This window comes from Streptomyces sp. NRRL S-1022, assembly GCF_000720135.1.
Taxonomy (GTDB): Bacteria; Actinomycetota; Actinomycetes; order Streptomycetales; family Streptomycetaceae; genus Streptomyces.
This window is the reverse complement of record NZ_JOIU01000008.1, coordinates 57,672-511,480: the sequence shown is the minus strand read 5'-3', so window position 1 is coordinate 511,480 and position 453,809 is coordinate 57,672. Positions and strand designations below refer to the sequence as shown.

Below are 453,809 nucleotides of genomic sequence, written 5' to 3'. Positions count from 1 at the left end.
CCTGGTCGACCGAGACCACCTCCTCGCCGGCCGGGATCGACCCGTGCATCAGCGAGCTCTTGCCGGAGCCGGCGACCCCGGTGACGACCACCAGCACGCCGAGCGGGATGTCGACGTCGACGCCCTGGAGGTTGTGCGCCCGCGCGTCGCGGATCTCCAGCGCGCCGGTGGGCTTGCGGACCGTCTCCTTCAGCGCCGCCCGGTCGTCCAGGTGCCGCCCGGTGAGCGTGCCGCCGGCCCGCAGCCCCTCGACGGTGCCCTCGAAGCAGACGGTGCCGCCCGCCGTACCGGCGCCCGGGCCGAGGTCCACCACGTGGTCGGCGATCGCGATGACCTCCGGCTTGTGCTCCACGACGAGCACCGTGTTGCCCTTGTCCCGCAGGCGCAGCAGCAGGCCGTTCATCCGCTGGATGTCGTGCGGGTGCAGGCCCGCGGTCGGCTCGTCGAAGACGTACGTGACGTCGGTGAGCGAGGAACCGAGGTGGCGGATCATCTTGACGCGCTGTGCCTCGCCGCCCGACAGCGTGCCCGCGGGCCGGTCGAGCGAGAGGTAGCCGAGGCCGATCTCCACGAACGAGTCGAGGCTCTGCTGCAGCGAGGTGAGCAGCGGTGCCACCGACGGCTCGTCCAGGGCGCGCACCCAGTCGGCCAGGTCCCTGATCTCCATCCGGCAGGCGTCCGCGATGGAGACGTCCCCGATCTTCGCGGTGCGGGCGTGCTCGGCGAGCCGGGTGCCGTCGCAGTCGGGGCAGGTGGCGAAGGTGACCGCACGCTCCACGAACGCCCGGATGTGCGGCTGCATCGCCTCCTTGTCCTTGGACAGCATCGACTTCTGGATGCGCGGGATCAGGCCCTCGTAGGTCATGTTGATGCCCGCGATCTTCATCCGGGTCGGCTCGCGGTGCAGGAGGTCGTGCAGCTCCTTCTTCGTGAACGAGCGGATCGGCTTGTCCGGGTCGAAGAAGCCGGACTCCGCGTACAGCCGGGTGTTCCAGCCGCCGCCGGTGTAGCCGGGGATGGTGAAGGCGCCCTCGCTGATCGACTTGCTGTCGTCGTAGAGCTGGGTCAGGTCGAGGTCGGAGACCGAGCCGCGGCCCTCACAGCGCGGGCACATGCCGCCGACCTTGTTGAAGGTGACCTTCTCCGCCTTCTTGGCGCCGCGCTCCACCTTGATCGCGCCGGACGCCGAGACCGACGGCACGTTGAAGGCGAACGCGCCGGGCGGGCCGACGTAGGGCCTGCCGAGGCGGCTGAACAGGATCCGCAGCATCGCGTTGGCGTCGGTGGCGGTGCCGACCGTGGAGCGCGGGTCGGCGCCCATCCGCTGCTGGTCGACGCTGATGACGGTGGTCAGGCCGTCGAGGACGTCGACCTCGGGCCGCGACAGGCTGGGCATGAAGCCCTGGACGAACGCGCTGTACGTCTCGTTGATCAGCCGCTGCGACTCGGCGGCGATGGTGTCGAACACCAGCGAGCTCTTGCCCGAGCCGGAGACCCCGGTGAACACCGTCAGCCGGCGCTTGGGGATCTCGACGCTGACGTCCTTGAGGTTGTTCTCGCGTGCCCCGTGCACACGGATCAGGTCGTGACGGTCGGCGGCGTGCTGAGTGATGGCGTCGTCCATGCCGGTCACCGTAGCGGCGCCCCCGGCGTGGCCGCTTCTCCATTCCTGACACTTCCCGCACGCTGTTCCCCCCGACCCTTCCCGGCCGGCGACACACTCTTGCAAGCGAGATGCTTGCAATTGTTAGCGCGACTGGGGCATGGTGGAGACATGGCATCGCTGAACGTCGGCAATCTCGGTGAGTACCTGCGCGAACAGCGGCGCAGTGCCCAGCTGTCGCTGCGGCAGCTCGCCGACGCCGCCGGGGTGTCCAACCCGTACCTGAGCCAGATCGAGCGCGGGCTGCGCAAGCCCAGCGCGGAGGTGCTCCAGCAGGTCGCCAAGGCCCTGCGCATCTCCGCCGAGACGCTGTACGTCCGCGCCGGCATCCTCGACGCCGAGCGGGACCGGGACGAGGTGGAGACCCGGGCGGTCATCCTCGCCGACCCGTCCCTCAACGAGCGGCAGAAGCAGGTACTGCTCCAGATCTACGACTCCTTCCGCAAGGAGAACGGGTTCCGGGGCGGCACCGAGGACGGGGACGGGACCGCGGACCAGGGGCCCGGCGACGGCGGCCACGCGGCCGGCGCGGGCGATGCCGCAGGAAGTGACACGGACGCCGGTCGGCGGCGGACGGCCGGATAAGCCGGACCAGGGCTCGGGACGCCCGCCGCGGACCACACCAACCCAGCCGAACGCGAATCCGATCCGGGAGGACCCCCACCATGGCCATCACCGACGACCTGCGCAAGACCCTCAGCGACCCGACTCCGCTCTACTTCGCCGCCGGTACCGCCAATCTGGCGCTCCAGCAGGCCAAGAAGGTGCCGGCCCTGGTCGAGCAGCTGCGCGCCGAGGCGCCGGCCCGCATCGAGGCCGTGCGCAACACCGACCCCAAGGCCGTGCAGGAGAAGGCCACCGCCCGCGCCAAGGAGGCGCAGGAGACCCTCCAGGCCAAGGTCAACGAGTTCATCGGCACCCTCGACGTCGACCTGAAGAAGTTCGGCGAGACCGCCCAGGACCTCGCCCTGCGCAGCGTCGGCGTCGCCGCCGAGTACGCCGTCAAGGCCCGCGAGACCTACGAGCGGGTCGCCGAGCATGGCGAGCAGGCCGTGAAGACCTGGCGCGGCGAGGCCGCCGAGGAGATCGAGGAACTGGCGATCGTCGTCGAGGGCAAGCCCGAGCCGGTCCAGGACGACGAGCCGAAGCCGGCCGAGGCCACGGCCGGGCCGGACGCGGACAGCAAGCCCGCGGCGAAGAAGGCGCCGGCCCCGCGCAAGACCACCACCGCGAAGAAGACCGTCCCGCCGGCCCAGTGACCATGGCCGACGATACGGGTCCGGGCCGGGCACCTTTGGGGTGTCCGGCCCGTTCTATGGGTACGGTGGCGACGTAGCAGGACCGGCGATCAACGGGCGGTGGACAGCATGCTGATGTTGGGCTTCGCGGGATTCTTGGGCATCCTGAAGATCATTCTGATGGCTCTGGCCGCGTTCGGGCTGTTCGACGCCGCCTTCCGGCGCGAGGACGCCTTCCGCGCGGCCGACAAGCAGAACAAGGTCTTCTGGCTGATCATCCTCGGCATCGCGCTCGTCGTCAGCTACCTGTTCTCGCTCCTGTCGATCCTGCCCATCGCCGGCGCGGTCGCGAGCATCGTCTACATCGTCGACGTCCGCCCGGCCCTCCAGCAGGTGGGCGGCGGCCGCGGCTGGGGCCGCCGCCGGGGGAGCAGCAGCGACGGTCCGTACGGCCCGTACAACGGGGGCCGCTAGCGGCGCACGCGGGGCGCGTGCGCCTCAGGGGGCGCGGGGAACCGCGCGACCGGCCTACCGCGTCCGGTCCAGCAGCACCACCGCGACGTCGTCGGTCAGCTCACCGCCGTTGAGGTCCCGCACCTCGCTCACCGCGGCCCGCAGCAGCTCCTCGCCCCGCAGTCCCGCGGCAAGCTGCCGGCGGATCATCTCCAGCATGCCGTCCTGACCGAGCCGCTCCCCGCCCGCACCGACGCGGCCCTCGATCAGGCCGTCGGTGTAGAGCATCAGGCTCCACTCGGGGCCCAGCTCCACCTGCATCCGCGGCCAGCGGGCGCCGGGCAGCAGCCCGAGCGCGGGGCCGTTGTTGTCGTACGGCAGCAACCGCGCCGGCCGGCCCGGGCGGGCGATCAGCGGGGCCGGGTGGCCGGCCAGGCACAGGCCCGCGCGGCGGCCGTCGGGCGCGATGTCCACCGTGCACAGCGTCGCGAAGATCTCCTCGTCGGCACGCTCGTGCTCCAGCACCTGCTGCATGGTGTTCAGCAGCTCGTCCCCGCACAGCCCGGCCAGGGTCAGCGCCCGCCAGGCGATGCGCAGCTCCACCCCGAGCGCGGCCTCGTCCGGGCCGTGCCCGCAGACGTCGCCGATCATGGCGTGCACGGTGCCGTCGGGGGTGCGGACGGCGTCGTAGAAGTCGCCGCCGAGCAGCGCCCGGGAGCGGCCCGGGCGGTAGCGCGCGGCGAAGCGCAGCGAGGAACCCTCCAGCAGCGGGGTCGGCAGCAGACCGCGCTCCAGGCGGCGGTTCTCCTGCGCGCGCAGCCTGCCCTCGGCGAGCCGGCGCTCGGCCGTGTCGGACCGCTTGCGCTCCACCGCGTACCGGATGGCACGGCTGAGCAGCCGGCCGTCCAGCTCGTCCCGGAAGAGGTAGTCCTGGGCGCCCACGCGCACGGCCTCGGCGCCGCGCTCCGCGTCGCCGGAGGCGGTCAGCGCGAGCACGGCGTGCCGGGGCGCGAGCTGGAGGACGTGCTTGAGCACGGCCAGCTCGTCGTCAGCGTCGCTGCCGCCCGGCGCCGGGAGCGCCAGGTCGAGCAGGATGCAGTGGACGTCGTCGGTGAGCAGCCGCTCGGCCTCGGTGAGGTTGCGGGCGGTGCGCACGCGGATCGGCTTGCCGGCCGGGTCCAGCAGGTCGGGCACGATCGGCGAGCCGGCCGGATCGTCCTCGATCAGCAGCAGGGTGAGAGTGGCGCCGGTGCCGTTCACGGGCGTGGCGTCGCGGTGGGCCTCTTCCTTGAGGGGGCCGCCGACTGCGCGGGCGGCCTGCGCCTGACCACTCTCCACGGCCGGGATCGCTCTCTGCCGCGGTACGGGTACGGGCATCGTCCTGGGTTCCTTCCCTCCCCCCGAGGGCACGGCGGCGTCGAGGGGTCTCGACCCACCGACCGGGACCATAGCGGCTGGGACCGCCCCGATGGAATGGTGTGAGCCGCGTCGCTCCGGGCTCCGCCGCTGCCATATGCCGCGTTTTGTACCGCAGTTGGACACGGTGACGGCCCGGACGGGATGACGAAGCTCACGTCCGGCGTGCGTTTGGGCGGGGGTTGGCCGTGCGGTGGGTCACATGACGCCCGTCACGGGGTCCACGGTGCGCCCCACACCGGGCACATGGCGCGACGGGCACCGGGCGCACGGCCGGCCGGCCGCCCCCGGCGCGCTCACGCGTCCGGTCGTACGACGCCCAGGATCGGCATCGAGCCGGCGCCCGCGATCGTCACCGTGCGCCCGGGGCGCGGGGCGTGGATGATCGCGCCGTCGCCGATGTACATCCCGACATGGCTGGCGTCGGAGAAGTAGATGACGAGGTCGCCGGGGCGCATGTCCTTCACGTCGACGTGCCGCAGCTGCTTCCACTGCTCCTGCGAGGTGCGCGGGACGGGATGCCCGGCCGCCGCCCAGGCCTGGGAGGTCAGACCCGAGCAGTCGAAGGAGTCCGGGCCCTCGGCGCCCCAGACGTACGGCTTGCCGAGCTGGAGGGTGGCGTACCGCACGGCCTTCTCGCCCTGCTCGGATGCCTTGCCGTGGACGTCCTTGAGGGCGCCGGTGTCCAGCCAGGCGGTCTGCGCCTTGTCGGCCGCCTCCTGCTCCAGCCGGGCGAGCCGTTCCTTCTCCTTCTTCTCCAGCCGGGACTGGAGCTCCTCGGCCGCGTCGATCTGCTTCTCGATCTTCTTCTTGGCGGCGGCCTTGGCCTTGCGGTTGGCCTCCAGCTGCTGCCAGCGGTCGGCGGCGTCGTCGGCGTACCGCTGCAAGTCCCGCTGGGTACGGGTCTTTTCGTCCATCAGCGTCTTCGCCGCGTGCTGGCCCTGGAGGACCCGTCCGGCACCGTCGAGGAACTGGCCCGGGTCGTCGCTCAGCAGGAACTGGGCGCTGGAGGACAGGCCGCCGGTGCGGTACTGGTCGCGGGCCGCGGCGCCCGCCTGGTCCTTGAGCTTCTCCAGCTTCTGCCGGCCCTCGACGATCTTCTTCGCCAGCGCCACGATCTCGGCGGACTGCTTCTTCGTCTTCTCCTCGGCCGCGTTGTAGGCGTCGGTGGCCACGGCGGCGTCGTGGTAGAGCCGGTCGAGCTTCTTGCGGACCTGCTCAAGGTCCCTGTCCGGCACGGGAGTCGGCGTCGGCGCGGGGGTCGCCTTCTGGGTGGGGGCGGGCGCCGCCGACGCGAACGCCGTGCCGGGCGCCGAGAGGACGGTCACCGCGCAGAGCACGGTCAGGGCGGCCGTGAGCAGGCCGCGCTTGCCCGAACGCATACCTCTTCCCCCAAACTGATTTACCGTCAGTAACTTAGGTCGCCTGAGGGATCGTGCCACGGCCGCGTGCAAAGCGACAGAGGTCGTCGGAAACCGGATTTCCCCCGCTCACCGCCGGATACGACGATCTCCTCGCCGGTGTGACGAACGACGCACCGGGATCGTTCCGTCCCGGCGCCCCGAGCGGGCGGTGCGTGAACGGGTGAAGTGCGGACGAGGGATGTGCGGACGGGCGATGTGCGGACGGGCGGTGCGCGGACGGGCGGTGCGCGGACGGGCGGTGCGCGGACGGGCGGTGGGGCCCGGCCCCGCGTCAGCTCGGACCCGGGCCGCCCCGGGGGGCCAACGCACCCCAGGCCACCGTCACTTCGCCCTGCCGCCGGCGGGCCGGGGAGTCCGTCACCGGCCAGTCGGCCGTCAGGTCCCGTACCGCGCGCAGCCAGCGCTGCCGGGCGCCGTAGGCCGCGTACGGCGCGGCGGCGGCCCAGGCGCGGTCGAAGTCGCGGAGGAAGGCGTGCACCGGCTCACCCGGCACGTTGCGGTGGATCAGCGCCTTCGGCAGGCGCTCGGCGAGGTCGGAGGGGCGGTCCAGGGAGCCGAGCCGGGTGGCGAAGGTGACCGTGCGCGGACCCTCGGGGCCGAGCGCCACCCACACGTGCCGCCGCCCGATCTCGTCGCACGTGCCCTCGACCAGCAGCCCGCCCGGCGCGAGCCGGGCACACAGCTGCCGCCAGACCGCGGCGACCTCGTCCTCGTCGTACTGCCGCAGCACGTTCGCCGCGCGGATCAGCAGCGGCCGCTCGGGAACCGGCACCTCGAAGCCGCCGTGCCGGAACACCAGGCCCTCGCGCTCGTACGGCCGGGCCGCGGCGACCCGGGCGGGCTCGATCTCGATGCCGACCACCCGCGTGCGGGGCGCCGCCGCGCGCAGCCGGGTCAGCAGTTCCACGGCCGTCCAGGGCGCGGCGCCGTACCCCAGGTCGACGGCCACCGGATCGTTCGCGCGCCGGAGCGCGGCGCCGTGCACCGCGGCGATCCAGCGGTCCATGCGGCGCAGCCGGTTGGGGTTGGTCGTCCCGCGCGTCACCGTTCCCACGACGGAGGCTCCCTTGCCCGGGCGGGGCCGGGAGTGGGGGAGGGACGTCGCGCGGGCTGCCATGCGTACGAGGGTAAGCGGCTCTCGGGGTGCCCCGCCGAAGCGATCCGCGGGCGGGCGCCGACGTGATCCACAGCGAATGCCGATGCGATCCACATTCGAACGGTTGACCGATCGAAGGTAATAATTCGGCAAATCCGGTTGTGCGGGAAATGGCCGGGCACCCGCTCGCTGTTGGACCCCCTTGGAGGGCGCGGAGGGCCCTCGGGAGGCCTGCCCGCACGCAAGGAGGAACGCCACGTGAGCCAGTACGTCAGCAGGCTCGGGCGGCGTTCCCCGTCGGCCGGCGCACGGCTCCGGCTGTACCGCAGGCCCCGCCGGGTGGCCATGCTCTCCGTGCACACCTCCCCGCTCCACCAGCCCGGCACCGGCGACGCCGGCGGCATGAACGTCTACATCGTGGAGCTGGCCCAGCGGCTGGCCGCGATCAACATCGAGGTCGAGATCTTCACCCGGGCCACGGCCGGCGGCCTGCCCCCCTCGGTCGAGCTCGCCCCCGGCGTCCTCGTCCGGCACGTCGACGCGGGCCCCTACGAGGGCCTGGCCAAGGAAGACCTCCCCGCCCAGCTGTGCGCCTTCACGCACGGCGTCATGCAGGCCTGGGCCGGTCACCGCCCCGGCCACTACGACCTCGTCCACTCGCACTACTGGCTCTCCGGTCACGTCGGCTGGCTCGCCGCCCAGCGCTGGGGCGTGCCCCTGGTGCACGCCATGCACACCATGGCCAAGGTCAAGAACGCCAATCTGGCCGACGGCGACACCCCCGAGCCCGCCGCCCGCGTCATCGGGGAGACCCAGATCGTGGCCGCCGCCGACCGGCTCGTCGCCAACACCGCCGAGGAGGCCGGCGAGCTGGTACGGCACTACGCGGCCGACCCCGCCAAGGTCGCCGTGGTCCACCCCGGCGTCAACCTCGACCGCTTCCGCACCGCCGACGGCCGGGCCGCCGCCCGCGCCCGCCTCGGCCTCCCGCAGGACGCCCTGATCCCGCTCTTCGCCGGCCGCATACAGCCCCTCAAGGCACCCGACGTCCTGCTGCGCGCCGTGGCCGCCTTGCTGGACGAGCGCCCCGACCTGCGCTCCCGCCTCCTCGTCCCGGTCGTCGGCGGCCCGAGCGGCAGCGGGCTCGCCAAGCCGGAGGGCCTGCAGAAGCTCGCGGCCCGGCTGGGCATCGCGGACGTCGTACGGTTCCACCCGCCGGTCGGCCAGGACCAGCTGGCGGACTGGTTCCGGGCCGCGTCCGTGCTGGTCATGCCGTCGTACAGCGAGTCCTTCGGCCTGGTCGCCGTCGAGGCGCAGGCGGCCGGCACCCCCGTCCTCGCGGCCTCCGTCGGCGGCCTGCCGGTCGCCGTGCGCGACGGCGAGACCGGCTTCCTCGTCGACGGCCACGACCCGGCCGACTACGCGCGCGTGCTGTGCCGCTTCGCCGACCAGCCGGACCTCACCCCGCGCATGGGCGAGGCCGCCGCCCGGCACGCCCAGTCCTTCGGCTGGGACACGGCCGCCGCCGCCACCGCCGACGTCTACACGGCCGCGACCCAGTCCCACCGCCGTCGCGTACGCTCCCACCATGGGTGACGTGGAGAAGGCCGGTCAGGTCCTGGAGGGCGTCTTCAAGGACGCGGAGCTGGAGTGGGAGAACCCCGAGCCCGGGAACTACGTGGTCAAGCTCCCCGGCAGCCGGAAACTGTCCACCACGGTGTCCTTCCTCGTCGGCCGCCACTCCCTGTCGCTCAACGCCTTCGTCATCCGCCACCCCGACGAGAACGAGGCCGGCGTCCACCGCTGGCTGCTGGAGCGCAACCTCAAGCTCTACGGCGTGAGTTACGCCGTCGACCGCCTCGGCGACGTCTACGTCACCTCCCGGCTGCCCCTCGCCTCCGTCACCCCGGACGAGATCGACCGCCTCCTCGGCCAGGTCCTGGAAGCGGCCGACGGCGCCTTCAACACCCTCCTGGAACTGGGCTTCGCCTCCTCGATCCGCAAGGAGTACGCCTGGCGCGTCTCCCGCGGCGAGTCCACGCGGAACCTGGAGGCCTTCATGCACCTGATCGACCGCCCGGCGGACTGAGCCCGGGCGAGCGGTCGGTCGGGACGGGTCCGGCCCGGGCGCTTCGCGGCCGCCGTGGTCCGGCGCGTCGGCGAACGCCCGCAGCGCGTTGGTGAACGCCCGCAGCGGGGCGGCGAGTTCCCGCTCGGCCGGCAGCCGGCCGAACGTGGTCACCGGGCGGGAGCCGATCACCGGGTGAGGGCCTTCCGCACAGGAGCCTCCCGTACGAGGTTCAGCGTCCGCCGCTCCGGTAGAGCCCTGGCGTCACCCCGACCAGCTTCTTGAAGTGCCGGGTGAGATGGGCCTGGTCGTAGAACCCGGCCACCGGGGCCACCGCGCCCGGCGGCAGCCCGTCGAGCAGCAGCCGCCGGGCCCGTCCGACCCGCCGGGACATCAGGTACTGGTGCGGGGCGATGCCGTACGCACCGCTGAACGCCCGTACCAGATGCGCCGGATGGGCGTGCAGCAGCCGGCCGGCGTCCTCCAGCGAGATCCCCTCGACGACCCGGGCGTCCAGCAACTCCCTTAGCTCACGGGCGAGTACGGGGTCCGCGAGCCGTCCCTGCCGGGGCCGCCGGCGCAGATGGTCCCGCAGCCGCTCTGCGACGAGGGCCAGCCGGCTCTCCGCCTCCAGCTCGTCGCCGGGCCGGGCGAGGGCGGAGTGCAACTGCCCGACCCGCCGCCGGAGTACGGGGTCCCGCAGATCGGGGGAGTCCACCGCCGGCCCGATGAACTCCTCCCCGAGCCGGCTGCCGTCCAGGTAGACCACCCGCTTGCGGAAGCCCCCCGGCGTGGCCGGCGACCCGTTGTGCGGCACGTGCGGCGGCAGCAGCGACACGGTGTCGTGCGGGGTGCCGTGCTCGTGCCGGTCCAGGTCGTACCGTACGGCCCCGTCGTCCACGATCAGCAGCGTCCAGGCGTCGTGGACGTGCATCGGATAGGCGTACTCGGTGAAGCGGGCGTGGAAGACCTCGGTGACGCCCGGGACCCGGGGGCGCCACGCGGTGACTTCCTGCCCGGCGGCCATGCAAGGAACGTACAAGACGCGGGCGCGCTCCAGCGGCGAGTCTCACTCCATGAACACCGCGCCGAACACCACACAGGCCACCGCGCCGAACACCACACAGGCCACCACGCCGATCGCCGCGCCCGGCACCAAGCCGATCGCCGCGCCCGACACCAAGCCGATCGCCGCACCGGGCACCGGTCCGGACGCCGGCCCCGGCGCCGCGCCCGTTCGCTTCGACACGAAGATCGCCGTTCTGCTGCGCGACGACCTGGAGACCTGGCGGCGGCTGAACGTCACCGCGTTCCTGGTCAGCGGCCTGGGCGCCACGGTCCCCGAGGTGATCGGCGCCCCGTACGAGGACGCGGACGGAGTGCCGTACCTGCCCATGTTCCGCCAGCCGGTGCTGGTCTTCGAGGGCGCGAAGGAGACCCTGACGGCGGCCCACGGCAGGGCACTGGCCCGCGCCCTGCCCTGTGCGGTGTTCACGGCGGACCTGTTCGCCACGGGTCACGACGGCGCCAACCGCGCGGCGGTCCGCGCCGTCCCGACGGCCGGCCTGGACCTGGTGGGGCTGGCGGTGTACGGCCCCCGGAACGGCGTGGACAAGGTCCTGAAGGGCGCGAGGATGCACCCGTGACGGCGTACCGGCGTGACGGTGTGCCGGTGTGCCGGTGGCCGGCGTGGCCGGGGGCCGGCGTGCGGGCCGGTCTCAGCCGAACATGCCGGGCACGTAGTCGCCGGCGGGCTGCTGGACGATGACGTTCGCCCGGTTGTAGGCGTTGATCAGCGCGATGAGGGCGATCAGCGCGGCGAGCTGGTCCTCGTCGTAGTGCTTGGCGGCGTTCGCCCAGACCTCGTCCGGGACCCCGCCGGCCGCGTCGGCGATCCGGGTCCCCTGCTCCGCCAGCTCCAGCGCGGCCCGCTCGGCGTCGCTGAACACGGTGGCCTCGCGCCAGGCCGCGACCAGGTTCAGCCGGGTCTGCGTCTCCCCGTGGTGCAGGGCGTCCTTGGTGTGCATGTCGGTGCAGAACCCGCACCCGTTGATCTGACTGGCCCGGAGCTTCACCAGCTCCTGCGTGGCAGCGGGCAGCGTGGACTCCGCGATCACCTTGCCGGCGGCGTTGAAGTGCTTGAACAGCTTGCCGGCGACGGGGTTGGCGTGGAGGTCGAGCCGAGCGTCCATGGTGTGCTCCTCGGTGGTTGCGGCTGCTTGCACCTCATTGACGGCGGGCGCGCCGAGGATGTGACACCGCCGCGTGTGACCCGCGTCACCGCCGCTGCTGCTGCATTGGCACCACGCCCGTCACCGGGACGTGGGACCGGCCCCCCGCCCGCCAGGACGGACGCCGGGAGGCGTGTGAGGCTCACGTCAGGCCCCACCTGCCAGGAGGACCCCTTGACGAACCGCACCGCACACCGCCTGCTCGGCGCTGCCGCAGCGCTGGCCGCAGGCGTCACCGCACTGCTCGGTACCGGCGCCGGCACCGCCGCCGCGTCCGGGAAGGCCCACTGCGACCGCGCCGAACGCCCGATATGGAGCGAGGGCCCCAGCCGCAACGTCACCGCCCGCGGCTGCGACATCCCGGACCAGCGGCACCGCTGGTACGTCATCGACGTCGACACCCTGATCCAGCCGCGCCACAGGAACGACTACCTGGACGAATCCATCGACGGCACCAGCACCCTGCACGACAAGACCATGCGATGCCTGGGCTACACGAAGGACGGCCGCGTGGTGAACTGGTTCGGCTGCGTCCCGGACCTGTCCTGACCGCCTTCACCCCGTTCACGAGTGCTTGAAGTGGCCCTTGGCCCCCTCTTTCGCACCCCGCAGTTTGCCCCGCGCTTCGAGGGCGGCACCCTTCACCGCGAGATCGTTTTTGTGCACTGCGTGAGCCAGCGTCCGCACGGCCCGTCCGACAACCTGCTCGGCCTTCGCCTTGGCCTTTTCTCCGGCACTCATCTCGGTACCTCCCCACACTCACCGGCCGAGTGCCCCTGAAAGAGGAGAGGCATGTCACGCACCGGGAGCGCGGAAGGCCACCTGCCGACGGGTGGCCTCGTCGATCTCCTCCGGCGTGAGAAGGGGAGTGGCCCGGGTGGACAGGGCACCGCTGGCCTTCACGGTGAGGGCGACGGCGGCCATCGACACCGGGTCGGGGAGGTCGACGATGCACACGAGGTCGTCCTCACCGAACGCGAAGTACATGGCCTCGACCGTCCCGCCGAGGTCGCCGATGACCCGGTCGACGGCCTCCCGGCGACCGCTGGCACCCTCCTTGAGCAGCCCTTTCGTGCCCTCCGGCGTGTAGGTGGCCTGGATGAGGAACTTCGGCATGGGGCTGCTCCCTGTCCGCTGCTTGCCCGACAGCACCATGGCCTACCCGCTGCCACGCCGGTCGCCGCTCGCCGCACAGCGCTGTCACCCGAATGGCGCAACATGACGTGCCACCCACATGGGTGAAGATCAAGCTGACAAGGTGCCCCAATCGAGGCAATCCGTGAAAGGGGAAACCACATGCGCATCCGACGAACCCTCGCCGCCGTCATCGCCACGGCAGCCCTGGCCGGCCTTGGCCTCACAGGCGCCGCGACCGCCACTGCCGCCACACACGGCGCCAAGTCCTACGTCACCCCCTCCGAGTGCCGGCAGGGCGGCGGAACCCCCGCGATCAACGAGGCAGGCAACTACTGCAAGGGCGGCACGCACGACGGCGAAATGGTCGACTGACCCCACCAGGCCGCGCCCCGCAGCCAAGCGCCGCGGGGCGCTCCCATCGCGTCGTCTCATCGAGCGCGACCGCCTCTGACTCGGGACTTCACTCACGCCGAACTGCCGGCTGGAGGGCCATAGACGCTTGCTGGTCTGGTCAATCGGCCGTAGACGGCTGCGGAGCTTCCGCTGCGGTCGTCGGTGTCGCTGTCCTTCGCTGCTGTACCGCAGGCCACCCGCCAGGCGATTGTCAGTGCGCCTTGTTAGCTTGCCTGGTGGAGAGAGACCGGTCAGAGAACCTTCGAGGTCCGCGGTCAAGGGGGGTGGGCATAAAGGTCCCCGGGAGCCACCTCGGGACTATGTTGCAGGCCCCAGAACCCACCCCCCTCACCACCCGGCCAACACTTACGCCGCCCAGGCCATGCCGGAGCACGTGCAGCGTCAGATCAGCGATGAGCAGTTCCAGGACGCGACGCTGATCTGGCCGAAATGTCACGGCTGTCGGCTACTGGTCAGTGACCTGCCGGGGAAATGGCCGAGGTCGGCGACGACGGCAGTTGTCCGGCTGGCAGCTTGCCTGACCTGCTGCAACGCGCCAGCTACGGGGAAAGTGGGGCAAGTTTTCGTCGCTGCGCCGACTTGGTCCGGATATCTGACACAGGCTGAGGGTACCCGCCTCGCAGCATGGCCCATGGCCGATTCCGGTACGCGGTGACAGCAACGGAGAACCAGATGCAGGCCCGCCGATCAGCAGCCCCGCCGACGCCAGCGCCGGTTCCAGCGGATGAGCAGCCCGCCGACGTCCTCTCCGGTCGCTACCGGTTGGGCGCGAAAATAGGATCGGGAGGCATGGCCGACGTGTACGAGGGCGTTGACACGCGCCTTCGGCGGTCCGTGGCCGTCAAGGTGTTCCGGCCCGGCCCGGACCCGCAGACGGAGGACCGTCTCACCGCGGAGGCCGTCCTTCTGGCCCGCCTGCAGCACCAGGGACTGGTCACTGTCTACGACGCCGGCCGCCACGACGACCGCGCCTACCTCGTCATGCAACTGATCAAAGGTCCCACGCTGCGCAGCCTTCTGACGGGTGGAGCGCTGCCTGAACGGCGTGTGGTGGAGGTGGGCGCCGCCCTCGCGCGGGTGCTGGCCTATGTCCACAGGGCCGGCGTCGTGCACCGGGACATCAAACCGTCGAACATCCTCCTCGACGCGGCCGGTGCTCCTCACCTGGCTGATTTCGGAATCGCGCGCCTGGCCAATGCCACCCGCCATACGGCACCGGACGTACTGATAGGCACCGCCGCCTATCTGGCACCGGAGCAGGTTGAGGGCAGGCGGATCGGGCCGGCCGCCGACGTCTACGCGCTCGGCCTGGTCCTGCTGGAGTGCTTGAAAGGCGAACTGGAGTACCAGGGCACCCCGTTGGAAGCGACAGTCGCCCGCCTGCACCGCCCACCCGAAGTCCCCACCTGGCTCGCCTCGGAACTCGCGGCCCTGCTGCGGGCCATGACCGCCCAGGACCCCGAGGCCCGCCCGGACGCCGAGCAGTGCGCGCAAGCCCTCGCCTCCCGGCACGCCGGGTCTGATCCATACCCCCTGCCGCTCTCGGCGCCCTCCGAGGCGTGCCTTCCGACGCCGCCGGCCACTCACCCCGGAGCGAAGGAGCACATGCGCCCTCAGGAGGCGGCAGTCACCCGGCGCAAATTCCCCGGCGGCATTCGCCACAGCCGTCGCCTGGCAGCGGGTACGGCCCTGGCCCTCTCCTTGGCCTTGGGTGCGACTCTTGCCGTCACATCGAGCACCAGCGGAAGCGACGACCGGGAAGCAGCGACGCCCGCCGAAACGCCCGCGCACCCGTCCGACGGTACGGCGACTGCCAAGAGCGGGCCCGGTGCCCTCCCACCCACCCGATCTCACGGCGCTCAGCCCTCCTCCAGGGCATTCGGTGCGTCCCACCCTGCGGCTGCGGCAACCGGCTCTCATGCCCAGCCCGTCTCCAGGACACTCGGCACTTCTTATCCGGCGGCTGCCCCGAGCTCGAGCCGCAGCACCTCTGTACCGCCCGTGAACTCCAGGCAGCCCGGATCGGCGTCACCGCCGCCACGATCCGTGCCGACCACAGCCCGGACCGCCGGCCAGAGCCGGACGACACCTGCGGCGCCGCCAACCGATGGCACGGCGTCCCCACCACCAAGGCCCTCGAAGAGCGGCGCCGCTACCAGCGCACCGCCCAGCCCAAGCCCGACACCGTAGAGGCCGAGGACCGAACCCGCCGTGCCGTTACATGCTCGACTTCCAGAGGTGCACCGGCGGACATGGCGGCGGCATCAAGGTCACGGACGGACCGAACCGTTCATCGATGGTCACTGTGGTTGCGGTACTTCGCTGGTGCACTGCCGGCGGGGAGGAAGAACCAATCCCGCAAGAACCTCAGGGGGCGCATGCAATGGTCGACGCTTGTGGTGACAGCTGGTTGCTGATCACGTCCGGTGGTGGCGCGACCGGACGGAGCGGGATCGCGACACGATGCGCACCGCCTTCACGGAGTACCTCGCAGCCCTTTCCACCGCCAGGGATGCATTCGCCCGGACAGCAACAACTGGAACCGGTGGCCCAACGGACGCTCGTCGACAAGGCGGGCCGCGCCACCCTCAGCGTGCTCGATTTCCATGACACGGTGGTTGCTGGACACGCCCAGAAAGGCACGGCTAACTGGAGAAGAACGCGGTCAGAGAGGCGAGGAGGGCGAGCGCGGGCTGCGCGATGTCGGCGCTGGAGCTCAACAGCGCCCGGAGCCGTTCCAGCCGGGTGCCGGCGGCCGCCGTATCCGGTTCCGGACCGGCGCCGATCCGGGCGAGGTCGTGGATCGTGACGGCGGCCTCCTCCCGGTCGGCAGCGGTCATGTCGCCGCTCGACAGGACCAGGCGCAGCAGCCGCGTCAGATCGTTGGCTCCGACGGCCGTGCCGTGTGCGTTCTGAAAGTCCTGGATCACGGTGTCCTGCGGCCGGTTGATGAACGTGGTGTTCTCACCCTGGAAATAGAAGTTCTCCGACATCACGGCTCCCGCGGTTTCGAGGACGACCTGACTATTGCTGATGGCGATTCCTGTCGGCGGAGGGGCGGCCGCCCGCATGGCCGATCTGATAGTGGGCTGGGCCTCACGGAGGGCTTCGAATGCGGTCGCGTCGGTGGTACGGGCGGAGGACAGCAGGGCGCGCAGAGCCTTATCAGCACCCTGGCCCCTCCTGATCTTCCCGCTCTCCGGTGGAAACCCGACGTCCCCGAAAGTACGGCCTCGTCGCCGGCGTGCGCGGCTGCCGTCACCGCCATCCAGCGCTTGTGCGTGGGCGGGCAGCGTGCGCAAGGCTGCCGCAATCCCCCCGAAAAGGGCACGGAAGTACGCCGTCGAGGTGTACTCGATCCGGAAGACAAGCTTGTCGCCCTCGTGCAGTGGGCCCTGCCTGGAGTGAAAGAAGACCAGGCAGGGCAGCTCCTCAGGGCCGAGACCGAGCATGGAGGCAATCTCGTAGGCGCCCTGCGGGTCGTATGGCGTCCACCATAGCCAGTGCATCACCGACATCACCCGGTACAGCTCGGGTTCCATGTGGCGGCGCCAATACTTTCTGGCGGTCGACCAGTCCTGGCGCCGCTCCATGACGAAGACGCGGGTGGCTGGGCCGGTCAGGACGTTGAGGTCGTCGAAGTGGGTGCGGACGTATGTCGCGAGTTCGACGTCGGCTTGGGTGTAGAGCAGCACACCCCACAACCGGGGGCCCGCCGCCGGGGCGGTGGTGTTCTCCGCTAACTGAAGCCAGTGCAACAGCTCCGCCGGGTTTCTTGGCGGCGCCAACGAGTAAAGGGCCTGGAGCGGGAGCTCGATGTACAGGACCAGCAGGTCGCCATCGGTCAGTTCCAGGTCGGACAGCCGGCGGTGATCATTCAGGCGCTTGTCCAGCACTGGGTCGGAGAGCCAGTAGTCGATGACGGGGTCGTCGTTCTCCGAGGGCTCGGGGTTGGCCGCTCCGACCCGGCGGGCCTCGGCCAGGCACAGCTTCTTCAATTCGCCGACGGTCATGCTGCGCAGGTCGGCATCAGGGACGTCGACCTCGAAGAACTTCTTGCTCACCCGACGACCGAGTTCGCTCCAGCGCTGGATGCCATCTGAGGGGCCGAACGTGCCCTCATCCAGCATGTTGTCCAGCTTCCAGGAGAAGTAGGCTCCGTAGTCGCCGTGCGAGATGATCACCCCGTCCGCCTCGTACACATCAATCGTCAGCCTCATTCCCCGACCCTTTGTGAGGCACCAGAGCCTGTTGCGATTATGGACGGGGAATCGGGCGCGCGATGTAGGACCGCCGTATCAAGTGCCCCGTGCCGCCGACCTGTTGAGCCTTCCTGCAGCACTGATCGGTGCGGAGGACATTCGCGGGGCCTTCGCCGAAGCTTCACGCCGTCGAGCCGGGAGCGGACCCGGAGGGTAGACGGCCCCGGCACAGCAACAAGCCCCCTACCCGCGAGAAACCGCAGGTAGGGGGCTTACAGCCACGGGCTTACTTCTTCTTGCCCTGGGTCTTGCCGGGGATCTTGGTGACCTGCGTTTTCGCTGCTCAGGAGCGGTGGGTCCGTGCGCCTGGTGGTCGTCGTTGGTCGTCATTGGCTGCTGTTGAGCGCCCTCGGACGGCCCAGAGACGGCCCAGCTTCAGCGGGCTCGGCTGACGGCCAGCACCCTCGATGCGCCCTAGCTGAACCTCAGCCGGCGACAGTCAGCCACGACGACCGGTCAGCCTCCCGTGCAGGCACGCGTGTGCCTCGCTCTGCCCCCGCCAGCCTGAGCCACGCTGTCGGCCGTCGACCAGCGCAAGCCGCTACGACGGAAGCGGATACGTGGCACCTTGCGTGATGACCTCTTCGTCCCGAAGCAACTTGGGTAAGCGGTTGACCTTGGGTCGGTGTGCCTCTCACCTGCCGTGACTGTCCACGGACGTCCGCGGTTGTCCGCCGCTGTGCGTCGGCGTTGTCACGCAGTTAGACACGCAGACGAGTCCGGTGCTAGCGGGCGTTGCGCCTACGTTGGCCGCTCGCTGACCTCACACTTTCTGGCGCTTGAGAACACTTGTGGCTAGGTCGTCGACAGACCGACGGAGCTCTCGGTCCGACAGTGAATCCTTGGGGCCGAACCGCTCAACGTAGAGCGTTCCTCCATCACCTACGTCAACGGTGAGCTGAGCTTTCCAGGCGTCGCCGTACAGGACTTGACGGGCAGCGGCACGCCCTTCGATCAGCAACGGCTCTGCCTTCTCTGGGATTACGTCTGTACCATCTACCGTCTGCTGCAAGGACTCTGTGGTGGGGTAGAAGGCGACCACGAACCCGGCTGGTTCAGCCGCGTCGTCCTGTGTCATCAGCAGATAGCAGGAGGCGCCACCCTTCTCCTCAGCCATAGGAGATGCCTCTCTGATGCTGAACTGCTGTTGCATCGCATCGTTCACGAGCTTGCAGACGGTCTTCTTGCTGACCCCGGCAATGATCGGAGCGTCTCCAGGCGCCGAGGCGCTTGTAGACCCAGATGAGTGCGCGATGGCGTAGCCGAGGCCGGCGCCGACAGCAAGAGAGAGCACTGCGGTGAGGATCAGCATGCTCTTTGCAGGGTTACGACGGCGCTTCGTGAGAGCTGTCGTAGCTTCCTTTGGGGAGTCCACGGCTGAGCCACTGTCGTGAGTTGAGGTGTCCTCGCTGGCCATGTCGAGATCATCACAGCGGTGCCGTGGCCGCTGTCGCGATGATGCTTGATCGTTACGGGGCGAACGGCGAGCCATCCTCACGGGAGGCTCGCGTCTTCTGTCGAAAGTTGATCGACTGACCCGCGGTGGGCCGGCGTCAGAGCCTGGCCGCACCCGTTGTTAGTCCCCGCTGGTCCCCGTGATTCCCCGCTGGTTTGGGATGGTTTGGCACGACCGCTTGCCGCGACTGTCCGGCGGTTAGGGACGGGGGCCGTGCTGCTCTCGGTAAAAATGCCCACGGTCTCGTCTGGGAGTCCTTCATGATGACCGGCATGCACCCTCGGGACGCAGAGATATGGCAGGCGATCGACCACGGCCTCCGGGCGATTGACTGGGAGGCGTGGTTCGGTTGCCCGGAGGGCGCCGACTACCTCTCCCCTGCAGGTCACGAGGTGACCGCACGCGCGGTGGCTGGGCTCACCGCGTTCTTCGACAGCCGCTGGTTGCCCAAGGCTGTGACCCCCTCACCGGCCTTGGGCCGCGCCAGCGACACCTTCGTTGGTCTTGGCCGGGCTGCCCCGGTACTCCAGATCATGAACGGAGCCGAGCGGGGAGCATGGGTGGAGGCGATTCGGTGGTGGGCCGCGTACGCCTACCTGGAGGAAGCCGGGGTGCCCGGCATTGCCTCGGTCAAGCGAGACGCCCGCCGCGACGTCACCCTGTCCCGGTTCCTGCACACCCAGACGCAGGCTCGGCTCGCACTCATGGGGGCAGCCCGCGGACTCCCGGTCGAGCTGGAGCCAGCGAAAGCCAGCGGCGGCCCCGGCGATGTCCGTATCGGTCCAGTCTTTATCGAGGTCGTCACCTTCGCCGAGGACCAGAAGCTCCAGGACTACGAGAAGTTTCGCCAGAACTGCCGGGTCCACCTCCTCGCCCTAGACAGGGACCGCGACATCTACTGGGAAGGCGACATCCCCGAACTCCTCAACCACGACGAACTTGAGACCTGGAAGAAGCGGACCGAGGAAGCCGCCCAGCAGTGCGCGGCCTCCGAAGCCGCAGTCAGCGTCTACAGCAGCGCCGGGAGGCGGCTGACCGTCCACCCCGGAACGCCTCCCCAGGGCACCACACTGGCCGGGGACACCATAGAGAGCGACCAGGGCAGGCGGCTCATGGACAAGGTGCGCGGCAAGTGCGCCAAGACGCAGGGAGCGGGCACCGCGTGGATCTGGGTGGAGGACCACAGCGGCCTCTTCCACTTCCCAACGCCCTTCGCCGAGATGTCGCTCGCAGCCAAGACCGACGCGCTCGCAGAACTACTCGGGCCACTCATAGGGGAATACGTCCACGTCGCCGGGATCATTGTTTCGAACGCGGCCCGCCGACGCCTGCCTCTCCCGCCGAACGAGGACGCGCCGCGCCCCGCCGCGCAGGGCTTCCGAAGGGGACTGCCCCTCGATCGGGTCCGCGAGACGATCGTGATCCCCCGGCGAATCCTTCTGCCTGAACAGACCAGCCTGATAGCCAGAATGTGCGACGTTGAAGCGACTACGCTCGACTGGGCTCTGGGCAAGCTCGGTGTTCCCGGGGGTGTGACATCGCTGCTGGCCGACTCGTTCACGCCGCACCGGGTTTCTCCGCTGTGGACGCCGTAAGTCGACCTCGGCTGTAAGGGCGTGGAGCTTCGCCTCGCTGGCGATGCTCCACTCGCTCGCGGCGGCATCACAAGACTCGATCCGAGCGCGAACGCCGACCGCGCGGCGCGTCATAGGGCCACGGCCGGGTTCTGTGCGCCGCTGATCGAGCAGTCGGCCATCGGCGTTGGTCGAACCGGTTCCCGACGTCCCTAGCGGTTCCCCGTACGACCTGGGCCTCGCAGCGTTGCGATCCGGATGCGCCTGAGAGTAGGAATGTTGCGCAAGGAACTACCCATCGATGCAACCGTGGTCCAGTATGAACAGGGCGAAGGTCGCAGCTCCCCCACCTGCGGTCTGCTCGTATGCGGTGAACGCAACAAACTGCACCTTAATGTGCACCAAGTAATCGGGGGGCTGCGTGCCACTGGTTTTTCATTTCCTCAACGTAGGCCACGGCGACTGCACCTTCATTGAGTTCCCCAGCGGGCGCCTCATGATGGTGGATATCAATAACAGCAAGTCGCTACCAGAAAGCGATGTTGAGGCGCTTGCTGAAAACAAGGGGCTGTCTACCTACGCTTTCAAGCATTCCTCTTCTGTGGGGTACCGCTCGTGGGAGCAGCACTATCAGTCACTCTTGGTTGACCCATACGACTACTATCAGGCTAACTTTCCTGGCCAATCAATCTTTCGCTATGTGCAAACCCATCCGGACATGGATCACATGAGTGGTCTTCATCGGTTCTTCTGGCAAGAGCGTGTGGACCTCGTTAATTTCTGGGATACATCACACACCAAGGAATTGGACGAGGGAAGCTTCGATCACGGAAAGTATGCCTACGTAGACTGGGCTGTTTATAACTGTCTGCGACTCGGCGTTGGACCGGAAAAGGCAAGCGGCGAAAATGGAAAACATAAGGTTATCAAGGCGGGGCGAGGTCATAGCGCTCTTTATTGGAATCAAGATGGAATTGAAGTCCTTTCTCCCACTCCAGAATTGATCTCTGCATGTAATGAGTGTGGGCAGTATAACGACTGCTCCTACGTCTTGAAATTCACCCACGCTGGCAGAAGCGTCATACTTCCGGGTGACGCCGAGGGGGCAGCATGGAATTCGATTTTGGCTCATTACGGCAAGGAATATCTGTCCTGTGATGTTCTGAAGGCTTCCCATCACGGCCGGATGAGCGGGTATCACGAGGAGGCCGTCAGTGCGATGCGGCCTGACACTGTCATATGCTCTGTAGGAAAAAAGCCATCGACGGACGCGTCGGACGAGTATGCTCGCGTGGCGAATCGAGTGTTGTCGACCCGCTACAATGGCTCAATAAAGGTTAAAATTTGGGATGATGGGGATATTTGGATCTACGATCACTCCGGAAGTCGCATTGCGACTATCGAAGGCTAAGGGTTCAACTTGTCCGCATCGGGGCTCGGTCTTGGTAATCTGTTCGATGGTTACAGTCGTCGCGCGCGTATAGCTCCTGCATTCATAGCGACTCTCCCGGTCACCCTGGTGTGCATGGTCTTGATACCGTCGCTTGCGCGTTGGAATAAGCTATGGCTCCTGGCAACCGCAAGCGGTATGATGATTCTTATTGATCAGCTAGTGCGGGACAAGGGCCGAGCCATACAACCGGCACTTTGGCGAGAGTGGGGCGGACCACCCACGACTCAGGGTTTGCGACACAGAGGTTCGCAAAATACAGCCCTGCTCGCTCGGCAGCACAAAAAGCTTTCGCTCCTGCTGGGTGAGCCAATGCCAAGCAAGAGGCAAGAATTGCGGAATCCGCAGAAGGCGGATGAAGCATACGAGACAGCCGTAAAGTATCTGATATCGCGAACGCGCGACACCACCGCATTCCGACTAATATTTCTTGAGAACTGCCACTACGGGTTCAGGCGAAACATGCTTGGAATTCGAAATATTGGCCTTGGTGTGTCAATGACTGTGCTCTTGGGGACCCTTGGAGCCGTGTTTGTATCTCTGCACGGTCTAGTTGTTTGGAGAGCAGGCTTTGCTCTCGTTGCCGTGGTCAGCCTGTTGCTTGGAGTCTTCTGGTGGAGAGTCGTCGATTCCGACTGGGTTAGGTCCGCGGCTACCAATTACGCGGAACGCCTTCTTGATTCGCTAGAAGTCCTGCTGCCTGTTGCTTCAGAGCACTGTGGACCTGCCCGGTAAAGCACGACGTTGGGGCCATGATCTTCGAGGCTCGCGCCAAAGTGGCTGCCTAAAGCCGTGGAGCCGGAGGCAGGAGCGCAGGCCCGGCCGGGGGCCGGGCCGCGCGCGGTGAGCGGAGCGAGCCGCCTGAACCCGTAGAGAAAGTTGTAACTCAGTCTGTCGGGCAGGGCTGTCCGGTCCCGGTAGATGCTTGACGGTTCGGTCCCAGCTGATGGTTGACAGTGGCCGTGTTCGGCTTTTCTGTGCGCGTCGTTGCGGTGCGTGTGGGGAGGCCGGGATTGGCGCTGGTGGAGTTGTCGGTTGTCGAGCAGAGATACCGGGCTGTCCTGGCCGTGCTGGCGGGTGCGACGGTGACCGAGGTCGCTGCGTCGCTGGGGGTGTCCCGGCAGACGGTCAGCGGCTGGAAGTCGAGATATGAGACTTCGGGTCTGGCGGGGTTGGCTGATCGGTCGCGTAGGCCGGCGTCGTGTCCGCATCAGGCTTCTGCCGAGGTGGAGGCGACGGTGTGTGAGCTGCGGCGCAAGCACCCGAAGTGGGGTCCGCGGCGGATCGCTCATGTGCTGCAGCGGTCCGGGACAGTGAGCCCGGTGCCGTCGCGGATGACCGTGTATCGGATCTTGGTCCGTCATGGTCTGGTGGAGCCGGGGGTGCGGCGTCGGAAGCGGTCTGATTACAAGCGCTGGCAGCGGGACCGTCCGATGCAGCTGTGGCAGATGGACATCGTCGGCGGCGTGATGCTGGTCGACCCGGTCACCGGCGAGCTGACCGAGGCGAAGGTCGTGACCGGTGTGGATGACCATTCCCGGTACTGCGTGATCGCGTCGGTGGTCGAACGGGCGACCGGGCGGGCGGTCTGCGCGGCCTTTGTCCGGGCCTTGCAGGCGTTCGGGGTGCCGGAAGAGGTGCTGACCGACAACGGCAAGCAGTTCACCGACCGGTTCGGGCAGGGCGGTGAGGTGTTGTTCGACCGGATCTGCCGGGAGAACGGGATCGCGCACCGCCTCACCCAGCCGGCGTCGCCGACCACGACGGGCAAGGTCGAGCGGTTCCATCAGACGCTGCGGCGTGAACTCCTTGATGACTGCGGGGCTTTCGAGAGCATCGAGGCGGCTCAGGCGACGCTGGATGCGTGGGTGGAGGAATACAACTCCTCCCGTCCGCATCAGGCGCTGGACATGCAGTCTCCGGGCGACCGGTTCTCCCCGGTTGCGGAGCAGGAGCGGGACGTACTGGGCCTGAAGATCCCTGGAGTGCTGGCGCTGGTGCCGCAGCAGCGGACACCTCCAGAAGATCCGGAGCCGGCTCCGACCGAAGCCTGCGAGGTTCCTGCCGCCTTGCCTGAGGTGCCGGTGGTGGTGCCGGTGGAGCCCGGTGGGCCGGTGGAGTTCGAGCGGGTGGTGCCTGCGAGTGGGAATCTGCAGGTCGCGGGCAAGCAGTTCTGGCTGGGACCGGCCCGCTCAGGGCTGACGGTGACCTTCTGGGCCGACACCTCGGTGATCCATCTGCTGATCGCCGGGGCGCGGATCAAGACCGTGCGGTCGCACCTGTCGGTGACGGATCTGGGACGGCTGGCCGCCCGGGGCGGACGTGCTGCCGGGCCGGCGCCGCTTCCGGCCGGCGACGGGGCGGCGTTCGAGGTGGACCGGGTCGTGAACAACAGCGGCCTGGTGGGCCTGGGCGGGCACCAGGTTCTGGCGGCAGAGATCCTCGGAGGCCGCCAGGTGGGCATCCGGATCGACGACGAGACGCTGTCGTTCTTCGACCTGTCCTCGCGGGAACTGCTGCGGGTGCGGCCCAACCCGCTGACCGGTGAGGAAGTCCGCAGGCTGCGGGGCCTGCGTCCGGCCGGACCGCCACCACGGCCCGGCGTCGAGCCCGTGCGGGTGCAGCGGCGGGTCAGCGCGGTCGGCACCGTCATGGTCTGCCGCCAGGTCGTCTCCCTCGGCCGCCCCTATGCGGGGCAGACCGTGACCGTCCACGTGTCCGACACGACGATCAGCGTTGAGCTGGACGGCCAGGTCCGGGTGATCCGCCGCACGACCGACGTCCCGGTCCGTAACGTGAAAGCGAACAAGCCCCGCGGGGCTCCCTACGCTGTCTAGGCCCATCGTCAAGCATCACCCGGGACAGAAACGTCAGGCATCAGCTGGGATCCGACACGGTCGCGTGGGCCTTGAATCGGTATGCGCACGCCGGTAGTTCGGTGTCCTGACGGCAAGCCAGCGGCAGGAAGAGCACCGGTCGGATCGTCCACGTGATCCTGGTCCTGGCGTGGGTGACAGACACCTTGCACGGCTCCGCCCGCAACAGGGCTCGGCGGGTTTCGATGCGGCCCTCGTACAGCCACTCCCATGCCTCGTCGGAGGCGTCCGCGTCCAGGGCCGGAGAGATCGTGCGGAGTGCGACCGCTACCCAACGGTCCGCCTGGGACGCCGAGTACGCGTCGAACGATGCCAGCAGCGCCCGCCCCCGCTGCTCGGTCAGGTCCTCGGTCCAGCACTCGCACCAATAGCCGTACCGCACCGCCTGCCTCGGCGGCTGTTGCCCGTCTTCAGTGAGCGTCGAGGTGCCGCTCTTCACGGAGCGAATCACCGGGGATCCGCCTCCGAGGAGCGGCAGTCCGGGCACCCGCACGGCGGGAAGGCGGAGGTGAACGGTGGCGGCCCTGCGAGGGGCGCGACGCTTACCGTGCCGTACTCGCGGGTGACGGTGCCGTAGCGGTTCACCCGGTAGATCCTGAGGGTCATCTTGGTGGTCGGCGGGTCGTCCTGGGGCGGGGATGTAGCGTTCGCCATGTCGACGCTCCTTCGCAGCGTTGGCCGGCCCCGGGGTCGTTGGCGCGGCCGCCGGGGCGCATCTCGCCTCGTCGCCTTCGCAGGGCGTGACGACGGGTGAGTAAAGGGTGACAAGCTGCGAGAGGAGGAACGCTCACAGTTTTGTGAGCGCTCTGAGAGCGGCTAGAAGCCGACCCAGGCCGCCATGTGGTTGAGCGTCTCGGGGGTGCGGCGGGACTGGTGCACCAGGCCGGTGATCGTCTCCCGGGCAGCGGGGTGGTAGCGGGTCTGCTCGGGGGCCAGGCGGCGAGCTTCCACGAGGGATTTCAACGCGGCGTCGGTGTGCCCGGTCTCCATCTCGGCGCGGGCCCGTTCGATGAGGAAGTGGGCACGGCGGGACGTAGGGAGCCGGGAAGGCAGGCTGATGATCCGGGCCTGCTTCAGGGCGTCGTCGTACTGGCACATCTCGACGGCGGCGGACATCGTGTGCAGGGCGACGTTGGCTGGGCCGAAGCTGAGCCAGTGCACCTCGGAGGCGTCGCCGATGTGCTGCGCGATCCGGTGCGCCTCGGCGATGTGCTGCCCGACGGACGACTGCTGCTCGGCGCGGGCGGCGATGACGGCACCGCCGAGGTGCAACTGTCCGGCGACGGCGAGCGCTTCCCGCGAGGAATCGTGCTGCGCGATCACATCATGTCCGGCGGCGAGGAGGCGTTGCCCGATCCGGTACTCGCCCTCGCGGAAGTAGACCAGGGCGCGCATGTACTGGCGCACGGCGGCCAGACATGGGTCGGAAGCACGGTGCGCCGCCCAGTCCATCCGGTCCAGAGCGACCGTGGACAGGTCGTAGTAGCCGAGTTTCACGCTGATGTCGTGCGCCGTGCGGTAAGCGGAGGACAGCGCCTGCCACAGTTCCGTGGACGGGGCCGTCCATGCCGTGTGGGTCAGCTCGGCGATGAGCCCCGGGAGGTCGCGGGCCGCGCTGCGCAGGCGGGTGGCCCGTACCTCGGCGCAGAGGCGGTCGGCCCCGGCGATGAGCTGTTGTGCCGGCCGGGGAGTCAGATCAGGGACGGGGCCGAGGTCGTATAGGTCCAGAGACTCGCGGATGGGCCGGACCAGCTCCGCGAGGCGGTCGCGCCGCAGTTCCGTCACGTACGGCTGTCCGGTCAGAACGGTCACGTCGATGTGGAGGGCTCTGGCGCAGGCGGCGACGAAGGCGGCCGTGGCCGGACGGGCCCCGCATTCGACCTGGTTCAAGTAGCTGTAGGAGTAGGGGAGGCGCTCGGCCAGCTGCCGTTGGGTGAGCCTGGCCAGTCTGCGTTGCTCCTTGATGCGTGCGCCCGTGTGGTCGTCGTCCCGAGTCGGCATGCCGGTCTCCGTTCTGAGAACCCGGTGGAACGGTACCCGCTGACCTGTAGGCGTACGTGGCTTCCGCCCACAGGGCCCAGCGATCCGATGGTGACGTGTGATCGGATGGGCGCATGACGACATCGCGTCCCGTCCTCTACCTGTTCGGTTCCGCCGCCCCGCCGGTGTTTGGCATGGCGGCGGTCGTCGAGGATGCGCAGGGCCGGGGGTTTGACGTGTGTCTCGGGCTGACTCCGACCGCGGCGCGCTGGCTGGAGCCGCAGAGGCCGGAGTTGGAGCGGATCACCGGGCACCCCGTGCGCAGTGCCTACAAGCTGCCGGGCGAGCCGGACGTGTGGCCCAAGGCGGACGTGATCGCGGTGGCGCCGGCGACCTTCAACACGGTCAACGCGTGGGCCCTCGGCATCACCCGGGACTTCGTGGTCGGCGTCGTCGCCGAGGGCATCGGCAAGGGCATCCCCATGGTCGCGATGCCCTGCGTGAACGCGGCCTACGTGCGGCACCGGCAGTTCGCGCGGAGTATCGCCGAGCTACGTGAGATGGGTGTGCGCGTTCTCTACGGGGACGACGGCTTCGTTCCGAACCAGCCGGGGCAGGGCAGGCCGGCCGAGTATCCGTGGCACCTGGTGCTCGGTGCGGTCGACGAGATCGTCTCGGCCCGCCGGGGAGGGTGAGCCGGCGTCACGCGGGGCGGCCCCGTCAGTACGGACCGGCCCGGGCGCGGGCCGACGGCGGCAGAGTGGTTGCCGGCCCAGGGGGTGGCCTCACAGCGACAGCAAGCCCCTTGCCCGCGACGAAACCGCAGGCAAGGGGCTTGCTCGATACAGGCTTACTTCTTCTTGCCCTGGTTCTTGACCGCCTCGATCGCGGCTGCTGCCGCTTCCGGGTCGAGGTACTTGCCGCCCGGGGTCAGCGGCTTGAAGTCGGCGTCCAGCTCGTAGTAGAGGGGGATGCCGGTCGGGATGTTCAGGCCCGCGATGTCGGCGTCGGAGATGCCGTCCAGGTGCTTGACCAGGGCGCGCAGGCTGTTGCCGTGGGCGGCGACGAGGACCGTGCGGCCGGTGAGCAGGTCGGGGACGATCGCGTCGTACCAGTAGGGGAGCATCCGGATGACGACGTCCTTCAGGCACTCCGTGCGCGGGCGCAGCTCCGGCGGGATGGAGGCGTAGCGGGCGTCGTTCGCCTGGGAGAACTCGGAGTCGTCCGGCAGCGGCGGGGGCGGGGTGTCGTACGAGCGGCGCCAGAGCATGAACTGCTCCTCGCCGAACTCGGCCAGCGTCGCCGCCTTGTCCTTGCCCTGGAGGGCGCCGTAGTGGCGCTCGTTCAGGCGCCACGAGCGGTGGACGGGGATCCAGTGGCGGTCCGCGGCTTCCAGGGCCAGCTGGGCCGTGCGGATCGCGCGCTTCTGGAGGGACGTGTGGACCACGTCGGGCAGGAGGTCGGCGTCCTTCAGGAGTTCGCCACCGCGGACTGCCTCCTTCTCGCCCTTCTCGTTGAGGTTGACGTCCACCCAGCCGGTGAACAGGTTCTTCGCGTTCCACTCGCTCTCGCCGTGGCGGAGGAGGATCAGCTTGTACGGTGCGTCGGCCATGGCGTCGAGCCTACCTAAGGGGTTCCCGGGAGGGGACGCGTGCGGGCGTCGCCGCAAGGCCAGGACACGGCCGGGGGGCGGCAGGGGCATGGCCAGGGGACCGCCGGGGCGCGGCGATGGCCCGGCCATAGCACGGCCGCTCAAGAGCCGGCTTCGAGCCCGCTCCGCACCTCGCTAAGTTTGGGTTAATTCTCGTACAACCATTCGCCACATTCGCGTGTCTCATTGTCGCCAGGAAGGTCGAGGGGTCAGGAAGAGGAGCACAGAACGTGACCGTGCGTTCCTTTGCGCGGCGGATGCGACCGCGAGTCGAGCGGAAGGCCGCCGAGCGGGTGTGGCAGCTCCGTACCATGCGACGGCGCCGCAAGGCCGCGGTCACGGATCCGGTGCTGCGCCCGGTCGCGGTGCGCGGCCAGCAGTTCTACGGCCGGGTCGTGGACCGGTTCACCGCCGCCGAGGCGGCCGCGTCGAACCTGGACCTGGTGGTCGGCGCCCTGGAGCAGGAGGGGATCTCCTACTTCCTGGTGTCGTCCAGGGCCCGCTACACGGTCGGCGTGAACGCCGTGGACCGGGAGCGGCTGCTCACCGCCCTGGAGACGCGGCACGCGGGGACGGCCGTGTTCATCGGCCGGCCGCTGCCCGGCGGCCAGCTCAAGCACCCGGCCCTGTTCCTGGACGGCGTGCTGCCCGCCGCCCTGCGCACCGCCCCGGTGCTGCGCGTCGGCGAGAACCACCTCGGTCCCGCCGGCCAGCTTCTCGCCGGGCCGGAGCTGGCCTGTGACGTGGAGTTCTGGGAGGACGGCGGGGCACTGCTCGCCTCCGCCGACGGGCCCCGGCGGCTGGCCAAGGTGCAGCCGCAGGCGTCCGAGGACATCTTCGCCGAGTCGCTCGTCACGCCCCGTAACAACGGGATCACGGACGTGCTGCCGGCGGCCGAGCAGAAGCCGGTCACCGTGCCGGTCGGCGAGCGGGAGCTGCCGAGCTTCGCCCCGCTGACGCTGCCCACCGTGAACCAGGTGACCTTCCCGGTCGACGTCGTCTACACCTGGGTGGACGGCGAGGAGCCGGCGATGCGGGCCAAGCGGGCCCGGTACCAGGAGCACGGCATCGCCGAGATCCTGGACAAGGAGACCAACGCCTCCCGCTACACCAGCCACGACGAGCTGAAGTACTCGCTGCGCTCGCTCGCGATGTACGCCGACTTCATCCGGCACATCTACATCGTGACCGACGGCCAGAAGCCGCACTGGCTGGACGACACCGCCCCCGGGATCACGGTCGTGGACCACCGCGACATCTTCCCGGCGGACGCGCTGCCCGTGTTCAACTCGCACGCCATCGAGACCCGGCTGCACCACATACCGGGCCTGTCCGAGCACTACCTGTACTTCAACGACGACGTCTTCGTCGGCCGCCGGGTCACCCCGGAGCACTTCTTCTTCGGCAGCGGTCTGATGAAGATCCCTGTGTCGCCGCTGAAGATCGGTATCGGCAAGCCGCACGCCGAGGAGACCGCCACCAACTCCGCCAGCAAGAACGTGCGGCGGCTGCTGCTGGAGAAGTTCGGGCGGCTGACCACGAACAACTTCATGCACACACCGCTGCCGCAGCAGCGCGGCACCCTGGTGGCGCTGGAGGAGCTGTTCCCGGAGGACATCCGGCGCACCACCGCGTCCCGGTTCCGCTCGCCGCAGGACATCGCCATGACCGCGCCGCTGCTCTACCAGTACGCGCTGATGACCGGCCAGGGCGTGCCCGGAAAGTTCAGCTTCCGCTACGTGAACATCAGCCGGCCGGACGCCGAGCGCCGCCTGAACGACCTGCGCCGCAACCGCCGCTTCGACTTCTTCTGCCTGAACGACGTCGACGTGCCGCCGGAGGAGCGGGAGCAGGTCAGCGTGCGGATGCACGAGTTCCTGGAGAACTACTTCCCCTTCCCGAGCCCCTTCGAGAAGCAGAGCTGACGGGCCGCGGCCATGGCCATCGACCTCCGTCACCGTCTCGCGGCGCCGACTCCGGGACTGCGGGCCGTCCGGGACCTCCTGGTGCGCCTGCGGCTGTGGCTGTGGGCCCGCCTCTGGGTGCTGCGCGCCGCCCCGGCCCGCCGCCGGCTGCGCGCCGCGGTCCCGGGGCTGCGCCGGGTCGCCTGCGGACCGGTACGGCTGTACGGGCGTGCGGTCGCCGGGTACACCGCGGCGGAGGCCGCCGCCGCCGACCTTGAGCAGGTGCGCGCCCTGCTGGAGTCGGCGGGCGTGCCGTACTTCCTGGTCCCCGCCGAGCAGGGGCCCGGGGTGCCGCGGCCGGTGGTCGGGGTGGCGGAGTCGTACCGCCAGGCGGTCCTCGCCCAGGCGGGGCGGCACTTCGCGCACAGCGCCGCGTACGTCGGTGCGGTGGCGCCGGACGGTGCGGTGACGAGCGCGGTGCTGTGGGCCGACGGCCGGCTGCCGCGGGCGCTGCGCGGGGCGCCGGTGCTGCGGGCCGGGCTGGTGCGGCTGGGGCCCGGCGGGCAGGTGCTCGGCGGGCTGGAGGCGGGCTGTGACATCGAGTTCTGGCGGTACGGGCGGGAGCTGGGCGCGGACCCGGCGCACCTGACGGTGCCGGGGACCCGGTTGCAGGACGACTTCGGCCCGGCGCTGGTCGCTCCGCGCCGCAACGCCGTGTCCGAGGTGCTGCCGGCGGACTCCTGGCAGCCGGCCGCGGAGTCCGGGCGGACGGCCGTGGTCGCAGGGCAGGACCCGGGTACGGCGCCGGAGCAGCCGCTGGTCGCGATGCCGGAGCAGAGCACGGCGGCGGAGGCGGGACGGATGCCGGCCGGAGCCGGTGGGCCCTGGTCCGCCGGGCCGACGTTCGCGGCGTTCGCGGGGCCGGGGATCGACCAGGTCTGCTTCCCGGTCGACGCCGTGTACACCTGGGTCGACGGCGACGACCCGGTGATGGCCGTGAAGCGCCGGGCCCACCAGGCGCTGTCCGACAACGTGATCGCGCCACGCGAGACCGGTGCCTCCCGCTACACCAGCCACGACGAGCTGAAGTACGCGCTGCGGTCCCTGGAGATGTACGCCGGTTTCATCCGGAACATCTATCTCGTGACCGACTCGCAGGTGCCGTCCTGGCTGGACCCGGACGCGGCGGGCCTGACCGTGGTGGACCACCGGGACATCCTCCCGGCGGACGCGCTGCCCGTCTTCAACTCGCACGCGATCGAGAGCCGGCTGCACCACATCCCCGGCCTGTCGGAGCAGTACCTCTACTTCAACGACGACGTCTTCATCAACCGCCCGGTGCGTGCCGAGAACTTCTTCCACGGCAACGGCATCGCCCGCATCCCGCTGTCCCCGCTCAAGCTGGGCGTCGGCGCCCCGCACCCGCTGGAGCCGGCGCCGAACTCGGCAGGGAAGAACGCCCGCGAGGTGATCCGGCGGTTCCACGGCAGGTACGTCACGCACAAGTCGCTGCACACCCCGCACCCCCAGCTGCTGTCGGTCATGCGGGAGATGGAGAGCCTCGGGATCGAGGAGCTGCAGCGGACGTCGTACTCGCGGTTCCGGTCCACCACCGATGTCGCGCCGGCGTCCACGCTGCACCACCACTGGGCGATCGCGACGGGCCGGGCGGTGCCGGCGGAGTACAGCTTCCGGTACGTCCAGCTGGGCACGCCGGACATGCGGCGCCGGCTGGCGCGGCTCGCGGCCGGTGAGGACGTGGACTTCTTCTGCCTCAACGACGTGGACACCGCCCCGGCGGACCGGGCGGCGGCGCAGACGGCCATCCGCACCTTCCTGGAGCGGAAGTACCCGTTCCCGAGCCGCTTCGAGCGGGCGGCCCGGACTCCGTCGTACCCGGCCGCGGGACGGGAGGCGCCCGTGCGGCGCCGCCGCCCGTCGCGCCGTACGTCCGCCCGCGGCCCGATGGACGCCGTCCGCTAATTGAGTGGTGCCGCCGAGGCCCCCGTTTGTAAGTTGTGATCTCGATCAGAGCTGCTTACAGAGGTGGGGGATCCTCGATGTCACCAGCCCGTGCGAGACGCGCCGTCCGCGAATCCGTCTCGGGGCTGCCCCCGGCGTTCTGGTGGCTGTGGACCAGCACCCTCGTCAACCGGCTGGGCGCGTTCGTGGCCACGTTCATGGCCCTGTACCTGACCCTCGACCGCGGGTACTCGGCCTCGTACGCCGGTCTGGTCGCCTCCCTGCACGGGCTCGGCGGGGTCGTCTCCTCGCTGGGCGGCGGGGTGATGGCCGACCGGCTCGGCCGACGGCCCACGCTGCTCGTCGCGCAGACCGCCACGGCCGCCTCCGTCGCGCTGCTCGGCTTCATGACCGATCCGGTCGCCATCGCCGGCGTCGCCTTCCTCGTCGGCATGGCCTCCAACGCCTCCCGGCCGGCCGTGCAGGCGATGATGGCCGACATCGTCCGCCCGGAGGACCGGGTGCGGGCCTTCTCCCTCAACTACTGGGCGATCAACCTCGGCTTCGCGGTCTCCTCCATGGCCGCCGGGTTCATCGCCGAGGTCAGCTATCGCGCCGGCTTCCTGATCGAGGCGGGGATGACCCTGGCCTGCGCGGCCGTCGTCTTCGCGAAGCTGCCCGAGTCGCGGCCGGCGCCCACGGCCCGGCAGGCGGAGGCGGAGGTCGGCCTCGGCACGGTGCTGCGGGACGGGCGGTACATGGCCGTCGTCGGACTGTCCTTCCTCGTCGCGCTGATCTTCCAGCAGGGCTCGGTCGGGCTGCCGGTGGCCATGGGGCGGGCCGGGTTCTCGGCCGCCGACTACGGCCTGGCCATCGCCGTCAACGGCATTCTGATCGTCGCCCTGCAGATCCCCGTCACCCGGTTCATCGAGCACCGCGACCCGCGCACCCTGCTGGTCGCCTCCTCGCTCCTCGCGGGGTACGGCTTCGGGCTGACCGCCTTCGCCGGCTCGGTCGGCGTCTTCATGGTCACCGTGTGCGTGTGGACCCTCGCCGAGATCGTCAGCGCCCCGACCCAGACGGGCCTGGTCGTCCGCCTCTCCCCGCTGCACGGCCGCGGCCGGTACCAGGGCATGTACACGCTCTCCTGGTCCGTCGCCGCGCTCGTCGCCCCGCTGATGTCGGGCGCGGTCATCGACCACCTCGGCGCGGGCTGGCTGTGGGCCATGTGCGCGGGCGTCGGGACGGCGGCGGGGCTCGGCTACGGCGTCCTCATGCGCCGCCTGCCGCAGGAGCACGCGGCGCCGGGCCGGGCGGAGACGGAGCCGGAGCAGGGGGCGGCGGTCCGCACGGCGTAGGCGACCGGCGCCGGCGACGCGGTCAGGAGGAGAACCCCGCCCAGTACTCGGCACGGCCGCACACGAAATCGTCCGGCCGTTCCTCGCGCAGCACCTCGTACCTGTCGGTGAAGGCCCTCAGGGCGTCGTGGATCTGTTCGTCGGCGATGCCGTCTGCGGTGCCATCGGTCATGGTCGTGATGGAAGGCGGTCGGGGGGCGTCCCCGCGACGGGTTTTCGCCCCAGGACCATCGGTTACTTCCCTGGTCCTGGGAACCCGGTACGAGGACGTAAGTGGATCATCCGGTGACGAACTGTGCTGCGGCTGGGGTGATGATCATGCCGCCCGAGAGGTACGGGCCGTCGGCCGGCGGCGGCGGGCCGCCCGAGGCCGAGGTACGGCTGCGGGTCCGGGAGACGCTGGACGCCGCCGCCCGGGACACCGACGGCCCCCGGGCGGTGCCCGCCGCGCTGTGCACCGCGTGCGTGCGGCTGCTGCCGGTCGCCGGCTCCTCGGTGTCGATCTCCGGCGGCGCCGGCATCCGTGTGACGTGGTGTGCCAGCGACCGGGTGGCCGCCCGGCTGGCGGAATTGCAGTACACCCTGGGGGACGGCCCCTGTCAGGACGCCCTCGACCGGGGTGTCCCGGTCCTCGCGGCCGACCTCACCCAGGGTCCCGACGCCCGCCGCTGGCCGGTCTTCGCGCTTGAGGCGGTGGGGCTCGGCGCCCGCGCGGTGTTCTCCCTGCCGCTCGGCGTCACCGGCGCCGCCATCGGCACGCTCGACCTGTACAGCGAGCAGGCCGGCGGGCTCGCCCCGCCCGACCTGCGGGTCGCGCGGTGGGTGGGCGACGCCGTCACCTTCGCGCTGGCGGGCCTCCGGGCGGCCGGTCACGGCGGCCCCGACGAGGACCCGGGGGACGCGATGGCGTCCTGGGTGGCGGCCTCCGAGGCCGACCACACCGAGGTCCACCAGGCCGTCGGCATGGTGATGGTGCAGCTGGACGTCGACTCCGCGCAGGCCCTGGACCGCCTGCGCGCCCGCGCCTACGCCGACGGCCGCACGGTCAGTCAGGCGGCCCGGGAGGTGCTCTGCCGCCGTCTGAGCTTCCGCCCGGAACCGTACGGCGGCGACCCCGCCTGGCCGTGAGCCTCGGGCCTCATGCCTCCAGCGGTATCGGATGCACCTCGTCCGCGCGGTGGCCGGCGCGTTCGTGGACGCGCTGGACCGCCTCGGCCGAGGGGGCCTCGGAGAGGCAGTAGACGGTGCCGGACTCCGGGTCCGCCCACGCGTGCTCGAAGTGCACGGACTCGTCCCCCTCGATGGCGAGGTCGGCCCGGTGCGCCTCCAGCAGCTGGTCGGCCGTGATGCCCTGCATGCCGCGGTGTACGTCCATGAACCTGCCCATGGCCCGACACCTCCCGTTCTCGCCGGTCCTTTTCCCACCCGCTCACGTCCATGCTGCGCCCGGCGGTCGGGAGGGGCATCCGGGACGGCGGAGGACCGGTGTGAACGGGGTTCACACCGGCCCGGTGCCGTTCAGCCGCACTGGCACGGATTGCCCGACTGGCAGCCGCAGCCGCATCCGGAGCCGCAGCCGCACGCGCCGAACAACGGGAGGCTCCTGATCTCGGCGGGCTGGTCGGTCTCGCGCTCCTGCGTGGGATCGGGCGTGACGGGGGATTCGGCCATGGGACCCTCCTGGACCTTGGGCAGGGATGCCCTCGCCCATTCCATGCCCGTTCCGCCGGGCGCATCAACGGCGCACGGAGGCGTTCACGCGCCGCGCCCGGCCCTCCGCGGCGGGACTACGCGCCGTCGGTGCCGGTCACCGGCTGGATGTCCTGCTGGAGCTCGTCCGCGTGCTCACCGGTCACCAGGTAGACGACCCGCTTGGCGACGGCCACGGCGTGGTCGGCGTACCGCTCGTAGTAGCGGCCCAGCAGGGTGACGTCCACGGCCGTCTCGATGCCGTGCTTCCAGCGGTCGTCGATCAGGTGCTGGAAGAGGGTGCGGTGCAGCAGGTCCATCTCGTCGTCGTCCTGCTCCAGCTGGAGCGCGAGGTCGACGTCCTTGGTGATGATGACCTCGGCGGCCTTCGCCATCAGGCGCTGCGCGAGCTGGCCCATCTCCAGGATCGTGGCGTGCAGGTCGTGCGGGACCGCCCGGTCCGGGAAGCGCAGCCGCGCCAGCTTCGCCACGTGCTGGGCGAGGTCGCCGGAACGCTCCAGGTCGGCGGACATCCGCAGCGACGTCACGACGATCCGCAGGTCCGTCGCCACCGGCTGCTGCCGGGCCAGCAGTGCTATCGCCCGGGCCTCCAGGTCGTGCTGGAGCTGGTCGACCTTCTGGTCGGCCTCGATCACGCTCTCCGCCAGCTTCAGGTCGGCGTCCAGCATGGCGGTCGTGGCGCGCCCGATGGCCGAGCCGACCAGCCGGGCCATCTCCACCAGTCCGTCGCCGATCGAGTCCAGTTCCTCGTGGTACGCGTCCCGCATCAGGGTTCCCTCTCATAGGCGTGCTTGGTCCCCACGCTCCCACGTTCCGTCCCGCACGCGTCCTTTTCCGCCATCCCGAATGAACCGGTACTGGCTGCAAGGTGAACTCTGGGCGACGAGTGTTCGAGGTGGGACCTCGACGGCTGTGGTCATGTCGTAGCCCATGCCTAACCTGGAGACATGGACGTGAACGCGGCGGTCGCCGCAGCGGCAGCGATCGCCGGGGTGCTCACCGGTGTCATCGCCGTCCTGGCGTTCCGCTGGAGCGAACGCGACCAGAAGCGACCGACCAGGACTTCCTTGCACACAGATCCCGTACTCCCGCCCGGCGTGGACACCGTGCTGTCGGTGCTGCGCTCCTCCGCCGTCGTCCTCGACGAGGCCGACGCCGTGGTCAAGGCCAGCTCCGCCGCGTACGCCCTCGGGCTGGTCCGCGGCGGCAAGCTCGCCGTCGAGCCCATGCTCCAGATGGCCCGGGACACCAGACGGGACGGGGAGATACGGCAGGTCGAGCTGGACCTGCCCCGGCGCGGCACCGGACGCGGCGAGGCGCTCGCCGTCTCCGCGCGCGTGGCCCCGCTCGGCTCCCGCCTGGTCCTGCTGCTGGTCGAGGACCTGACGGAGGCCCGCCGCATCGAGGCGGTACGGCGCGACTTCGTGGCGAACGTCAGCCATGAGCTGAAGACGCCCGTCGGCGCGCTCTCCCTGCTGTCGGAGGCCGTCATGGACGCCTCCGACGACCCCGAGGCCGTAGAGCGCTTCGCGGGCCGCATGCAGATCGAGGCGACCCGGCTGACCAACCTGGTCCAGGAGCTGATCGACCTCTCCCGGGTGCAGAACGACGACCCGCTGGAGGACGCCGAGCCGGTCCGGGTGGACGAGCTGGTCGCCGAGGCCATCGACCGCTGCCGGCACCAGGCGGGCACCAAGCAGATCACCATCGCCGCCGGAGGCACGGCCGACCTGCACGTCTGGGGCAACCGGGGGCAGCTGGCCGCCGCCCTCGGCAACCTGGTCGAGAACGCCGTCAACTACTCCCCGGCCCGCACCCGCGTCGGCATAGCCGCCCGCCGGGTGGCCGCGCCGGGCGGTGACATGATCGAGCTGGCCGTGACCGACCAGGGCATCGGCATCTCCGACAAGGACAAGGAGCGGATCTTCGAGCGCTTCTACCGCGTCGACCCGGCCCGCTCGCGGGCCACCGGCGGCACCGGTCTGGGTCTCGCGATCGTCAAGCACGTGGTCGCCTCGCACGGCGGGGAGGTCACGGTCTGGAGCGCCGAAGGCCAGGGCTCCACTTTCACCCTCAGGCTGCCGGAGGCGGGCGCGGCCCGCGACCGCGCACAGCAGCACCCGGACCTCGAAGACGAGGCCGGTACCGACGCATCCCCGTACGAACCGCTTCCCGCCCCGGAGGTCCTTCCGTGACCCGAGTGCTCGTCGTCGAGGACGAGGAGTCCTTCTCCGACGCCCTGTCGTACATGCTTCGCAAGGAGGGCTTCGAGGTCGCCGTCGCGGCGACCGGCCCCGACGGCCTGGACGAGTTCGAGCGCAACGGCGCCGACCTGGTCCTCCTCGACCTGATGCTGCCGGGGCTGCCCGGCACGGAGGTCTGCCGCCAGCTGCGCGGCCGCTCAAACGTCCCCGTGATCATGGTGACGGCCAAGGACAGCGAGATCGACAAGGTCGTCGGTCTCGAAATAGGAGCCGACGACTACGTCACCAAGCCGTTCTCCTCGCGCGAGCTGGTCGCCCGCATCCGCGCGGTGCTGCGCCGGCGCGGCGAACCCGAGGAGGTCACCCCGGCCGCGCTGGAGGCCGGCCCGGTCCGCATGGACGTCGACCGGCACGTGGTCACCGTCGCCGGCTCCAAGGTGGACCTGCCGCTGAAGGAGTTCGACCTGCTGGAGATGCTGCTGCGCAACGCGGGCCGGGTGCTCACCCGTATGCAGCTCATCGACCGCGTCTGGGGCGCGGACTACGTCGGCGACACCAAAACCCTCGACGTCCACGTCAAGCGGCTGCGCGCCAAGATCGAGCCGGACCCGGGCGCGCCGCGCTACCTGGTGACGGTGCGGGGGCTCGGCTACAAGTTCGAGCCGTAGGCCGTACCGGGCGGACACGACCGAGGGCGGCACCCCGCACGGGGTGCCGCCCTCGGTCGTGTCCGGCGCGTGCCGCCGTCGGTCAGTGGCCGGCGGCCGACTGGGAGGCCGAGTCGCTCGGGGTGACCTCGCTCGACGAGGAGGAGGTGGCCGACGGGCTGGTCTCGTGGCCCTTGCGCGGCTTGCCGCTGCCGGAGGCACTGCCCGAGGGGGTCGCGCCCGGGGCACCGGTTGCGGACGCCGAGGGCGACGGGATCTGGGACGGGCCCCACTGGTCGAAGTAGCTGGTGGCCGGGACCACGAAGGCGGCCAGGCTCACCTTGCCGGTCTTGCTCAGGGTGAAGGTGATCTTCTGGGCGTTGCCGTTCTGGACGGCCTCGCGGCCGCTGGGCAGCGTCGCGGAGGCGTTGCCCTTGCCGCCGAGGACGAGCGAGCCGCCCGCCGGGACGGTCAGGCTCTGGCCCTTGGCCGGCTTCAGCTCGGCGGACGTGCCGCCCTCCACGGTGACCGACTGGAGCGTCTGGTCGGTGCGGCCGCCGTTGAACAGCGTCGCGGAGATCACCGCGGGACCGTTCGCCTGGGGGTCGGGCTGGGTGATCACCAGAGCGTTCTGGATCTTGATGTCGCCCACACTGGTCGCCGCGTTGTCCGGCTTGATCTCCAGGGTCTGCGAGTCGTTACCGGCGCCGCAGGCGGCGAGCGAGGCGATCGAGAAGACGAGGGCGGAGGCGGCGAGGGCGCCGCGTCGAAGGCTGCTGCTCACGGCGGCGGCAACTCCTTGAACGCGCGGGCGGCTCCTCTTGTAAAGCCACCCTAAGTGTCTGTCAGCGGCCTTAGGTTACCGAGCCGTTCCCGGGCGCTCGCACCCGACCCTCCCCGAGCCCCCTGCTTCCCTCCAGGTGGGGGTACCCGGAGCGGCCCCGGTGACTCCGGGAGGCATTGCGGATCCGCTCGTCCGTCATTCACATAACGCGACCGTGACCGCTCTCAACACGCCTGTGGAGCACCTCGCGAAATTTCCGTGCAGGAATGCGCGGCCTTCCCGATATTGATCACGGCGCACCCGCCCGGCGGCCGTTGATCAATTCTGGAAACGGCTCACATCCGCCTCCGGTCACCGAACGGAGTAGCGGAAGTCGTACGCTTGAGACCGGACATATCGGGATGTTCCGCCACTTGGAACGGTCTCCGGAGGTGTGTAACGTACGCGTTTCACCCCGCCCGGAGAGCCCCTCCCACCTGCGAATACCCGCTTCCGAGGAGTCCCCGCAGCACGTTCCGGTTGCTGTTGTCAAGCCCCGAGATATGCCCTGACCTGCGAAAACGCCATTCAGAAGACGCCGTATCCGTGTTACCCTGGATAGCCACGGAAGGGGTACCTGTCACATGACGTTCAAGGTTGGCGACACCGTGGTCTATCCCCATCACGGGGCCGCGCTGATCGAGGCCATCGAAACTCGCCAGATCAAAGGCGTGGACAAGACCTACTTGGTGCTGAAGGTCGCCCAGGGTGACCTCACGGTGCGTGTGCCAGCGGACAATGCGGAGTTCGTCGGCGTGCGTGATGTGGTCGGTCAGGACGGGCTCGACCGGGTCTTCGAGGTGCTGCGCGCGCCGTACGCCGAGGAGCCCACGAACTGGTCCCGTCGCTACAAGGCAAACCTGGAGAAGCTCGCCTCCGGCGATGTCATCAAGGTCGCCGAGGTCGTGCGCGACCTGTGGCGTCGCGAGCGCGAGCGCGGACTGTCCGCCGGTGAGAAGCGCATGCTCGCCAAGGCCCGCCAGATCCTGGTGAGCGAACTGGCTCTCGCGGAGAACACGAACGAGGACAAGGCCGAGGCCCTGCTCGACGAGGTGCTCGCCTCCTGACGCGCAGCGGCAGCGAACCTTCGCTTCCGGCACGCTCAGCACAGTGAAATGCCGCGGTGCCCGATGACACTGATCCTGTCGCCGGGCGCTGCGGCATGTTCGTCCCCGCAGCGGGTGCTCTTCGGGAAAGCCTGCGGTACGCCCCCCGATACTTGAGCTGCCGGGCCCGGGCGGATGGCTCGACCAGGGTCACGGAAAGGGTCCGGTCAAGGCGTCGCGCCCGGCGCTCCTCCAGGCCATACCCACGTAGGTCGAGCACACAAACCTGACAGGATCCGATGTCTGACGAATCACGTCCTACGCCCGCGCAGACCCCCGTCGCCGCCGTGATTCCCGCCGCCGGCCGGGGCGTGCGGCTCGGTCCGGGGGCCCCCAAGGCACTCCGCGCGCTCAACGGCACCCCCATGCTGATCCACGCGATCCGCGCCCTCGCCGCGTCCCGGCACGTCTCGCTGGTGATCGTCGTCGCCCCGCCGGAGGGCGCCGCCGACGTCAAGTCGCTGCTCGACGCGCACGCGCTGCCCGAGCGGACCGACTTCCTGGTCGTCCCCGGCGGGGAGTCCCGCCAGGAGTCGGTCCGGCTCGGCCTGGAGGCGCTGCCGCCGCGCTACGGGATCGTGCTGGTCCACGACGCGGCCCGGCCGCTCGTCCCGGTCGACACGGTCGACGCGGTCATCGAGGCCGTACGCGACGGCGCCCCCGCCGTGGTGCCCGCGCTGCCCCTGGCCGACACGGTCAAGGAGGTCGCGCCCGCGGCCGTGGCCGGCGACCCCGAGCCGGTCCTCGCCACCCCCGAGCGGTCCCGGCTGCGTGCCGTGCAGACCCCGCAGGGCTTCGACCGGGCGACGCTGGTGCGCGCCCACGAGAGCGTCACCGAAAACGTCACGGACGACGCGAGCATGGCGGAGCAGCTGGGGGTGCCGGTGGTGGCCGTCCCCGGTCACGAGGAGGCCTTCAAGGTCACCCGCCCCCTGGACCTGGTCCTCGCCGAGGCGGTGCTGGCGCGCAGGAGGCTCAACGATGGCTTCTGAGGCGAACCTCGTGCTGCCGCGGGTCGGGATCGGCACCGACATCCACGCCTTCGAGGAGGGCCGCGAGCTGTGGTGCGCGGGCCTGAAGTGGGAGGGCGAGGGGCCCGGGCTGGCCGGCCACTCGGACGCCGACGTGGTCGCGCACGCCGCCTGCAACGCCCTCTTCTCCGCCGCCGGACTCGGTGACCTGGGGCAGCACTTCGGCACCGGCCGGCCCGAGTGGTCGGGGGCGTCCGGGACCACCCTGCTCACCGAGGCGGCCCGGATCGTCCGCGCGGCGGGCTTCACCATCGGCAACGTCGCCGTCCAGGTGGTCGGCCCCCGCCCGAAGATCGGCAAGCGGCGGGACGAGGCCCAGAAGATCCTCTCCGAGGCGGCCGGCGCGCCCGTCTCCGTCTCCGGCGCCACGACCGACGGTCTCGGCTTCCCGGGCCGCGAGGAGGGGCTGATGGCGGTGGCGACGGCACTCGTGGTGCAGGTGAGCTGACGGCGTGCGAGGGTACCCACACGACCACCAGTGATCCCTGGACTCCGGAGGGTACCCATGTCCGCCGTACTGTCCGACCGCCTGAAGTCCGTGCTCGACGGCAAGGTGTTCATCGTCGTCGGCACCGTCCAGCCCGACGGCAGCCCGCAGCTGTCCCCGGTCTGGGTGATGCGCGACGGCGACGACATCCTCTTCTCCACCACGGTCGACCGCCGCAAGTACCTCAACCTGGACCGCGACCCCCGGGTGGCCGTCGCCGTCCTCAACCCCGACGAGCCGTACGAGTACGCCGAGATCCGCGGCACCGCCGAGGTGACGACGGACGGCGGCCCGGAACTCATCGACCGCCTCAGCCGCAAGTACACCGGCAAGGACTACGCCGACTTCAACCCGGCGTCGGCCCAGGACGCCCAGCGGGTTGTGGTCCGGATCCGGCCGCGGAAGGTCGTCGGGAGGTTGTGAGGCGGGGGCCGTCGGGGGTGCGGGTCGTCGGGCGGGCCGTGTCGGCCGGGACTGCGCCGCCCGCGGGCGGCGCCCGCTGTCGGGTGCGGTAACCCGGCGTCGGCCCAGGATGCCCAGCGGGTGGTGGTCCGGATCCGGCCGCGGAAGGTCGTCGGGAGGTTGTGAGGCGGGGGCCGTCGGTGGTGCGGGTCGTCGGGCGGGCCGTGCCGGTGGGGACTGCGCCGGCCGCGGAAGGTCGTCGGGAGGCTGTGAGGCGGGGCCGTCGGCGGTGAGGACGCGGGTTCGCGGCGGTAAGGGGCGTGGCACTGCCCGGGGCCCACTACTCTGGAGTGGTGACGATTCGCCTGTACGACACCAGCGCCCGGCAGATCCGTGACTTCACCCCGCTCAAGCCGGGCTGTGTCTCGATCTACCTGTGTGGCGCGACCGTGCAGGCCGCCCCCCATATCGGGCACATCCGGTCGGGCCTGAACTTCGACATCATGCGCCGCTGGTTCGAGTACCGCGGCTACCAGGTGACGTTCATCCGCAACGTCACCGACATCGACGACAAGATCATCGCCAAGAGCCGCGAGCAGAACCGCCCGTGGTGGTCGATCGGGTACGACAACGAGCGTGCCTTCAACGAGGGCTACGCCGCCCTCGGCTGCCTCCCGCCGACCTACGAGCCCCGCGCCACCGGCCACATCACCGAGATGGTCGAGATGATGCAGGGCCTCATCGAGCGCGGGCACGCCTACGCGGCCGACGGCAACGTCTACTTCGACGTACGGTCCTTCCCGCGCTACCTCGAACTGTCCCGGCAGGAGCTGGACAACCTGCTCCAGCCGTCCGGCGAGGGCGAGACCGGCAAGCGGGACCCGCGGGACTTCGCCCTGTGGAAGGCCGCCAAGCCCGGCGAGCCGACCTGGCCGACCCCCTGGGGGCCGGGGCGCCCCGGCTGGCACCTGGAGTGCTCCGCCATGGCGCACAAGTACCTGGGCACCGCCTTCGACATCCACGGCGGCGGACTCGACCTGATCTTCCCGCACCACGAGAACGAGATCGCCCAGGCCAAGGCCTACGGCGACGACTTCGCCCAGTACTGGGTGCACAACGCGTGGGTCACCATGGCCGGCGACAAGATGTCCAAGTCGCTCGGCAACAGTGTGCTGGTCAGCGAGATGGTCAAGCAGTGGCGCCCGGTCGTGCTGCGCTACTACCTGGGCACCCCGCACTATCGCTCGATGATCGAGTACAGCAAGGAGTCCCTGCGCGAGGCCGAGTCCGCCTTCGCGCGGATCGAGGGCTTCGTCCAGCGGGTCACCGAGCTGGTCGGCAAGACCGTCGAGCCGGCTGCCGAGGTCCCGCCGGCCTTCGCCGAGGCGATGGACGACGACCTGGGCGTCCCGCAGGCCCTCGCCGTCGTGCACACCACCGTCCGGCAGGGCAACAGCGCGCTGGCCGCCGACGACAAGGAAGCCGCCGTGGCCCGGCTCGCCGAGGTGCGGGCCATGCTCGGCGTCCTCGGTCTCGACCCGCTCGACCCGCACTGGGCCGGCGAGTCCGGCGACCGCAGCGAGGACCTGAACGGCGTGGTCGACAGCCTCGTACGCCTCGTCCTCGACCAGCGCGAGTCCGCCCGGGCCCGCAAGGACTGGGCCACCGCCGACGCCATCCGCGACCAGCTCAAGCAGTCCGGGCTGGCCGTCGAGGACGGCCCGCAGGGCCCGCGCTGGAGCCTGGGCCAGCGCTGATCCCGTTTCGATCCGTTGATCGATTGTGCCGCCCGGCCCCCCGGGCGGCACACTGCATAGACGTACGTATCCGCACGCATCACGAAGACAGGTAGGTCATGGCCGCGAACAACCGTCGCATGTCCGGCAAGAAGGGCGCGCAGGTCGGCAGTGGCGGCCAGCGGCGCAAGGGACTGGAGGGCCGCGGGCCGACCCCGCCGGCCGAGATGCGCAAGGGCCACAAGAAGAACCGCATCGCCAACGCCAAGGCGAAGCAGACCGTGCGCCGCCCCGTGGCCCGGGGCCGCGGCGGCAAGTCCGCCTCCGAGCTGGTCGTCGGCCGCAACCCGGTCGTGGAGGCGCTGCGCGAGGGCGTGCCCGCCTCGACGCTCTACGTCCAGCAGTTCATCGACAACGACGAGCGCGTCCGCGAGGCCCTCCAGCTCGCCGCCGAGCGCGGCGGGATCAACCTCATGGAGGCCCCGCGCCCCGAGCTGGACCGCATGACCAACGGCCTGAACCACCAGGGCCTGGTCCTCCAGGTCCCGCCGTACGAGTACGCGCACCCGGAGGACCTGCTCGACGCCGCCGCCGACGAGGGCGAGGACCCGCTGGTCGTCGCCCTGGACGGGGTCACCGACCCGCGCAACCTCGGCGCCGTCGTCCGCTCGGTCTCCGCGTTCGGCGGCCACGGCGTGGTCGTACCCGAGCGCCGCTCGGCCGGCATGACCGCCGGCGCCTGGAAGACCTCCGCCGGTACGGCCGCCCGTACGCCGGTCGCCCGTGCCACCAACCTCACCCGTGCCCTGGAGGCCTACAAGAAGGCCGGCCTCACCGTGGTCGGTCTGGCGGCGGACGGCGAGGCCGAGCTGGGTGACCTGGAGGCCCTGCAGGGTCCGGTCGTCATCGTCGTCGGCAGCGAGGGCAAGGGCCTGTCCCGCCTGGTCGGCGAGACCTGCGACCACCGCGTGCGCATCCCGATGCCGGGCGGTGCGGAGTCCCTGAACGCCGGTGTGGCCGCGGGCATCGTGCTGTACGAGGCCGCGCGCCGGCGCAGCTGACCGAGGGTCCGGACGGGCCGAACACCCGTCCGGAACTCCACCCTTGCGGGGGAATTCGTGCGTCCATGTGGCGTTCGAGGCCGCTTTGACGGGGTCCGGACACATCCGCCCCGTCAAAGCAGTGTCCTAACGCCACGTCACTCGGTTAGATGAGTGTGGACACCAGAACACCCCGCACACCCACGGGGGACCGCTCGTCGGGATTCGACGACGCTCCCGCGCTGAGCATGGTGAAGGTGCCGAGCGATCCGGCGCAGGTCATCGTCAATCACGCCAGCTTCCGCGTTCAGCTGGGCGCGGCGGCCAGGCGCACCCAATCCCCGCGGATCGCACGGCACCTGAACGCCGGCCAGGACGCCGCCCGGATGCCCGTCGTGGGCACGGCGGGCCGGCCCGGCGCCACCGGCCGCCGCCGCCCCGTCGTGTGGAGCGGCAAGTCCGCCCCCGACGACACCGGCGCCCACCGGCTCCTCCAGGCCGTGCGGGGCAGCAGCGTCCGCCACGCCGACGAGTCCGTGGCCGGCGCCACCCAGGTCATCCCGCGGGTCCAGACCGGCTACGCCGACACCTACGACGCGCTCGACCAGACCGTCGAGACCCCCGTCGTCGGCCATCAGCGCACCGCCCCGGACGCCGACGGCACCCGCCTCCTGCCCCACATGCGCACGGTCACCGGCGCCTACGACGACGAGCCCTACGCCGGTCACGAGCCGTACGACAGCTACGCCGAACCGGCCGGCCCCGGCCCCGACGGCCCGCGCATCACCCGGCGCCAGGGCGACGACCCGGCCCGGCACGCCTACTACCCCGGCCGCCGCCTCAACCTCGGCGTCGTCATCCTCCCGCTGCGCATCTTCCTCGGCTTCATCTCCATCTACGCCGGCATGGGCAAGCTGTGCGACCCCGTCTACTTCGACGGCGGCAAGCGCGGCTCCATGGTCAAGTGGCTCAACACCCTGCACCCCTGGGACGTGGCCGAGCCGCTGCGCCAGTTCGCCCTGCACCACCCGGTCGGCTCCGGCCTGGTCATCGCCTTCCTCCAGGTCGTCGTCGGCGTCCTGACGATCCTGGGCTGCTGGCAGCGCGTCACCGCGGTCGTCGGCGCCCTGCTCTCCGCCGCGCTGATCGTCACCGTCAGCTGGAAGACCGTCCCGGCCTACGACGCCCCGGACATCATCTACCTCGCCGCCTGGTCCCCGCTGGTCATCGCCGGTGCCCCCGTCTACTCCGTGGACGGCCGCCTCGCGGGCAGCGCCTGGCGCCGGCTCGGCCCCCGCGCCGACATCTGGGAGCTGCGCCGCTTCGTCCTGCGCCGCGGGGCGCTGATCACGGCCGTCACGATCGGCCTGACCCTGCTGATCGGCTCCCTGCTGGGCGGCGCGGTCCGCGACTCCAGCCGCGTGGTCGTCCCCGGTCCCGGCGAGGCGCCCCGCAACCACCTCCCCGGCTCCCCGCTCCCGCAGGAGCCCGGCGAACGGCACAAGAAGAACCCGGCGGCCTCCACCTCCCCGACGGACGGCGCCACGGCCGGCGCGAGCCCCTCCGGGGCGGCGACGACTCCGGGCGCGGGCCGCAGCGCCACGGGCACCACCCCCACGGCCCCCACCCGGACGCAGGGCACCACGGGCCAGGTCCCGCCCCGCCGCACCGCCCCGACGGGCGGCGGCGCCCCGAGCACGACGGCCGGCCCGACGACCACCGGCGGCGGCAGCACCGGCGGCTCGGCCACCGGCGGCGGCACGTCCACCTCCGGCGGCGGCAGCACGGCCACCGGCCAGCCCGGCCTGGTGGGCGGTCTGCTGGGCTGACGCGCCCACCGGCACGACAACGGCAGCGGGCCCCGTACCGAGAAAGGTACGGGGCCCTTTTCCCTGCGCGCGTTTCCCTGCGTGCTTTCCTGCGTGCTTTCCCTACGGGCGTTTCCCTTTGCGCGGGGCTGCCGGCCGAAAGCCCCAGGCGGGAGCTAACGCGCCAGGCCCGCCAATTCCTTGGCCGCCTCCGTCAGGTCCTTCGCCGTGTCGATGGCCCGCCAATAAGCGCCCTGCGGAATCGGGAAGCCGGCCAGTTTCTTCTCCCGGGCCAGCCGGGGGAACGTGGTCCGCTCGTGATCCCCCCGCTCGGGCAGCAGGGAGGCGAACTCCGGCGAGAACACGTACACACCGGCATTGATCTCGAACGTCGACGGCGGCGCCTCGATGAAGTCGGTGATGTGCCCGAACCCGTCGGTCTTCACGGCGCCCCACGGGATGCGCGGCCGGGCCAGCGCCAGCGTGGCCACGGCGTCCCGCTCGGTGTGGAAGTCGGCCATGTCCCGCAGCGAGAACCGCGTCCAGATGTCCCCGTTGGTGGCGTACCAGGGCCGGTCGGGGTGCGGCAGACGTGCCGCGGCGTACCGCAGACCGCCTCCGCGGCCCAGGGGCTCGCTCTCCACGACGGTGGTGACGGAGACGGGCAGGTCGGCCGAGTCCAGCCACTTCTGCAGGACGTCGGCGAGGTGGCCGCAGGAGACCACCACGTCCGTCACGCCCTCCTCGGCGAGCCAGGTGAGCTGGTGGCCGATGATCGGAGTTCCCGTGCCGGGGATCTCGACCATCGGCTTGGGCCGGTCGTCGGTGTACGGACGCAGCCGTGAGCCCTGGCCACCGGCCAGGACCACGGCTTGAGTGGGGCGCGACGCGGCGTTCGGATGGGTCATGACCGCACTGTACGTGGCGCCCCTCGGCCGTGCGGAGACGGCAAGGCCCTCCTCGCGCGGCCTTACCGAGTTCCCACCGGGACTCAGCTGTGCGCGGCCAGGACGCCGGAGGCGAAGGCCGTGTCGCACACCGGGCGGGCGTACGACTGGGCGCGCGAGGCGCCGTAGATGCGCACCGCGGCCTCGCCGAGCGCGCGGGCGATGGACGAGCAGTGCCGGGCCAGCGACGGGCGGCCGTTGACGGCCTGCTGGAGATGGGTCAGGACCACCCCCGGGTTCTTGTTCTGCAGCTCGGTCATCAGCTGGTCGCGGAGCACGTCCTGCGGGGCGCGGGTGACCTTCTTGGCGGAGATCTCCGCCGCCGAGATGTCGGAGGCGGCCAGCACCGAGCTGGAGGGGCTCCCCGTCCAGTTGACCCGGGTGACCGCGAGGGTCCCGGAGAGCACCAGGACGACGGGCAGGACGAGGGCGAGAGTGCGGCCGATCCGGCGGGCAGGGCCGCCCCGGTGGCCGCTTCGCGTCTGAGGGGTGGTGGAGTGCTTCACGCGTGTGAGGGTAGCGCCCGGTAATGACGCGAAGACATTCAGTCACTCTTATGGGGGATGAGAACGCGCCGCTTTGTGGGTAATGGGTTGACGTCCGCCGCCCGGAGTGATCGTTGTGCGGGGTGCCGGCGCCGGCCGGCGGGGCCCACGGGAAGGGCCCCGCACGCCGAGCGCGCGGGGCCCTTCCGGGTGCCGTGGGCGGGTCAGTCGGTGAGCCGCTCGCCGGTGGAGGTGGAGAAGACGTGGATCTCGCCCGGCCGCGGGACCACGTGCAGGGTGGAGCCCTTCTCCGGCACCTGACGGCCATTGACGCGGACCACCAGGTCCTTCACCTCGCCGCCGACCTCGGCGGTGCCGTAGACGTAGCCGTCGGCGCCCAGCTCCTCGACGACGTTCACGGAGACGGCGAGACCGGCCGGCGCGTCAGCGGCGTCCTTGGACAGGGAGGCGGCGACGGAGCCGCCCAGTTCGACCACGTCGAAGTGCTCGGGGCGGACGCCGACGGTCACCGTGCGGTCACCCTTGTCGGCGGCGGCCTTCAGGGCCTCCCGGTTGACGGGGACGACGCTGTTGCCGAACTTCACGCCGCCGTCGGTGATCGGCACCTCGACCAGGTTCATGGCGGGGGAGCCGATGAAGCCGGCGACGAACAGGTTCGCGGGCTTGTCGTACATGTTCCGCGGCGAGTCCACCTGCTGGAGGAGGCCGTCCTTGAGCACGGCCACCCGGTCGCCCATCGTCATGGCCTCGACCTGGTCGTGGGTGACGTAGACGGTGGTGATGCCGAGCCGGCGCTGGAGCGACGCGATCTGCGTACGGGTCGAGACACGCAGCTTGGCGTCCAGGTTGGACAGCGGCTCGTCCATGAGGAAGACCTGCGGCTCACGCACGATCGCGCGGCCCATGGCGACACGCTGGCGCTGACCGCCGGAGAGCGCCTTCGGCTTGCGGTCCAGGTACTCGGTGAGGTCGAGGATCTTCGCGGCCTCCTCGACCTTCTGCCGGATCTCCGCCTTGTTGACGCCGGCGATCTTGAGCGCGAAGCCCATGTTGTCGGCGACCGTCATGTGCGGGTAGAGGGCGTAGTTCTGGAACACCATGGCGATGTCCCGGTCCTTCGGCGGCAGGTGCGTGACGTCGCGGTCACCGATGCGGATCGCGCCGCCGTTGACGTCCTCCAGGCCCGCGAGCATCCGCAGCGAGGTGGACTTCCCGCAACCCGACGGGCCGACCAGGACGAGGAACTCGCCGTCCGCGATGTCGATCTCAAGGGCGTCGACGGCGGGCTTGGTGGAACCCGGGTAGATCCGGGTCGCCTTGTCGAACGTGACTGTGGCCATGGTGATGGGCCCCCTTCTACCGGCAGGAACGTGCCGGACGATCCGTTGTAGGAAGGTGGTTGGTGTAGTCCACCGGGGTGAACTGGGTCAGGACGGTACCTGGCGTTCACTGACTCTGTCAGTACTTCGACCCCGGTGAACTTCGCGGAAATATTCGACGGGACGGCCCCCGGACGTGGGTACACTGCACGGGCACCCAGGTGCACGCCTCCTTAGCTCAGCTGGTCAGAGCGCCGCTCTTGTAAAGCGAAGGTCGTCGGTTCGAATCCGACAGGGGGCTCGTGCGGCCCAGGTGGGACGTCGTCCCACCTGGGCTTTCCTGCGTCCTCGTCGGCGCACCGGATGTCGATCACCAGGCGGGCGTCACCGGCGTGCGTGAATCGGCTCATGCGAATCTTCCGGGGCCCGAGCGGGGCGTGGGCGTACGTCCGCAGTGCTCCCGGCGCGTACGTGTGGCTGGGGGTCCTGTTCGTGACGACCGTCGCGCTGCACCTCATGCCGCCGGGGTTCGAGGAACACTTCCTGCAGCGGCGGTCCACGAACATCCACGAGTTGTCCCGCAATCCGGTGCGGGTGCTGGTGGCCAGCGCGATGTGGATCGAGAGCGGGCACTGGGTGCCGTACGCGCTGCTGTACACGGTGTTCCACGCGCAGGCCGAACGCTGGCTGGGGACGGCCCGCTGGCTGGCGGTGTGCGCGCTGGCGCACGTGCTGGCCTCGCTGATCAGCGAGGGGGCGCTGCTGGAGGCGATCCGCCGGGGCGTGGCCCCGTACTCGGCGGTGAACACCCTGGACATCGGGGTGAGTTACGCGCTGGCCGGCGTGATCGCGGTGCTCACCTACCGGATCGCGCCGCCCTGGCGGTACGGGTACCTGCCGGCGGTGCTGGCCGTGTTCGGACTGCCGCTGAGCGCCGGACCGACGTTCACGGACGTCGGTCACGCCGTCGCGGTGCTGATCGGTCTCGCCTGCTATCCGCTGGTCAGGGGCCGGGGAAAAGCATGGAATCCGAAGGAGACACTGGCCGGGCCCAGGGGTTAACGTCCCGGCCATGAGCAGCTCGGTGAGCAGTGTCGTGAACGGTGGCATCTCCTTCTGGTACGCGGACGACGGTCTTCCGGCGGTGCGGGAGCCGCTGTCCGGGGACGCGTCCGCCGACGTCGTGATCGTGGGCGGCGGGTACACGGGCCTGTGGACGGCGTACTACCTGAAGAAGGCCGCCCCTTTCCTGCGGATCACCGTGCTGGAGCAGAAGTTCTGCGGGTACGGGGCCTCGGGGCGCAACGGCGGCTGGCTGTACAACGGGATCGCGGGCCGGGACCGGTACGCGAAGCTGCACGGTCACGAGGCCGCCGTACGGCTCCAGCGGGCGATGAACGACACCGTGGCCGAGGTGGTCGCGGTCGCCGAGGCGGAGGGCATCGACGCGGACGTGCACCGGGGCGGGGTGCTGGAGGTGGCGACGACTCCGGCGCAGCTGGCCCGGCTGAAGGCGTTCCACGCGCACGAGCTGTCGTACGGCGAGAAGGACCGGGAGCTGTACGGCGCCCGGGAGACGGCCGAGCGGATCCGGATCGCGGACGCGGTCGGGTCCGCCTGGACCCCGCACGGGGCCCGGCTGCACCCGGTGAAGCTGGTGAAGGGGCTCGCGGCGGCCGTGGAGGCGCTGGGCGTGACCATCCACGAGTCGACGCCGGTGACGGAGATCCGGCCCAAGCACGCGGTCACCCCCTACGGCACGGTCCGCGCGCCGTACGTGCTGCGCTGCACCGAGGGCTTCACGGCCTCCCTCAGCGGGCAGCGGCGGACCTGGCTGCCGATGAACTCCTCGATGATCGCGACCGAGCCGCTGACCGGGGAGCAGTGGGCGGCGATCGGCTGGGCGGGTCGGGAGACCCTCGGCGACATGGCGCACGCCTATATGTACGCGCAGCGCACGGCGGACGGCCGGATCGCGCTGGGCGGGCGGGGGGTGCCGTACCGCTTCGGTTCGCGTACCGACAACGACGGCCGGACGCAGGCGGCGACCGTGGAGGACCTGCGGGAGATCCTGACGCGTTTCTTCCCGTCGCTGGCCGGGGTGCGGATCGCGCATGCCTGGTCGGGGGTGCTCGGGGTGCCGCGCGACTGGTGCGCCACGGTGACGCTGGACCGTTCCACGGGGCTCGGCTGGGCGGGCGGTTACGTCGGCTCCGGGGTGGCGACCGCCAATCTGGCCGCCCGGACCCTGCGGGATCTGGTGCAGCGGGACTCCGGGCAGGGCGGCCGGACGGAGCTGACGGACCTGCCCTGGGTGAACCACAAGGTCCGCAAGTGGGAGCCGGAGCCTTTGCGCTGGCTGGGCGTGCAGGGCATGTACGCCACCTATCGGGCCGCCGACCAGCGGGAACGTCTGCGGCCCGGCGTGCGGTCCTCGCGGCTGGCGAAGGCGGCCGACCGGGTGGCGGGACGGCACTGAGGCCCGGGGCGCGGACCGGTTACCCTCGCCGCATGATTCGTAGCGCCACCCCTGACGACGTCCCTGTCATCCACACCCTGATCCGTGAGCTGGCCGAGTACGAGAAGGCGGCCGAGGAGGCCCGGGCGAGCGAGGAGCAGTTGCGGGAGGCGTTGTTCGGGGAGCGGCCGGCCGCGTTCGCGCACCTGGCGGTGGACGAGGAGAGCGGCGAGCCGGTCGGGTTCGCGCTGTGGTTCCTCAGCTTCTCCACGTGGCGCGGGGTGCACGGCATCTACCTGGAGGACCTGTACGTGCGGCCCGAGGCGCGCGGCGGCGGGCACGGGCGGGCGCTGCTGGCGGAGCTGGCGCGCATCTGCGGGGAGCGTGGGTACGAGCGGCTGGAGTGGTCGGTGCTGAACTGGAACCGGCCGGCGATCGGCTTCTACGAGGCGCTGGGCGCGCGCCCGCAGGACGAGTGGACGGTGTACCGCCTCACGGACGACGCGTTGAAGGCACTGGGCGCCGCCGGCTGACGGTCCGCCGGCGGGGGCGGTGGTCCGGCGGCCCCGGGGCGTCGGCGGCCGGTCGCGCGGTGGTGCGGAGCCCTGTCCCTGCCCATGTGCCTCACCGGCCCCGGCCGGGGTCCCTCACGGTTCCAGTACCACCTTGCCGATCGTGGTCCGGCCCTCCAGCGCCCGGTGGGCGGTGGCGGCCCCGGCGAGGGGGAAGCGGGTGACGGCCGGGCGCAGGCGGCCCTGGGCGGCCTCGGCGAGGGCGCGCAGTTCCAGGGCGCGCAGGCCGCCGGCCTTCCGGAGCATCGCCGGGCCGAGCACGGACTCCGAGAGGCCCTCGACGGCGTACCCCCGGCCGTCGGCGATGCCCTCCGCCGACCAGCCGAAGACCAGGTGCCGGCCGCCGGGGCCGAGCAGGGCGACGGCCTCCCGGGCGACCTGGCCGCCGACGCCGTCGTAGACGAGGGTGGCGGGCCGGCCCCCGAGGTGGGCGCGGACCTCGGCCGGCCAGCCGGGGTCGGTGTAGTCGACGGCGAGGCCGGCGCCGTTCGCGCGGACGCGGGCGGTCTTCTCCGGGCCGCCGGCGAGGCCGATCACGGTGGCTCCGGCGTTCCCGGCGTGCTGGACGAGCAGGGTGCCGATACCGCCGGCCGCGGCCGGTACGACCACGACGTCGTCCGGTCCCGGCTCGGCGAACTGCGCGATGCCCAGCGCCGTACGGCCGGTGCCGATCATGGCGACGGCCGCGGCGGGGTCCAGGTTCTCCGGGATGTCGTGGAGGCGTTCGACCTCGGTGACGGCCAGCTCGGCGTAGCCGCCGGGCACGAGGCCCAGGTGGGCCACCACCCGGCGGCCGAGCCACAGCGCGTCCACGCCGTCGCCGAGCGCGTCCACGACGCCCGCGACCTCGCGGCCGGGCACGGTCGGCAGGGCGGGCAGCTCGGGCAGCGGGCCCCGGTGTCCCTCCCGCAGGGCCGCGTCGAGCAGGTGCACCCCGGCCGCAGCGACCGCGATCCGCACCTGGCCGGGGCCGGGGACCGGGTCCGGCACCTCCTCGTGGATCAGGTTCTCGGCCGGGCCGAAGGCGTGCAGACGGACGGCGTGCATGGGACCCCCCGGGGGAGACGACGTGGTGCCCCCACCCTCCGACCTCGAGCGCGCTTGAGGTCAAGGGCGGACCGGCCGGCGCCCCGCCGTGGCTGACATTCCGGTGTTTCCCCAGGTCAGGTGGATTGTCAGTGGCGGGGTGCAGCATGGGTGCATGGTGAGGCGAGCGACGGGGAGCCGGCCGGCGGGCCGGGGGGCGGTGCGGGGTGCGCGGCGGCCGGAGGTGCGGCTGCCGCCGTTGGAGCCGTGGGCCGGAGGGGAGCTGGAGCCGGACGGCGACTACGACGGGCTGGAGTTCCGTGAGCTGGACGTGGGCGGGCAGGACGGTGCGGGGGCCCGGTTCATGGACTGCGCGCTGACGGGCTGCGCGCTGGACGGGACGGCGCTGGGCCGGGCCCGGGTGCTGGACTCGGTGCTGACGGGACTGCGGGGTGTGGGCACGCAGTTCGCCGAGTCCACGTTCCGGGACGTGGAGCTGGTCGACGCGCGCCTGGGCGGCACGCAGATGCACGGCGCGGTGCTGGAGCGGGTGGTGATCCGGGGCGGCAAGATCGACTACCTGAACCTCCGCGAGGCCCGCCTGAAGGACGTCGTCTTCGACTCCTGCGTCCTGGTGGAGCCGGACTTCGCGGGCGCGCGCCTGGAGCGGGTGGAGTTCACCGACTGCGCCCTGAGGGAGGCCGACTTCGGCGGTGCGACCCTGACGGACGTGGACCTGCGCGGGGCGGCGCCGCTGGAGGTCGCCCGGGGTCTGGACCGGCTCTCCGGCGCGGTGATCAGCACCGGGCAGCTGCTGGACCTGGCGCCGGCGCTGGCGGCGGCGATGGGCATCCGGGTCGAGTAACGGGCGGCCGGGTGGCGGGCGCGGTCGCGGGTGCCGGGCCGCCCGCGGGGCGGGGTGTGACGTTCCACGCCCCAACTGCGCTTACTCGTCCGGTGTCGCCAACCACTTCTTCCACCTGCTGTCCGGGGGCAGCGGCGCGAAGGCGGTCAACGGGGTGTCCTACAACTCCCCTTACGCGGGCACCCGCACCGGCACCCTCCAGGCGGCGGCCGGCCTGTACGGCCCGGGCGGCGCGGAGTACGGGGCGGTGGCGGCGGCCTGGACGGGGCCGTGAACGTCAAGTAGCCGCCCCCGTACGGCAGCCGGCCGGCCGGACCGCCCGTTCTCACGGGTGGGCCGGCCGGCCTTCCCCGTACAGCCAGTCCTTCCAGATCCCGCCGAAATCCCGGTGCGGGGCCTTCTTCTCGACGTACGCGGTGAAGTCGGCGGTGCTCGCCGTGCCGTGGCGGCGGGCGGCGGCCCAGCCCTGGATGATGGCGTAGAAGGTGTCGTCGCCGACCTTCTGCCGGATCTTCTGCAGGACCATCGCGCCCCGCTCGTAGACCGGGGTGTCGGAGATGTGCGCGGCGCCGGAGGGCTTGGCGGGCGGGAAGGCCCAGACGGCCTCGTCGTCCTCCTCGTACACCTCGGTGAACCGCTCCTGGGCGCTCTTGCCGCCGTGGTCCTCGTCGTAAAGCCACTCGGCGTAGGTCGCGAAGCCCTCGTTGAGCCACATGTCGCGCCAGCTCGCGGGGGTGACCGAGTCGCCGTACCACTGGTGGGCGAGCTCGTGCACGAGGATCGGGGTGGTGAGCTGGTCGGCGGGGAACACGGGCCGGGTCTGGGTCTCCAGCGCGTACCCGGCGTCGCCCCGCCGGTCGACGATCGCACCGGCCGAGGAGAACGGGTACGGCCCGAAGTTGTACTCCTCCCAGTCGAGGATCTCCGGGATCTTCGCCAGGACCTTCCTGCTCGCCGCGGCCTGGGTCCGATCGACGGCGGTGACGACGGGCAGGCCGTGCGGGCCGGTGGTGCGCGTGATGGCGTAGTGCCCGATGGCGACGGTGGCGAGATAGCTCGCCATGGGCTGCGCGGAGTGCCAGTGGTAGGTGGTGCGGCCGTCCTGCGTGCGCTGGTCGGCCAACTCGCCGTTGGAGACGGCCTGGAGACCCTTCGGGACGGTGACCGTGATGTCGTAGGACGCCTTGTCGGAGGGGTGGTGGCTGCCGGGGAACCAGGCCATGGAGCCGACCGGTTCGCCGAGCGCCAGGGCGCCGTCGGCGGTGGGCAGCCAGCCCTCCTCGGAGCCGTCGGGGTCGGTGAGGGTGCGCGGGGTGCCCGAGTAGCGGACGGTCGTGCGGAACGCCTCGCCCTTGCTCAGGTCGTCGTGCGGGCGGACGGTGAGTTCCTGGCCGGCACGGTTCCAGCGGGCGTCCTTGCCCTCGACGGTGACCGAGTCGACGCGCAGCCCGGCGAGGTCCAGGTCGAAGGCCGACAGGTCCCGGGTGGCCCGGGCGGTGACGACCGCCGTGCCGGTGAGCCGGCGGGTGGCCGGGGTGTAGTCCAGGGTCAGGGCGTAGTGCCCGACGTCGTAGCCGCCGTTGCCGGCCTTCGGGAAGTACGGGTCGCGGACGCCGGAGCCGCCCGGGGTGCCCCGCACCCCGCCGTCGCACGCGGTGCCCGTGAGCGCGAGGGCGAGCAGGGCGGCGAACGCCTGGACAAGGCGTAAGGATCTGGACATGTCAGTGATCCTAGGCGGGCGGGGTGCACCGCGGACAGGAGCCGCCGGACCGGCGTGACACCATCTCCCCCGTGCTCGACATCGGCTACGCCCTCTCCAACCGGTTCCCGGACCCCCCGCAGACCGACTACCGCCGCGCGGACGTCCACGCGCTGCGCCACGACCTGTTCTGCGGGGACGTCTATCTCGCGGACACCGAGACCGACCGGGAACTGTCCACAGCCTGGGGATGGGTGCCGGTGCTGGACTTCGCGTGGGCGCTGTGCGACATCGCGGAACGGCTGGACCGGGACCCGATGGGCTCCCGCGCCGCCCGGCCGCAGCGCGCCGAGCTGGACTTCACCGAGTCCACCGACCGGATGCTCTTCGAGCGCCGCTTCGGCTGGGTGGACATCAGCGCCGACTGGGTGCCGGCCGAGGAGTCCCCGCTGAGCTTCTCCCACACGGAGCTGCGCCGCGAGGCCCGCGACTTCCTGCACGACCTGCTCGCGGACCTCACCGACCTGCACGAGGACCTGGCGGAGAACCCGGCCGTCTGGACCCTTCAGGCCCGCTTCCCGCGGATGCCGTGACCCCGCCTGTGGAAGAGGTCCCCCCGGCGGGCGCCGGGGGGACCTTCGCGCCCGGCCCGGTGCTCAGACGTTGACGCCGAAGTCCTGGGCGATGCCGACCAGGCCCGAGGCGTAGCCCTGGCCCACCGCGCGGAACTTCCACTCCGCGCCGTTGCGGTACAGCTCGCCGAAGATCATGGCCGTCTCGGTGGCCGCGTCCTCCGACAGGTCGTAGCGCGCGATCTCGGCGCCGCCGGCCTGGTTGACGATGCGGATGTAGGCGTTGCGGACCTGGCCGAAGTTCTGGCCGCGGTTCTCGGCGTCGTAGATGGAGACCGGGAAGACGACCTTGTCGATGTCGGCCGGCAGCGCGGCCAGGTTGACGTTGATCGCCTCGTCGTCGCCGGCGCCCTCGCCCGTGCGGTTGTCGCCCGTGTGGACGATCGAGTTGTCCGGGCTCTGCTTGTTGTTGAAGAAGACGAAGTGGCCGTCCGAGTAGACCCTGCCCTGTCCGTTCACCGCGATGGCGGAGGCGTCCAGGTCGAAGTCCGTGCCGGTGGTGGTGCGGACGTCCCAGCCGAGGCCCACGGTGACGGCGGTCAGGCCCGGAGCCTCCTTGGTGAGCGAGACGTTGCCACCCTTGGACAGGCTTACAGCCATGTTGGGAGTCCCTTCCTTAGATACCCGTGCATATCCGTGCACTCTGCGCGCACTCTGTGCCGACGAAGCTACCGTCACCCGGGACAACGTCGAGGGGGGTCCCCGTGGTTCCGGATGCCTTTACCTTTTTTACCGAACCGGAAATCCAGGTGACGTGCGCCGGGCCGGACCGGGAACATGGAGGGCATGTCCGGGCCCTATTTCATCCGTGGCTCCGTCTCGCTTCCCGAGGCCGAGCTGATGTGGCGTTTCTCCAGGTCGTCCGGGCCCGGCGGACAGCACGTCAACACCAGCGACTCGCAGGTCGAGCTGCGCTTCGACCTCGCCCGCACCGAGGCACTGCCCCCGGTGTGGAAGGAGCGGGCGCTGCGGCGGCTGGCCGGCCGCCTCGTCGACGGGGTCGTCTCCGTACGGGCCTCGGAGCACCGCTCCCAGTGGCGCAACCGGGAGGCCGCCGCCGTACGCCTCGCCGCGCTCCTCGCGGAGGCCAGCGCGCCGCCGCCGAAGCCCCGCAAGCCGACCCGCATCCCGCGCGGCATCAACGAACGCCGGCTGCGGGAGAAGAAGCAGCGCGCGGACACCAAGCGCGGCCGCTCGGGACGGGACTGGGGCTAGCCGAGGTCCTGTCACATCCGCCCGCCGCCACTCGTCACAGGGGTGCGGCAGCGGCCGCGGACGACGACGGAGAGGCCGGGCCCCATGACCGACAACGACTTTCTCGCCGAGCGGTTCGAGTCCTACCGGGAGCACCTGCGGGCCGTCGCCTATCGGATGCTCGGCTCCGCCGCCGAGGCCGAGGACGCCGTCCAGGAGGCGTGGTTCCGGCTGAGCCGGTCCGACACGCGGGAGGTGGAGAACCTCGGCGGCTGGCTGACCACCGTCGTCGGCCGGGTCTGCCTCGACATGCTGCGCTCGCGCCGCACCCGGGGCGAGGAGCCGCTGGACGGCGGGCGGCACGCGCCGTCCGCCGGGCCGGACCCCGCCGAGGACGCCCTGCTCGCCGACTCGGTCGGGCTCGCCCTCCTCGTCGTCCTCGACACCCTCTCGCCGGCCGAGCGGCTGGCCTTCGTGCTGCACGACCTGTTCGGGGTGCCCTTCGGGGAGGTCGGCGGCGTCCTCGGGCGCAACGCGGCCGCGGCGCGGCAGCTCGCCAGCCGGGCCCGGCGCCGGGTGCGGGGCGTGGCGGTGCCGGGAGCCGACCTGGCCCGGCAGCGGCGGGTGGTCGACGCGTTCCTGGCCGCCGCGCGGGACGGCGACTTCGAGGCGCTGCTCGCGGTGCTCGACCCGGACGTGGTGGCCCGCACGGAGGCCGGCGTGACCGGCGGCGCGGCCCGGGTCGCCGCCGGCGCGGCGGGCTTCGCCCGCCTGGCCCGTGTGGCGCGTCCGGTCCTGGTCGACGGCGCGACCGGCCTCGCGGTCTTCGCCGACGGCCGCCCGGAGCGGGTCCTGGCCTTCACCTTCGCCGCCGACCGCATCACGGGGATCGACATCGTCACCGCCCCGTCGCAGCTGGCGGAGCTGACCGTGGAGGAGGCCCAGGAGCTCCCGCCGGCCCCCGGGCCGGGGAGTCTCCGGCTCAGCCCAGCCGGCGGTACCGGCCGCGGAAGTACAGCAGCGGGCCGCCCTCGGCGCTCGGTACGCGGGCGGTGAGGACGCGGCCGATGACCAGGGTGTGGTCGCCGGCGGTCACCCGCTGCTCGGTGCGGCACTCCAGGGTGGCCAGCGCGCCGCCGACGAGCGGGGCGCCGGTGGCCTCGCCGCGGACGTAGGGGATGTCCTCGAAGAGCAGCCGGTCGCTGATGCGGCCCTTCATGGCGAACCGGCCCGCGATGTGCCGCTGGCTCTCGGCGAGGACCGACACCGCCCACAGCGGCTGCTCGTCGAGCAGGTCGTCCATGCGGGCGCCGGTGCGCAGGCTGACCATGACCAGCGGCGGGTCGAGGGAGACCGACAGGAAGGCGGTGGCGGTCATGCCGACGTCCTCCACGCCCGGCGCCCCGGGGTCGTCCGGGTCCAGCGGCGGTTCCTGCGCGGTGACCAGGACCACGCCCGCGGCCAGCCGGGACATCGCGGCCCGGAACTCGTCGTTGCTCACCCCCTCAGCATGCCCGGAAGCCAGGGGGGTGGTGGGGGAGGGAGTCTTCAGCACGCCGGAAACGCTAGTCTCCGCCGGACGCGGGCCGCATCGGCCCTCCGCCCGAACCGGGTCCTAGGACCAGCGGCGCACGCGGACGCCCCCGAGCGTGCAATATGTGTGCACGTCCGCACGCCGCGTGTTCAGGAACCGCACAGGCAAAACGCAGAAACTCCACTCAATTGTTCACGTTCTCCTGTGACTTGAGTCACAAGGGGCAGGAATTGTTGACCCTGTGTACCGAGTGGGCAGCGCGCTGTGATTCAGTGGCGGGACAACCCTTCAATCGCTGCGAGGCCTCGGGGGGAGGGAGAGCATGGAGACCGAGTCGGAGCCCTACGTCCGTCTTGCGTCCCTGCGACAGCTGCACCAGGTCATGGCCGACATGAACACGGCACGCAGCCTGGCGGACACACTGCAGACGGTCGCCGACGGCGCCGTGCACGCCCTCGGCTACGAGATGGCGGCCGTCAACCTGGTCCGCCAGGACGGTGATCTCGTGGTCGCCGCCTTCTCCGGCAACTCCGCCGCGGAGGCCCTGATCACCGGCCGGGTCGGCTCCCGCGAGTCCTGGGACCGCCGGCTGAGCATGGGCGAACACTGGGGCGACCTCGTCTTCATACCGCACACCGAGGGCTGGGTCCTCGACGACGACGACGTCCCCCAGTGGTACACCGACGGGCCCGCGCCCCGCTTCGAGGACGAGTGGCACCCCTCCGACCGGCTCTTCGCGCCGATGTACACGCCCGGTGTGCCGGGCGGCAACTGCGGCGAACTGCTCGGCGTCATATCCGTCGACCGGCCGCGCAACGGCCGCCGCCCCGGCGCCTGGGGCCGCGAGGCCCTCCAGATGTACGCCTTCCAGGCCGCCATCGCGATCAGCAACGCCCGCCTGCGCGCCAACATGCAGCGCGCCCTCGTCCGTCTGGAGCGCGAGCAGCAGGCGCTGCGCGCCAGCGAGGAATCCTTCCGGCAGGCCTTCGAGTACGCCCCCTCCGGCATGGCCATCGCCGAGATGGGCGGCGACCAGCACGGCCGCATCCTGCGCACCAACGACGCCCTGTGCCGACTGCTCGGCCGCCCCGCCTCCGCGATGCGCCGCTACTCCTTCGCCGACCTCGTCCACCCCGAGGACGTCGGCACCCTGCTGCGCACCTCGGCCGAGGGCGGGCGCGCGGAGCTGCGGCTCGGCCGCCGGGACGGCACGTACGTATGGGTGTCGCTGCGCAACAGCGTCGTCGCGGACGCCGCCGACGGACCCCGCTTCCTGCTCACCCACGTCGAGGACATAGAGGAGCGCAAGCGGCGCGAGCTGCAGCTCGCCCACCGGGCCTCCCACGACTCGCTGACCGGCCTGCCGAACTCGGCCGAGCTGCGCTCGCGCCTGTCGGCCCGGCTCTGTCAGCGCCCCGCGCACGCCGGGGCCCTCGAATCCCTGGACGCGGCCTACGGCCACCCCGCCTTCGACATCCCCGCCGGCCACGGCTTCGACTTCGCGCCGGGCACGGACGGCCTCGACGCCTACGACCACCATGTGCACACCGTCGCCCCCGAGGAGGGCCGCGACGACGGCACCAAGGGCCTCGCGGTGCTCTTCTGCGACCTCGACGGCTTCAAGTCGATCAACGACCGGTTCGGGCACAACGCGGGCGACGCCGTCCTCATCGAGGTCGCCCGGCGGCTGAGCAACGGCGTCCGGGACGGCGACACGGTCGCCCGGCTCGGCGGCGACGAGTTCGTGATCCTCGCCGACGGCCTCGGCCGGGCCGACGCCCAGGACCTCGCCGTACGGCTGCGCAACGAGATCATCCAGCCGATCCGCGCCGAGGGCCGGGCGGTCCGGGTGGGCGCGAGCTTCGGCATCGGCTGGGCGCACTGCGGCATGACGGCGGACGAGGTGCTGAAGTCCGCTGACGAGCGGATGTACGTAGAGAAACGATCTCGTCCCAAACAGCACCGCCGTGCCGGATGAGCCGCAGGTCAGCGAGGTGAAGCGGTCCGAGGCCCCCGTTTGGGCCAGGGAGAACGGGTAGGCTCGCCATTCCAACCCGTACCGCATCCGCCCGCACCTGTTGAGGAGTACCAAGGGATGACGCCCGGCGACAACGGCGCGAGCACGCCCGAGGACGACGACCCGTTCGGCTACCTGTACGCAGACGGCCAGGCCCGGGGAGCCCAGCCGCCGTCCGGCGGCGGTTACGGCTACCCGAACTCGGTCAGCAGAGTGCGTGCGGTCGGCGAGCGTTCCTACGGCGCACAGCAGGCCCCGTACGGCCAGAGCGTCCCCCAGCAGGGGGCCTACGGCCAGCCGAACGCCCACTACCAGGCCCCCGAGACGCTGCCCGGCGGCGCCCCGGCCGGCCGCCGGACCGCGTCCCCCGCGTCCGGCCGCCGCGGCCCCAACACCAAGGGCCTGCTGATCGGCGCGATCGCGGTGGTCGCCGCGGTCGTCATCGGTATCGGCATCGCGATGATCAACGGCAACACGGACGACGACAAGTCCGGCAACCAGGCCGGCTCCACCCCGACCCACTCCCAGACCAGCAGCCCGAGCCCCTCGGGCAGCGGCTCCGCGGCGCCGGGCGAGCTGCCGAAGACGGACGCCAACGCCCTCCAGCTGCTCGGCGGCGCGACCAAGGCGACGGACGTCCCGGGCGCGAAGGCGGCCGGCGGTGTCTACGTGGGCGGCCTGAACACGGTGGGCGCCTCGGTGACCTGGACCGTGAACGTCCCCGAGGAGGGCGCCTACACTCTCCTCGCGCGTTACGACAACCCTGGTGAGGACCAGTCGATGACCCTCACCGTCAATGGTCAGAAGTACGGCAGCGGCTTCAACTTCGCCAACTGGACGCACTTGTCCGACCCGACGAAGGCATGGACCGAGAGCTACGCCTACCCGACCCTGAAGAAGGGCTCCAACACGCTCGCGCTCTCTTGCCAGGCCGGTGACAAGTGCGACGTCCTCTTGGACCAGCTCTGGCTGAAGAAGGGCAAGGTCGGCCGGGGCTGAGGGGCTGCTCCGCCCCTTGGAACGCAGCCATACGGCTTCAGCGGTGGCCGCCGGGGGAATGAGTGCCGACGGCCACCGGGGTGTCTTAACCTATGCGGCCCACGTCAACGCACATGGCGGCCACCCATCCGGTTTTCTGACCCCACCTCACCTTGAACCAGTCGTTGTCGTGCGGTCCGCCCGACCAGCAGGTGTACGAACCCCCGTTGTTCTCGCGAGTGCAGGGGGCATCATGGGTGGTGCACGGAACGTTCACGCTCGGATTGCTGATGACGGTGATCACCGATGCGGAAGTACTCGGCTTGGTTCGAATGGTGAAGGAGTGTCCCTCCTTCATTGAGACACCTCCTTGCTCGGCTGATGCAGGAGTGCCCAGCGAGATTACGAGTCCCAGTGAGGCCACAGAAAGCGGTAAGAGTCGCTTGATGGTCGCCTGATTGAGCATGAAGGTGGTTTCGCGTCAAGTCAGGCTCCACTCCTCACCGGTTACCGACACCTGTCCCCGCAGCTCCTCGTACACGGAGGGGTCGAACTCGCCCGCTGTGGGCGCTCGTACCGTTGCCACCGACAGGGCGACCGCGCGGGTGAGGCGGTCCGGCCAGGGGAGTTGGTCGAGCAGGCCGGAGAGGAGGCCGGCGACGGCCGAGTCGCCGGCGCCGGTGGGGTTGCCGAGTTCGCGGGCCGGCGGGACCGCGCGCCACTGGCCCTCCGGGGTGCCGGCGAGGAGGCCGGCCGGGCCCAGGGAGGCGACCACCGCGTGGGCGCCGCGGCGGCGGGCGTCCTGGGTGGCGCGCAACGGCTCGTGCGAGCCGGTGAGTTCGGCCAGTTCGTCGGCGTTCGGCTTGATGATGTCCGGGCGGGCGGCGACCCCGCGGCGCAGCGGCTCGCCGCTGGTGTCCAGCAGCACCGGGACGCCGGCCGAGCGGGCCGTGCGGACCAGGTTCGCGTACGCCCCCACCGGCACCCCGGGCGGCAGGCTGCCGCACAGTGCCACCGCCGAGGCGCCGGCCAGCAGTTCCCCGTACCGGTCGAGGAAGGCGCCCCACTCGCCCGGTGTGATCTGCGGCCCGGGCTCGTTCAGCTGGGTCGTGTCACCCGACAGGCCGTCCACCACGGCTATCGTGCGCCGGCTCGCCCCGGCGACCGGCACCAGCGCGTCGGTCAGACCGGGTGTGCCGGCCAGCCGCTCGTGTATCTCCCGGCCGGTGGCGCCGCCCGCGAACCCGGTGAGCGTCACCTCGTGCCCGAGGGCGGCCAGCACCCGGGCCACGTTCACGCCCTTGCCGCCGGGCCGCTCGGTGACCTCGGTGACGCGGTGCGAGGCGTGCGGGCGCAGTGACCGTACGTGATAGGTGATGTCGAGAGCGGTGTTCAGCGTGACCGTGAGGATCACCCGGGCCGACCTCCCTCGAAGTCCGTGCGCCTGTCTCGGTTCCGGGGCCTCGATCATGCCAAAGAGACGGCGGCCGGCCCAGTGCGCGGGTCGGCCACCGTCTCCCCGACAGCGGTACGGATCAGGGCAGTTGGGGCGCTATCACCCATTCGCCCTGCCGCATCACGCCCTTCAGGGCGAAGTCCGCGTCCAGCAGGACCAGGTCGGCGTCCTTGCCGGGCTCCAGGGAGCCGATGCGGTCGGCCAGGCCCAGCAGGCGGGCCGGGTTGGCCGACAGGGCGGTCACGGCGTCCTCCACCGACAGCTTGTCGACGGTCACCGCCCGCTGGAACGCGCGGTCCAGGGTGAGCGTGGAGCCCGCGATCGAACCGCCCTCGACCAGCCGGGCCACGCCCTCGCTGACCTCGACCTCCAGCGGGCCGAGCATGTAGCGGCCGTCGCCGGTGCCGGCCGCGTCCATCGCGTCGGTGATGAACGCCACCCGGTTCGCGCCGGCGTGCCGGAACGCCAGCTCCAGCGCGGCCGGGTGCAGGTGGACGCCGTCGTTGATCAGCTCGACCGTGACCCGCTCGTCCTCCAGCAGTGCGGCGATCGGGCCGGGCGCGCGGTGGTTCAGGGCGGGCATGGCGTTGAAGAGGTGGGTGGCGACCGTGGCGCCCGCGTCGATCGCCTCGGCCGTCTGCTCGTAGCTGGCGTCCGTGTGTCCGATCGCCGCGATGACACCGTGCTCGGCGAGCAGCCGTACGGAGTCGATGCCGCCCGGCAGTTCGGCGGCGAGGGTGACCATCCTGGCCTTGCCGCGCGCCGCGTCGATCAGCTTGCGGACCTCGGCCGGGTCCGGGTCGCGCAGCAGCCCCTCGGAGTGCGCGCCCTTGCGGCACGGGGAGATGAACGGCCCCTCGAAGTGGATGCCGGCGATCTCCCCCTGCTCGGCCAGCTCGCTCAGCAGGCCGGCCTGGCGGACCAGCAGGTCCATCTCGTCGGTGACGGTGGAGGCGACGAGGGTGGTGGTGCCGTGGGCGCGGTGCGTGCGGATGGCCGTGAGGATGTCGTCCGGCGTGCCGGAGAAGGAGGCTCCGCCCCCACCGTGGTTGTGGATGTCCACGAAGCCGGGCACCAGCCAGTGGCCGGTGACGTCGAGGACCCGGGCGCCGGCCGGGGCGGCCGCGGCGATGCGCCGGCCGTCCACGACCACGCGGCCGTTCTTCTCCGTTCCGGTGGGGAGCACCACGTTCGCGCCGGTGAGCAGCAGGGTTTCCCGCTCGGTTGCCATCAGGTGCTTACCTCCGGAGTCGTGGGAGTGGCGGTGATCAGGTCGTGCGCGAGCAGCCCCGCACCCAGGCAGCCGGCGATGTCGCCCAGCGCGGCCGGGACGATCGCGGGCGGTTTCTGGAAGGTGATCCGCTGCCGGACGGCGTCCCGCAGGGGCCGGAACAACACGTGCCCCGCCTCGGCCAGCCCGCCGCCGATGATCAGCGTGCGGGGGTCCAGCAGGGTGAGGGCGGTGACCAGTCCGTCGGCGAGCGCGTCGACCGCCTCCTGCCAGACCCGGACGGCGTTCGGGTCGCCGGACGCGACGGCCCGCGCGCAGTCCGCGGCGTCCGCGTCCGGGTCACCGCAGGCCGCGGCCCAGGCCGCGGTGACGGCGGACGCGGAGGCGTACCGCTCCAGACAGCCGCGCTGTCCGCAGGGGCAGGGCTCCCCGCCGGGCCGTACGACGATGTGGCCGATCTCGCCCGCGAAGCCGTGCGCGCCGGCCTCCACGCGCCCGTCGATGCCGATGGCGCCGGCGATGCCGGTGCCCAGCGGCACGAACAGGAACCGGTCCGTGCCCCGGCCGGCGCCGATCCGGCCCTCGGCGAGGCCGCCGGTGCGCACGTCGTGGCCGAGGGCGACGGGCATCCGGAGCCGCTCGGCGAGCAGGGTGCGCAGGGGTACGTCCCGCCAGCCCAGGTTGGCCGCGTAGACGGCGGTGCCGGTCGACTCGTCGACGATGCCGGGGACCGCTATGCCGGCCGCGCCGGCGGGTTCGCCGTACTGCTCGACGCCGTGGGCGCGCAGCTCGGCGGCGAAGTCGAGGATGCCCGCGAGCACGGCCTCGGGACCGCGCTCGCGGCCGGTGGCGCGGCGGGCGCGGTGCAGGGTCGCGCCGTCGTCGCCGACGAGGGCGGCCTTCATCCCGGTACCGCCCACGTCCAGGGCGATGACATGTCTCACCACGTGGCCTAGTGTGACCCTCCCACCCGCGAGAGGTCTAGTCCACTCACGTGGTGTAGACCTTATGTGTCCATATGTTGAACGGTCAGACAGCAGGGTTGGGGCTTTGAGGGTGCGTCGGCTTACGGCAGGAACGATCGCGGTGGTGTCCGCACTGGGCATGACGGCGGTGCTCGGCGGCTGCGGGAGTACGGGGTCCTCCGACGTCACCCTGAGACTCGTCGCCGCCGACTACGGCGACTCCGCCGCCAACAGCTCCAAGAAGTACTGGGACGCCCTGGCCGGGGAGTACGAGAAGCAGCACTCCGGGGTGAAGATCGAGGTCAGCGTCTACTCCTGGAACGACGTCGACCGCAAGGTCAAGGAGATGGTCGACGCCGGCCACGCCCCCGACCTGGCCCAGATCGGCGCCTACGCCGACTACGCCGCCGCGGGCAAGCTCTACCCGGCCTCGGACCTGCTCTCCATCCGCACCCAGGCCGACTTCCTGTCCCAGCTCGCCGACGCCGGCGAGTGGAAGCACACGCAGTACGGCATCCCGTTCGCCGCGTCCACGCGCGTGCTCTTCTACAACAAGTCCCTGTTCGCCAAGGCCAGCCTCACGCCGCCCACCACCTGGGCCGAGCTGGCCGCCGACGCCAAGGCGCTCAAGGCGCAGGGCGTGAAGTTCCCGTACGCGCTGCCGCTCGGGCCCGAGGAGGCCCAGGCCGAGACCATGCAGTGGCTGCTGAGCGGCGGCAACGGCGGCAGCGGCTACACCGACGACGTCGGCACCTACACCATCGACTCCGCCGCGAACGTCGGCACCTTCACCTGGCTCAAGGACGAGCTGGTCGGCAAGGACCTGACCGGTCCGGTCGCGCCCGGCAAGCTCAACCGCGCGGACGCGTTCGCCGCGTTCGCCGACGGCCAGGTCGGCATGCTCAACGGACATCCCACGCTGATCCAGCAGGCCGGGAAGAAGGGCGTGCAGTTCGGCATGGTGCCCATGCCGGGCCGCACCGGCAAGGCCAGGGCGTCCATGGGCGTCGCCGACTGGATGATGGCCTTCAAGCAGAACGGGCACGCCGACCAGATCGGCGACTTCCTCGACTTCGTATACGACGAGAAGAACGTCCTCGACTTCTCCCGGAAGTACGGGCTGCTGCCGGTCACCGGGTCCGCCTCCAACGCCATGGCCGCCTCTGACGCGCCCGCCGACAAGGCCCTGCGCCCCTTCCTTGAGCAGCTGCCCACCTCCGAGCTGTACCCGGTGGGCAAGACCTCCTGGGCGGCGGTCAGCGCGGCCGTGAAGCAGAACATCGGCCAGGCCGTCGCCCCCGGCGGCAGCCCCGCCGGCGTCCTGACCCGCCTGCAGTCCACGGCCACGGCGGCCGACAGCAGCAACGCCGGCTGAGCCCGTTGTCGGTGCCCGCCGCTACGGTGGCGGGCATGGAACTGGGCAGCCGAGAGAAAGCCATCCTCGCCCTGGAGCGCCGCGCCTTCCCCGGCCCCGGCGCGAAGGAGCGGGCGATCCGCGAGGAGCTCGACCTCTCCCCGGTCCGCTACTACCAGCTCCTCAACGCCCTGCTGGACGACCAGCGGGCCCTGGCCCACGACCCGGTCACGGTCAACCGGCTGCGCCGGGTGCGGGAGGCGCGCCGCGCGGAGCGCTGAGCCGATGGGGCCGTCCAGGCGTGAGCGGGCCGGGGGCGGATACTGTCGCGGTATGGATCCTCTGCCCATCCCGCAGACCCAGCCCGGCCGGGACGGCCTCGCCGCCCTGCTCGCGCGGCCCCACACCGCGCTGATCGGCCTGGACTTCGACGGCACGCTGGCCCCCATCGTCGCCGACCCCGAGCAGGCCCGCGCCCACCCCGACGCCGTGCCCGCACTGGCCGCGCTCGCCCCGCGGGTGGCCTCCGTCGCCGTGATCACCGGCCGCCCGCCGGAGGTCGCGGTCCGCTACGGCGGCTTCGCCGGCGTCCCCGGCCTGGAGCACCTCACCGTCCTCGGTCACTACGGCGCCGAACGCTGGGACGCGGCCACCGGCACGGTCACCGCCCCGCCCCCGCACCCCGGCGTGGCCGCCGCCCGCACCGAGCTGCCCCGCCTGCTGGAGCGCGCCGGCGCCGGCGAGGGCACCTGGATCGAGGAGAAGGGCCGGGCCCTCGCGGTGCACACCCGCCGCGCCGCCGACCCGCAGGCCGCCTTCGAGTCCCTGCGCGGCCCCCTCGCCGACCTCGCCGGCCGGCACGGCCTGATCGTCGAGCCCGGCCGCCTGGTCCTGGAACTGCGCCCCCCGGGCATGGACAAGGGCGTGGCCCTCCTGGACCACGCCCGTGCCATCGGCGCCGGATGCGTCGTCTACGCCGGCGACGACCTCGGCGACCTCCCGGCCTTCGCCGCCGTCGACAAGCTCCGCACCGACGGCATCCCCGGCCTGCTCGTCTGCAGCGGCAGCACCGAGGTCACCGAACTGGCGGAACGCGCCGACCTGGTGGTGAACGGCCCGGAGGGCGTCGTGGACCTGCTCAGGACGCTCGCCGCTCAGCTCGGCTGACCGGCCGGCCGGCCGGTCAGCGCGTCCAGCTGGTCCAGGAACCACCGGGCCGGCGGCAGCGCGGTCGCGGCGGCGGCCAGCCGCTCGGAGCGCTCCGCGCGCTCCGCCGCCGGCAGGGCCAGCGCCTCGTGCAGGGCCCGGGCCGTGCCCGCGATGTCGTACGGGTTCACCACGAACGCGTCCCCGCCGAGCTCCTCGTACGCCCCGGCCTCCCGCGACAGCACCAGTGCGCAGCCCTGGTCGGAGACGACCGGGACCTCCTTGGCGACGAGGTTCATGCCGTCCCGGATGGGGTTCACGAGGGCCACGTCGGCCAGCCGGTACGCGGCCAGGGAGCGCGCGAAGTCGTCCTTCACGTGCAGCACGACGGGGGTCCAGCCCGCCGTGCCGAACCGCTCGTTGATCTCCGCCGCGACCCGCTCCACCTCGGCCGTGTACTCCCGGTACACGGCGAGGTCCTGCCGGGACGGGTAGGCGAACGCCACGTGGACGACCTTCTCCCGCCACTCGGGATGGTCCGCCAGCAACTGCTCGTACGCCAGCAGGCCGCGCACGATGTTCTTGGACAGCTCGGTGCGGTCCACCCGGACGATCGCCCTGCGGTCCGGCCCGATCTCCTCCCGCAGCGCCGCCATCCGCTCGTCCACGTCCGGCTCGTGCGCCCGCTTGCGCAGGAAGTCCGCGTCCGCGCCCAGCCCGTGCACCCCGATCTCGGTGCCGGACGGGATGCCGGGCCCGAGCACCGCGTGGCAGCAGTCGGTGAACGCGTCCGCCCACCGCCGGGTCAGGAACGCCGCCCGGTCCGCGCCCAGGATGCCGCCGAGCAGCTCGGCCGCGATGTCGTCGGGAAGCAGCCGGAAGTAGTCCGGCGGCGCCCACGGGGTGTGCGAGAAGTGACCGATGCGCAGGTCGGGACGGAGCTGGCGGAGCATGCGGGGGGCGAGGGCCAGGTGGTAGTCCTGGATCAGCACCGCCGCGCCCTCGGCCGCCTCCTCGGCCAGCGCCTCGGCGAACGCCCGGTTGTATGCCTCGTAGGAGCCCCACTGCCGACGGAACTCCGCGTCGAAGACCGGCTCCAGCGGGGTCTGGTACAGCATGTGGTGGACGAACCAGAGCACCGAGTTGGCGATGCCGTTGTACGCCTCGGCGTGCACGCTCGCGTCGATGTCCAGCATCCGCACCCGCTGCCCGCCGGTCTCCTCGGCCGGCAGCAGCCCGCCGTCCGCGCGCCGCACGGCCGCCCGGTCGCCGTCGCCGAGCGCGGCGCACACCCACACCGAGCCCGCGTCCGAACCGATGGCGGACAGTCCCGAGACCAGCCCGCCACCGCCCCGTCTGGCGTGCAGCGAGCCGTCCTCGCCCACCTGGTAGGAGACCGGTCCGCGATTCGACGCGACCAGCACCCGGGCCTTTTCAGCAGCAGCACGCGTGGAAGCCATACGCCTCAACCTAGCCCGGCCCGTAAACACTCAAACGTGCGCTCCGCCCGGCGGGGGCCGGGGCGGGGAACCGTATACGCAGTGTTCACGCCACCTTCCGCTCGGCGTACTCCGCGATCTCCACCATGGGCGGCCGCTCCTCGGTGTCCACCGAGTAGGTGCGCGGCTCGAACCCGTCCTCGCCCCGCACGAACTGCGTGAGCGAGGGCCGGACGAGGTGGCCGCGCGCGAGCCGCAGCTGCGCCGTGCGGTAGATCGCCGCCGCCATCCGGCCGAGGGCCTGCCCGTCCTGGTGCCGGTGCTTGCGCACCCCGAGGTCCACCTGGGCCAGCGCGTCCAGGCCGGCCAGGTGCAGCGCGTCGACCAGCATGCCCAGCTCCACGCCGTAGCCCACGGGGAACGGCAGCTGTTCCAGCAGGGAGCGGCGGGCCGCGTACTCGCCGCCCAGCGGCTGCACGAACCCGGCCAGCTGCGGCCAGTGCATGTTCAGCAGCGGACGGGCCATCAGTTCGGTGACCCGGCCGCCCTGCCCGGAGGCACCGGCGAGCGGGCGGTCGTACATGCCCTTGACCAGGTCGACGTCCGGTTCGGTGAGCAGCGGGCCGATGATCCCGGTGACGAAGTCGGAGGAGAACTCCCTGAGGTCCGCGTCGACGAAGCAGACGATGTCCCCACCGGTCACCAGCAGCGAGCGCCACAGCACCTCGCCCTTGCCGGGGACGGGCGGGATGCGGGGCAGGATCTCGTCGCGGTGGACGACCCGGGCGCCGGCGCGCGCGGCGACCTCGGAGGTGCGGTCGGTGGAGCCGGAGTCGACGACGACGATCTCGTCCACGAGCGGCACCTGTTCCACGAGGTCGTGCCGGATCACCGCGACGATGTCGCCGACCGTCTCCTGCTCGTTGAGCGCGGGCAGTACGACGCTGATCGTCTGGCCCGTGCGTTGCTTGGCCGCCATGACCTGGTGCAGCGGTCGGTCGGCCACGGACCAGGAGCGGGTGCTCAGCCAGCGCTCGACTTCTTCCAGCACGGTCGGCGGCTCCTCACTGTCACGACCACACGTCACCGTGTGATCCATCTCGCGCTTCGGACGACTATCTCAACTGTCCTGGCCTTCGGTTACAGTCTTGAACAACGCCGATGACCATCGCATGTCGGGGGTCGCGGGCGTCCACAACCGAATACCGCTCATCCAGAGGGGCAGAGGGACACGGCCCGATGAAGCCCCGGCAACCCTCCAGTCGGCTCTCGTCCTCACAGCGAGGCTCCCGGCTAGGGAAGGTGCCAAATCCGTCTCACGGCGAGATGCGTCGTGAGGAAGATGAGGAGAAAGGGCCTCGCCTCCATGGCTGTGCAGACAGTTGCCACCTCCAGCGAAACCACCGTCGACCTCGGCCCCGCCGCCGCCTTGAGCTGTCGCGAGTGCGGTCACCGCGTCCCGCTCGGTCCGGTCTTCGCCTGTGAGGAGTGCTTCGGCCCGCTCGAAATCGCCTACGACTTCTCCGGCTACGACACCGAGGAACTGCGCCGGCGCATCGAGGCCGGCCCCGCGAACATCTGGCGGTACGCCCCGCTGCTGCCCGTCCCGGCGGACGTCACCGACAAGCCCAACCTCAACCCCGGCTGGACCAAGCTCGTCAAGGCCGACAACCTGGCGCGCGAGCTGGGCGTGACCGGCGGCCTGTACGTGAAGGACGACTCCGGGAACCCGACCCACTCCTTCAAGGACCGGGTCGTCGCCCAGGCCCTGGAGGCCGCCCGCGCCTTCGGCTTCACCACGCTCTCCTGCTCCTCCACCGGCAACCTGGCCGGTGCCGTCGGCGCCGCCGCCGCCCGGGCCGGCTTCCGCTCCTGCGTGTTCATCCCGCACGACCTGGAGCAGGGCAAGGTCGTCATGGCCGCGGTCTACGGCGGTGAGCTGGTCGGCATCGAGGGCAACTACGACGACGTGAACCGCTTCTGCTCGGAGCTGATCGGCGACCCGGCCGGCGAGGGCTGGGGCTTCGTCAACGTCAACCTGCGGCCGTACTACGCGGAGGGCTCCAAGACCCTGGCGTACGAGATCTGCGAGCAGCTCGGCTGGCGGCTGCCCGACCAGATCGTGGTCCCGATCGCCTCCGGCTCCCAGCTCACGAAGATCGACAAGGGTCTCCAGGAGCTGATCAAGCTGGGTCTGGTGGAGGACCGGCCGTACAAGATCTTCGGTGCGCAGGCCGAGGGCTGCTCGCCGGTGTCCACCGCCTTCAAGGCCGGTCACGACGTGGTCCGCCCGCAGAAGCCGAACACCATCGCCAAGTCCCTGGCCATCGGCAACCCGGCCGACGGGCCGTACGTCCTGGACATCGCGCGCCGCACCGGCGGTGCGGTGGAGGACGTGACGGACGCGGAGGTCGTGGACGCCATCAAGCTGCTCGCCCGCACGGAGGGCATCTTCGCGGAGACCGCCGGCGGGGTGACCGTGGGCGTGACGCGCAAGCTGATCGAGAGCGGACAGCTGGACCCGGCCCTCACCACCGTCGTGCTCAACACGGGCGACGGCCTCAAGACCCTGGACGCGGTGGCCGGGACCGGCCTCACCGCCACCATCCGCCCGACCCTGGACTCCTTCCGAGAGGCTGGCCTCGCATGAGCGTGACCGTTCGCATCCCCACCATCCTGCGCACCTACACCGGCGGGCAGGCCGAGGTCGCCGCCGAGGGGGCGACGCTCGGCGAGGTCATCGCCGATCTGGAGAAGAACCACACCGGGATCGCCGCCCGGGTCCTGGACGACCAGGGCAAGCTGCGCCGGTTCGTCAACGTGTACGTCAACGACGACGACGTCCGTTTCGAGCAGGGCCTGGACACGGCGACCCCGGAGGGCGCCGGCGTCTCGATCATCCCGGCGGTCGCGGGCGGCTGAGCGGCACGCACATTACCTTCGGTAACCGTGGTTACCGATTGTTCATCGGATTGCCCCCTCCGTAAGAGAAGCGGAGGGGGCAATTCAGTGTGATTGAGCGCGGTAGAGTTGGGGAACACGGCCCCGGCGCCCGGGCCGAAAGCCCTGGGATCATGCCGGGCGGCCCGACAAGAAGTAGCCAAAGTGTGCGGGTCGTCTGAGGCTTTTGCGGCTTTTATGGGGCCCGACTTGCCCTGAATTCGGGCGAATTCTCACCACATTCCGGACCGTTCGCGTCCAGAATTCTCGTCCGATTGACCTGTTGCAGACGGCAGTTGGACAGATACATTCAGCCGCGGTCGACGCGTTCCGGCGCACGCCCCCGGCCAATGGGGGGTGAGGTCTGACCCGGGTCCGCGAAGTGTGGATCTGTGCAAGGGCCAGTAATAGGGGAGTTAGGCATGGCTCAGGGCACCGTCAAGTGGTTCAACGCGGAGAAGGGGTACGGCTTCATCGCGGTCGACGGTGGTGCGGACGTCTTCGTCCACTACAGCGCGATTCAGATGGACGGCTACCGCACCCTGGAAGAGGGCCAGCGGGTCGAGTTCGAGATCTCGCAGGGCCAGAAGGGCCCGCAGGCCGACATGGTTCGCGTCACCGCCTGAACGTTTCTTGTCCGAAGGGCCCGCACCTCGCGAGGGGTGCGGGCCCTTCGTCGTGCCCGGGTTCCGGTGTTCGCGTGCGGCTGACGGGGGGCCCGTACCGGTCCAGGCGCTTGCACTCGACCATGCCGAGTGCTAATCATTGGCGTTAGCACTCTGAAGGTGAGAGTGACAGTGAAGGACCGGGTCGGTGAGGCCCGCAGGCCGGGTGGGGCAAGGAACCACGAGGCCGGCGAGCCGTCCGTCGCGGGCGCGGGCGCGGTCCGAAGGAATCACCCCCAGTCCTGGAGGGACCACTTCACATGGCCAAGATCATCGCGTTCGACGAGGAGGCGCGGCGCGGCCTCGAGCGCGGCATGAACCAGCTCGCGGACGCCGTGAAGGTGACGCTCGGCCCCAAGGGCCGCAACGTCGTCCTCGAGAAGAAGTGGGGCGCCCCCACGATCACCAACGATGGTGTCTCCATCGCCAAGGAGATCGAGCTCGAGGACCCGTACGAGAAGATCGGCGCCGAGCTGGTCAAGGAAGTCGCCAAGAAGACGGACGACGTAGCCGGTGACGGTACGACCACCGCGACCGTGCTCGCCCAGGCGCTGGTCAAGGAAGGCCTGCGCAACGTCGCCGCCGGTGCCAACCCGATGGCTCTGAAGCGCGGTATCGAGAAGGCCGTCGAGGCCGTCTCCGCCGCCCTGCTGGAGCAGGCGAAGGACGTGGAGACCAAGGAGCAGATCGCCTCCACCGCGTCCATCTCCGCCGCCGACACCCAGATCGGCGAGCTGATCGCCGAGGCCATGGACAAGGTCGGCAAGGAAGGCGTCATCACGGTCGAGGAGAGCAACACCTTCGGTCTGGAGCTGGAGCTCACCGAGGGCATGCGCTTCGACAAGGGCTACATCTCCGCCTACTTCGCCACCGACATGGAGCGCATGGAGGCGTCGCTGGAGGACCCGTACATCCTCATCGCGAACTCCAAGATCAGCTCCGTCAAGGACCTGCTCCCGCTGCTGGAGAAGGTCATGCAGTCGGGCAAGCCGCTGCTGATCATCGCCGAGGACGTCGAGGGCGAGGCCCTGTCGACCCTGGTCGTCAACAAGATCCGCGGCACCTTCAAGTCCGTCGCCGTCAAGGCCCCGGGCTTCGGTGACCGCCGCAAGGCCATGCTCGGCGACATCGCCATCCTCACCGGTGGCGAGGTCATCTCCGAGGAGGTCGGCCTCAAGCTGGAGAACGCGACCCTGGACCTCCTGGGCCGCGCCCGCAAGGTCGTCGTCACCAAGGACGAGACCACCATCGTGGACGGTGCCGGCTCCTCGGAGCAGGTGCAGGGCCGCGTGAACCAGATCCGCGCCGAGATCGAGAACAGCGACTCCGACTACGACCGCGAGAAGCTCCAGGAGCGCCTGGCGAAGCTCGCGGGCGGCGTGGCCGTCATCAAGGCCGGTGCCGCCACCGAGGTGGAGCTCAAGGAGCGCAAGCACCGCATCGAGGACGCCGTCCGCAACGCGAAGGCCGCCGTCGAGGAGGGCATCGTCGCCGGTGGTGGCGTGGCCCTGCTGCAGGCCTCCCAGGTCTTCGAGAAGCTGGAGCTCGAGGGTGACGAGGCGACCGGCGCCAACGCCGTGCGCATCGCCCTGGAGGCCCCGCTGAAGCAGATCGCCGTCAACGCCGGCCTCGAAGGCGGTGTCGTGGTGGAGAAGGTGCGCAACCTGACCCCGGGCCACGGCCTGAACGCCGCGACCGGCGAGTACGTCGACCTGGTCGCCGAGGGCATCATCGACCCGGCGAAGGTGACCCGCTCCGCGCTGCAGAACGCCGCCTCCATCGCGGCGCTGTTCCTCACCACCGAGGCCGTCATCGCCGACAAGCCGGAGAAGGCCGCCGCGCCGGCCGGCGGCGGCATGCCGGGCGGTGACATGGACTTCTGATCGACCCGAGGGTTGATCGACCGTCCTTGATCCGAGGGCGGCTCCCCCAGCTTCGGCCGGGGGAGCCGCCCTCGGGCGTTTTCCGGGGCCGGGGAAGTGTCCGGTATCACGCGGGGAGTCGGGGCCCGAGCGGAACAGGGGCCGGTGCGGGGTGTTTACTTAAGGTACTGCAACGATGCGTATGCACATACCAGCCGGTAACCCGGCCATCCCCGCCGCACGAGGAGTCTCCACGTGACCGACACGACCACCCCCGCTTCCCGCGCCGCCCGCGTCCTGTCCCGGCCGATCACGCTGAACGGCCTCACCGTGCCGAACCGGATCGTGATGGCACCGATGACCCGCATGTTCTCCCCGGGCGGCGTCCCCGGTGCGGACGTGCGCTCGTACTACGCCCGCCGTGCCGCCGCCGGTGTCGGCCTCATCGTCACCGAAGGCACCTACGTCGGCCACGAGTCGGCCGGCAACAGCTCGCGCGTTCCCCGCTTCCACGGCGAGGAGCAGCTCGCGGGCTGGGCGAAGGTCGCCGAGGACGTGCACGCGGCGGGCGGCACCATCGTGCCCCAGCTGTGGCACATCGGCATGGTGCGCGAGCAGGGCCAGGACCCCTTCCCGGACGCCCCCGCCATGGGCCCCTCCGGCCTGGTCACCGCCGGCGCTGAACCCACCGGCAAGGCCATGACGCAGGCCGACCTGGACGACGTCGTCGCCGCCTTCGCCCAGGCCGCCGCCGACGCCGAGCGGATCGGCTTCGACGGCGTGGAGATCCACGGCGCCCACGGCTACCTCCTGGACCAGTTCCTGTGGGCCGGCACCAACCGCCGTACGGACGCCTACGGCGGCGACCTGGTGGCCCGCACCAAGTTCTCCGCCGAGATCGTGGCCGCCGTGCGCGCGGCGGTCTCGCCCGAGTTCCCGGTCATCTTCCGCTACTCGCAGTGGAAGCAGCAGGACTACACCGCCCGGCTCGCCGAGACCCCCGAGGAGCTGGAGGCCCTCCTCACCCCGCTCGCCGCGGCCGGTGTCGACGTCTTCCACGCCTCCACCCGCCGCTACTGGCTGCCCGAGTTCGACGGCTCCGACCTGAATCTGGCCGGCTGGACGAAGAAGCTCACCGGCAAGCCGGTCATCACCGTCGGCTCGGTCGGCCTCGACGGCGACTTCGTCAACGCGTTCCAGGGCGAGGGCTCCCCGGTCAAGGGCATCGACAACCTGCTGGACCGGCTGGAGTCCGACGAGTTCGACATGGTGGCCGTCGGCCGCGCGCTGCTCCAGGACCCCGAGTGGGCGGCCAAGGTGCTCGCCGACCGCTTCGACCAGCTCCAGCCGTACGACGCGGCGGCCGTGAAGACCCTGAGCTGACCCGCTCTCAGAGGTTGCCCATGGGCTCGATGTCGACCCGGATCGGCGTCCCCCACACCCGCAGCACCTCGTAGTCGGTGAACTCGTGCACGAGCCGGTAGGCCATCGCGGGCCGCGACCCGCGCCGCTGGGCCGCCAGATAGGCCTCCGCCTCGTGCCGGTCCCGCCGCGGTGTGCCGCACAGCTGCCACTCCTGCCCGTTCCACAGCTCGGGCAGCCACCGCTGCTGCGGCTGCGGCCGGTCGCCGCGCACGCCGTACCGGGAGGTGGCGGTGCGGGCCGGCTCGCCCGGCCGGGGCCTGTTGCCCTGGAACTCCGAGCGGCGGGCGGCCCGGCGCCGGGTCTCGCACAGCAGACACAGGTCGGGCGCGCTCTCGTCCACCGGACCCTGCGGGTGCTCGGGGCACCGGGTGGCGGGCGCGCCGGCGGCGACGGTGTCGTCCAGCAGGTCCAGGGCCCGCCGCAGATCGTCCCTGATCTCGTGCAGCCGGGCGTCCGGCGTGTCGCCGGTCAGGGCCTCCCCGTGCTCCCCGAGCAGCCGGAGAGCCCGTCCGAGGGCGGTGAGCTGGGCGTGATTCATATCGGTGGGTGCCTCCTCCCCTCCATGGTGCCTGGCCCGGGAACCGGTGACGGCTCGGGGAGGCCCGTGGTGGGGTGGGAGCCATGACGACGACCCCCGCGGCCGGCCCCGCCGGAGCCCTGGGCCGCTTCAACGCCGCCCACCCCTGGGACCACAACGCCCACTACCACTCGTGGCTGGCACGGCAGTTGCCCCGCCGTTTCGGCACCGCGCTGGACGTGGGGTGCGGCAGCGGTGATCTGGTACGGCTGCTCGCCCGGCGGGCCCGGGAGGTGCACGGGGTGGACGCCGACGCAGGAATCCTCGCCCGGGCGCGGGAGCTGACGCCCGCCTCCGCTCCCGTGACCTACGCCGTCGCCGACGCCTCCCGCGCGCTCCCCGCCGGTCCCTACGACGTCATCACCTGCGTCGCCGTGCTCCACCACCTCCCTCTCGCCGAGACCCTCACGGGGCTCCGGGACCGGCTCGCGCCCGGCGGCACGCTGGTCGTCGTCGGCTGCGCGCGGGCGTCGGGGGTCCTCGATCACGCGCTCGGGCTGGTGTCCGTACCGCTCAACCTGCTGGTGGGGTGGGTGAAGAACCGGGGCCGGCCGGCCCCGCGACGGCCTGTGTCCATGACGGCCCGCACCCGGGACCCGCGGGAGACCTGCACCGAGATCTCCCGCACGGCCCGCCGCCTGCTGCCCGGCGCCCGGCTGCGGCGCCGGCTGTTCTGGCGGTACACGCTGGTGTGGCGGGCGCCCGCGCCCTGAGGCCGGCGCGGGTCAGTGGGGGTCGTCGGGCAGGGCGGTGCGCAGGTGGCCGCCGGACTTCTCCAGGAGGCGGGCGGCCGTGGGGCCGTCGACGCCGGCGAGCAGGACGAGGATCGCGTGCTTCACCTCGCCGCCGGTCTCGGTGAGCGCCTTCTCGATCTCGGCGTCGCCCGCGCCCGTGGCCAGGGAGACGATCCGGTGCGAGCGGGCGCGGAGCTTGTCGTTGGAGGCGCGCACGTCGACCATCAGATTGCCGTACGTCTTGCCCAGCCGGATCATCGTGATCGTCGACAGCATGTTCAGCACCAGCTTCTGGGCCGTGCCCGCCTTCAGCCGGGTGGAGCCGGCGATCAGCTCCGGCCCCACGACGACCTCGATGCCGTGCTCGGCGGCGGCGGCCAGCGCGCTGTGCGCGTTGCAGGACAGGCCCACGGTCAGCGCGCCGAGCGCCCGGGCGTGCTCGACGGCCCCGACCGCGTAGGGCGTACGGCCGGACGCCGAGACGCCGACCACGCTGTCGTCCGGGGTGAGTTTGAGGGCGTCCAGGTCCCGGCGGGCCAGCTCCCCGGAGTCCTCGGCGCCTTCCACGGAGGTGACCATGGCCGCGGGGCCGCCCGCGATCAGCCCGACGACCTGGTCGGGGTCGGTGTTGAAGGTGGGCGGGCACTCGGAGGCGTCGAGGACGCCCAGCCGGCCGGCGGTGCCCGCGCCGGCGTACACGAGCCGTCCGCCGCGGCTCATGCGCTCGGCCACGGCGTCGATGGCGGCGGCGATCCGCGGCAACTGCCGTGCCACGGCGCCGGGCACGCCCGCGTCCTCGCCGTTCATCAGCCGGGCGATGTCGAGGGTGGGCAGCCGGTCGATCCCGGCCAGCTCGGGCCGGAAGGCCTCCGTGGTCAGGGAAGCCAGCTGACTGCGCAGGTCAGAAGAGGTCATGGGGGGTGGCCTTCTCCAGTACGGGGACGTGCTTTTCCCTACGGTCTATCGCGAAGCGCTCCGGTGCCGGTGGGCCAGCGCCTCGTACGACGCGGCGAGCGCCGGCGCCGCGGTCTCGTACGTCCGCTGCGCCACCCCCACGAACAGGCAGTCCACCACCAGCAGCTGACTGGTCCGGGAGGACATCGCGGCGGGCCGCAGCTCGCTCTCCCGCGAGGTGGACGTGGTCAGCACCAGGTCGGCGTACTGGGTGACCGCGGAGTCGGGCCGCCCGGTGATGGCCACCGTCGTCGCCCCGTGCTCGAAGGCGGTCCTCAGCGGCTCGATGACGTCCCCCGTGGACCCGGAGTGCGTGATCGCGATCGCCACGTCACCCGTACGGAGCTGCACGGCGTTGGTCACCGCGAGGTGCGGGTCGCTGTGCGCGTGGGCTATGAGCCCTATGCGCAGCAGCTTCTGGGTGAGGTCCTGGGCGACGAGCCCGGACGCCCCTATGCCGTACACATCGGTGCGGCGGGCGCTCGCGAGCGCGGCGACGGCCGCGCCGAGCTGGGCGGTGTCGAGTCCGGCGGCGGTGTCGGCGAGGGTCTGCTGCTCCTCGTAGGCCAGCTTGGCGACGACGTCGGCCAGGGGGTCGTCCACCGCGATGTCCGTGGTGATCGCGGGCGCGCGGCCGGACTGCTGCTGGGCGGCGAGCCCGGCGAGGGCCAGCCGCAGATCGCGGTAGCCCGGGTAGCCGAGCAGCCGGGCGGTGCGCACGACCGTCGCCTCGCTGGTGCCGGTGAGTTCGGCGAGGCCCGTGACCGTGAGGGCGGCGCAGCCGGCCGGATCGCCGGCGACGGCCTCGGCGACGCGCTGCATGGACCGGGTCATGGACGGGGCGAGCGTGCGCACCTTGGCGGCGAGGGAGCCGACCGGACTGCCGAAACTTTCCTTCACGTCCTGGGTCACGATTGAAAGATATTTTCGGTTCGGTGTCGCGGTCAAGAGTGCGCACAATGGGGTGCATGGACCCCATCAGCCCCCTGGAGCAGGCGTTGCACGCCGCCCGCGCCCTGGTACTCGCGGACCTGGTCGCCGGGCAGGTCGCGGAGGCGGACGTCGTCTCGCTGGTGGAGGAGTCCGTCGCCCAGCGGCGCTGGTGGGTCGAGCAGTGGCCGGACGGCGTGACCTTCGTCGCCGGGCTGGTCGCCCAGGACGTGCAGGACGCGCTGCTGGAGCGGTACGGCCGCTGGCCGCTGTGCCCGGTGTGCGGCTCCGGCGACCCGCACGCGCTGGACGTGGAGCCCGAACTGGGCCCCGACCCGCACTGGGTGTGCCACAAGGCCGGCGTGAGGGTCGCCTCGGTGGGCTCCCTCGGCTCGGCCACCGGCGGGATGACGTCCTCGTGAGGCGCCGGTGACCCTCTACATCGACCCGCCCACCTGGCCCGGCCACGGGCGCCTGTGGTCGCACCTGGTGAGCGACGTCTCGTACGACGAACTGCACCTCTTCGCCGCCGGGTTGGGCGTGCCCCGGCGGGCCTTCGACAGCGACCACTACGACCTTCCGTCCCACCGGTACGCGGACGCGGTGGCGGCGGGGGCGGTGGAGGTCGGTTCCAAGGAACTGGTCCGCAGGCTCACCCAGGCGGGGCTGCGACGCCCGAAGGGGCGGCCGGCGCGCTCGCCCCGTCAGTGAACCAGCCCTCCGCTTCATGGCGTATCCCCAGCTCCGTGGCCATCAGGGCGGCGGTGCGCAGGGAGGTCCCGGCCCGCATGGCGGCCATCGCGAGGGTGACGAGGGAGACGGTGGGGCCGCCGGGGCCGAGGGGCATGGGGTGCTGGCCGGGGAGGCCGAGCTTCTCGACCAAGAGGTCCTCGGTGCGGCGTTCCTGGAGCCACTCTTCCGTGGGGGGTACGACGTCGAAGCCCAGGGCGGAGAGGGAGGAGGCCGTCGCGCTGTACTCCTGGCGGGTGTGGTGGGCGACGGCGCGGATGGTGTCGGGGGGGATGGGGCCGAGCTCCTCGACGTACGGAACGGCGCCGTAGTAGAGGCAGTCGACGTCATGCTGCTTCAGCGGTCGGACCGCCTCGGGCGCGAAGGCGAGACTGTGTCCCAGGCGTACCACTTGGGCGACTGCTTCCATCAGGGAGATCCTGGCCTCGTGCGCGATGCGGACGACGCGCATCAAGTCCACCGGAGCGCCGATGTGTGTGATGCCCGGGTCGACGCGGAGCATGGCGGCCTGCTCCCTGGAGGGCGCAGCTTCCCCCTCCGGTACGTCGGCCACTGTGTATCCGAGCTCCCGGAGCCTGGCGGCGAGGGAGGGTGCCGGGCGGTTCAGATGGCGGGCCACGGCGGTCACGTATCCCAGCGGCACCTCCCGGTCCACCTTCAGTTCGTAGCTGTGGGAAAGGAGGGCCTTGTCGTCGTCGGTCAGTTCGGGCAGAGACGCGGTGTGCGGAGGCAGGCCGAAGCCCACCTGGGCGAGGAATTCGGAGACGAATCGCACCGAGAGGTCCGTCGCGCGGGCCACCGCCGTCAGTTGAGCGGCGGAAACGTGCCCGGCTCCCTCGAGTGAGGGAGGATCGGCGTAGGCGGACCACAGGCTGTCGACGACCTTCAGTTCCTCCTCGTTCCAGCGCTCCCGCACGGGAAAGCCGGCAGGAATCCGGAAGCCCAGCTCTTCCAGGCGTCGTGCGGCCTGTGGCGTCCCGCGGCGGGCCCGCGCCGCGCTGACGCAGACCTGCCATGCCGCCAACGTGGCGCCCGGGGGCAGCCAGCCGTGCTGTTTGTCGAACGGCCGCAACAGCGGCAGGTCGGACACCTGTGCTTCGGCGCAGCCCAGGAGTGGGTCCACGCGGTAGCCCAGTGCGGTCAGCCGCTCCGCGATCTCGACCGGCGGGCGCCGCGTCACCTTGCTCAGCTGGAGCACGGCCGCCGTGCCGACGGGCTGGGACGGATCGCGCCAGAGGCACAGCCCCCCGAGGCTCGTCAGGCCGGTCGCGATGAGCTCTTCGGACGGCACGTCACCGGCGATCCGGGCCGTCGCCCACGGTCCCCTCAGCCAGAGCGTGCGCAAGGAAGGCCAGCGCGGGTAGACGGTTCGGCTCGCCACCAGGGTGAGATCCGAGGGGCGGGCGCAGGCGACGTCCGTGTCCTGTGAGGGTGGCAGCGACACCTCGCCGTCGAGCCCCGCGCCGTACAGCGCGTGCAGGCGCCACCGCAGAACGGGCAGCGGCATGGTGATGAGGAAGGTGGCGACACTCATCCTGTCGGGCTCCGGGTACCGTCCGTTCAACAGGGGCAACAGGTCGGCGTCCGGCGGGAAGAAGCCCACCTCGGCGAAGGGGGCGGTGACGTCGTTGCCGAGAGGCCAGTCGAGACCGGCCTCGGACGCCTGTTCGGCGACCCGGTCGGCGAAGGGCAGATCCCAATCGCTGGCCTCCTCCAGCCACGCGGGGTCGAGCAGCCCCGTCTCGGGCCTGCTCAGACTCGCGATGGCGGACGTCATGAGCTCCAGCGCGTGCTGCTTGTCGTAGTTGCGCGCTCGTTTGCGATCGACGGTGAGACGCGGGGCGTGATCGCCCGTCAGGTTGACCACGGCGCCGTACAACCGTTTGCCGTATTCGGTCTCCGTGAAGAGACCGTCCGCGAGCAGAATGCCGTGGCCGTCCAGCCACCACACGTTCGGGTTGTCGGACGGCACGCGGACGGTGCTGTTCCCCCGCCTGTACGACATGGGAGCGGCCTCCAGGCTCTCCATGGACAGTTCCCCCGGCGCCCACTCCCGCTGCCTGGCCCCATGACTGGCCGACGTCCGGTACGGCGCCACCCACAGCACCTTGTTCAGGGCGTTCACGCAGGAGACCCGCCTGCGCTCCTTGCTGAGCAGCAGCTGCACCGTGGTGCCCGCGTCCTCCCCCTCCCCCAGGTCCTCCACCCGGAAGAAGTTGCCCGGTCCCGCGATCGTGACCTGGAGCAGCCGGCCGGGGCGGCCGTCGCGGCCCATGCGGCAGGTGCGTACGACGATCTCGTCGGCGAGCATGAAGTAGCTGAGCACGCCGATGCCGAACCGTGAGTTGGGGTGCAGCTCCGGCTTCGGGTCCGGCAGCTGGGCCCAGGCCGCCTGTTCCTCGACGTACTCGGGCAGGTCGACGAAGCGTGCGCCGCCCTGCGAGAAGACGGTGCTCAGCTCGGTGAGGCCCATGCCGATGCCGTTGTCGCGGCACTCCAGGTAGGGGCGGCCGTCCGGGCGGACGCCCTGGACGAACTCGATCCCGCCCTCCCACGGCGCGACCGTCCGTCCCGTGCGCCGCAGGTACTGCGTGCGGCAGTCGCGGTAGCGCAGGGCGTCGAGCGCGTTCTGGTACAGCTCGCGCACGGCGAGGTCGCTGTCGCCGTACAGCTCCTCGCCCATGAGGAGTTCCTGGACGCGGTCCTCGGCCAGCTGGAAGCGGATGCCGTCGGAGAGCTGGTCGGGGGTGTTGCCGTCGAGGCGGACCCGGCTGCCGTCCGCGTAGGGCGGGAGGGTGTGCAGCGGGGCGAGGGCGGGGAGGTCACCGCGGTTGATGTCGCGCAGCAGCCCGTCGACGCGGGCCGCGTGCTCGCGCAGCGCCACCTGGACGGCCGGGTGGGTGCACATGGTGTTCAGGGACCGGCCGAGACCGGAGACGAGCCAGTTGGAGCGGCGCACGGTGGTCCGCAGGGCCGCGAGATCGACGCTGTCGTGGACGCCGATGTGCTCCACGACGATCTCGGGCAGGTCGAGCGGGTCGACGGCCATCGCGTAGGCCGCCTTCACCAGGGCGTTGATCAGCGGCGTGCGCACCTCGTGCTCGTCGCCGGTGCTGGCGGCGATGACGTCGTGGTCGTCGTCGTGGCGGTGGGGCGCCCGGGATCCGGGAGCGGTGGTGGTGCGGCGCATGGTGAAGGGCGCGGTCCGGTGCTCGCGCAGGAGCCGTGCCAGGCGCTCCGCGGAGACGGCGTCCGCGGCCCAGACCGGGTACTCCGGGTCCGCGGGCGCGTCTCCGAGGAGCGACTTCAGCCGCTCCGCCGTGTACAGCTCGGGCTGCTGGATGAGCCAGCGGTGGAAGAGCCACCACCGGATGTGCGGCGCCGAGTCGCCGGTGGCGCCGCGGTGCTTCAGGGTGCGCAACCGTCGCTTGAGGCGGGGGAAGCCCTGGCCGAACTTGTCGAAGCCGTGCCGGTCCGGTCCGGCGGAGGCCGCGTCACCGGTCAGTACGCCCTTGCGCTGAGCCGCCTCTTGCGCCCAGAACGTCTGGGTGACCAGGGGGAAGAGGACGGCGAGCGCGGCCTCGGTCGGGGACAGCCGTACGCCGTCCGCCAGGCGGCCCACGAGGAACCCCAGCCGGTCGTGGCACCGTCCGGCCAGTTCGCCGTCGTGCCAGGGGTCGTCGGCCAGGGCCCTCACCGCCGTCGCGTGGGCGGTGGCCAGCCGGGCCGCCAGCGTGCCGCAGATCTGCCGGAGCGCGTCCCGCGCGGTCCCCTCGGGGGTGTACTGCCAGATGGTGTGCCGTTCGACGCCGCGCACCCACGGGTGGGTCCCGGTCTGCCGGTCGGGCCCGGGCAGCAGCGGGAAGTCGTCGCCGTCGGACGCGCCGGCCTCGAACGCCAGCTTGATCTGCTGCGGGGCGATCGGCTTGTCGTAGCCGCGGTGCAGCTGGTCGACGCGCTCCTGCACCTGCCGGAAGAACTCGCGCAGCCCGAGGGCGTGCGGATCGCCGGCGATGACGTCGGCCATGGCGCGGGAGAAGATGCTGAAGGACTCCCCGGCCTGGGTGCCCAGGTCGACGCCGGGCCGTACGGTGTCCGTCTCGCGGACGAAGTAGGAGACGCTGGTCTGGGCGCAGCCGTACACGTACGCGACCTTCCGGCGCAGCGCCGCGATGATCTTGCGGGGCTGCCACGGCCTGGTTCCGGGCGGAGCCTTGGTGTCCAGCTCCATCCCCTCACGGCAGGCGTCGACCAGGAAGACGACGCGGCTCGCCGGGGACTCCTCCACCTCCTCGTCCCAGTCGATCGGGATGCAGCTGTCCGCGAAGGGTTCCGTCTCGTAGGTGGCGTCCTCGGGGACCAGGTAGTCCTGGCCCTTGAAGTGGATGCCGTGCCCGCTGAGCAGGATGAGGAGGGTGTCACCGGTGTCGGCCTCGCGCAGGAACCTGCGCACGGGGCCGCGCACGGTGTTCTGCGTGATGCCCCGCTTGTTCTCCAGGACGTCGGCCTGCGCGAAGCCGCGGCCGATCAGGCACTCGCGCAGCCGCTGCAGGTCGTCCCGGACGAACGGCAGATCTGTGATCCGCGGGTCGTCGTAGTCGCTTGCTCCGATGAGCAGTGCCTTGTGCCGGGCCATGGGCGGCGCGCGGTCAGAGGGGTCGCTTGAACGTGAGCGTCAGGCCGCGCGTGCCCTGCATCTGTCCGGTGCCGATCAGCTGGACGCCGCCGCTCGCGGTCACCTGGAAGGAGAGCTGGGCCTCGGCGAGGGGGAGCGGGCCACCGCGGTCGGCGACCTCCTGGAAGATCCGCTGGAGGGCGTCGACCGTGTCGGCCAGGTTCTTGCGCAGCGGGCCGAGCGGTACCGACCGCAGCACCGCCTCACCGTCCCGGCTGAACAGGCCCATGGTGTCGTCGCCCCGGGCGGCCTGGGCGAGGTCCTCCTCGGAGGCCGTCACCCAGAAGGCCAGGGACTCCCCGTCGACGTCGGCCCGGATCCCGGCGCCGTCCACGGCCTGCTCACCCATGTCGTCCCCCCGCCCCCGGCCGTGCCCACCGCGGCACGCCTCGAATAGGTAGAGGACAACTCTAGTGGGGAGGAAGGGGGTTGTGCCGCCTTCTCACGGTCGGCGCACGTAGAGCAGGAGTTGCTCGTCCCCGGCGTGGCCGTGGTCGGTGGCGGGCTCCTCCTCGACCGTGGCCCGGGTGAAGCCGGCGCGGGTGACCACGCGCTGGGAGGGGAGGTTGTCCGGTTCGACGGTGGCGATGACGGTGCCGACGTCGTCGCGGGCCAGGGCCCACTCGGTCAGGGCGCGCAGCGCCTCGGTCGCGTAGCCCTGGCCGCGGGCGCCGGTGACGAGGTCGTAGCCGATCTCCACGCGGCGGTCCTCGTCCGGGGCGCCGTGGAAGCCGATGCCGCCGACCGCGCGGCCGTCCTCGGGCCGTACGAGGGCGAAGACGCCGAACTCGGGGCGGTGCACGCCGGCTTCGTACGCCTTCACCAGGTACGTGCAGGCTTCCCGGGTGCCCTCGTACGGGCCGTCGTCCAGCCAGTCGAAGCCGCCGTCGCCGCCGAGGGCGAGATCGCGGGCGGCGGCCGGTCGGATGCCGGTGAGGGTGACCCGGCCGGCCGGGATGACCAGGTTGTTGTACCAGGTCCAGTCGGTGACCGGGGCGCGGCCGGGCAGCTCGCCGCGGCCGGTCGCCCACAGCAGGGTCGGCCACGGCTCGGGGCCGGGCTGGACGTGCGGGAAGAGCCGGCCGAGGACGGATTCGGCGAGGCCGGCGGGCGGCTCGTAGACGAGGCCGAGACCGCGGGCGATGTCGTGGGTGTGCAGCAGGGTCTCGGCGACGCCCATCGCGGCGAAGCCCTCGCGGTCGGCGCTGCCGAAGGGGTAGGGGTGGAAGGCGCGCACGCCCGGCGGTGCGGTGCGGACCGCGGCGGCGAGCAGGGCGCCGGTCGCCTCGATCACCTGGAGGATTCCGGCGTTGTCCGTGCCCTCGGGGAGGGTGATGTGCAGTGGGAGACGGTGCCGGGCGCGGGCGGCGAGCCGGCTGGCGTACCCGGCGAAGTCCTCGGCGATGTGGAACGCGGTGGTGCGGCAACTCCATTCCAGGCCGGCCGCGTTCACCGCCTCCCAGTCGCGGTCAGCCGCCGCGCGCAGAGTCGCCGTGCAGCTCGCGACGGCCGCCTCCACCTGGTCCCCGCTCATCGTCCGCATGCGGGCACAGTACGGCGGCGGCGTCCTCAGGTCGACAGCATTTCCAGCTCGCCGGTGAGGTTGTAGCGCGCGGTGGCCTCCCAGTGCTCCCGGCCGTACGGGGTGTGGAACAGCCTGGGCAGGGCGAGCAGTTGGCGCAGTACCTCGCAACGGCCGTGTCGGAAGGCCTCGTTGGGCACGAAGTGGTACTCCTCGCGGACCTCGGCGGTGTAGGCGGCGTACGCCGACGGGGGCGTGGCCAGGATCGCGAGGTCGGCGTCGCACAGCACCTGGCCGTCGGGGTCGTCGCCGGCGGGGTCGTGGGTGACGGTGAGCCGGACCAGCCGGGCGACCTCGGCCGTCTTCGGGTCCGGTACACCGGCCTCCGGCAGGGCGCGCTCGGCCAGCCGCGCGGACCGCTCCTCGTTCTCGGAGCGCTCGGGGTGGTAGACGGCGTCGTGGAACCAGGCGGCCAGGCGGACCACGTCCGCGTCGGCCGCGTACGTCTCCAGGGTGTCGACGTGGTCGAGTACCGCGGTGAGGTGGGCCACCGTGTGGTACCGGCGCTGCGGCTCCTGCCAGCGGTCGAGCAGGTTGGCGGCGTACGGGCCGGGGTCGGGGCCGCCGCCCGGGGCGCGGGCTGCTTCCAGGGCGCGGGCGAAGCGGAGGCGCAGGGCATCGAGGTCGGCCATGTCCCCCATTCTCCCGTGACGCCGCCGGGTGGCGCCCCTGGCGTGGCCGTCATGGCCGACGTCGTCGATGTGCGTGACCCCGAACTGCCCGGGCGGCTGGACCTTCTCGCCCTGGGGGAGTGGGTGCACGCGGGGGACGTGCGCGAGGTCCTCGGGGAGCCGGGGGCGTACGCGGGCGCGGGGTTGCCGGACGCGCTGACCCTGCCGGCGCGGGCCACCCGGGAGAAGAGCGCCTGCCGCTGCACGCCGACCTCGACGACGTGGACGAGCCGCTGCGGTTCGGCGTACGGGTCGCGCACGGCCCGCCGGCCCGGTACATCGGCGACGCCGCCGCGCTGGTCCGGCTGTGCGCGGGGTGGCCGGTGAAACGGGGGCGGCCTACGAGCCGGCGGGGGCGCGGGAGGCGGAGCTGAACGTCTTCGGCCGAGCGGGCACCGTGGCGCTCCGGTCCCGGCGTACTCTTGAATTGGACTAGACCTGTAGAGCCCGTACTCGTAGACGCCGATGAATGGGGTGCCATGAGCAAGCGTGCAGTCCTGGAGGTGATCGCCCTCGACGTCGAGGACGCGGTCGCCGCCCAGGCCGGGGGCGCGGACCGGCTGGAGCTGGTCACCGAGATGGCGGCCGACGGACTCACTCCCGAGCCCGCCACCGTCGCCGCGATCCGCGCCGCCGTCGACATCGAGCTGCGGGTGATGCTCCGGCTCGCGGACGGGTTCGCCGCCGGTGACGTGGACCGGCTGGTCGGCGTGGCCGGCGAGCTGCGGGAGGCGGGCGCCGACCAGTTCGTCCTCGGTTTCCTCGCCGAGGACGGCGGCGTCGACCTCGCCGCGGTGGAGCGGGTGGTCGACGCGCTCGCCGGCTGCCGGTGGACCTTCCACCGGGCGATCGACCGGGCCGCCGACCGCGACGCCCTGCGCAAACAGCTCGCCGACCTGCCCGGCCTGGACACCTACCTCACCGCCGGCTCCGCCGCGGGCGTGGACGACGGCCTGCCCACGCTGCTCGCGGAGGCGGCCCACGACGGCGAGCCCGGGTACGAGCAGCAGATCCTGGTCGGCGGCGGGCTGCGCCTGGAGCACGTGCCCCGGCTCCGGACCGCCGGCATCCGGGCCTTCCACATCGGCGGCGCGGCCCGCCCGGCCGGCTGGCAGGGCCCGGTCTCGGCGGACGCGGTCGCCCGGTGGCGCACGACGCTGGACGGTGACGCCGGTTAGTTCTTCACCGGGTGCAGGCACAGTGAGAGGTCGCCGTTCCTGCTGTACTGCGGGTACGCGTCGTAGTCGCCGGGCCCGCAGGAGGGGCCGTCCGGCCAGTAGACGCGGAGCTCCGCCTCCGGTGAGCCGCAGTCCGCGGGACGCAGATCCTGCTCGGGCCAGTCGGCGTCGTTGCGGGCGCACGAGCCGGGCGTCAGGGTGGCGTGGCCCTTCCCGCCGGAGTCGACCGCCACGCCGATGAGGAGGAGCACCGGGATGGCGAGGACCAGTCCGGCGAGGGCGAGCAGCGGGACGAGCGCGACCAGGCCCGCGGGCCGCCTCAGCAGCGGGCGGCCGGGGTCCAGCGGCGGGCGCCAGGCGGCCGTGGCCGGCGGCGGGAGCTTACGGATGCGGGACAGCTCACCGAGGTTGAGCAGCAGGACGAACGGGGTGATGAACATCGACAGCGGACCCCACCAGCCCTGGACGAGGGTGTCCGCCTGCATCTTCCGGGCGACGGCCAGTCCGCAGGTGCGGCACAGCACGCCCTGGCGCCGCAGGAACCGCATGACCACCACCATCCCCTGGTGGCCGCGCACCGTCACCGGCGCGGCGGGCATCGCCCCGCACACCTCGCACCCGGGGCCGGGCGGCTGCTGGTACGGGTACGGCCCCTGCTGCGGGTACGGGTACGGGTACGGCTGCGGCGGGTACGGCGTGCTCAACGGGGGCCTCTCCACGGGGACATGGCGGAACGGCACAGCACCCTACTCGGCGAGCTGCGGCGGCAGGGCTGCCGTGTGCGTCACGATCAGGCCCGACACCGCCCGGGTCAGCGCCACGTACAGCCGGCGCAGGCCCGTGCGCTCGTCCGGTTCGCCGTCCACCACCGCCCGCGGCTCGTCCAGGACCACGTAGTCGTACTCCAGGCCCTTGGCGAGGGAGGCCGGGACCAGGGTCAGGCGGGTCTCGCGGGTGGTCTCCTCGCCGGGGGCCAGGTACGGGATGCCGGCCGCCGTGAGCGCCTCGGCGAGGGCGGGCACGCGGGCGTCGGCGGCGATCAGGCCGGTCGAGCCCTCGTTGCGCAGCAGCTCGGCGCACGCGGTGACGACGTCGGCCGGCCCGGTGGCCGTACGGACCTCGAAGAAGCCGGGGTTCTCCCGGACCGAGGCGACCGGGGTGAGACCGGGCGCGATGTGCGGCAGCAGCCGGGAGGCGTACGCGATGACGTCCGTCGGCACGCGGAACCCGGCCGTCAGCTCCTCGACGACCCCCTCCCGCTTGCCGAGGTGGGCCAGCGCCTCGTCCCAGCTCCGGGTCGCCCACGGGGTCGTGCCCTGCGCGAGGTCGCCCAGGACGGTCGCGCTGCCGGTGGTGCAGCGGCGGCCGACGGCCCGGTACTGCATGGGGGAGAGGTCCTGCGCCTCGTCCAGCACGACGTGGCCGAGCGAGTGCGTGCGCCGGATCAGGTCGGCGGCCTCGTCGATCAGCACCGCGTCCGCCGCCGACCACTTGGCCGACTTCACGCTGCGCACCGGCCTGTCCCACAGGACGGTCTTCTGCTCGTCCTCGTCCAGCAGCCCGTCCGCGTGTGCGGCGAGGAACTCCGCGTCGGTCAGCAGCCGCAGCACCAGCCGGGCCGGGTCGACGGCCGGCCAGACCGCCTTCACGGCCGCCTTCACCGCGCTGTTGCGGGCCACCGCGTCCTGCACCCGGTCGTCCGGCGCCTCCCCGGCCCGCTCCATCTGCACCAGCACCGCGTGCGCGATGCGCTGCGGCAGGGCCTCGCGGGCGGCGCCGTAGCGGATGTCCCGGGCCAGCAACTCCCGGACGATCTCCTCCAGTTCGTACGCCGGGACCCGCCAGCGCCGGGAGCCGCGCACGACCACGACCGGCTCGCCGGGCATGCTCACGTGGGAGTACAGGGCACGCCTGAGGACCTCGGCCATGCGGGCGTCGCCCTTGACGATCGCGGCGGCGGCCTCGTCCGTGCCGCGCACCTCGACCTGCGCGACCAGGTCGTCCACGGTGGCCTGCTGCACGCTCAGCTCGCCGAGCGCGGGCAGCACCTGCTCGATGTAGTGCAGGAAGGACCGGTTCGGCCCGATGACCAGGGTGCCGGTGCGGGCCAGCCGCTCCCGGTGGGCGTAGAGGAGGTAGGCGACCCGGTGCAGGCCGACGGCGGTCTTCCCGGTGCCCGGGCCGCCCTGTACGCAGACCGTGCCGCCGAGCCCGCTGCGGACGATCTCGTCCTGCTCGGGCTGGATGGTGGCGACGATGTCCCGCATCGGGCCGACGCGGGGGCGTTCGATCTCCTGCTGGAGCAGCTTGCTGGTCGTGCCGGCCCCCGGCACATCGGCCGGGTCGGACAGGTGCTCGTCCTCGTACGCCGTGAGGTCGCCGCCGGTGTAGCCGAAGCGGCGGCGCAGCCCGATGTCCATCGGGTCCTTCCGGGACGCCCGGTAGAAGGGCTGCGAGACCGGTGCGCGCCAGTCGATGACCATGGGGTCGCCGTCCGCGTCGTGGACGTGCCGCCGCCCGATGTAGAACCGCTCCCCCTCGGCCCCCTCGGCCTGCTGCGCGCCCGGCGCGTGCAGGTAGTCGAGCCGGCCGAAGAACAGCGGGGTGCCGCTCAGGTCGGCCAGCGCCTTGATGCGCTCGTCGATCTGGCGGGCGAGCACCTCGGCGTTGACCCAGTTCGCGGTGACGTCCTTGATGTCCAGGGCCTCCACGTCCTCCCGCATGGCGCGCAGGGCGGCGCGGGAGGCGGCGAGGTGGGAGCGCTCTCGGGCGAGCGGGTCGTCGAGCGGGGCGTGGGCGGGCGTGGACAAGGGGGTGCCTCCGGTGGGCCTGCTGCGTGGGCGACGACGGTGCCGTCCGGTTTCCGGCCGGACGGCGGCACTCCGTGAGGGAGGCGGGCAAGGGCGGAGATTTTAGGCGGGGCCGCGGTGCCGGTCCAATGGATTTCCGCCCCGGAGCCGTTCCACCATGGAGGTATGAGCGCATCAGCCATCACTCCGGCGCCGATGCGGCCCCCCTCCGGCGCCACCGCCGTCGAGGGCACCCATCACCACCGCCTGGGCAGTGCCCTGCGGGCCGTGAAGGTGTTCGCGGAGGCGGCCTTCCGCGTCCTGATCCTCGGCGAGTACGGCGAGGAAGCGGGCACACGCCGCAAGTAGCGACATAGGGTCACGTGCGTGCGAAAACGGACGGTGACGCCCTGCCTGCCTGCCCTGCTCCTGCTCGCCCTCTCCCTCGCCTCGTTCACCGCGCTGTGCGTCCTGCGCGGCGCGCCCATGGCCGACCTCCTCGTCTACCGGGCCGAGGGCGCGGCCGTCGCCCACGGCACCGACCTGTACGGCTTCACCGTCACCCGGTGGCGGCTCCCGGCGACCTACCCGCCCTTCGCGGCGCTCCTGTTCCTCCCGGCCGCCTGGCTCCCGGTACCGGCCCTGAAAGCGGCCGTCGTGGCGGGCAACGTCCTGCTGCTCGCCACCCTCGTCGCCGTCTCCGCCCGCCTGGTGTCCCGCCCGCCGACCCCGGCCCTGCTCTGCACGGCCACCGCGCTCGCCCTCTGGCTCGAACCGGTCTTCCAGACGCTGCTGTACGGCCAGATCAACCTGGCCGTCACCTGCCTGACCCTGTGGGACCTGACCCGGCCCCCGGGCGCCCGCGCCAAGGGCCTCGCCCTCGGGATCGCGGCCGGCATCAAGCTCACCCCGGCCGTGTTCGTGGCCTACCTGCTCCTGCGGGGCCGCGGCCGGCAGGCGGCGACGGCCGCGGCGGCCTGCGCGGGGTCGGTCGCGCTCGGTGCCGTGCTGCTCCCGTCGGCGAGCGCCGACTTCTGGACCCGGCGGCTGTGGGAGACCGGCCGGGTGGGCAAGGTGTGGATCGTGGACAACCAGTCCCTGCGGGGGCTGGTCGCCCGGATCCTGGGCGACCCCGCACCGGGCCTCGCCTGGGCGCTGCCGGCGGCCGCGGTCACGGTGGCGGGCCTGGCACTGGCGGCCCGCACCCGGCGGGACAGCCACGGGGTGCTGCTGACCGCGTTCACCGCCCTGCTGGTCTGCCCGATCAGCTGGACCCACCACTGGGTGTGGTGCGTGCCGCTGCTCGCCGTGCTGCTGGCGGAGGGACGCGCCCGTACGGCCGCGCTGACGGCCCTGGTCTTCACCGCCCGCACGATGTGGCTGGTGCCCCACGAGGGCGACCGGGACCTGGAACTGTCCTGGTGGCAGCAGCCGTTGGCAGCCGCTTACCCCGTCCTGGTGCTCGGGCTGCTCATCTCGTATGACAGCATGATCAGCCGTTGTCCAACCCTTTCGAACGAGCAAACGGGGACTCTGACATGGCTTTCTCGAAGCTTCCGCTCCGCAAGGCGCTGAGCGGCCTGACCGCCGCCACCGCCCTCGCCCTCGGCGCCACCCTCATGGCCGCGCCCGGCGCCTCGGCCGTCGGCTCCTCCGCCTGCACCAAGAACATCAAGGACCGCACGCTCCAGGTCGTCCAGTGGGACCACGCCGACATGTACACCAGCCCCAGCTTCAGGTCCAAGGTGAAGAAGTCCGTCTTCGCGGGCAGCAGCGTGCGCGTCTACTGCACCGCCAAGGGCGGCGACTGGTACTACGGCAAGTCCGGCAAGACCACGGGCTGGATGGAGTACCACGCGTTCTTCTAGGCCGGACTCTCCCGCGCACCCCGGCTGCGCGGGACACCGCCGTCCGGACGGCCGCCGCCCTCGCCGGCGATGACGACGACCTCGTCGCCGGCGTCCCAGCGCCGGCGGGCGGACTTGGGCGGGTTGACCCGCAGCCCGTAGCCGGGGGCGTGGCCGGCCTCGGCGTGGCCGCGGTACCCGATGGCGCACTCGCCCCGGCCGCGGGCCGCGGCGACGACCGTGGCGAAGGACGCCTCGTGGCCGGTCAGGACGTAGTCGGCGGCCGGCCGCAGGTGGATCTGGGTGCCGCCGGCCGAGAACAGCTCGTCGAACACCGCCGCCAGGTGGCGGTTCTGCGAGATCTGCGCCATCAGCAGCCCGATGAGCTTGCCGCTGATGATCACGTCGGCTCCGGGGCCGAGCGGTGCGAGGGGCCGGTTGCCGTCGTCGGTCAGTTCGGTGACCACCGGCAGCTCCCGGCCGGTCCGCCGTTCGAGGTGGCGCAGCACGAGCAGGGTGACGAGCGTGCGGGTGTCCGGTTCCTCCGGGGGCTCGCCGGGCCGTGACTCCCGGCCGAGCACGATGACGCTGTCGTAGCAGGCGAGGTCCAGGCCGGACAGGGTCTCCGGCCGGGTGGTGTCGCCCCGGCGCGGCACACAGCTCCAGCCGGCGCCGCCGGTGCCGGCCGCGGCCCGCACCGTGGCCTCGTCCTCGTCCGCCACCACGTCGGCGACGGAACCGGGGGGTGCGTTGCGGCCCCATTCGCGCAGCACGAGCGGCGCCCGGCGGTTCCAGCCCAGCAGCAGTACGCGCTCCGGCCGGATCTCCGGCGGCCGGGGGCTCGCGACGAGCCGCTCCTCGACGAACGGAGTGCAGTCGGCGAGCTCGGCGGTGTCGTCGTCGGCGGCGATGACGATGAGCCGGTCGTCCGGCCCGATTACCGTCCGCGCCGGAGGGTTCAGCCACGGCGCGCCGTCCCGGATCAGGCCGACCGCGCTCGCGTTGCCGTAGGCGAGCAGCGCGTCACCGAAGGCGCGGCCCACCAGCGACGGGTGTGAGGCCGGGTAGAACTCGTCCCCGGCGAAGTCGAGCAGCTCGCGGTGGACGAGGGACAGCCCCGGGCGGCGCGCGGCCTGGGCGATGAGCCGGGCGGTGACCGTGTCGCTCTCCAGCACGATGCCGCGGGCTCCCGCGGCCAGGCGGGCCGCGAGCAGGTAGCTGCTGTCGCGGACCGCGGCCACGACGGGCGCGCCGGCCTCGTCCCCGCGAGCGGTGGCCCGCAGGGCGAGCAGGGCCTTGACCACGTCCGCGTCGCTGCGCGACTCGTCGGGCGGCAGCACGATCACCGAGTCGGCGGTGGCCGGGCTGGTCAGCGCCAGGACGGCCGGATCGGCCGACGGACCGCTGCGGCAGATCAGCCGGGTCCGGCCGGTGGGGCCCACCTTGCTGTACAGGGCCTCCTCCATGGCCGTCTTGTCCCGGTCGGCCAGCACCGCCACGGCCGGGCCCCGCTGGTTGGCGCCCGCCGCGACCAGCTCGCTCACCACCGTGAACACCTGCTCCGACCAGCCCAGCACCACCACGTGGCCGCGCTCGACCAGGGTGGAGCGCCCGCGCCGCAGGGCGATGAGCCGCTCGGTCAGCCCGGTCGTGATGAGGCCGACGAGGGTCGAGACGTACACCAGGGCGACCAGGGCCAGCAGCACCGACAGCACCACCCGCACCGGGGTGCCGGTGGCGCCGCCCAGCCGCAGCGTCTCCCCGGTCAGCCGCCAGACCGCCGCCAGCTTCCCGGGGAAGGTGGCGGGGGCGTGCCCGCTCGTCCACACCAGCGCCGCGCTCGCGGGGACGACGACGGCCAGGCAGACCACCACCAGCCAGCCGACCAGGGCCGAGGTCCCGCGCGCCAGGGTCGTGTCGAACCAGTACCGCGCTCGGGCACCCGCCCCGGGACCGCGCTGTTCCACCTTGTTCCCCCTCCGCGGTTCCTCCGCCCGCGGTTCCTCCGCGACGCAGGCCTGTCGGGGGCAGTGTCCTGACCCGGCACCCCGCGCCGCGCGGCACGGCGCGTGATTCATCCCTTCGCCGTAACCGGATGCAGCGGTCCGCCCCGCCGTGCCCCCGCGCACCCGGCCGCAGGAGTTTGGACGGCGGCCTTCCCCCGTCCGTGGCAATCCGCCCCAACCGGGCACGCACCGGCTCGGCGGACCAGTAGAAGTGCGCCATGACCGAAGATCACCAGACGGACGCCGGCGACGGCTGCCTGACCAGGCGTACGCTCACGACCGCCGCGGGCACGGCCGCCGCGGCCACCTTCCTCGGCGCCGGCGGCGCGGCGGCCCTGCCCGCCCGGGCGCCTGCCCGGGCCCCCGCCCCGGCGGCGGCCCCCTCCGGGGCGCGCGGCGCGGACTTCGACCGCTGCCTCGCCGCCGCCCGGGCCCTGCTCGTCGTGGACTCCGGCGACCGGCCCCTCGTCCCCGGCTATCAGCGGGTGCTCGGGGACGGTCTGCCGCGGGCCCGCGCGGGCGGGCCCAAGAGCGTCCTCGTCATCGGCGCGGGCCCGGCCGGCCTCGTCACGGCATGGCTGCTGCGGCGGGCCGGACACCGCGTGACCGTCCTGGAGGCCAACGGCAACCGGGCGGGCGGACGCATCAAGACGTTCCGCCACGGCGGCCACGAGAAGGCGGCGCAGCCCTTCGCCGACCCCCGCCAGTACGCCGAGGCCGGCGCGATGCGGCTGCCCGGCAGCCACCCGCTGGTGATGGACCTCATCCGTCAGCTGGGCCTGAAGAAGCGGCCGTTCTACTACGTCGACGTCGACGCGGACGGCCGTCCCGCCGCCCACACCTGGATCCACGTCAACGGCATCCGCGTGCGACGCGCCGACTACGCCCGCGCGCCCCGGCGGATCAACCGCTCCTTCGGCGTTCCGCGCGCCCACTGGGACACCCCGGCCGCGGCCATCCTGCGCTCGGTGCTCGATCCGGTGCGCGACGAGTTCAGCACGCTCGGTCCCGACGGCAGGCGGACCGACAAGCCGCTGCCGGAACGCGTCCGCGGCTGGGCCAGGGTGATCCAGCGCTTCGGGGACTGGTCGATGTTCCGCTTCCTGACCGAGCACGCGGGCCTGGACGAGCGGACGGTCGACCTGATCGGCACCATCGAGAACCTCACCTCACGGCTGCCGCTGTCCTTCGTCCACAGCTTCATCGGCTCCTCCCTGATCAGCCCGGACACCGCGTTCTGGGAGCTGGAGGGCGGTACGGCCGTACTGCCGGACGCCCTGCTGGCCAAGGTCCGCGACGCCGTGCGGTTCGACCGGCGGGTCACGCGGATCGAGTACTACGACCCCGACCGGGCCGGCGGCGACACGCGGCACGTGCACGCCAAGGGGCCCCACGTGTGGGTGGACACCGTCTCGGAGGGGCGGGACGGCCCGGTCGTGCGGGAGCAGTTCACCGCCGACGCGGCCGTGGTGACCGTGCCCTTCTCCGGCCTGCGCCACGTGCAGGTCAGCCCGCCGATGTCGTACGCCAAGCGCCGGGCGATCACCGAACTGCACTACGACTGCGCGACCAAGGTGCTGCTGGAGTTCAGCCGCCGCTGGTGGGAGTTCGACGAGTCCGACTGGAAACGGGAGCTGCACCGCATCGACCCCGGTCTCCACGACGCCTACCGCACCGGACGGACCCCCGACGACGGCCGCCTGCTCGGCGCCCACCCGTCCGTCCCGTCCGGCCGCATCAGCCCCGGCCAGCGCGTCCACTACGCCGCCAACCGGGCCGCCGCCCGCGACCAGCCGGAGGCGGCCGGTGTCATCGGCGGCGGCTCGGTGTCGGACAACGCCAACCGCTTCATGTACCACCCGTCCCACCCGGTCCCCGGCAGCGAGGGCGGGGTGGTCCTGGCCTCCTACAGCTGGGCGGACGACGCCCTGCGCTGGGACTCCCTCGACGAGGACGCCCGCTATCCGCACGCCCTGTGCGGCCTGCAGGAGGTCTACGGCCAGCGGATCGAGGTCTTCTACACGGGCGCGGGCCGCACCCAGAGCTGGCTGCGCGACCCCTACGCCTACGGCGAGGCGTCCGTCCTCCTGCCCGGCCAGCACACGGAACTGCTCCCGTCCATCCCGACGCCCGAGGGGCCCCTGCACTTCGCGGGCGACCACACCTCCGTCAAGCCGGCGTGGATCGAGGGCGCGCTGGAGTCCGCGGTGCGCGCCGCCCTGGAGGTCCACACGGCGTGACGGGCCGGGGCCCGGGACCAGGGCCCTAGCTGTCGGCCAGGAGTTCGTCCGCGTCGACGATCCGGTAGGCGTACCCCTGCTCGGCCAGGAAGCGCTGCCGGTGGGCGGCGAAGTCCTGGTCGATGGTGTCGCGGGCGACGACCGAATAGAAGTGGGCCTGGTGGCCGTCGGCCTTGGGGCGCAGGACCCGGCCGAGCCGCTGGGCCTCCTCCTGGCGGGAGCCGAAGGTGCCGGAGACCTGGACGGCGACCGTGGCCTCGGGCAGGTCGATGGAGAAGTTGGCGACCTTCGACACCACCAGCACGTTGATCTCGCCCTCGCGGAACGCGTCGAAGAGCTTCTCGCGCTGCGCGTTGGAGGTCTCGCCCTTGATCACCGGGGCGTTCAGGTGCTCGCCCAGCTCGTCCAGCTGGTCGATGTACTGGCCGATGACGAGGATCTGCTGCCCGGCGAACCGGCGGACGATCGCCTCGGTGACCTTCCGCTTGGTCTCCGTCGTCGCGCAGAAGCGGTACTTCTCCTCCGTCTCGGCGGTGGCGTACGCCAGCCGCTCGGCGTCGGTGAGGTTCACCCGGACCTCGACGCAGTCGGCGGGCGCGATGTAGCCCTGCGCCTCGATCTCCTTCCAGGGCGCGTCGAACCGCTTGGGCCCGATGAGGGAGAACACGTCGGACTCGCGGCCGTCCTCGCGCACGAGGGTGGCCGTGAGCCCGAGCCGCCGCCGCGCCTGGAGGTCGGCGGTGAACTTGAACACCGGAGCGGGCAGCAGGTGCACCTCGTCGTAGACGATCAGCCCCCAGTCCCGGGAGTCGAACAGCTCCAGGTGCGGGTAGACGCCCTTCCGCTTGGTCGTCAGCACCTGGTAGGTGGCGATGGTGACCGGGCGGATCTCCTTCTTCGTGCCGCTGTACTCGCCGATCTCGTCCTCGGTCAGCGTGGTCCGCTTCACCAGCTCGTGCTTCCACTGCCGGGCGGAGACGGTGTTGGTGACCAGGATCAGCGTGGTCGACTTCGCCTGGGCCATGGACCCGGCGCCGACCAGCGTCTTGCCGGCGCCGCAGGGCAGCACGACGACCCCGCTGCCGCCGTGCCAGAAGTTCTCCACGGCCTGCTTCTGGTACGGCCGGAGCGTCCAGCCGTCCTCCAGCAGCTCGATCGGGTGCGCCTCACCGTCGACGTACCCGGCGAGGTCCTCGGCCGGCCAGCCCAGCTTCAGCAGCGTCTGCTTGATCTGCCCCCGCTCGGAGGGGTGCACGGCCACGGTGTCCGGGTCGATCCGGGTGCCGACCAGCGGGGCGATCCGCTTGGACTTCAGCACCTCCTCCAGCACCGGCCGGTCGGTGCTGGTGAGGACCAGTCCGTGCGCGGGGTGCTTGGACAGGGTGAGGCGGCCGTAGCGGTCCATGGTCTCGGCGATGTCCACGAGCAGCGCGTGCGGCACGGGGTAGCGGCTGTACTCCACGAGGGCGTCCACGACCTGCTCGGCGTCGTGCCCGGCGGCGCGCGCGTTCCACAGGCCGAGCGGGGTGACGCGGTAGGTGTGGATGTGCTCGGGTGCCCGCTCCAGTTCGGCGAAGGGCGCGATGGCCCGCCGGCAATCGTCGGCCCGCTCGTGGTCGACTTCGAGGAGCAGGGTCTTGTCGGACTGGACGATCAGCGGACCATTCACGCGCGGCACACCCTTCCATGACGGCCAAACCTCCAGTGTGCCTCATCCGGCCGGTGTGCTCCACGGCCGCACGATCGACAGCGGTGCCGGACCCGTGTGCAACCCCCTCGGGCCGCCGGGAGTCCTGACACACGGAAGGCGGCGCGGACGCGCGGCCGGGTGAGGAGTTCAGGGATGTCGGCACGCAGGTGGTCCGTCGGCACCGGAGCGGTGGTGGTACTGGTGGCCACCGGCACCTGGGCGATGCGGCCGGGGAGCGTCGACACGCGGCTGTGGGACGAGATACGGCCGGTCGTCGAGGCCCGGCTCGCGGCGGACAGCCGCGGCAGCGGCTACGGCGGGGACGTGCCCGCCCTGCACGCGCGCTGGTTCTGCCAGGCCGAGGCGCTCGACCTGGCGGAGCGCGGCGACGAGGTGCGCGCGGGCGTCGACACGCTGTGCCTGGAGTACGGGGTGCGCGACGGCGGCCTGGTGGAGTGCGGCGGCGGACACGGCCCGCAGGTGGTGCGGCTGGAGCGGGACCCGCACGGCGCCTACCGGGTGGTCTCGCGCGAGACCCCGCCGGACGGCGCCGGGAACGCGCGGTGGACGCACGCCCACTTCGGCTTCGTCGCCCGGGCCGCCCTGGACGACACGATGCCCTCGGACGCGCTGGAGAGCGCCGCCCGGGCCCACTTCGGCCTGCCCGCGGACGCACCGGTCAGGGACTGCTAGCGCCTTGAGCCGGCTCAGTCGTCCGCCAGCTCCGCGACCCCGGTGATCCGGTGCAGCGGGTAGGTGCGCACCTCGTCCGCCGTGTGGTCGTAGGCCGTCACGAAGCCGCCCTCCACCCGGACCGGGGCGATGACCCGCTGGCTGGCGGCGCCGTCGGCGTTGACGTAGCCGATCCACACCGAATCGCCGGTCAGGACGGCGGCCTGCATGGTGGCCAGGGTGTCGGCGGCGGAGGTCCGGGGCAGCTCGCCGCTCGCCAGGTGCTCGCCGACGGGCTTGCGCGGGGCGGTGGCGGCCAGGTCACCGGCCCGGATGGCGCGGATCGCCGCCGTGAGCAGCGTGCCGTCGGGCGGCGGCGGGCCGTCCGGCACCGGCTCGGGCGCGGTGCGCGGCGGGGTGCGGTGGGCGTGCGCCCGGGTGATCAGGACGTCGCCCTCGGCGGACTCGGCGGCGGGCGCGTATCCCATCGCGCGCAGCCCCTCCAGCAGGGCCGCCGGGTCGGACTGGGTGGCCAGCACGGTCGGCGCGAGGCGGCGCAGGCGCAGGGCGGCGGCCCGCTTGTCGGCGAGGATCTCGTTCAGCAGCGCGTCGTCGTCGCACCGGACGTACGCCGAGGCCGCGCCGACCCGCAGGTGCCCGTGCCGGCGGGCCACGTCGTCGATCAGGTAGGCGAGCGGCTGCGGGACCGGGGTGCGGGAGTGCTCGGCGAGGAAGGCGTGCAGGTCGGCGGCGGTCCGGCCGGCGTCCAGGGCGCGGCGGACGGAGGCCGGCGTGAACCGGTACACGGTCGCGCCGCCCTTGGACTCCACGTCCGCCAGCACCCCCAGCATGTCCGCGAGCGGCCGCCGCAGCGGGCCGGGCGCGACCGCCGTGAGGTCGGCCTGGAGCAGGACGTGGTCCAGCGGTTCGGGCAGCAGCGGCGCGAGCAGCCGGGCCGCGGCGGCGGCCGCGAGGGCCTGCTCGGCGGCCGGGAGGGGCGCGAGCCGGTCGGGCACCCGGTGGTGGTGCACCGGGAGCTTGTCCCCGGGACCGGCGGGCTCGGCCGGGCCGGCCGCCGGGCCGCCGCGCGGCGCGGTGGCGGGTTCGGCGGTACGGGCGGCGGGTTCGCCGGTAAGGGCGGCGCCGCCGCTCCTCCCGGCCGTCCCCCCGGCGGGCGGTGCCCCCAGCAGCGCGCGGCCCTGCGCCGACAGCGCGCCCCGCCCGGTCACGCCCAGCAGCTCCGCCTCCGACAGCGTCCAGCGGGCGAGCCGGGTGCGCAGGTCGTCCTCGCCGCTGTCGCGCTGGGCACCGCGCAGCGGGCGCTCCCAGCGCAGCCGGGCCAGCACCGACTCGGCGTCCGGGGCCGCGCCCCGCGGCAGACCGGCCAGCAGGGCCAGCACCCGGTGCCGTACCTCGGGCGCGGCGGACCGGTCGAGGCCCGGGCCGAGCGCCGACAGCGTCCGGTCCTTGGCGTCCCGCCCGCCGACCAGCCCCGGCGTCCGGGTGGCCGGCAGCCAGGCCTGGGCGAGCCGGGCCCAGCGCTCGGCGGGCGGCAGCTCCAGCCACTCGTCGTAGGCGGGGGTGGCCGCGTACCGCTCGTCGGCCTCGCCGTCGGAGGCGATCAGGCCGGCCGCGTAGGCCAGCTCGGTCCAGAAGGCGGCGACCGGCTCCGACACGTCCAGGGCGACGGCGGTCCGCTTCAGGTCGCGCACGCTCAGCCCGCCCGCCCGCAGCACCGCCGGGCCGCCCTCGTCCCAGTCCTTCAGCAGCTCCTCGACGGTGGCCAGCGCGGTGTACGCCTGCCCGGCCGCGGTGGCGTCCACCACCTGGGGGCTGTGCGTCGTGGCCGGCGCCACGGCGGGCGGCAGCGGCTCGGGCGCCCGGTGGGCGCGGCCCTCCCGCAGGTGCAGGGCGACCTCGCGGGGCAGGACGACCGTCCCGGGCGCGGTCGGCAGCAGCAGACCGCGGTCCAGCAGCCAGCGCAGGTGCGCGGCCGGCTCCGCGGTGACCTGCCCGTACGGCGGCCCCCACACCAGCCGGGTCAGCACCTCGCGCGCCGCCTCCGGGGCCCCGGCGAGCAGCTTCGCCATCTTCTTGCGGTGGGTGAACAGCCCGGTCAGCGCGGTCACGGCGGACACCGAGTCGTGCGTCGACGGCAGCCCGGCCGCCGTCACGATCTCCTGGATCCGCCCCGGCGACATGCCCGAGGTGGCCTCCTGCACGGTCGGCCCGAGACCGGTCGGCGACGGGTGCTGGGGGGACGGCGCGAGCAGTTCGCGGGCGGTCCGCACCAGCCGCAGCCGGTCGTCCCCGCCCCACACCAGGGCCTGTTCGCGCAGGGTGGCGAGGGCCCGCGGCAACGCGCCGGCCACCGTCTCGTCCCCGCCGTCCCCGGCCATCAGCCCGAGCAGGGTGCCGTACGACGCCGGGTCCGGGGCCACGGCCAGCGCCTCCGCCGTCTGCAGCGCGAACCGGTCCAGCCGTTCCAGCGCGCGCAGCACCGAGGCTCGGGTACCGGCGCGGGTGGCGAGCTGGGTGAGATCGGTGGGGACGGGGGTGATGAGGTCGGGACGGCTGCGCAGCAGCGCGGCCAGGGACGTGTCGTCCCGCGCGCGGAGCGCCTCCGCGAGGGACCGAGGGGCTGAGTGGGCCTCGGGGCTCATCCGGCCAACGTTAGCGGACTTCCCCATGCCGGGGGCGTCCGCGGGAAGCGGTACCGTCCTCACCGGGTATCAGTCGGCGCACCCCGGAGGGGTTCCGTGGGGATCGAGAGCGACCAGGTCGTCTACGAGTATCTGAGCCGCGTCGGAGACATCGCTCAGCAGCGGCAGCTGCCGTCCGCGACCCGGATGCGGCTCGTGTCGGAACTGCGCAACGAGATCGACCGGCACCGGGCGCAGACCACGGTGGACTCGCCCGCCGCCGTCCGCCGCATCCTGGACCGTCTGGGCACCCCGGACGAGGTGGTCTCGGCGGCCGGCGGCACCGGCGGCGGCCCGCAGCCGCCCCCCGCCGCCGTACCGGCCCAGCCGTCCTCCCGGGAGGCGGCGCCGGAACCGGCGCGGGAGCAGCGGCCCAAGGGGCTGCGCCGGGTCGTGCCGCGCCCGCGCCCCGCCGAGCCGGCACCGCCCGCCCCGCGCGACACCGCGGCCCCGCCGCACCTCGCTCCCGCGCACGAGCTGGGGGACGGCACGGCGGCGCCGGACTGGTGGCGGACCGGCAGCCCCCTGGGCGACACCGACCCGGTGCCGGGGTTCGTCGGCGGCGTGGAGATCCCGGAACTGCTCAAGCGCCCCCCGCAGGCGGCCCCCGCCGAGCGGACCGAGCCCGCGGCGCAAGCCCCGCCGGAAGCCGTGCCGGAAGCCGTGCCGGAGGGCGCGCCCGCCCGGCGCCGCCGTCTCCTTCCGCTCCCCGCCGCCGGCTGGTCCAACCCCCTGCTGCTCCTGGCCGCCGCCGCGCTGGTCGCCGGGGCCGTGCTCGGCAACTGGTTCGCGCTGCTCCTGGGCTGGGCGATCGCCTACGGCTCGCGCCGGCTGACGGCCGCGGAGACCAAGTGGGCCGTGATGGTCCTGCCCGGCACGGCGGTCGCGGCGGGGCTGGTGTGGCTGTGGGGCCGGGGTGAGGGCCGCTGGGGCGATCCGATCGCCCAGGGCCACATGAACGACGCGGTCGGCGAGACCTGGCCGTGGGTGGTCAGGGGCGCGGCCCTGGCCTCGGCGGCCTACCTGGTCTGGCGCTCCCAGCGGAAGGCCGGCTAGCCGCCGCGGGGGTGGCGGCGGTGGTCCGGTTGCGGGCGCGTGGTCGGCTGGTCGCGCAGTTCCCCGCGCCCCTCGGGTGGGCGAGCGGCAGCTGGGTCAGGGGCGCGGGGAACTGCGCGAACGGCCACGACGCGCCCGCACCCGAAATGCCACGGCCACCTCCACGGCCCGATCCGGCCGAAACCGCCGGAGGCACCCGGCACAATGTCCCCCATGGCCTCCTCGCTGACCGTCGGGTTCGATCTCGACATGACCCTCATCGACTCCCGGCCCGGCATCCGTGCGTGCTACACGGCGCTGGCCGAGCGGACGGGGACGTTCATCGACGCCGACCTGGCGGTGACCCGGCTGGGTCCCCCGCTCGCGGAGGAGCTGATCAACTGGTTCCCGGCCGAGGACGTGCCGGCGATGGCCGATCTGTACCGGGAGATGTACCCCTCCATAGCCATCGCCGCGACGCCCGCGATGGCCGGCGCCCGGGAGGCGATCGACGCGGTGCGGGCGGCCGGCGGCCGGACGATGGTGGTGACGGCGAAGTACGAGCCGAACGCCCGGCTGCACCTGGCACACCTCGGCATCGAGCCGGACGTGGTCGTCGGCGACCTGTGGGCCGAGCAGAAGGCGGCGGCGCTGCGCGAACACGGCGCCGGCGTGTACGTCGGCGATCACGTCGGGGACGTCCGCGGAGCCCGCGCGGCAGGTGCGTTTTCGGTCGCCGTGGGGACCGGCCCGTGCCCGGCCGGCGAGCTGCGGGAGGCCGGCGCGGACGTCGTGCTGGGCGACCTGTCCGACTTCCCGGAGTGGCTCACCGGCTACCGCGAGGCACCCGGCGCCGTCTCCCTCGTCTGACGCCGTCCGGCGGCGACGGACCGCAGGACACCGGCGCCGGCCACCAGGAATCCGACGGCCATGAGCATGCTCAGACCGAACATGTAGGTCGGAAAGGGTTTCGCTCCGAGGAACAGCGGGGCCACCGTGACGAGGGTGGCCACGGCACCGATGAAGAACACGACGGCACCGGCGCGGATCAGCCGGTCGCCGGGTGCGGCGGAATTCGTTTGGGTTTTGTCACGCACCCGACCAGGGTAGTTCCCTGCGCGAGAGAACAACCAGGGAACGTCTTGTCACCCGCCCGAAGACCATTAGCCTTGTAGCGCTTGGTGGCGGCGGGTCATGGTCGACCCGCCCCAGTGCTATCAAGAGCCGTTTCCGAAGTAGTTTTCCCGACGAGTACGAGGACGAGGACAGACGTGCCTACCGGCAAGGTCAAGTGGTTCAACAGTGAGAAGGGCTTCGGCTTTCTCTCCCGCGACGACGGCGGTGACGTCTTCGTCCATTCCTCGGTTCTCCCCGCCGGAGTCGAAGCGCTCAAGCCGGGACAGCGCGTGGAGTTCGGTGTCGTCGCCGGTCAACGCGGTGACCAGGCTCTTTCGGTGATCGTGCTCGACCCGACCCCGTCGGTCGCCGCCGCCACCCGCAAGAAGCCGGACGAGCTGGCCTCGATCGTGCAGGATTTGACGACCCTTCTTGAGAACATCACGCCGATGCTGGAGAAGGGCCGTTACCCGGAGAAGGCGTCCGGCAAGAAGATCGCCGGCCTGCTCCGCGCGGTCGCCGACCAGTTGGACGTCTAGCACCCGTCAGGGAAAAGCGAGCGCATCCGGGCCGAGGGGCGGTACGAGTCCCTCGGCCCGCCGCGCGCGTGAGCAGCCCGCGCACGGCGGCGGCGTTTCTTTCCGCCGTCCGTGCGCCGCTTCGCGGGCGGTGGACGGCTGTGCCGGACTCCGTCCGGCGTGGTGCGGCCGGGGTGGCTGTCAGGGGAAGGCGAGCGCCTCGGGGCCCAGTGCGGGTACGAGTCCCTCGGCCGCCGCGCGCGTGAGCAGCCCGCGCACGGCCGCGTAGCCGTCCTCGCCGAGGTCGGCCGTGAACTCGTTCACGTACAGCCCGATGTGCTGGTCGGCGACGGCCGGGTCCATCTCCTGGGCGTGCGCCATGACGTACGGCCGGGAGGCCTCCGGGTCGTCCCAGGCGGCCCGTACGGAGGCCCGGACGGACTCGGCGAGCCGGCCGAGCGTCCCGGCGCCCAGCGACCGCTTGGCGATGATCGCGCCCAGCGGGATCGGCAGCCCGGTGGTCATCTCCCAGTGCTCGCCCATGTCGGCGAGCTTGTGCAGCCCGTAGTTCCGGTAGGTGAACCGGGCCTCGTGGATGACCAGGCCGGCGTCCACCTTGCCGTCCCGCACAGCCGGCATGATCTCGTGGAACGGCATGACCACGATCTCGCCGACGCCGCCCGCCCGTCTCCCGCCACCGCCCTCAACCGAGGGCCCTGCGGGCCCGCCCCTCTCGATTCCAAGGGTGTCGGCGGCCCACAGCCGGAACAGCAGGTAGGCGGTCGACTTCTCGCTCGGCACCGCGACCGTACGGCCCGTCAAGTCGGCGTCCGCCTCCCTGGTGAGCACCAGCGGCCCGCAGCCCCGGCCCAGCGCACCGCCGCACGGCAGCAGCGCGTACTCGTCGAGGACGTACGGCAGGACGGCGTACGACACCTTCAGCACGTCGTGCTCGCCGCGCTCGGCCATGCCGTTGGTGAGGTCGATGTCGGCGAAGGTCACGTCCAGCGCGGGGGCGCCGGGTACGCGGCCGTGCGCGAGGGCGTCGAAGACGAACGTGTCGTTCGGACAGGGGGAGTAGGCGATCCGCAGGGACTGCTGCTCACTGGTCATGCGTGTTCCAACTCTCCAATGCGGGCGCGAGCTTCCCGAAGCCCTCGGCGAGGGCGGCGAGGGCGTCCCCGATGCGCCAGGCGGCGCGGTCCCGGGGACCCACCGGGTTGGAGACCGCGCGGATCTCCAGCACGGGCACCCCGTGCGCGGCGGCGGCCTCCGCCACCCCGAAGCCCTCCATGCCCTCGGCGAGCGCGCCGGGGTGCCGGGCGCCCAGGGCGGCGGCGCGGGCGGCGGTTCCGGTCACCGTGGAGACGGTCAGGATCGTGCCGGTACGGGCGCCGGTGGCCTCGGACACGACTCGTACGAGTGATTCCGGCGGGCGGTGGGTGACGGTCCCGAAGCCGAGTTCGGTGACCGGGAGGAAGCCGTCGGCGGTCTCCGCGCCCAGGTCGGCCACGGTGATCGCGTCGGCGACGACGAGGGAGCCGACGGGCGCCCCCGGCAGGAAGCCGCCGCCGATCCCGGCCGAGACGACCAGGCGGTAGGGGCGGCCGGCCAGCGCGGCGGCGGTGAGGGCGCCGGCGGTGGTGGCGGCGGCGAGCGCCGGGCCGACACCGGCGGCGAGCAGGTCGAGGCCGGCGGCCGTACGGCGCAGGGATCCGCCCGGCAGCCGTATCTCCTCGGCCGCCCCGGGCAGCACCCCCGCCACCGCGTCCCGTTCGACGGGGACCGCGGTGGCGACGAGGACCGGAAAGGGGGTCGTGCTCAGGCCTTCTTCAGCTTGAAGGTCCACAGGCCCTTCCTGGACTTGTCCTCGCCCATCTGGACCGCGAGCGTGTTCGTCTCGCCCTGCGTGCCGTACTGGGCGTTGAAGAACACGCTGCTCGGGATGGTGCGGTACGTCTCCTTGCTGAAGTCGCCGGCCGGGCGGCCGTTGACCAGCAGGACCCAGCCCGCGTCCGCGATCTTGGGGTCGACGCCGATCCGGACGGTCTGGTCCTGGCCGACCTTGATCGACTTGGCGTCGCCGGCCTTCTTGGAGCACTTCTTGAGCGACTCGGCGTCCAGCGGCTTGCCGTCGTTGTAGCAGAGGGCCTCGGAATTGACCGAGTCCCTGCCGACGGTGATCGTCGCGACGGGCGTCGGCTTGTCACAGGCCGACAGGACGAGCAGTCCGGCGGAAACGGCGCCGGCAACGGCGACGGCGCGGCGGCGTCGCACAACGGATTGCAGCGTGGTCATGGCCGAAGGCTATCGGGCCCCCGCTGCCCTCCGCCCACGTGGGGTGCGGCGTGCCCGGTTCGTTACGCCGGCCGACGTCACCGCCGGCCTCACGCGGGCTGCGGCCGGGCCCGGCCGCCGTGCTTGGCGGAGGCGAGCAGCCCCTTCAGCGTGCCCAGCCAGCCGACGGCCACGAACGCGGCGCCGACCAGCAGCCCGACCGTGCCGTTGAGCGGCATCACGATGCCGACCGCGCCGCCGAACACCCACGCCATCTGCAGCAACGTCTCCGAGCGGGCGAACGCCGAGGTGCGCACCGATTCCGGCACGTCCCGCTGGATCAGGGCGTCCAGCGCCAGCTTGGCCAGCGCCTGCGCGAACCCGGCGACCGCGGCCAGACAGGCCACCAGGAACGCCCCGAAGAACACGGCGGCGACGATCGCCGCGCCCAGCACGACCACGACGACGGCCACGATGATGATCTCCGGGGCGCGGGACCGCAGCCAGGCCCCCACCGCCGTGCCCAGGGCATTGCCCGCGCCCGCCGACACCCCGACTATCCCGAGCGACACCGCCGCGCTCTCCCCGGTCAGCGGGTGCTCGCGCAGCAGGAAGGCGAGGAAGAAGATCAGGAAGCCGGACAGGCAGCGCAGGGCGGCGTTGGCGCCCAGCGCGTGCGTGACGGCCGGCCCGACCGTCCGCAGCCCCGGCCGCTTCGCCTGCTCCCGGCACGGCCCGCGCAGGTGCTGCTCGTCGGCCGCGAGCAGCGCGACGTCCTCGCCCTTCGCCGAGTCCACCGCGGGCGGCAGGGAGAACGACAGAAACGTCCCGGCAGCGAAGATCACGAAGGCCCCGTACAGCGGCCACGGATCGCCGAGCGCGTGCAGGCCCGCCCCGACCGGCGCGGCGGCACCGGTGGCCAGCAGCCCGGCGAGCGTGACCCGGGAGTTGGCCTTCACCAGCGAGAACCCCGGCGGCAGCAGCCGCGGTACGACGGCACTGCGCACCACGCCGTACGCCTTCGACGCCACCAGCACTCCCAGCGCGGCCGGGTACAGCTCCAGGCTGCCGCTCGCCACCGCCCCCGAGATCACCAGCGCGAGCAGCGCCCGCGCCAGCATCGCCCCGGCCATCGCGGCCCGCCGCCCGTGCGGCAGCCGGTCCAGCAGGGGGCCGATGACGGGGGCGAGGACCGTGAACGGGGCCATGGTGATGGCGAGGTACAGGGCGACCCGCCCGCGCGCCTCGTCCGTCGGCACCGAGAAGAACACCGTGGACGCCAGCGCCACCGTGACCATGACGTCCCCGGCGCCGTTCACCGCGTGCAGCTCGATCAGCTTGCCCAGGCCCGACTCGCCCGCCCCGTGCGCGTGCGTCACCCTGCGGACGATCCGTGCCGGGCCGGTGAACGGGCGGTGCAGGGCACGGCCGACCGCGCGGACGGCACCGCCCACCCGGCCCGAACCGCCGCCCCGACCACTCGCCCTGTCCGCGGCTGCCACGACGTTCATAGTGCCCCGAGATGCCGCCGGATAGCGCGGACACGGCGCGCGTGGCCGCGTACGGCCCCGGTCGGCCCAGGCAGGGGGCGGGTGGGAAAATCCACGAATCCCGTCCGGTGTAGCGTGCCTATCTCAGCCATAACGCAGAATGGATGGCAGAGGTGCGCCCAGGCGCGCGGATGCAGACGTCGATGCGGTCCCCAGGTCCGCTCCGTCGGCGAAACCGCCGGAGGCAGCCGCACTCGACGAGACGGCGTAGGAGAGAAGCGATACCTGTGAGCGCAGCGACCACGCGAAGCCGCACCCCCGACCGCTTGTGCGCCGAGGCCGTCGACCTCGCCCGCGCCGCCGCCGAGGAGGCCGCCGCGCCCGGCGTGGTCGGCGAGCACGCCGGCCTGGTGTCCGAGGGCGACCGCGTGGTCACGCACTTCTTCGAGTGCGGGGAACTGGGCTACCGGGGCTGGCGCTGGGCCGTGACGGTGGCCCGCGCCTCCCGCGCCAAGCTCGTCACCCTGGACGAGGTCGTGCTGCTGCCCGGCCCCGACGCCCTGCTCGCCCCCGAGTGGGTCCCGTGGAGCGAGCGCCTGCGCCCCGGCGACCTCGGCCCCGGCGACCTGCTCCCCACCGACCAGGAGGACCTGCGCCTGGAGCCCGGCTACACGGGCGAGGAGGAGCCGCCGCCGAACTCGGCCGTCTCCGAGGAGATCCGGGAACTGGCGGAGGCCGAGGACGCGGACGTCACCCCGGGCACGCCCGCCGTCCAGCCGACCCCCTTGCGCGGCTCCCTCACGTCCCTGGCCGAGGAACTCGGCATGCGCCGCGCGCGCGTCCTGTCCCGCTACGGCCTGCGCGCCGCCGCGGACCGCTGGGAGGAGGCCTTCGGCCCGAAGACCCCCATGGCCCAGGCGGCCCCCGCCCCCTGCGTGAGCTGCGGCTTCCTCGTGCCCATCGGCGGCTCCCTCGGCCAGGCCTTCGGCGTCTGCGCCAACGAGTTCTCGCCGGCGGACGGCCACGTGGTCTCGCTGGCCTACGGCTGCGGCGGCCACTCGGAGGCGGCGGTCATGCCCAAGCCCCCGCAGCCCGCCTCGCCGGTCATCGACGAGACCCGCGTCGACCCCTTCCCGCTCCGCCCGGCCCGCGACTCCGGCTCGGTCCCGGAGACCGACGACGAGACGGCGGAGCTCGGCCACTCCTGAGCCTTCACGCGCACCTCGGCCCACACCGTCTTGCGCGGTGCGGGCCCGGGCGCCGTACCCCAGCGCTCCGCCAGCGCGTCCACGAGCCACAGCCCCCGTCCGCCGTCGGCGTCCGGCGCGGGCCGCCGGGCCTCCGGAAGGCGGTCACCACGCGTGTCCGTCACCTCGATGCGGAGCAGGTCCCCGACGGCATACATCATCAGCCGGAAGTCCCGCCCGGCCACACGGCCGTGCGTGGCCGCGTTCGCCGCCAGCTCGGCCACGATCAGCTCCGCCGGTTCCAGGGGGAGGCCCCAGGAGCGGAGTTGCTCCCTGGCGAGCAGCCGGGCCAGCCGGGCCCCCCGGGGTGTGGGGGAGAGACGGAGCGCGAGGTGCGGGACGGGGGTGGAGATGTGGGTGGAGATTTCCTGGTTCACATCACTCAGAGTGGCGGAGACTGCTACCTGTGAACAGTGACGGAGAGGTGGCGTAGGGTCACTGTCCGTCGCTCGTCCTGTGATGTCCGGTCCTGTCGACCAGGGGGTGCGGTGTGAGTGAGGAAGAGGAGCCGGGGTGGGAGGTCGAACCGGATGACGAGTGGGGCGTCGCCGTCATCGCCACGGTGGGTCGCCAGCTGAGGCTGCGCCGCGAGGCGCTGGGTATGCGCGCGGCCGAGTTCGCCAGGACGGTCGGGTACAGCGAGGACATGGTCTACAAGATCGAGTCCGGCAAGCGGATCCCGCGACCGGAGTACCTCGACAAGGCGGACAAGCTCCTGGACGCGGGTGGGTTGCTCGCCGCGATGAAGGAGGACGTGGAGAAGGTCCGGTATCCGAAGAAGGTTCGGGCGCTGGCGGAGCGGGAGGCGGTGGCTGTGGAGATTCAGCTCTACGATCCGCTCAGCATCCATGGGTTGTTGCAGACGCCGGAGTACGCGCGTGCCCTCCTGATGATGCGGCGCCCGGCGTACAGCGACACCGAGATCGAGCGGTACGTGACGGCACGCATGGCTCGCAAGTCCGTCTTCAAGCGGGACCCTGCCCCCGAAATCAGCTTCGTCGTGGAAGAGTGGACCCTGCGGCGGCCTCTGGGTGGGCGGGAGGCGTTGCGTAGCCAGCTGGAACACCTGCTGGAAGCCGCTAAGTTGCGGAATGTCGAGCTTCAGGTCATGCCGATGGACCGCCAGGAGCATGCCGGAGTGGACGGGAGCATCGAGATGCTGAAGTTCGCCGACGGATCAGCCGTAGGACGGTCGCCCGCATTGGCCAACGGCCGACCGGTCGAGGAACCCAAGCACCTCCGTATCCTTGAGCTGCGCTACGGCATCATCCGGGCTCAGGCGCTCACTCCGCGTGAGTCGACGTCCTTTATCGAGCAACTGCTGGGGGCAACATGATCCGTTGGTTCAAGAGCAGCTACAGCAGCGGCAGTGAAGGCGACTCCTGCGTCGAAGTCGGCCTGACCTGGTTCAAGAGCAGCTACAGCGACGGCCCCGACGGTGACTCCTGCGTCGAAGTGGGCCTGGACTGGGCCCTCGCCCCCACCCCCGCCACCATCCACATCCGTGACTCCAAGCAGGACGACGGGCCCCTCCTCACCGTCGCCCCCTCCACCTGGACGGAGTTCGTGTCGTACGCCGCCCGGCGCTAGCCGGTGAGGCTGCTCTCGTGGACCGTGTGGAGGCGCGGCTCCTCGTCGGTGACCTCCAGGCGCAGGTGGGCCGAACGGCCCCGCAGCGTCAGCGTCATCAGCTGGTTGCCGAACCACGGCCCGCCCCGCTTGCGCCACCGCACCGGCAGCCGCGCGCAGCGCCCGTGCCGGGCGAGCAGGCGGCCCAGGACGCGGGCCGGCGCGCTCCAGCCGACGCGGAATCCGATCCGCATGGCCGCCGGCACGGAGTTGTGCACGGGTGAGCAGGTGAGCTGGACGACGGGTATGCCGAGGTCGCCGGAGCGCCAGGTCGCCTCGGCGACGTAACCGTGGTGCACGTCCCCGGACAGCACGCACACGCTGGCCGGGGCGCCCGGCGCCGCCGCGACGTCGGCGATGAGGCCCGCGAGGCCGGCGAAGGAGCGGGGGAAGGCCGCCCAGTGCTCCAGGTCGGCCCCGCGGCGCAGCCACTCGCCGAAGCGGGCCCAGCGGTCGCCGCGCTCCCCGGCGCACAGGGCGGCGTCCCAGCTCTCGGTGTCGTGCACCAGGTGCGGCAGCAGCCAGGGCAGGGAGGTGCCGATGAGGAGGTGGTCGTAGGCCCCCTCGTCGGCGAGGACCTGCCGGCGCAGCCAGGCGGCCTCGCCCGCGTCCAGCATGGAGCGGTGGCCCTCCTCCAGGACCCGTGCGGCCCGGGAGTCGACCATCACCACCCGGACCCGGCCGAAGTCGCGCCGGTAGCTGAAGCGGACCGACGCGGAGTCGGCGTCGGCCTGTTCGGCCAGGGCGCGCAGCGCCTTCGTACCGTCCGGGGTGGCGCGGACGGCGGCCCAGGTCGGGTCGTCGGCGAGTTCGGCGGGGGAGAGGTTGCCGAGGTGCTGGTGGACCCAGTACGACATCAGGCCGCTCAGCAGCCGTTCCTGCCACCAGTCGGTGGTGCGCATGTCGGCGAGCCAGGAGGCGGAGGTGTTCCAGTCGTCCACGATGTCGTGATCGTCGAAGATCATGAAACTGGGCACGGTGGACAGCAGCCAGCGCACCTCCGGGTCGAGCCAGGACTCGTAGTAGAGGTGGCAGTACTCCTCGTAGTCGGTGACCTGCGCGCCGGGCGGCCGGTCGAGGTCGCGGCGGGCGGCCAGCCAGCGCCGGGTCTCCTCGGAGGTCTCGTCGGCGTACACCTGGTCGCCCAGGAGCAGCAGGACGTCGGGGCGCTCGGCGCCGGGGTCGGCCGCAAGGCGGGTGGCGAGGGTGTCGAGGGCGTCGGGGCCGACCGGGTCCGTGCCGTCCGCCGGGGGCGCGGCCCAGCGGCACGAGCCGAAGGTGACGCGGACGGCGTCGCCGGCGCCGGGGGTGCGGATGACGGAGGGCGGGAAGCGGGAGTCGGGCAGGGGCCACACCGCGGTGTCGTCCAGGAACACCTCGTAGGAGGGCGAGGTGCCCGGTTCCAGTCCGGTGACCGTGACGAGCGCGTAGTGGTGCCCGGACACCTGGAAGGTGGGGGCCGTGCCGGCCGCGCCGTCGGAGCAGCGCACCTCGACCGTGCAGGGCCGGCTCGTCTCCACCCACACGGTCGCGCGGGCGCCGTCGGTGTACCTGAGCAGTGGTCCCAGGCGCAGTTCGGGCATGTGATCGCCTTCCTGTCTCGCGCGGTACGGAGGAACGACCCCAGCGACGGTACAGGCGTCTGGGACCCGGCTGGGCGGGCACGTGTGAGGAGACCGGGGTGCGCCCGGCCCCGGGCGAGGCGAGGCGGAGAGGCAGTGGCGTGGCCGAGCACGAGCAGGCGACGGAGGCGGAGCGGACCCGCGGCACGGTGCGCGAGGACGACCTGCTGCGGGGGTTCGAGGTGGACGACCGGCAGCCGGAGCGGCCGGTGCTGCTGGACGCCGGCGGCCGGCCGGTCGGGACCTGGCGGGAGAACCACCCCTACGACCACCGGGTCGGCCGGCGCGAGTACGAGCGGACCAAGCGGATCCTGCAGATCGAGCTGCTCAAGCTCCAGCGCTGGGTGCGGGAGACGGGGCAGCGGATCGTCGTGGTCTGCGAGGGGCGGGACGCGGCCGGCAAGGGCGGCACCATAAAACGGTTCACCGAGCGGCTGAACCCCCGCGGGGCCCGCGTGGTGGCGCTGGACAAGCCGACCGAGCGGGAGGCGGGGCAGTGGTACTTCCAGCGGTACGTGACGCACCTGCCGGCCCGCGGCGAGATGGTCTTCTTCGACCGGTCCTGGTACAACCGGGCCGGGGTCGAGCGGGTCATGGGCTTCTGCTCGGAGGCCGAGTACCGGCAGTTCCTGCGGCAGGCGCCGCTGTTCGAGCGGCTGCTCACCGACGACGGCGTCCTGCTGGTTAAGTTCTGGTTCTCGGTGTCCCGCGCCGAGCAGCGGACCCGGTTCGCGATCCGGCAGGTCGACCCGGTGCGCCGCTGGAAGCTGTCCCCCACCGACCTGGACTCCCTCGACCGCTGGGACGACTACACCGCGGCCAAGGTCGACATGTTCCGGGCGACCGACACCGCCCACGCCCCCTGGACGGTCGTGAAGAACAACGACAAGCGGCGGGGCCGGCTGGAGGCGATGCGCAGCCTCCTGGACCGCTTCGACTACCCGGCCAAGGACCCCGAGGCGGTCGGCACCCCCGACCCGCTGATCGTCGGGGCGGCGGACACCCTGCTCGAACCGGGTGAGGAACCCACGGCCCTCTCCCCGACCCCGCTGGCGGGACCGGGCGGCGGCCCCGGCAACCACCCGGACCCCGCGCCGTCGGCCGGCCGCGGCCACGGGTGAGGAGGGACCCCGGACATGGGCACGGTGGTGCACGTCCCGCAGACCCGGGACATGACCGGGGACGAGCAGATCGTGCCGGGCATGGTGCCCTGACCGGCGTCGCCCTGTTCCTGGGCATCGCGTTCGCCGCGCAGCTGGAGGCGGCCCGGGCGGGCCTCGGCCGTGCCGTGCGGCCGGACCCCGGGCCGGGCCCGTGAGAGCCCGGCCCCGGAGCGCGGGTCAGGAGGACTCCACGATGCGGCGCACGTTGTCGAGGGAGCCGCAGCCGGACTTCAGCCGGCGCTCACGCTCCTCCCAGAACGCCGCGCCCAGCTCCGCGCGCCGCTCCGCCGCCACGTTCTCGCGGGCACCGTTGAGGATGGTGCGCTCCTCCTCGTCGGCGTGGTGGGTGACCGCCTCCACCAGCGCCTCCAGCTTCTCGTCCCATTCCTCGGAGCCGACCTCCTGCACCTGGAGGAGGTCCAGGAGGGCCTGATTGCCCTCGTCGTGCTCGTGCTCGCCGTGCTCGACCTCTTCGTCGTCGATGTTCTTGTACCGCTTGAGGGCGGGATAGACCTTGGCCTCCTCGGCCAGCGCGTGCGCGACCAGCAGATCGGCGAACTCCTCCAGGGCGGCGGTCCGGTCCTCTTCCACGCTGCGCATCAGCCGGAAAAGGTCCTCCATACGCCGGTGGTCCTGGAGGATCAGCTCGACGACGTCCTGTGTCTCGGGCATGGGAGGGCACCACTTTCGTGCGACGGCATCTTCGTGCCAACGGATGGTCACTACCGCATACCCTCCCGGTCCGCGTTGATTGCCCCCCGGCTCCGCGCTGTACCTTCGGTCTCACGTCGTAGAGGAGAGTCAACGTGAGCAAGTTCGTGCGGCCGGCGGCCGAGGGCGCCGACCCCTTCGGCACCGCCCGTCTGCGTCGCGGGGTGCTCGACGCCTGGGCGACCAGCCCCGCCCGGTTCCGGGAGGACGCCAACGCCGAGGAGGACCTCGTGCTCGGCGGGTACCGGGACCGCCTCGTCGTGGAGCTCGCCCAGAACGCCGCCGACGCCGCCGCCCGCGCGGGCGTGCCGGGCCGCCTGCGGCTCACCCTCCGCGACGGCGTCCTCGTGGCCGCGAACACCGGCGCCCCGCTCGACGCGGCCGGTGTCGAGTCGCTGTCCACCCTGCGGGCCTCCGCCAAGCGGGACGCGGAGGCCACCCACAGCGCCGTCGGCCGGTTCGGCGTCGGCTTCGCCGCCGTCCTCGCCGTCACCGACGAACCGGCGATCGTGGGACGGCACGGGGGCGTGCGCTGGTCGCTGGCCGAGGCCCGGGAGCTGGCCTCCGACGTGGCCCGGCACAGCCCCGGGCTGGGGGACGAGGTGCGGCGCCGGGACGGCCACGTGCCCCTGCTGCGGCTGCCGTTCGCCGCCGAGGGCACCGCCCCGGAGCCGTACGACACCGCCGTCATCCTGCCCCTGCGCGACGCCGCCGCCGCCGACCTCGCCGAGCGGCTGCTCTCCGGCATCGACGACGCCCTGCTGCTGGCCCTGCCGGGGCTGGCGGAGGTCGTCGTGGAGATCGGCGAGGAGGCCCCCCGCACGCTCGGCCGGCGTACCGACGGCGCCTTCACGGTCGTGGAGGACTCCCGCGACGGCATCACCAACTGGCGCACCGCGTCCGCCCACGGGCCGCTCACCCCCGACCTCCTCGCCGACCGCCCGGTCGAGGAACGGCTGCGCCCGCACTGGTCGGTGACCTGGGCCGTACCCGTCGACGCCTACGGCGCCCCGGCCAGGCCCCGCACCACCCCGGTCCTGCACGCCCCCACCCCGAGCGACGAACCGCTCGGCATGCCCGCGCTGCTCATCGCCTCGTTCCCGCTGGACACCACCCGCCGGCACGCGGCCCCCGGCCCGCTCACCGACTTCCTGGTGCAGCGCGCGGCCGACGCCTACGCCGAACTGCTCGCCGCCTGGCGGCCGGTGGGCGAGGGCGTCATCGACCTCGTCCCCGGGCCGCTGGGCAAGGCGGAGCTGGACGGGGCGCTGCGCCAGGCCGTGCTGGAGCGGCTGCCGCGCACCGCCTTCCTGCCCCCGGCCGCCGAGGGCACGGACGACGACGAGCTGCCCCAGGCACTGCGGCCCCGGGACGCCGAGGTCGTGGAGGGCGCCGGGGCCGGCACCGTCCGGGTGCTCGCCGAGGTGCTGCCCACCCTGCTCCCGGCCGGACTTGAGCGGCGCGTGGAGCTGCGCACCCTCGGGGTCGCCCGGCTGCCCCTCGCCGACGCCGTCGACCGGCTCGCCGGACTGGAGAAGGAGCCGCAGTGGTGGTGGCGGCTGTACGACAGCCTCGCCGGGGTCGACCCCGAGCGGCTGTCGGGCCTGCCGGTGCCACTCGCCGGGGGCACCTCCCAGGCTTTCGGATCCGGGGGAGGCCGGACGACGATCGGGCCCCGGCAGGTGCTGCTGCCCGCCCCGGACGCCGCCCGCATCGACCCGGGCGTACTGGGCCGGCTCGGGCTGAAGGTGGCCCACGCGGACGCCGCGCACCCGCTGCTGGAGAAGCTCGGCGCACTGCCCGCCACCCCGCGTGCGGTGCTGACCACCCCGCAGGTGCGGGCCGCCGTGGCCGCCTCCCTGGAGGACGACGGCGGCCTCGCCTGGGAGGAGGACGCGCCCGACGCCGAGGAGCTGGCCGACACGGTCCTCGGGCTCGTGCGGGACGCCGGCCTGGAACCGGGGGAGGAGCCCTGGCTGGGCGCGCTCGCGCTGCCCGACGAGGACGGGGAACTCGCCCCCGCCGGTGAGCTGGTGTTCCCCGGCAGTCCCTTCGCCCGGGTCATCCGGGAGGGTGAACTCGCCGCCGTGGACGCCGAGCTGGCGGAGAAGTGGGGCGAGCAGCCGCTCGCCGCGTGCGGGGTGCTCGCCGACTTCGCGCTGGTCCGCGCCACCGATGTCGTCCTCGACCCGGACGAACTGGAGCCGCGGGACGGCGACTACGCCGAACCGGACGACGCCGGCCTGCTGGACGCCGTCGACGTGTGGTGCGAGGACATCCTCGACCGGTTCCCGGACAGCCCGGTACCGCCGGTCGCCACCGAACTCGTCGCCGTGCGCGACCTGGACCTGGTGGACGACGACCACTGGCCCGAGGTGCTCGCCCTGCTGGCCCGGCCGCCGCTGCGGGACGCCCTCACCCAGCCCGTGCGGATCCTGCTCCCCGACGGCACCCACGAGGTCGTACGGCCGTACACCGCGTGGTGGCTGCGCGGGCACCCGGTGCTCGACGGGCGGCGCCCGGCCGGACTGCTGGCCGCCGGCGGCGATCCGCTGCTGCACGGCCTGTACGACGAGGCCGACGCCACCGGGTTCGAGGACGAGCAGGTGCTGCGGGCGCTCGGCGTGCGCACCTCGGTCGGCGCGCTGCTGGACGAGCCCGGCGGGGCCGCCGAGCTGCTGGACCGGCTCGCGGACCCGGACCGCCCGGTGACGCCCGCCCAACTGCACGGGCTGTACAGCGCGCTGGCGGAGCTGGACCCCGAGCAGGTGACCCTGCCGGACGAGCTGCGGGCCGTGGTCGACGGGCGGGTGGAGGTCGTGGACGCCGGTGCGGCGGTCGTGGTCGACTCGCCGGACCTGCTGCCGTTCACCTCCGGTGTGCCGCTGCTGCCGGTCAGGCCCGCGCGGGCCGCCGAGCTGGCCGAGCTGTTCCAGGTGCGGCGGCTGAGCGAGTCCGTCACCGGCGAGGTGCACTCCGAGGGGGCCGAGCACGGCGTACCGGACGCGGTGCGGGTGCTGCTCGGGCCGCGGACGCCCGGGACGTACGTCGAGCACGAGGAACTGGTCGTGGACGGCGTGGAGATCGACTGGCGGCTGACCGACGACGGGGTGCTGCACGCGGCCACCCTGGAGGGCGTCGCCGCCGGCCTGGCCTGGGCGGCGGGGCAGTGGCCGCGCCGGTTCGAGGTGGCCGCGCTCCTGGAGGACCCGTCCCGGACGGCGGAACTGGCCCGGGACCGCTGGTTCGACTGAGGTGACGTTCCGCACAGCCGGGAAAAGGTGAAGATCCCGTACAACCTCTGGTGTGTGCCGTTGATCTGATCATGCGAAATCAGCTTCATGATCACGGGGAGACACACCCATGCGTATGCGAGTCGCCGGCACGGCCGTCCTCGGCGCCCTGGCGCTGTCCGTTCTGGCCGTTCCGGCCGCGCACGCGGCGGACGCCCACCGCGGTGACACCAAGATCTCGAACGTCGTGGTCAACGGCGGCAAGCCCGTCGTGGTCAGCGCGTCCGGGACCAAGACCATCACGGTGTCCTTCACCGCCACCGACGACTCGGGCATCGCCTGGGCCCAGGCGATCCTGTACCACGGCAAGGACATCGAGCACTCCGACAGCGGTGCCGTCGCCAACACCTCCGACAAGCGCTCCGTCTGCACCGAGGTCAGCGCCACCAAGGCGGACTGCAAGGCGACGTACACCCTGTCGGCCGGTAAGAACCTCATCAACGAGGTGGCCGGCAGCTGGAAGGTCTGGGCGATCGCCCAGGGCAACGACACCAACTACGTCAAGAAGGAGAACGCCAAGACCTTCCAGGCGCAGCGGCTGGCCAAGCTGACGGCCGACGCCTCCCCCGAGCCGGTGAAGAAGGGGAAGACCCTCACCGTCACGGGCGCCCTCACCCGCGCCAACTGGAACGGCGGCACGTACTCCGGCTACACCGGCCAGTCCGTGAAGCTCCAGTTCCGCAAGAGCGGCTCGAACACGTACACCACGCTGAAGACCGTCAAGACGGACTCCAGGGGCCGCCTGAAGACCACGGTCAAGGCCACCGCGGACGGGTACTACCGGTACTCCTTCGCGGGCACCTCGACCACCTCCGCGGTCAGCGCCGCCGGTGACTTCGTCGACGTGAAGTAAGCGGCAGCAGACCACCCCCCTTCCCCTCAAGGGCAAGCTGAAGACCACCGCCACGGCCGACGGTCACCACCGCTTCTCCTTCGCGGGCAACTCCGCCACCTCCGCGGTCAGCGCCGCCGGCGACCACGTCGACGTGCAGTGACCGGCCGCACCCCGGCACCACTTCCACTCAGGGACAACACATGCGTCTTCGCGCCACCGTGGCCGCCGTCTCCGGCGCCCTGGCCCTCTCCGCCTTCGTCGTGCCGGCCGCACAGGCCGCCGACGGCGGTGCGTCCGCCCACCGCGCGGACCTCGCCAAGGTCCTCCTGCAGCACGCCGCGTCCGGCAAGGCCGGCGTCGCCGCCTCCCCGGCGGAGGGCGACCTGGACGTCACCTTCTCCCACTTCAAGATCGCCAAGGCGATCAAGGTCGGGACCACCAACAAGGTCGCCGTCCCGGTCAGTTACACCCTGACCCACGGCGCCGACGTCGACATCGACGCGGACGGGTTCCTCAGCGTCCCGCTCATCTACCACGGCTCGTCCGTCACCCCGGACAACGCCGCCGGCGGCGACGCGCCCGGCGTCTGCGTGGCCACCACGAAGACGACCGCCGACTGCAAGGGCACGATCGTGCTCGACCCGCGGGAGACCGACGCGGACCTGAAGCTGCGCAACACGCAGGCCGGGACCTGGCACGGTGCGGGCGTCGCGCTCGACATCGACTCCGAGAAGGAGGTCGTGCAGGTCGACGGCCTCGGCACCACCCTGGTCCAGCGCAACTCCACGCTGACGGTCAACGCCGCCCCGGAGCCGGTGAAGAAGGGCAAGACCCTCACCGTCACGGGCAAGCTCTCCCGCGCCAACTGGGAGGACCACAAGTACCACGGCTACACCGGCCAGTCCGTGAAGCTCCAGTTCCGCAAGAAGGGCTCCAGCACCTACACCACGCTGAAGACCGTCAAGTCGGACTCCACGGGTGCCCTGAAGACGACGGCCAAGGCCACGGTCGACGGCTACTACCGCTTCTCCTTCGCGGGCACCACGACCACCCCGGCGGTCAGCGCCGCGGGTGACTTCGTCGACGTGAAGTAAGCGTCCGTGAAGTGAGCCACACCGGGCCGGCCCCGGGAGCGGATGCCGCTCCCGGGGCCGGAACGTTTCTTCTCACTTGTGCCATGCACGGGTAATCGACGTCCCAAATCCGGCCGGAAAGCGGTCTTGCGGTACAACCCCCGGCGTGCTTCGCGGATCTGATCACGCGAGTCGACCGACTCGACGATCACTCCTCCCTCTTGGGGAACGCACATGCGCATACGTGCCACCGTGGCCGCCGTCTCCGGCGCCCTGGCCCTCTCCGCCCTCGCAGTCCCGGCCGCTCACGCCACCGGTGACTCGGGCACCCCGTACACGCTGAACGCCAGCTTCTCGAACGTCACGATCGCCAAGGCGATCAAGGTCGGCACCACCAACGAGGTCAGCGCCAGCTACTCGTACACGCTGACGCACGGTTCCGACGTGAACATCGCCGCGAGCGACTTCTACAGCGACGCCTACCTCTACAAGGGCTCGTACGACACCCCGACCGCCGAGCTGTACGGCGACAACCCGGCGACCTGCACCGCCACCTCCGCGACGACGGCCACCTGCAAGGGCACCGTCGACATCTACCCGGCCGACGGGGACCTGAAGAACGCCTGGGCCGGTTCCTGGGGCGTGGCCGCCGAGGCGGTCGCCTTCAACGGCCAGAACCAGGACAACCCCGCCGACATGAGCAAGGTCGGCTACAAGGACCAGAGCGGCCTCGGCAGCACCCTGGTGCAGCGCTACTCCCAGCTCACGGTCAACGCCGGCCCCGAGCCGGTCGGCAAGGGCAAGACCCTCACGGTGACCGGCAAGCTGTCCCGCGCCAACTGGGAGGACCACGCGTACCACGGCTACGCGAGCCAGCCGGTCAAGCTCCAGTTCCGCAAGTCGGGTACGACCACCTACACCACGGTCAAGACGGTGTCCACCGACTCGTACGGCAACCTGAAGACCACCACCACCGCGAACTACGACGGTTACTGGCGCTTCTCCTTCGCGGGCACCTCGACCACCCCGTCGGTCAGCGCCGCGGGTGACTACGTCGACGTGCAGTAACGCCTAGTCCGGGAAGCGGCGGCCGACCCACCTCCACAGGTACTCCAGGACGGCCGCCGCCACCACCGCCACGCCGACCGCCGTCCACGGCATCGCGATCCCGACCAGCCGCAGCGCGAAGAAGTGCTGCAGGGCCGGGACGACGAGGACGAACAGGAAGGCCACGGCCATCGCGGCCACCAGGGCCACCCGCCACCAGGTGTAGGGGCGGGCGATGATCGCCAGTACCCACATGGAGATCAGGAACAGGGTCAGGGTGGCCGCGCTCGTCTCCGCCTCCAGCGCGCCGGACCCGCTGTAGTGGTGGCGGGCGAGCAGGTACGTGACGAAGGTCGCCAGGCCCGCCAGCACGCCCCCGGGGATCGCGTACCGCATCACCCGGCGGACGAAGTGCGGTCTGGCCCGCTCCGTGTTCGGCGCCAGGGCCAGGAAGAAGGCCGGGATGCCGATCGTGAGCGTGGAGAGCATGGTCAGGTGCCGCGGCAGGAACGGGTACTCGACCTGCCAGCACACCACCAGCAGCGCCAGCAGCACCGAGTAGACCGTCTTCACCAGGAACAGGGTCGCCACGCGCGTGATGTTGCCGATCACCCGGCGGCCCTCGGCGACCACCGAGGGCAGTGTCGCGAAGCTGTTGTCCAGCAGCACGATCTGGGCCACCGCCCGGGTGGCCTCCGAACCGGAGCCCATGGCGACCCCGATGTCCGCGTCCTTCAGGGCGAGGACGTCGTTCACCCCGTCCCCGGTCATCGCGACCGTGTGCCCGCGCGACTGGAGCGCGCCGACCATGTCCCGCTTCTGCTGCGGGGTGACCCGCCCGAAGACGGTGCCCGTGTCGAGGGCCCGCGCCAGCTCCGGCCCGTCGGCGGGCAGCCGCCGCGCGTCCACCGCCGTACCGTCCAGCCCCAGCTTCCCGGCGACCGCGCCGACCGACACCGCGTTGTCTCCGGAGACGACCTTGGCCCGGACGTCCTGCTCGGCGAAGTAGCGCAGGGTCTCGGCCGCGTCGGACCGCAGCCGCTGCTCCAGGACGACCAGGGCGGTGGGGCGGGCGCCCCGGGCCGGCTCGGAGTCGTCCAGGTCGCGGTGCGCGCGGGCCAGCAGCAGCACGCGCAGCCCCTGCTCGTTCAGCTGCTCGGTCTCGGCCAGGGCCGGGTCGCCGGGGGCGAGCAGCACGTCGGGGGCACCCAGCAGCCAGGTACTGGTCTCGCCGTCGCCCTCGCTGAACGCGGCCCCGCTGTACTTGCGGGCGGAGGAGAACGGGAGCGACTCGACGCAGCGCCAGTCCTCGCTGTCCGGATAGGCGTCGATGATCGCCTGGAGTGAGGGGTTGGGGTGCGGGTCGGACTCGCCGAGCGCGCCGAGCACCTTGCGCAGGTACGACTCGTCGGCCCCGTCGAGCGGCCGCAGCTCGCCGACGTCCATCCCGCCCTCGGTGAGCGTGCCGGTCTTGTCCAGGCAGACGGTGTCGACGCGGGCCAGGCCCTCGATGGCGGGCAGCTCCTGCACCAGGCACTGCTTGCGGCCGAGCCGGATGACGCCGATCGCGAAGGCGACCGAGGTGAGCAGCACCAGCCCCTCGGGGACCATCGGCACGATCCCGCCGACCGTGCGGCCCACTGCGTCCTTCAGGTCGTCGTTCTTGACGACGAGCTGGGTGATGACGAGCCCGACGGCCGCCGGGACCATCATCCAGGTGACGTACTTGAGGATGGTGGAGACGCCGGTGCGCAGCTCGGAGTGGACGAGCGTGAAGCGGGAGGCCTCCTCGGCGAGCCGGGCGGCGTAGGCCTCGCGGCCGACCTTGGCGGCCGTGAAGGCGCCGCCGCCCGCGACCACGAAGCTGCCGGACAGCACCTGGTCGCCTGGGCGTTTGACGACGGGGTCGGCCTCGCCGGTGAGCAGCGACTCGTCGATCTCCAGCCCGTCCGCCTCCGCGCACACGCCGTCGACGACGATCTTGTCCCCGGGGCCGATCTCGATGAGGTCGTCCAGGACGATCTCATGGGTGGCCACCTGGGTCGCCACCCCGTCCCGGCGGACCGTCGGCCGGGCCTCCCCGACCACCGCGAGGGCGTCCAGGGTCTGCTTGGCCCGCCACTCCTGGACGATGCCGATACCGGTGTTGGCGAGGATCACGAAGCCGAAGAGGCTGTCCTGGATCGGCGCGACGACCAGCATGACCAGCCAGAGCACACCGATGATCGCATTGAACCGGGTGAAGACGTTCGCCCGGACGATCTGCCCCAGCGTGCGGCTGCTGCGCACGGGCACGTCGTTGACCTGGCCACGCGAGCGCCGCTGTGCCACTTCCGCGCCGGTCAGCCCTGACGGCCGGGTCGCCGGCAGGGCCACGGGATGGACGGGGTCGAGTTCGGCGCCCGCGTCTATATGGCTCATGCACTCGACGTTACGTGCGATTTCGCCCACCTGCCCACCGGCTCGCCCGGCCGGAGAGCGCGTGCGGGGGCGGCTATTCGGCGGACGCCGCCCGCACCCCGGCCGACCGTTTGATCGCCGCGTCCCGCCTGCGCACGTACCAGACGCCGATCAGCCCCAGCCCGCCCCCGGCCAGGCACGTCCACAGCCACCACAGGTGTCCGTGGTCCTCGAACCAGCCGTAGAAGGGGAGCTGGACCAGGAAGAGGACGAACCACACGAGGGTGCCGCCGGTGATGGTGGCGACCACGGGCCCCTCCAGGGGCTCCGGCGCCTCGTGCTCGGGGGTCCACTTAGCCATGGGCACAGCTTATGCGCCGCCACTGTCTACGCGCGGAGATAGCGATCTCTCCCTCATACCTTCATACTGAAACCGTTTGTCTCTGACCGCTTCTGATCGTAGGAAACTCCAACGGGGCTCGGGGGAACCTCGCTGGGGATGAGGTCCTCCATGTCCACCTCGGCCCAGGCCAAGGTCCCCACCCCCGAAAAGCCGGGGGGCGCGCCGGCCAGCGGCGCCCTCGACCGCTACTTCAGGATCTCCGAGCGCGGCAGCAGCGTCGCCCGCGAGGTCCGTGGCGGTTTCGCCACCTTTTTCGCGATGGCGTACATCATCGTGCTGAACCCGATCATCCTCGGCAGCGCGAAGGACATGTACGGGCACCACCTGGACAACGGTCAGCTGGTGACGGCCACCGCGCTGACGGCCGCCTTCAGCACGCTGCTGATGGGTGTCATTGGCAACGTGCCGATCGCGCTCGCCGCCGGCCTCGGTGTGAACTCCGTCGTCGCCCTCCAGCTCGCGCCGCGCATGTCCTGGCCGGACGCCATGGGCATGGTCGTCCTCGCCGGTTTCGTGGTCATGCTGCTGGTCGCCACCGGCCTGCGCGAGCGCGTGATGAACGCCGTGCCGTTCGGCCTGCGCAAGGCGATCTCGATCGGTATCGGCCTGTTCATCATGCTGATCGGCCTGGTCGACTCCGGCTTCGTCACCCGGATGCCGGACGTCGCCCAGACCACCGTCCCGGTCCAGCTGGGCACCGGCGGCCACCTCACCGGCTGGCCGGTGCTGGTCTTCATCCTCGGCGCGCTGCTCACCTTCGCGCTGATCGTCCGCAAGGTGCCGGGCGCGATCCTCATCTCCATCGTCGGCATGACCGTCCTCGCCGTGATCGTCAACGCGGTCGCCACGATCCCCTCCTGGGGCCTGACGGTGCCGAAGTGGCCGGGCAACCCGGTCGCCAGCCCCGACTTCGGCCTGGTCGGCAAGGTCAGCCTGTTCGGCGGCTTCTCCAAGGTCGGCGTGCTGACCGGCATCCTGTTCGTCTTCACGGTCCTGCTGTCGTGCTTCTTCGACGCGATGGGCACGATCATGGGCATCAGCGACGAGGCCAAGCTGACCGACGCCGAGGGCTACATGCCGGGCATCAACAAGGTCCTCTTCGTCGACGGCCTCGCGGTCGCGGCGGGCGGTGCCAGCTCCTCCTCGGCCACCACCGCCTTCGTGGAGTCCACGGCCGGTGTGGGTGAGGGCGCCAGGACCGGCCTCGCGAACGTCGTCACGGGCGGCCTCTTCGCCGTCGCGCTGTTCCTCACCCCGATCGCCACGATGGTCCCGTCCCAGGCGGCCACCCCGGCGCTGGTCGCGGTCGGCTTCCTGATCCTGTCGAACTCCATCAAGGAGATCGACTGGGCGGACTACACCATCGCGATCCCGGCCTTCGTGACGATGCTGATGATGCCGTTCACCTACTCGATCACGAACGGCATCGGCATGGGCTTCATCACCTTCACCCTGCTGCGCCTGGCCGCCGGCCGGGGCCGGGAGATCCCGGTCCCGATGTACATCGTCTCGGCCGTCTTCGCCTTCTACTACCTGATGCCGGCCCTGGGCCTCACCTGAGCCCGCGCGGGAGCCGTCAGGTGACCCCGTAGAACCTCTCCGTCTCCTCGACGGCGGTCTGGAACCGCTCGTCGAAGTCATCCCGAATGAGCGTCCGGACGACATAGTCCTGGACGCTCATTCCTCTTTTCGCCGCGTGGTGCCGGAGCCGTTCGAGCAGCTCCTCGTCTATCCGCAGGCTGAGCACACTGGTCCCCATGTGTACGAGGGTCGCCACAGCGGGGCCTTCGATGCGTCACTTTCCGGAACCGGCTCACTCGTACGGGTGATCTTGCGGTTCAGTGGCGGGTGTCACGGGCAACGCGGGCGCGCGCGACTGGTCCTTAGCGAGAGTAATGAGTTACTCTAAGGAACATGCCGGACCTTTCCCATGGCGACGACGCTGCCGCCGTGAACGCTCTCCGCTCCGCCGTGATGCGGCTGTCCCGTCGCCTCAAGCACCAGCGGGTCGACGAGTCGCTCAGCCCCACCGAGATGTCGGTGCTCGGCACCCTCGCCCGCTGCGGCAGTGCCACCCCGGGCGAACTCGCCCGCAAGGAGCACGTCCAGCCGCCGTCGATGACCCGCATCGTCGCGCTGCTCGAAGCCAAGGGCCTGGTCCGGCTGGAGCCGCACCCCGAGGACCGGCGCCAGAAGGTCGTCACCCAGACCGAGCAGGCCGAGGCCATGCTGGAGGAGAGCCGCCGCAAGCGGAACGCCTTCCTGGCGACCCTGGCCGAGGGCCTCGACGAGGACGAGTGGGCCGCCCTGCGCGCCGCCGCCCCCGTACTGGAGAAGCTCGCACACCTGTAAGCACCACCGAAGGAGGCGACCCGTTTGAGTACGGGACCCGGAACACCTTCCGCCCCCGCACCGGCCCCTACCACCCCTGTCGTGCCCCGTAGGTCCTCGATGTTCAGCTCGCTGAAGATCCGGAACTACCGCCTCTTCTTCCTCGGCCAGGTCGTCTCCAACACCGGCACCTGGATGCAGCGCATCGCCCAGGACTGGCTGGTCCTCGGCCTCACCGGCTCCTCCGCGGCCGTCGGCATCACGACGGCCCTGCAGTTCCTGCCGATGCTGCTGTTCGGCCTGTACGGCGGTGTCCTCGTGGACCGCCTGCCCAAGCGGCCCACGCTGCTGTTCACGCAGTCCGCGATGGCCGTCACCGGTCTCGCGCTCGCCGCGCTGACCCTCTCCGGCCAGGTCCAGGTCTGGCACGTCTACGTCGCCGCGTTCGCCGTCGGCCTCGCCACGGTGGTCGACAACCCCGCCCGGCAGTCCTTCGTCTCCGAGATGGTCGGCCCCGAGCAGCTGCAGAACGCGGTCAGCCTGAACTCCGCGAACTTCCAGTCCGCCCGGCTGGTCGGCCCCGCCGTGGCCGGCCTCATGATCACCGGGGTGGGCACCGGCTGGGCGTTCCTCGCCAACGGCCTGTCCTTCGCCGCGCCCATCGCCGGCCTGCTGCTGATGCGGGCCCGCGAGCTGCACGTGGTCGAGCGCGCGCCGCGCGGCAAGGGCCAGCTGCGCGAGGGCCTGCGCTACGTCGCCGGGCGGCCGGAGCTGATCTGGCCGATCGTCCTGGTCGGCTTCATCGGCACCTTCGGCTTCAACTTCCCGGTGTGGCTGTCCGCCTACGCCGACGACGTCTTCGACGCCGGTGCCGGCGCCTACAGCCTCTTCAACACCCTGATGGCCGTCGGCTCCCTGGTCGGCGCCCTGCTGGCCGCCCGGCGCGGCACGGCCCGGCTGCGCGTCCTGATCGCCGCCGCGCTGGCCTTCGGCACGCTGGAGACCGTGGCCGCCGTGGCTCCGTCGTACTGGCTGTTCGCGCTGCTCATGGTGCCGATCGGCATGTTCGGCCTGACGGTGAACGTCACCGCCAACACGGCCGTGCAGATGGCCACCGACCCGGCCATGCGCGGCCGGGTGATGGCCCTGTTCATGATGGTCTTCATGGGCGGTACGCCGCTGGGCGCGCCGGTGGTCGGCTGGGTCACCGACACCTACGGTGCCCGGATCGGCTTCGCGGCCGGCGGTGTGATCTCGGCCGCGGCAGCCGCCACGGTCGGCCTGGTCCTGACCCGCATCGGCGGCCTGCGCCTGTCGGTGGGCTGGCACCACGGCCACCCCCGGGTCCGCTTCGTGCCACGCGAACGAGAGCAGCTGGCCACGGCGGCATAGGCGCCACGGCGGACTCGGGGGCACGCGCCTCGGCCCCGGTGGCACGCGCCTCGGCCCCGGGGGGCCCGGCCCGGTGGGGGTGTCTCGGCCCGGTGAGGTGCCTTAGCCCGGAGGGGGTCCCCCGGCCCGGTGGGGGTGTCTCGGTCCGGTGGGGGTGCCTCGGCCCAGAAGGGGGCTGCCCCGGCCCGGAAGGGGTGCCCCGGCCCGGAAGGGGTGCCCCGGCCCGGAAGGGGTGCCCCGGCCCGGAAGGGGTGCCCCGGCCCGGATGGGGTTCCTCGGCCCCGGAGGCGGTGCCTTAGCCCGGAAGGGGGTCCCCGGCCCGGAAGGGGTGCCCCGGCCCGGATGGGGTCCCTCGGCCCCGGAGGCGGTGCCTTAGCCCGGAAGGGGTCCCCCGGCCCGGAGGCGGTGCCTTAGCCCGGAGGGGGTGCCCCGGCCCGGAGGGGGTCCCCAGCGCGGAGGGGGTCCCCGGCCCGGAGGGGGTCCCCGGCCCGGAAGGAGTGCCTCGGCCCCGGAGGCGGTGCCTTAGCCCGGAAGGGGTCCCCCGGCCCGGAGGCGGTGCCTTAGCCCGGAAGGGGGTCCCCGGCCCGGAGGGGGTCCCCCGGCCCGGAGGGGATTCCCAAGGCCCGGAAGGGGTGCCCCGGCCCGGAGGGCGCCCCGGCCCGGTGGGGGCTAGTCGAGCCTTCGGGCCAGTACCTGGCCCGGCCAGTCGTCCGGGCCGTGGGTGTAGGTGTGGGTCGGGGTGAAGCCGTTGGCCTCGTAGTAGGCGACGAGCCTGCGGTCACCGCCCGCGTAGCAATCCACGCGCAGCAGTCCCACGCCGGCCCGCCGGGTCACCTCGGCGGCGTGCGCGAGCAGGGCGCTGCCCGCGCCCAGGCCCTTGAAGCGGCGGTCGGAGGCGAGCCAGTGGACGTACCGCTCGGGCTCGCCGGGCGGCGGCAGGTGGGACAGGTAGGAGCCGGGCGCGTCGGTGAGGGTCAGCGTGGCGGCCGGGACGCCGTCCACCTCGGCGATGTACGTGGTGCCCTCGCCCATGGCCTTCGCCACCGCCCGTACCGTCCCCTCGTGCCGCGACAGCGGTTCGGTGCCCCACTGCACGGTCCGCCCCTGTGAGACCAGCCACTCCACACTGCTGTCGAGCATGCCGAGTATCGCGGGGAGGTCGTCCGGGCCGCCTTCTCGAATGGTGATCGTCATGACCCCATCATGTCGCCCGGGGTCTGCGATCGTGAGGCCATGAGACTCTTCGCCGCCGTACTGCCCCCGCAGGACATCGCCGACGAGCTCGCCGCCGAGGTGGCCCGGTTGCGGGAGCTCCCGGACGCCGGCCGGCTGCGCTGGACCGAGCGCCCCGGCTGGCACTTCACCCTCGCCTTCTACGGCGAGGTCCCCGACGACGTCGTCCCCGCCCTCTCGGACCGGCTGGCCCGCGCGGCCCGCCGTTCGGCGCCCTTCTCGCTCGCCGTCGCCGGCGGCGGCCAGTTCGGCCGGGGCCGCGCGCTGTGGACGGGCGCCCGGGGCGACGTGGAGGAGCTGCGGCTGCTGGCCGACCGGGCGGAGGCGGCGGCGCGCAAGGCGGGCGTGGAGATGGGGGAGCACCGGCGGTACAAGGCCCACCTGACGCTGGCCCGCAGCCGGGACACGGTCGACGTACGGCCGTATGTGCGGCTGCTCGCCGAGTTCGCCGGGCGGAGCTGGACCGTGGCCGACGTGGCGCTCGTGCGCAGCCGGCTGCCGACGTCCGGGGTACCGGGGGAACAGCCCCGGTACGAGGTGGTCGAGCGCTGGGCTCTGGGCGGGGCCGGTTAGTCTCGCATACGTGGACCCGAAAACCCGGAACCGGATCATGGCCGGTGCGCTTGTGTTGTTGTTCGTGGTGGTGGCCTTGGCGTCGGCCGTCAGGTAGCGGTACGTCCGGCCGCCGACGCGGCGGAGCCGCATGCCGCATGCAGCCCCGCCGCCCCTTCCGGCGTCACCAGGCGAAGGCCTCCGGGGACGGGCCCGGGCCCGGGAAGATCTCGTCCAGGCTCTTCAGCAGGTCCTCGCCCAGCTCCAGCTCCACCGCCCTGAGCGCCGACTCCAGCTGTCCGGCGGTGCGCGGACCGACGATCGGGCCGGTCACGCCGGGGCGGGTGAGCAGCCAGGCCAGGGCGACCTCGCCGGGCTCCAGGCCGTGCTTGTCGAGCAGGTCCTCGTAGGCCTGGATCTGCGCGCGGGCCGAGGGGTCGCCCAGCGTCTCGGCGGCCCGGCCGGAGGCGCGGCGGCCGCCCTGGACCTCCTTCTTGATGACCCCGCCCAGCAGCCCGCCGTGCAGCGGCGACCACGGGATGACACCGAGGCCGTAGTCCTGCGCGGCCGGGATGACCTCCATCTCGGCGCGGCGCTCGGCGAGGTTGTACAGGCACTGCTCGCTGACCAGGCCGATGGTGCCGCCGCGCCGGGCGGCGGTCTCGTTGGCCTGGGCGATCTTGTAGCCGGGGAAGTTGCTGGAGCCGACGTAGAGGATCTTGCCCTGCTGGACGAGGACGTCGATCGCCTGCCAGATCTCCTCGAACGGGGTGTTCCGGTCGATGTGGTGGAACTGGTAGAGGTCGATGTAGTCGGTCTGCAGCCGCTTCAGGCTGGCGTCCACCGCGCGCCGGATGTTCAGCGCGGAGAGCTTGTCGTGGTTGGGCCAGACGGTCGCGCCGTCCGTGTCCATGTTGCCGTACACCTTGGTGGCGATGACGGTCTTCTCGCGCCGTCCGCCGCCCTGGGCGAACCAGTTGCCGATGATCGACTCGGTCCGGCCCTTGTTCTCGCCCCAGCCGTACACGTTGGCGGTGTCGAAGAAGTTGATGCCCGCGTCCAGCGCCGCGTCCATGATGGCGTGGCTGTCGGCTTCGTCGGTCTGCGGACCGAAGTTCATCGTCCCGAGGACGAGTCGGCTGACCTTGAGTCCCGTGCGTCCGAGCTGCGTGTACTCCATGGTCCACCAGCCAACGGCTTGGAGTGCGCTCTATGCAAGGGCTTTCGGCCGATGCGGGGCCGTGGCGGTCAGTCGCGGGGGAACTCGGTGGTTCTGAGGGCGAGTCGGAGCGGGGTTGTGGTGAGGTCGACGTCGGTGCCGTAATCGACGCGCAGCTCGCAGGTGTACTCGCCCTTCTTGGGCTCCGTGTACACATGGCACCTGCCCTGGTACGGGTCGGCGATGAGGTACACGGGGACTCCTGCGCGAGCGTAGGCGGTCTTCTTGGGCCCGTAGTCGTTGTGGGCCGTCCCCTTCGAGACCACCTCGGCGACGAACTCCACGTCTTCGTGACGCCAGCGTCCGTCGTCGTCCTTCGCCGCACCTTCGCGGAGCTTGGCCACGTCGGGGCAGAAGCCGTTCCCGTTGCCGGGGAAGTCGATGCGGACGTCCGAGAACACGCGCGCCGAGCGCCTCCCGAAGCGATCTTCGAGCGCCCACAGGATCTCGCGGATGGTTTGCCAGCGGACATCCCGCTGCGGCGTCATGAAGACATCGCCCCCCACGACCTCGACCTTGTATCCGTCGGGGACGGGCATCCGCTCAAGCCGCTCGAACCACTCGTCCAAGCGCCTGGTGTTGGCATCGGCCATCTTGATCTCGATCCTGTCTTCCAGGACGGTCATCGTGGCGCTCCTCCCCGGCCGCTCCCCGGAAGAGTGCGGCCGCGCGGTACAACGATACGTACCCCGGCCGGGACGCGCCGGAATCCGGTCGAACCGATCAGGCCACGTACGCCCCGCCGACCCCCCACGCCTCCCGCATCGCCCCCGCGAACGCCTCCGCGATCCGCTGCTCACCGCGGCCGTTGGGGTGCGTGCCGTCGTAGGTGTCGGTGTGGATGTCGTACCCCTCCGGCGGCGAGGCGAGCAGGAGTGTCGAGCGGGGCTCGTCCAGGTCGGCCACCGTCTTGGCGAGCAGCACGTTGAACCGGTCCACCTGCTCGGCGAAGAGCGGGTCCGCCGCCGCCCGGATGTTCGGGATGACGGGCAGCAGCACCATCCGGATGCGCGGGTCCGCCTCGCGCGCGCCCGCGACGAACGCCCGTACGTTCTCCGCCGTCTGCTCGGCGTTCGTGTAGAAGCCCAGGTCGATCAGGCCGAGGGAGACCAGCAGGACGTCGGGGCGGTGGGTGCGCACCGCCTCGCCGATCAGCGGGGCCATGTGCAGCCAGCCCTCGCCCCAGCCCGCGAGGTGGGCGCGCGGGAAGCCGGGGTCGGCGTAGGCGAGGGACGTCGGGGCGCCGGCCTGCTGGTCGTACAGCGTCTCGCGCGGGCCGACGAAGGTGAACGGGCCGCCGTACGCCCCGCACAGGTGCTGCCACAGCCGGTAACGCCATGTGTGGTCGCTCGCGCTCCCGATCGTCATGGAGTCGCCCACGGGCATGAACCTAAGCATTCGCTCATCATGGACGATGCCGGTGACGCATGGGATCCGTGGTGGTTGTGAGGCGGACCACGTCCACCCGGCCCCGGCCGGCCCGCCGCCTGAACCCCCGCCGGGAGTGGCAGGCTTGGGGCATGCGTCGACCGTTCGCCGTTCTCGCCGGGGTGCTGCTCACCGGCGCCTGCGCGCTGCCCGCCACCGCCGCCGACGGATCCGCCGAGGGGGCGGGGGACCAGGGGTTCACCCTCAAGGACCCGCGGATCACCGAGTCCAGCGGGCTCGCCGCCTCCCGGCAGCACCCCGGCGTCTACTGGACGCACAACGACAGCGACGACGGGCCGTACCTCTACGCCGTGGACAGCGCCACCGGGAAGACCGTCGCCCGGATCACCCTGCGCGGCATCGGCTCCCCGCGGGACGTCGAGGCCATCTCCATCGGGCCGCACGACGAGATCTACGTCGGCGACATCGGCGACAACTTCGGCGGCAGGTGGCCGTACGTGTGGATCTACCGGCTGCCCGAGCCGAAGAAGCTGACCGACCAGACCGTCACGGCCACGCAGTACGTCGTGAAGTACTCCGACGGGCCGCGTGACGCCGAGTCGCTGCTCGTCCACCCCCGGACCGGCCGCGTCTACATCATCGACAAGAAGGAGGACGGCGGGCACCTGTACGAGGGCCCGGCCACCCTCTCCACCTCGGGCGCGAACGTGTTCAAGCCCGTCGCCGCCGTCGACCTGTGGGCCACCGACGCCGCCTTCTCCCCGGACGGCCGGCACCTCGCCGTCCGCGGCTACTTCGGCGGCATCTCCTACGACTGGAACGGCGGCCGGATCCAGCGCAAGGGGCGGCTGGACGTCCCGTTGCAGGGGCAGGGCGAGTCCGTGTCGTACTCCGCCGACGGCAGCAAACTGATGTACGGCAGCGAGGGCGCGAACAGTGCCGTACAGGCCGTGGACGCCCCTGACCGGCCCGCCGCGAAGTCACCTTCCGGGGACGGTGGTTCAGGGTCCGCGGCGGACAAGGGCGGTTCCGGGCTGAAGGTCGGCGCCGTGATCGTCGTGGCCGGCGCGGCGGTCCTGTTCGGTCTGCGCCGGCTGCGGCGCCGCTGAACCGGGGGGGGGCGGAGGGAAAACAGCCCGTTCGGGTTCTCCTCCCCAAGTCCCTTTCCGTGTCCACCGGGAGGTGGAGCAAGACCGGCCCCCAGATGGATCCGTACACCCCGGTGGACACGAAACCCTCTTTCCGTCCCTCAAGTTGACGGAAAGGAACGTCCATCGTGCGGATAGGACGCTTGGCGCCCTTGCTCGCCGCGGGGGTCACGGCGACCCTCGTCCCCGCCCTCGCCCCGGCGCAGGCATCCGCGGCCGAACCGCTGGGGAGGTTCACCGCCCAGAAGCCCGCGTGGCACAGATGCGACGCGTCGCAGCCCGCCGCGTTCCAGTGCGCCACGATCAAGGTCCCGCTCGACTACGGCCGCCCCGGCGGCAAGACGATCAAGCTGGCCGTCTCCCGGCTGAAGACCAGCGTCCCCGGCAAGCGGCACGGCGCGCTCCTCTTCAACCCCGGCGGCCCGGGGGGCGAGGGCCTGGACATGCCCGCCGAGATGAAGGACGTGCTGCCCAAGAAGGTCCGCGAGCGGTACGACCTCATCGGCTTCGACCCGCGCGGCGTCGGCCGCAGCACCCCGGTCACCTGCGGCCTCACCGAGGCGGAGCAGAACTTCCAGCACCCCTACAAGGCCGAGACGTTCAGCCGGGACGTCAAGTGGGCCCGGACCGTCGCCGACAAGTGCCGTACCAGGAACGGCGACACGCTCCGGTACATCACCACCCGCAACACCGCCCGTGACATGGACGTCATCCGCGCGGTCCTGGGCGAGAAGAAGCTCTCCTACCTGGGCTACTCCTACGGCACCTATCTCGGCGCCGTCTACGCGCAGATGTTCCCGCAGCGCACCGACCGCTTCGTGCTGGACAGCTCCGTCGACCCGGCCCGGATCTGGCGCGGCATGATCCAGGTCTGGGCGTCGGGCACCGAGCCGGCGTTCACCCGCTGGACGAAGTGGACCGCGCAGCGCCACCGCACCTACAAGCTCGGCAGCACCCCGGCCCAGGTGCGCAAGACGTTCTGGGACCTGGTCGCCCGGGCCGACCGCACCCCCATCGACGACGGCGGCCAGAAGTTCACCGGTGACGACATCCGCGCCGGCCTGCGCCCCGTGTTCTTCTCCCCCAAGTACGCGGCCGAGGCGGTGACCGAACTCAAGAAGGCCGCGGCCGGCCACGGTTCCTCCCGCCACTCCCTCCTGCCGCCCGGCGTCCGGCAGGCACCCCGCTGGACCTCCGCGCCGACGGGGTCCGCGGCCGCGCGGATTCCGGCGGACAACGGCTCCGCCGCCTTCTGGACGGTGCTCTGCGGTGACACCGCGGCCTGGTCGCACGACCCGGAGCAGTACCGTCGGGACGCCGTCCGGGACAAGGCCAGGTACCCGCTCTACGGCGACTTCGCCTCCAACATCATGCCCTGCGCCTTCTGGGGCACGCCGGCCGGGCCCGTCACCGAGGTCGGCAACAAGGTCCGTCTGATGACCGTCCAGAACCAGTGGGACTCCCAGACGCCCCTGGCCAGCGGCCTTGGCATGCACCGCGCCCTGAAGGGCTCCCGCATGGTGTACGTCAAGGGCGGCGAGGGCCACGGTGTCTACTCCGGTGACCCGCGCGCCTGCGCCGACCGCGCCGTCGACGCCTACCTGAGCACCGGGAAGCTCCCGGCCCGGGACGTCACCTGCACCCCGCCCGCCGGGCGGGGCGCGAAGCCGTCACTGCTACCCCGCTTCTGACGCACACGCACCTCCCACACCCCGAAGGGCGCCCGGTGTTCGTTCACCGGGCGCCCTTGCTGACGGTTGGGGGAGCAGGTGACCAGCGCCAGTGAGAGGTCGGCCGTCTCCCGCAGGGGAGCCGTCGGCGCGGGCGACGCCTGCCGGCACTCCTCGTCGCGTGGGAACGGAAGCCGGCAGCCGGCCGCGCGAGCGCGTCCGGCCCAACGGCGCCAACGGGCCTCGTAGGGGCCCGGTTCACGTACGGTCCAGGACGCGCGTCCACCGGCGCGAGTCCGCGTCCGCCTTCCTCGTCCGGGCCGGGGTGGGGCCGCGGGAGCCGGTTCCGGGCCGGGCCGGAGACCTCGGACCGCACGCGAAGGGCGCCCGGTGAGGAACACCGGGCGCCCTTCGTCGTCGTACGCGAGCGGTCAGAGCTTCTCGATCACGTAGTCGACGCACTTCGTCAGCGCCTCGACGTCCGCCGGGTCGATCGCCGGGAACATGGCGATGCGCAGCTGGTTGCGGCCCAGCTTGCGGTACGGCTCGGTGTCCACGATGCCGTTGGCGCGCAGCACCTTTGCGACGGCGGCGGCGTCGATCTCGTCCGAGAAGTCGATCGTGCCGATGACCTGCGAACGCTTGGCCGGGTCCGTGACGAACGGGGTGGCGTACTTGGCCTCCTCCGCCCAGCCGTACAGCCGGGTCGAGGAGTCCTTCGTGCGGGCCGTGGACCAGGCGAGGCCGCCCTGGCCGTTGAGCCACTCCAGCTGCTCGTTGAGCAGGAAGAGTGTGGCCAGGGCAGGGGTGTTGTACGTCTGGTTCTTGCGCGAGTTGTCGATCGCCGTGGGGAGCGAGAAGAACTCCGGGACGTGCCGGCCGGAGGCGTGGACCCGCTCGGCGCGCTCGATCGCGGCCGGGGAGAAGACGCCGATCCACAGGCCGCCGTCGGAGGCGAAGGACTTCTGCGGGGCGAAGTAGTAGACGTCGGTCTCGGCGATGTCGACCGGGAGGCCGCCCGCGCCGGAGGTGGCGTCCACGAGGACGAGCGCGCCCTCGTCGGCGCCGGCCACGCGCTTGATCGGCATGGCGACACCGGTGGAGGTCTCGTTGTGGGTGAAGGCGTAGACGTCGACACCGGCCTCGGCCTGCGGCTCCGGGTGGGTGCCGGGGTCGGAGGCGATCACGGTGGGCTCGGCCAGCCAGGGCGCGAGCTTGGCGGCCTTGGCGAACTTGGACGAGAACTCGCCGAAGTTCAGGTGCTGCGACTTGTTCTCGATCAGGCCGTGCGTGGCGATGTCCCAGAAGGCGGTGGAGCCGCCGTTGCCGAGGACGACCTCGTAGCCCTCCGGGAGGGAGAACAGCTCGGAGATGCCCTCGCGGACCTTGCCGACCAGGTTCTTCACCGGCGCCTGCCGGTGGGAGGTGCCCAGCAGGGAGGTACCGGTGGCGGCGAGGGCGTCCAGCGCCTCGGTGCGCACCTTGGAGGGGCCAGCGCCGAAACGTCCGTCGGCGGGCTTGATGTCAGCGGGAATCTGGATGTCGGCCACGGGACGAGGTTAGCCGGTGGCGAAGAGCGAGGTGGAGACCTGTCCGTTCGATGAGACGAGATCGCCGGGACTCGGACTTGTGAGGTTGTACGACGATAGGGGCGGGGTTGTGGACAACTCTCGGTGACTGTCCGTGATCGGATGCATCCTGGACGCATGACGGATCACTTGGGACTCGAAGCGGAGCTGCGCGCGGCCGTGCGGGGCGAGGTCGGGTTCGACGCCACCGCCCGGGCACTGGTCACCATGGACGCCTCCAACTACCGGCGGGTCCCGCTGGGCGTCGTGGCCCCCCGGGACGCCGACGACGTGGCCGCCGTGCTGGAGGTGTGCCGGGCGCGCGGGGTGCCGGTGGTGGCGCGCGGCGGCGGCACGTCGATCGCCGGCCAGGCGACCGGGACCGGCGTGGTGCTGGACTTCACCCGGCACATGACCGCTCTGCTGGAGCTGGACCCGGGCAGCGGGACGGCCGTCGTGCAGCCGGGGCTCGTCCTGGACCGCCTCCAGGAGGCCGCCGCCCCGCACGGCCTCCGCTTCGGCCCCGATCCCTCCACGCACAGCAGGTGCACGCTCGGCGGCATGATCGCCAACAACTCCTGCGGCTCCCACTCGGTCGCCTGGGGCACCACCGCGGACAGCGTCCGCGAGCTGTCGGTCGTCACCGCGCGCGGGCAGCGGCTGCGGCTCGGCCCGCACTGGGCGGGCGCCCCGGCCGGGCTGCGCGAACTGGCCGAGGGCGAACTGGCCCGGCTGCGCACGGGCTTCCCGGACCTGCCCCGCCGCATCTCCGGGTACGCCCTGGACGCGCTGCTGCCCGAGAAGGGCGCCGACGTCGCCCGCTCCTTCTGCGGCTCCGAGGGCACCCTCGGCATCCTCACCGAGGCCGTGGTCCGCCTGGTCGAGGCCCCCCGGGCGCGCGCCCTGGCCGTGCTGGCGTACGCCGACGAGAGCGCGGCCGCCGAGGCCGCCGCCGGCCTGCTGCCGCTGCGGCCCCTCACGGTGGAGGGCATGGCCGCCGACCTGGTGCCGCCCGGGTCCGGGCTGCCCGGCGGGGGCGCCTGGCTGTTCGTGGAGACCGGCGGGGACACGGCGGCCGGGGCCCGCGCGCGGGCCGAGGAGATGGTGCGCGCCGCCGACGTCGTGACCGCGCTGGTCGTCACCGAACCGGCGGCCCAGCGGGCCCTGTGGCGGATCCGCGAGGACGCGGCCGGCACCGCCACCCGGATGCCGGACGGCACGGAGGCCTGGCCCGGCTGGGAGGACTGCGCGGTACCGCCCGCCCGGCTCGGCGCCTACCTGCGCGACTTCCGCGCCCTGCTGTCGGCCCACGGCCTGCGCGGCGCGCCCTACGGCCACTTCGGCGACGGCTGCATCCACGTCCGCATCGACTTCGACCTGCTCACCGAGGCCGGCGTCGGCCGCTTCCGCCGCTTCTCCGAGGAACTGGCCGACCTGGTCGTGGCGCACGGCGGCTCCCTGTCCGGGGAGCACGGCGACGGCCAGGCCCGCGCGGAACTGCTGCCGCGGATGTACGGCGAGGAGACGGTCGCGCTGTTCGAGCGGGCCAAGGCCGTCTGGGACCCGGACGACCTGCTCAACCCCGGCATCCTGGTCCGCCCGGCGCGGCTGGACGAGAACCTCCGCTTCGCCGTCCTGCCGGGCCGCCCGGTCGACGTGGCCTTCGGCTACCCGGCGGACGGCGGCGACTTCGCCGCGGCCGTCCGCCGCTGCGTCGGCGTCGCCAAGTGCCGTACGGCCACGCCGGCCGGCCCCGCCGTCATGTGCCCCTCCTTCCGCGTCACCGGCGACGAGCAGCACTCCACGCGCGGCCGGGCCCGGCTGCTGCACGAGATGCTCGCGGGCGAGGTGGTCACCGACGGCTGGCGGTCCACGGAGGTCCGGGACGCCCTCGACCTGTGCCTGTCCTGCAAGGGCTGCCGCTCGGACTGCCCGGTCGGCGTCGACATGGCCACGTACAAGGCGGAGTTGGCGGGGGCCGAGCGGGGGCGCGGGGGGCCGGCCGACCGCGTACCCGGCGGGCGCTGCCGCGGACTCCGCCGGTGTGGGGGAGGCGCCCGCTCAGGACGGCGGCGACCTGGTCGTCCTCTGGCCGGACACCTTCACCGAGCACCTGGCTCCCTCCGTCGGGCGGGCCGCCGTACGCGTGCTGGAGGCGGCCGGGCTGCGGGTGGCCCTCCCGCCCACGCGGGTGCCGGGCCGCGGGGCGATCGGGGACGGCAGGACCAGGGCGGTGACCGCGCTGCTCACGGCCCGCCGGGCCCGGGTCTGCTGCGGGCTCACCTACCTCTCGACCGGCCAGCTGGACCGCGCCCGTACGGTCCTGCGGCGCACCCTGGACCTGATGGAACCGGTGCTGCGGGCCCGGGTCCCGGTCGTCGTCCTGGAACCGAGCTGCGCCGCGGCCCTCCGCGGCGACCTCCCGGAACTCCTGCCCGACGATCCGCGAGCGGCCCGGCTGTCCGCCGCGGTGCTCACCTTCGCCGAAACGCTGGAGCGCCACGCCCCGCACTGGACCCCGCCCGCCGTCGACCGCCCGGTGGCCGGCCAGACCCACTGCCACCAGCACGCGGTGCTCGGCGACACCCCGGACCGCCGGCTGCGGGCCGCCGCCGGCCTCACCGGCGAACTGAGCGGGGGCTGCTGCGGCCTGGCGGGGAACTTCGGCTTCGAGAAGGGCCACTTCGAGGTCTCCCGGGCCTGCGCGGAGGAACAGCTCCTGCCCGCCGTCCGCCAGGCACCCGCCGGCACGCTGATCCTGGCGGACGGCTTCTCCTGCCGCACCCAGCTCGACCAGCTCGCCGGGATCCGGGGGCGCCACCTGGCGGAGGTGCTGGCACAGGCACTGGACGCGTCCTCATAAGCGAATTTTCACAGCACACCCTTGCCGAATTCGCCGTTCCGGCTCCCGGTCGGCGTGTGATCACGCACGACCTCAACCTCGCCCCCGACGCCGACCGCATCGTCGTCGTGGAGCGGGGCGGGGCGTACGCCCGGCTGCACCGCTCGCAGAACAGCACGCCATGGACACCGGCGAGCTGCGCATGCCGCTGTGGGAGGAACACCGGCCACCGGCCGTACGGACCCGGCCAGGCGTACGGGCAGGGGCAGGGACACGGCTACGGCTACGGATCCGAGGCGGGCGGCCCCGCGTACGGGAGCGCCGGTCACGTGCCGTCGGCGCTGCCGGACGGCCGTCCCCTGTTCCGTAACGAGGAGGTCTGGCCGGGCAGTTGAGCCCGGTATCCGGGACAGTCCCAAAAAGAGTTCACGCACCTGTCGAAGTCCATTACCCTGGACCTGGTAGTACATCGTGATGCACGTACCCGATCAAGCCACCAGGACCGCCCGTGACCGCCGCATCCAGCACCGCATCGCCGTCCCAGACCGCCCCCGCCCCCACCGGCGGCGCCGGCGGCTCCGGTTCCCTCGGCTCGCTCGCGCCGGTCGGGCTGGTGCTGGCCGGCGGCATCTCGGTGCAGTTCGGCGGCGCGCTGGCGGTCACCCTGATGCCCCGGGCCGGTGCGCCGGGCGTGGTGACCCTGCGCCTCGTCGCGGCGGCGATCGTCCTCCTGCTGTTCTGCCGGCCCCGGCTGCGCGGCCACTCCCGCACCGACTGGGGCACGGTGGTCGTCTTCGGTATCGCCATGGGCGCGATGAACGGCCTGTTCTACGAGGCGGTGGCCCGCATCCCGCTGGGCCCGGCGGTCACCCTGGAGGTGCTGGGCCCGCTGACGCTCTCCGTGCTGGCCTCCCGCCGCGGGATCAACGCCCTGTGGGCCTGCCTGGCCCTCGGGGGAGTGTTCCTGCTCGGCGGCGGAGGCTTCAGCAACCTGGACCCCACAGGTGTCGCCTTCGCCCTGGGGGCCGGCGCCATGTGGGCGGCCTACATCATCTTCAGCGCCCGTACGGGCCGCCGCTTCCCGCAGGCCGACGGTCTGGCACTGGCGATGGCCGTCGCCGCCCTGCTCTTCCTCCCCATCGGCATCACCGACGCGGGCACGCGCCTGCTCGATCCCACCACCGCCGCCCTCGGCTCGGCGGTGGCCCTGCTCTCCTCGGTCCTGCCGTACACCCTCGAACTGCTGGCCCTGCGCCGCCTGCCGGCCTCCACCTTCGCCATCCTCATGAGCCTGGAGCCCGCCCTCGCGGCCACGGCCGGCTTCCTCATCCTCGGCCAGTCCCTGTCCGCGACCGAGGCCGCCGCGATCGCCCTGGTCATCGTGGCGAGCATCGGCGCGGTCCGGACCCAGGTGGGCCGGGGCAAGACCGCCGCGGCCCCCGTCAGCCCCTGACCGCCGCCCCACCCGAGAAGACGCAACCACCGCCCACCCCCTCACCGGCCCCGTCGCCACCTCCACCCCCGGCCCTGGACCGCCTCCGGCCGCTCCGGACCCGTCGCCCCCTCTCCGTCCTCTCCGGCCCGCGCCGCCTCCGACCGCTCCCGCCCTCCGTTGCCGCCTCTGTTTTGGTCCCGGGTGCCTCCGGTCCCGGGCTGCCACCGCTCCCGCCCCCGCGCCACCTCCCACTCCCGGGTCGCCTCCCACCCCCGCCGCCTCCCGCCGCTCCCGCGGCGACGGCGACGCGTCGGGCCCCCGGGCGCGGCCCCGCGTACGCACCGCCTCCCCTCGGTGAGAGTGGAATGCAGTCGCAGCCGGGTTTGTGGAAACCCGGTCTGCCGACGGAAAGGCGGATCCCATGACCGATGCCCGTGAGACCACACCCGAGCCGCTGAGGATCGCCGCGCGCGGGCGGGCCGTGCTCGCCGACCCCCGGACCAACCGGGGTACGGCGTTCACCGAGGAGGAGCGGCGGGCCCTCGACCTCGTCGGGCTCATCCCGCCCCGCGTGCTCACGCAGGACGAACAGGCCGAACGCGCCTACGGCCAGTTCCGGGAGCAACCCAGCGACCTGGCCAAGAGCGTCCACCTGACCGCCCTGCACGACCGCAACGAGGCCCTGTTCTACCGGTTGGTCGGCGATCACCTCGAAGAGATGCTGCCCATCGTCTACACCCCCACCGTGGGCACGGCGATCCGCCGCTACAGCACCGAGTACCGCCGCCCGCGCGGCGTCTACCTCTCCGTGGACGCCCCCGACGACATCGAGCGCTCACTGCGCGCGAGCGGCCTGGGCGCCGACGACGTCGACCTGATCGTGGCCACGGACGGCGAGGGCATCCTCGGGATCGGCGACTGGGGTGTGGGCGGTATCGACATCGCGGTCGGCAAACTGGCCGTCTACACGGCCGCCGCCGGCATCGACCCGCGCCGCACCCTGCCCGTCATGCTCGACGTCGGCACCAACCGCAAGGAACTCCTCGACAACCCCCTCTACCTCGGCAACCGGCACCCGCGCGCCGACCGCGAGGACTACGACGCCTTCATCGACGCCTACGTCACCGCGGCCACCCGGCTCTTCCCGAACGCCTTGCTGCACTGGGAGGACTTCGGCACCGCCAACGCCCACCGCGTCCTCGACCGCTACCGCGACCGGGTGTGCACCTTCAACGACGACATCCAGGGCACCGGCGCCGTCAACCTCGCCGCCGTCCTGTCCGGCGTCCGCGCCACCGGCACGCCCCTGCCCGAGCACCGGATCGTCGTCTTCGGCGCGGGCACCGCCGGGATCGGGGTGGCCGACCAGCTGCGCGACGCCCTGATCGCCGAGGGCCTGTCCGAGGACGAGGCGCGGGCCCGCTTCTGGTGCGTCGACCGGTACGGCCTGCTCACCGACGACCAGGGCGACGAGCTCCGGGACGTGCAGAGGCCGTACGCCCACCCGGCCGGCGAGGCCGACGGCTGGCGCCGGGACGAGAGCCTGCCCGGCATCCCGCTGGACGAGGTGGTCCGCAGGGCCCGCCCGACCATCCTGATCGGCACCTCCGGCCAGGGCGGCGCGTTCACCGAGGACCTCGTCCGCGCGATGGCCGAGCACACCGAGCGGCCGATCATCCTGCCCATGTCCAACCCGACCGACCTCGCCGAGGCCACCCCCGCCGACCTGCTCGACTGGACGGGCGGCAAGGCGCTGGTGGCCACCGGCAGCCCGTTCGCGCCGGTGGAGCGGGACGGTACGACGTACGAGATCGGGCAGGCCAACAACGCGCTGGTCTTCCCCGGGCTCGGCCTCGGCGCGATCGTCGCCCGGGCCTCCCGGATCACCGACCGCATGCTGCGCGCGGCGGCCGACGCGGTGGCCCGCCGCACCGGTGACACCGAGGTCGCGCGTGCCGACGCGCCGGTCCTCCCGCCGATCCGCGACCTGCGCGCCACCTCGGAGGCGGTCGCCGTGGCCGTGGCCCGGGCCGCGGTGGACGAGGGGGTCGCCCGGGCGGCGGTGGACGACGTCGAGGCGGCGGTGCGGGCGGCCCGGTGGGAGCCGGTGTACCCGCCCGTGGAAGCGGTGTGACCGTCCAGAAATTAATGCAAGCACGCTTGATTGTTTCTGGGTCCGCTGCCATGCTCCCCCCATGGCCGACCCGACGCCCGTCATCGACGACCTGCGTGCCGAGAGCGAGGAACTCGACCTGCTCGTCGCCGAGTTGACCGCTCACCAGTGGAACCTGCCCACCCCCGCGCCCGGCTGGACCGTCGCCCACCAGATCGCCCACCTCGCCTGGACCGACCACTCGGCCCTGCTCGCCGTCACCGACGCCGGTGCCTTCCAGGCGCTGGTGGAGAAGGCGCTCGCCGCCCCCGGTTCGTTCGTGGACGAGGGGGCGGCGGAGGGCGCCGCGCTCCCGCCCGCCGACCTGCTGGCGGCCTGGCGTGCCGGGCGCACCGCCCTGGACGAGGCCCTGCGCGGCGCACCGCCCGGCGCCCGCTTCCCCTGGTACGGCCCGCCCATGTCCGCCGCCTCCATGGCCACCGCCCGCCTCATGGAGACGTGGGCCCACGCGCTGGACGTCGCCGACGCCCTGAATGTGGTGCGCCCACCCACCGACCGGCTCCGGCATGTGGCCCGACTCGGGGTGCGGACCCGTGACTTCGCCTTCGGGGTGCACGGACTCACCCCGCCGGCCGGGGAGTTCCGGGTGGAACTCACCGCACCGTCCGGCGAGGTGTGGGCGTACGGCCCGGAGGACGCCCCGCAACGCGTCACCGGCCCCGCCCTCGACTTCTGCCTCCTGGTCACCCAGCGCGCCCACCGCGGCGACCTCGCCCTGACGGCCGCGGGCCCGGACGCCGACCGCTGGCTCGGCATCGCCCAGGCCTTCGCGGGCCCGCCCGGCACCGGCCGCCCGCCGCAGGGGGCCGGCCGGTGAGGCCGCTGCGCATCGGCAACTTCTCCGGTTTCTACGGCGACCGCTCCGACGCCCTGCGCGAGATGCTCACCGGCGGCGAGGTGGACGTCCTCACCGGTGACTACCTCGCCGAACTCACCATGCTCATCCTCGGCCGCGACCGGCTGAAGGACCCGTCCGCCGGGTACGCCCGCACCTTCCTGCGCCAGCTGGAGGACTGCCTCGGCCTCGCCCGTGAGCGCGGGGTGCGGATCGTCGCCAACGCGGGCGGCCTCAACCCGGCCGGACTCGCCGACCGAGTACGGGAGCTGGCGGACCGGCTCGGCGTCCCGGTGCGGGTCGCGCACGTCGAGGGCGACGATCTGGCCGCCGCCCGTCCCGGCACCCTCGCCGCCCACGCCTACCTCGGCGGCTTTGGCATCGCCGCGTGCCTGCGGGCCGGCGCCGATGTCGTGATCACCGGCCGGGTGACCGACGCGGCCCTGGTCACCGGGCCCGCCGCGGCGCACTTCGGCTGGACGCCCGCGGACCACGACCGGCTCGCCGGCGCCGTCGTGGCCGGGCACGTGCTGGAGTGCGGGACCCAGGCGACCGGCGGGAACTACGCGTTCTTCGGCGAGGGGGACGTACGCCGCCCCGGCTTCCCGCTCGCCGAGATCCACGCCGACGGCGGCTGCGTGATCACCAAGCACCCCGGCACCGGCGGTTTCGTGGACACGGGCACGGTCACCGCCCAGCTGCTCTACGAGACCGGCGGCGCCCGGTACGCCGGACCCGACGTGACCGCCCGGCTGGACACCGTGACGCTGCGCCAGGAGGGACCGGACCGGGTGCGGATCGAGGGGGTGCGCGGGGAGGCGCCGCCGCCCACCCTCAAGGTGGGGCTCAACCGCCTCGGCGGCTTCCGCAACGAGGTCGTCTTCGTCCTCACCGGACTCGACATCGAGGCCAAGGCGGCCCTGGTGCGGGAGCAGCTCGACGCCGCCCTCGCCAAGTCGCCGCCGCAGGAGGCCCGGTGGGACCTGGTGCGGACCGACCGGGCCGACGCGGACACCGAGGAGACGGCCAGCGCGCTGCTGCGGCTCGTGGTCCGCGACCCGGACCAGCAGGCCGTGGGGCGCGCGCTGAGCGGGGCCGCCGTGGAACTGGCACTCGCCAGCTACCCGGGCTTCCATGTGCTGTCCCCACCGGGAAAGGGCGCCCCCTATGGGGTGTTCGAGGATGTGTACGTGCCCCATGGGGACGTGGAACACAGAGCCGTCCTCCACGACGGACGCCGTATCCCTGTGCCGGCGCCCCAGGAGACGCGGCCCCTGGACGCCGTACCGCCTCCGCCCCTCCCCGCACCCCTGCCGCCCGGCCCGGTCCGGCGGGCGCCACTCGGGCTGGTCGCCGGGGCGCGCAGCGGGGACAAGGGCGGCAACGCCAACGTCGGGGTGTGGGCGCGGACGGACGAGGCCTGGCGATGGCTCGCGCACACGCTGACCACCGACAGGTTCCGGCAGCTGCTGCCCGAGACCCGCGAGCTGCCCGTCACCCGCCACCCGCTGCCGAACCTGCGCGCCCTCAACTTCGTCGTCGAGGGCATCCTCGGCGCCGGCGTCGCCGCGCAGACGCGCTTCGACCCGCAGGCCAAGGCCCTCGGCGAATGGCTGCGCTCCCGCCACCTGGACATCCCGGAGACCCTGCTGTGACGGTTCTGCAGACCGCTCTCGACCCCACCGGACCCGACTACCAGGCCCACCGCGCAGCCATGCTCGGCAAACTCGCCGAGCTGGAGGCCGAACACGCCAAGGCCCTCGCGGGCGGCGGCGAGAAGTACGTCCAACGGCACCGGGGGCGCGGCAAACTGCTCGCCCGCGAACGCATCGAACTGCTGCTGGACCCCGACACCCCGTTCCTGGAACTGTCCCCGCTGGCCGCCTGGGGCAGCGACCACCCCGTCGGCGCCTCGCTCGTCACCGGGATCGGCGTGGTCGAGGGCGTGGAATGCCTGATCACCGCCAACGACCCGACCGTACGCGGCGGCGCCAGCAACCCCTGGAGCCTGAAGAAGGCCCTGCGCGCCAACGACATCGCGCTCGCCAACCGGCTGCCCTGCATCAGCCTGGTGGAGTCGGGAGGCGCCGACCTGCCGTCCCAGAAGGAGATCTTCATCCCCGGCGGCGCGATCTTCCGCGACCTGACCCGGCTCTCCGCCGCCGGCATCCCGACGATCGCCGTCGTCTTCGGCAACTCCACCGCCGGCGGCGCCTACGTCCCCGGCATGTCCGACCACGTGATCATGGTCAAGGAGCGGGCGAAGGTGTTCCTCGGCGGGCCGCCCCTGGTCAGGATGGCCACCGGTGAGGAGAGCGACGACGAGTCCCTCGGCGGCGCCGAGATGCACGCGCGCGTGTCCGGCCTCGCCGACCACTTCGCCGTGGACGAGCCCGACGCGCTGCGCCAGGCCCGCCGCGTCGTGGCCCGCCTCAACCACCGCAAGGCCCATCCGGACCCCGGCCCCGCCGAGCCGCCCGCGTACGACCCCGAGGAACTGCTCGGCATCGTCCCGGGCGACCTGAAGATCCCGTTCGATCCGCGCGAGGTCATCGCCCGGATCGTGGACGGCTCCGACTTCGACGAGTTCAAACCGCTGTACGGCACGAGCCTGGTGACCGGCTGGGCCGCCCTGCACGGCTACCCGGTCGGAGTGCTGGCCAACGCCCAGGGGGTCCTCTTCAGCGCGGAGTCGCAGAAGGCCGCCCAGTTCATCCAGCTCGCCAACCAGCGCGACATCCCGCTGCTCTTCCTGCACAACACCACCGGCTACATGGTCGGCAAGGAGTACGAGCAGGGCGGGATCATCAAACACGGCGCCATGATGATCAACGCGGTCAGCAACAGCCGGGTCCCGCACCTGTCGGTCCTCATGGGCGCGTCCTACGGCGCCGGGCACTACGGCATGTGCGGCCGGGCCTACGACCCCCGCTTCCTGTTCGCCTGGCCCAGCGCCAAGTCCGCCGTCATGGGCCCGCAGCAGCTCGCCGGCGTGCTGTCGATCGTCGCCCGGCAGTCGGCGGCGGCCAAGGGACAGCCCTACGACGAGGACGCGGACGCGGCCCTGCGCGCCATGGTGGAGCAGCAGATCGAGTCCGAGTCGCTGCCCATGTTCCTGTCCGGGCGGCTGTACGACGACGGCGTCATCGACCCGCGCGACACCCGCACCGTCCTCGGCCTGTGCCTCTCCGCCCTGCACACCGCGCCCTACGAGGGCACGCGCGGCGGCTTCGGCGTCTTCCGGATGTGAGGGACCACATGATCTCCAGCGTGCTCGTCGCCAACCGGGGCGAGATCGCCTGCCGCGTCTTCCGCACCTGCGCCGGCCTCGGCATCCGCACGGTCGCCGTGCACTCCGACGCCGACGGCAACGCGCTCCACACGCGCCTGGCCGACACGGCGGTACGGCTGCCGGGCGCGGCACCCGCGGAGACCTACCTGCGCGGCGACCTCATCGTGAAGGCGGCCCTCGCCGCCGGCGCCGACGCCGTCCACCCCGGGTACGGCTTCCTCTCCGAGAACCCCGGCTTCGCCCGCGCCGTCCTCGACGCCGGCCTGGTCTGGATCGGCCCGCCCCCGCGGGCCATCGAGGCCATGGCGTCCAAGACCCGCGCCAAGAAGCTGCTGGGCATCGAGCCCCTGCACGAGGTGACCGAGGCCGACCTGCCGGTGCTGGTGAAGGCGGCGGCGGGCGGCGGCGGGCGCGGGATGCGGATCGTGCGCCGCCTGGCGGAGCTGCCGGCCGCGCTGGAGGGCGCGCGCGCCGAGGCCGCGAGCGCCTTCGGCGACGGCGAGGTGTTCGTGGAGCCGTACCTCGAACACGGCCGCCACGTCGAGGTGCAGATCCTCGCCGACACCCACGGCACCGTCTGGCCGCTCGGCACCCGCGACTGCTCCCTCCAGCGCCGCCACCAGAAGGTGATCGAGGAGGCGCCGGCGCCCGGACTCACCCCGGCGCTCGCGGACGAGCTGCGCACGCTGGCCGTACGCGCCGCCCGCGCTGTCTCCTACACCGGCGCCGGCACCGTCGAGTTCCTCGTCGCCGACGGCCGCGCCCACTTCCTGGAGATGAACACCCGCCTCCAGGTGGAACACCCCGTCACCGAGGCGGTGTTCGGCCTCGACCTGGTCGCGGAACAGATCCGGATCGCCGAGGGCCACGCCCTCGGGACCGAGCCCCCGCACGCGCGGGGCCACGCGGTCGAGGCCCGGCTCTACGCCGAGGACCCCGCCCGCGACTGGGCCCCCCAGACCGGCACCCTGCACCGCCTCGCCGTACCGGCGGGCGTCCGCCTGGACACCGGCTACGCCGACGGCGACACCATCGGCGTCCACTACGACCCGATGCTCGCCAAGGTCGTCGCGCACGCCCCCACGCGCGCGGAGGCGATCCGCAGGCTCGCCGGCGCCCTGGAGTCCGCCGCGGTCCACGGCCCGGTCACCAACCGCGACCTGCTGGTGCGCTCCCTGCGGCACCCGGAGTTCACGGCCGCCCGCACGGACACCGGCTTCTACGACCGCCACCTCGGCGAACTCACCGAGCCCGCCCACGACCCCCACGCACCCCTGGCCGCCGCCCTCGCCGACGCCCACGGCCGCTCCCGCTTCGGCGGCTGGCGCAACGTCCCCGCACAGCCGCAGGTGAAGCGGTACGAGATGGCGGGGGAGGAGCACGAGGTCCGCTACCGGCACACCCGGGACGGCCTCGCGGCGGACGGGGTCCGGGTCGTCCACGCCGACGCGCGTCTCGTCGTCCTCGAAGTCGACGGCGTGCAGCGCAGGTACGAGGTGGCCCGGTACGGCGACCAGGTCCACGTGGGCGCCACCCGCCTCACCGCCCTGCCCCGCTTCCCCGACCCCGCCGCCCAGCTCGCCCCGGGATCCCTGCTCGCGCCGATGCCCGGCACGGTCGTACGCGTCGCCGAGGGGCTGACCGAAGGGGCAACGGTTCAGGCCGGTCAGGGACTCGTCTGGCTGGAGGCGATGAAGATGCAGCACGTGATCTCGGCGCCGACGACCGGAACGCTCACCGCCCTGCACGCCGAACCGGGCGGGCAGGTGGAGCCCGGCGCGTTGCTGGCAGTAGTGCAGGAAACCTCTTCCTAGGAGCCCCATGACCGCCGTCATCGAATCCGAAGAGCACAAGGCCCTGCGTTCCGCGGTAGCCGCCCTCGGCAGGCGCTACGGCCGCGCGTACCTCACCCGTACCGTCGCCGAGGGCAGGCCCCCCGCCGAACTCTGGTCGGAGGCGGGGAAACTCGGCTACCTCGGCGTCAGCCTCCCCGAGGAGCACGGGGGCGGCGGCGGAGGCATAGCGGATCTCGCCATCGTGCTCGAAGAACTGGGCGCCGCGGGCTCCCCCCTGCTCATGCTGGTCGTCTCCCCGGCCATCTGCGGCACCGTGATCTCCCGCTTCGGCACGGAGGACCAGAAGCGGACCTGGCTCCCCGGAATCGCCGACGGAACCCGGCTCATGGCCTTCGGCATCACCGAACCCGACGCCGGCTCCAACAGCCACCGCATCACCACCACCGCCCGCCGGGACGGCACCGACTGGCTGCTCACCGGCCGCAAGGTGTTCATCTCCGGGGTCGACATGGCCGACGCCGTCCTGATCGTCGGCCGCACCGAGGACGCCCGCACCGGCAGCCTCAAACCCTGCCTGTTCATCGTGCCGACGGACGCCGAAGGCTTCCTCAAGCGGCCCATCGACATGGAACTGAGCGCCGCGGAGAAACAGTTCGAACTGGTCCTGGACGACGTACGGCTCCCCGCCGACGCGCTGGTGGGCGACGAGGACGCGGGACTGCTCCAGCTGTTCGCCGGACTGAACCCCGAGCGGATCATGACGGCCGCGTTCGCGATCGGCATGGGCCGGTACGCTCTGTCCAAGGCCGTCGAGTACGCCCGCGACCGCACGGTGTGGAAGGCCCCCATCGGCGCCCACCAGGCCATCGCCCACCCCCTCGCGCAGGCCCACATCGACCTGGAACTGGCCCGGCTGATGACCCAGAAGGCGGCGCACCTCTACGACTCCGGTGACGACATCGGCGCGGGCGAGGCCGCCAACATGGCCAAGTACGCGGCCGCGGAGGCCTGCGTGAAGGCCGTCGACCAGGCCGTGCACACCCTCGGCGGCAACGGGCTCACCCGGGAATTCGGGCTCGCCTCGCTGATAACGGCCGCGCGCGTGGCTCGTATCGCCCCGGTGAGCCGGGAGATGATTCTCAACTACGTCTCCCACCAGACCCTGGGCCTGCCCAAGTCCTACTGAGACGGCCCGCGCGAGGAGGAACCGTGTTCCGCAGCGAGTACGCAGACGTTCCGCCCGTAGAACTCCCCATCCACGAGGCCGTCCTGGGCCACGCCGCCGCCTTCGGCGACCGGCCCGCCCTCATCGACGGCACGGACGGCACCACCCTCACGTACGAGCAGGTGGACCGGTTCCACCGGCGCCTGGCCGCCGCCCTCGCCGACACCGGCGTCCGCAAGGGCGACGTCCTCGCCCTGCACAGCCCCAACACGATCGCCTTCCCGACCGCCTTCTACGCGGCCACGCGCGCGGGCGCCGCCGTCACCACCGTGCACCCGCTCGCCACCGCCGAGGAGTTCGCCAGACAGCTCGGCGACAGCGGCGCGCGCTGGATCGTCACCGTCTCCCCGCTGCTGGCCACCGCCCGCCGGGCCGCCGGCATCGCGGGCGGCGTACGGGAGATCCTCGTCTGCGACAGCGCGCCCGGCCACCGCTCGCTGACCGACCTGCTCGCCACCACCGCCCCCGAACCGGAGCCCGGCATCGACCCGGCCGAGGACATCGCGGCGCTGCCGTACTCCTCCGGCACCACCGGCACCCCCAAGGGCGTCATGCTCACCCACCGGCAGATCGCCACCAACCTCGCCCAGCTGGAACCCGCCGTCCCCGCCGGACCCGGCGACCGCATCCTCGCCGTCCTGCCCTTCTTCCACATCTACGGCCTCACCGCCCTGATGAACGCCCCCCTGCGCAAGGGCGCCACCGTCGTCGTCCTGCCGCGCTTCGATCTGGAGACCTTCCTCGCCGCGATCGAGAAGCACCGCATCACCGGCCTGTACGTCGCCCCGCCGATCGTCCTCGCCCTCGCCAAGCACCCGGCGGTCAGCCGCTACGACCTCTCCTCGCTGCGGTACGTCATCAGCGCCGCCGCCCCGCTGGACGCCCGGCTCGCCCTCGCCTGTGCCGCACGCCTCGGCCTGCCCCCGATCGGCCAGGCCTACGGCATGACCGAACTGTCCCCCGGCACCCACGTCGTCCCCCTGGACCGGCTCCACGACGCCCCCGCCGGCACGGTCGGCCGGCTCATCGCCGGCACCGAGATGCGGATCGTCTCCCTCGACGACCCCGGCAAGGACCTCGGCACCGGCGAACCCGGCGAGATCCTCATCCGCGGCCCCCAGGTGATGAAGGGCTACCTCGGCCGCCCCGACGCCACCGCCGCCCTGATCGACGCCGACGGCTGGCTGCACACCGGGGACGTCGGACACGTCGACGCCGACGGCTGGCTGTTCGTCGTCGACCGCGTCAAGGAACTGATCAAGTACAAGGGCTTCCAGGTGGCCCCCGCCGAACTGGAGGCCCTCCTGCTCACCCACCCCGGCATCGCCGACGCCGCCGTCATCGGCGCCCGCGACGACGACGGCAACGAGATCCCGCACGCCCACGTCGTCCGCCACCCCACCGCCGGCGACCTCACCGAGAACGACATCCTGCTCTACGTCGCCGAACGCGTCGCCCCCTACAAACGCGTCCGCCGGATCACCTTCACCGACACCGTCCCGCGCGCCGCCTCCGGGAAGATCCTGCGCCGGCAGCTCAGGGAGCACCCATGACCGACCCGGCCCCGCTGATCGGCCGCACGCACACCCGTGCCGTCCACACCCTCAGCCTCGACGCCACCGGCACCCGCAACGCCCTGTCCGCGGCACTCGTCACCGAACTCGCCGACGCCCTCACCGACTGCGGCAAGGACCCGGACGTACGGGCCGTGGTCCTCACCCACACCGGTACGACGTTCTGCGCCGGCGCCGACCTGCGCGACCCGCCCCAGCCCGACGCCCTGGTGGCCCTGCTCCGGCAGATCGTCGAGCTGCCCAGACCGGTCCTCGCCCGGGTCACCGGCCACGTCCGCGCCGGCGGCCTCGGCCTGCTCGCCGCCTGCGACATCGCCGCCGCCTCCACCGACGCCACCTTCGCCTTCACCGAGGTACGCATCGGCGTCGCGCCCGCCGTGATCTCCCTGCCGGTGATCCCGCGCGCCGACCCCCGCGCCCTGGCCCGCTACTACCTCACCGGCGAACGCTTCGGCCCCGCCGAGGCCGTGACCCTGGGCCTGCTGACGACGGCCGCGGACGACGTCGACACCGCCCTCGCCCCCGTCCTCGACGGCCTGCGCCGCTCCGCCCCCCAGGCCCTGGCCGAGACGAAACGGCTGCTCACGGCTAGGGTGCTGGAGACATTCGACCGGGACGCGGCCGAGCTGACCGCGCTCTCGGCCCGGCTGTTCGCCTCCCCCCAGGCCCGGGAGGGGATGACGGCCTTCCTGGAAAGACGTGATGCGGCATGGGTGGTGTGAGTACGACCGAACGCGACCGCGTTCCCAAGCAGGACCGCAGCCGGGCCACCCGGCAGCGGCTCCTGGAGGCCGCCGTGGCCTGCCTCGCCGAACACGGCTGGGCCGGCTCCACGGTCGCCGCCGTCGCCGAACGCGCCGGCGTCTCCCGGGGCGCCGCCCAGCACCACTTCCCGACCCGCGAGGACCTCTTCACCGCCGCCGTCGAGTACGTCTCCGAGGAACGCTCCCGCGCCCTGCGCGCCCTCTTCCCGGACGGCCCCGCCGACCGCCGCGCCGTCGTCGCGGCCCTGGTCGACCTCTACACCGGCCCCCTCTTCCGCGCCGCCCTGCACCTGTGGGTCGCCGCCTGTGACGAGGACCAGCTGCGCCCGCGCGTCACCGAGCTGGAGGCCCGCGTCGGCCGCGAGACCCACCGCATCGCCGTCGAACTCCTCGGCGCCGACGAGTCCCGCCCCGGCGTCCGCGAAACCGTCCAGGGCCTCCTCGACATGGCCCGCGGTCTCGGCCTCGCCAACCTGCTCACCGACGACACCGCCCGCCGCACACGCGTCGTCGGCCAGTGGGCGGCCCTGCTCGACGCATCACTGGGCTGAGGGAGCAGTCCCGGGGGCGCGTTACCCTTGGCCCATGCTTCCGATGCTCGTCCGCCGCCGCCACGTGGACTACGTGCGCGTCACGAGCATGGGCTGTCGTCACCTCTCCGCCTGACCAGCCCCCCGCAGCACCCTTCTTCTTCCTTTTTCCGGCACCCGGGGGCCCGCCCTACCCCCGGCGGCCACCCGTGCCCCGTACACCCGCGGACGCATCATGACCACGCACACAGCGACGTCGTACCACCAGCTCCCGATCATCGACCTGTCGGCCGCCGACCGCGGCCCCCAGGCCCGGTCCCTGCTCCACGCGCAGCTGCACAGCGCCGCCCACGACGTGGGCTTCTTCCAGCTCGTCGGCCACGGCGTCACCCCGGCCGAGACCGACGCGCTGCTCACCGCCATGCGTGCCTTCTTCGCCCTCCCCGAGACCGACCGGCTCGCCCTCGACAACGTCGGCTCCCCGCACTTCCGCGGCTACACCCGCACCGGTGACGAGCGCACCGGCGGCACCCGCGACTGGCGCGACCAGCTCGACATCGGCGCCGAACGCCCCGCCCGGACCCCCGGCCCCGGCGAACCCCCCTACTGGTGGCTCCAGGGCCCCAACCAGTGGCCGGCCGCCCTCCCCGAACTCCGCACGGCCGCCCTCGCCTGGATCGACCGGCTGAGCCAGGTCGCCCACCGCCTCCTGCACGAACTCCTGACCGCCATCGGCGCCCCCGCCGACTTCTACGACCCGGTCTTCGGCCCGCACGCCCACCCGCACCTCAAGCTCGTCCGCTACCCCGGCAGCGCGGCCGACGGCACCGGCCAGGGCGTCGGCGCCCACAAGGACTACGGCTTCCTGACCCTGCTCCTGCAGGACACGGTCGGCGGCCTCCAGGTCCAGCGCGAGGACGGCCGCTTCCACGACGTACCGCCCATCGAGGGCGCGTTCGTCGTCAACCTCGGCGAACTCCTGGAGGTGGCGACCAACGGCTACCTGCTCGCCACCAACCACCGCGTGGTCAGCCCGCCCGGCGCGACCGAACGCTTCTCGGTCCCGTTCTTCTACAACCCCCGCCTCGACGCGAGGATCGCTCCGCTCCCCTTCCCGCACGCGTCGGCCGCCCCCGGCATCACCACGGACCCGACGAACCCCCTGTACGCCGAGTACGGTTACAACGAACTCAAGGGCAAACTCAGGGCCCACCCGCTGGTGGCGCGGCGGCACCACGGGAGCCTTCTGACACCGGCGTGAGCAGCCGGCCCGAAGGGGCGCGGGGCCGTACCCCCATGCGGCTCCGCCGCGCGGGCGCGGCCGGCCCGGCCACAACCGGCCCGCGGCCGCCCGCGCTCCTGAGCCACCCCTCTCAGTGGGCGGCCTCCCCGTACCCCTCGATGTCCTGAGGCCGCCGCGGCCCCGGCCCCACATACCGCGCCGACGGCCGCACGAGCCGCCCCGTCCGCTTCTGCTCAAGGATGTGCGCCGACCACCCTGCGGTCCTCGCGCACGTGAACATCGACGTGAACATGTGCGCCGGCACCTCGGCGAAGTCGAGCATGATCGCCGCCCAGAACTCCACGTTCGTGGCCAGCACCCGGTCCGGCCGCCGGTTGTGCAGCTCCTCCAGCGCGGCCTTCTCCAGCGCCTCGGCCACCTCGAACCGCGGAGCACCCAGCTCCCGCGCCGTACGCCGCAGCACCCGCGCCCGCGGGTCCTCCGCCCGGTACACCCGGTGCCCGAAGCCCATCAGCCGCTCACCGCGGTCCAGGGTCTGCTTCACGTACGCCTCCGCGTCCCCCGTGCGCTCGATCTCCTCGATCATCCCGAGCACCCGCGACGGCGCACCGCCGTGCAGCGGTCCGGACATCGCGCCCACCGCGCCCGACAGCGCGGCGGCCACGTCCGCACCCGTGGACGCGATGACCCGCGCGGTGAACGTGGAGGCGTTCATGCCGTGTTCGGCGGCGGAGGTCCAGTAGGCGTCCACGGCCGCGACGTGCTTGGGATCCGGCTCCCCGCGCCACCGGATCATGAACCGCTCCACCACCGAGCCCGCCTTGTCGATCTCCCGCTGCGGCACCATGGGCAGCCCCTGCCCGCGCGCGGACTGGGCGACGTACGACAGGGCCATCACGGCGGCGCGCGCCAGGTCCGCGCGGGCCTGCCGCTCGTCGATGTCGAGCAGCGGGCGCAGGCCCCAGACGGGCGCCAGCATGGCGAGCGCCGACTGCACGTCCACGCGGATGTCACCGGAGTGCACGGGGATCGGGAACGGCTCCGCGGGCGGCAGGCCGGGGTTGAAGGCGCCGTCGACCAGCAGCCCCCACACGTTCCCGAACGAGACGTGCCCGACCAGGTCCTCGATGTCGACGCCCCGGTAGCGCAGGGCGCCGCCCTCCTTGTCCGGTTCGGCGATCTCCGTCTCGAACGCGACGACTCCTTCGAGCCCGGGTACGAAATCGGACATCAGGCGGCTCCTCGTGATGTGTGGGCGGCGGTCACCCCGGTGATGCCCCGATCTGCCGGTGGTCACCCGTGGTCAACCCGACCGCAAAGGGAGCTGAACGATAACCCCCGGTGCCATGGTTGGGGAGACCACACGACACCCGGTGCCATACCCGTTCGATACGGCAGGATGACCGCGTGACCGACTGCGACCCGCTTCTGGATCCCGTCCTCGACCCCGCCGCCATGCGCAAGCAGTACCGGGCCGACGGCCTCGCCGAAGAGGACCTCGCCACCCATCCCATGGACCAGTTCGCCCGCTGGTTCGAGGATGCCGCCCGGGCGGCCCTGCACGGCACGCTCTACGAACCCAACGCGATGATCGTCTCCACGGCGGACGCCACCGGCCGCCCCAGCTCCCGCACGGTGCTGATGAAGCAGTACGACACCGAGGGCTTCGTCTTCTTCACCAACTACGACTCCCGCAAGGGCCGCGACCTCGCGGAGAACCCGCACGTCTCGCTGCTCTTCCCGTGGCACCCGCTGGCCCGCCAGGTCATCGTCACCGGCACCGCCCGGCGCACCGGCCGCGACGAGACCGCCGCCTACTTCCGCACCCGCCCGCACGGCTCCCAGCTGGGCGCCTGGGCCAGCGCCCAGTCCACGGTGATCGCCTCCCGCAGCGAACTAGACACGTCCTACGCCGAACTCGCCGCCCGCTACCCCGAGGGCGAGCAGGTCCCGGTCCCGCCGCACTGGGGCGGCTTCCGCATCACCCCGGAGACCATCGAGTTCTGGCAGGGCCGCGAGAACCGTCTCCACGACCGTCTGCGCTACGTCGCCCGCCCCGACGGCACCTGGCGGGCCGAACGTCTCAGCCCCTGAACACGCAGACGACCCGCGGGCTGGGTTCCTCAAGGAGGAGCCGGCCGGACGTACCGGCAGCCCGCGGGTCGGGTGACTGCTTGGGATTGGCCGGCTGCACGCATCTGTCGCGTGCTGGTCCGGCACCGCACATGGTGTGGGGACGGGCCGCTAGCCCGCAGCCACCTCACGCGTCCGGTATTCACACATCTGCCGAACCACCTCCCTTCTCGTGTACCCGACACCTTAGGAAGCCGGCGGGGAGGGCTCAACTGTTTTTCTTGCGGGAACAGTATGTGGGGTGGGTCACGTTCCAGTTGAATGAGGACCAGTGAGCGAACCGAGCGCAGCGCGTGCGCGGACGCGGCTTCCAGGGGGTCCAGGTGAGTGCTTCGCGGCGGAGTGGGACCACGGACGAGCTGGGGCCGGACGAGCCCGGTGAGCCCGGTGGATCCGACCTGCTCGCCGCGCTGCTGGACGGCATGGACGCGGCCCTGTGCGCCTTCGACGCCGACGGGGTCGTGACCCACTGGAACCGGGAGGCGGAGCGGATCCTGGGGTGGACGGCCGCCGAGGCCGTCGGGCGGCACGGGTTCGCCGGCTGGGCGGTGCGCAGCGCCGACGCCGAGGACGTGCAGGCCCGTCTGATGTCGGCGATGCACGCGCCGGGCCGGCAGGTGCACGAGTTCGCGCTGGTCACCAAGGACGGCGGGCGGGTGCTCGTACGGACCCAGTCGGCCGCCGTGCGGGGACCCGACGGGAAGCCCGCCGGGGTGTACTGCGCGTTCAGCGAGGTGCACGCGCAGATCGATCTGGAGCGGTCGATCGCGCTGAGCGAGGCGCTGTTCGAGGACGCGTCCTGGGGGGTCGTCCTGGTCGACGCCGATCTGCGGCCCGCCCTGGTGAACGCGCACGCGGCCCGGGCGCTGGGAGTGGGCCGTACGTCCGTGCTGGGGCGTCCGCTGGGCGAGCTGCTCGCCCAGGGGGTGGAGGAGCTGGAGGCCGCGCTGACCCACGTCCTCGGCGAGGGCGCGCCGCCCGCGCCCGCCGAGATGTGGGTGACCGTCCGCGGCCCGGAGGGCGAGCGGCGGCGCTGCTGGCGCAGCGGGTTCCTGCGGCTGGCCTCGCCGCTGGCCGAGGAGCCGGTGCCGCTCGGGGTGGGCTGGGTGTTCGAGGACGTCACCGAGGCCAAGCAGGGTGAGCAGGAGGCGGCCCTGCTGCGGTTCCGGACGAGCCAGCTGCACCGCGCGGCCCGGGCCGCGGCCGAGTGCGAGGACCCGGCGGAGGCGGCCACCGTCCACCTGGACTTCGCCCTCGCCGGCTTCGCCGACCACGCCCTGGTCGACCGGGTGGCGGGCGGCCCGCGCGCGGAGGGCGAGGGCGCCCCGGGCCCGGTCCGGCTGGTCCGGCTCGCCGCCACGCCGGCCGGGGCACCGGGGCCGAGCCTGCTCACGGGCGCGGCCGGGCTGCCCGTGCGCTACCCGGAGGGGCATCCGGCGCTGCGGTGCGTGGAGCGGGCCGGGTCGGTGCGCGCGGACGCGGGGCCGGTGCCGGCCGAGCGGGCGCGGGAGTGGGCGCTGGAGCGGCAGTGGCCCGACGACGCGGTGCACGCGCTGTGCGCGGTGCTGCGCAGCCGGGGGCGCACGCTGGGGGTGGTGACCTTCCTGCGCGCCGCCGGCCGCAGCCGCTTCGAGCGTGCCGACACGGCCTACGCCGAGGACGTGGCCGTACGGATCGCGACGGCGCTGGACCTGGCGGAGGCGGTGCGGGGCCGGTAGTGCCCCGGCGGTGCGTCAGCGGCGGTAGAAGATCCGGTCGCCGTACTCGGTCATCACCCGGGTGTTCCACTCGTGGCCGCCGTCGACGTTGCCGGAGCGCAGCAGCGGGGGTTCGATGCCGCGGTCGGCGAGGGTGGCGGCGGTGGTCGCCAGGACGGCCTGCATCAGGGCGGTGGTGACGACGGTGGAGGCGGGGGCGAACGGTGCCGGGATGGTGTCGAGGGTGAGTTCGGCGTCGCCGACGGCGATCTTCGAGTCGAGGACGATGTCGCAGTGGTCCTTGAGGAAGGTGCCGGAGTCGTGCCGGGAGGTGGTCCCGGTGGCGTACGCCACCGAGGTCACGCCGACGACCCGCACGCCGCGGGCGCGCGCTCCCCGGGCCATTTCCACGGGCAGGGCGTTGCGGCCGGAGAGCGAGATGATCACGAGGGCGTCGCCGGCGCGGACCGGGGAGGTGTCCAGGACGGCGCTCGCGAGGCCGTCGACGCGTTCGAGGGCGGAGCCGAGCGTGGCCGGGGTGACGTCGACGCCGACGACGCCGGGCACGGCGAGCAGGTTCATCAGCGCGAGGCCGCCCGCGCGGTAGACGACGTCCTGGGCGGCCAGCGAGGAGTGCCCGGCGCCGAAGGCGAACAGGCGGCCGCCGGCGGCGACGGTGTCGGCGAGCAGGGTGCCGGCCGCGGTGATCGCCTCGGCCTCCTCGTCGCGGACCCGTTGCAGCAGGCCGATGGCGGCGTCGAAGAACAGGTCGGCAGGCGTGCCGTCGCTCATGCGGTGCCCCTTCGCAGCGTCTGTGTCGCGGATCACGGTGCGGTCTGGACCATCGCGGTGTCAATACGGCCGGGAGCCGGCAGACGCCTCGTGGGCGTGCCCGCGCCTCCGCGGCCGGGAGCGGTGCCGCTTCCCCGGCCGGGGCCCCGTTTCCCCGGTACCGCCCGCTTGTCAGTGGGATCCGGCAGAATTGATGCCAGGGCCAGCGCACGCGGCCGGCGGCCGGCAGAGGTAATCGAGGGGCACGTATGTCCGGACTGATCGACACCACGGAGATGTATCTCCGCACCATCCTCGAACTCGAAGAGGAAGGCGTCGTGCCCATGCGCGCCCGCATCGCGGAGCGGCTGGACCAGAGTGGGCCGACGGTGAGCCAGACGGTGGCGCGGATGGAGCGCGACGGCCTGGTCTCCGTGGCCAGCGACCGGCACCTGGAGCTGACCGACGAGGGCCGCCGGCTGGCGACGCGCGTGATGCGCAAGCACCGCCTGGCGGAGTGTCTGCTGGTGGACGTGATCGGGCTGGAGTGGGAGCAGGTGCACGCGGAGGCGTGCCGCTGGGAGCACGTGATGAGCGAGGCCGTCGAGCGCCGCGTGCTGGAGCTGCTGCGGCACCCCACCGAGTCGCCGTACGGCAACCCGATCCCGGGCCTGGAGGAGCTGGGCGAGAAGGACGGGGCGGACCCGTTCCTGGACGAGAGCATGGTGTCGCTGGCCGACCTGGATCCGGGCTCGGACGGCAAGACGGTCGTCGTCCGCCGCATCGGCGAGCCCATCCAGACGGACGCGCAGCTGATGTACACGCTGCGGCGGGCGGGTGTGCAGCCCGGTTCCGTGGTGAGCGTGACGGAGTCGCCCGGTGGTGTGCTGGTGGGCAGCGGTGGCGAGGCGGCCGAGCTGGAGGCGGACATCGCCTCCCATGTGTTCGTCGCCAAGCGCTGACAGGGAGAGGGCCCCGGCGCCGAGCGGCGCCGGGGCCTGTCCTCCCCTGTGCTGACCCGGAGCCCCGAGCTCTCAAGGTCATCCCCTCGGACCGGCTTTTCCCCGAGCGGTCCGCCTCCTGCCAGAAAGATCCCCTCGGCTGCGGCGATCATTCCTCGGCAGGTGTCACTCGAATGAGGGGTGTTGTCCACGGAGACGCAATTTTCGAATAGGCATTCGATAGCCTGAAGCAGCTGGACGACGAGGCAGGACGAGGCAGGCGGAGCACTGGGGGGTGCCAGGCCGATGGCACGGCGTATCGATGTGACGGGAACGGGCGGGGTGCGCCTGGCCGCCTGGGAGTTCGCCGACCCTCCGAAACCGGAGGCGGAGGCGGAGCCGGACGGTGCGGCGGGGGCGGAGTCCGGCGCCCCGGGAGTGCTGTTACTCCACGGCCTGATGGGCCGCGCCTCGCACTGGGCGTCCACCGCCCGCTGGCTCGCCGGCCGCCACCGGGCCGTGGCGCTCGACCAGCGCGGCCACGGCCGGAGCGACAAGCCTCCCGAGGCCGCCTACACCCGTGAGGCCTACGTAGAGGACGCCGAGGCCGCCGTGGAACAGCTCGGCCTCGCCCCCGTCGTCCTCATCGGCCACGCGATGGGCGCGCTGACCGCCTGGCAGCTCGCCGCCAAGCGCCCCGACCTGGTCCGCGGCCTGGTCATCTGCGACATGCGGGCCTCCGCGCTCGGCGCGGCCTCGCAGCGCGAGTGGGCCGACTGGTTCCGGTCCTGGCCCGTCCCGTTCGCCAGCCTCGCCGACGTCCGCAAGTGGTTCGGCGAGGACGACCCCTGGGTGGAGCGGCCCAGCCCCTCGCGTGGCGCGTTCTACGCCGAGGTGATGCACGAGTGCGAGGACGGCTGGCGCCCGGTCTTCGAGCCGCAGCACATGCTCAGCTCCCGGGAGACGTGGGTCTACGACGCCCACTGGGAGGAGCTGACCCAGGTGCGGTGTCCGGCCCTGGTGGTGCGGGGTGTGGACGGCGAGCTGGGCCGGGCGGAGGCCCAGGAGATGGTGCGGGTGCTGCCGCGCGGGGAGTACGCGGAGGTGCCGGACGCGGGGCACCTCGCCCACTACGACCTGCCGGAGGCTTGGCGGGGGGCCGTGTCGCCGTTCCTTGACGGCCTGCTCGGGGATTGAGTGCCCACTCGTCCGCCGGGTGCTCTTCGTCGGCGTCTGCGGGCACGCGGTGGGTTCCTCGCGCAGTTCCCCGCGCCCCTTGAGCCGGCACACTGCAACGCCCTGAGGGGCGCGGGGGACTGCGCGACCGGCCACGGCGAAGCGGCAGTCGCCGAGGAGACGGAACCCGGCAGACGGGTGGGCGACCGGCTAACGGTCCCGCCCGCACGCATAGGCCAGCGGGGAGATCAGTTCCTCCGCGTCCGGCAGCCAGCGGTTCGCGGGCGTCGGCCGGCAGGCCCACTGCACGGCCCCGCGCGACCCGAACCGCGTGGGCGGCACGGCCACGTACGCGCCCTCGCCCTGGGCCACCAGATCCAGTGACGACAGCGACCACCCGATCTTGCGCACCAGCTCCGGCACCTTCGCACAGGCGCCGGGCAGGACGAAGAAGTGCATCCGCCGGTCCGGGGTCAGGGTGACCGGACCGAGCGTCAGCTCCATCCGCTCCATCCGGGCGAGCGCCAGGAACCCAGCGCTCTCCGGGACGGACAGCGCGTCGAAGGTCCGCCCGGTCGGCAGCAGGATCGACGCCGTCGGCTGCTTCTGCCACATCCGGCGGGCGACGGTCGCGCTGCCGGTCGCCTGGGTCGCCCAGTCGGGGCGCGCGGGGTGCGCACCCGGCGCAGGGCAGGAGGCGTCACCGCACGAGCAGCGCTGCATCCCGTCGACGACATCCAGCCAGGTGCCCGGGAACACGTCCCAGTGCCGCTCCTCGGCGTACCGTACGGCGGTCTCCAACAGCGATTCCCCGCGCTGCTGCGGAATGTGACCGGCCATCTGACTGTCCTGGGCGCCCGCGATCGTCTCTTCCACGCCCCACTCAACTCCCGCACCCACCCTGAGTTACGGCTGTACCGCGCGCGGGGGAGGAGCATCGATTCGGCAGTCGGGGCGCATGGGTGCACGTCCGGGGGCGCGCGGGAGGAGACGGGGCGTGAGACGGGTAGCCAGGGGTGGGGTGGCATTCGTTGTTACCCCGGCAAACCGCACATGTCGCGCATTGACGGTATGTCAGTTGGGCAGTGATCTTCCCGAACGGATCGAACCGGCCGGATCCTCCCGACCGGAATTCCACGCTCCAGGGGATCGCAACGCAGGGGGTAAGCACATGGCCGCAAGGCCTCTCGTGGCGAGGCAGCCGAACGAACGGCTGCAGGCACTCATCCAGGAAGCGGGGTGCTCGAACGCCGGGCTGGCCCGGCGGGTCAACATGTGCGGCGCCGAGCACGGTCTCGACCTGCGCTACGACAAGACGTCCGTGGCCCGCTGGCTCCGCGGGCAGCAGCCACGGGGCCGGGCACCGGCGATCATCGCCGAGGCGCTCGGGCGCAAGCTCGGCCGCACGGTCACGATCGACGAGATCGGCATGGCCAACGGCAAGAACCTCGCCTCGGGCGTGGGTCTCCAGTTCTCGCCGACGGTACTGGGGGCCATCGAGCAGGTCTGCGAGCTGTGGCGCAGCGACGTGGGGCGCCGGGACTTCCTGTCCGGCTCCTCCGTCGCCGCCTCCGCGCTGGTCGAGCCCAGCCGCGACTGGCTGATCTCGGCACCGGACGCCCAGGTGGCCCGGCAGGCGGGCCCGCGCGTGGGCCAGTCCGACGTGGCCGCCGTACGGTCCATGACGCAGGCGCTGGTGGACCTCGACCACCAGTACGGCAGCGGTCACGTGCGCCCGGTCGTCGTGCACTACCTCAACAGCGTCGTCTCCGGACTGCTGGCGGGGTCGTACCGGGAGGCGGTGGGCCGGGAACTCTTCGCGGCGGTCGCGCGGTTGACGGAGCTGGCCGGGTACATGGCCGTCGACACCGGCCAACCGGGCCTCGCCCAGCGGTACTACATCCAGTCGCTGCGGCTCGCGCAGGCCGCCGGGGACCGCGGCTACGGCGGCTACGTCCTCGCCGCCTCCATGAGCCACCTCGCCGCGCAGCTCGGGAACCCGCGGGAGATCGCCCAGTTGGCGCGGGCGGCGCAGGAGGGCGCGCGCGGGCATGTGACCCCGCGCGTGGAGGCGATGTTCCACGCCGCCGAGGCGCGCGGGCACGCCCTGCTCGGCGATGCGCGCGCCGCGCAGGCGGCCGGCGGGCGGGCGGCCGAGGCGATGGGACGGGCGGACGGCGCCGCCGGGAACGACCCGGTGTGGATCAGGCACTTCGACGAGGCCTACCTGGCCGACGAGCTGGCGCACTGCCACCGCGACCTCGGACAGGCCGACCAGGCGGCGCAGTACGCCGAGGAGGCGCTGGCCCGGCACCCGGAGTCCCGGGTCCGCCGGCGCGCCATCGGCTACGTGCTGCTCGCCACGGCCCAGGTGCAGCAGCGGGAGGTCGAGCAGGCCTGCAACACCGGCATGAAGGCCGTGGAGTTGCTGGAGACGCTGCGCTCCAACCGGGGCGCCGAGTACCTGGACGACCTCCAGCAGCGCCTGGAGCCCTTCCGGGACGAGGCGGTGGTGCGGGAGTTCGGCGCGCGCCTCGATCTCCAGCAGGCGGCGTGAACACCGGCCCCGCGGGGGCGTGAACGGGAGGCGAACGGCACCCGGAGTGCGCCGGGTGCCGTGAACAGCGCGTCGCGGGGTGGCCGTGTTACCGCTGTCACAGGGAAGGAGGTCGCGTTCCGAGCTGCGTGGCACGCGGCTCGGGGGACCCGGTAGCGTGAGCCGACGATTCACAAGGTCCCCCATTAGTAGGAGTCCCGGTGACGCAGAGTGGACAGGGCGAGGAGCCCTCGGCGCGGCCCGCGCGCGAAGGCATCGTGCTGCCTTCCGACGGAGGCGAGCCCCTGCTGCCGGGCATGACCGCGACGCCCGCCGGCCCGGCCGGCGGGCAGACCTGGGGTGCCTCCTGGGGCCCCGGGCAGCAGACGCCCCGGCAGGACCAGGACCAGGGCTGGGCCCCGGCCCCGCAGTGGGGCGGCCAGGAGCAGCCCCCGCCCGCCGCGAACCCGGGCCCGCTGCCCCCCGAGGGCGCCCCGGCCTACGGCGGCCAGGCCCCGGCCTACGGCGGCCAGGAGGGCGCGTACGGCGGCCAGGAGGGCGCGTACGGCGGCTACGGCGCCGCCCAGCAGCCGGGCTTCGGCACGCCCGACGCCTACCAGCAGCAGGCCCCGCAGCACCAGCACCAGCACCAGCAGCAGGCGCCGCTGCCGCCCGCCTACCCGGGCGCGGGGGCCCCGCTGCCCCCGACGGCGGACGGCGCCACCCAGTACCTCCCGCCGGTCCCGGCCGGTCCCGCGGACGAGGGCGCCACCCAGTACCTCCCGCCCGTGCAGGCCGCGCCGGCCGACGGCGCCACCCAGTACATCCCCCCGGTCCCGGCCGGCCCCGGCGGCGAGGCGGCCACCCAGTACATACCGCCCGTCGCGGCCGGTGCGCTGCCGCCGGAGTCGGGCGGCGAGGAGACGCGCTACCTCGGCCAGGTGCCCCGGCAGGCCGCGCCCGCGCCCTCCGACGCGGAGGCCACCCAGTACATCCCGCCCTACGCGGCCCAGACGCAGACCCAGCCCCAGGTCCAGGCCCAGGGGGCCGACCGGCAGCCGCCCGCCGAGTTCGACAACCTCTTCCGCGGCGGCCCGGGGGGCGACGGCCCGGCCGGGTCCACCCAGCAGCTCCCGCGCGTGCAGCAGCCGGACGCCTACCCCGGTCCGGCGCAGGCGTCGTACCGCCCGGCGCAGCCGTCGTACGACGCGGGCCCGGACGACGACGGCGGCGGCCGGCGCGGGGGCCGGTCGCGGGTGCCGCTGCTCGTGGCGGCCGGCGTGGGCATCGTCGTGATCGGCGTGGGCGCCGGCGCGCTGCTGAGCGGCGGGGGCGGCAAGGACAAGGGCGGTGCCGACAAGACGGTCGCCGCCGCGTCCCCGGCCACCACCGAGGGCTCCGCCTCGCCGGCCGCCGACCCGGCCCGGCAGCAGGCGGTCGAGCTGGACAAGCTGCTCGCGGACAGCGGCAGCAGCCGGTCCTCGGTGATCCAGGCCGTCGCCGACGTCAAGCGGTGCGACAACCTCGACCAGGCCGCCGGCAACCTGCGGGACGCGGCCGGGCAGCGGGGCGAGCTGGTCACCCGGCTCGGCAAGCTGTCCGTGGACAAGCTGCCGGGCAACGCCGGGCTGACGGCCGCGCTGACCCGGGCCTGGCAGGCGTCGGCCGCGGCCGACAACCACTACGCGGCCTGGGCCGAGCAGGCCAAGAACCGCAAGGTCTGCCACAAGGGGCACGCCCGCACCACCGGGGAGACCCAGGCCGGCAACCGGGAGAGCGGCACCGCCAGCGCGCAGAAGACGAAGGCGGCGGCGCTGTGGAACACCATCGCGCAGAAGTACGGCCTGACCCGGCGCCAGCCCACCCAGCTCTGACCGGCCGGCCGGCAAGGACGGACCCCGCCCGCGGGGTCCGTCACGGCACGTCCGCGTTCTGCAGGGTCGCGGTCATGTCGGCGATGCCGTCGGCGCCGCCGATGCCCCGGCGGGCCGCGACCAGCTTGCCGTCCCGCACCACCTGGAGGGTGACGTCGGCGTTGACCAGCCGCGGGAAGCCGACGGCGGCGAGCCTGCCCTCGTAGGGCCAGCGCAGGGTCGGGGTGAGCCCGCCGGTGGAGACCCGCAGGCCGTCGTCGAGGGTGTGGCGCACGGTGTCGGCGCTCACCTCCCCGGCGCCGATCCTCTCCAGGACGGCCCTGAGCACGGTGTAGGCGATCCACGTGGTCTGCACACCGGCGTCCGCGGGGTCGATGCGGTTGTCGCCGAAGGCCTCCTCGTTGATCACCTTCTTCATCGCGTCCCACCGCGGGTCGGAGGCGACCGGGTACCAGCCGGTGATGTACGCCCCCTCGTACGGCCCCGTCGCCCCGCCCGTCGCGTTGATCACGGTCTGGTCGACGCTGCCGAGCACGGTGGCCGTGCGCACGTCGGGGAAGTTCGCCCGGGCCCGCCGGAAGGAGTCCATGAAGGTGTCCGTGCGGTCCCCGAGCGCGGGCACCACGCAGCCCTTCCTGGTCGCGTCCCCGGTGGCGTACCGCAGTGCCTGCTCGGCCTGGCCGCCGTACTCGGTGGCGTCCTCGGCGGCGAGCTGGTCGGCGGCGTCCGGGTGCCTGCCCGACTTCAGCCCCGAATCCAGCATCGCGGGCAGTTCGTCGCCGGCGATGCTGTCGGGGCGGACCAGGGCGACGTGGCCGCACTCGGCGGCGAGGGCCCTGCCGAGGCCGGCCAGCAGGGCGGGCTGGCCGCCGTTGACCGGGTAGGACATGGCGCCGGTGAACTCGTCGTTCGTGACGCCGTAACCGCCGATGTAGGGGATGCCGGCGCCTTCCAGCGGGGCGAGGTAGGAGTCGCCGAACTGGCTGTAGGAGCCGACGACCGCGACCACGTTCTCGGCCGCCGCGCGCCGGGCGCACTTGGCGGCGCCCACGCTGTCGTTGTGGTCGTTGCAGGTGAGCACCTCAAGCCTGCGGCCGTCGACGCCGCCGTGGGAGTTGACCCACTTCGCGTAGGCGCGGGCCATCGCGGGCATGCCCGGCTTGTTGGTCGCGTCGGTGTCCTGCGGCGCCCAGGTCATCACCTTGACCGGGTCGTCCCCGGAGCCCCCCGTGGCTCCGGGGACGACCCCGCAGGCGGCGGTGAGCGACGCACAGAGGGCCACCGCGCCCGCCGCGAGGGCGGTGGCTCTGACGGGGCGGGGAAGGGCGGGGAAGGGGGTACTGCGCGTGCGTCGCCTGCCGGTCATGCACACGCACGATTCCCTCACAGCACTAACCTGGAAGTGACCTTCGGTCGCCGGAAGGTGACGCAGAGGTGAATTACCGGGGCAGGTGATGCTTCCGCGGCGGGGAACGTACGATCGATGACCGTGCAAGGTTCGGAGAACACTTCCCGTCGCGGCCGTCGCTCCTCCACCATGGGCGGCATGCCCCTGAACGACATGCCGTGGTGGCGGTGGCGCAGCAACGTGCGCTCGGCGCTGCACATGCTCTCCGACCCGGTGTTCCAGCGGGACGTCTGGCTGGCCGGCGCGGACGGCTACGGCGACGTCACGGACGCCGTGTACCGGCTGGTGGAGGACACCTGGCTGGACAACTGGTCGGCCGAGAAGTACGTCGGCACCATATTCCGGGACTCGCAGGAGGCGGCGCTCGTCGACACCGCCGTGCTGCGGGTGCTGCGGATCATGCACCAGGTCGGCCCGGACGCGCCGGTCGCCGTGTACATGGAGCACCCCGGCTGGCCGGACGCGGTGCGGGCGGCGCGGGACGCGCACGTGCGCATGTCGGTGAGCGACGGGGAGGACCCGGACGCGGCGCCGAAGAGCCTGGAGGTGCTGCGGATCCTCACGAGGTCCGCGTAGCGGACGGCGGCCCGCGCGGGGGAACCGGTGTGGGACCCTGTGGTGCATGACCGATCAGTCCGCCACTTCCGCCGCCGCACCGGCCGACCAGTACGTCCTCACGCTCTCCTGCCCGGACAAAAAGGGCATCGTGCACGCCGTGTCCAGCTATCTGTTCATGACCGGCTGCAACATCGAGGACAGCCAGCAGTTCGGCGACCACGACACGGGACTGTTCTTCATGCGAGTCCACTTCTCGGCCGAGGCGCCGGTGACGGTGGACAAGCTGCGGGCGAGCTTCGCCGCGATCGGTGACTCCTTCCACATGGACTGGCAGATCCACCGGGCCGACCAGAAGATGCGCATCCTGCTCATGGTCAGCAAGTTCGGGCACTGCCTGAACGACCTGCTGTTCCGGGCGCGGATCGGCGCGCTGCCGGTGGAGATCGTGGCTGTGGTGTCAAACCACACCGACTTCGAGGAGCTCGTGGGCTCCTACAACATCCCCTTCCACCACATTCCGGTGACGAAGGACACCAAGGCGGAGTCCGAGGCCAGGCTGCTGGAGATCGTGCGCGAGGAGGGGGTCGAGCTGGTCGTGCTCGCCCGCTACATGCAGGTGCTCTCGGACGACCTGTGCAAGCAGCTGAGCGGCCGGATCATCAACATCCACCACTCGTTCCTGCCGAGCTTCAAGGGCGCGAAGCCGTACCACCAGGCGCACGCGCGGGGCGTGAAGCTGATCGGGGCGACGGCGCACTACGTCACCGCCGACCTCGACGAGGGGCCGATCATCGAGCAGGAGGTCGAGCGGGTCGGGCACGGTGTGACGCCGGACCAGCTGGTGGCCATCGGGCGCGACGTGGAGTGCCAGGCGCTGGCGCGGGCGGTGAAGTGGCATGCGGAGCGCCGCATCCTGCTCAACGGGCGCCGCACGGTGGTGTTCGCCTAGCAGCTCGGAGGGGCTCGGGCCGTCCGGCGGGCGCGGGCGCGTGAGGGTCGTCCGCTCGGTTCTCCGCGCCCCCTTCGGACGCCTGGCCCCGCCCCTCGCTCACATCCGGCTGAGCGAGGCGACCGCGAGCAGGACGTCCCCGATCGCCTCCCGGTCGCCGACCTGACCGGCCGCCGCCTCCGCCGGCGGCACATGGCCCGCCGCGAGCCGGCAGAACTCCACGCCGTCCAGCGCGACATGGGCCACCTCCAGGTCCGCGGAGCCGCGGGCCGCCGGTGAGTCCAGGGGGATCAGCCACTCGCCTCCGCCCGAGCCCTCGATCTCCAGACGCAGGCTGCGGCCGGGCGCGCCGGCCGGGACCAGGTGCGGGGTGTGGTGGCCCGGCGCGGACAGGCCCGCGCGGCGGCGCCCGGCCAGCACCGTCGGCAGCACCCGGACCGCGAGGTCGATCATCCGGTTCAGGTGCCGCGGCGCCGGCGGCTCGTACGGGTAGTCCACCGCGTCCGCGATGTCCTCGGCGTGCACCCAGCACTCGAAGGCGCGGTCCAGCATCGCGTCGTGCAGCGGCAGCGCGAAGTCGCCGTACGACACCTCGAGTCCGCCCGCCTGGCCGCCGGTGAAGGACACCGTGCGCACCAGGCTGTGGCTCTGCTCCCGCCACGGTCCCCGCACCGAGCGCGTCGGCGGGAAGTGCGAGGCCCGCCAGTAGGCCTCCGTCCGCCCGGCCGGCCCGGTGGCCCCCCGGTCCGCCGCGCCGGGGACGCCGGCCAGCGGATCCGCCAGGCCGAGCGCCGTGGCGACCATGCCGTCCACCGACAGCAGGTGCGCGATCACCCCGGCGACCGTCGTACGACGGCTGGTCGGCGCGTCAGCCTCGAACCAGCGCAGCCGCACGGGCGCATGCCATTCCGCATCCCCGAAGTCCTGGAGCAGTGCGTCCAGCCGCGCGGTCTCCGCGTCGTAGGGCGCCGCCCAGCCGGGCACCGGGATGCGCGGCGGCCGGCGGCTCAGGCAGCTCTCCAGGACGCGGGTGCGCAGCCCGGGATCGAGGTCCAGGCTCTCCGGCTGGTGCAGCAGGCCGACCGCCTCGCGCAGCCGGCGGGCCTCGTCGGCGCAGCTGCCGCAGTCGCCCAGGTGGTGTTCGACGGCCGCCGTCTCCGCCGTGGAGCAGGCGGCCAGCGCCCAGGCGCCGAGCAGCGACTTCAGGACGTCGTGCGAGAGGTCGAGCGGCACGGGTGCGAGGTCCCCCAGGTCGGCGAGGTCGGGCAGCGGGAGCCCGCTGTCCTCCACGGATGCGCGGGGCGTGGGTATGCGCGGGGCCGGTGCCGGGCCGGGGCCGCCGGCCCCGCGCGGGACGTCCCCCGCGCCGCCGCCGGTTCCGCCTGCCCCACGGCCGTCACGCCCGCCGTGTGCGCCGCGTCCGTCGTGTGAGCCGAACCGGTCCGCCCCGTTCACACCGCACCCCGGTATCCCGGCGGGGTGCCGGCGTCGTGGGCGGTGGACAGGAGCTGGAGGCCGAGGCGGAGCCGGCGGCGGGCCTCGTCCTCGGTGACGCCGAGGTCGGCCGCGGTCTGGCGGTAGTCGCGGCGCTGGAAGTAGGCCAGGTCCAGGGCGGCGCGCAGCGGGGCCGGCATGGAGTGGACGATGTAGTCGGCGCGGGCGGCGACGGAGGCGCGCCGGACCGTGCTCTCCCGTTCCTCGTGCCGTGGCTGCTCCCGTTCCTCCCGGTCCCGCAGCCGCTGTACGGCGACCTGGTGGGTGACGGCGGCGACCCAGGAGCGCAGCGTGCCCTGCTTGGGGTCGTAGATCTCGGGGTGTTCCCAGACGTGGGCGAAGACCTCGCGGGTGACGGCGTCGGCGGCCTGCTCGTCGCCGAGGACGCGGTGGGCGAGACTGTGCACCAGGGAGGCGAAGCGGTCGTACAGCTCGCCCAGCGCGGCTGCCTCGCCGCGGGCCAGCCGCTGCTGCATCTTGCGGTCCCAGCGGGGCGGTACGTCCTTCCCGGCCATGCGGTCCCCTCCCCTCACCCTGTCCGGTCCGTCCAGCCTGTCGGTCCTGCCCTCTCGAATGTAGTCGGCACGTCCGACGGTGCACGCCCCTTTGTGTCAATGTGCGCCCCCGGAAGGGCCGCAGGTGATAGTGCCCTCTTCACACAAGCTTCACACGAGGTGTGTCTATCCCTGATCGAACAGGATCGATAGTGACCGAAACAAGCCCCCTGACGATCACGTGCCGTTTGCCGCATCAAGTTTCAGGGAACGGCCGCTGGGCAGCCGCGCGGAAAGAAACGTAGGAACTGCTTCCGTTTCCGGGCGGTTCCGGGAGATCCGGCGAGCGGAGGGGCAGGGCCGTGGCATTCAACGTGACCGGCGTCGAACAGGGCGAGTGGGCCGTCCTCCGGGTGTCCGGGGAACTCGACCTGATGACCTCGCCGGTGCTGCGCCAGCGGGTGCACGACGTCGTGGCGGAGGGGCACCACAGCCTCGTGGTGGACCTCTCCGACGTGTTCTTCTGCGACTCCAGCGGGGTCGGCGTCCTCATCGCCGCCCGCCGGCTGATCCGCTCCTGCCAGGGCCGGCTGCGGCTGATCCTGCCGGACCGGGGCGCCGTCGACGGCTCGCACGTCAACCGTGTCCTCGGCGCGCTCGGCGTCCGCCGCCTCTTCGACGTCCGCCCCGACGTGGAGGCCGCCACCTCCGAGGACGCCGACCCGCTGTCGGCCTGAGCACGTTCCCCGGCCCGCCGCCACAGGGTTGTCCCGGAATTCCCCCGGTTTTGACACAATCGCCGCTTCACCGACACTTCACCGCCCCCGCGACGTACGCTCCCACCCGGATCAACCCCCACGTCAATGTAAGGCGGTCCGAAAGACATGGTCAGCACCGAGTACGAGCGCAGGATCGCCGCCCGGTTCGCCACCTTCGACCAGGACGGCAACGGCTACATCGACCGCGAGGACTTCAACGCCGCGGCCAAGGCCCTGCTCGCCGAGTTCGCCGTGCCCGCCCGCTCCGACAAGGGGCAGGCGCTCTACGCCGGCGCGGAGGCGTTCTGGCAGGGCATGGCCGGCATCGCCGACCGGGACGGCGACCAGCGCATCACCCGCGAGGAGTTCGTCACCGGCGCGGTCAAGCGGCTGCGCGACAACCCCGGCCGGTTCGCCGAGATCGCCCGCCCCTTCCTGCACGCGGCCCTCGCGGTGGCCGACACCGACGCCGACGGCCGCATCACGGTCACCGACACCGCCCGCGTCCTCCGGGTCCTGCACGTACCCGCCGACACGGCCCGGGCGGTGGCCGCCACGCTCGACGCCGACACCGACGGCCACATCACCGAGCCCGACCTCGTGCCGGCGTTCGCCCGCTACTTCACCGTCCCGGAGTAGCCGAGAACCGCTCCCGCAACCGGTACTTGAGCACCTTGCGCAGGGTGTCGTTCCGGGGCAGGGCGTCCACCACCTCCAGCCGTTCCGGCAGCTTGTGCACGGACAGCCCCCTCGCCCGCAGGTAGGAGACGGCCTCGCCGAGCGTCAGCCGGGGCGCGCCCGGCGGCTGTTCGAGGACCGCGCAGACCAGTTCGCCGCGGTCGGGGTCGGGGAGGCCGATGACGGCCGCTTCGGTGACCGAGGGGTGGGCGGCGAGCAGGTCCTCGATCTCCTTGGCGGAGATGTTCTCCCCCTTGCGGATGATCACGTCCTTGAGGCGGCCGGTGAGCACCAGGTGTCCGGACGGGGTGAGGTGCCCGAGGTCGCCGGTGCGCAGGAAGCCGTCGGCGTCGAAGGCCGCGGCCGTCTGGGCGGGGTCCAGGTAGCCCTGGCAGACGGCCTCACCGCGCAGCCGTACCTCGCCGTCGGCGATCCGGATCTCCATGCCCTCCGGGGGCCGCCCCTCGGTCGTCGCCAGGTTCTCGGGGGTGTCCTCGGGGTCGCCCATGGTGATCATCGGTACCTCGGTCATGCCGTAGCCGTGGGTGAGCTGGACGCCCATCTCGCGGACCACGGCGTGGTACAGCCCGGGCGGCTTGGGGGCGCCGCCGCCCGCGAGGAGCCGCAGGGAGGGGATCAGCCTCTCGTCCGGCCGCTTGCGCTGCTCGGCCAGGAACAGGGAGTAGAAGGCCGTGGAGCCGCCGGCCACCGTCACCCCGTGCCGCCGGTACTCCGCCAGCGCCTCCGGCAGCGCGAAGTGCTCGCACATCACCGCCGGGAAGCCGTACAGCAGGAGCATCACCGTGTAGTCGGGGCCGGCTATGTGGGCGTACGGGAAGGCCATGGAGCCGACGTCGGCCGCCGACAGGCGCAGGGCGTGGGCCAGGCAGGAGCCGCCCGCGATCAGGGAACGGTCCGTGTGCAGCACGCCCTTGGGGTCGGAGGTGGTGCCCGAGGTCCAGTAGATCCAGCGGACCGAGGTGCCCTCCGCGGGCGGCGGGGGCAGCACGGAGGGGTCGCCGTCGGGGAGGGTGCCGTACGCCTCGAAGACACCCCTGGCGCCGAGGCGGTGCGCCATCGCGGTGTGGTCGTGGCCGCGCCAGACGCCCGGTACGGCGAAGAACTCCGCCTTCGACGCGCGCAGCGCGAACCCGGCCTCCCGGTCCCGGTAGTAGGGGATCAACGGGGACTGCACGGCGCCCAGGCGGGCCAGCGCGAAGGACAGCAGGGCGGTCTCGATGCGGGTGGGCAGCTGCCAGGCGACCACCGTGCCGGGGCGCACCCCCATGCCGTACAGGCCCGCCGCGACCCGTTCGGCGCCGTCCCGCAGACCCCCGAAGGTGAGCGTCCGGCCGCCCTGGAGCAGCACCGGGCGGTCGGGGGTGAGCCGGGCCCGCCGGTCGGCCAGCTCCCACAGGGTGCGGGCGGAACTCAGGGTGTGCGGGGTCTCGTCCACGGGTGCCCCCTGCTTGGCTGACGACTCGTCAGCTGCCATGCTATCTGACGGACCATCAGATAAGTACCGTCCGGCGGAGGGGACCATGGCGACCGAACTGCCCCGCATCATCAGCGTCGACGACCACGTGATCGAGCCCGCGCACCTCTTCGGGACGTGGCTGCCCGCCAAGTACCGGGACCGGGGGCCGCGGCCGCTGACCGCCGGGATCGGCGAACTGGCCTACGTCGGCGGGAAGTACCAGATCACCATGGACCCGCAGGGCCAGCCCACCGACTGGTGGATCTACGAGGACCTGAAGTTCCCGTACAAGCGGAACATCGCCGCCGTCGGCTTCGACCGGGACGAGATGACCCTGGAGGGGATCACCCGGGAGCAGATGCGCCCCGGGTGCTGGGACCCGGCCGAGCGCCTCAAGGACATGGACCTCAACCACGTCGAGGCCTCCCTCTGCTTCCCGACCTTCCCGCGCTTCTGCGGGCAGACCTTCGCCGAGGCCCACGACAAGGAGGTCGCCCTCGCCTGCGTCCGCGCCTACAACGACTGGATGGTGGAGGAGTGGTGCGGGGACAGCGGCGGCCGGCTGATCCCGCTGTGCCTGATCCCGCTGTGGGACGTCGATCTGGCCGTCGCCGAGATCCGGCGCAACGCCGCGCGCGGGGTGCGGGCCGTCACCTTCTCCGAGATCCCCACCCATCTCGGGCTGCCCTCCATCCACTCCGGCCACTGGGACCCGTTCTTCGCCGTCTGCCAGGAGACCGGCACGGTCGTCAACATGCACATCGGCAGCAGCTCCCAGATGCCCGCCGCCTCCCCCGACGCACCGCCCGCCGTCCAGGCCTCCCTGAGCTTCAACAACGCCATGGCCTCGATGATGGACTACCTCTTCAGCGGGGTCCTGGTGCGCTTCCCGCGGCTCACCCTGGCCTACTCGGAGGGCCAGATGGGCTGGATCCCGTACGCCCTGGAACGCGCCGACGACGTGTGGGAGGAGCACCGCGCCTGGGGCGGGGTCCGGGACCTGATCCCCGAGCCGCCCTCGACGTACTACTACCGGCAGATCTACTGCTGCTTCTTCCGCGACAAGCACGGCGTCGCCTCGCTCGACGTGGTCGGCCGCGACAACGCCACCTTCGAGACCGACTACCCGCACGTCGACTCGACCTTCCCGCACACCAGGGAGGTCGCCCTCGACCATGTGCGGGGCCTCGACGACGAGACCGTGTACAAGCTGATGCGGGGCAACGCCATCCGCATGCTCGGCCTGGACCTGGACCGCTAGTGGACCTCTCCTGCACGCCCGAGGAGGAGGAGTTCCGGGCCCGGCTGCGCGAGTGGCTCGGCACGGTACTGCCCACCCTGCCGGCCGCACCCCCGCCCGGCGACTGGCCCGGCCGCCGCGCCTACGACCTCGGCTGGCAGCGGATGCTGTACGACGCCGGGTACGCCCACGTGCACTGGGACGCCTCCCCGACCCTCCGGCTGATCTTCCTGGAGGAGACCGAGCAGGCGGGCGCGCCCTACGTGGGCGCCAACTTCGTCGGACTGCTGCACGCCGGGCCGACGATCGCCGCCGAGGGCACCGCCGGGCAGCGGGCGCGCTGGCTGCCGCCGATCCTGCGCGGCGAGCAGGTGTGGTGCCAGGGATTCAGCGAACCGGACGCCGGTTCCGACCTCGCGTCGCTGCGCACGCGCGCGCGGAGGGACGGCGACGCCTACGTGGTGACCGGGGCCAAGATCTGGACCTCGCACGCCGAAGTCGCCGACTGGTGCGAGCTGCTGGTCCGCACCGACCCCGCCGCGCCCCGGCACCGGGGCCTCACCTGGCTGGCCCTGCCGATGGACGCCGAGGGCGTCACCGTGCGGCCGCTGCGCACCCTGGCCGGGTCGGCGGAGTTCGCCGAGGTGTTCCTGGACGAGGTGCGGGTGCCGGCCGCCAACCGGGTGGGGGAGGAGAACGACGGCTGGCGCGTCACCCTGGTCACCCTCTCCTTCGAACGCGGCACCGCGTTCGTCGGCGAGGTCGTCGCCTGCCGCCGCGTCCTCGCCGGACTCGCCCGCGCGGCACGCGACAACGGACGCTGGGGCGATCCCGCGCTGCGCCGCCGGCTGGGCCGGCTCGACGCGGAGTTCCGGGCGCTGTGGCGGCTGGTCCAGTGGAACGTGAGCGCGGCGGAGGCGAACGGCGGGGTGCCGGGCCCGGGCGGCTCGGTGTTCAAGCTCCGCTACTCGCACGCCCGGCAGGACCTGTACGACGCCGCCGCGGAGGTCCTCGGCCCGGACGGCCTGGACCTGGACCGCCCCTGGGTGCTCGACCGGCTGTCCTCGCTGGCGTACACGATCGCCGCCGGCACCTCGCAGATCCAGCGCACCATCGTGGCCGAGCGGATCCTCGGCCTGCCCAGGGGGAGGTGACCGTGCGCTTCCGGCTCACGGACGACCAGAACGCCCTGCGGGCGGGCACGCGGGAGCTGCTGGGGCGGTGCTTCGGCCGGGAGGCGCTGCGCGCCGCCGTCGACGCGCCCGGCCGGCTCGACCGGGCCCTGTGGCGGACCCTCGGCGAGGCCGGGTTCTTCGCCCTGCGGCTGCCCGAGGCGGACGGCGGGGTCGGACTGGGGCTGCCCGAGGCGGTGCTGGTGTTCGAGGAGGCGGGCCGGGCGCTGCTGCCCGGGCCGCTGGTCGCCACGCACCTCGCGGCCGCGGACGTGCCGGGCGCGGCGCGCGGAGAGACGGTCGTGGCCGCCGTCGACGGGGAGCTGGCGGAGTGGCTGGACGCGGCCGACGTGGTCCGCGGGGACGTCTCCGGTGCCGTACCGCTGCGGTCGGTGGACCCGCTGACCCCGCTGCACCGGGTGCCGGCCCCCGGTCCACCGGAACCCGTCGCCGTCCTGCTCACCGCCGCCGAACAGCTGGGCACGGCTGGACGGGTGTGCGAGCTGGCCGTGCAACACGCCCGGCGGCGCGAGCAGTTCGGACGGCCGATCGGTGCCTTCCAGGCCGTCCAGCACCTGTGCGCCGACCTGCTGGTGCGGGCCGAGACCGCCCGGGTCGCCGTCTACGCCGCCGCCGTCACCGCCGACCCCGCCGACATCGCCGCCGCCCGGCTGCTCGCCGACGAGGCCGCCGTGCAGGGGGCGCGCGACTGCCTCCAGGTGCACGGCGGCATGGGCTTCACCTGGGAGGCGGACGTGCACCTGCACCTGAAACGGGCCTGGGTGCGGGCCGGGCGCGCCGGGGGGAGCGCACAGGGCGCGGAGCTGCTCGCCGCCGCGCTGGCGGGCTGACCCGACGGTGGTGTCCCGGACCGCGGCACCGGAAAGCCTTGGCCTACGATGTCGCGGATCGTGGCGCACTGGAATCACGGAGCGTTGATACCGGGTTGTGTCCTGCTTGAGACTCGTCACGGCCTGGAGTCGGGCGGGTGCTCCGGTACCTTGTGTGGGATGCGAGTGGCTGCGCGTACGAGCCGGGCCGGCGGTCCCCCTGGGACGGTGCCGGACCGCGCGGTGCGCGCCGCTGTTCGCGGGGCGGTCGCGGCCGTGACCGCCGCTTGTTCGACTCCCCGGCACGAGCGTCGCACAGTATGCCTCAGGCGTACTCCTTCGCGCGGGAATATGCCCGAAGCGCTTGTTGGGGTGACTGTACGTCAACCATGCTGTCTCGCAAGGGAGTCACAGTCCGTGACCCCTGCTCTGGCCGTTGTTCTGGCCATGCAGAAAATGGCTACGATCGTGGCCCTCGTCGTGATCGTCGCCACGGCCGACGCCGTGGCACGCGGTCGGCGTGGGGTCATGTGTCCGCCGGTTCGGATGGTGTGAGCGGTGCAGGTGCTTCAAGTGCAGCTGGAGATCCGGCCCGACCCCGCGGAGGTGGGGCGAGCCAGAAGGTGGGCCCGCTCGCGGCTCGCCGGATCGGGGATAACGGCCGACGAGCCGCTGGCCGAGACCCTGATCCTGCTCGTCTCCGAGCTGGTGACCAACGCCGTGGTGCACACCGGCCGGCCGGCCGTGCTGCGGCTGTGCCTGCCGGGTCCGGCCGCCGAGGAGTGCGCGTCGGCCACGGTCCGCGTCGAGGTCGCGGACGGCAGTTCACGCGCCCCCGTGCCCCGTTGCGCCGGCAGTGAGGCCACCGGCGGGCGCGGCCTGGCCCTCGTGGACTGCCTGGCCGACCGCTGGGGCTGGAGCCCCGACGGCGCCGGCAAGAGCATCTGGTGCGAGCTGGACCGCTGTTCCTCGTCCCGGGAGAGCGCGGCGATGGCGTACGGGGGCGGTTCGTCCGCGTACGAGGGTCTCGCCTTCGAAGCCGTGTAGTCGCCGCAAGCGGCGATGCGCCGGGCAGTGCAACCGTGCGCGGGTCCCGCGAGCATGGTGTCGCAACACATCCCCGTACCGGCGTTGACGTCTTCTGAACGGCTGATCAGGCTGGGGGGCGACGATTCGCCGCGAGGGGACGGCGAGGGCCGCCCGGGGGATCGGTGGTCCTCGTCGAAGGTGGGTCGCGGCGGGTGGCGGCGCGCGCACGACGGTGGGGGAGGCGCGCCGCCAACCGCAAGCGTGCCGCCGTGGCCGCCGTGGCCGTCATCGCCCTCGCGCTTCAGAGGATCGCCACCGGTGCCACCGGTGTGCCCGTCGCGCCCACGAAGGGCTCGGGCGTCGCCGACAGCAGGAACGCGTACCGCCCCGCTTCTCCACAGGCTGTGGACAACTCTTCGAGATTCCAGTTCTGGCCCTGCAGCATCCCCATCTCCACCAGGTGCAGGGCGTGCACGGGCAGCCACAGGTCCTCGACCTCGGGCGGGAACACCTCGAAGGTGAGCGTGTCGTTCGCGACCGCCGCCACATCGCGCGCGTGGAACCACTCCGGGCAGCGCACCGACAGCCCCGGCGACGGATGGCCGTACCCGTGCCTGTCCCCGGCCAGATACAGCTGCACCTGCCCGGTCCGTACCAGCACGACGTCACCGGCACGCACGCGCGTACCGGCGAACTCCTCGGCCGCCTCCAGGTCCTCCGGCGACACCGCGTGGCCGCCCGCCAGCCGGTCCACCCCGCGCGCGCGTGCCACGTCCAGCAGGACCCCGCGCGAGACGAGGTGGCGCACCTTGTCGATGCCGGCGAACTCCGCGCCGCCGTGCGCGGTGACCGTGTGCGCCGGACGGCCGTTGTAGAGCTTCCCGGAGTGCGACACATGGGGCAGCGCGTCCCAGTGGGTGCCGGCCTGCAGGCCCATGGTGACCACGTCGTCGCTGCACGCCACCGTCCCCGGCCCGAACAGCTCCTGGTTGAGCTGCACCATCACGTGCAGCGGGTTGACCCGGCCCGGGATCACGCCCGTCTGCACGCCGTCCTGCCGGAGGGGGAGCGCGAGCGGCACGCGGCGGCCGGTGCGCACCTCGGCGGCGGCCGCGCGCACCACCTCGTCCGTGACCAGGTTCAGGGTGCCGGTCTCGTCGTCGGCGCCCCAGCGCCCCCAGTTGTTCACGCGCCCCGCGATCTCGTGGAACTCCTCCGCCAGTGCCATCCGGTGCCTCCCCGGGGCTTGTGCCCGTGCGTACGGCGGGCCATAAAATCTAACGGACCGTCAATCTAACGAACCGTCAGAAACTGCGGGAAGGGGCCGGACGTGGGGAACTTCTTGGCAGGCAGGGTCATCGCCGTGACGGGGGCCGGGCGCGGTATCGGACGGGCGGTGGCGCTGGCGGCGGCGGCCGAAGGGGCGAAGGTCGTCGTCAACGACTACGGCGTGGCGGTGGACGGCGCCTCACCCACCAGCGAGATCGCGCAGGCCGTCGTCAAGGAGATCGAGGCGGCGGGCGGGGAGGCCGTCGCGGTCGCCGACGACATCTCCACCATGGCCGGGGGGCAGCGGGTCGTGGACACGGCGGTGCGGGCCCACGGCCGGCTCGACGGTGTCGTGTGCGTGGCGGGCATCCTGCGCGAACGCATGCTGTTCAACATGACCGAGGAGGAGTGGGACCCGGTCGTCGCCACCCACCTGAAGGGCACCTTCACCGTGTTCCGGGCCGCCTCGGCCGTCATGCGCGCGCAACGGTCCGGCACCCTCATCGGCTTCACCAGCGGCAACCACCAGGGGTCCGTCTCGCAGGCCAACTACAGCGCGGCCAAGGGCGGCATCATCTCCCTGGTCCGCAGCGCGGCCCTGGGACTGCACAAGTACGGCGTGACCGCGAACGCGGTGGCGCCGGTGGCCCGCACCCGGATGTCGGCGAACGTGCCGATGGAACTCGCGGAGATCGGCGAGCCGGAGGACGTGGCCGCGCTGGTGGTGTACCTGCTGTCCGAACGGGCCGCCGCGCAGGGCATCACGGGGCAGGTGTACACGATCGCCGGGCCGAAGATCGCGGTGTGGGCACAGCCGAGGGAACTGCGTGCCGCGTACGCCTTCGACGGGTGGACGCCGGAGCGGATCGCCGAGGTGCTGCCGGGGTCGGTGGGGGTGGATCCGATGCGGATGCTCTCCGAGCTGGGGGCGATGGAGGAGGCGGCGCGGCGTGGGGGCAGGCCGAACGCCTGAGAGCCCGGGGCGCGTTGTGGTGCGGCGGTTGCGGGTGCGTGGTGGCCGGTCGCGCGGTTCCCCGCGCCCCTTGGCCGGCACCGGTGCTATGAGGAGGAACCCTGTGGACTTTGGATTCACCGCCGAGGACGAGGCGTTCCGGGCCGAGGTCCGGGGCTGGCTGGGGGAGCGTGCCGGTGCCACCGGGGCGCGGCGGGACTGGGAGCGGACCCTCGGTGCCGCCGGCTGGATCGGGCTCGGGTGGCCGGAGTCGGGGTACGGCAACCGCACCGGCACCCTCACCCAGCAGGTCGTGTGGGCCGAGGAGTACGCCCGGTCGGGGGCGCCCCCGCGCTCCGGGCACATCGGGGAGAACCTGCTGGCGCCCACCCTCCTCGCGCACGGCAGCGAGGAGCAGAAGAGCCGGTTCCTGCCTCCGGTCGCCGCCGGCGAGGAGCTGTGGTGCCAGGGGTACAGCGAACCCGGTGCCGGGTCCGATCTCGCCGGGGTGCGGACGGCGGCGGTGCGGGACGGCGACCGCTACCGGATCAGCGGGCAGAAGATCTGGACCTCGCTCGCCCATGAGGCCGACTGGTGTTTCGTGCTGGCCCGGACCGACCCGGCCGCCCGGCGGCACCACGGGCTGAGCTTCCTGCTCGTGCCGATGGACCAGCCCGGCCGGATCGACGTCCGGCCCATCCGGCAGCTGACCGGCACGAGCGACTTCAACGAGGTCTTCTTCGACGGGGCACACGCGCGCGCGGAGCACGTCGTCGGCGGGGAGGGGAACGGCTGGCGGGTGGCGATGAGCCTGCTCGGCTTCGAGCGCGGGGTGTCGACCCTGGCCCAGCAGATCGGCTTCGCCCGGGAGCTGGCGCAGGTCCTCGACGCCGCCGTGGCGAGCGGGGCCGTACACGACCCGGTGCTGCGCGCCCGGCTGGTACGCCAGTGGGCCGAGCTGCGGGTCATGCGCTGGAACGCCCTGCGCACCCTCGGCGGCCCGGCCGGCCCCGGCGCGCCCAGTGTGGCCAAGCTGCTGTGGTCCGCCTGGCACCAGCGGCTGGGCGAGCTGGCGGTCGAGGTCCGGGGCGCGGCGGCGGCCGTGGGGCCCGCGGACTGGTCGGCCGGGTCGCCGTACCCGCTGGACGCGGCCCAGCACCTGTTCCTGTTCTCCCGGGCCGACACCATCTACGGCGGCTCGGACCAGATCCAGCGCACGATCGTCGCCGAGCGCGTGCTCGGTCTGCCGGCCGAGCCGAAGGGGGCCGTGTGATGCGTGGTGTGGTGTTCGACGGCGGGCAGGTCCGGGTCGTCGACGACCTGGCGGTACGGGAGCCCGGGCCGGGGGAGGTGCTGGTCGCGATCGCGGCGGCCGGACTGTGCCACAGCGACCTGTCGGTGGTGGACGGCACCATCCCGTTCCCCGTACCGGTGGTGCTCGGCCATGAGGGTGCCGGGGTCGTGGAGGCCGTGGGCGCGGGCGTCACCCATGTCGCACCCGGTGACCACGTCGCCCTGTCCACGCTCGCCAACTGCGGTACCTGCGCGGAGTGCGACCGGGGGCGGCCGACCATGTGCCGGCGGGCGATCGGGCGTCCGGGGCAGCCGTTCACACGGGGTGCGGAGCCGGTGTACCAGTTCGCCGCGAACTCGGCCTTCGCGGAACGCACGGTCGTCAAGGCCGTGCAGGCGGTGCGGATCCCCGACGACATCCCGCTGACGTCCGCCGCGCTGATCGGGTGCGGGGTGCTCACCGGGGTCGGCGCGGTGCTGAACCGGGCCCGGGTGGACCGCGGGGACAGCGTGGTCGTCATCGGCACGGGCGGGATCGGGCTGAACGTCCTCCAGGGCGCGCGGCTCGCGGGCGCCCTGCGCATCGTGGCCGTGGACGCCAACCCGGCTAAGGAGGAGACGGCCCGGCGGTTCGGCGCCACCGACTTCCTGACGTCGGCGCAGGGGGTGCGGGACCTGCTGCCGACGGGGGCCGACCACGTCTTCGAGTGCGTGGGCCGGGTGGAGCTGATCCGCCGGGCCGTCGACCTGCTCGACCGGCACGGCCAGGCGGTGCTGCTCGGCGTGCCCCCGGCCACGGCCGAGGCGTCCTTCCTGGTCTCCTCCCTCTACCTGGACAAGTCGGTCCTGGGCTGCCGCTACGGCTCCTCGCGGCCCCAGCGGGACATCGCCCTGTACGCCGAGCTGTACCGGCAGGGGCGGCTCCTGCTGGACGAGCTGGTGACCGCCACGTATCCGGTGGAGGACTTCGAGAAGGCCCGGGCGGAGGCGGAGGCGGGCCGGGTGGCGCGGGCGGTGCTCACCTTCTGAGCCGCCGCAGGCCGGGGCCGCCCCGGCGTCTGAGCCTCCGTCAGGCGCGGTGGCCGGAAGTTGTCCACAGGCTCGGGAAAACGGGGCGGCGGTTGTCGGTACCGGCCCCTACCGTCGAGGCATGAGCTACCGCGATGTCGTTTCCCGGCGGGTCCTGACCTGGGCCCTGGTGGCCGTCGGCGCCCGGATGCCGGTGGCCATGGCCCCGCTGGCCCTGGTCTTCCTGGTCCGCGAACGCCCGGGCGGCTACTCCCTGGGCGCGGCCCTGGCCGCCGCGTACGTCGTGGGTGAGATCGTCGGCGCCCCCGTGCTCGGCATGCGCCTCGACGCCCGCCGGGCCCGGCCGCACCTGGCCGCCGGACTCGCCGCCGGCGCGGCCGGTTTCGCGGGCCTCGGCGCGTTCCCGGGCGCGCCCGGCGCGGTGCTCGCCGCGTTCGCGTTCCTCGCCGGGGCCGGTCCCGCCGCGGCGCCCGGCGGACTGCGCGCGCTGCTCACCTCCCTGGTGCCGGGGCACGCGGCGGCCCAGGCGCTGTCCGTGGAGTCGATGCTCACGTTCGGTGTCTGGGCCGTCTCCCCGGCCACCGTCACCGGCCTCGCCCTCGGGGCCGGCCCGCGGTTCCCGCTGCTGCTCGAAGCCGCCCTGATGGCCGCGTCCGTGGTGGGCCTGTGGCTCCTGCCGGCCGGCTGGGCGGCGGACGGGCAGGACGAGCAGGGGCGGCGGGACGGGACGGACACGTCGAGGCTGCGCGTACTGGCCCGGGCCTGGCCGGTGTACGTCACGGGCGCGGCCAGCCTGTCCCTGCTGGCCCTCGCCGAACTCGTGCTGCCCGCCCTGCTGGAACAGCGCGGTGTCGGCGTCGGCTGGGCGGGCCCGCTGCTGACGGTGATGTCGGTGGCCTCCGCCGTCGGCGCCTTCCTGTACGGCGTGCGGAGCTGGCCGGGGCGGCTCAGGACCCGCAGCGTGGTCCTGATGGCCGGGACGTCCGCCGCGGTGGCCGCCGTTGCCCTGATGCCCGGCGCGCCGGGCATCGCGGCGGCGCTCGGCGTGGCGGGGCTGCTCCAGTCCGGCGCGATGCTCACCCGCAACCTGTCCCTGCGCGAGGTGCTCCCGCCGGGAGCGCTGGCCGCCGGCTACTCGGTCATGTACGCGGCCGTCGGTGCCGGTTACGCGGCCACCGGCTCCCTCGCCGGCGCCCTGCTGCCGCTCGCGGCGCCCTCGACGGCGATCCTCGCCGGGGTGGCCCTCACCCTGCTGCTGACGGCGGTCGGCTGGTGGGGCGAGATACGCCTGGCCCGGTCAGCGCGGGGTGCCGGCGCCGCCGTGCCGCTCGGCGCCGCCGGTGCGGAAGGTGCGCCGGTAGGCGGTGGGCGTGACCCCGAGCGCCGCCTGTAGGTGCTGGCGCATCGACTGGGCCGTGCCGAAGCCCGACTCCCGGGCCACCTGGTCCATCGACAGGTCGGTGGTCTCCAGCAGGTGCCGGGCGCGCTCCACGCGCTGCTGGGTGAGCCACTGGCCGGGGCTGACGCCGACCTCCTCGCGGAAGCGGCGCGTGAAGGTGCGCACCGACATGGCCTCCCGCCCGGCCAGGTCGCGCAGCTGGATCGGCTCGTCCAGCCGGCCCAGCGCCCAGGCCCGGGCGGCGGTCGTCGTGGCCAGCTGGGGGTCGGGGACCGGACGGTGGATGTACTGGGCCTGGCCGCCGTCGCGGTGGGGCGGTACGACCGTGCGGCGGGCCACGTCGTTGGCGACGGCCGTGCCGAAGTCGCGGCGGACCATGTGCAGGCACAGGTCGATCCCGGCGGCCACGCCGGCCGAGGTCAGCACGTCACCGTCGTCGATGAACAGCACGTCCGGGTCCACCCTGATCTTCGGGAACATCCGCTGGAAGCGCTCGGCGTCGGCCCAGTGCGTGGTCGCCGGGCGGCCGTCCAGGCGGCCGGCGGCGGCGAGGACGTAGACGCCGGTGCAGATGGAGGCGAGCCGGGTGCCGGGGCGGATGCGGGCGAGGGCGGCGGCCAGGTCGTCGGTGAGCCGGCCCTCGTCGTAGAGCGGGCCGCGCTCGTACGACGCCGGGACGATCACCGTGTCGGCGGTGGCCAGCGTCTCGGGGCCGTGGGCGACGTGCACGGCGAAGTCGGCGTCCGTCTCGACCGGGCCGGGCGGCCGTACCGAGCAGGTCACGACCTCGTACAGGTGCCGGCCCCGCGCGTCCCGGGGGCGGCCGAAGATGCGGTGCGGGATGCCCAGCTCGAAGGGCAGCAGGCCGTCCAGGGCGAGGACGGCTATCCGGTGCGGCCGGGATTCCCCTGTGGTGGTCATGGCCCGATCGTAGCGAAGGCTGTCCGCCGGGCCACTCGATGCGCGGGCACGCGTACCGGAGTCTGGACGACGTGACTCAGACCCGACCCGCCGCCGTCCCCGTCCAGGCCCCGCCCGGCCGGCGCCACCGCGTGCACCGCGCCTGGTTCGTCGCCGCCGTCACGTTCGTCACGATCACCGGCGCGGCGGCCTTCCGCTCACTGCCCGGCCTGCTCCTCGACCCGCTGCACCAGGAGTTCGGCTGGTCGCGCGGTACGATCGGCGCGGCCGTCTCCGTCAACCTCGCGCTGTACGGCCTCACCGCGCCGTTCGCCGCCGCGCTGATGGACCGCTTCGGCATCCGCCGTGTGGTCGCCGCCGCGCTCACCGTGATCGCGATCGGCTCGGGTCTGACCGTGTGGATGACGGCGGCCTGGCAGCTGCTGCTCTGCTGGGGCCTGCTGGTGGGGCTCGGCACCGGGTCCATGGCGCTGGCCTTCGCGGCGACGGTCACCAACCGCTGGTTCACCGAGCGGCGCGGCCTGGTCAGCGGCATCCTCACCGCGGCCTCCGCCTCCGGCCAGCTGGTCTTCCTGCCGCTGCTGTCCTGGATCGTCGAGCGCCACGACTGGCGGCCCGCCGCGGTCACGGTCGCCCTGGCCGCGTTCGCCGTGGTCCCCTTCGTCTGGCTGCTGCTGCGCGACCACCCGGCCGACGTGGGCGTGGCCCCGTACGGCGCGCGGGAGTTCGTCCCCAAGCCGGCGCCCGTCCCCGGCGCCGCCCGCCGCACGCTCGGCGTGCTGTCCTCCTCGGTCCGCACGGGCACCTTCTGGCTGCTCGCCGGCACCTTCGCGATCTGCGGCGCGTCCACCAACGGCCTGGTGCAGACCCACTTCGTGCCCGCCGAGCACGACCACGGGATGCCCGTGACGACGGCGGCCTCGCTGCTGGCGGTGATCGGCGTGTTCGACGTCGTCGGGACCATCGCCTCCGGCTGGTTCACCGACCGCTTCGAACCGCGCCGCCTGCTCGCCGTCTACTACGCCCTGCGCGGGCTGTCCCTGCTCTTCCTGCCGATGCTGCTGGGCCCCGCCGTCCACCCGCCGATGCTCTTCTTCATCGTGTTCTACGGCCTGGACTGGGTGGCCACCGTGCCGCCCACGCTGGCCCTGTGCCGCGAGCAGTTCGGCGAGGACAGCGCCATCGTCTTCGGCTGGGTGCTCGCCGCCCACCAGATCGGCGCGGCCCTCGTCGCCTACCTCGGCGGGGCCGCCCGGGACGTCTTCGGCTCCTACGACGTCGTCTGGTACGCCTCCGGCACGCTGTGCGCGGCGGCGGCCCTGATGGCGCTGGTCATCCGGCGCGGCACGCCGGCCGTCCACGCCCTCGCCGTGTCCTGAACGCACCCACCGCGCAAGGCGCCGGGCGGCGGGCTCAGTGGTCCCGCAGCCGCGCGAACCGCCCCCGGTGGAAGAGCAGCGGCTCCGCCGCGGTGTCCGCGCCGAGGGCGGCCACCCGTCCCACGACGATGAGGTGGTCGCCCCCGGTGTGCACGGCGTGCACGGCGCAGTCGATCCAGGCGGCGGCACCGGCGAGCCGCGGCGACCCCGAGACGGGCGCCGGGTCGTACGCCACCCCTGCGAACTTGTCGGCGCCGCTCACCGCGAAGGCCCGGCACAGCTCGTCCTGGCCGGCGCTCAGCACGTTGACGCAGAAGGCACCGGCGCGGGCGATGCGCGGCCAGGTCGTGGAGGCGCGGCCCACCAGGAAGCACACGAGGGGCGGTTCGAGGGAGAGGGAGGAGAAGGACTGGCAGGCGAACCCGGCGGGGCCGCCCGTGTCCGGCGCGCCGGGCGCGGTGATCACGGTGACCCCGGTGGCGAAGCCGCCCAGCACCCGCCGGAACTCCGCCTGGCCCACGGGCGCCGGCTCGTCCTCCCGCACGCACCGCAGCTCCGGCCGGGGCAGCGCCTCGACGGGGCCGGCCCCCAGATACCGGACGGCGGCGGCCGCCGCCCCTGCGTGTCCCATCATGGGCTCATTGAAGCTGACGGAATGTCAGATAGGAACCCCGCGGGAGTCACCGGCCCCGGAACCGCGCGTCCCGGCGCTCCGCGAAGGCCCGCAGGCCCTCCCCGGCGTCCGCCGTCGTCATGTTGATCTCCTGGGCCCAGGCCTCCGCCGCGAGGGCGGAGGCGCGGTCGGTGTCCAGGGAGATGTTCAGGAGCTGCTTGGCCAGGGCCAGGGCCCTCGTCGGGCCGGCCGACAGACGGGTCGCCCACTCCAGGGTCGCCGCCGGCAGGCCCGGATCCGGGACGACCCGGTTGACCAGGCCCAGACGGTGCGCCTCCGGAGCCGGCACCGCGTCGCCGAAGAACATCAGCTCCTTCGCCCGCTGCGGGCCGATCAGCCGGGGCAGGAGGTAGGCGCCGGCCGCGTCCGGGACCAGGCCGCGGCGGACGAAGACCTCGACGAAGCGGGCCGACTCGGCGGCCAGCACCAGGTCGCAGGCGAAGGCCAGATGCGCGCCGAGGCCGGCCGCCGTGCCGTTCACCGCGGCCAGCACCGGCTTCTCGCAGTCCAGCACGGCACAGATCAGCCGCTGCGCCCCCAGCCGCAGCAGCCGTGCCACATCACCCGGGACCCGGTCGCCGGGACCGGCCCCGCCCCGCAGGTCCGCACCCGCGCAGAAGCCCCGCCCGGTACCCGTGAGGACCACCGCCCGGACGTCCGGGGCCGCGGACGCCTCCGCCAGCAGGTCGACGAGGCGGTCGCGCATGGCCGGGGTGAGGGCGTTCAGGGACTCCGGCCGGTTCAGGGTGAGGTACGCGACGCCGTCGCGGATCTCGTGGCGTACGGCCTCGCTCACCGGCACACCACCAGCGCGTCCAGCGCCACCGCTCCCTGCCCCCGGGGCAGCACCATCAGCGGGTTGATGTCCAGCTCCGCGATCGAGTCACCGAGTTCCAGCGCCATGCGCTGCACCCGGAGGATCACCTCCACCAGCGCCTCCACGTCGGCCGGCGGGCGACCGCGGACGCCGGACAGCAGGGCCCGGCCGCGCAGTTCGCCGAGCATGGCGCGGGCCTGGTCCTCGCCGAAGGGCGGCACGCGCACCGCCGCGTCGCGCAGCACCTCCACCAGGATCCCGCCGAGCCCGACCGTCACCGTCGGCCCGAAGAGGTCGTCGTGGGTGACGCCGGCCATCATCTCCACGCCCTGCCCGACCATCTGGCACACCAGGACCCCGTCCAGACCGACCCCCTCGTACCGGGCGATGTCGGTCAGCTCGCGGTACGCGTCGCGGACCTGGCTCGCCGAGGTCAGGCCGATCTTCACCAGGCCCAGTTCGGTCTTGTGGGCGATCTGCGCGCCGGACGCCTTCATCACCACCGGGTAGCCCACCTGCCCGGCCGCCCGTACGGCCGCCGCCGCGCTGGTCACCAGCTGCTCGCGCGGCACCCGGATGCCGTACGCCCGCAGCAGCTGCTTGGCCGCGTGCTCGCTCAGCCGGTGACCGGGCTGCATCAGCGCCTCGGCCTTGCGGCAGGAGGGGGACGGGGTGCGCGGGGCCTCGTCGAAGGGGGAGCGGTAGTCGCTCACGAAGCGGTGGTGGTCCAGCCAGGCGCGGACCGCGGTGAGGCAGTTGCCCACCGTGCGGAAGGTGGCCACGCGCGACGAGCCGAGCAGCACCTCCCGGTACGCCGCCTCCGTGCCCACCGGCGAGCCCCACACCACGCACACCAGCTTGTCCGTCTCCTCGGCGGCGGCCACCAGGTCGCGTACGAGCCTGTCGCTCAGCGGCGGGAAGGGGCCGGTCACCGGGCAGACCAGGACGCCGACCGCGGGATCGGCCAGGATCGCGTCGATGATCTTCCGGCCGCGCGCGTCGCCGACCGGATGGCCGCCGTTGTCCACCGGGTTGGCCACGTGCAGGTACTCCGGTATCCACTGGTGCAGCTCGGCCTGCTTCTGCGGGGACAGCCGCGGCAGCCGCAGCCCCGCCCCGGCGGCCAGGTCGGCGACGTGCGCGCCGGTGCCGCCCGAGATGGAGTAGACGACCACGCCGTCCGCCAGGGGTGCCCGGGCCCGCGCCAGCAGGGCCGCGGTGTCCTGGAGTTCGTCCAGGGCGTCGACGCGGATCACGCCGTACTGCCGCAGGGCCGCGTCCACCACGTCGTCCGCGCCGGTGAGCTTGCCGGTGTGCGAGGCGGCCGTCCGGGCGCCCGTCTCGGTGCGGCCCACCTTCACGGCGACCACCGGAACCCCGCGGCGGGCGGCCCGGTCCGCGGCCAGCAGGAAGGCGCGCCCGTCCTTGAGCCCCTCCACGTAGCAGGCGATCGCCCCGACCTCGGGCTGCTCGGCGAACCAGGAGAGGAAGTCGGCGGTCTCCAGGTCGGCCTCGTTGCCGGTGGGCGCCCAGTGCGAGAGCCGGACGCCGAGTTCCTGCAGGGCGAAGACGGGCCGGCCCTGGTGTCCGGACTGGGTGATCAGCGCGACGGCCGGCCCGGACAGGTCCTCCCGGAACCGTTCGAAGGCGTTGAGGTTGGTGTTCGGCCCGAGCAGCCGCAGCCCCGAGCGCCGTACGGCCCCGGCCAGCCGCTCCTGCGCCGCGGCGCCGGCCTCCCCGGTCTCCGCGAACCCCGAGGCGAAGGCGACCGCGAACTTCACCTTCGCCTCGCCGAGTTCCCCGATCAGCGGGAGCGGGTCGGCCACCAGCAGGACGGCCAGGTCGACCTCTTCGGGCAGTTCGGCGATGCCGGGCACGCAGGGCAGCCCGAAGACCGACGGCCGGGTCGGGTGCACCGGATGCACCCGTGCCCCGACCCGCCCGGCCCAGTCCAGCAGCTGCCGGGTGATCCCGGTGTTCGGCCGGCCCTCGGCGTCCGACGCGCCGATCACGGCGACCGACTCCGGCCGGAAGAAGCGGCTCAGGTCGGGTACGTCCGCGTGGAGCGGGCGCCCGCTGACGTCGAGGTCCGCCACCCGGTCGTGGACGGCGGGGCCGGGCCGCTGCTCGCCGCAGGCGATGACGCGGGCCCGGCGGGAGTCGGTGGTGAGGGTGCCGTGTGTCGATCCGAGCATCGTTCCGCCCGCCTCCTGTGAGACAGCCATGACGGCCAGCTGTAGCTGACGCTTTGTCAGGTTACTGAACTGACGGACCGTCAGGAACAAGGTGGAACGGCAAAGTTACCGATGGGTGGGAAATCCCCTGGCGATCGCCCGCGCGATCTTCCCCGCGTCGATCGCGAGCTCCCGCAGCATCCCGCTGATGGGATTGGTGAACCCGGTGAAGTACAGGCCGGGCGCCTGCGCGGGCGTGCGGCCGCCGTGCACCACCGGCCGGCCGCGCCCGTCCAGCACCCCGAGGTGTCCGACGAGCCCCTCCAGCGCCCGCACGTACCCGGTCGCCGCGATCACCGCGTCGGGGGTGATCCGGCTGCCGTCGGCGAGGACCACCTTGCCGTCCTCGAACGCCTCCACCGCGGCCACGATCTCCACCTTCCCCTTGCGCACGGCGTCGATCAGGCCGACGTCCTGGACCGGGATCGCGCCCTGCCGCACCCTGCTGTACAGGCCGGTGTCCGGGCGGGGCAGCCCGTGCGCGGACAGGTCCGGGGTGCTCAGCCGCCCCACCGGCCCGGCCAGCCGGTCCACGAGCCGCACCGGCAGCCGCCGGACCAGCACACCCGTGTACTGCGAGGCCCACCCGAGGGTCGACCGGCGCAGGATGTGCGGCGGGGTGCGCACCGCCAGGCGGACCCGGGCGGCCCCGCCCTCCGCCAGGTCCACGGCGATCTCCGCGCCCGTGTTGCCGATCCCGACGACGAGCACGTCACGGCCCCGGTACGGCTCGGCGTCGCGGTACCCGCCGGCGTGCAGCAGCTCACCGCCGTACCCCTCCCGGCCCGGCCAGTCGGGCAGCCGGGGAGTGTGGTTGAAGCCGGTGGCGACGACCACCGCGCTGCCGGTCAGCTCCCGGCCGCCGGAGGCGTGCAGCAGCCAGCCGGTGCCGTCCCCGGTCCGCTCGACGCGGTGTACCTCCACGCCGGTGACGATCTCCAGCGCGTGGTGCTCGGCGTACTTCTCCAGGTAGCGCACCACGTCGTCCCGGGAGACCCAGCGGCCGAACCTGCGGGGTATGCCGAGGCCGGGCAGCGCGGACAGCCGCCGGGTGGTGTGCAGGTGCAACCGGTCGTAGTGCCGCCGCCAGGAGGCGCCGACCCGGTCGGACTTCTCCAGGACCACGGCCCGGACGCCCCGCGCCCGCAGCGCGTACGCGGCGGCGAGTCCGCCCGGACCGGCGCCGATGACGTAGACCGGGCGCTCGGCGGGGGTCGGCGAGAGGTGGACGGGTGAGGGACGGGAGACGGCCATGAGCGGGAGCGTAATCACACACCCGGTTGATGGGTCTCGGTCAAGACCGGAATTGGTTGCGGATTGATCACGGCTGCACGCGAAGGGTGATCCGGCCGCCTCCCGTCCCGCCGGCCGCCGGCCTCACGGGTGGGCATCCGCTCGCATCTGACGTACCGTCAGATCCATGGACTCGATATGGCTCGACGGCGCGCGATGGCTGGCGGCGCTGCGGATCGGTCTGGGCCTGTGGTGGCTGGAGAGCTGGCGGCACAAGGACAAGAAGGCCTGGTTCGAGCGGGGCAGCGGCATCGCCTGGGCGGCGGACGTGGCGGCGGGACACCGGTGGGCCCCGGTCCGGGCGGGCTTCGAGACGGTGGTCGCACCCCGCCCCCGCTTGATGGCGTACGTGGTCGCCTACGCCGAACTGTCCCTGGGACTCGGCCTGATCGCCGGCTTCCTGACCCCGGTCGCGCTGATCGGCGGCCTGCTCCTCAACGCCGTCTACTTCGTCCTCATGGTCCACGACTGGGCGGAGCAGGGCCAGAACTCGATGATGGCCCTGATCTCCCTGACCGGCTTCTTCGGCATGTCCTGGCAGACGTGGTCGCTGGACGCGGCGCTGGGGTGGTTCTGATGGACGGCCCGCGCCACGACCTCCCCGAGGCCGACGCCCTCACCCGCCCCTACTGGGAGGCGGCGGCCCGGGGCCGGCTGCTGATCCGCCGCTGCGGGGCCTGCCGCCGGGCCCACCACTACCCGCGGGAGTTCTGCCCGCACTGCTGGAGCGAGGAGGTGGCCTGGGAGGAGGCGAGCGGCCGGGCCGCGCTCTACACGTGGTCCGCGGTCCACCACAACGACCTCCCCCCGTTCACCGGCCGCGTCCCCTACCTGGCCGCGGTGGTCGACCTGGCCGAGGGCCCCCGGATGATGACGGAACTGGTGGACTGCCCGGCGGACACCGTGCGGGCCGGCATGCCGCTGGAGGTGGCGTTCCGGGACGGGATCCCGGTGTTCCGGGCGGCCCCGGGGGCCGTCAGTTCCACGGGTCGGTGAACGACCGGCCCGGCACCGGCTTGGCAACGAGCGCGACCGGGACGAAGAAGCCGACCTGGCCGATCGCGAACATCAGCGTGGCCAGCGCCTTGCCCTCGTAGTGCCCGGCCGCCCGCGCGTACAGCTCGTCGGAGACCCGCTCGCCGCCCGCGGACGGCTGGAGCACCGCCTCCACCAGGGCCAGCGCGGCCCGCTCGGCGGCCGTGAAGTACGGCGAGTCCCACCAGCACGCCACCGATGCGATCCGCTCCTCCGACTCCCCGGCCTTGCGCAGGAACCCGGTGTGCAGGACGGCCAGGTAGGTGCTGCCCACGATCTGCCCGGCCCGCAGCTGGACCAGGCCGATCGTGGAGCGCGGCACCGAACCGTTGCCGGTGACCCGGAACAGGGCCGCCGACACCTCCGCCAGCTCGGGCACCAGCTGTGCGGGGTCCTCGGGCATCCGGGGTGCCATCGGGACCTCCGCCGTGACCGGACGCTTCTCCATCGCCGTCTCCTCAGGACTCGTGTGGCGCTGTCACTGCCCTGACGGACGGCACGGGAGAAGTGTGACCGGCGGCGCGGAGGACTTGTGCGGGGCGGAACCTCCTACGGCCACAGCAGCGTCCTGCTCCAGCCGAACCCGGTGCTGCGGTACTCCAGGCGTACGTGCCGCCGCTGCGGGTCCCCCTGGAAGAACTCCACGCTCTCCGGGCGCAGCCGGTACAGCGTCCAGGTCGGCGACGGCTCCTCGGGATGGGCCCGGGCCCGCTCCCAGGCCGCCTCCGACACCCGCCGCAGCTCCTCCACCGAGGACAGCTCCTCGCTCTGCCGGCCGGTCAGCGCGGCGGCCAGCGCACCCGTGGACCGCGCGTGCAGGTCGGCCTGGCTCTCCTCGGACGGCGCCGAGGCGACCGGCCCCCGGACCCGCACCTGGCGGCCCAGCACCGGCCAGTAGAAGGCGAGGGCCGCGTACGGCCGGGCGCTCAGCGCGCGGCCCTTGCGGCTGGTGGCGTGCGTGGCGAAGGACCAGCCGTCCGGGTCGGCGCCGTGCAGCATCACGATCCGGACGTCCGGCCTGCCCTCCTCGTCCGCGGTCGCCAGCGACATGGTGTGCGGCTCCGGCTGCCCCGCGGCCACCGCCTCCGCGAACCAGCTCGTGAACAGGGCCAGCGGCGTGGGAGGGGCCGTGTCGGGGTCGAAGGGCGGCAGCCGGGTCGCCTCGGGGTCCCAGACCCGCAGCGAGCGGAGCAGTTCGTGGAGATCGTGCTGTTCCATGGGGCGAGTATCACCGCTGGCTCCCGGCTCAGTCCTTCCCCAGCACCACCGTCCCCGATGAGCAGAACCACCCCCCGGTCCCGGACGCCACCCCCAGCCGGGGCAACCCGCCGTCCCGGCGCCGCACCTGGCGCTCCCCGGCCTCACCGCGCAGCTGCCGGACCGCCTCCACCAGCAGGAACAGCCCGCGCATCCCCGGGTGCTGCGCCGACAGCCCGCCCCCGTCCGTGTTCACCGGCAGCTCCCCGCCCCGCACCAGCAGCCGGCCCTTCTCCACGAAGGCCCCGCCCTCGCCCTTGGCGCAGAAGCCCAGGTCCTCCAGGGTCACCAGGGTCATGTAGGTGAAGGCGTCGTAGATCTCCGCGAAGTCGACGTCCGCCGGGGCCACCCCCGCCCGGGCGAAGGCCAGCCGGCCGCTCACCGCCGCCGGGGAGACCGTGAAGTCCGGCCACTCGGACATCGCGGCGTGGGAGACGTGCTCGCCGGTGCCCAGGATCCAGACGGGGGCCGTACGGCAGTCCCGCACGTACTCCTCGGCCGCCAGCAGCACCGCCGCGCCGCCGTCCGAGCGCAGACAGCAGTGCAGCCTGGTGAAGGGGTCCGCGATCAGCGGCCCGGACAGCACGTCGTCGACGGTGACCGGGTCGCGGAACATCGCCTCCGGGTTCAGGGACGCGTTCGCCCGGGCCTGGACCGCCACCTGCGCCAGCTGCTCGACCGTCGTGCCGTACTCGATCATGTGCCGGCGGGCCGCCATCGCGTACTTCGCGATCAGCGTGTGGCCGTACGGTGCCTCGAACTGGAGGGGGCCGCGGGCGCCGAAGGACAGGGTGCCCGTGCGGCGGCCCGCCCGGATGTCCGCCCGGGCCGTGGAGCCGTACACCAGCAGCACGGCGTTCGCGTGGCCCGCCGCTATCGCGTCCGCCGCGTGCGCCGCCATGACCTCCCAGGTCGCGCCGCCGACCGAGGTGGAGTCCACCCAGGCGGGGCGCAGCCCCAGGTACTCGGCGACCTCCGCCGGGGCCAGTGTGCCGAGGCCTGCCGACGCGAAGCCGTCGACCACCGCGCGGTCCAGACCCGCGTCGGCGAGCGCCCTGCGGGCGGCCTGGGCGTGCAGGGCGTACGCCGTCGGGCCGGCCACCCGTCCGCAGTCGGACAGCGCCACGCCGACCACGGCGGTCTTCCTGGTCCCGCGCTTCATGAGCGGGCTCCTCCCTCTGGGCATCTGGTTCCGGCCTCCCTAATATGACGCTCCGTCAGATAGGGAGGAAGGCCATGGACACGCGCCTCACCGCCGAGCAGGACGAGATCCGCCGGACCCTGCGCGAGGTGCTGCGCAAACGCTGCGGCCCGGCGGAGCTGCGGGCCGCCGTCGACACCCCCGCCGGACACGACCCCCTGCTGTGGCCGGCCCTCGCCGAGCAGCTCGGCCTGCCCGGCCTCGCCCTGCCCGAGCGGTACGGCGGTGCCGGCTGCTCGGTCACCGAGCTGGCCCTCGCCTGCGAGGAGACCGGACGCGCCCTGGCCCCCTCACCCCTGCTCGCCACCTCCGTGCTCACCGCCCCGCTGCTCCTCGCCCTCGGCACCGGGGCGCAGCGCGCCGAGCTGCTGCCGCGCATCGCCGCCGGGTCGCTCACCGCCGCCCTCGCCGTCTCCGGGCCCGCGCTCACCACCGCCCTCGCCCTGACCGGCGCGAACGCCGGGTACAGCGCCGGCGGCGGACGGGCCGGCGGGGTGCAGGCCCGGCGCGCCGGAGACGGCTGGCGGCTGTACGGCGAGGTCGCGCAGGTGCTGGACGGGCACAGCGCGGGGCTGCTGCTCGTCGCCGCGCACACCGGGGGGTTCGCCCGGTCGCGGACCCTGCTGTTCCTGGTGGCGGGTGACGAGCCGGGGCTGGTACGGGCCCGGCAGTCCGCGCTGGACGCCACCCGGCCGCAGGGGCGCCTGCAACTGCGGGACGTGCCCGCCGAGGTGCTGGGCTCGCCGGACACGGACGTGCTGCCCGCCCTCGCCGCGGCCGGGGACGCCGTCGCCGCCGTGCTCGCGGCCGAGGCCGTGGGCGCGGCCGGCCGGGTGCTGGAGCGCACCGTGGAGTACGCCGGGCAGCGGGTGCAGTTCGGCAGGCCCATCGGCTCCTTCCAGGCCGTGAAGCACCGGCTGGCGGACGTGTACGTGGCGGTGCAGGCGGCGCGGTCGGCCGCCTGCTACGCCGCCTGGGCGGCCGGACGCGGCGAAGGCGCCGGCGCCCTGGCGCTGGCCCAGGCGCTGGAGGCGCTGCGCCGCGCCGCCGCCGAGGGCATCCAGCTGCACGGCGGGATCGGCTTCACCTGGGAGCACGACGCCCACCTGTACTTCAAGCGGGCGACCGGCGACGAGCTGCTGTTCGGCCCGGCGCACCGGCTGCGCGAGCGGGCCGCCGAGACGGCGGGGCTGTTCACGGGCGGGGAGGTGGCCGTCTGATGGGCGCGGCCGGAGCGGTGCGCGGGCGGGGCGGCGCCGGGCTGCTGCGTCTCGTGCAGAAGGTGTCCTCGACCCGGGCGTTCGCCAAGGCCGCCCCGCACGTGATCCCGGCCCTCGACCGGGCCGTGCACCGGTTCACCCGGGGCAGGGTGCTGCCGAGCGCCCTGCTGCTGCCCGGTGTGGTCCTCACCTCCACCGGCGCCCGCAGCGGCCGGCCCCGCCGGACCCCGCTGGCCTGCATGCCGGAGCGGGACGGCGGCGGCTGGATCCTGGTCGGCTCCAACTTCGGGCGCCCGGGCCATCCCGCCTGGACCCACAACCTCCTCGCCCACCCGGACGCCTCCATCAGCATGCAGGGGGAGGACATCCCGGTCACCGCCCGCCTCCTCACCGGCGGCGAACGGGCCGCCGTCTGGCGGGAACTGCTGGCGTTCTGGCCGCCGTACGCCGTGTACCAGGGGCGGGTGGCGCGGGAGATCAGGATCTTCCGGCTGACCCGCACGCCCGGCAGCGGCTAGGGGCTGTCTTCCGGTTCCGGAAGACAGCCCCTGCCCTTCGGGCACGGGTTCGGAGGGGCTTCAGCCGGGTGCGCGGCAGGCAGAACTCGTTGCCCTCCGGGTCGGCCAGGACGTGCCGGCTCCCGGTGCCGGTCTGGCCGGCGTCGGCGGGCCCGGCGCCGAGGGCGAGCAGCCGCTCCAGCTCCGCGTCCTGGTCGCGGTCGGTGGCGTTGACGTCGATGTGCAGGGGGAGCTTCCCGGCCCGCGGGTCGCTGCCGGGGCTGAGGACGAGGATGGGCTGCGGGCCGCCGAGGCCGGCGTCGGGCGGCCCGATCGCGATGCTCCCGTCCGGTTCCCGTTCGAGTTCGACGTAGCCGAGGACCTCGCTCCGGAACGTGGCGAGCCGTTGGCGCTCGCGCCCGGCCGTGTCAGAGCGTCGAGAGCCGTTCCGCCAGCAGGAGCGCGCCGATCCCGAGCATCGCCGCGCCCGAGGTGCGGGTCACCGCGCGGGCGGCCGCCGGACGGGCGGTGAGGAGGACGCGGGCGAGGGCGCCGACGGCGAGGTAGACGGCCGCGCAGCACGCCATGTGCAGCAGGCCGAGGGCCGCCGTCTGGGCGGGCACGGGGAGGTGGGCGCCGGTGAGGGTGAGGAACTGGGGGAGCACCGAGAGGTAGAGCAGCAGGCCCTTGGGGTTCAGGCCGCTGATCGTGGCGCCGCGCAGGAAGAGCCGGCCGTCGGGTGCCGCCGCGCCGTCCGCGTCCGGGACGGCCGGGCGGCGCAGCACGCCCCAGCCCAGCCACAGCAGATAGCCCGCGCCCGCCACCGTCAGCGCCGTCAGCAGCCGCGGCGAGCCCGCCACCAGCACCGCCAGCCCCGCCGTCGCCAGCACCGTGTGCAGGGCGTAGCCGCAGACCAGGCCCGCCACCGCGCGTGCCACCGAGCCGCCGCGCAGGGCGGTGGCGATGACGTACGCCCAGTCGGCGCCCGGTACGCACACCAGCAGCAGGTCCACGACGAGGAAGGAGAAGAGCAGTCCCGAGTCCATACGGGGGACATTAGGCGTGAATAGCCCGAAAGTGTTTCTGAAGTTTGCCCATGATCGCGTATGCTGAGCAAATATCTTCTTCATGGACGATGTGGACCGGAAAATCCTTGCCGAGCTCCAGCAGGACGGGCGGCTGACCGTGACCGAGCTGGCCGCCCGGGTGCGGCTGAGTGTCTCGCCCTGCCACCGGCGGCTGCGCGAGCTGGAGCGCTCCGGCGCCGTCCAGGGCTACCGCGCGGTGGTGGACCCGGCCGCGCTCGGCCTGAACTTCGAGGCGCTGGTCTTCGTGTCCATGCGCCAGGAGGACCGGGACACGGTCGCGGAGTTCGAGCGGGCGGTCGGCGAGCTGGAGCATGTGCTGGACGCCCAGCGGCTGTTCGGCGAGCCGGACTACCTGCTCCGGGTGGCCACCGCCGACCTGGCCGCCTTCCAGCGGCTCTACGACGAGCGGCTGGCGACCCTGCCGGGGGTGCAGCGGCTGACGTCGACCCTGGTGATGAAGCACGTGGTGCGGGACCGCCCGCTGCCCGCGTAGCACGGCAGGCGGCAGCTCACCTCGGTGAACTGCCGCCCGCCAGACAGGACTTCGGTGCGGGATCTCGGTGCGGGATTCGGGTGCGGAAAGAAAAAAATGGGGGCTACTTGCTCGGCTTCTTCCCGGTCACGCCCAGGTGCACCAACAGCGCCAGGTTCGGCTTGAGTTCGGCCTGCTTCACACCCCAGGAAGTGAAGCCCTTCTGGTGGGCCGCCACCGCCGCGAGCATCGCGACCAGCGAACCGGCCACCGCCGCCGGGTTCACGTCCTTGTCGACGCGGCCCTTGGACTGGAGTTCCGCGATCGAGTCCGCGAGGGAGTTGTTGACCGAGTTCAGGATCTTCATGCGGATCTTGTAGAACCGTTTGTCCCCCTCGGCCGCGCCGAGGTCCACCACCCGCAGAATCGCATCGTTCCTGCGCCAGAACTCCAGGAAGCCGTCCACGAGTTCCTGCGCCGTGGCCCAGCCGGACTTGCCGGCCCAGCTGCGCCCCTGGAGCAGTTCCGTCAACCCCGCACCCTCGGCCGCCATCCGCTCGGCGATCTCCAGGACGGCGCCCTCGACGTCGGGGAAGTACTGGTAGAAGGTCGCGGGCGAAGTGCCCGCCTTCCGGGCGACATCGATGACCTTGACGTCCCGGTACGGGGAGGAGCTGAGCATCTCGCTGAGGCAGTCGAGCAGCTTCTGCCGGGTCGCCTGCCCACGCCGGCCGGCCACGCGGCCGTCGACGGTACGCACTTGTCCTGTCATGTCGTCAGCTTACCGAGGGGTGATCGGAGCGCGATTCGGCCGACTGCAAATGGGGTGCAGGGGGCTTTCGGGGATGGTGTGCCTGGTCTGCGGGGTGCGCGCGGCCCGGTTACTTTGACGACATGGCCGAAAATAGGGCATCCGCGAACGAAGAGACATACGGGGAGGGCGTCCCCTGCTGGGTGGACGCCGAGCTGCCCGACGTCGAGGCGGGCAAGCGGTTCTACGGTGAGCTCTTCGGATGGACCTTCGAGGCGGCGTACGGCTCCTCGGTCTGGGCCCGGCTGGACGGCGACCTCGTCGCCTCGCTGGCGCCCAAGACGGACGGCCGTATGCCCACCGTCTGGACGGTGTCCTTCGCGACCGCCGACGCCGGGGCCCTCGGCCGGCGGATCACCGCCGCCGGCGGGCAGATGGTCATGGCCCCGTTCCCGGTCGGCGATCTCGGTACCGCCGCCCTGGCCGCCGACCCCGAGGGCGCCGTCTTCGGCCTGTGGCAGCCCGGCACCCACACCGGCTTCGGGCGGCGGCGCGAGCCGGGCACCTTCGTCTGGGCCGAGCTGTACACCCGGGACACCGCCGCCGCCAACGCCTTCTACGGCGGCCTCTTCCACGACGCCCTGTTCGGCACCGGCGCCGCGCCCGACTTCGGCCGCGCGGACGTCACCGACGTCTTCCCGGCCGAGATGCCCCCGCACTTCCTCGTCCACTTCCGGGTCGCGGACCTGGCGGACGCGCTGGGGACCGTACAGCGGCTCGACGGGCGCGTCCAGGCGCCACCCTTCGAGACGTCGTACGGACGAGTGGCCGTCGTCACCGACAATCAGGGGGCATCGTTCGCACTGCTGCAGCGCTGACGGGTCCGCTTTGGGTCACTACAGCATGAGACACCCCGATTGTCACCGGGTTCGCAACCAGCCGCCCGGCCAGGAAGAATCGGGGTGCGTACCGCCACGGCGGTGCGGTGGTGAGACGCTGCACTCCGGTCGCGTACATATGGAGAGTGGCGCGGCTCGTACGGGGAGGTGGCAGGCAAGTGGTGGATCAGCTGACGCAGCACGATCCGCGGCGGATCGGGCCGTTCGAGGTGCTGGGCCGGCTGGGGGCCGGCGGCATGGGGCTGGTCTATCTCGCGCGCTCGGCGTCCGGCCGGCGCGTGGCGATCAAGACGGTGCGCACCGAGCTGGCCGAGGACCAGCTCTTCCGCGTCCGCTTCACCCGCGAGGTGGAGGCGGCCCGCGCGGTCTCCGGCTTCTACACCGCGGCCGTGGTCGACGCCGACCCGCGCGCCGCCGTGCCCTGGCTGGCCACCGCCTACGTGCCCGCGCCCTCGCTGGAAGAGATAGTGAACGAGTGCGGGCCGCTCCCGGCCCAGGCCGTGCGCTGGCTCGCCGCGGGCGTCGCGGAGGCCCTCCAGTCCATCCACGGCGCCGGACTGGTCCACCGCGACCTCAAGCCCTCCAACGTGCTGGTGGTCGAGGACGGCCCCCGGGTGATCGACTTCGGTATCGCCTCCGGTGTCTCGAACACCCGCCTGACGATGACGAACGTCGCCGTCGGCACCCCCGCCTACATGTCCCCCGAGCAGGCCAAGGACTCCCGCAGCGTCACCGGCGCCAGTGACGTCTTCTCGCTCGGCTCCATGCTGGTCTTCGCGGCCACCGGCCACCCGCCCTTCCACGGCGCCAACCCGGTCGAGACCGTCTTCATGCTGCTCCGGGAGGGCCCGGACCTCACCGGCCTGCCCGACGAGCTGCGCCCGCTCATCGAGGTCTGCATGCAGATGGAGGCCACCGCCCGCCCCACCCCGGCCGACCTCCAGGCCCAGCTCGCCCCGCACCTGTTCGGCTCCGGCTCCGACGACAGCGGCACCGCCTCCGCCTGGCTGCCCGAGAAGGCCGTCGCGCTCATCGAGTCCCGCCGCGGCGGCCGTCCCGCCGCCAAGCCCGCCCCGGTCCCGACCGGCGGCCCGCGCAGCGGCGACCGGCAGGCCGCCGTGCCCCCGCCGCCGCCCTACGACCCGCCCGTCCCGGCCCCCGCACCCGTGCCCGTCCCGGTCGGCGCCCCCGACACCGGCCCGGTCCGGCTGGCCGGCGCCCAGGTGCCCATCGGCCCCGGCCCCCGGGTCGCCGACGCCCGCGCCGCCGCCGTCAAGGCACCCCCGCCCGAGGCCGGCCTGGTGGCCGGCTGGTCCCGGCCCCGCCCCGGCCTGGCCGGCGCCGACCCCGCGGTACCGCCCGTACCGCCGGCGCCTCCGGAGACGGCGAGCGGCTGGCGCCCCTGGCGGTTCCGCATGTCCAACGACGTCTGGGGCACCCCGTCCGTCGACGGCGACCTGGTCTACGTCACCTCCTTCGAGGTGCACGCCCTGGACGTGGGCACCGGCCGCCGCCGCTTCAAGACCCGGGACGTCGCCTGGTCCATGGCGGTGGCGGACGGCCGTATCCACGCCTCCGACGGCCCCACCCTGTTCGCCCTGGACGCCCGCGAGGGCACCGACCTGTGGCGGCTGTCCACGGACGCCTGGGTGTACTCCCTCCAGGCCGACCGCGGCACGGTCGTCACCGGCACCCGCGGCGGCGGCGTCCAGGCCTGGGAGGCCGTGGGCGGCCAGAAGCTGTGGGAGATCACCGGCTGCCAGACCGACTTCGAGTCCCCGGAGGCCGGCCCGGTCGTGCACGACGGCACGGTGTACGTCTGGCAGGACGCCCGGCTGCGCGCCCTGGAGGCCCGCACCGGCGAGGAGCGCTGGTCGTACCCCATCGGCGACGCGGCCTCCTGCGGCGGCGTCCCGGTGCGCCTCGCCCCGGCGCCCGACGGGCACGTCTACATCTCCGCCGGCACCCGCGTGCTCGCCGTCGAGGCGGTCAGCGGCCGGGTCCGCTGGCACTTCGAGGCCCCGGCGGTCTTCCTCAGCCCGCCCGCCTTCGCCCCGGGGCCGGCCGTCACCGGCGGCGGTGTCTACCTCGCCGACTACCTCGGCACGGTCTACGCCCTCGACGCCGCCGACGGCCGCGACCGCTGGCGCATCGCCACCGAGGCCCGCGCCTCCATCGAGCCGGTCCTGGTGGCCGCCGGGCACGTGCACGTCGGCAGCGGCAAGGGCCTGTACACCCTGGACGCGGTCACCGGCACCCCCAAGTGGCGGTTCCAGGCGGGCGGCGACGTCGTGGGCGCGCCCGCGGTGGCGGAGGGCCGTATCCACTTCGGCTCCACCGACCACCTCCTGTACACGCTGAAGGCCGACGACGGCCGGCTGCGCTGGAAGCTCGCCACCGGCGGCGAGATCACCGGCTCCCCGGTGGTCAAGGACGGCGTGGTGTACGCGTGCAGCAAGGACCGGTGCGTGTACGCGCTGGACGCGGAGAAGGGGACGGGGACCGCGCGGACCGCGTGAGTTCGCGCGACGGCCGTCGTACCGGGTCTGCACGGAAGGGCTCCAGACGGCGGCCGTCCACGGCTGACGCTACCCCTGGCGCCCGGTGGACGCCATGCGGTGCGCCCGGCGGCTAGGGTGCGGGCATGCACATGCCTACACGGACGCGCGCGCTCAGGTTCACGGCCGTACTGACCCTGGTGGTGCTCAGCCTGACCGGCTTCTCGTCCGGCCGGCACCACGGCAGCCGGGGGAGCGGCGGCGGGGGCGGGTGCAGCAGCTCGCACCAGGACCACGACGGTTCGTCGTCCACCTCGGGCGGCGGATCGTACGGCTCCTCGGGCGGCTCGGGCGGTTCCTCGGGCGGCTCGGGCGGTTCCTCGTACGGCTCGGACGACGACTACGGCAGCACCGGCAGCACGGGCGGCGGCTCCTACCGGCGCACCCACCGCCCCACCTCCACCCCGTCCGGCGGCGGCAGCGGCGCCCCGCTGAAGGAGGGGACGGCCAGGCTGATCGCCTGCGCGACCGCCGGGAAGCCGTACGCCACGGTCGAGGTCACCAACCCCAACAGCCGCAAGGCCGCCTTCACCGTCGAGGTGCTCTTCCTGCCGGAGAGCCCGCCCGCCATCGACTCGGGCCGCACGCAGGTCTCCGTCCCCGCCCACGGCACCAGGACGGTCCGGGTCCCCTTCACGCAGCAGGCCCACACCGACCTGCTCGACCACTGCGAGGTGGACGGGACGGCGCGCCTCGCGCACTGACCGCTAGCGCACCCGGAACTCCCGGCGGCGGGCGGCGAACAGCTCCGCCTGCCGCCCGGCCGGCAGACTGCCCAGCGTGATCAGGTGCGGCGCCTGGGCGAACGCCTGCGCCCGCGCCGCCTCCTTCGCCGCCCACAGCGCCCGCACCGTCCCCTGCACCGCCTGAGGCGGATACCCGGCGACGACCTGGGCGCAGCGCACGGCGGCCTCCACCGCCCGCCCCTCCTCCGCGATCTCGGACACCAGCCCGATCTCGTGCGCCCGCCGCGCCGACATCCGCTCGGCCGTCCCCATCAGCATCATCCGCGCGGCCTCCCCGAACGGCATCCGCTCGGCCATCAGCACCGACTCGTAGGCGCTGACCATGCCGTACGTGGTGTGCGGGTCGAAGAACACGGCCGTCGGGTCCGCGACGACGAACTCGCTCTCCCCCAGCAGGTAGAAGGCCCCGCCGCACGCCATCCCGCACACCGCGGCGATCACCGGCTTCCACAGGCCGTTCGCCTTCGGCCCGATGCCCAGCAGCGGATCGTCCTGCATGTACGGCGACGAGGGCTGCGGTACGACGGCGTCCCGGTCGATGCCCGTACAGAACGCCCGCTCCCCGCTCCCGGTGAGCACGACGGCCCGCACGGAGTCGTCGAACCGCAACTCCCGCCAGAGGTCCGACAGTTCCCGGACCATGGCGAGGTCGACGGCGTTGAGCCGCCCGGGCCGGTCCAGGGTGACCACGGCGACGCCGGCGCCCTCGCCCACGTCGAGGCGGACGGTGTTCACGCCGGCACCCACTGCGGCAGCCCGCCGGAGAAGACCGCCCGCACCCGGGCGCCGATCCTCAGCCGGGCCGGGTCGAGGGAGTTCAGCGGCGCCCCGGCGTGCGCGACCACGTTCCCCACGAGCCGTATCCGCGGGGCCTCCTCCAGCTCCACGACGACCACGTTGTACGGCGCCTGCTCCGCGTAACCGGGCAGCAGCGGCGGATGCGGCACGACGTACGACCACACCCGCCCGCGCCCCGACACCGCCCGCCACCCGGCCGCGAAGGACTGGCAGTGCGGGCAGCAGGGCCGGGGCGGGAAGCGGAGTTCCCCGCAGTCGCCGCACGCCTGGACCCGCAGCTCGCCGCGGGCCGCGTACTCCCAGAAGGGCGCGCCGTCGTTGTCGGTGACGGGATCGAGCATGACGGATCAGCTCCTGAGGAGGAGGGCGGAGGTGGGGACGCCTTCACCGGCCGTGACCAGGCAGGCCGCGGCGCCCGGAACCTGGGCGGTACTGGTCCCGCGAAGCTGCTTGACGCCCTCGTTGACGAGGTTGAAGCCGTGCACGTAGGCCTCGCTCAGCCCGCCGCCGCCGGTGTTGACCGGCAGCCGCCCGCCGGTCTCCAGGGCGCCCTGCTCGGTGAAGGCGCCGCCCTCGCCGCGCGCGCAGAAGCCGTAGCCCTCCAGGGACAGCGGGACCAGCGCGGTGAACGCGTCGTAGATCTGCGCCACGTCGACGTCCTCCGGCGTGAGGTCGGCGTGCTTCCACAGGTGCCGGGCGGCGGTCCAGGCGGGGCCGGTCAGCGGGTCGTCGTTCCAGTAGTTGACCATGCCGTGGTGCTGGGCGGGCAGGCCCTGCGCGGCGGCGTGGACGTACACGGGCCGCTGCCTGCAGTCCCGGGCGCGTTCGCTGCCCACCACCACACAGGCGAGCGCGCCGTCCGTCTCCAGGCAGTTGTCGTACAGGCACAGCGGCTCGCTGATCCAGCGGGAGGTCATGTACATCTCGCGGGTCAGCGGCCGTTCGTACATCACGGCGGCCGGGTTCTGGTTGGCCCGGTTGCGGCAGGCCAGCGCGACGTTGAAGAGGTGGTCCCGCGTCACGCCGTACTCGTGCATGTACCGCCGGGCCAGCATGGCGATCTCGTCGACGGGCCGGAGCAGCCCGAAGGGCCGGGTCCACTGTCCCGGTGTCGGCAGCTGCACGGCCGTGTCGGTCCACGGCCGGGGCCCGCTGCCCCGCTTCCTCGACCGCCACGCGACCCCCACCGTGGCCTGCCCGGAGGCGATGGCGGCGGCGAGGTGCGCGACGGTCGCACAGGAACCGCCGCCCCCGTACCCGACCTTGCCGAAGAAGGTCAGGTCCCCGAACCCGACGGCCTTCGCCAGCTCCACCTCGTCGGTCGCCTCCATCGTGTAGGAGGCGAGCGCGTCCACCTCGCCGGGTGCGATGCCCGCGTCGTCGAGCGCGGCGAGCACGGCCCGGCAGGCGAGCGTCCGCTCGTCCTCGGCCAAGTGCCGGGCGAACGCGGTCTGTCCGATCCCGACGATGGCGGTGGCGTCCTTGAGCCCTGCTCCTGCCATGTACGGCCCCCTCTCCTGACAGGCCGTCAGATTACCGCTAATCTGACGGTCAGTCAGCTACCTGTGCGGCGGGGGGAGGCCGGTCCGTGACGGCGTCGTGGGAGACCATCCCGGAACTGGTGCGGTGGGCGGCCGGACGGTTCGCGGACACCGAGGCCGTGGCCGACGGCCGTACGCGGATCACCTACGCCGAACTGGGCGCCCGGATCGAGCGGGCGGCCGCGGCCTGCCTGGCCCGCGGGGTGGAGGCGGGCGACCGGGTGGCCGTCTGGGCCCCCAACACCCTGGACTGGATCACCGCGTCCCTCGGCGCGGTGTCCGCGGGCGCGGTCCTGGTACCGCTCAACACCCGCTTCAAGGGCGCGGAGGCGGCGGACGTGCTGCGCCGCAGCGGGGCGAGGCTGCTGTTCGTGACGGGAACGTTCCTGGGCACCTCCTACGTGGCGTCGCTGCGGCGAGCGGCCGGCGCCGGAACACCGGCCGCGAGGCGACCCCTCCCCGCCCTGCCCGCCCTCGACCGGGTGGTGGTCCTCTCGGACGACGCCCCGCCCGACTTCGAGACGTGGAAGGACTTCCTGGCGGCGGGCGACGGCGTGCCGCCGGGGGACGTACGGGCCCGCGCCCGTGAAGTGACCGGCTCGGCCCTCTCGGACATCGTCTTCACATCCGGTACGACGGGCCGCCCCAAGGGCGCGATGATCACCCACGGCCAGACCCTGCGCGCCTACGCGACCTGGGCGGACCTGGCCGGTCTCCGGCCGTCCGACCGCTACCTGATCGTCAACCCCTTCTTCCACACCTTCGGCTACAAGGCCGGGGTGCTCGCCTGCCTGATGCGAGGGGCCACGATGATCCCGCAGCCGGTGTTCAACGTGGACACGGCCCTGGCCAACATCGCGGCGGAACGGATCTCCGTCCTCCCGGGCCCGCCCACCCTGCACCAGCAGCTCCTGGACCACCCCGCCCGGGACGCCCACGACCTGTCGACCCTCCGCCTGGTGGTGACGGGCGCCGCGGTGGTCCCCCTCCGTCTGGTGGAACGCCTGCGCGAGGAACTCGGCGTCGGCACCGTCCTGACCGCCTACGGACTCTCGGAGGCGGCCGGCATCGTCACGATGTGCCGCCGCGGCGACGACCCGGCACTGATCGCCTCCACGTCCGGCCGCGCGATCCCCGGCACGGAGGTGAGAGTGGCCGGCCCCACCGGCACCCCCGGGGAGGTGCTGGTCCGCGGCTTCAACGTCATGCGGGGCTACTACGACGACCCCGGGGCCACCTCCGAGGCGATCACCCCGGACGGCTGGCTGCGCACGGGCGACGTGGGCGTCCTGGACGCGGCGGGCAACCTGCGCATCACGGACCGCCTGAAGGACATGTTCATCGTCGGCGGCTTCAACGCGTACCCGGCGGAGATAGAGCAGCTCCTCCTCACCCACCCCGACGTCCTGGACGCGGCGGTCGTCGGCGTCCCCGACCCCCGCCTGGGCGAGGTGGCCAAGGCCTACGTCGTCCGCCGCCCCCACTCCCACCTCACCTCGGACGACCTCATCACCTGGTCCCGCCGCGAGATGGCGAACTACAAGGTGCCGAGGTCGGTGGAGTTCGTACGGTCCCTTCCGCGCAACGCCGGCGGAAAGGTACTGAAGGGGGAGCTGAGGGGGAGGGGATGACCGGGCCCGGCGCTTCGAAGTGACCGTTGGGCCGCCCGCTTCCCGGCCAGTGTCGGGCTTCCGCGAGGTGAGTCAAGGGCGCTCCCGTTCCGCTGCGCCTCGGAACCGGTGATTGGCGGATTCGGGTCACCCCCACGGGCCCTCCCGCCGGCAGGCCTCCCCACCTCTTGGCCCAACTCCGCCAACCACCGTGCGAAGGGCCCCACACCCCAGCCCTCGCACCGAAACGAGCAGGCCGGTTCCACCTCCCCACCGCACGGACGACGTGAGCCAAGGCAAGTGGAGCAGCGAAGCAGCGGCGAGACCCGCGACGACGTCCAGCAGCGGGACATCAACCCCTCAAGGGCTACGGTGATCACCGACCTGACGAGACTCATTACGGGGGATGAGCTGCTTGAGCGCAATTTTGTTCAACATAACGACCGCGGCACTGTTGGTGCTGATGTTCCGGACGGGCGTACTGCTCGTAGGCGAGAGGACGATCCGTCGTCGTCCTGTTCCCTGGGGTGCGGTCGTCCTCACCGCCCTGGCCGTCGGCGCGGTGCTCCTCCAGAAGGCCTGGCCGGGTGCGATGGACGCACTGGACAGCGATCCACGCAGGACCGGATGGTGGCGTGTGGTGACCTCGGTGTTCATGCAGAACGGCGGAATCTTCGGTGCCCTCTGGAACATCGCCACCCTGGCAGTGGTCTCAGCGCTGGCACAGTGGTTCTGGCGCTGGCCCCTGACGCTCACGCTGTTCGCCGCCGGCATCCTACTGCCCCAGCACATCGACGCTTTGTTCGGCGAAACCGCCCGCAGCACCGACCCCCGTAATTTTGCCGGCAGCTCGGGCGCGACGTACTTCCTCGCCGCCACCCTCGCAGCGGGCCTCGTACTGACCAGCACAGCCCCCCGAGAGCGGCTGCTCGCCGTGAGCGTTCCGGCGGCCGGCCTCGCGATGTGGCTGGCCCAAGACAACGGGCACGGTCTCGTGGCCGGTTACGGATTCGCCCTCGGCTTGGCCGTCCTGCCGGTCGCCCGCCGGCTGCCGCACCGGGTCGCCCCCGATTCATCGCTGTTGGCGGCGGAGCCGTCCCGGCCGAAAGTACGGCGTGGGCGGGTGACCGTGGACCGGTCATAGCCGATGCGCCCCACGGCACAGTCCGCAAACCGGCTGCGGAGGGCGGCAACGGGGGATCTGTGGCACCAGCGCTTCGGCCCGAGCACGTACTTCGTACGGCATGTTGCACGCTAAGACGTCGTTTCCTTGAAGGAAACGACGTCTTAGCCCACCCGGCGCGCATGCGAGGCGCGACCGCGCATTCCCCCCCACCGTTCGCCGCTCAGCTCACCCGGCGTGCGTGCGAGGTGCGTTCGCGCGGCCCTTGCCGACGGCGTGAACGCGGTCGGCCTGAGGGCCCGGTACCGGCTGGGGCCACTGCCTTTCCGGGCCGCTCGCTCGCTTCTTCGCCGGGCTGGAGCGGGCCGGGTCAAGGGTGGGCCGTAGGACCATCGCCGAAGGCGACGCGGAACGCGCCCTTGAGGCGGACCGCGGAAGCCCGACACTGGCCGAGAAGCGAGCGGCCCCACGGTCACTCGGAATCGCCGGTCAGGGAAACCAGCGTGGCCCTGATCTCCGCGATCATGTACGCGGGCCGCCGGAAGACGTCCTCGGCGCTGAAGCGGAGGAGGCCGCGGATCTCGGGGCAGCGGAGGAGCTGGTTGAAACGGTGGACGTCCCGGCGGTGGGCTTCACGGGTGCCGTGGTAGGCGTACCCCTCGATCTCCACCCCGAGCCCTGCCGCCCGGAAGAGGAAGTCGACGACGCGGCGACTGCCGTCCGGCGTGCGCAGCTCCGCCTGGCTCTCGGGGTGCAGACCGGCGTCGTACATGCGCAGTCGGGCAACCGTCTCGGCAGGGGAGCCGGCGAGCGGATCGGTCATCCGGAGCCACTCCCGGGCCCGGGCCGACCCCAGCGAAGCCTTCCCCAGCGCGGTGGCGATCTCCTCTTTCCGGACCAGCGGTGCGCGTCGGACCCGCCCGACCCTGCGGTACGTGAGGGCGGAGTCGACGGCGACGACCGCCTCGTCCCTGGGACCGCGGCGGAGGAGGTCGGCGCAGGTGCGGGTCGGGGTGGTGAGCCGTAGCCCCTGCCTCTCCACCACGTCACCTCCACCGAGCGTCATCCGGTGCACGCGCACGCCCCTGCCCAGCCGGTGCATGCTGAGGTGCGGGTCGATGAAGTCCAGCAGTGCCTGGCGGTCACCGCCGAGCAACTCGACCCGCCAGAGAGCAGCCGCCGAACCATGGCTCACGACGAGCTGCGGTACGCGGAGCTGGACGGCCCTGAGGTGGGTGAACAGGTCCGGATCGCGCCCCGGTTCGGCCCAGGCGCCGTGCCGGAGCTGCTTCCAGCCTTCCCCGCGCAGCACCCGCGTCAGGCTGCGCCTGGGCCAGCCGGCCTCGACGGCACGTGAGGTGAGGAGGACGCCTCTGTCCGCCAGCGCCCTCAAGTCGGTCCGCTCCACACGGGCAAGATCGCAGAGATCGTCCCCCGCCGCTTGCCCTGTGGATAACCGGGCGGGGTGGGACGGGGCCGGACTTCCACGGGGATCTGGTCCCGAACACACCTCGGCCGCGACGGCTCCCCCTCCGCGCCGCCGCGGCCGATCCCCCGTCGGGGCGGTGGCTTACTTGTTGCCCAGGTCCAGGGCCGGCGGGACGGGCGCGTGGTTCTCCAGGGTGGTGATCTGCTCGTCGGCCGACGGTGCGGGCTTCTGGGTGCTCGGCTTCGGGTCCTCCTGGAGAGCCGGCGGAACGGGAGCGTGGTTCTCCATCGTGGTGACGTCCGTCGTCTGCTTCTCGGTGTTGCTCATGTTCAGGCTCCCCCTGGGAGTGGTGATCACGTGAGTCAGGCGCCTCTGTCCGGCGATTCCCCCGAGTATCGCCGGACAGAAGCACTCGGTTGGAGCCCTCCCCCCGGTGGGCTCGGTCCGACCCGGTCGTCCCCCGACGCGATGGGCCGTTGCATCGACACTGCCAGGTCGTCATAAACGTTCGATGAACGTCGACGACAGCCGGCTCAGGGAGCCTCCAGCGGCGCCAGCAGTCCTCGCACCTCGGCGGCCTCCGGCGCCCCCGATTGTTCCAGTAGGAGGAGGGCCTCCTGCCAGCAGGTCCGTGCCCTGTCCGACTGGCCCAGAGCGTGAAGGCTCTTGCCGAGCGTGCTCAACACGCCTCCGCGAATCAGATCACCGCCGATGAAACCGATGGCCAGAGCCTGTTCGGCGTGCTGCGCCGCCTGAGCCGGGCGGTCGGCAGTCAGATGCAACTGTGCGATACGGAAGTGCGTCGTTCCTTCCCACAGCCGCTGCCTGTTGGTGCCGAACATGACCAGCGCTTCCGACAGTTGTTCCAGTCCCTCGGCATGCCGGCCGGCCCGGATCAGTGCGACCCCCAGCGCATAACGGCCGTTGGCGAGGCGCAGGGTCATGCCGAGTTGCTGAAAGATGTCGACACCCTGCTGGGCCAGGCTCACGGCCTCGGAGGTGCGGTTCATGCGCTCGTAGAGCCGCGACAGGTTGCATAGCGAGTTGGCCTCACCGGGCCGGTTGCCGTCGGCTCGGTAACCGTTCTTGGCGGTGGTGAGGAACTTCTCGGCTTCTTCGTAGCGGCCCTGACTGAGCGCGATGATCCCCCGGTCGGTGGAGGCCCAGCTGATGGGGGCCGCATCTCCCGCCGCGGAGGCGAGCGCGACGGCGTGCCGAGCCTCCTCGTCAGCCTCGGAGTACCGTCCGGCTGCCAGGTGGACGTTGGAAAGGGCCGTTCTGGCCCGGCTTTCGGCACGTACGTCGGCGTCCTTCTGCGCGGCGTCCCGCAGAGTCCTGGCCGCGATTTCGTACTGCTTGGCGTTCGCTCCCGATTCCGCCAGGTCCTTGGCGGCCCACAACAGATCGACGGCTCGGCCGAGCCCGCTTCCGGTGCTTTGCTGACTCGCACAAGCCAACAGGCACTGTGCCTCCGCGAAGAGCCAGTCGAGCGCCTCGGGCCGTGCGGTGAAGGAAAGGCCCTTGTACGACGTCGGCGTCAAGTGGGCGACAGTCCGGTCACCCGGTCGCTCAATGGCATAAACCCGCGCCGCCGTAGCCAGATAGAAGTCCAGCAACCGCGACATCGCCGCCTCCCGGTCGCTCGGCGGCCACTCGTCCCTCTCCGCGCAGGCTCGGGCGTACAGGCGGACCAGGTCGTGGAAGCGGTAGCGGCCGGGGGCCGCCGATTCGAGCAGCGACGTGTCGACCAGGGACTCCAGCAGGTCCTCGGTGTCCTCCGGGGGGAGGTCCAGGACCGCTGCCGCGGCGGCCAGGGAGATGTCGGGGCCGTCGGCCAGGCCGAGGAGGCGGAAGGCGCGGGCCTGGGCGGGTTCCAGCTGGCCGTAGCCCAGTTCGAAGGTGGCCTTGACCGCCAGGTCGCCGGCCTGGAGTTCGTCCAGGCGGCGGCGTTCGTCGGCCAGCTTGGCCGCCAGGACCGAGACCGTCCAGGTGCGGCGCGCCGCCAGGCGGGACGCCGCGATGCGGATGGCCAGGGGGAGGAAGCCGCAGGCGGCCACCACGTCCAGGGCCGCCTCGCGTTCCGCCGCCACCCGTTCCTCGCCCACGATCCTGGTGAACAGGGACAGGGCCTCGTCCGGGGACATGACGTCGAGGTCGACCAGGTGGGCGCCGGCGAGGTCGAGCATGCGGACGCGGGAGGTGACGAGGGCGGCGCAGCCCTCCGTGCCGGGCAGCAGCGGCCGTACCTGGGCCGCGTCCTTCGCGTTGTCCAGCAGGAGCAGGACCCGGCGGCCGTCCAGCACCGAGCGGTAGAGGGCCGAGCGTTCCTCCAGGGAGTCGGGGATGGCCGTGTCCGGCGTGCCCAGGGCTCGCAGGAAGGAGCCCAGGACGGTCTCCGGTTCCGCCGGGCGGGGGCCGGTGCCCTGGAGGTCGACGTACAGCTGGCCGTCCGGGAACGCGCCCCGCGCCCGGTGGGCGACGTGCACCGCCAGGGTGGTCTTGCCCACGCCGCCGATGCCGGCCAGGGCCGAGACCGCCATCACCCGGCCCTCCGCCTCGGACGCCGAGGACAGCACCTCGCTCAGTTCCGACACGAAGGAGGAGCGGCCGGTGAAGTCGGGGACGGAGGCGGGCAGCTGTGCCGGGCGGACCGGGTTCGCGGTGGGCTCCGTCGCCGGGGCCGGGGGTTCCGCCAGGGCCGGGTCCGCCTGGAGGATGCGCTGCTGGAGCTCGCTCAGGCCGGGGCGCGGGTCCACGCCCAGTTCCTCGGCGAGCAGGCGGCGCGTGTCGGCGTACACCGCCAGGGCCTCCGCCTGGCGGCCGCTGCGGTACAGGGCCAGCATCAGCAGTTCGCGGAGCCGTTCCCGGAGGGGGTGCGCCGCCGTCAGGGCGGTCAGCTCGGAGACCGCCTCGGCGTGGCCGCCCTGTTCCAGATCCAGGTCCAGGCGGGTCTCCAGCAGGCCGAGGCGCCACTCCTCCAGGCGGGCCCGCTGGGCCTCGGCGTAGGGGCCGGGGACGCCGGCCAGGGTCTCGCCGTCCCAGCGCGCCAGGGCCTGGTTCAGCAGGCCACGGGCCCGGCCCAGGTCACCGGTCCCGCGGGACTTCTCCGCCTCGGCCGCCAGGTCCTGCGCGACCGCCAGGTCCAGGGCGCCCTCGCCCAAGCCGCGGACGGCGTAGCCGCCGGACTCGCTGGCCAGGACGCCGGGGTCGAGGATCTTGCGGAGCCGGGAGGCGTAGGTGCGGACCGCCGCGAGGGCCTGGGACGGCGGTTCGGATCCCCACAGCGCGTCGATCAGCTCGGCCGCCGTGGCCGTACGGCCCTCCCGCAGCAGCAGTGCGGCCAGCAGGGCGCGCTGCTGCGGGGAGCCCGTGGGGAGCGCCTCCTCGCCGCGCCAGGCCCGCACCGGTCCGAGCACGCCGAAGCGCAGCGGGCCGGGCTCCGCGACGGGACCGGACCCGGCACGCCGCTGCTCGGGTACTCGCGGCCCACCGTCCATGCGTTCGCCCCCCTCGGCATCACGAACAACCCCGTCAGTTTGCCTTGTAACGGGCGGTTGCGTCAGCCGTGGGAGACGCCGATCACAGAGGGCCGCACCTGGGTGCACGAAGCCCTCACAACCTCTCCGCATGCCGGCCGCCGGACACCGATAGCTGACGGACCGTCAGATCGGCGCTACGGTGCACGCTATGGAGACCACACAGTTCCCGCTGATCATCTCCGTCGACGACCACACCGTCGAGCCCGCCGGCGTGTGGCAGGACCGCCTGCCGAGGAAGTACCGGGAGGCCGGCCCCCGGATCGTGCGCGCCCCGCTGAAGGAGATGAGCTTCCTGGGCGGGCGGTTCAAGCCCGTCATGGGCACCCCGGGCTCCGACGAGGGGCCGCTCGGCGACTGGTGGGTGTACGAGGACCTGCACCGGCCGCTCACCCGCCTGGACACCGCCGTCGGGTGCGCCAGGGACGAGGTCAGGCTGGAGGTGATCACGTACGAGCAGATGCGGCCGGGATCGTACGACGTGCCCGCCCGGCTCGCCGACATGGACGTCAACCACGTGCAGTCCGCCGTCTGCTTCCCCACCTTCCCCCGCTTCTGCGGGCAGACCTTCACCGAGGCCGCCGACAAGGAGCTGGCCCTGCTGTGCGTGCGCGCCTACAACGACTGGATGGTGGAGGAGTGGTGCGGGCCCGGGGCGCACGGGCGGCTGGTGCCGCTCACGCTCGTCCCCCTGTGGGACGCGGAACTGGCCGCGCGGGAGGTGCGGCGCAACGCCGCACGGGGCGTCCGGGCCGTCGCCTTCTCCGAGATACCCCCGCACCTGGGCCTGCCGTCCGTGCACACCGACGACTGGGACCCCTTCCTCGCCGCCTGCGACGAGACCGGCACCGTCGTCGCCATGCACATCGGCTCGTCGAGCCGGATGCCGTCCACCTCCGCCGACGCGCCGCCCGCCGTCGGGTCCACGATCACCTTCGCCAACTGCTGCTTCTCGATGGTCGACTGGCTGATGAGCGGCAAGTTCGAGCGCTTCCCGAACCTCCGGGTCATGTACGCGGAGGGGCAGATCGGCTGGATCCCGTACATCCTTGAGCGCGCCGACGTGGTCTGGGAGGAGAACCGCGGGTGGGGCGGGGTCGCCGACAAGGTGCGCCGGCCGCCGTCCGAGCTGTTCGCCGGGCACGTGTTCGGCTGCTTCTTCGACGACGCGTTCGGGCTGAGGAACCTCGACGCCATCGGGGTCGGCAACGTCCTGTACGAGACGGACTACCCGCACTCCGACTCGACCTGGCCGAAGTCCCGCGAGGTCGGCGAGGCCCAGATGGGACATCTGCCGGCCGGCGTGGTCGAGCGGATCGTCCGGGGCAACGCCATCGAGCTGCTCGGGCTCACCCCGGAGGGGCTGTGGCGGGGGTGAGTGCCCTGGCGTACGGCATCCAGCTGCCCGTGCAGTCGCAGAGCACCCTCTACACCGAGCCGTGGGAGACCGCGGCCGGGCCGCAGGACCTGGTCGCCGTGGCGCGGGCGGCCGACGCGGCGGGGTTCGCGTACGTCGCCTGCTGCGACCACGTGGCCGTCCCGCGCCGCCTCGCCCCGGCCATGAGCACCGTCTGGTACGACCCCGTGGCCACCCTCGCCCACCTCGCCGCCGTCACCGAGCGGGTGCGGCTGCTCAGCCACGTGGCCGTCGTCGGGCTCCGGCACCCGCTCCTGACCGCCAAGCAGTACGCCACCCTCGACCACCTCTCCGGCGGGCGGCTGCTCCTCGGGGTCGGGGCCGGGCACGTACGGGAGGAGTTCGAGGCCCTCCGGGTGGACTTCGAGCGGCGCGGGGCCGTGCTGGACGAGGCGATGGACGCGCTGCGCGCCGCCCTGGGGCCCGACGAGTTCCCCGAGCACCACGGAAAGCACTACGACTTCGCCGGCCTGGGGCAGCGGCCCCGGCCCGCCCAGCCGCACGTGCCGTTCTGGGTCGGCGGCTCCTCGCCGGCCGCCGTCCGCCGGGCCGCGCTGAAGGGCGACGGCTGGCTCCCGCAGGGGGACCCGCGCGACCGGCTGCCGGGGCGGATCGCCCGGATCCGGCGGCTGCGCGAGGAGGCCGGGCTCGCCGGGCCGTACACCGTCGGCGCCCTCACCGAACCGCTGTACGTCGGCCGGCCCGGCTGGGACGTGGGGCGGCGCACGCTCGCCGGGGCACCGGAGGAGATCGCCGCGTCGCTGCGGGCGTACCGCGCGATGGGCGTGGACCAGATCCAGGTGCGGTTCCGCAGCCGGAGCCGGGCCGAACTCATCGAGCAGATCCGCTGTTTCGGGGCGGAGGTCGCGCCCCGGCTGGACTGAGGAGACGGTATGGGCAAGCTGGACGGGCGGGTCGTCCTCGTCACCGGGGCGGCGCGCGGTCAGGGCGAGCAGGAGGCGCGGCTGTTCCGGGCGGAGGGCGCGCGGGTGGCCGTCACCGATGTGCTGGACGACCGCGGGGAGGCGCTCGCCAAGGAGATAGGGGCGCTGTACGTCCACCTGGACGTGGGCACGGAGGACGGCTGGCGGGAGGCCGTCGGGGCCGTCAAGGAGGCGTACGGGCGGATCGACGGGCTGGTCAACAACGCGGGCATCCTGCGCTTCAACGCCCTGGTGGACACCCCGCTGGACGAGTTCATGCAGGTCGTGCAGGTCAACCAGGTCGGCTGCTTCCTGGGGATGAAGGCGGTGGCACCGGAGATGGCCGACGGGGGCACGATCGTGAACACCGCCTCCTACACGGCCCTGACCGGCATGGCGGCGGTGGGCACGTACGCCGCCACCAAGCACGCGGTGCTCGGGCTGACCCGGGTGGCCGCGCTGGAGCTGGCGGGCCGGCGGATCCGGGTCAACGCCATCTGTCCGGGCGCCGTCGACACCGCGATGGCGAACCCGGCCCGGCTGGACCCGGACGCCGACCCCGAGGAGATGAGCCGGGCCCTGGACGAGCTGTACCGCAGGCTCGTGCCGCTCGGCCGGATCGGCCGGCCGGAGGAGGTGGCGCGGCTCGCCCTCTTCCTCACCTCGGACGACTCCTCGTACATCACCGGGCAGCCGTTCGTGATCGACGGCGGCTGGCTGGCGGGCGTCGGCGTCATCTGACGGTCCGTCGGCTATTGACGGTCGCGGCGGCCGGTGCGACAGTCGGCCGACACACACAACTGACGGATCGTCAGATACGGTGAGGACGGTGAACCGCCGTGGAATTCGGGCTCTTCGTACAGGGATACGTGGGCAAGCGCGCCGAGACCGACCCGCTGGCCGAGCACAAGGCGCTGATGGAGGAGACCGAGTACGTCATCCAGGCGGACAAGTCAGGCTTCAAGTACGCCTGGGCCTCCGAGCACCACTTCCTGGAGGAGTACTCGCACCTGTCCGCCAACGACGTGTTCCTGGGCTATCTGGCGCACGCCACCGAGCGCATCCACCTCGGCTCCGGGATCTTCAACCCGCTCGCCCAGGTCAACCACCCGGTGAAGGTCGCCGAGAAGGTCGCCATGCTCGACCACCTCAGCGAGGGCCGCTTCGAGTTCGGCAGCGGACGCGGCGCCGGCTCGCACGAGATCCTCGGGTTCATACCGGGAGTCACCGACATGAACTTCACGAAGGAGATCTGGGAGGAGACCATCGCCGAGTTCCCCAAGATGTGGCTCCAGGACGAGTACGCCGGCTTCCAGGGCAAGCACTGGCAGCTGCCGCCGCGCAAGGTCCTGCCGAAGCCGTACGGCGCCTCGCACCCGGCGATGTGGTACGCGGCCGGGTCCCCGCCGTCGTACGCCATGGCCGCGAAGAAGGGCCTCGGCGTGCTCGGCTTCAGCATCCAGAAGGTCTCCGACATGGAATGGGTGCTGGAGCAGTACAAGACGGCGATCGTGGACGCGGAGCCGGTGGGGGACTTCGTCAACGACAACGTGATGGTCACGACGACCGCCATCTGCGCGCCCACCCACGCGGAGGCGATCGAGACCGCCGTGCGCGGCGGCCTGCACTACCTGCCCTCCCTCGTCTTCCGGTACCACGACACCTTCCCGCGCCCCGAGGGCTTCCCGGTGTGGCCCGAGACGCTGCCCCCGTACACCCCCGAGTTCGTGGAGCTGCTGATCGAGGAGGAGCTGCTGATCTGCGGGGACCCGGACGAGGTGCTGCGCCAGTGCAAGCGGTGGGAGCAGGCCGGGGCCGACCAGCTGAGCTTCGGGCTGCCGGTGGGGGTGCCGAAGGAGGAGACGCTGCGGACGATCCGGCTCATCGGCGAGCACGTGATCCCGAAGATCGACACGGACCCGGTGCACCGGACCACCCGGTTCCGGCAGGCTGTGTAAGGGGGGCCCGGCATGCTGGACCACCTCGTCAAGGGCGCCACCGTCGTGGACGGCACCGGTGCGCCCGCCCGCACCGCCGACGTCGGCATCCGTGACGGCCGTATCGCCGCCGTCGGAAGGATCACGGACGCGGCCCGCACCACCGAGGACGCCACCGGGCTGGTCCTCACCCCCGGCTTCGTCGATCCGCACACCCACTACGACGCCCAGCTCTTCTGGGACCCGTACGCCACGCCCTCCCTCGGCCACGGGGTGACCACCGTGGCCGCCGGGAACTGCGGGTTCACCCTGGCCCCGCTGCACCCGGACCGCCCCGAGGACGCCGACTACACCCGGCGGATGATGTCCAAGGTGGAGGGGATGTCCCTGGTGGCGCTGGAGGAGGGGGCGCCCTGGACCTGGCACGCCTTCGGGGAGTACCTGGACGCCCTGGAGGGGCGGATCGCCGTGAACGCCGGGTTCATGGTGGGGCACTGCGCGCTGCGGCGGTACGTGATGGGACCGGAGGCGATCGGCGGCCAGCCGACGGCCGGACAGCTCGACGCGATGGTCCGGCTGTTGCACGAGGCCATGGACGCCGGTGCCTGGGGGCTGTCCACCACCCAGTCCGGTACGCACTCCGACGGCGACGGGCAGCCGGTCGCCTCCCGGCACGCGGGGCCGGCCGAGCTGCTGGCCCTCTCCCGCGCCGTCGGCGAGCACGAGGGCACCCAGATCGAGGCGATCGTCGCCGGCTGCCTGGACCGGTTCGACGACGACGAGATCGACCTGCTGGTGGAGATGAGCGCGGCGGCCGGCCGGCCGCTGAACTGGAACGTGCTCACCATCGACGCGGCCGTGCCGGACCGCGTGCCGAGGCAGCTGAGCGCGAGCGAGCGGGCCCGGAAGGCCGGCGGCCGGGTGGTCGCGCTCACCATGCCGATCCTGACCCCGATGAACATGTCGCTGGGCACCTTCTGCGCCCTCAACCTCATCCCGGGCTGGGGGCCGGTCCTGGGGCTGCCCGTGCCCGAGCGCATCGCCCGCCTGCGGGACCCGGCCGTCCGGGAGGAACTGCTGCGCCGGGCCCGGTCGAAGGAGGCCGGTGTCTTCCGGCGGCTCACGGACTTCGGCCGGTACGTCATCGGGGACACCTACAGCGCGGCCAACCGGGGCCTGACCGGGCGGGTCGTGCGGGACATCGCCGCGGAGCGCGGGCAGGACCCGTTCGCCTGCCTGGTGGAGATCTGCGCCCAGGACGGCCTGCGGACCGTGCTGTGGCCCATGCCGAGCGACAACGACCCGGCCTCCTGGGCGCTGCGCGCCGAGACCTGGCAGCACGAGGACGTCCTGCTCGGCGGCTCGGACGCGGGCGCCCACCTGGACCGGATGTGCGGGGCGCCGTACACCACCCGGTTCCTCGGGGACTGTCTGCGCGGCCGGCAACTGGTCGGCCTGGAGCAGGCGGTGCGGATGCTGACCGACGACCCGGCGCGGCTGTTCGGGCTGCGGGAGCGCGGACGGGTGCAGGAGGGCTGGCACGCCGACCTGGTGCTGTTCGACCCGGAGCGGATCGACGCCGGCCCGGCCCGGCTGGTGCACGACCTGCCGGGGGACAGTCCCCGGCTGGACTCCCGGGCGCTCGGGGTGCGGGCCGTGTGGGTCAACGGGGTGGCGGCGATCCGCGACGACGTGGTGACCGGGGCCGTACCGGGCAGGGTGCTGCGGTCCGGGCGGGACACGCGGACGGTGGGCACCCGGTGAGCGAGGGGCAGCCGCTGTTCGTCGGCGGACGGTGGGTGGCGCCGGACGGCGGGCACTACCCGGTGACCGACCCGGCCACCGAGGAGACCGTCGGCTGGGCGCCGGAGGCCTCGCCGGAGCAGGCCCGGGCGGCCTGCGCGGCGGCCCGGGAGGCGTTCGGGACGTGGTCGCGGACCCTGCCCGAGGAGCGGGCGGCGGTGCTCGGGCGGGCCGCGGGGATCATCCGGGAGCGGCTGGTGCCGTACGCCGACCTGGCCCGGGCCGAGACCGGCGCGACCACCGGGACGGCCCGCGCGATGCAGGTCGGGGTGGCCGCGGCCCGCTTCCGCCGGTACGCGCGCGTGGAGCCCGCCGAGTGGGCGATCGCCCCGCAGGTCAGCGAGGCCGGCCCGATGGGCCGGGCCGCCGTGCTGGGGGCGCTGGCGGTACGGCAGCCCGTCGGGGTCGTCACCTGCGTGACCTCGTACAACAATCCGTGGGCCAACCCGGCCGGCAAGATCGCGCCTGCGCTGGCCATGGGCAACACGGTGGTGGTGAAGCCCGCCCCGCAGGATCCGCTGTCCGTGTACCGGATGGCCGAGGCGCTTCAGGCGGCCGGGGTGCCGCCGGGCGTGGTGAACGTCGTCTCCGGGCGGGATGTCGCGGTGGGCGAGGCCGTGGTCGCCTCCGGTGACGTCGACATGGTGAGCTTCACCGGGTCCACGGCGGTCGGGCGGCGCATCGCCGAGGTGTGCGGGCGGGACATGAAACGCCAGCTGATGGAGCTGGGCGGCAAGGGGGCCGCGCTCGTCTTCGACGACGCCGACCTGGACTCGGCCGTCGCGGGCATCGGCACCACCTTCTCCTTCTACAGCGGGCAGATCTGCACGGCACCGACCCGGGTGCTGGCCCAGCGCGGGGTGTACGAGCGACTGGTCGAGCAACTCGCCCGGTACGCGCGCCGGCTGAAGGTGGGGGACCCGCGGGAGCCGGACACGGTGGTGGGGCCGGTGATCTCCGCCGAGCACCGGGCGCGCGTGGAGTCGTATGTCGAACTCGGGCGCAAGGAGGGCGCGGTGGTCGTGACGGGCGGTGGCCGGCCGCCGCTGGAGCGGGGGTTCTTCGTCGCGCCCACCCTGCTCGCCGACGGTACGAACGACATGCGGGTGGCCCGGGAGGAGATCTTCGGGCCCGTGGTGACGGTGATCCCGTTCGAAGAGGAGGACGAGGCGGTGGCCCTCGCCGGCGACTGCGAGTACGGGCTCGTCGACTACGTCTGGTCCGGCGACGTCGCCCGGGCCTTCCGGGTGGCGCGGCGGCTGCGGGCCGGGGGCGTCGGCGTCAACACGGTCGGCCGCAACATGGAGGCCCCGTTCGGCGGGTTCCGCAGGAGCGGGGTCGGCCGGGACGTCGGGGTGTACGCCCTGCACGCCTACAGCGAGGTGCAGTCGATCGTGTGGCCGGGGTGAACCGTCACTCCTCCAGGTCGACGCGCACCGTCAGCAGGCCGGTGCCGAATGCCCGTACCGCCATGCTGTTGAACCGGGGCAGGCCGCGCAGGCGGGCCACGGGGTCGTCGTCGGGCAGGAGGCGGGCGGTGCCGCGGTGCCAGCGCCCCGCGATGCGGACCCGCACCCGTGGGTCGGCCTGGATGTTGCGGACGTACTGCGACCGGTAGCCGAACTCCGAGACGAGCCAGAAGGAGTCGCCGACCCGGCGTCCGCCCACCGGGGTCGTCCGGGGCAGGCCGGAGGTGCGGCCGGTCGTCTCCAGGAGGGTCTGGAACGGCAGGCGCCGGTTGACCGGATTGGCGAGGTGGCGCTGGAAGCGGGTCATGATGCGCTGCTTGCGGTCGCTGCTGCCTGACATGTCGTCCCTCCCGGTGCCGAGGCCATCATGCCTCCTGCGCGGACCGCCCGTCGCCAGCCCGCCCCAGGAACACCGGGTTGGTGAACGCGGCCATCGCCCCCGGCACCGGTCCCAGCGCCGTCTCGTGCCGTACCTCGGCCCGGACGTAGGCGGCGCGGGCCGGGCTCGTCCGCCACTCCACGGTCCCCGCTCCGGACACCGGCAGCGGACCGCCGGTGAACAGCACGCCCTGGTCGGTGACGAACCGGACCGAGCAGCGCGGCACACCGGACGCCTCCAGCCGGACCGTCACCGGGGTGTCCGGCCCGGCCGCCAACCGCTCCCCGATGCCGGCCCGTTCACCCCCGTCGGCGGTCACGGTGAACGCCAGCGACACCTGTCGCGACTCGGCCACGTACGACCGTCCGGCGCGCAGCCCCTCCTGGATCGCCTCCCTGGTCAGGGCGTCGGCGAGGACGACGGTCTGGGGCAGTCCGACCACGTCCGGATCCCGGTGGGCGTCGCTGTCGCCCATCGCGGGCAGCCACCCCCGCCCGTCCCGCACCGCCGCGGCCAGCCGGGCGTCCCAGGCCGCCAGGGCCATCTCGTCGTCCGGCGTCCAGGCTCCGTTCCACACCTCCACGGCGTCCGCCTCCGCGAACCCGAACCGCCAGCCGCAGCCCACGCAGTCGGCGTGCGGATGGGCCGGTACGACCAGGCCGCCGGCCCGGCGGATCTCCCGGGCGAAGTGGGCCCAGCGGCCGTCCCGGGCCCGGTAGCGCCAGTCGACGAAGGTGCCCGGCGCGGTGCCGAGCGCCAGGACGTGCCCGTTGCGGGTGGTGATCTCCTCGCCGAGCAGCACCAGCAGGTCGTCACCGGCCGCGTCGGCCCAGTGGGCGTGCGAGGCGTTCGTGTTGTGGTCGGAGCTGTTGACGAAGTCCAGCCCGGCCGCCCGGGCCAGCGCCGCGATCTGCGCCGGGGTGCGGCGCCCGTCGGAGTGCCAGGAGTGCAGGTGGCAGTCGCCCCGGTACCAGTCCCGGCCGCGCCCGGAGGCCCGGTCCGGCGGATACACCGCCCGGGGCGTCTCCCCGGCCGGCCCCCGGGTCAGCGTGACGGTCACCTCGTACGACAGCCCCTGCGGTGCCACGGTGTAGGGGCCGAGGGCGATGTACCAGGTGCCGGGCGTCAGCGGCCCCGGCAGATAGCCCGGCGTGGCCTCGTCGCCCCGCACGAAGAACTCGCTCCTCGCGCCCCCCGACCACCCGCGGAACCCCCGCCCGCCCGGCTCGGTGCCGCGCGGGTCGAAGAGCCCGATGTCGAGGGCGTTGCCCGGGGTGCCGGGCGGGACGGAGGGTCTGTCGTAGGTGTAGGAGACCCGCAGTTCGGCGATTCCGTGCGGAACGTCGAAAGGGAGGTACGCGAAGTCCGGGGAGCCCGGTGCGAAGGTGCCGCGCAAGGTCGTCACACGGGCCACGGTAGGCGCCACCGAGGGGCGCGGGGAACGGCGGGACAAGCCACGACGGACCCGCGCACGCCCCCTGGCGGGCGACCAACCAGTCGGTACGATGGCCCATGCGCATCTCCGTCACGATCTTCCTGACCGACGAGACGACCACCCCCACCCACCTGGCCCGTGAACTGGAACAACGCGGCTTCCACGGCCTCTACCTCCCGGAACACACGCACATCCCGGTGGACCGCGCGACCCCCTACCCCGCCGGCGGCGACCTGCCCCCCGAGTACGGCCGCACCCTCGACCCCTTCGTCGCCCTGGCCCAGGCCGCCGCCGTGACCGAGCGGCTGGCGCTCGGCACCGGGATCACCCTGGTCGCCCAGCACGACCCCATCGACCTGGCCAAGCGGATCGCCACGCTGGACCACCTCTCCGGCGGCCGGTTCACGCTCGGCGTCGGTTACGGCTGGAACGTGGAGGAGGCCGCCGACCACGGCGTGACCTGGCGGACCCGGCGGGAACTGGTCCGGGACCGGATGGCGCTGATGCGCGCGCTGTGGAGCGAGGAGCCGACGGAGTACACGGGGCGCTTCGGCGGCGTCCGGGCCAGCCTCGCCCATCCCAAGCCCGTGCAGAAACCGCGCGGCCGGATCGTCGGCCCCCGCACGCTCGTCGGCGGGGCGGCGGGGCCCGGGCTGTTCGCGCACATCGCCGAGTTCGCCGACGGCTGGCTGCCGATCGGCGGCCGTGGGCTCACCGAGGCGCTGCCCGCGCTGCGTGCGGTGTGGGCGGACGCGGGCCGCGACCCGGCCGCCCTCCAGGTCGTCCCGTACGCGGTCCGGCCCACCCCCGGAAAGCTCGCCCACTACGCCGAACTCGGCATCGAGGAGGTCGTGGTGCAGCTGCCGCCGGCCGGCGGTACGGAGGTGCTGCGCGCCCTCGACGACTACACCGCCCTGCTGCCCGGCGGTACGGCGCAAGCGTGATCAACGCGAACGTATGCTCAAGGAATGACGACTTCCGCGACCTCCGGAACCGGACCGACCGAGAACTCCATGCGTCGCGCGCTCAAACGCGCCCGGGACGGCGTCGCCCTAGACGTCACCGAGGCGGCGGTGCTGCTCCAGGCGCGCGGTGAGGACCTGACCGACCTCGCCGCCTCCGCCGCCCGGGTGCGGGACGCGGGCCTGGAGGCGGCGGGCAGGCCCGGCGTCATCACGTACTCGAAGAGCGTCTTCGTCCCGCTGACCCGGCTGTGCCGGGACAAGTGCCACTACTGCACCTTCGCCACCGTGCCCGGCAAGCTGCGGCGCGCCGGGCACGGGATGTTCATGTCCCCCGACGAGGTGCTGGACATCGCCCGCAAGGGTGCCGCCCTCGGCTGCAAGGAAGCCCTCATCACCCTCGGCGACAAGCCGGAGGACCGCTGGCCGGAAGCGCGCGAGTGGCTCGACGCGCACGGCTACGACGACACCATCGCCTACGTCCGCGCGATCTCCATCCGCATCCTGGAGGAGACGGGCCTGCTGCCCCACCTCAACCCGGGTGTCATGACGTGGACGGACTTCCAGCGGCTGAAGCCGGTCGCGCCGAGCATGGGCATGATGCTGGAGACGACCGCGGAGCGGCTGTGGTCGGAGCCGGGCGGCCCGCACCACGGCTCCCCGGACAAGGAGCCGGCCGTCCGGCTGCGGGTGCTGGAGGACGCCGGCCGCTCCTCCGTGCCGTTCACCTCCGGCCTGCTCATCGGCATCGGCGAGACGTACGAGGAGCGCGCGGAGTCGCTGTTCGCGCTCCGGAAGATCTCCCGGGCCTACCACGGCATCCAGGAGCTGATCATCCAGAACTTCCGCGCCAAGCCGGACACGGCGATGCGCGGCATGCCGGACGCCGAACTGGACGACTTGGTCGCCACGGTGGCCGTCGCCCGGCACATCATGGGCCCGGGGGCCTGCCTCCAGGCCCCGCCGAACCTGGTCGACGCCGAGTACGAGCGGCTGATCGGCGCCGGCATCGACGACTGGGGCGGGGTCTCCCCGCTGACCATCGACCACGTCAACCCCGAGCGCCCCTGGCCGCAGATCGAGGAACTCACCGAGCGGTCCCGCGCGGCCGGTTTCGAGCTGCGCGAACGCCTCTGCGTATACCCGGAGTTCGTGCGCCGGGGCGAGCCCTGGCTGGACCCGCGGCTGCGCCCGCACGTGTCGGCCCTGGCCGACCCGGAGACCGGCCTCGCCCGTGCGGACGCGGTCGTGGCGGGCCTGCCCTGGCAGGAGCCGGAGGAGGTGTTCACCGCCACCGGCCGCACCGACCTGCACACCGCCGTCGACACCGAGGGCCGCACGGGCGACCGGCGCGCCGACTTCGACGAGGTGTACGGCGACTGGGACGCGCTGCGCGAGGCGGCGGCCCCCGGGATGGTGCCGGAGCGCATCGACGCCGACGTCCGCGAGGCGCTGCGCGCGGCCGCCGACGACCCGACCCGGCTGACCGACGCCGAGGCCCTCGCCCTGCTGCACGCGGACGGGCCGGCGCTGGACGCGCTGTGCCGGGTCGCGGACGACGTGCGCAGGTCGGCGGTCGGTGACGACGTGACGTACATCGTCACCCGGAATATCAACTTCACCAACGTCTGCTACACCGGCTGCCGGTTCTGCGCCTTCGCGCAGCGCCGCACGGACGCCGACGCGTACACGCTCTCGCTGGAGCAGGTGGCGGACCGCGCGCAGCAGGCGTGGGACGTGGGCGCGGTCGAGGTGTGCATGCAGGGCGGCATCCACCCGGACCTGCCGGGGACGGCGTACTTCGACATCGCGAAGGCGGTGAAGGAGCGCGTCCCGGGCATGCACGTGCACGCCTTCTCCCCGATGGAGGTGGTGAACGGCGCGACCCGGACCGGCATGTCCGTCCGCGAGTGGCTCTCCGCCGCCAAGGAGGCGGGCCTGGACTCCGTCCCCGGTACGGCGGCGGAGATCCTCGACGACGAGGTCCGCTGGGTGCTGACCAAGGGCAAGCTGCCCGCGGCCACCTGGATCGAGGTGGTCACGACCGCGCACGAGCTGGGCATCCGCTCGTCGTCCACGATGATGTACGGGCACGTGGACCAGCCCCGGCACTGGCTCGGCCACCTGCGCACGCTGGCCCGGATCCAGCGGGAGACGGGCGGCTTCACCGAGTTCGTGACGCTGCCGTTCATCCACACGAACGCGCCGGTGTACCTGGCCGGCATCGCGCGCCCCGGCCCGACGATGCGGGACAACCGGGCGGTCACGGCGATGGCCCGCCTGCTCCTGCACCCCTGGATCCCCAACATCCAGACGAGCTGGGTCAAACTGGGCACCGAGGGGGCGGCGGAGATGCTCCGCTCCGGCGCCAACGACCTGGGCGGGACGCTCATGGAGGAGACGATCTCCCGCATGGCGGGGTCCTCCTACGGCTCGTACAAGTCGGTCCGCGACCTGATCGCGGTGGCGGAGGCGGCCGGCCGGCCCGCGAAGCCGCGCACCACGCTGTACGGCGAGGTCCCCGAGGAGCGGCGGCGGGCGGCCGAGGCGTCCGACGGTCACCTGCCGGAACTGCTGCCGGTCCTGGACTGAGCCCTCTCCCCGGACCGAACCGTCTCCGCGAACTGAGTACGATGATCCGACCCCTGTGCCGAGAAGGGGGACCCGTACCGGAGGAGATGCGTCCCGTGGCTGCCCGACTGCCCTCGTGGGCCTGGGTCACCGGTCTGACGGCGGGGGCGACCGCGGTCGTCGTCGTCCTCGCCGTACAGGCGAACCACGCGCCGCATCCCACGGCCGCCGTGGCCAGGCCCGGCGCGTCGGCGTCCGCGAGCCCGCACGCGACGCTGAGCCCGCGGGCCCCGTCGGCGCCCGCCCTGCCGGACGGGTCCGGCGAGGGCCGGCGGATCGTGTACTCGCTCGCCGAGAAGCGGGTCTGGCTGGTCGACGCGACCGGCCGGGCGACCCGCACGTTCACGGTCTGGCCGGGCACGGTGAGCCCGCGGCCCGGCCGCTACTCGGTCACCCTGCGCACCCAGTCGCTCAAGGGCTCGGACGGCGTGGAGATCGAACACGTCATGTACTTCACCAAGGTGGACGGCGTGAACGTGGCCTTCTCCAACGCCCTGGACGGCGCCTCGCCCCCGCCCGCGAACGGCCAGAAACTGGGCGGCATCCGCCTGCACAAGGAGGACGGGGCCGCGCTGTGGGCCTTCGGCGACCAGGGCACCCGGGTCGCGGTCGTCGGCTAGCCGATCCCCTCGCCGCCGCGCCCGTACCGGCCGGACGGCAGCAGGTTGACGATCAGGGCGACCCCGCTCAGCAGGAACACCCGGGTCGCCGCGTCCAGCCCGTTCCACGTCTTCGACTGCCACATCGCGAACCACTCGCCGCCGATCGCGATGAACCCGGCACCGAAGAGCAGCAGCAGCATCAGCAGCCCGTACGTCGACCAGCGCCGGGCGAGGTCGTCCCGGCCCCGCGCCCAGAGGAACGTCCCCCACACCAGCACCGCGGCCGCCACGGTCTCCCAGACGATGATGAGGACGTACGCCGTGTCCTCCAGGGTGGTACTGGTCACGGCCCGCCACATCAGGTCGTCGTCCTTGAACGTCGTGTCCATCGCCAGCACGTGCCGGACGAACTGCTGGTTGGTCCCGAAGTCGGTGATGTTCCCGAGCGCGACCAGGGCGATGTAGAGGGCGAGTATGCCGGTGAGCACTCCGGCGGCGAGCCTGAGCCCGGTGGGGTGGGTGGGGGTGGTGGTCATGGCTGGATTCTCCCCGATCAACACCGGCTTCTCCCACGGGCATTGAGCCAGAATCCGGCAGGGCACGACTGAACGGACCGTTCCCGGTCGATTACAGTGCTGGGCGTCGTACAGGCGGACGGTGCCGCGGGGAGGTCTGGTGGGCGTGACATCCGGTGCCGTCTGGGGCCGTGCCGAGCAGCAGGACTTCCGCAGCCGGGTGCGCGGCACCCTGCTCGGGGCCGCCGTCGGCGACGCCCTGGGCGGGCCGGCCGACCCGCTGTCCCTGGAGGAGATCCGGGCCGCGTACGGCGGCGAGGGGCTGCTCGACCTGGCCTTCGGGCACGGGCGGCGCGGCACGGTCACCCACCACACCCAGCTGACCCTGTTCACCGTGGACGGGCTGATACGCGCCCAGGTGCGCCGGGACACCGGCGCCTGGCACCCGCCGACCGATCTGCACCGGGCCTACCTGCGCTGGGCGGCCACCCAGCGGGACTGGGGCCCCGACGAGCGCCGCAAGGACGACGGCTGGCTGGCCCGCGAGGAGTGGCTGTACGCCCGCCGGGACCCGACCCGCGCGCTGCTCATCGGCTTCGGCGACGAGACGATGGGCACGCTGGAGTCCCCGAAGAACCCGGGGGAGCTGGGCCCGGAGGCGGTCGCCCGCTCGGCACCCTTCGGCCTGCTCGTCGGCTGGGAGCCCCAACTGGTCGTCCAGCTGGCCGTGGAGTGCGCGGCCCAGACCCACGGCCACCCCATCGCCTACCTGTCGGCGGGCGCGTACGCCGTCGTCGTGCACGCCCTGGCCCGCGGCGACAGTCTCGACGGCGCCGTGCAGCGGGCCCTCGCCCTGCTCGCGGTCCGCCCCGGCCACCAGCCCGTCTCCGACGCCCTCCAGCACGCCCTCGGCGCCGTACGCCAGGGCATGCCCACCCCGGCGCGGGTGGAGGAGCTGGCCGGCGACGGCACGGCGGACGGGCTGCTGGCCGCGTCCGTGTACTGCGCGCTGGTCGGGGAGGACGTACGGCACGGGCTGTGCCTGGCGGTGAACCAGAGCGGCCCCTCCGCCGCCGCGGGCGCCCTCACCGGCGGCCTCCTCGGCGCCCTGCACGGCGAAACGGCCCTCCCGCCGGCCTGGCTGGCCGAACTGGAGGGCCGCCCCACGATCCTGGAACTGGCCGACGACTTCGCCATGGAGATGACCCAGGGCCCGGCACTGCACGGCCCGGCCGGTTCGTCACCGGGTTGGCTGGCGAGGTACCCGCGGGCCTGAGGGGGGAGCTACGGCGCTCCCACCACGTCGTCCCCGGCCCCCGCGGGAACCGGCACGGCCGCGGCGGCGCCCTCGTCGCCGTCGGTGTTGACCCGCTCGATGACGGCCAGGCGGGCCGGGGTGTCCTCCGGCTTGAGGTAGCCGATGAGGACGTAGAGGACCAGGGAGACCGCGAGCGGGATCGAGACCTGGTACTGGAGCGGGACGCCGCCGTCGACGTTCCAGTTGACGGGGTAGTTGACCAGCCAGAAGGCCAGCAGGCCCGCCGCCCAGCTGGTGAGCGCCGCCGTCGGGCCGGAGCGGCGGAACGGGCGGAGCAGGCCGAGCATCATCGGGATCGCGATCGGGCCCATGAGACCGGCCACCCACTTGATGACGACGGTGATGATGTCCTTGAAGGCGGGGGAGTTGACCTGGGTCGCGACCGCCATGGACAGGCCGAGGAAGACGACCGTCGTGACGCGGGCCGCGATCAGTCCCGACCGGTCGTTCCAGCCCCGGGCGCCGGCCGACAGCACCGGCGCCACGTCCCGGGTGAACACGGCGGCGATCGCGTTCGCGTCGGAGGAGCACATGGCCATGGTGTGCGAGAAGAAGCCGACGATGACCAGGCCCAGCAGGCCGTGCGGCAGCAGCTGTTCGGTCATCAGGGCGTAGGAGTCGGAGCCGTCCGGCTTCTGCGCGTGCACCAGCAGCGGGGACATCCACATCGGGAAGAACAGGACCACCGGCCAGACCAGCCAGAGGATCGCGGACAGCCGGGCCGAGCGCTCGGCCTGGCGGGCGCTGCCGGTGGCCATGTACCGCTGGGCCTGGTTGAGCATGCCGCCGTTGTACTCGAAGAGCTTGATGAACAGGAACGCCAGCAGGAACACCGTGCCGTAGGGGCCGACCAGCGGCTTGCCGTGGCCGTGCAGCGCGGGCTCGTCCCAGGCGCCGAGGAAGCCGATGTTCTTGTCGTCCAGCTTCAGCACGACCGCGACGAACATCGAGATGCCGGCCAGCAACTGGATGACGAACTGGCCGAGTTCGGTCAGCGCGTCCGCCCACAGGCCGCCGATCGTGCAGTACACGGCCGTGATGGCGCCGGTGATGAGGATGCCCTGGTTCAGCGAGATCCCGGTGAACACCGACAACAGGGTGGCGATCGCCGCCCACTTGGCGCCCACGTCCACGATCTTCAGCAGCATGCCCGACCAGGCGAGCGCCTGCTGGGTGGGCAGGTTGTAGCGGTTCTTCAGGTACTCCAGCGGGGAGGCCACGTGGAGCCGGGAGCGCAGCCGGTTGATGCGGGGTGCGAACAGCTTCGACCCGATGGCGATGCCGAGCGCGATGGGGAAGGACCAGGTGATGAAGGAGGTGACGCCGTAGGTGTAGGCGATGCCCGCGTACCCGGTGAACATCACGGCGCTGTAGCCCGACATGTGGTGCGAGATGCCGGAGAGCCACCAGGGCATCTTGCCGCCGGCCGTGAAGAAGTCGGAGACGTTGTCCACGCGCTTGTGCGACCAGACGCCGATCGCGACCATCACACCGAAGTAGCCGATGAGCACGGCCCAGTCGAGACTGTTCATGTGCCCGATCGTGGGTGCGAGCACATGAACACGACAAGCAAGAGGAAGGTCAAGTCACGGTAAAAATGTTCCGCTAACTGACCTCTGTTCACTCATATGAACACGCGTACATCGGCCCCACCCCTCGTCAACGCATCAGCTCACCCGCGTTGACCAGCAGCGACTGCCCGGTGATGGCCCGCGCCCGGTCCGAGGCGAGGAACACCACCGCGTCCGCCACATCCCCGTCGGTGGCCAGCTCCGGCAGCGCCGTCCGCTCGGTCAGGCGCGCCAGCACCTCGTCCTCCGGCACCCCCTCCGTGTGCGCGGTGAACCGGACGTACGCCTGCACCGGCGGCCCCCACATCCACCCGGGCAGCACCGAGTTGACCCGGATCCGGTCCGGCCCCAGCTCCCGCGCCAGCGAGTACATCGCACTGGTCAGCGCCCCCTTCGACGCGGCGTACGCGGCCTGCCTCACCTGCGAGGGCGCGGCCACGGCCGACTGCGTGCCGATGAACACCACCGACCCGCCCCCGCGCGCCCGCAGCCCCGGCAGACAGGCCCGGGTCATCCGCAGCGTCCCCAGCAGGTTCACGTCGACGACCGCCCGCCAGGTCGCGAAGTCCGCGTCCTCCAGCCCGCCGAAGTACGAGTCCCAGGCGGCCACGTGCACCACCGCGTCGATCCCGCCGAACCGCTCCCGCGCCAGTCCCGCCAGCGCCTCGCACTGCCCCTCGTCGGTGATGTCGGCCGCCCGGAACGCCGTGCGCGAGCCGTCCGGATCGATCCCGGCCGCACTCCGGGCCAGGTTCGCCTCCGTGCGCGCCCCGAGCACGGCGTTCCCGCCGTCCCGTACGACGGCCGCCGCGACCTGGTGACCGAGCCCGGCCCCGACGCCCGAGACGACGACGGTCTTGCCCGCGAGCAGGGACATGGCCCCTCCTTCGGTATGGCGCTTCACCTGACGGGGCGTCAGAGTATGGGCGACCGCAGGAAAGGGGAACCGCATGAGCGACGACACCCGCAGCGAGCGGTACGCCGAACTGGCCGCCGTCGGCCCGTACGGCGTCCGCCCCGGCCACGCCCTGATCACCCTGGTCGAACCGCACCCCGGCCACGAGTACGCCTACAACCGCTGGTACGAGGACGACCACTACTACGCCGGCGCGATGGCCATGCCCTGGATGCACGCGGGCCGCCGCTGGGTGGCGACCCGGGAGCTCCAGTTCCTGCGCTACCCGGAGAAGTCGGCGGTCGCCCGGCCGGTCACCGCCGGCTGCTACCTCTGCACCTACTGGATCACCGCCGGCCGCTACGACGACCACATGAAGTGGACGGTCGCCATCAACAGGCGCCTCAACCGGGACGCCCGCGTCTACCACGACCGCACCCACGTCCTCACCGCCTTCCACGACCACGAGACGACGGTGTACCGGGACGGCGCCGCCGGGCCCCGGGACGTGCACGCCCTCGACCACCCCTACGCCGGCCTGGTGCTGGAGGTCGTCGACACCGACTCGCCCGGACAGCGCGCCGAACTGCTCCGGTGGCTGCGCGACCGCCACCTCCCGCGCCGCCTCACCGGCTCCCCGTCCGCCCTGGTCACCGTGTTCCGGCCGACCCCGCTGCCGGGCGACCGCATGACCTACGTCAAGCAGGTCGAGGGCGTGGACACCCGGCTGACCCTGCTGTGGTTCCTGGAACGGGACCCCCGGGAGTGCTGGGAGGAGCACTTCCGGGGCCTGGACGATCAGGTGGCCGAGTCCGGTCTGGGCCGGGTGGAACTCGCGGCCCCGTTCATCCCGACGGTGCCGGGCACGGACCGTTACGTGGCCGAGCTGCGCTGAGCGCGGACCCTCACTTCAGCCCGTCGGGGCACGGAGTACCGCGCGGCAGCTGGTACGGCGCGGCCAACCGGTACGTCCCGGCCTTCGGCGCCAGCAGCACCGTCCAGCGGTCCCCGTCCGCGTCCTCCGGTGTCTGCGTCAGACACCCGTCGACGTTGCGGTACGACTTCGGCGTGCCGGACGGCTGCGGCGGCTTCACCTTGTCGCCGCGCTCGTCGACGACGCTCAGCCAGGGCGAGTACGGGATCCGGATCAGGATCCGGCCCGGCTTGCGCACCCGCAGGATCATCTCGCCCTGCTCGGCCCGGTCCACCACCGCGTTCGGCTCGGCCATCGGCGCCGGATCGGTCACCTTGAACAGCTGCCAGTTGGCGTCGCCCCAGACCTGCTTCAGATACGGCATCCCGCGCTGCAGCAGCGCCCGCTCCCGCTCGCCACCGTCCCCGTCCGGGTCGTCCTTGGGCAGCACCACGTAGTGCACGGCCCACCGCTGGAGCCACTCGTGGTAGTTCGCCGAGTTGAGCGTGTCGTCGTAGAAGAGCGGATTGCGTTCCATGTCGGCCTGCCGGTTCCAGCCGCGGGCCAGGTTGAAGTCCGGCGCCAGCGCCGAGGCCTCCCGGTGGGAGCGGGCCGGGACCACCTCGACCCTGCCCTGCTCCGCGCCCTGCTTCTGCAGCTGGTTGATCAGCGGCGCCAGCTCACGGGCCCAGGACGCGGCCGGGGTGGTGTGGATGATGTCGTCCACCGACTTGAAGCCGATCCAGCCGGCGAAGCCGAGCAGGGCCAGCACGGCCACGTACCACTTGCGGGTCTTCGGCACCGTGTACGGCAGGACCGCGACCAGCGCCGCACCCGCGAACATCATCGGCAGCCGCGAGATGTTGGACCCGATCTGCGAGCTGATCAGCCACACCAGGACGACCGCGAGGCTGTAGACGGCGGCCGTCAGCCGGACCGTCACCCACTCCTTCGGCGCCAGGTACAGGCAGAACAGTCCGTACAGCAGCGGCATGACCACCGAGCCGAAACCCATCGGCTGGGTGCCGGAGAACGGGAACAGCCAGGCCGACACCGCGACCACCGCCGTCGGCGCCAGACCCAGAGCCCACGCGCCCGGCCGCCGTTTCTGCAGGAACAGCGCGACCGCCACCAGGCCCACGAACAGCCCCGCGACCGGCGAGGCCATCGTGGCGAGGGCGGCCAGCGGGGCGGCGGCCAGGGCCTTCGCCCAGCGTTTGTACCGCCACCGGTACGGCCAGCAGAACACCGCCGCGACCGCGCCGAGCGCGAACATCGTGCCGAGCCCGAAGGTCACCCGCCCGGAGATCGCGTTGGCCAGGAACGCGGCGACCCCGCCGAGCGAGGCCCACAGCGGGTTCCTCACCGCCCGGCTGCGGATCAGGACCAGCGTCAGCAGGCCCGCCGACACCGTCCCGGCGATCATCATCGTCGTCCGGACACCGAGGACCGACATCAGGTACGGCGACACCACGCTGTACGACACCGGGTGCATGCCCCCGTACCAGGCGAGGTTGTACGCCGAGTCCGGGTGCCGGCCGACGAACTCCGCCCAGGCGTCCTGCGCCGCGAGGTCGCCGCCGCTGTTCGCGAACGTGAAGAACCAGATGATGTGCAGCACACCGGCGAGCACCGTGACCGACAGCACGGGATGCCGGAGCATCCGCTGCCGGAGGGGCTCCAGCGCGGTGAGCAGACGCGTGCGGGCCCCGGGGCGTGCCGCCGGAGCACGGCTGTCCGCGTCAGTCGCGGGCAGGCGTATTCGCGAGCCCGCTCCCGGGTCCGGATCTGCGTTGTCGGCGCGTGTCGGCTCCGCTGTGGCCACCTGAAGGCACTCCCCGTGTCCCGTCTTCTCTTCTCGGCCGCGTCCCTCGGTGGTCCGGCCGCTTACCGTCCGGTCCACGGCCCTGTCACGGAACCGGCGACCTGCCCCGATTCGTGACGCTAGCACGCACCCCGCCCCGGGGCCCCCGGGCGGGGGCTCCCCGGGGCGGGGTGCGCGGCGGGCCGGAGGCGGGGCGGTCAGCCCAGCCGGGTGAGCTTGGCGCCGAAACCGGGCTCGGCCAGATCCTTCTGGAGGGCCACCGGAACCTTCACCGCACCGGAGGTGCCGTCACCCACGGTGAGCGTGCCGACCCGGGTGCCGGCCTTCGCGGTGTGCGGCACGGTCCCCCGGGTGAAGGACAGCCGCACCTTCATGCCGGCCCAGCCGGCCGCCGTGACGTCCCGCGTGACCACGACCGGGGTGTGACCGCCGAGCCGGTCGTCCACATAGCCGACCACGGCGCCCTTCTTCAGGATCTTCGACGAGGTCAGCGCGTCCTGGGCGGCGAGCAGCGCGGTCTTGCTGACCGCGTTGACCGTCTCCAGGATCTTCGGCTTGTGCTGGCCGAGGATCGCGCCGACCAGGGTGACCGTCCGGCCGCCGACCTGCTTGCGCGAGGCGAAGAGCAGGTTGCCGCCGGCCGCGGTGGTGGAGCCGGTCTTGATGCCGATCGCGCCGATGCGGTACGGCAGCTCGTTGTAGTTCGGCCAGAAGTGGCCGGAGGGGTCCGTCCAGCTGGCCGCGCTGCTGATCGAGACCAGAGCCGGCACCTTCACGAACGCGCGGCCCAGCTTCACCTGGTCCTCGGCCGTGGAGACGGTGGTCTCCTTCAGGCCCGAGGGGTCGGTGTACCTCGTGTGCGTCATCCCCAGTTCCCTGGCGGTGGCGTTCATCTCCTTCACGAACGCCGTCTCCGAACCCACGTCCCAGCGCGCGAGCAGCCGGGCGATGTTGTTCGCGGAGGGGATCAGGACGGCCGACAGGGCCTGCTTCTCGGTGAGGTGGTCGCCGGCCTTGACGGTGTTGAGGGTGGACTCGCCCGCCTTGTCGTAGCCGCCCTCCTTCTCCGCCTTCGCGTCCACCTCGATCTTCGGACCCTCCTGCCCCGGCTTCAGCGGGTGGTGCTTGAGGATGATGTACGCGGTCATCGTCTTGGCGACCGAGCCGATCGCGACCGGGGTCTGCTTGCCGAAGTGGCCCATCGTGCCGATGCCGTCCGCGTCGATCCAGCCCTGGCCCTCGCCGGGCCACGGCAGGGTCGTGCGGCCGCCGTCGAACGTGTAGGTCTCCTCGCCGGTGAGCGCGAGGGTGGGGGCCGGCAGGGGGCGCACGGCCTGGACGACAGCGAAGACGACCGCCAGGAGCGCGACCAGGGGGGTCCAGATCTTGACCCTCCGCACCAGCGTGCGGACCGGGGTCTCCGGGGGCGGCGGCGTGTTCGTCAGCTCCGCCAGCAGGTCCAGCGGGGGCTTGGGCGGGAGCGGCTGCTGGGTGGTGCGCTCGGGTCCGACCTGGGGGACGGGGGTGGTGGCGTCGGGAGCGGCCGGCTTGGGGGTGGTCGCCGGTTCGGGGGTGGCGGGCGGCTTGCGGAGGTCGTCCCTGAGCGCGACGAACTTGCTGGTGCGCTCGGCGTCGGACTCGGGCGCGTTCGGCTTGCCGCCGAGCTTCAGCATGGTCGTCGGCTGGTCGACCTCGGGCTTCTTGGGCCGGGGCGCCTTGAACACAGCGGTCGGCTGATCGACGGGGGGCTCTATCGCGTCGGACGCGTCGCCTTCCGCCTCGGCGTCGCGGGTCGTCTGCGGCGCGTCGCCTTCCGCCTCGGCTTCGCCGTCGGCGTCCGTGTTCCCACCCGCACCACCCGTGCGGCTCTCGTCGTCGTCCGCGGGTGGCCCCTGAGGGGCGTCCCCGCCATCGGCGTCCTCGGACCCGTCCTCGACCGCCTCGGCTGCGCCACCCTTGACCCCGGCACCGGCCTTGCTGCCCGCGTCGGCCTTGCTGCCCGCGTCGGCCTTGGCACCCGCGTCGGCCTCGGCACCCGCGTCGGCCTCGACCCCGGCGTCGCCCTTGACTCCGGCGTCGGCCTTGCTGTCCACGACAGCCTTGGCTCCCGGGGCCGTCTGGCCGCCCGGCAGGGCCTTGTCGTCGGCGGCAGCCTTGCCGTCAGCCGCGCTTGCCTTTCCGGCCGCGTCGGCCTTGGCCCCGGCACCGGTCTTGCCGCCCGGCAGGGCCTTGCCGCCGGCGGCACGCTTGGCGCCCGCGCCGGCCCCGGCGGGAGTCTTGCCCGCCGCGACATCCTCGCCGCCAGTGCCGGCCTCATCGCCCGCGCCGGCCTCGGAGTCCGCCTCGGACTTGGCGCCTGCCTCGGCCTTGCTGCCCGCGAGGGTCTTGCCGCCCGCGGCAGCCTTGCCGTCAGCCGTGCCTGCCTTGCGGGCCGTGTCGGCCTCGGCACCGGTCTTGTCGCCTGCGGCAGCCTTGCCGTCAGTCGCGCTTGCCCTGCCGGCCCTGCCGGCCGCCTTGGGCTTGGCCGTAGCGCCGGTCTTGCCGCCCGCGGCAGCCTTGCCGTCCGCAGTCCCGGCGTTCGATCCGGTCCCGCTGTTCCCGGACTCGGCCTTCGCGTTCGCGTCGGCGTCGGTGTCCGCTTGCGGCTGCGTGCCGGACGCTGCCTCGGACCCGGCCGTGGAGCCCTCGGTCTTCGCCTTCGCGGAAGGCGAACCCTCGGCCTCGGCCTCGGCCCGCGCGTCGGACGACCCCTCTGCCTCCACCCCGGCGGCAGACGAGTCCTCCGTTTCCGCGTCCTTCGTCCCTGACGGAACGCCCGCCCCGCGACCCGCCTCAGACGACCCCTCAGGGTCGGTGTCCGAGGTGGAGGACTTTGCAGTCGTGTCGGGGTGAGGGGCGCGTACCCAGGAAGACACCGCCTCGTGCAGGGCGGTGTCGGGCCGTACCGTCAGGATCTTCGTCGCCGTGTCCCCGCCCGCGCCCGAGGAATCCTTTTCGCGGGACACGGCCAGACGCGGATCACGCGCCTCGGGAACCGAATCCGCGCTCCCCGACGTCGGTTCCGCCGACGACTCGCGCTGCTTCGACCTGTCGGGGGACTCGCCCGCCACCGATGCCTCCTCATGCGCCGCGCGCTCAACCCGCGCGCTCTGTCCGAACCATGTACCAGTGTCCTGTGTGAGGGCTTGGCCCCTGCGGTAGACGAGAACGACATACCTGCCGGTTCCCTCACGAACCGGTCACGCACCCTCGACAGACCAATGTGAGAGGGGTCACCCTGTCATTCATCCACGCGGGGAGGCATGGATGGGCAGGAGCCGCAGAACACTTCCGGAGGAGCTTCTGCTGCTGGCACTGGACCCGGCCACGGGTACCACTGCACAGCCGCAGTCGCTCGACCTCGGTCTGGCCGGTGCACAGCTAGTGGAGCTGGCGCTGGCCGGACGGATAGCCCCAGACGGGGATCGTATCGCCGTGGTGGTACCACGGCCGACAGGAGATCCGACTCTGGACTGCGCATTGGAGTTGCTGCGAAGGCGTGGCGCTCCCGTGCGTGCCGTCCATTGGATCGGCGGGCCCCGACTCGGGCTGCGCCAGACCTACCTGTCGCATCTGGAGCGGTGCGGCATGGTCGCCGCCGTAGCGGGCCAGATGTGCGGGGTGTTGCCGACGACTCGCTATCAGGCGACGGACAACGACATCAGCCGGGAGATCCGTGCCCGGCTGGACTCCGCGATCCGCACCGGCGTACCGCCGGACCCGCGGACCGCGGCGCTCGCCGCCCTGGCGCACGCCGTCGGGCTCGGCAAGCACCTGTACCCGGGGAACGAGGGGCGCTCGTCCCGGTCCCGGCTGCGGGACCTGATCCGGCACGACCCCATGGGCGGGCTGGTCGCCCACGCCGTGATGGACGTGCAGAACGGTGCGGCCGCCCAGCCGCGCCGGGGCCCGGCCGCGGGCGGCCGCCCGGCCGCGCCCGGCGCCAGGCCCGCGCCGGAACCCGCACGCGGGGTTCCGATGCAGCCGCACCGCGGGTCCATGGCGCGCGCCGTGGCCCACTGATCCGCCGTCCCGGCCCCCACAGACCCGGTTCGGGAGCCGCTGGTCCGAGCGGGGCGGCGAGACCTTCGTGGTCTCGCCGCCCCGCTCGACTGCGTCCACGAGTTCGAGGCGGCGCCGCATATCCCTCGTTTCCCAGCGGTAGAAAGCACCTTGGTGGCAGTCTGCTCAACAGCAGATACGCAAAGTGTCAAGTACAGGCAGGCAGCCGGAGGTGCACGTCCCGTGGCGTCCAATGTCAATCCCACCGTCCGGCGGCGCCGGCTGGGCCAGGAGCTGCGCAGGCTGCGCGAGCTCAAGGGCATGACGGCCGAAGAGGTGGCGGAGCGGCTGCTGGTGTCGCAGTCGAAGATCAGCAGGCTGGAGAACGGCCGCAGGAGCATCAGCCAGCGCGATGTGCGCGACCTGTGCGGGGTGTACGAGGTCGAGGACCAGCGGATCGTCGACTCCCTGATGGAGATGGCCCGGGACTCCAGACAGCAGGGGTGGTGGCACACCTTCGGGGACATCCCGTACAGCGTGTACATCGGGCTGGAGACGGACGCGGAGTCGCTGCGGGTGTACGAACCCCAGCTGGTGACCGGTCTGTTGCAGACCCGCGCCTATGCCGAGGCCCTGGTGCAGGGCGCGTTGCCGGAGACGTCGACGGCCGAGATCGAGAAGCGCGTCCAGGTCCGGATGCGCCGACAGGAACGTATCACCGCCGAGAGCAACCCGCTCCGGCTCTGGGTGGTGCTGGACGAGGCGGCCCTGCGCCGGCTCGTGGGCAGCAAGCCGGTGATGCGGGAACAGCTGGAGCACCTGATCGAGATGTCCCAGCTGCCGCACGTCACCGTGCAGGTGCTGCCGTTCGAGGTGGGCGCGCACCCCGGGCTCAACGGTCAGTACGCGATCCTGGAGTTCGCCGACGCGGCCGACTCCAGCGTGGTGTACCTGGAGGGCGTCACCAGCGACCTGTACCTGGAGAAGGCGCAGGACGTGCAGAAGTACGCCGTGATGTACGAGCACCTGCGGGCACAGTCCCTCAATGTGGAAGCTTCCCGGCAATTCATCGCGGATATGGCGAAACTGTACGCGGATTGAGCCGGTGCCATGAGGAGCGCGGGATCGTACACCGTCGATCGGTTCCAGTGGAAGGCTCACCTGGAATATGCCATCCGGTTGAGTGAACGACTACTCCGGCAGAGGCAGTTGCCCGGTAGCGTCGATCACGCCAATCAGTCGACATGGTTGGCGTGAACCGCACTACCGCAACTCGCAACAGGAGTGGACATGGCACTGATTCAGGGCGCTTCGGAGACGTGGATGAAGTCCTCCTATTCCGCGGGCAACGGCGCTTGCGTCGAGGTCAAGTCGCCCACCGCCGCCGAACTCGCCGTCCGCGACTCCAAGACCCCCGAGGGCCCGGTCCTGGCCTTCCCCGCCGACGCGTGGAACGCCTTCGTGACCTCGGTCAAGGCGTGAGGGGTTCCCCCTGACCCTGGCCCGGACGACAACTGCACAAGCTCCACCAGGAGAGCCCTCTCGACCAGTCGCCGTCCTTGCCGAGAGGGCTCACCGCCCGGTCCGGGACCAGGAGGATGCGGTACGCGAGGCTCAGCCCAGCTGGGCCTCGATCGCGGAGACCACCTCGTCCGACTCCGGCTCGGTCTGCGGGGAGAACCGCGCGACGACCCGGCCGTCCCGCCCGATCAGGAACTTCTCGAAGTTCCAGCGGATGTCCCCGCTGTGCCCCTCGGCGTCCGCGAATCCGGTGAGCCGCTCGTACAGCGGATGCCGGCCCTCCCCGTTCACCTCCACCTTCTCGGTCAGCGGGAAGGTCACGCCGTACGTCGCCGAGCAGAACTCCGCGATCTCCTCGGCGGTGCCGGGCTCCTGCCCGAGGAACTGGTTGCAGGGCACGCCCAGCACGGTGAAGCCCTGCTCGGCGTACCGCTCCTGGAGCTTCTCCAGCCCGGAGTACTGCGGGGTCAGGCCGCACTTGGAGGCCACGTTCACGATGAGCACGGCCTTGCCCGCGTACTGCGGCAGGTTGGCGGAGCCGCCGGTGAGCGCTCCGATCTCGACATCCAGCACGTTGTGGTCAGTAGTCGTCATGCCCGGATGCTAGCCCCGCCGGGTCACGGCGCCCCTGCCCGGCCTCGACCAACACGTCCCCGGCCGCCGTCCGTGTGTACAGCACCGACCGCCCGGCCCGCTGCCGCTCCACCAGCCCCGCCTCCCGCAGCACCCGCAGATGCCGCCCGACCGAGCCGAGGCCCTGCCCGGTGACGGCGGTCAGCTGGCTGGTGCTCATGGGGGAGCCGAGCAGCACGAGCACCCCGGCCCGGGCCGCCCCGAGCAGCGCGCCCAGCCCCGCGGGCACCGCTCGCCCGCCGTCCCCGGCCAGTACGCCGGTGCAGGGATAGACCACGGCGTACCGCCGGCCCTCCTCCCAGGACACCCAGCCGGTGCGCTGCGCGGTCACCGGCACGAACACCAGCTCGGCGCCGGAGATCTCGCGCGGCGGGTACTCGTGCAGATTGATCTGGAACCGGTTGTCCCCGAGCCACCGGGTGCCGCCCGGCCGCAGCGAGTCCAGCACGCCCGCCCAGCCGTCCCGGCTCACCCGCGCGGTCCGTGCGACCACGTCCGCCTCCAGTACCCGCCGGCGCCGCTCCCAGTACGGCCGTACGGTCTCCTGCCACACCCACTCCAGCAGCCCGGCCGCCCGCTCCGGCAGGTCGTCCCGGTCCAGCTCGGCCGGCAGCGGCCCGGCGAGGGAGAGCCGCAGCTGGGCGCGGGCGGCGCCGGGACCGGCCGCGCGCACCCGGGCCACCTCCTCGGCGAAGCCCTCCCCGGCACGGGGCGCGGGGGTGAGGAAGTCGGCGATCCACTCCCGGCCCAGTCCCGCCCGCACCAGCCGGGCCGTGACGGGGTCGGCCGCGAGCCGGGCGCGGTAGCCGGGCAGGTGGCCGCCCAGCCAGGCGTGCTCACCGGGATGCGACCCGTGCCCGGCGTGCAGCAGCTTCAGGCAGGCGAAGGTCTCGGCGAGCGGCGAGATGACGAACCGGCTGCGCGCGAGGGTGTCCGCGTTGAGCTGCCACCACCCCATGCGGCCCCCCTCCCGTGCGGCCCGTAGGCCCCCGTCCCGTGCGGCCCGCAGGCCCCATGACCGTTCGTGACCGCGACCGCCACCGTTCGCGACCGCCACCGTTCGCGACCGCCACCGTTCGCGACCGCGACCGTTCGCGCCCGCGTCGGCGACTTCCCGTGGCCGGACCGCGCCGGCGACCTTCCGCGTCCGCGGCCTTTCGCGTGTCGGCGAAACAATAACGAGCCGTTCGCGGCCCCGCCGAGACTCCGGGGCATGCCCAGCTATCGATCCCTGTTCCGCACCCCGGAGTTCACCCCGCTCCTCCTCGGCGCGGCCGCGAACACCGCGGCCCAGACCCTCGGTGGTCTCGCCCTCGGCACACTCGTGTTCCGGGCCACCGGCTCCCCGCTGCTGTCGGCGCTCAGCATGTTCGGCCCGTCGCTCGCCCAGGTGCTGGGCGCCACCTTCCTGCTGTCCGGCGCCGACCGGCTGCCCCCGCGTACGGCCCTCACCGCGATCGCGCTGCTCTTCGCGGCCGGTACGGCGGTGCAGGCGCTGCCCGGCCTGCCGGCCGGCGTGCTCCTCACCGTCGTCCTCCTGCTGGGCCTGGTCGCCTCGCTCGGCGGCGGGGTCCGCTGGGGGCTGCTCAACGAGATCCTCGCCAAGGACGGCTACCTGCCCGGGCGTTCGCTGTTCAACATGACGAGCGGGCTGATGCAGGTCACCGGGTTCGCCACCGGCGGCGCCCTGCTCGCCGCGCTCTCCCCGCGCACCTGCCTGCTGCTGGCGGCGGCCCTGTACCTGGTGGCCGCGCTCGTCCTGCGGCTCGGCCTGACCGCCCGGCCGCCCCGCGCCACCGGCCGGCCCTCGGCCTCGGCGACCTGGCGCGCCAACGCCGAGCTGTGGTCGTCCCGGCCGCGCCGCCTGACCTACCTGGGCCTGTGGCTGCCCAACGGCATGGTCGTCGGCTGCGAGTCGCTGTACGTGTCGTACGCCCCGCACGCGGCCGGCACCCTGTTCGCCTGCGGGGCGCTGGGCATGTTCGCCGGGGACGTGACGGTCGGCCGGCTGCTCCCCGCCGCCGTCCGCACCCGTCTGGCCACCCCGCTGCTGCTCCTGCTGGCGGCGCCGTACCTGCTGTTCGCCGCGCACCCGGCGGTGCCGGTGGCCGCGGTCTGTGTGACCGTGGCCTCCGTCGGCTTCGGGGCGAGCCTGGTGCAGCAGGAGCGGTTGATGCGTCTGACCCCCGACGCCATGGCCGGCCAGGCACTCGGCCTGCACTCGGCCGGCACGCTCACCCTCCAGGGCGTCGGCGCGACGGCGGCGGGGACGCTGGCCCAGTTCACCTCGCCCGCCGCCGCGATGACCGCGATGGCGGCGGGCTCGGTCTGCGTGACCCTGGCGCTGGCTACGGCCGCTCGACGGGCTGCTCCGGTGCGGCCTCCGGCCGAGCCGGCGCCGCAGCGGACTCCGTCGTGACCTCGGCGCCGATCTTCTTCGCCGCCCGGTCGAAGTAGCGCAGCAGCTCCACCGGGAACGGCATGACGAGCGTGGAGTTCTTCTCGGCGGCCACCTCGACCACGGTCTGCAGCAGGCGCAGCTGCATGGCCTCCGGGGTGTCCGACATGATCCGGGAGGCGTTGGCGAGCTGCTGCGCGGCCTGGAACTCACCGTCCGCGGTGATGACCCGGGCCCGCCGCTCCCGCTCGGCCTCGGCCTGCCGCGACATCGACCGCTTCAGCGACTCGGGCAGCTGGACGTCCTTGATCTCCACCCGGTCGATGTGCACGCCCCACCCGGCGGCCGGGCTGTCGATCATCAGGGCCAGGCCCTCGTGCAGCCGCTCGCGGTCGCTCAGCAAGTCGTCCAGGTCGCTCTTGCCGATGATGGACCGCAGGGAGGACTGGGCGACCTGGCCGACGGCGAAGACGTAGTCCTGCACCTCGATGGCCGCGCGCACCGGGTCGGTGACCCGGAAGTAGACGACGGCGTCGACCTTCACCGACACGTTGTCCCGGGTGATGCCCTCCTGGGTGGGCACCGGCATCGTTGCCACCTGCACGTTCACCTTGCGCATCCGGTCGGCGAACGGGATCAGGAAGGTGACGCCCGGCTGCCGGTAGCCGGCCAGCGCCTTGCCCCACCGGAACACCACCCCGCGCTCCACCTGGTTGACGACCCGCATCCCGCTCTTCAGCACGAGCAGCAGGAGGACGGCGACGACCACCACTGCGACGACGGTGCCTTCCATGGCACTCCCCTTCTCCGACACGATCCGGACACCGGGGAGGACACGGGGAGGAGGGAGTGCGGATCCGGCCCCGGCGTCAGGGAAACGTAAAGAAACGGCGGGCTGCCGGGGCGGCGGCCCGGGGTGCGGGGACGGCGGTGCCCAGGCGTACGGGCGGACGCCCGGGACCGGGTGGGCGCGTGGGGCGCACGAGCCGGGGGCGGCCACCGCCGCGGGGCCGGAATGGGATCTGGTCCCGGCGTCACCCCGCGTCTTCAATGACTGGACGGCGCGGGCCCGCGGGGGCGGCCCCGCCGGCCGTCCACCCAGAGGAGCGCTGGATGACTGCGACGACTGCCGCCGGGAGCGCGGACCGGACCGACCGGACGGCCCCGGACGCCGTATGACCGGGACCGGGACCGGGGTGGCGGCACACCGCTCCCTCGCCTCCCTGACCGCCGCCCGGCTGGAGAAGACCGTCTCCGCCGACGCGGTGCGCCACAACCTGGCGGTGCTGCGCGCGGCGGCCGGCGGCCGGCGGATCATGCCCGTCCTCAAGGGTGACGGGTACGGGCTCGGTGCACCGGTCGTGGCCGGCCTGCTGCTGGAGTCGGGCGTGGGCGCGCTGGCCGTCGACACCGTCGCGGAGGGCGCCGCGCTGCGCGAACACGGCATCGGCGTGCCGGTCCTGGTGATGGACGTCGACGTCGCCGGCAACGCCGAGGCCTGCGCCCGGTACCGGCTGATGGCCGCCGTCGCCGGCCCGGAACAGATCGGCCGCCACGAAGCCGTGGCCCGCCGGCGCGCCGAGCCCGTCACCGTGTGGCTGCGCACGAACGTCGGCTTCAACCGGTTCGGGCCGCGCGAGGAACGGGACTTCGACACCGTGCTCGACCGGCTGCACCGGGCGCGCGCCGCCGTCCGGGTGGCCGGGGTCTTCGCCCATCTGTCCAGCTCCGCCGCGGACGCGCGGGAGACGGCGGAGCAGGCCGCCGCGTTCCGGTCGCGGGTGGCCCGGGCGCGCGCGGTGCTCGGCCGGCACCTCGCGGCCTCGCTCGCCGCGACCCACGGCCTGCTGCACCCCCCGGCGCTGCACGGCACGGACTGGGTACGGCCCGGCATCGGCCTGTACGGGCTGCTCCAGCCGTCCAGCCGCGACCTGCCCGGCTGGGCGGACTCCGGCCTGGGCCGGCTGCGGCCCGCGGTCGCCGTACGCGCCCGGGTCCTCGACCTCGTCACCGTCACCCGCGCGGAGGGGCTCGGCTACGACCGGACCGCCGCCGTCGCCCCCGGCCGCCGCCTGGCCACGGTCGCCATCGGCTTCTCCCGCGGGCTGCGGGGCCCCGCGCCGGCCTTCACCGGCCTGCTGCACGGGCGGAACTGCCCGATGGCGGGCCGCCCCGGCATGGACTGCGCCCAGTTCGACGTGACGGACGTGCCGGGCGCGCGGCCGGGGGACTGGATGACGCTCCTCGGCAGGGAGCGGGCGGGCGGCCTCCCGGAGCGGCTCGCCCAGGACGTGAGCGCGGAACTGGGCCTGTCGCTGTACGAACTCCTCGCCGCCCTGCGCATGCCCGTACGCCTGGAGTCCGGCCCCCGGCCCGAACCCACGGCAACCGACTGATACGGCAGTGCTGTCCCTCGTAAGGGTGGACGCCGTACGGCCGCCGACCCGACGAATACGCGTCAACTTCCCGACAGAACCCCGCATATCCGACGGCACGGCAGCCCCGCCCGTGACACGCTGTCCCCGCTGAAGGACCCCAGCGCCCCCTCACCGCCCTCTCGCTCCCTCGCCCTCTCGCGCCCTCGCTCCTTGCTCCCTTGCGGGCTTGCCCCCATCCCTCGCGACCTCAAGGTGTGCCATGTCCATCGCTTCCGCCGCTCCATCGCTGTCACCGGCCGAACTGCGCAGCGTGTTCGAGGGGAACACGCAGGACGAGTTGGTCGGCATCGAGATCGAATCGGCCGCACTGGACCCGCAGACCGGTACGGCCATCCCCTACGCGGGAGAGTCCGGCATCGGCGCCTACCTGGCCGCCCTGGCCGCCGAACCCGGCGTCGAGGCCGTCCACGACTACGGCACCCTGGTCGGTGTCCGGCTCCCCGACGGCGGACAGGTCTCGCTGGAGCACGGGGGAGCGGTGGAGTACTCGTCGCCGCCCGCGCGCTGCGTGGCCGACCTGATGGACCTCGTGCACGCCGCCCTGCGCCGACTCGCCGCCGCGGCCGACCGGTTCGGCTTCGCGCTGGTACCGGGGGCGCAGTACCCGTGCACGGCCTTCGAGGACGTGCGGTGGATGCCGCACTCCCGTACGGCGATCATGCGCGACCACTTCGAGAGCCTGGGCCGGGAGGGCATGTGGGGCCCCCGGATCATGTCCATGATCCTGTCCACCCAGGTGTCCTTCGACTACACCTCACCCGCCGACCTCGCCGAGAAGCTCCGGGTCCAGGCCGCGGCCTCCACCCCGGCCGCCGCGCTCTTCGTCAACGCCCCGCTGGAGAACGGGAAACCGTGCGGCGCGCTCTCCCGCCGCATGCAGTTCTGGAGCCTGGCCGACCCGGCCCGCACCCGGGTCGTCCCGGTGACCCTGCGGGAGGACTTCACCATCGACCGCTTCATCGACTGGGCGCTCGGCCTGCCGATGATCCACCGGGGCACACCGGACGGCAGCCGCAAGCGGGTGCCGCCGGTGCCCTTCGGCACGCTGCTGACCGACGGCTTCGAGGACGGCACCAGGCCGACCCTCCAGGACTGGCGCGACCACCTCTCCCAGATCTTCCCGGACGTCCGGCTCCGGGACACGCTGGAACTGCGGGCCGTGGACGGCCTCCCCTACCCGGCACTGGCAGCGGTCCCCGCCTTCTGGAGCGGCCTGACGTACGACGCCTCCGCCCGGGCGGCGGTCCGGGACCTCCTGCGCGGCATCACCCCCCGGCAGCACCTCGAAGCCCTGGACGACATCGCCCTGCGCGGCATGGACGCCACCCTCGCCGGCCGCCCGGTACGCGACCTGGCCGCCGAACTCCTCCACCTGAGCGAGACCGGCCTCCGGGCCCGCGTCACCGCGGGTCTGGAACGCCCCGAAACCCTGGCCTACCTGGCCCCCCTCCAAGAGGTGGCCCGAACCGGCAGGACCTTCGCCGAGCACACCCTGGACAGGTACCACCGGGACCCGGCCCGCTTCCCGCGGGACTACGTGGCCGCCCACCGGGTGCCGTCGGCCGTCAGAGCGGGCTGAGGCGGCCCTTGAGCAGGCAGAACTCGTTGCCCTCGGGGTCGGCGAGGACGTGCCACTGCTCCTCGCCGGTCTGACCGATGTCGGCGGGGCGCGCCCCGAGCCCCAGCAGGCGTTCGAGCTCGGCGTCCTGATCGCGGTCGGTGGGGTTGACGTCGATGTGCAGCCGCGACTTCCCCGGCTCCGGCTCGTCCCGGCGGCTGAGGAAGATCGTCGGCTGCGGCCCGCCGAACCCCTCGCGCGGCCCGATCTCGATGCTGCCGTCCTCCTCCCGGTCGAGCACCACGAAGTCCAGGACCTCGCACCAGAACCGCGCCAGCACCTCCGGTTCACGGCAACCGAGTACGAGCTCACCGATCCGACATGCCATGGACAAGACCTTCTCTCAACGTGGGGAACCGCTCCCGGCGCAGCCAACTGCCGCGCCGCACAGAGCCCTTGCACTCCCCGCAGCGGGAACACGCCCGAGACCGTACCGGGAGGGGCGAGCGGGGGCGAAGGGTTTCCGGGACCGCCGTCCGGTCCGCGGGACCGGCGGCGGCCCCGCGGCCCTGCGAGGCCGGGCCACCGGGAATAGCCTGGAGAGGAGCGGCACCGGGACGGAAGCGGACTCTCCCTCTGCATCCCCGTCACCGAGGGGGGACGCGGAAGAGGGAGGCGAAGAGCCATGCCCTGGAATCTCAACGGCACGTATCTGGAGAGCTGCAACTGCGACGTGGTGTGCCCCTGCACCACCTCGGGCCTCACCGCACCGGCCGACCACGAGCGCTGCCAGGTGACCTTCGCGTTCCACGTGGACAGCGGGAACGTGGACGGCACGGACGTCACCGGCCGGAACGTCGCCGTCTTCATAGACGCGCCCCGGGTGATGGCCGAGGGCGGCTGGCAGGTCGCGCTGTACCTCGACGCCTCGGCCGACGACGGCCAGGCGGAGGCGCTGGCCAACGTCTTCTCCGGCCGGGCCGGCGGGCCGATGGCGGCGCTCGCTCCGCTCATCGGCGAGGTCCTCGGCGTGGAGCGCGTCCCCATCGACTACCGCGACGACGGCCGCCGCCACCGCGCGCGGGTCGGCGGCGCCATCGACATCGAGATCGAGGACCAGATCGCCCCGCAGTTCGGCGAGGACGGTCCGGTCATGGGACTGACCGGCATGTTCCACCCGGTGAGCAGCACGCTGACCATCGCCCGTTCGACCCGGGCGAAGGGCGACGGCGTGTACGGCCGGTCCTGGGACTTCTCCGGTGGCAACGGACACTCGGCGCCCTTCACGTGGTCCGCGTGACCGGTCGGCTGGTCACCGTCCGCCGCAGGGCGGCCCCCGCCGGACTGCTGCTGGCCGCGGCGTCCGCCGCCTGGGTCTGGGCGGTGACCCGCTGGGGCGGCATGCAGGCGATGCCCGGCACCATGGGTCTGCGCCCGCCCGCGTTCCTGTCCCTGTGGACGCTGATGATGGCCGCGATGATGCTGCCCGCCACGGCGCCCGTCGCCGCGCTGTACGCACGCACCCTCACCGTGCACCGGACACCGCGCATGGCCGTCTTCACGATCGCCTACCTGCTGGTCTGGGCCGCGGCCGGGCTGCCGGCGTACGCGCTGGCCGCCGGCCTGGGCAGGGCGGCGAACCTCCCCGCCGCCGCCGGCACCGCGGTGGCCGCCGCCGTGTTCGCGATCAGCGGCGTCTACCAGCTCACCCCCCTCAAGGACCGCTGCCTGGCCAGGTGCCGCTCGCCCATCGGCCTGATGCTGCGCTACGCCTCGTACCCGAGGCCCTCGCGCGACCTGCGGGCCGGAGCCCACCACGGGGCCTTCTGCCTGGGCTGCTGCTGGTCGCTGATGGTGCTGCTGGCGGCGTTCGGCGTGATGAACCTGTGGGCCATGGTCGTGCTGACCGCCGTGATCACCGCCGAGAAACTCCTCCCGGCCGGCCGCCTGGTGGCCCGGGCCGTGGGAGCCGCCTCGATCGCCCTGGCCGTCGCCGTCGTCTGGGTCCCGGAGCTGGCCCCCGGCCTCACCGGCGGCGGCCCGGCCGGGATGTGAAGCCACTCTCGGACCACGGGCCGGACCACCGCGCACTCCCCGGCGCCTGCCCGCGTTCCCCGGCGCCTGCCCGCTTTCCCCGCCACCTGCTCGTCGTGATCGAGAAAGTCCGGCCGGCAGGGCAGTAGAACCCCCTCCCGCACCCGTCTTCACAGGGGAACGAGGGAGGGCACATTGAACGCCGACGAGGAACGCCAGTTCCGCGAGTTCGTGGCGGCGCGGTCGAGATCGCTGCTGCACACGGCCTACCTGCTGACCGGAGACTGGGAGCAGGGCCGGGACCTGCTCCAGACCGCGCTCGCCTCCACCGCTCGGCGTTGGTCCAAGCTGCGCGACCGGGAGCAGCCGGAGCTCTATGTGCGCCGGGCGCTCTACCACGCCCAGGTGGACCGCTTCCGGCTGCTCAGCTGGGGGCGGGAGACGGTCACGGACACCCTGCCGGACCAGCCCTCAGGGAAGGGCGCCGACTGGGCCGACACGGTGGTCCAGCGGCAGGACATCATGACCGCTCTGCGCCGGCTGCCCAAGCGCCAGCGTGCCGTGATCGTGCTGCGCTACTTCGAGGACCGGCCCGACGCCGAGATCGCCGCGATCCTGGGCGTCGCCCAGGGAACGGTCCGCAGCCAGACCCACAAGGCCCTCACCTCGCTCCGCACCGCCCTGGCCGGGTCAGGGCCGTCGGCCTCCTCCTCCACTGCCTCCGGAAGGGGCGTCACCGCATGAACGACTCGACCGAGCACCCGCGGCACGAAACGATGCTGCACGATGCCCTGCGGGCCCATGTCCGGGAGAACGGCGACGCCGTCGGCGCCCACCTGGCCGGCCTGGCCGACGGTGCGCTGCGGGTCGCCCGGCGGCGGCAGCGGCTGGCCCGCGCCGGGGCCGGCGCCGCAGGGGTGGCCGTGGCCGTCACCGCCTGGGTGGCCGTCGCGGCCGGCACGACCGAGCACGCGCACGTGGTCCACCCCGCCGCGGGAGGCGACACCGCGAAGGCGGCCCCGGTCTCCCTCCTGGCGGTCACCTCCTCCACCGAGCACGCCTGCGCCCCGGGCAGCGGCGGCTACACCGTGCACGCGACCGAGACCCAGCCGGCGCTCTGCGTCCGCGTCGACCGGACCAGGGGCATGACCGGCGTCCGTGTCACCTCGGCGAAGGCGGAGAAAGGCACCACCGACGGCACCTGGCAGGTCGAGGTGACCCTCGGCCCCGCCGACCGGACCCGCTTCGCCGCCCTCACCGGCTCCCTCGCACCGGCCCCGGCCCCGCGCAACGAGTTCGCCGTCGTCGTCGACGGCAAGCTCTGGGGCAGGCCCGCCGTGACCTCCTCGATCACCGGCGGCCGCTTCGAAATCGTCGGAGCCTACGCCGGCGACCTCACCGGCACCACCGCCCGCCACCTCGCCGGCCGGCTGGATCCCGCCGGATGAGGGCGAGCACTACGCCGGAGCCGACCCGCGCCCGGCAGTACGCGAGCGTCGTGGCGGCGAGGAGCGGCGCCCAGGCCGGCAGCGGGACGTAGCACACCACGAGGAGGACGTGCTGGGCCGGTGTCCGCGCGACGCGCCCGACCAGCCCTGCCGCCCGGGTCCAGGCGAACCGGCCCGACAGCGCACCCGGCACCGCCGCCCCGGGCAACACACATCCGCACGCAGCAGGACGAGCCCTCCGCTGCCGGCAGTACACCGCCACAACCCCGGGGGTGCCCTACGGCCCGGGAATTGGTCCTGCCCATCCGGGGCAGACGGGAATCCGGGGCAGACGGGGACAGACAGCAGGCCGGTCGGTGAAGGAGGAAGCAGTGGGAGAGGACTCGTCGCTGAAAGCCGTGGGTTGGGCGCGCTCGCTGCCCGTGAGCCGGGGGGTGAAGGAGGCCAGGGACTGGACTCGTGACCACCTGGCCTCGCTCGGCTGGCTCCGCACCGCCCCGGACCTGGTGGACTCGGTGCTGCTGACCGTGTCCGAGCTGGTCACCAACGCCCACAAACACGCCCGCAGCACGGCGCAGCTGATCCTCCTGTGGGACGAGTCGTGCCTCCACGTGACCGTTCACGACTCCTCCCCCGAACTGCCCGAGCAGCGCCGTCCCGACGCCGGCGCCCTGGGAGGCCGCGGCCTGATGCTGGTCGACGCCCTCGCCGACACCTGGGAGGCGCACCGTTGCCCGCACGGCAAGGACGTCATCGCCTGCTTCCAGCCACCCTCGCCGTCGACCGCGACATGACCTCGTTCGCCCCCGTTTGTGCGGATGATCCGGGGGCACGAGTGCTTCACAGCGACAAAAGCTACGAGGAGGCGTGATCCATGACTGCCGGTGAGAAGGCCAAGGCGAAGACCGAGCAGGCGGAGGGCAAGGCCAAGGAGGCCCTGGGCGACGCCGTCGGCAACGACCGCATGGCCGCGGAGGGCCAGGCCCAGAAGAGCGCGGGTGACGCGCGAGAGGCCAAGGAAAAGGCCAAGGACGCCTTCAAGCACTGACACCGCTCCCCTGTGCCACACAGAAGGGGCCGCCCCGAACGAACCGGGACGGCCCCTTCTCCCTGCGCCCGGCAGGGCTGGACCCGCAGATGGTGGGCACCGGGGGCGGGCCGATCCCGGAGATTCCGGCCCCCGGCGCCACGGAGTAGCGTGACAGGCGAGGCGAGTCCCGTGTTCGCACCGGTTCCGGAAGACGGGTGGTCCCTGATGACCAGCTCCGATTCACCCCCTGTTTTCCCCCAGCATCTGCCGAGTGGCGTTCACGCGGCCGTGCGGCCGGGATGTGCGCTGCTCCGTCTGGAGACCACGGAGTCCCGTGAGGGTGTCCTGGACGGTGCGTGGTGGCCGCGGTCACGCGACATCGGCGCCGAGCTGCCCGCGCTGCTGAGCGCTCTCATCGCCCATCTCGGCCCCGTGACGCGCGTCGGGCTTGACTCCGCTGCCTGGGAAGGGCTTCCGACGCGGATCGTCGTGGACGACCGGGTGGTGCACATCGACTCCTTCCCGGTGGGCGACGACACCGTCCTGATCACCCGCGGCGACCAGGACGTGTTCTCACTGCTGGTGGTCCCGCCGCACGCGACACCCGAGGCCGCCCATGCCGCGATGGCCCAGGCCGTCCGGGCCGACAACATCAGCCAGGCGGGACAGATCCTCATCGACACCGGGAGCGGGTACGAGCCGTCCGGCTGACGCGCCGTCCCGTCCCCAGGCCGAGGCCGGCGGACGACAGCGACGGACGACGGCGATGAAGGTCATCCACGCCACTCCACCATGAGCAGCGTCGCGTCATCCGTGGTGTGTCCGCCCCGCGCCCGCTTGAGCGTGTGGGACAGGGCGCGCGTCACCGCCCGGACCCCGCGGCCGGTTCTCTCCAACTGGTTGACACAGGTGATCAGCTGGTGCTCCCCGAACTCCTCCCTGCTCATCTTGTGCTCCTCGACCAGTCCGTCGCTGAAGCAGAGGACGCGGTCCCCGCGCTCCAGTCCCAGTTCGCTGATCCGTGGCTCCGCACCGCCCAGGCCGACGGGGAGGGTCGTCGGGGCGTCCAGGCGGCCCGCGACGCGGTGGTTGCGGATGAGGAGCGCCGGCGGGTGCCCCGCGTTGACCCACTGGATCCGCCCTGTCGTCGTGTCCAGCTGCATCATCTGCGCGGTGACGAAGTGCTCGAGACCGAACTGCTTCGCCACCGCGCGGTCCATGAAGTCGTAGATCTCCGACAGCCCGATGCCGGCGCGGCGGGCGTGGCGGTAGGCGCCGATGGCCACGGTGGCCATCGTGGCCGCGTCCAGGCCGTGTCCCATCGCGTCGATCATGACCACGTGGAGGATGTCCCCGTTGAGCGCGTAGTCGAAGCTGTCACCCGCCACGTCGTAGGCGGGTTCCAGGATCCCGGCCACGGCGACCCTGGGCATGATCATCGCCAGCGGTGGCAGCAGGGACCACTGGATCTCCGCGGCGACACTCATCGGCTCGTCACGTCGGGTGGCGAAGAACAGGTCGGAGTAGCCGTGCTTGGTCACCAGCAGGTCGGCCACCAGGCCGGAGATCCTGTGCAGCAGGCGGCGGTCGTGGTCGTCGACCCTGTCCAGCGTCACCGCCATGACACCCACCTGGTCACCGCCGTCCAGCAGCGGCAGGTGGATCCGTACGCCGTCGTCGTCGGACACCTCGACGCAGACCGCGTCGAGGAAGCAACGGCCCGCGTCGGAGTCGTCGATCAGCTGCGGCACCCCGCCCGCGAGGCCCTCGCCGGGCAGGGGTACGAGCATCAGCTGGCCGTAGTCCTGCAGCAGGACCTGTGGACGGCGGCCCCCCAATCGCTCCGCCACGTCGGCGACCACGGGCCCGATGAGATGGGGAGGAAGCTCGTGCGCGCGGTCGAGAACCGCTCCCAGCAGCGCTTCCCCGAAGCTCTCGGAGCGGTCCGCGCGCCGTCCGGGCATCATCCGCTCACTCGCCGTGAATCGCGCGGAGGGGCCGCGACGGTGTGGGACGACGAAGAGATCGTTCGTGTCATGGCTCCACCGGCTACGTTGACGACCGGACCGGCCGGTCACGTGGGCCCGACCGCGTCGGGTCTCTCACCTGAGTCCGGGCCCTCCTTCCGACTCCCATGTGGCTTCTGCGTCGAGGCCGTTCTCGGCGAGTGCCAGGATGCGTGGAGCCGACAGCGGGTTTTCGGGGTCGGCGGCGGCGGTCAGCATCCGGGTGGCTGCTCCGGCCGGCTCGTCGGGCGGGATGACCAGCAGTTCCCAGCGTCCCGTGGTGCTGCAGTCCAGCGTGATGGCATGCGCTTCGGCGGCGAGGTTGCTCTGGACCACCTCGATCACGTGGCCGGGTGCCATCACTTCGCGCGGGGCGTCGGGCCAGCACGCGGGGTCCACGGTGACCCGGGTGACGGTGCCGACGGCCGGGTCCAGGGAGCCGACCAGCACGGGCAGCTCCAGTTCCAGTGCGTCGCAGCGCGGCCACCACGCTCCGTCCAGCGGGCCGTGGCTGACGCCCGGCGTGAGGCTCAGACGGGGCGGGGGCATCCGGTAGGTATGCGCGTCACCTGGTTGTGCGCCTTCGGCGGGCTTTTTGATGGTGTCCATCGTGCGATCCCGTCCCGGGCGGCGCCTTCGGCTGCCCGCGTCACTCGCCGGGAAGACATCGCCGTGGTCGTGCGGCCGAAAAGCTCTCGGTTACTGTCAGAGTACGCCCGGCCGTGGCGGACGGCGCGGGGCGCGACCGCCGTGCGGAGGGCGCGTCCGTACTGCGGATGGCGGGTGGCATGACTCCCGCGGCTGGTACGGCCTGCCGGATCACCCACGACAGCGGTCCGATCACCGGCCTGCCGGTGAGGGGCTCTCCAGGGGCAGCGTCAGCACGCAGGGGGCTATGGGGACGGGCAGCCCGACGATCTGTCCCATGTTCTGCCAGCCCCAGGACGCGAACGCGGCCTGTCCGGCCTGGTCGGCCGGATGGAGCAGGGCGACTCCGAGGGCCGTGTGCCGGTCGGTGAGCAGGCGCTGTTGCAGCCGGCAGGCGATGTCACGGCGCTGAGCGTGCGGATGGGCGACGACCTGAGTGAGGACGACGAACCGTGCGTACCTGGTGAGCCGTTGGATGCTCTCCTGCAACAGTCGGTCGAACCCCCGCCGGCCGGGTCCGTCCGGGCCGAGCGGAAAGCCGTAGGCACAACCGACCAGCGACGTCGTCTCGGCGACCAGCAGCGCGAAGCCGGGCCGCCTGGCACTGACGGCCAGGTGGCGCAGGAACTCTTCCCGGCCGTGGAACGACGCACCGGGAGTGTCCGCGACGGACGCCATGGCCAGGTCCGCGATGTCCTGCTCCACTCCTTCGGTCTGCCAACGGGTCAGCCGACGCAGGCGGATCCCGTCCTTGAGGACCGGTTTGCGAGCGGTGTCCTCGGGCGTCCGCGTCCCGTCGGCCGACCGACCCGAGGAGGCCGCTTCCAAGAGGTCGCGGGGCAGCGCGGGCGGCACGGGATCCGTGGGGGCCGCGAGGAGCAGGGGCGTGGAGCCGGTGACGGCGAGGAGCCGGGTGATCTGCGCGCACGGGTGGTGCAAGCGCAGGGACGTGTGCACCCGGCCGGCACGCTGCGACATCGACAGGAAGACGTCCAGACCCCCGGCGTCGCAGGAGCCGACCGTGGTCAGGTCGACGTCGATGGCGGTGACGCCGTCGCGGCAGAAACGCGGGCCGGTGCGGGCACGCGGTACGCGGGCGGCCATGACGAGCGTGCCCGGAGTTGCTTCGACCACGGCGGACATGATGCCGACCCGTCTCCGCGCCGACCGCTGGGGTGGCTCGGGGTTTCCTCTCGCGCCGAGGACGACCCGGCGTGGCGGCCGGAATGCGTGATGCCCTCGGTACCTCCACGGTACGTCGCCGTACGGCCGTCGTGTCGGGCGGTGAGTGCGCCGTGAGCCGGCAGGAATTGCCGAACTGCCCGACAGTTAAGGGTCAGCGCTGCGAATATTGGTCTGTCCCTGGATGAGCGAAGCAACGCGAGGCAAAGCGTGACCAGCGTCTATACGGAATTGACCAAGGAAGCTGCAAAGCGAGGCGGCCCCGCAGCACTACGGGCCTTCTATCGTCGGCAGGGCCTCCTCATCGGCGCCGCCGTCGCCGGTGTGAGCTTCGCCGGAACCCAGCTCTACTCCAAGGTCCGCGCTCGTGGCAGCGGCACCACCGCTGCGCCGGTGTCAGGGCCGGATAGCGGGAGCGGCACCGACGCCCCGGCTCCGGGCGAAGGGCACGACGCGTAAGCGGGTGGCGGATCGAGGCGACGGCCAGGTCTGGGGGGCAGAGCGTGTGCCGCGCCGTGTCCCCACCCACCGGAGCCACGCTGCCTTGGGTCGGTGTGCTTCTCACCTTTTCGGCTCGGGCGGGGCTCCAAGGTGTGGCCCGTCACCGCAGCTCGCGCACCATGCACTCGTACAAGGGCGCGTCTTCCCAGGGATGGGAGATCCCCAGCTTGCGGTAGCCCCAGGAGAGGTAGGCGGAGCGGGCCGCTGAAGCCTCCGGCTCCGGTCGCACGGTGAGGGTGACGCGCTCGGCGTCCAGGCCGTTCAGGAGGACGGTGTGGAGGCCGGCGGCCACGCCTTGGCGGCGCCACGGCTTGCGTACTGCGAGTTCCAGGACCGCGAAAGTGCGACGGCCGTCTTCCTCTACGAACTCCTGCGGCAAGGTGACGTCTTGCAGGTTGCGCCACCAGCGGGTGTCCGGTGCCAGGTAGTAGCCGTAGGTGAAGCCGACGACCTCCTGAGCGTCCTGGGCAAGGACGAGTCGCATGCCTGGGCGGCGGGTGTGCACCTGGTAATGGTCGATGAACTCCGCGACGTCCCGGGGGCCCTCCAGGTAAGGCGGCTCGGCGTAGATCTCCTCGTACGCGGGGAGGAACGCGTCCAGTTGAGTGGCGGCGTCCTGGCCCTCGTGGTGCTCGAAACGGATCTCCGGAATCACGCGGCGCTCCGTTCGTGCAGGTACTCGCGCAGTTCGTCGGCGGCGTCCCGGGCACTGGCGGCGTTCACCTGGCCCAACAGGTAAACCACCTCGGACAGGGCAGCAAGCACCTCAAGACTCCGACATCATCCGGGACGTCTGCGGCCACCGCTGTTGACGTCCGACCCAGATGTCAAAGGGCAGCTACCGAACTCGGTAGCTGCCCTTCTGCCTGGTGCCCCCGGCAGGATTCGAACCTGCGACACCCGCTTTAGGAGTTCGATCACCAGGTAGGGAGTTCCTGGCGGCTCACGTGGGGGCGGGCCACGAACGGTCTCCACGGGGTGCCTACGTCTGCTGCCGTTGTACGTCAGACGTGGATGTCAGCTAGCTCCGTCACCAACCACCGAACAGTGGTTGAAACGCAGCCGCTATGCCTGACGTGATCGCCAGGATGCCGCTCACGCCGGCAAGGATGGTGAAGGCGTTCGATGTGAAGAGATCGTCCCTTATGTGCCAGTAGGTTACTCGCCAGATGGGTGTGTTCTCGTCCGTCGTGAGGTTGACCATGACAGACCGGGCGGAGCGGCTCTGCTGTCAGCGGTTGCTCGTGGTGCCGATGTCGACGATGTGGTTGTACCGCTCCACCAGCACGAAAAGCTTGATCTTCTGCGTCGTCTCCCCGCTGCCGAAGGTCAGGGTGACGACGACCTCATGGCCGTTACCCACGGCGCCGTTGTCGGTCACCGTCCACTTCCGCGGGACGTTTTGGGCACGCAGGACACCGTCCGCCCCGTGCTTCTTCTCCCAGGCCGCCAGTCGCTTGGCGAAGTCGGGCGTCAGGTAGTGCTTGCGGAGCACCGTTTCCAGCGTGGTGTCCGGGTCCGTGTAGTCGCCGATCGCGTCGATGTACGCGCCGTAGAAGTCGGCGACCCGGGTCACCACTTGGCCGCTCGTGCCGCTGACCGACTGCGGTGCGGCGGCGGACGACTTTGCGGGGGCATGGACGGATGCCTGTGCCGACGCCTGTGTCGACACACCGAGTCCGACAGCCAGGACGAGGCCGGCGGCGACGGCCGCGCGGCGGCCCGGACGGCGGTGTGCGGGGGACTTCCTGTTCATGTGCATCTTCCTTTTCTGGTCCATATGTGGTTGCTCACGGCCCGGTGTCTTCGTGCCGGGGCCGTCGTGTGGCTATCGCCTTTTCGGGTCGGCGAGCGCTGCCCCGGAGTCATGAACATCTGCTGCTGCGCGGACCCATTCCCCTCCTCCCTGCCGCGGCTCGGGGGGGGGGGGGGGGGGGGGGGGGCGATCGACGACACCAAGTCCTGCTGAATCGCGCCGAATGACCCTGTCAGCGGTCGATTGGCCGCCCTCCCCACCCCCGTGGCGGAGGGCGGCCTCGGTCATGCGGTCAGCGGAGCTTGTCCACGGCCCGTGACGGCCGTCTTCTTGAAGGCCTTCACCGGCGCATGCCGGAAGTCGCCAGAGGGGTGTCAAAGACGCCCCAGGAGGTCACCGTGTGCAGGCCGTAGCCGTGCCCGCTGTCCTCGACAGGCAGCGCGCCGTAGTCCTTCAGCGTGGCCTCGGTGTCCGGACCGGCCTTCTCGATGCGTGCGCACGGGACTTGATGTCGTTGCTCAGCCGCGAGAAGCGCCCCTTCGCCACAGCCGTCCTGGACAACTGCACCCTGACCTGACGGACGGTCGCTCCTGTCGAGTTCGGTACGGAGCTCCCGGTACCAGGTCTGGGCCGTCGCCGCCCAGCGCCATGCGTAGACAGCGGTCCCGTTCCACCGCCTCCGGGCAGGCGGTGACCTTGCCGACCGTTCAGGACGAGCTCGGATACGACGGGAGATGGGCCGCCGTGAGGCAGCCGACGCCTTGGCCGCGACGTTTGCCAGTGTGGCGAGCGTCGTGCCGAGGGCGAGCCCGTGACGGCGAGTGCGAGGGGCGGGCCTGCTCGGGTGCGCTGGGGCATGGGTGTCCCCCGTGGATGAGTGGATGAGTGTTATTTGTCGCCCGTCGCCGACTGGTCGGTCCGGTCCTGGTCGGTGCGACACCAAGAGCATCAGCCGTCACGACGGCCCCGCGCAACGCCGGACGCCCGCCCGGCGAGGGTGGAACCATCCCAGCCCATCTGACGTGCAGGTATATGGACCGCCTGAGATACGGGGACACGTGGGAGGCTGGGGGAGCGGTGTCGACCGAGGACGACGTCGAGCAGTTCGCGGCGTTGCTGCGCCGGCTGAAGGACCGCACGGACCGGAGCTACGGCTCCCTGGCCCGCCGTCTCGACATGAACACCTCCACACTGCACCGCTACTGCGCGGGACAGGCGGTCCCGCAGGACTATGCCCCGGTGGAGCGGTTGGCTGCCTTCTGCGGAGCAACACCGGAGGAACGCCTCGATCTGCACCGCCTGTGGTTGCTCGCGGTGACAGCACGACAGAGGCCGAGGGCGGGTGAGGAGGCAGCAGAGCCGACAAAGACCGAAGGGGCACTGAAGCCGACAGGGGACGAGCGGGCTTCGGGTCCGGACAGCCGGACAGCGGGGCGTGCGGGTGGCAGCACGCGCAGTGTGGGTGGCGGTGCCGACAGCATCGGTGGTGACGGGGGCGGCACGAGCGGTTCACCACCGCGACTCGATGCCGGCGCCCCCGACGCCGCACTGGCTGCTCCCGACGTTCCTGAACCGGGCAGTCGCGAGTCGACGGCCCAGTGCGATGCGGTCCGCTCAACTGGACGGCCCTGGTACCGCCGTCGCCGTACCGTCGTCGGCACAGCCGCGGCGACCGTACTGCTGGTGACGCTGGGCAGTATGTCGGCGCTGTGGGCCGACCGGTCTCACGACAACTCCGCCAAGGCCCCCGGTCAGTCCCGTACGACAGGAACCGGTACGTCACACCACCCCTCGGCCACTGCGGCCAGCCCTTCCCGCAGCCGTTCTTCGGCCTCGCCCTCCACAGGAGTACGGGCTTCAGGGAGCCCCGAGCCGAAGGGCGGATCGTCGGCTGAGACGAAGAGCGACGCCCCCGTGCCAACCGGTGTGCCGCTCGCGTGGACCGCCGACTCGCAGATCTGGGACGGCGGTTGCGGGCACGACTACGTCATCGGGAAGGAGCCGGCCCAGGTGCCCCCGCCGCCGGTACAGCAGGACGCCGGAGTGTGGGCAGCGACGCAGCAGGCGGTACCTGGGCGGCAGACGATGGTGCAGATCTCGGTGCAGGGGAAGTCGTCCACGGCCGTGGTCCTCACGGCCCTCCGAGTCCGTATCGTCAGCCGCGGCACCCCGGTCACCGGCAACGCGTACGCCATGGGCCAGGGCTGCGGCAGTGATCTGCCGCCCCGCAACTTCTCCGTGAACCTGGACGTCGACCGCCCGATCGCCCGCGCGCGCCCCGGCAACGACAGCGGAAAGCCCGTCCCCGCGGTTCAGTTCCCCTACCGCGTCTCCGCCGAGGACCCGGAGGTGCTGCAGGTCACCGCGACGACCGAGGCCTACGACTGCAACTGGTACCTGGAACTGGACTGGTCATCCCAGGGCCGCACCGGCACGGTCCGCATCGACGACCACGGTCACCCGTTCCGCACCAGCAGCATCAGGGGCCTGCCCCACTACTGGTACGGCACGAACGACCACGGTGTGCGTCAGTGGGTACCCACCGACTCTAAGGAGTTGCCGCAGTCGCCATTGTCGCCGTAGTCGTGGCGGCAGTTCTCCCCGTGCCTTTTGACCTTCACGGTGACGGTGGCGGTGGCCTTGTTGCAGGTGATCTTGTTGCCCTCTAGATGTCAGAGGGGCCTCACCTACCAAAATTGGTAGGCGAGGCCCCTCTGAACTGGTGCCCCCGGCAGGATTCGAACCTGCGACACCCGCTTTAGGAGAGAGGCTGGGTGAACTGCGGGCTGAGCTGCGGCGTCGTCGGCCGATGAAGCGAATCGATACTCGACCACAGAGCACCGGTGTTGACCGTGGCTGACCCTTGCTTCTGGCACGGTTGTGGCACGAACCTCAGCCGACGAGGCGTCCTGCTCGCCGTTTAGGCGCCGGGCCGGCGCAGCTCTTCGCCGGGCGCCCAGAGGTGTTCAGCTCGGGGAAGGCGTGGTGGCCTGGTCGATTCGTGTCGGCCATCGTGGGCTTGTAGTTGAGCCACGGCCAAGGCAGCACGCGATCACGGGCCCGATGAGGCGGCCTTGCGCTTCTCGTCTTCGATGTCGAGGCGCCGCATCAGGAAGCTGGCGAAGACCAGCATTTCGTCAGCCTCGTCGCGGGCGTCCTTCTCGTCCGGGCCGTGCATGCGAGGGTTACGCAGCGCGCCCATCGCCCCCTTGAACAGGAACTGCATGCCGTTCTGCTCGCTCTCCAGCGAGCTTCCCGTGAACCGGGTCACCGTGACCTTCGGGGGGTCTGGCTTGGCGCCAAAGGCGATACCCATCAGCCGCTCGCCGACCTCGGTAGCCCCGACCAGGACCGCCACCCGGTGCTCCACAGCCTGGAAGGCACTCCTGACCGCGTCGTAGTAGAAGCCGCCGTTGTACCGCTCGGCGGCGACCTCCGCGATCAGTGGATGCAGGCTGCAGGTGACGGACAGGGCGCCTGCCGGCTCCATGTCGGGCGTAGTGATGGGAGGTCGGGTGGCTGGGATGGAAGCGAAGTCGGGCTCCGGCTCCTGGCTTTTCTGGAAGGGCTGGCTCTCGGCCTCGGTACGAGCTGGCCCCACTTCGCGTGCGCGGACGCTCCAGTAGTCGCGCAGGTTATGTACGCCAGCGTACGGCCGAATGCCGCGGTCGAAGTTCAGCGACCAGTTGAACACACCTGGGTCGGGGCTGTGGCTGCCACCACGGAAGCAGGCCTCGTGCAGGCCGAGCGCGAATGCGCCGTACATCACCTCGTCCGTCAGCGAGCGCGGGTCGACGCCGTACACACCACGCAGATCGGAGGGCCGCAGCTCTGGTAGCTGACCGGGCTCCTTGGGCTGGTAGTGGGGCTCGATTGTGCCCGCTGTCCGCACCATAGCGAGGAACACGCTGATGACCTGCCCCGTGTCCGTGCAGTTCGCGGCGCCAGCGATCGTCAAGGACAACTCATCCGCACCGTGCGGCACTACGAGACGGCCTGTGGAAACTCCCCGCAGTAGCGCAGGACACAACTGCGCTACTGCCTCCTCGAATTGCACACCAGACGCATACAGCCGCCGATCGACCTCATCGAACGTCGGCCAGCGGCCAGCGTTGCAGAAGTGCCGCCAGATCACGTCAAGGAGGGCGTGGCCGTCCTCTCCGGTGGGGCGTGGCATCCCCTTCGGGGCTATGGTCCGAACGATCACGTGCTGTCCCCCAGCGTCCGAGCCTGCACTGCTCGCAGGCTACTACTGGAACCCTGCTCTAAACCCGCGGGTCCGTGACGTGGACGTTCGTGTTGGAGCGGGTGCTGAGAATCGACCTCGCGCTCTCAGCTTGGGAAGCTGCGATCAATTGAGCCCGGACCGGGCGCTGAGCTGAGCCAATGGCCGAGATACAGCGTTGTCGGACGCGGGCACCTTCACCGTAGCTCCCCGCTGTTCCCCGCCGGATCTGGTGCACTTGTGGTGCGCTCGGATGACAGGCGCCGGCTTGGGCACAGCACACCGCGAAACTGGAGGGGTGGCGGAGGACCGGGCCGGACCCCGATCCTTCCCCGCAGCGGGAGCCGTTGGCGGCGGCTCACGAGTCGTTGGCGGTCAACTCCACCTGCTGCACCCCTGATGCATTTTCCGGCAGGGTCTTGGCGGGTGCAACGACACTAGCGCTTCCTTAGTGTTGAGCGCCAACTCGCAGCTCCCGACAGAGGTTAGCCGCGGAGCGAAGTGATCAGTGCGGCCACGGCACTGATCACGGCTGCTGCTGCCGTTGTCCACCCAAGCGCCAGGTTGACCCGGGAGTGCTGGCCTGTAGGCTGCGTCTGGATGTTGGCTCTATCCGGAATATCTTGCTCCGTATAGGGCCCTGTGCCCAACTGGTCCATCAGTGAGTCTCCAGGACTGGTTGTTAACGAGCTGCTCCAATAGCTCGGAATTTGCTGCACCCCGCGGCGCGGACCGGTAATCCGTGCTGCGGGGTGTTGTCGTTCGACGTGTCGGAACGCTAGCGCAGGACTTCAATCGGCCATGAGCTCTGGGTTGATTCTCGGATGGCTCACCGGGAACATTTTTTAATCTGCGCAGACTCGATAACGGGCCAGGGCCTGCGGAAACATCCAGTACGGCTCGGACGTGATGTGCACTTTCCGGCTGTGGCACTCACGCTAATCGGGGCATATGGGGCGCGGATCTATGGCTGGATCTCACCTGTGGCGTCCTAGGTCGGTGGCGTCTCAATGGGTCAGTCAAGACCTGTCTTCTTGCCCTGGGTCTTGGCGGAGATCTTGATGAACTGCGTTTACCCTGCTCAGGACTAGTGGGTTCGTGCGCCTGGTCGTCATCGTTTGTCGTCCTTGGCCACTGTCGAGCGACCTCGGACGGCCCAGGGACGGCCCAGCTCTCCCGCACTCGGCTGACGGCTGGCACGCTCGATGGGCCGCCCTCTGAACCGCAACCGACGACAGTCCGCCACGACGGTGAGAACGCCGACCGACCACGCACGCGTATGCCTCGCTGCACCCCCACCAGCCTCGGCCACGCTGATTTTGTCGTTGAACAGAGCAAGCTGCGACGGCCAGACCGTGATCACAGCGCCCGAGCCCTCAGCTGTGGAAGTCCCGGTGATCCGCGAGGGTGGCGAGGTAGCGCCTGGTCCTGATCGGCGTCCGTCTCGTTCGCTGCTGTCCCCCGTGGTTTCCCTGGCACGCGTCCGGCACGGACACAGCCGTCGACCCCCTACCCCAGATCGAGGGGCGACTCGTGGAAGCCTCCCATCTTCGCCGCTACCGGCTCAAAGTGTGGGCTCCCTACCCAAGTTGGAGGTACGGGCCCTAACATGACTGGGCCGGCGTGCGTCAAATCTCCTAAGGAGATACACGCACTCGGTACGCGCCGTCTAGCAGCTGGGAGTTTGAATGAATCCCCTCATCCAGGGACTGTTCAAGAAGTTCCGCGAGGAAGAGGAACTGCTCGAAATCAGCAACGCTGACGCTTTCGAACTCTTCGCCGCTAGCCTCATCCTTCCCGAAGACCTTATAGCGCAAGTGCAAAAGTCCGACCTTCTCCTTGATCAAGGAGCGATCGGTATCGACGTCATCGCACTTGACGTGAATGGGCAGCTGGCCTGGGACGCGGATGACGTGAGGGAAATCTGCGAAAATGCCGCCAAGGTTGAAGTAAGTTTGCACTTCATTCAGGCGAAGCAGTCCGCTTCTGTGTCGAGTGCCGAAATTCTCAGCTTCGGTGACACGGTTCGCAAGTTCCTTCAGAACGACGGTTTCCCTTCGTATCCTCGCATGGAGGCACTAGCGCAGGCGCTTGGCGCAGTATTCGAGAACTATGCGGGTCGCCTTAAAGGTTCGCCTTCGGTCTACTTGTACTTCACGACAACTGCGCCGAAGCATGCGATCTCCTCCGACCCCGTAAAGGAGAGAGTCGCCACCGTCACGGAACAGATCGACAATCTTGGCTTTCTTGGTCGGGTCTCTGTCACCGTTCTGGGTGCCGATGACATCCACGATGCATGGGTCCGGAAAAACCATGCAAACGAAGTGGAGATCCAATTCGAGAAGCAGGTCAACCTGCCCAAGATGCCCGGCGTCGACCAGGCAATCTTGGGTGTCGTGTCGGTGGCAGAACTGCTCAAATTGATCGAGACCCGCGATGAGAAGAACCTTGATGAGCGCGTTTTCTATGACAACGTGCGGGGATTCAAGGGAGAAGACAACTCGGTCAACATGCAGATCATGGACACTCTCAATTCTGCGGAGAGGAGTCTTCTGCCTGTTTTGAATAACGGTGTGACCGTCGTTGCTGCTTCCTATGCTCCCAAGCCAGGGGACGCCGTAGCAGTTTCCGGCTATCAGATCGTGAATGGCTGCCAGACCAGCCACTGCCTTTACCTGTCCAAGCAGTCACTTGGTGAGGCCGTGTCTGAGGTCTACGTACCCATTCGACTGGTAGTGACCGGGGACGAGGAAGTTGCCACCCAGATCATTCGGGCAACAAATTCCCAGACCGCCGTCCAAGAGAACGATCTGGTGGCGCTTAGTAAGTTCCAGAAGAGGCTGGAGGACTTCTATAAGCTGGATGCGCCAGATTTCAAGCTGACTTACGAGCGCCGTTCAGGTCAGTTCTACAACAAAGAAGTAACCAAAAATCGCATCGTTACAATCAGTGACCAAATGCGCGCTGTCTCGGCTATGTTTCTAGACGCTCCCCATGTTGCTGCTCGATACGCCAGTAGGCTATACGACGACATTGGCGCGGCCATCTTCCGAGAAGATCACAAGCTGCTGCCTTACATGGTCAGCGCCTTCGCGGCGTACCGACTTGAGAATGCTTTCAGGTCTGGCGCGCTGGAGTCGGCTTACAAGCCGACCAGGTATCACATCCTTATGGCGCTGAAGTATCACGTGTTGGGCGGAAAGTCGGCTTCCCTTGAGAAGGGGAAGGCAGAAGAGCAGAGCGAGCAGATCATCACCGCGCTGAAGCAGCATGACCTGATCGCAACATTCAGGGAACTGGCTCAGTCCGTTATTGCGGCTGGTGGTGGGCAGATGCCATCAGAGGCAGGAGCGCAGGCCCGGCCGGGGGCCGGGCCGCGCGCGGTGAGCGGAGCGAGCCGCCTGAACCCGTAGAGAAAGTTGTAACTCAGTCTGTCGGGCGGGGCTTGAAGTCGTACGCGCAGGATGGAAGTTCGGCTGCCTGGCGGTGCGTGAGTGGCAGGAAGAGCACCGGTCGGATCGTCCAGGTGATGCGGGTCTTGGCGTGGGCCACTGACACCGTGCACGGTTCGGCTCGAAGCAAGGCTCGGCGGGTCTCGATGCGACCCTCGTACAGCCACTCCCATGCCTCGTCGGAGGCGTCCGCGTCCAGTGCCGGTGAGATCGTGCGGAGTGCGACCGCTACCCAACGGTCGGCCTGCGGTGCCGAGTACGCGTCGAACGATGCCATCAGCGCCGGCCCCCGCTGCTCCGTCAGGTCCTCGGTCCAGCACTCACACCAGTAGCCCCGCTGCGGCGGCTTCAGCATGGGTGGCCTCCCAGGCGGGAGTCCGCGTAAAGCTCCGCGGTCACCGTGTGGCCCTGGTCGCTGTCGTGCACGACGACCCGGTGAGCGATGGCACTGACCATGCCCAGCCCGCGGCCATGCTCAGCGTCCTGGTCCTGGTGCTCGACCTTCGGGGCCGTTGCCGTGCCGCCGTCGTCAGTGACGGACACCGCCACCACTTGAGCCGAGACCGCTACCGCCAGGTGGAAGCTGCCGTACTCCTGGCCGCTGGCCGTGTGAAGGATCGCGTTGGCGCTCAGCTCGCTCACGATCAGCTCGGCGTCTTCCGCTAAAGGTGAGCCGCGCAGGATGTCACGGGTCCATCGGCGGGCCCGGCTCACTTCTTCCGGGAATCCTGGGCAACTCAGCCCCCACACCCGGGCTGTACTCGTATACTCGTGCATACAAGTTCCTTTATGCTGGTAGGCCGCCATGTGCAGCGGGTTCGGGCTAGACGAGTTTCACGCCGTCGTGGGCGCGGATGGCCGGCGGGGTCGTCGCGTCGAGTGCGTCCAGGACGCGGATCGCGTAGGCCTCGTCGGCAAGCTCGGTGACCTCTTCGCGGGTGACCCAGCGCAGCGCTCGGGTCTCGTCACCGGTGGTGGGCACACCGTCGGCGGCCTCGCAGCGGAAGACCAGCGAGACGATCAGGCCTTTCATGTTCTTGTAGACGCCGGTCAGGGTCGCGGGAAGTGCGATCTTGATGCCGGTCTCTTCGAGGACCTCGCGCTGAAGGGCGTCCGGGATGGTCTCCTCGCGCTCGAGGACACCGCCCGGCGGCTCCCAGTGGCCGTTGTCCCGGCGCTGGATCAGGAGGGCCCGGCCCTGGTCGTCCACGACGACCCCGGCGACGCTCACGGAGTGCGGGCGTTCAGTGCTCACGTTCCTCGGCCCTCTCGGCTGACTAGGCTCTCCACCGTAGCAACAACACTCGCCCACTCGTCTAGATACCTAAAGGAGTACGCGTGAGCCCTCTTCCTTCGGGCCTCCTCGGTGATCTCGACCCCACGAGCGATCGTGCGGTCTTCCGGCAGATCGCCGACCAGCTGCGCGAGGCCATCGACCGTGGGCGATTCCGCGAGGGCGAGAAGCTGCCCTCCGAAGCCGACCTTGTCGACCACTTCGGGGTCTCCCGAATGACGGTCCGCAACGCCTTCTCAATCCTCCAGGGTGAGGGTCTGGTGCACGCCGAACACGGCCGGGGAGTCTTCGTACGCCCACGACCGCCCGTCAGGCGGCTCGCCTCCGACCGCTTCGCCCGGCGGCACAGGGAACAGGGCAAGTCCGCGTTCATCGTGGAGGCCGACGCCGCCGGCAGTCATCCCACGGTCGACAGTCTGGAGGTCAAGGAAGAGAAGGCCAGTCAGGACATCTCCACCCGGCTCGGGTCGGTGCGGCGCGTCCTCGCTCGCCGGCGCCGGTACCTCCTCGACGGACGGCCGGTGGAGTTCGCCACCTCCTACCTCCCACTCGACATCGCCCGCGGGACTCCCATCGCCGAACCCAATCCCGGGCCCGGCGGCATCTACGCCCGCCTCGAAGAGCTGGGTCACCACCTCGACCACTTCGAGGAAGAGATCCGCGCCCGGATGCCTTCCCCTGCCGAGGTCAAGACACTGCATCTGGCGGCTGGTGTACCCGTCATCCACCTGATCCGGACCGCATTCGACACCGGCGGACGAGCTGTCGAGGTCTGCGACACGGTCATGGCGGCGGACGCCTACGTGCTCTCGTATCAGCTTCCTGCGACGTGATCGGGTGGGCGGCGGCACTGCCTTATCGAGTCGGCGCGTCCTCGCTGTCAGAGGCGGCGGGTGCGAACATCTCACCGATGTTGTTCCACATGAAGCCCTCCCGCCAGGCGGGCTTGTCGAGCATCCAGCCGAGGAGTGCTTGCAGGACCTTCTCCTGCGACACCGTCTGTGTCTGGTAGTGCTCCGCAGGGACGCCGTCGCGGTATTCCAGCTGGTAGGTGTTGTTCTCGCGGAACCAGACCTGGATGTACCAGTCGCCCTCTTGCTCCTCGTCCTGACGCTCAAGGATCAAGTACTCGTTGCCGCGCCGCAGGTTGGCGAGCATGGTCCCCACTGCCGGCTTCGTGGGGCGCTTCAGTTCGTAGCCACGGCCGTTGGTCGCTATCAGCATGGATGGATTCTGGCGGGTGGGTCTGACACGGGTGCAGGACGCTTCTCCAACTCGTACACCCCAACACGCTTACTCGTATAGACGAGTGGGCAAGTTGTGTGGCAAGGTAATCCCGCGATCCCGATCAAGGGGCTCGCAGGACGCATCTTGTATAGACGAGTAGATAGGAATGGGCCTTGCGCACCATCGGTGTGGAGACCTCTGCCGCGACGATCCTCCTCACCGAAGTTCCGGAGCCGAAGGTCCGCGACCGGCAGGCCGGCGAGATCGCCAAGGACGCCAACAGCGATGAGGCTCTGATGACCATCGGCGTCGTCTACATCGAGGACGGTGAGTCGTCGCTGATCAAGGTCACCGTTCCTGAGGGCGGCATCTCCGAGGGTCTGGCCCTCGGGGCGCCGGTCTCGCTGCCTGGCCTTGTCGCCCGACCGTGGGAGTCCGTCTTCAATGGCCAGCAGCGCCACGGCATCGCCTACCGGGCCGCTGCCGTCACCCCGGCCGCCTTCCCGGCCGCGACCGGAGCCGCGGCCTGATGTCCGACCTGACGACGCTGCTGGAGGTGGGTGGTCCTGTCGCCGCGCTCGGTGGCGGGGCCGCCTACGCCCGGGCCAAGCACCCGGCCGCGTACTGGTCCTTGATCGGCCTGCCGGTGTCTGCGGTTCGGCTGCTCAGCTCGTACGGCTCGGTCATGGAGGCGTGCGACCTGACCGTCACGCCCTCCCGACTGCGGGTCTTCGCCGTGAAGACCATGAGCCGGCGTGAGGTCCGGCCCGTCCCGCCGCGTCGGGGCATCGTCCGGCCCACCACAACCGGGCTGCGGCTTCGCCTCCGCCTGGCACCGGGACAGGAACCCGCCGACTTCGCCGCCGCTGCGGAACGGCTTCGGCACGCCTGGGGCGTTCACGCCGTGTACGTCACCACGGTCAAGCCGGGAGTCATCGAGCTACGGCTCGTCGGCTACGACGTCTTATGGCGGGTGCGCATGCCGCGCACGAGCGCGGGCGGCTTCCTCAAGGTGCCGGTCGCCCTCCGGGAGGACGCCACGCCCTTCGTTCGCGACTATCGCACCATCCCGGAACGCGCACGCCGGTCCGCTGTGGCGGCGGTTCTCGATCTATCTGCGCCGGGAGGTCGCCAAGCGCGCCGGCCTCACGCAGCGGGCTTTCCGCGAGTACGCCCGGGTGTCTTTCGCCAAGGTGGCCGAGTACCAGAAACGCGGAGCCGTCCACTTTCACGCCGTCGTCCGCATCGACGGCCCCGGCGGCGGTGACACCCCGCCTCCCGCCTGGACCACCGCCGAGCTGCTGACCGACGCCATCCGGGCCGCCGCCATCGCCGCCCGCGTGGACGGCCCGGTCGTCGACGGCCGGGCGCACACCTTCGCCTTCGGGCGTCAGCTCGACGTCCGTACGGTCCGCTCGGCCGACTTCGACGGCGGCCAGGAGCTGACCGAGCGGGCAGTAGCCGCGTACATCGCCAAGTACGCCACCAAGGGCGCCGAGACCGCCACGGGTGCTCTCGACCGGCCGCTGAAGTTCCTCGCCGAACTGGCCCAGCTCGACATCAGCGACCACGCCCGCCGGCTCGTCCGCACCGCCTGGACCCTCGGCACCCGCAAGGACCTCGAACACCTCCGCCTACGGGCCTGGGCCCACATGCTCGGCTTCCGCGGCCACTTCTCCACCAAGTCCCGCCGCTACTCCACCACTCTCGGCGCCCTCCGCGACGCCCGCGCCGAATGGCGCCGCGCACAGGCTTTGGCAGCGACCGAGAGCGACCGGGACGCCACCACCCTCGTCCTAGCGCACTGGATCTACGCCGGAACCGGCCTCACCGACGCCGAAGCCTGGCTCGCCGAAACTCTCGAACCCGCTCCCGGAACGGAAGGAGAACCGACCCATGCGTGATGACGAGCTGCTGACGGTGCCCGAAGTGATGGCGCGACTGAAGGTCGGTCGCTCCACGGTCTACGACCTCATCCGCTCCCGCCGTCTGCCCTCGATCACCATCGGCCGGTGCCGGCGCATCCCGGCGCGGGCGGTCCACGAGTACATCACCAACGAACTGGAGGCGGCCGCCTGCGTGAGTCGGACTTCGTCTTCACCACCCGCACCGGCCGCCCGGTCGAGCCGCGGAACGTCTACCGCTCCTTCACCCGCGTCGCCCAGTCCGCCGGCCTCCGCGTCATCCGGCTGCACGACGCACGCCACGGCACCGCCACCCTGCTCACAGCGGCTGGAGTCGCGCCCCGCGTCGTGATGGAGATCCTCGGCCACTCTCAGATCAGCATCACCATGGACGTCTACACGCACGTCGTGCAGGACACCCAGCGGGAGGCCATGAGCCACATGGACCGGCTGTTGAAGAGGCGTCCCGATTCGAGCTGACCACCGCCGTTGTCCCCCATACGAGACGCGGAGCCCCGGGCCATGGCAGTCCTGGGGCTTTGTGGCCTTTCAGAGTTTGGTTTCAGGCCCTCCGCCCTCAACAAACGCGCGGGCGGCGACAAGGACCTCTTCCTTGAGCTGCTCCAGCGGAGTGCTCCAATCGGCGTTCCAGTCGCCCAGTTGGATGGCACACTCGACGATCGGCTGCAGGCGGTCGGGGTAGTCGAGTTCCATCGCCGCTTCGACCCATATGAGGTCGGCTCCGGTCGCCGGGTCCAAGGAACCGTCGACGATCTGAGCGGCCAGCCAGTGGGCCAGGGCCCACTTGGCGGCGATCGGGTCCGCAGGTGCCTCAAAGACCAATCCCAGCTCGTCCACGACGTGGTCGAACAGCTCCTGTGCCTCATGCTCCTCACGGCGGCCCAGGCCGGCCAGGAGGGCAAGCGACGGGGAATCGACATCGGCCAGGAGAGCGTCCAGGCCGGCTTGGATCAGGCGGTCAGAGCCGACGTGACGTCCGAGTGCCCGAGCTCGTGCCAGATGCCTCAACCGGTCGAGGCCCTCGTCTCTCGTCACGCCGGATGCACCCCGTCCCGCCCGCGTTGATGTCAGAAGTGGATGTCAAAGGCCCCGGACCATGATCGGTCCGGGGCCTTTTGCCTGGTGCCCCCGGCAGGATTCGAACCTGCGACACCCGCTTTAGGAGTTCTTTTCGCGAGTGCCCAGGTCAGGTACGTGGTCGGCCGTGGCCATCGGCGAGGTGCAGGGTTGTGCCTCCCGATACGGCAATGTCCACCGCCGTTGCCGTCAAGGACTGCCGTCAAGGTCAGTACACCGAGGCATGGTTGACGGTCAACCAGCTGACGTGGCCAGTCACGGCTGTGGTCTACTCAGTTCTTGTGATGAACGTTGGGGAACGACAGCTGTTCCACTTCACGCACGTGAGCAACCTGCGTGGCATCCTCGCCGAGAAGCAGCTGGTCTCGGACACCGTCATGCAGAGCCGAGGGGGCGTGCTGAGTGAGTGCGGAGACAGGGCGGTCAAAGCTGAACGGCGGTTGCGACAGATCACTGTCCCGCCATACGGCTGTCCAGCTGACTACGTCCCGTTCTACTTTGCCCCGCGCTCACCCATGCTCTACGTAATCAGCCGGGGCGGCGTAGCCACCTACCAGGACGGGCAGGCACCACTCGTCTACCTGGTCACGTCCGTCGACGGCATCATGGAGTCCCACAGGCCTTACGTGTTCAGCGACGGCAACTGTGCAAGCGCGATCACCAGGCACTTCACCGACTTGAGCATGATGCCAAGCGTTGTCGACTGGGAGATCATGGCTGCAAGGTACTGGAACAACACGGCCGATGACGGGGATCGCATGCGCCGGCGCATGGCGGAGCTACTGGTTCATGAGTATCTGCCCGTGACATCTGTGCATGAGGTGGCGGTCTACGATCATGATCACGCTCAGCAAGTACGACACCTACTGCGGGAGGCAGGGGCGGAGCTTCCGGTGACTGTCAGACCTGAGTGGTACTACTGACCTAGCGGTAACGAACGAGCCCCAAGGAAGGATAGCGATGATCACGCGCGGCACCGGCAACCTGCTTCTAGCAGATGTCGATGCCCTTGTTAACACGGTCAATACCGTGGGCGTCATGGGCAAGGGCATCGCCTTGCAGTTCAAGCGGGCCTATCCGGAGAACTTCAAGGACTACAAGGCGTCCTGCGATCGTGGCGACGTCATGGTCGGCCGGATGCACGTACACGAGGTCGAGCAAGTGGGCGGCCCCCGGTTCATCATCAACTTCCCGACGAAGCGCCACTGGCGCGCGCCGTCACGGATCGAAGATATCGCCTCGGGGCTCGTAGCACTGCGTGACGAAATCGTTGAGCGTGGGATCAAGTCCATCGCAGTACCACCTCTAGGTTGTGGAAATGGCGGACTTCCCTGGCCTGAAGTTGAGCCAATGATCCGTCAGACCTTGGGAACTATTCCTGGGGTCGAAGTTCGCGTTTACGAGCCGTCTGGTGCGCCTAACGCATCATCGATGCCAAATGCCACTCAGGCACCCGCAATGACGCGTGAACGTGCAGCTTTTCTTGCTGCGCTCGATCGGTACATCAGAAGTGGAATTTCACGCGGCCTCGCTTTTGAACCACGCGTTTCGCTCCTTGAAGCGCACAAAGTTGTCTACCTTCTGCAGAAGCTGCATCTGCCACTGGGGCTTCACTTTGAGAAGGGCATTTATGGCCCGTACTCGCAACCCCTTGATAGGGCAGTCTCCGCGATGGAAGGTCACTTCGTCACGGGTTTTGGCGACGGCACTAGCGGAGCCCAGGCGATTCTGGAGCTTAACAAAGACTCCGTCACCGAAGCTGAGCAGTTCTTGAAGCAGTACCCGGAGTTCGAAAAAATCGCGGCCAGGTTCGAAAGTCTAACGGCAGGCTTCGAAGACGCGTTTGGCATGGAACTATTGAGCACCGTTCTCTTCGCTGCTGAAGAACTGGTGACGCCTCCGCCAAGCCCCGAATCGGTGACCGCGTGCATCAGGGCATGGAATCACCGAAAGGAGCGCCTCTTTACGGAGGCTCACGTTGAAACAGCCTGGCAACGCCTGTCCGAGGCTGACCTGGTGTAAGGATCTGAGCCATGGCTGGTCACTTGGCTGGCACAACCCCGCTGCGGACTGCGGTACCAGAGCGAGCCAATCGCCCATGGTGAGGTAGTCAGTCTCGATCGCGCTGTTTTGTTAGCCTGCCGAGTGTCTTCGGGTATGGCAACTTGCGTTCGCTTCCGCCTTAAGGGCGGCCGTGAGTGCAGGCCGTTGTGCACTGTGCCAGCATCGAGCGCGACCACGCCGACCTTCAGGACCGCCCTGGCGTAGCCATGCGGGGTGACCGACGCCGGCCAGAGCGAGCAGTAGCGGGGCCTGCCGTCTTGGAAGATCCCTCGTCTCGTTACTCAATGGATCTGACATTGGATGCACCTAGATTCGCTGCACTCCGAAGTTGCTCTAGGTGCTCGCAAATTTCATCTGGTGTCGTCTGGCGAAAAATATCTAGGGTGCCCAGTCCCTTGATTGATAGAGAGTGCCCGTTGGTCAGCTCCAGCGAGTGTTGATCTGCATTCGTGAGATAAGAGACAGGGTTTGGGGCGGCTCGGTAGAGGTACTTCCGGATTTCTTCCTCGTCTTGAATCTCGATCGCCAAAGCGAGGTTCGGATTCCCGCCAATGTTCAGCGAGTTTACGCTCGCCATGCTGTAACTGAGGGCTCCATGCCCGAGTGACGTGAGTTCCCAAGCCTTCTCGTCGTGCATCGCTGCGGCAAAGGCGTCGACGAGTAGGACTCTCGTTCGATGGGACTCGTGGCACATCAATTGAGCCAGAGTCATTCCCGAATAACAAGAATCGAGAACAAGCTGGAGCTTGCGGCTAGGGCCATCCAGTGTTTGCCGTTCCGCCAGCCAGCACATGAGCTGGTCAGGCGACAGTTTTGCGTCCGCGAGAACCAGGTCCCCTCGCGTCGTTCCGTGTCCGGCGAATATGAAGTTGAGGGAACCGCCATTCCAGTCGGGGCGGTCCGAGAACTGGGACAAAAACTCCCGGCATTCGGCGATTGCTCGCTCGACGGTCGCCATTTTAGGGTCGTACAGGCTAATGAAGTGAGTCGTAGGCGTCTCGCTATTCCGCCCGCCGGTGTTCTCGGTCCAAGCCTCCTGCAAGTGTCTATGCCACAACTCAACATCCGCTTTTGTGTGTTCGAGAAGCGCTCCGTCACGTGACTGGCGCGGACTCAAGGGCCCGTTCTTCTGTTCTCCAGCCGCCGGACCTCTCGAACCGATGAGCACACCTGCTCTGTAGTTGTAATCGGGGTGTGGCATGAGGACTCCCGTCAGACCCAGTAATCAGTATTGAAGTGGGGCAGTGTCAGGAAACCGCTGTGTCCAAAGCCGCGATCACGTCTGCGGGATCACCGCTATACGTCAGGTGTGATTCGTTTTGATGGGGAGGAATGAAGCGAGTGCGGTATCGCAGGAGGTCGCTTTCGGAGAAGTAGATGGAGTTCGGATCGTGCTCGTGGGCCTCATTGCGCTTGCTGATTCTGGACCAAAGCTCTGCGTGGGTCGCTTCGAGATACACGAGCACCGGGGTTGCGCCGGCGTCCCTGGCGGTGGCTCGCCACCGGGCGCGGTCGTCGGGTGTCCAGAAGCCGTGGTCGACCACAACGTCGTGCCCTGACTGAAGTAGCTGCCGCAGTTCGACCGCTACGTCTTCAAGAACGGGACGCTCCAGGATCGGGAAAGTGCCCCGGGGGAAGTCCACGCCGTACACCCCGTGGCGCCGGTACATCTCTTCGTCCGGGCACAGGCGCACGAATCCGCGATCGGTGAGCGCCCGGGAAAGGGTGGTCTTGCCGGAGCCGGGGAGGCCGGCCATGAGGACGCAGAACGGAGGGCGTGCGGGCATCGGCTTCGTCAGGGTCTGGGAGATCATGGACATCTCCGCTTCGGCTTCGGGGGTGAGTCGTCCAGTACGTCGAGCGGTGAGGAGAGTGCCCATGCGGTCTTCAAGCACGCTCAGGAGCGTGTCGTCGATGGCTGTCACTGGAAAACCTCGGATTCTGTTCGCCAGGTCCGGCCGGGGCCCCCGAGGTCCACGCCGTACTCCACGACGTTGCCCTCGCTGTCGACGAACTTGGCCGTCATCACGACCACGGGTTCCGTCGGCGGATTCTGGGGGTCCAGCTCCAAGAGCCGCGCATCATCCGCAGTCAGCAGGCGCGCGGAGGCGGTATCGATCCGATGAGTGATCGGTAGGCCCGTCGCCTCGGCGATGAGCTGGAGCGATGTACCCCCTGTCAACCGCTCGCTCACCGCCAACTGCGGGATCAGCTTCCCGTACTGAGCCGGAATCCACGACGTACTGTGCGCGACGATGCCGTGTCGGTCCCTGTACACCCGACGCCGGCGGATCACGTCGGAACGCTGCTCGATGCCTAGAGCCTGTGCCACATCCGGAGGGGCAGGCACTACAGCGGCCTCGTGTGAGTCGGACCTTTCGCCGGAACCCCAACTTGAGCCGGTACGGCGGCCACGATCCTGACGCTGAGATCCCGAGGACATGGGAGCGGGGCGGTCGAGAACTTCCGTCCCGATCCCGTGGATACCCCTGACCAGACCCTCGTTTCGCAGCTTGCGCAGAGCCTTCTCAGCGGTGGCGGTGCTCACCCCCCACTCTTCCGAGAGGTTCTTGATGCTCGGCAGGAGTGATCCCGGCGGTAGCTGGCCGGACTCGATCAGCTCCGTGTAGTGCGCGGCAATCTTCGCGTACGGCGCCCGATTGTCGGCCTGACCGGCCATGTCGTCAGCTCCCTCATCAGCGGTTCCCTGCGGTTCCCTAGCTTACCGCTTGACACCGCAGGGAACCCTAGGGAACCTTAGGGATGTTCCCGCTGATCGGTGTCCGGTCAGCGGGTGCAAGACCTCAACACGCCTGCGCTCAAAGGGGCGTGATCGAGGCAAAGGGGCCCGGGACAGAGCGGGCCGAGGGCACCGGACAGTCGTCTGCCTAGCGGGCGATCCCTTGGCAGTCCGGATGGCAGACCGAAAGGTCTGGTCTCTGCCTACAACGGGGCCCTAGCGAGCTGTTCCTTGATCCGGCAGCCGCGTCCCCGAAAGAGACCACTCATCCACCGCAGCTCGCTGCGGCCGGTTGCCTCCGCTGCTCGTCTCGTACGAGCAGCGCTGAGGGGAGCCGGAGATTCCGACTTCAACGGCGTGCGCCCCCGGTGCTGGAACACCGGGGGCGCTGTTCGGGCCGTTCCTGTGTGAGAGGAACCAGACCCAATGAGCCACATCGTTACTGTTCAGGACGCTGTTACCGCGTTCGCCGACTTCATGGAGCCGACGGGTGCGGAGCTGGACGCGATCGAGCTGGAGATGCCGCTGATCCTTGCGGAGGTCGACCTGCTGGACGCGCAGATCATCACGCTGGACCGCACGCCGTCCGAGCTGGACGCGCGTCGTCTGCGCCGCGCGCTGGCGCGGGTGCTGGCGGAGCGGGCGGCGCTGGCGAACCGCACGGCCACGGTGAGCCTGCCTGGGGGTGCGGCGTGAAGGCCAAGACCGTGCTGCCGGCCGTTGCGATGACGGCGGTGTCCATGGTGCTCACCCTGGCCGTGGTCGTGATGTGGCTGGGTACGGCGGTGCCGTGGCCGGTCGCTCTGGTCGTCGGTCTCGGGATCGACGGGGGATGGCTGGCCACCCTCGCGTATGAGCGTCGTCTCGCCGCGCAGGGCGACCACTCGCATGTCGTGACCGGCGTCGGCTGGTGCTTCGGCCTCGTCGCGGCCGGCGTCCTGGTCGCCCACGCCCTCACCAGCACTGGCTCCGCTGGCGCGTGGCTGGCTGTGGCCTGGCTGCCCATCGCGGCGAAAGCGTTGTGGCTGGTCCACGGGTTGTGGGAGCGCACCGCGCTGACCCCGGCCGCGCTGGAGGAGATCCGGGGAATCCAGCAGGAGGCCCGCGACGAAGCGGCCGTGGCCCGCGCCCGGCTCCGTGCCGAAGCGGCCACCGAGGAGACCCGGCTTGCGGCCGTGACGGGGGCCGGTGCCCGCGTCGCACGCGTCCAGGCAAAGACCGCTCAGACCCTGGCCGGGGCGTGGTCGACGCTGGAGGCGGCCCGTGCCGGTGAGGAGACCGGCAGGGCGCTGACCAGCGTGACGGCCCGCGTCACACCCGGTGTCACCCCCCGCTGGGAACTGCCCGTGTGGGGCCCCGTGGAGCCGGTTTCGGCGCCCGCGCTGGAGGGACCGGCGCTCTCCGATGAGGCGCTGGACGCGCTGGTCGAGGAGATCCGTCACAGCCAGATCCCCGCCCTGTCCTACCGGGAGATGGCGAGCCGGTTCCGGGCGGCCGGCCACTCCGCATCCGAGGTCCGCCTGCGGGCCGCCTGGAAGCGCGTCGCCTGATGGGGGCGCTACCGGTGTTCCGGTGGCGCCTGGCCCCGGACGGATACGCCACCCGTCGCCAACTTCGTGCGCGGGGTCTGCGGCCGGGTGGCCAGGACGTGGCCGCGCAGCTCGAACGTCCACGCCGCCGGCGCGGGCCGCTGGTCGCCTACCTGTACCGCGTGGAGTTGGCCAAGCCTGTGCGGCCGATGACGCCGGCCAGGTGGGCGGCGCTGGCCAAGGCCAACCGCGCCCGCCGCATCTGCCCGCAGTGCCGGCGAGATGCGGGCTACGTCATCCCGCCCTCGCTCGGCATGTGCACCCCCTGCGCCTTCCCTGAACCCTCCGACTCTCTGAGGAGTGCCTGACGATGGGCAAGCCCGACACCCGCCGCCTGGACAAGGCGATCCAGCAGAACGAACGCAAGCTCGCGGCGGTGCAGAACCGCGAGATGTGGCCGCTGACCGGGAGCGAGCGCCGCGCCGTGCTGGGCGCGATCGTGTCCGGCGCGCGCAGCCTGCACCGGGGCAACGGCACCGCTAGCGCGGACCGGCGGATGGACACCGCCTGGCAGAGCGCCGAGACCCGGCTGGTCACGGAGATCGCCGCGTTGAAGACCGAGCGGCAGCGGATCGTGAACCAGGCCGCCACCGCCAAGGCCGCCAAGAAGTCGTCGGGGTGGTGGTGACCATGGCGGCGCAGCAGACGCCTTCGGGCCAGTGCCCGCAGTGCTGGCAGCACGCCCACGACCGCAGCATTCACCGCAAGCTGCGCCCGCGTGAGGACTGCCCGCAGTGCGTGGACCACATGGTCAACGGCCACCCCTACCTGGTGCCCAAGAAGGAATCCCGCTGGTGGTGACCGCGCCCACCGGCCACCCCGACGCGCCCCTCAACTCCCGCCCTGATCCGGGCGGTCAGGAGGAATCCAGCATGACCGCAAACGTCGTCCGCCTGCACAAGGACACCGACCCGCCCGCCGCCCCGGCCCCCGTGACCACGCTGACCGTGGTCCCCGACCCGCCTTCCGTGCCGTTGTGGGTGCGCTCGGGTCGCGCCATCAAGACTGCCGTCACTCACGACAACACCCGCACCGCCGCCCGCGCCATGGCCCGGCACAGCCTGTACGTGGCCGGCGGGGCGCGGATCGTGGCCCGCCGTACCTGGGACGGCCGTACCGCCGCCCGGTACGAGCGAATGATCCGCGCGGCCGAAGCCGCGGGCAACCACGAGGCCGCCGCCGAGTGGGAGGAGCGCGGGCAGCGCTACCGGGAGGCCCGCCACCGCCGCCGCATGGACCTGCTGCACTCCCCCCTCGACGCCGCCAAGGGCGCGGCCGTCAGCGCCGGCATGGGCATCGGCGGTCTGGTGCTGCTGGGCGTCGCGATGGCCGTCGCCACCAAGGACCCGTCCGACGTGGTTACGCCGCTGATGGCGGTCATCAAGTTCATCAACCTGATGATCACGATCGTGCGGGTGGTCTGGGGACCGGCGATCGCGATCGGCCCCTTCCTCGCGCTGCTCGCGCTGTGGTCGGTCGGTGCCCACCAGCACGCCGCCCCGCAGTGGGCGCTGCCCGACCGCGTACGTAACGGCGAGGGCGAGCCGATCACCCCGTCCATCGTGGTCAAGGCCCTGCGCGACCTGGGCGTCCCGGCGCTGCGTAAGGCCATCACCGAGATGGGCGACGCCGGCGCCTCGATGCTGTCCCCGATCCGGATCGCCGGGTGCGGCGTCGAGGTCGACGTGACCCTCCCGTCGGGGGTGTCGACCAACGAGGTGCAGGGCAAGCGCCGCAAGCTCGCCGAGAACCTGACCCGGCATGAGCACGAGGTGTTCATCACCATCCCGCAGGCGGCCCGCACGGTCCGGCTGTGGGTGGCCGACTCCGGGGCGCTGGACGAGCCGATCGGCCCGTCCCCGCTCGTCACCGACCAGACGCTGACCGCCGACTACGCCAAGGGCAAAGCCCCGTGGGGACAGGACCTGCGCGGGGATGCCGCCGCCTTGAGCCTGTATCAGCGGCACCTGCTCATCACGGGTCTGTCCAACCAGGGCAAGACCGCAGCCCTGCGCGCGCTCGCCCTGTGGCTGGCGCTGGACCGGTCGGTCGAGTTCTGGCTCGGCGACCTCAAGGGCGTCGGTGACTGGGCCATGTTCGACGGCTTGGCCACCCGGCTCATCCAGGGGCCGACCGATGAGCACGTCATTCAGGTCACGGAGATGGCCGAGGACGCCGTCGAGGAGATGAACCGCCGACTGCAAGCGCCGCCCGGCACCGAGTTCCCGCCGCTCATCGTCATCGTGGATGAGGCGCAGGTGGCGTTCATGTGCCCCGTCAAGGACGAGGACAAGCGCCCCTACGGTGGGTCCAGCTCGACCTCCCGCTACTTCATGGCCGCCCGAAAGATCCACAACCAAGGGCGCGCGGTCAACGTGCTGCTGTGGCAGGGCACCCAGGACCCCACCGACCAGAACCTTCCCAAGCTGGTCCGCGAGGGCGCCCACACCCGCGCCTCGCTCGCGCTGGGCACCGAGTCGCAGGCCCGCATGGCGCTCGGGGACAAGGCCGTCGACGGCGGAGCGGCCCCCAACCTGCTGCGCCCGGGGCTGGACAAGGGCACCCTGGTCGTCGCCTCCGACGGCATCGAGATCCCCAAGGGCCAGTCGTCCATCACCGTGCGCACGCACTACATCAGCACCGACGACGCGGAGGCGATCGCCGACCGCGCCAAGGCGTTGCGTGATGGCGTGGTCACCCTGCACGCCATCGAGCGGGACGCCGAACACGACTCGCTCGCCGATATCGCCGCCGTCATCGGCGACGCGCCCCGCGTACGCACCAAGGACGTGCTGGCGCGGCTCGCCACCCGGAACCCGGACGCCTACGGCGGCTGGTCGTTCATCGACCTCAAGCGCGTCCTGGACGACGCCGGCGCCGAGCCGTACAAGTCGGACGGCGTGATGGTCGTCGCTCGCGACCGCGTCGCCCGCGCCCTCGCCAACCGCGACTCCGACGGTTCCGCTTCCGCCTCCTGGCCGCAGGGAGGCGACCGCGTGCGGGTCAGGGAGGCAGGGAGAACTCCCTGAACCCCTCCCTGACCCGCCTCCCTGGCCCTGACCAGCACAAATGATCCATCAGGGAGTTAGGGAGGCCCGCAGGTCAGACCCCCAAAAACCCTCTCCGCAGCCACCCCGCAAGGGGGTGGCTGCGCCTCCCTGACCGAGCGCCGGAAGGGATTCCACATGCACCCCGAGAACACCCCTCGCATGCCCGTACAGCGCACCGTCGAGGTCCACCAGCCGACCCCGATCACCCTCACCACGGCGGTACCGGCGCCGCTCATGCCCGTGCAGCCCAATGCGGTGCCGACGGTCGCGAGCGTGGTCCTGCCCGACGGGCGAATCGTCACCGGCTACGCCATCGAGCCCGCCAAGCCCGAACCCGTCGCCGCGAAACCGGCCGTGTCCCGCACGGCGGTGAACATCGCCTTCGGAGGCATCGGGTTCGGCGCCGTGTGCGGCGGGCTGTTCCTGCTGACCACGTTCATCGCCGCGCTCGCCGCGCTCATCCAACAGCTCGTCATCCTCGCGGCCGTCCTCTTCGGCGGCTGGATCGCCGTGCAAGTCTTCGGCGCGAGCAACCACCGTGGCGGGACCACGGTGAACATCCGCAAGGCCGTCTTCAAGCGCAACCATTTCCACGGCTAGCTATGCCGACGGCGGTTGCTGTCAGGCCAGAGCGTGCGGGACTTCTGCGGAAGCGCTGGCGCTCTGGCCGGGGATAAGGCCGGTGGTACCGCGGTGCATGGCCCAGTGCTCCGCTATCCACTTCTTGTGTGCCTTGGTGACGGGGACGGTCAGCGGCTGGCCGTGCAGCTTGTCGTAGTCCGGGTAAACGCGAGCGCTGGGCGCGACGTCGAGGGTCAGCGTGTTCGGGTCGATGGCGATCTGTCCGAGGTCGAACAGGCGGTGGACGTCGCGGCGCAGCAGCAGCCCGCCGTAGGTGTGGTGGGTGCCGTTGGCGGCGTAGCTGTACAGGTGGGCCGCCTCCAAGACCGCCGCGGGCATCGGGCCGAGGAAGGCGCAGACCTCGCCGAACTGCTCCAACAGGCTGGCGCGGAAGGCGGCCTGGCCGTTGCGGGCGCGGACCGTCCTAGTGCTGTGACCGCCGGCGATGACCTTGCGGGTGTTGTCCGCGATGTCCAGGGGGGTGGCGTTCTTGCCCGTCTCCACCCGGGCGCGGAAGTCCTCCCAGCGCAGGCGCCGCAAGGCGTTCTGCGACTTGGGCTCCTCACACAGCGCGCGCAGCTCGGGCGCGGAGACATGGCCGCGTAGCTCGATCCAGCCGGCCTCATAGCGGGCCCGGTAGGTGATGACCGGGACCGTCTCAACGGCCGGGGTGTCGAACTCCGCCTTGCACGTCGTGGTCCAGCAGCGGTACTTCGGCGTCATCGTCTTGCGTTCGGCGATGTCAGCCTTCCCGCACGAGGGGCACGAGCTGAGGTCCTTGGTGCCGGTGCCGGTGGCGATGTCCTCGATCACGGACAGACCCAACAGGGTTTCCCCATCCCACAGCACGATCGTGTCCCCGACCTGGACATGGGCCGCGTTGGGCACCCTGCTATCCCAGCTGTAGTGGGTGGAGGGGTTGTCGTCATACCCCCCGCCCACACGCTTGGCCTCCGCGCCCAGGTACATCAACCACGCCGTCACGTGACTCCTCCGTTGCCCGACACCCGCCCCACCCGCCGGCCACGCACTCGCGCGGCAAAGGGACGGCTCACGTGATCAACGTAGCGGGCCGTACTGACAACGCCCCCGAAACTCCCACATCCCGCCGCCCGACCAGCGGGATCCACTCCACGCCCCCGCCGGCGCGTGTCGCGCGCGGCGGGCGCTTTCGCGGGCGGCCGCCCCTTCACCACAAGACGCGGCCGCCCTTTTCTCCACCCGTCTCGGGACTGACCTGATGGAGGTCTCCAGCATGACCCACCCCACCCCCCTACGCCCAACCAGGCCCGCCCGGCGGCCCCGGGTGCTGGACCTGTACTGCCACCGCGGCGGCATGGCAATGGGCTTCCACCTGGCCGGCTTCGACGTCGTCGGCGTCGACCTGGACGCCACCTGCGCCGACGAGTACCCGTTCACGTTCATCCACGGCGACGCCATCGACTACCTGCGAGCGCACGGTGACGAGTACGACCTGATCCACGCCTCCCCGCCGTGCCAGCTCTACACCCCGCTCAACGCCTACAACCACAAGACGTATCCGGACCTGATCGCCCCCACCCGCCAAGCCATGCGAACCGTCGGCCGCCCCTACGTGATCGAGAACGTGGAGGCCGCACACTCCAAGATGATCGACCCGGTGATGTTGTGCGGGCCCATGTTCGGCCTGCGCCTCTACCGCCACCGCCTCTTCGAGGCGTCGCTCCCGCTCACCGCCCCCACTCACCCCACACACGTGGAGCGGTGCACCCGCAACGGCTACCTGCCCACGCCCGAACGACCGTTCATGACCATCACCGGCGGACGCCATTCCAAGGCGTGGCAGCGGGCGGCGGCCCAAGCCATGGGCACTCCCTGGATCACCACCATCAAGGGAGTCTGCGAGGCCATCCCGCCCGCTTACGCCGAGTGGATCGGACGCGCCTTCCTCACCGTGATCACGCCCGGGCTGGGGGCGGCGGCATGAGTGTCACCCACCTGCCAACCGCGCTGGAACTCGCCGCCGCCGGCCTGCCCGTACTGCCCCTGCGGGGAAAGGTGCCGTTCGGCAATTGCCACGCCTGTGCGGACAACGCCTGCGGTGGACGCCCGAACATGAAGGCCGCCGGGCCCTGCGAGTGCCCCGCCCCCTGCCACGCCTGGGCCGCCGCCACCACCGACCCGCGCATCCTCACCTCCCCCGCGTGGGCCTCGGCATGGCGTAAGGCCGTGGCCGTCGCCTACCACCCCGGCGGGGCCGGGCTGACCGTCGTCGACCTCGACAACCTTGCCGCCGTCGCCTGGGCGCGCGAGACCCTGCCGCCCACCCGGACCGTGCCCACCACGCGCGGAGAGCACTGGATCTACCGGGGCACGATGCAGTCCGCCAACGGCGTACGCGACGGCGTCGACATCAAGTCGGCGATGGCCTACGCGCGGTGGCTGGGCCACGGCACCGGCACCATCACGGCGCTACCGGACGTCGTGCGCGCGCTCACCGTGAAGGAACCCTCACCGGTCCGGCCGGCGCCGCATCCCATCACCGTGCCCGCCCAGACCGGGGGCGGGGAGTGCCGTCACCGCACGCCCGCCTACCTGGAACGCGGGATCGCCATGGCCGAGCAGCGCATCACCGAGGCCCGCAGCGCCATCCACAACACCGTCTACCGCACCTTCCTCGCCGTGCTGTCCGCCCACGGCCGGTGCGGCTGCCTCACCGACGCCCACGTCGCACGGCTGTTCACTGCCGCTCAGGCTAAGGGCGAATCCCCGCGGCACTGCACCGACGCGTGGACCAACGCCCGCACCGCACTGGGGATGTGAGTCATGTCCGAGGACGAGAAGACCCCGGCCCGCCAGATCATCACCGACTACGCACAAGCGCACTTCCGCTACTTCCGCACCGTCGACGGCACCGTCTACGCGCAGAAGAACGGCCACCCCGTGGCCCGGCCCATCCGCTCCCAGGGCACGACCGGCAGCCACAGGCAGGAACTCATGGTCGGCCTCTTCAAGGACGGCATCGGCGTGTTCAACGGCACGGCACTCAAGGAGGCGCTGGACTTGATCGAAGCACTCGCCCTGACCGAGGACGTACAACCCACCCACATCCGCGTCGCACCCGGATTCGACGGGGCGACCTGGCTCGACCTGGGCCGCGACGACGGCAAATCCGTCCGTATCCACCCCACCGGCTGGGACATCCTCACCCCCGCCCCGCAGGAAGTCTGCTGGCGGCGCACCCAGCTCACCGGCGAACTCCCCCTGCCCGCCAAGGACACCGACGGCAAGGGCATCGACCTCCTGCTCAGGTTGTGCAACTTCGCCAGCGCCGAGACCGAGTGCCTGGCCCTCGCCTGGCTCATCGGCTGCCTGGAACCGTCCGTGCCCGTGCCCGCACCGTTCCTCACCGGGCCGCAGGGCGCCGGCAAGTCCACCGGCGGCCGGATGCTGGTGCGGATCATCGAAGGGATGAGCGGTGACCTGCGTCGGGCTCCCAAGGACGAGGAGAACATGATCACGGCCGTTGCCGCCGGATGGGTCACCGCCCTGGACAACCTCTCCCACCTGCCCCCGGACCTGTCCGACCTCATGTGCTGCATCGTCACCGGCGCCGAGAGCATCAAGCGGGCGCTCTTCACCGACGGCGACGTCGTCCGCTCCCGCTACCGGCGCCCCATGCTCCTGACCGGCATCGACGTCGGCGTCATCCGCCCCGACCTCGCCGAACGCCTCCTCCCGCTGCGTCTCGTGCGCCCTCGGGTACGGCGGACCGAGGCGGAGCTGTGGGCGGAGTACGCGGAGATCCTGCCGGTCGTTCTCGGCTCCCTGCTGGACCTGACGGTGAAGGTGCGGGCTGCCCAAGCGGAGACCCCCACCGACCTGCGGATGGCCGACTTCGCCCACCTGTGCGCGCAGCTCGACGCGGCCACCGGCTTCGGCTCGCTGGCCGCCTACCGGGCCAGCCTGGACGACCTCAACGACGACGTGATCGAGGGTGACCTCCTCGCGCAGACGGTCTTGAAGCACGCCACCGGGCTCGACGCGGGCGCGGAAGTCCGCATGACGTCCTCGGAGTGGCTGCACTGCCTCACCACTCTCTACAGCGGCGAGGAGTGCCGTCCCCTGCCCAAGGGCTGGCCCACCACGGGCAAGGTCCTCTCCGACCGGCTCAAGCGGCTGCAGCCGACCCTCGCCGCACGCGGCGTCTTCATCGACTGGGGCCGCACCAGCGCCGCCCGCTACATCGAAATGACCCGCACCGCCGCCCGCGCCCTGCACCAGCAGGAAGCGGCATTCTGACCCGCGCCACCCGGCGCCACACCGAACAAGCAAGAGGAGCACCCATCGCCCCTGCGGTGCTCCTCTTGCTGTTCCGGCGGCTTGCCGCCGCTGCGCAAGTCGCGCCGCGAAGCGGCTCCTTCACGTCCTGAGCCGAGCCACACCACCACAGAGACCACCCACTTTTTGTCCTAAGAAAGGAGACGCTGCGTCACCCACGTCACCACAGACCGGAAAACGGTCCCTGACCTGCGGCTAGAGCGGTGACGCAGAAGGCCGACACCTGCGTCATCTCGCGTCACCCGCGTCACGGATGACAGAACCCCGCCACGTCCTGTGACACGCCCCGAGCGGCCCGCGTCACTGCATAGCAGCAAGTCAGAGCCGGAAATGACGTGCGTGACCCGATGACGCAGAAATCCGAACCTCGGACACACGCGGGCTCCTGACGAGCCCCCGAATCAGCCCTAGGCCCTGTCCTCTTCCGGAGGTCTCAACGTGCTGACCGTCGTCGCGAGCGACCCCCAAGCCCTCACCGTCCCGGAGGTCATGACCGCTCTGAGGCTAAGCCGCAGCAAGGTCTACGACCTCATCCGCTCCAAGCAGCTCCCGAGCTACACGTCCGGCCGTGCCCGCCGCATCCCGGTCGACGCCGTACGCCACTACATGCAAGACCGACTTGAGGAGAACGCAGCCTGATGGTCTCCCGTAAGAGGAACCCCAACGGCGCCGGCAGCATCTGGCAGCGCAAGGATGGCCGCTACGAAGCGCGGGTGTACGTTCCCCAGCCTGACGGCACGCGCAAGCGCAAGACCGTCTACGGCACCACGTGGGAAGAGTGCGACACCAAGCGTCAGGAGTTGGTGCGCCGTGACCGCCAGGGCATCCCGACGCCGACCCGTTCCGCCAAGCTCTCTGAGTGGCTGCCGTACTGGCTGGAGCACTACGTCGAGCCGCGCCGGAAGCTCAGCACGTACGACAAGTACGAGGCGCACGTGCGGCTTTACCTCGTGCCCCTGGTGGGCACGAGGCGGCTGGAGTCGTTGAGCGTCGCCGACGTGCGCCGCTTCATCACCCGAGTGCAGAACGTCCACACGGCCGCGACCGCAAAGGAAGCGCACCGGGTGCTGCGCACGGCGCTCACGGCGGCCGTGCGAGAAGAACTGATCACACGGAATGTCGCGTCGCTGGTCGAGCCACCGCGCGTCAAGCAGCGGGAGATCCGGCCGTGGACCCTGGAAGAGACGCTGTCCTTCCTGGAGGCTGCGCGCCGGGACCCGCTGTACGCCGCGTTCGTGCTGGCCATTGCCATGGGCCTGCGGCGCGGTGAGCTGGTGGGCCTGCGCTGGTCCGACGTGGACCTCGACAACCGCGTCCTGCACGTCCGGCAGCAGACCCAGCGCCGTAGGGGCACCCTGTACGACGACGATCCCAAGAGCCGCCGCAGCCGCGTGGTGCCGATGCCCGCGCTGTGCATCGCGCCGCTGCGGTGGCACCGACTGAGGCAGCGCGAGGCGTTCGCGCGCACGGACATCGCCTGGTCGGAGACCGGCTACGTCTTCGCCACGCGGAACGGCCGGCCGGTCGAGCCGCGGAACGTCTACCGGTCCTTCACGCGCGTCGCGGCCGATGCCGGACTACGGGTGGTCCGGCTGCACGACGCGCGGCATGGCTGCGCGACGCTGCTAACGGCGGCGGGCGTCGCTCCGCGCGTCATCATGGAGATCCTCGGACACAGCCAGATCAGCATCACCATGGACGTGTACACGCACGTCGTGCACGACACCCAGCGGGAGGCGATCAGCCACATGGACCGGCTGCTCAAGCGCCGCCTACCGGCCGCCTGAAGGCCGACTGCCGTCAACTGGTGCTGTCAAAACGGCCCGGACCATGATCGGTCCGGGCCGTTTTGCCTGGTGCCCCCGGCAGGATTCGAACCTGCGACACCCGCTTTAGGAGAGCGGTGCTCTATCCCCTGAGCTACGAAGGCGTGGGTGGGCGTCCTGGTGGGCGCTCGGTCCACAGGGTACCGGATCAGGGTGGGGCGGGGTGGAGGGAATGGGATCAGGTTGGCAGGACGGGGGTGTGGCGGGAGGCGGTGTGGGGGTCCTGCCGGATGAGGTCGGCCGTGGTGTGGAGGGCGGGGAGAAGGGTGTGGGCGCGGTCGCCCAGGGTGCGGCAGGCCGTGTGGGCGGAGGCGTTCAGGGCTGCGACGGGTCGGCCCGCCCGGTCCCGTACGGCGACGGCAATGGCGACGGACGGTAGGCGGACCGTAGGCCCGATTCCAGTTCCGGTACGGGATCGGGGCATGCCTACGGTGATTCCCCGGTCGCAGCTGTCCGAGGGGCTCACCGGCCCCACCGAACCGATCACTCCCCAACCCCCCACCGAACGAACCACTCCCCAACCCCCCACTCCCCACCCCCCTCACCCCCGACTGATCCGCACCCTGCAGTTGCCCTGCTCGTCCATGGTCAGTACCTGTATCGCGATGCCGTGCCGTGGGTCCTTGAAGCTCTCGCCGGGGGCGAAGGGGGCGTCGGAGAGTTCGGCGTGGACGTTGGGGCTGCGGGTGCAGCCGCCGCTGTTGCGGTGGCTGTCGTAGACGGTGACAGGGCCGCGGCCGGTGTCGACGGTGGTGTCGACCTTGTAGACGAGGACGCCCGGGCGGCACACCGCCTCGTCGTTGCCGCCCTGGGCGCGGACCTCCAGCGCGTAGGTGGTGCGCGCGGTGACCGGCACCAGGACGAGCTTGCCGCCGCCGGTCTTGTAGAGCGGTGTCAGGCTGTACTCGACGCTGCCCCGGGCCGTCGCGCAGCCGACCTGGCCGCCGTCCAGCCAGCCCAGCTTCCACTTGTGCCAGCCGAGCAGGTCGTTGTCGGCGCCCCAGTCCTCGCTCATGATGTCCCAGTGGCCGACCGCGCCGCCGCCGTCCTGGGTGTAGAGGTCGGGCAGGCCGAAGGTGTGGCCGTTCTCGTGGGGCAGTACCCGGTAGCCGGTGCTGGCGTAGGAGCCGGAGCCGTCGTCCTGGCGGGAGTAGACGAAGGACGCGTTGGCTATGCGGACGCCGTCGGCGACCGGGGAGTCGTCGTTGCCGGCGAAGGTCACGGACAGCACGGTGTCCAGCGCGGAGGGGCCGGCGTTCGGGGTGACGAGGACGTTCAGCAGGTCGTAGTCGCGGAAGTCCACCTTCGGGTCGGCGGCGGCCACGATGTCCTGGACCAGGGTCCGGTAGCCGGGGTCGAAGGGTGCGCCGCGCTCTATGCCGTAGGAGCGGAAGCCTTTCGGCATGCGCAGCCAGGTGGGCACCGGGGTCTCGGGGCGGTAGTCGAGCCGGCCGTACGACGCGGTGCGGAACCACTCCTGGGTCTGCGGGAAGAATTCGTGGAAGCGGTCCATCGCGTTGCCCCGGCCGGGCGCGTCGGGGAAGTCGACCATCAGGGTCAGGGCGTGGACGGTGCCCGTGGAGCGGGAGTAGCCGGGCGGGGTCGGCAGGCCCTCGGTCATCTGCACGCCCGGGCCGCCACGGATCATGCAGGGGAGGAGTGCGGAGGAGCCGGCCAGGTTGACGGGTCCGGCGGTGGTGGGGAGCGCCGTGGGGTTCCCGGTCCCGGCCGAGGTGCTGACCGCGAGGGTCAGTGCGGTCACCACGGACAGGCCGGCGAACCGGCGCGGGCGTATGCGGCGGCGAGGCGGCGGCTGCATGCGGGGACCTTTCGCGCCAAGGCAGCCGCCGGTCTCCGGCTGCACCCTTGCGCTCACCCTGTGCCGCGGCCGTGGGGGGCGCGCGCTGGAGGAGACCGATCGTGGGAAAGCGGGACCGCACGGGGGTGAATCCCGGCGGCTGCTGATTGTGTCTCAGGTCACAGGGATCTTTTCGGTGGCCGGGAAATAACCGGGGACGGTTTCCCCGTTTAGCCCTGTGTCCGAGCGAAACGGGGACCGGCTCCCCGGATCGGCTCCGGCGCCGGACGAGTGGGACGGGGGATCACCTCGTACCGCCGCGCCGGACCCGCAGCACCCGCCGACTCAGCAGCACCCCATCGACCCGAAGGAGTACGCCGTGCCCGCCATGACCGCCCCCGCACCGCGCAAGGCGCCCCGGCCGCGCGCCGACGCCCTGCGCAACCGGGAGCGGATCGTCACCGCTGCCCGGGAGATGTTCGTCGAGCACGGCCCCGACGTGCCGCTGGACGAGATCGCCCGCCGGGCCGGTGTCGGCAACGCCACGGTGTACCGCAACTTCCCCGACCGCGACGCCCTCGTCCGCGAGGTCGTCTGCTCCGTCATGGACCGCACGGCCGAGGCGGCCGAGCTGGCCCTCGCGGAGACCGGGGACGCGTTCGCCGCCCTGGAGCGCTTCGTGCACGCCGCCGCCGACGAGCGGATCAGCGCGCTGTGTCCCATGGTGTCCAGCACCTTCGACCAGCACCACCCCGACCTGGAAGCCGCCCGCGAACGCGTCGAGCAGCTTGTCGAGGAGGTCATGGGCCGGGCGAAGGCGGCCGGTCAGCTCCGGCCGGACGTCGGTGTCGGCGACCTGATGATCGTCGTGGCGCAGCTGAGCCGGCCCCCGGCCGGTACGGACTGCATGCGCGGCGACCGCTTCGTCCACCGTCATCTCCAGCTGCTCCTCGACGGTCTGCGGGCTCCGGCCCGTTCCGCCCTGCCGGGCCGGGCCGTCGGCATCAGGGAGCTGCGCGCCTCCTGACCGATTAGTTCCGCTCCCGGCCCGAGTCCACCTCCCGGCACGGCAGCCCTCCGGCCGCCGTGTCCCTCTTCTTCATCTTTCCGCCTTACTCCGTTTTCTCGTCATTTTTCGCCGCACCTTTCGTCACGACGTCCGAACTCACGAAGTCCCGAACTCCCGACCTCCCGAAGTCACGAAGTCCCGAAGTGGGTATCTCCATGTCCGAAACAGCCCTCAAGGCTCCCGGCGTCTCCGTCCCGAGCGGTGACGCCAACCGCTGGAAAGCGCTCGTCTTCATCGCGCTCGCCCAGCTGATGGTCGTCCTCGACGCCACCATCGTGAACATCGCCCTGCCGTCCGCCCAGACGGACCTCGGCATATCCGACGGCAACCGGCAGTGGGTCGTCACGGCCTACGCCCTCGCCTTCGGCGGTCTGCTGCTCTTCGGCGGCCGGATCGCCGACCTGTGGGGCCGCAAGCGCGCCTTCGTGCTCGGTCTGGGCGGCTTCGCCGCCGCCTCCGCGCTCGGCGGTGCCGCCACCACCGGCGCGATGATGTTCGGCGCCCGCGCCCTTCAGGGCGTGTTCGGCGCGCTGCTCGCCCCGGCCGCGCTGTCCCTGCTCGCGGTGATGTTCACCGACGCCAAGGAGCGTGCCAAGGCGTTCGGCATCTACGGCGCGATCGCGGGCGGTGGCGGTGCCGTCGGCCTGATCCTCGGCGGTTTCCTGACCGAGTACCTGGACTGGCGCTGGACCTTCTTCGTGAACGTCCCGTTCGCCGTGGTCGCCGCGGCCGGCGCCTACTTCGTCATCCGTGAGCCGGAGGGCGGCCGCAACCGCAACCCGCTCGACATCCCGGGCGTCCTGCTGTCCACCCTCGGCCTGGTCGCGCTGGTCTACGGCTTCACGCGCGCCGAGTCCGACGGCTGGGGCGACGCCGTGACCGTGTCGATGTTCGTCGCGTCCGTGGTGCTGCTGCTCGCCTTCGTCATCGTCGAGGCGAAGGTCAAGGCCCCGCTGCTGCCGCTGCGCGTGGTGACCGACCGCAACCGCGGCGGCATCTACCTCTCGCTGGGCCTCGCGATCATCGGCATGTTCGGCCTGTTCCTCTTCCTGACCTACTACCTCCAGGTCGTCAAGGGCTACTCCCCGGTGAAGACCGGCTTCGCCTTCCTGCCGATGGTGGCCGGCATGATCACCGGCTCGACCCAGATCGGCACCCGGCTGATGACCCGCGTCCCGGCCCGCCTGCTGATGGGCCCCGGCTTCCTGGTCGCCGGCCTCGGCATGCTGCTGCTGACCCAGCTGGAGATCGACTCCTCGTACGGCGCGCTGCTGCTGCCCGCGATGGTGCTGCTCGGCCTCGGCATGGGTACGGCGTTCATGCCGGCGATGTCGCTGGCCACCCAGGGCGTCGAGCCCCGGGACGCCGGTGTCGCCTCCGCGATGGTCAACACCTCGCAGCAGGTGGGCGGCGCGATCGGCACCGCCCTGCTGAACACCATCGCCTCCTCGGCGACCACCTCGTACGTCAAGGACCACATCGCCGGTGCCACCGCCAAGCCGCAGCAGCAGCTGGTGCAGCTCCAGGGCATGGTGCACGGCTACAGCGCCGCGATCTGGTTCGCCGTCGGCATCCTGGCGGCCGCCGCGCTGATCGCCTTCACCTTCGTCAACGCCGGCCGCCCCGGTTCCACCCCGGTGGCCTCGGGCGAGGGCATCGAGGACGAGGTACCGGTGCCGGTGGTGGCCCACTGACGGGCTCCCGGCGGGCGGCCGTTCGGTGAGTTAGCGGAGCCAGGGAAGGTCCGCACCCGCTTCGTTGGGCTGGAGGCCCTCGGCGATGATCTGCATGATCTCGCCGAGGGCCTTCTGCTGTTCGGGGTCGAGCCGGTCGAACAGGGCCTGCCGTACGGCGGTCACATGGCCGGGCGCGGTGCGCCGCAGCACCTCGTAGCCCTCGTCGGTGAGGACGGCGAACTGGCCGCGCTTGTCGGAGGGGCAGTCCTCGCGGCGCACCCAGCCGTTCTTCTCCAGCCGGGCGACGGCGTGCGAGAGCCGGGAGCGGGTGATCTTCGCCTGCATCGCCAGCTCGGTCATCCGCAGCCGGCGGCGGGGTGCCTCGGCGAGGCCGACGAGGAGGCCGTAGTAGATGTGCGGCATGCCCGCGTCGCGCTGCAGCTGCCGGTCGAGGTGGTCCTCCAGGAGGGTGGTGGCGTGCAGGTAGGCGCGCCAGATGCGCTGTTCCTCGTCGGTGAGCCAGCGGTGCCGTGCGGCGGCGGGGTCCGGTGCCGTGTTCATGGGTTCCACTGTACGAACCGTCTCCTTGAAACTTGAACAAGTCGGGCGTAGAGTCGAGTGAGAGCTTGAGAGTTAAAGCATTTGCTCGACAGCAGCCTCGACAGCACCACCAGCGTCTGGATCACCGGGAGCCGCCGCCATGTCCGCCACCCTCCAGGAGCGCATGCCCGCCCTGTATCTCAGTCACGGCGCCCCGCCGCTCGCCGACGACCCCGTCTGGCCCGGCCAGCTCGCCGCCTGGTCCGCCGGCCTGCCCCGCCCCAAGGCGATCCTCATGGTCTCCGCCCACTGGGAGGAGGCCCCGCTCGCCCTCGGCGCGATCGAGACCGTCCCGCTCGTCTACGACTTCTGGGGCTTCCCCGAGCACTACTACCAGGTCCGGTACCCCGCCCCCGGCGCACCGGCACTCGCCGAGGCCGTCCGCAAGCTGCTGCGCGCCCCCGGCATCCCCGTCCAGGACATCCCCGACCGGGGCCTCGACCACGGCGCCTACGTCCCCCTCGTCGAGATGTTCCCGGCCGCCGACATCCCCGTCCTGCAGATCTCCCTGCCCACCCTCGACCCGGTGCGCCTGATGGACATCGGCCGCAAGCTCGCCCCCCTGCGCGACGAGGGCGTGCTGATCGTCGGCTCCGGCTTCTTCACCCACAACCTCGCCGCCCTGCGCCACGTCGGCCGGGGCGTGCCGAGCTGGTCCTCCGAGTTCGACGACTGGGGCCGGCGCGCCCTGGAGGCCCGCGACTGGGACGCCCTGCTCGACTTCCTGGACAAGGCCCCGGCCGGCCGGTACGCCCACCCGCGCACCGAACACTTCGCCCCGCTCTTCGTCACCATGGGCGCGGCGGAGGCCGGCGGCGAGCTGGACGCGCAGAAGTCGGTGATCGACGGGTTCTGGATGGGAATGGCGAAGCGGTCCGTGCAGTTCGGATGAGGGCGGTTCCGCGCTTCCGCAGGCGCTTCCGCAGGTTCTTCTGCGGGCGTTTCCACGGGCGTTTCTACAGGCGTTTCTCGTACCAGGCCACGTCCCAGTAGCGGCCGAACTTGCGGCCGACCTCGTGGTACGTGCCGACGTACCGGAAGCCGAAGCGCGCGTGCAGCCGCTCGGACGCCTCGTTCGGCTGCGCGATGCCCGCGTAGGCCCGGTGCACGTCCTCCCCGGCCAGGGCGTCGAACAGGGCCCCGTAGAGCAGCGTGCCGATCCCGCGCCGGCCGGCGGCACCTCCCGTGACGGAGTCCGGGGCGACGTACACCGAGGTCTCCACCGAGGTCAGGTACGCCGGCCTCGGCCGGTAGGGGCTGGACGTGGCGTACCCCAGAATCCGCTGTGAGTCCGCGTCCGTGGCAACCATCAGCCGGTGGGGGCCGTCTTCCGGGTGGGAGAGCAGCCAAGGGCGGCGTTCTTCCGGGGAGAAGACCGCGGTATCGAATGTGATGGCCGTCTCACGTATGTAGTGGTTGTAGATCGCCGTGAGGGCGTCGAGGTCACCCTCGACTCCCGGCCTGACCTGCACCTCGGCATGTTCCGACGGCATCTCGCCTCCCTGCGCGGCGGAACAGGGTACTGCATGATCAGAAAATTCGAGGGGCGGGTTGGGAATTCTGTCCGGATTCCAGTCGTTGTTTCCCACGGATGCAGGGCACTCGGAGACAGTCTCGAAGCGAGTGAGCGAGTCCCGGAGACGGTTCTCCTCAGTGCCGGGCGTTCACCAGGACCACCCGCCAGCCCACCATCGCAAGGGAGCACGCATGGCAACCCGTGCCGTCGCCCGTCGTAAGTCCGCCACCGGCGAGACGGCCGACTCGGCAAGCAGTGTTCGCGCTCATGGCGGCGAGATCGCAGACCGCGACCTGGTCGGCATGTACCTCGACGAGATCGCGCGTACGCCGCTGCTCGACGCCGCAAAGGAGGTCGAGCTGTCGCAGACCATCGAGGCGGGTGTGTTCGCGCAACAGGTCCTCGACGGCGAGGAGGAGTCCAGGTCGGACGCCACCCGCGAGGAACTCGAGGCCCTGGTCGCCGCCGGTGAGCGCGCCAAGGACGTCTTCATCCGCTCCAACCTCCGCCTGGTCGTCGCGGTCGCCCGGCGCTACCCGCGCAGCGGGCTGCCCCTGCTCGACCTGATCCAGGAGGGCAACGCCGGCCTGGTGCGCGCCGTCGAGAAGTTCGACTACCGCAAGGGCTTCAAGTTCTCGACCTACGCCACCTGGTGGATCCGGCAGGCCATCACCCGCTCCATCGCCGACCAGTCCCGCACGATCCGGCTCCCCGTCCACCTGGTGGAGGAGCTGGGCCGCATCCGTCGCGTGCAGCGCGAGTTCAACCGCGAGAACGGTCGCGACCCGGAGCCCGCGGAGATCGCCGCGGAGCTGGGCTCGACCCCGGAGCGCGTCATCGACGTCCTCGACTGGGCCCGCGACCCGGTCTCGCTGAACATGCCGGTGGACGACGAGGGCGAGACCCAGTTCGGCGATCTGCTGGAGGACACCTCGGCGGTGAGCCCCGAGCAGTCCGTCCTGACCCTGCTGCGCAGCGAGGAACTGGACGACCTGATCGGCCGCCTGGACCAGCGCACGGCCTCCATCATCAAGATGCGCTACGGCATCGAGGACGGCCGCGAGCGCACCCTGACCGAGGTCGGCAAGGAGCACGGACTCACCCGTGAGCGGATCCGGCAGATCGAGAAGCACGCGCTGCTGGAGCTGAAGAAGCTGGCCCGGGGCACCGGGTTCGACGCGGCGGCGTGACGCGAGGGCGTGACGCGAGGGTGTGACGCGAGGGTGTGACGCGGGGGCCGGATGCGGCGACGGCCGTGAGGGCCCCTGACGTACCGGGCGTACGGCGCACCGCGCGGCGCGCACCGGGGCGAAAGACGGCGCAAACATGGCGTGGTCCGGTCGCTTCAACGCCTGGGCCCGAGGGAACAACCCTTCCGGGCCCAGTGGGCCCCGGGTACCGCACTCCCCCCCGCACACCGCACCCCCGGCCGCGACTCGGCCGGCCCCACGTGAACCACGTCCCGACGCACATCCCCCCCCCGGCGCCGGGACCTTCCGAGCCGGACTTCGGCGCCCATCCCCCCCCCGGGCGCCGGAGTCCGGCTTCTGCTTGCTCCTTCTCAGCCCTTCTCGGCCCCTCTCGGCCGTTCTCGGACCTGCGTGCTTCTTCGCAACGATGAGGGGCGCTTTCCGGCCCCGCCGGGCGCGGGCCGAAGGGCCGCTGCGCGGGCCCGAAAACTGGAAGGGCGGCCCACCCCGTACCTGAACCCCGGGGTGGACCACCGGATGGCAGATTGTGCCACACGGGCATAGCCTGCCGAGATGAGCACCACCCCCAGCGCCGCCCACCAGCCGTTTCCCGCCTCCGCGCCGATGTCCCTCACCGAGCGTCGGAAGGCCGAGACCCGGATGGAGATCGCCCGGGCGGCGGCCGCCCTCTTCGTGCGGCAGGGCCTGCGGGCGACCCGCGCCGAGGACATCGCCCAGGCCGCGGGCATCGCACCGCGCACCTTCTACCGCTACTTCGCCGGCAAGGAAGAGGCCGTGGCCCCGCTCTACGCGGCCGGTGCCCAGCGCTGGACCGAGGCGGTCCGTACGGCCCCGGCCCACCTGCCCCTCCCGCAGGCACTGGAACACGCCGTCCGCCACACCCTCACCCCCGGCATCGGTGTCTCGGCCGCGTCCTGGGAATGGCTGCGCACCCTGATCCGGCTGGCCGGCAGCAGTCCGGCGCTGGGCAAGGTGTGGGCTGAGGTGTGCCAGGCGTCGGAGGCGGCGCTGGCGGAGGTCCTGGTGGCGCGGGCGCCGGGCTGTGAGGCCGACGAGGCGGACCTCCGCTTCGCCGCGGCCGTGGCCGGCGCCGCCGTCCGCGTGGCCGTGGAGTCTTGGGCCGCCACGACGACCCCACCCACCGGCCCCGGCGGCCCGGCGGCCCTCGCCCTCCGCAATCTCCGGGCCCTGCGGGACTTCGGCTGGGGCGGCGTCGGGGGTGGTGGCGGGGGTGGTGTCGGGGGCGGGGACGAGGAGCGCGGGAATGCCTAGCACCCCCCGCATTGCTCACCCTCGCGTTGCTCACCCCCGCCCTGCTGGGTTCCTCCTTGCTCAATCGCCCGCGGACGCCCCCGGATCGGTGCCCGCGGCCCTGGTCAGCCGTTCCCCCAGCTCCCGCACGGACTCCGCCAGTTCCGCCGGTTCCCGGACCGAGAACTCGTAACCCGTCATCGCCAGCCGTACCGCCAGCCACTCCGCGGGGTCACCGGTGGTGCCGCGGAGCAGGCAGCCGCCGTTGCCGTCGTCCTCGGCCGCTCCGAGCCACTTGGGCGTCCGTGCGGAGACCTGTTCGGCCGGCGCGGCGAACCGCACCTCGAAGGCGTACGTCTCCTGCCGGCGATGGATCGACTGCCGCAGGTACTCGGCGGCGCTCCCCGTCGGCAACTCCCGTGGCGCGAACCGGACCCCGGTCGCGAACGGCTCGCTCACCCGGTCGACCCGGAAGGTGCGCCAGTCGGCGCGGTCGAGGTCGTACGCGACCAGGTACCAGCGCCGGCCCGTCGACACCAGCCGGTGCGGCTCGGTCACCCGGCGGGAGGCGCCGCCGTCCTTGTCGCGGTAGGCGAACCGCAGCCGCTCGTGCCCCGCCACCGTCGACGCCATCACGGTCAGCGTCTCCGGCGCGATGCTCGGTCCGTCCCCGCTGGTCAGTGGCGTGGTCGCGGCCTGCAGCGTGGACACGCGGTGGCGCAGCCGGGAGGGCAGCACCTGCTCCAGCTTGGCCAAGGCCCGGACGGACGCCTCCTCCACCCCTTCCACGGCGTGCCCGGCACCGGCCCGCAGCCCCACCGCGATCGCGACGGCCTCCTCGTCGTCCAGCACCAGCGGCGGCATCGCCTTGCCCGCCACCAGCCGGTACCCGCCGTCCGCGCCCTTGGTCGCCTGCACCGGATAGCCGAGCTCCCGCAGCCGGTCGACATCCCGCCGCACGGTACGCCGGGACACCCCCAGCCGGTCGGCGAGTTCACCGCCGGGCCACTCGCGGGGCGTCTGGAGGAGGGACAGGAGCTGGAGCAGCCGTGCCGGAGTGTCCGTCGTCATGAAGACGAGCATGCCGCAGATATAGGTCACGATCTGACCTATAAGGGTTCTAGGTTTCTCCCATGACCCCGAACGACAGCACCCCTGAACCCCCCGCACCCCCGGTGGCCGACCGCGCCCGCTGGCTGGCCCTGGCCATCGTCATGACCGCGGCCTTCATGGACCTGGTGGACGTCACGATCGTCAACATCGCGATCCCGTCCATCCAGCGCACCGCCCACGCCTCGGTCAGCCAGATCCAGTGGATAACCGCCGGCTACGCCCTCGCCTTCGCCGCCGGTCTGATCACCGGCGGACGGCTCGGCGACATCCACGGCCGCAAGCGGCTGTTCCTTCTCGGTATCGGCGGCTTCACCCTCGCCTCCGCCCTGTGCGGCTTCGCCGCGAACCCGGAGATGCTGGTCGCCTCCCGCATCCTGCAGGGCGGCATGGCCGCGCTGATGGTGCCCCAGGTGCTGTCCATCGTGCACGCCACCTTCCCGGCCCACGAACGCGGCAAGGTCTTCGGTCTGTTCGGCGCGATCGTCGGCCTCGGCGCGGTCTCCGGGCCGCTGCTGGGCGCTCTGCTGACGGAGTGGAACCTGTTCGGCCTCGAATGGCGGCCCATCTTCCTCATCAACCTCCCCGTGGGTGTCCTCGCCTGGCTGCTGGGCCGTCGCTTCATCACCGAGTCGAAGGCTCCCAAGGCGATGAAGCTGGACCTCGTCGGCGTCGCCCTGGTGACGCTCGGCCTGCTGATGCTGCTCTACCCGCTCACCCGCGGCCGTGAGCTGGGCTGGCCGCTGTGGGGGTACGGCTGCATGGCTGGCTCGCTCGTCGTCTTCGCGGCGCTGGTGTCGTACGAGAAACGGAAGGCGGCCAAGGACGGTTCCCCGCTCGTCGAGCTGTCCCTCTTCCGGGTGAAGAGCTTCGCCGCGGGCATCGCCGTACAGACCGTCTTCGGGGTCGCGCTCGGCATCTTCTTCCTGGTCTGGACGCTGTACATGCAGATCGGCCTGGGCTGGAGCCCGCTGCGGGCCGGGCTGACCGGGGTGCCGTTCTCGCTCGCCGTGTCCACGGCGGCCGGGCTGTCGGTGCAGCAGCTGGTCCCGCGGTTCGGCCGCAAGGTGCTCCAGGCAGGCGCGCTGTTGATGGGCGCGGGCGTGCTGCTCTACCTGGCGGAGGCCCGCCACTACGGCCTCGCCATCGCCTCCTGGCAGATGGCGCTGCCGCTGGTCGTGATGGGTGCCGGCATGGGTCTGATCGTCGCCCCGCTGACCGACGCGGTGCTCTCGGAGGTGCCGCGCGAGCACGCCGGTTCCGCGTCCGGGCTGATCAACACCGTGCAGCAGATGGGCAACGCGCTGGGGCTGGGGCTGGTGTCGGTGGTCTTCTTCGGGGAGATCGGCGACCGGCTGACCCTGGCGCAGATCGGACCGGCGTTCGTGCACGCCTTCCAGCACGCGCTGTGGTGGGTCGCCGGGATCATGGGCGTGATCTTCCTGCTGATGGCCGCCCTGCCGAAGCGCCCGGCCCAGCACGTGGAGGGTGCGGAGCTGGAGGCGCCGGCGGGTCCGAAGGAGCCCGCGTTGGTGCCCTGACCAGCAAGGACGACAGGCCCGGTACCGGTGCGGTACCGGGCCTCTGCGCTGCCCGCGGCACCGGACGCCCGTTTCTGTCCGAGCCGCACCCGAATCTGTTTACTTTCCGGACATCCGGGCGTAGCCTGCCAGTGAAACCACACGTTCGGGCATCAACCCGGAAGTGATCGGACATCGGGTCGGCGATCAAGCGGAGGCGAACGGCATGTACGCACCGGAGCGGCAGCAGGAGATCCTCCGGCTCGCCCGTGACGGCGGCCGGGTGGACGTGCTGTCGCTGGCGGAGGAGTTCCAGGTCACCGCGGAGACGATCCGCCGCGATCTGAAGGCCCTGGACCGCGCCGGTCTCGTCCGCCGGGTGCACGGCGGTGCCATTCCGGCCGGTCGCCTGGACTTCGAGCCGGACCTCACCGAGCGCGAGTCCACCGCCGCCGACGAGAAGGACCGCATCGCCAAGGCCGCCCTCACCGAGCTGCCGGCCGAGGGCACGATGATCCTCGACGCCGGTACGACGGTCGCCCGCGTGGCCGGCGCCATTCCGCTGGAGGCGCAGCTCACCGTCGTCACGCACTCCCTGCCGATCGCCGCCCGCCTCGCCGACCACCCGGGCATCCAGCTCCACCTGGTCGGGGGGCGCGTGCGGCACCGTACGCGCGCCGCCGTGGACGCCTGGGCGCTGCGCGCGTACGGCGAGATCCGCGCCGACGTGCTGTTCGTCGCCGCCAACGGCTTCTCCGCCGAACACGGTCTGACCACTCCCGACCTCGCCGAGGCCGCGGTCAAGCGGGCCGCCGTCGCCGCCGCCCGCCGCGTGGTGCTGCTGGCCGACTCCGCCAAGCACGGCCAGGAGCACTTCGCCCGCTTCGGTGACCTGAGCGATGTGGACCTGCTGATCACCGACAGCGGGCTGAGCCCGGAAGACGCCGCCGTCATCGAGCGCGGTGGCACGGAAGTAGTGCGCGCATGATCCTCACCGTCACCCCCAACCCCTCCCTCGACCGCACCTACGAGGTCCCCGTCCTGGAGCGCGGCGAGGTCATCCGCGCCACCGGCGAACGCATGGACCCCGGCGGCAAGGGCGTGAACGTCTCGCGGGCCGTGGCCGCCGCCGGCCGGCGCACGGTCGCCGTCCTGCCCCTGGGGGGCGCGCCGGGCGCGCTCGTCGCCGACCTGCTCGACGCGCAGGGCATCGAGGTCGCCCCGGTCCCGGTGGCCGGCGCCACCCGCTCCAACATCGCGCTCGCGGAAGCCGACGGGGTGCTCACCAAGATCAACGCGCCGGGCCCGGAGCTGTCGGCGGCCGAACAGGAACTGCTGCTGGACACCGTCCGCTCGCACTCCGGCGACGCCGACTGGATCGCGTGCTGCGGCAGCCTGCCCCGGGGGCTCGCACCCTCCTGGTACGCCGATGTCGTCGCGCGGGCGCACGCCGGCGGGGCGCGCATCGCGCTGGACACCTCGGGGCGCGCGCTCCTGGAGGCGCTGCGCGCGCGGCCCGACGTGGTGAAGCCGAACGCCGAGGAGCTCGCGGAAGCCGTCGGGCGCCCCCTGGCGACCGTGGGCGACGCGCTCAAGGCGGCCGAGGAGGTGCGCGCGATGGGCGCGGGCGCCGTGCTCGCGAGCCTGGGCGCCGACGGGCAGCTGCTGGTCTCGGACGCCGGCGCCTGGTTCGGCAGCGCGCGGGTGTCCGCCGTCCGCAGCAACGTCGGCGCCGGTGACGCCTCGCTGGCCGGCTTCCTCATCGCCGGCGGCACCGGCCCGGAAGCCCTCGCCTCGGCCGTCGCCCACGGCGCCGCCGCCGTGCGGCTCCCCGGCAGTGTGATGCCGACCCCCGCCGACCTGGATCCGGCGGCGGTGACGGTCACGGCCGACATCCCCCTGGACCGCGAACTGACGGAGCCGGTGTCATGATCCCCAGCCCGCACTGCGGCGTCCGCCCCGGCTTCCGCCGGCTGGGCGGACGTACCCAGCCCGCCCGGCCGGACGGCCCCGCCCGGCCCGACGCGCCCGCCCGGCCGGCCTCGGAGCGGCGGGACTCCCCGTTAACCGCCGCGACCCCGGGGCGGTACGGCCACCCGAGCCGTCGCGCCGTCCCACGGAGGGAGGGCGTCCCCGGCCCCGCCTCCCGCACCACCCCGTCCCCCCACCGCACCCCCGTCCCCACCTGCGCCCACCCCATCTCCCGGGCGATACGCGTGCATAGGAGCCCGCGATGAGCGAAATGATCAGCGCGGACCTGGTCGACCTCGACCTGTCCGCCGACACCAAGGAAGCGGCGGCCCGTGCGCTCGCCGAGCGCATGGTGGCCCAGGGCCGGGTGACCGACCTGGAGGGTTTCCTCGCCGACGTCGCCGCCCGCGAGGCCCAGATGCCGACCGGGCTCGACGGCGGCATCGGCATCCCGCACTGCCGCAGCACCCATGCCACCGAGCCGACCCTCGCCTTCGGCCGCAGCGCCGCCGGCATCGACTTCGGCGCCCCGGACGGCCCGGCCGATCTGATCTTCCTGATCGCCGCCCCCGCCGGCGCCGACGACGCCCACCTCACGATCCTCTCCTCCCTCGCCCGCCAGCTGATGAACGCCGAGTTCACGGACGCGCTGCGGTCGGTGCGGGACGCGGCGACCGCAGCGGCGCTGATCCGCGGCGACGAGGTGCCGGCGGAGGACGGGGCGCAGGACGGTGCGCAAGGCGCGGAGGGCGCCGCCGAGGGCACCGAAGGCGCCGTGGGCGCCTCCGAGGACACCGCTGCGGCGCCGGTGGCGGCCTCCGCCGGCGCCGCGGCGGGCAGCACGGCCCCGGCACCGGGCGCGGCCGGCACGGACGGCTCCGCCCCGGCGCCGGGCGCCACAGCCGCCTCCGGCGAGAACCGCTTCCGCATCGTCGCCGTCACCTCCTGCCCGACCGGCATCGCCCACACCTACATGGCGGCCGAGTCGCTGCAGAACGCCGGCCGCTCGGCGGGCGTCGAACTGGTCGTGGAGACGCAGGGCTCGGCCGGCTTCACCCGGCTGGACCCGGCGGTCGTCGCGGCGGCGGACGCCGTGATCTTCGCCCACGACGTGCCCGTGCGCGACAAGGACCGCTTCGCGGGCAAGCCGACCGTCGACGTGGGCGTGAAGGCGGGCATCAACCGCCCGGCCGAACTCATCGCGGAGGTCCGTGAGAAGGCGGCGCGCGGCGAGGCGACCGCGCCGGCGCACGGGCCGGCCACGCCGGTCGAGCGCGCGGGCGACTCCACCGAGGGCTACGGCACCAAGCTCCGCAAGTGGCTGATGTCCGGCGTCAGCTACATGGTCCCGTTCGTCGCCGCGGGCGGTCTGCTCATCGCGCTGGGCTTCGCGATCGGCGGCTACAAGATCAACAAGGCGCCGTCGGTGATGGACCACTTCCTGTGGACCCAGGCCGACAGCTGGGGCGCCCTGCTGTTCCAGATCGGCGGGGTGGCCTTCGGCTTCCTCGTCCCGGTCCTCGCCGGCTACATCGCCTACGGCATGGCGGACCGGCCGGGTCTGGTCCCCGGCTTCGTGGGCGGCGCGGTCTCGCTGACCATCAACGCGGGCTTCCTCGGCGGCCTGGCGGCCGGCCTGATCGCCGGTGGCGTGGTGCTGGCGATCCAGCGGGTGAACATCCCGGCGGCGTGGCGCGGCATCATGCCCGTGGTGGTGATCCCGCTGATCTCCTCGGCGATCGTCGGGTTCCTGATGTTCGTCGTGATCGGCAAACCCATCGCCGGCGCCCAGAAGGGCCTGACCGACTGGCTGAACGGTCTCACCGGCACCAACGCCATCCTGCTCGGCGCCCTGCTCGGCCTCATGATGTGCTTCGACCTGGGCGGCCCGGTCAACAAGGTCGCCTACACCTTCGCCACCGCCGGCATCGCGGTCTCCAGCCCCAGCGACTCAGCGATGAAGATCATGGCCGCGGTGATGGCGGCCGGCATGGTCCCGCCGCTGGCGATGGCCCTGGCCACCACCGTGCGCGGCAAGCTGTTCACCCCGACCGAGCGCGAGAACGGCAAGGCCGCCTGGGTGCTGGGCGCGTCCTTCATCTCCGAGGGCGCGATCCCGTTCGCGGCGGCCGACCCGCTGCGGGTCATCCCGTCCTCCATGGTGGGCGGCGCGCTCACCGGCGCCCTGTCGATGGGCTTCGGCGCCACGCTGCGCGCCCCGCACGGCGGCATCTTCGTGGTGCCGCTGATCGGCAACCCGTTCCTGTACCTGGTGGCCATCGCGGCAGGCGTCTGCGTCACCACGGCCCTGGTCGTCCTCCTCAAGGGCATGCGCAAGCCGGCCCCCGAGTCCACGGCCACCGACCCGGCCGGCCGGCAGACCCCCACCCCGAAGGAGACCAAGCAGCCGGTGGCGGCCTGACCGCCACGACACCACCGACGTCAGCCGCACGGCACGGCAGGCACGGCCCCGGGGCATCGGACCCGGGGCCGTGCCGCGTTCCGCCTGCCCCCGCTTACCTCTGCGTCTACCCCTGCCGGGTCGCGCGGCGTTCCATCGCGTCGCGGGCCGCGCTCTGCGACATGTACACCTCGCACATGTGCCGCCCGTCCGGCGTCGCCGTGTGCTCGACCTCCCACAGGGAGAGCTCGGTGCCGTCCGGCAGCAGGAAGGCGTGTTCGTACAGCGCGTAGCTCAGGCCGGTCCGGCCGGCGCGCCCGGGGCGGCCGAACGCCTGGGTGATCTCGTGCGCGGTCGCCGTCGCCAGCAGTGCCGCCGTCTCCGGGCCGGGCCGGTCGGGGTTCTCCGCGCGGCGCAGCAGCCGGCGTGCGTGGTCGGCCGAATCGCCGGAGGCGTACATGTGCCGGGGCTCGGGGATCGCCCACAGCCGCATCAGCGACGGAAGCTCGAAGTCGCGCGTCTCCGGCGGCAGCCCGAGCCGCGCCGTGGCGGTCTGCAGCTCCTCCTCGTCGACGTACACCTCGTGCTCGGGGGCGCTGCCCGGCGTCGGATTGTGCACCAGCTCCCACAGCGTGACCGCCGAGCCGTCGACGAGCAGCCAGGTGTGCCGGTACGTCTCCCGGCGCAGTCCGGCGCTGTGGTACGCGGAGTGCAGCGAGCTGTCGTGCGCCAGCGCGCAGTCGAGGCGCCTTATCACCTCGTCGGGCAGCTCGAACGAGTTCAGGGCACGGCCAAGGAGTCGCGCGAGATGCTCCTCAGGAGACTCGGGCGACTCGGCTGGTTCGTACGGTGCCGTCTCGTACGGAACGCTCAAGGCATCTCCCGGCGTTGCTGCATGTCACCTTGTGGGTGCATACCGTAGCCCCTCGGTCGGACATCATGTCCGGGAACCGAGAAAACGTACGCCGGGAAAACGCGCGGGCCGCGCGAGATGTTCCCGCGCGACCCGTGAAGTCGTCAAAAAGCACCGCTCAGGCGGCACTTCCCGCGGTCCAGGCGCTCCACGACATGTTCCAGCCGTTGAGCCCGTTGTCGGGGGAGACGGTGCTGTCGGGGGAGTTCTTCACGATCACGACGTCCCCGACGAGCGAGTTGTCGAAGAACCACTTGGCCTGCGTGTCGCCCTGCGCCCCCTGCACGTCCGCGAGGCCGACGCAGCCGTGGCTGGTGCCCTCGCGCCCGAACGGCGGGTTGCCCCTGTTGTACCAGTAGTTGCCGTGGATGAACGTCCCCGACGTGGTCAGCCGCATCGCGTGCGGCACGTCCGCGATGTCGTACTCCCCGCCGAAGCCGACCGTCGAGCCGTTCATGCGGGTCTGCACGAACTTCTCGGAGATCACCATCTGCCCGTTGTACGTCGTGTGCTGCGGGCTGCCCGCCGAGATCGGCACCGTCTTGAAGGTCTGGCCGTCCCGGACGACCGTCATGGTCTGCGTACGGGCGTCGACCGTGGAGACCTGCGACCGCCCGATGGTGAAGGAGACGGTCTTCTTCTGCACCCCGTAGACGCCCTTCGCGCCCTGCACGCCGTCCAGGTCGATGTTCAGCGTGACCTTGGAGCCGGCCTTCCAGTACTCCTGCGGCCGGAAGTCGAGCCGGCGGTCCCCGAACCAGTGGCCGGCCACCTGCTGGCCGCTGCTGGAGTTGACCGTGATGTGGGACTGCACGGCCTTCTTGTCGGTGATGGACTTGTCGAAGGTGAACGACACCGGCATGCCGACCCCGACCGTGGAGCCGTTGTCGGGCGTGTAGGTGCCGATGAAGCTGTTCGACGAGCTGACCGTGGTGAAGATGGAGTTGGCCGCCGCGGTACGGCCGCCGGAGTCCTTCGCGGTCGCGGCTATCTGGTACTTCGTCCCGCGCTCCAGCCGGGCGTTGGGCTTCCAGCTGTGGCCGTCCGCCGATATCGCCCCCGGCACGGTCTGCCCCGACCCCGCCACGGTCATCTTCACGTCCGTCAGCCTGCCGTCGCTGACCTTCACCCCGGTGGCGTTGATGGACGCCCCGGTCGAACCGTCCTTGGCCGAGATCGCTATCTTCGCCGTCGACGTCTTGGGGGAGTCCTTGCCGCCCTTGCCGTCGTCGGTCGCGTTGGCGCTGCCGCCGCAGGCGGTCAGGGTGAGGGCGCCGACCATCAGGGCGGCACAGGCCCCCAGTGCGCGCCGCGCTGCAATGTCCGGCGTTGTCACGGGCTGCTCCCAGTTCGTGTGATGTGCGTGATCCGTTCCAGTGCGTGGAGAAAGAGGGCACCGGAGCCGGGGAAGGTTCCCTCCGGCGCCCCCGAACGCCATCACGTGACAGAACCGCGACAATCCAGGGCTCAACCCGGCCCTAGCGGCCGTACAGCTCCCCGTACGACGGCCACACTCCGCCCGGCCCGTCCACCGGCTCGGCCGCCCGTACGGCGCGGACGATCGCGCGCGTGACGAGATCCGCGCCGGCGGCCAGGACGTCGTTGAGGGCCAGCGGGTGCTCGCCGAGCGGCCGGGCGCCGGTCGCGAGGGCGAACACCGTGTCGCCGTCGTGCAGGAGGTGCACCGGCCGGACGGCGCGCGCGATGCCGTCGTGCGCCGTGCCCGCGAGCTTCTGCGCCTGCGCCTTGCCGAGGTCCGCGTCCGTGGCGACCACCGCCAGCGTCGTGTTGAGCGGCGCGGGCGCGTTCCGGGCGGCGGTCTCGTCCAGGCGCCGGCACGCGGCTTCGTGCACGCGCTCCTCCGGATACTCGACCCGCCCCTGGAACAACTCCCCGTACAGCACCCCGGTGTCCGGATCCATCACCGACCCGGCCGCGTTGGCGATCACCAGCGCCGCCACGGTGATCCCCGAGGCGAGCACCGTACTCGCGCTGCCCACCCCGCCCTTGAGACGTCCGGCGACGGCTCCCGTGCCGGCGCCGACGCATCCCTCGGGCACCCGCCCACCCGGCACGGCCGCCGCCGCGGCCTCCACCGCCGCGCGTCCCGTAGCCGCGTCCGGACGGGCCCGGAAGTCGCCGCCGCGCCCCAGGTCGAAGACGCACGCGGCCGGCACCACCGGCACGACATGCGCCGGATCCGCTCCCACCCGCACCCCGCGCCCCCGCTCCTCCAGCCAGGCCATCACCCCGGACGCCGCGTCCAGCCCGTACGCGCTGCCCCCGGTCAGTACGACCGCGTCGACCTTCTGCACCACGTTGCGCGGGTCGAGTGCGTCGGTCTCCTTGGTGCCGGGGCCGCCGCCGCGCACGTCCACGGCGGCGACGACGCCGCCCTCGGGTGCGAGGACGACCGTGGTGCCGGTGAGCCGGCCGTCGCCGACGCGGGTGGCGTGTCCCACCCGCAGCCCGGCGACATCCGTCAATGCGTCAGCTGTCATGGACGCCAGTCTGGCCCAGCCGGCGTGCTCTTCGGCGGGACTCAGCCGGCCGGGGCGGTGGCGCCCGGCGCGCGGTCCCGGGTGGCCGTCCGCGTGGTCAGGGCGACCCCGGTGGCCACCGCGGCCGCCGAGACCAGCCCCGCCGCGAGCACCCCCCAGGTGCGCAGGAAGGTGCAGCAGATCACCAGCAGGGCCGTGACGGGCAGCACCAGCTGCTGGGCGAGGCCCACCTTGAAGTGGCGGGAGTGCAGGGCCCACACGGTCAGCAGGTACAGCGCCGTCGGCAGGGTGACCGCGGCCGAGGCGGACAGGGCGGAGATGTGCGCCGTGCCGACCGCCTGCTCCACGGCCACCTCCAGCCCCGCGCCGATCGCCGCCGCGGAAGCGAAGACCAGGTAGTGGCCGTAGCCCCAGACGAACGCCCGCCGACTGGAGCGCAGGTGACCGTGGATCGGCACCACGAAGTAGATCCACCAGGCGGAGAACACGATCAGCAGCCCGCCCGCCGCGATGGGCAGCAGCTCGCCCAGTGCGTCGTGCTCGTCGACGCCCGACTTCACGGCCACCGTGGCCGCGGCGATCGTCTCGCCGAGCACGATGATCGTGAACAGTCCGTACCGTTCGGCGATGTGATGCGGGTGCCAGGAGGTCTCCTGAGCCTTCTCCGCGTACAGCGGCACGCACAGTTCCGCCACCGCCATCACCAGGAACACCCACGGCCGGGCCGGCTGCGGCAGCAGCACCAGCCCCAGCCAGCCGACCTGGCACAGCAGCACGCCGTACGCGTACCGCAGTGCCGTGGTCCGCTCGCCGCCCGTCGCCGAGCGCGCGGCTCTCAGCCACTGCCAGGACATCGCCAGCCGCATGATCAGGTAGCCGAGCCAGACCAGCAGGAAGTCCTGGTGCGCGGCGGCCTGGGAGATGCCGGCGGCCAGGACCAGGACGCCGGCGACCTGGAGCAGGGTGACGACCCGGTACAGCGCGTCGTCGTTGTCGTACGCCGAGGCGAACCAGCTGAAGTTCATCCACGCCCACCAGATGGCGAAGAACGCCATCGCGTAGTCGAGGATCCCCTCGCCCGGGTGCCCTGCCGCGACGGCGTGCACCAGTTGCACGCCCGCCTGCGCGATCGCCACGACGAAGCACAGATCGAAGAAGAGCTCCAGCGGGGAGGCGACGCGGTGCGCCTCGTCGCGGCCTCGCGCGGTCAGCCGCCGCAGGGGGCCGGAGGGCTGTGGTGCGCCCGAGGGGGCGGGCGCCGGGGCGGAACTCGACGTCATGCTCCCAGCACAGCAGAAAACCCCCGCGAAATCCTGTGAAGGTGTCGGCGAGCGGGGCGGGGGCGCCGGGAGGGGCGAGAACCCCGGGCGGGGCGGCCCGGCGGGCGCCGTACCCTGGAGGCATGAGCAGCGCCCCCGAGCCCGAGCCGCGCGATCCGAAGCCCGCGCTGGTCTTCGACGACCCGCTGGACCAGCAGTCCTCGGACGACACCGACCGGGGGTGGGGCGACCGCCCGGGCGGCGACAGCGCCGCAGACCTCAGGCGCTTCCTCGACGAGAAGCCGCCCCACCACCTCTGAGCCGCCCGCCGGAGCCGCCGGGCCGCCCTCGGTGGTGCTGCCGCTAGCGCTCGCCGTGCCCCGGCCCGCGCTGGGCGACCAGCGCGTCGCGGATCTCCTTGAGCACCTCCAGCTCGGACACCTCGATGACCTCCTTCGTGCCCTCCCGCGCCGACTTCCGGGCGGCCTGCCGGGCCAGGTACTTCGACATCGGCAGCACCATCAGGAAGTACACGACCGCCGCGGTGATCACGAAGGTGAGCGTGGCGCCCAGGACCGAGCCCCACAGGATCCGCACCCCGTGTGTGGTCGTGCCGTCCGCGCCGACCGTGCACGGGTCCTTCAGGCACGAGCTGTAGTTGTCGAGGTTCTGCGTGCCGATCGCGCCGACCACCGGGTTGATGATCCCCTTCACCACCGTGTTGACGATGTTCGAGAAGGCCGCGCCGATGACCACCGCGACTGCCAGATCGACGACGTTGCCGCGCATCAGGAAGGCCTTGAAGCCGTGCCAGACGCTCGGTTCGTTCTTCGCGCTCACCTAGGGGACTCTCCTCGCGTGCACAGGGTGTGGAACGAAACGCTCCGCAACCTACGACACGGCGCGGCGGGTGTGTCCAGTCCGGCGGCACGATCGTGGGACTCGACAGCCGGCCGTCGACAGGGGGTACGAACCGGTTCAGCACAGCGTCACCGCCAGGCGGGCGGTGGCACTCGCGCCGACCAGCCGTGCCGCCGCGGCACGCGGCACCGCCAGCACGACCAGCGCGCCGCTCTCGGCCGCGCCGGCCGGCGGCTCGGGCACCTCCGTCACCCGCACTCCGCGTGCGAGCACCCGGACTCCGCCTCCGGCCGACGGGTCCGCCGCGGCGATCACGTCGACGCGGTCCCCGGGCCGGAGCAGCCGCACCGTGGCGGCGTCGGCGATCCGCACCGGCGCCGTCACCACCTCGGCCACCGGGTGCCCGCGTCGGTGGTCCGCGGTCCGGTGGGCCCGCGTCCGCTCCGCGGCGTGCGGCGCCGTCGCGGCCTCGGGGCCCGCGGCCACCAGCGCCGCCGCGGTCGCCGCGAGGCCGGCCGCGACGGCCCGCCCGCGGTGCCGTACCAGCCGTTGCAGCACATACCGCCCGCCGCGCACCCGTACCGGATCGAACGGGGGCACCTCAGCGGTCGGCGGTGCGTCCGTGCCCAGCGGGCGCGGCAGCCGCAGAGGGGGCGGAGCGGAAGGGAACGGGGGCGGGGACGAGGAGGACGTGGGCGAGGACGACGTGGGCATGGGGATCACCGCCTGCGGCGAGGAGTTCGGCTTGCGGTCCCACGATGCGGCCCCGCGCCGGATCCCGCCGGGGCCGGTGGATCACCCACCGGTTGTGGACAACTCGCCCACCCGAACGAGAAGCTCCGCGCCCGTGCCGTCCTACGGCAGCGCGAACCCCGGGTCCATCCCCCCGAGCGCGTTCACGCACAGGCAGTCGCGCCCCCCGGTCTCCGGCAGCGCCGCCACCGCGTCGAACAGGACACCGCGCAGCCGGTCCACGTTGGCCGCGAACACCCGCAGCACCTCCTCGTGGGAGACGCCCTCCCCGGTCTCGGCGCCCGCGTCGAGGTCGGTGACCAGGGTCAGCGAGGTGTAGCACAGCTGGAGTTCCCGGGCGAGCGCGGCCTCGGGGTGGCCGGTCATGCCCACCACCGACCAGCCCTGCGCCTGGTGCCACAACGATTCGGCGCGGGTGGAGAACCGCGGTCCCTCGACCACGACCAGCGTGCCGCCGTCCACCGGTTCCCAGTCCCGGCCGCGGGCCGCCTTCAGCGCGGCGGCCCGCCCGGTGGGGCAGTAGGGGTCGGCCATGGACACGTGCACGACGTTCGGCACGGTGCCGTCGGGCAGCGGCAGCCCGTCGAAGTAGGTCTGCGCCCTGGACTTCGTACGGTCCACCAGCTGGTCCGGCACGAGCAGGGTGCCCGGGCCGTACTCGGGGCGCAGCCCGCCCACCGCGCACGGACCGAGGACCTGCCGGACGCCGACGGAGCGCAGTGCCCACAGGTTGGCGCGGTAGTTGATGCGGTGCGGCGGCAGGTGGTGGCCACGGCCGTGCCGGGGCAGGAAGGCGACCCGCCGGCCGGCGATCTCGCCGAGGAAGAGGGAGTCGCTGGGCGCTCCGTAGGGGGTGTCCACCTGGATCTCGGTCACGTCGTCCAGGAAGGAGTAGAAACCCGAGCCGCCGATTACGCCGATCTCTGCGTTCACCATGACCAGCACACTAGCGGGCCGCGTCACCGCGGGGGAGCCGGTGCCGGGGAACGCCGAAGACCCTGCCGTCGCGGGACGGCAGGGTCCGGGTGAGAGTTCTCAGGCGGCCGAGCTGCTGGTGGAGCTGGAGCTCGACGAGGACGAGGTCGAGGCCGAGGACGTCGTGGAGGACGTCTTCGAGTCGGACGACGAGCCGGCCGGCTTCGACGCCGGGGTGCTGCTCGACGTCGAGCCGCGCGAGTCGTTGCGGTAGAACCCGGAGCCCTTGAAGACGATGCCGACCGCGGAGAACACCTTCTTCAGGCGGCCCTTGCAGTTGGGGCACTCCGTCAGGGCGTCGTCGGTGAACTTCTGCACCGCCTCAAGGCCCTCGCCGCACTCGGTGCACTGGTACTGGTAGGTCGGCACTGTCTTCCTCCTGGCACTCTCACTCGATGAGTGCTAACGACGATCCATAGTGACGTATTCCCGGGAATCAGTCCACCGTGGCGGGCACGCGGTGACCGACGCCACGCGCGACCGTGCGGTTCGGCTGCCGCGGGACCAGCCGGGAGCGCAGCGTCACCAGGGTGGCCAGCGCCAGTACGGTTCCGGCCATCGGCACCAGGAATCCGGCGCCGTCCCACAGCCGGTCCTCCAGCTGTCCGGCGACCGTGACGGCGGCGGCCTGGCCGAGCGCGACGGCACCGGTCAGCCAGGTGAAGGCCTCGGTGCGGGCGCCGGCCGGGACCAGGCTCTCGACCAGCGTGTAGCCCGTGATCAGCGACGGCGCGATGCACATGCCGACCAGCAGGCCGAGCGCGGCGAGCAGCGGCACCGAGTGCGCCGTCCACAGGGCGGACGCCGCCAGCGCGAGCGCCGTGTAGCCGATCACCAGGCGCCGCTGGGGAGCCGCCTTCCAGGCGATCGCGCCGCAGACGATGCCGGACAGCATGTTTCCGGCGGCGAAGACGCCGTACAGGACGCCGTTCAGGCCGGGCTCGCCGATCGACTCGGTGAAGGCCGCGAGCGACACCTGCATGCCGCCGAAGACGGACCCGATGCCGAGGAAGGTCACGACCAGCACGCGCACGCCCGGGACGCGCAGGGCGGAGGTGTGCTGCACGCGCGCGTGCCCGCTCTGCGCGGACACCTGCGGCTGCGTGCTCTTCTGCGCGGCGAACAGCAGACCGCCGACGAGGGTCAGCGCGGCCTCGGTGACCAGGCCCGCCGACGGCGTCACGGTGGTGCACAGCGCGGTCGCCAGCAGCGGGCCGAAGACGAAGGTCAGCTCGTCGGTGACGGACTCGAAAGCCGCCGCGGTGGTCATCAGGGGCGAGCCCTGGAGCTTCACGCCCCAGCGGGCCCGCACCATGGGGCCGACCTGCGGCACCGAGGCGCCGGTCGGGACGGCCGCCAGGAACAGCGCCCACAGGGGCGCGTGGGCCAGCGCGAGCGCCGTCAGGGACAGGCCGGAGACGGTGTGCACCAGGACGCCGGGGAGCAGGACGGCCCGCTGGCCGTAGCGGTCGGCGAGACGCCCGCTGTAGGGCGCGAACAGCGCCATGGAGACACCGGTGGCGGCAGCGGCGGCGCCCGCGGCGCCGTACGAGCCGGTGGTGTGCTGGACGAGCAGCACGATGGAGATGGTGAGCATCGCGAACGGCTGGCGCGCCGCGAAGCCGGGCAGCAGGAACGTCCAGGCGCCGCGGGTGCGCAGCAGCTGTCCGTATCCGGGGCGGGAGGACGCCGGCGAGGTCTTCTCCGGTTCGGTGGTGGTGACCGTGGATCCCACGGCCCGTGCCTTTCTGCCGCCTGGTAGCGCGTGCCCCGTACGGGCCGGGCGCCGAGAGCTGTCCTCTTGCGCGGACTGCGGTAGATACCGGTGCCCACGGGGGTGTGGGGGGCGACCCGGCCGCCATACGGTCGCGCCAGCTCTGCGTCAGGCAGAGTTGGTTCGATCAGTGTGCGCCTTCATCGTACAAGGGAGCACCGCTTGCGCGTCTGTGAAAACGAGCACCATGGGCGCGGTCACCTGGGAATTCATGGGGTGCGAACGGTGCGAAACGCCCTCTCAGTGTGTGGTGCCGTTCCCGCCGGTGCCCAGCCAGCCGGCCAGCTTGCCGCCGTGGGCGACCGCGCGCAGGCGCCGTTCCGCCGCGTCGCGGACCGGGTCGGTGGCGACGACCAGCAGCTCGTCGCCGCGCCGCAGCACCGTCGAGGGCATCGGCACGAACGATTTTTCCTCCCGTACGACCAGCGTGACGGCCGCGCCGGGCGGCAGCCGCAGCTCGCTGACCTCCACGCCGTGCATCCGGGAGCCCTCGGGGACGGAGACGGACAGCAGGTGCCCGCGCAGCCGTTCCAGGGGCGCCGATTCGATGCCGAGGTCGGAGGCCTCGCCCTGCTCGCCCAGGCGCAGGGTGCGGGCCAGCCAGGGCAGGGTGGGCCCCTGGACGAGGGTGTAGACGACGACCAGGACGAAGACGATGTTGAAGATGCGGCGGCTGCCGACGACCCCGTTCACCATCGGGATGGTCGCCAGGATGATGGGCACGGCGCCGCGCAGGCCGGCCCACGACATCAGGGCCTGCTCCCGCCACGGCACCCGGAACGGCGCCAGGCTGCCCACCACGCTCAGCGGGCGGGCCACCATGGTCAGCACCAGCCCGATGACCAGGGCGGGCCAGACGTCGTCGCCCAGCTCGTGCGGGGTGACCAGCAGCCCGAGGAGGACGAACATGCCGATCTGCGCGATCCAGCCGAGCCCCTCGGCGAAGCCGCGGGTGGCGGGCCAGTGGGGAAGCCGCGCGTTGCCGAGCGTCATCGAGGCCAGGTAGACGGCGAGGAAGCCGCTGCCGTGCCCCAGGGCGCCGGCGGCGTAGGCGGTGACGGCGATGGCCATCACGGCGATCGGGTAGAGGCCGGAGGCGGGCAGGGCCACGTGCCGCAGCCCCCAGGAGCCGAACCAGCCCACCGCGATCCCTATGGCCGCGCCGATGGCCAGCTCCAGGGCTATCTCGCCGAGCAGGACGTACCAGTGCTCGACCGGGCCGGCCGTGGAGAAGGCGACGACCAGGATGACCACCGGGGCGTCGTTGAAGCCGGACTCGGCCTCCAGCGTGCCCGTCACGCGCGCGGGGAGGGGAATCCTCCTCAGGACCGAGAAGACCGCCGCCGCGTCCGTCGAGGACACCACCGCGCCGATGATCAGCGCCTGCCGCCACTCCAGCCCGACCAGGTAGTGCGCGCCCGCCGCGGTGACCCCCACGCTGATCGCGACGCCCAGCGTGGCCAGCACGGATGCGGACGACAGGACCGGCCGGATCTCCTTCCACTTCGTGCCCAGGCCGCCCTCGGCGAGGATCACGACCAGGGCCGCGTATCCCATGACCTGGGTGACCGCGACGCTGTTGAAGTCGATGTGCCCGATGCCGTCCTGGCCCATGAGGACGCCGATCCCCAGGTAGACGAGCAGGCTGGGGAGCCCGCTGCGCGAGGAGACCCGGACGGCCGCGACGGCGACGAGCAGCACGACGGAGCACACGAGCAGGAGCTGGTTGAGGTGGTGGACAGTCAGCGGGCGTTCCTCCTCCGGGAGCGGGGCGGGGAATCTCCGGTTACTTCGTTACCTTACCTAAGTCTTGACGCTTTCTTGACGTTCACGAGGCAAGATCGAACGCTCGTGCGCGCTGGTTCCCGACTCCGCGTCAAGCGGGGCAGGGCCCTGCGCCTATGGTTGCTCCAGCGCTCATTCAAAGTCACAGCCCGACCTGCCGCTCGCGTTAGGACAGCAAGGACAGCGATGCCCCCCAACACCACCGCCACAACGGGTGACACCGCCACCACGGGTGCCACGTCCGTCAAGTCCGGCAGGAAGAAGGGGCGCAGAGCCCGACTGATCGTGCTCGTGCTGGTCCTGGCCATCATCGGAGGCGTCGCCTACGGCGCCTACTGGTCGATCAGCACGGTCCGCGCCTCCTTCCCGCAGACCACGGGTTCGATCAAGCTCGACGGCCTGTCCGGACCGGTCGACGTCAAGCGGGACGGCTACGGCATCCCGCAGATCTACGCCTCCTCGGACGAGGACCTGTTCATGGCGCAGGGCTTCGTCCAGGCGCAGGACCGGTTCTACGAGATGGACGTGCGCCGGCACATGACCTCCGGGCGCCTGTCGGAGATGTTCGGCAAGGGGCAGGTCGAGAACGACGCGTTCCTGCGCACCCTCGGCTGGGACCGGATCGCCCAGCAGGAGTACGACACCAAGCTGTCACCCGCCACGAAGAAGTACCTCCAGGCCTACGCCAAGGGGGTCAACGCCTACCTCCAGGGCAAGGACGGCGAGGACATCTCGCTGGAGTACGCGGCGCTGGGCTTCACCAACGACTACACGCCGCAGAAGTGGACCCCGGTCGACTCCATCGCCTGGCTGAAGGCGATGGCCTGGGACCTGCGCGGCAACATGCAGGACGAGATCGACCGGGCCCTGCTGACCAGCCGCCTCGGCCCGCAGCAGATCCAGGACCTGTACCCGGCGTACCCCTCCGGCCGCAACAAGCCGATCGTCCGGGACGGGCAGTACGACGATCTGACCAAGGCCTTCCAGCAGAGCGGCGTCGCGAACACCGCCCAGGGGACGACGGGCGGCACTACCGGCACCACGGGCACGGGCGGGACCACGGGCACCACCGGCACCACGGGCACCACGGGCACCACCGGCACGGGCGGCACCGCGGGCACGGCCGGCGGCACCGCGGGCACCACTCAGGGCGCCACGGGCACGGCCGGCTCCTCCGCCTCGGGCGGGACGGGTTCGGGCCTCACGAGCCAGCTGGGCGGCCTCTACAACGTCCTGGACGACCTCCCCACGGCCGTCGGCGTGAACGGCCAGGGCATCGGCTCCAACTCGTGGGTGGTCGCCGGCAAGTACACCGTCAAGGGCAAGCCGCTGCTGGCCAACGACCCGCACCTGTCGGCGTCCCTGCCGTCCGTCTGGTACCAGATGGGCCTGCACTGCCGGACCGTCTCCAGCAAGTGCCAGTACGACGTCAGCGGCTACACGTTCGCCGGCATGCCCGGTGTGGTCATCGGCCACAACGGCAAGATCGCCTGGGGCATGACCAACTCCGGGGTCGACGTCACCGACCTCTACCTGGAGAAGGTGAGCGCCAACGGCTACCTGTACGACGGCAAGATCCGGCCGTTCAAGACCCGCGAGGAGACCATCCAGGTCGCCGGCGGCACGGCCAAGAAGATCGTCGTCCGTCAGACCCAGGACGGGATGCCGCTGCTGTCCGACCGTGACGACGAACTCGTCGAGGTCGGCAAGAAGGCGACCGTGAACACCGCCGCACCCGACCGGGGTGACGGCTACGGCATCGCCCTGCGCTGGACCGCGCTCGACCCGGGCACCTCCATGGACGCCGTGTTCGCCCTCGACAAGGCCGCGGACTGGAAGGACTTCCGCGCGGCGGCGGCCCTGTTCGACGTGCCGTCGCAGAACCTGATCTACGCCGGCACGGACAACCACATCGGCTACACGCTGCCCGGCAAGATCCCCACGCGCTCCGCCAAGGACGACGGCTCCGTCCCGGCGCCGGGCTGGGACTCGAAGTACCGCTGGACGGGCTTCATAAAGCAGGACGAGCTGCCCTACGAGTTCGACCCCGACCGCGGCTACATCGTCACCGCCAACCAGGCCGTGGTCGACCCCGGGAAGTACCCGTACACGCTGACCACCGACTGGGGCTACGGCACCCGCAGCCAGCGCATCTCCGACCTGATCGAGTCCAAGATCAAGGACGGCGGGAAGGTCTCCACCGACGACATGCGGCAGATGCAGCTGGACAACAGCAGCGAGATCGCCAAGCTCCTGGTCCCCAAGCTGCTGAAGATCGACCTCGACGACCCGGACGTCCGCGAGGCGCAGAAGCTGCTGGAGGGCTGGGACTACACCCAGGATGCCGACTCCGCGGCCGCCGCGTACTTCAACGCCGTCTGGCGCAACATCCTCAAGCTGGCCTTCGGCAACAAGCTGCCCAAGGAGGTGCGCGTCAAGGGACAGTGCCTGTGGGTCGACAAGATCGACAGCACCGGCCCGGTGGACGACGACACCAAGGTGCGCGAGTGCGGCCGGCGCGACGCCGACCAGGCGCAGCCGGACGGCGGCGACCGCTGGTTCGAGGTCGTGCGCACCCTGATGGACAAGCCGGACAGCGACTGGTGGAAGACGCCCAAGTCGGGCACCCGGCCCGGCGCCGAGAACCGTGACCAGCTCTTCGCGCGGGCCATGATCGACGCCCGCTGGGAGCTGACCGCCAAGCTCGGCAAGGACATCGACACCTGGAGCTGGGGCCGCCTGCACCGGCTGTTCCTGAAGAACCAGACGCTCGGCACCGAGGGCCCCCAGGTCCTGCAGTACATCCTGAACCGCGGCCCCTGGAAGCTGAGCGGCGGCGAGGCCACCGTGAACGCGAGCGGCTGGAACGCCGCCGGCGGCTACAACGTCGTCTGGGTGCCGTCCATGCGGATGGTCGTCAACCTCGCCGACCTCGACAAGTCCAGGTGGATCAACCTGACCGGCGCCTCCGGGCACGCCTTCAGCGCGCACTACACGGACCAGACGGGCAAGTGGGCCAAGGGCGAACTGCTGCCCTGGTCGTTCTCGGCCAAGGCGGTGGACCAGAGCACGAGCGACACGCTCGTCCTCAAGCCGTGACCCGGTGACGGCGCAGCACTGAAAACGGCCCTCCACGCGCGCGTGGAGGGCCGTTTCCCGTTCCGCGGGCGGACGGGTGCGGGTCAGCCGGCCGGGAAGCCGCGCACTCCCGAGGGCGTCACCACCGCGTGCACCGGCCTGTCGTGCGCCTCGGCCGGGACCCGGGCGACGACCTCCGCGTCGTACAGCAGCACCACGAGCCGGGGGCGGGCACCCGCGTGCTCCAGCCGGGCCAGCACCCGGTCGTACGACCCGCCGCCGCGCCCCAGGCGCATCCCGCGCGCGTCCACCGCGAGCCCGGGCAGCAGGACGACGTCCGCGGCCGTCACGGCGTCCGGGCCGAGCCGTGCCCCGGCGGGCTCGAACAGCGCCATCCTCCCGCCGTGTTGCACGCGCGCGAGGGAGTCCGGGCCGGCGTACTCGCCCCAGTCCAGGTCGTTGTCGGGCAGGAGCGCGGGGAGCAGGACGCGCACCCCCCGCGCGCGCAGCGCGTCCAGCAGGGCGAGCGTGCCGGGCTCGCTCCCCACGGAGACGTACGCCGCCACCGTGCGCGCGCGGGCCAGCTCGGGCAGCTCCAGGGCGTGCTCCGCCAGCGCGCGGCCCGCCTCCCGGACGTCACCCGCCGTCAACCCGTTCCTCACCGCGAGGAGCTCTCGCCGCAACATCCGCTTGTCAGGCTCGCCCGTACGTCCGACGTGTTCCACTGGTGGTTCGCGCACCCTTCTTAATGCAGGTCATAGGAGGGTCAAGCAGCCGGAGCCCCAGATTCCCTACAAAGGCACCGGATATGGTTGCGGGCATGACTCAGTCCCACCCCAGGATCAGCAAGGCTGTCATCCCCGCAGCCGGCCTCGGCACCCGGTTCCTGCCGGCTACCAAAGCCACTCCCAAGGAGATGCTGCCGGTTGTCGACAAGCCGGCGATCCAGTACGTGGTCGAGGAGGCCGTGTCGGCGGGGCTCGACGACGTCCTCATGATCACCGGGCGCAACAAGCGTCCCCTTGAGGACCATTTCGACCGCAACTACGAGCTGGAATCGGCGCTTCAGAAGAAGGGCGACGCCGAACGGCTCGCGAAGGTGCAGGAGTCCAGCGACCTGGCCACCATGCACTACGTGCGCCAGGGCGACCCCAGGGGCCTCGGCCACGCCGTCCTGTGCGCCGCTCCGCACGTCGGCCACGAGCCCTTCGCCGTCCTCCTGGGTGACGACCTGATCGACCCGCGCGACCCCCTGCTGCAGCGCATGATCGACGTCCAGGAGCGGCACGGCGGCAGTGTGATCGCCCTCATGGAGGTCGGGCCCGAGCAGATCCACCTGTACGGCTGCGCGGCCGTGGAGGCCACCGCCGACGGCGACGTCGTGAAGGTCACCGGGCTGGTCGAGAAGCCCGACCCGGCGGACGCCCCGTCGAACTACGCGATCATCGGCCGGTACGTCCTCGACCCGCACATCTTCGACATACTGCGCAAGACGGAGCCGGGCCGCGGCGGCGAGATCCAGCTCACCGACGCCCTCCAGCAGCTCGCGCAGGACGAGAAGGTCGGCGGTCCGGTGCACGGCGTCGTCTTCAAGGGCCGCCGCTACGACACCGGGGACCGCGGCGACTACCTGCGTGCCATTGTCAGACTCGCGTGCGAACGTGAGGACCTGGGCCCGGACTTCCGGACCTGGCTCCGCAGTTACGTAGCCGAGGAGATGCAGCAGTCTTGAGCAGCGCCGCGACCCGCCCCGCCGGCCCGGACGACCTGTGGTCGGTGGACGAGCACCTGGAGGACATCCTCTCGGCTGTCCGCCCCCTCGAACCCATCGAGCTGCAACTGCTCGACGCCCAGGGCTGCGTCCTGGTCGACGACGTCACGGTGCCGGTGTCCCTGCCGCCGTTCGACAACAGCTCCATGGACGGGTACGCGGTGCGGGTCGCGGACGTGGCGGGCGCCGGCGAGGAGTTCCCGGCCGCGCTGGAGGTCGTCGGGGACATCGCGGCGGGCGCGGCCGACCCGGTCCGGGTCGGCCCCGGACAGGCCGCACGGATCATGACCGGCGCCCCGCTGCCGCCCGGCGCCGAGGCCGTCGTCCCCGTCGAGTGGACCGACGGCGGGCTCGGCCAGGGCCCGGTCGGCGGCATGCGGGCGCGCAGCCTGGCCCCCGAGGGCGCCCAGGGGCACGTGCACGTCTACCGGGCCGCCGAGGCACGCGCGCACGTGCGGGCCAAGGGCAGCGACGTGAAGGCCGGCGACCTGGCCCTGGCGGCCGGGGCGATCCTCGGCCCGCCGCAGATCGCCCTGCTCGCCGCGATCGGCCGCGGCACGGTCCGCGTGCGCCCGCGCCCCCGCGTGGTCGTGCTCTCCACCGGCAGCGAGCTCGTCCAGCCCGGGGAGCAGCTGGCCACCGGCCAGATCTACGACTCCAACAGCTTCGCCCTGACCGCCGCCGCGCGGGACGCGGGCGCCATCGCCTACCGGGTGGGCGCCGTCGCCGACGATGCCGAGACCCTCCGCTCCACCATCGAGGACCAGCTCATCCGCGCGGACCTGGTGGTGACCACGGGCGGGGTGAGCGTCGGCGCGTACGACGTGGTCAAGGAGGCGCTGTCGTACGCCGGCGACGCGGACGAGGCCGGCAGCGGCGTGGAGTTCCGCAGGCTCGCCATGCAGCCCGGCAAGCCGCAGGGCTTCGGCTCCATCGGCCCCGACCACACCCCGCTGCTGGCCCTGCCCGGCAACCCGGTGTCCTCGTACGTCTCCTTCGAGCTGTTCGTCCGCCCCGCCATCCGCGCCCTGATGGGCCTCACCGACCTGCACCGGCCCCGCGCGCGGGCCGCGCTGAAGGCGGACGCCGCGCTGCGCTCGCCCAAGGGCCGCCGCCAGTTCCTGCGCGGGACGTACGCCGACGGGGAGGTGACCCCCGTGGGCGGCGCCGGTTCCCATCTGATCGCGGCGCTGGCGCGGGCCGACGCGCTGATCGTCGTACCTGAGGACGTGGAGTCCGTCGAGCCCGGCAGCGAGGTGGAAGTGGTCCTGCTCGGCTGACCTGTGCCGGTTGGCGGTACCGTGTCGCGCACAGCAGGCCCGCGCTCCGCACCGCGCCGGGCCCGGACCGGGAGCGCCACGCCATGACAGTGCCTTCCCGGGGGGAGACCCCCGGAGCCCCTGCGCAGGACCGACTGACGCACATCGACGACGCGGGTGCGGCCCGCATGGTCGACGTGTCCGGGAAGGACGTGACCGCGCGCACCGCCCGTGCCAGCGGCCGGGTCCTCGTCTCACCGCGCGTGGTCGAGCTGCTGCGCGGCGAGGGGGTGCCCAAGGGTGACGCCCTGGCCACCGCGCGCATCGCCGGGATCATGGGGGCCAAGCGCACCCCGGACCTGATCCCGCTGTGCCACCCGTTGTCGGTGTCCGGTGTGACACTGGATCTGTCGGTCGCGGACGACGCCGTGGAGATCCGGGCCACCGTGAAGACCACGGACCGCACGGGCGTCGAGATGGAGGCCCTCACCGCGGTGACGGTCGCCGCGCTCACCGTGATCGACATGGTCAAGGCGGTCGACAAGGGAGCGGTCATCACGGACGTACGGGTGGAGGAGAAGACGGGCGGCAAGTCGGGCGACTGGAGCCGGGCATGACCTTGGACGACGGCATCGGGGCAGCTCCGCGGGCGCCGTACACCGCGCTGGTCGTCACCGCCTCCAACCGGGCCGCCGCGGGCGTCTACGAGGACCGGGGCGGCCCGCTGATCGTGAAGGGCCTGCGGGGCCTCGGTTTCGCCGTGGACGGCCCGCGGGTGGTGCCCGACGGGGATCCGGTGGAAGCGGCGCTGCGGGCGGCCGTGGCGGCCGGGTACGACGTCGTCGTGACCACCGGCGGCACCGGTCTGTCGCCCACCGACCGCACGCCCGAGGCGACCCGCGCGGTGATCGAGTACGAGGTGCCGGGCATCGCGGAGGCCGTCCGCGCGTACGGCCGGGACAAGGTGCCGACCGCCGTGCTGTCCCGGGGTCTGGCCGGGGTGGCCGCGGGCACGCTGATCGTCAATCTGCCCGGCTCGGCCGGCGGGGTGCGCGACGGGCTCGCCGTGCTGGAACCCCTGCTGGTGCACGCCGTCGACCAGATCCGCGGCGGTGACCACCCCAGACCGGACGGCAGCGGGGGTGCGAGCTGAACACCCCTTCCTGGCCCGTCGTACTGGTGGACGGCGATGTCGTCCTCCGGCCGATAAAGCTGCGCGACCAGCGGGCCTGGCGCGAGGTGAACCGGCGCAACCGCGACTGGCTGCGCCCCTGGGAGGCGACCATTCCGCCGCCCACGCCGAGCGGGCCGATCGTGCACCGGCCGACCTACCGCCAGATGGTCCGGCACCTGCGCGCCGAGGCGAACGCGGGCCGGATGCTGCCGTTCGTCATCGAGTACCAGGGCCAGCTGGTCGGGCAGTTGACGGTCGCCGGGATCACCTGGGGCTCGATGTGTTCCGGTCACGTCGGCTACTGGGTGGACGAGGCGGTGGCCGGGCGCGGGGTGATGCCGACGGCCGTCGCGCTCGTGGTGGACCACTGTTTCCGTACTGTCGGTCTGCACCGCGTCGAGGTGTGCATTCGCCCCGAGAACCGGCCGAGCCGGCGGGTCGTGGAGAAACTCGGATTCCGCGAGGAGGGCCTCCGGCCACGTTATCTGCACATCGACGGGGCCTGGCGGGACCATCTCGTCTTCGCACTCACCGCCGAAGAGGTACCCGACGGGCTGCTGGCGCGGTGGAAGCGGGCCCGCTCGCAAGGGGCCCGGCGCACCGAGCACCAGTGAATTGAATATGTGTTCGAAATTGATCGGCTGTTGACCAACTCATGGCGTCGAATTCGCGGCGAGGGTGGTCCTCTGATCGCATCCGTCGCAAAAAATGCTGGAAATATCAGCCAGATCGTGCGACACACCGGCCCAATTGGCGGATGGCCTCACGCAAACCCCTCTACCGTGTGAGGCGTGAGCAGCAGCGGCCTCATCTACGCAGTCATTGTCGGGGCCTGGGCCGCCTACTTGGTGCCGATGTGGCTCCGTAGGCAGGACGAGCTGAACGAGGCCCGTCCGACGGAACGCTTCAGCACCGCCATCCGGCTGCTGTCCGGACGGGCGGGTATGGAGCGCCGGTACGCCAGGGACCTGCGGGCACGCTCCACCCAGGAGGGGGAGGCGGACACCGGCGATCCGGACGCCGCCACCGACTCGGTGGACGTCCGTGCCTTCGCCATGCCTCCGACGCGCCGTCAGGTCACCGTGGACGCCGGGCCCGAGGCACCCGGCAGCGCGGACCCGGCACGCGACCAGGCCGCCGAACCGGCGCCCGAAGCGGCCCCCGTGCACGCCTCGGGAGCCGCGCCCGCGCAGAAGCAGACGGCCGCGGCACAGACGGCCTCGGCGCAGGCGGCCGCGGCACGGGCCCGGCGCTCGAAGGTACTCGCGCGCCGTCGGCGCACCACCGTGATGCTCTTCCTCGCCTTCACGCTCGGCGCGATCGTGGCCGCCGTCGGCGGACTCGCCTTCCTGTGGGCGCCCGCGGTGCCCGCCGTCACGCTGAGCGCGTACATCGCCTATCTGCGGGCCCAGGAGCGCCGCCGCTTCGCCTACCAGATGGACCGCCGGCAGGCCGAGGCCGCCGCCCAGCGCCTGCGCGAACGCCAGCCGCACCGGCGCGCGCCCCTCGACACGGGCACCGGTGCGGACGAGACCGAGCAGGCCGCGGACACCGGCACGGACACCGGCCTCTCCACGCTCGCCGCCGACCGGCGCGCCCTCGTCGAGCAGACCGACCATGCCGAGTGGGTCGACCAGCAGCGGGAACGGCAGCGGCGCCCCGGACACGGCGACAGCTGGGATCCGGTCCCGGTGCCCCTGCCGACGTACGTCACCGCGCCCGTCGCCCCGCGCGCCACCTCCGACGTGGACCTGGGAGCGCCCGGCACCTGGAGCTCGGCGCGGTCCAGCGCGGTGGCCCCCGAGAAGGACGCCGACGCCCCCGAGAACCCGGCCGGGGAACCGGCACCCGCCGCCGGGGCCCGGCCCGCGGACGGCCCCGGCGACGCCCGCCGCGCCGCCTCCGCACGACGGGCCCGGGAACGCGGACGCACGCCCCTCTTCGACCAGTACGAGGACGGCGACCGGCCCCGCGCGGCCAACGAGTGACTCCCGTCACACCCCGGAAACCACCGCCCTGACCAGTCAGGGAGCGGATTTCCAAGCACCCCGATCAGGATGCTAGAGTTTCACTCGTTGCAAGGGCCTGTGGCGCAGTCCGGTAGCGCACCTCGTTCGCATCGAGGGGGCCAGGGGTTCAAATCCCCTCAGGTCCACTGCACGACGTGAGATCCCGTCGGTCATCATGACCGGTCGGGATCTTCGTCGTTTCCGGGGAGCTTGGGCCCCGTGCGCCGGCCACCGCGTGCGGCCGGCGCGAGAAGAGGGCGCGGGCCCGGAGGGGAAGCCACGGGCACGGCACGCGGGCCGGGCGTCAGAGCCGCTTGGCGTAGCAGAGGCTCTCCTCGTGGTGGCGGTAGTAGCCGAACTTCGTGCACGGCTCGTAGCCGCTGGAGGTGTACAGGGCTATGGCCTCCGGCTGCTTGGTGCCCGTCTCCAGGACCATGCGGACCCGGCCGGCGGCGCGCGCGTCCTCCTCCAGGGCCGCGAGGATGCGGCGGGCCAGGCCCCGGCCGCGCATCTGCTCGACGACGAACATCCGCTTCAGCTCGGCGTCGCCGTCCTCGTTGCCCTCCTCGTTGCGGTCCTGGCTGCGCCAGCCGCCGGTGGCCACCGGGCGGTCGTACGCGTCGTACGCGATCAGGTACACACCCCGGGGCGGGTCGAAGTCGGTGGCGTCGAGGGCCGTGGCGTCGCCTCCGTCGCCGTAGCGCACGTGGTACTCGGCCTGGACCTCGTCGTTGAGCATCATGGCGTCGGGGTGATCGAAGCGAACGCGGCGAATAATCATGCTGAGCATCGTACTTCTATGCAGTCGGCGGGAGTCCTGGGTTTTGCGGACTCCGACCAGTGTGCCGGTATCGTGCCCGGGTGCTGACTGTGACCTCGGTGAACGTGAACGGACTGCGGGCCGCCGCGAAGAAGGGCTTCGTGGAGTGGCTCGCCGGGACCGAGGCGGACGTCGTCTGCCTGCAGGAGGTGCGGGCCGAGCCGCACCAGCTGCCCGAGGAGGTCCGGCAGCCCGACGGCTGGCACGTCGTGCACGCCCCGGCCGCCGCCAAGGGCCGCGCGGGCGTCTCCCTCTACACGCGCCGCGAGCCCGACCGCGTCCGCGTCGGCTTCGGCTCGCCGGAGTTCGACGGCAGCGGCCGCTACGTCGAGGCCGACCTGCCCGGCGTCACCGTCGCCTCCCTCTACCTGCCCTCCGGCGAGGTCGGCACCGAGCGGCAGGACGAGAAGATCCGCTTCATGGACGAGTTCCTCGCCCATCTGAAGGACCTGCGCGAGCGGGCAGCCGCCGACGGGCGCGAGGTCCTCGTCTGCGGCGACTGGAACATCGCCCACCGGCAGGCCGACCTCAAGAACTGGCGCGGCAACACCAAGAACTCCGGCTTCCTGCCCGAGGAGCGCGCCTGGCTCGACCGCGTCTTCGCCCCCCAGGACGGCGGCTACGTCGACATCGTCCGCACCCTCCATCCCGACACCGAGGGCCCGTACACCTGGTGGTCGTACCGGGGCCGGGCTTTCGACAACGATTCGGGCTGGCGCATCGACTACCACGCGGCCACGGCCGGCCTGGCCGGCAAGGCGGTCAAGGGGTACGTCGAACGGGCGGCCACGCATGCCGAGCGGTGGTCGGATCATGCGCCGGTGACCGTCGTCTACGACCTGTAGTCGGGCCGGGTCTCCCCCCTTCCCGCTCAGTCCCGCTTGTTCAGGCGGCGGTCCAGGGCCAGGGAGAGTTCGGCTTCCACGACGCTGCGGGCCAGGGGGCGCAGGCGGCGCAGGTCCTCCTCGGGGGCGTGCCGGAGGATCAGGGTGGTGAAGAGGTCGGCCAGGGCGTCGGCGTGTTCGCGGACGCGGGCGCCGGCCGTCAGGACCTCGGCGAGCGGGATGCCCTCGCGGACCAGGGCGGAGGAGACGTCCAGCAGGCGCCGGCTGATGTGGACGATCTGGTCGCCGTCGGTGCCGAGGTAGCCCAGTTCCATGGCGGCGGCGAGGTTCTCGGGGGTGACCTCGCCCTCGAAGCGGGCGGCGAGTGCCTCGGGGGTGAGGCGGACCGGCTCCTCCTCGGTGGGGGTGCCGACGCCGAGCAGGTCGGCGACGTCCCGGCCCTGGTCGAGGGCCTCGGCGAGTTCCGCTATGCCGTTCAGGGTGTGGCCGCGCTCCAGCAGGGCGGCGATGGTGCGCAGCCGGGCCAGGTGGTGGTCGTCGTACCAGGCGATGCGGCCCTCGCGGCGGGGTGGCGGGAGCAGCTTGCGCTCGCGGTAGAAGCGCAGGGTGCGCACGGTGATGCCGGCCAGCCGGGCCAGTTCCTCCGTGCGGTACTCGCGGGGGCCTTCCTGGGGTGCTGCGTCCTCTGCCACGTCCGCAGCCTATGGCGTACCGGGGGTAACTTTCCTTCCCCCGCCCCCTACCGCTCGGTACGGAGCTGCTCTACAGTCCCATTGCGCCAGTAATCACTGGCAGGGTTCCTAGGTGATGCGTGGAGGCTCCGGGATGGCCGAGCACGAGCATGTACGGGTGGCGGTGATCGGATCCGGATTCGGCGGTCTGGGGGCCGCCGTACGGCTGCGCCGTGAGGGAATCACCGACTTCGTCGTCCTGGAGCGGGCCGACAGCGTCGGCGGCACCTGGCGGGACAACAGTTACCCGGGGTGTGCCTGCGACGTGCCCTCGCACCTGTACTCCTTCTCCTTCGCGCCCCACCCCGACTGGCCGCGCACCTTCTCCGGGCAGCGCCACATCCGCGCCTACCTGGAGCACGTCACCGACCTCTTCGGCCTGCGCCCGCACCTGCGCCTCGGTTCCGAGGTCAAGCTGATGACCTGGGACGGCGAGAACCTGCGGTGGAACATCGAGACCACGCGCGGGACGCTGTCGGCCGACGTCGTGGTCTCCGCCACGGGGCCGCTGTCCGACCCGAAGATCCCCGGGATCCCGGGCCTCGCGTCGTTCCCGGGCAAGGTGTTCCACTCCGCCCGCTGGGACCACGACTACGACCTGCGCGGCAAGCGGGTCGCCATGGTCGGCACCGGCGCCTCCGCGATCCAGATCGTGCCGGCCATCCAGCCGCAGGTCGGCCGGCTCACCCTCTTCCAGCGCACCCCGCCCTGGGTGATGCCCCGCGTCGACCGCGCGATCAGCGGTGCGGAGCGCTGGCTGCACCGGCGGCTGCCCCTCACCGCCCAGGCCCGGCGCGGCCTGCTGTGGGGCATCCGGGAACTGCAGGTGCAGGCGTTCACCAAGCGCCCGGACGAACTCGGCCTGGTCGAGCGGCTCGCCAAGCGGAACATGGCCCGCGCGGTCAAGGACCCGGCCCTGCGCGCCAGGCTCACCCCGGACTACCGCATCGGCTGCAAGCGGATCCTGCTGTCCAGCACCTACTATCCGGCGCTGGCCAGGCCGAACGTGGACGTCGTGGCCAGCGGGCTGAGCGAGATCCGCGGCTCGACGGTCGTCGCGGCCGACGGCACCGAGGCCGAGGTCGACGCGATCATCTTCGGTACGGGCTTCCACGTCACGGACATGCCGATCGCCGAGCGGGTCGTCGGCGCTGAGGGCATCACGCTCGCGGAGTCCTGGAAGAGCGGCATGCAGGCGCTGCGCGGTGCCTCGGCGGCCGGGTTCCCGAACTGGATGACGATCATCGGGCCGAACACGGGCCTCGGGAACTCCTCGATGATCCTGATGATCGAGTCCCAGCTGAACTACATGGCCGACTATCTGCGGCAACTGGACGTCCTGGGAGGCCGTACGGCCCTCGATGCCCGGCCGGCGGCCGTCGAGGACTGGAACCACCGGGTCCAGGAGCGGATGAAGCGCACCGTGTGGAACACCGGCGGCTGCACCAGCTGGTACCTGGACGCGAGCGGTCGCAACACCACCATATGGCCCGGCACGACGACCGAGTTCCGGCGCGCGACCCGGCGCGTGGACCTGGCGGAGTACGAGGTGATCCGCAGGCCCGCGGTAGTTGCCGGGAGCAGGAGCGAGGCCGCCGCATGAGCCCCGTCGCCCCCGTCACCAGCGGCCCCTACGCCCCGCCCGTCCCGTCCCGCACCCTCACCGCCGTCTCCGCCGACGGCGCGCGGCTGCACGTCGAGGTGCACGGCCCCGAGGGCGCGCCCCCGGTGGTCCTCGCCCACGGCTGGACCTGCTCGACGGCCTTCTGGGCGGCGCAGATCCGGGACCTGGCCACCGGCCACCGGGTGATCGCCTACGACCAGAGGGGGCACGGGCGCAGTCCCGCGAGCCCCGCGTGCACGACCGGTGCGCTGGCGGACGATCTCGAAGCGGTGCTGGCGCAGACGCTCGCGCCCGGGGAGAAGGCGCTCGTCGTCGGCCACTCCATGGGCGCCATGACGGTCATGGCCGCGGCGGGGCGGCCCCGCTTCGAGGAGCACGCCGCCGCCGTCCTGCTGTGCAGCACCGGCAGTTCGCGGCTGGTCGCGGAGGCGCTCGTGGTGCCGTTGCGCGCCGGGCGCGTCCGCACCTGGCTCACCGGGCGCGTCCTCGGCTCACGCGCTCCGCTGGGGCCGGTCACGCCGGTGGCGAAGAGGATCCTCAAGTACGCCACGATGGGGGCCGGTTCCGCCCCGCACATGGTGGAGGCGTGCGCGCGGATCGTGCACTCCTGTCCGCGCGCCGTGCGCCACGCCTGGTCGGCCGTCCTCTCGGCGCTCGATCTGGACCACGAGGTGCGGGAGTTGCGCGTGCCGACCGCGGTGGTGCAGGGCACGGACGACCGGCTCACGCCCCTCGTGCACGCCCGGGCGCTGGCGGCCGCGCTGCCGGACTGTGTCGGGCTGACCGAGCTGCCCGGCGTCGGCCACATGACCCCCGTCGAGGCGCCGGAGCTGGTCACCGCCCGGATCCGGGAACTCGTCGGCGCGTACGTGACGGGGGCCGCCCCCGGGCGGAAACCCATCCCCGCGCAGACCGACCAGATCAACCAGACCAACCAGATCAAGGAGGGCGCATGAGCAGGGTCAGCCTCGAAGGGCAGGTCGCCGTCGTCACCGGAGCGGCGCGCGGTGTCGGTGAGCTGCTGGCGCGCAAGCTCTCCGCGCGCGGCGCGAAGGTCGCGCTGGTCGGCCTGGAGGAGGAGGCGCTCAAGGAGGTCTCCTCGCGCCTGCACAGCGACAGCGCCCACTGGTACGCCGACGTCACCGACCACGAGGCGATGAGCCGGGTCGCCGAGGAGGTGAAGGCGCGGTTCGGGAAGGTCGACATCGTGGTCGCCAACGCCGGTGTGGCGACCGGCGGTCCGTTCATCGAGTCCGATCCGCAGGCCTGGCGGCGGGTGATCGAGGTGAACCTGATCGGTTCGGCGGTCACCGCGCGCGCGTTCCTGCCGGTGCTGGTCGAGAGCCGCGGCTATCTGCTCCAGGTCGCCTCGCTCGCCGCGATCACGCCGGCGCCGATGATGACGGCGTACTGCGCGTCCAAGTCGGGCGTGGAGGCGTACGCGCACAGTCTGCGTGCCGAGGTCGGCTACCAGGGCGTGCGCGTCGGCGTGGCGTACCTGTCGTGGACCGACACCGACATGGTGCGCGGCGCCGACCAGGACGACGTGATGCGGGAGCTGCGGCAGCGGCTGACGTGGCCGGCGAACAAGACGTACCCGCTGGGTCCGACGGTGGACCGGCTCGTCGCCGGGATCGAGCGGCGCTCCGCGCACGTGTACGGGCAGTGGTGGCTGCGTGGCATGCAGGGGGTGCGCGGCTATCTGCCGGCGCTCATCGGGGCGGTCGGGCAGCGCGAGATGAAGCGGTTCGCGCCGCGTCTGCAGGGGATGCGTTCGGGGCTCGTCGGCGCAGGTGGGGCGGCCGACGAGGCGGCGCAGACTACGGACCGTAACTGATCGACATGCAGGGCGTGTTCGCCCGTGTGAATCTGGTCGAGGCCCCACCGGGGGCCGGACCCGCACTCATCACGGGAGTGAACCCACATGGGTATGAAGGACCAGTTCCAGGACAAGTCGCGCCAGGCCAAGGAGAAGATGGACCAGGGCCGTGAGAAGATCGGCCAGCGCGGTCAGCAGGGCCGCGAGGGCCAGTCGGGCCAGTCGGGCCAGCCGGGCCGTCCGGGCCGTCCGGGCCAGCAGCCGCCCGAGCGGGGCGGCCAGAACCACCGTGACATCGAGGACACAGAGCAGCAGATGGAGGACCGGTACGACCGGGACTACGACGCGTAACTGCTGCGCTCGGCTTTGGCCGGTTGACGTGGGGCGCCCCCTGTTTCGGGGGGCGCCCTGCGTTCCTTTTCTAACCGGCCCCTTGTTCTCACGTTGCCCTTGGGGGCAGTTTCGGGCGGGATCTGTCGGGGGTGTCGCTGAGGTCCGGGGGGACCGCGGCCGGGTGGGAGTCCAGGAGTTCCAGGGCGAGTTCCACCGCGTCGGCCAGCTGGGCGTGGCGGCCCTCCGCCCAGTCGAGGGGGGTGCGCACGATCTCCAGGTCGGGGGTGACGCCCCGGTTCTCCACGGACCAGCCGTAGGCGTCGAACCAGGCCGCGTTCATCGGGACGGTGATGACCGTGCCGTCGCCGAGGCGGTGCCGGCCGGTCATGCCGACGACCCCGCCCCAGGTGCGCTGGCCGACGACCGGGCCGAGCTTCAGCAGCTTGAAGGCGGCCGTGATCATGTCGCCGTCGGACGAGGTCGCCTCGTCGGCCAGGGCCACCACCGGGCCGCGCGGGGCGTTGGAGGTGTACGACACCGGTTGCGCGTCCCGGGTCAGGTCCCAGCCCACGATCTTCCGGGTCAGCTTCTCGATGACGAGTTCGCTGATGTGCCCGCCCGCGTTGCCGCGTACGTCCACGATCAGCGCGGGCCGGGACACCTCCATGCGCAGGTCGCGGTTGAACTGGGCCCAGCCGGAGCCGCCCATGTCGGGGATGTGCAGGTAACCGCACTTGCCGTCGCTCAGCTCCCGGACCACCTCGCGGCGTTTGGCCACCCAGTCCTGGTAGCGCAGCGGCCGTTCGTCGATGAGCGGGACGACGGCGACCCGCCGGGCGTGCCCGGTCTCGCCCTCGCCGGGCAGGAAGGTCAGCTCCACGGTCGTACCGCCCGATCCGGCGAGCAGCGGGTAGGGGCCGGTGACCGGGTCGACCGGGCGGCCGTCGACGTGGGTGAGGACGGCGCCCTCGCGGATGCCCGTGCCGGCCAGCGGTGAGCGGGCCTTGGAGTCGGAGGAGTCGCCGGCCAGGATCCGTTTGACCACCCAGCGGCCGTCGCGGTGGACGAAGTTGGCGCCGAGGAGGCCCTGCCAGCGCTGGTAGTGGGGCGGGCCCTCGTTGCGGCGGGCGGCGGTGACGTAGGCGTGCGAGGTGCCCAGTTCGCCGAGGACCTCGCGGAGCAGGTCGGCGAACTCGTCGGGGGAGGCGACCCGTGCGACCAGGGGGCGGTACTGGTCGAGCACCGCGTCCCAGTCGATGCCGCACATGCCCGGGTCCCAGAAGTAGGCGCGGATCAGCCGCCCGGCCTCGTCGTAGGCCTGGCGCCACTCGGCGGGCGGGTCGGCCTCGTGCAGGATGCGGCGTACGTCGATCCAGACGGTCGAGTCGGCGTCACCGATCTCGGCCGAGGGCACCGCGCGCAGCTCGCCCTCGTCCACGACGACCAGCCGGGTGCCGTCGCCGCTCACCGCGAACCAGTCCAGGTGGTCGACCAGTTCGGACTTCTTCGCCTTGGTGAGGTTGAAGTACTCCAGGGTGGGGCGGCCGCTGATGTCGGCCGGATTGGCGAAGGTCTCGCCGAGCGCGCCGGAGATCGGCCAGCGCAGCCAGACCAGGCCGCCGCCCGCCACCGGGTGCAGCGCCGAGTACTTGGAGGCGACGACCGGGAACGGGGTGACGCGGCTCGCCAGGCCCTCGACCTCGACCGTCACCGCGCCGGCCTCGCCGGTCTCCTCGTCCTCCAGCGGGTCGAGACCGCCGGCGGCCGGGCGGCCCTCGGGGTTGAGGGCGAAGGGGGAGGGGGTGGCCGAGGAGAGCGGGACGAGGTAGGGGCGGCAGCCGAGCGGGAAGGACAGGTCGCCGGTGTGCACGTCGTAGACCGGGTCGAAGCCGCGCCAGGAGAGGAAGGCGAGGTAGCGGCCGTCGCGGGTGAAGACCGGGTTCTCGTCCTCGAAGCGGCCGTTCGTCACGTCCACGATCAGCCGGTCCTTGATGCGGGCGAGCTTGATCTGGCGCAGGGTGCGGCCGATGCCGGGGTGGGACCAGGCGATCCAGGAGCCGTCGGGGGAGAAGGCGAGGTCGCGGACCGGGCCGTTGACGGACCGGATCAGTTCGGTGATCTTCCCGGGCGGGCCGGCGGCGGCGGATGCCGCCTCGCCCGCGTCCTCGCCTTCCTCGCTCTCCTCCGTGGTCTCCTCCGGGCCCTCCTCCGTGACGTCGATCAGCAGCAGCCGGCCGTCGTGGGAGGCGACGGCCAGGCGTTCGCCGCGGGGGTCGGAGGCCAGTTCCAGGACCCGGCCCAGGTCGCCGGAGGCCGGGCGGCGGGGTGCGCGGGCGCCGGAGGCGCGGGGGAGGTGGGCGATCTCGACGGCGTCCTCGCCCTCGGCGTCGGTGACGTAGGCGATCTGTCCGGTGGAGCCCAGCATCTCCGGCAGCCGTACCCGGACGCCGGGCGTCTCGGTGATCGTACGGGCCGGGCCGTCGCGGTGGGTGAGCCAGTACAGGCTGCCGCGGACGACGACCGCGCTGGCCCGGCCGGTGTCGTCCACGGAGATGCCGTCGATGTTCTGCGCGGCCGGCACCTGGTGGGGGCGGCGGCCGGTGCGCGGGCCGGCGAGCCGGACGTCGAGCCTGCGCGGGGTGCCGGCCGGGGAGAAGTCGTCCACCAGCCACAGGTCGCCCGCGCACTGGTAGACGACCCGCTCGCCGTCGCCGGCTGCGTGCCGGGCGTAGAAGGCGTCGTGGTCGGTGTGGCGGCGCAGGTCGGTGCCGTCGTAGGCGCAGGAGTAGAGGTTGCCGACGCCCTCGTGGTCGGAGAGGAACGCGATCCGGCCGGCGACGAACAGCGGGCAGGCCAGATGGCCGTCGAGGTCGGGCAGGAGGCGCTGCCCGTGCAGCCACAGCCGGCCCGTGGCGCCGCCGCGGTACCGCTTCCAGGAGGCCGGTTCGTGCGGCGGGGTGCCGGTGAGCAGGAGGGTCCTGTGCTCGCCGTCGATGTCGGCGACCTGGATGTCGGCGACCGGGCCCCAGGGCAGCCGGCCGCCCGGGTCGCCGTCGGCGGGCACCTTGTAGGCCCAGGTGAAGTGGGAGAAGGGCTGCCCGTGGGAGGCGACGGCCAGGATGTCGCTCTCCGGGGTCCAGCCGCGGACCTGGGTGTCGGTGCTGCCCCAGTAGGTCAGCTGCCGCTCGGGGCCGCCGTCGACGTCCGTGAGGTGGATCTCGGGGACGAGGCTGTGCCAGCTGGTGTAGGCGATGCGGTGGCCGTCGGGGGCGAAGCGCGGGTGACCGGTCTTGGTGCGGTCGGCGGTGAGCCGCCAGGCGCGGCCGGGGCTGTCGAGGGGAGCCAGCCAGAGGTCGTCCTCGGCGACGAAGCACAGCAGGTCACCGCTGAGGTGGGGAAAGCGCAGATAGCTCACCTCCCCATGCTTTTCCGGTCAAAGGGCCCCAGCAACTCGTGGGGGCTTCTTATGGGGTCTTCACCTTCGTGACCCACCACACGTACGAAACGGTTTCGTTTGGTACGGCCGCGGGGTATCTTCAGTGGTGTACGAGGACGACGCCGGAGCGGGAAGGTGACTGGCATGACCGAAGCCACTGCCACGGCACGGCGCAGCCGGATCACGCCCGAGCGCGAGGCCGAGCTGTACGACGCCGTGCTCGACCTGCTCCGGGAGGTCGGCTACGACGCCCTGACCATGGACGCCGTGGCCGCCCGCACCCGGTCCAGCAAGGCCACGCTCTACCGCCAGTGGGGCGGCAAGGCCGAACTGGTCGCCAAGGCCGTCCGGCACAACAAGCCGGGCCGGGCCGCCGACGTCGACACCGGCTCGCTCAAGGGCGATCTGCACGCGCTCACCATGCGTGCGGACGACTGCGAGATGGAACAGAGCTCCGCGCTGATGCGGGGCCTGGCCATGGCGGTGCACGGCAACCCGGACCTGCTCAAGGCCTTCCGGGAGCACCTCATCGAGCCGGAGATGGCGGAGTTCCACCGCGTGCTGCAACGCGCGATCGACCGGGGCGAGGTCCGTGCGGACAACCCCGCGATCGGGTTCGTGATGCACATGATGATCGGCGGGTTCGCCGCCCGCACCATGATCGACGAGCAGCCGCCGACGCAGGACTTCCTCCTTTCGTACATCGACGCCGTGGTCCTCCCCGCCCTCGGCGTCCCCACCTCCTGATCCACGCCCTTCCCCAGCAAAGCCCACCACCTGACGTCACCGCTCACGTCGTCGGGCTGATCGCCCCTGCCCAGCTGAACCCAACGACCTGACCGGGAGTACGCCTCCGTGGCCACGTTCCTCTACAAAATCGGCCGCCTCGCCTTCCGGCGACGGCACTTCGTCGCCCTCATATGGGTCGCGTTGCTCACCCTCGCCGGGGTGGGCGCCGCCTCCGCGCCGGCTGCCGGCAACACGTCCTTCTCCGTCCCCGGCACCGAGGCCCAGAAGGCCTTCGACCTGCTGGAACAGCGCTTCCCCGGGATGAGCGCCGACGGCGCCACCGCCCGGGTCGTCTTCAAGGCCCCGAAGGGCGAGAAGATGACGGACGCCGTCAACAAGGCGGCCGTCGAGAAGACCGTCAAGGAACTGGGAAGCGGCTCCGAGGTCGCCTCGGTCGCCGACCCCTACACCGGGCACGCCGTCGGCAAGCACGGCACCATCGCCTACGCCTCGGTGAAGTACAAGGTCTCCGGCATGGAGCTGGAGGACTCCTCCCGGGACGCCCTGAAGGCGGCCGCGCAGCACGCGCGGGACGCCGGGCTGACCGTCGAGGTCGGCGGTGACGCGCTGAACGCGACGCCCGAGACCGGCTCCAGCGAGATCATCGGCATCGCGGTCGCCGCCGTCGTCCTGGTCATCACCTTCGGCTCGCTGCTCGCGGCCGGATTCCCGCTGCTCACCGCCCTCATCGGGGTCGGCATCGGCGTCTCCACGATCACCGCGCTGGCCAACGCCCTGGACCTGGGCTCCACCACCTCCACCCTCGCCTCGATGATCGGCCTCGCCGTCGGCATCGACTACGCCCTGTTCATCGTGTCCCGCTACCGCGCCGAACTCGCCGAGGGCCGTGAGCGCGAGGACGCCGCCGGCCGCGCGGTCGGCACGGCGGGCTCGGCGGTGGTCTTCGCCGGCCTGACCGTCGTCATCGCCCTGGTCGGCCTGTCCGTCGTCAACATCCCGATGCTGACCAAGATGGGCATCGCGGCCGCGGGCACGGTCGCCATCGCCGTCCTCATCGCCCTGACCCTGATACCGGCGCTGCTCGGCTACGCCGGCCGCAAGGTCAAGCCGGCCGGCGAGAAGAGCAAGCTGCTCGGCGGCGGCCGTACCCCGAAGAACCCCGGCCGCCCCAACATGGGCACCCGCTGGGCCAGCTTCGTCGTCCGCCGCCCGGTCGCCGTCCTCCTGCTCGGCGTGATCGGCCTCGGCGCGGCGGCGATCCCGGCCGCCTCCCTGGAGCTGGGCCTGCCCGACGACGGCTCCCAGCCGGTCTCCACCACCCAGCGCCGCGCCTACGACCTGCTGTCCGAGGGCTTCGGCCCCGGCTTCAACGGCCCCCTGATGGTCGTCGTCGACGCCAAGGACAGCACCGACCCCAAGGCCGCGTTCGGCAAGGTCGGCGACGAGATCAAGGGCCTGAAGGACGTCGTCACCGTCACTCCGGCCACGCCCAACAAGGCCGGCGACACCGCGACGATCACCGTCGTGCCCAGGTCCAAGCCGTCCTCGGCGACCACCGAGGACCTGGTGCACGCCATCCGCGACAAGGGCGCGGACATCGCCCGGGACACCGGCTCCACGGTCCTGGTCACCGGCTCCACGGCGATGAACATCGACGTCTCGCAGAAGCTGAACGACGCGCTGCTGCCGTACCTCGCCCTGGTGGTCGGCCTGGCCTTCCTGCTGCTGATCGTGGTCTTCCGCTCGGTGCTGGTCCCGCTGAAGGCGGCCCTCGGCTTCCTGCTGTCGGTGATGGCCGCGCTCGGCGCCGTCGTCGCGGTCTTCCAGTGGGGCTGGCTGTCCGGCCTGATGAACGTCGAGCAGACCGGCCCGGTGATGTCGATGATGCCGATCTTCATGGTGGGTGTCGTCTTCGGCCTCGCGATGGACTACGAGGTGTTCCTCGTGACCCGGATGCGGGAGGCGTACGTCCACGGCGAGAAGCCCGGCCAGGCGGTCGTGACCGGCTTCCGGCACGGCGCCCGGGTCGTCACCGCCGCCGCCGTCATCATGATCGCCGTCTTCTCCGGCTTCATCGGCTCCAGCGAGTCGATGGTCAAGATGATCGGTTTCGGCCTCGCGATCGCCGTCTTCTTCGACGCGTTCCTCGTCCGCATGGCCATCGTCCCGGCGGTCCTCGCGCTGCTCGGCCAGCGGGCCTGGTGGCTGCCGAAGTGGCTGGACCGCGCGCTGCCCAACGTCGACGTCGAGGGCGAGGGGCTGCGCACCGCGGACCCCGGCGCGGAGAAGGAGCTGGTACGCACCTGACGTACCGCTCCTGACGGCAGGAGCCGCCGGTGAGGGTGCCCGTGGGGACGGGGCTGCACCCTCACCGGCTTCCTCCGTCCCCGGGCCGCCCCTGTCGCCCGGCCGGAATTCGTTTCGTACGCCACGCAGTGACCCGCTAGCGTGCGCCCATGACGACGACCGCGCACCCTCGTTTCGCCGCCGCGCTGGAGGAGTCGGGACTGGGGGAGGTGCTCGCCCGGGTCCGGAGCTTCCCGGAGGCGACCCGGACCGCGGCCGAGGCCGCCGCCGCGATCGGGTGCGAGCCGAGCCGGATCTGCAAGTCGCTGGTCTTCGCCGCCGACGGGGTCCCGGTGCTGGTCCTCATGGACGGCGCCTCCCGGGTGGACGTCGAGCGGGTACGGCGGGAACTGGACGCCGGCGAGGTCACCCGCGCCGACGCCGGCGTGGTCCGCGAGACCACCGGGTACGCCATCGGCGGCGTACCGCCCTTCGGGCACCGCACGCGCACCCGTGTCCTCGCCGACCGGTCGCTGCTCGCGCACGACGTGGTGTGGGCGGCGGCCGGCACGCCGTACACCGTCTTCCCGATCGGGCCGGAGGAACTGGTCGCCCACGCGGGCGCCACGCTGGTGGACGTGCGCGAGCAGTCCGCGTGACGCCCCTGGTCGCGGCGGCCGTGCTGTTCGCCGCCGTCACCCACGCCAGCTGGAACGCCATCGCGCACCGCATCACCGACAAGCTCGTCGGCTTCGCCCTCATCTCCGGCGGCGGACTGCTGATCGGGCTCGCGATCACCCCGTTCACGGCGCTCCCCGCCGGGCCCGCCTGGCCCTACCTGTGCGCCTCGGCGGCCGTGCACATCGCCTACTACGCCCTGCTGATGACCTCGTTCCGGCTGGGCGACTTCGGGCAGGCGTACCCCATCGCGCGCGGCAGCGCCCCGCTCGTCGTCACGCTGCTCGCCGCCGTCTTCGCGCACGAGGTGCCCGGCGTCTGGGCGAGCGCCGGCATCGTCGTGTCCTGCCTGGGCCTGACCGGCGTCAGCCTGTGGGGGCTGCGCGGGAAGCGGCCGGACTGGGCGGCGATCGGCGCGGCCCTGGCGACCGGTGCGACCATCGCGGTGTACACGGTCGTCGACGGCCTGGGCGTACGGGCCTCGGGGACGTCCCTCGGGTACATCGCCTGGCTGATGGTCCTCCAGGGCTCGGTGCTGCCCGCCTTCCTGTACGCACGCGCGCGGGCCGGCACGGTACGGCTGCTGCGGCCGTACGCCGCCCTCGGCCTGCTCGGCGCCGCCCTGTCCGTCGCCGCCTACGCCCTGGTGCTGTGGGCCCAGACCCGTGCCGCGCTCGCCCCGATCGCCGCCCTGCGCGAGTCGTCCATCATCGTCGGCGCGGCCATCGGCGCCCTGTTCTTCAAGGAGCGCTTCGGCGCCCCGCGGATCGCGGCGGCGGCCCTGGTGGTCGTGGGCATCGGGCTGATGCTGCGCGCCGGTTGACGCCCGGCGCCGACATGACGGGCCGGGTGGCGAGGCGCACCCTGGAAACAGCGAGTTCTGGGAGGTGTCCGTCATGATGCACACCACTGTCGGATGGCACATCGAGATGGAGTTCATGGAGGACGATCAGCACACGCGCGCGGCGGCGCTGGTGCGCTTGCCCGACGGCTCGGAGGTGCGGGCCCACGGCCGCGCCAGCCGGCACAGCATCGACTCGAACCAGCCCCGGGTCGGGGAGGAGATCGCCGGCGCCCGCGCCCTGAACGAACTGGCCATGCAGCTGCTGACGAAGGCCCACGAGGAGATCGACTCGGCGTCCGGGCGGACCTCGCACCCGATCCACGTCTGACCCGGACCCGGCGTGCGCCCGGGGCGCCGGCGGCTCAGGCGAGCGCCGTGCGCACCGCCCGCACCAGCGCCTGCGCCCTCGGATCCGCCGTGACGCTCTGCCGGAAGCCGTTGGTGACGTAGCCGAAGGCGATGCCCGACTCCGGGTCGGCGAAGCCGAGGGCGCCGCCGCGGCCGGGGTGACCGAAGGAGCCGGGGGAGAGCAGCGGGGACGCGGCGCCGTGCAGCATGTACCCGAGGCCGAACCGGGTGCCCACCACCAGCACCCGGTCCGGCCCGGCGGACTGCTCAGCGCGGGCCAGTGCCACGGTTTCCGGGGTGAACAGCCGGGTGCCGCCGTCCACTTCGCCGATGAGCGAGGCGTAGAAGCGGGCCAGTCCGCCGGCCGTGGCGATGCCGTTGGAGGCGGGCAGGGCGGCGGCGCGGTAGGCGGGGTCGTTCTCGTCGGGGAGCGGGGTGATCGCGGCGAAGGCGCGCCGGGTCAGGGACTCCGGATCGGCGTAGGCCTCGGCGACCGCGCGCTTGGGGCGGGTCTTCAGCCCGCCGGCGCTCTCCGGGGCGTCCACCGGACCGACGCGGCCCGCGCGCCCCCGCTGCGTCTGCGGCAGGCCGAGCCACAGGTCCGCCCCGGCCGGCCCGGCGACCTCCTGTGCGATCCACTCGCCGACCGGGCGGCCGGTGACCCTGCGCAGCAGTTCGCCGGTGAGCCAGCTGTAGGTCTGGGCGTGATAGCCGTGGTCGGTGCCCGGCTCCCACACCGGGGCCTGCGCGGCGACGGCCGCGGCACCGAGATCGGGGTCGGCGGCCTCGGCGGGGGTCAGCGGGCGGTCCAGCACGGGCACGCCCGCGCGGTGCGCGAGCAGGTCCCGGACGCGCGTGTGCTCCTTGCCGGCCGTCTTGTACTCCGGCCAGTACGTGCCGACCGGGGCGTCCAGGTCCAGCTCGCCGCGCTGGTGCAGGAGCAGCAGCGCGGCGGCGGCGACGCCCTTGGTGGCCGAGCGCACGATCTGGGCGGTGCCGGGCTGCCAGGGGGCCGTGCCGTCCACGTCCGCCGTGCCGGCCCACAGGTCCACGACCCGGTGTCCGTCGCGGTAGACGGCGACGGCCGCGCCGCGCTCGCCGAGCAGCGCGAAGTTCGCGGCGAACGCCTCCCTGACCGGCTCGAAGCCCTCGGCCACAGTGCCGTTCACGTCCACGCCCGCCGTCCCTTCCGAATGCCTGCACGATCGCCTGCGACAGTGGGTGCAACGTGGGCCGCGCGCCTGCGATTCCTCGGTGGGATCAGCCGAGCAGAATCGTTACGTCGATGTTGCCGCGTGTCGCGTTCGAGTACGGGCACACCTCGTGCGCCGCGTCCACCAGCCGGGTCGCCACCTCGGGGTCCAGGACCGGCAGGGAGACGCTCAGGGCGACCGCGAGGCCGTAGCCGCGGTGCTTGTTCGGGCCGATGCCGACCTTCGCGGCCACGGTGGAGCCGGTCAGGTCGTACCCCTCGCGGTTGCCGACCAGGATCAGCGCGTTGTGGAAGCAGGAGCTGTAACCGGCCGCGAAGAGCTGCTCCGGGTTGGTGCCGTCGCCGTGGCCGCCCAGCTCCGGGGGCATCGCGACCTTCAGCTCGATCCGGCCGTCCTGGCTGGTCACATAGCCGTCCCGGCCACCGTGGGCGGTGGCCTCGGCGACGTACATGATCTTCGTCGGACGGGTGTCGACAGCGGTTGCCTCGGTCATGGCCGGCCTCCCCCGGAACAAGTGGCTCACAAGTACATCGTGCACAAGGTACTTGCCGGTAGGTAAGCCCGGGACGCCGGGGTGGCAACCGGGGGTGACCCGTGCTCAGTACCGGTCGGCCGCCTCGTCGGCGCGCTCGGTCAGCCGCCACAGCTCCTCGCGCAGCCGTGCGATCTCCCGCGCGCCGAGCCCCGTCGTCGTCAGCAGGGCGCCGGGTACGCGCGCGGCGCGCTCCCTGAGTTCCTCGCCGCGCCCGGTGCACGCCACGAGCACCGAGCGCTCGTCGCCCCGCGCGCGCTCCCTGTGCACCAGCCCCGCCCCCTCCAGCCGCTTCAGCAACGGCGAGACCGTGCCGTAGTCCAGCCGCAGGGCCCGCCCCAGCTCCTTCACGCTGGTCTGCCCGCGCTCCCACAGCACCAGCAGCACCAGGTACTGCGGGTAGGTGAGCCCGAGGTCGTCCAGCAGCGGGCGGTACGCGGCGGTCACGGCGCGCTGCGCCGCGTACAGCGCGAAGCACAGCTGGTCGTCCAGCAGCAGCGAGCCCTCGGCGGCGGCGTCCTCGTTCGTCACGCGCCCATTGTCACGGACTTCGGGTCGAAGCCGAACGGCAGCTCCAGCCGGTGCGCCCGCATCAGCTCCTCGTCGGACAGCAGCGCGGCCGTCGGGCCGTCCGCCGCGATCACCCCGTCGCTCAGGATCAGCGAGCGCGGGCACAGCTCCAGGGCGTACGGCAGGTCGTGCGTGACCATGAGGACCGTGACGTCCAGGGAGCGCAGGATGTCGGCGAGCTCCCGGCGGGAGGCCGGGTCCAGGTTGGAGGACGGCTCGTCCAGGACCAGGATCTCCGGCTCCATGGCGAGCACCGTGGCCACGGCGACCCGGCGGCGCTGGCCGAAGGACAGGTGGTGCGGCGGCCGGCCGGCGAAGTCCTGCATCCCGACCCGCTCCAGCGCGGTGCGCACCCGCTCCTCCAGCTCGGCCCCCCGGATCCCGGCGGCGGCCGGACCGAACGCCACGTCCTCGCGCACGGTCGGCATGAACAACTGGTCGTCCGGATCCTGGAAGACGATGCCGACCTTCTGCCGGATCGCCGCCATGTGCCGCTTGCCGACCGGCAGTCCGGCGACGGTCACCGTGCCGGTGCCGCCGCCCAGGATGCCGTTGAGATGCAGCACCAGGGTCGTCTTGCCGGCGCCGTTCGGGCCGAGCAGGGCGACCCGTTCGCCGCGCGCGATCGAGAAGTCCACCCCGAACAGGGCCTGGTGGCCGTCGGGGTAGGCGAAGGCGAGGCCGGAGACCTCCAGAGAAGCTGTCACAGCATCCATCCCAGCAGACAGACGACGAGGGCGGCACAGGGGAGGGCGAGGGCGTACGACCACTGCGCGCGCGAGGCGGTCACCTCGTCGATGACCGGCATCGCGCCGGCGTACCCCCGGCTCACCATGGCCAGGTGCACGCGCTCCCCGCGCTCGTAGGAGCGGATGAACAGCGCGCCGGCGGACTTGGCGAGCACGCCCCAGTGCCGCACGCCCTTCGCCTCGAAGCCGCGCGACTCCCGGGCGATCCGCATCCGGCGCATCTCGTCGGTGATGACGTCGCCGTAGCGGATCATGAAGGACGCGATCTGCACGAGCAGCGGCGGCAGCTTCAGCCGCTGCAGCCCGAGCAGCAGCTCGCGCAGCTCGGTGGTGGCGGCCAGCAGCACGGAGGCGGCGACGCCGAGGGTGCCCTTGGCGAGCACGTTCCAGGCGCCCCACAGTCCGTTGACGCTCAGCGAGAGCCCCAGGACGTGCACCCGCTCGCCCTCCGCCACGAACGGCATGAGCACCGCGAACGCGACGAACGGCACCTCGATCAGCAGCCGCCTGAGCAGGAAGCCGGCGGGCACGCGCGCGAGGTACGCCACGGACGCGAGCAGCACGGCGTACAGGGCGAACGCCCACATCGCCTCGCGCGGGGTCGACACCACGACCACCACGAACAGGAAGACCGCGGCGAGCTTGGTGTGCGGCGGCAGGCCGTGCACGGGCGAGTGCCCGTGCCGGTAGAGCCGGTGCGCGTGTCCCGCTCCCACGTCAGACGCCGGTGCTCGCGGGGGACACGTCGTCGGCACGCCGCCGCCGCAGGGCCCAGAACACCGCGCTGCCCGCGACGACGGTGACGCCGACCCCGATCACACCGGCGAGGCCGCCGGACAGCCGGGCGTCGGCGATGTCCCGCACGCCGTAGTCGGCGAGCGGCGAGTCGGCCGAGACGTGCTTCTCCGCCTTCTTGTCGATGCCCTTGTCGTGCGCGACCTTCTCCAGACCGTCGGGGCTGGCCGAGGCGTAGAAGCTGACGAAGCCGGCGAGGACCAGGGAGGTGACCAGACCGGTGATCCACAGCGTGCGCCGCGAGGTGCGCGCCGCCACGGGCGCCGTGGGCGCGGGCGCGTCCACCAGTTCGCCGTTCACCCGCAGCCGGAGCCGCTGCCGCAGCCCGCGCGCGCCGTGCACCAGGTCCGGGCGTACGGCGATGACGGCGCCGACCGTGAGCGCGGTGATGACCGCCTCGCCGATGCCGATCAGCACGTGCACGCCGATCATCGCGGTGGCGACCTTGCCGATGGAGACGTCGGTGGTGCCGCCGACCGCGTAGATCAGCGTGAAGGCGACCGCGGCGGCCGGCACGGACACCAGCGCGGCGACGAAGGAGGCGACGGTCACCGTGCGCCGCTTGCGGGGCAGCACGGCGAGCAGGCCGCGGAAGACGGCGTAGGAGACGACCGTCGTGACGATCGCCATGTCGGTGATGTTCACGCCGAGCGCGGTCAGCCCGCCGTCGGCGAACAGCACGCCCTGCATGAGCAGCACGACCGACACACACAGGACGGCTGTGCAGGGGCCGACGAGTATCGCGGCGAGGGCCCCGCCCAGGAGGTGGCCGCTGGTCCCGGCCGCGACCGGGAAGTTCAGCATCTGCACGGCGAAGATGAACGCCGCCACCAGGCCCGCCAGCGGGGCCGTGCGCTCGTCGAGTTCGCGGCGGGCGCCGCGCAGGCTCACCGCGAGGGCGCCGGCGGCGACCACCCCGGTGACGGCGGAGGTGGGCGCGTCGATGAATCCGTCAGGTACATGCACCAGATGATTTTAGGCCCTTGTTGCGAACTCCTTGCAAGAGAGATGTGGTCTCGTTCCTCATCGGGCGTGCACCGGAAAGTGTGCGACGCTTGATGGAAAGCGGATGCACAGCTTTCGCATACGTCACGGTGCGTGAGAGGGCGGTCCGATGTCTGTAGTCGAGCAGTACGCGCGCGCTCATATCGTCACGGACGAGGACGATCCAGGGGCCGTGCCCGTCGTACTCCGGTACGACCCCGACGCCGATCCCCGGTCGGTCCGCGTGGGCCTGCCCGGACCGCACGAGTGGACCTTCTCCCGCGCGCTCCTCGAACGCGGACTGCGGACACCGGCCGCGAGCGGCGACGTCCGGGTGTGGCCCTGCGGGCGCGTCCAGGCCGTGGTCGAGTTCCACACCGACCACGGCGTCGAAGTGGTGCAGTTCGAATCGAAGGCGCTGGTCCGGTTCCTGCGCCGGACGTACACCGTCGAACCCGTGCGCGGCTGATCAGCCCCCGAGCTTCAGCAGCTTCGCCACGATCGGTCCGGCCGTGTCGCCGCCGTGCCCGCCCGCCTGGACCACGCCGGCGGCGGCGAGGTCGCCCCGGTAGGCGGTGAACCAGCCGTTCGGCTTCTTCTGCCCGTCGACCTCCGCCGAGCCGGTCTTCGCGCCGTAGTCCGGGCCGAGCCCCGACATCGCCTCCGCGGCGGTGCCGTACGCGGCCGTGTACCGCATCAGCTCGCGCAGCTGGGACAGCGTCCTGCCCGACAGCCTGCGGGAAGCCGTGGCCAGCGTGCGGTGGTCCACGGACGGCGACACCAGGTACGGCTGGTGGAAGCTGCCCGACTTCACGGTCGCCGCCACCGAGGCCATGTTCAGCGGGTTCATGCGCACCCCGCCCTGGCCGATCAGCGAGGCCGCCATCTGCGCCGCCGACTGCACCGGCACCGAGCCGTCGAAGGTGGGCACCCCGATCGCCCAGTTGTTCATCGACAGCCCGAAGACCTGCTGGGCCTGCCTGGTCAGGTCGTCGTCCGCCAGCTTCTTCGCCTGGCTGATGAACGCGGTGTTGCAGGACCGGGCGAAGCTCGCCTTGAAGGTGCCGCCCTTGATCTCGAAGTCGTCGTCGTTGTGGAACTTCCAGCCGCCGTAGGTGACCGTCTTCGGGCAGGGGTGCTTCTTGTCCGCGGCGGCCAGGCCCTTGTCGATCAGCAGCGACGACGTGATGACCTTCATGGTGGAGCCGGGCGCCAGGGAGCCCTGGAAGGCGGTGTTGAAGCCGTGCCCGCTGTTGGCGACCGCGAGGATCTCCCCCGTCGAGGGCCGCAGGGCGACCACCGAGGCCCGCGCGCGCTTCGCCACCTGCTGCTCGGCGGCGGCCTGGAGGGCGGGGCTGAGCGTCGTCCGCACGGTGCCCGGAGTGCCCTCGCTCAGCTCCACCAGGGTCTTGTCGGAGAGCTTGGCCGCCTTGGCCGCCTTGCCGCGCACCACGCGCAGCTCGACGCCCGCCGTGCCGCCCGCCTTCTTGCCGTACTTCTCCCGCAGCCCGTCCAGCACCGTGCCCAGCGACGGGTACCGGGCGGCCGTGATCTCGCCGCCGTCGCGGTCCAGCGCCCTGACCGGCGGGGTGCCGGACTCGCCGGTCACGAGCGTGTCGCCGTCCCTGAGGTCGGGGTGGACCACGGCGGAGTGCCAGTCGACCAGCGGTCTGCCGTCGCTCGCGCGGCGCACCACGGTGAGCGAAGTGCCGTAGGACAGCGGCTTGCTGAGCTTGTGGTAGGCCACCGTCGCCTTCACCGTGAACGGCACCTCGGTGCCCTTCGCCGTCCCCGGGGTGAGCGTGACGTCCTTCAGACGGGCGTCCTTGGTGTAGCCGGTGAGCAGGGTGCCGGCGGCGGCGGGGTCGTCGGTGGCGGCCGCCGCCGCGGTGACCCTGCCGTGCTGCCAGGCGGTGAGGAAACGGGTGGAGGCCGTGCGGATCTCGGCCGCGGTGAGGGGGCCGGACGGGACGGCCCTGTGGCCGGCCGTGGCACCGGTCCGCTCGTCGGCCGCGGCCCCGCCGTACAGCGCGTAGACGCCGAACCCGGCGCCGCCGACCACCACGGCGATCATTCCGCCGAGTACGGCGGGCCGGGTCTTGCGCCGCTCGGCGACGCGCCTTCTCTTGCCCACAGCCTCAGTTCCTCCGCACCTTTCCCCAGGGTCCCCGTACGCCCCTCACATTCCCCAACGACGGCATTCACCTTAAAGTCCCCGTCTCCACGGGTGATCTCAGCCCGCGTTCCGTAGCACGCTTGCGACAATCGGCCCGGCCGCGTCGACGCCGTGACCGCCGTCCTGGACCATGGCCGCCGCCGCCACGTCGTCCCGGTAGCCGGTGAACCAGCTGTCCGACCTGGCCTCCCCGTCGACCTCGGCCGACCCGGTCTTCGCGCCGACGTCGCCGCGCAGTCCGGCCATCACGCCCGCCGCGGTGCCACTGCGCGCGGTGCGGTTCATCAGGGCGCGCAGCTGCTGGGCCGTGCCCGGGGAGAGCCCGCGCGCGCGTGCCGGTTCCCGGTCGTCCAGCTTCAGCGGCACGATCAGGGGCTGGTGGAAGGCGCCGGTCTTCGCGGTCGCCGTGACGGAGGCCATGTTCAGCGGGCTCATCTGCACCTGGCCCTGGCCGATCAGGTTGGCCGCGGTGTCCGGGCCGCCCGAGGCGGGCACCCGGCCGTCGAACGTCGGTACGCCGGCCTGCCAGTCGTTGCGCCCGAGCCCGAAGCGCTCCTCGGCCTCCCGGGTGAGGGAGTCGACCTTCACCTCGTCCGCGAACTTCACGAACGCCGTGTTGCAGGAGCGGGCGAAGCTGTCGGCGAGGGTGGCGTGCTCGTCCGGCGCCAGGCCCTTGAGGTTCTGGAAGGTCTGGCTCTGCCAGACGGCCGACGGCGGGCAGGGCGCCGGTCCGTTCGCCTTGGTCAGGCCGTTGTCGATGAGGGTCGCCGCGCTGATGATCTTCATGGTGGAACCGGGGGCGCGCTCACCGAGGAGGGCCGCGTCGAAGCCGTCGTTGCGGTTGTTGGCGACGGCCAGGATCTCGCCGGTGCTCGGCTTGACGGCCACGACGGAGGAGTCGGGGTACTTCTCCACGGCCTTCTCGGCCGCCGCCTGGGCGCTCGCGCTGAGCGTCGTCGGGAGCCTGCCGGGCTTGCCCTTGGCGAGGGTCGCCAGCGGGGTGTCCGCGGCCTGGCTGCCGTCGGCGGCCGCCTGATGGCGGATCACCAGTTCCACGCCGGGCCGGCCGCCGGTCTTGTCGCCGTACCGCTTGCGCAGTTCGTCCAGGATCGGGCCGAGGGACGGGTACTTCACCCGGGTGAGCACCCTGCCGTCGCGGTCCACGGGCTCGATCTCGGGGGCGGCCGACTCGCCGGTCGTGAGCGTGTCCCCCTTGCGCAGGCGCGGGTGGACCACGGAGGGCTGCCAGTCGACCAGCGCGCGGTGCGAGGTCTCGCCGCGGACGACGGTCAGCGTGCTGCGGTACGACAGCGGGCGGGACGCGCCGTGGTAAGACACCGTCGCCCGCACGGTGAACGGCACGGTGTCCCCGGTGGCCGGGCCGGGCGTGATCCGCACCTTCCCGATGTGCGCGTCACCCGAGTAGGCCGTCAGCAACTGCCGGGCCGACTCGGGGAAGTTCGTGTACGAGGCCGCGGTCGCCGCGTCGCCCTTCTGCCAGGCGGCGAAGAAGGCGCCGGTGGCCTCCTTCACCTCGGAACCGCTGGGCGGACCCGTTCGCACGGGCGCCGCGCCTCCCGGGCCGCCGTCGCCGTTCAGCGCGGACGCGACGTTGTAGAGCCCGTAACCGGCCCCGCCCAGCAGCGTGACGCACACTCCGGCTATGACGCCCGCTTTGACGCCCTTGCGCATGGCGCGGATCCCCCTCTGTCTCCAACCCGTTGAACACGTTCAAAAGTCGGTGTCCTGGAGCACTGTAAGCGGTTGTGTCGCCTGTGTGTGACCGGAGTTGCCTTTTGGTGTCCGAAAGGAGATGTTGCCTGGCCGGGACCGTCACGAGACGAACGCCGACAGCCCGGCACACGTGCGCGCGTAGGCCACGCCCCGCTGGACCCAGGTGCCCAGCCACATCCGCGACCGCCGCGTGTCGACCGGGATGAGCGGCGCCGCCCAACGGTAGGAGGCCGTGCCGGTAAGTCGCTTGAGGACTGGCGACTGTGCCGAGCCGCCTGGGCTGGGCCGTCTCCGGGCCGTCAGACGGCGGCCGGCGGCGGCCTGGGGCGACCAGCGACGACCGGCAACGACCACGAGGGCGCGGCCACCGGGCCGCGCCCTCGTGCTGTCCGCGCAGCTACACCCAGGTGTCCAGCCACATTCGCGACCGCCAGCTGTCGATCGGGATGGCCTGGCCCGTGTAGAGGGGCCAGAAGTAGATGAAGTTCCAGGTGATCAGCAGGACCAGGACGCCCGCTGCCGAGGCGCCGATCACGCGGCGGGTGTCGGTGGAGCCCGGCGGGCCGATGATCGCGCCGATCATCATCGCCACCGCCAGGCACAGGAACGGCAGGAAGACGACCGCGTAGAAGAGGAAGATCGTCCGCTCCTGGTACAGGAACCAGGGCAGATATCCCGCCGCGATGCCGCAGGCGATGGCGCCGGCCCGCCAGTCGCGACGGAAGGCCCAGCGCCACAGGACGTACAGGATCGCGAAGCAGGCCGCCCACCACAGCAGCGGCGTGCCGATCGCCAGCACCTCCCGGGCGCACTTCTCGCCCGCGTCCGCCGGGCAGCCGTCGGCGCCGGGGGAGGGCGACTCGTAGAAGTACGACACCGGGCGGCCGAGCACGATCCAGCTCCACGGGTTGGACTGGTACGTGTGCGGCTGGTCGAGGTGGACGTGGAACTTGTACACCTCGTGCTCGTAGTGCCACAGGCTGCGCAGCCAGTCCGGCAGGAACGCCCAGGTGCCGCCCTTGCCGTCGGTGGCCGCCCAGGTGCGGTAGTAGCCGCCCCTGCCATTGGTGGGGGAGAGGATCCAGCCCGTCCAGGAGGCCACGTAGACCACCAGCGCCACCGGAACCGTCGCCACGAAGGCGAGCCCGGTGTCGTACTTGAGGGCCGCGGCGTACGGGTGGCGGGCGCCGGCCACCTTGCGCGTGCCGACGTCCCACAGGACCGTCATCACACAGAACGCGGCCAGGACGTACAGGCCGTTCCACTTCGTGCCCGCGGCCAGGCCCAGCATCACCCCGGCCGTCCAGCGCCACGGGCGCCACCCGAACCGGAAGGCGTCGGCGACCCGCGCGTCCGGCCGTACCCGCCCGTCCGCCGCCACCGGCAGCGCCGCGGCGAGTCTCTCCCGCGCCCGGTCCCGGTCCACGACCAGGGAGCCGAACGCGGCCACCACGAAGAACATCAGCACGCCGTCGAGCAGCGAGGTCCGGCTCATCACGAAGTGCAGGCCGTCCACCGCCATGAGCGCGCCCGCCAGGCAGCCCAGGAACGTCGAACGGAACATCCGGCGGCCGATCCGGCACAGCAGCAGCACGCTCAGCGTGCCGAGCAGCGCCGTCATGAACCGCCAGCCGAACGGGTCGAAGCCGAAGAGCAGCTCGCCGAGCCCGATCACGTACTTGCCGACCGGGGGGTGCACCACGTACGCCGGGTCCGTCGGGAGGGCCAGGTGGCCTCCCTGCTGGAGCACCATGTCGTTGGCGTTCTTGCCGTACTGGTCCCAGCTGACCTCGAAACCGCGGTGGACGAGCGCCCACGCGTCCTTGGCGTAGTACGTCTCGTCGAATATCACCGCGCGGGGGCTGCCCAGGTTCCAGAACCGCATGACGCCCGCCATCAGCGTCACCAGCAGCGGCCCGCCCCAGCCCGACCAGCGGGTGAGCCGTTCGGCGAGGACCGGCGACACACCGAGCACCCGCCACAGCCGGGGGCTCGGCTCGGCGTACGGCGGCACCAGCCGGTCGCGTACGTCGCCCGAGGGCGCGTCCGCGGCCGGCGCGTACCCGAATCGGCGCAGCCGCTGCTGCCACGACGGCCGCTGGTCGTGCGGTGCCTGCCCCTGCCGGAGGTCCATGGAGGACGCGGTACTGGTCACCGCGCCATCGTAGGGAACCGGCCTGTGCGAGTCCCGTGCATGTGCGGTACCGGTCGGGACACGGTCTGCTTCCCCTTCCGTCTCCCCCCGGGTGCGGGCCCCCGGAACCGGCCCCGGAACTCCTGGGAGGATGGGGGCGTGACTGGAACCCTTGTCCTGGCAGGTACCCCCATCGGCGACATCGCGGACGCGCCGCCCCGGCTCGCCGAGGAGCTGGCCGGCGCCGACGTCGTCGCCGCCGAGGACACCCGGCGGCTGCGCCGGCTCACCCAGGCGCTCGGCGTCACCCCCAAGGGCCGCGTGCTGTCGTACTTCGAGGGCAACGAGTCCGCCCGTACGCCGGAACTGGTCCAGGAGCTGCTCGGCGGCGCGCGCGTGCTGCTGGTGACCGACGCCGGGATGCCGTCGGTCTCCGACCCGGGCTACCGGCTGGTCGCGGCGGCCGTCGAGCAGGACATCCGGGTCACCGCCGTGCCCGGGCCGTCCGCCGTGCTCACCGCGCTCGCCCTGTCCGGGCTGCCCGTCGACCGGTTCTGCTTCGAGGGCTTCCTGCCCCGCAAGGCCGGCGAACGGCTGTCCCGGCTGCGCGAGGTCGAGGGCGAGCGGCGCACCCTCGTCTACTTCGAGGCCCCGCACCGGCTCGACGACACCCTCGCCGCGATGGCCGAGGTCTTCGGCGCGGAGCGGCGGGCCGCCGTCTGCCGCGAGCTGACCAAGACATACGAGGAAGTGCGGCGCGGTCCGCTCGCCGAGCTGGCGCGGTGGGCCGCGGAGGGGGTGCGCGGGGAGATCACCGTCGTGGTCGAGGGCGCGCCCGAGCCCGGACCCGAGGAACTCGACGCCGCGGAACTGGTGCGCCGGGTACGGGTGCGCGAGGAGGCCGGCGAGCGCCGCAAGGAGGCCATCGCGGCGGTGGCGACGGAGGCCGGACTGCCGAAAAGAGTCGTGTTCGACGCCGTGGTCGCCGCCAAGAAGGCAGACCCGAGCTAGGGGCGCGCAAGGCCTCTGAGCAGGGCTCTTCTCGGGTGAGCGCGCGCCCCATGGACGGGCAAAGGGCTGGCGTCGATGGCAAAGCTCAGCCGTCTCGTTCGCGTCCCTTTGGCAAGCGATGTCCAAATCGCCTCCAACACTCGACAGGCCTGATGCGCTCGCCCCGGACGAGGCGTCCACTGGTCGATGGGACGCACCCGTCCATCAGGGACGCACCCGTGCATCAGGGAGCTGGCATGAGTGACATAGCAGGGCAGACCGGTCTCCGCGGTACGGCCACGGCCGTCGTTCACGAGTCGTATTCGTTCGCCTGCATGCGCTGCGGGCACGGCTGGGAGCAGTCGTACGAGATAGAGCACCACACGGACGCCGGGGGCCAGGAGTTCGTGCTGTACGTGGCCGACGGGCAGGTCGTGCCGTCGCCGCTCAGCCGGCCGTGCTGCCACAACTGCGACGGTCACATCGTGCGCATCATGCGCGCCGGCCAGGTCTCCTCCGTGCGCGGCGCGGCCGGCCGGCCGGAGCACCGGGAGCCGGCCGCGGGCCCGGCCGGGGCGCCGCAGGTGCCGGGGCCCGCCAGGGAGCCGCACCACTGGCACCTGTCCGACCTGCTGCACCCCTTCCAGCGCAGGGCGAGCTGAGCGGATCGCCGGCCGCCCGGGGCATGCCCCTTTCGTAGGATCGGGGCATGCCTTCGAACGCCGCCCACAGCTCCGCAGACGACGACAGGAAGGCGGCCCCGCCGCTTCCGGTACCGCTGCGGGTGCCCGTCGCCGACTCCCACACCCACCTCGACATGCAGTCCGGCACGGTCGAGGAGGGCCTGGCGAAGGCCGCCTCGGTGGGCGTCACGACCGTCGTGCAGGTCGGCTGCGACATCAAGGGCTCGCAGTGGGCCGCGGAGACCGCCGCCGCCCACCCGGGCGTGCACGCCGCCGTCGCCCTGCACCCCAACGAGGCCCCGCGCATCGTGCACGGCGACCCATTGGAAGGGGCGTCGCGAAGCGACTCCGGCAAGGGTGGTGGTGGGCGACGGGCGGGCTGGTCCCGGCAGGGCGCCCGTGCGGCGGGCGGCGACGCGGCCCTGGACGAGGCCCTCGCCGAGATCGACCGGCTCGCCGCGCTGCCGCAGGTCAAGGGCGTCGGCGAGACCGGTCTGGACTACTTCCGCACCGGTCCCGAGGGCAAGGCCGCCCAGGAGCGCTCCTTCCGCGCCCACATCGAGATCGCCAAGCGGCACGGCAAGGCGCTCGTCATCCACGACCGCGACGCCCACGCCGACGTCCTGCGGATCCTGAAGGAGGAGGGCGCCCCCGAGCGCACCGTCTTCCACTGCTACTCGGGTGACGCCGAGATGGCCGCGGTCTGCGCCCGCGAGGGCTACTTCATGTCCTTCGCCGGGAACGTCACCTTCAAGAACGCCGGGAACCTGCGCGACGCCCTCGCCGTAGCCCCGCTGGAACTGGTCCTCGTGGAGACCGACGCGCCCTTCCTGACCCCCGCGCCCTACCGCGGGCGGCCCAACGCCCCGTACCTCGTGCCGGTCACGGTCCGCGCGATGGCCGCCGTGCGCGGGACCGACGAGGACACCCTGGCGACCGCCCTGGGCGCGAACACCGCGCGCGCCTTCGATTACTGAGCGCTCGTTCGAGGCGCAACAGTGCGTAGTCGAGCCGCTTTGGAGAGTGACCGGCGCTCCGCTAGGTTCTGGGGGCCCGATCCGGACCCCTCTGGCCCCCCTGGAGCGTGTCGGCGTGAGCACGTCGCAGTACGAGACGTACGGCCCCTACGGCCGTGACGCCTCCGTCCACACCGCGGAGACCCTGCCGTACGGCCTGTCCGAGGACACCTACCGGCCCGCCTACGAGGCGGAGGCGTACGTCGTCCCGGAAGCGGTGCCGCCGGTGCCGCCGGTGCCACCGTTGCCACGGCAGCCGGCCGGCGCGCCCGGGACGGTGGTCCGCGCGCCGCTGCCGCCCGCCGGGATCGGCGGGCGGCCCGCGCGCCGGCACAGGGCGCGCTCCGCCGACCGCCCGGAGTCCGCCATGCGCCGTCTGCTGCCGCAGGCCCTGGTCGTGGTCTTCCTGGCCGGCGGCACCACCGCCTTCGTCGCCGAGGACAAGGCGGTCGAGCTGAGCGTCGACGGCCGGCAGCGCACCCTGCACACCTTCGCCGACGACGTGCGCGAGCTCCTCACCGAGGAGGGGGTGCGCGTCGGGGCGCACGACATGCTCGCGCCCGCCCCCGGTACCGCGCTCACCAGCGGCGACGAGGTCGCGGTGCGGTACGGCCGTCCCGTCCGGCTCACCCTGGACGGCCGGCGGCGCGAGGTGTGGACGACGGCGCACACGGTGGAGGGCGCGCTGGACCAGCTCGGCGTGCGGGCCGAGGGCGCGTACCTGTCGACCTCGCGCTCCCAGCCCATCGGGCGCGCCGGGCTCGCGCTCGACGTGCGCACCGAGCGCGCGGTCACGGTCCTCGCCGACGGCCGCACCCGCACCGTCCGCACCAACGCGGCGACCGTCCGCGAGGCGGTCGAGGAGGCCGGGATCACCCTGCGCGGCCAGGACACCACCTCCGTCCCGCTCGACAGCTTCCCGCGGGACGGGCAGACGGTGACCGTGCTGCGGGTGACCGGCTCCCGGGAGGTCCGCGAGGAGCAGATCCCGTTCCAGGTCCGGCGGACCGAGGACCCCTCGCTGTTCAAGGGCACCGAGGTCGTCGCCCAGCCCGGGCAGCCCGGACTCCGGCGCACCACCTACCTGCTGCGCAGCGTCAACGGCGTCCGGCAGAAGCCGCGCCTGGAGCGGACCGAGGTGGTGCGCACGCCCCGCACGCAGGTGGTGAGGGTCGGCACCAGACCGCGGCCCACCGTCGTGGACGGCGCCGAGGACCTGAACTGGCGCGCGCTCGCCGCCTGCGAGTCCGGCGGGCGTACGCACGCGGTCGACCCCTCCGGCACCTACGGCGGCCTCTACCAGTTCGACAACCGCACCTGGCACGCCCTCGGCGGCAAGGGCCGCCCCCAGGACGCCTCCGCGGAGGAGCAGACCTACCGCGCGAAGAAGCTGTACATCCACCGGGGGACGAGCCCGTGGCCGCATTGCGGGGGGCTCCTGCACAAGTGACCTCCGGGGCCACCTGGCGAGCCGGGCCCCCGGGCCCCCGTACCCTTGTCCCCGTGAGCAGCCCCACCCCCGACGCCCTCCTCGGTCCGGCCGACATCCGCGAGCTCGCGGCAGCGCTCGGTGTGCGTCCCACGAAGCAGCGCGGCCAGAACTTCGTGATCGACGCCAACACGGTCCGCCGTATCGTGCGCACCGCCGACGTCCGCCCCGACGACGTGGTCGTGGAGGTCGGCCCGGGACTCGGCTCGCTCACCCTCGCGCTGCTGGAGGTCGCCGACCGGGTCACCGCCGTCGAGATCGACGACGTCCTGGCCGGCGCGCTGCCCGCGACCATCGCCGCCCGCATGCCCGATCGCGCCGACCGGTTCGCGCTGGTCCACTCCGACGCCATGCACGTCGCCGGACTGCCCGGCCCCGCCCCGACGGCCCTGGTGGCGAACCTGCCGTACAACGTCGCGGTGCCCGTGCTGCTGCACATGCTCGACACCTTCCCGAGCATCGAGCGCACCCTCGTCATGGTGCAGTCCGAGGTCGCCGACCGGCTCGCCGCCGCGCCCGGCAACAAGGTGTACGGCGTGCCGTCGGTGAAGGCCAACTGGTACGCCGAGGTGAAGCGGGCCGGTGCCATCGGCCGCAGCGTCTTCTGGCCGGCGCCGAACGTCGACAGCGGCCTGGTGTCCCTGGTGCGGCGGACCGAGCCGGTCAAGACCACCGCCTCCAAGGCCCAGGTCTTCGCCGTCGTCGACGCGGCCTTCGCGCAGCGCCGCAAAACCCTGCGGGCCGCGCTCGCCGGCTGGGCCGGATCCGCCGCCGCCGCCGAGGCCGCCCTGGTCGCGGCCGGGGTCTCGCCGCAGGCGCGCGGCGAGTCGCTGACGGTGGAGGAGTTCGCGCGGATCGCCGAGCACAAGGGGGCGGGCGCGTGAGCGTCACGGTCCGGGTCCCGGCCAAGGTCAACGTCCAGCTCGCGGTCGGCGCCGCCCGCCCCGACGGCTTCCACGACCTCGCCAACGTCTTCCTCGCCGTCGGCCTGTACGACGAGGTCACGGTGACCCCCGCGGACGAACTCCGGATCACCTGCGAGGGCCCGGACGCCGCCCAGGTCCCGCTGGACCGGACGAACCTCGCCGCGCGCGCCGCGATCGCGCTCGCCGCGCGCCGGGGCATCGCACCGGACGTCCACGTCCACATCGCCAAGGACATCCCGGTCGCCGGAGGCATGGCGGGCGGCAGCGCGGACGGCGCGGGCGCGCTGCTCGCCTGCGACCGGCTGTGGGGCACGGGCGCCTCGCGCGCCGAGCTGCTGGCGATCTGCGCCGAGCTGGGCAGCGACGTGCCGTTCAGCCTGGTCGGCGGGGCGGCCCTCGGGGTCGGGCGCGGTGAGCGGCTGACCGCCCTGGAGGTCGGCGGCACCTTCCACTGGGTGTTCGCGATGGCGGAGCGGGGCCTGTCCACGCCGGCGGTGTTCCGCGAGTTCGACCGGCTCGCCGAGGGACGGAAGATCCCGGAGCCGGTGGCTTCCGCGGAGCTGGTGGCGGCGCTGGCGAAGGGGGACGCCGAGGCGCTGGCCGCGGCCGTCTCCAACGACCTCCAGCCGGCCGCGCTGTCCCTCTTCCCGGAGCTGGCGGACACGCTGGCGGCGGGCCGCGGGGCGGGTGCTCTGGCCGCGCTGGTCTCGGGATCCGGTCCTACGACGGCATTCCTCACGCGGGACGCGGAGTCGGCGGAGAAGGTCGCCGGGGCCCTGCGGACGTCCGGGACGTGCAGGGCGGTGCGGACCGCGGTGGGGGCGGTGGCGGGGGCGAGGGTGGTCTGAGGGGCGGGCGGCTCAGAGGGAGTCGATCTCCGTCAGGTCGATGTCGATGTCGAACGGGACAGACAGCTTCAGCCGGTCGTGGTGGATGCCGGTGACGGTGTAGCTCTTGGTCACCGGATCACGCTCGTACACGTAGACGACCGGCCGCTCGTCCTCTCCCACCATCTCCACCAGCCAGAAGTGATCGATCCCCGCAGCTGCGTACTTGCGCGGTTTGGTGTCACGGTCGCGGGACTCCGAATCCGGCGAGACCACCTCAACGGCGAGGACTACATCGGCGGCTCGGAACGAGGTCTGGCTGCGGCTGGCGACCGCCTCTGAGCGGAGCACGGAGACGTCCGGCTCGGGCCCGTTTTTGCGGTCGATGACAACGGTCATCTCGCGGCGGACCTTGAACTCCGTAGGCACTGTACGGCGGAGGCCACTCACCAGCAGGTCGATGACAATGCTGTGGAAATCCCGCTGCGGGCTCACGAAGACCAGGCTCCCGTCGATCAACTCGGTGTGCGGCGGGAGGCCGGGCAGGGTGAACAGGTCGTCCACCGTCCAGCCGTCCGCCGGAGGCACCGGCCACCGCGAGGACGGCTCGTCGTCGGGCGCGGCGGCCTCGGAGATCGGCTCGGCGGTCATGGTTCCTCCCATGGACGGGATCCTGCGGCCTGCCATCCCACCGTAGCGGCCCTTTCCCGATCACGTCATCACAAAGAGTGACAACCCCCTCGCGCCCCGCCCTCACCCCCGCAGGCCCTACGCTAGAAGGTCGACCCCGCGGCGGAGCCGCACTCGGACACAGCCCCGCGCACAGGAGTGAAATGGCCGTCAACCTGGTCAATGTCGAGAACGTCAGCAAGGTGTACGGCACCCGTGCCCTGCTGGACGGCGTCTCGCTCGGTGTGTCGGAAGGGGACCGGATCGGGGTCGTCGGGCGCAACGGCGACGGCAAGACCACCCTCATCCGGATGCTCGCCAAGCTGGAGGAGGCCGACACCGGCCGGGTCACGCACTCCGGCGGGCTGCGGACCGGCGTGCTCACCCAGCACGACTCCCTCGACCCCGCCGCCACCGTCCGCCACGAGGTCATCGGCGACATGGCCGACCACGAGTGGGCCGGCAACGCCAAGGTCAGGGACGTCCTGACCGGCCTGTTCGGCGGGCTGGACCTGCCGGGCTTCCCGAAGGGCCTGGACACCGTCATCGGACCGCTCTCCGGTGGCGAGCGGCGCCGGATCGCGCTCGCCAAGCTGCTCATCGAGGAGCAGGACCTGGTCGTCCTGGACGAGCCCACCAACCACCTCGACGTCGAGGGCATCGCCTGGCTCGCCGACCACCTGCGCAACCGGCGCTCGGCACTGGTCTGCGTCACCCACGACCGGTGGTTCCTGGACCAGGTCTGCACCCGCATGTGGGACGTGCAGCGCGGCGACGTGTACGAGTACGAGGGCGGCTACTCCGACTACGTCTTCGCCCGTGCCGAGCGCGAGCGGATCGCCGCGACCGAGGAGGCCAAGCGGCAGAACCTCATCCGCAAGGAGCTGGCGTGGCTGCGGCGGGGCGCTCCCGCCCGCACCTCCAAGCCGCGCTTCCGCGTGGAGGCCGCCAACGAGCTGATCGCGGACGTGCCGCCGCCCCGGGACAGCAGCGAGCTGATGAAGTTCGCCTCCTCCCGGCTCGGCAGGACCGTCTTCGACCTGGAGGACGTCACCGTGCAGGCCGGGCCGAAGGTGCTGCTCAAGCACGTCACCTGGCAGCTCGGCCCCGGTGACCGGATCGGCCTCGTCGGCGTGAACGGCGCCGGCAAGACCTCGCTGCTGCGGGCCATGGCCGACGCGGCGCGCAGCGAGGGCGAGACCCAGCCCGCCGGCGGGCGCATCGCCGTCGGCCGGACCGTCAAGCTCGCCTACCTCTCCCAGGAGGTCGCCGAACTCGACCCCACGTGGCGGGTGCTGGAGGCCGTGCAGAAGGTCCGTGAGCGCGTCGACCTCGGCAAGGGACGCGAGATGACCGCCGGGCAGCTGTGCGAGACGTTCGGCTTCGGCAAGGAGAAGCAGTGGACGCCGGTCGGGGACCTGTCCGGCGGTGAGCGGCGCCGGCTGCAGCTGCTGCGCCTGCTCATGGACGAGCCGAACGTCCTCTTCCTGGACGAGCCCACCAACGACCTCGACATCGAGACCCTCACCCAGCTGGAGGACGTCCTCGACGGCTGGCCCGGCTCGATGATCGTCATCTCCCACGACCGGTTCTTCGTGGAGCGCACCACCGACCGGGTCTTCGCCCTGCTCGGCGACGGCACCCTGCGGATGCTGCCGCGCGGCATCGACGAGTACCTGGAGCGGCGGCAGCGGATGGAGGAGGCGGTCGCCGCGCAGACCGCCGCCGCGGCGCCCAAGCCGGCCACCGCGGAGAAGAGCGCCGCCGACCAGCGGGCCGCGAAGAAGGAACTCCAGAAGATCGAGCGCCAGTTGGACAAGATCTCCGAGAAGGAGTCCGGGCTGCACGCGCAGATCGCCGACAACGCCACCGACTTCGCGAAGGTCGCCGAACTCGACGCCCGGCTGCGGGACCTGGCCGGAGAGCGCGAGGAACTGGAGCTGCGCTGGCTGGAACTGGCGGAGGACGCCTGACCCCGCACGCGTTCCGCCACCGCGCACGAAGGGGGCGCGCGCGCCGCGTGAAGGGGGCGTGAAGGCGCATAACAACGGCATCACGGGCCGGTCCGCCCTTGGAAACAGGGGAGGACGCGGCCCCGTGTGCTGTCTGCGCCGGGTGATAGAAAGAGCCGTCTGAGAACTGTCTGTAAGCGACCTTGGGGCCGTCACGAACCTCGGGGCGTGGCTAAAAATCAGTGAACGAGGGGGAAGAGCGCTGATGACTCAGCCGCCCGACCAGCCGCCGCAGGGCGGGTTCGGACCGCCGCAGGACCAGCCGCCGCAGGGCGGTGGTTTCGGCCCCGCTCCGCAGCCGCCGCAGGGCGGTTTCGGTGCCGCTCCACAGAACCCGCCGGCGCAGGGCGCCTTCGGCGCGCCCCCGCCCCCGCAGCCGCCCGCGGGTCCCCCGCAGCAGCCCCAGCCCGGTTACGGCTATCCCCAACAGCCCCCGCAGCCCGGCCCGTACGGCGCCGCCCCGGGCCCCTACGGCTACCCGCAGCAACCCCCGCAGCCGCAGGGTCCGTACGGTGCCCCGCAGCCCGGCTACGGCCACCCGCAGCAGCCGCCGTACCCGGGCATGCCCGGCGCCGCGCCCGGCGGCCCCGCCGCCGGCAAGCCCGCCTCCCGCAAGAAGACGGCGCTGATCGTCGGCGGTGCGGTGGCCGCGCTGCTGGCCGTCGGCGGCACGGTGTTCGCGGTCACCGGCGACGGCGGCGACGGCGGCAGGAAGAAGCCGGTCGCCCGGCAGAGCGACGATCCGAAGCACTCCGCCACCGCCTCGCCGACCGCCTCCGCCGGCGACGATCCGGAGAATCTCAACGAGGGCCGCGGGGCCGGTGACGCGAAGGTGCTCTGGTACAAGCCGGCGCCCGACGCCCCGGCCTCCGGCGCCGACGCGCCCGGCATGTGGTTCAGCGGCGACACGGCGGTGAAGGCCGCGTACAAGCAGGTCTTCGCGTTCGACGCCGCCGACGGCGGCACCGCCTGGGGACCCGTCGACTTCCCGCAGAAGATCTGCGCGGCCACCCCGCAGAAGTCCGCCGACGACAAGATCGTCGTGGCGTACCTGAACGGCGGCGGCGACCGCGCCAAGTGCAACCAGCTCCAGCAGCTGGACCTGCGCACCGGCGAGAAGGGCTGGAGCGCACAGGTCGCCGACGGCGGACTGTTCGACAGCGCGCTCAACGTCGAACTGACGGTGAGCGGCAAGACGTTGGTGGTGGGCCGTTCGCAGTCGGGCACGGCGTACGACATCGGCACCGGCAAGAAGCTGTACGACAAGAAGAGGTACGGCGCGGCCTGCTTCCCGGCCGCCTACGCGGGCGGCACCGGCCGGCTGATCCAGGTCGCCTCCTGCGGCGCCGGCACCGCCAAGGAGCACGAGGAGATCCAGGAACTCGACCCGGCCACCGGCAAGGTGCGCTGGACCCAGCCCGTGAAGAAGGGCTGGGAGGTGACCCGGACGTACTCGGTCGACCCGCTCGTGGTCTACCTGACCAACCGCGACAAGAAGGCCTGGAACATCTCCACCTTCACCAAGAGCGGCAAGTTCCGCTCCGAGGTCAAGGTGGACGAGAAGTTCTCCCCCCGCTGCGGCTGGGCCGTGCTGGAGCGCGAGTTGCAGGGCTGCCAGGGTGTCGTGGTCGACGCGGACATGCTCTACCTGCCGACCGACGCCACCGGCAGCGCCAACGAGATCGTCGCCATCAGCCTCGCCGACGGCAAGGCCAAGTGGCGGGTGAAGTCCCCGGGCGACCGGCCGATGTCACCGGTGAAGACCGAGGGCGGCAAGCTCGTCGCGTACGTGCAGCCGTCGTACGACACCGGCGGCCAGGTCGTGTCGGTCCCGGTCACCGGCTCCTCCCACGCGGCGACCAGGCTGCTGCAGAACCCGCCGGGCGCCGCGGAGGCCGAGAACACCTTCTACGACGGCGTCGTCGACTGGACCGGCGGGCGGCTCTTCGTATCCGCGGGCCGGCTGTCCGGCGACGACGACGCGAAGGAGAAGCTCATGATGGCCTTCGGCAACTGAGCCGGCCGCAGCCCGCCCCTGCCCGAGTCCCCGCCGCCGTACGGCCTTCCCGCGTCATCGAGGTATCCGCGTCATGACCCAGCCGCCCCCGCCGAACCAACCGCCCCCGCCCCCGCCGAACCAGCCGCCGGCGAACCAGCCGCCGCAGCCGCCGCAGCCGGGCTACGGCTACCCGCCGGCCGCGCCCCCGCAGCCACCGGCCCAGCCCCCGCAGCCCGGATACGGCCACCCCGGCGCGCAGCACAACCCGTACGCCCAGCAGCCCCCCGGCTACGGCGCCGCCCAGCCGCACAACCCCTACGCCCAGCCCCCGCAGCCGATGCACGGCGCGCAGCCCGGGTACGGCTACCCGGGCCAGCCGCCGACCGCGCCGATGCAGCCCCAGCCCGCGGCGGGCGGCGGCCGGAACAACACCGCGCTGCTCATCGTCGTCGCGGCGGTCGTCGCCATCGCGCTGATCGTCGGCGGCGGCATCTGGTACGCCAAGTCCTCCGGCAACGACGACCCGCAGCACGCCACCGCCTCCTCCGGCGGCGGCACCGGCGGCTCGCAGGGCAAGGGCTCCGGCGGCACGACCGGCGGGGGCGGCAAGGAGAAGGTGCCGTCCGACCCGGCCGGCAAGGTCCTCTTCGAGGAGCCGCTGCCCAAGGCGGACGACACGGTCAGCACCATGGGCTCCTGGCTGACGGACACGGTGTACGCCAAGAGCGGCATCGCGGAGATCGTCGGCTACGACCCGGCCAAGGGCACCAAGCTGTGGACGCTCAAGCTGCCCGGCCCGGTCTGCGCGGCCAGCGGCCATGTCGACGAGGACGGCCGCACGGCGGTCGCCTTCCAGCCCAAGATGCCGGCGAAGGGCTCCACCGCGGGCTGCAGCCAGGTCTCCGCCGTCGACCTCACCTCCGGCAAGCAGCTGTGGACGAAGTCGATCAAGTCCGGTGACTACCCGGTCACCTTCTCGAACGTGACCGTCGCCCAGCACACCGTCGCCGTCGGCGGCGGTGACGGCGGCGCCGCCTTCGACATCGCGTCCGGCAAGACGCTGTGGCAGCCCAAGCCGGACGACACCTGCCACGACGAGGGGTACGGCGGCGGCACCCGGCTGGTCGCGGTGCGCAAGTGCGGCAACTACGACGAGCCGGAGCTGCACATCCAGACCGTCGACCCGGCCAGCGGGAAGGTGAACTCCGAGTACAAGATGCCCGACGGCATCGACTACGCCTCCATCGTCTCCACCGACCCGCTGGTGGTCGCCGCCGACGTCGGCCAGAGCGCGGGCGACGGCAGCGGCGTCTCGGACTACTTCTCCATCGACGGCAGGACCGGCGCGCTGCTCGCCCGCATCTCCGCACCCGGCGACACCTACGCGGGCCGCTGCGACGGCATCACCCGGGTCGAGGACTGCAAGCAGGTCGTGGCCGGCAACGGCAGGCTGTACCTGGCGACCGAGGCGCACGACGGCAAGGCCGAGTTCAGCAAGACCAACGAGATCGTCGCCTTCGACCTGAAGACCGGCAAGCCCACCGGCCAGCGCGCCGAGGCCGGCGACGGCTACACGTTCTCCCCGCTGCGCATCGACGGCGGCAGCCTCCTCGCCTACAAGGCGCCGCCGTACGACAAGGGCGGGCAGGTCGTCAGCATCGACGGCGGCTCGTTCAAGGCGGTGAAGCTGCTGGAGAACCCCGCCACGAAGGACGTACGGGACTCCGAGGCCAACCTGCTGCCGGAGTACGCGGAACTGCGCTTCGGCCAGGGCCGGCTGTACATGTCCGCCGTGTGGGCCAAGGAGCGGGGCATGTCGTCGTCCAGCAAGGAGTACCTCGTGATGGCGTTCGGCACGGGCGGCTGACGCCGCGGTCTCGCCCGAATGAGTGACTTGCCGAGAAGTGCCCCGGATTTCATCGATCCGGGGCACTTCTCATGGAGAGGGGCAGCGCGACGTCGAACAAGCGTGTAGCTTCCGGGGGCATGTAGGGCGGGGGTGCCGGGGGGACTGGGGGGTTGGTGTATGGGAGTGCGGCTCATGGTCGTCGACGACCATCGGCTGCTCGCGGAGGCGCTGGCGTCGGCGCTCAAGCTGCGCGGGCACCGGGTCGTCGCGGCGGCGGCGCCGGCCGCGGGCGCGGCGGATCTGGTGATCGCGCGGGCGCCCGAGGTGTGTCTGCTGGGTACGGCGGCGCCGGCCGAGCCGGGGGTCTTCGACCCGGTGGTGAAGATCAAGCGGGAGCGTCCGCAGGTGGCGGTGCTGGTGCTCGGCCCGGTGCCGTCGCCGCGCGGGATCGCGGCGGCCTTCGCCGCGGGCGCGTCGGGGTACGTGCGGCACGACGAGCGGATCGAGGGGGTCGAGCGGGCCATCATGAAGGCCAGGGCCGGGGAGGCCGCCGTGGCTCCGCTGCTGCTCCAGGACGCGTTCGGCGAGCTGCTGAACCCGGTGGCGCAGCCCGACGACGAGGCGCAGCGGCTGCTGGAGATGCTGACACCGCGTGAGGTGGAGGTGCTGGTCCGGGTCGCCGACGGCGAGGACACCCGGCGGATCGCGGCGGGCATGGGCATCGCCCCGAGCACCGCACGCACCCATGTCCAGCGGGTCCTGATGAAGCTGGGCGTGGGCTCCCGGCTGGAGGCGGCGGCCCTGGCGGCGAGAACGGGCCTGCTGGACCGCGCCGGCCCCATGCACCCCGGCCCGCGGTAGCGCCCCGAAGGGGCGCGGGGAAATGTGCGCCCAGCCCCCGCGCACCCGCGGCCGGGCGGCGGCCCGCACCCCTGCGGCGCTACCGGCCCGGTGGTACCGGTGCCGGCGTCACTCGCCCGGCCCTTCCTCCGGCACACCCTCCGGAGGAAGCGGCGGGGGTGTGGGCCGCAGCTTCAGCCAAGCCAGGAAGAAGATGCCCAGCAGCAGCATGCCGATCCCGGTCCACAGGTTGATGTTGACGCCCTCGGCCTTGTCGATCGCGGCCTGGGAGTCGGTGATCCCGGTGATCGTGACGATGACGCCGTAGAGCACGAAGAGTCCGCCGATGATGCGGCGCAGGTCGAAGATGCGGGCCGCGGTCGCGGACTTGGTCTGGAGCTCGGAGACCTCCCGCTGGACGTCTTCCTCTGTGTAGTGCAGCGGACGGCGCGGCTGCTCAGGATGCTCGGTCATGGTTTCCTCGATCCTCCCGCGTCAGAACGAGAACGGGATGTAGCAGGCGGCGGCCAGCACGACCGCGCCCCAGCCCAGCAGGGCCGGCTTGCGGTACCAGGCGTCGTCGCCCTCGGCGGGCGGTTCGGACATGCCGGGGGAGCGGGTGCCGTAGACCAGGCCCTGCAGCTCTTCCGCCGGCTTCGGCTTGGTGAACAGGGAGACCGCGACCATCACGACCGCGCCGGCGACGAAGCCCGCGATCGCGGAGACGAAGTTGGCGCCCTGGTCGGTGGGGATCGAGATGATGCCCTTCTTGTAGAGCACGAAGTAGTTGACCATCGCGGTGACGGTGCCCGCGAGCAGGCCCCAGAAGCCGGACTTGGCCGACGCGCGCTTCCAGAACATGCCGACGATGAAGACGACGAACATCGGCACGTTGAAGAAGGAGAAGAGCGTCTGGAGGTAGCTCATGATGTTCGAGAACGAGGACGCCAGGAACGCCGTGCCGACGGAGGCGCAGACGCCGACCGCGGTGATCAGGCGGCCGAACCGCACGTAGTAGGCGTCCTCGCGGCCGCGCACCACGTACTTGGCCCAGATGTCGTTGGTGAACACGGTGTTGAACGACGACACGTTCGCCGCCATGCCCGCCATGAAGGCCGCCAGCAGACCGGTGACGGCGATGCCGAGCACACCGTTGGGCAGCAGCTCCTGCATCAGGAAGGGGATGGCGTCGTTGTACTGGTAGCCGGAGCCGGCGGTGCCGAACCTCGGGATCAGCGCGGCGGCGACCAGGCCCGGGATCATCACCAGGAAGACGATGAAGATCTTCGGGTAGGCGGCGATCAGCGGGGTCCGCTGGCCGGCGGAGAGGTTCTTCGCGGACAGGGCGCGCTGCACCTCGGCGAAGTTGGTGGTCCAGTAGCCGAAGGAGAGCACGAAGCCGAGGCCGAGGACGATGGTGAGCCAGTTGGCGCCGAGCGGGTTGACGTGCCCGATGCCGGTCCCGCCCCAGGCCGTGGTGAAGTCGGCGCCGTGGGTCGCGGTGAGCTTGTCGGTCAGCCCGCCCCAGCCGCCGACCTTCTTCAGGCCGAGGATCGTGATCGGGATGAGCGCGGCCAGGATCACGAAGAACTGGAGCACCTCGTTGTAGATCGCCGAGGACAGACCGCCCAGGGTGATGTACGCGAGCACGAACGCGCCGGCGACGACGATGGCGACCCACTGCGGCCAGCCGAGCAGGGCCTCGACGACGATCGCGAGGGCGTAGAGGTTGACGCCCGCGATCAGGATGGCGGCGAACGCGAACAGGATCGAACTGAGCAGGTGGGCGGCCCGGTCGAAGCGCAGCAGCAGGAACTCGGGGACCGAGCGGACCTTGCTGCCGTAGTAGAAGGGCATCATCACCAGGCCGAGGAAGACCATGGCGGGGATGGCGCCGATCCAGTACCAGTGGACGGTGTAGGCGCCGTACTGGGCGCTGTTGGCGGCCATGCCGAGGATCTCGGTGGCCGCGAGGTTCGCCGAGATGAAGGCGAGGCCGGTGATCCACGCGGGCAGCGAGCGTCCGGAGAGGAAGAAGTCGAGGCTGGTCTTCACGGAGCGCCGGGCGGCGAAGCCGATGCCGAGGACGACGACGAAGTAGATCGCCAGGATCGTGTAGTCCAGCCAGTTGGTGGGGAGTCGTAGCTCCGCCGCCAGATAGGTGGGGGCGTCTGTGGGGGTTTGCATGAGAACTCGCTTCGTTGCGCGAACTGATCCAGAGCGGAACCTACGCCGCCGTGTTCGTTATTTGAACACTTCAGCTGGTGTTCTTTGTTTGATTGTGATCGACCGAGCGGTTGTGGAGTTGTGGTCTGTTATGTTTGATTGTGTTGAGTGATTGGGTGCGGACACACCCTTCGGGGCTGAACAAGGAGTCCGGCGTGAAGAAGACCTCGACCCGGCTGGCCGACGGTCGTGAGCTGATCTACTACGACCTTCGGGACGACACGGTCCGCGACGCGGCCGACCGGCGCCCGCTGGACCGTACGGTCACCACGTCCGAGATCCGCCGCGACCCGCTGCTCGGCGACCGTGTCGCCGTCGCCTCGCACCGCCAGGGCCGCACCTACCACCCGCCGGCCGACGAATGCCCCCTGTGCCCGACGCGCGGCGACCGGCTGAGCGAGATCCCGGACTCCTCCTACGACGTCGTCGTCTTCGAGAACCGGTTCCCCTCCCTCGCCGGCGACTCCGGCCGCTGCGAGGTGGTCTGCTTCACCTCCGACCACGACGCCTCCTTCGCCGGCCTCGGCGAGGAGCAGGCGCGGCTGGTGCTGGACGCGTGGACCGACCGCACGTCGGAGCTGTCGCATCTGCCCTCCGTCGAGCAGGTGTTCTGTTTCGAGAACCGCGGTGCCGAGATCGGCGTGACCCTGGGCCACCCGCACGGACAGATCTACGCCTACCCCTTCACCACCCCGCGCACCGCGCTGATGCTCCGCTCGCTCGCCGCCCACAAGGAGGCCACCGGCGGGGAGAACCTGTTCGACGCCGTCCTGGAGCGGGAACTCGCCGGTGAGCGGGTCGTCCTTGAGGGTGAACACTGGGCGGCCTTCGTGCCGTACGCGGCGCACTGGCCGTACGAGGTCCACCTGTACCCCAAGCGCCGCGTGCCCGACCTGCTCGCGCTCGACGAGGCCGCGCGCACAGAATTCCCCCAGGTCTATCTGGAACTCTTGAGGCGCTTCGACCGTATCTTCGGCGAGGGTGAGCCTCCGACGCCGTACATCGCGGCCTGGCACCAGGCCCCGTTCGGCGCGCTGGAGGAGTTCGACGGGGTGACGCGCGACGACTTCGCGCTCCACCTTGAGCTTTTCACCATCCGCCGTACTTCCGGCAAGCTGAAGTTTCTCGCGGGTTCCGAGTCCGGCATGAACGTGTTCATCAACGACGTGCCGCCGGAGCGCGCGGCCGAGCGACTGCGAGAGGTAGCGAGTTCATGAAGTACCTGGTGACGGGTGGCGCGGGATACGTCGGCAGTGTCGTGGCCCAGCATCTGCTGGAGGCCGGCCACGAGGTCACGGTCCTCGACAACCTCTCCACCGGCTTCCGCGCGGGCGTCCCGGCCGGCGCGGCCTTCGTCGAGGGCGACATCCGCGACGCCGCCAAGTGGCTCGACGCCTCTTTCGACGGCGTGCTGCACTTCGCCGCGTTCTCGCAGGTCGGCGAGTCGGTGGTGAAGCCGGAGAAGTACTGGGAGAACAACGTCGGCGGCAGCATGGCGCTGCTCGCCGCGATGCGCGAGGCCGGCGTGGGCACGCTGGTGTTCTCCTCCACCGCGGCCACCTACGGCGAGCCGGAGCAGACCCCGATCCGGGAGACCGCGCCGACCCGGCCCACCAGCCCCTACGGCGCCACCAAGCTCGCCGTCGACCACATGATCACCAGCGAGGCGGCCGCCCACGGACTGGCCGCGGTGTCCCTGCGCTACTTCAACGTGGCCGGCGCGTACGGCGCGTTCGGCGAGCGGCACGACCCCGAGTCGCACCTGATCCCGCTGGTCCTCCAGGTCGCCCAGGGCCGCCGCGAGGCGATCTCGGTCTACGGTGACGACTACCCGACCCCCGACGGCACCTGCGTCCGCGACTACATCCACGTCGCCGACCTGGCCGACGCCCACCTGCTGGCCCTGACGGCCGCGCGGCCGGGCGAGCACCTGATCTGCAACCTGGGCAACGGCAACGGCTTCTCCGTCCGCGAGGTCATCGAGACCGTCCGCGAGGTCACCGGCCACCCGATCCCCGAGGTGGCCGCCCCGCGCCGGGGCGGCGACCCGGCCGTCCTGGTCGCCGCCGCGGACACCGCCCGCGAGAAACTGGGCTGGAACCCGACCCGCGCGGATCTCGCGGGCATCGTCGCGGACGCGTGGGAGTTCGCGCAGAGCATCACGAGGGAGCACTAGTGGGGGCACAACAGGTCGCCGGACGCTTCGCCGAGCTGTACGGGGCGCAGCCGGAGGGCGTGTGGGCGGCGCCCGGCCGGGTCAACCTGATCGGCGAGCACACCGACTACAACGACGGCTTCGTCATGCCGTTCGCGCTGCCGCACCAGGCGCTCGCGGCGGTCTCCCGCCGCACCGACGGGCTCCTGCGGCTGACTTCCGCGGACATCGACGGCGGGGCCGCGCGGATCACCGAGCTGCGGCTGGACGCCCTCGCCCCGGAGAGCGACCGGGAGTGGACGGCGTACCCGGCGGGGGTGGTCTGGGCCCTGCGCGAGGCGGGCCATCCGGTCACCGGCGCCGACATCCACCTCGCCTCCACGGTGCCGACGGGCGCCGGCCTGTCCTCGTCCGCGGCACTGGAGGTCGTGGTCGCCCTGGCGCTCAACGACCTGTACGACCTCGGCCTGCAGCGCTGGAAGCTGGCCCGCCTGTGCCAGCGCGCCGAGAACGTCTACGTGGGCGCCCCGACCGGCATCATGGACCAGACCGCGTCGGCCTGCTGCGAGCCGGGGCACGCGCTGTTCCTCGACACCCGCGACCTGTCCCAGCAGCAGATCCCCTTCGACCTCGCGGCCGAGGGCCTGCGCCTGCTGGTCGTGGACACCCAGGTCAAGCACGCCCACAGCGGCGGCGAGTACGGCAAGCGCCGGGCCGGCTGCGAGAAGGGCGCGGCCCTGCTCGGCGTCGACGCCCTGCGGGACATCCCGTACGACGGCCTGGACGCGGCCCTGGCCCGCCTCGGCGACGAGGAGGAGGTCGTCCGCCTGGTCCGCCACGTGGTCACGGAGGACGAACGCGTCGAACGCACCGTCGCCCTCCTGCGGGCCGGCGACACCCGGGCGATCGGCCCGGTCCTCACCGAGGGCCACGCCTCCCTCCGCGACGACTTCCGCATCTCCTGCCCGGAGCTGGACCTGGTCGTCGACACCGCCCTCGCGCACGGCGCCCTGGGCGCCCGCATGACCGGCGGCGGCTTCGGCGGGTCGGCCATCGTCCTGGCCGAGGCCACCGAGGTCGACACCCTCACCAAAGCCGTCGAGGAGGCCTTCGCGGCGGCGGCCTGCAAGGCACCGCGGGTCTTCGAGGCGGTACCGGCGGCGGGCGCACGCCGACTGAGCTGACCCCCGCCCCCCCACCACCCCGACCGGCCCCGCGCACGACGCCCGTGCGCGGGGCCGGTCGCGTCGCCCGCGCGGGACGAGCCCCCGTCAGTCCAGCCGCTTGGTCAGGATGTACTCCGTGACACCGGGTGGGTAGTCCGGGATCGTGCCGACGACCTCGTAGCCCCGTTTCCGGTAGAAGGCCGGGGCCTGGAAGTCCCAGGTCTCCAGGCGGGAGGCGGTGCAGCCGCGGGTGGTGGCGAGGTGTTCGGCCTCGGCGAGGAGACGGGTGCCGAGGCCCGTGCCGCGGTGGCGGGGGTCGGTCCACAGGTAGGTGACGTGCAGCCAGGTCGTCCAGGTGTGGCCGACCAGACCGCCCGCCAGGCCGCCGGCGGGGTCCAGCGCCCAGACGTGGAGCGGCACTTCGCGTTCGCCGGGCGTGCCGCGCAGCGCGGCGAGGACCGGGGACGCCGCCGTGTTGGTGTCCCGCAGCAGCGAGCGGAGCAGATCCCGTCGCGCTTTGTCGACTTCCGCCTCAATACGAAACATGTGGCACACCATAAACGCGTCGGACGGCCAGTTCTGCAAATCCGCTTCCGCTCCGTGCTCCCGTCCGTACTCTGAGGAACAGCACCGGTGGGGGCCGGTGCCGCTCAGGGGGCGAGACAGGCGGGTACGACACCCGCGGTGGGGGTAGCAGTGTCCGCAACGGCGGCGGCCGTGCGGCGCGCGTTCCTGTCCGCGGGTGCCGTACCCGCGTCGTCGTCGTCCTCCCATCCGTCTCCGGGCGTTTTTCCGGGCCTGCCTGTTCCGGAGCTTTCCGGACCTTGGTATCCCCTGCTCCACGCGGAGCCTGGGGGAGGGGGTTTCGTGGTTCGTATCCGAGTCCTGGTCGTGGACGACCACCGCATCTTCGCCGAGTCGCTCGCCGCGGCCCTGGCGGCCGAGCCCGACGTCGACGTCTTCGCCGCAGGCAGCGGCCCGGCCGCACTGCGCTGCCTGGAACGCGCCGCCACGGAGGGCCGCCGTTACGACGTGCTCCTGGTCGACGCCGACCTGGGCGGCAACCTGCCCGGCGTCCGCCCGGCCGTACCCGTGCAGGAAGGGGACGAGGAGGGGCTGGTCGACGGGATCTCCCTGGTCACCGGGGTACGCGCCGCCCAGCCCGCCGTACGGATCGTCGTCCTCGCCGAGAAGGACGACCCGCGCCGCGCCGCCCTCGCGCTGCAGGCCGGGGCCTGCGGCTGGGTCGCCAAGGACTGCTCGCTGTCCCGGCTGCTGACGGTGATCCGGGGGGTGCTGCGCGACGAGACCCACCTGCCGCCCGCGCTGCTCACCGGCGTGCTCAAGGAGCTGACGGCGGCGCGCAGGCACCGCACCGAGAGCGAGCGGCTGGTGGAGTCCCTCACCCCGAGGGAGCGGGAGGTGCTGCGCTGCATGGTCGCCGGGCTCGGCCGCAAGGCCGTGGCGGAGCGGCTGTTCCTGTCCCCGCACACCGTCCGCACCCACATGCAGAACGTCCTCGGCAAGCTCGGCGTCCACTCCACGCTGGCCGCCGTCGCGCTGGCCCGGCGGGCCGGGGTGGGCCCGGTGGACCTAGCCGGGGATGTTGTCGAACGGGGCGGTCAGCTGGCGTAGCAGGCCGGCCAGTTCGCCGCGCTGGGCGCGCGACAGCTCGCCGAGGATGGCCCGCTCCTGCTCCAGCAGGCCGGCCAGCGCCTGGTCCGCGCGGTCCCTGCCCTCGTCGGTCAGCCGGACCAGCACACCGCGCCGGTCGCTCGGGTCGGGCAGCCGCTCCACCAGCCCCTTCTTGGCCAGCCGGTCGATGCGGTTGGTCATCGTGCCCGAGGTGACCAGGGTCTGCGTCAGCAGCTGGCCGGGGGAGAGCTGGTACGGCGTGCCCGCGCGCCGCAGCGCGGTCAGCACGTCGAACTCCCAGGGCTCCAGCTGGTGCTCGGAGAAGGCGAGCCGGCGGGCGCGGTCGAGGTGCCGGGCGAGTCGGCTCACCCGGCTGAGCACTTCCAGCGGCTCCACGTCGAGGTCCGGACGCTCCCGGCGCCACGCTGCGACCAGCCGATCGACCTCGTCCTCCATGGAGATCAGTGTAGTGGTTGTGTCGACATGAAGTCTCTTGATGTCGAGTCTCTTGACGTCGAGAGAAGTGTCGGTGGAGAGTGAGGGGCATGACGACGCCCGCCTGGGATCCCGCCCAGTACCTCCGCCACGCCGGCCACCGGGGCCGCCCCTTCGCCGACCTCCTCGCCCGCGTCCCCGCACTGCCCGGCGACCGGCCCCGCATCGCCGACCTCGGCTGCGGCCCCGGCAACGTCACCGCCCTGCTCGCGGAGCGCTGGCCCACCGCCCGCATCACCGGCTACGACAACTCGCCCGAGATGCTCGACAAGGCCCACGTCGACCACGAGGGACCGACGGCCGGCGGCGGTCACCTCGACTTCGCCCCCGCCGACGTCCGCACATGGACGCCCGCCGAGCCGCACGACCTGATCGTCTCCAACGCCACCCTGCAATGGGTGCCGGGCCACGCCGACCGCTTCCCCGACTGGATCGCCGGCCTGCGCCCCGGCGGCACCCTCGCCTTCCAGGTACCGGACAACATCGACGCCCCGCTGCACACCCTCATGCGCGATCTCGCCGGCACACCCCGGTGGCGCGACCGCCTCGCCGGGGTCCTGCGCGGCACCGATTCGGTGCCCGCCCCCGGCACCTACCTGGACCGCCTCACCCGGCTGGGCTGCACGGCCGACGTGTGGCAGACGACGTACCTCCACGTCCTGACCGGCCCGGACCCGGTGCTCGACTGGGTCAAGGGCACCGGCCTGCGGCCCGCCCTGACCGCCCTCGCCGACGACCCCGGCGCCCGCGACGCCTTCCTCGCCGAGTACCGCGAACTGCTCCGCGCGGCCTACCCGAGCGCCCCCTACGGCACGGTCCTGCCGTTCCGCCGGCTGTTCGTCGTCGCACGGAAACCGGCGTAGCGGCGGGGGCAGGAGCAGGCGGCCGCGTCAGGCCTTGCGGTGCCCTATCAGCCGCGGCTTCGGCTCCAGCCCGTCCAGGCCGTGCCACGCCAGGTTCACCAGGTGGGCCGCCACCTCCGCCTTCTTCGGACGGCGCACGTCCAGCCACCACTGGCCGGTCAGGGCGACCATGCCGACCAGGGCCTGGGCGTAGAGCGGGGCCAGCTTGGGGTCGAAGCCGCGGCTCTTGAACTCGCGGCCCAGGATGTCCTCCACCTGCGTGGCGATGTCCGAGATCAGCGAGGCGAAGGACCCCGTGGACTGCGGGATGGGGGAGTCGCGGACCAGGATCCGGAAGCCGTCCGTGTACTCCTCGATGTAGTCCAGCAGCGCGAACGCCGCCTGTTCGCACAGCTCGCGGGGATGGCCGGCGGTCAGCGAACCGGTCACCATGTCCAGCAGGCGCCGCATCTCGCGGTCCACCACCACCGCGTACAGCCCCTCCTTGCCGCCGAAGTGCTCGTACACCACCGGCTTGGACACCCCGGCCTTCGCCGCGATCTCCTCCACCGAAGTGCCCTCGAAGCCCTTCGCCGCGAACAGGGTGCGACCGATCTCCAGCAACTGCTGGCGGCGCTCGGCACCGGTCATACGGGTCCGGCGGGTCCGCCGCTGCTTGTCGTTGCCTGTATTGCTGCTCGGATCGGTCGCCACGGCGTCAATCATGCCGCCTCGGCAGGCTCCTTCCGGCGCCGGGAACCGCCTTCCGCGGTGTTACGGCGCGAATCGATACGCGAGCGTGACGGCCAGCGCACGTCGTACGCCCAGCCCAGCAGCTCGAACCAGCGGATGAACCGGGCCGAGGAGTCGATCTGCCCGCGCATCACACCGTGCCGCGCCGAGGTCGGGTCGGCATGGTGCAGGTTGTGCCAGGACTCCCCGCAGGACAGCACCGCCAGCCACCACACGTTGCCCGAGCGGTCCCGCGACTTGAACGGCCGCTTGCCCACCGCGTGACAGATCGAGTTGATCGACCACGTCACGTGGTGCAGCAACGCCACCCGGACGAGTGAACCCCAGAAGAACGCGGTGAACGCGCCCCACCAGGACATCGTCACCAGACCGCCGATCAGCGGCGGCAGCCCCAGCGACAGGGCCGTCCACAGGACGAACTGGCGGGAGATCGCCCGGATCGCCTTGTCCTTGACCAGGTCCGGCGCGTACTTCTCCTGCGGGGTCTGCTCCTCGTCGAACATCCAGCCGATGTGGGCCCACCACAGGCCCTTCATCAGTGCCGGAAGCGTCTCCCCGAACCGCCAGGGGGAGTGCGGATCGCCCTCGGCGTCGGAGAACCTGTGGTGCTTGCGGTGATCGGCCACCCAGCGCACCAACGGGCCCTCGACCGCCATCGAGCCCATGATCGCCAGCGCGATCCGGAGCGGCCGCCTGGCCTTGAACGAACCGTGCGTGAAATACCGGTGGAAACCGATGGTGATGCCGTGGCACCCGAGGAAGTAGAAGAAGACCAGCAGGCCCAGATCGAGCCAGCTCACCCCCCAGCCCCAGGCCAGCGGCACGGCCGCCACGAGTGCCACGAAGGGCACGACGATGAACAGGAGCAAGGTGATCTGTTCGATCGAACGCTTCTGCTCGCCGCCCAGCGTGGCGGAATGAGGGGGTGTGTCGGTGGCCGTACGGGCTTCTTCGATCACATCGGAACTTGAGGTCATGCGCGTCCCCTGTGGGGTCGAGGGTCGAGACAGATGCCGTACCGCCGGGACCGGACAGGACTCGGCGGTACTTCCCTACGGCTCCGTAACCTACGGCGTCGTAAGTATGGCAGCGAGATGTGCGGCGGCAAGAGCCCCAGACCTTGCGCGTCCACATGGCCACCTATCCTTGGACTCGGTCGGACAGCGCGGTCCGCTGAAGTTTCCTTCCCGGACGCACCGGCCCGTATGCGGCGCCCCCGCCGCCTGGCAGCCGGCCGGGTTCCCCTCCCAGACGAGCTTCAACACTGCAAGGAGCCGCACCTGTGAGCAGTGCCGACGACCAGACCACCACGACCAGCAGCGAGCTGCGCGCCGACATCCGCCGGCTGGGCGATCTCCTGGGGGAGACCCTCGTCCGGCAAGAAGGGCCCGAACTCCTCGACCTGGTCGAGAAGGTCCGCCGCCTCACCCGCGAGGACGGCGAGGCCGCTGCCGAGCTGCTGCGAGGCACCGAACTGGAGACCGCGGCCAAGCTGGTCCGCGCCTTCTCCACCTACTTCCACCTTGCCAACATCACCGAACAGGTGCACCGCGGACGCGAGCTGCGCGCCCGGCGCGCGGCCGAGGGCGGCCTGCTCTCCCGCACCGCCGACCGGCTCAAGGACGCCGACCCCGAGCACCTGCGGCAGACCGTCCGCAACCTCAACGTCCGCCCGGTCTTCACCGCACACCCCACCGAGGCCGCCCGCCGGTCCGTCCTCAACAAGCTCCGGCGCATCGCCGCACTCCTGGACACCCCCGTCCTGGAATCCGACCGCCGCCGCCACGACGTCCGCCTCGCCGAGAACATCGACCTCGTCTGGCAGACCGACGAGCTGCGCGTCGTACGCCCCGAACCCGCCGACGAAGCCCGCAACGCCATCTACTACCTGGACGAACTGCACGCCGAAGCGGTCGGTGACGTCCTGGAGGACCTCACGGCGGAACTGGAGCGCGTCGGCGTCCAGCTGCCCGACGAGACCCGCCCGCTGACCTTCGGCACCTGGATCGGCGGCGACCGCGACGGCAACCCCAACGTCACCCCCCAGGTGACCTGGGACGTCCTCATCCTCCAGCACGAGCACGGCATCAACGACGCCCTGGAGACGATCGACGAGCTGCGCGGACTGCTCTCCAACTCCATCCGCTACGCCGGAGCCACCGAGGAACTGCTCGACTCCCTCAAGGCCGACCTGGAGCTGCTCCCCGAGATCAGCCCCCGCTACAAGCGCCTCAACGCCGAGGAGCCCTACCGGCTCAAGGCCACCTGCATCCGGCAGAAGCTGGAGAACACCAAGCAGCGCCTCGCCAAGGGCACCCCCCACGAGGCCGGCCGCGACTACCTCGGCACCGCCGAACTGCTCGCGGACCTCAAGATCATCCAGACCTCCCTGCGCGAGCACCGCGGCGGCCTATTCGCCGACGGCCGCCTCACCCGCACCATCCGCACCCTGGCCGCCTTCGGCCTCCAGCTCGCCACCATGGACGTCCGCGAACACGCCGACGCCCACCACCACGCCCTCGGCCAGCTCTTCGACCGCCTCGGCGAGGAGTCCTGGCGCTACGCCGACATGCCCCGCGAGTACCGGGCCAAGCTCCTCGCCAAGGAACTGCGCTCCAGAAGGCCGCTCGCCCCCACCCCGGCCCCCGTCGACGCCGCCGCGCAGAAGACCCTCGGCGTCTTCCAGACCGTCAAGAAGGCCCTGGAGGTCTTCGGCCCCGAGGTCATCGAGTCCTACATCATCTCCATGTGCCAGGGCGCCGACGACGTCTTCGCCGCCGCCGTCCTCGCCCGCGAGGCCGGCCTCCTCGACCTGCACGCCGGCTGGGCGAAGATCGGCATCGTCCCCCTCCTGGAGACCACGGACGAACTCAAGGCAGCCGACACCATCCTGGAGGACATGCTCTCCGACCCGTCCTACCGGCGCCTGGTCGCGCTGCGCGGCGACGTCCAGGAGGTCATGCTCGGCTACTCCGACTCCTCCAAGTTCGGCGGCATCACCACCAGCCAGTGGGAGATCCACCGCGCCCAGCGCCGGCTGCGCGACGTCGCCCACCGCTACGGCGTCCGGCTGCGCCTCTTCCACGGCCGCGGCGGCACCGTCGGCCGCGGCGGCGGCCCCTCCCACGACGCCATCCTCGCCCAGCCCTGGGGCACCCTGGAGGGCGAGATCAAGGTCACCGAGCAGGGCGAGGTCATCTCCGACAAGTACCTGATCCCCTCCCTCGCCCGGGAGAACCTTGAGCTGACGGTCGCCGCCACCCTCCAGGCGTCCGCCCTGCACACCGCACCCCGCCAGTCCGACGAGGCCCTCGCCCGCTGGGACGCGGCCATGGACGTCGTCTCCGACGCCGCCCACGCCGCCTACCGCCGCCTGGTCGAGGACCCCGACCTGCCGACGTACTTCCTCGCCTCCACGCCCGTCGACCAGCTCGCCGAGCTGCACCTGGGCTCGCGGCCCTCCCGCCGCCCCGGCTCGGGCGTCTCGCTCGACGGTCTGCGCGCCATCCCGTGGGTGTTCGGCTGGACCCAGTCCCGGCAGATCGTGCCCGGCTGGTTCGGCGTCGGTTCCGGCCTCAAGGCGCTGCGGGAAACCGGCCTGGACACCGTGCTCGGCGAGATGCACGAACAGTGGCACTTCTTCCGCAACTTCATCTCCAACGTCGAGATGACCCTCGCCAAGACCGACCTGCGCATCGCCCAGCACTACGTCGACACCCTCGTCCCCGACGAGCTCAAGCACGTCTTCGACACCATCAGGGCCGAACACGAGCTGACCGTCCGCGAGGTCCTGCGCGTCACCGGCGAGAACGAACTCCTCGACGCCCAGCCCGTCCTGAAGCAGACCTTCGCCATCCGCGACGCCTACCTGGACCCGATCTCCTACCTCCAGGTCGCCCTGCTCAAGCGGCAGCGCGACGCCGCGGCGGCCGGCGTCAGCCCCGACCCGCTGCTCTCCCGCGCCCTGCTCCTCACCGTCAACGGCGTGGCGGCCGGCCTGCGCAACACCGGCTGACCCGCGCCACACCGGCCGATCCGCCGCAACGAACGGTGCCCCCGGAGTCGTACGACCCCGGGGGCACCGCCCTTCCTCACGTCTCCACGTCACTGCAACGCCACGAACACCGCCGTCAGCAGTCCCGCACCGGCCAGCCCCAGCACCCACGCCGGCCGCACCAGCCGCATCCCGCCCGCGACCACCACCGCGGCCAGCAGCAGCGCCCCGCCCAGCGGCACCCAGGCGTACAGGACCCCCGCCGGGCCGGACCGCACCGCCTCCCCGCTGCCGGGCTTGAGGACCACGTCGTACGTCGCCCCCGCACGCACCGCGACCGACTGCTCGATCTCCACCCGCGCCCGGGCACCCGCCCCCGCCGACGCCGGCGTGAACGGACCGGTGCACACATCCTGCGCGCACCCCGTCACCCGGACCGTGCCCCGCTCGCGCCCCTTGGTCAGCATCACGTGCTGCGCGGTCCCCCAGGAACCCCACACACCGGCGAACAGGATCAGCGCGGCGAGCGCACCCATCGTCGCGACCCGCCCGAGCCGCAACGCGGACACGGACGCCTGACGAGCGGTACGGGCGGTGGCAGGCATGGCCGGGATCATTGGCCATACCCCTACGGCCGGTCAACTCCGCCGAGCGACCTGGGCGGACAAGTCAGCAGTTGTACGACACCCCGCACCCTCAGGAGTTGTACGTGCTCTGCGCCCGCTCCAGCCCCTCCGTCACCAGGGCCTCCACCGCGTCCGCCGCCCGGTCCACGAACCAGTCCAGCTCCTTGCGCTCCGCCGACGAGAAGTCCTTCAGCACGAAGTCCGCCACCTGCATCCGGCCCGGCGGCCGGCCGATCCCGCACCGCACCCGGTGGTAGTCCGGCCCCATCGCCTTCGTCATCGACTTCAGACCGTTGTGCCCGTTGTCACCGCCGCCCAGCTTCAGCCGCAGCGTGCCGTAGTCGATGTCCAGCTCGTCATGGACCGCCACGATGTTGCCCACCGGCACCTTGTAGAAGTCCCTCAGCGCGTTCACCGGACCACCGGACAGGTTCATGTACGACATCGGCTTCGCCAGGACCACCCGGCGGCTCCCCGGCCCCGCCGGACCGATCCGCCCCTCCAGCACCTGCGCCTGCGCCTTCCCCGCCCGCTTGAACTTCCCCCCGATCCGCTCCGCGAGCAGGTCGGCCACCATGAAGCCGACATTGTGCCGGTTCTTGGCGTACTCCGGCCCGGGATTGCCGAGCCCGACGATCAGCCAGGGATCACTGGCGGGGGTGGTCACGTCCATGTCTCCTTGATACGCGCCAGCCGCCGCCCCCCGCGAGGGAAGCAGCGGCTGATCAGCTGATGACGACGGCGAGGATCAGGCCTCGGCGGCCTCTTCGCCCTCGCCCTCGGTCTCCTCGGCCTGGGCGGACAGGACCTGCAGGACGACCGTGTCCTCCTCGACGGCCAGCGTGGTGCCGGAGGGGAGGGGGATGTCCTTGGCGAGGATGGAGGCACCGGCCTCCAGGCCCTCGACGGAGACGGTGACCGACTCGGGGATGTGCGTGGCCTCGGTCTCCACCGGCAGCGCGTTCAGAACGTGCTCCAGCAGGTTGCCGCCCGGCGCCAGCTCGCCCTCGGTGTGGACGAAGATCTCGACCGTGACCTTCTCGCCCCGCTTGACCAGCTGGAGGTCGACGTGCTCCAGGAAGCCCTTCAGCGGGTCGCGCTGCACGGCCTTCGGAATCGCCAGCTCGTTGGTCTTGCCGTCGATGTCCAGGGAGATCAGGACGTTCGGCGTACGCAGCGCCAGCAGCAGCTCGTGGCCCGGCAGGGTCAGGTGCAGCGGGTCGGAGCCGTGGCCGTACAGAACGGCCGGCACCTTGCTGTCACGACGGATACGGCGCGCGGCACCCTTGCCGAACTCGGTGCGCGTCTCGGCGCTGAGCTTCACCTCGGACATGTGGATCACTCCTCGTAGATCTTGGAACGGACGTGGTCACCCGGCCACGAACGGCCTGCTACGAAGAGCGCGTCGATAACGGACCGCCGTACACGAGTACGGCCTCCCTCGCCGAGCAACTGCAGCAGTCTACTCGGAGGGGGAGGCCGTACCCAAAACGATCAACTCAAGGGTGGAGCAGGGGGTGCAGCACCGGGTGCAGCACGAGGTGCAGAAACCTCACTGCTCGTCGAAGAGGCTGGTCACCGAACCATCCTCGAACACCTCACGCACCGCACTCGCGATCGTCGGAGCGATCGACAGCACCGTGATCTTGTCCAGATCCCGGCCCAGCTCCGCCGGCGTCGGCAGCGTGTTCGTGAACACGAACTCACTCACCCGCGAGTTCTTCAGCCGGTCGGCCGCCGGACCCGACAGCACACCGTGCGTCGCCGTCACGATGACGTCCTCCGCACCGTGCGCGAACAGCGCGTCCGCCGCCGCACAGATCGTGCCACCCGTGTCGATCATGTCGTCGACCAGCACACACACCCGGCCCTTGACCTCGCCCACGACCTCGTGGACCGTCACCTGGTTCGCCACGTCCTTGTCACGCCGCTTGTGCACGATCGCCAGCGGCGCACCGAGCCGGTCGCACCACCGGTCCGCCACCCGCACCCGGCCCGCGTCCGGCGACACCACCGTCAGCTTCTCCCGGTCCACCTTCTTGCCCACGTAGTCCGCCAGCAGCGGCAGCGCGAACAGGTGGTCCACCGGACCGTCGAAGAAACCCTGGATCTGATCCGTGTGCAGATCCACCGTCAGGATGCGGTCCGCACCCGCCGTCTTCATCAGATCCGCGATCAGACGCGCCGAAATCGGTTCACGACCCCGGTGCTTCTTGTCCTGCCGCGCGTAACCGTAGAACGGCACGATCACCGTGATGGAACGAGCCGACGCACGCTTCAGCGCGTCGATCATGATCAGCTGCTCCATGATCCACTTGTTGATCGGAGCCGTGTGGCTCTGGATCAGGAAGCAGTCCGCACCACGCGCCGACTCCTGGTAGCGGACGTAGATCTCACCGTTGGCGAAGTCGAAGGCCTTCGTCGGGACGACCCCGACACCCAACTGCTGGGCGACCTCCTCGGCAAGCTCGGGGTGGGCGCGGCCGGAGAAGAACATCATCTTCTTCTCGCCGGTCGTCTTGAACCCGGTCACAGCACAGTCTCCTCAGAGGTTGTCTCAGCCAGCCGGCTGCTCGGCGACCTCTCGGCTGGGCGTGAGAGGCCGAATCAGCTGGTAAGGGTGCGGGTGCACACGTGCGGATGTGCACTTATCACGGTACGCCGTGTTTGGCGCACCCGTTTCCGGTCAGCCCTCGCTCTCACCCTGCCGGGACGCCGCCTCGGCCGCCTTCGCCGCCGCACTCCCCGGACGCTTCCGAGCCACCCAACCCTCGATATTCCGCTGCTGACCACGGGCCACGGCCAGCGAACCGGGCGGCACATCCTTCGTGATCACCGACCCGGCAGCGGTGTAGGCACCGTCCCCGACCGTGACAGGAGCCACAAACATGTTGTCCGAACCGGTCCGGCAATGCGACCCGATCGTCGTGTGGTGCTTGTCCTGGCCGTCATAGTTCACGAACACACTCGCCGCGCCGATGTTCGAGTACTCACCGATCGTCGCGTCCCCGACATACGACAGGTGCGGCACCTTCGTACCCTCCCCGATGGAGGAGTTCTTCGTCTCGACGTACGTACCGATCTTCCCCTTGGCACCGAGACGCGTCCCGGGCCGCAGATACGCGTACGGTCCCACGCTCGCCCGCTCACCCACCACAGCTCCGTCGGCCACCGTGTTGTCCACCCGCGCCCCCGGACCCACCTTCGTGTCCTTCAGCCGGCAGTTCGGCCCCACCTCGGCACCCTCACCCAGATGCGTCGACCCCGTCAGCTGCGTCCCCGGATGCACCACCGCGTCCCGCTCGAACGTCACCGACACATCGACCCAGGTCGTCGCCGGATCCACGACCGTCACCCCGTCGAGCATCGCCCGCGTCAGCAACCGGTCGTTGAGCGTGCGCCGCGCCTCCGCCAGCTGCACCCGGTTGTTGATCCCCGCGATCTCCCGGTGATCACCGGCCACCGAGGCCCCCACCCGGTGCCCCGCCTCCCGCAGGATCCCCAGCACGTCCGTGAGGTACTCCTCACCCTGGCTGTTGTCCGTCCGCACCTTCTTCAGCGCGTCCGCCAGCAGCTGCCCGTCGAACGCGAACACACCGCTGTTGATCTCCCGGATCGCCCGCTGCGGCTCGGTCGCGTCCTTGTGCTCCACGATCGCGGTGACGGCACCCGTCGCCTCGTCCCGCACGATCCGGCCGTAACCGGTCGCGTCCGGCACCTCCGCGGTGAGCACGGTCACGGCGTTGCCGTCCGCGCCGTGCGTCTCGGCGAGCCGCCTGAGCGTGTCGCCGGTGAGCAGCGGGGTGTCCCCGCACACCACCACGACGGTCCCCTCGACCGCCCCGCCCAGCTCCTCCAGACCCATCCGCACGGCGTGCCCGGTCCCGTTCTGCTCCGCCTGCACGGCGGTCCTGGTGGCCGGGTCGATCTCGGCGAGGTGGGCACCGACCTGCTCACGGGCGTGGCCGACCACGACGACCAGGTGCTGCGGGTCCAACTCACGGGCGGCGGCCAGCACATGGCCGACCAGGGAACGGCCGCAGATCTGGTGCAGGACCTTCGGTGTGGCCGACTTCATACGGGTGCCCTCACCCGCTGCGAGAACGACGACGGCGGCCGGGCGGATGGCGCTCACGGGGTTGCCCTTCGGCTTTGGAAAGGTGGGGGTGACAGCCGCAGGATACCGGGGCGCTTCGTGACGGACATGAGTGCGGGCCCTGACGGTGGTGTTACCGGTCAGGACCCGAACGTAGGTCTTGGGAGCTGTGGCTCCCCCGCAAGGATTCGAACCTTGTCCTGCTAGATCCAAAATCTAGTGTGCTGCCAGTTACACCACGGGGGACAGCGCTTCAGACCTTACCCGAGACGTGCCTGGGCCTGGGCCACGATCCCGGTCCACCAGCCTTCGATGCGGTTGTACAGGTGGGCACTTCTGGCTACGCAGATGACAAGGCAACCGTGGTAGTCGTCGCCGATGTTCTTGCGGACGGTCCTGGGGTTGTGCCGCTTCAGCGTCGGCTTGGCGAAGACGGCTGGGTCGACGCCGGCGATGTCCGCCCAGTGGCGGTGAGCCACCGCGACGTCGGCTGACTCGTGGATGAGCACTCGGAAGCTCAGGCGCTCCCGGTCCACACCGAGCAGGTCCAGCCACGCCAGGTAGGTACGGATCACTCCCGGATCGCTGTTGACGAAAATGGCACGTTCGCGACGGTCGTACGGTTTGCTCTTCGATCCCTCCGCCCAGTAGAGCGCGATGCCTGTCATGAAGAGTTCGCGATCTGTGAGTTCGCCGATCTCTCCAAGAGCGGCTGCTTTGGTCGCTTCGTGCTTCTCCCTCTCGGCGGCGCGGCGCTTCGCGAGGCCCGCCTGCATGAGGGCTCGCTGCTCCTCGGGCGTGTACCTGGGTGTGGGCCTCGGCAGATCTCGTACCCACAGGGACACGGAACTGCGTGAGCACCCCAGTTCCGCCTCGATCCGGTCGTACGTCCAGCCCTGGAGCCGTAGCTCTCGTGCCCGTGCCCGGAGGTCGTCCCTGGCCCTGGGGCGCTTCGTCCACTCCGGTGGTGGTTCGCCCTTCAGCAGCCGGTTGAGGATGTCGTTGTTGTAGATCTTCAGCTCGTCCCGGATCTGCCGGAGGCTGTGGCCGGCGCGGCGGAGGGCGATCGCCCGCTCGCGGAGGGCCTCGAAGTCGGTGTACTTGTCCGATGAATGTGCCATACGCATACCGTCCGGACGGAATGTTGAATTCCGGCGCGGAACGGAGGAGGTTCACCAGTTCGAGGGATAGCGGGCGGTTTCGAGGGCGTTCGGTTACGCGGTGTCGCGTGTGGAGGTAGGGGAAAGTCACCGGAAATGCCCCACCCGTCGCCCGTAGGCTGGAGGCATGACCACGACGGGGGAAGACCACGAGAGGGCGTTGACCGGCCCTTGGTGGTGGGTGAGGCGGCGCAGTGCGGTGCTCGACGGGAGTCTCGCGCTGGTGTCGGCGGTGGAGTGCGCGGCGGAGGGGATCCCGTTCGCCCGGGAGGCGGGAATCCCGGTGTCGGTCGGGATCGTGTTCGGTCTGGTCGCCGGTTCCGTGCTGCTGGTGCGCCGGAAGTGGCCGGTCGCCGTGGTGCTGGTGGCGCTCGCGATCACGCCGGCCGAGATGGGTTTCCTGATGGGTGTCGTCGGGCTGTACACGCTGGCCGCGTGTGAGCTGCCGCGGCGGGTCATCGGGGTGTTGTCGGGGATGTCGCTGCTGGGTACGGCGGTGGTGACGTTCGTGCGGGTGCGCCAGGACATGGCGCGCGGTGATCTGACGCTGGGTGACTGGTTCGTGCCGTTCGCGGCGGTGACGACGGCGTTGGGGCTGACGGCTCCGCCGGTGCTGCTGGGGCTGTACGTGGGGGCGCGGCGGCGGTTGATGGAGAGCTTGCGGGAGCGGGCGGACAGTCTGGAGCGGGAGCTTCAGCTGCTCGCTGAGCGGGCGGAGGAGCGGGCGGAGTGGGCGCGTAACGAGGAGCGGACGCGGATCGCGCGGGAGATGCACGACGTGGTGGCGCACCGGGTGAGTCTGATGGTGGTGCACGCGGCGGCGTTGCAGGCGGTGGCGCGGAAGGATCCGGAGAAGGCGGTGCGGAACGCGGCTCTGGTGGGGGACATGGGGCGGCAGGCGCTGACCGAGTTGCGGGAGATGCTCGGGGTGTTGCGGGCGGGGGACGGCGTGGGCCGGGGGGCTGCGTCGGGGCCGTTGGCGGCGGCCGGGGAGGCGGCTGTGGCGGCGGCTTCGCGGGTGGCGGAGGCGGAGGGGGCGGCGGAGGGTCCCTGTCTGTCGGAGCTGGACGAGTTGATCGGGCAGTCGGTGGCCGCGGGGATGGCGGTGGACGTGTCGGTCGAGGGGGAGGTGCGGTCGTATGCGGCGGAGGTGGAGCAGACGGCGTACCGGGTGGTGCAGGAGGCGTTGACGAACGTGCACAAGCATGCGGCGGGGGCGAAGACGCGGGTGCGGTTGGCGCACCGGGTGTCGGAGATCGCGATGCAGGTGGAGAACGGGCCGCCGCCGGAGCCGGCGTCGGCGTCCGCGGCCGGGTTGCCTTCGGGTGGGAACGGTCTGGTGGGGATGCGGGAGCGGGTTCTGGCGCTGGGTGGTGTGTTCGTGTCGGGTCCGACGGAGGCCGGGGGGTTTCGGGTGTCGGCGGTGATTCCGGCGGCGTAGGGGGTGACCTCGGCGGGGCCGGGGGGTGCGGGGGCGGGTCGCCGGGGTGTGGTGGCCGTGGTGGAGGGGGCGGCCGTGGTGTGTGCGGGCTGCTCGGTGTGTGTGGTGCGGTGGCGGGTGGCGGGTGCCGCCTGGTTCTTCCGGTGGGCCTAGCGGCGTGGTGCCGAGGCGCCGGTGGGTCCGTGTCCGGGGGGGTGCGGAGCTGGGTCTGTACGCGGTGGCGTTCGCCCGGGCGCCTTTGTGGGGGGCCGCGAAGTGGCCTGACTCCGGGTTCTCCGGTCCGGGGTACGACGATCCTCCGGGATTGGGCGGCTTGTAGGGGCGGGTGTCAGCCGGCGGTGAGGCGTACGGGCGGGATGCCGGTGATCAGGGCGGCCAGGGCGTGGTCGATGTCGGGGCCGAGGTACCAGTCGCCGGTGTGGTCGATGGTGTAGATGCGGCCTTCGGCGTCGATGGCGAGGAGGGCGGCGGTGTCGGTCTCCTCGCCGAGGGGGCACAGTTCGGTGCCGAGGGCGCGGCCGAGGTCGCCGAGGGTGCGGGCGAGGTGGAGGCCGTGCAGGGGGTCGAGGTGCAGGGTGGCGGGGGCGATCTGGCGGCCGGGGCCGGTGGGGGTGATGGTGAGTCCGCCGAATTCGGCCCAGGCTTCGACGGCGGCGGGGAACACGGTGTGCCGGTGTCCGGCGGGTGAGGTGTGTTCGCGCAGGGTGTCGGCCCAGATCTCGGCCTGCTTTATGTCCCAGCGTCCGGGTTGCCAGCCGGCGGCGCGCAGGGCGGCGTCGACGGGTACGGGGAAGCGCGTGGTGGAGGTGCGGTCGGGGTGCATCTGCCCTTCGTTCGTCGAGCTCGGCGGGTGGTTCGGGGGTTGTGGGGTCAGGCGTCGGGTGTGGCGGGGTCGACGATGCGGACGCCGAAGTGGGCGCTGAGGGCGGTGCAGGCGCGGCAGGGGGCGGCGAAGCCGCCGTGGAGGGGGTCGCCGTCCTCGCGTATGCGGCGGGCGGTGAGTTTGGCGTGTTTGAGGGCTTTGCGGGCTTCGCCGTTGGTCATGGGTCTGCGGGCGGCGCGTTTGCTGCGGGCGGCGTCGGCGGCGGCGAGGTGCCGGGAGATGAGGATGGTCTCGGCGCAGCGGCCGGTGAAGCGGTCGCGTTGGGCGCTGGTGAGGCTGTCGAGGAAGTCCTGGACGAGGGGGTGCAGGGCGGGGGGCTGGTCGCCGCGGGCGGCGGTGCCGGTGAGGGTGGCGCCGCGGACGGAGAGGGCGGCGGCGACGGTGGGCAGGATGCCGTCGCGGCGGTGGCGGAGGGCGGGTGTGGGGGGTGTGTCGGTGCCGCTCCAGCCGATGCGGGGGTCGCCGGCCCGCACGTCGGTACCTCCGGTCTGCAAGGCGTTCATGATCGTTCTTCCCTCCCCGGGCGTGCCCCCGAAGGACACAGGGTGCCAAATGCCGTGGCTGGTGCGGAAGCTGGGGCGGGATGAGACGCCTGTGTGGGGGCGTGGCGTGACGGCGGGGTGACGGCTGGTCACGGGGGTGGTGGTGGGGCGGCAGGTGGGGATGTGGCGGGCCGGTGACCGGGGTTCGTGTACCGCATAGGCTGTCGCCATCCGCGATCGACACCGCCGTTCAGGCCAGAGACAACGCCGCAGGGGGCAACCGCCATGACGACAGGTCGGCTCGGGCTGGGGGAACCGCCCAGCGGCCATGCCGGGGGAGGAGCCGCGCCGCCGAACGCGGCCTACGCCGGGCAGGTCGTGCACTTCCCGGATCCGGTCCGGGCGGCGCGTCACCCCAGAGGGGTACGGGTCGACGAGCGCGGGTTTCCGGATTTCTCGCCGTACGCGCGTGTGGCGGTGGAGATCGCGGAGCCGCCGGAGGGTTTCGGGGTCGACGAGTTGCGGCTGACGGACTATGTGTCGGCGAACGCGGCGCTGGCGGCGACGGGGCACGAGTGGTGGGACACGGTGCCGAGGGTGGCGACGCCGCACGGCTGGACGTGGCATCACGTGGCGGGTACGCGGCGGCTGGAGCTGATTCCGGTCGAGGTGAAGGCGTTGCTGCGGCATCACGGCGGGGTGGCGACGGCGCCGGTGGACCACGGCAAGCGGGGGACGCGGCCGTTGCAGGAGTCGCGGCCGGCGCACTTCGGGCTGCCGAAGTCGGGTGTGGCGGTGACGGAGGCGCAGGTGCAGGGGGTCGAGGAGGACCTCGGTTACCGGCTGCCGGGTGCGTACCGTTCGTTCCTGAAGGCGGCGGGTGGCTGTGCGCCGGTGGGTACGGCGCTGGACGCCGGGTTGGGGCTGCTGCTGGACCAGCCGTTCTTCACGGTGCGGGACGAGGCCGCGGTCAATGACCTGGTGTACGTGAACAAGTGCCTGCGGGATCACCTGACGAAGGATTACCTCGGGGTGTCGTTCGTGCAGGGCGGGCTGCTCGCGGTGAAGGTGCGGGGCGAGCGGGCCGGTTCGGTGTGGTTCTGCGCGTACGACGATGTGCGGGACGTGGATCCGTCGTGGTCGCCGGCGGAGCGGGTGGAGCGTCTGCTGCTGCCGTGCGGGGACGACTTCGACGTGTTCCTGTCCCGGCTGGCCGGCAGTCCGCCGGAGTTGGAGACGGTGGCCCATCTGATGGTGGACGGCGGTTTCGCCCGTGTCGTCCCGGTGTCTTCCGGCTCGGCGTCTTCCGGCCCGGTGGGGGAGTGAGCTGCGAGCGATGGTGACGTACGCGCAGGCGCAGGAGCGCGCCGAGGAGTGGATCAACGGCGATGTGCCCGCGTACCAGCACCGTGAGGTGCGGGTGCGGGAGTTCGAGCTGGGGTTCGTGGTGTGGGGCGAGGACCGGGCGGAGGGTCCGCGTTCGGACGCGGGCGGCCAGCGGCTGGTCATCGCCCGGGACAGCGGGGAGGCCACGCTGTGGCCGGCGCTGCCGGTGGGCGAGGTGGTCCGCCGGTACGAGGAGGAGTACGGGCGTGCACGGGAGCAGCAGGACGCGGTGCCGGCGCCCGCGGCGGCGCGGCTGGATCTGAACCAGACCTCGTTCCTGCTGACTCCTCCGGAGTGGCTGCAGGAGGCTGCGGACAAGCTGGGTGTGGGGGAGCGGCGTCCGGAGCCGGCTGCCGCTGAGGCGCCGGCTTCCTCCGGCGGGGGCGGGCCGGCCGAGACGCAGGCCGGGGTGCCGGCGGGGGCGCCCGTCGCGGCGGACGTGCCGGCGGGGGCGACGCCGTGGGCGGGTACCGACACGAACGCGGAAGCCGGTGACGAGGACCGTTCGGTACCGCTGCCGGCGACGGTGTTCGCACCGCCGCTGGGCGCTGCGGACGACGCGGCGCCGCGCCCGCAGGCGGCGGCGGACGCGCCGACGGCGCTGATGTCGGGCGGCAGCCGGCTGCCGCCGACGGCGGTCGTGCCGGCGCTCGACGTGCCGGGCGCCGGTCAGGACGGTACGCCCGCGCCGCCACCGGGCACGCCGGCGTACGGTCAGCCGCCGGCGGCGGGTGCCCCGGGCACCCCGCCGCACGGCGTGCCGCCGCACCCGCCGGCCGGCGCCCCGGCGTACGGCTATCCGCAGGGTGCTCCGGGGTACGGCTATCCGCAGGTGCCGGGCGGTGCGCCGCAGCCTCCGGAGGGACCGGGCGCGCCCGGGCGGCGGCTCGCGCCGAACGCCGGGGACATCGCGGACGCGGCGACGAGCAAGGCCGCGCCGCCGCCGAAGAAGGCGCGCGGGGGAGTGGGTGCGCCGCCGCCACCGCCTGGCGCCCCCGGCGCGCCGGGCGCGCGCCCGGGGCCGCCTGCACCGCCGCCCGCGGGCGGGTACGTGCCGACGCAACTCGTCTCGGCCCTCGGCCCGGAGGGCCCCGAGGACCAGGGCGGCCCGGAGGCGGCGCAGCCGCCGGGCACCGTGCACCACGCGGCCACGGTGCTGGCCGACCCCGGCCGGCTGGGCGGCCCTTCACCCCAGGGCCCCGCCACGGCGCCGGGTGCGCCGGGCGGTCCTGGCGCCCCGGGGATGCCGGGCGGGCCGGCGGCACCGGGTTCGCCGCAGCCTCCGGGGGCTCCGGGCGTGCAGGGTGCGGCGGGTGGTCCGGGTATGCCGAACGATTCGGGTGCCTTCGCGGCGCCGGGCGGGCCCCAGCCTCCGGGTGCCCCGGGGGTGCCGGGTGCGCAAGGTGCCCCGGGGGCGCCGCTACCTCCGGGTGCTCCTGGTGCCCCGGGAACGCCGAACCCGCCCGGCGCTCACGCGGGCCCGGGTGCTCCGGGCATGCCTCCCGTGCCGGGTGCTCCGCAGCCTCCGGGTGTCCCCGGTGCTCCGGGTGCGGCCGGTGGTCCGGGTGTGCCGAACCCTCCGGGTGCCCCCGCGGCCCCGGGCATGCCTCCCGCGCCGGGAGGGCCACAACCCCCGGCTGCCCCGGGCATGCCTCCCGCGCCGGGTGCTCCGCAGCCTCCTGGTGTGCCGAACCCCCCGGGTGTCCCCGGCGCGCCGCTTCCTCCGGGTGCCCCCGGTGCGGCGGCCGGTCCGGTGCCGCAGCCTCCCGGTGTGGGGAACTCCCCGCGCGGTGGGGTGCACCATGCCGAGACCGTGCTGGCCGCTCCTCCGGTGGGTGGGCCGGGCGCGCCTCCGCCGCCGCCCGCGCCCGGCACGCTCGGCGCGCCCGGTGTGCCGCCGGCGGGCGCGTACGGGTATCCGCAGCAGGGGCAGCCGACGGTCGGGCCGGGGTATCAGGCCGTGCTGCGTTATCGCGCGCAGGACGGGTCCGAGCAGCAGGTGATCCGGCGTTCGGCGCCGGGCACCCCGCACCCGGAGTGGCAGATCTTCCACGAGCTGCGGGCCATGAACGTGCCGCCGGACCAGGTGCTGGAGCTGCACACGGAGCTGGAGTCGTGCGCGCTGCCGGGTGCCTACTGCGCGCGGATGATCCGCGAGCAGTGGCCGCAGGCGCGGATCACGTCGATCGCCCCGTACGGCACGGACCACGCGAGCAGGCAGCAGGGCATGCTGCAGTTGCTGGCGCACCAGGGCGAGCTGCACCAGGTGGCGGACGGCCCCGCGCGGCCGGCGCCGGTGCGGGCGCCGCTGCCGCCGGTGCAGGCCGCGCCGCCGGTGCCGCCGGAGGGCATCGCGCAGGAGCTGGCCGCGGCGTTCGGTCCGGGCGTGTTCCGGTTCGAGCAGCAGGCGGTGTCCCGGCAGGGCGTGCCGCCGATCGTGGCGCACACCCTGGTCGTGGCGGGGCTGCCGCTGGACATGGGCCCGTTCTTCTGGGCGCAGGCGCAGCCGGGCCGCCCGGTGCCGACCCTGGCGGAGCTGGCGGCGGAGCGCGGGGTGCAGCCGGCGGCGGACGCGGGGTCGTACCTCGTGATGGGCAGTGACTTCGGCAAGGCGGTCTGTGTGCAGTACGGGACGGCGAACATCGTGGCCGTGCCGGTGGAGGCCGGGCCGGGCGGTGCGCCGGTGCCGCCGCAGTTCGTGAACTCCGGGCTGCCGGAGTTCGCGCGGTGCCTGGCGCTGCTGGGCCGGATGTGGCGGCTGAGGTACGGGCTGAACCAGGAGCAGGCGGGCCGCTGGACCGTCGACTTCCAGGCGCAGCTGGCCGCCCTGGACCCGGCGGCGCTCGGTTCGCCGGAGAGCTGGTGGTCGGTGCTGCTGGAGCAGATGTGGGACGGGCTGTTGTAGCCCGTCCGGTGCCCGCCGGCCGGGTGGGACCTCTTCGGGCCCTTCACGCGTGCGCGTGAAGGGCCCGACGTGTTGTGGGGGAAGGCCGTGACGTGACTGCGGAGTGTCGCGTTATGAACGCTCACGTCCGATCCATCAAGATATGCGCGAAATCATCCTGTCGTGCAGGTCCGGTGGAGAGGAGTCCCCAGGGTGAGCAGCGCATCGATGCCGCCGCACGGCTTCACGACCGTCCGGGGGCGTGGCTACCGCCCCGAGCAGGTCCACGCGTACCTGGAGGCGCTGTCCGACGACCGGGACGCCGCCTGGGAGCGGGCCGCCCGGCTGACCGTGCTCGCCAAGAACATGGAGGCGGAGGTCGCGGAGCTGCGCGAGGCCGTCGCCCAGCTCGGGCCGCAGACGTACGAGGCGCTCGGGGACCGTGCGCGGCGCGTGTACCGGCTCGCGCTGGAGGAGGCGGCGGACCTGCGGGAGCGGACGCGGCGCGCGGCCGAGGAGCAGGTCGCGCAGGCGGAGGCGGACGCCGGGCGGCTGGGCCGGGAGGCGCGAGAGGCGGCGGACGCGCTGCGTGCGGAGGCCGACGAACACGCCCGGCAGCGGCTGCTCGCCGCGCAGGCGGAGGCCGAGGAGATCCGCGTCGGCGCCCGGCAGGAGGTGAAGGCGCAGCGCGCCGAGACGCTCGCGGCCCTGCGCGAGACGCGCCGGCGTACCGTCGGGCTGCTCGCCGAGCACTCCCGGGAGCAGGCCGAACGCTGGACGGAGGCCGAACGCGCCGAGGCCCAGCAGCTGGCCGCGCTGGACGCCGGATACGCCGAACGGGTCGGCCGGGCCGAGGCGGCGCTGGCGGAGGCGGGGCAAGCCGTCGGGGAGGCGGAGGAGTACGCGCGCCGCTCCCAGGAGGAGGCGCGCGCGCGTGCCGCCGACATCCTCGCCGAGGCCCATGCGCGCGAGGAGCACATCGCTCAGGAGACCGAACGGGTGCTGCGCGAGCACGGCGAGATCTGGGACGACATGCAGGCGCACATGGACTCCGTACGCGACCGGCTCATCACCCTGACCGGCAGGGTGGCCAGGGAGTGACGCCGGGTCAGCCGCCCTTGCGGACCGCGCCCGCCAGGATGCGTCCCTCCACCGCCTCGTACTGGCGTCGCTGCCGTTGCGCCTCGGTGCGGCCGGACAGCACCGTGCCCAGCCAGCCGAAGAGGAAGCCGGCCGGGATGGAGACGATGCCGGTGGTGGTGAACGGGAACCAGTTGAAGTCGGCGTGCGGGAACGCCGACACGGGCGAGCCGGAGACGAGCTTGGTGCCCGGCATCAGCAGCAGCACGGTCAGCGAGCCCCCGATGAGCGTGCCCATCAGGCCGCTGCGGGTGTAGCGGCGCCAGAACAGGCCGTAGACCAGGGCGGGGGCGAGGGCGGAGGCGCCCAGGCAGAAGGAGAGCGTGACCAGGGGCTGCAGGCTGTGGTGCTGCACGAGGGTGGCCAGCAGGATCGTCGGTACGCCTATGGCGAGCGCCGAGACGCGGGCCAGGGTCATCTCGCGGCGGGCGGGCATCTCCTGCATCCGGGCCGCGAACACGTCGTGCGCGAGGGAGTTGGCGCACGCGAGGATCATCCCGGCCACCGAGGCGAGCAGGGTCAGGAAGATCGCGGTGGTGACCAGGATGAACAGGAAGGTCTCCGCCGTCGTCACGTCGGTGCCGAACACCGCGCGCGTGCCCAGCAGGTACGCCGTGTTGCCCTGCGGGTCGGCCGCCACGACCGCGGTGCGCCCCAGCAGGGCGGTGGCGCCGAACCCGACCACGGTGATGACGAGGACGAACAGGGCGACCAGGCTCACCGCCCAGGACATCGAGCGGCGCACCTGGCGGGCGCTGGAGGCGGTGTACATGCGCATGGTGATGTGCGGCAGGCAGGCGCCGCCGAGTACGACGGTCAGCTCGGTGGCGATCATGTCGACGCGGGAGCCGGGTGTGGTGCCGAACTGGAGCCCGGAGCGCAGGAAGGCCGGGCCGGCGTCGCTGCGCCGGGCGGCGGTGGTGAACAGGGCGCCCGGGTCCCAGCCGAAGCGGTGCAGGACCAGGGCGGCGACCAGGGCGCCGGAGCCCATCAGCAGCACGATCTTGACGATCTGGATGACGGCGGTGCCCTTCATGCCGCCGATCGCCGCGTAGGCGATCATGAGGGTGCCGAGTCCCGCGACGCATCCGGTCTTCAGGGACTCGCCCGTGAAGCCCAGGATGAACGCCATCAGCTGTCCGGTCCCGGCCAGTTGGACCAGCATCAGGGGCAGCAGCGCGGCGATGGTCACCGCGCACGTCGTGATGCGCACGCAGCGGCCCGGCAGCCGGCGGGCGAGCACGTCGCCCATGGTGAACCGGCCCGCGTTGCGCAGCGGTTCGGCCAGCAGGAACATCAGCAGCATCAGCGACAGCGCCGTGCTGAGGGCGAGGACGACACCGTCGTAGCCGCACAGGGCGATGACTCCGCCGGTGCCGAGGACGGTGGCGGCGGAGATGTAGTCGCCGGCGATGGCGAGGCCGTTGCGCAGCGGGGACAGGGAGCCGTAGCCGGTGTAGAACTCGTCGAGGTCGTCCCGGTCGGGGCCGGTGATCACGCACAGCAGCAGGGTGACGGTGGCGGCGGTGGAGAAGGCGACCAGGGACATGGCCTGGGCGGACGCGCTGAACCCGGTGAACGCCGGGCCGCCGGCGCCGCTCACCGGGCCGCTCCGCGCCGCGCGTCCAGCTCGGCGTGCCTGCGGATCCGCTCGGCGAGCGGGTCGACGTACCGGCGCGCGGTGTGCTCGTACAGGGCGATCGCCAGCCAGGTGACGGGGAGCTGGACGAGGGCGAGCAGCAGGCCTGCGGGGATGCCGTCGGCGACGGTGCGCGTCATGACGCCGGGTGCGTACGCCGACAGGACGAGGAAGAGGGTGAAGTAGCCCAGTGCGGTGAGGGTGGCGGTGCGGCGCTGCCACCGGTAGGCGCTGCGCAGCACCCGCAGGTCGCTGTGGTGGCCGAGCGGTTCGCGCTCCGGGGGGCGGGCCGGCCGGACCGGCTCGGGGGGCACGGCCGGCTGCCAGGGGTAGGTCGGGGACGACGGGTAGGGCGGCTGTGGCGGGCGTGGCGGTGGGGAGGAGTACGACGGGTGCGGCGGGTCGTAGGACATCCCGGGGCTCCTTGCGCGGCTCGGGTCCGTGGCGGCGGACCGCAGGGAGGTGGCTCGGGTCCCTTGCGGTGGACCGCAGGGAGGTGGGGGAGCTGAGCCACGCACGCTACTCGCGGAGCCGGCACCGCGCGGCGTTTTCACCGAACTGGCCGGTCGGTATGCGCTTTCCCGGCGGGAAACGTTCCCACCTGGGGTGTTACCCGCGTTAACCCGCCGGGTTCAGTCCTGGAGCACCGGGAACCGGCGGGGCGCCACCAGCAGCAGCACCACGAACGCCAGGGCCGCCGCGCCCGCCGCGCCGAGGTAGACCGCGTGGACCGCGTCGGCGATCGCCCGCCGGGTCGCCTCCGGGACCGTGCCGCCGTCCAGCGCGCGCGTGACCGAGTCCAGGTCGCCGGCCCCGCCCAGCCGGGCGGCCAGCACGCCGTTGGCGACGGCGCCGAACAGCGAGGCGCCGAGGGTCTGCCCGGTCTGCCGGCAGAACAGCACCGACGCGGTCGTGGTGCCCCGCTCCGACCAGCCCACGGTCGACTGCACCCCGACGATCAGCGGCAGCTGGAACAGCCCCAGCGCCCCACCCAGCAGCAGCATCAGCAGCGTCGGCTGCCACCAGGACCCGGGGTACGGCAGGAACGGGAACGCGCTCAGGATCAGCGCCGCCAGGCCGATGCCGAGCAGCGCGGTGTCCCGGAAGCCGATCCGCCGGTAGACGTGCTGGCTGAGCGCGGCCGTCGCCGGCCAGCTGAGCGTCCACACCGACAGCACGAACCCGGCGGCCACCGGTGCGAGTCCGAGCACCGACTGCGCGTACGTCGGCAGGAACACCGCCGGCGCCACCATCAGCAGCCCCAGCGCGCCCAGGGACAGATTGACGGCCGCGATCGTCCGGCGCCGCCACACCCACCCCGGGATGACCGGCTCCGCGGCCCGCCGCTCCACGGCCACCGTCACCCCGGCCAGCGCCAGGCCCGTGCCGAGGAGCGTCAGCGACGGCGCCGACAGCCACGGCCACGCCACCCCGCCCTGCACCAGCGCGGTCAGCAGCACCCCGCCGCACGCGAACACCGCGAGCGCGCCGGCCCAGTCCACGCGCGCGGGCTGCGCCCGCTCCCGCTGCGGTTCGTGCAGGTGACGGACGATCAGCCACAGGGCGGCGGCGCCGATCGGCAGGTTGATAAGGAAGATCCAGCGCCAGTCGGCGTAGGCGGCGAGCACCCCGCCGAGTCCGGGACCGGCCACCGCGGACACCGCCCACACCGTGGACAGCCTGGACTGGATCCTCGGGCGCTCCGCCAGCGGATACAGATCGGCGGCCAGCGTCTGCACCGTGCCCTGCAACGCCCCGCCGCCCAGGCCCTGCACGATCCGGAACGCGATCAGCGCCCCCATGTTCCAGGCCCCCGCGCACAGCAGCGACCCCAGCAGGAACACGGCCGCTCCCACCACCAGCACCGGCTTGCGGCCGAAGGTGTCGGAGAGCCTGCCGTAGACGGGGAGCGTGACGGTGACGGCGAGCAGGTAGCCGGAGAACAGCCACGAGAAGACGGAGAACCCGCCGAGGTCGCCGACGATCTGCGGTACGGCCGTGGAGACGGCGGTGGAGTCGAGCGCCGCCAGGGCCATCGACAGCATGAGCGCGGCGACCACCGCGCCCCGCCGTCCGGTGCCCTGGCGCCGGCCGGCTCCGCCGCGTATCGCCGGTGTCGTACTCCCCACCGCACACCCCTCCCGCGCCGCGGGCCATCCCGGTGGCCCCTGCACCCATGTCCGGGACGACAGCTTCCCACGGGGCGGCCGGCTTGACCCTGCCGCGGCGGGAGGGTGGAGGCTTGCCGCACCCGAGGGTGGAGAGGGAGCCGGGGGACGGCTCCACCCAACGGTGGAGCACCCCTAGGGGTTCCTCCGTAGCACGGCTCGGGGAGGGGTCGTCCCACCGGAGGACGAGCCGGGCCCGGCTCGCTCCTTACTCTGGCTTCACGCCGCTGGGGGGCGGCGGACCGCACCGGCGGGGGTGGGGTTTTCCCCCCGGAAAGACGGGGCTCCGCACCAGCGCGCGAGGCCCCCGCCGACCGCGAGACTCATCGACGTAACCCAGGACGACGCCCGGACCACCGGGACCTCGACCACGACCTGTCAACCGACATAGGAGACATACCGTGACATCGGCTGTGACCATTCCCAGGCACGGGGGCACTGGAGGGACTACGGCCGTTGCCGCGCGGGCGCGGCAGGTCGTGAAGGCGTACGGGTCCGGCGAGACCCGTGTCGTCGCCCTGGACCACGTCGACGTGGACATCGCCCGCGGCCGGTTCACCGCGATCATGGGCCCCTCCGGGTCCGGCAAGTCCACCCTGATGCACTGCCTCGCCGGCCTCGACACGGTGACGAGCGGTCAGATCCACCTGGCCGACACCGAGATCACCGGCCTGAAGGACAAGAAGCTCACCCAGCTGCGCCGGGACCGCATCGGCTTCATCTTCCAGGCGTTCAACCTGCTGCCCACGCTGAACGCGCTGGAGAACATCACGCTGCCCATGGACATCGCGGGCCGCAAGCCCGACCGGGCCTGGCTGGACCGCGTGGTGGAGACCGTCGGCCTCGCCGGACGCCTCAAGCACCGCCCCACCCAGCTCTCCGGCGGCCAGCAGCAGCGCGTCGCCGTGGCCCGCGCCCTCGCCGCCCGCCCGGAGATCATCTTCGGGGACGAGCCGACCGGAAACCTCGACTCGCGCGCGGGCGCCGAAGTCCTCGGCTTCCTGCGCCGCTCGGTGGACGAACTCGGCCAGACCATCGTCATGGTCACCCACGACCCGGTGGCCGCCTCCTACGCCGACCGCGTGCTCTACCTCGCCGACGGCCGGATCGTCGACGAGATGTACCAGCCGACGGCCGACCAGGTCCTGGACCGGATGAAGGACTTCGACTCCCGAGGGCGTACGTCATGACCGTCCTGAAGACCTCCATGCGCAACTTCCTCGCGCACAAGGGCCGCATGGCGCTGTCGGCGGTCGCGGTCCTGCTGTCGGTGGCCTTCGTGTGCGGCACGCTCGTGTTCACCGACACCATGAACACCACCTTCGACAAGCTGTTCCAGGCCACCTCCGCGGACGTGCAGGTCAGCGCCAAGGGTTCCTCCGACACCGGGCAGACCACCTCCCGCACCGGCAAACCGCCCGTGCTGCCCGCCTCCGTGGTCGGAAAGATCCGCGAGGCCCGGGGCGTGCGCTCGGCCGAGGGCACGGTGTTCTCCACCTCGGTGACGGTCGTCGACGCGGAGAAGGACAAGCTGTCGCCCAGCAGCGGCGCCCCCACCATCGTCGGCAGCTGGAACGGCAACGACGCCCGCACCATGGAGATCACCTCCGGTACGGCGCCCAAGGGCCCGGACCAGGTGATGGTCGACGCCGACACCGCCGACAAGCACCACCTGAAGCTCGGCGACGAGATCGGCGTGATCACGGCCGTCGGCACGCACCACGCGCGCGTGTCCGGCCTCGCCGCCTTCAAGGTCACCAACCCCGGCGCGGCCGTCTTCTACCTGGACACCGAGACCGCCCAGCGGACCCTCGTCGGCCGCACCGGCGTCTACACCGACGTCAACGTCACCGCCGCGCAGGGCGTGACCGACGCCCGGCTGAAGCGGCAGGTCCTCGCCGTCCTCGGGCACGACTACAAGGTGCAGACCGCCAAGGAGGTCGCCGACGCCAACCAGAAGGACGTCCAGAGCTTCCTGAACGTCATGAAGTACGCGATGCTCGGCTTCGCCGGGATCGCCTTCCTGGTCGGCATCTTCCTGATCATCAACACCTTCTCCATGCTGGTCGCCCAGCGCACCCGGGAGATCGGCCTGATGCGGGCCATCGGCTCCTCCCGCAAGCAGGTCAACCGGTCCGTGCTGGTGGAGGCGCTGCTGCTCGGTGTGCTCGGCTCCCTGCTCGGCGTCGGCGCGGGCATCGGCATCGCTGTCGGCCTGATGAAACTCATGGGCCGGATGGGCATGCACCTGTCCACCGACGACCTCACCGTCGCCTGGACCACCCCCGCGATCGGCCTGCTCCTCGGCGTGATCGTCACCGTCCTCGCCGCCTACCTGCCCGCCCGGCGCGCCGGCAAGGTCTCCCCGATGGCGGCCCTGCGCGACGCCGGCGCCCCGGCCGACGCCAAGGCCGGCGCCGTCCGGGCCGGCCTCGGACTGCTCCTCACCGCCGCCGGCGGCTGGAGCCTGTACGTCGCCGCCACCGCCGGCCAGGCCAAGACCGGCTCGGGCTGGCTGGGCGTCGGCGTGGTGCTCACCCTGATCGGCTTCGTCGTCATCGGACCGCTGCTGGCCGGCGGCCTGGTCCGGGTCCTCGGCGCGGTCCTGCTGCGGATCTTCGGGCCGGTCGGGCGGATGGCCGAGCGCAACGCGCTGCGCAACCCGCGCCGCACCGGTGCCACCGGCGCCGCCCTGATGATCGGCCTCGCCCTGGTGGCCTGCCTGTCGGTGGTCGGCTCCTCCATGGTGGCCTCGGCCACCGAACAGCTGGACAGGACCGTGGGGGCGGACTTCATCATCCGCAGCGACCAGGAGGACGGGCTCGTCGCCCGGCAGGCGGTGCAGGCCGTCAAGGAGACCCCGGGCCTGAAGCGGGTCACCGAGTACAAGTGGACGGAGGCCGCCTTCACCACCCCGGACGGCAAGCGGCTGCCGAACAGGACCATCATGGCCGTCGACCCGGCCTACGCGACCGACGTCCGCACCGAGACCGTGGCCGGCGAGGTGAAGGACGCCTACCGGATCGACTCCATGTCGGTGCCCGAGAAGTTCGCGAAGGACCACGGCGTCCGGCTCGGTTCCACGATCACCGTCGCCTACGAGGGCGGCCGCACCGCCCGCCTGACGGTCCGGGCGATCACCCGCAGCGACACGCTCATCGACTCGGGTGCGGTGTACACCTCCATCGCCACGCTCGCGAAGTACGTCCCGGCCGGCCGGATGCCGCTCGACGAGATGGTCCTGGCCACCGCCGAGGACGGACGGCAGGCCGCCGCCTACAAGGCGCTCAAGGCCGCGCTGCACGACGACTTCCCGCAGCTGACCGTGCGCGACCAGACCGACTACAAGCAGGACCTGAAGGACCAGATCGGCCAGCTGCTCAACATGATCTACGGCCTGCTGGCCCTCGCGATCATCGTCGCGATCCTCGGTGTGGTGAACACCCTGGCCCTGTCGGTGGTCGAGCGGACCCGGGAGATCGGCCTCATGCGGGCCGTCGGCCTCTCCCGCCGCCAGCTGCGCCGCATGATCCGCCTGGAGTCCGTGGTGATCGCCGTCTTCGGCGCCCTGCTCGGCCTCGGCCTCGGCATGGGCTGGGGCGCGACCGCCCAGAAGCTCCTCGCCCTGGAGGGACTGAAGATCCTGGAGATCCCCTGGCCGACGATCACCGGCGTCTTCATCGGCTCGGCCCTCGTGGGCCTGTTCGCGGCCCTGGTGCCGGCGTTCCGGGCGGCGCGGATGAACGTGCTGAACGCCATCGCCACCGACTAGGCACCGGCTCCCGGCGGTCCGGCCCGGACCGCCGGGGAAGCCGGACGGCGGGGCGCGGAGTCACTCTCCGCGCCCCGCCGTCCTCATGCGGTGGGGGCCGGTGGGGGCCGGCGGGTGCCGGTGGCTCAGCCGGCGGCGCTGACCGCGCCGTAGTACTTCTCCGCGGTCTTGCGGCAGGCCGCCCTCAGCCGCTTGCGCTCCGAGGCCGGCAGCGGGTCCGCCCACGGCTTGTAGTCGCACGCGCTGTACAGGTCCCTCAGGAGGGCCTTGTCGACGCGCTTCTTGTGGCCGTTCTTCTTGAAGTAGTAATTGCCGATCAGGCCCTTGTAGTTGCGGTAGCCGAAGTCGTGCCGCCAGCACGCCATCTTGAAGTCGTAGCCACCGGGCAGGGTGTCCGGGGAGTCCGTGCAGTAATCGGTCTTCCAGTTGAACTTGTACTTCTCGATCGCCTGCTTGTGGGCCATGTGCTGGTTCATGGCGTCGAGCCACCTGCCCGTCGAGGCGTTGGAATCCTCGGTGAGATTCTTCAGCTTCGAGAGCTTCTGCGCCTTCGTGAGCGAGGCGGTCACCGAGGGAGAAACGGATCCGCCGGGTGCGGAATCGGCCAGCGCGGGCGCGGCGCCGACGGCGAGAACGGCACCCGAAAGGGCGATGGCGGACAGTGTGGTGCGCAACTTGGTCAAAACTCTTTTCCTTTCCCGTGGAGGACGGCGGTGAGCATGGCATGTCCGTACCGGGCGGGCAATCTCCTTTCTGCCTGGAGCGGCCCGAGGAGGAATCGGAACGTATAGTTCCAAGGTGCTGAGCTGGATGTATAGATTTCGGCTGGCCGCTATACCACTCTCGCTATATGCCGTGGGTGAAGTAATGCGGACGCGGGGATTCCGGATATTGTCCGCAGGGGATGACCAAGCTCAGATCTTGCTCAAACAGAGGTCCCGCGTGGCCGGTTCGCGGCTAGTCTTTGCGTGGACATCTGGGCCGATATGCATCGGCATCGAGCGATCCGGGAGTCAGAGGTGCAGCGTCATCGACGGGGGATGATCTGGACGTGTGCCGAACACGGGGAAATTCCCGACGAGAAACTGGAGCAAGCGGTGGGACGGGCCGTCCGGGAATGCCGTGGAAGAACCGGAATGACCCAGACGCAGCTGGCGGAACTCTCCGGGTTGACCCAGGCGGCGATCTCCCGGCTGGAACACGGGAAATGCATGCCGACTTTCGCCTTGCTGGAACGGATCGCCGGGGCCTTCGGTTCGGCCCTGCTCGTCTCCGTCGAACCGGGACGCGGGGTGACGGTCGCCTTCCCGGGCAGCGGCGAAGCGGCCTGACGGCGGCCTGACGGCGGCACGGGGGGGCGACTCGGCGGCGCCCGGCCGCACGGAGGGAGCACCCGGCCGCACGGAGGGAGCACCCGGGGCCGCCTTGCTCACCGTCCGGCCGGGCCGGCGGGGGGCTGGGCCGGGGCCGTCCCGTGGCCGCCGACGGGCCGTCGTGTCGTCCGCCCGTCCGGTGTGGGTTCCGGCGCGGCGGGGGCACCCGGGTTCTCGCCGATGTCGGCCGCGCACCGCGTCGTCGCCGTCGGCGTCGTAGGCTGGGCAGCCCCGGCCCGTGAGACGTGTCGGGCTGTCTGCGTTGCCCCTGCCCGGATGGAAGCCCTCATGAGCCTGCACGGTCTGCTCGACGCCGTAGTCAAGGACCCCGCCCTCGCGGAAGCGATTCAGGCGGCGGCGGACGGCAACCGCCCGCACGTCGACCTCGTCGGCCCCCCGGCCGCCCGCCCCTTCGCGGTCGCCGCCCTGGCCCGAGAGGCCGGCCGCCCGGTGCTCGCGGTCACCGCGACCGGCCGGGAGGCCGAGGACCTGGCCGCCGCCCTGCGCTCCCTGCTGCCCGAACACGGCGTCGTGGAGTACCCCTCCTGGGAGACCCTCCCGCACGAGCGGCTCAGCCCCCGCAGCGACACCGTCGGCCGCCGCCTCGCCGTCCTGCGCCGCCTGGCCCACCCCCGCCCCGACGACCCCGAGACCGGCCCGGTCTCCGTCGTCGTGGCGCCTGTGCGTTCCGTGCTCCAGCCGCAGGTCAAGGGCCTGGGCGACCTGGAGCCGGTGGCCCTGAGGACCGGCCAGAGCGCGGACCTGAACGCCGTGGTCGAAGCCCTCGCCGCGGCGGCGTACGCGCGCGTGGAGCTGGTCGAGAAGCGCGGCGAGTTCGCCGTACGCGGCGGCATCCTGGACGTCTTCCCGCCCACCGAGGAACACCCCCTGCGCATCGAGTTCTGGGGCGACGACGTCGAGGAGATCCGTTACTTCAAGGTCGCCGACCAGCGCTCCCTGGAGGTCGCCGAGCACGGCCTGTGGGCGCCGCCGTGCCGCGAGCTGCTGCTCACCGACGACGTCCGCGCCCGCGCGCGTGCCCTCGCCGAGCAGCACCCGGAGCTGGGCGAGCTCCTGAACAAGATCGCCGAGGGCATCGCGGTCGAGGGCATGGAGTCCCTCGCGCCGGTCCTCGTGGACGACATGGAGCTGCTGCTCGACGTACTCCCCAAGGGCGCGATGGCCGTCGTCTGCGACCCCGAGCGGGTCCGCACCCGCGCCGCCGACCTCGTCGCCACCAGCCAGGAGTTCCTCCAGGCCTCCTGGGCGGCCACCGCCGGCGGCGGCGAGGCCCCGATCGACGTCGGCGCCGCCTCCCTGTGGTCCATCGCCGACGTCCGCGACCGCGCGCGCGAGCTGGACCTCATGTGGTGGTCGGTGTCGCCGTTCGCGGCGGACCTCGAACCGGAGGCCGACACCCTCAAGCTCGGCATGCACGCCCCCGAGTCCTACCGCGGCGACACCGCGCGGGCCCTCGCCGACACCAAGGGCTGGCTCGCCGACGGCTGGCGCGCGGTGTTCGTCACCGAGGGCCACGGCCCGGCCGCCCGCACCGTCGAGGTGCTCGGCGGGGAGGGCATCGCCGCCCGCATGGACGCCGACCTCGGCGAACTGAGCCCCTCCGTGGTGCACGTCTCCTGCGGCTCGATCGAGTACGGCTTCGTGGACCCGGCGCTCAGACTCGCCGTGCTCACCGAGACCGACCTGTCCGGGCAGCGCACCGCCACCCGCGACGGCGCCCGGATGCCGGCCCGCCGCCGCAAGACCATCGACCCGCTCACCCTGGAGCCGGGCGACTACATCGTCCACGAGCAGCACGGCGTCGGCCGCTACATCGAGATGGTGCAGCGCACCGTCCAGGGCGCCACCCGTGAGTACCTGGTCGTGGAGTACGCGCCCGCCAAGCGCGGCCAGCCCGGCGACCGCCTCTACATCCCGACCGACCAGCTGGAGCAGATCACCAAGTACGTCGGCGGCGAGGCGCCCACCCTGCACCGTCTCGGCGGCGCGGACTGGACCAAGACCAAGGCCCGAGCGAAGAAGGCCGTCAAGGAGATCGCCGCCGACCTGATCAAGCTGTACAGCGCGCGCATGGCCGCCCCCGGCCACGCCTTCGGCGCCGACACCCCCTGGCAGCGCGAGCTGGAGGACGCCTTCCCCTACGCGGAGACCCCCGACCAGCTCACCACCATCGCCGAGGTCAAGGAGGACATGGAGAAGACGGTCCCCATGGACCGCCTGGTCTGCGGCGACGTCGGCTACGGCAAGACGGAGATCGCCGTCCGGGCCGCCTTCAAGGCCGTACAGGACGGCAAGCAGGTCGCCGTCCTCGTCCCCACGACCCTGCTGGTGCAGCAGCACTTCGGCACGTTCTCCGAGCGGTACGGGCAGTTCCCGGTCAACGTGCGGGCGCTGTCCCGCTTCCAGACCGACACCGAGGCCAAGGCCGTCCTGGAGGGCCTGAAGGAGGGCTCGGTGGACGTCGTCATCGGCACCCACCGCCTGTTCTCCTCCGAGACCAAGTTCAAGGACCTCGGCCTGGTCATCGTCGACGAGGAGCAGCGCTTCGGCGTCGAGCACAAGGAGCAGCTGAAGAAGCTCCGCGCCAACGTCGACGTCCTGACGATGTCCGCGACCCCGATCCCGCGAACCCTGGAGATGGCGGTCACCGGCATCCGCGAGATGTCCACGATCACCACGCCCCCGGAGGAGCGCCACCCGGTGCTGACCTTCGTCGGGCCGTACGAGGAGCGGCAGATCGGCGCCGCCGTCCGCCGCGAACTGCTGCGCGAGGGCCAGGTCTTCTACATCCACAACCGGGTCGAGTCCATCGACCGCGCGGCGGCCCGCCTGCGCGAGATCGTCCCCGAGGCGCGCATCGCCACCGCTCACGGCCAGATGTCCGAGGCCGCCCTGGAGCAGGTCGTGGTCGACTTCTGGGAGAAGAAGTTCGACGTGTTGGTGTCGACCACGATCGTGGAGTCCGGCATCGACATCTCCAACGCCAACACCCTGATCGTGGAACGCGGTGACACCTTCGGCCTGTCCCAGCTGCACCAGCTGCGCGGCCGGGTCGGCCGCGGCCGCGAGCGCGGCTACGCCTACTTCCTGTACCCGCCGGAGAAGCCGCTGACCGAGACCGCCCACGAGCGCCTGGCGACCATCGCCCAGCACACCGAGATGGGCGCGGGCATGTACGTGGCGATGAAGGACCTGGAGATCCGCGGCGCGGGCAACCTGCTCGGCGGCGAGCAGTCCGGGCACATCGCGGGCGTCGGCTTCGACCTGTACGTCCGCATGGTCGGCGAGGCCGTCGCCGACTACCGGCGCCAGCTGGAGACCGGCGAGATCGAGGAGGAGGCGCCGCTCGACGTCAAGATCGAGCTGCCCGTCGACGCGCACGTCCCGCACGACTACGCCCCCGGCGAGCGCCTGCGTCTCCAGGCCTACCGGGCCATCGCCTCCGCCAACAGCGAGGAGGACATCAAGGCCGTCCGCGAGGAACTCACCGACCGCTACGGCAAGCTGCCCGAGCCGGTGGAGAACCTGCTGCTGGTGGCCGGCCTGCGGATGCTCGCGCGGGCGTGCGGTGTGGGCGAGATCGTCCTTCAGGGCACCAATATCCGTTTCGCCCCGGTGGAGTTGCGCGAGTCGCAGGAGCTGCGGCTCAAGCGTCTCTACCCCGGCACGGTCGTCAAGACCGCCGCGCACCAGGTGCTGGTCCCGCGCCCGAAGACCGCCAAGGTGGGCGGCAAGCCGCTGATCAACCGCGAACTGCTGTCCTGGGTCGGCGAGTTCCTCACCTCGATCCTGGGCTAGGGGCGAGCGGCCGGTGCAGGGGGACGGGGACTGGGGCGGGTACGGGGGCGCGCGTGCGGATCGGTGAGCTGGCCGAGGCCACCGGGACGACCCCGCGCGCCCTGCGCCACTACGAGCAGGCGGGGCTGATCACCTCCGCGCGTGCCGCGAACGGCTACCGCACGTACGACCCCGGTGCGGTGGTCCGGGTCCGCAACATCCGCCGGCTGCTGGGAGCGGGCCTCACCCTGGACGACGTACGGGTGTTCCTGCCCTGCCTGGACGGCGACGTCACCGAGGGTCCCGCCTCCGCCGGGGCGCTGAAGGTCGCCCGCGACCGGCTGGCCGTGCTGGACGCCCGCATCGCGGCCCAGACGGCGATACGCGACCGCCTGGCGACGGCCCTGCGGGAGGCGCACGACCAGACGCCCTAGCGGACCGGGCGCCTTGAGCGGACCGGGTCCCTGAGCCGACAGGACCTTTGAGCGGGCCCGGTTCCCGCACGGGGCCGGGTCCTGGGGCGGGCCGGGCGCCTTGAGCGGACCGGGTCCTTGAACGGGCCGGGTCCCTGAGCCGACAGGACCTTTGAGCGGGCCCGGTTCCCGCGCGGGCCGGGTTCTTGAGCGGGCCGGGCGCCTTGAGTGAGCCGGGTGCCCGCGGCGGGGACGGTCCCCGCGCGGGCCGGGTCCTGAGCCGACAGGACCTTTGAGCGGGCCCGGTTCCCGCACGGGCCCGGTTCCCGCACGGGCCCGGTTCCCGCACGGGCCCGGTTCCCGCACGGGCCCGGTTCCCGTGCGGGCCGGGTACTTGGGTGAGCCGGGTGCCCGCGCGGGCCGGATCCCTGGGCGGGCCGGGGTCCTGAGGGGTGGCGGTCAGGCGATCACCGCTCCGCCGTCCACCGGCAGCACCGCGCCCGTCACGAAGGACGCCTGCGGGGAGGCGAGCCCGGTGATGGCCCAGGCGACCTCCTCGGGGCGGCCGATCCGGCCGAGCGGGGTGTGGGCGAGCTGCCACCGGCGGAGCGCCGCGCGCTGCTCGGGGCCGAAGCCGGAGTGGTCGGTGATCGGTGTCTCGATCGCGCCCGGGGCCACGGCGACCACCCGGACGCCGTGCGGCGCCAGCTCCACCGCCCAGCTGCGGGTCAGCACCTCCAGGGCCGCCTTGCCCGCCGCGTACAGGGAGTTGCCGGGCCAGGCCCGCTGGCCCACCGAGGTCGTCACGTTCACCACCACGCCCCGGCTTCGCGTCAGCGCGGGCAGCGCGGCCTGGGTGAGCAGCACGGGCGCGAGCAGGTTGGTCTCCAGCAACGGCCGTACCGACGCGCGGGTGTAGTCCCGCAGGGAGTCGGTGGTGACGACGGCGGCGTTGTTGACGAGCACGTCGATGCGGCCGTACCGCTCCAGTGCGGCCCGTACGACGGTCGCGGGCCCGTCCTCGGCGGTCACGTCGGCGGGCAGCGGTGTGATGCCGGGGTGGCCCTCGGCGGTCTCGGCCAGGGGCGCGGCCCGGCGGCCGATGGCGACGACCCGGGCGCCCTCGGCGGCGAACGCACGCACGGTGGCACGGCCGATGCCGGTACCGGCGCCGGTCACGAGGACGGTACGGGGGCCCTGGGGGGTGCTGTTCTCGCTCATGCCGGGATCGTCGGACCCTGACGCCGGTGGCAAGGTCAAGCCGACGGGCGGGAAACCTGCCGAACCGGGCCCGACTTGTCCGCTCATGGCCCCTTTACGCCCCATCTCGCGGGCGGCGAAGGGCGGTTACCGTGGTGAGCGGAACGATCCGCCCGCGCCGGAGGGCGGACCAGGTGAGCGAGGGGGACGTACCGTGACGCGTCTGAGGGTCGGAGCGGTCACCGCCGTAACCGTGCTGGTCGCCGTGGCCGGCTGCAAGGACGAGCAGAACGCCGGGACGTCCGGGCCCGAGCGGACCGGGCGCGGGGGCGCGGCCCTGACCGCGGCCGAGTCACTGACCGTCAAGGGCCGCGCGCCGAAGACCGGTTACTCCCGGGCCCGGTTCGGCACCGCCTGGGCCGACACCGACTCCAACTCCTGCGACACCCGCGACGACATCCTCAAACGCGACCTGGAGAAGGTCAGGTTCACCGGCGGCAGCTGCAAGGTCTCCTACGGCCTGCTGGAGCACGACCCGTACTCCGGCAAGGAGATCACCTACCGGCGCGGCCGCAGCCAGGTCGACATCGACCACGTCGTCGCCCTGTCCGACGCCTGGCAGAAGGGCGCCAAGTACTGGGACCCCGGCAAGCGGATAGCGCTGGCCAACGACCCCCTCAACCTCCTCGCCGTCGACGCGAGCACCAACCGCGGCAAGGGGGACGGAGACGCGGCCACCTGGCTCCCGCCCAACAAGCGCTACCGGTGCACGTATGTCGCCGCCCAGGTCGCGGTCAAGAAGAAGTACGGCCTGTGGGTCACCGCCGCCGAACAGGCGGCCATGAAGAAGGTCCTCGCCGGCTGCCCGGACCAGAAGCTGCCCACCGGCGGCAACCCGACCCGGGCACCCGAGCGCTTCCGGGCCCGGTGACCCACCCGGCGACCGAGTGAACCGGCGACCGCGTGAACCGGTGTCCGCGTAGGCCGGTGTCCAACGTCTGGGCGCGGCACCCGCTGTGACCGTGCGCCGGGCCCGGCGCACGGTCACCGGTTCCTACAGCGCGTCCAGGTCGATGATCTTCCCCGCCGGCTTCTGCGCCGGGACCGGCTTGCCGTACTCCACGAACGACAGGTGCTCCGGCTTCTTCGTGCCGGACACGATGTCGACCCGCAGCAGGTACGGCTTGCCCTCGGTCGCCACGTACGCCGTGTAGCGCTCCTTGCCGTCCTTCTCGTGCAGGGCGATCGCGGGGACGCCGTCGATCCGCGTGGTCTTCCCGCGGGTGGTGCCCGCCGAGTCCCCGTCGCTCACGTCACCGAGCACCGAGTTCAGGTCGCAGAAGCTCGCGAGGTCCTTGGCGTCCTGGCCCTTCATGGCCATCTTGGTCCACTTCCCGGCCAGCATGTCCACCGCCGCGTCGGTGTCCTCCTTGGACTCGCCCTCGCTCTGTGCGCGCAGGAACTCCTCGTCGTACTTCATGTAGACGCTGCTGCCGGTCCTGATCAGGTCGGCCTTGCCCTGGCCGTTCATGCTGAGCGTGCCGGCGCACTCGCCCTTGCCGTTGAGCGCCATGTCGAGGTCGATGGTGCCCTTGCTCTCGTCGTCGTCGATCCGGCCCTTCAGCCGCACGGACGGGGCACCCGTGGTCGCCTTCAGTGCGCGCTCGGTGATCTGGCCGCCGCTCAGTCCGGCGAACGGGCCCTTCGGCTTGCTGTCCGCCGAGTCCTGCCCCGACTGGCAGCCGGTGGTGAGTCCCGCGGTGGCCGCGGCGGCGAGACAGAGGGCGGCAAGAGCGGTACGACGCATGACGGTTCCTTGCTGAGAGAAGTGAGTGAGCGGAGTGGTCGAGAGAGGTGGCTGGGAGGGGCGGGTGAGAGGAGCGGGTGGGAGAAGGAGTCAGGCCTTCTTCCAGTCGCCGCAGCCGTTCGTCTTGAAGTAGGCGTCCGACGGGCTGATGGTGACGACGGCCGTCCCCTTGACGTTGTTGTTGGCGATGATCGAGTCCAGGCCGTGACCGGCGTCCTTCACGCGCTCCCAGTAGCAGCCGTCGTCCGTGTTCCCGGCCGACCGGTAGGTGCCCGGCGCGATGTCGGTGCCGACCTTGTACATGCCCCCGTCGCCGTCCATCGAGGAACCGGGCGTGCCCTTGGCCTTCGGGTCCACGGCCTCCCAGCCCTCGCAGCCGTGGGACTTGAAGAGCTTGTCGGTGGGCTTGATGGTCACGTAACTCGTGCCGCTGACGTTGTCGTTGGCGAGCATGGAGTCCAGTTCGCCGGAGGCGTCCTTGGCGCGCTCCCAGTAGCACAGGCCGTCGGTGTTCCCGGCCGTGCGGTACGTCCCCGGCTGCACGTCGGTGCCGACCCGGTAGTCGCCGTCGCCCCCGAACGCGGCCTTCTTCCCGGCCGCCCCGGCGCCACCGGAGTCCTTCGTGCCCCCGGACTCGTGCCCGGCCGAGGCCGAGGAGCCCTTGTGGCCGGTGCCGGACACGCCGTCCTTGCCGTCGTTTCCGGCGTTCGCGGACACGGCGCCGATGACGACGAGCCCGACGACCGCACCGAACGCGACCTTGGCCTTCATACCCATGGCGAACCCCTCCCCGAGTGTTGCGGCCTCCCCCTCCGGTGGCCGCTGTTCGCTGGGTCAATAAGAACAGAGCATGTGAACCGAGTCAACACGGTTCACATGATGAGTCGAGTACACGCCGTGAACGAGTAGATCTTGTGTACGCCGGTATGCTCGGCGCACACACGGGACGAGGGGAGCAGGGCCGGTGCAGGACAACGCGACAGAGGTGACCGCAGCCGGTATCGCGCGGCTCGCCGGAGTGGGCCGTGCCGCCGTCAGCAACTGGCGCCGCCGGCACGCCGACTTCCCGAAGCCGGTCGGGGGTACCGAGACCAGCCCGTCCTTCGCCCTTGCCGAGGTCGAGGCATGGCTGCGCAGGCAGGGCAAACTCGCCGAGGTCCCGCTGCGCGAGCGCGTCTGGCAGCAGCTCGCCGGCCATCCGGAAGGCCCGCTGACGGCCCTGGTGCACGCCGGCTGCGTGCTGCTGCTCATCAACGAACGGCCCACCGTGTGGCTCGACGCGAGCGCGGGCTCGGACGCCAGGCTGGCCGCGGTGCTGCCGGGGGCGCTGGAGCAGGTACTGAGCCCGCGCTTGGGCGTCGGCGGAGGCGGTGTGAACGCGGCGGCCGGTGCCGGGGGTGTGAACGCTGCCGACGCGGGGGCCGGTGTGAGCGCTTCGGTCACGGCAGCTGGTGTGAACACCCCGCCAACTATTCACAGACCGTCGACGGTGCACGGCACGACGGCCGGACACTCCGCCACAGCCGCACCCGCCACAGCCGCGCCCGTCGCCGGCACGCCCGCCGCAGGCGCGGACGCCCAAGCCACCCCAGCCACAGCGGCCACGGCGGTTGTGCCGGCAGCCACGGCGGGCTCGCCCCAAGCCACCCCGCCCACCCCCGCCCTCCGTACTCCCTCCGCCCCCCAGCTCCTCCCCTCCGCCCCCCTCCTCCGCGGGGTCGCCGAGCTGGCCGCCGAGGCGGGGGCGCGGCAGACGTTCGAGTTCCTGCTGGGCCGGCACCTGGACGCCAACCCCCGGCAGTACACGCTGACCCCGGCCGAACTCGCCGGTCTCATGGCCGACCTCGCCGGACCGGCCCGTACCGCGCTGGACCCCGCCTGCGGCACCGGCGCCCTGCTGCGCGCCGTCGCCCCCCGTCCCGACCAGGAGCTGTACGCCCAGGACGGCGCCCCCGAGCTGGCCGCGCTCAGCGCGCTCCGGCTGGCGCTGCACGGCCGGGCCACCGTGCGCGCCGCCGCCGGCGACACCCTGCGCGCCGACGCCCACCCCGGCCTGCGCGCCGACGTGGTCCTGTGCCATCCGCCGTTCAACGAGCGCAACTGGGGCCACGACGAACTCGCCTACGACCCCCGCTGGGAGTACGGCTTCCCGGCGCGCACCGAGTCCGAGCTGGCCTGGGTGCAGCACGCGCTGGCCCGGCTGGCCGACGGCGGCACCGCCGTACTGCTCATGCCGCCGGCCGCGGCCTCCCGCCGTTCCGGGCGCCGGATCCGGGCCGATCTGCTGCGCCGGGGCGCGCTGCGGGCCGTCGTGGCGCTGCCGGTCGGCGCGGCACCGCCGTACAACATCCCGCTGCACCTGTGGGTGCTGCGCCGGCCCGACCGGATGCCGGCGACGCCCGAGGTGCTGCTCGTGGACACCGGGAGGTTCGCCGGGGAGGGGCGGGGCGGCCCGGACTGGGAGGCGGTACGGGAGGCCGTGACGGACGCCTGGCGCGCCTTCACGCGCGCGGGGCGGCTGACGGAGCGTCCGGGGCTGGCCCGCTCGGTGCCGGTCATCGAACTCCTCGACGACGACGTGGACCTCGCGCCCGCCCGCCATCTGCCGCCTGCGGTCGCCGACGGCGCGGAGCAGCTCACGCGGGTGCGTGAGCGCCTGGGCGCGACCCTGCGCCTGACCGCGGACCTCACCCCGCCGCCCGCCGACCCGGCACCGCCCGCGCGCTGGCCGCTCACCACCGTCGGTGAACTCGCGCGCGGGGGCGCGCTGGTGCTGCGCACCGGCGGGAACGGCGGCCACGCGCGCGTGCCGGTCCTCACCGACCACGACGTCCTGGCCGGCACGGCACCGTCGGGCACGCTCCCGGAGAGCGAGGAGGAGGCCGTGCTGACCGAGCCGGGCGACGTCGTCGTGCCGGTGCTCGGCGGGGGAGCGGTGACGCGTGTGATCGACGAGGCCACGGGCGGCGCCGCCCTGGGGCGCAACCTCGTCCTGCTGCGCCCCGACCGCACGGCGCTCGACCCGTGGTTCCTCGCCGGGTTCCTGCGCGGGACCGCCAACAACCGGCAGGCCACCAGCTACGCCTCCACGGCGACCCGGCTGGACGTGCGCCGGCTGCACCTGCCCCGGCTCCCGCTGGACGAACAGCGGCGCTACGGCGCACGGTTCCGCGCACTCGACGAGTTCGAGCGGGCGCTCCGGCAGGCGAGCCGGCTCGGGGAGCAGCTCGTGCGCGGGATGTACGACGGACTGACGGACGGCACGGTCGCACCCGGCTGAACCCGGCCCTGACACAGGGAAGTGATCAGTGCGGCAACGGTTCGGTACAACCCGTGACCGGTTGTCCTTGTCGGCCTATACGCTCGGACTCCGACCCGGACACCGTCCCGTCGGCGTCCGTCCCCATCGGTCCCACTCGGTCCAGGAGCAGTCATGTACGGCCACGGCACGGTGCCGCCTCCGCGCAGCGCGGGAACGGTCATATCCCTGCGCGTGATGTTCGCGGCGGCCGGGGCCCTCACGTGCGGACTGCTGTCCTGCCTCCCGCTGTTCCGGGCCGCCTTCGTGCGGGGCCGCTCGTACGACTGGCTGATCGCCTGGCTGAGCCTGCCGCTGTCCATCACGGGGCTGGTGGTGGTCGGCGAACTGCCGGAGGCGGACTGGCGCAGCGACCTCGCGCTGGGGCTGCTCCTGCTCCTCGGCGTGGTGTCCGCGGTGTACTACCTGGTCGTGGACATCCGGGTGCACCAGCAGCGGACGTTCGCCGGGTACGCGCACGCGCAGGCGCCCACCGTGCACGGCCCCTACGGCTACGGGCACCCGGCACCGCCGTACGCGACGCCCGGCCCGGTGCCGCAGCAGCCCGTACCGCCCGCGCACCACACGCCGGTGCCCCAGCCGCCCGTGCACCACACCCCGGTGCCCCCGGTGCCGCGGGCCGAGCCGCCGCAGCGTCCCGCGCCCGCCCGCATCGACCAGGTGCGCGCCGAACTCGACGAACTGAGCGACTACCTGCGCCGGCACGACGGACAAGAGGGCCGCGGCGAGGGCGGCCGGTGACCGTGGCGACGGGGCGCATGATCGCGGGCCGTTACGAACTGTCCACGCTCATCGGGCAGGGCGGCATGGGCCAGGTCTGGACGGCGTACGACCGCAGGCTCGACCGGCGCGTGGCGGTGAAGCTGCTGCGCCCCGACAAGGTGGCGGGCCAGGAGGCGGACGAGCTGCGCCGCAGGTTCGTGCGCGAGTGCCGGGTGACCGCGCAGGTGGACCACCCCGGGCTGGTGACGGTGCACGACGCGGGCAGCGAGGGCGAGGAACTGTTCCTCGTCATGCAGTACGTCGACGGCGCCGACCTCTCCGACCACCTCGCCGAGCACGACCCGTACCCGTGGCAGTGGGCGGTCGCGGTGGCCGCGCAGCTGTGCGCCGTGCTGAGCGCCGTGCACGCCGTGCCGATCGTGCACCGCGACCTCAAGCCGCGCAACGTGATGGTGAAGCAGGAGGGCACGGTCACCGTCCTCGACCTGGGCGTGGCCTCGGTGATGGACACCGACACCACCCGCCTCACGCACACCGGCTCCCCGATCGGCTCGCCCGCCTACATGGCGCCGGAGCAGGCGATGGGCGGCGCGGTCGGCCCGTACACCGACCTGTACGCGCTGGGTGTGCTGATGCACGAACTGCTCAGCGGCGAGGTGCCGTTCGCCGGCTCCACGGCGCTGGGCGTGCTGCACCGGCACCTGTACGAGCCGCCGCTGCCCGTGCGCCGGATCCGCCCCGAGGTGCCCGAGGCGCTGGAGGCGCTGGTGCTGCGGCTGCTCGCCAAGGACCCCCAGCACCGCCCCGCGTCCGCGCAGGAGGTGTACGAGGACCTGGCACTGCTGCTGCCCGCGCGCGGGACGCCCACGGGCGCGCCCCTGGACCCCACCCGCCCCTTCCTGCGCCCGCACGCCCCCTGGCCGGACCGCGCCAGGACCCCCGCGCCACAGCCCGCCCCGGTCGCGCCGGCCCCGCCGGTGGCCGAGAAGCCCGATGTCGCCGCCGCCGTCGACGAGGTCAAGCGCCTGCTGGGCGAGGGCCGCATCACGCAGGCCGTCGACATCCTGGGCGCGATCCTGCCGGCCGCCGCCGAGCAGCACGGCGAGCACTCCCCGGTGGTACGCACCCTGCGCAAGCAGTACGCGGCCACACTCATGGACGACGGCCAGTACCGGCGCGCGCTGCCCGAACTGCGCCGCCTCGGCGACGAACGCGCCGCCGAGGCCGGCCAGGCCGACCCGCAGTCGCTGCGCTACCGCTACGAGGCCGCGCAGTGCCTGGAGCAGCTGGGCGAACCGGCGGCGGCACTCGCGGAGTACCGCGCGCTGCTGCCGTACTACGAGAACCAGTACGTCTCCGGCGACCCGCAGCTCGCCCACGAGGTCCGCCGCCGCATCGGCCACCTCCTGCTCGCCCTCGGCGACCGTCCGGCCGCGCACGACACGCTCGCCCGGCTGGTCCTGGACGTGGAGCGGCTGCACGGCCCGGGCCACCCGATGGCCATGGAGGTCCGCCGGACCCTCCAGTGGCTGGGACAGGTGCGCGGATAGGCACGTGGCGGTGCCCGAAGCGGGTGCGAATCGTTGGTCGAATGGGTTGGCCAGGGCCCGCCCACTGCCTACCATCGATCACCGCAAGACCTTGTGCACCGTCGCACAATCTCCTCAGGAGGTTCCCTTGCACCGCCGCCGTCGCACCGCGCTCGTCCTCACCGCCGCGATCGCCGCCGCGGCACCCCTGCTGACCGCCTGCGGAAACGATGCGCACCCGGGCGCAGCCGCCGTCGTCGGCGGGCAGCGGATCACCGTCGCCCAGCTGGAGAGCCGGGTCGACGAGGTCCGCAAGGCCCAGCGGGCCGCGGTGCCGGACCAGACGCAGTACCAGCAGGTCGTCTCCTCCACCAGCGGCCTGACCCGCGACACCCTGCACAACATGGTGCTCGACCGGGTACTGCACCGCGCCGCGCAGGACCGGGGCATCACGGTCACCCGCAGCGAGATCCAGCGGATGCGCGGGGACCTGGAGCGGCAGGCCGGCGGCGGCAAGGGCCTGGAGGCGGCCTGGCTGCAGAAGTACGGCATCGCCCCGGCCCGCCTCGACGACAACCTGCGCCTGCAACTGGAGGCGCAGAAGCTCGCCTCCCGGCTCGGCACCGACACCAGCCAGCCCGCCTTCTGGAAGGCCCTGTCCAAGGCCTCGGAGGAACTCCACGTCGACCTCAACCCGCGCTACGGCGCCTGGGACGTGCAGAAGAGCAGCCGGGTGGACGCCGACACACCGTGGGTGCGGGAGGTCACGACGGCGGGCGGCGAGCCGGTCACCGCGTAGGCCGGCCACGGCCCGGGCCGCCCGGTCAGGCTTGGGCCGGCCGGGGGCGCGGCAGCGGGTCCGGTCATACGATCGCACGACCCCGTCGGCCCTGTGGACAACGCGATCCGCTCCCCGGTGCAGTGGGTTACGTTCGGTTCGTGAACGGAATCAGCCCCGAACCCAGTCCCGGATCCAGCCCCGGCCGCGTCGTCCTGCTCACCACCAGCCACCGCGTGGCCCCCGGCCTGCTGTCCTGGCCCGCCTGGCAGGCCCTGCGCACCGCCGACGCCGTGCTGTGCGCGGACGGCGCCCATCCGCAGCTGCCGTATCTGCGCGAGGCCGGGATAGCGGTGGCGCAGGCGTCCCCCACCGCCCGGGAACTGGTGGACACCTGCGCCGGCGGGCGCACGGTGGTGGTCGTGGCGACGGGCGAGGGCGAGCCGGCCCTCACCGACGGCCTCGCCCGGCTGGCCGGCTCCGGCCGGACCGCCATGCCGGAGCTGGAGCTGCTCCCCGCCTCCTACGACCTGCCCGGCGCCCGCCTGCTGGACCTCGTGCAGGTCATGGACCGGATCCGCGCCGAATGCCCCTGGTCCTCCCGGCAGACCCACGAGGGCCTGGCGAAGTACGGCATCGAGGAGGCGTACGAACTGGTCGAGGCGATCGAGGCCGGCGACCGCGAGGAACTGCGCGAGGAGCTGGGCGACGTCCTCCTCCAGGTCGTCTTCCACTCCCGGATCGCCGAGGAGGACCCCGACGCCCCGTTCTCCGTCGACGACGTGGCCGGCGGCATCGTCGCCAAGCTCATCCACCGGCACCCGCACGTCTTCGGCGACGAGCGGGCCGAGACCCCCGAGGACGTCAAGGAGCACTGGCTGCGCACCAAGGCCGAGGAGAAGCAGCGCACCTCCGTCACCGACGGCGTCCCGCTCGGCCAGCCCGGCCTGGCCCTCGCCGCCAAGCTCGCCTCCCGCACCCGGACGGCGGCCCTGGACGTCCCGCTCCCGCGGGGCGAGGGCATCGGCTACGAACTGCTGGCGCTGGCGGTACGCGCCGAGGCGGCCGGCATCGACCCGGAAGCGGCACTCCGCGCGGCGGCACGGGCGTACCGGGACGCGATACGGGCCGCTGAGGGGCTGTCAACTTAGTACCGTTGCACCGACGGGCGGGTGCGAGGGTGGGGGCCGACGTGACGACTGAGTTGGAGGAGCTGAGGCGCGCACTGTTGAGCGCGATCCGCCGCTCACCGGCCGTGGCGCTGCGGGTGGAGGAGGCGCTGGGGCGTGCGGGCATGGCCTACGCCGCGGAGGCCTGGACCCCGTGGGGCGACGACCGGCTCACGAGCGTCGCCCAGCTCCGGTCCCTGGCGCTGCTTCGCGCCCACCCCGACGCGTTCGACGAGTTGCTGGAGGTCGCCACGGACCCCGGCACAGCGCCCCCGGCGACCCGTACCACCCCCGAGACGCCCGGACCGGAGGAGGCCGGGGCGACCGGGGCGACCGAGGAGGAGGCGCGCGGGAAACCTGGACGCGGAATACAGGCCTCCGCGGATCGGGCACCTCAGGAGCAGGGCCCCCGGGAGCACACGGCGCAGGAGCGCGCACCCGGTCGGTCCGGCGCCCGGCCCCAGCCCACCAGCGACCACGTCGACTTCCGGTACGGCACCTTCCACGGGCCCACGGTGGGTGTGCAGCACCACCACTACGGCACCGCCCCGGTGCCGGCGGAGTGGCGGGCCGCCGACCGCGTGGGACCGCTGGAGTTCGGGGTGTGGCCGACACGGCCGGTGCCGGGGCTGCCCGACGTGCCGCCGTACGTGCCGCGCGACCGCGACGAGGAGCTGCGCGCCCTGGTGGCCCGCCCCGGCCTGGTGCTGCTCCTCGGCGAACCGTACGCGGGCACCTCGTACACCGCATGGAACGCGGTGCGCTCCCTTAAGGGCCACCGCGTGTACGCGCCGGACCCCGGGGAGGACCTGCGCCCCCTGGTGGCCGCACTGCGCAGCAGCCCCGGCGGACACGTGGTCTGGCTGGACGAGCTGACCCAGCACCTCGGCCCGGGCCGGCTGGACCTCCCGCTGCTCGGGCGGCTCAACGACCTCGGTGCCGTCGTGCTCGCCACGATGCGCCCCGCCGAGTACTACCGGAGGCGCGCCGGGACCGCCCCCGGCGACCGGGTCGTCGCCGCGGCCCGCACGGTGGAGCTGCGCCGGGAGTGGAGCGAGGCGGAGCTGGCGCGGCTGTCGGCGCGCGACGACCCGCGGGCGTACCCGGCGTACATGTGGAGCGGCAAGGAGGGGGTGGGGTCGTACTTCGCGGTCGGGCACCTGCTGTTCGACGACTGGCGGCGGCCGGGGACCCGGCAGGACCACCCGCTGGGGCGGTTACTGGTCCGGGCGGCGGTCGACGTCGCCCAGTGCGGGATCGAGAGCGCGGTGCCGGCGTCGCTGCTGAGGAAGGTGCAGAAGCGGTACGGGCAGGAGTACGCGGAGGCGGCGGCGAGGGAGGCGTACGAGCAGGCGTTCGCCTGGGCGACGGCGCCCATGTTCGGTGTCTCGGGGTTGCTCGTGGGGGGCGCGGAGGACGGCACCTGGCGGGCGTACGGGGCGCTGGTCGCTGAGGCGCTGGGGCGGGGGGACCTGGAGCCGGTGCCGGACCGGGTGTGGTGGACGCTGCTGGACACGGCCGAGAGCGGGTCCGGGGCCGGGGCACGGCTGGACCATGGCGCGATTCTCGGCGCGGCTCGTACGGCCCTGGGCCCGCGCGTCGAGGCGGGCGACGTGGCGGTGGCGTTCAACCTCGCGCTGCACACGGAGGGTGAGGAGAGCGAGGCCCTGCTGCGCCGTGCGGCCGACGGGGGGCACGCGAAGGCCGCCTCCGTGCTGGCGCTGCTGCTGGTGGAGCGGGGGGACGAGGAGGAGGCGCTGCCGTACCTGACGGCGGCGGCGCAGGCCGGATTCGCCTGGGCGGCGCGGCAGCTGGGCCGGTACCACCGCACTCGCGCCGAGCACTGGCTGCGGCAGGCAGCCGAGGCGGGTGACGGCGCGGCGGCGCACGAGCTGGGCGACATGCTGGTGGGGCCGGGTCGTGAGGAGGAGGCGGTGCGCTGGTACCGCCGGGCGGCGACCGCGGGTCACCGGGAGGTCGCGGGGAGCCTGGGCTCCCTCCTGGCGGGCTGGCAGAACCCGGAGGCGGAGGAGTGGCTGCGCTACGCGGCCGCCTGGGGTGACCCGCGCGCCGCCAACGACCTCGGGTTCTTACTCCTCACCACGAAGACGGGCGACGCTGCCGAGGTGGAGGCTCTGTACCGGCAGGCGGCGCAGGGCGGAGACGCGGCGGGCGCCGCCAACCTCGGTGTCGTCCTGGAGTCCCTCGGCCGGTACGAGGAGGCCGAGTCGTGGTACCGCACGGGACATGAGCGCGGATCCGTGTACGCCGCCCAGCACCTCGCCCAGATGCTGCGCGGACAGGGTAAGGACGCGGCAGCCGACGCGTGGCTGCGCGAGGCCGCCGTCGCCCCGAAGGGCCTGCCCGCCACGCTGCCGCCCCCACCCCCCGCCCCACCCGCCGGGCGGCCGGATACCGTCGAGGAGTGACCAATGAGCCCGGCCCCCCGCCCGCCCCCGCCCTGTTCACCTGGGAGTTCGCCGCCGATCCGTACCCCGCCTACGCCTGGCTGCGCGAGCACGCGCCGGTGCACCGGACGCGGTTGCCGAGCGGTGTCGAGGCGTGGCTGGTCACCCGGTACGCCGATGCCCGGCAGGCGCTGGCCGACCAGCGGCTGAGCAAGAACCCGGCGCACCACGACGAGCCCGCGCACGCCAAGGGCAAGACCGGCATCCCGGGCGAGCGCAAGGCCGAGCTGATGACACACCTGCTGAACATCGACCCGCCGGACCACACCCGGCTGCGCAGGCTCGTCAGCAAGGCGTTCACCCCCCGCCGGGTCGCCGAGTTCGCCCCCCGGGTGCAGGAGCTGACCGACGACCTCATCGACCGGTTCGCGCAGAGCGGCTCGGCCGACCTCATCCACGAGTTCGCCTTCCCGCTGCCCATCTACGCCATCTGCGACCTGCTCGGCGTCCCGCGCGAGGACCAGGACGACTTCCGGGACTGGGCGGGCATGATGATCCGGCACGGCGGAGGCCCCCGCGGCGGGGTCGCCCGGTCGGTGAAGAAGATGCGCGGCTACCTCGGCGAGCTGATCCACAGGAAGCGGGAGGCGCTGCCCGCCGAGCCCGCGCCCGGCGAGGATCTGATCTCCGGCCTCATCCGGGCCTCCGACCACGGCGAGCACCTCACCGAGAACGAGGCCGCGGCCATGGCCTTCATCCTGCTGTTCGCCGGCTTCGAGACGACCGTCAACCTCATCGGCAACGGCACCTACGCCCTGCTCACCCACCCCGAGCAGCGCCACCGGCTGCAGGAGTCCCTGGCCCGCCACGAGACCGGCCTGCTGGCGACCGGCGTGGAGGAACTCCTGCGCTTCGACGGCCCGGTGGAGCTGGCCACCTGGCGGTTCGCCACCGAGCCGCTCACCATCGGCGGGCAGGACATCGCGCCGGGCGATCCGGTGCTCGTCGTCCTCGCCGCCGCCGACCGGGACCCGGAGCGGTTCGCCGACCCGGACGTGCTGGACCTGGCCCGCCGCGACAACCAGCACCTCGGGTACGGGCACGGCATCCACTACTGCCTGGGCGCGCCGCTCGCCCGTCTGGAGGGCCAGACCGCGCTCGCGACCCTGCTCACCCGGCTGCCGGACCTGCGGCTCGCCGCGGACCCGGCGGAGCTGCGCTGGCGCGGCGGGCTCATCATGCGCGGCCTGCGCACCCTGCCCGTGGAGTTCACGCCGGTCCCCGGGGGCGGCGGAGCGAATCATGACGGCCCCTCAGCAGGAAGATGACAACATCTCAACTCTGTGATCTTCACGTGATCTGTGCGGCATGAACTTGTGACAAGTGATCGTCTGCCGATACGTTCACCCATCAGCGCGGCGACCGGCTCCACCCGCCGCGTCGGCTCTGCTGTCGCTCGAAAGGCTTCTGCATGCTCTCCGGGAACGGTCGGCACCGTCGCCCCCGCCAGGCACCCGCCCTCCTCGTCGCGGCCGGAGTGACCGGCTCCGCCATCGCCATCCCGCTCCTCGGCGCGGCGAGCGCCAACGCGGCCGACGGCACCACGTGGGACAAGGTGGCCGAATGCGAGAGCGGCGGCTCCTGGAGCGCGGACACCGGCAACGGGTACTACGGCGGCCTGCAGATCTCGCAGGAGGACTGGAACGCCTACGGCGGCGGCCAGTACGCGGCCAGCCCCGACCAGGCCAGCCGCAACCAGCAGATCGCCGTCGCCGAGAAGATCCTCACCGACAAGGGCACGTCCCCGTGGGCCACCTGCGCCCTGCTGTCCGGGCTGACCACGGGCTCGGGCTCCGTGGACGTCGACACGGGCGTCGGCGGCTCCGGTGCCACCGACGGTTCGGGTGAGACGTCCGGATCGGCCGAGAACTCCGATACATCCGGCAACCCCGGTTCCTCCGGCGCCTCCGACGGCTCCGGTCCGGCCGGCCGGCCGGACGCGCCGCCCTCCACCGGTACCGGTTCCGATGCCAACTCGGGCGCGGACTCCGGCTCCTCGTCGGACGCGACCGTCACGCCGAGTGGAAAGCCGGACAAGAGCGCCAATGCGGACACCGGCTCCAAGGGCACCAACACCCCCAAGTCGGACAAGTCCGCTTCGCCGGGCACCGGAGAGTCGCGGGAGTCCGCTCCGCCGGCGACCCCGGGCACCGGTGCCGCCGGCAACCCCCAGCAGGCCGCCGGTTCCTGGAGCCTGGTCGACACCGGAGCCCTCAATGGCGGGCGCCACCGTGGGGCGAGCGCGGACGAAAACGTGACAAACGGTCAGGACGTCACCTCTTCCGGGCGGCACGCGGTGCGCGAAACGGACACCTACACCGTCCGCGAGGGCGACACCCTCGCCTCCATCGCCGACTCCCTTGAGGTCGACGGCGGATGGCGCGCGCTCTACGCCGGCAACAAGAAGGCCATCGGGGCCGACCCGAACCACATCAGCGCCGGTCAGACCCTGGATGTCGAGGGCGAAACCGGCGCGAAGTAGGCGGAGTTGGCGCCCACTTAACGCCCTAATGTCCGGTTTGGTGAAAGTGTGGGATGAGTCTCAGAAGCCCTGATCGTCTTTGAAATTCCACGGATCGCGTGTCTACGGTCGAGGCCGCTCGTCACCACGAGCCCCGGCAGTCGCAACGCCGAATCCTGCCAGCGGTTGCCCGGGAACAGTCGTCGCGTCAAGCGCCGTAGGCAGGAGCGGGGGACCCAAGGTAAGTGCCGGGCCCGGCAGTTGACTGCCGGAACCGGCTGGGGGTGAAGCCGCGCGACCCGCGACAGCGGGAGCGCGGCCGGGCAACTCAACCGGCCCGAACCCGACAGCTCACCTCGCAGGCGTCGGTGAGGGGATCGATCCATGCTGTTTACCGGCAAGGGCAAGCACCGTCGTCCGTCCAAGGCCGTCCGCGCCATCACGCTCGCCGGTGTCACCGGCGCCGCCGTGGCCGCCCCGCTGATGGCGGCCGGCAACGCCTCCGCCGCCACCTCCGCCGAGTGGGACAAGGTCGCCCAGTGCGAGTCCGGCGGCAACTGGTCCATCAACACCGGCAACGGCTACTACGGCGGTCTGCAGTTCTCCGCCTCCACCTGGGCCGCGTACGGCGGCACCGCCTACGCCCCGCAGGCCAACCAGGCCGGCAAGGCCCAGCAGATCGCAGTCGCCGAGAAGGTCCTGGCCGCGCAGGGCAAGGGCGCCTGGCCGGTCTGCGGCACGGGCCTGTCCGGCACCCCGTACAACGGCTCCGCGCCGAGCACCTCCTCGAACTCGGGCAGCGGCACCGGCACGGGCACCAGCACCGGCACCGGCACCACCACCCGCTCCACCGAGCAGCAGCCGGCCTCCCGCTCCGCCGAGCGTCCGGCCGCGAGCGCGAGCAAGGGCCAGAGCAAGACCGTCACCACCCCGACCGGCAAGAAGGTCAAGAAGGGCGACGGCGAGTACAAGGTCGTCACCGGCGACACGCTCAGCACCATCGCCCAGCAGCACCACGTGCAGGGCGGCTGGGAGAAGCTGTTCGAGCTGAACAAGGGCATCGTCGAGGACGCCAACCTGATCTACCCGGGTCAGCAGCTGCACCTGAAGTGACACCCGGCCCCCGGCCGGATCACCGGGCCCGCGCATCCGTGCGGGCCACCCTGTAGACCCCCGTGCGGGCCACCCCCCGTCCCCACGGGCCCCCGCCCCGGTGCGTGTTCCCCCGTACGCACCGGGGCGGGGTTTTTTCATGCCCTCCGTCAGCCCCTTTGTTTCAGGCAGGAACAAAAGGTAGCGTCGCCTTGTCCACGGGGCGGTCGGTCGGTGGCCGACGCCCCCGGGACGGTTAGGCTCTAGGCGCAAGGCACACCAGCCCCGCACTTCCAGCGTCACATCCAAGAAGGAGATGCTCGTGCCGTCCATCGACGTCGTCGTAGCCCGGGAAATCCTGGACTCCCGAGGCAACCCCACGGTCGAGGTCGAGGTCGGCCTCGACGACGGCAGCACGGGTCGTGCCGCCGTTCCGTCCGGCGCCTCGACCGGCGCCTTCGAGGCCATCGAGCTCCGCGACGGTGACCCGAACCGCTACCAGGGCAAGGGTGTCGAGAAGGCCGTCCTCGCCGTCATCGAGCAGATCGGCCCGGAGCTGGTCGGCTACGACGCCACCGAGCAGCGCCTGATCGACCAGGCCATGTTCGACCTGGACGCCACCGACAACAAGGGCTCCCTCGGCGCCAACGCCATCCTCGGCGTCTCGCTCGCCGTCGCCCACGCCGCCTCCGAGGCCAGCGACCTGCCCCTGTTCCGCTACCTGGGCGGCCCGAACGCGCACCTGCTGCCGGTGCCGATGATGAACATCCTGAACGGCGGCTCGCACGCCGACTCCAACGTGGACATCCAGGAGTTCATGATCGCCCCGATCGGCGCGGAGTCCTTCTCCGAGGCCCTGCGCTGGGGCACCGAGGTCTACCACACCCTCAAGAAGGTCCTGAAGAACAAGGGCCTGTCCACCGGCCTCGGCGACGAGGGCGGCTTCGCCCCGAACCTCGGCTCCAACCGCGAGGCCCTCGACCTCATCCTCGAGGCCATCAAGGAGGCCGGCTACGCCCCCGGCGAGCAGATCGCCCTCGCGCTCGACGTGGCCGCCTCCGAGTTCTACAAGGACGGCGCGTACCTCTTCGAGGGCAAGGAGCGCTCCGCCGCCGAGATGACGGAGTACTACGAGGAGCTCGTGGCGGCCTACCCGCTCGTCTCCATCGAGGACCCGCTGTTCGAGGACGACTGGGACGGCTGGAAGATCATCACCGACAAGCTCGGCGACAAGGTCCAGCTGGTCGGCGACGACCTGTTCGTCACCAACCCCGAGCGCCTCGCCCGCGGCATCGAGGAGGGCGCGGCCAACGCCCTGCTGGTCAAGGTCAACCAGATCGGCTCGCTGACCGAGACCCTGGACGCCGTCGAGCTGGCCCAGCGCAACGGCTTCAAGTGCATGATGTCCCACCGCTCCGGCGAGACCGAGGACGTCACCATCGCCGACCTGGCCGTCGCCACCAACTGCGGCCAGATCAAGACCGGCGCCCCGGCCCGCTCCGAGCGCGTCGCCAAGTACAACCAGCTGCTGCGCATCGAGGAGATCCTCGACGACGCCGCGGTCTACGCCGGCCGCAGCGCCTTCCCGCGGTTCCGCTCCGCGAACCAGTAGGTGCAGCACGGGCTGACCCAGCCCGGGCCAAGTCTCAGCCAGTCGTACGTACGTCCCCGTACCCGGTCCCGTACCGTGTCCGGGGACGTACGCACGTGTGAAAGGGGAGGCGGAGAGCCAGATGGCCGTGAAGGACCGGGACCGTTTCTCCACCGCGACCAGGCTGCGGCTGCTCGGCGAGCAGACCGCGGCCCGGGTCTACCGTTCCCAGACCAAGCGGCAGGCACGCCGCTCCCGCCTCACCGGCCGCGCGGCACTGCTCGCGCTGGTGCTGTGCTCCCTGGTCGTCGCCCTCGCCTACCCGATGCGTCAGTACGTCTCCCAGCGCGCGGAGATCGCCGACCTGCGGCGGCAGCGGGAGCAGGCCCGCGAACGCGTCGAGCAGCTGCGTGACCTGAAGGCGCGCTGGCAGGACGACGCCTACGCCGAGCAGCAGATCCGCCGCCGGCTGCACTACGTGAAGCCCGGCGAGACCGGGTACGTGGTGGTCGACCCGGGCGCGGCCAGGCCGTCCCGTGCCGACCTCGGGGCCGCCCACCGGCCCTGGTACGCGAACGTCTGGGACGGCGTCGACAAGTCCGACGCCTCCGACCAGTGAGCCGGCGTCACGGCCGGTACGACCAGAAAGCCACCCTGAAAGCAGTCATGGAAACCTCTCCGCCGCCCACTCCGCGCACCGACCCCACCGACGCGGACGTAGAGGCCTTCAAGCAGCAGCTGGGCCGCCCGCCGCGGGGCCTGCGGGCCATCGCGCACCGCTGCCCGTGCGGTCAGCCGGACGTCGTGGAGACGGCTCCGCGCCTGCCCGACGGCACGCCCTTCCCGACGCTCTACTACCTGACGTGCCCGAAGGCGTCCTCCGCCATCGGCACGCTGGAGGCGAACGGCGTGATGAAGGAGATGACCGAGCGGCTGCAGACCGATCCCGAGCTGGCCGCCGCCTACCGGGCCGCGCACGAGGACTACATCCGCCGCCGGGACGAGATCGAGGTGCTGCAGGGCTTCCCGAGCGCCGGCGGCATGCCGGACCGGGTCAAGTGCCTGCACGTGCTCGTCGCCCACTCGCTGGCCGCCGGACCGGGCGTGAACCCGCTCGGCGACGAGGCCCTGGCGATGCTGCCCGAGTGGTGGCGCAAGGGCGCGTGCGTGACGCTCGACGACCGTGAGGGGGACGGGAAGTGACCCGCGTGGCCGCCGTCGACTGCGGCACCAACTCCATCCGCCTGCTCGTCGCCGACGCCGACCCGGCGACGGGTGAACTGACCGAGCTGGACCGCCGGATGACGATCGTGCGGCTCGGCCAGGGTGTCGACCGCACCGGCCGGCTCGCGCCCGAGGCGCTGGAGCGCACCTTCGCGGCCTGCCGCGAGTACGCGGCCGTCATCAAGGAGTACGGCGCCGAGCGCCTCCGCTTCGTCGCCACCTCCGCCTCCCGCGACGCCGAGAACCGGGACGACTTCGTGCGGGGCGTGCTGGACATCCTCGGGGTCGAGCCGGAGGTCATCTCCGGCGACCAGGAGGCCGAGTTCTCCTTCACCGGCGCCACCAGGGAACTCGCCGGCCGCACCGACCTGACCCGGCCCTACCTGGTCGTGGACATCGGCGGCGGCTCCACGGAGTTCGTCGTCGGCGACGACCACGTGTGCGCCGCCCGCTCGGTGGACGTCGGCTGCGTGCGGATGACCGAGCGGCACCTGGCGCACGACGGCCGGGTGACCGACCCGCCCACCGAGGAGCAGGTCGCCGCGATAAGGGCCGACATCGAGGCCGCCCTGGACCTCGCCGAGCAGACGGTCCCGCTGCGCGAGGCGCGCACCCTGGTGGGCCTGGCCGGGTCCGTCACCACGGTGTCCGCGATCGCCCAGGAGCTGCCCGCGTACGACTCCGCGCGCATCCACCACTCCCGGATCTCCCGGGACCGGGTGCGGGAGATCACCGAGTGGCTGCTGCGCTCCACGCACGCCGAGCGGGCCGCGATCCCGTCCATGCACCCGGGCCGGGTCGACGTCATCGGTGCGGGCGCCCTCGTACTGCTGGCGATCATGGAGCGGACCGGGGCCGAGGAGGTCGTGGTGAGCGAGCACGACATCCTCGACGGCATCGCGTGGTCGGTGGCGTAGCTCTCTTTTGTTACCAGTCGGTAGCCATCTGCTGAGCAGGGTGGATAACGTCTGAGCACGGTCGGGGGCCCCCTTGAGGGGCCCTCTGGCGCAGCCGGGCGGAAAAGTTCGTGAAGTTCTTCACAAGGAATTCCCGCCGGTCGGTCGCCGGAAGGGGGCCCATTGGCCCTTCCGGGGGATCAAGAGCCGTTTGAACATGTTCAGATGGAGGGCGCGAGAGGGGCTCGGAAGGGGTTGTTCCGAGAGTGTCACGACGCCCTCACGGTGACCCCGAAGTGCCGGAGAGGCAGCTCACGCGGCCTTGACAACGGGGCGAAGCACCCCGCGGTTCCCCGTCGCCGACATGACCTGCGTCACGCGAGCCGCGGAGTTTAACACAGGCCCTGTAAGAGCTTGTGAAGGGGCGCACGAGCGACCCCCAGTCGGCGGGTGGATACTCGATGGCATGAGCACCACGGAGCGTCCCAGGATCCTCGTAGTAGGCGGTGGGTACGTAGGCCTGTACGCAGCTCGGCGCATCCTCAAGAAGATGCGCTACGGCGAGGCGACCGTCACGGTCGTCGACCCCCGGTCGTACATGACCTACCAGCCCTTCCTCCCCGAAGCCGCCGCCGGCAGCATCTCCCCTCGGCACGTCGTCGTCCCGCTGCGACGCGTGCTGCCGAAGGCGGAGGTCCTCACCGGCCGGGTCACCACCATCGACCAGGACCGCAAGGTCGCCACGATCGCCCCGCTGGTGGGCGAGGCGTACGAGCTGCCCTTCGACTACCTGGTCATCGCGATGGGCGCGGTCTCCCGCACCTTCCCGATCCCCGGCCTCGCCGAGCAGGGCATCGGCATGAAGGGCATCGAGGAGTCCATCGGCCTGCGCAACCACGTCCTTGAGCAGCTGGACAAGGCCGACTCCACGAACGACGAGGAGATCCGCCGCAAGGCGCTCACCTTCGTCTTCATCGGCGGTGGCTTCGCGGGTGCGGAGACCATCGGCGAGGTCGAGGACATGGCGCGCGATGCCGCCAAGTACTACAAGAACGTGTCCCGCGAGGACATGCGTTTCATCCTCGTCGACGCCGCCGACAAGATCCTCCCCGAGGTCGGTCCCAAGCTCGGCCAGTACGGCAAGGAGCACCTGGAGGGCCGCGGTGTGGAGATCTACCTCTCCACCTCGATGGACTCCTGCGTCGACGGCCACGTCGTGCTGAAGAACGGCCTCGAGGTCGACTCCAACACCATCGTGTGGACCGCCGGCGTCAAGCCGAACCCGGCCCTCGCCCGCTTCGGCCTGCCCCTCGGCCCGCGCGGCCACGTCGACTGCGAGCCCACGCTCCAGGTCAAGGGCACGGACTACATCTGGGCCGCCGGCGACAACGCGCAGGTCCCGGATCTCGTCGGCCGCAAGGCGGGCAACGAGAACGCCTGGTGCCCGCCGAACGCCCAGCACGCGCTGCGCCAGGCCAGGGTCCTGGGCGACAACGTGGTCTCCGGTATGCGGGGCTTCCCGCAGAAGGAGTACGAGCACGCCAACAAGGGTGCGGTCGCCGGTCTCGGCCTGCACAAGGGCGTGGCGATGATCGTCATGGGCAAGATGAAGATCAAGCTCAAGGGCCGCCTCGCCTGGTACATGCACCGTGGCTACCACGGCATGGCGATGCCGACCTGGAACCGCAAGATCCGCGTCTTCGCCGACTGGACCCTCGGCATGTTCCTCAAGCGCGAGGTCGTCTCCCTCGGCGCCATGGAGAACCCCCGCGAGGAGTTCTACGAGGCCGCCAAGCCCGCGCCGGTCGCCGCCGCGAGCAAGTCCGAGGAGAAGGCCAAGGCCTCCTGACCTCAGGTCCACCAGCACTGCCCGAAGGGGCCGCCCGCCATCCGTGGTGCGGGCGGCCCCTTCGGGCTGTGTGCGGTCCCCGGTCAGGCGGAGCGCGGGACCTCGTCGGACTGAGTGCCCCGGCCGGACTGCGCGTCGTGGCCGGCCGGCACCGTGATGCTGTCCAGGGCGCGCTGGTGGTCGCGGTCCATCTCGTCCCGATGGCCGTGCACGGAGGCCGTGAACACGGTCAGCAGGTACGTGCCCTGGTCGACGAGGCGGATGTGGCCCCTGGTGCCGTCGGGCGCCGTCAGCTCCGCACTCGGTTCCCGGTGGCCGTCCGCGGTCACGCCCTCCGTGACACCGGTGCTGCGCAGCACGTCGTCGGAGGACGGGGCGTCGGAGTTGTAGCCGTCGACGGCCGCCTTGAGGCTGCCCCGGAGGTCCCACGGGGCGGAGGGGTCCGTGCCGGGCACGTCCTCCACGCTGAAGCCGATGACTGTCCCTGCCCGGCAGCCGGACCGAGATGCCGCTCGGCGAATCGGTGATCTGCGCCCACCGGGCGGAGGCGTCGGCGACGGCCGCGGTCCGCGGCGCCGGAGCGGCGAACGCGGTGCCGGGCAGCAGCACACCGCAGGTGATCACCGTGGCGGCGGCGAGGAGAGTGAGGCGCTGGAGGCGGGAGAGACAGGTCATCGGGATGCACAACCTCGGGAGGGGGGAGGTGGGGGTGTCTCCATCAGAGCCCGGCTCCCGGGGGCGGGTCATGCCCCGGCTTCCCGTGGCACGCGGACTCGGGACTTGACCCGGGCCGGGGCGCGGCGCACCATCGCGCGCCCCGCCCGCCTGCCTGCCCGCTCCGTCGCACGCCGCGATCCGTCCGCTCGTCCCGGCGACATGGCCGCGGAGTGTCGGCATTCGCATACGGAGGGGAATGACCCCGGCGTACGCGATCGTTTTCCGGAAGACGGTGTCAGACGTCTCTAGACGGAGGTGTGCGCCATGGCCGAAGCCGCGCAGCGGCTGCGGAGTCTTGCCGAGCAGATGACGGGAGCCCCGCTCCCGCTGCGACTGAAAGCCTGGGACGGATCGCAGGCCGGCCCGCCCGACGCGCCGGCCCTCGTCGTGCGCAACCGCCGCGCCCTGCGCCGCATGCTGTTCAAACCCGGCGAACTGGGTCTGGCCCGCGCCTGGGTCTCCGGCGACCTGGAGATCGAGGGCGACCTGTACGCCGCGCTCGACGTGTTGTCGGGCCTGGTCTGGGAGCGCGGGGAGGACGCCCGCGGCCTCGTCCAGGCCGTGCGCGACCCCGAGGTCCGGGCGGCCGCCCGCGAGCTGCTGAAACTGGCCGGCCCGCCGATCCCGCCCGCCCCGCCGCGCGAGGAGATCCGCAGACCCCGCCGGCGCCTGCACACCCGCCGCACCGACAAGCGCGCCATCAGCCACCACTACGACGTCGGCAACGACTTCTACGAGCTCGTCCTCGGCCCCTCCATGGTGTACTCCTGCGCGTACTGGGAGGCCGCCGAAAAAGGCGCGACCCTGGAGACCGCCCAGCGCGACAAGCTCGAACTGGTCTGCGCCAAGCTGGGCCTGAGGGAGGGTCAGCGGCTGCTGGACGTCGGCTGCGGCTGGGGCTCCATGGCCATCCACGCGGCCCGCGAGTACGGCGTGAGCGTCGTCGGCGTCACGCTGTCCCAGGAGCAGGCGGCGTACGCCCGCAAGCGCGTCGCCGACGAGGGGCTGACCGACCGGGTGGAGATCAGGGTCCAGGACTACCGGGACGTCGCGGACGGCCCGTTCGACGCGATCTCCTCCATCGGCATGGCCGAACACGTCGGCGCCGAGAAGTACCTGGAGTACGCCCGCCAGCTGTACGACCTGCTCAAGCCCGGCGGACGGCTGCTCAACCACCAGATCGGCCGCCGCCCGCAGCGGGACGAGTCGGCGTACGAGGTGGACGAGTTCATCGACTCCTACGTCTTCCCCGACGGCGAACTCGCCCCCGTCGGCACCACCGTCACCCAGCTGGAGCGGGCCGGCTTCGAGGTCCGGGACGTGGAGTCCATCCGCGAGCACTACGCCCTCACCCTGCGCCGCTGGGTCGCCAACCTGGAGGCCGACTGGGACCACGCGGTCCGGCTCACCAGCCCCGGCCGCGCCCGGGTCTGGCGGCTGTACATGGCCGCCTGCGCGCTCGCCTTCGAACACAACCGCATCGGTGTCAACCAGGTCCTGGCGGTCCGCACGCCCGAGTCCGGCACCTCCGGGCTCCCGCTGCGGCCCCGCACCTGGCACGGCTGACACCGGTACGGCACGGCACGCAAGGGCAGCACACAGGGGCAGCACGAAGGGACAGCGCGAAGGGGGCCCCGCCCCGCGGGACCCCCTTCGCCGTCGTACGGCCCGCTACTCGGCCTTGATGGCCGCCAGCATGTTCAGCCGGGCCGCCCGGCGGGCCGGCCACAGCGCGGCCAGGACGCCCACCGCGCCCGCCAGCAGCAGGAACACCGCCATCCGGCCCCACGGCAGCACCAGCTCGTACGTCGGCATCTTCGTGCCCAGCAGCTCACCGGCCGCCCAGCCGAAGAACACGCCCAGGCCGATGCCCAGCACCCCGCCGAACAGGGAGATCACCAGGGACTCCAGGCGGACCATCCGCTTGACCGCCCTGCGGTCCAGGCCGATCGCGCGGAGCATGCCGATCTCCTGCGCGCGCTCGAAGACGGACATCGCCAGCGTGTTGATGACGCCGAGCACCGCGACGATCACCGCCATGCCGAGCAGGCCGTAGACCATGTTCAGGATCATCGTGAACATCTTCGCGATGTCGGCGGAGATGTCCTGCTTGTCCTGCACCTTGACGGCGGGGTTGGAGCCGAGGGCCTTCTCCAGCGTGTCCTTGGCCCCGTCGGAGGCGCCGCCGGCGGTCTTGACCATGATCTGCATGTCGGCCGGGTCGCTCAGGTGCGGGGTGAGGACCTTGTTGTCGAGGATGATCCCGTTGAGCATCTCGTTGCCCTCGTAGACCCCCGCGACCGTCAGCCGTTGTGCCCGGCCGTCCTCGAAGTGCGCGGTGAACCGCGAACCGGCCTTCCAGCCGAAGGACTTGGCCCGGTCCTCGTCCACGACGACCCGCGGGCCGCCCACGGTGAAGGAGCCGTCGGTCACGTTCAGGTCCGTCAGCTCGCCGATGGCCGCGCCGTTGACGCCGGTCAGGTACTCCGTCTCGCCGTCGATGCGGGACGCGCCGTTGCGCAGCGGGCTGCTCTCGGTGACCCCGTCGGCGCCGGCGAGCTTCTTCTCCACCTCGGGGGAGAGCGGGCCGCGGTTGGCCATCGAGACGACGTAGTCGGCGCGGATCGCCGAGGAGGCCATCTTGTCGATGGACTTCTGCAGGCTGCCCGCCATCACCGTCATGCCGGTGATCAGGGTCAGGCCGATCATCAGCGCGGAGGCGGTGGCCGCGGTGCGGCGCGGGTTGCGCACCGAGTTCTGGCGGGCCAGCTTGCCCGACACCCCGAAGGCGCGCAGCACCGGCGCGGCGGCGGCGATCAGCGGACGGGACAGCAGCGGGGTCAGGACGAACACGCCGATGATGAGCAGGACCGCGCCGATGCCCATCGCGCCCTGGCCGGTGTCGGCGTCCATCCGCGTGCCCGCGAGGACCACCGCGACGCCGGCCGCCGCCAACAGCGAGCCCAGCGTGTTGCGCAGCACCAGCGACTTGGTGGTGGCCTTGGCGTGCACGCTGCTCATGGCCGCCACCGGCGGGATCTTCGCGGCCCGGCGGCCGGGCAGCCAGGCGGCCAGCATGGTGACGAGGATGCCGACGGCCAGGGCGGCGGCCACCGTCCCGGGGCTGATCACCAGCGGTCCGTCGGGCACGCTCGCGCCGAAGGAGTCCAGCAGGGACCGCAGACCCGCGCCGATGCCGACACCGGCGGCCAGCCCGGCCACACCGGCGATCGCGCCGACCGCGAACGCCTCGATGAGGACCGAGCGGGTGACCTGGCGGCGGGAGGCGCCGACCGCCCGCATCAGGGCCAGCTCGCGGGTGCGCTGCGCGACCAGCATGGTGAAGGTGTTGGCGATGATGAACGTGCCGACGAACAGGGCGATACCGGCGAACACCAGCAGCATCTGCTTCAGGCTGCTCATGGACGAGGAGATCGCCTGCGCCTGGTCGTCGGCGAGCTGCTTGCCGGTGGTGGTCTCCACGAGCCGGGCCGGCAGCGCCTTGTCCAGCTCGGTCTTGAGCGCCGTCTGGCTGGTGCCGGGCGCGGCCTGCACGTCGATCTCGTCGTACGTGCCCTTCTTGCCGAACAGGGCCTGTGCGGTCGGGGTGTCGAACAGGGTGAGGCTGCCGCCCGCGGCCACGTTGCCGTCGTCGGTGGTGAAGATGCCGCTGACGGTCGGGGTGAGGACGGGCCCGTCGACGGAGAGGCGGACGGTGTCGCCGACCCGGTAGCCGGCCCGCTTCGCGGTCGCGGAGTCGAGCAGCACCTCGCCCTTGCCGCGCGGGGCGTGGCCGTCGACCAGCGGGTAACGGGGGTCCTTCGCGCCCCAGTAGTTGCCGCCGGCGGACTGCCAGTCGCCGCCGACGAGCTTGCCGTCCTGGTCGGCGACGGCGGTGAAGCCGGTGACGACACCGGTGGCGGAGGCGGCGCCGGGAACCCGGGCGGCCTTCTTCAGCAGGGCCTGGGTCAGCTCGGGGTTCTTGCCGACCTGGTCGCCCTTGGACTCCTGGTACTCCGGCTGTACGGCGACGTCGACCCGGTCGAAGCCCTTGGCGGAGCTCTTCTGGTAGGCGTCGGAGATGGTGTTGGTGAAGACGAGCGTCCCGGAGACGAAGGCCACGCCGAGCATGACGGCGAGCACGGTCATCAGCAGCCGGGCCTTGTGCGCGAGGACGTTGCGCAGGGCGGTGCGGAACATCAGCTGGTACGGCCCTTCGCGTCGAACTCGGGGGTCTGCGGCCGCGCGGCGGCGCCGCTGGTGCTGCCGCCCGCAGGAATACGGCGCATGGTGTCGAGGACGGAGTCGGCCGTCGGGGCGAACATCTCGTCGACGATCCGCCCGTCGGCCAGGAAGATCACCCGGTCCGCGTAGGCGGCGGCCACCGGGTCGTGGGTGACCATGACGACGGTCTGGCCCAGCTCGCGCACGGAGTTGCGCAGGAAGCCGAGGACCTCCGCGCCGGAGCGCGAGTCCAGGTTTCCGGTCGGCTCGTCACCGAAGATGATCTCGGGCCGGGAGGCGAGGGCCCGGGCCACGGCGACACGCTGCTGCTGGCCGCCGGACAGCTGGGCGGGCCGGTGGCCGAGCCGCTCGGACAGCCCCACCATCTGGATGACCCGGTCCAGCCACGCCTTGTCCGGCTTCCGCCCGGCGATGTCCATCGGGAGGGTGATGTTCTCCAGGGCGGTCAGCGTCGGCAGCAGGTTGAACGCCTGGAAGATGAAGCCGATCTTGTCGCGGCGCAGCTTGGTGAGCTGCTTGTCCTTCAGGGAGCCCAGCTCGGTCTCACCGATCCGCACGGACCCGGAGGAGAAGGTGTCCAGTCCGGCCACGCAGTGCATCAGCGTGGACTTCCCGGAGCCGGACGGGCCCATGATCGCGGTGAACTCGGCCGCCCGGAAGTCGACCGAGACCCGGTCCAGGGCGACCACCCGGGTCTCACCCTGTCCGTAGATCTTCGACAGCTCCGTGGCGCGTGCGGCCACGGCGGTGGTCCGGCCTGCGGTGGGTGTGGTGGTCACGGGAGGGTGCTCCTGTCGGGACGGCGTGTGTTCCTGGGGACCGTTCCATCGTCCCGGCACGAAACGCGCGTGGAGTCAGCCGCTGTTCCGGTTCCGGAGGGCGACTGGGGTCGGACGGAGCGGCCCGGTGTCATACCTGCGGAGGAGGGGAGACCCTGACGCCCTCCGCACCCGGGGAGGTTGCAGAGAACAGGTGGACCGCCCTCGTTCGGACGGTGAAATTCCGTCATTTCGCGTACGCGTGCACAGCCGTCGCGTCAGGCTATTGGCAAGTGCGGATGGCGCGTTCCGGCGGCTGATGCACCCTCAGACCTCAATAAAATAAGACAACATCGGTCCACCCGCCCGCTGTTCGGGGGGTGGGTCCCGATAGGCTCGAACCTCGAAGCGGAGCCCATGGCCTGCCCGGATGGTGGAATGCAGACACGGCGAGCTTAAACCTCGCTGCCCCTTCGCGGGCGTGCCGGTTCAAGTCCGGCTCCGGGCACCTTCCGCCATCGACGGCACCCCTCTCCAGTGAACAGATGTTCACTCCTCGAACGCCGGCAGGCGATCCCGTTCACCGCTTCCGCCCGGTCGGCCGTCCGTCCGTGGCCGGGAATCAGTCGTCCGCGTAGCGTGTTGCGCAGCACGGCAGGGGAAAGATCCTCCTCAAGTATCACGTCGATCCTTTGCCAATCCATTACTCTTGAGGCCAAGGCTGCGCTCGGCAGCCATGGAGGAGTGAAATGAGGAGCAGCAACCCGGTCTTCTCGCGACGGGGGTTCAGCCGCGACAACGGCTACGCCGGCTTCAACACCGCACCGCAGGCCGGGTCCGCACAGGGCAACCCGTATGCGCAGAACCCGTATGCGCAGAACCCGTACGCGCAGGCGGACGCCCAGTACGGCGCCCCGCCCCAGGCCCCGGTCACCACCGACCGGATGACCATGGACGACGTCGTCGTCCGCTCGGCCCTCACACTCGGCACGGTCGCTGTCGGTGCCGTCCTCGCCTGGGCGCTGCTGCCGGTCTCGGCCACCAGTTACGGCCTGGCCATCGGTGCCGCGCTGATCGCGTTCGTCCTGGCGATGGTCCAGAGCTTCAAGCGCACCCCGTCGCCCGCGCTGATCCTGGGGTACGCGGCCTTCGAGGGTGTCTTCCTCGGTGTCTTCAGCGAGATGTTCAACAGCCGGTGGAGCGGCGCGCCCTTCCAGGCGGTGCTCGGCACCATGGCGGTCTCCGGCGCCACCCTGCTGGTCTACAAGGCCGGCTGGATCCGCGTCACCGCGCGCTACGCCCGCATCGGCATGGCCATCGCGATCGCCTTCATGGTGGTCATGGCGGTCAACCTGCTGCTGGTCGCCTTCGGCGTCGCCGAGGACGGCGGCCTGCGCAGCTTCGGGCCGCTCGGCGCACTCGTCGGCATCATCGCGATCCTGCTCGGCGCGTTCTTCCTGACCCTCGACTTCAAGCAGATCGAGGACGGCATCGCCTACGGCGCCCCGCGCAACGAGTCCTGGCTCGCCGCGTTCGGTCTCACCATGACCCTGGTGTGGATCTACGTCGAGATGCTGCGGCTGGTCGCGATCTTCAGCAGCAGCGACTAGCGCGTCCGCCGTCGACGGCAGGGCCCCGGGCGATCGCCCGGGGCCCTGTGCCGTTCAGAGCAGCTTGCGCGCCGCCCTCCTCAGGTCGTACTCGTGCACGATCGCCTTCGCGTGGCCGTACGCGAGGTCGTACTCGTGCCGGAGCCAGCTGACCTTCTCCTCGAAGCGGAACAGGGACGGGCCTTCTTCGACGGTGCGCAGCCAGTCGGTGACTTCACGACCGGTGCAGTGCGGGATGCGGGCGAGCAGGTTGCGGTGGGTCTCCTCGGAGAAGACGTGGGACATCGGCGCCTCCGAACACAAAGGGGATGTAAGCCGGTCCTTCAGGTCACCGTGCCTGAGCGTTCGCGTATTGGCAACAGTGCGGCACGTTACGCTCGGCGCGTGGTTGATACGACGCCCTTGACCCAAGCAGTGGATCACTTCGCCGACCGGTTGCGGGCGGCACCGCAGAGCCGGCTGCAACGGAGCGCCGCCGCGGAGGCGCTGGCGCTGGCCCGGCAGTTGTCCGGGTGGGCGCAGCGGGTGGAGTCGCCCGGGGCCGAGCCCCGGGAGATGCCGGACGCGGGGATGTTCGCCGCCGCCGACCAGATCCTCGTCGCCGCGCGCGACCTCGCGGTCGTGCTGGAGAGCGACGAGCAGGTCGCCGAGGCGGTGCGGCTGGTGGAGGAGGCGCGCAAGAGGGCGGGGGTCTGAGACCGCCGTCAGAGGGACGCGATGACCCTGTCGGCCAGGATGTACACCGTCTCCTCGCCGCACGCGAACGTCAGCGTGTAGGCGCCGGAGATGCCCGAGCCGCCCAGCAGGTACGGGGCCTGGCCGGCCTCCAGGGCCGTCGCCAGGCGTTCCGCGGTCTCGCGGTGGCCCGGGGTCATGCACAGGGTGGTGCCGTCGGCGAAGACGTACACGTCGAGGGTGCCGAGCGGGCCGGGGCGGACGTCGGAGAGTTCCACGCGCCCGGCGGCCAGCTCCTCCAGCGTGGTCACCGTGCGCTCGTGGTCGTTGACCGACGGCGACTGCACCGGGACGAAGTCGGGGTGGGAGGGGTGCCGGCGGCGGGCCGCGGCGAGTTCGGGGGAATCACCGGCGAACTCGTCGGTGTCGCCGCCCGGCTCGGACACCGGCTCCAGTGGTTCCAGGCCGGCGAAGTCCGCCTGCCGGGGCAGGAACACGTCGGCCTCGGGCAGGCCGAACAGGGAGGGTGCGTCGGAGGCGTCACGGGCTTCCTGCGCCGCCCAGAAGGCGCGCGCCTCGGCCAGCTCCCGCTCCCGCTCCTCGGCGAGCGCCTCGGCCACGGCCGCGCGTATCTGGTCGGCCTCGGCGCTGGTACGGGCGCCCGGCAGCAGGGCGTGCGTGGTCGCGGCCTGGTTCTCTGCGAGCTGCCGCTGGAGCGCCGTCAGCTGCCTGCGCAGCTTCAGGACGGTGCGCAGGACGGCGACGCCCACGGCGCCGGTGGCTGCCGTGGTGAGCAGCAGGGCGATCGGCATGGCGCTCACTGACGTACTCCCGGTTCAAGGTCGACCCCCGACTTCCTACATCAGCTTGAAGGGCGGACTAACCAGCTGTCAGTGCGTAACGTCACGAAACGGACAGGACTTTGGACTCGTGGTTTCGTCGTGCGCCGTGCTGACCTGCGCTGACCTGCACCGATATGCCGGGCGAGCGAGATAGGTCACATCCTGGGGGAGATTGGATCACGAAAAGGCCCAGAACCTTGGCGTTTCCTCGGTTCTGGGCCCTTCTGCCACATAAAGTGGCCGATTCGCTACGGTCGGTGGATCAGCTGAGGCGCTCGATGACCATCGCCATGCCCTGGCCGCCGCCGACGCACATCGTCTCCAGGCCGAACTGCTTGTCGTGCCACTGCAGCGAGTTGATGAGGGTGCCGGTGATACGGGCGCCCGTCATGCCGAAGGGGTGGCCGACGGCGATGGCGCCGCCGTTGACGTTCAGCCTGTCGAGGTCGATGCCGAGCTCCTGGTACGAGGGGATCACCTGGGCGGCGAAGGCCTCGTTGATCTCGACCAGGTCGATGTCGCCGATGCCCAGGCCGGCGCGCTGGAGGGCCTGCTTGCTGGCCTCGACCGGGCCGAGGCCCATGATCTCGGGGGAGAGGCCGGAGACGCCGGTGGACACGATCCGGGCGAGCGGGGTCAGGCCCAGCTCGCGCGCCTTGGTGTCGGACATGATGACGACCGCGGCGGCGCCGTCGTTGAGCGGGCAGCAGTTGCCGGCGGTGACCAGTCCGTCCGGGCGGAACACCGGCTTCAGGCCCTCCACGGCCTCCAGGGTGACCCCGGCGCGCGGGCCGTCGTCCTTGCTGACCACCGTGCCGTCGGGCAGCGTCACCGGGGTGATCTCCCGCTCCCAGAAGCCGTTCTTGATGGCTTCCTCGGCGAGGTTCTGCGAACGGACGCCGAACTCGTCCATCTCCCGGCGGCTGATGCCCTTGGCGCGGGCCAGGTTCTCCGCGGTCTGGCCCATCGCGATGTACGGGTCGGGCAGCAGGCCGTCCTCGCGCGGGTCGTGCCAGGTCGTGCCCTCCTGCCGGGCGACGGCCTCGGTGCGGCCCTGCGCCTCGGCGAACAGCGGGTTGTAGGTGCCCGGCATGTCGGAGGAGCCGTTGCGGTAGCTGGAGACCATCTCGACGCCGGCCGAGATGAAGACGTCGCCCTCGCCGGCCTTGATGGCGTGCAGCGCCATGCGGGAGGTCTGCAGGGAGGAGGAGCAGTAGCGGGTGATCGTGCAGCCCGGCAGGTGGTCCATGCCCATCTGCACGGCGACGATCCGGCCGAGGTTGTGGCCCTGCTCCCCGCCGGGGAGGCCGCAGCCGAGCATCAGGTCGTCGATGTCCCGCGGGTCCAGCTCGGGGATCTTGGCGAGCGCCGCCTGGATGATCGTGGCGGTCAGGTCGTCGGGGCGCAGGTCCTTCAGGGAGCCCTTGTTCGCGCGGCCGATGGGAGAGCGGGCGGTCGAGACGATGACGGCTTCGGGCATCACGGCTCCAGTGGAAGGGGGTCGGGCAGGGCCGGTTGGGAAGTTACCCGGCCGTACCTGACAGGTCATCGGTGTCGGGGTGTGACACTGACCGCACTTTCTAAGCGCTTGCTTGGGGGGAGTGGGCCCGTCAGAGCGACGGGGTCGCCGGCTCGGCCTCGGGGACCCGGCGCCGGCGCCGCCGCTTCAGCAGGGCCCAGGGGCCCCGCGGACCGGTGGGCATCGCCGCCGTCACCTCGGTGCCGGCCTCCGACGCGGCCTCGGCCGCCGCCCGCGCGACCGGCAGGAAACCCTCGCGGCGCGACACGTCCGGCCGCTCCTCCTCGGCCGGCCACAGGCCCAGCGCCGCGCACACCGTCGGCAGCACCGCCATCGCCGCCGTCGCGTACCCCTCCGCCGAGGGGTGGTAGTTGTCCGGCCCGAACAGCTCCCGCGGGTTGGCCTCGAACTCGGGGCCGAGCAGGTCGCCCAGCGACACCGTGCGCCCGCCCTGCTCCACCACCCCGATGGTCTGGGCCGCCGCCAGCTGCCGGGACGCCCGCCGGGCCAGCCAGCGCAGCGGCTGCTGCACCGGCTCGATCGTGCCGAGGTCGGGGCAGGTGCCGACGACCACCTCGGCGCCGGCCGTGCGCAGCCGCCGTACCGCCGCCGCCAGGTGCCGTACCGAGCGGGTCGGCGGCATCCGGCGGGTCACGTCGTTCGCCCCGATCATGATCACGCAGATGTCCGGGACGGGGGGCGGGGCCGACAGCACCAGGGCCACCTGCCGGTCCAGGTCGTCGGACCGGGCCCCCGGCGACGCCACGTTCCGCAGCTCCACCGGCCGCTCCGCCACCGCCGCCAGCCCGGAGGCCAGCAGCGCGCCCGGGGTCTGGCCCGCCCGGTGCACGCCCTGCCCCGCCGCCGTGGAGTCGCCGAGCATGGCCAGGCGGAGAGGCGGTTCGCCGGGGATGTCGTACGCGTGGCCGTACACACCGTCGGCCACCGGCACCCGGTCGCTGCTGCCGTTGCCCACATGGCGCCGCGCCAGCCGCAGCTCCGCCAGCACCAGACCGACCACGGCCGCGCCGGCCAGCCCGACCCCTCCGCCGCCGTACGCCGCCCCGGCCGCGATACGCCGGGCCACCCGTGCCCTCGACATGCTCGTCATGCGTCGCCGACACCTCCTCGTAGCCGTACACCCACTCCTTGCCCCGTACGGACCGTGCGTCAATCTCAACGGGCTGTGAACGCCCGCGCCCGCCACACCGCTGGCCTTAGGCTGGCGGCACCACTACGAACAGTTCTTTTGCAGCGACCGGAGACAACGGTGCGATACCACGACTCGATGATCAGCCTCGTCGGCAACACCCCGCTGGTGCGGCTCAACAACGTGACCAAGGGCATCCAGGCGACCGTCCTGGCCAAGGTGGAGTACTTCAACCCCGGCGGCTCCGTGAAGGACCGCATCGCCCTGCGCATGATCGAGGCCGCCGAGCAGAGCGGGGAGCTGAAGCCGGGCGGCACGATCGTCGAGCCGACCAGTGGCAACACCGGTGTGGGGCTTGCCATCGTGGCCCAGCAGAAGGGCTACAAGTGCATCTTCGTGTGCCCCGACAAGGTGAGCACCGACAAGATCAACGTGCTGCGGGCCTACGGCGCCGAGGTGGTCGTGTGCCCGACCGCCGTCGCGCCGGAGCACCCTGACTCGTACTACAACGTCTCCGACCGGCTGGTGCGGGAGACCCCGGGCGCCTGGAAGCCCGACCAGTACTCCAACCCCAACAACCCCCTGTCGCACTATCACTCGACCGGCCCCGAGCTGTGGGAGCAGACCGAGGGGAAGATCACCCACTTCGTGGCGGGCGTCGGCACCGGCGGCACCATCTCGGGCACCGGCCGCTATCTGAAGGAGGCCAGCCAGGGGAAGGTCAAGGTCGTCGGCGCCGACCCCGAGGGCTCGGTCTACTCCGGCGGCTCCGGGCGGCCCTACCTGGTCGAGGGCGTCGGTGAGGACTTCTGGCCGACCGCCTACGACCGCGGCGTCGCGGACGAGATCGTCGCCGTCTCCGACAAGGACTCCTTCCAGATGACCCGCCGGCTGGCCAAGGAGGAGGGCCTGCTGGTGGGCGGCTCCTGCGGCATGGCCGTCGTGGCCGCGCTGGAGGTCGCCGAGCGGCTCGGCCCGGACGACGTCGTGGTGGTGCTGCTGCCCGACAGCGGCCGCGGCTACCTCAGCAAGATCTTCAACGACGAGTGGATGGCCGACTACGGCTTCCTGGAGGACGAGGGCCCCAGCGCCCGCGTCGGCGACGTCCTGAACGACAAGGCGGCCGGCGCCATCCCGTCCCTGGTGCACATGCACCCGGAGGAGACCGTCGGCCAGGCCATCGAGGTGCTGCGCGAGTACGGCGTCTCGCAGATGCCCGTCGTCAAGCCGGGCGCCGGTCACCCCGACGTCATGGCCGCCGAGGTCGTCGGCTCGGTCGTGGAACGCGAGCTGCTGGACGCCCTGTTCAGCAAGCGGGCCTCGCTGGAGGACCCGCTGGAGAAGCACATGTGCGCCCCGCTGCCCCAGGTCGGCTCCGGCGAGCCGGTCGGCGACCTGATGTCCGTGCTCGGCTCGGCCGACGCGGCGATCGTCCTGGTCGAGGGCAAGCCGACCGGTGTGGTCAGCCGGCAGGACCTGCTGGCCTTCCTGGCCAAGGGCGGCAACAAGTAGCGAACGGCCGGTGAACCGCCCGTGACCTCGGGAGACCTGGGGTGCGGGCGGGTTCGCACAACCGGTACGAGCGTGTCACGTGGACGCAGCACCGGCTTAACACGCGTCCGGCACATTGGTGGATGTCGGCAGGGAGGGGCTCTCCTCCCGGGCCGGCGCCGAACGGCGCCAAGGACCTCCGGAGCGGCTCCCGGACCTCCATGGACGCCACGGACGCGGGGGCCCGGCCTGACCCGGCCCGCGTCCCTCGCGGGGACCGCCGTCGTCCCGCCCCCCGGCAACGGGGGTGCGGCGGTCCCCGCGCAAACCCCTCCGGCCGGCACCGGCCTCAGACGGTGGCCCAACTCCCCAGCAGCGCCAGGCGCTCCGCCGTCTCCGACCCCGGCTCCGGGGTGTACGCCACGATGGTCTGCTCCGGGTCCGTCGGGGTCGTCATGGTCTCGTACGGCAGGGTCAGCAGGCCCGCGACCGGGTGCCGTATCTTCTTCACGCCGTACGCGCACTCCCTGACCTCGTGGTCCGCCCACATCCGGCGGAAGTCCTCGCTGCGCACGGAGAGTTCGCCGACCAGGGCGCACAGCTCGGGGTCGTCGGCGTACCGGCCCGCGCTCACCCGAAGATGGGCCGCCGTCTGGGCGGCGACCGCGTGCCACTCCGGGTACAGCTCCCGGCCGGCCGGGTCCAGGAAGACCTGCCGGGCCACGTTCCGCTCCTCCGGGGCCAGCCGGCTGAAGCCGTTCACCGCGTCGCCGAGCGCGTTCCAGGCCAGGACGTCCATGCGGCGGCCCAGCACGAACGCCGGGCCGTGCGCCATGGCGTCCAGGAGGAGCTGCACCCCGGGGCGGACGCGGGGCGTGCCGGCCGGCTGCCTGCGTCGCCGGGGCCGGGCCACCGTACGCAGGTACGCCTGCTCGGTCTCGTCCAGCCGCAGCACCCGCGCGACGGAGTCCAGGACGGCGTCGCTGACGCTCGTGCCCCGGCCCTGTTCCAGCCGGATGTAGTAGTCGACGCTCACGCCGGCGAGCTGGGCCACCTCCTCGCGGCGCAGCCCCGGCACCCGGCGCCGCCCGTGCGCGGGCAGCCCGACCTCCTCCGGCCGGATGCGGGCGCGGCGCGAGCGCAGGAAGTCGCCCACCTCTGCTTCGGTCCAGTCCCCGTTCATGCGCCGATCGTAGGCGAGGGGCGTCGCCCGCATCCTGGTACTGGCAGACCCAGGAAAACCGCATCCCTGGGTACGGCCGCCGGACGCGGCGACAGTGGTGAGGGCCGCCGGGGAACCGCCCCGGCGCGAACCATCCAGGGGGAACACCCATGTCGTACGCGAACCTGTCCGGCCGTACCGCCGTCGTCACCGGAGCCGCCAGCGGGATCGGCGAGGCCGTCGCCCTGCACCTGGCCGCCGAGGGCGCCCGGGTGGCGCTGCTCGCCCGGCGCGCGGACCGGCTCGACGCGCTGGTGGAGAAGATCCGGGCCGCGGGCGGCGAGGCACTCGCCGTGGCCGCCGACGTCACCGACGACGCGTCCGTCGAGGCGGCCCGGGACCGGGTCCTGGAGGCGTTCGGCGCCGTCGACCTCGTCGTGAACAACGCCGGCGTCATGCTGCCGAACCCGATCCAGGAGGGCCGGCTCGACGAGTGGCAGCGGATGCTCGACACCAACGTCACCGGCGTGCTGCGGGTCATCCGCGCCTTCGGTGCCGGCCTGGTGGCCGCCGCCGGCCAGGGACGCACCGCCGACCTGGTGAACATCTCCTCGATCGGCGCCCACGTGCCGTTCCCGAACTACGCGGTGTACGGCGCCACGAAGGCCGCCGTCACCTATCTCTCGCAGTCTCTGCGCACCGAGTTCGGGCCGCAGGACGTCCGGGTCACCAACATCGAGCCGGGACTGACGGAGAGCGAGCTGAAGACGCACGTCGACAGCGCGGAGCTGTCCGGGCAGCTGGACGGCATGTTCGAGGTGATCGGCGCGCTGGCGGCGGCGGACGTCGCGGACGTCGTCGCCTACGTCACCAGCCGCCCCCGGCACGTCAACCTGCGCCAGATCATGGTGCTGCCGACCCGGCAGGCCTGACACCCCGGGGCGCCGGTCACCCGTCCCGGGGCGGGCGGTCCCGGTCGCCCCGGCCGGCGAGCAGCTCCGGGCGGACCCGTACGGCCTGCACCGCGTTGACGCCGACGATGCCGAACCAGGCGACCACCATCCCGGACATCCCGGCGAAGGCGCCGGCGATCGAGGACAGCGGGATCGCCAGGACCAGCGTGATCAGGGCGAAGCCGTAGCGCTCGCCCCAGGAGTCGGCCGGCCCCGGCCGCCGGCTCTCGCGTGCCGTCTCCACCTGCCGCTCGGCCAGCTGCCGCCGCACCCGGCGGTCCACCGTGTCGTCGATCCGCTGTCCGACCTTCTCCAGGAAGGACTCCACCAGCGCCGTGTCGTAGTCGTCGCCCAGCTCCCGGCGGGCCCGCACGGTCGCGTCGAGGTCCTTGCCCAGGTCGGGGTCCGCCCGGAGGGCGGCGTCCCGCGGCTCGCGTGTGGTCATGACGGTCAGCCTAGGGAGCGGCCGGCTGCGCCGCACTGGGGCTGGCCCCCGGGCCCGCTGTATAACGGTATGCAGTGGCACACTGTCTGAATGGACGGCCCGTGTCCGGCCGTGCCTCGGCGCTGTACTCTCCCGGGGCGTCGAGTAATCCGGAGGGGGAGTTACGTGATGAGCGGCACCGACAGCCCTGCCAACCGATTGCAGGCGCTCTTCGAGGGTCACCGGCTCACGCCGACCCAGCGCCGCATCGCGCACAGCATGGTGCGCCGGGCCGCCGACGTGCCCTTCCTGTCCAGCGTGGAGCTGGCCGAACTGGCCGGGGTCAGCCAGCCCTCGGTGACCCGGTTCGCGGTCGCCCTCGGCTTCGACGGCTACCCCGCCCTGCGCCGGCACCTGCGCGAGGTCGTCCCGGCCGAACCGGCCGCCGGGGCCTCGGCCTACAACGAGTACCAGCAGGCCGTCGAGGCCGAGATCGAGAACCTGAGGCACCTGGCCGAGCTGCTCGCCGACCCGCGCCCGGTGCAGCAGGCCGGCCGGGTCCTCGCCGCCTCCCGCCCGCTGCCGGTGCTCGGCCTGCGCGCCGCCGCCTCCCAGGCCTACGGCTTCGCCTACTTCGCCGCCAAGGTCCACCCGGACGTCCGGCTGCTCAACGAGGGCGGCACGATGATCCACGACCGCATCGACGCCGCCGTCCGGGCCGGCGCCACCGCGCTGCTGTGCTTCGCGCTGCCCCGGCACCCCCGCGAGGTCGTGGACACCCTCGCCTACGCCAAGGACGCCGGACTGACCGTCGTCACGGTCGCCGACTCGGCGTTCGCGCCGGTCGCCAAGCACTCCGACCTGCTGCTGCCCGCCGCCGTCGGCACCGGCCTCGCCTTCGACACCGCCTGCGCGCCGATGCTGCTCGGCCGGGTGCTGCTGGAGGCCCTCTGCGACGACCTGCCGCAGGCCCAGGCCCGGCTGGAGGAGTTCGACACGAAGGCGGCGGCCCGCGGTCTGTTCGTGGAGTGACCTCGCCCCGCCGCTCTCAGATTCGTCTCACGTTCTGCCGCTAGCTTCCCTGCGAGACCCATGCGCTGTGGACACGTGACACGGGAGGCTGACGTGGCGCGCGGAGGACAGGGACTGGCCCGGGTGGCCGTCGTCGTACGGGCGGGGGCCGCCCCGCTGTGGTGGCTCGGCGTGGTCGCCGCGGGGATCGGGACCGTGCCCGGGGGAGTGACCGGGCGCCGGATCGGGGTGCTGGCCGGGGCCGTGCTGTTCCTGGCCGGCGCGGCCGTCGTGGCACTCGTCCGGCGGGGCCGCTACACCGCCCTCGCCCGCGGGGCGGCCCGCGCGGGCAGGTACGACGTCCTGCAGGACCGGGCGGTGACCGTGCGCGCCTGGCGCCGGGGCCACCGCTGGTGGCTGCTGCTGGGCGGGGCGCTCGCGCTCGGCTCCGCCTTCGCGGTGCCCGCGGCCGGCGGCATGCTGCTGGCCGGGCTCGGCACCGGGCTGCGGCTGAAGGCCGCCTGGCTCGGGCGGCTGGAGCGGACGCGGGAGACGCTGCTGTGGGTGCGCGTCGACTGGCTCGACCGGCGCGGCGGACGCCCGGCCGGCAAGGCCGTCAAGGGCCTGCGCGGTACCGGCGTCGCGGCCGGCGACGCGGCCCCCGGCGGGGCCCGCCGCCGTACCGCGGCCCTGGTCTGAGCCGCTGTCAGACCTCCAGTTCCTCCTCGATCCGCTTCAGCTGGTGCCGGGCCATCGCCAGGTTGGCCCGGCTGGAGTCGAGGACCAGGTACAGGAACAGGCCGTTGCCGCCCCGGCTGCTGAGCAGGCGGATCAGGTGGTACTGGTCGGACAGGGTGATCAGGATGTCCTCGATGCCGGCCTTGAGGCCGAGCATCTCCATCGTGCGCATCTTGGCGCGGATGACGTCGGTGTTGCCGGCGGCGGCCACGTTCAGGTCGAAGCTCTTGCTGCCGCCCATCGTCCCCAGCGCCATCCCGCTGGTGTAGTCGACGAGCGCGACGCCGGTGGCGCCCTCGATGGAGGTGAGGGCTTCCTTCAGTGCGGTCTCGGTGTTGGCCATGGTGGTTCCCTTCAGCTGTCGGTTGCGGTGCGCGCCTCGGCCGCCGTGGTGCGGGGCGCGCGGGGGGTGCGGGTGCGTGCGGGGGTGGTCCTGGGCAGCGGGCGTACGGCCTCGGCGGCGTCCAGCAGCTCTCCGATGCGGGCGCCGGCCCGGCGGCCCTCCAGGTGGAGCCGGCCGACGTTGACCCGGTCCTGGGCGAGCAGGGTCAGGACGGCGGTGCGGCCGGCCGCGTAGGTCGAGATGTAACCGCGCTCGCCGCGCACCAGCAGCTCGCGGAAGCCGCCGTGCCCGGTGGCGTCGGCGACCCGCACGGCGACGCCGAGCGCGGCCGCGGTGAGCGCGGCCAGGCCGTCCGGGTCGACGCCGGGGGTGTCGTGGGCGACGACGAGGCCGTCGACGCCGGCGGCGAGGGCGCCGGTGAGCTGCGGCACCCGGGTGCGCAGCCGGCGCAGCTCCTCCACGACGCCGCTCAGCTCCTCTTCGGCCACCATCAGGTCTCTCCTCTCGGCGGGGCGGTGCCGTTCAAAGCGCCTCCAGCGCATCCCTGAGCCTCTTCAGCAGCGCGATGTCGGGGTCGGTGGTGACCTGGTAGGGCGGCGGCGGTGGCGGGGCGGCTGCCGTGGGCGCGGGTGCGATCTGCCCGGCCGCCGTGAGCCGGCGTACGTCGACCAGCGTGTGGAACGCCTGCCGGCCCAGGTTCCGGGCGATGTCGATGGCCGTGCGGACGCCGTCCACCCGGTCCAGGACGGCCCGCTGCCGGGGGGTGACCGGCGCGCCCGGGGCACGTCCGCCGACCGGGTCCGCGCGGATCAGCGGCGCGCTGTCGGCGGCCGGGTCGGGCCACAGCCGGTGCAGCAGCAGCCGGCGGCGCAGCGTCTCGCGCTCCAGCGCGACCACGGGAACCGAGGGCAGCGGGCCGAGGCGGGGCGCGTGGTCGTACCGGAACCGCCCGGGGGTGCTGCTCGGGGCCAGTGCGAAGTACCCGGCGTCGTACACCGCGTCCAGGTGGCACAGTTCCAGCGCGCCCGTGGGCAGCACCCCGGAGCGCAGCAGGAGTTCGGCCGCGTGCAGCGGGCCCGGGGTCCGGGCCGCGGCCTGCTGCCAGGCGGCGCCCGCGAGCGTGCCGTGGGCCGTGAGGAGCACGTCGAGGCCGGGGGCGAGGGGGCTCTCGGCGTGCACCACCCGGCCCTCGGCGAGGTGCAGGACGCCGTGTTCGCGGACCAGGACGCCGGTGGCCCGCTCCTCGGCGAGCCGGGTCAGCATGGGGGACAGGGCGCGGGTGGCCGCCTTGTCCCGCACGGGGAGGGCCGGCTGCGGTGCGCTGACCACGGTCATCCCAGCACCAGCCGCGCGGCCATCTCGCCGAGCCGGATCCGGGCGAGCGCGAGGTTGCCCTCCTCACGGCCGAGCCACAGGTGCAGGAACACGCTGCTGTCGAAGGACGTGTCCACGAAGCGCAGCAGGTGGTAGCTGTCCCCGTTGCTGATGATCACGTCCTCCACGGGTGGCCGGTCGTCGCCGGCCGCCGCGAAGGTGCCGTACTCGGCGGCCATCCGGGCCAGTTCGGCGGCCTCGGCGGCGGTCGTCTCGTGGTCGCCGCCGGGCGCCTCCCCGACCGTGCCGAGGGCCAGGCCGCTCGTCCAGTCCACCAGCGCGGCCCCCCGGGCACCGGGCAGCCGCATCGCTTCCAGTAAGCACTCGTCGATTCCGGGCACCGTGGCTCCCCTCCCGCCTGGAACTCCGGTTGAGTGACGCCGACACTACGCAACGTAGATGCGGGGGGTGAGGCGTTTGGCATTTTCCGGTGGAACATGCGTCCGGCGTACTAGTGTGGGTCAACCGAGGTGTGTGGCACGGCCGTTGAACCATTTGTTCGAGAGGTGGCCGGGGTCTGTCAACGGCTCCCGGGGGCGCGGAGGGTGGTGAGCGCGGACGCGTGCGCCCCTCCGGATTCGGCCACCACCTCCGCGAGCGTCTGCGGCTCCCGCACCACCGCGAAGGCCATGCCCCCGGCGCCGTCCGGCACGTAGCCGTAGACGCCCGGCCGGGCCAGGGAGTTGTAGGCGTAGTGGTGGGCGAAGCCGTACGCGCCCGTGTCCAGCGCCGCCGCGTAGTCGCCCTGCTCCAGCCGCGGCAGCGCGCGCCCCTCGGCGAGCAGGTCGCCCGAGAAACAGGCCGGCCCGGCCACGTCCTGCACCACCTCCGGCCCCGTCTTCGGCCGCCCCCCGGCGTCGTACGCGGCGATCCGCAGCGGCCACGTCCCCGGCGCGTACACCGTCCGCGCCGCCACCTGCGCGCCCGCGTGGGTCACCGCGATCCGCCGCCCGCCCGCGCTCTTGGCGTACTCCACCCGGGTCACCACCGTCCCGTGCCTGGCCAGCAGCGACCGCCCGAACTCGGTCACCAGCCCGTACCGCCCGTCGAACAGCCCCGGCACCCGGCCGGCCAGCACGCGCGCGTACGCGTCGTGCGTCGGCTCCGCCGCCTCCGACGTCACGTCCACCGGCAGCCCGCCGCCGATGTCGATCGTGTCCACCTGCCGCCGCCCCACGGCCGTGTTGATCTCCTCCGCGAGCGCGTACACCTCCGCCACGCCCCGCGCCAGCAGCGGCAGCGGGATGCCCTGCGAGCCGGTGTGCGCGTGCAGCCGGGTCAGCCACGGCCGCTCCGCGTACGCCCGTACGACCCACTCGCGCGCCCCCTCGTCCCGCAGGGCCACCCCGAACTTCGAGGTTCGCGTCGCCGTCGAGGTCGCCCCGATGCTGCCGGCGCCGATCTGCGGGTTGACCCGGAGCCCGAGCGGGGACCGGGCGGGGGCGGAGCACACGAGGGCGTCGAGCCGCTCCAGTTCCTGCGGGTTGTCGGCGTTCACCGCGACGCCCAGGGCCAGCGCCTCGCGCAGCTCCGCCGGGGTCTTGGCGGGCGAGTCCAGCACCGTCCGGGCGGGCGGCACCCCGGCGGCCCGGGCCAGCGCCAGCTCGCCGGGGCTGGCCACCTCGGCGCCGATGCCCGCCTCGTGCAGCAGCCGCACCACCGGCACCAGCGGGGTCGCCTTCACCGCGAAGGCGTGCAGCACCGGGGTGCCGGGCGCCGTCACGGCGTCGAACGCCGCCCGCAGCGCCGCCGCCGACTCCCGGATCCCGGTGACGTCCAGCAGGCCCGCCACGGCCGCGTCCGGGCCCAGCAGGCCCTGCTCGACGGCCGCCCGCACCGCCCGGTCCCGCCGGTCCGCCCGCTCCCGGGCCCGGCCGTCGATGTCCGCCATGGGTCTCCCCGTCCTGTCTCGGCTACCGGTGCTTCCAGCCAAACACCCGCCGCACGCGGACGCGGCCCTCCGGCGTATTGACTAGCTCTATTCAGGAAGACAGGATGTGAATAGACGTAGGCACAGGAGGAGGCTGACGATGTCGGGACCCCGCCCCGTACGAGCACCGCGCGGCACGGAACTGAGCGCTCTGGGATGGCAGCAGGAAGCCGCCCTGCGCATGCTGCAGAACAACCTCGACCCCGAGGTCGCCGAGCACCCCGACAAGCTCGTCGTCTACGGCGGCACCGGCAAGGCGGCCCGTGACTGGCGCTCCTTCGACGCCATGGTCCGCACGCTGAAGACCCTCAAGCAGGACGAGACCATGCTGGTCCAGTCCGGCCGCCCGGTCGGCGTGATGCAGACCCACGAGTGGGCCCCGCGTGTCCTCATCGCCAACTCCAACCTGGTCGGCGACTGGGCCAACTGGGAGGAGTTCCGCCGCCTGGAGGCCCTCGGCCTGACCATGTACGGCCAGATGACCGCCGGCTCCTGGATCTACATCGGCACCCAGGGCATCCTCCAGGGCACCTACGAGACCTTCGCCGCCGTCGCCGCGAAGAAGTTCGGCGGCACCCTCGCCGGGACGATCACCCTCACCGCCGGCCTCGGCGGCATGGGCGGCGCCCAGCCGCTCGCCGTGACCATGAACGACGGCGTCGCGATCTGCATCGACTGCGACCCGCGCGCCATCGAGCGCCGCATCGAGCACCGCTACCTCGACGTCAGGGCCGACTCCCTCGACCACGCCCTCCAGCTGGCCACCGAGGCCCGGGACGCCCGGCGCCCGCTGTCCATCGGCGTCCTCGGCAACGCGGCCGAGCTGGTCCCGCAGCTGCTGGCGATGAACGCCCCCATCGACATCGTCACCGACCAGACCTCCGCCCACGACCCGCTGTCCTACCTCCCGGTGGGCGTGGCCTTCGAGGACATGGCCGCCGAGGCGGCGAAGGACCCGGCCGGCTTCACCACCCGCGCGCGTGAGTCCATGGCGCGGCACGTGGAGGCCATGGTCGGCTTCATGGACGCGGGCGCCGAGGTCTTCGACTACGGCAACTCCATCCGCGGCGAGGCCCAGCTGGCCGGCTACGGCCGCGCCTTCGCCTTCCCCGGCTTCGTCCCCGCCTACATCCGCCCCCTCTTCTGCGAGGGCAAGGGCCCCTTCCGCTGGGCGGCCCTGTCCGGCGACCCGGCCGACATCGCCAAGACCGACAAGGCGATCCTGGAGCTGTTCCCCGAGAACGAGTCCCTGGCCCGCTGGATCAAGCTGGCCGGCGAGCGGGTCCACTTCCAGGGCCTGCCCGCGCGCATCTGCTGGCTCGGCTACGGCGAGCGCGACAAGGCCGGCGAGCGCTTCAACGACATGGTGGCGAGCGGTGAGCTGGCCGCGCCGCTGGCCATCGGCCGGGACCACCTGGACTGCGGGTCCGTCGCCTCCCCGTACCGCGAGACCGAGGCCATGCTCGACGGGTCCGACGCGATCGCCGACTGGCCGCTGCTGAACGCGATGGTCAACGTGGCGTCCGGCGCCTCCTGGGTGTCCATCCACCACGGTGGCGGCGTGGGCATGGGGCGGTCGATCCACGCCGGTCAGGTGACGGTCGCCGACGGCACGAAGCTCGGCGGCGAGAAGATCCGGCGCGTGCTCACCAACGACCCCGGGATGGGCGTCATCCGGCACGTCGACGCCGGCTACGACATCGCGGAGTCGGTCGCCGGGGAGCGCGGGGTGCGGGTGCCGATGCGTGAGGGCGGCGAGGCGTGACCCAGGCCCAGGTGTCGCGGCCCGCCGGGGGCGGCTCCTTCCACGAGATGTGGGCGGAGCTGCTCCCCATCGGGCGGCACCCCGACTCCGGCGGTTACCGGCGCTACGCCTGGACCGGGGCCGACGCCGACTGCCGCGCCTGGTTCAGGCAGCAGGCCGAGGACCGGGGGCTGGCCTACGAGGTCGACCGGAACGGCAACCAGTGGGCCTGGCTCGGCGACCCCGCCGCCGGGGACGCCGTCGTCACGGGCTCCCACCTCGACTCCGTGCCGGACGGCGGGGCCTTCGACGGCCCCCTCGGGGTGGTGTCCTCCCTCGCCGCGCTGGACGAACTGCGCGGGCGGGGAGCGGAGTTCGCGAGGCCCCTCGCCATCGTCAACTTCGGGGACGAGGAGGGGGCCCGGTTCGGGCTCGCCTGTGTCGGGTCCCGGCTCACCGCCGGGCAGCTGACCGTGGAACAGGCGCACCGGCTCACCGACGGGGACGGGATCAGCCTGCCGCGCGCCATGGAGGCCGCCGGGTACGACCCCGAGGCCATCGGGCCCGACCCCGAGCGGCTGGCCCGGATCGGCGCCTTCGTGGAGCTGCACGTCGAACAGGGCCGCGCGCTGGACCTGTCCGGCGACCGGGTCGGCGTCGCCAGCGCCATCTGGCCGCACGGGCGGTGGCGGTTCGACTTCCGGGGCGAGGCCAACCACGCCGGCACCACCCGGCTCGTGGACCGCCGCGACCCGATGCTGTCGTACGCCGAGACCGTGCTCGCCGCCCGCCGCGAGGCCGAACTCGCCGGTGCCGTCGCCACCTTCGGGAAGATCTCCGTCGAGCCCAACGGGGTCAACGCGATCCCGTCCCTCGTGCGCGGCTGGCTCGACTCCCGCGCCGCCGACCAGGAGACCCTGGACACGGTGGTGGGCGGTGTCGAGAAGGCCGCGCGGGAGTACGCCGCCGCGCACGGCATCGACCTCGACGTCGTCCGGGAGTCCTTCACTCCGGTCGTGGAGTTCGACCACGCCCTGCGGGACGAACTGGCCCGGATCCTCGGCAAGGACACCGGCCTGACGGTGCCCGTCCTCGGCACCGGCGCGGGACACGACGCCGGGATCCTGTCCGGGAGCATTCCGACCGCCATGCTGTTCGTGCGCAACCCCACCGGAGTCTCGCACTCCCCGGCCGAGTCCGCGGCCGAGGACGACTGCGTGGCCGGGGTGCACGCACTCGCCGACGTACTGGAAGGGCTGGCCTGCAGGTGACCGACGGAACCTACTGGTTGGAGCACGCCTGGCTCGGCACCCACGTCGAGCCGGGGGTGAGCGTCGAGGTCGCGGACGGGCGGATCGGCGCCGTCCGCACCGGCACGCCCGCCCCGCCGCCCGGCGCCGAGGTGCTGCGCGGGCTGACCCTGCCGGGGCTCGCCAACGCCCACAGCCACGCCTTCCACCGGGCGCTGCGCGGCACGGTCCAGGTCGGCTCCGGAACCTTCTGGACCTGGCGCGAGGTGATGTACTCCGTCGCCGACCGCCTGACCCCGGAGACCTACCACGCCCTGGCGCGCGCGGTGTACGCCGAGATGGCCCTCGCCGGCATCACCTGCGTCGGCGAGTTCCACTACGTCCACCACGCCCCCGGCGGCACCCCCTACGCCGACCCCAACGCCATGGGCGAGGCGCTGATCGCGGCCGCCGCCGAGGCCGGCATCCGCATCACCCTCCTCGACACCTGCTACCTCTCCTCCGGCTTCGGCGAGGCCCCCGACACCCACCAGCTGCGGTTCTCCGACGGCAGCGCGGAGGCCTGGGCGGCACGCTGTGCGGTTCTCGAGGAGCGGGACCACGCACGGATCGGGGCGGCGATCCACTCGGTACGGGCCGTGCCCGCCGCCCAGCTGGCGACCGTGGCGGGCTGGGCGCAGGAGCGGCGGGCCCCGCTGCACGTGCACCTGTCGGAGCAGACCGCCGAGAACGACGCCTGCCTCGCCGCGCACGGCCGCACCCCCACCCGGCTGCTCGCCGACCACGGCGTGCTCGGACCGCGCACCACCGGGGTGCACAGCACCCACCTCACCGACGAGGACATCGCCCTGCTCGGCGGCTCGGGCACCGGCACCTGCATGTGCCCCACCACCGAACGGGACCTGGCCGACGGCATCGGGCCGGCCGTCGCCCTCCAGCGGGCCGGCTCCCCGCTCTCCCTCGGCTCCGACAGCCACGCCGTCATCGACCTGCTCGAAGAGGCGCGCGCGATGGAGCTGAACGAGAGGCTGCGCACCCGCACCCGCGGCCACTGGACGGCCGCCGCCCTGCTGCGGGCCGCCACCGCCGACGGCCACGCCGCCCTCGGCTGGGACGAGGCCGGCCGGATCGAACCCGGCGCGCTCGCCGACCTGACGACGATCGCCCTGGACTCGGTCAGGACGGCCGGACCGCTGCCCCGGCTGGGCGCCGAGACGGCCGTCTTCGCGGCGGGCGCGGCCGACGTACGGCATACGGTCGTGGGCGGCAGGCATGTCGTACGCGACGGGGCGCACACGCTCGTACCGGACGTGCCGCAGGCCCTCGCGCGGGCGGTCGAAGCCCTCCGCGCCTGACGATCACCCACGAGGACACCATGAGCAGCAGCACCGTCATCACCAACATCGCCACGCTGGTCACCAACGACCCCTCCCTGGGTGACGGCTCCCCCCTCGGTCTGGTCCAGGACGCGGCCGTCGTCATCGACGGCGACCGCATCGCGTGGACCGGTGAATCCAGCAAAGCACCCGCCACCGACAACCGGGTCGACGCGGGCGGCCGGGCGGTGCTGCCGGGCTTCGTGGACTCCCACTCCCACCTGGTGTTCGCGGGCGACCGGACGCAGGAGTTCAACGCCCGCATGTCCGGCCGCTCCTACACGGCGGGCGGCATCCGCACCACGGTCGCGGCCACCCGGGCCGCGAGCGACGCGGAACTGGAGGCGAACCTCACCCGTTACCTCGACGAGGCCCTCCGCCAGGGCACGACGACGTTCGAGACCAAGTCGGGCTACGGCCTCACCGTCGAGGACGAGTCCCGCGCCCTGCGCCTGGCGGCGAAGCACACCGACGAGGTGACGTACCTCGGCGCGCACATCGTCAGCCCCGACTTCGCCGACGACCCGGCGGCCTATGTCGCCCTGGTCACCGGCGAGATGCTGGACGCCTGCGCGCCGCACGCCCGCTGGATCGACGTCTTCTGCGAGCAGGGCGCCTTCGACGGCGACCAGGCCCGCGCGATCCTCACCGCCGGCAAGGCGAAGGGCCTGCACCCGCGCATCCACGCCAACCAGCTCTCCCACGGCCCCGGCGTGCAGCTCGCCGTCGAACTGGACGCGGCGAGCGCCGACCACTGCACCCACCTCACGGACGCGGACGTGGACGCCCTGGCCCACAGCGCGACGGTCGCCACCCTGCTCCCCGGCGCCGAGTTCTCCACCCGCGCCGAGTGGCCGGACGCCCGCCGCCTCCTGGACGCCGGTGTGACGGTCGCCCTCTCCACGGACTGCAACCCCGGCTCGTCGTTCACCTCCTCCGTCCCCTTCTGCATCGCGCTGGCCGTGCGCGACATGCGGATGACCCCGGACGAGGCGGTCTGGTCGGCCACGGCCGGCGGCGCCGCCGCCCTCCGCCGCACCGACATCGGCCGCCTGACTCCCGGCGCCCTCGCCGACCTGACGCTCCTGGACGCGCCCAGCCACGTCCACCTCGCCTACCGGCCGGGCGTGCCGCTGGTCAGCGGGGTGTGGCGGCGGGGGGTCCGGGTGGTGTGAGAACGGGGACGCTCACCTCGCCCCCGTCCGCCACCGCTGGCCGCGGCTGTCGGACAGGGCGCGCAGGGACACGCCGTCGCCGTCGGCCGGGGTCACCGCCGTCTCGATGGCGATGGCCGGGCGGATCGTGCCGTCGGGGTCGACGGTGAAGCGGAGGTTCTCGCCGTGGCGGCCGTCGACCGAGTCGCATTCCCAGATGCCCACGCCCCGGTCGGCCGAGCCCCGGCTGTCCAGGCAGACATCGTCGTCGGCCGCCGAGCGGAGCACGCCCAGGGAGGCGTCGACGCTCCAGCGCTGGGTGGCGGAGGAGTCGCAAGGGGCCGTGACGACGTCGTTGCCCTTCGACAGGTCGCCGTCGCGGATGTCCAGGCAGCGGCCCGTGGCGAGGTTGACGACCTGGGCGTAGGCGGCGCCCGGCGGGGCGGGCGGAGGCGTCGGGCTGGGGGTCCGGCGGCGGGGCGGGGCCGGAGCCGGGCGGTGTGACGTCGGCGTGGGGGACGGGGACTTGGACGTGGGGGACGGGGAGGGAGAGCGGGTCGGGGGGACCGAGACCGTCGCCGTCACCGTCACCGACGAGGGCGCGGGGGTTACCGCCGCCGGGCGCCGGTCGGTGGAGCGCGCGGGGCTGAACAGGAAGACCAGGAGCGGGATCAGGGCCACGCCCAGGGCCGCCGAGCCGAGCAGGACGCGGCTGCGGGGCGGCCGGCCCGGTGTGTCCGCCGTCGCGGGCACGGCGGCCGGTCCGGGGCGCTCCTCCTGGCGCAGGTACGCCGTTCCGCGCCACGGCAGCAGACCCTCGGCCAGGGTCTGCCGGGGTGCGTCCCGCAGCGCCCGCAGCTCCTCGAACGCGGCCGCGCAGTGCGGGCAGCGTGCCATATGGGTGTCCAGGTCGGCGCTGCGGCGCGGGGCGTCCGGCCGTACCGCCTCCTCGATCAGCCGCCGGAAGTCCGCGCAGCGCGGCTCGTCGGACGCAGCCAGCCGGTGCCGCAGGCAGGCCCGGGCCAGGGCGGTGAGGGCTCGCGGGGTGTCGTGGGAGACGTCCGCGCGGCCGAGGCCGAGGAAGGCGGCGGTGCGCTCCTCGGGTTCCGCGTCGAGGACGCCGTACCAGAGCAGTCCCTGGGCGCGGGACGGCAGTGACTGGAAGGCCGGGAGCAGGGGTGGGGTCGGGCCCTCGGGGTGGCCGGCCGTGGCCAGCACCAGCAGCAGGCCCGGGTCGACGCCCGCCGAGCGTTCGCCGCGCGCCCAGTCCGCCGCCAGCCGCACGGTGAGGAGCAGCAGCCGGTGGCGCAGGGGGACGGGCGGGTCGACGCCCCGGGCCGTCTCGCGAGCCGCCGTGGTGAACGTCTCCGCCGCCAGCCGGCGGGCCGCGGACTCGCTCGTCGCGCACAGCCGGGCGTAGGCGAGGACCGCCGGGTGGTGCCGGCGGCGCAGCTCCTGCAACGCCGGGTACGCCGTGGACGTGGGGGAGCGCAGCAGTTCGGTCAGCCGTGCGTCCGGCGCGTCCTCGTGGTCCCCCGCAATGGCGTGGTCCCCCTCGGCCATGCAACACCCTCCGTCCCGAGAAGGCCGCTGACAAACCAGCCAGTTTGGGGACCCATAGTGGTGGACGGCGGCGGCTGCGGAAAGAGGTTTCTGTGAGGAACCGCATAACGGTTGGGGTGCTGGGCACCCGTGAGCCGGTGGCCTGTGCTCCGGGAACGGCGAAGCGGCCCGGCGTCGTCGGCCGAGCCGCTCTCCGCCTCCGGAGCGACGCCGGTGTCACTCGTCCAGGGTCAGCCCCTTGCGCAGCCGGACCAGGGTGCGGGAGAGCAGCCGGGACACGTGCATCTGGGAGATGCCGAGCTCCTCGCCGATCTCCGACTGGGTCATGTTCGCCACGAAGCGCAGGGAGAGGATCTTGCGGTCCCGGGGTGCGAGTTCGGCGATCAGCGGCTTGAGCGACTCGATGTACTCGATGCCCTCCAGGCCGTGGTCCTCGTACCCGATCCGGTCCGCGAGCGCGCCCTCGGTCTCGTCCTCCTCGGGCTGGGCGTCCAGCGAGGAGGCGGTGTACGCGTTCGAGGCGGCCATGCCCTCGACGACCTCGTCGTTGGAGATGCCGAGGCGTTCGGCGAGTTCGGCGACCGTGGGGGCGCGGTCCAGCTGCTGCGCCAGTTCGTCGCCGGCCTTGGCCAGGTCGAGCCGCAGCTCCTGCAGCCGGCGCGGGACGCGCACGGACCACGAGGTGTCGCGGAAGAACCGTTTGATCTCACCGATGATGGTCGGCATCGCGAATGTGGGGAACTCGACGCCGCGGGAGAGTTCGAAGCGGTCGATCGCCTTGATCAGGCCGATGGTGCCGACCTGGATGATGTCCTCCATGGGCTCGCTGCGGGAGCGGAAGCGGGAGGCGGCGAACTTGACGAGCGCGAGGTTCAGCTCGACGAGGGTGTTGCGGACGTACGCGTGCTCGTACGTCCCTTCCTCCAGCGATTCGAGCCGCTCGAAGAGGGTCTTGGACAGGGCCCGCGCGTCGACGGGGCCGATCTCGTCGTACGGAGGGATCTCCGGGAGTCCCTCAAGGAGGTCGAGGGTGTCGATGAAATGATCCAGTTGTTCCGGTGGGGGTGTCGACGTCGCGATCGGGGTATGCGATGCGTCGAGCCGGGGTGACATGGGTGTCCTCCATCGTTCTCGGCATAAGGCTGCCGAAGCCAGTACGTGCACTGCGGTGTGCGGCGCCTCCGAAGCCGGCGTGTAGGGATGTGTGTCCTTAACTAGCCCTACCCGGTGCACCGAGCGAGTCGCAAGTGCGTTCTGATGTGATATGTCCGATTGTGTGCGGATGTTCGGGTGTCGGAGTGCGCATAGAAGGCGTAATGTTCGAGGGCATCAGCAGCCACGACCTCGGGAGAGAGAGACGGCATGGACCACGGGACGGTCGGCAGCGCACAGTCGGGCCGGCTTCTGGTGGAGGTGCGGGAAGAGGGCTCCAGCGCCGTTGTGACACCGGCCGGCGAGCTGGACCACCACACCGCCGATCTTTTGCGTGAGCCCCTCGACGACCTTCTGGACAAGGGCTTCGCGCGGCTCGTCGTGGACTGCTCACGCCTGGAGTTCTGCGACTCCACAGGGCTGAACGTCCTGCTCGGCGCCCGGCTGAAGGCGGAGGCCGCCGGAGGCGGCGTCCACCTGGCCGGAATGCTGCCGGTGGTGGCCCGCGTGTTCGAGATCACCGGGGCCGAGGCGGTCTTCACCGTCCACGATTCCGTGGAGGCGGCCCTGGCCGACGGTGCCGACTGAGCCGCCGCCCTCGCCCGGACCGGTCCGCGCACCGGCTTCCGAGGGCGTTGTCCGCGTCACGTCCAATACGGGGGTGTTCCGTCGGATCCGCCGGGCAGGAGAGGGCAGAAGAAGGCAGGCAGCGTCCTGCCG

Annotated in this window: 406 protein-coding genes, 6 tRNA genes, 10 pseudogenes and 2 riboswitches (1 of these 424 only partly in view); of the genes and pseudogenes, 244 read left to right on the top strand and 178 right to left on the bottom strand. The window is 72.1% G+C overall.

Features of this window, described 5'->3' with window-relative positions:
* Positions 1 to 1,624, bottom strand: partial view of an ATP-binding cassette domain-containing protein gene (locus IG05_RS0112845; RefSeq protein WP_030342089.1) — the 5' portion only. The gene continues 743 nt to the left of window position 1, outside the view; 1,624 of the gene's 2,367 nt are visible here — the first part of the coding sequence; the start codon lies at positions 1,622 to 1,624; its stop codon lies beyond the left edge, outside the window.
* A gap of 150 nt (positions 1,625 to 1,774) precedes the next feature.
* On the opposite strand from IG05_RS0112845, the gene IG05_RS0112840 reads away from it, so the two are divergent.
* The 3 genes from IG05_RS0112840 (at position 1,775) to IG05_RS0112830 (ending at position 3,375) form a co-directional block, all read left to right on the top strand.
* A complete protein-coding gene (locus IG05_RS0112840; protein WP_030342088.1) occupies positions 1,775 to 2,248 on the top strand; it encodes a helix-turn-helix domain-containing protein in 474 nt (157 codons plus the stop codon).
* 80 nt (positions 2,249 to 2,328) lie between these two features.
* Entirely contained in the window at positions 2,329 to 2,922 is a 594-nt protein-coding gene (locus tag IG05_RS0112835) for a hypothetical protein (RefSeq protein WP_030342086.1), read from the top strand.
* Between the two features lie 108 nt (positions 2,923 to 3,030).
* Entirely contained in the window at positions 3,031 to 3,375 is a 345-nt protein-coding gene (locus IG05_RS0112830; RefSeq protein ID WP_030342084.1) for a DUF2516 family protein, read from the top strand.
* 54 nt (positions 3,376 to 3,429) lie between these two features.
* On the opposite strand, the gene IG05_RS0112825 is transcribed toward IG05_RS0112830, so the two are convergent.
* From IG05_RS0112825 to IG05_RS0112815, 3 genes are all read right to left on the bottom strand, one after another.
* Entirely contained in the window at positions 3,430 to 4,731 is a 1,302-nt protein-coding gene (locus IG05_RS0112825) for a PP2C family protein-serine/threonine phosphatase (RefSeq protein WP_030342083.1), read from the bottom strand.
* A gap of 335 nt (positions 4,732 to 5,066) precedes the next feature.
* Complete coding sequence (locus tag IG05_RS0112820; protein WP_030342081.1) at positions 5,067 to 6,152, bottom strand: C40 family peptidase; 1,086 nt, start codon at positions 6,150 to 6,152, stop codon at positions 5,067 to 5,069.
* A 313-nt stretch (positions 6,153 to 6,465) separates the two neighbouring features.
* Positions 6,466 to 7,311, bottom strand: coding sequence for a class I SAM-dependent methyltransferase (locus IG05_RS0112815; RefSeq protein WP_420707588.1), 846 nt, complete (start codon positions 7,309 to 7,311; stop codon positions 6,466 to 6,468).
* Positions 7,312 to 7,548: 237 nt separating this feature from the next.
* Between IG05_RS0112815 and mshA the strand changes: the two genes are divergently transcribed.
* The gene (mshA, locus tag IG05_RS0112810; RefSeq protein WP_030342077.1) at positions 7,549 to 8,886 is read left to right on the top strand and encodes a D-inositol-3-phosphate glycosyltransferase; all 1,338 of its coding nucleotides are present in this window, start codon (positions 7,549 to 7,551) and stop codon (positions 8,884 to 8,886) included.
* Positions 8,879 to 9,379 carry a YbjN domain-containing protein gene (locus IG05_RS0112805; RefSeq protein WP_030342076.1) on the top strand — a complete coding sequence of 167 codons (501 nt, stop codon included), beginning with the start codon at positions 8,879 to 8,881 and terminating at the stop codon, positions 9,377 to 9,379. Before mshA ends, IG05_RS0112805 begins: the two co-directional genes overlap by 8 nt.
* A 211-nt stretch (positions 9,380 to 9,590) precedes the next feature.
* Here IG05_RS0112805 and IG05_RS0112800 read toward each other — a convergent pair whose 3' ends face one another.
* Positions 9,591 to 10,385 (bottom strand): helix-turn-helix transcriptional regulator, encoded by a 795-nt coding sequence (locus tag IG05_RS0112800; protein WP_030342074.1) that lies wholly within the window; start codon positions 10,383 to 10,385, stop codon positions 9,591 to 9,593.
* Positions 10,386 to 10,434: 49 nt separating this feature from the next.
* Between IG05_RS0112800 and IG05_RS0112795 the strand changes: the two genes are divergently transcribed.
* Positions 10,435 to 11,004: a DUF2000 domain-containing protein gene (locus IG05_RS0112795; protein WP_078894082.1), complete on the top strand. Its 570-nt coding sequence runs from the start codon at positions 10,435 to 10,437 to the stop codon at positions 11,002 to 11,004.
* 72 nt (positions 11,005 to 11,076) lie between these two features.
* Here IG05_RS0112795 and IG05_RS0112790 read toward each other — a convergent pair whose 3' ends face one another.
* Positions 11,077 to 11,550 (bottom strand): carboxymuconolactone decarboxylase family protein, encoded by a 474-nt coding sequence (locus IG05_RS0112790; RefSeq protein WP_030342071.1) that lies wholly within the window; start codon positions 11,548 to 11,550, stop codon positions 11,077 to 11,079.
* Positions 11,551 to 11,763: 213 nt separating this feature from the next.
* Between IG05_RS0112790 and IG05_RS0112785 the strand changes: the two genes are divergently transcribed.
* Positions 11,764 to 12,138 carry a hypothetical protein gene (locus tag IG05_RS0112785; protein WP_030342070.1) on the top strand — a complete coding sequence of 125 codons (375 nt, stop codon included), beginning with the start codon at positions 11,764 to 11,766 and terminating at the stop codon, positions 12,136 to 12,138.
* 15 nt (positions 12,139 to 12,153) lie between these two features.
* Here the strand turns inward: IG05_RS0112785 and IG05_RS48325 are convergent, their stop codons facing one another.
* Both IG05_RS48325 and IG05_RS0112780 read right to left on the bottom strand, forming a co-directional pair.
* Positions 12,154 to 12,330: a hypothetical protein gene (locus tag IG05_RS48325; RefSeq protein WP_199808298.1), complete on the bottom strand. Its 177-nt coding sequence runs from the start codon at positions 12,328 to 12,330 to the stop codon at positions 12,154 to 12,156.
* A gap of 54 nt (positions 12,331 to 12,384) precedes the next feature.
* Positions 12,385 to 12,705 (bottom strand): GYD domain-containing protein, encoded by a 321-nt coding sequence (locus IG05_RS0112780; protein ID WP_030342068.1) that lies wholly within the window; start codon positions 12,703 to 12,705, stop codon positions 12,385 to 12,387.
* A gap of 180 nt (positions 12,706 to 12,885) precedes the next feature.
* On the opposite strand from IG05_RS0112780, the gene IG05_RS0112775 reads away from it, so the two are divergent.
* Both IG05_RS0112775 and IG05_RS49185 read left to right on the top strand, forming a co-directional pair.
* Entirely contained in the window at positions 12,886 to 13,098 is a 213-nt protein-coding gene (locus IG05_RS0112775) for a hypothetical protein (RefSeq protein WP_030342067.1), read from the top strand.
* An 804-nt stretch (positions 13,099 to 13,902) separates the two neighbouring features.
* A complete protein-coding gene (locus tag IG05_RS49185; RefSeq protein ID WP_420707592.1) occupies positions 13,903 to 15,330 on the top strand; it encodes a protein kinase domain-containing protein in 1,428 nt (475 codons plus the stop codon).
* 455 nt (positions 15,331 to 15,785) lie between these two features.
* On the opposite strand, the gene IG05_RS49180 is transcribed toward IG05_RS49185, so the two are convergent.
* Together IG05_RS49180 and IG05_RS0112755 are read right to left on the bottom strand one after the other, a co-directional pair.
* Positions 15,786 to 17,360 (bottom strand): hypothetical protein, encoded by a 1,575-nt coding sequence (locus tag IG05_RS49180; protein ID WP_030342063.1) that lies wholly within the window; start codon positions 17,358 to 17,360, stop codon positions 15,786 to 15,788.
* Positions 17,361 to 18,165: 805 nt separating this feature from the next.
* Positions 18,166 to 18,819: a hypothetical protein gene (locus IG05_RS0112755; protein WP_158838853.1), complete on the bottom strand. Its 654-nt coding sequence runs from the start codon at positions 18,817 to 18,819 to the stop codon at positions 18,166 to 18,168.
* A 299-nt stretch (positions 18,820 to 19,118) separates the two neighbouring features.
* Here IG05_RS0112755 and IG05_RS48320 point away from each other — a divergent pair, with 299 nt between their 5' ends.
* From IG05_RS48320 to IG05_RS0112740, 3 genes are all read left to right on the top strand, one after another.
* Positions 19,119 to 20,453, top strand: a complete 1,335-nt coding sequence (locus tag IG05_RS48320; protein ID WP_030342060.1) for a hypothetical protein — start codon at positions 19,119 to 19,121, stop codon at positions 20,451 to 20,453.
* A 400-nt stretch (positions 20,454 to 20,853) separates the two neighbouring features.
* On the top strand, positions 20,854 to 21,843 hold the full coding sequence (locus IG05_RS47765) for a ComEC/Rec2 family competence protein (RefSeq protein ID WP_158838851.1): 990 nt from the start codon (positions 20,854 to 20,856) through the stop codon (positions 21,841 to 21,843).
* 1,067 nt (positions 21,844 to 22,910) lie between these two features.
* Positions 22,911 to 24,719 (top strand): IS481 family transposase, encoded by a 1,809-nt coding sequence (locus IG05_RS0112740; protein ID WP_107051339.1) that lies wholly within the window; start codon positions 22,911 to 22,913, stop codon positions 24,717 to 24,719.
* A 40-nt stretch (positions 24,720 to 24,759) separates the two neighbouring features.
* On the opposite strand, the gene IG05_RS0112735 is transcribed toward IG05_RS0112740, so the two are convergent.
* From IG05_RS0112735 to IG05_RS0112725, 3 genes are all read right to left on the bottom strand, one after another.
* Complete coding sequence (locus IG05_RS0112735) at positions 24,760 to 25,140, bottom strand: hypothetical protein (protein ID WP_030342057.1); 381 nt, start codon at positions 25,138 to 25,140, stop codon at positions 24,760 to 24,762.
* Between the two features lie 65 nt (positions 25,141 to 25,205).
* Entirely contained in the window at positions 25,206 to 25,412 is a 207-nt protein-coding gene (locus IG05_RS0112730; RefSeq protein ID WP_030342055.1) for a hypothetical protein, read from the bottom strand.
* Between the two features lie 162 nt (positions 25,413 to 25,574).
* Positions 25,575 to 26,759, bottom strand: coding sequence for a helix-turn-helix domain-containing protein (locus IG05_RS0112725; RefSeq protein ID WP_030342053.1), 1,185 nt, complete (start codon positions 26,757 to 26,759; stop codon positions 25,575 to 25,577).
* A 113-nt stretch (positions 26,760 to 26,872) separates the two neighbouring features.
* Here IG05_RS0112725 and IG05_RS0112720 point away from each other — a divergent pair, with 113 nt between their 5' ends.
* The gene (locus IG05_RS0112720) at positions 26,873 to 27,433 is read left to right on the top strand and encodes a flavoprotein (RefSeq protein WP_030342052.1); all 561 of its coding nucleotides are present in this window, start codon (positions 26,873 to 26,875) and stop codon (positions 27,431 to 27,433) included.
* Between the two features lie 155 nt (positions 27,434 to 27,588).
* Here the strand turns inward: IG05_RS0112720 and IG05_RS0112715 are convergent, their stop codons facing one another.
* A complete protein-coding gene (locus IG05_RS0112715) occupies positions 27,589 to 28,350 on the bottom strand; it encodes a phosphoglyceromutase (protein ID WP_030342050.1) in 762 nt (253 codons plus the stop codon).
* Between the two features lie 296 nt (positions 28,351 to 28,646).
* Here IG05_RS0112715 and IG05_RS0112710 point away from each other — a divergent pair, with 296 nt between their 5' ends.
* The 3 genes from IG05_RS0112710 to IG05_RS0112700 all read left to right on the top strand — a co-directional run bounded on the left by IG05_RS0112710 (position 28,647) and on the right by IG05_RS0112700 (position 33,613).
* Entirely contained in the window at positions 28,647 to 30,314 is a 1,668-nt protein-coding gene (locus tag IG05_RS0112710) for a stealth family protein (RefSeq protein ID WP_234335837.1), read from the top strand.
* Between the two features lie 12 nt (positions 30,315 to 30,326).
* Positions 30,327 to 32,276: a stealth family protein gene (locus IG05_RS49175; protein ID WP_234335836.1), complete on the top strand. Its 1,950-nt coding sequence runs from the start codon at positions 30,327 to 30,329 to the stop codon at positions 32,274 to 32,276.
* A 77-nt stretch (positions 32,277 to 32,353) separates the two neighbouring features.
* Entirely contained in the window at positions 32,354 to 33,613 is a 1,260-nt protein-coding gene (locus IG05_RS0112700) for an MDR family MFS transporter (protein ID WP_030342045.1), read from the top strand.
* A 22-nt stretch (positions 33,614 to 33,635) separates the two neighbouring features.
* Here the strand turns inward: IG05_RS0112700 and IG05_RS48315 are convergent, their stop codons facing one another.
* Positions 33,636 to 33,785 (bottom strand): hypothetical protein, encoded by a 150-nt coding sequence (locus IG05_RS48315; protein WP_199808297.1) that lies wholly within the window; start codon positions 33,783 to 33,785, stop codon positions 33,636 to 33,638.
* A 146-nt stretch (positions 33,786 to 33,931) separates the two neighbouring features.
* On the opposite strand from IG05_RS48315, the gene IG05_RS0112690 reads away from it, so the two are divergent.
* Positions 33,932 to 34,741 carry a GAF and ANTAR domain-containing protein gene (locus IG05_RS0112690; protein ID WP_030342044.1) on the top strand — a complete coding sequence of 270 codons (810 nt, stop codon included), beginning with the start codon at positions 33,932 to 33,934 and terminating at the stop codon, positions 34,739 to 34,741.
* 10 nt (positions 34,742 to 34,751) lie between these two features.
* Here IG05_RS0112690 and IG05_RS0112685 read toward each other — a convergent pair whose 3' ends face one another.
* The 3 genes from IG05_RS0112685 to phoU all read right to left on the bottom strand — a co-directional run bounded on the left by IG05_RS0112685 (position 34,752) and on the right by phoU (position 36,090).
* The gene (locus IG05_RS0112685; protein ID WP_030342042.1) at positions 34,752 to 35,000 is read right to left on the bottom strand and encodes an SCO4226 family nickel-binding protein; all 249 of its coding nucleotides are present in this window, start codon (positions 34,998 to 35,000) and stop codon (positions 34,752 to 34,754) included.
* A gap of 131 nt (positions 35,001 to 35,131) precedes the next feature.
* Positions 35,132 to 35,284 (bottom strand): hypothetical protein, encoded by a 153-nt coding sequence (locus IG05_RS48310; protein WP_199808296.1) that lies wholly within the window; start codon positions 35,282 to 35,284, stop codon positions 35,132 to 35,134.
* A 116-nt stretch (positions 35,285 to 35,400) separates the two neighbouring features.
* Positions 35,401 to 36,090, bottom strand: coding sequence for a phosphate signaling complex protein PhoU (gene phoU, locus IG05_RS0112675; protein ID WP_030342040.1), 690 nt, complete (start codon positions 36,088 to 36,090; stop codon positions 35,401 to 35,403).
* A 180-nt stretch (positions 36,091 to 36,270) separates the two neighbouring features.
* Between phoU and IG05_RS0112670 the strand changes: the two genes are divergently transcribed.
* Both IG05_RS0112670 and IG05_RS0112665 read left to right on the top strand, forming a co-directional pair.
* Positions 36,271 to 37,518: a sensor histidine kinase gene (locus tag IG05_RS0112670; protein ID WP_030342038.1), complete on the top strand. Its 1,248-nt coding sequence runs from the start codon at positions 36,271 to 36,273 to the stop codon at positions 37,516 to 37,518.
* On the top strand, positions 37,515 to 38,195 hold the full coding sequence (locus tag IG05_RS0112665; RefSeq protein ID WP_030342036.1) for a response regulator transcription factor: 681 nt from the start codon (positions 37,515 to 37,517) through the stop codon (positions 38,193 to 38,195). Before IG05_RS0112670 ends, IG05_RS0112665 begins: the two co-directional genes overlap by 4 nt.
* 82 nt (positions 38,196 to 38,277) lie before the next feature.
* On the opposite strand, the gene IG05_RS0112660 is transcribed toward IG05_RS0112665, so the two are convergent.
* Positions 38,278 to 38,958 (bottom strand): hypothetical protein, encoded by a 681-nt coding sequence (locus IG05_RS0112660; protein ID WP_030342031.1) that lies wholly within the window; start codon positions 38,956 to 38,958, stop codon positions 38,278 to 38,280.
* A gap of 623 nt (positions 38,959 to 39,581) precedes the next feature.
* Here IG05_RS0112660 and IG05_RS0112655 point away from each other — a divergent pair.
* The 7 genes from IG05_RS0112655 (at position 39,582) to IG05_RS0112625 (ending at position 46,628) form a co-directional block, all read left to right on the top strand.
* Positions 39,582 to 40,064, top strand: coding sequence for a CarD family transcriptional regulator (locus IG05_RS0112655; protein ID WP_003953493.1), 483 nt, complete (start codon positions 39,582 to 39,584; stop codon positions 40,062 to 40,064).
* A 278-nt stretch (positions 40,065 to 40,342) separates the two neighbouring features.
* On the top strand, positions 40,343 to 41,095 hold the full coding sequence (gene ispD / locus IG05_RS0112650) for a 2-C-methyl-D-erythritol 4-phosphate cytidylyltransferase (protein ID WP_030342030.1): 753 nt from the start codon (positions 40,343 to 40,345) through the stop codon (positions 41,093 to 41,095).
* The gene (ispF, locus tag IG05_RS0112645) at positions 41,085 to 41,582 is read left to right on the top strand and encodes a 2-C-methyl-D-erythritol 2,4-cyclodiphosphate synthase (RefSeq protein ID WP_030342028.1); all 498 of its coding nucleotides are present in this window, start codon (positions 41,085 to 41,087) and stop codon (positions 41,580 to 41,582) included. The genes ispD and ispF overlap by 11 nt, the downstream gene beginning before the upstream one ends.
* A gap of 57 nt (positions 41,583 to 41,639) precedes the next feature.
* Entirely contained in the window at positions 41,640 to 42,044 is a 405-nt protein-coding gene (locus IG05_RS0112640) for a PPOX class F420-dependent oxidoreductase (RefSeq protein ID WP_030342026.1), read from the top strand.
* Positions 42,045 to 42,376: 332 nt separating this feature from the next.
* Positions 42,377 to 43,780: a cysteine--tRNA ligase gene (gene cysS / locus IG05_RS0112635; protein WP_030342024.1), complete on the top strand. Its 1,404-nt coding sequence runs from the start codon at positions 42,377 to 42,379 to the stop codon at positions 43,778 to 43,780.
* Positions 43,781 to 43,878: 98 nt separating this feature from the next.
* Positions 43,879 to 44,820, top strand: coding sequence for a 23S rRNA (guanosine(2251)-2'-O)-methyltransferase RlmB (gene rlmB / locus IG05_RS0112630; RefSeq protein WP_030342023.1), 942 nt, complete (start codon positions 43,879 to 43,881; stop codon positions 44,818 to 44,820).
* Positions 44,821 to 44,969: 149 nt separating this feature from the next.
* Positions 44,970 to 46,628: a DoxX family protein gene (locus IG05_RS0112625; protein ID WP_199808295.1), complete on the top strand. Its 1,659-nt coding sequence runs from the start codon at positions 44,970 to 44,972 to the stop codon at positions 46,626 to 46,628.
* Positions 46,629 to 46,783: 155 nt separating this feature from the next.
* Here IG05_RS0112625 and IG05_RS0112620 read toward each other — a convergent pair whose 3' ends face one another.
* The 3 genes from IG05_RS0112620 to msiK all read right to left on the bottom strand — a co-directional run bounded on the left by IG05_RS0112620 (position 46,784) and on the right by msiK (position 49,400).
* Entirely contained in the window at positions 46,784 to 47,515 is a 732-nt protein-coding gene (locus IG05_RS0112620) for a nucleotidyltransferase family protein (protein ID WP_030342021.1), read from the bottom strand.
* Between the two features lie 83 nt (positions 47,516 to 47,598).
* The gene (locus IG05_RS0112615; RefSeq protein WP_030342020.1) at positions 47,599 to 48,060 is read right to left on the bottom strand and encodes a hypothetical protein; all 462 of its coding nucleotides are present in this window, start codon (positions 48,058 to 48,060) and stop codon (positions 47,599 to 47,601) included.
* A 203-nt stretch (positions 48,061 to 48,263) separates the two neighbouring features.
* The gene (gene msiK, locus IG05_RS0112610) at positions 48,264 to 49,400 is read right to left on the bottom strand and encodes a diacetylchitobiose ABC transporter ATP-binding protein MsiK (protein ID WP_030342019.1); all 1,137 of its coding nucleotides are present in this window, start codon (positions 49,398 to 49,400) and stop codon (positions 48,264 to 48,266) included.
* 206 nt (positions 49,401 to 49,606) lie between these two features.
* Between msiK and IG05_RS0112605 the strand changes: the two genes are divergently transcribed.
* The 4 genes from IG05_RS0112605 (at position 49,607) to IG05_RS0112590 (ending at position 52,370) form a co-directional block, all read left to right on the top strand.
* Positions 49,607 to 49,680 (top strand) — tRNA-Thr (locus IG05_RS0112605).
* 107 nt (positions 49,681 to 49,787) lie between these two features.
* Positions 49,788 to 50,441, top strand: a complete 654-nt coding sequence (locus IG05_RS0112600; protein WP_199808294.1) for a rhomboid-like protein — start codon at positions 49,788 to 49,790, stop codon at positions 50,439 to 50,441.
* A 10-nt stretch (positions 50,442 to 50,451) separates the two neighbouring features.
* Positions 50,452 to 51,858: an NAD(P)/FAD-dependent oxidoreductase gene (locus IG05_RS0112595; protein WP_030342015.1), complete on the top strand. Its 1,407-nt coding sequence runs from the start codon at positions 50,452 to 50,454 to the stop codon at positions 51,856 to 51,858.
* A 32-nt stretch (positions 51,859 to 51,890) separates the two neighbouring features.
* Entirely contained in the window at positions 51,891 to 52,370 is a 480-nt protein-coding gene (locus IG05_RS0112590; protein WP_030342013.1) for a GNAT family N-acetyltransferase, read from the top strand.
* A 114-nt stretch (positions 52,371 to 52,484) separates the two neighbouring features.
* Here the strand turns inward: IG05_RS0112590 and IG05_RS0112585 are convergent, their stop codons facing one another.
* Entirely contained in the window at positions 52,485 to 53,456 is a 972-nt protein-coding gene (locus IG05_RS0112585; protein WP_030342012.1) for a zinc-binding dehydrogenase, read from the bottom strand.
* Positions 53,457 to 53,610: 154 nt separating this feature from the next.
* On the opposite strand from IG05_RS0112585, the gene IG05_RS0112580 reads away from it, so the two are divergent.
* Together IG05_RS0112580 and IG05_RS44945 are read left to right on the top strand one after the other, a co-directional pair.
* Positions 53,611 to 54,300 (top strand): pentapeptide repeat-containing protein, encoded by a 690-nt coding sequence (locus tag IG05_RS0112580; protein ID WP_107051333.1) that lies wholly within the window; start codon positions 53,611 to 53,613, stop codon positions 54,298 to 54,300.
* Positions 54,301 to 54,382: 82 nt separating this feature from the next.
* Positions 54,383 to 54,574, top strand: a pseudogene (locus tag IG05_RS44945) (peptidase M4 family protein); the annotation flags it as partial.
* Between the two features lie 51 nt (positions 54,575 to 54,625).
* On the opposite strand, the gene IG05_RS0112570 reads toward IG05_RS44945, so the two are convergent.
* The gene (locus IG05_RS0112570; RefSeq protein WP_030342009.1) at positions 54,626 to 56,020 is read right to left on the bottom strand and encodes a M1 family metallopeptidase; all 1,395 of its coding nucleotides are present in this window, start codon (positions 56,018 to 56,020) and stop codon (positions 54,626 to 54,628) included.
* 71 nt (positions 56,021 to 56,091) lie between these two features.
* On the opposite strand from IG05_RS0112570, the gene IG05_RS0112565 reads away from it, so the two are divergent.
* A complete protein-coding gene (locus IG05_RS0112565; RefSeq protein WP_030342007.1) occupies positions 56,092 to 56,592 on the top strand; it encodes a hypothetical protein in 501 nt (166 codons plus the stop codon).
* 63 nt (positions 56,593 to 56,655) lie between these two features.
* Here the strand turns inward: IG05_RS0112565 and IG05_RS0112560 are convergent, their stop codons facing one another.
* Positions 56,656 to 57,231 carry a TerD family protein gene (locus IG05_RS0112560; RefSeq protein ID WP_030342005.1) on the bottom strand — a complete coding sequence of 192 codons (576 nt, stop codon included), beginning with the start codon at positions 57,229 to 57,231 and terminating at the stop codon, positions 56,656 to 56,658.
* Between the two features lie 177 nt (positions 57,232 to 57,408).
* Between IG05_RS0112560 and arfB the strand changes: the two genes are divergently transcribed.
* Positions 57,409 to 57,846 carry an alternative ribosome rescue aminoacyl-tRNA hydrolase ArfB gene (gene arfB / locus IG05_RS0112555; protein WP_030342003.1) on the top strand — a complete coding sequence of 146 codons (438 nt, stop codon included), beginning with the start codon at positions 57,409 to 57,411 and terminating at the stop codon, positions 57,844 to 57,846.
* Positions 57,847 to 57,930: 84 nt separating this feature from the next.
* On the top strand, positions 57,931 to 58,881 hold the full coding sequence (locus tag IG05_RS0112550; RefSeq protein WP_078894076.1) for a sigma-70 family RNA polymerase sigma factor: 951 nt from the start codon (positions 57,931 to 57,933) through the stop codon (positions 58,879 to 58,881).
* Here the strand turns inward: IG05_RS0112550 and IG05_RS0112545 are convergent.
* Entirely contained in the window at positions 58,808 to 59,299 is a 492-nt protein-coding gene (locus IG05_RS0112545; RefSeq protein WP_420707591.1) for a flavin reductase family protein, read from the bottom strand. The two genes, IG05_RS0112550 and IG05_RS0112545, sit on opposite strands and share 74 nt — an antisense overlap.
* Positions 59,300 to 59,681: 382 nt before the next feature.
* Here IG05_RS0112545 and cdgB point away from each other — a divergent pair, with 382 nt between their 5' ends.
* The gene (gene cdgB / locus IG05_RS0112540; RefSeq protein WP_030341997.1) at positions 59,682 to 61,337 is read left to right on the top strand and encodes a diguanylate cyclase CdgB; all 1,656 of its coding nucleotides are present in this window, start codon (positions 59,682 to 59,684) and stop codon (positions 61,335 to 61,337) included.
* 117 nt (positions 61,338 to 61,454) lie between these two features.
* Positions 61,455 to 62,375 (top strand): CBM35 domain-containing protein, encoded by a 921-nt coding sequence (locus IG05_RS0112535; RefSeq protein ID WP_030341995.1) that lies wholly within the window; start codon positions 61,455 to 61,457, stop codon positions 62,373 to 62,375.
* A gap of 460 nt (positions 62,376 to 62,835) precedes the next feature.
* Here IG05_RS0112535 and IG05_RS0112530 read toward each other — a convergent pair whose 3' ends face one another.
* The 3 genes from IG05_RS0112530 to IG05_RS0112520 form a co-directional block, all read right to left on the bottom strand.
* Entirely contained in the window at positions 62,836 to 63,768 is a 933-nt protein-coding gene (locus tag IG05_RS0112530; protein ID WP_030341993.1) for a 1-phosphofructokinase family hexose kinase, read from the bottom strand.
* Between the two features lie 121 nt (positions 63,769 to 63,889).
* Positions 63,890 to 65,041: an N-acetylglucosamine-6-phosphate deacetylase gene (gene nagA / locus IG05_RS0112525; protein WP_030341988.1), complete on the bottom strand. Its 1,152-nt coding sequence runs from the start codon at positions 65,039 to 65,041 to the stop codon at positions 63,890 to 63,892.
* Positions 65,041 to 65,985, bottom strand: a complete 945-nt coding sequence (locus IG05_RS0112520; protein WP_199808306.1) for an ROK family protein — start codon at positions 65,983 to 65,985, stop codon at positions 65,041 to 65,043. Before IG05_RS0112520 ends, nagA begins: the two co-directional genes overlap by 1 nt.
* Positions 65,986 to 66,127: 142 nt before the next feature.
* On the opposite strand from IG05_RS0112520, the gene IG05_RS0112515 reads away from it, so the two are divergent.
* From IG05_RS0112515 to otsB, 3 genes are read left to right on the top strand one after another with little or no spacing between them, the layout of a single operon-like run.
* The gene (locus IG05_RS0112515) at positions 66,128 to 67,381 is read left to right on the top strand and encodes an extracellular solute-binding protein (RefSeq protein WP_030341985.1); all 1,254 of its coding nucleotides are present in this window, start codon (positions 66,128 to 66,130) and stop codon (positions 67,379 to 67,381) included.
* A gap of 35 nt (positions 67,382 to 67,416) precedes the next feature.
* On the top strand, positions 67,417 to 67,641 hold the full coding sequence (locus IG05_RS0112510; RefSeq protein WP_030341984.1) for a DUF3263 domain-containing protein: 225 nt from the start codon (positions 67,417 to 67,419) through the stop codon (positions 67,639 to 67,641).
* A gap of 52 nt (positions 67,642 to 67,693) precedes the next feature.
* Entirely contained in the window at positions 67,694 to 68,527 is an 834-nt protein-coding gene (otsB, locus tag IG05_RS0112505) for a trehalose-phosphatase (RefSeq protein ID WP_030341978.1), read from the top strand.
* Here otsB and IG05_RS0112500 read toward each other — a convergent pair.
* Both IG05_RS0112500 and IG05_RS0112495 read right to left on the bottom strand, forming a co-directional pair.
* Entirely contained in the window at positions 68,515 to 69,966 is a 1,452-nt protein-coding gene (locus tag IG05_RS0112500; protein WP_030341976.1) for an alpha,alpha-trehalose-phosphate synthase (UDP-forming), read from the bottom strand. The two genes, otsB and IG05_RS0112500, sit on opposite strands and share 13 nt — an antisense overlap.
* Positions 69,967 to 70,051: 85 nt before the next feature.
* Complete coding sequence (locus tag IG05_RS0112495; protein ID WP_030341975.1) at positions 70,052 to 70,996, bottom strand: glucosyl-3-phosphoglycerate synthase; 945 nt, start codon at positions 70,994 to 70,996, stop codon at positions 70,052 to 70,054.
* Positions 70,997 to 71,151: 155 nt separating this feature from the next.
* Positions 71,152 to 71,294: riboswitch (SAM riboswitch) on the top strand.
* 17 nt (positions 71,295 to 71,311) lie between these two features.
* Here IG05_RS0112495 and thrC point away from each other — a divergent pair.
* From thrC to IG05_RS0112470, 5 genes are all read left to right on the top strand, one after another.
* Positions 71,312 to 72,595 carry a threonine synthase gene (gene thrC / locus IG05_RS0112490; RefSeq protein WP_030341974.1) on the top strand — a complete coding sequence of 428 codons (1,284 nt, stop codon included), beginning with the start codon at positions 71,312 to 71,314 and terminating at the stop codon, positions 72,593 to 72,595.
* On the top strand, positions 72,592 to 72,867 hold the full coding sequence (locus tag IG05_RS0112485) for a ubiquitin-like small modifier protein 1 (RefSeq protein WP_030341971.1): 276 nt from the start codon (positions 72,592 to 72,594) through the stop codon (positions 72,865 to 72,867). The genes thrC and IG05_RS0112485 overlap by 4 nt, the downstream gene beginning before the upstream one ends.
* Before the next feature lie 440 nt (positions 72,868 to 73,307).
* A complete protein-coding gene (locus IG05_RS0112480) occupies positions 73,308 to 73,511 on the top strand; it encodes a cold-shock protein (RefSeq protein WP_004986573.1) in 204 nt (67 codons plus the stop codon).
* A gap of 299 nt (positions 73,512 to 73,810) precedes the next feature.
* Entirely contained in the window at positions 73,811 to 75,433 is a 1,623-nt protein-coding gene (groL, locus tag IG05_RS0112475; RefSeq protein ID WP_030341968.1) for a chaperonin GroEL, read from the top strand.
* Between the two features lie 234 nt (positions 75,434 to 75,667).
* Complete coding sequence (locus tag IG05_RS0112470; RefSeq protein ID WP_030341967.1) at positions 75,668 to 76,795, top strand: NADH:flavin oxidoreductase; 1,128 nt, start codon at positions 75,668 to 75,670, stop codon at positions 76,793 to 76,795.
* A gap of 7 nt (positions 76,796 to 76,802) precedes the next feature.
* On the opposite strand, the gene IG05_RS0112465 is transcribed toward IG05_RS0112470, so the two are convergent.
* Positions 76,803 to 77,375 carry a hypothetical protein gene (locus IG05_RS0112465; RefSeq protein WP_030341966.1) on the bottom strand — a complete coding sequence of 191 codons (573 nt, stop codon included), beginning with the start codon at positions 77,373 to 77,375 and terminating at the stop codon, positions 76,803 to 76,805.
* 83 nt (positions 77,376 to 77,458) lie between these two features.
* Between IG05_RS0112465 and IG05_RS0112460 the strand changes: the two genes are divergently transcribed.
* A complete protein-coding gene (locus IG05_RS0112460) occupies positions 77,459 to 78,127 on the top strand; it encodes a class I SAM-dependent methyltransferase (protein WP_030341965.1) in 669 nt (222 codons plus the stop codon).
* Between the two features lie 12 nt (positions 78,128 to 78,139).
* Here the strand turns inward: IG05_RS0112460 and murQ are convergent, their stop codons facing one another.
* Positions 78,140 to 79,063, bottom strand: coding sequence for an N-acetylmuramic acid 6-phosphate etherase (murQ, locus tag IG05_RS0112455; RefSeq protein WP_030341964.1), 924 nt, complete (start codon positions 79,061 to 79,063; stop codon positions 78,140 to 78,142).
* Between the two features lie 45 nt (positions 79,064 to 79,108).
* Positions 79,109 to 80,014, bottom strand: a complete 906-nt coding sequence (locus IG05_RS0112450) for a MurR/RpiR family transcriptional regulator (RefSeq protein ID WP_030341963.1) — start codon at positions 80,012 to 80,014, stop codon at positions 79,109 to 79,111.
* Positions 80,015 to 80,070: 56 nt separating this feature from the next.
* On the opposite strand from IG05_RS0112450, the gene IG05_RS0112445 reads away from it, so the two are divergent.
* Together IG05_RS0112445 and IG05_RS0112440 are read left to right on the top strand one after the other, a co-directional pair.
* The gene (locus tag IG05_RS0112445; RefSeq protein WP_030341959.1) at positions 80,071 to 80,454 is read left to right on the top strand and encodes a hypothetical protein; all 384 of its coding nucleotides are present in this window, start codon (positions 80,071 to 80,073) and stop codon (positions 80,452 to 80,454) included.
* Between the two features lie 7 nt (positions 80,455 to 80,461).
* The gene (locus IG05_RS0112440) at positions 80,462 to 80,743 is read left to right on the top strand and encodes a DUF4031 domain-containing protein (RefSeq protein WP_030341957.1); all 282 of its coding nucleotides are present in this window, start codon (positions 80,462 to 80,464) and stop codon (positions 80,741 to 80,743) included.
* Here IG05_RS0112440 and IG05_RS0112435 read toward each other — a convergent pair.
* From IG05_RS0112435 to IG05_RS0112420, 4 genes are all read right to left on the bottom strand, one after another.
* Positions 80,685 to 85,418 (bottom strand): caspase family protein, encoded by a 4,734-nt coding sequence (locus IG05_RS0112435; protein ID WP_030341956.1) that lies wholly within the window; start codon positions 85,416 to 85,418, stop codon positions 80,685 to 80,687. The genes IG05_RS0112440 and IG05_RS0112435 overlap by 59 nt on opposite strands.
* A 13-nt stretch (positions 85,419 to 85,431) precedes the next feature.
* Entirely contained in the window at positions 85,432 to 85,806 is a 375-nt protein-coding gene (locus IG05_RS0112430) for a hypothetical protein (protein ID WP_030341954.1), read from the bottom strand.
* Between the two features lie 93 nt (positions 85,807 to 85,899).
* Positions 85,900 to 86,991 carry a GNAT family N-acetyltransferase gene (locus tag IG05_RS0112425; protein WP_234335845.1) on the bottom strand — a complete coding sequence of 364 codons (1,092 nt, stop codon included), beginning with the start codon at positions 86,989 to 86,991 and terminating at the stop codon, positions 85,900 to 85,902.
* A gap of 35 nt (positions 86,992 to 87,026) precedes the next feature.
* The gene (locus tag IG05_RS0112420) at positions 87,027 to 87,671 is read right to left on the bottom strand and encodes a hypothetical protein (RefSeq protein WP_030341950.1); all 645 of its coding nucleotides are present in this window, start codon (positions 87,669 to 87,671) and stop codon (positions 87,027 to 87,029) included.
* 90 nt (positions 87,672 to 87,761) lie between these two features.
* On the opposite strand from IG05_RS0112420, the pseudogene IG05_RS42090 reads away from it, so the two are divergent.
* Positions 87,762 to 88,146: pseudogene (locus tag IG05_RS42090) on the top strand (hypothetical protein); the annotation flags it as partial.
* Positions 88,147 to 88,189: 43 nt separating this feature from the next.
* On the top strand, positions 88,190 to 88,888 hold the full coding sequence (locus IG05_RS0112410; protein ID WP_030341949.1) for a copper homeostasis protein CutC: 699 nt from the start codon (positions 88,190 to 88,192) through the stop codon (positions 88,886 to 88,888).
* Here the strand turns inward: IG05_RS0112410 and IG05_RS0112405 are convergent.
* Positions 88,885 to 89,592, bottom strand: a complete 708-nt coding sequence (locus IG05_RS0112405) for an LppU/SCO3897 family protein (RefSeq protein WP_030341947.1) — start codon at positions 89,590 to 89,592, stop codon at positions 88,885 to 88,887. The genes IG05_RS0112410 and IG05_RS0112405 overlap by 4 nt on opposite strands.
* A gap of 42 nt (positions 89,593 to 89,634) precedes the next feature.
* Positions 89,635 to 91,698 carry a HelD family protein gene (locus IG05_RS0112400; protein ID WP_030341945.1) on the bottom strand — a complete coding sequence of 688 codons (2,064 nt, stop codon included), beginning with the start codon at positions 91,696 to 91,698 and terminating at the stop codon, positions 89,635 to 89,637.
* A 165-nt stretch (positions 91,699 to 91,863) separates the two neighbouring features.
* Between IG05_RS0112400 and IG05_RS0112395 the strand changes: the two genes are divergently transcribed.
* Genes IG05_RS0112395 through IG05_RS0112385 form a run of 3 tightly spaced genes read left to right on the top strand, consistent with a single transcriptional unit; the run spans position 91,864 to position 93,545 of the window.
* Positions 91,864 to 92,046 (top strand): hypothetical protein, encoded by a 183-nt coding sequence (locus IG05_RS0112395; protein ID WP_030341943.1) that lies wholly within the window; start codon positions 91,864 to 91,866, stop codon positions 92,044 to 92,046.
* A gap of 18 nt (positions 92,047 to 92,064) precedes the next feature.
* Positions 92,065 to 93,252: a glycosyltransferase 87 family protein gene (locus tag IG05_RS0112390; RefSeq protein ID WP_420707587.1), complete on the top strand. Its 1,188-nt coding sequence runs from the start codon at positions 92,065 to 92,067 to the stop codon at positions 93,250 to 93,252.
* Entirely contained in the window at positions 93,216 to 93,545 is a 330-nt protein-coding gene (locus IG05_RS0112385; protein ID WP_030341940.1) for a hypothetical protein, read from the top strand. Before IG05_RS0112390 ends, IG05_RS0112385 begins: the two co-directional genes overlap by 37 nt.
* Here IG05_RS0112385 and IG05_RS0112380 read toward each other — a convergent pair.
* Complete coding sequence (locus tag IG05_RS0112380) at positions 93,542 to 95,491, bottom strand: CASTOR/POLLUX-related putative ion channel (protein ID WP_051789736.1); 1,950 nt, start codon at positions 95,489 to 95,491, stop codon at positions 93,542 to 93,544. The genes IG05_RS0112385 and IG05_RS0112380 overlap by 4 nt on opposite strands.
* A gap of 257 nt (positions 95,492 to 95,748) precedes the next feature.
* Between IG05_RS0112380 and IG05_RS0112375 the strand changes: the two genes are divergently transcribed.
* Positions 95,749 to 97,770, top strand: a complete 2,022-nt coding sequence (locus IG05_RS0112375; RefSeq protein WP_030341937.1) for a flavin monoamine oxidase family protein — start codon at positions 95,749 to 95,751, stop codon at positions 97,768 to 97,770.
* Positions 97,771 to 97,795: 25 nt separating this feature from the next.
* Here the strand turns inward: IG05_RS0112375 and IG05_RS0112370 are convergent, their stop codons facing one another.
* Positions 97,796 to 99,439, bottom strand: coding sequence for a DNA repair helicase XPB (locus IG05_RS0112370; RefSeq protein WP_030341935.1), 1,644 nt, complete (start codon positions 99,437 to 99,439; stop codon positions 97,796 to 97,798).
* A 174-nt stretch (positions 99,440 to 99,613) separates the two neighbouring features.
* Between IG05_RS0112370 and IG05_RS0112365 the strand changes: the two genes are divergently transcribed.
* Positions 99,614 to 100,153 (top strand): hypothetical protein, encoded by a 540-nt coding sequence (locus IG05_RS0112365; RefSeq protein WP_030341933.1) that lies wholly within the window; start codon positions 99,614 to 99,616, stop codon positions 100,151 to 100,153.
* Between the two features lie 14 nt (positions 100,154 to 100,167).
* Here IG05_RS0112365 and IG05_RS0112360 read toward each other — a convergent pair whose 3' ends face one another.
* Positions 100,168 to 102,795, bottom strand: coding sequence for a helicase-associated domain-containing protein (locus IG05_RS0112360; protein ID WP_030341931.1), 2,628 nt, complete (start codon positions 102,793 to 102,795; stop codon positions 100,168 to 100,170).
* Between the two features lie 96 nt (positions 102,796 to 102,891).
* Between IG05_RS0112360 and IG05_RS0112355 the strand changes: the two genes are divergently transcribed.
* Together IG05_RS0112355 and IG05_RS0112350 are read left to right on the top strand one after the other, a co-directional pair.
* Positions 102,892 to 103,890, top strand: a complete 999-nt coding sequence (locus IG05_RS0112355) for a hypothetical protein (RefSeq protein WP_030341930.1) — start codon at positions 102,892 to 102,894, stop codon at positions 103,888 to 103,890.
* Between the two features lie 204 nt (positions 103,891 to 104,094).
* Positions 104,095 to 104,739, top strand: a complete 645-nt coding sequence (locus IG05_RS0112350; protein ID WP_030341929.1) for an HAD family hydrolase — start codon at positions 104,095 to 104,097, stop codon at positions 104,737 to 104,739.
* Here IG05_RS0112350 and IG05_RS0112345 read toward each other — a convergent pair.
* Positions 104,703 to 104,966 carry a hypothetical protein gene (locus tag IG05_RS0112345; RefSeq protein WP_030341927.1) on the bottom strand — a complete coding sequence of 88 codons (264 nt, stop codon included), beginning with the start codon at positions 104,964 to 104,966 and terminating at the stop codon, positions 104,703 to 104,705. The genes IG05_RS0112350 and IG05_RS0112345 overlap by 37 nt on opposite strands.
* A gap of 174 nt (positions 104,967 to 105,140) precedes the next feature.
* Here IG05_RS0112345 and IG05_RS50245 point away from each other — a divergent pair, with 174 nt between their 5' ends.
* Entirely contained in the window at positions 105,141 to 105,524 is a 384-nt protein-coding gene (locus tag IG05_RS50245; RefSeq protein ID WP_030341925.1) for a cold-shock protein, read from the top strand.
* A gap of 180 nt (positions 105,525 to 105,704) precedes the next feature.
* Here IG05_RS50245 and IG05_RS0112335 read toward each other — a convergent pair whose 3' ends face one another.
* From IG05_RS0112335 to IG05_RS0112320, 4 genes are all read right to left on the bottom strand, one after another.
* Positions 105,705 to 106,616 carry a 1,4-dihydroxy-6-naphthoate synthase gene (locus tag IG05_RS0112335; RefSeq protein WP_030341923.1) on the bottom strand — a complete coding sequence of 304 codons (912 nt, stop codon included), beginning with the start codon at positions 106,614 to 106,616 and terminating at the stop codon, positions 105,705 to 105,707.
* Positions 106,606 to 107,352: a futalosine hydrolase gene (locus tag IG05_RS0112330; protein ID WP_234335834.1), complete on the bottom strand. Its 747-nt coding sequence runs from the start codon at positions 107,350 to 107,352 to the stop codon at positions 106,606 to 106,608. The genes IG05_RS0112335 and IG05_RS0112330 overlap by 11 nt, the downstream gene beginning before the upstream one ends.
* Complete coding sequence (locus IG05_RS0112325) at positions 107,325 to 107,801, bottom strand: hypothetical protein (protein WP_030341920.1); 477 nt, start codon at positions 107,799 to 107,801, stop codon at positions 107,325 to 107,327. Before IG05_RS0112325 ends, IG05_RS0112330 begins: the two co-directional genes overlap by 28 nt.
* Before the next feature lie 89 nt (positions 107,802 to 107,890).
* Positions 107,891 to 109,291, bottom strand: coding sequence for an MFS transporter (locus tag IG05_RS0112320; RefSeq protein WP_234335833.1), 1,401 nt, complete (start codon positions 109,289 to 109,291; stop codon positions 107,891 to 107,893).
* A 266-nt stretch (positions 109,292 to 109,557) separates the two neighbouring features.
* On the opposite strand from IG05_RS0112320, the gene IG05_RS0112315 reads away from it, so the two are divergent.
* Positions 109,558 to 110,478 carry a DUF3027 domain-containing protein gene (locus IG05_RS0112315; protein WP_030341917.1) on the top strand — a complete coding sequence of 307 codons (921 nt, stop codon included), beginning with the start codon at positions 109,558 to 109,560 and terminating at the stop codon, positions 110,476 to 110,478.
* An 11-nt stretch (positions 110,479 to 110,489) separates the two neighbouring features.
* On the opposite strand, the pseudogene IG05_RS49165 reads toward IG05_RS0112315, so the two are convergent.
* Positions 110,490 to 110,894, bottom strand: a pseudogene (locus IG05_RS49165) (ATP-binding protein); the annotation flags it as partial.
* Positions 110,895 to 111,007: 113 nt separating this feature from the next.
* On the opposite strand from IG05_RS49165, the gene IG05_RS0112305 reads away from it, so the two are divergent.
* Both IG05_RS0112305 and IG05_RS42085 read left to right on the top strand, forming a co-directional pair.
* On the top strand, positions 111,008 to 111,853 hold the full coding sequence (locus IG05_RS0112305; RefSeq protein WP_037813571.1) for a helix-turn-helix domain-containing protein: 846 nt from the start codon (positions 111,008 to 111,010) through the stop codon (positions 111,851 to 111,853).
* A complete protein-coding gene (locus IG05_RS42085; protein ID WP_030341912.1) occupies positions 111,850 to 112,107 on the top strand; it encodes a DUF397 domain-containing protein in 258 nt (85 codons plus the stop codon). The genes IG05_RS0112305 and IG05_RS42085 overlap by 4 nt, the downstream gene beginning before the upstream one ends.
* Here the strand turns inward: IG05_RS42085 and IG05_RS0112295 are convergent.
* Positions 112,104 to 113,729, bottom strand: a complete 1,626-nt coding sequence (locus tag IG05_RS0112295) for an alkaline phosphatase D family protein (RefSeq protein ID WP_030341911.1) — start codon at positions 113,727 to 113,729, stop codon at positions 112,104 to 112,106. The two genes, IG05_RS42085 and IG05_RS0112295, sit on opposite strands and share 4 nt — an antisense overlap.
* Positions 113,730 to 113,869: 140 nt before the next feature.
* On the opposite strand from IG05_RS0112295, the gene ppk2 reads away from it, so the two are divergent.
* The gene (gene ppk2, locus IG05_RS0112290) at positions 113,870 to 114,889 is read left to right on the top strand and encodes a polyphosphate kinase 2 (RefSeq protein ID WP_030341909.1); all 1,020 of its coding nucleotides are present in this window, start codon (positions 113,870 to 113,872) and stop codon (positions 114,887 to 114,889) included.
* Positions 114,890 to 115,108: 219 nt separating this feature from the next.
* Here ppk2 and IG05_RS0112285 read toward each other — a convergent pair whose 3' ends face one another.
* Positions 115,109 to 115,603 carry a hemerythrin domain-containing protein gene (locus IG05_RS0112285; protein ID WP_030341907.1) on the bottom strand — a complete coding sequence of 165 codons (495 nt, stop codon included), beginning with the start codon at positions 115,601 to 115,603 and terminating at the stop codon, positions 115,109 to 115,111.
* 134 nt (positions 115,604 to 115,737) lie between these two features.
* On the opposite strand from IG05_RS0112285, the gene IG05_RS0112280 reads away from it, so the two are divergent.
* The 4 genes from IG05_RS0112280 (at position 115,738) to IG05_RS0112265 (ending at position 121,911) form a co-directional block, all read left to right on the top strand.
* On the top strand, positions 115,738 to 118,896 hold the full coding sequence (locus IG05_RS0112280; protein WP_030341905.1) for a sacsin N-terminal ATP-binding-like domain-containing protein: 3,159 nt from the start codon (positions 115,738 to 115,740) through the stop codon (positions 118,894 to 118,896).
* Positions 118,897 to 119,005: 109 nt separating this feature from the next.
* Positions 119,006 to 119,788, top strand: a complete 783-nt coding sequence (locus IG05_RS0112275; RefSeq protein ID WP_030341904.1) for a hypothetical protein — start codon at positions 119,006 to 119,008, stop codon at positions 119,786 to 119,788.
* Positions 119,789 to 119,970: 182 nt separating this feature from the next.
* On the top strand, positions 119,971 to 120,864 hold the full coding sequence (locus IG05_RS0112270; protein WP_030341902.1) for a hypothetical protein: 894 nt from the start codon (positions 119,971 to 119,973) through the stop codon (positions 120,862 to 120,864).
* 213 nt (positions 120,865 to 121,077) lie between these two features.
* Complete coding sequence (locus IG05_RS0112265) at positions 121,078 to 121,911, top strand: hypothetical protein (protein ID WP_030341900.1); 834 nt, start codon at positions 121,078 to 121,080, stop codon at positions 121,909 to 121,911.
* Positions 121,912 to 121,914: 3 nt separating this feature from the next.
* On the opposite strand, the gene IG05_RS0112260 is transcribed toward IG05_RS0112265, so the two are convergent.
* Complete coding sequence (locus tag IG05_RS0112260; RefSeq protein ID WP_030341898.1) at positions 121,915 to 124,311, bottom strand: HAD-IC family P-type ATPase; 2,397 nt, start codon at positions 124,309 to 124,311, stop codon at positions 121,915 to 121,917.
* Between the two features lie 73 nt (positions 124,312 to 124,384).
* The gene (locus tag IG05_RS0112255; protein ID WP_078894068.1) at positions 124,385 to 124,651 is read right to left on the bottom strand and encodes a DUF2530 domain-containing protein; all 267 of its coding nucleotides are present in this window, start codon (positions 124,649 to 124,651) and stop codon (positions 124,385 to 124,387) included.
* A 150-nt stretch (positions 124,652 to 124,801) separates the two neighbouring features.
* On the opposite strand from IG05_RS0112255, the gene IG05_RS0112250 reads away from it, so the two are divergent.
* A complete protein-coding gene (locus IG05_RS0112250) occupies positions 124,802 to 126,253 on the top strand; it encodes an NCS2 family permease (RefSeq protein WP_030341895.1) in 1,452 nt (483 codons plus the stop codon).
* Between the two features lie 16 nt (positions 126,254 to 126,269).
* On the opposite strand, the gene IG05_RS0112245 is transcribed toward IG05_RS0112250, so the two are convergent.
* The gene (locus IG05_RS0112245; RefSeq protein ID WP_030341894.1) at positions 126,270 to 126,452 is read right to left on the bottom strand and encodes a ribbon-helix-helix protein, CopG family; all 183 of its coding nucleotides are present in this window, start codon (positions 126,450 to 126,452) and stop codon (positions 126,270 to 126,272) included.
* 155 nt (positions 126,453 to 126,607) lie between these two features.
* On the opposite strand from IG05_RS0112245, the gene IG05_RS0112240 reads away from it, so the two are divergent.
* Positions 126,608 to 127,045, top strand: coding sequence for a MarR family winged helix-turn-helix transcriptional regulator (locus IG05_RS0112240; RefSeq protein WP_030341892.1), 438 nt, complete (start codon positions 126,608 to 126,610; stop codon positions 127,043 to 127,045).
* A 24-nt stretch (positions 127,046 to 127,069) separates the two neighbouring features.
* Positions 127,070 to 128,416: an MFS transporter gene (locus IG05_RS0112235; RefSeq protein WP_420707586.1), complete on the top strand. Its 1,347-nt coding sequence runs from the start codon at positions 127,070 to 127,072 to the stop codon at positions 128,414 to 128,416.
* A gap of 669 nt (positions 128,417 to 129,085) precedes the next feature.
* Here IG05_RS0112235 and IG05_RS0112230 read toward each other — a convergent pair.
* Entirely contained in the window at positions 129,086 to 129,610 is a 525-nt protein-coding gene (locus tag IG05_RS0112230) for a GNAT family N-acetyltransferase (RefSeq protein ID WP_030341889.1), read from the bottom strand.
* A 39-nt stretch (positions 129,611 to 129,649) separates the two neighbouring features.
* Here IG05_RS0112230 and thpR point away from each other — a divergent pair, with 39 nt between their 5' ends.
* Positions 129,650 to 130,222: an RNA 2',3'-cyclic phosphodiesterase gene (thpR, locus tag IG05_RS0112225; protein ID WP_030341887.1), complete on the top strand. Its 573-nt coding sequence runs from the start codon at positions 129,650 to 129,652 to the stop codon at positions 130,220 to 130,222.
* A gap of 163 nt (positions 130,223 to 130,385) precedes the next feature.
* Here thpR and IG05_RS0112220 read toward each other — a convergent pair whose 3' ends face one another.
* From IG05_RS0112220 to IG05_RS0112210, 3 genes are all read right to left on the bottom strand, one after another.
* Positions 130,386 to 131,381 (bottom strand): aldo/keto reductase, encoded by a 996-nt coding sequence (locus IG05_RS0112220; RefSeq protein WP_030341885.1) that lies wholly within the window; start codon positions 131,379 to 131,381, stop codon positions 130,386 to 130,388.
* A gap of 68 nt (positions 131,382 to 131,449) precedes the next feature.
* A complete protein-coding gene (locus IG05_RS0112215) occupies positions 131,450 to 132,046 on the bottom strand; it encodes a Uma2 family endonuclease (RefSeq protein ID WP_030341884.1) in 597 nt (198 codons plus the stop codon).
* A 97-nt stretch (positions 132,047 to 132,143) separates the two neighbouring features.
* On the bottom strand, positions 132,144 to 132,818 hold the full coding sequence (locus tag IG05_RS0112210; RefSeq protein WP_030341882.1) for a GDSL-type esterase/lipase family protein: 675 nt from the start codon (positions 132,816 to 132,818) through the stop codon (positions 132,144 to 132,146).
* 122 nt (positions 132,819 to 132,940) lie between these two features.
* Here IG05_RS0112210 and IG05_RS0112205 point away from each other — a divergent pair, with 122 nt between their 5' ends.
* Both IG05_RS0112205 and IG05_RS0112200 read left to right on the top strand, forming a co-directional pair.
* Positions 132,941 to 133,918 carry a hypothetical protein gene (locus IG05_RS0112205; RefSeq protein ID WP_030341881.1) on the top strand — a complete coding sequence of 326 codons (978 nt, stop codon included), beginning with the start codon at positions 132,941 to 132,943 and terminating at the stop codon, positions 133,916 to 133,918.
* A 167-nt stretch (positions 133,919 to 134,085) separates the two neighbouring features.
* Positions 134,086 to 135,648 carry an alpha/beta hydrolase gene (locus IG05_RS0112200; protein ID WP_078894065.1) on the top strand — a complete coding sequence of 521 codons (1,563 nt, stop codon included), beginning with the start codon at positions 134,086 to 134,088 and terminating at the stop codon, positions 135,646 to 135,648.
* A 410-nt stretch (positions 135,649 to 136,058) separates the two neighbouring features.
* Here the strand turns inward: IG05_RS0112200 and serC are convergent, their stop codons facing one another.
* On the bottom strand, positions 136,059 to 137,177 hold the full coding sequence (gene serC, locus IG05_RS0112195) for a phosphoserine transaminase (RefSeq protein ID WP_030341877.1): 1,119 nt from the start codon (positions 137,175 to 137,177) through the stop codon (positions 136,059 to 136,061).
* Between the two features lie 156 nt (positions 137,178 to 137,333).
* Here serC and IG05_RS42080 point away from each other — a divergent pair.
* The 13 genes and pseudogenes from IG05_RS42080 to IG05_RS0112130 all read left to right on the top strand — a co-directional run bounded on the left by IG05_RS42080 (position 137,334) and on the right by IG05_RS0112130 (position 154,922).
* A pseudogene (locus IG05_RS42080) lies at positions 137,334 to 140,058 on the top strand (FAD-binding and (Fe-S)-binding domain-containing protein).
* Between the two features lie 56 nt (positions 140,059 to 140,114).
* Positions 140,115 to 140,432 (top strand): hypothetical protein, encoded by a 318-nt coding sequence (locus tag IG05_RS0112185; protein ID WP_030341875.1) that lies wholly within the window; start codon positions 140,115 to 140,117, stop codon positions 140,430 to 140,432.
* A gap of 113 nt (positions 140,433 to 140,545) precedes the next feature.
* Positions 140,546 to 141,490 (top strand): EamA family transporter, encoded by a 945-nt coding sequence (locus IG05_RS0112180; RefSeq protein ID WP_078894063.1) that lies wholly within the window; start codon positions 140,546 to 140,548, stop codon positions 141,488 to 141,490.
* Positions 141,491 to 141,893: 403 nt separating this feature from the next.
* Positions 141,894 to 143,606: an NAD-dependent malic enzyme gene (locus tag IG05_RS0112175; protein WP_030341872.1), complete on the top strand. Its 1,713-nt coding sequence runs from the start codon at positions 141,894 to 141,896 to the stop codon at positions 143,604 to 143,606.
* A gap of 61 nt (positions 143,607 to 143,667) precedes the next feature.
* The gene (locus tag IG05_RS0112170) at positions 143,668 to 144,462 is read left to right on the top strand and encodes a TIGR03084 family metal-binding protein (protein WP_030341870.1); all 795 of its coding nucleotides are present in this window, start codon (positions 143,668 to 143,670) and stop codon (positions 144,460 to 144,462) included.
* A complete protein-coding gene (locus IG05_RS0112165) occupies positions 144,459 to 146,135 on the top strand; it encodes an acyclic terpene utilization AtuA family protein (protein WP_030341867.1) in 1,677 nt (558 codons plus the stop codon). Before IG05_RS0112170 ends, IG05_RS0112165 begins: the two co-directional genes overlap by 4 nt.
* On the top strand, positions 146,132 to 147,730 hold the full coding sequence (locus tag IG05_RS0112160; protein WP_030341866.1) for an acyl-CoA carboxylase subunit beta: 1,599 nt from the start codon (positions 146,132 to 146,134) through the stop codon (positions 147,728 to 147,730). The genes IG05_RS0112165 and IG05_RS0112160 overlap by 4 nt, the downstream gene beginning before the upstream one ends.
* An 8-nt stretch (positions 147,731 to 147,738) precedes the next feature.
* Complete coding sequence (locus IG05_RS0112155) at positions 147,739 to 149,586, top strand: acetyl/propionyl/methylcrotonyl-CoA carboxylase subunit alpha (RefSeq protein WP_030341864.1); 1,848 nt, start codon at positions 147,739 to 147,741, stop codon at positions 149,584 to 149,586.
* 7 nt (positions 149,587 to 149,593) lie between these two features.
* Positions 149,594 to 150,754, top strand: a complete 1,161-nt coding sequence (locus IG05_RS0112150) for an acyl-CoA dehydrogenase family protein (RefSeq protein ID WP_030341863.1) — start codon at positions 149,594 to 149,596, stop codon at positions 150,752 to 150,754.
* Positions 150,755 to 150,777: 23 nt separating this feature from the next.
* A complete protein-coding gene (locus tag IG05_RS0112145) occupies positions 150,778 to 152,346 on the top strand; it encodes a 4-coumarate--CoA ligase family protein (protein WP_030341861.1) in 1,569 nt (522 codons plus the stop codon).
* On the top strand, positions 152,343 to 153,089 hold the full coding sequence (locus IG05_RS0112140; protein ID WP_030341859.1) for an enoyl-CoA hydratase family protein: 747 nt from the start codon (positions 152,343 to 152,345) through the stop codon (positions 153,087 to 153,089). The genes IG05_RS0112145 and IG05_RS0112140 overlap by 4 nt, the downstream gene beginning before the upstream one ends.
* Positions 153,077 to 153,682, top strand: a complete 606-nt coding sequence (locus IG05_RS0112135; protein ID WP_030341858.1) for a TetR/AcrR family transcriptional regulator — start codon at positions 153,077 to 153,079, stop codon at positions 153,680 to 153,682. Before IG05_RS0112140 ends, IG05_RS0112135 begins: the two co-directional genes overlap by 13 nt.
* A 214-nt stretch (positions 153,683 to 153,896) precedes the next feature.
* Positions 153,897 to 154,922, top strand: a complete 1,026-nt coding sequence (locus IG05_RS0112130; protein WP_030341856.1) for an isopenicillin N synthase family dioxygenase — start codon at positions 153,897 to 153,899, stop codon at positions 154,920 to 154,922.
* A 112-nt stretch (positions 154,923 to 155,034) separates the two neighbouring features.
* Here IG05_RS0112130 and IG05_RS0112125 read toward each other — a convergent pair whose 3' ends face one another.
* Positions 155,035 to 156,135: a citrate synthase 2 gene (locus tag IG05_RS0112125; protein ID WP_030341854.1), complete on the bottom strand. Its 1,101-nt coding sequence runs from the start codon at positions 156,133 to 156,135 to the stop codon at positions 155,035 to 155,037.
* Between the two features lie 176 nt (positions 156,136 to 156,311).
* Between IG05_RS0112125 and pdxH the strand changes: the two genes are divergently transcribed.
* Entirely contained in the window at positions 156,312 to 156,998 is a 687-nt protein-coding gene (pdxH, locus tag IG05_RS0112120; RefSeq protein ID WP_030341853.1) for a pyridoxamine 5'-phosphate oxidase, read from the top strand.
* Positions 156,999 to 157,360: 362 nt separating this feature from the next.
* Positions 157,361 to 158,755: a PAS domain-containing protein gene (locus IG05_RS0112115; protein ID WP_030341851.1), complete on the top strand. Its 1,395-nt coding sequence runs from the start codon at positions 157,361 to 157,363 to the stop codon at positions 158,753 to 158,755.
* Between the two features lie 15 nt (positions 158,756 to 158,770).
* On the opposite strand, the gene IG05_RS0112110 is transcribed toward IG05_RS0112115, so the two are convergent.
* Positions 158,771 to 159,526: an SIS domain-containing protein gene (locus IG05_RS0112110; RefSeq protein ID WP_030341849.1), complete on the bottom strand. Its 756-nt coding sequence runs from the start codon at positions 159,524 to 159,526 to the stop codon at positions 158,771 to 158,773.
* Between the two features lie 248 nt (positions 159,527 to 159,774).
* Between IG05_RS0112110 and IG05_RS0112105 the strand changes: the two genes are divergently transcribed.
* Positions 159,775 to 160,467, top strand: a complete 693-nt coding sequence (locus IG05_RS0112105) for a metal-dependent transcriptional regulator (protein ID WP_030341848.1) — start codon at positions 159,775 to 159,777, stop codon at positions 160,465 to 160,467.
* A gap of 285 nt (positions 160,468 to 160,752) precedes the next feature.
* Positions 160,753 to 161,643 carry an alpha/beta fold hydrolase gene (locus IG05_RS0112100; protein ID WP_030341846.1) on the top strand — a complete coding sequence of 297 codons (891 nt, stop codon included), beginning with the start codon at positions 160,753 to 160,755 and terminating at the stop codon, positions 161,641 to 161,643.
* Positions 161,644 to 161,832: 189 nt separating this feature from the next.
* Here the strand turns inward: IG05_RS0112100 and IG05_RS0112095 are convergent, their stop codons facing one another.
* On the bottom strand, positions 161,833 to 162,498 hold the full coding sequence (locus IG05_RS0112095; RefSeq protein ID WP_030341844.1) for a bifunctional DNA primase/polymerase: 666 nt from the start codon (positions 162,496 to 162,498) through the stop codon (positions 161,833 to 161,835).
* Positions 162,499 to 162,793: 295 nt separating this feature from the next.
* Between IG05_RS0112095 and IG05_RS0112090 the strand changes: the two genes are divergently transcribed.
* Both IG05_RS0112090 and IG05_RS0112085 read left to right on the top strand, forming a co-directional pair.
* Entirely contained in the window at positions 162,794 to 164,179 is a 1,386-nt protein-coding gene (locus tag IG05_RS0112090) for a hypothetical protein (protein ID WP_030341842.1), read from the top strand.
* 200 nt (positions 164,180 to 164,379) lie between these two features.
* Positions 164,380 to 166,032 carry a hypothetical protein gene (locus IG05_RS0112085; protein ID WP_030341840.1) on the top strand — a complete coding sequence of 551 codons (1,653 nt, stop codon included), beginning with the start codon at positions 164,380 to 164,382 and terminating at the stop codon, positions 166,030 to 166,032.
* 40 nt (positions 166,033 to 166,072) lie between these two features.
* Here the strand turns inward: IG05_RS0112085 and IG05_RS0112080 are convergent, their stop codons facing one another.
* The gene (locus IG05_RS0112080; RefSeq protein WP_030341834.1) at positions 166,073 to 167,398 is read right to left on the bottom strand and encodes an ABC transporter substrate-binding protein; all 1,326 of its coding nucleotides are present in this window, start codon (positions 167,396 to 167,398) and stop codon (positions 166,073 to 166,075) included.
* Positions 167,399 to 167,515: 117 nt separating this feature from the next.
* Between IG05_RS0112080 and IG05_RS0112075 the strand changes: the two genes are divergently transcribed.
* Entirely contained in the window at positions 167,516 to 168,016 is a 501-nt protein-coding gene (locus IG05_RS0112075) for an SCO4402 family protein (RefSeq protein WP_063760080.1), read from the top strand.
* A gap of 46 nt (positions 168,017 to 168,062) precedes the next feature.
* A complete protein-coding gene (gene purU, locus IG05_RS0112070; RefSeq protein WP_030341831.1) occupies positions 168,063 to 168,947 on the top strand; it encodes a formyltetrahydrofolate deformylase in 885 nt (294 codons plus the stop codon).
* Between the two features lie 99 nt (positions 168,948 to 169,046).
* Here purU and IG05_RS0112065 read toward each other — a convergent pair whose 3' ends face one another.
* Together IG05_RS0112065 and IG05_RS0112060 are read right to left on the bottom strand one after the other, a co-directional pair.
* Positions 169,047 to 170,417, bottom strand: a complete 1,371-nt coding sequence (locus tag IG05_RS0112065) for a maleylpyruvate isomerase N-terminal domain-containing protein (protein ID WP_420707590.1) — start codon at positions 170,415 to 170,417, stop codon at positions 169,047 to 169,049.
* Positions 170,399 to 170,956: a sigma-70 family RNA polymerase sigma factor gene (locus IG05_RS0112060; RefSeq protein WP_030341827.1), complete on the bottom strand. Its 558-nt coding sequence runs from the start codon at positions 170,954 to 170,956 to the stop codon at positions 170,399 to 170,401. The genes IG05_RS0112065 and IG05_RS0112060 overlap by 19 nt, the downstream gene beginning before the upstream one ends.
* Positions 170,957 to 171,297: 341 nt before the next feature.
* Between IG05_RS0112060 and IG05_RS0112055 the strand changes: the two genes are divergently transcribed.
* Both IG05_RS0112055 and IG05_RS0112050 read left to right on the top strand, forming a co-directional pair.
* On the top strand, positions 171,298 to 171,672 hold the full coding sequence (locus IG05_RS0112055) for an STAS domain-containing protein (RefSeq protein ID WP_030341826.1): 375 nt from the start codon (positions 171,298 to 171,300) through the stop codon (positions 171,670 to 171,672).
* A gap of 147 nt (positions 171,673 to 171,819) precedes the next feature.
* Positions 171,820 to 172,332 (top strand): EF-hand domain-containing protein, encoded by a 513-nt coding sequence (locus IG05_RS0112050; protein ID WP_030341824.1) that lies wholly within the window; start codon positions 171,820 to 171,822, stop codon positions 172,330 to 172,332.
* Here the strand turns inward: IG05_RS0112050 and IG05_RS0112045 are convergent.
* A complete protein-coding gene (locus tag IG05_RS0112045) occupies positions 172,316 to 173,866 on the bottom strand; it encodes a class I adenylate-forming enzyme family protein (RefSeq protein ID WP_420707585.1) in 1,551 nt (516 codons plus the stop codon). The two genes, IG05_RS0112050 and IG05_RS0112045, sit on opposite strands and share 17 nt — an antisense overlap.
* A 46-nt stretch (positions 173,867 to 173,912) precedes the next feature.
* Here IG05_RS0112045 and IG05_RS0112040 point away from each other — a divergent pair, with 46 nt between their 5' ends.
* The 4 genes from IG05_RS0112040 (at position 173,913) to IG05_RS0112020 (ending at position 178,137) form a co-directional block, all read left to right on the top strand.
* Positions 173,913 to 175,109 (top strand): amidohydrolase family protein, encoded by a 1,197-nt coding sequence (locus tag IG05_RS0112040; protein ID WP_030341821.1) that lies wholly within the window; start codon positions 173,913 to 173,915, stop codon positions 175,107 to 175,109.
* Complete coding sequence (locus IG05_RS0112035; protein ID WP_030341819.1) at positions 175,109 to 176,242, top strand: acyl-CoA dehydrogenase family protein; 1,134 nt, start codon at positions 175,109 to 175,111, stop codon at positions 176,240 to 176,242. Before IG05_RS0112040 ends, IG05_RS0112035 begins: the two co-directional genes overlap by 1 nt.
* A gap of 2 nt (positions 176,243 to 176,244) precedes the next feature.
* The gene (locus tag IG05_RS0112030; RefSeq protein WP_030341818.1) at positions 176,245 to 177,111 is read left to right on the top strand and encodes an acyl-CoA dehydrogenase family protein; all 867 of its coding nucleotides are present in this window, start codon (positions 176,245 to 176,247) and stop codon (positions 177,109 to 177,111) included.
* A gap of 552 nt (positions 177,112 to 177,663) precedes the next feature.
* The gene (locus IG05_RS0112020) at positions 177,664 to 178,137 is read left to right on the top strand and encodes an ATP-binding protein (protein ID WP_030341816.1); all 474 of its coding nucleotides are present in this window, start codon (positions 177,664 to 177,666) and stop codon (positions 178,135 to 178,137) included.
* 283 nt (positions 178,138 to 178,420) lie between these two features.
* Here the strand turns inward: IG05_RS0112020 and IG05_RS0112015 are convergent, their stop codons facing one another.
* The gene (locus IG05_RS0112015; RefSeq protein WP_030341814.1) at positions 178,421 to 179,347 is read right to left on the bottom strand and encodes a cyclase family protein; all 927 of its coding nucleotides are present in this window, start codon (positions 179,345 to 179,347) and stop codon (positions 178,421 to 178,423) included.
* Positions 179,348 to 179,449: 102 nt separating this feature from the next.
* On the opposite strand from IG05_RS0112015, the gene IG05_RS0112010 reads away from it, so the two are divergent.
* The 4 genes from IG05_RS0112010 (at position 179,450) to IG05_RS0111995 (ending at position 184,055) form a co-directional block, all read left to right on the top strand.
* Complete coding sequence (locus IG05_RS0112010) at positions 179,450 to 180,361, top strand: SDR family NAD(P)-dependent oxidoreductase (RefSeq protein ID WP_030341813.1); 912 nt, start codon at positions 179,450 to 179,452, stop codon at positions 180,359 to 180,361.
* 103 nt (positions 180,362 to 180,464) lie between these two features.
* A complete protein-coding gene (locus IG05_RS0112005) occupies positions 180,465 to 181,613 on the top strand; it encodes an acyl-CoA dehydrogenase family protein (RefSeq protein ID WP_030341811.1) in 1,149 nt (382 codons plus the stop codon).
* Positions 181,613 to 182,662, top strand: coding sequence for a Zn-dependent alcohol dehydrogenase (locus IG05_RS0112000; protein ID WP_030341810.1), 1,050 nt, complete (start codon positions 181,613 to 181,615; stop codon positions 182,660 to 182,662). Before IG05_RS0112005 ends, IG05_RS0112000 begins: the two co-directional genes overlap by 1 nt.
* A 121-nt stretch (positions 182,663 to 182,783) precedes the next feature.
* The gene (locus tag IG05_RS0111995; RefSeq protein WP_037813567.1) at positions 182,784 to 184,055 is read left to right on the top strand and encodes an MFS transporter; all 1,272 of its coding nucleotides are present in this window, start codon (positions 182,784 to 182,786) and stop codon (positions 184,053 to 184,055) included.
* On the opposite strand, the gene IG05_RS0111990 is transcribed toward IG05_RS0111995, so the two are convergent.
* Entirely contained in the window at positions 183,960 to 184,982 is a 1,023-nt protein-coding gene (locus IG05_RS0111990) for a GlxA family transcriptional regulator (protein ID WP_030341807.1), read from the bottom strand. The two genes, IG05_RS0111995 and IG05_RS0111990, sit on opposite strands and share 96 nt — an antisense overlap.
* Before the next feature lie 71 nt (positions 184,983 to 185,053).
* On the opposite strand from IG05_RS0111990, the gene IG05_RS0111985 reads away from it, so the two are divergent.
* Positions 185,054 to 186,361, top strand: coding sequence for an MFS transporter (locus IG05_RS0111985; protein WP_199808292.1), 1,308 nt, complete (start codon positions 185,054 to 185,056; stop codon positions 186,359 to 186,361).
* A gap of 34 nt (positions 186,362 to 186,395) precedes the next feature.
* On the opposite strand, the gene IG05_RS0111980 is transcribed toward IG05_RS0111985, so the two are convergent.
* From IG05_RS0111980 to IG05_RS0111965, 4 genes are all read right to left on the bottom strand, one after another.
* Positions 186,396 to 186,992: a flavin reductase family protein gene (locus tag IG05_RS0111980; RefSeq protein WP_037813638.1), complete on the bottom strand. Its 597-nt coding sequence runs from the start codon at positions 186,990 to 186,992 to the stop codon at positions 186,396 to 186,398.
* A 49-nt stretch (positions 186,993 to 187,041) separates the two neighbouring features.
* Complete coding sequence (locus IG05_RS0111975; RefSeq protein ID WP_030341803.1) at positions 187,042 to 187,836, bottom strand: enoyl-CoA hydratase/isomerase family protein; 795 nt, start codon at positions 187,834 to 187,836, stop codon at positions 187,042 to 187,044.
* A complete protein-coding gene (locus tag IG05_RS0111970) occupies positions 187,827 to 190,046 on the bottom strand; it encodes an acetate--CoA ligase family protein (protein WP_030341801.1) in 2,220 nt (739 codons plus the stop codon). The genes IG05_RS0111975 and IG05_RS0111970 overlap by 10 nt, the downstream gene beginning before the upstream one ends.
* Before the next feature lie 105 nt (positions 190,047 to 190,151).
* Positions 190,152 to 191,339, bottom strand: coding sequence for a flavin-containing monooxygenase (locus IG05_RS0111965; RefSeq protein ID WP_030341799.1), 1,188 nt, complete (start codon positions 191,337 to 191,339; stop codon positions 190,152 to 190,154).
* 166 nt (positions 191,340 to 191,505) lie between these two features.
* Between IG05_RS0111965 and IG05_RS0111960 the strand changes: the two genes are divergently transcribed.
* Entirely contained in the window at positions 191,506 to 191,955 is a 450-nt protein-coding gene (locus IG05_RS0111960) for a DoxX family membrane protein (protein WP_030341797.1), read from the top strand.
* On the top strand, positions 191,955 to 192,374 hold the full coding sequence (locus IG05_RS0111955) for a Zn-ribbon domain-containing OB-fold protein (protein ID WP_030341796.1): 420 nt from the start codon (positions 191,955 to 191,957) through the stop codon (positions 192,372 to 192,374). Before IG05_RS0111960 ends, IG05_RS0111955 begins: the two co-directional genes overlap by 1 nt.
* Here IG05_RS0111955 and IG05_RS0111950 read toward each other — a convergent pair.
* The 3 genes from IG05_RS0111950 to IG05_RS0111940 form a co-directional block, all read right to left on the bottom strand.
* Entirely contained in the window at positions 192,355 to 192,861 is a 507-nt protein-coding gene (locus IG05_RS0111950) for a carboxymuconolactone decarboxylase family protein (protein ID WP_030341794.1), read from the bottom strand. The two genes, IG05_RS0111955 and IG05_RS0111950, sit on opposite strands and share 20 nt — an antisense overlap.
* A gap of 101 nt (positions 192,862 to 192,962) precedes the next feature.
* Entirely contained in the window at positions 192,963 to 193,631 is a 669-nt protein-coding gene (locus IG05_RS0111945; RefSeq protein ID WP_030341792.1) for a pyridoxine/pyridoxamine 5'-phosphate oxidase, read from the bottom strand.
* Positions 193,632 to 193,659: 28 nt separating this feature from the next.
* Positions 193,660 to 194,832, bottom strand: a complete 1,173-nt coding sequence (locus IG05_RS0111940) for a thiolase C-terminal domain-containing protein (protein WP_030341790.1) — start codon at positions 194,830 to 194,832, stop codon at positions 193,660 to 193,662.
* Positions 194,833 to 194,906: 74 nt separating this feature from the next.
* Between IG05_RS0111940 and IG05_RS0111935 the strand changes: the two genes are divergently transcribed.
* Positions 194,907 to 196,091, top strand: coding sequence for an acyl-CoA dehydrogenase family protein (locus IG05_RS0111935; protein WP_030341788.1), 1,185 nt, complete (start codon positions 194,907 to 194,909; stop codon positions 196,089 to 196,091).
* A complete protein-coding gene (locus tag IG05_RS0111930; protein WP_051789732.1) occupies positions 196,091 to 196,609 on the top strand; it encodes a nitroreductase/quinone reductase family protein in 519 nt (172 codons plus the stop codon). The genes IG05_RS0111935 and IG05_RS0111930 overlap by 1 nt, the downstream gene beginning before the upstream one ends.
* Here IG05_RS0111930 and IG05_RS44925 read toward each other — a convergent pair.
* Positions 196,569 to 196,997: pseudogene (locus tag IG05_RS44925) on the bottom strand (VOC family protein); the annotation flags it as partial. The gene IG05_RS0111930 and the pseudogene IG05_RS44925 sit on opposite strands and share 41 nt — an antisense overlap.
* Positions 196,998 to 197,016: 19 nt before the next feature.
* A complete protein-coding gene (locus tag IG05_RS0111925) occupies positions 197,017 to 197,634 on the bottom strand; it encodes a LysE family translocator (protein WP_030341785.1) in 618 nt (205 codons plus the stop codon).
* A gap of 82 nt (positions 197,635 to 197,716) precedes the next feature.
* Between IG05_RS0111925 and IG05_RS0111920 the strand changes: the two genes are divergently transcribed.
* Entirely contained in the window at positions 197,717 to 198,169 is a 453-nt protein-coding gene (locus IG05_RS0111920; protein ID WP_030341781.1) for an Lrp/AsnC family transcriptional regulator, read from the top strand.
* A gap of 103 nt (positions 198,170 to 198,272) precedes the next feature.
* On the opposite strand, the gene IG05_RS0111915 is transcribed toward IG05_RS0111920, so the two are convergent.
* The gene (locus tag IG05_RS0111915) at positions 198,273 to 198,908 is read right to left on the bottom strand and encodes a TetR family transcriptional regulator (RefSeq protein ID WP_030341779.1); all 636 of its coding nucleotides are present in this window, start codon (positions 198,906 to 198,908) and stop codon (positions 198,273 to 198,275) included.
* Positions 198,909 to 199,042: 134 nt separating this feature from the next.
* Between IG05_RS0111915 and IG05_RS0111910 the strand changes: the two genes are divergently transcribed.
* The 3 genes from IG05_RS0111910 to IG05_RS0111900 all read left to right on the top strand — a co-directional run bounded on the left by IG05_RS0111910 (position 199,043) and on the right by IG05_RS0111900 (position 203,060).
* Entirely contained in the window at positions 199,043 to 199,777 is a 735-nt protein-coding gene (locus IG05_RS0111910; protein WP_199808291.1) for a VOC family protein, read from the top strand.
* A 179-nt stretch (positions 199,778 to 199,956) separates the two neighbouring features.
* Positions 199,957 to 202,317, top strand: a complete 2,361-nt coding sequence (locus tag IG05_RS0111905; protein ID WP_030341776.1) for a PQQ-binding-like beta-propeller repeat protein — start codon at positions 199,957 to 199,959, stop codon at positions 202,315 to 202,317.
* Between the two features lie 131 nt (positions 202,318 to 202,448).
* Positions 202,449 to 203,060 (top strand): hypothetical protein, encoded by a 612-nt coding sequence (locus IG05_RS0111900; protein WP_030341775.1) that lies wholly within the window; start codon positions 202,449 to 202,451, stop codon positions 203,058 to 203,060.
* Between the two features lie 3 nt (positions 203,061 to 203,063).
* Here IG05_RS0111900 and IG05_RS0111895 read toward each other — a convergent pair whose 3' ends face one another.
* From IG05_RS0111895 to IG05_RS0111885, 3 genes are read right to left on the bottom strand one after another with little or no spacing between them, the layout of a single operon-like run.
* The gene (locus tag IG05_RS0111895; RefSeq protein ID WP_030341773.1) at positions 203,064 to 203,837 is read right to left on the bottom strand and encodes an enoyl-CoA hydratase/isomerase family protein; all 774 of its coding nucleotides are present in this window, start codon (positions 203,835 to 203,837) and stop codon (positions 203,064 to 203,066) included.
* Positions 203,834 to 204,241: a Zn-ribbon domain-containing OB-fold protein gene (locus IG05_RS0111890; RefSeq protein WP_030341771.1), complete on the bottom strand. Its 408-nt coding sequence runs from the start codon at positions 204,239 to 204,241 to the stop codon at positions 203,834 to 203,836. The genes IG05_RS0111895 and IG05_RS0111890 overlap by 4 nt, the downstream gene beginning before the upstream one ends.
* 6 nt (positions 204,242 to 204,247) lie before the next feature.
* Positions 204,248 to 205,402, bottom strand: coding sequence for a lipid-transfer protein (locus IG05_RS0111885; protein ID WP_030341769.1), 1,155 nt, complete (start codon positions 205,400 to 205,402; stop codon positions 204,248 to 204,250).
* A gap of 86 nt (positions 205,403 to 205,488) precedes the next feature.
* Between IG05_RS0111885 and IG05_RS0111880 the strand changes: the two genes are divergently transcribed.
* Both IG05_RS0111880 and IG05_RS0111875 read left to right on the top strand, forming a co-directional pair.
* Entirely contained in the window at positions 205,489 to 207,072 is a 1,584-nt protein-coding gene (locus tag IG05_RS0111880) for a FadD3 family acyl-CoA ligase (RefSeq protein ID WP_030341768.1), read from the top strand.
* A 394-nt stretch (positions 207,073 to 207,466) separates the two neighbouring features.
* A complete protein-coding gene (locus IG05_RS0111875) occupies positions 207,467 to 208,195 on the top strand; it encodes a hypothetical protein (RefSeq protein WP_199808290.1) in 729 nt (242 codons plus the stop codon).
* A 451-nt stretch (positions 208,196 to 208,646) separates the two neighbouring features.
* On the opposite strand, the gene IG05_RS49155 is transcribed toward IG05_RS0111875, so the two are convergent.
* From IG05_RS49155 to IG05_RS0111860, 3 genes are all read right to left on the bottom strand, one after another.
* Positions 208,647 to 209,582, bottom strand: a complete 936-nt coding sequence (locus IG05_RS49155) for a hypothetical protein (RefSeq protein WP_037813561.1) — start codon at positions 209,580 to 209,582, stop codon at positions 208,647 to 208,649.
* Between the two features lie 162 nt (positions 209,583 to 209,744).
* Positions 209,745 to 209,930 carry a hypothetical protein gene (locus IG05_RS0111865; protein WP_030341762.1) on the bottom strand — a complete coding sequence of 62 codons (186 nt, stop codon included), beginning with the start codon at positions 209,928 to 209,930 and terminating at the stop codon, positions 209,745 to 209,747.
* A 206-nt stretch (positions 209,931 to 210,136) separates the two neighbouring features.
* Positions 210,137 to 213,100 (bottom strand): AfsR/SARP family transcriptional regulator, encoded by a 2,964-nt coding sequence (locus IG05_RS0111860; protein ID WP_030341760.1) that lies wholly within the window; start codon positions 213,098 to 213,100, stop codon positions 210,137 to 210,139.
* A 190-nt stretch (positions 213,101 to 213,290) separates the two neighbouring features.
* Between IG05_RS0111860 and IG05_RS0111855 the strand changes: the two genes are divergently transcribed.
* The 6 genes from IG05_RS0111855 (at position 213,291) to IG05_RS0111830 (ending at position 220,628) form a co-directional block, all read left to right on the top strand.
* Positions 213,291 to 214,517 (top strand): amidohydrolase family protein, encoded by a 1,227-nt coding sequence (locus IG05_RS0111855; RefSeq protein WP_030341758.1) that lies wholly within the window; start codon positions 213,291 to 213,293, stop codon positions 214,515 to 214,517.
* Between the two features lie 5 nt (positions 214,518 to 214,522).
* Positions 214,523 to 215,440: a TIGR03619 family F420-dependent LLM class oxidoreductase gene (locus tag IG05_RS0111850; RefSeq protein WP_030341756.1), complete on the top strand. Its 918-nt coding sequence runs from the start codon at positions 214,523 to 214,525 to the stop codon at positions 215,438 to 215,440.
* Between the two features lie 9 nt (positions 215,441 to 215,449).
* Positions 215,450 to 216,220: an SDR family NAD(P)-dependent oxidoreductase gene (locus tag IG05_RS0111845; protein WP_030341755.1), complete on the top strand. Its 771-nt coding sequence runs from the start codon at positions 215,450 to 215,452 to the stop codon at positions 216,218 to 216,220.
* Positions 216,221 to 216,318: 98 nt separating this feature from the next.
* On the top strand, positions 216,319 to 217,437 hold the full coding sequence (locus IG05_RS0111840) for an LLM class flavin-dependent oxidoreductase (RefSeq protein ID WP_030341753.1): 1,119 nt from the start codon (positions 216,319 to 216,321) through the stop codon (positions 217,435 to 217,437).
* A gap of 12 nt (positions 217,438 to 217,449) precedes the next feature.
* The gene (locus IG05_RS0111835; RefSeq protein ID WP_030341751.1) at positions 217,450 to 219,180 is read left to right on the top strand and encodes an N-acyl-D-amino-acid deacylase family protein; all 1,731 of its coding nucleotides are present in this window, start codon (positions 217,450 to 217,452) and stop codon (positions 219,178 to 219,180) included.
* The gene (locus IG05_RS0111830) at positions 219,177 to 220,628 is read left to right on the top strand and encodes an aldehyde dehydrogenase family protein (RefSeq protein WP_030341750.1); all 1,452 of its coding nucleotides are present in this window, start codon (positions 219,177 to 219,179) and stop codon (positions 220,626 to 220,628) included. The genes IG05_RS0111835 and IG05_RS0111830 overlap by 4 nt, the downstream gene beginning before the upstream one ends.
* A gap of 4 nt (positions 220,629 to 220,632) precedes the next feature.
* Here the strand turns inward: IG05_RS0111830 and IG05_RS0111825 are convergent, their stop codons facing one another.
* Both IG05_RS0111825 and IG05_RS0111820 read right to left on the bottom strand, forming a co-directional pair.
* Entirely contained in the window at positions 220,633 to 221,028 is a 396-nt protein-coding gene (locus IG05_RS0111825) for a nitroreductase/quinone reductase family protein (protein WP_030341748.1), read from the bottom strand.
* A 25-nt stretch (positions 221,029 to 221,053) separates the two neighbouring features.
* Positions 221,054 to 222,472 carry a CehA/McbA family metallohydrolase gene (locus IG05_RS0111820; protein ID WP_030341746.1) on the bottom strand — a complete coding sequence of 473 codons (1,419 nt, stop codon included), beginning with the start codon at positions 222,470 to 222,472 and terminating at the stop codon, positions 221,054 to 221,056.
* A gap of 107 nt (positions 222,473 to 222,579) precedes the next feature.
* Here IG05_RS0111820 and IG05_RS0111815 point away from each other — a divergent pair, with 107 nt between their 5' ends.
* The 3 genes from IG05_RS0111815 (at position 222,580) to IG05_RS0111805 (ending at position 226,715) form a co-directional block, all read left to right on the top strand.
* Complete coding sequence (locus IG05_RS0111815; RefSeq protein WP_030341744.1) at positions 222,580 to 223,446, top strand: LLM class F420-dependent oxidoreductase; 867 nt, start codon at positions 222,580 to 222,582, stop codon at positions 223,444 to 223,446.
* 24 nt (positions 223,447 to 223,470) lie between these two features.
* Complete coding sequence (locus tag IG05_RS0111810; protein ID WP_030341742.1) at positions 223,471 to 226,056, top strand: bifunctional FO biosynthesis protein CofGH; 2,586 nt, start codon at positions 223,471 to 223,473, stop codon at positions 226,054 to 226,056.
* Positions 226,057 to 226,142: 86 nt separating this feature from the next.
* A complete protein-coding gene (locus tag IG05_RS0111805; RefSeq protein ID WP_030341740.1) occupies positions 226,143 to 226,715 on the top strand; it encodes a hypothetical protein in 573 nt (190 codons plus the stop codon).
* Here IG05_RS0111805 and IG05_RS0111800 read toward each other — a convergent pair.
* The gene (locus IG05_RS0111800; protein ID WP_030341738.1) at positions 226,712 to 227,233 is read right to left on the bottom strand and encodes a DUF2165 domain-containing protein; all 522 of its coding nucleotides are present in this window, start codon (positions 227,231 to 227,233) and stop codon (positions 226,712 to 226,714) included. The genes IG05_RS0111805 and IG05_RS0111800 overlap by 4 nt on opposite strands.
* 139 nt (positions 227,234 to 227,372) lie before the next feature.
* Here IG05_RS0111800 and IG05_RS0111795 point away from each other — a divergent pair, with 139 nt between their 5' ends.
* On the top strand, positions 227,373 to 228,488 hold the full coding sequence (locus IG05_RS0111795) for an ADP-ribosylglycohydrolase family protein (RefSeq protein ID WP_030341737.1): 1,116 nt from the start codon (positions 227,373 to 227,375) through the stop codon (positions 228,486 to 228,488).
* A gap of 8 nt (positions 228,489 to 228,496) precedes the next feature.
* Here IG05_RS0111795 and IG05_RS0111790 read toward each other — a convergent pair whose 3' ends face one another.
* Both IG05_RS0111790 and IG05_RS0111785 read right to left on the bottom strand, forming a co-directional pair.
* On the bottom strand, positions 228,497 to 230,062 hold the full coding sequence (locus IG05_RS0111790; RefSeq protein ID WP_030341735.1) for a sodium:solute symporter family protein: 1,566 nt from the start codon (positions 230,060 to 230,062) through the stop codon (positions 228,497 to 228,499).
* A gap of 127 nt (positions 230,063 to 230,189) precedes the next feature.
* The gene (locus IG05_RS0111785) at positions 230,190 to 230,978 is read right to left on the bottom strand and encodes an SDR family oxidoreductase (protein ID WP_030341733.1); all 789 of its coding nucleotides are present in this window, start codon (positions 230,976 to 230,978) and stop codon (positions 230,190 to 230,192) included.
* A 73-nt stretch (positions 230,979 to 231,051) separates the two neighbouring features.
* Here IG05_RS0111785 and IG05_RS0111780 point away from each other — a divergent pair, with 73 nt between their 5' ends.
* Complete coding sequence (locus IG05_RS0111780; RefSeq protein ID WP_030341731.1) at positions 231,052 to 231,891, top strand: hypothetical protein; 840 nt, start codon at positions 231,052 to 231,054, stop codon at positions 231,889 to 231,891.
* A 10-nt stretch (positions 231,892 to 231,901) separates the two neighbouring features.
* Here the strand turns inward: IG05_RS0111780 and IG05_RS0111775 are convergent, their stop codons facing one another.
* Both IG05_RS0111775 and IG05_RS0111770 read right to left on the bottom strand, forming a co-directional pair.
* On the bottom strand, positions 231,902 to 233,734 hold the full coding sequence (locus tag IG05_RS0111775; RefSeq protein ID WP_030341730.1) for a hypothetical protein: 1,833 nt from the start codon (positions 233,732 to 233,734) through the stop codon (positions 231,902 to 231,904).
* A gap of 197 nt (positions 233,735 to 233,931) precedes the next feature.
* Positions 233,932 to 236,496, bottom strand: coding sequence for a D-alanyl-D-alanine carboxypeptidase (locus tag IG05_RS0111770; RefSeq protein WP_420707582.1), 2,565 nt, complete (start codon positions 236,494 to 236,496; stop codon positions 233,932 to 233,934).
* A gap of 544 nt (positions 236,497 to 237,040) precedes the next feature.
* On the opposite strand from IG05_RS0111770, the gene IG05_RS0111765 reads away from it, so the two are divergent.
* The 3 genes from IG05_RS0111765 (at position 237,041) to IG05_RS0111755 (ending at position 239,257) form a co-directional block, all read left to right on the top strand.
* On the top strand, positions 237,041 to 237,796 hold the full coding sequence (locus tag IG05_RS0111765) for a GOLPH3/VPS74 family protein (RefSeq protein ID WP_030341726.1): 756 nt from the start codon (positions 237,041 to 237,043) through the stop codon (positions 237,794 to 237,796).
* Positions 237,797 to 238,018: 222 nt separating this feature from the next.
* Positions 238,019 to 238,876 (top strand): helix-turn-helix domain-containing protein, encoded by an 858-nt coding sequence (locus tag IG05_RS0111760; RefSeq protein ID WP_030341724.1) that lies wholly within the window; start codon positions 238,019 to 238,021, stop codon positions 238,874 to 238,876.
* Between the two features lie 189 nt (positions 238,877 to 239,065).
* Positions 239,066 to 239,257 carry a DUF397 domain-containing protein gene (locus IG05_RS0111755; protein WP_030341722.1) on the top strand — a complete coding sequence of 64 codons (192 nt, stop codon included), beginning with the start codon at positions 239,066 to 239,068 and terminating at the stop codon, positions 239,255 to 239,257.
* 132 nt (positions 239,258 to 239,389) lie between these two features.
* Here IG05_RS0111755 and IG05_RS0111750 read toward each other — a convergent pair whose 3' ends face one another.
* Complete coding sequence (locus IG05_RS0111750) at positions 239,390 to 239,890, bottom strand: glutathione peroxidase (protein ID WP_030341720.1); 501 nt, start codon at positions 239,888 to 239,890, stop codon at positions 239,390 to 239,392.
* Entirely contained in the window at positions 239,877 to 240,887 is a 1,011-nt protein-coding gene (locus IG05_RS0111745) for an ArsR family transcriptional regulator (protein WP_051789723.1), read from the bottom strand. Before IG05_RS0111745 ends, IG05_RS0111750 begins: the two co-directional genes overlap by 14 nt.
* 255 nt (positions 240,888 to 241,142) lie before the next feature.
* On the opposite strand from IG05_RS0111745, the gene IG05_RS0111740 reads away from it, so the two are divergent.
* Positions 241,143 to 242,348 carry a hypothetical protein gene (locus IG05_RS0111740; protein WP_030341717.1) on the top strand — a complete coding sequence of 402 codons (1,206 nt, stop codon included), beginning with the start codon at positions 241,143 to 241,145 and terminating at the stop codon, positions 242,346 to 242,348.
* Here the strand turns inward: IG05_RS0111740 and IG05_RS0111735 are convergent.
* Positions 242,278 to 243,120, bottom strand: a complete 843-nt coding sequence (locus tag IG05_RS0111735; RefSeq protein ID WP_030341715.1) for a slipin family protein — start codon at positions 243,118 to 243,120, stop codon at positions 242,278 to 242,280. The genes IG05_RS0111740 and IG05_RS0111735 overlap by 71 nt on opposite strands.
* A 382-nt stretch (positions 243,121 to 243,502) precedes the next feature.
* Here IG05_RS0111735 and alr point away from each other — a divergent pair, with 382 nt between their 5' ends.
* Together alr and IG05_RS0111725 are read left to right on the top strand one after the other, a co-directional pair.
* The gene (gene alr / locus IG05_RS0111730; protein WP_030341713.1) at positions 243,503 to 244,723 is read left to right on the top strand and encodes an alanine racemase; all 1,221 of its coding nucleotides are present in this window, start codon (positions 243,503 to 243,505) and stop codon (positions 244,721 to 244,723) included.
* Between the two features lie 241 nt (positions 244,724 to 244,964).
* Positions 244,965 to 246,344 carry a glutamate-cysteine ligase family protein gene (locus tag IG05_RS0111725; protein ID WP_030341712.1) on the top strand — a complete coding sequence of 460 codons (1,380 nt, stop codon included), beginning with the start codon at positions 244,965 to 244,967 and terminating at the stop codon, positions 246,342 to 246,344.
* Here IG05_RS0111725 and IG05_RS0111720 read toward each other — a convergent pair.
* A complete protein-coding gene (locus tag IG05_RS0111720) occupies positions 246,331 to 246,711 on the bottom strand; it encodes a VOC family protein (protein WP_030341710.1) in 381 nt (126 codons plus the stop codon). The genes IG05_RS0111725 and IG05_RS0111720 overlap by 14 nt on opposite strands.
* 297 nt (positions 246,712 to 247,008) lie before the next feature.
* On the opposite strand from IG05_RS0111720, the gene IG05_RS0111715 reads away from it, so the two are divergent.
* From IG05_RS0111715 to IG05_RS0111680, 7 genes are all read left to right on the top strand, one after another.
* Positions 247,009 to 247,623, top strand: a complete 615-nt coding sequence (locus tag IG05_RS0111715; RefSeq protein ID WP_030341708.1) for a DUF1326 domain-containing protein — start codon at positions 247,009 to 247,011, stop codon at positions 247,621 to 247,623.
* The gene (locus tag IG05_RS0111710; RefSeq protein ID WP_030341706.1) at positions 247,620 to 248,378 is read left to right on the top strand and encodes a DUF2182 domain-containing protein; all 759 of its coding nucleotides are present in this window, start codon (positions 247,620 to 247,622) and stop codon (positions 248,376 to 248,378) included. Before IG05_RS0111715 ends, IG05_RS0111710 begins: the two co-directional genes overlap by 4 nt.
* A 174-nt stretch (positions 248,379 to 248,552) precedes the next feature.
* Entirely contained in the window at positions 248,553 to 249,101 is a 549-nt protein-coding gene (locus IG05_RS0111705) for a SigE family RNA polymerase sigma factor (protein WP_030341704.1), read from the top strand.
* The gene (locus IG05_RS0111700; RefSeq protein ID WP_030341702.1) at positions 249,098 to 249,805 is read left to right on the top strand and encodes a SecDF P1 head subdomain-containing protein; all 708 of its coding nucleotides are present in this window, start codon (positions 249,098 to 249,100) and stop codon (positions 249,803 to 249,805) included. The genes IG05_RS0111705 and IG05_RS0111700 overlap by 4 nt, the downstream gene beginning before the upstream one ends.
* 371 nt (positions 249,806 to 250,176) lie before the next feature.
* Positions 250,177 to 250,599, top strand: coding sequence for an ATP-binding protein (locus IG05_RS0111690; protein ID WP_030341701.1), 423 nt, complete (start codon positions 250,177 to 250,179; stop codon positions 250,597 to 250,599).
* Between the two features lie 80 nt (positions 250,600 to 250,679).
* Positions 250,680 to 250,853, top strand: coding sequence for a CsbD family protein (locus tag IG05_RS44900; protein WP_078894053.1), 174 nt, complete (start codon positions 250,680 to 250,682; stop codon positions 250,851 to 250,853).
* A gap of 207 nt (positions 250,854 to 251,060) precedes the next feature.
* Complete coding sequence (locus IG05_RS0111680; protein ID WP_030341699.1) at positions 251,061 to 251,546, top strand: DUF5994 family protein; 486 nt, start codon at positions 251,061 to 251,063, stop codon at positions 251,544 to 251,546.
* 62 nt (positions 251,547 to 251,608) lie between these two features.
* Here IG05_RS0111680 and IG05_RS0111675 read toward each other — a convergent pair whose 3' ends face one another.
* From IG05_RS0111675 to IG05_RS49150, 3 genes are all read right to left on the bottom strand, one after another.
* A complete protein-coding gene (locus tag IG05_RS0111675) occupies positions 251,609 to 252,802 on the bottom strand; it encodes a PP2C family protein-serine/threonine phosphatase (RefSeq protein WP_030341697.1) in 1,194 nt (397 codons plus the stop codon).
* Positions 252,803 to 252,937: 135 nt separating this feature from the next.
* Positions 252,938 to 253,450, bottom strand: coding sequence for a DUF5994 family protein (locus IG05_RS0111670; protein ID WP_234335832.1), 513 nt, complete (start codon positions 253,448 to 253,450; stop codon positions 252,938 to 252,940).
* A 231-nt stretch (positions 253,451 to 253,681) separates the two neighbouring features.
* Entirely contained in the window at positions 253,682 to 254,623 is a 942-nt protein-coding gene (locus tag IG05_RS49150; RefSeq protein WP_234335831.1) for an STAS domain-containing protein, read from the bottom strand.
* 258 nt (positions 254,624 to 254,881) lie between these two features.
* Here IG05_RS49150 and IG05_RS47760 point away from each other — a divergent pair, with 258 nt between their 5' ends.
* Entirely contained in the window at positions 254,882 to 255,130 is a 249-nt protein-coding gene (locus IG05_RS47760; protein ID WP_078894051.1) for a hypothetical protein, read from the top strand.
* Positions 255,131 to 255,272: 142 nt separating this feature from the next.
* On the opposite strand, the gene IG05_RS0111660 is transcribed toward IG05_RS47760, so the two are convergent.
* From IG05_RS0111660 to IG05_RS0111650, 3 genes are all read right to left on the bottom strand, one after another.
* Positions 255,273 to 255,824: a GNAT family N-acetyltransferase gene (locus IG05_RS0111660; RefSeq protein WP_030341692.1), complete on the bottom strand. Its 552-nt coding sequence runs from the start codon at positions 255,822 to 255,824 to the stop codon at positions 255,273 to 255,275.
* Between the two features lie 215 nt (positions 255,825 to 256,039).
* Positions 256,040 to 256,154 (bottom strand) — tRNA-OTHER (locus IG05_RS47755).
* A gap of 249 nt (positions 256,155 to 256,403) precedes the next feature.
* Positions 256,404 to 256,928: a hypothetical protein gene (locus IG05_RS0111650; protein WP_037813554.1), complete on the bottom strand. Its 525-nt coding sequence runs from the start codon at positions 256,926 to 256,928 to the stop codon at positions 256,404 to 256,406.
* A 1,032-nt stretch (positions 256,929 to 257,960) separates the two neighbouring features.
* Here IG05_RS0111650 and IG05_RS50550 point away from each other — a divergent pair.
* Positions 257,961 to 258,158 (top strand): annotated as a pseudogene (locus IG05_RS50550) (helix-turn-helix domain-containing protein); the annotation flags it as partial.
* Positions 258,159 to 258,842: 684 nt separating this feature from the next.
* Positions 258,843 to 259,511: a hypothetical protein gene (locus IG05_RS50545; RefSeq protein ID WP_420707594.1), complete on the top strand. Its 669-nt coding sequence runs from the start codon at positions 258,843 to 258,845 to the stop codon at positions 259,509 to 259,511.
* Between the two features lie 469 nt (positions 259,512 to 259,980).
* Here the strand turns inward: IG05_RS50545 and IG05_RS49145 are convergent, their stop codons facing one another.
* On the bottom strand, positions 259,981 to 260,886 hold the full coding sequence (locus IG05_RS49145; protein WP_234335830.1) for a TIGR02391 family protein: 906 nt from the start codon (positions 260,884 to 260,886) through the stop codon (positions 259,981 to 259,983).
* Between the two features lie 1,955 nt (positions 260,887 to 262,841).
* On the opposite strand from IG05_RS49145, the gene IG05_RS0111630 reads away from it, so the two are divergent.
* On the top strand, positions 262,842 to 264,566 hold the full coding sequence (locus IG05_RS0111630; RefSeq protein ID WP_063760079.1) for an AIPR family protein: 1,725 nt from the start codon (positions 262,842 to 262,844) through the stop codon (positions 264,564 to 264,566).
* Between the two features lie 13 nt (positions 264,567 to 264,579).
* Here IG05_RS0111630 and IG05_RS0111625 read toward each other — a convergent pair whose 3' ends face one another.
* Genes IG05_RS0111625 through IG05_RS0111615 form a run of 3 tightly spaced genes read right to left on the bottom strand, consistent with a single transcriptional unit; the run spans position 264,580 to position 265,836 of the window.
* Positions 264,580 to 264,960, bottom strand: a complete 381-nt coding sequence (locus IG05_RS0111625) for a hypothetical protein (RefSeq protein WP_030341686.1) — start codon at positions 264,958 to 264,960, stop codon at positions 264,580 to 264,582.
* Positions 264,954 to 265,382, bottom strand: a complete 429-nt coding sequence (locus tag IG05_RS0111620; protein ID WP_030341685.1) for an ATP-binding protein — start codon at positions 265,380 to 265,382, stop codon at positions 264,954 to 264,956. The genes IG05_RS0111625 and IG05_RS0111620 overlap by 7 nt, the downstream gene beginning before the upstream one ends.
* A gap of 46 nt (positions 265,383 to 265,428) precedes the next feature.
* Positions 265,429 to 265,836 carry an NUDIX hydrolase gene (locus tag IG05_RS0111615; RefSeq protein ID WP_030341684.1) on the bottom strand — a complete coding sequence of 136 codons (408 nt, stop codon included), beginning with the start codon at positions 265,834 to 265,836 and terminating at the stop codon, positions 265,429 to 265,431.
* A gap of 107 nt (positions 265,837 to 265,943) precedes the next feature.
* On the opposite strand from IG05_RS0111615, the gene IG05_RS0111610 reads away from it, so the two are divergent.
* On the top strand, positions 265,944 to 266,732 hold the full coding sequence (locus tag IG05_RS0111610; RefSeq protein WP_030341683.1) for a GntR family transcriptional regulator: 789 nt from the start codon (positions 265,944 to 265,946) through the stop codon (positions 266,730 to 266,732).
* 22 nt (positions 266,733 to 266,754) lie between these two features.
* On the opposite strand, the gene IG05_RS0111605 is transcribed toward IG05_RS0111610, so the two are convergent.
* Positions 266,755 to 267,123 carry a hypothetical protein gene (locus IG05_RS0111605; protein ID WP_234335829.1) on the bottom strand — a complete coding sequence of 123 codons (369 nt, stop codon included), beginning with the start codon at positions 267,121 to 267,123 and terminating at the stop codon, positions 266,755 to 266,757.
* A gap of 176 nt (positions 267,124 to 267,299) precedes the next feature.
* Between IG05_RS0111605 and IG05_RS0111600 the strand changes: the two genes are divergently transcribed.
* From IG05_RS0111600 to IG05_RS0111585, 5 genes and pseudogenes are all read left to right on the top strand, one after another.
* Positions 267,300 to 267,656: a hypothetical protein gene (locus IG05_RS0111600; RefSeq protein WP_030341681.1), complete on the top strand. Its 357-nt coding sequence runs from the start codon at positions 267,300 to 267,302 to the stop codon at positions 267,654 to 267,656.
* Positions 267,656 to 268,204: pseudogene (locus IG05_RS49140) on the top strand (conjugal transfer protein TraS); the annotation flags it as partial. The gene IG05_RS0111600 and the pseudogene IG05_RS49140, both read left to right, overlap by 1 nt.
* A pseudogene (locus IG05_RS0111590) lies at positions 268,200 to 269,030 on the top strand (replication initiator); the annotation flags it as partial. The pseudogenes IG05_RS49140 and IG05_RS0111590, both read left to right, overlap by 5 nt.
* Positions 269,023 to 269,202: pseudogene (locus IG05_RS44880) on the top strand (helix-turn-helix domain-containing protein); the annotation flags it as partial. The pseudogenes IG05_RS0111590 and IG05_RS44880, both read left to right, overlap by 8 nt.
* 5 nt (positions 269,203 to 269,207) lie before the next feature.
* Positions 269,208 to 269,510 (top strand): annotated as a pseudogene (locus IG05_RS0111585) (tyrosine-type recombinase/integrase); the annotation flags it as partial.
* Between the two features lie 69 nt (positions 269,511 to 269,579).
* Here the strand turns inward: IG05_RS0111585 and IG05_RS0111580 are convergent.
* Positions 269,580 to 270,086, bottom strand: coding sequence for a hypothetical protein (locus tag IG05_RS0111580; RefSeq protein ID WP_030341678.1), 507 nt, complete (start codon positions 270,084 to 270,086; stop codon positions 269,580 to 269,582).
* Positions 270,087 to 270,298: 212 nt separating this feature from the next.
* Here IG05_RS0111580 and darT point away from each other — a divergent pair, with 212 nt between their 5' ends.
* Both darT and darG read left to right on the top strand, forming a co-directional pair.
* Positions 270,299 to 271,051 carry a DUF4433 domain-containing protein gene (darT, locus tag IG05_RS0111575; RefSeq protein WP_030341677.1) on the top strand — a complete coding sequence of 251 codons (753 nt, stop codon included), beginning with the start codon at positions 270,299 to 270,301 and terminating at the stop codon, positions 271,049 to 271,051.
* Positions 271,052 to 271,088: 37 nt separating this feature from the next.
* Positions 271,089 to 272,150, top strand: coding sequence for a macro domain-containing protein (gene darG, locus IG05_RS0111570; protein ID WP_030341676.1), 1,062 nt, complete (start codon positions 271,089 to 271,091; stop codon positions 272,148 to 272,150).
* A 319-nt stretch (positions 272,151 to 272,469) separates the two neighbouring features.
* Here the strand turns inward: darG and IG05_RS47750 are convergent, their stop codons facing one another.
* From IG05_RS47750 to IG05_RS0111560, 3 genes are all read right to left on the bottom strand, one after another.
* Complete coding sequence (locus tag IG05_RS47750) at positions 272,470 to 273,150, bottom strand: hypothetical protein (protein ID WP_158838849.1); 681 nt, start codon at positions 273,148 to 273,150, stop codon at positions 272,470 to 272,472.
* A 289-nt stretch (positions 273,151 to 273,439) separates the two neighbouring features.
* Entirely contained in the window at positions 273,440 to 274,117 is a 678-nt protein-coding gene (locus IG05_RS43635; RefSeq protein WP_037813552.1) for an AAA family ATPase, read from the bottom strand.
* Entirely contained in the window at positions 274,114 to 274,872 is a 759-nt protein-coding gene (locus IG05_RS0111560) for a GntR family transcriptional regulator (protein ID WP_030341674.1), read from the bottom strand. Before IG05_RS0111560 ends, IG05_RS43635 begins: the two co-directional genes overlap by 4 nt.
* A gap of 486 nt (positions 274,873 to 275,358) precedes the next feature.
* Here IG05_RS0111560 and IG05_RS0111555 point away from each other — a divergent pair, with 486 nt between their 5' ends.
* The 7 genes from IG05_RS0111555 (at position 275,359) to IG05_RS0111525 (ending at position 280,171) form a co-directional block, all read left to right on the top strand.
* A complete protein-coding gene (locus tag IG05_RS0111555) occupies positions 275,359 to 275,628 on the top strand; it encodes a DUF6284 family protein (protein WP_030341673.1) in 270 nt (89 codons plus the stop codon).
* Complete coding sequence (locus IG05_RS0111550; protein WP_030341672.1) at positions 275,625 to 276,482, top strand: hypothetical protein; 858 nt, start codon at positions 275,625 to 275,627, stop codon at positions 276,480 to 276,482. Before IG05_RS0111555 ends, IG05_RS0111550 begins: the two co-directional genes overlap by 4 nt.
* Positions 276,482 to 276,829, top strand: a complete 348-nt coding sequence (locus IG05_RS49135; protein WP_030341671.1) for an RRQRL motif-containing zinc-binding protein — start codon at positions 276,482 to 276,484, stop codon at positions 276,827 to 276,829. Before IG05_RS0111550 ends, IG05_RS49135 begins: the two co-directional genes overlap by 1 nt.
* 2 nt (positions 276,830 to 276,831) lie before the next feature.
* Positions 276,832 to 277,149 (top strand): hypothetical protein, encoded by a 318-nt coding sequence (locus IG05_RS0111540; protein WP_030341670.1) that lies wholly within the window; start codon positions 276,832 to 276,834, stop codon positions 277,147 to 277,149.
* Between the two features lie 2 nt (positions 277,150 to 277,151).
* On the top strand, positions 277,152 to 277,322 hold the full coding sequence (locus IG05_RS0111535) for a hypothetical protein (protein WP_030341669.1): 171 nt from the start codon (positions 277,152 to 277,154) through the stop codon (positions 277,320 to 277,322).
* Positions 277,323 to 277,393: 71 nt separating this feature from the next.
* Positions 277,394 to 279,550: a cell division protein FtsK gene (locus IG05_RS0111530; protein WP_051789744.1), complete on the top strand. Its 2,157-nt coding sequence runs from the start codon at positions 277,394 to 277,396 to the stop codon at positions 279,548 to 279,550.
* A gap of 156 nt (positions 279,551 to 279,706) precedes the next feature.
* A complete protein-coding gene (locus IG05_RS0111525; RefSeq protein ID WP_030341667.1) occupies positions 279,707 to 280,171 on the top strand; it encodes a hypothetical protein in 465 nt (154 codons plus the stop codon).
* A gap of 21 nt (positions 280,172 to 280,192) precedes the next feature.
* Here IG05_RS0111525 and IG05_RS0111520 read toward each other — a convergent pair whose 3' ends face one another.
* A complete protein-coding gene (locus tag IG05_RS0111520) occupies positions 280,193 to 281,176 on the bottom strand; it encodes an HNH endonuclease (RefSeq protein ID WP_234335828.1) in 984 nt (327 codons plus the stop codon).
* Positions 281,177 to 281,447: 271 nt separating this feature from the next.
* On the opposite strand from IG05_RS0111520, the gene IG05_RS0111515 reads away from it, so the two are divergent.
* From IG05_RS0111515 to IG05_RS0111495, 5 genes are all read left to right on the top strand, one after another.
* Entirely contained in the window at positions 281,448 to 282,158 is a 711-nt protein-coding gene (locus IG05_RS0111515; RefSeq protein WP_030341664.1) for a DNA cytosine methyltransferase, read from the top strand.
* Positions 282,155 to 282,994: a bifunctional DNA primase/polymerase gene (locus IG05_RS0111510; protein ID WP_030341662.1), complete on the top strand. Its 840-nt coding sequence runs from the start codon at positions 282,155 to 282,157 to the stop codon at positions 282,992 to 282,994. The genes IG05_RS0111515 and IG05_RS0111510 overlap by 4 nt, the downstream gene beginning before the upstream one ends.
* 3 nt (positions 282,995 to 282,997) lie before the next feature.
* Positions 282,998 to 284,473 carry a hypothetical protein gene (locus IG05_RS0111505; RefSeq protein WP_030341661.1) on the top strand — a complete coding sequence of 492 codons (1,476 nt, stop codon included), beginning with the start codon at positions 282,998 to 283,000 and terminating at the stop codon, positions 284,471 to 284,473.
* A gap of 477 nt (positions 284,474 to 284,950) precedes the next feature.
* The gene (locus IG05_RS0111500; protein ID WP_030341659.1) at positions 284,951 to 285,151 is read left to right on the top strand and encodes a helix-turn-helix domain-containing protein; all 201 of its coding nucleotides are present in this window, start codon (positions 284,951 to 284,953) and stop codon (positions 285,149 to 285,151) included.
* Positions 285,151 to 286,299 carry a tyrosine-type recombinase/integrase gene (locus IG05_RS0111495; protein ID WP_030341657.1) on the top strand — a complete coding sequence of 383 codons (1,149 nt, stop codon included), beginning with the start codon at positions 285,151 to 285,153 and terminating at the stop codon, positions 286,297 to 286,299. The genes IG05_RS0111500 and IG05_RS0111495 overlap by 1 nt, the downstream gene beginning before the upstream one ends.
* Positions 286,300 to 286,366: 67 nt before the next feature.
* Here IG05_RS0111495 and IG05_RS0111490 read toward each other — a convergent pair.
* Positions 286,367 to 286,442 (bottom strand) — tRNA-Arg (locus tag IG05_RS0111490).
* A 437-nt stretch (positions 286,443 to 286,879) separates the two neighbouring features.
* Positions 286,880 to 288,157 (bottom strand): M6 family metalloprotease domain-containing protein, encoded by a 1,278-nt coding sequence (locus IG05_RS0111485; protein ID WP_030341656.1) that lies wholly within the window; start codon positions 288,155 to 288,157, stop codon positions 286,880 to 286,882.
* A gap of 367 nt (positions 288,158 to 288,524) precedes the next feature.
* On the opposite strand from IG05_RS0111485, the gene IG05_RS0111480 reads away from it, so the two are divergent.
* Positions 288,525 to 289,163 (top strand): TetR/AcrR family transcriptional regulator, encoded by a 639-nt coding sequence (locus tag IG05_RS0111480; RefSeq protein WP_199808303.1) that lies wholly within the window; start codon positions 288,525 to 288,527, stop codon positions 289,161 to 289,163.
* Positions 289,164 to 289,360: 197 nt separating this feature from the next.
* Positions 289,361 to 290,899 carry an MFS transporter gene (locus IG05_RS0111475; RefSeq protein WP_030341652.1) on the top strand — a complete coding sequence of 513 codons (1,539 nt, stop codon included), beginning with the start codon at positions 289,361 to 289,363 and terminating at the stop codon, positions 290,897 to 290,899.
* Positions 290,900 to 290,929: 30 nt separating this feature from the next.
* Here the strand turns inward: IG05_RS0111475 and IG05_RS0111470 are convergent, their stop codons facing one another.
* Complete coding sequence (locus IG05_RS0111470; protein WP_030341650.1) at positions 290,930 to 291,442, bottom strand: MarR family winged helix-turn-helix transcriptional regulator; 513 nt, start codon at positions 291,440 to 291,442, stop codon at positions 290,930 to 290,932.
* Positions 291,443 to 291,581: 139 nt separating this feature from the next.
* Between IG05_RS0111470 and IG05_RS0111465 the strand changes: the two genes are divergently transcribed.
* A complete protein-coding gene (locus IG05_RS0111465; RefSeq protein WP_030341648.1) occupies positions 291,582 to 292,373 on the top strand; it encodes a dioxygenase in 792 nt (263 codons plus the stop codon).
* 64 nt (positions 292,374 to 292,437) lie between these two features.
* Here IG05_RS0111465 and IG05_RS0111460 read toward each other — a convergent pair whose 3' ends face one another.
* The gene (locus tag IG05_RS0111460) at positions 292,438 to 292,974 is read right to left on the bottom strand and encodes a GNAT family N-acetyltransferase (protein WP_030341646.1); all 537 of its coding nucleotides are present in this window, start codon (positions 292,972 to 292,974) and stop codon (positions 292,438 to 292,440) included.
* Positions 292,975 to 293,188: 214 nt separating this feature from the next.
* Here IG05_RS0111460 and IG05_RS0111455 point away from each other — a divergent pair, with 214 nt between their 5' ends.
* Both IG05_RS0111455 and IG05_RS0111450 read left to right on the top strand, forming a co-directional pair.
* Positions 293,189 to 294,187: a sigma-70 family RNA polymerase sigma factor gene (locus tag IG05_RS0111455; RefSeq protein WP_030341644.1), complete on the top strand. Its 999-nt coding sequence runs from the start codon at positions 293,189 to 293,191 to the stop codon at positions 294,185 to 294,187.
* Between the two features lie 573 nt (positions 294,188 to 294,760).
* A complete protein-coding gene (locus tag IG05_RS0111450; RefSeq protein WP_420707581.1) occupies positions 294,761 to 295,480 on the top strand; it encodes a TetR/AcrR family transcriptional regulator in 720 nt (239 codons plus the stop codon).
* Between the two features lie 60 nt (positions 295,481 to 295,540).
* Here the strand turns inward: IG05_RS0111450 and IG05_RS0111445 are convergent, their stop codons facing one another.
* On the bottom strand, positions 295,541 to 296,530 hold the full coding sequence (locus tag IG05_RS0111445) for a helix-turn-helix transcriptional regulator (RefSeq protein ID WP_030341641.1): 990 nt from the start codon (positions 296,528 to 296,530) through the stop codon (positions 295,541 to 295,543).
* Between the two features lie 62 nt (positions 296,531 to 296,592).
* Here IG05_RS0111445 and IG05_RS0111440 point away from each other — a divergent pair, with 62 nt between their 5' ends.
* From IG05_RS0111440 to IG05_RS0111425, 4 genes are all read left to right on the top strand, one after another.
* Entirely contained in the window at positions 296,593 to 298,110 is a 1,518-nt protein-coding gene (locus tag IG05_RS0111440; RefSeq protein WP_030341639.1) for an MFS transporter, read from the top strand.
* Between the two features lie 205 nt (positions 298,111 to 298,315).
* Positions 298,316 to 299,077: a DeoR/GlpR family DNA-binding transcription regulator gene (locus IG05_RS0111435; protein ID WP_030341638.1), complete on the top strand. Its 762-nt coding sequence runs from the start codon at positions 298,316 to 298,318 to the stop codon at positions 299,075 to 299,077.
* A complete protein-coding gene (gene pfkB / locus IG05_RS0111430) occupies positions 299,074 to 300,021 on the top strand; it encodes a 1-phosphofructokinase (protein WP_030341636.1) in 948 nt (315 codons plus the stop codon). Before IG05_RS0111435 ends, pfkB begins: the two co-directional genes overlap by 4 nt.
* 301 nt (positions 300,022 to 300,322) lie before the next feature.
* Positions 300,323 to 302,482: a PTS fructose transporter subunit IIABC gene (locus IG05_RS0111425; RefSeq protein WP_030341634.1), complete on the top strand. Its 2,160-nt coding sequence runs from the start codon at positions 300,323 to 300,325 to the stop codon at positions 302,480 to 302,482.
* 106 nt (positions 302,483 to 302,588) lie between these two features.
* On the opposite strand, the gene IG05_RS0111420 is transcribed toward IG05_RS0111425, so the two are convergent.
* From IG05_RS0111420 to IG05_RS0111405, 4 genes are all read right to left on the bottom strand, one after another.
* Positions 302,589 to 303,335, bottom strand: a complete 747-nt coding sequence (locus IG05_RS0111420) for a DUF6227 family protein (protein ID WP_030341632.1) — start codon at positions 303,333 to 303,335, stop codon at positions 302,589 to 302,591.
* Between the two features lie 157 nt (positions 303,336 to 303,492).
* Complete coding sequence (locus IG05_RS0111415; RefSeq protein WP_199808289.1) at positions 303,493 to 304,710, bottom strand: L,D-transpeptidase; 1,218 nt, start codon at positions 304,708 to 304,710, stop codon at positions 303,493 to 303,495.
* A gap of 142 nt (positions 304,711 to 304,852) precedes the next feature.
* Entirely contained in the window at positions 304,853 to 305,875 is a 1,023-nt protein-coding gene (locus IG05_RS0111410) for a P1 family peptidase (RefSeq protein WP_030341629.1), read from the bottom strand.
* A 41-nt stretch (positions 305,876 to 305,916) separates the two neighbouring features.
* Positions 305,917 to 307,155, bottom strand: coding sequence for a low temperature requirement protein A (locus tag IG05_RS0111405; protein WP_030341628.1), 1,239 nt, complete (start codon positions 307,153 to 307,155; stop codon positions 305,917 to 305,919).
* Positions 307,156 to 307,277: 122 nt separating this feature from the next.
* Here IG05_RS0111405 and IG05_RS46760 point away from each other — a divergent pair, with 122 nt between their 5' ends.
* A complete protein-coding gene (locus IG05_RS46760; RefSeq protein ID WP_107051330.1) occupies positions 307,278 to 307,454 on the top strand; it encodes a hypothetical protein in 177 nt (58 codons plus the stop codon).
* 43 nt (positions 307,455 to 307,497) lie between these two features.
* Here the strand turns inward: IG05_RS46760 and mscL are convergent, their stop codons facing one another.
* The 6 genes from mscL to IG05_RS0111370 all read right to left on the bottom strand — a co-directional run bounded on the left by mscL (position 307,498) and on the right by IG05_RS0111370 (position 313,243).
* A complete protein-coding gene (gene mscL, locus IG05_RS0111395; RefSeq protein ID WP_030341626.1) occupies positions 307,498 to 307,974 on the bottom strand; it encodes a large conductance mechanosensitive channel protein MscL in 477 nt (158 codons plus the stop codon).
* A 138-nt stretch (positions 307,975 to 308,112) separates the two neighbouring features.
* A complete protein-coding gene (locus IG05_RS42075; protein ID WP_078894049.1) occupies positions 308,113 to 308,709 on the bottom strand; it encodes a hypothetical protein in 597 nt (198 codons plus the stop codon).
* 141 nt (positions 308,710 to 308,850) lie between these two features.
* Positions 308,851 to 309,684, bottom strand: coding sequence for an S-methyl-5'-thioadenosine phosphorylase (locus IG05_RS0111385; protein ID WP_030341623.1), 834 nt, complete (start codon positions 309,682 to 309,684; stop codon positions 308,851 to 308,853).
* A gap of 99 nt (positions 309,685 to 309,783) precedes the next feature.
* Positions 309,784 to 310,092, bottom strand: coding sequence for an FmdB family zinc ribbon protein (locus IG05_RS0111380; protein WP_030341621.1), 309 nt, complete (start codon positions 310,090 to 310,092; stop codon positions 309,784 to 309,786).
* Between the two features lie 67 nt (positions 310,093 to 310,159).
* The gene (locus IG05_RS0111375; protein WP_030341619.1) at positions 310,160 to 311,458 is read right to left on the bottom strand and encodes an MFS transporter; all 1,299 of its coding nucleotides are present in this window, start codon (positions 311,456 to 311,458) and stop codon (positions 310,160 to 310,162) included.
* 279 nt (positions 311,459 to 311,737) lie between these two features.
* Positions 311,738 to 313,243: a potassium/proton antiporter gene (locus tag IG05_RS0111370; protein ID WP_078894047.1), complete on the bottom strand. Its 1,506-nt coding sequence runs from the start codon at positions 313,241 to 313,243 to the stop codon at positions 311,738 to 311,740.
* A 225-nt stretch (positions 313,244 to 313,468) separates the two neighbouring features.
* Between IG05_RS0111370 and IG05_RS0111365 the strand changes: the two genes are divergently transcribed.
* Entirely contained in the window at positions 313,469 to 316,381 is a 2,913-nt protein-coding gene (locus IG05_RS0111365) for a penicillin acylase family protein (RefSeq protein WP_030341616.1), read from the top strand.
* Positions 316,382 to 316,464: 83 nt separating this feature from the next.
* Here the strand turns inward: IG05_RS0111365 and IG05_RS0111360 are convergent, their stop codons facing one another.
* Positions 316,465 to 317,046 (bottom strand): 5-formyltetrahydrofolate cyclo-ligase, encoded by a 582-nt coding sequence (locus IG05_RS0111360; protein WP_051789718.1) that lies wholly within the window; start codon positions 317,044 to 317,046, stop codon positions 316,465 to 316,467.
* A gap of 134 nt (positions 317,047 to 317,180) precedes the next feature.
* Between IG05_RS0111360 and galU the strand changes: the two genes are divergently transcribed.
* The 7 genes from galU (at position 317,181) to IG05_RS0111325 (ending at position 322,719) form a co-directional block, all read left to right on the top strand.
* Positions 317,181 to 318,092 (top strand): UTP--glucose-1-phosphate uridylyltransferase GalU, encoded by a 912-nt coding sequence (gene galU / locus IG05_RS0111355; protein WP_030341612.1) that lies wholly within the window; start codon positions 317,181 to 317,183, stop codon positions 318,090 to 318,092.
* Entirely contained in the window at positions 318,089 to 319,411 is a 1,323-nt protein-coding gene (gene glp / locus IG05_RS0111350) for a gephyrin-like molybdotransferase Glp (protein ID WP_030341611.1), read from the top strand. Before galU ends, glp begins: the two co-directional genes overlap by 4 nt.
* Positions 319,412 to 319,494: 83 nt before the next feature.
* On the top strand, positions 319,495 to 320,007 hold the full coding sequence (moaC, locus tag IG05_RS0111345) for a cyclic pyranopterin monophosphate synthase MoaC (protein ID WP_030341609.1): 513 nt from the start codon (positions 319,495 to 319,497) through the stop codon (positions 320,005 to 320,007).
* On the top strand, positions 320,004 to 320,543 hold the full coding sequence (locus tag IG05_RS0111340) for a MogA/MoaB family molybdenum cofactor biosynthesis protein (protein ID WP_051789716.1): 540 nt from the start codon (positions 320,004 to 320,006) through the stop codon (positions 320,541 to 320,543). Before moaC ends, IG05_RS0111340 begins: the two co-directional genes overlap by 4 nt.
* A 26-nt stretch (positions 320,544 to 320,569) precedes the next feature.
* A complete protein-coding gene (locus IG05_RS0111335; RefSeq protein ID WP_030341606.1) occupies positions 320,570 to 321,178 on the top strand; it encodes a GNAT family N-acetyltransferase in 609 nt (202 codons plus the stop codon).
* Between the two features lie 177 nt (positions 321,179 to 321,355).
* A complete protein-coding gene (gene glpR / locus IG05_RS0111330) occupies positions 321,356 to 322,552 on the top strand; it encodes a gephyrin-like molybdotransferase receptor GlpR (RefSeq protein WP_030341604.1) in 1,197 nt (398 codons plus the stop codon).
* 93 nt (positions 322,553 to 322,645) lie between these two features.
* Positions 322,646 to 322,719 (top strand) — tRNA-Ala (locus IG05_RS0111325).
* A 158-nt stretch (positions 322,720 to 322,877) separates the two neighbouring features.
* Here the strand turns inward: IG05_RS0111325 and IG05_RS0111320 are convergent.
* The gene (locus IG05_RS0111320; protein WP_030341603.1) at positions 322,878 to 323,354 is read right to left on the bottom strand and encodes a GNAT family N-acetyltransferase; all 477 of its coding nucleotides are present in this window, start codon (positions 323,352 to 323,354) and stop codon (positions 322,878 to 322,880) included.
* Positions 323,355 to 323,434: 80 nt separating this feature from the next.
* Here IG05_RS0111320 and IG05_RS0111315 point away from each other — a divergent pair, with 80 nt between their 5' ends.
* The gene (locus IG05_RS0111315) at positions 323,435 to 324,238 is read left to right on the top strand and encodes an exodeoxyribonuclease III (protein WP_030341601.1); all 804 of its coding nucleotides are present in this window, start codon (positions 323,435 to 323,437) and stop codon (positions 324,236 to 324,238) included.
* 26 nt (positions 324,239 to 324,264) lie between these two features.
* On the opposite strand, the gene IG05_RS0111310 is transcribed toward IG05_RS0111315, so the two are convergent.
* A complete protein-coding gene (locus IG05_RS0111310) occupies positions 324,265 to 324,930 on the bottom strand; it encodes a MerR family transcriptional regulator (protein ID WP_030341599.1) in 666 nt (221 codons plus the stop codon).
* A gap of 133 nt (positions 324,931 to 325,063) precedes the next feature.
* Here IG05_RS0111310 and IG05_RS0111305 point away from each other — a divergent pair, with 133 nt between their 5' ends.
* The 4 genes from IG05_RS0111305 to IG05_RS0111290 all read left to right on the top strand — a co-directional run bounded on the left by IG05_RS0111305 (position 325,064) and on the right by IG05_RS0111290 (position 328,763).
* Entirely contained in the window at positions 325,064 to 326,572 is a 1,509-nt protein-coding gene (locus IG05_RS0111305; RefSeq protein ID WP_030341598.1) for a flavin-containing monooxygenase, read from the top strand.
* Positions 326,569 to 327,549 (top strand): alpha/beta fold hydrolase, encoded by a 981-nt coding sequence (locus tag IG05_RS0111300; protein WP_051789714.1) that lies wholly within the window; start codon positions 326,569 to 326,571, stop codon positions 327,547 to 327,549. The genes IG05_RS0111305 and IG05_RS0111300 overlap by 4 nt, the downstream gene beginning before the upstream one ends.
* A complete protein-coding gene (locus tag IG05_RS0111295) occupies positions 327,546 to 328,430 on the top strand; it encodes an SDR family oxidoreductase (protein WP_030341595.1) in 885 nt (294 codons plus the stop codon). Before IG05_RS0111300 ends, IG05_RS0111295 begins: the two co-directional genes overlap by 4 nt.
* 87 nt (positions 328,431 to 328,517) lie before the next feature.
* On the top strand, positions 328,518 to 328,763 hold the full coding sequence (locus tag IG05_RS0111290; protein ID WP_030341592.1) for a hypothetical protein: 246 nt from the start codon (positions 328,518 to 328,520) through the stop codon (positions 328,761 to 328,763).
* 88 nt (positions 328,764 to 328,851) lie between these two features.
* Here IG05_RS0111290 and IG05_RS0111285 read toward each other — a convergent pair whose 3' ends face one another.
* Positions 328,852 to 332,160, bottom strand: coding sequence for a S41 family peptidase (locus tag IG05_RS0111285; RefSeq protein ID WP_030341591.1), 3,309 nt, complete (start codon positions 332,158 to 332,160; stop codon positions 328,852 to 328,854).
* 165 nt (positions 332,161 to 332,325) lie between these two features.
* On the opposite strand from IG05_RS0111285, the gene IG05_RS0111280 reads away from it, so the two are divergent.
* The 5 genes from IG05_RS0111280 to IG05_RS0111260 all read left to right on the top strand — a co-directional run bounded on the left by IG05_RS0111280 (position 332,326) and on the right by IG05_RS0111260 (position 337,067).
* Positions 332,326 to 332,928 (top strand): TetR/AcrR family transcriptional regulator, encoded by a 603-nt coding sequence (locus IG05_RS0111280; protein ID WP_030341589.1) that lies wholly within the window; start codon positions 332,326 to 332,328, stop codon positions 332,926 to 332,928.
* Between the two features lie 108 nt (positions 332,929 to 333,036).
* On the top strand, positions 333,037 to 335,238 hold the full coding sequence (locus IG05_RS0111275) for an MMPL family transporter (RefSeq protein ID WP_030341588.1): 2,202 nt from the start codon (positions 333,037 to 333,039) through the stop codon (positions 335,236 to 335,238).
* 149 nt (positions 335,239 to 335,387) lie between these two features.
* A complete protein-coding gene (locus IG05_RS0111270) occupies positions 335,388 to 335,876 on the top strand; it encodes a YbaK/EbsC family protein (protein ID WP_030341586.1) in 489 nt (162 codons plus the stop codon).
* The gene (locus IG05_RS0111265) at positions 335,873 to 336,718 is read left to right on the top strand and encodes a DMT family transporter (RefSeq protein ID WP_030341585.1); all 846 of its coding nucleotides are present in this window, start codon (positions 335,873 to 335,875) and stop codon (positions 336,716 to 336,718) included. Before IG05_RS0111270 ends, IG05_RS0111265 begins: the two co-directional genes overlap by 4 nt.
* Before the next feature lie 73 nt (positions 336,719 to 336,791).
* Entirely contained in the window at positions 336,792 to 337,067 is a 276-nt protein-coding gene (locus tag IG05_RS0111260) for a DUF1876 domain-containing protein (protein WP_030341583.1), read from the top strand.
* 34 nt (positions 337,068 to 337,101) lie between these two features.
* Here the strand turns inward: IG05_RS0111260 and IG05_RS0111255 are convergent, their stop codons facing one another.
* The 6 genes from IG05_RS0111255 to IG05_RS0111230 all read right to left on the bottom strand — a co-directional run bounded on the left by IG05_RS0111255 (position 337,102) and on the right by IG05_RS0111230 (position 341,913).
* The gene (locus IG05_RS0111255) at positions 337,102 to 338,262 is read right to left on the bottom strand and encodes a serine hydrolase domain-containing protein (RefSeq protein WP_030341582.1); all 1,161 of its coding nucleotides are present in this window, start codon (positions 338,260 to 338,262) and stop codon (positions 337,102 to 337,104) included.
* Positions 338,263 to 338,347: 85 nt separating this feature from the next.
* Complete coding sequence (locus IG05_RS0111250; protein WP_030341580.1) at positions 338,348 to 338,794, bottom strand: organic hydroperoxide resistance protein; 447 nt, start codon at positions 338,792 to 338,794, stop codon at positions 338,348 to 338,350.
* Between the two features lie 105 nt (positions 338,795 to 338,899).
* Positions 338,900 to 339,364, bottom strand: a complete 465-nt coding sequence (locus IG05_RS0111245) for a MarR family winged helix-turn-helix transcriptional regulator (protein ID WP_030341578.1) — start codon at positions 339,362 to 339,364, stop codon at positions 338,900 to 338,902.
* Positions 339,361 to 340,119, bottom strand: a complete 759-nt coding sequence (locus IG05_RS0111240; protein WP_030341576.1) for an energy-coupling factor ABC transporter ATP-binding protein — start codon at positions 340,117 to 340,119, stop codon at positions 339,361 to 339,363. The genes IG05_RS0111245 and IG05_RS0111240 overlap by 4 nt, the downstream gene beginning before the upstream one ends.
* A complete protein-coding gene (cbiQ, locus tag IG05_RS0111235; protein WP_030341575.1) occupies positions 340,107 to 340,868 on the bottom strand; it encodes a cobalt ECF transporter T component CbiQ in 762 nt (253 codons plus the stop codon). Before cbiQ ends, IG05_RS0111240 begins: the two co-directional genes overlap by 13 nt.
* Before the next feature lies 1 nt (position 340,869).
* Positions 340,870 to 341,913 carry an energy-coupling factor ABC transporter permease gene (locus IG05_RS0111230; RefSeq protein WP_030341573.1) on the bottom strand — a complete coding sequence of 348 codons (1,044 nt, stop codon included), beginning with the start codon at positions 341,911 to 341,913 and terminating at the stop codon, positions 340,870 to 340,872.
* A 148-nt stretch (positions 341,914 to 342,061) separates the two neighbouring features.
* Between IG05_RS0111230 and IG05_RS0111225 the strand changes: the two genes are divergently transcribed.
* Positions 342,062 to 342,400, top strand: a complete 339-nt coding sequence (locus tag IG05_RS0111225; RefSeq protein WP_030341571.1) for an SsgA family sporulation/cell division regulator — start codon at positions 342,062 to 342,064, stop codon at positions 342,398 to 342,400.
* On the opposite strand, the gene IG05_RS0111220 is transcribed toward IG05_RS0111225, so the two are convergent.
* The 3 genes from IG05_RS0111220 to IG05_RS0111210 form a co-directional block, all read right to left on the bottom strand.
* A complete protein-coding gene (locus IG05_RS0111220) occupies positions 342,401 to 344,065 on the bottom strand; it encodes a penicillin-binding transpeptidase domain-containing protein (protein ID WP_030341570.1) in 1,665 nt (554 codons plus the stop codon).
* A gap of 99 nt (positions 344,066 to 344,164) precedes the next feature.
* Entirely contained in the window at positions 344,165 to 345,799 is a 1,635-nt protein-coding gene (locus IG05_RS0111215; RefSeq protein WP_030341568.1) for a penicillin-binding transpeptidase domain-containing protein, read from the bottom strand.
* 439 nt (positions 345,800 to 346,238) lie between these two features.
* Positions 346,239 to 347,996, bottom strand: a complete 1,758-nt coding sequence (locus IG05_RS0111210) for a dolichyl-phosphate-mannose--protein mannosyltransferase (protein ID WP_030341566.1) — start codon at positions 347,994 to 347,996, stop codon at positions 346,239 to 346,241.
* Positions 347,997 to 348,134: 138 nt separating this feature from the next.
* On the opposite strand from IG05_RS0111210, the gene rsmI reads away from it, so the two are divergent.
* The 6 genes from rsmI (at position 348,135) to IG05_RS0111180 (ending at position 353,927) form a co-directional block, all read left to right on the top strand.
* Complete coding sequence (rsmI, locus tag IG05_RS0111205; protein WP_030341564.1) at positions 348,135 to 348,986, top strand: 16S rRNA (cytidine(1402)-2'-O)-methyltransferase; 852 nt, start codon at positions 348,135 to 348,137, stop codon at positions 348,984 to 348,986.
* Between the two features lie 236 nt (positions 348,987 to 349,222).
* On the top strand, positions 349,223 to 349,627 hold the full coding sequence (locus IG05_RS0111200) for a hypothetical protein (RefSeq protein ID WP_030341562.1): 405 nt from the start codon (positions 349,223 to 349,225) through the stop codon (positions 349,625 to 349,627).
* 47 nt (positions 349,628 to 349,674) lie between these two features.
* Positions 349,675 to 350,625: a TatD family hydrolase gene (locus IG05_RS0111195; protein ID WP_030341560.1), complete on the top strand. Its 951-nt coding sequence runs from the start codon at positions 349,675 to 349,677 to the stop codon at positions 350,623 to 350,625.
* Positions 350,626 to 350,740: 115 nt separating this feature from the next.
* Entirely contained in the window at positions 350,741 to 352,114 is a 1,374-nt protein-coding gene (locus tag IG05_RS0111190) for a ubiquitin-like domain-containing protein (protein ID WP_030341558.1), read from the top strand.
* Between the two features lie 53 nt (positions 352,115 to 352,167).
* Complete coding sequence (gene rsmA / locus IG05_RS0111185; RefSeq protein WP_030341557.1) at positions 352,168 to 353,037, top strand: 16S rRNA (adenine(1518)-N(6)/adenine(1519)-N(6))-dimethyltransferase RsmA; 870 nt, start codon at positions 352,168 to 352,170, stop codon at positions 353,035 to 353,037.
* Positions 353,034 to 353,927 (top strand): 4-(cytidine 5'-diphospho)-2-C-methyl-D-erythritol kinase, encoded by an 894-nt coding sequence (locus IG05_RS0111180; RefSeq protein WP_030341556.1) that lies wholly within the window; start codon positions 353,034 to 353,036, stop codon positions 353,925 to 353,927. Before rsmA ends, IG05_RS0111180 begins: the two co-directional genes overlap by 4 nt.
* A gap of 12 nt (positions 353,928 to 353,939) precedes the next feature.
* Here IG05_RS0111180 and IG05_RS0111175 read toward each other — a convergent pair whose 3' ends face one another.
* Positions 353,940 to 354,557: a Uma2 family endonuclease gene (locus IG05_RS0111175; protein WP_030341554.1), complete on the bottom strand. Its 618-nt coding sequence runs from the start codon at positions 354,555 to 354,557 to the stop codon at positions 353,940 to 353,942.
* Positions 354,558 to 354,739: 182 nt separating this feature from the next.
* Between IG05_RS0111175 and IG05_RS0111170 the strand changes: the two genes are divergently transcribed.
* The 4 genes from IG05_RS0111170 (at position 354,740) to IG05_RS0111155 (ending at position 361,296) form a co-directional block, all read left to right on the top strand.
* A complete protein-coding gene (locus tag IG05_RS0111170; protein WP_030341552.1) occupies positions 354,740 to 356,548 on the top strand; it encodes an ABC-F family ATP-binding cassette domain-containing protein in 1,809 nt (602 codons plus the stop codon).
* Between the two features lie 244 nt (positions 356,549 to 356,792).
* Positions 356,793 to 358,604 (top strand): PQQ-binding-like beta-propeller repeat protein, encoded by a 1,812-nt coding sequence (locus IG05_RS0111165; protein ID WP_030341550.1) that lies wholly within the window; start codon positions 356,793 to 356,795, stop codon positions 358,602 to 358,604.
* Between the two features lie 73 nt (positions 358,605 to 358,677).
* Entirely contained in the window at positions 358,678 to 360,453 is a 1,776-nt protein-coding gene (locus IG05_RS0111160) for a PQQ-binding-like beta-propeller repeat protein (protein WP_030341548.1), read from the top strand.
* A gap of 159 nt (positions 360,454 to 360,612) precedes the next feature.
* Positions 360,613 to 361,296, top strand: coding sequence for a helix-turn-helix transcriptional regulator (locus IG05_RS0111155; protein WP_030341547.1), 684 nt, complete (start codon positions 360,613 to 360,615; stop codon positions 361,294 to 361,296).
* A gap of 108 nt (positions 361,297 to 361,404) precedes the next feature.
* Here the strand turns inward: IG05_RS0111155 and IG05_RS0111150 are convergent, their stop codons facing one another.
* Positions 361,405 to 361,749 (bottom strand): hypothetical protein, encoded by a 345-nt coding sequence (locus tag IG05_RS0111150; RefSeq protein ID WP_030341545.1) that lies wholly within the window; start codon positions 361,747 to 361,749, stop codon positions 361,405 to 361,407.
* A 21-nt stretch (positions 361,750 to 361,770) separates the two neighbouring features.
* Positions 361,771 to 363,462, bottom strand: a complete 1,692-nt coding sequence (locus IG05_RS0111145; protein WP_030341543.1) for a sodium:solute symporter family protein — start codon at positions 363,460 to 363,462, stop codon at positions 361,771 to 361,773.
* Positions 363,463 to 363,656: 194 nt separating this feature from the next.
* Here IG05_RS0111145 and galT point away from each other — a divergent pair, with 194 nt between their 5' ends.
* From galT to galK, 3 genes are read left to right on the top strand one after another with little or no spacing between them, the layout of a single operon-like run.
* The gene (gene galT, locus IG05_RS0111140; protein WP_030341542.1) at positions 363,657 to 364,718 is read left to right on the top strand and encodes a galactose-1-phosphate uridylyltransferase; all 1,062 of its coding nucleotides are present in this window, start codon (positions 363,657 to 363,659) and stop codon (positions 364,716 to 364,718) included.
* Entirely contained in the window at positions 364,715 to 365,677 is a 963-nt protein-coding gene (gene galE, locus IG05_RS0111135; RefSeq protein ID WP_030341540.1) for a UDP-glucose 4-epimerase GalE, read from the top strand. Before galT ends, galE begins: the two co-directional genes overlap by 4 nt.
* Positions 365,677 to 366,840 carry a galactokinase gene (galK, locus tag IG05_RS0111130; RefSeq protein ID WP_030341538.1) on the top strand — a complete coding sequence of 388 codons (1,164 nt, stop codon included), beginning with the start codon at positions 365,677 to 365,679 and terminating at the stop codon, positions 366,838 to 366,840. The genes galE and galK overlap by 1 nt, the downstream gene beginning before the upstream one ends.
* Before the next feature lie 87 nt (positions 366,841 to 366,927).
* On the opposite strand, the gene IG05_RS0111125 is transcribed toward galK, so the two are convergent.
* Positions 366,928 to 367,368, bottom strand: a complete 441-nt coding sequence (locus tag IG05_RS0111125) for a GNAT family N-acetyltransferase (RefSeq protein WP_037813545.1) — start codon at positions 367,366 to 367,368, stop codon at positions 366,928 to 366,930.
* 321 nt (positions 367,369 to 367,689) lie between these two features.
* Between IG05_RS0111125 and IG05_RS0111120 the strand changes: the two genes are divergently transcribed.
* On the top strand, positions 367,690 to 368,457 hold the full coding sequence (locus tag IG05_RS0111120) for a LuxR C-terminal-related transcriptional regulator (RefSeq protein ID WP_030341535.1): 768 nt from the start codon (positions 367,690 to 367,692) through the stop codon (positions 368,455 to 368,457).
* Here IG05_RS0111120 and tamR read toward each other — a convergent pair.
* A complete protein-coding gene (gene tamR / locus IG05_RS0111115) occupies positions 368,416 to 368,913 on the bottom strand; it encodes a MarR family transcriptional regulator TamR (protein WP_030341533.1) in 498 nt (165 codons plus the stop codon). The two genes, IG05_RS0111120 and tamR, sit on opposite strands and share 42 nt — an antisense overlap.
* An 89-nt stretch (positions 368,914 to 369,002) precedes the next feature.
* On the opposite strand from tamR, the gene IG05_RS0111110 reads away from it, so the two are divergent.
* Positions 369,003 to 369,815, top strand: coding sequence for a trans-aconitate 2-methyltransferase (locus tag IG05_RS0111110; RefSeq protein WP_030341531.1), 813 nt, complete (start codon positions 369,003 to 369,005; stop codon positions 369,813 to 369,815).
* Between the two features lie 27 nt (positions 369,816 to 369,842).
* Here IG05_RS0111110 and IG05_RS0111105 read toward each other — a convergent pair whose 3' ends face one another.
* Together IG05_RS0111105 and IG05_RS0111100 are read right to left on the bottom strand one after the other, a co-directional pair.
* Positions 369,843 to 370,520 carry a TetR/AcrR family transcriptional regulator gene (locus IG05_RS0111105; protein WP_030341530.1) on the bottom strand — a complete coding sequence of 226 codons (678 nt, stop codon included), beginning with the start codon at positions 370,518 to 370,520 and terminating at the stop codon, positions 369,843 to 369,845.
* Positions 370,517 to 371,524 (bottom strand): acyl-CoA desaturase, encoded by a 1,008-nt coding sequence (locus IG05_RS0111100; RefSeq protein WP_030341528.1) that lies wholly within the window; start codon positions 371,522 to 371,524, stop codon positions 370,517 to 370,519. The genes IG05_RS0111105 and IG05_RS0111100 overlap by 4 nt, the downstream gene beginning before the upstream one ends.
* A 305-nt stretch (positions 371,525 to 371,829) precedes the next feature.
* On the opposite strand from IG05_RS0111100, the gene ppc reads away from it, so the two are divergent.
* Positions 371,830 to 374,562, top strand: a complete 2,733-nt coding sequence (ppc, locus tag IG05_RS0111095; RefSeq protein ID WP_030341527.1) for a phosphoenolpyruvate carboxylase — start codon at positions 371,830 to 371,832, stop codon at positions 374,560 to 374,562.
* 89 nt (positions 374,563 to 374,651) lie between these two features.
* On the opposite strand, the gene IG05_RS0111090 is transcribed toward ppc, so the two are convergent.
* The 7 genes from IG05_RS0111090 to IG05_RS0111060 form a co-directional block, all read right to left on the bottom strand.
* On the bottom strand, positions 374,652 to 375,158 hold the full coding sequence (locus tag IG05_RS0111090; RefSeq protein ID WP_030341526.1) for a hypothetical protein: 507 nt from the start codon (positions 375,156 to 375,158) through the stop codon (positions 374,652 to 374,654).
* Between the two features lie 79 nt (positions 375,159 to 375,237).
* On the bottom strand, positions 375,238 to 375,840 hold the full coding sequence (gene pth, locus IG05_RS0111085) for an aminoacyl-tRNA hydrolase (RefSeq protein ID WP_030341525.1): 603 nt from the start codon (positions 375,838 to 375,840) through the stop codon (positions 375,238 to 375,240).
* Between the two features lie 75 nt (positions 375,841 to 375,915).
* On the bottom strand, positions 375,916 to 376,500 hold the full coding sequence (locus tag IG05_RS0111080; protein WP_030341524.1) for a 50S ribosomal protein L25/general stress protein Ctc: 585 nt from the start codon (positions 376,498 to 376,500) through the stop codon (positions 375,916 to 375,918).
* 219 nt (positions 376,501 to 376,719) lie between these two features.
* Complete coding sequence (locus IG05_RS0111075) at positions 376,720 to 377,700, bottom strand: ribose-phosphate diphosphokinase (protein ID WP_030341523.1); 981 nt, start codon at positions 377,698 to 377,700, stop codon at positions 376,720 to 376,722.
* Between the two features lie 153 nt (positions 377,701 to 377,853).
* Positions 377,854 to 379,302 (bottom strand): bifunctional UDP-N-acetylglucosamine diphosphorylase/glucosamine-1-phosphate N-acetyltransferase GlmU, encoded by a 1,449-nt coding sequence (gene glmU, locus IG05_RS0111070; protein WP_078894045.1) that lies wholly within the window; start codon positions 379,300 to 379,302, stop codon positions 377,854 to 377,856.
* A 131-nt stretch (positions 379,303 to 379,433) separates the two neighbouring features.
* Positions 379,434 to 379,509 (bottom strand) — tRNA-Gln (locus IG05_RS0111065).
* A 14-nt stretch (positions 379,510 to 379,523) separates the two neighbouring features.
* Positions 379,524 to 380,384, bottom strand: a complete 861-nt coding sequence (locus tag IG05_RS0111060; protein WP_030341521.1) for a hypothetical protein — start codon at positions 380,382 to 380,384, stop codon at positions 379,524 to 379,526.
* A 166-nt stretch (positions 380,385 to 380,550) separates the two neighbouring features.
* On the opposite strand from IG05_RS0111060, the gene IG05_RS0111055 reads away from it, so the two are divergent.
* Positions 380,551 to 381,864 carry a sensor histidine kinase gene (locus IG05_RS0111055; RefSeq protein WP_030341519.1) on the top strand — a complete coding sequence of 438 codons (1,314 nt, stop codon included), beginning with the start codon at positions 380,551 to 380,553 and terminating at the stop codon, positions 381,862 to 381,864.
* Positions 381,865 to 382,192: 328 nt separating this feature from the next.
* On the opposite strand, the gene IG05_RS0111050 is transcribed toward IG05_RS0111055, so the two are convergent.
* Both IG05_RS0111050 and IG05_RS0111045 read right to left on the bottom strand, forming a co-directional pair.
* Positions 382,193 to 382,687: an SUKH-3 domain-containing protein gene (locus IG05_RS0111050; protein WP_030341517.1), complete on the bottom strand. Its 495-nt coding sequence runs from the start codon at positions 382,685 to 382,687 to the stop codon at positions 382,193 to 382,195.
* Positions 382,688 to 382,734: 47 nt separating this feature from the next.
* Entirely contained in the window at positions 382,735 to 383,250 is a 516-nt protein-coding gene (locus IG05_RS0111045) for a YwqJ-related putative deaminase (protein WP_030341512.1), read from the bottom strand.
* Positions 383,251 to 383,514: 264 nt separating this feature from the next.
* On the opposite strand from IG05_RS0111045, the gene IG05_RS0111040 reads away from it, so the two are divergent.
* The 3 genes from IG05_RS0111040 to IG05_RS0111030 all read left to right on the top strand — a co-directional run bounded on the left by IG05_RS0111040 (position 383,515) and on the right by IG05_RS0111030 (position 388,600).
* Complete coding sequence (locus tag IG05_RS0111040) at positions 383,515 to 384,555, top strand: SMI1/KNR4 family protein (protein WP_030341511.1); 1,041 nt, start codon at positions 383,515 to 383,517, stop codon at positions 384,553 to 384,555.
* Positions 384,556 to 384,565: 10 nt separating this feature from the next.
* The gene (locus IG05_RS0111035) at positions 384,566 to 387,520 is read left to right on the top strand and encodes an SUKH-4 family immunity protein (RefSeq protein ID WP_030341509.1); all 2,955 of its coding nucleotides are present in this window, start codon (positions 384,566 to 384,568) and stop codon (positions 387,518 to 387,520) included.
* A 192-nt stretch (positions 387,521 to 387,712) separates the two neighbouring features.
* Positions 387,713 to 388,600 (top strand): cellulose-binding protein, encoded by an 888-nt coding sequence (locus IG05_RS0111030; RefSeq protein ID WP_030341507.1) that lies wholly within the window; start codon positions 387,713 to 387,715, stop codon positions 388,598 to 388,600.
* Positions 388,601 to 388,607: 7 nt separating this feature from the next.
* Here the strand turns inward: IG05_RS0111030 and IG05_RS0111025 are convergent, their stop codons facing one another.
* The 3 genes from IG05_RS0111025 to IG05_RS0111015 form a co-directional block, all read right to left on the bottom strand.
* Entirely contained in the window at positions 388,608 to 390,188 is a 1,581-nt protein-coding gene (locus IG05_RS0111025; protein ID WP_030341506.1) for a cation acetate symporter, read from the bottom strand.
* A gap of 50 nt (positions 390,189 to 390,238) precedes the next feature.
* Positions 390,239 to 390,691, bottom strand: coding sequence for a DUF485 domain-containing protein (locus IG05_RS0111020; protein WP_030341504.1), 453 nt, complete (start codon positions 390,689 to 390,691; stop codon positions 390,239 to 390,241).
* Between the two features lie 219 nt (positions 390,692 to 390,910).
* Positions 390,911 to 392,407, bottom strand: a complete 1,497-nt coding sequence (locus IG05_RS0111015) for an MFS transporter (protein WP_030341503.1) — start codon at positions 392,405 to 392,407, stop codon at positions 390,911 to 390,913.
* 440 nt (positions 392,408 to 392,847) lie between these two features.
* On the opposite strand from IG05_RS0111015, the gene IG05_RS0111010 reads away from it, so the two are divergent.
* Entirely contained in the window at positions 392,848 to 393,636 is a 789-nt protein-coding gene (locus IG05_RS0111010; RefSeq protein WP_030341501.1) for an ABC transporter ATP-binding protein, read from the top strand.
* On the top strand, positions 393,633 to 396,218 hold the full coding sequence (locus IG05_RS0111005; protein WP_030341499.1) for an ABC transporter permease: 2,586 nt from the start codon (positions 393,633 to 393,635) through the stop codon (positions 396,216 to 396,218). Before IG05_RS0111010 ends, IG05_RS0111005 begins: the two co-directional genes overlap by 4 nt.
* Before the next feature lie 125 nt (positions 396,219 to 396,343).
* Here IG05_RS0111005 and IG05_RS0111000 read toward each other — a convergent pair whose 3' ends face one another.
* Complete coding sequence (locus IG05_RS0111000) at positions 396,344 to 396,901, bottom strand: phospholipase A2 (RefSeq protein ID WP_051789709.1); 558 nt, start codon at positions 396,899 to 396,901, stop codon at positions 396,344 to 396,346.
* A 285-nt stretch (positions 396,902 to 397,186) separates the two neighbouring features.
* Here IG05_RS0111000 and IG05_RS42070 point away from each other — a divergent pair, with 285 nt between their 5' ends.
* The 3 genes from IG05_RS42070 (at position 397,187) to IG05_RS0110985 (ending at position 401,823) form a co-directional block, all read left to right on the top strand.
* Complete coding sequence (locus IG05_RS42070; protein WP_234335826.1) at positions 397,187 to 397,549, top strand: helix-turn-helix domain-containing protein; 363 nt, start codon at positions 397,187 to 397,189, stop codon at positions 397,547 to 397,549.
* A 330-nt stretch (positions 397,550 to 397,879) separates the two neighbouring features.
* Entirely contained in the window at positions 397,880 to 401,410 is a 3,531-nt protein-coding gene (gene mfd / locus IG05_RS0110990) for a transcription-repair coupling factor (protein WP_030341494.1), read from the top strand.
* Positions 401,411 to 401,463: 53 nt separating this feature from the next.
* Entirely contained in the window at positions 401,464 to 401,823 is a 360-nt protein-coding gene (locus IG05_RS0110985; protein ID WP_030341493.1) for a MerR family transcriptional regulator, read from the top strand.
* A gap of 438 nt (positions 401,824 to 402,261) precedes the next feature.
* On the opposite strand, the gene IG05_RS0110980 is transcribed toward IG05_RS0110985, so the two are convergent.
* On the bottom strand, positions 402,262 to 403,023 hold the full coding sequence (locus tag IG05_RS0110980) for an SDR family NAD(P)-dependent oxidoreductase (protein ID WP_030341491.1): 762 nt from the start codon (positions 403,021 to 403,023) through the stop codon (positions 402,262 to 402,264).
* Between the two features lie 193 nt (positions 403,024 to 403,216).
* Here IG05_RS0110980 and IG05_RS0110975 point away from each other — a divergent pair, with 193 nt between their 5' ends.
* Entirely contained in the window at positions 403,217 to 403,933 is a 717-nt protein-coding gene (locus tag IG05_RS0110975) for an HNH endonuclease family protein (protein ID WP_030341489.1), read from the top strand.
* 123 nt (positions 403,934 to 404,056) lie between these two features.
* Here IG05_RS0110975 and IG05_RS0110970 read toward each other — a convergent pair whose 3' ends face one another.
* Entirely contained in the window at positions 404,057 to 404,809 is a 753-nt protein-coding gene (locus IG05_RS0110970) for a hypothetical protein (RefSeq protein WP_030341488.1), read from the bottom strand.
* Between the two features lie 90 nt (positions 404,810 to 404,899).
* Entirely contained in the window at positions 404,900 to 405,586 is a 687-nt protein-coding gene (locus IG05_RS0110965; RefSeq protein ID WP_030341486.1) for a hypothetical protein, read from the bottom strand.
* A gap of 187 nt (positions 405,587 to 405,773) precedes the next feature.
* Here IG05_RS0110965 and IG05_RS0110960 point away from each other — a divergent pair, with 187 nt between their 5' ends.
* From IG05_RS0110960 to IG05_RS0110890, 14 genes are all read left to right on the top strand, one after another.
* Entirely contained in the window at positions 405,774 to 408,089 is a 2,316-nt protein-coding gene (locus IG05_RS0110960; protein WP_030341485.1) for an N-6 DNA methylase, read from the top strand.
* 153 nt (positions 408,090 to 408,242) lie between these two features.
* Positions 408,243 to 408,869, top strand: coding sequence for a hypothetical protein (locus IG05_RS0110955; RefSeq protein ID WP_030341483.1), 627 nt, complete (start codon positions 408,243 to 408,245; stop codon positions 408,867 to 408,869).
* Positions 408,870 to 408,886: 17 nt separating this feature from the next.
* Positions 408,887 to 410,401 carry a serine/threonine-protein kinase gene (locus tag IG05_RS0110950; RefSeq protein WP_199808302.1) on the top strand — a complete coding sequence of 505 codons (1,515 nt, stop codon included), beginning with the start codon at positions 408,887 to 408,889 and terminating at the stop codon, positions 410,399 to 410,401.
* Between the two features lie 127 nt (positions 410,402 to 410,528).
* Positions 410,529 to 411,179 carry a SurA N-terminal domain-containing protein gene (locus IG05_RS0110945; protein WP_030341479.1) on the top strand — a complete coding sequence of 217 codons (651 nt, stop codon included), beginning with the start codon at positions 410,529 to 410,531 and terminating at the stop codon, positions 411,177 to 411,179.
* Positions 411,180 to 411,319: 140 nt separating this feature from the next.
* A complete protein-coding gene (locus tag IG05_RS0110940) occupies positions 411,320 to 412,309 on the top strand; it encodes a nucleoside triphosphate pyrophosphohydrolase (RefSeq protein ID WP_030341478.1) in 990 nt (329 codons plus the stop codon).
* Positions 412,310 to 412,350: 41 nt separating this feature from the next.
* Positions 412,351 to 414,756, top strand: coding sequence for a hypothetical protein (locus IG05_RS0110930; protein ID WP_158838847.1), 2,406 nt, complete (start codon positions 412,351 to 412,353; stop codon positions 414,754 to 414,756).
* Entirely contained in the window at positions 414,753 to 416,063 is a 1,311-nt protein-coding gene (locus IG05_RS0110925) for a cytochrome P450 family protein (RefSeq protein ID WP_030341476.1), read from the top strand. Before IG05_RS0110930 ends, IG05_RS0110925 begins: the two co-directional genes overlap by 4 nt.
* Before the next feature lie 143 nt (positions 416,064 to 416,206).
* On the top strand, positions 416,207 to 417,277 hold the full coding sequence (locus tag IG05_RS0110920; protein WP_030341475.1) for a transglycosylase family protein: 1,071 nt from the start codon (positions 416,207 to 416,209) through the stop codon (positions 417,275 to 417,277).
* Between the two features lie 182 nt (positions 417,278 to 417,459).
* Positions 417,460 to 417,636, top strand: a riboswitch (cyclic di-AMP (ydaO/yuaA leader).
* A 4-nt stretch (positions 417,637 to 417,640) separates the two neighbouring features.
* The gene (locus IG05_RS0110915) at positions 417,641 to 418,369 is read left to right on the top strand and encodes a transglycosylase family protein (protein WP_030341473.1); all 729 of its coding nucleotides are present in this window, start codon (positions 417,641 to 417,643) and stop codon (positions 418,367 to 418,369) included.
* Positions 418,370 to 418,670: 301 nt separating this feature from the next.
* Complete coding sequence (gene eno / locus IG05_RS0110910) at positions 418,671 to 419,960, top strand: phosphopyruvate hydratase (protein ID WP_030341472.1); 1,290 nt, start codon at positions 418,671 to 418,673, stop codon at positions 419,958 to 419,960.
* 121 nt (positions 419,961 to 420,081) lie between these two features.
* Positions 420,082 to 420,558, top strand: coding sequence for an FtsB family cell division protein (locus IG05_RS0110905; RefSeq protein WP_030341470.1), 477 nt, complete (start codon positions 420,082 to 420,084; stop codon positions 420,556 to 420,558).
* Between the two features lie 47 nt (positions 420,559 to 420,605).
* The gene (locus tag IG05_RS0110900; RefSeq protein WP_030341468.1) at positions 420,606 to 421,142 is read left to right on the top strand and encodes a DUF501 domain-containing protein; all 537 of its coding nucleotides are present in this window, start codon (positions 420,606 to 420,608) and stop codon (positions 421,140 to 421,142) included.
* Positions 421,139 to 422,080 (top strand): Ppx/GppA phosphatase family protein, encoded by a 942-nt coding sequence (locus IG05_RS0110895; protein ID WP_030341467.1) that lies wholly within the window; start codon positions 421,139 to 421,141, stop codon positions 422,078 to 422,080. The genes IG05_RS0110900 and IG05_RS0110895 overlap by 4 nt, the downstream gene beginning before the upstream one ends.
* A 445-nt stretch (positions 422,081 to 422,525) precedes the next feature.
* Entirely contained in the window at positions 422,526 to 423,908 is a 1,383-nt protein-coding gene (locus tag IG05_RS0110890; RefSeq protein WP_078894043.1) for an NAD(P)/FAD-dependent oxidoreductase, read from the top strand.
* 83 nt (positions 423,909 to 423,991) lie between these two features.
* Here IG05_RS0110890 and IG05_RS0110885 read toward each other — a convergent pair whose 3' ends face one another.
* Positions 423,992 to 424,363, bottom strand: coding sequence for a hypothetical protein (locus IG05_RS0110885; RefSeq protein WP_158838845.1), 372 nt, complete (start codon positions 424,361 to 424,363; stop codon positions 423,992 to 423,994).
* Positions 424,364 to 424,889: 526 nt separating this feature from the next.
* Between IG05_RS0110885 and IG05_RS0110875 the strand changes: the two genes are divergently transcribed.
* Complete coding sequence (locus IG05_RS0110875; RefSeq protein ID WP_030341461.1) at positions 424,890 to 426,191, top strand: SAM-dependent methyltransferase; 1,302 nt, start codon at positions 424,890 to 424,892, stop codon at positions 426,189 to 426,191.
* 105 nt (positions 426,192 to 426,296) lie between these two features.
* Here the strand turns inward: IG05_RS0110875 and IG05_RS0110870 are convergent, their stop codons facing one another.
* Together IG05_RS0110870 and IG05_RS0110865 are read right to left on the bottom strand one after the other, a co-directional pair.
* Positions 426,297 to 428,825, bottom strand: a complete 2,529-nt coding sequence (locus IG05_RS0110870) for an ABC transporter permease (protein WP_030341459.1) — start codon at positions 428,823 to 428,825, stop codon at positions 426,297 to 426,299.
* Positions 428,825 to 429,649, bottom strand: coding sequence for an ABC transporter ATP-binding protein (locus IG05_RS0110865; RefSeq protein WP_030341457.1), 825 nt, complete (start codon positions 429,647 to 429,649; stop codon positions 428,825 to 428,827). The genes IG05_RS0110870 and IG05_RS0110865 overlap by 1 nt, the downstream gene beginning before the upstream one ends.
* Positions 429,650 to 430,052: 403 nt before the next feature.
* Between IG05_RS0110865 and IG05_RS0110860 the strand changes: the two genes are divergently transcribed.
* Positions 430,053 to 430,136, top strand: a tRNA-Leu gene (locus IG05_RS0110860).
* Between the two features lie 241 nt (positions 430,137 to 430,377).
* Positions 430,378 to 431,238 carry a Bax inhibitor-1/YccA family membrane protein gene (locus IG05_RS0110855; RefSeq protein ID WP_030341455.1) on the top strand — a complete coding sequence of 287 codons (861 nt, stop codon included), beginning with the start codon at positions 430,378 to 430,380 and terminating at the stop codon, positions 431,236 to 431,238.
* A 54-nt stretch (positions 431,239 to 431,292) separates the two neighbouring features.
* Here IG05_RS0110855 and IG05_RS0110850 read toward each other — a convergent pair whose 3' ends face one another.
* On the bottom strand, positions 431,293 to 431,523 hold the full coding sequence (locus IG05_RS0110850; RefSeq protein WP_030341454.1) for a DUF4287 domain-containing protein: 231 nt from the start codon (positions 431,521 to 431,523) through the stop codon (positions 431,293 to 431,295).
* Between the two features lie 99 nt (positions 431,524 to 431,622).
* On the opposite strand from IG05_RS0110850, the gene IG05_RS0110845 reads away from it, so the two are divergent.
* Complete coding sequence (locus tag IG05_RS0110845) at positions 431,623 to 431,934, top strand: hypothetical protein (RefSeq protein ID WP_078894041.1); 312 nt, start codon at positions 431,623 to 431,625, stop codon at positions 431,932 to 431,934.
* An 8-nt stretch (positions 431,935 to 431,942) separates the two neighbouring features.
* On the opposite strand, the gene IG05_RS0110840 is transcribed toward IG05_RS0110845, so the two are convergent.
* The 3 genes from IG05_RS0110840 to IG05_RS0110830 form a co-directional block, all read right to left on the bottom strand.
* Entirely contained in the window at positions 431,943 to 432,734 is a 792-nt protein-coding gene (locus IG05_RS0110840; protein ID WP_030341450.1) for a hypothetical protein, read from the bottom strand.
* 283 nt (positions 432,735 to 433,017) lie between these two features.
* Positions 433,018 to 434,235, bottom strand: coding sequence for an acetyl-CoA C-acetyltransferase (locus IG05_RS0110835; protein WP_030341448.1), 1,218 nt, complete (start codon positions 434,233 to 434,235; stop codon positions 433,018 to 433,020).
* A gap of 130 nt (positions 434,236 to 434,365) precedes the next feature.
* Positions 434,366 to 435,385, bottom strand: coding sequence for an SGNH/GDSL hydrolase family protein (locus IG05_RS0110830; protein ID WP_030341447.1), 1,020 nt, complete (start codon positions 435,383 to 435,385; stop codon positions 434,366 to 434,368).
* A gap of 159 nt (positions 435,386 to 435,544) precedes the next feature.
* On the opposite strand from IG05_RS0110830, the gene IG05_RS0110825 reads away from it, so the two are divergent.
* Complete coding sequence (locus IG05_RS0110825; RefSeq protein WP_030341445.1) at positions 435,545 to 436,936, top strand: cystathionine beta-synthase; 1,392 nt, start codon at positions 435,545 to 435,547, stop codon at positions 436,934 to 436,936.
* A gap of 328 nt (positions 436,937 to 437,264) precedes the next feature.
* Here the strand turns inward: IG05_RS0110825 and IG05_RS0110820 are convergent, their stop codons facing one another.
* Complete coding sequence (locus IG05_RS0110820) at positions 437,265 to 438,098, bottom strand: helix-turn-helix transcriptional regulator (RefSeq protein WP_030341444.1); 834 nt, start codon at positions 438,096 to 438,098, stop codon at positions 437,265 to 437,267.
* A gap of 149 nt (positions 438,099 to 438,247) precedes the next feature.
* On the opposite strand from IG05_RS0110820, the gene IG05_RS0110815 reads away from it, so the two are divergent.
* A complete protein-coding gene (locus tag IG05_RS0110815) occupies positions 438,248 to 439,009 on the top strand; it encodes an SDR family oxidoreductase (protein ID WP_030341442.1) in 762 nt (253 codons plus the stop codon).
* A gap of 16 nt (positions 439,010 to 439,025) precedes the next feature.
* Here the strand turns inward: IG05_RS0110815 and IG05_RS0110810 are convergent, their stop codons facing one another.
* The gene (locus tag IG05_RS0110810) at positions 439,026 to 439,475 is read right to left on the bottom strand and encodes a hypothetical protein (RefSeq protein ID WP_030341439.1); all 450 of its coding nucleotides are present in this window, start codon (positions 439,473 to 439,475) and stop codon (positions 439,026 to 439,028) included.
* A gap of 168 nt (positions 439,476 to 439,643) precedes the next feature.
* Between IG05_RS0110810 and IG05_RS0110805 the strand changes: the two genes are divergently transcribed.
* Complete coding sequence (locus IG05_RS0110805) at positions 439,644 to 440,486, top strand: MurR/RpiR family transcriptional regulator (RefSeq protein WP_030341438.1); 843 nt, start codon at positions 439,644 to 439,646, stop codon at positions 440,484 to 440,486.
* Between the two features lie 123 nt (positions 440,487 to 440,609).
* Positions 440,610 to 441,164 (top strand): hypothetical protein, encoded by a 555-nt coding sequence (locus IG05_RS0110800; RefSeq protein WP_030341436.1) that lies wholly within the window; start codon positions 440,610 to 440,612, stop codon positions 441,162 to 441,164.
* A 7-nt stretch (positions 441,165 to 441,171) separates the two neighbouring features.
* On the opposite strand, the gene IG05_RS0110795 is transcribed toward IG05_RS0110800, so the two are convergent.
* From IG05_RS0110795 to IG05_RS0110775, 5 genes are all read right to left on the bottom strand, one after another.
* Positions 441,172 to 441,546, bottom strand: a complete 375-nt coding sequence (locus tag IG05_RS0110795) for a hypothetical protein (RefSeq protein WP_030341435.1) — start codon at positions 441,544 to 441,546, stop codon at positions 441,172 to 441,174.
* 11 nt (positions 441,547 to 441,557) lie between these two features.
* Positions 441,558 to 442,037 (bottom strand): roadblock/LC7 domain-containing protein, encoded by a 480-nt coding sequence (locus IG05_RS0110790; RefSeq protein ID WP_030341433.1) that lies wholly within the window; start codon positions 442,035 to 442,037, stop codon positions 441,558 to 441,560.
* Between the two features lie 31 nt (positions 442,038 to 442,068).
* A complete protein-coding gene (locus IG05_RS0110785; protein WP_030341431.1) occupies positions 442,069 to 442,881 on the bottom strand; it encodes a hypothetical protein in 813 nt (270 codons plus the stop codon).
* A complete protein-coding gene (locus tag IG05_RS0110780) occupies positions 442,878 to 443,261 on the bottom strand; it encodes a hypothetical protein (RefSeq protein ID WP_037813537.1) in 384 nt (127 codons plus the stop codon). Before IG05_RS0110780 ends, IG05_RS0110785 begins: the two co-directional genes overlap by 4 nt.
* A gap of 179 nt (positions 443,262 to 443,440) precedes the next feature.
* Positions 443,441 to 444,811: a diaminopimelate decarboxylase gene (locus IG05_RS0110775; protein WP_030341427.1), complete on the bottom strand. Its 1,371-nt coding sequence runs from the start codon at positions 444,809 to 444,811 to the stop codon at positions 443,441 to 443,443.
* A gap of 139 nt (positions 444,812 to 444,950) precedes the next feature.
* Between IG05_RS0110775 and hutU the strand changes: the two genes are divergently transcribed.
* Genes hutU through hutI form a run of 4 tightly spaced genes read left to right on the top strand, consistent with a single transcriptional unit; the run spans position 444,951 to position 450,395 of the window.
* Positions 444,951 to 446,615 carry a urocanate hydratase gene (hutU, locus tag IG05_RS0110770; protein ID WP_030341425.1) on the top strand — a complete coding sequence of 555 codons (1,665 nt, stop codon included), beginning with the start codon at positions 444,951 to 444,953 and terminating at the stop codon, positions 446,613 to 446,615.
* A gap of 47 nt (positions 446,616 to 446,662) precedes the next feature.
* Positions 446,663 to 447,865: an allantoate amidohydrolase gene (locus tag IG05_RS0110765; RefSeq protein ID WP_107051335.1), complete on the top strand. Its 1,203-nt coding sequence runs from the start codon at positions 446,663 to 446,665 to the stop codon at positions 447,863 to 447,865.
* On the top strand, positions 447,862 to 449,199 hold the full coding sequence (locus IG05_RS0110760) for a formimidoylglutamate deiminase (RefSeq protein WP_030341422.1): 1,338 nt from the start codon (positions 447,862 to 447,864) through the stop codon (positions 449,197 to 449,199). The genes IG05_RS0110765 and IG05_RS0110760 overlap by 4 nt, the downstream gene beginning before the upstream one ends.
* A 20-nt stretch (positions 449,200 to 449,219) precedes the next feature.
* Entirely contained in the window at positions 449,220 to 450,395 is a 1,176-nt protein-coding gene (gene hutI, locus IG05_RS0110755) for an imidazolonepropionase (RefSeq protein WP_030341421.1), read from the top strand.
* 12 nt (positions 450,396 to 450,407) lie between these two features.
* On the opposite strand, the gene IG05_RS0110750 is transcribed toward hutI, so the two are convergent.
* Together IG05_RS0110750 and IG05_RS0110745 are read right to left on the bottom strand one after the other, a co-directional pair.
* On the bottom strand, positions 450,408 to 451,937 hold the full coding sequence (locus IG05_RS0110750; protein WP_030341419.1) for an RICIN domain-containing protein: 1,530 nt from the start codon (positions 451,935 to 451,937) through the stop codon (positions 450,408 to 450,410).
* A gap of 216 nt (positions 451,938 to 452,153) precedes the next feature.
* Positions 452,154 to 453,050 carry an RNA polymerase sigma factor SigF gene (locus IG05_RS0110745; RefSeq protein WP_030341417.1) on the bottom strand — a complete coding sequence of 299 codons (897 nt, stop codon included), beginning with the start codon at positions 453,048 to 453,050 and terminating at the stop codon, positions 452,154 to 452,156.
* Positions 453,051 to 453,299: 249 nt separating this feature from the next.
* On the opposite strand from IG05_RS0110745, the gene IG05_RS0110740 reads away from it, so the two are divergent.
* The gene (locus tag IG05_RS0110740) at positions 453,300 to 453,677 is read left to right on the top strand and encodes an STAS domain-containing protein (RefSeq protein ID WP_030341416.1); all 378 of its coding nucleotides are present in this window, start codon (positions 453,300 to 453,302) and stop codon (positions 453,675 to 453,677) included.
* Positions 453,678 to 453,809: the final 132 nt, after the last annotated feature.

Coding starts and splice junctions, on each gene's coding strand:
- IG05_RS0112840 (WP_030342088.1), top strand. CDS start 1,775: ATGGCATCGCTGAACGTCGGCAATCTCGGTGAGTACCTGCGCGAACAG.
- IG05_RS0112835 (WP_030342086.1), top strand. CDS start 2,329: ATGGCCATCACCGACGACCTGCGCAAGACCCTCAGCGACCCGACTCCG.
- IG05_RS0112830 (WP_030342084.1), top strand. CDS start 3,031: ATGCTGATGTTGGGCTTCGCGGGATTCTTGGGCATCCTGAAGATCATT.
- IG05_RS0112825 (WP_030342083.1), bottom strand. CDS start 4,731: ATGCCCGTACCCGTACCGCGGCAGAGAGCGATCCCGGCCGTGGAGAGT.
- IG05_RS0112820 (WP_030342081.1), bottom strand. CDS start 6,152: ATGCGTTCGGGCAAGCGCGGCCTGCTCACGGCCGCCCTGACCGTGCTC.
- IG05_RS0112815 (WP_420707588.1), bottom strand. CDS start 7,311: ATGGCAGCCCGCGCGACGTCCCTCCCCCACTCCCGGCCCCGCCCGGGC.
- IG05_RS0112805 (WP_030342076.1), top strand. CDS start 8,879: ATGGGTGACGTGGAGAAGGCCGGTCAGGTCCTGGAGGGCGTCTTCAAG.
- IG05_RS0112800 (WP_030342074.1), bottom strand. CDS start 10,385: ATGGCCGCCGGGCAGGAAGTCACCGCGTGGCGCCCCCGGGTCCCGGGC.
- IG05_RS0112795 (WP_078894082.1), top strand. CDS start 10,435: ATGAACACCGCGCCGAACACCACACAGGCCACCGCGCCGAACACCACA.
- IG05_RS0112790 (WP_030342071.1), bottom strand. CDS start 11,550: ATGGACGCTCGGCTCGACCTCCACGCCAACCCCGTCGCCGGCAAGCTG.
- IG05_RS48325 (WP_199808298.1), bottom strand. CDS start 12,330: ATGAGTGCCGGAGAAAAGGCCAAGGCGAAGGCCGAGCAGGTTGTCGGA.
- IG05_RS0112780 (WP_030342068.1), bottom strand. CDS start 12,705: ATGCCGAAGTTCCTCATCCAGGCCACCTACACGCCGGAGGGCACGAAA.
- IG05_RS0112775 (WP_030342067.1), top strand. CDS start 12,886: ATGCGCATCCGACGAACCCTCGCCGCCGTCATCGCCACGGCAGCCCTG.
- IG05_RS49180 (WP_030342063.1), bottom strand. CDS start 17,360: ATGAGGCTGACGATTGATGTGTACGAGGCGGACGGGGTGATCATCTCG.
- IG05_RS0112755 (WP_158838853.1), bottom strand. CDS start 18,819: ATGGCCAGCGAGGACACCTCAACTCACGACAGTGGCTCAGCCGTGGAC.
- IG05_RS48320 (WP_030342060.1), top strand. CDS start 19,119: ATGATGACCGGCATGCACCCTCGGGACGCAGAGATATGGCAGGCGATC.
- IG05_RS0112730 (WP_030342055.1), bottom strand. CDS start 25,412: ATGGCGAACGCTACATCCCCGCCCCAGGACGACCCGCCGACCACCAAG.
- IG05_RS0112725 (WP_030342053.1), bottom strand. CDS start 26,759: ATGCCGACTCGGGACGACGACCACACGGGCGCACGCATCAAGGAGCAA.
- IG05_RS0112720 (WP_030342052.1), top strand. CDS start 26,873: ATGACGACATCGCGTCCCGTCCTCTACCTGTTCGGTTCCGCCGCCCCG.
- IG05_RS0112715 (WP_030342050.1), bottom strand. CDS start 28,350: ATGGCCGACGCACCGTACAAGCTGATCCTCCTCCGCCACGGCGAGAGC.
- IG05_RS0112710 (WP_234335837.1), top strand. CDS start 28,647: ATGCGACCGCGAGTCGAGCGGAAGGCCGCCGAGCGGGTGTGGCAGCTC.
- IG05_RS49175 (WP_234335836.1), top strand. CDS start 30,327: ATGGCCATCGACCTCCGTCACCGTCTCGCGGCGCCGACTCCGGGACTG.
- IG05_RS0112700 (WP_030342045.1), top strand. CDS start 32,354: ATGTCACCAGCCCGTGCGAGACGCGCCGTCCGCGAATCCGTCTCGGGG.
- IG05_RS48315 (WP_199808297.1), bottom strand. CDS start 33,785: ATGACCGATGGCACCGCAGACGGCATCGCCGACGAACAGATCCACGAC.
- IG05_RS0112690 (WP_030342044.1), top strand. CDS start 33,932: ATGCCGCCCGAGAGGTACGGGCCGTCGGCCGGCGGCGGCGGGCCGCCC.
- IG05_RS0112685 (WP_030342042.1), bottom strand. CDS start 35,000: ATGGGCAGGTTCATGGACGTACACCGCGGCATGCAGGGCATCACGGCC.
- IG05_RS48310 (WP_199808296.1), bottom strand. CDS start 35,284: ATGGCCGAATCCCCCGTCACGCCCGATCCCACGCAGGAGCGCGAGACC.
- phoU (WP_030342040.1), bottom strand. CDS start 36,090: ATGCGGGACGCGTACCACGAGGAACTGGACTCGATCGGCGACGGACTG.
- IG05_RS0112670 (WP_030342038.1), top strand. CDS start 36,271: ATGGACGTGAACGCGGCGGTCGCCGCAGCGGCAGCGATCGCCGGGGTG.
- IG05_RS0112655 (WP_003953493.1), top strand. CDS start 39,582: ATGACGTTCAAGGTTGGCGACACCGTGGTCTATCCCCATCACGGGGCC.
- ispD (WP_030342030.1), top strand. CDS start 40,343: ATGTCTGACGAATCACGTCCTACGCCCGCGCAGACCCCCGTCGCCGCC.
- ispF (WP_030342028.1), top strand. CDS start 41,085: ATGGCTTCTGAGGCGAACCTCGTGCTGCCGCGGGTCGGGATCGGCACC.
- IG05_RS0112640 (WP_030342026.1), top strand. CDS start 41,640: ATGTCCGCCGTACTGTCCGACCGCCTGAAGTCCGTGCTCGACGGCAAG.
- rlmB (WP_030342023.1), top strand. CDS start 43,879: ATGGCCGCGAACAACCGTCGCATGTCCGGCAAGAAGGGCGCGCAGGTC.
- IG05_RS0112625 (WP_199808295.1), top strand. CDS start 44,970: ATGAGTGTGGACACCAGAACACCCCGCACACCCACGGGGGACCGCTCG.
- IG05_RS0112620 (WP_030342021.1), bottom strand. CDS start 47,515: ATGACCCATCCGAACGCCGCGTCGCGCCCCACTCAAGCCGTGGTCCTG.
- msiK (WP_030342019.1), bottom strand. CDS start 49,400: ATGGCCACAGTCACGTTCGACAAGGCGACCCGGATCTACCCGGGTTCC.
- IG05_RS0112600 (WP_199808294.1), top strand. CDS start 49,788: ATGCGAATCTTCCGGGGCCCGAGCGGGGCGTGGGCGTACGTCCGCAGT.
- IG05_RS0112595 (WP_030342015.1), top strand. CDS start 50,452: ATGAGCAGCTCGGTGAGCAGTGTCGTGAACGGTGGCATCTCCTTCTGG.
- IG05_RS0112590 (WP_030342013.1), top strand. CDS start 51,891: ATGATTCGTAGCGCCACCCCTGACGACGTCCCTGTCATCCACACCCTG.
- IG05_RS0112585 (WP_030342012.1), bottom strand. CDS start 53,456: ATGCACGCCGTCCGTCTGCACGCCTTCGGCCCGGCCGAGAACCTGATC.
- IG05_RS0112580 (WP_107051333.1), top strand. CDS start 53,611: ATGGTGAGGCGAGCGACGGGGAGCCGGCCGGCGGGCCGGGGGGCGGTG.
- IG05_RS0112570 (WP_030342009.1), bottom strand. CDS start 56,020: ATGTCCAGATCCTTACGCCTTGTCCAGGCGTTCGCCGCCCTGCTCGCC.
- IG05_RS0112560 (WP_030342005.1), bottom strand. CDS start 57,231: ATGGCTGTAAGCCTGTCCAAGGGTGGCAACGTCTCGCTCACCAAGGAG.
- arfB (WP_030342003.1), top strand. CDS start 57,409: ATGGAGGGCATGTCCGGGCCCTATTTCATCCGTGGCTCCGTCTCGCTT.
- IG05_RS0112550 (WP_078894076.1), top strand. CDS start 57,931: ATGACCGACAACGACTTTCTCGCCGAGCGGTTCGAGTCCTACCGGGAG.
- IG05_RS0112545 (WP_420707591.1), bottom strand. CDS start 59,299: ATGTCCCGGCTGGCCGCGGGCGTGGTCCTGGTCACCGCGCAGGAACCG.
- cdgB (WP_030341997.1), top strand. CDS start 59,682: ATGGAGACCGAGTCGGAGCCCTACGTCCGTCTTGCGTCCCTGCGACAG.
- IG05_RS0112535 (WP_030341995.1), top strand. CDS start 61,455: ATGACGCCCGGCGACAACGGCGCGAGCACGCCCGAGGACGACGACCCG.
- nagA (WP_030341988.1), bottom strand. CDS start 65,041: ATGGCAACCGAGCGGGAAACCCTGCTGCTCACCGGCGCGAACGTGGTG.
- IG05_RS0112510 (WP_030341984.1), top strand. CDS start 67,417: ATGGAACTGGGCAGCCGAGAGAAAGCCATCCTCGCCCTGGAGCGCCGC.
- otsB (WP_030341978.1), top strand. CDS start 67,694: ATGGATCCTCTGCCCATCCCGCAGACCCAGCCCGGCCGGGACGGCCTC.
- IG05_RS0112500 (WP_030341976.1), bottom strand. CDS start 69,966: ATGGCTTCCACGCGTGCTGCTGCTGAAAAGGCCCGGGTGCTGGTCGCG.
- thrC (WP_030341974.1), top strand. CDS start 71,312: ATGGCTGTGCAGACAGTTGCCACCTCCAGCGAAACCACCGTCGACCTC.
- IG05_RS0112485 (WP_030341971.1), top strand. CDS start 72,592: ATGAGCGTGACCGTTCGCATCCCCACCATCCTGCGCACCTACACCGGC.
- IG05_RS0112480 (WP_004986573.1), top strand. CDS start 73,308: ATGGCTCAGGGCACCGTCAAGTGGTTCAACGCGGAGAAGGGGTACGGC.
- groL (WP_030341968.1), top strand. CDS start 73,811: ATGGCCAAGATCATCGCGTTCGACGAGGAGGCGCGGCGCGGCCTCGAG.
- IG05_RS0112465 (WP_030341966.1), bottom strand. CDS start 77,375: ATGAATCACGCCCAGCTCACCGCCCTCGGACGGGCTCTCCGGCTGCTC.
- IG05_RS0112460 (WP_030341965.1), top strand. CDS start 77,459: ATGACGACGACCCCCGCGGCCGGCCCCGCCGGAGCCCTGGGCCGCTTC.
- murQ (WP_030341964.1), bottom strand. CDS start 79,063: ATGACCTCTTCTGACCTGCGCAGTCAGCTGGCTTCCCTGACCACGGAG.
- IG05_RS0112445 (WP_030341959.1), top strand. CDS start 80,071: ATGGACCCCATCAGCCCCCTGGAGCAGGCGTTGCACGCCGCCCGCGCC.
- IG05_RS0112435 (WP_030341956.1), bottom strand. CDS start 85,418: ATGGCCCGGCACAAGGCACTGCTCATCGGAGCAAGCGACTACGACGAC.
- IG05_RS0112430 (WP_030341954.1), bottom strand. CDS start 85,806: ATGGGTGAGCAGGCCGTGGACGGCGCCGGGATCCGGGCCGACGTCGAC.
- IG05_RS0112425 (WP_234335845.1), bottom strand. CDS start 86,991: ATGAGCGGGGACCAGGTGGAGGCGGCCGTCGCGAGCTGCACGGCGACT.
- IG05_RS0112420 (WP_030341950.1), bottom strand. CDS start 87,671: ATGGCCGACCTCGATGCCCTGCGCCTCCGCTTCGCCCGCGCCCTGGAA.
- IG05_RS0112410 (WP_030341949.1), top strand. CDS start 88,190: ATGAGCAAGCGTGCAGTCCTGGAGGTGATCGCCCTCGACGTCGAGGAC.
- IG05_RS0112395 (WP_030341943.1), top strand. CDS start 91,864: ATGAGCGCATCAGCCATCACTCCGGCGCCGATGCGGCCCCCCTCCGGC.
- IG05_RS0112385 (WP_030341940.1), top strand. CDS start 93,216: ATGGCTTTCTCGAAGCTTCCGCTCCGCAAGGCGCTGAGCGGCCTGACC.
- IG05_RS0112375 (WP_030341937.1), top strand. CDS start 95,749: ATGACCGAAGATCACCAGACGGACGCCGGCGACGGCTGCCTGACCAGG.
- IG05_RS0112365 (WP_030341933.1), top strand. CDS start 99,614: ATGTCGGCACGCAGGTGGTCCGTCGGCACCGGAGCGGTGGTGGTACTG.
- IG05_RS0112360 (WP_030341931.1), bottom strand. CDS start 102,795: ATGAGCCCCGAGGCCCACTCAGCCCCTCGGTCCCTCGCGGAGGCGCTC.
- IG05_RS0112350 (WP_030341929.1), top strand. CDS start 104,095: ATGTCCCCCATGGCCTCCTCGCTGACCGTCGGGTTCGATCTCGACATG.
- IG05_RS0112335 (WP_030341923.1), bottom strand. CDS start 106,616: ATGACCAGTGAGCAGCAGTCCCTGCGGATCGCCTACTCCCCCTGTCCG.
- IG05_RS0112325 (WP_030341920.1), bottom strand. CDS start 107,801: ATGACCACGCTGCAATCCGTTGTGCGACGCCGCCGCGCCGTCGCCGTT.
- IG05_RS0112320 (WP_234335833.1), bottom strand. CDS start 109,291: ATGAACGTCGTGGCAGCCGCGGACAGGGCGAGTGGTCGGGGCGGCGGT.
- IG05_RS42085 (WP_030341912.1), top strand. CDS start 111,850: ATGATCCGTTGGTTCAAGAGCAGCTACAGCAGCGGCAGTGAAGGCGAC.
- IG05_RS0112295 (WP_030341911.1), bottom strand. CDS start 113,729: ATGCCCGAACTGCGCCTGGGACCACTGCTCAGGTACACCGACGGCGCC.
- IG05_RS0112285 (WP_030341907.1), bottom strand. CDS start 115,603: ATGCCCGAGACACAGGACGTCGTCGAGCTGATCCTCCAGGACCACCGG.
- IG05_RS0112275 (WP_030341904.1), top strand. CDS start 119,006: ATGCGTATGCGAGTCGCCGGCACGGCCGTCCTCGGCGCCCTGGCGCTG.
- IG05_RS0112270 (WP_030341902.1), top strand. CDS start 119,971: ATGCGTCTTCGCGCCACCGTGGCCGCCGTCTCCGGCGCCCTGGCCCTC.
- IG05_RS0112265 (WP_030341900.1), top strand. CDS start 121,078: ATGCGCATACGTGCCACCGTGGCCGCCGTCTCCGGCGCCCTGGCCCTC.
- IG05_RS0112260 (WP_030341898.1), bottom strand. CDS start 124,311: ATGAGCCATATAGACGCGGGCGCCGAACTCGACCCCGTCCATCCCGTG.
- IG05_RS0112255 (WP_078894068.1), bottom strand. CDS start 124,651: ATGGCTAAGTGGACCCCCGAGCACGAGGCGCCGGAGCCCCTGGAGGGG.
- IG05_RS0112250 (WP_030341895.1), top strand. CDS start 124,802: ATGTCCACCTCGGCCCAGGCCAAGGTCCCCACCCCCGAAAAGCCGGGG.
- IG05_RS0112245 (WP_030341894.1), bottom strand. CDS start 126,452: ATGGGGACCAGTGTGCTCAGCCTGCGGATAGACGAGGAGCTGCTCGAA.
- IG05_RS0112240 (WP_030341892.1), top strand. CDS start 126,608: ATGCCGGACCTTTCCCATGGCGACGACGCTGCCGCCGTGAACGCTCTC.
- IG05_RS0112230 (WP_030341889.1), bottom strand. CDS start 129,610: ATGACGATCACCATTCGAGAAGGCGGCCCGGACGACCTCCCCGCGATA.
- thpR (WP_030341887.1), top strand. CDS start 129,650: ATGAGACTCTTCGCCGCCGTACTGCCCCCGCAGGACATCGCCGACGAG.
- IG05_RS0112220 (WP_030341885.1), bottom strand. CDS start 131,381: ATGGAGTACACGCAGCTCGGACGCACGGGACTCAAGGTCAGCCGACTC.
- IG05_RS0112215 (WP_030341884.1), bottom strand. CDS start 132,046: ATGACCGTCCTGGAAGACAGGATCGAGATCAAGATGGCCGATGCCAAC.
- IG05_RS0112210 (WP_030341882.1), bottom strand. CDS start 132,818: ATGCTTAGGTTCATGCCCGTGGGCGACTCCATGACGATCGGGAGCGCG.
- IG05_RS0112205 (WP_030341881.1), top strand. CDS start 132,941: ATGCGTCGACCGTTCGCCGTTCTCGCCGGGGTGCTGCTCACCGGCGCC.
- IG05_RS0112175 (WP_030341872.1), top strand. CDS start 141,894: ATGACCGATGCCCGTGAGACCACACCCGAGCCGCTGAGGATCGCCGCG.
- IG05_RS0112170 (WP_030341870.1), top strand. CDS start 143,668: ATGGCCGACCCGACGCCCGTCATCGACGACCTGCGTGCCGAGAGCGAG.
- IG05_RS0112155 (WP_030341864.1), top strand. CDS start 147,739: ATGATCTCCAGCGTGCTCGTCGCCAACCGGGGCGAGATCGCCTGCCGC.
- IG05_RS0112150 (WP_030341863.1), top strand. CDS start 149,594: ATGACCGCCGTCATCGAATCCGAAGAGCACAAGGCCCTGCGTTCCGCG.
- IG05_RS0112140 (WP_030341859.1), top strand. CDS start 152,343: ATGACCGACCCGGCCCCGCTGATCGGCCGCACGCACACCCGTGCCGTC.
- IG05_RS0112135 (WP_030341858.1), top strand. CDS start 153,077: ATGGGTGGTGTGAGTACGACCGAACGCGACCGCGTTCCCAAGCAGGAC.
- IG05_RS0112130 (WP_030341856.1), top strand. CDS start 153,897: ATGACCACGCACACAGCGACGTCGTACCACCAGCTCCCGATCATCGAC.
- IG05_RS0112125 (WP_030341854.1), bottom strand. CDS start 156,135: ATGTCCGATTTCGTACCCGGGCTCGAAGGAGTCGTCGCGTTCGAGACG.
- IG05_RS0112110 (WP_030341849.1), bottom strand. CDS start 159,526: ATGAGCGACGGCACGCCTGCCGACCTGTTCTTCGACGCCGCCATCGGC.
- IG05_RS0112105 (WP_030341848.1), top strand. CDS start 159,775: ATGTCCGGACTGATCGACACCACGGAGATGTATCTCCGCACCATCCTC.
- IG05_RS0112100 (WP_030341846.1), top strand. CDS start 160,753: ATGGCACGGCGTATCGATGTGACGGGAACGGGCGGGGTGCGCCTGGCC.
- IG05_RS0112090 (WP_030341842.1), top strand. CDS start 162,794: ATGGCCGCAAGGCCTCTCGTGGCGAGGCAGCCGAACGAACGGCTGCAG.
- IG05_RS0112080 (WP_030341834.1), bottom strand. CDS start 167,398: ATGACCGGCAGGCGACGCACGCGCAGTACCCCCTTCCCCGCCCTTCCC.
- IG05_RS0112075 (WP_063760080.1), top strand. CDS start 167,516: ATGACCGTGCAAGGTTCGGAGAACACTTCCCGTCGCGGCCGTCGCTCC.
- purU (WP_030341831.1), top strand. CDS start 168,063: ATGACCGATCAGTCCGCCACTTCCGCCGCCGCACCGGCCGACCAGTAC.
- IG05_RS0112060 (WP_030341827.1), bottom strand. CDS start 170,956: ATGGCCGGGAAGGACGTACCGCCCCGCTGGGACCGCAAGATGCAGCAG.
- IG05_RS0112050 (WP_030341824.1), top strand. CDS start 171,820: ATGGTCAGCACCGAGTACGAGCGCAGGATCGCCGCCCGGTTCGCCACC.
- IG05_RS0112045 (WP_420707585.1), bottom strand. CDS start 173,866: ATGGCAGCTGACGAGTCGTCAGCCAAGCAGGGGGCACCCGTGGACGAG.
- IG05_RS0112040 (WP_030341821.1), top strand. CDS start 173,913: ATGGCGACCGAACTGCCCCGCATCATCAGCGTCGACGACCACGTGATC.
- IG05_RS0112015 (WP_030341814.1), bottom strand. CDS start 179,347: ATGGCACTGGCGGAGGAGTTCCACGAGATCGCGGGGCGCGTGAACAAC.
- IG05_RS0112000 (WP_030341810.1), top strand. CDS start 181,613: ATGCGTGGTGTGGTGTTCGACGGCGGGCAGGTCCGGGTCGTCGACGAC.
- IG05_RS0111995 (WP_037813567.1), top strand. CDS start 182,784: ATGAGCTACCGCGATGTCGTTTCCCGGCGGGTCCTGACCTGGGCCCTG.
- IG05_RS0111990 (WP_030341807.1), bottom strand. CDS start 184,982: ATGACCACCACAGGGGAATCCCGGCCGCACCGGATAGCCGTCCTCGCC.
- IG05_RS0111980 (WP_037813638.1), bottom strand. CDS start 186,992: ATGGGACACGCAGGGGCGGCGGCCGCCGCCGTCCGGTATCTGGGGGCC.
- IG05_RS0111970 (WP_030341801.1), bottom strand. CDS start 190,046: ATGCTCGGATCGACACACGGCACCCTCACCACCGACTCCCGCCGGGCC.
- IG05_RS0111965 (WP_030341799.1), bottom strand. CDS start 191,339: ATGGCCGTCTCCCGTCCCTCACCCGTCCACCTCTCGCCGACCCCCGCC.
- IG05_RS0111960 (WP_030341797.1), top strand. CDS start 191,506: ATGGACTCGATATGGCTCGACGGCGCGCGATGGCTGGCGGCGCTGCGG.
- IG05_RS0111955 (WP_030341796.1), top strand. CDS start 191,955: ATGGACGGCCCGCGCCACGACCTCCCCGAGGCCGACGCCCTCACCCGC.
- IG05_RS0111950 (WP_030341794.1), bottom strand. CDS start 192,861: ATGGAGAAGCGTCCGGTCACGGCGGAGGTCCCGATGGCACCCCGGATG.
- IG05_RS0111945 (WP_030341792.1), bottom strand. CDS start 193,631: ATGGAACAGCACGATCTCCACGAACTGCTCCGCTCGCTGCGGGTCTGG.
- IG05_RS0111940 (WP_030341790.1), bottom strand. CDS start 194,832: ATGAAGCGCGGGACCAGGAAGACCGCCGTGGTCGGCGTGGCGCTGTCC.
- IG05_RS0111935 (WP_030341788.1), top strand. CDS start 194,907: ATGGACACGCGCCTCACCGCCGAGCAGGACGAGATCCGCCGGACCCTG.
- IG05_RS0111930 (WP_051789732.1), top strand. CDS start 196,091: ATGGGCGCGGCCGGAGCGGTGCGCGGGCGGGGCGGCGCCGGGCTGCTG.
- IG05_RS0111925 (WP_030341785.1), bottom strand. CDS start 197,634: ATGGACTCGGGACTGCTCTTCTCCTTCCTCGTCGTGGACCTGCTGCTG.
- IG05_RS0111920 (WP_030341781.1), top strand. CDS start 197,717: ATGGACGATGTGGACCGGAAAATCCTTGCCGAGCTCCAGCAGGACGGG.
- IG05_RS0111910 (WP_199808291.1), top strand. CDS start 199,043: ATGGCCGAAAATAGGGCATCCGCGAACGAAGAGACATACGGGGAGGGC.
- IG05_RS0111900 (WP_030341775.1), top strand. CDS start 202,449: ATGCCTACACGGACGCGCGCGCTCAGGTTCACGGCCGTACTGACCCTG.
- IG05_RS0111890 (WP_030341771.1), bottom strand. CDS start 204,241: ATGCTCGATCCCGTCACCGACAACGACGGCGCGCCCTTCTGGGAGTAC.
- IG05_RS0111885 (WP_030341769.1), bottom strand. CDS start 205,402: ATGGCAGGAGCAGGGCTCAAGGACGCCACCGCCATCGTCGGGATCGGA.
- IG05_RS0111865 (WP_030341762.1), bottom strand. CDS start 209,930: ATGAGCAACACCGAGAAGCAGACGACGGACGTCACCACGATGGAGAAC.
- IG05_RS0111860 (WP_030341760.1), bottom strand. CDS start 213,100: ATGGACGGTGGGCCGCGAGTACCCGAGCAGCGGCGTGCCGGGTCCGGT.
- IG05_RS0111855 (WP_030341758.1), top strand. CDS start 213,291: ATGGAGACCACACAGTTCCCGCTGATCATCTCCGTCGACGACCACACC.
- IG05_RS0111845 (WP_030341755.1), top strand. CDS start 215,450: ATGGGCAAGCTGGACGGGCGGGTCGTCCTCGTCACCGGGGCGGCGCGC.
- IG05_RS0111835 (WP_030341751.1), top strand. CDS start 217,450: ATGCTGGACCACCTCGTCAAGGGCGCCACCGTCGTGGACGGCACCGGT.
- IG05_RS0111825 (WP_030341748.1), bottom strand. CDS start 221,028: ATGTCAGGCAGCAGCGACCGCAAGCAGCGCATCATGACCCGCTTCCAG.
- IG05_RS0111815 (WP_030341744.1), top strand. CDS start 222,580: ATGCGCATCTCCGTCACGATCTTCCTGACCGACGAGACGACCACCCCC.
- IG05_RS0111810 (WP_030341742.1), top strand. CDS start 223,471: ATGACGACTTCCGCGACCTCCGGAACCGGACCGACCGAGAACTCCATG.
- IG05_RS0111805 (WP_030341740.1), top strand. CDS start 226,143: ATGCGTCCCGTGGCTGCCCGACTGCCCTCGTGGGCCTGGGTCACCGGT.
- IG05_RS0111800 (WP_030341738.1), bottom strand. CDS start 227,233: ATGACCACCACCCCCACCCACCCCACCGGGCTCAGGCTCGCCGCCGGA.
- IG05_RS0111790 (WP_030341735.1), bottom strand. CDS start 230,062: ATGAACAGTCTCGACTGGGCCGTGCTCATCGGCTACTTCGGTGTGATG.
- IG05_RS0111785 (WP_030341733.1), bottom strand. CDS start 230,978: ATGTCCCTGCTCGCGGGCAAGACCGTCGTCGTCTCGGGCGTCGGGGCC.
- IG05_RS0111780 (WP_030341731.1), top strand. CDS start 231,052: ATGAGCGACGACACCCGCAGCGAGCGGTACGCCGAACTGGCCGCCGTC.
- IG05_RS0111765 (WP_030341726.1), top strand. CDS start 237,041: ATGGGCAGGAGCCGCAGAACACTTCCGGAGGAGCTTCTGCTGCTGGCA.
- IG05_RS0111755 (WP_030341722.1), top strand. CDS start 239,066: ATGGCACTGATTCAGGGCGCTTCGGAGACGTGGATGAAGTCCTCCTAT.
- IG05_RS0111750 (WP_030341720.1), bottom strand. CDS start 239,890: ATGACGACTACTGACCACAACGTGCTGGATGTCGAGATCGGAGCGCTC.
- IG05_RS0111745 (WP_051789723.1), bottom strand. CDS start 240,887: ATGGGGTGGTGGCAGCTCAACGCGGACACCCTCGCGCGCAGCCGGTTC.
- IG05_RS0111740 (WP_030341717.1), top strand. CDS start 241,143: ATGCCCAGCTATCGATCCCTGTTCCGCACCCCGGAGTTCACCCCGCTC.
- IG05_RS0111735 (WP_030341715.1), bottom strand. CDS start 243,120: ATGGAAGGCACCGTCGTCGCAGTGGTGGTCGTCGCCGTCCTCCTGCTG.
- alr (WP_030341713.1), top strand. CDS start 243,503: ATGACCGGGACCGGGACCGGGGTGGCGGCACACCGCTCCCTCGCCTCC.
- IG05_RS0111725 (WP_030341712.1), top strand. CDS start 244,965: ATGTCCATCGCTTCCGCCGCTCCATCGCTGTCACCGGCCGAACTGCGC.
- IG05_RS0111720 (WP_030341710.1), bottom strand. CDS start 246,711: ATGGCATGTCGGATCGGTGAGCTCGTACTCGGTTGCCGTGAACCGGAG.
- IG05_RS0111715 (WP_030341708.1), top strand. CDS start 247,009: ATGCCCTGGAATCTCAACGGCACGTATCTGGAGAGCTGCAACTGCGAC.
- IG05_RS0111700 (WP_030341702.1), top strand. CDS start 249,098: ATGAACGACTCGACCGAGCACCCGCGGCACGAAACGATGCTGCACGAT.
- IG05_RS44900 (WP_078894053.1), top strand. CDS start 250,680: ATGACTGCCGGTGAGAAGGCCAAGGCGAAGACCGAGCAGGCGGAGGGC.
- IG05_RS0111680 (WP_030341699.1), top strand. CDS start 251,061: ATGACCAGCTCCGATTCACCCCCTGTTTTCCCCCAGCATCTGCCGAGT.
- IG05_RS0111675 (WP_030341697.1), bottom strand. CDS start 252,802: ATGATGCCCGGACGGCGCGCGGACCGCTCCGAGAGCTTCGGGGAAGCG.
- IG05_RS0111670 (WP_234335832.1), bottom strand. CDS start 253,450: ATGGACACCATCAAAAAGCCCGCCGAAGGCGCACAACCAGGTGACGCG.
- IG05_RS0111650 (WP_037813554.1), bottom strand. CDS start 256,928: ATGAACAGGAAGTCCCCCGCACACCGCCGTCCGGGCCGCCGCGCGGCC.
- IG05_RS0111630 (WP_063760079.1), top strand. CDS start 262,842: ATGAATCCCCTCATCCAGGGACTGTTCAAGAAGTTCCGCGAGGAAGAG.
- IG05_RS0111625 (WP_030341686.1), bottom strand. CDS start 264,960: ATGCTGAAGCCGCCGCAGCGGGGCTACTGGTGTGAGTGCTGGACCGAG.
- IG05_RS0111620 (WP_030341685.1), bottom strand. CDS start 265,382: ATGCACGAGTATACGAGTACAGCCCGGGTGTGGGGGCTGAGTTGCCCA.
- IG05_RS0111605 (WP_234335829.1), bottom strand. CDS start 267,123: ATGCTGATAGCGACCAACGGCCGTGGCTACGAACTGAAGCGCCCCACG.
- darT (WP_030341677.1), top strand. CDS start 270,299: ATGTCCACCGCCGTTGCCGTCAAGGACTGCCGTCAAGGTCAGTACACC.
- darG (WP_030341676.1), top strand. CDS start 271,089: ATGATCACGCGCGGCACCGGCAACCTGCTTCTAGCAGATGTCGATGCC.
- IG05_RS47750 (WP_158838849.1), bottom strand. CDS start 273,150: ATGGCGACCGTCGAGCGAGCAATCGCCGAATGCCGGGAGTTTTTGTCC.
- IG05_RS0111560 (WP_030341674.1), bottom strand. CDS start 274,872: ATGGCCGGTCAGGCCGACAATCGGGCGCCGTACGCGAAGATTGCCGCG.
- IG05_RS0111555 (WP_030341673.1), top strand. CDS start 275,359: ATGAGCCACATCGTTACTGTTCAGGACGCTGTTACCGCGTTCGCCGAC.
- IG05_RS49135 (WP_030341671.1), top strand. CDS start 276,482: ATGGGGGCGCTACCGGTGTTCCGGTGGCGCCTGGCCCCGGACGGATAC.
- IG05_RS0111540 (WP_030341670.1), top strand. CDS start 276,832: ATGGGCAAGCCCGACACCCGCCGCCTGGACAAGGCGATCCAGCAGAAC.
- IG05_RS0111535 (WP_030341669.1), top strand. CDS start 277,152: ATGGCGGCGCAGCAGACGCCTTCGGGCCAGTGCCCGCAGTGCTGGCAG.
- IG05_RS0111530 (WP_051789744.1), top strand. CDS start 277,394: ATGACCGCAAACGTCGTCCGCCTGCACAAGGACACCGACCCGCCCGCC.
- IG05_RS0111525 (WP_030341667.1), top strand. CDS start 279,707: ATGCACCCCGAGAACACCCCTCGCATGCCCGTACAGCGCACCGTCGAG.
- IG05_RS0111515 (WP_030341664.1), top strand. CDS start 281,448: ATGACCCACCCCACCCCCCTACGCCCAACCAGGCCCGCCCGGCGGCCC.
- IG05_RS0111510 (WP_030341662.1), top strand. CDS start 282,155: ATGAGTGTCACCCACCTGCCAACCGCGCTGGAACTCGCCGCCGCCGGC.
- IG05_RS0111505 (WP_030341661.1), top strand. CDS start 282,998: ATGTCCGAGGACGAGAAGACCCCGGCCCGCCAGATCATCACCGACTAC.
- IG05_RS0111495 (WP_030341657.1), top strand. CDS start 285,151: ATGGTCTCCCGTAAGAGGAACCCCAACGGCGCCGGCAGCATCTGGCAG.
- IG05_RS0111485 (WP_030341656.1), bottom strand. CDS start 288,157: ATGCAGCCGCCGCCTCGCCGCCGCATACGCCCGCGCCGGTTCGCCGGC.
- IG05_RS0111480 (WP_199808303.1), top strand. CDS start 288,525: ATGACCGCCCCCGCACCGCGCAAGGCGCCCCGGCCGCGCGCCGACGCC.
- IG05_RS0111475 (WP_030341652.1), top strand. CDS start 289,361: ATGTCCGAAACAGCCCTCAAGGCTCCCGGCGTCTCCGTCCCGAGCGGT.
- IG05_RS0111470 (WP_030341650.1), bottom strand. CDS start 291,442: ATGAACACGGCACCGGACCCCGCCGCCGCACGGCACCGCTGGCTCACC.
- IG05_RS0111465 (WP_030341648.1), top strand. CDS start 291,582: ATGTCCGCCACCCTCCAGGAGCGCATGCCCGCCCTGTATCTCAGTCAC.
- IG05_RS0111460 (WP_030341646.1), bottom strand. CDS start 292,974: ATGCCGTCGGAACATGCCGAGGTGCAGGTCAGGCCGGGAGTCGAGGGT.
- IG05_RS0111455 (WP_030341644.1), top strand. CDS start 293,189: ATGGCAACCCGTGCCGTCGCCCGTCGTAAGTCCGCCACCGGCGAGACG.
- IG05_RS0111450 (WP_420707581.1), top strand. CDS start 294,761: ATGAGCACCACCCCCAGCGCCGCCCACCAGCCGTTTCCCGCCTCCGCG.
- IG05_RS0111445 (WP_030341641.1), bottom strand. CDS start 296,530: ATGACGACGGACACTCCGGCACGGCTGCTCCAGCTCCTGTCCCTCCTC.
- IG05_RS0111440 (WP_030341639.1), top strand. CDS start 296,593: ATGACCCCGAACGACAGCACCCCTGAACCCCCCGCACCCCCGGTGGCC.
- IG05_RS0111435 (WP_030341638.1), top strand. CDS start 298,316: ATGTACGCACCGGAGCGGCAGCAGGAGATCCTCCGGCTCGCCCGTGAC.
- pfkB (WP_030341636.1), top strand. CDS start 299,074: ATGATCCTCACCGTCACCCCCAACCCCTCCCTCGACCGCACCTACGAG.
- IG05_RS0111425 (WP_030341634.1), top strand. CDS start 300,323: ATGAGCGAAATGATCAGCGCGGACCTGGTCGACCTCGACCTGTCCGCC.
- IG05_RS0111410 (WP_030341629.1), bottom strand. CDS start 305,875: ATGACAGCTGACGCATTGACGGATGTCGCCGGGCTGCGGGTGGGACAC.
- IG05_RS0111405 (WP_030341628.1), bottom strand. CDS start 307,155: ATGACGTCGAGTTCCGCCCCGGCGCCCGCCCCCTCGGGCGCACCACAG.
- IG05_RS46760 (WP_107051330.1), top strand. CDS start 307,278: ATGAGCAGCGCCCCCGAGCCCGAGCCGCGCGATCCGAAGCCCGCGCTG.
- IG05_RS42075 (WP_078894049.1), bottom strand. CDS start 308,709: ATGCCCACGTCGTCCTCGCCCACGTCCTCCTCGTCCCCGCCCCCGTTC.
- IG05_RS0111385 (WP_030341623.1), bottom strand. CDS start 309,684: ATGGTGAACGCAGAGATCGGCGTAATCGGCGGCTCGGGTTTCTACTCC.
- IG05_RS0111365 (WP_030341616.1), top strand. CDS start 313,469: ATGCCCCCCAACACCACCGCCACAACGGGTGACACCGCCACCACGGGT.
- IG05_RS0111360 (WP_051789718.1), bottom strand. CDS start 317,046: ATGTTGCGGCGAGAGCTCCTCGCGGTGAGGAACGGGTTGACGGCGGGT.
- galU (WP_030341612.1), top strand. CDS start 317,181: ATGACTCAGTCCCACCCCAGGATCAGCAAGGCTGTCATCCCCGCAGCC.
- moaC (WP_030341609.1), top strand. CDS start 319,495: ATGACAGTGCCTTCCCGGGGGGAGACCCCCGGAGCCCCTGCGCAGGAC.
- IG05_RS0111340 (WP_051789716.1), top strand. CDS start 320,004: ATGACCTTGGACGACGGCATCGGGGCAGCTCCGCGGGCGCCGTACACC.
- IG05_RS0111320 (WP_030341603.1), bottom strand. CDS start 323,354: ATGATTATTCGCCGCGTTCGCTTCGATCACCCCGACGCCATGATGCTC.
- IG05_RS0111305 (WP_030341598.1), top strand. CDS start 325,064: ATGGCCGAGCACGAGCATGTACGGGTGGCGGTGATCGGATCCGGATTC.
- IG05_RS0111300 (WP_051789714.1), top strand. CDS start 326,569: ATGAGCCCCGTCGCCCCCGTCACCAGCGGCCCCTACGCCCCGCCCGTC.
- IG05_RS0111295 (WP_030341595.1), top strand. CDS start 327,546: ATGAGCAGGGTCAGCCTCGAAGGGCAGGTCGCCGTCGTCACCGGAGCG.
- IG05_RS0111290 (WP_030341592.1), top strand. CDS start 328,518: ATGGGTATGAAGGACCAGTTCCAGGACAAGTCGCGCCAGGCCAAGGAG.
- IG05_RS0111280 (WP_030341589.1), top strand. CDS start 332,326: ATGACCGAAGCCACTGCCACGGCACGGCGCAGCCGGATCACGCCCGAG.
- IG05_RS0111270 (WP_030341586.1), top strand. CDS start 335,388: ATGACGACGACCGCGCACCCTCGTTTCGCCGCCGCGCTGGAGGAGTCG.
- IG05_RS0111260 (WP_030341583.1), top strand. CDS start 336,792: ATGATGCACACCACTGTCGGATGGCACATCGAGATGGAGTTCATGGAG.
- IG05_RS0111250 (WP_030341580.1), bottom strand. CDS start 338,794: ATGACCGAGGCAACCGCTGTCGACACCCGTCCGACGAAGATCATGTAC.
- IG05_RS0111240 (WP_030341576.1), bottom strand. CDS start 340,119: ATGGATGCTGTGACAGCTTCTCTGGAGGTCTCCGGCCTCGCCTTCGCC.
- IG05_RS0111225 (WP_030341571.1), top strand. CDS start 342,062: ATGTCTGTAGTCGAGCAGTACGCGCGCGCTCATATCGTCACGGACGAG.
- IG05_RS0111215 (WP_030341568.1), bottom strand. CDS start 345,799: ATGCGCAAGGGCGTCAAAGCGGGCGTCATAGCCGGAGTGTGCGTCACG.
- IG05_RS0111200 (WP_030341562.1), top strand. CDS start 349,223: ATGAGTGACATAGCAGGGCAGACCGGTCTCCGCGGTACGGCCACGGCC.
- IG05_RS0111195 (WP_030341560.1), top strand. CDS start 349,675: ATGCCTTCGAACGCCGCCCACAGCTCCGCAGACGACGACAGGAAGGCG.
- IG05_RS0111175 (WP_030341554.1), bottom strand. CDS start 354,557: ATGACCGCCGAGCCGATCTCCGAGGCCGCCGCGCCCGACGACGAGCCG.
- IG05_RS0111170 (WP_030341552.1), top strand. CDS start 354,740: ATGGCCGTCAACCTGGTCAATGTCGAGAACGTCAGCAAGGTGTACGGC.
- IG05_RS0111165 (WP_030341550.1), top strand. CDS start 356,793: ATGACTCAGCCGCCCGACCAGCCGCCGCAGGGCGGGTTCGGACCGCCG.
- IG05_RS0111160 (WP_030341548.1), top strand. CDS start 358,678: ATGACCCAGCCGCCCCCGCCGAACCAACCGCCCCCGCCCCCGCCGAAC.
- IG05_RS0111155 (WP_030341547.1), top strand. CDS start 360,613: ATGGGAGTGCGGCTCATGGTCGTCGACGACCATCGGCTGCTCGCGGAG.
- IG05_RS0111150 (WP_030341545.1), bottom strand. CDS start 361,749: ATGACCGAGCATCCTGAGCAGCCGCGCCGTCCGCTGCACTACACAGAG.
- IG05_RS0111145 (WP_030341543.1), bottom strand. CDS start 363,462: ATGCAAACCCCCACAGACGCCCCCACCTATCTGGCGGCGGAGCTACGA.
- galE (WP_030341540.1), top strand. CDS start 364,715: ATGAAGTACCTGGTGACGGGTGGCGCGGGATACGTCGGCAGTGTCGTG.
- IG05_RS0111125 (WP_037813545.1), bottom strand. CDS start 367,368: ATGTTTCGTATTGAGGCGGAAGTCGACAAAGCGCGACGGGATCTGCTC.
- tamR (WP_030341533.1), bottom strand. CDS start 368,913: ATGGAGGACGAGGTCGATCGGCTGGTCGCAGCGTGGCGCCGGGAGCGT.
- IG05_RS0111110 (WP_030341531.1), top strand. CDS start 369,003: ATGACGACGCCCGCCTGGGATCCCGCCCAGTACCTCCGCCACGCCGGC.
- IG05_RS0111105 (WP_030341530.1), bottom strand. CDS start 370,520: ATGATTGACGCCGTGGCGACCGATCCGAGCAGCAATACAGGCAACGAC.
- IG05_RS0111100 (WP_030341528.1), bottom strand. CDS start 371,524: ATGACCTCAAGTTCCGATGTGATCGAAGAAGCCCGTACGGCCACCGAC.
- IG05_RS0111090 (WP_030341526.1), bottom strand. CDS start 375,158: ATGATCCCGGCCATGCCTGCCACCGCCCGTACCGCTCGTCAGGCGTCC.
- pth (WP_030341525.1), bottom strand. CDS start 375,840: ATGGACGTGACCACCCCCGCCAGTGATCCCTGGCTGATCGTCGGGCTC.
- IG05_RS0111080 (WP_030341524.1), bottom strand. CDS start 376,500: ATGTCCGAGGTGAAGCTCAGCGCCGAGACGCGCACCGAGTTCGGCAAG.
- IG05_RS0111060 (WP_030341521.1), bottom strand. CDS start 380,384: ATGGCACATTCATCGGACAAGTACACCGACTTCGAGGCCCTCCGCGAG.
- IG05_RS0111055 (WP_030341519.1), top strand. CDS start 380,551: ATGACCACGACGGGGGAAGACCACGAGAGGGCGTTGACCGGCCCTTGG.
- IG05_RS0111050 (WP_030341517.1), bottom strand. CDS start 382,687: ATGCACCCCGACCGCACCTCCACCACGCGCTTCCCCGTACCCGTCGAC.
- IG05_RS0111045 (WP_030341512.1), bottom strand. CDS start 383,250: ATGAACGCCTTGCAGACCGGAGGTACCGACGTGCGGGCCGGCGACCCC.
- IG05_RS0111040 (WP_030341511.1), top strand. CDS start 383,515: ATGACGACAGGTCGGCTCGGGCTGGGGGAACCGCCCAGCGGCCATGCC.
- IG05_RS0111035 (WP_030341509.1), top strand. CDS start 384,566: ATGGTGACGTACGCGCAGGCGCAGGAGCGCGCCGAGGAGTGGATCAAC.
- IG05_RS0111025 (WP_030341506.1), bottom strand. CDS start 390,188: ATGTCCCTGGTCGCCTTCTCCACCGCCGCCACCGTCACCCTGCTGCTG.
- IG05_RS0111020 (WP_030341504.1), bottom strand. CDS start 390,691: ATGTCCTACGACCCGCCGCACCCGTCGTACTCCTCCCCACCGCCACGC.
- IG05_RS0111005 (WP_030341499.1), top strand. CDS start 393,633: ATGACCGTCCTGAAGACCTCCATGCGCAACTTCCTCGCGCACAAGGGC.
- mfd (WP_030341494.1), top strand. CDS start 397,880: ATGAGCCTGCACGGTCTGCTCGACGCCGTAGTCAAGGACCCCGCCCTC.
- IG05_RS0110980 (WP_030341491.1), bottom strand. CDS start 403,023: ATGAGCGAGAACAGCACCCCCCAGGGCCCCCGTACCGTCCTCGTGACC.
- IG05_RS0110970 (WP_030341488.1), bottom strand. CDS start 404,809: ATGCGTCGTACCGCTCTTGCCGCCCTCTGTCTCGCCGCCGCGGCCACC.
- IG05_RS0110965 (WP_030341486.1), bottom strand. CDS start 405,586: ATGGGTATGAAGGCCAAGGTCGCGTTCGGTGCGGTCGTCGGGCTCGTC.
- IG05_RS0110955 (WP_030341483.1), top strand. CDS start 408,243: ATGTACGGCCACGGCACGGTGCCGCCTCCGCGCAGCGCGGGAACGGTC.
- IG05_RS0110950 (WP_199808302.1), top strand. CDS start 408,887: ATGATCGCGGGCCGTTACGAACTGTCCACGCTCATCGGGCAGGGCGGC.
- IG05_RS0110920 (WP_030341475.1), top strand. CDS start 416,207: ATGCTCTCCGGGAACGGTCGGCACCGTCGCCCCCGCCAGGCACCCGCC.
- IG05_RS0110915 (WP_030341473.1), top strand. CDS start 417,641: ATGCTGTTTACCGGCAAGGGCAAGCACCGTCGTCCGTCCAAGGCCGTC.
- IG05_RS0110905 (WP_030341470.1), top strand. CDS start 420,082: ATGGCCGTGAAGGACCGGGACCGTTTCTCCACCGCGACCAGGCTGCGG.
- IG05_RS0110900 (WP_030341468.1), top strand. CDS start 420,606: ATGGAAACCTCTCCGCCGCCCACTCCGCGCACCGACCCCACCGACGCG.
- IG05_RS0110890 (WP_078894043.1), top strand. CDS start 422,526: ATGAGCACCACGGAGCGTCCCAGGATCCTCGTAGTAGGCGGTGGGTAC.
- IG05_RS0110875 (WP_030341461.1), top strand. CDS start 424,890: ATGGCCGAAGCCGCGCAGCGGCTGCGGAGTCTTGCCGAGCAGATGACG.
- IG05_RS0110870 (WP_030341459.1), bottom strand. CDS start 428,825: ATGTTCCGCACCGCCCTGCGCAACGTCCTCGCGCACAAGGCCCGGCTG.
- IG05_RS0110855 (WP_030341455.1), top strand. CDS start 430,378: ATGAGGAGCAGCAACCCGGTCTTCTCGCGACGGGGGTTCAGCCGCGAC.
- IG05_RS0110850 (WP_030341454.1), bottom strand. CDS start 431,523: ATGTCCCACGTCTTCTCCGAGGAGACCCACCGCAACCTGCTCGCCCGC.
- IG05_RS0110835 (WP_030341448.1), bottom strand. CDS start 434,235: ATGCCCGAAGCCGTCATCGTCTCGACCGCCCGCTCTCCCATCGGCCGC.
- IG05_RS0110830 (WP_030341447.1), bottom strand. CDS start 435,385: ATGACGAGCATGTCGAGGGCACGGGTGGCCCGGCGTATCGCGGCCGGG.
- IG05_RS0110820 (WP_030341444.1), bottom strand. CDS start 438,098: ATGAACGGGGACTGGACCGAAGCAGAGGTGGGCGACTTCCTGCGCTCG.
- IG05_RS0110815 (WP_030341442.1), top strand. CDS start 438,248: ATGTCGTACGCGAACCTGTCCGGCCGTACCGCCGTCGTCACCGGAGCC.
- IG05_RS0110810 (WP_030341439.1), bottom strand. CDS start 439,475: ATGACCACACGCGAGCCGCGGGACGCCGCCCTCCGGGCGGACCCCGAC.
- IG05_RS0110805 (WP_030341438.1), top strand. CDS start 439,644: ATGAGCGGCACCGACAGCCCTGCCAACCGATTGCAGGCGCTCTTCGAG.
- IG05_RS0110795 (WP_030341435.1), bottom strand. CDS start 441,546: ATGGCCAACACCGAGACCGCACTGAAGGAAGCCCTCACCTCCATCGAG.
- IG05_RS0110790 (WP_030341433.1), bottom strand. CDS start 442,037: ATGGTGGCCGAAGAGGAGCTGAGCGGCGTCGTGGAGGAGCTGCGCCGG.
- IG05_RS0110785 (WP_030341431.1), bottom strand. CDS start 442,881: ATGACCGTGGTCAGCGCACCGCAGCCGGCCCTCCCCGTGCGGGACAAG.
- IG05_RS0110775 (WP_030341427.1), bottom strand. CDS start 444,811: ATGGCGGACATCGACGGCCGGGCCCGGGAGCGGGCGGACCGGCGGGAC.
- hutU (WP_030341425.1), top strand. CDS start 444,951: ATGTCGGGACCCCGCCCCGTACGAGCACCGCGCGGCACGGAACTGAGC.
- IG05_RS0110765 (WP_107051335.1), top strand. CDS start 446,663: ATGTGGGCGGAGCTGCTCCCCATCGGGCGGCACCCCGACTCCGGCGGT.
- hutI (WP_030341421.1), top strand. CDS start 449,220: ATGAGCAGCAGCACCGTCATCACCAACATCGCCACGCTGGTCACCAAC.
- IG05_RS0110750 (WP_030341419.1), bottom strand. CDS start 451,937: ATGGCCGAGGGGGACCACGCCATTGCGGGGGACCACGAGGACGCGCCG.
- IG05_RS0110745 (WP_030341417.1), bottom strand. CDS start 453,050: ATGTCACCCCGGCTCGACGCATCGCATACCCCGATCGCGACGTCGACA.
- IG05_RS0110740 (WP_030341416.1), top strand. CDS start 453,300: ATGGACCACGGGACGGTCGGCAGCGCACAGTCGGGCCGGCTTCTGGTG.